318 protein-coding genes, 2 tRNA genes, 9 pseudogenes, 1 riboswitch and 2 other annotated features (2 of these 332 only partly in view) are annotated in these 378,287 nt (G+C 52.1%); of the genes and pseudogenes, 245 read left to right on the forward strand and 84 right to left on the reverse strand.

Features of this window, described 5'->3' with window-relative positions:
• The 3 genes from P0X86_RS06705 to P0X86_RS06715 form a co-directional block, all read right to left on the reverse strand.
• Positions 1–230 carry the 5' end (the start) of an erythromycin esterase family protein gene (locus tag P0X86_RS06705; protein WP_192569505.1) on the reverse strand. The gene continues 1,222 nt to the left of window position 1, outside the view, so 230 of the gene's 1,452 nt are visible here — the first part of the coding sequence; the start codon lies at positions 228–230; its stop codon lies beyond the left edge, outside the window.
• Positions 231–358: 128 nt separating this feature from the next.
• Positions 359–556, reverse strand: a complete 198-nt coding sequence (locus P0X86_RS06710; RefSeq protein ID WP_009594955.1) for a helix-turn-helix transcriptional regulator — start codon at positions 554–556, stop codon at positions 359–361.
• A 25-nt stretch (positions 557–581) separates the two neighbouring features.
• Complete coding sequence (locus tag P0X86_RS06715) at positions 582–1,097, reverse strand: DUF6773 family protein (protein WP_096775176.1); 516 nt, start codon at positions 1,095–1,097, stop codon at positions 582–584.
• Between the two features lie 438 nt (positions 1,098–1,535).
• On the opposite strand from P0X86_RS06715, the gene P0X86_RS06720 reads away from it, so the two are divergent.
• A complete protein-coding gene (locus P0X86_RS06720; protein ID WP_277748172.1) occupies positions 1,536–2,429 on the forward strand; it encodes a putative RNA methyltransferase in 894 nt (297 codons plus the stop codon).
• 120 nt (positions 2,430–2,549) lie between these two features.
• Positions 2,550–2,963 carry a VOC family protein gene (locus P0X86_RS06725; protein WP_277748173.1) on the forward strand — a complete coding sequence of 138 codons (414 nt, stop codon included), beginning with the start codon at positions 2,550–2,552 and terminating at the stop codon, positions 2,961–2,963.
• Positions 2,964–3,048: 85 nt separating this feature from the next.
• On the opposite strand, the gene P0X86_RS06730 is transcribed toward P0X86_RS06725, so the two are convergent.
• Positions 3,049–4,098, reverse strand: coding sequence for an S-layer homology domain-containing protein (locus P0X86_RS06730; RefSeq protein WP_009594975.1), 1,050 nt, complete (start codon positions 4,096–4,098; stop codon positions 3,049–3,051).
• A 380-nt stretch (positions 4,099–4,478) separates the two neighbouring features.
• On the opposite strand from P0X86_RS06730, the gene P0X86_RS06735 reads away from it, so the two are divergent.
• From P0X86_RS06735 to P0X86_RS06810, 16 genes and pseudogenes are all read left to right on the forward strand, one after another.
• Positions 4,479–5,393: a coiled-coil domain-containing protein gene (locus P0X86_RS06735; RefSeq protein WP_277748174.1), complete on the forward strand. Its 915-nt coding sequence runs from the start codon at positions 4,479–4,481 to the stop codon at positions 5,391–5,393.
• Positions 5,394–5,616: 223 nt separating this feature from the next.
• Entirely contained in the window at positions 5,617–6,660 is a 1,044-nt protein-coding gene (locus P0X86_RS06740) for a LacI family DNA-binding transcriptional regulator (RefSeq protein WP_277748175.1), read from the forward strand.
• Between the two features lie 428 nt (positions 6,661–7,088).
• Positions 7,089–8,456 (forward strand): ABC transporter substrate-binding protein, encoded by a 1,368-nt coding sequence (locus P0X86_RS06745; protein WP_096775181.1) that lies wholly within the window; start codon positions 7,089–7,091, stop codon positions 8,454–8,456.
• A 206-nt stretch (positions 8,457–8,662) separates the two neighbouring features.
• Positions 8,663–11,473 (forward strand): extracellular solute-binding protein, encoded by a 2,811-nt coding sequence (locus P0X86_RS06750; protein WP_277748176.1) that lies wholly within the window; start codon positions 8,663–8,665, stop codon positions 11,471–11,473.
• Positions 11,474–11,485: 12 nt separating this feature from the next.
• Positions 11,486–12,454 (forward strand): carbohydrate ABC transporter permease, encoded by a 969-nt coding sequence (locus P0X86_RS06755; protein WP_096775183.1) that lies wholly within the window; start codon positions 11,486–11,488, stop codon positions 12,452–12,454.
• 4 nt (positions 12,455–12,458) lie between these two features.
• Positions 12,459–13,370, forward strand: coding sequence for a carbohydrate ABC transporter permease (locus tag P0X86_RS06760; RefSeq protein ID WP_009589726.1), 912 nt, complete (start codon positions 12,459–12,461; stop codon positions 13,368–13,370).
• 12 nt (positions 13,371–13,382) lie between these two features.
• Positions 13,383–14,846, forward strand: coding sequence for a gluconolactonase (locus P0X86_RS06765; RefSeq protein ID WP_277748177.1), 1,464 nt, complete (start codon positions 13,383–13,385; stop codon positions 14,844–14,846).
• Positions 14,827–15,447 carry a Yip1 family protein gene (locus P0X86_RS06770; protein WP_096775185.1) on the forward strand — a complete coding sequence of 207 codons (621 nt, stop codon included), beginning with the start codon at positions 14,827–14,829 and terminating at the stop codon, positions 15,445–15,447. The genes P0X86_RS06765 and P0X86_RS06770 overlap by 20 nt, the downstream gene beginning before the upstream one ends.
• Positions 15,448–15,454: 7 nt before the next feature.
• Positions 15,455–18,037, forward strand: a complete 2,583-nt coding sequence (locus P0X86_RS06775; RefSeq protein ID WP_277748178.1) for a DUF5696 domain-containing protein — start codon at positions 15,455–15,457, stop codon at positions 18,035–18,037.
• Entirely contained in the window at positions 18,034–18,933 is a 900-nt protein-coding gene (locus P0X86_RS06780) for a carbohydrate ABC transporter permease (protein ID WP_009589745.1), read from the forward strand. Before P0X86_RS06775 ends, P0X86_RS06780 begins: the two co-directional genes overlap by 4 nt.
• A gap of 49 nt (positions 18,934–18,982) precedes the next feature.
• Positions 18,983–19,979 (forward strand): annotated as a pseudogene (locus tag P0X86_RS06785) (carbohydrate ABC transporter permease).
• 176 nt (positions 19,980–20,155) lie between these two features.
• Complete coding sequence (locus P0X86_RS06790; protein ID WP_277748179.1) at positions 20,156–21,172, forward strand: glycosyl hydrolase; 1,017 nt, start codon at positions 20,156–20,158, stop codon at positions 21,170–21,172.
• A 160-nt stretch (positions 21,173–21,332) separates the two neighbouring features.
• A complete protein-coding gene (locus tag P0X86_RS06795; RefSeq protein WP_277748180.1) occupies positions 21,333–23,891 on the forward strand; it encodes a glycoside hydrolase family 2 protein in 2,559 nt (852 codons plus the stop codon).
• Between the two features lie 142 nt (positions 23,892–24,033).
• Positions 24,034–24,465: an HTH domain-containing protein gene (locus P0X86_RS06800; RefSeq protein ID WP_235613217.1), complete on the forward strand. Its 432-nt coding sequence runs from the start codon at positions 24,034–24,036 to the stop codon at positions 24,463–24,465.
• Positions 24,466–24,500: 35 nt separating this feature from the next.
• A complete protein-coding gene (locus tag P0X86_RS06805) occupies positions 24,501–25,367 on the forward strand; it encodes an IS3 family transposase (protein WP_231888093.1) in 867 nt (288 codons plus the stop codon).
• Between the two features lie 350 nt (positions 25,368–25,717).
• Positions 25,718–26,260, forward strand: coding sequence for an alpha/beta fold hydrolase (locus P0X86_RS06810; RefSeq protein ID WP_277748181.1), 543 nt, complete (start codon positions 25,718–25,720; stop codon positions 26,258–26,260).
• A 377-nt stretch (positions 26,261–26,637) separates the two neighbouring features.
• Here the strand turns inward: P0X86_RS06810 and P0X86_RS06815 are convergent, their stop codons facing one another.
• The 3 genes from P0X86_RS06815 to P0X86_RS06825 form a co-directional block, all read right to left on the reverse strand.
• Entirely contained in the window at positions 26,638–28,458 is a 1,821-nt protein-coding gene (locus P0X86_RS06815) for an ABC transporter substrate-binding protein (protein WP_213580437.1), read from the reverse strand.
• An 80-nt stretch (positions 28,459–28,538) separates the two neighbouring features.
• Entirely contained in the window at positions 28,539–30,047 is a 1,509-nt protein-coding gene (locus tag P0X86_RS06820; protein ID WP_096775193.1) for an ABC transporter permease, read from the reverse strand.
• Positions 30,048–30,060: 13 nt separating this feature from the next.
• Positions 30,061–31,503 (reverse strand): ABC transporter permease, encoded by a 1,443-nt coding sequence (locus tag P0X86_RS06825; protein ID WP_277748182.1) that lies wholly within the window; start codon positions 31,501–31,503, stop codon positions 30,061–30,063.
• A 145-nt stretch (positions 31,504–31,648) separates the two neighbouring features.
• Between P0X86_RS06825 and P0X86_RS06830 the strand changes: the two genes are divergently transcribed.
• The 13 genes from P0X86_RS06830 to P0X86_RS06890 all read left to right on the forward strand — a co-directional run bounded on the left by P0X86_RS06830 (position 31,649) and on the right by P0X86_RS06890 (position 46,210).
• A complete protein-coding gene (locus P0X86_RS06830; protein ID WP_213580438.1) occupies positions 31,649–33,391 on the forward strand; it encodes an ABC transporter ATP-binding protein in 1,743 nt (580 codons plus the stop codon).
• Between the two features lie 210 nt (positions 33,392–33,601).
• Entirely contained in the window at positions 33,602–34,237 is a 636-nt protein-coding gene (locus P0X86_RS06835) for an SGNH/GDSL hydrolase family protein (protein WP_009589707.1), read from the forward strand.
• A gap of 321 nt (positions 34,238–34,558) precedes the next feature.
• Complete coding sequence (locus tag P0X86_RS06840) at positions 34,559–35,680, forward strand: sugar ABC transporter substrate-binding protein (RefSeq protein WP_012819362.1); 1,122 nt, start codon at positions 34,559–34,561, stop codon at positions 35,678–35,680.
• Between the two features lie 144 nt (positions 35,681–35,824).
• Positions 35,825–37,315: a sugar ABC transporter ATP-binding protein gene (locus tag P0X86_RS06845; RefSeq protein WP_277749006.1), complete on the forward strand. Its 1,491-nt coding sequence runs from the start codon at positions 35,825–35,827 to the stop codon at positions 37,313–37,315.
• Positions 37,312–38,307, forward strand: a complete 996-nt coding sequence (locus P0X86_RS06850; protein ID WP_012819364.1) for an ABC transporter permease — start codon at positions 37,312–37,314, stop codon at positions 38,305–38,307. The genes P0X86_RS06845 and P0X86_RS06850 overlap by 4 nt, the downstream gene beginning before the upstream one ends.
• 287 nt (positions 38,308–38,594) lie before the next feature.
• Positions 38,595–39,050 carry an acyl-CoA thioesterase gene (locus P0X86_RS06855; RefSeq protein WP_036662299.1) on the forward strand — a complete coding sequence of 152 codons (456 nt, stop codon included), beginning with the start codon at positions 38,595–38,597 and terminating at the stop codon, positions 39,048–39,050.
• 50 nt (positions 39,051–39,100) lie between these two features.
• Positions 39,101–40,099, forward strand: a complete 999-nt coding sequence (locus tag P0X86_RS06860; protein ID WP_277748183.1) for a Gfo/Idh/MocA family protein — start codon at positions 39,101–39,103, stop codon at positions 40,097–40,099.
• 128 nt (positions 40,100–40,227) lie between these two features.
• Positions 40,228–41,304: a Delta(5) desaturase DesA gene (gene desA, locus P0X86_RS06865; RefSeq protein WP_277748184.1), complete on the forward strand. Its 1,077-nt coding sequence runs from the start codon at positions 40,228–40,230 to the stop codon at positions 41,302–41,304.
• An 88-nt stretch (positions 41,305–41,392) separates the two neighbouring features.
• Positions 41,393–42,526, forward strand: coding sequence for a sensor histidine kinase (locus P0X86_RS06870; RefSeq protein ID WP_096775198.1), 1,134 nt, complete (start codon positions 41,393–41,395; stop codon positions 42,524–42,526).
• The gene (locus tag P0X86_RS06875; protein WP_012819369.1) at positions 42,523–43,125 is read left to right on the forward strand and encodes a response regulator transcription factor; all 603 of its coding nucleotides are present in this window, start codon (positions 42,523–42,525) and stop codon (positions 43,123–43,125) included. Before P0X86_RS06870 ends, P0X86_RS06875 begins: the two co-directional genes overlap by 4 nt.
• A 366-nt stretch (positions 43,126–43,491) precedes the next feature.
• Positions 43,492–44,712 carry a cation:proton antiporter gene (locus tag P0X86_RS06880; RefSeq protein ID WP_009589754.1) on the forward strand — a complete coding sequence of 407 codons (1,221 nt, stop codon included), beginning with the start codon at positions 43,492–43,494 and terminating at the stop codon, positions 44,710–44,712.
• Between the two features lie 82 nt (positions 44,713–44,794).
• Positions 44,795–45,283 (forward strand): cation:proton antiporter regulatory subunit, encoded by a 489-nt coding sequence (locus P0X86_RS06885; RefSeq protein WP_009589718.1) that lies wholly within the window; start codon positions 44,795–44,797, stop codon positions 45,281–45,283.
• A gap of 177 nt (positions 45,284–45,460) precedes the next feature.
• Positions 45,461–46,210, forward strand: coding sequence for an SDR family NAD(P)-dependent oxidoreductase (locus P0X86_RS06890; RefSeq protein ID WP_096775199.1), 750 nt, complete (start codon positions 45,461–45,463; stop codon positions 46,208–46,210).
• Positions 46,211–46,300: 90 nt separating this feature from the next.
• Here the strand turns inward: P0X86_RS06890 and P0X86_RS06895 are convergent.
• Both P0X86_RS06895 and P0X86_RS06900 read right to left on the reverse strand, forming a co-directional pair.
• Positions 46,301–47,445 (reverse strand): IS3 family transposase gene (locus P0X86_RS06895; RefSeq protein ID WP_481858277.1). Its coding sequence is split into 2 segments (ribosomal slippage): positions 46,301–47,151 and positions 47,151–47,445, totalling 1,146 coding nucleotides; the frame shifts between segments, so codons are not numbered across the junction.
• Positions 47,446–47,610: 165 nt separating this feature from the next.
• Positions 47,611–48,357: a class I SAM-dependent methyltransferase gene (locus tag P0X86_RS06900; RefSeq protein ID WP_277748186.1), complete on the reverse strand. Its 747-nt coding sequence runs from the start codon at positions 48,355–48,357 to the stop codon at positions 47,611–47,613.
• Between the two features lie 471 nt (positions 48,358–48,828).
• Here P0X86_RS06900 and P0X86_RS06905 point away from each other — a divergent pair, with 471 nt between their 5' ends.
• From P0X86_RS06905 to P0X86_RS06965, 13 genes and pseudogenes are all read left to right on the forward strand, one after another.
• Positions 48,829–50,013 carry an acyltransferase gene (locus P0X86_RS06905; RefSeq protein WP_192569483.1) on the forward strand — a complete coding sequence of 395 codons (1,185 nt, stop codon included), beginning with the start codon at positions 48,829–48,831 and terminating at the stop codon, positions 50,011–50,013.
• A gap of 152 nt (positions 50,014–50,165) precedes the next feature.
• On the forward strand, positions 50,166–50,858 hold the full coding sequence (locus P0X86_RS06910) for a response regulator transcription factor (protein ID WP_012819373.1): 693 nt from the start codon (positions 50,166–50,168) through the stop codon (positions 50,856–50,858).
• A 21-nt stretch (positions 50,859–50,879) separates the two neighbouring features.
• Positions 50,880–52,097: a sensor histidine kinase gene (locus tag P0X86_RS06915; protein WP_277748187.1), complete on the forward strand. Its 1,218-nt coding sequence runs from the start codon at positions 50,880–50,882 to the stop codon at positions 52,095–52,097.
• Between the two features lie 242 nt (positions 52,098–52,339).
• The gene (locus P0X86_RS06920; RefSeq protein WP_277748188.1) at positions 52,340–52,660 is read left to right on the forward strand and encodes a hypothetical protein; all 321 of its coding nucleotides are present in this window, start codon (positions 52,340–52,342) and stop codon (positions 52,658–52,660) included.
• A 184-nt stretch (positions 52,661–52,844) separates the two neighbouring features.
• Positions 52,845–53,039: a hypothetical protein gene (locus P0X86_RS06925; protein WP_277748189.1), complete on the forward strand. Its 195-nt coding sequence runs from the start codon at positions 52,845–52,847 to the stop codon at positions 53,037–53,039.
• A 94-nt stretch (positions 53,040–53,133) separates the two neighbouring features.
• Entirely contained in the window at positions 53,134–55,104 is a 1,971-nt protein-coding gene (locus P0X86_RS06930; protein WP_277748190.1) for an outer membrane protein assembly factor BamB family protein, read from the forward strand.
• Positions 55,105–55,163: 59 nt separating this feature from the next.
• A complete protein-coding gene (locus P0X86_RS06935; RefSeq protein WP_277748191.1) occupies positions 55,164–55,505 on the forward strand; it encodes a hypothetical protein in 342 nt (113 codons plus the stop codon).
• Between the two features lie 629 nt (positions 55,506–56,134).
• Positions 56,135–58,444: a helix-turn-helix domain-containing protein gene (locus P0X86_RS06940; protein WP_277748192.1), complete on the forward strand. Its 2,310-nt coding sequence runs from the start codon at positions 56,135–56,137 to the stop codon at positions 58,442–58,444.
• A 190-nt stretch (positions 58,445–58,634) separates the two neighbouring features.
• On the forward strand, positions 58,635–59,555 hold the full coding sequence (locus P0X86_RS06945) for an ABC transporter permease (protein ID WP_090910674.1): 921 nt from the start codon (positions 58,635–58,637) through the stop codon (positions 59,553–59,555).
• A gap of 12 nt (positions 59,556–59,567) precedes the next feature.
• Entirely contained in the window at positions 59,568–60,428 is an 861-nt protein-coding gene (locus tag P0X86_RS06950; protein WP_277748193.1) for a carbohydrate ABC transporter permease, read from the forward strand.
• Between the two features lie 63 nt (positions 60,429–60,491).
• Positions 60,492–62,042 (forward strand): ABC transporter substrate-binding protein, encoded by a 1,551-nt coding sequence (locus P0X86_RS06955; RefSeq protein WP_277748194.1) that lies wholly within the window; start codon positions 60,492–60,494, stop codon positions 62,040–62,042.
• Between the two features lie 29 nt (positions 62,043–62,071).
• Positions 62,072–63,126: pseudogene (locus tag P0X86_RS06960) on the forward strand (amidohydrolase family protein).
• A gap of 361 nt (positions 63,127–63,487) precedes the next feature.
• On the forward strand, positions 63,488–63,847 hold the full coding sequence (locus P0X86_RS06965; RefSeq protein WP_096775212.1) for a Rieske (2Fe-2S) protein: 360 nt from the start codon (positions 63,488–63,490) through the stop codon (positions 63,845–63,847).
• A 542-nt stretch (positions 63,848–64,389) separates the two neighbouring features.
• On the opposite strand, the gene chrA is transcribed toward P0X86_RS06965, so the two are convergent.
• The 3 genes from chrA to chrS are packed head-to-tail and all read right to left on the reverse strand — an operon-like array spanning position 64,390 to position 66,036.
• Positions 64,390–64,932 carry a chromate efflux transporter ChrA gene (chrA, locus tag P0X86_RS06970; RefSeq protein ID WP_277748195.1) on the reverse strand — a complete coding sequence of 181 codons (543 nt, stop codon included), beginning with the start codon at positions 64,930–64,932 and terminating at the stop codon, positions 64,390–64,392.
• Entirely contained in the window at positions 64,932–65,501 is a 570-nt protein-coding gene (gene chrB, locus P0X86_RS06975; RefSeq protein WP_277749007.1) for a chromate efflux transporter ChrB, read from the reverse strand. Before chrB ends, chrA begins: the two co-directional genes overlap by 1 nt.
• A gap of 52 nt (positions 65,502–65,553) precedes the next feature.
• Positions 65,554–66,036: a chromate efflux transcriptional regulator ChrS gene (gene chrS / locus P0X86_RS06980; protein ID WP_213580451.1), complete on the reverse strand. Its 483-nt coding sequence runs from the start codon at positions 66,034–66,036 to the stop codon at positions 65,554–65,556.
• A gap of 501 nt (positions 66,037–66,537) precedes the next feature.
• Between chrS and P0X86_RS06985 the strand changes: the two genes are divergently transcribed.
• The 6 genes from P0X86_RS06985 to P0X86_RS07010 all read left to right on the forward strand — a co-directional run bounded on the left by P0X86_RS06985 (position 66,538) and on the right by P0X86_RS07010 (position 80,335).
• Positions 66,538–67,578: a CapA family protein gene (locus tag P0X86_RS06985; protein WP_096775215.1), complete on the forward strand. Its 1,041-nt coding sequence runs from the start codon at positions 66,538–66,540 to the stop codon at positions 67,576–67,578.
• Between the two features lie 481 nt (positions 67,579–68,059).
• Entirely contained in the window at positions 68,060–74,134 is a 6,075-nt protein-coding gene (locus P0X86_RS06990) for a phosphodiester glycosidase family protein (protein ID WP_481858278.1), read from the forward strand.
• A 163-nt stretch (positions 74,135–74,297) separates the two neighbouring features.
• Positions 74,298–74,624, forward strand: a complete 327-nt coding sequence (locus tag P0X86_RS06995; RefSeq protein ID WP_096775216.1) for an antibiotic biosynthesis monooxygenase family protein — start codon at positions 74,298–74,300, stop codon at positions 74,622–74,624.
• Positions 74,625–74,661: 37 nt separating this feature from the next.
• Entirely contained in the window at positions 74,662–75,657 is a 996-nt protein-coding gene (locus P0X86_RS07000; RefSeq protein ID WP_096775217.1) for a Gfo/Idh/MocA family protein, read from the forward strand.
• A 332-nt stretch (positions 75,658–75,989) separates the two neighbouring features.
• Positions 75,990–79,580: a family 10 glycosylhydrolase gene (locus tag P0X86_RS07005; RefSeq protein WP_277748197.1), complete on the forward strand. Its 3,591-nt coding sequence runs from the start codon at positions 75,990–75,992 to the stop codon at positions 79,578–79,580.
• A gap of 116 nt (positions 79,581–79,696) precedes the next feature.
• Positions 79,697–80,335, forward strand: coding sequence for a TVP38/TMEM64 family protein (locus tag P0X86_RS07010; RefSeq protein ID WP_012819394.1), 639 nt, complete (start codon positions 79,697–79,699; stop codon positions 80,333–80,335).
• On the opposite strand, the gene P0X86_RS07015 is transcribed toward P0X86_RS07010, so the two are convergent.
• Complete coding sequence (locus P0X86_RS07015; RefSeq protein ID WP_277748198.1) at positions 80,330–82,009, reverse strand: PH domain-containing protein; 1,680 nt, start codon at positions 82,007–82,009, stop codon at positions 80,330–80,332. The two genes, P0X86_RS07010 and P0X86_RS07015, sit on opposite strands and share 6 nt — an antisense overlap.
• On the reverse strand, positions 82,002–82,484 hold the full coding sequence (locus tag P0X86_RS07020; protein ID WP_012819396.1) for a PH domain-containing protein: 483 nt from the start codon (positions 82,482–82,484) through the stop codon (positions 82,002–82,004). Before P0X86_RS07020 ends, P0X86_RS07015 begins: the two co-directional genes overlap by 8 nt.
• A gap of 238 nt (positions 82,485–82,722) precedes the next feature.
• Here P0X86_RS07020 and P0X86_RS07025 point away from each other — a divergent pair, with 238 nt between their 5' ends.
• Both P0X86_RS07025 and P0X86_RS07030 read left to right on the forward strand, forming a co-directional pair.
• Entirely contained in the window at positions 82,723–83,673 is a 951-nt protein-coding gene (locus P0X86_RS07025) for a helix-turn-helix transcriptional regulator (RefSeq protein ID WP_277748199.1), read from the forward strand.
• 56 nt (positions 83,674–83,729) lie between these two features.
• Positions 83,730–84,239: a GyrI-like domain-containing protein gene (locus tag P0X86_RS07030; protein ID WP_192569466.1), complete on the forward strand. Its 510-nt coding sequence runs from the start codon at positions 83,730–83,732 to the stop codon at positions 84,237–84,239.
• Between the two features lie 96 nt (positions 84,240–84,335).
• Here P0X86_RS07030 and P0X86_RS07035 read toward each other — a convergent pair whose 3' ends face one another.
• The 6 genes from P0X86_RS07035 to P0X86_RS07060 form a co-directional block, all read right to left on the reverse strand.
• A complete protein-coding gene (locus tag P0X86_RS07035) occupies positions 84,336–84,875 on the reverse strand; it encodes a GNAT family N-acetyltransferase (protein WP_096775222.1) in 540 nt (179 codons plus the stop codon).
• Positions 84,876–85,014: 139 nt separating this feature from the next.
• On the reverse strand, positions 85,015–85,839 hold the full coding sequence (locus P0X86_RS07040; protein WP_277748200.1) for a carbohydrate ABC transporter permease: 825 nt from the start codon (positions 85,837–85,839) through the stop codon (positions 85,015–85,017).
• 1 nt (position 85,840) lies between these two features.
• Positions 85,841–86,791, reverse strand: a complete 951-nt coding sequence (locus P0X86_RS07045) for a carbohydrate ABC transporter permease (RefSeq protein ID WP_277748201.1) — start codon at positions 86,789–86,791, stop codon at positions 85,841–85,843.
• Between the two features lie 86 nt (positions 86,792–86,877).
• Positions 86,878–88,185 (reverse strand): ABC transporter substrate-binding protein, encoded by a 1,308-nt coding sequence (locus P0X86_RS07050; protein ID WP_277748202.1) that lies wholly within the window; start codon positions 88,183–88,185, stop codon positions 86,878–86,880.
• A gap of 204 nt (positions 88,186–88,389) precedes the next feature.
• Positions 88,390–88,701, reverse strand: a complete 312-nt coding sequence (locus P0X86_RS07055) for a helix-turn-helix domain-containing protein (protein WP_277748203.1) — start codon at positions 88,699–88,701, stop codon at positions 88,390–88,392.
• A complete protein-coding gene (locus tag P0X86_RS07060; protein ID WP_277748204.1) occupies positions 88,698–89,321 on the reverse strand; it encodes an AraC family ligand binding domain-containing protein in 624 nt (207 codons plus the stop codon). Before P0X86_RS07060 ends, P0X86_RS07055 begins: the two co-directional genes overlap by 4 nt.
• Before the next feature lie 181 nt (positions 89,322–89,502).
• Here P0X86_RS07060 and P0X86_RS07065 point away from each other — a divergent pair, with 181 nt between their 5' ends.
• Positions 89,503–90,696: an acyltransferase family protein gene (locus P0X86_RS07065; protein ID WP_277749008.1), complete on the forward strand. Its 1,194-nt coding sequence runs from the start codon at positions 89,503–89,505 to the stop codon at positions 90,694–90,696.
• 147 nt (positions 90,697–90,843) lie between these two features.
• Here the strand turns inward: P0X86_RS07065 and P0X86_RS07070 are convergent, their stop codons facing one another.
• Positions 90,844–93,111 (reverse strand): helix-turn-helix domain-containing protein, encoded by a 2,268-nt coding sequence (locus P0X86_RS07070; protein WP_277748205.1) that lies wholly within the window; start codon positions 93,109–93,111, stop codon positions 90,844–90,846.
• A 361-nt stretch (positions 93,112–93,472) separates the two neighbouring features.
• Between P0X86_RS07070 and P0X86_RS07075 the strand changes: the two genes are divergently transcribed.
• Genes P0X86_RS07075 through P0X86_RS07085 form a run of 3 tightly spaced genes read left to right on the forward strand, consistent with a single transcriptional unit; the run spans position 93,473 to position 96,914 of the window.
• The gene (locus tag P0X86_RS07075; protein WP_277749009.1) at positions 93,473–94,363 is read left to right on the forward strand and encodes an ABC transporter permease; all 891 of its coding nucleotides are present in this window, start codon (positions 93,473–93,475) and stop codon (positions 94,361–94,363) included.
• Between the two features lie 16 nt (positions 94,364–94,379).
• Complete coding sequence (locus P0X86_RS07080) at positions 94,380–95,261, forward strand: carbohydrate ABC transporter permease (protein ID WP_009595368.1); 882 nt, start codon at positions 94,380–94,382, stop codon at positions 95,259–95,261.
• Positions 95,262–95,294: 33 nt separating this feature from the next.
• The gene (locus tag P0X86_RS07085; protein WP_277748206.1) at positions 95,295–96,914 is read left to right on the forward strand and encodes an extracellular solute-binding protein; all 1,620 of its coding nucleotides are present in this window, start codon (positions 95,295–95,297) and stop codon (positions 96,912–96,914) included.
• A 179-nt stretch (positions 96,915–97,093) separates the two neighbouring features.
• On the opposite strand, the gene P0X86_RS07090 is transcribed toward P0X86_RS07085, so the two are convergent.
• The 7 genes from P0X86_RS07090 to P0X86_RS07120 form a co-directional block, all read right to left on the reverse strand.
• A complete protein-coding gene (locus tag P0X86_RS07090) occupies positions 97,094–98,080 on the reverse strand; it encodes an aldose 1-epimerase (protein WP_347177535.1) in 987 nt (328 codons plus the stop codon).
• A gap of 1 nt (position 98,081) precedes the next feature.
• Positions 98,082–99,086, reverse strand: coding sequence for a Gfo/Idh/MocA family protein (locus P0X86_RS07095; RefSeq protein WP_012819408.1), 1,005 nt, complete (start codon positions 99,084–99,086; stop codon positions 98,082–98,084).
• Between the two features lie 26 nt (positions 99,087–99,112).
• Complete coding sequence (locus P0X86_RS07100) at positions 99,113–99,952, reverse strand: carbohydrate ABC transporter permease (protein WP_096775230.1); 840 nt, start codon at positions 99,950–99,952, stop codon at positions 99,113–99,115.
• Positions 99,949–100,926 (reverse strand): carbohydrate ABC transporter permease, encoded by a 978-nt coding sequence (locus P0X86_RS07105; RefSeq protein ID WP_176502481.1) that lies wholly within the window; start codon positions 100,924–100,926, stop codon positions 99,949–99,951. The genes P0X86_RS07100 and P0X86_RS07105 overlap by 4 nt, the downstream gene beginning before the upstream one ends.
• Positions 100,927–101,007: 81 nt before the next feature.
• Entirely contained in the window at positions 101,008–102,375 is a 1,368-nt protein-coding gene (locus P0X86_RS07110) for an ABC transporter substrate-binding protein (protein WP_192569457.1), read from the reverse strand.
• A gap of 358 nt (positions 102,376–102,733) precedes the next feature.
• A complete protein-coding gene (locus tag P0X86_RS07115; protein ID WP_277749011.1) occupies positions 102,734–103,609 on the reverse strand; it encodes a helix-turn-helix domain-containing protein in 876 nt (291 codons plus the stop codon).
• Complete coding sequence (locus P0X86_RS07120; RefSeq protein WP_277748207.1) at positions 103,491–104,966, reverse strand: cache domain-containing protein; 1,476 nt, start codon at positions 104,964–104,966, stop codon at positions 103,491–103,493. The genes P0X86_RS07115 and P0X86_RS07120 overlap by 119 nt, the downstream gene beginning before the upstream one ends.
• Before the next feature lie 304 nt (positions 104,967–105,270).
• Here P0X86_RS07120 and P0X86_RS07125 point away from each other — a divergent pair, with 304 nt between their 5' ends.
• From P0X86_RS07125 to P0X86_RS07165, 9 genes are all read left to right on the forward strand, one after another.
• The gene (locus P0X86_RS07125; protein ID WP_192569455.1) at positions 105,271–105,480 is read left to right on the forward strand and encodes a hypothetical protein; all 210 of its coding nucleotides are present in this window, start codon (positions 105,271–105,273) and stop codon (positions 105,478–105,480) included.
• A 239-nt stretch (positions 105,481–105,719) separates the two neighbouring features.
• The gene (locus tag P0X86_RS07130) at positions 105,720–107,513 is read left to right on the forward strand and encodes a choice-of-anchor I family protein (RefSeq protein WP_277748208.1); all 1,794 of its coding nucleotides are present in this window, start codon (positions 105,720–105,722) and stop codon (positions 107,511–107,513) included.
• A gap of 155 nt (positions 107,514–107,668) precedes the next feature.
• A complete protein-coding gene (locus tag P0X86_RS07135; protein ID WP_277748209.1) occupies positions 107,669–110,821 on the forward strand; it encodes a 5'-nucleotidase C-terminal domain-containing protein in 3,153 nt (1,050 codons plus the stop codon).
• 630 nt (positions 110,822–111,451) lie between these two features.
• Positions 111,452–111,618: riboswitch (FMN riboswitch) on the forward strand.
• A 133-nt stretch (positions 111,619–111,751) separates the two neighbouring features.
• Positions 111,752–112,732: a DMT family transporter gene (locus tag P0X86_RS07140; RefSeq protein ID WP_090910621.1), complete on the forward strand. Its 981-nt coding sequence runs from the start codon at positions 111,752–111,754 to the stop codon at positions 112,730–112,732.
• Between the two features lie 213 nt (positions 112,733–112,945).
• A complete protein-coding gene (locus P0X86_RS07145) occupies positions 112,946–113,488 on the forward strand; it encodes an RNA polymerase sigma factor (protein ID WP_277748210.1) in 543 nt (180 codons plus the stop codon).
• Between the two features lie 61 nt (positions 113,489–113,549).
• On the forward strand, positions 113,550–114,551 hold the full coding sequence (locus P0X86_RS07150; protein ID WP_213580584.1) for a hypothetical protein: 1,002 nt from the start codon (positions 113,550–113,552) through the stop codon (positions 114,549–114,551).
• Between the two features lie 348 nt (positions 114,552–114,899).
• Complete coding sequence (locus tag P0X86_RS07155; protein ID WP_277748211.1) at positions 114,900–115,406, forward strand: type 2 periplasmic-binding domain-containing protein; 507 nt, start codon at positions 114,900–114,902, stop codon at positions 115,404–115,406.
• Between the two features lie 93 nt (positions 115,407–115,499).
• Positions 115,500–116,300, forward strand: coding sequence for a Nif3-like dinuclear metal center hexameric protein (locus P0X86_RS07160; protein ID WP_277748212.1), 801 nt, complete (start codon positions 115,500–115,502; stop codon positions 116,298–116,300).
• A 61-nt stretch (positions 116,301–116,361) separates the two neighbouring features.
• A complete protein-coding gene (locus P0X86_RS07165; RefSeq protein ID WP_277748213.1) occupies positions 116,362–117,036 on the forward strand; it encodes a GntR family transcriptional regulator in 675 nt (224 codons plus the stop codon).
• A gap of 88 nt (positions 117,037–117,124) precedes the next feature.
• On the opposite strand, the gene P0X86_RS07170 is transcribed toward P0X86_RS07165, so the two are convergent.
• Positions 117,125–117,898 carry a sporulation protein gene (locus tag P0X86_RS07170; RefSeq protein ID WP_009595388.1) on the reverse strand — a complete coding sequence of 258 codons (774 nt, stop codon included), beginning with the start codon at positions 117,896–117,898 and terminating at the stop codon, positions 117,125–117,127.
• A gap of 234 nt (positions 117,899–118,132) precedes the next feature.
• Between P0X86_RS07170 and rlmD the strand changes: the two genes are divergently transcribed.
• The 4 genes from rlmD (at position 118,133) to P0X86_RS07190 (ending at position 122,348) form a co-directional block, all read left to right on the forward strand.
• A complete protein-coding gene (rlmD, locus tag P0X86_RS07175) occupies positions 118,133–119,731 on the forward strand; it encodes a 23S rRNA (uracil(1939)-C(5))-methyltransferase RlmD (protein WP_277748214.1) in 1,599 nt (532 codons plus the stop codon).
• 275 nt (positions 119,732–120,006) lie between these two features.
• A complete protein-coding gene (locus P0X86_RS07180) occupies positions 120,007–120,582 on the forward strand; it encodes a 50S ribosomal protein L25 (protein WP_277748215.1) in 576 nt (191 codons plus the stop codon).
• Positions 120,583–120,836: 254 nt separating this feature from the next.
• Positions 120,837–121,934, forward strand: a complete 1,098-nt coding sequence (locus P0X86_RS07185) for a leucine-rich repeat domain-containing protein (RefSeq protein ID WP_277748216.1) — start codon at positions 120,837–120,839, stop codon at positions 121,932–121,934.
• A gap of 24 nt (positions 121,935–121,958) precedes the next feature.
• The gene (locus P0X86_RS07190) at positions 121,959–122,348 is read left to right on the forward strand and encodes an iron chaperone (protein ID WP_192569450.1); all 390 of its coding nucleotides are present in this window, start codon (positions 121,959–121,961) and stop codon (positions 122,346–122,348) included.
• A gap of 46 nt (positions 122,349–122,394) precedes the next feature.
• Here the strand turns inward: P0X86_RS07190 and P0X86_RS07195 are convergent, their stop codons facing one another.
• Positions 122,395–122,823, reverse strand: coding sequence for a GNAT family N-acetyltransferase (locus tag P0X86_RS07195; RefSeq protein WP_096775243.1), 429 nt, complete (start codon positions 122,821–122,823; stop codon positions 122,395–122,397).
• Between the two features lie 350 nt (positions 122,824–123,173).
• Between P0X86_RS07195 and erm the strand changes: the two genes are divergently transcribed.
• The 7 genes and pseudogenes from erm to P0X86_RS33275 all read left to right on the forward strand — a co-directional run bounded on the left by erm (position 123,174) and on the right by P0X86_RS33275 (position 128,980).
• Entirely contained in the window at positions 123,174–124,046 is an 873-nt protein-coding gene (gene erm, locus P0X86_RS07200) for a 23S ribosomal RNA methyltransferase Erm (RefSeq protein ID WP_277748217.1), read from the forward strand.
• A gap of 120 nt (positions 124,047–124,166) precedes the next feature.
• Entirely contained in the window at positions 124,167–124,544 is a 378-nt protein-coding gene (locus tag P0X86_RS07205) for a MerR family transcriptional regulator (protein WP_015733837.1), read from the forward strand.
• Positions 124,541–124,861, forward strand: coding sequence for a thioredoxin family protein (locus P0X86_RS07210; protein WP_009595391.1), 321 nt, complete (start codon positions 124,541–124,543; stop codon positions 124,859–124,861). Before P0X86_RS07205 ends, P0X86_RS07210 begins: the two co-directional genes overlap by 4 nt.
• Before the next feature lie 141 nt (positions 124,862–125,002).
• Complete coding sequence (locus tag P0X86_RS07215; protein WP_277748218.1) at positions 125,003–125,680, forward strand: CPBP family intramembrane glutamic endopeptidase; 678 nt, start codon at positions 125,003–125,005, stop codon at positions 125,678–125,680.
• 86 nt (positions 125,681–125,766) lie between these two features.
• A complete protein-coding gene (locus P0X86_RS07220; protein ID WP_096775246.1) occupies positions 125,767–126,174 on the forward strand; it encodes a MerR family transcriptional regulator in 408 nt (135 codons plus the stop codon).
• Positions 126,161–126,901 (forward strand): SDR family oxidoreductase, encoded by a 741-nt coding sequence (locus P0X86_RS07225; RefSeq protein ID WP_277748219.1) that lies wholly within the window; start codon positions 126,161–126,163, stop codon positions 126,899–126,901. The genes P0X86_RS07220 and P0X86_RS07225 overlap by 14 nt, the downstream gene beginning before the upstream one ends.
• A gap of 149 nt (positions 126,902–127,050) precedes the next feature.
• Positions 127,051–128,980: pseudogene (locus tag P0X86_RS33275) on the forward strand (PAS domain S-box protein).
• A gap of 57 nt (positions 128,981–129,037) precedes the next feature.
• On the opposite strand, the gene P0X86_RS07240 reads toward P0X86_RS33275, so the two are convergent.
• The 4 genes from P0X86_RS07240 to P0X86_RS07255 form a co-directional block, all read right to left on the reverse strand.
• Complete coding sequence (locus P0X86_RS07240; RefSeq protein ID WP_277748222.1) at positions 129,038–130,750, reverse strand: cellulase family glycosylhydrolase; 1,713 nt, start codon at positions 130,748–130,750, stop codon at positions 129,038–129,040.
• A 347-nt stretch (positions 130,751–131,097) separates the two neighbouring features.
• A complete protein-coding gene (locus P0X86_RS07245; protein ID WP_277748223.1) occupies positions 131,098–134,577 on the reverse strand; it encodes a copper amine oxidase N-terminal domain-containing protein in 3,480 nt (1,159 codons plus the stop codon).
• A 174-nt stretch (positions 134,578–134,751) separates the two neighbouring features.
• On the reverse strand, positions 134,752–135,729 hold the full coding sequence (locus tag P0X86_RS07250; protein WP_277748224.1) for a proline dehydrogenase family protein: 978 nt from the start codon (positions 135,727–135,729) through the stop codon (positions 134,752–134,754).
• A gap of 81 nt (positions 135,730–135,810) precedes the next feature.
• Complete coding sequence (locus P0X86_RS07255) at positions 135,811–136,629, reverse strand: AraC family transcriptional regulator (RefSeq protein WP_277748225.1); 819 nt, start codon at positions 136,627–136,629, stop codon at positions 135,811–135,813.
• 160 nt (positions 136,630–136,789) lie between these two features.
• Here P0X86_RS07255 and P0X86_RS07260 point away from each other — a divergent pair, with 160 nt between their 5' ends.
• The 8 genes from P0X86_RS07260 (at position 136,790) to P0X86_RS07295 (ending at position 147,676) form a co-directional block, all read left to right on the forward strand.
• Complete coding sequence (locus P0X86_RS07260; protein ID WP_015733844.1) at positions 136,790–137,107, forward strand: ArsR/SmtB family transcription factor; 318 nt, start codon at positions 136,790–136,792, stop codon at positions 137,105–137,107.
• 66 nt (positions 137,108–137,173) lie between these two features.
• Positions 137,174–137,656, forward strand: coding sequence for an SRPBCC family protein (locus tag P0X86_RS07265; protein ID WP_015733845.1), 483 nt, complete (start codon positions 137,174–137,176; stop codon positions 137,654–137,656).
• A gap of 130 nt (positions 137,657–137,786) precedes the next feature.
• A complete protein-coding gene (locus P0X86_RS07270) occupies positions 137,787–138,818 on the forward strand; it encodes a C45 family autoproteolytic acyltransferase/hydrolase (RefSeq protein WP_277749012.1) in 1,032 nt (343 codons plus the stop codon).
• Positions 138,811–139,401 (forward strand): hypothetical protein, encoded by a 591-nt coding sequence (locus P0X86_RS07275; RefSeq protein ID WP_277748226.1) that lies wholly within the window; start codon positions 138,811–138,813, stop codon positions 139,399–139,401. Before P0X86_RS07270 ends, P0X86_RS07275 begins: the two co-directional genes overlap by 8 nt.
• Before the next feature lie 379 nt (positions 139,402–139,780).
• The gene (locus P0X86_RS07280; protein WP_009591627.1) at positions 139,781–140,482 is read left to right on the forward strand and encodes an ABC transporter ATP-binding protein; all 702 of its coding nucleotides are present in this window, start codon (positions 139,781–139,783) and stop codon (positions 140,480–140,482) included.
• Positions 140,483–140,492: 10 nt separating this feature from the next.
• Positions 140,493–143,807 carry an FtsX-like permease family protein gene (locus P0X86_RS07285; RefSeq protein WP_277748227.1) on the forward strand — a complete coding sequence of 1,105 codons (3,315 nt, stop codon included), beginning with the start codon at positions 140,493–140,495 and terminating at the stop codon, positions 143,805–143,807.
• Between the two features lie 283 nt (positions 143,808–144,090).
• Positions 144,091–145,833 carry an ABC transporter ATP-binding protein gene (locus P0X86_RS07290; RefSeq protein ID WP_277748228.1) on the forward strand — a complete coding sequence of 581 codons (1,743 nt, stop codon included), beginning with the start codon at positions 144,091–144,093 and terminating at the stop codon, positions 145,831–145,833.
• The gene (locus P0X86_RS07295; protein ID WP_096775256.1) at positions 145,814–147,676 is read left to right on the forward strand and encodes an ABC transporter ATP-binding protein; all 1,863 of its coding nucleotides are present in this window, start codon (positions 145,814–145,816) and stop codon (positions 147,674–147,676) included. Before P0X86_RS07290 ends, P0X86_RS07295 begins: the two co-directional genes overlap by 20 nt.
• 309 nt (positions 147,677–147,985) lie before the next feature.
• Here P0X86_RS07295 and P0X86_RS07300 read toward each other — a convergent pair whose 3' ends face one another.
• Complete coding sequence (locus P0X86_RS07300; RefSeq protein ID WP_213580478.1) at positions 147,986–149,380, reverse strand: MFS transporter; 1,395 nt, start codon at positions 149,378–149,380, stop codon at positions 147,986–147,988.
• 119 nt (positions 149,381–149,499) lie between these two features.
• Between P0X86_RS07300 and P0X86_RS07305 the strand changes: the two genes are divergently transcribed.
• The 11 genes from P0X86_RS07305 to pepT all read left to right on the forward strand — a co-directional run bounded on the left by P0X86_RS07305 (position 149,500) and on the right by pepT (position 160,828).
• On the forward strand, positions 149,500–150,411 hold the full coding sequence (locus P0X86_RS07305) for a LysR family transcriptional regulator (RefSeq protein ID WP_192569434.1): 912 nt from the start codon (positions 149,500–149,502) through the stop codon (positions 150,409–150,411).
• A gap of 348 nt (positions 150,412–150,759) precedes the next feature.
• Positions 150,760–151,536 carry an ABC transporter permease gene (locus P0X86_RS07310; RefSeq protein ID WP_277748229.1) on the forward strand — a complete coding sequence of 259 codons (777 nt, stop codon included), beginning with the start codon at positions 150,760–150,762 and terminating at the stop codon, positions 151,534–151,536.
• Positions 151,533–152,333 (forward strand): ABC transporter permease, encoded by an 801-nt coding sequence (locus tag P0X86_RS07315; protein ID WP_277748230.1) that lies wholly within the window; start codon positions 151,533–151,535, stop codon positions 152,331–152,333. The genes P0X86_RS07310 and P0X86_RS07315 overlap by 4 nt, the downstream gene beginning before the upstream one ends.
• Positions 152,334–152,348: 15 nt before the next feature.
• On the forward strand, positions 152,349–153,335 hold the full coding sequence (locus tag P0X86_RS07320; protein ID WP_277748231.1) for an ABC transporter ATP-binding protein: 987 nt from the start codon (positions 152,349–152,351) through the stop codon (positions 153,333–153,335).
• Between the two features lie 93 nt (positions 153,336–153,428).
• The gene (locus tag P0X86_RS07325; RefSeq protein WP_213580480.1) at positions 153,429–154,103 is read left to right on the forward strand and encodes a response regulator transcription factor; all 675 of its coding nucleotides are present in this window, start codon (positions 153,429–153,431) and stop codon (positions 154,101–154,103) included.
• 169 nt (positions 154,104–154,272) lie between these two features.
• Positions 154,273–154,773: a DUF3995 domain-containing protein gene (locus tag P0X86_RS07330; protein ID WP_213580481.1), complete on the forward strand. Its 501-nt coding sequence runs from the start codon at positions 154,273–154,275 to the stop codon at positions 154,771–154,773.
• Positions 154,774–154,990: 217 nt separating this feature from the next.
• The gene (locus P0X86_RS07335; RefSeq protein ID WP_096775264.1) at positions 154,991–156,961 is read left to right on the forward strand and encodes a tetratricopeptide repeat protein; all 1,971 of its coding nucleotides are present in this window, start codon (positions 154,991–154,993) and stop codon (positions 156,959–156,961) included.
• Between the two features lie 145 nt (positions 156,962–157,106).
• Positions 157,107–157,868, forward strand: coding sequence for a methionine ABC transporter ATP-binding protein (locus P0X86_RS07340; RefSeq protein WP_096775265.1), 762 nt, complete (start codon positions 157,107–157,109; stop codon positions 157,866–157,868).
• Positions 157,861–158,559, forward strand: a complete 699-nt coding sequence (locus P0X86_RS07345) for a methionine ABC transporter permease (RefSeq protein WP_015733860.1) — start codon at positions 157,861–157,863, stop codon at positions 158,557–158,559. Before P0X86_RS07340 ends, P0X86_RS07345 begins: the two co-directional genes overlap by 8 nt.
• Positions 158,560–158,613: 54 nt before the next feature.
• A complete protein-coding gene (locus P0X86_RS07350; RefSeq protein ID WP_277748232.1) occupies positions 158,614–159,450 on the forward strand; it encodes a MetQ/NlpA family ABC transporter substrate-binding protein in 837 nt (278 codons plus the stop codon).
• A 145-nt stretch (positions 159,451–159,595) separates the two neighbouring features.
• A complete protein-coding gene (gene pepT / locus P0X86_RS07355; protein WP_213580483.1) occupies positions 159,596–160,828 on the forward strand; it encodes a peptidase T in 1,233 nt (410 codons plus the stop codon).
• Between the two features lie 72 nt (positions 160,829–160,900).
• Here the strand turns inward: pepT and P0X86_RS07360 are convergent, their stop codons facing one another.
• Positions 160,901–161,785 (reverse strand): helix-turn-helix transcriptional regulator, encoded by an 885-nt coding sequence (locus P0X86_RS07360; protein WP_213580484.1) that lies wholly within the window; start codon positions 161,783–161,785, stop codon positions 160,901–160,903.
• Between the two features lie 191 nt (positions 161,786–161,976).
• On the opposite strand from P0X86_RS07360, the gene melA (P0X86_RS07365) reads away from it, so the two are divergent.
• Entirely contained in the window at positions 161,977–163,275 is a 1,299-nt protein-coding gene (gene melA / locus P0X86_RS07365) for an alpha-glucosidase/alpha-galactosidase (protein WP_096775269.1), read from the forward strand.
• A 171-nt stretch (positions 163,276–163,446) separates the two neighbouring features.
• A complete protein-coding gene (locus P0X86_RS07370; RefSeq protein ID WP_277748233.1) occupies positions 163,447–163,791 on the forward strand; it encodes a hypothetical protein in 345 nt (114 codons plus the stop codon).
• A 67-nt stretch (positions 163,792–163,858) separates the two neighbouring features.
• Here P0X86_RS07370 and P0X86_RS07375 read toward each other — a convergent pair whose 3' ends face one another.
• The gene (locus P0X86_RS07375; RefSeq protein ID WP_347177536.1) at positions 163,859–164,803 is read right to left on the reverse strand and encodes an ATP-binding protein; all 945 of its coding nucleotides are present in this window, start codon (positions 164,801–164,803) and stop codon (positions 163,859–163,861) included.
• Positions 164,804–164,842: 39 nt separating this feature from the next.
• A complete protein-coding gene (locus tag P0X86_RS33125; protein WP_347177537.1) occupies positions 164,843–165,112 on the reverse strand; it encodes an ABC transporter permease in 270 nt (89 codons plus the stop codon).
• Between the two features lie 246 nt (positions 165,113–165,358).
• Between P0X86_RS33125 and P0X86_RS07380 the strand changes: the two genes are divergently transcribed.
• The 13 genes from P0X86_RS07380 (at position 165,359) to P0X86_RS07440 (ending at position 183,715) form a co-directional block, all read left to right on the forward strand.
• A complete protein-coding gene (locus P0X86_RS07380) occupies positions 165,359–167,182 on the forward strand; it encodes an ABC transporter substrate-binding protein (protein ID WP_096775271.1) in 1,824 nt (607 codons plus the stop codon).
• Positions 167,183–167,285: 103 nt separating this feature from the next.
• On the forward strand, positions 167,286–168,296 hold the full coding sequence (locus P0X86_RS07385) for an ABC transporter permease (RefSeq protein WP_085981266.1): 1,011 nt from the start codon (positions 167,286–167,288) through the stop codon (positions 168,294–168,296).
• Between the two features lies 1 nt (position 168,297).
• Positions 168,298–169,134, forward strand: a complete 837-nt coding sequence (locus tag P0X86_RS07390) for an ABC transporter permease (RefSeq protein ID WP_009591588.1) — start codon at positions 168,298–168,300, stop codon at positions 169,132–169,134.
• Positions 169,135–169,141: 7 nt separating this feature from the next.
• Positions 169,142–170,152: an ABC transporter ATP-binding protein gene (locus P0X86_RS07395; protein WP_015733868.1), complete on the forward strand. Its 1,011-nt coding sequence runs from the start codon at positions 169,142–169,144 to the stop codon at positions 170,150–170,152.
• Positions 170,139–170,939 carry an ABC transporter ATP-binding protein gene (locus P0X86_RS07400; protein WP_009591620.1) on the forward strand — a complete coding sequence of 267 codons (801 nt, stop codon included), beginning with the start codon at positions 170,139–170,141 and terminating at the stop codon, positions 170,937–170,939. The genes P0X86_RS07395 and P0X86_RS07400 overlap by 14 nt, the downstream gene beginning before the upstream one ends.
• A gap of 407 nt (positions 170,940–171,346) precedes the next feature.
• Positions 171,347–173,779, forward strand: coding sequence for a sensor histidine kinase (locus P0X86_RS07405; protein WP_145038721.1), 2,433 nt, complete (start codon positions 171,347–171,349; stop codon positions 173,777–173,779).
• Between the two features lie 57 nt (positions 173,780–173,836).
• Complete coding sequence (locus P0X86_RS07410) at positions 173,837–174,505, forward strand: response regulator transcription factor (protein WP_096775275.1); 669 nt, start codon at positions 173,837–173,839, stop codon at positions 174,503–174,505.
• A 219-nt stretch (positions 174,506–174,724) separates the two neighbouring features.
• Complete coding sequence (locus P0X86_RS07415; protein ID WP_260871434.1) at positions 174,725–174,847, forward strand: hypothetical protein; 123 nt, start codon at positions 174,725–174,727, stop codon at positions 174,845–174,847.
• Between the two features lie 6 nt (positions 174,848–174,853).
• Positions 174,854–176,842 carry a methyl-accepting chemotaxis protein gene (locus P0X86_RS07420; RefSeq protein WP_213580486.1) on the forward strand — a complete coding sequence of 663 codons (1,989 nt, stop codon included), beginning with the start codon at positions 174,854–174,856 and terminating at the stop codon, positions 176,840–176,842.
• Between the two features lie 156 nt (positions 176,843–176,998).
• Entirely contained in the window at positions 176,999–177,916 is a 918-nt protein-coding gene (locus tag P0X86_RS07425) for an AraC family transcriptional regulator (RefSeq protein WP_213580487.1), read from the forward strand.
• Positions 177,917–178,023: 107 nt separating this feature from the next.
• Entirely contained in the window at positions 178,024–179,523 is a 1,500-nt protein-coding gene (gene melA, locus P0X86_RS07430) for an alpha-glucosidase/alpha-galactosidase (protein ID WP_213580488.1), read from the forward strand.
• Between the two features lie 290 nt (positions 179,524–179,813).
• Complete coding sequence (gene ald / locus P0X86_RS07435) at positions 179,814–180,932, forward strand: alanine dehydrogenase (protein ID WP_213580489.1); 1,119 nt, start codon at positions 179,814–179,816, stop codon at positions 180,930–180,932.
• Between the two features lie 185 nt (positions 180,933–181,117).
• Positions 181,118–183,715, forward strand: a complete 2,598-nt coding sequence (locus P0X86_RS07440) for a TPM domain-containing protein (RefSeq protein ID WP_277748234.1) — start codon at positions 181,118–181,120, stop codon at positions 183,713–183,715.
• A gap of 16 nt (positions 183,716–183,731) precedes the next feature.
• On the opposite strand, the gene P0X86_RS07445 is transcribed toward P0X86_RS07440, so the two are convergent.
• Positions 183,732–184,292, reverse strand: coding sequence for an SLOG family protein (locus tag P0X86_RS07445; RefSeq protein WP_213580491.1), 561 nt, complete (start codon positions 184,290–184,292; stop codon positions 183,732–183,734).
• 125 nt (positions 184,293–184,417) lie between these two features.
• Here P0X86_RS07445 and P0X86_RS07450 point away from each other — a divergent pair, with 125 nt between their 5' ends.
• Positions 184,418–185,299: a DUF6612 family protein gene (locus P0X86_RS07450; protein WP_096775282.1), complete on the forward strand. Its 882-nt coding sequence runs from the start codon at positions 184,418–184,420 to the stop codon at positions 185,297–185,299.
• A 233-nt stretch (positions 185,300–185,532) separates the two neighbouring features.
• Here P0X86_RS07450 and P0X86_RS07455 read toward each other — a convergent pair whose 3' ends face one another.
• Together P0X86_RS07455 and P0X86_RS07460 are read right to left on the reverse strand one after the other, a co-directional pair.
• The gene (locus P0X86_RS07455; RefSeq protein WP_213580492.1) at positions 185,533–186,504 is read right to left on the reverse strand and encodes a DUF4871 domain-containing protein; all 972 of its coding nucleotides are present in this window, start codon (positions 186,502–186,504) and stop codon (positions 185,533–185,535) included.
• Positions 186,501–187,019 (reverse strand): RNA polymerase sigma factor, encoded by a 519-nt coding sequence (locus P0X86_RS07460; protein ID WP_009591721.1) that lies wholly within the window; start codon positions 187,017–187,019, stop codon positions 186,501–186,503. Before P0X86_RS07460 ends, P0X86_RS07455 begins: the two co-directional genes overlap by 4 nt.
• 154 nt (positions 187,020–187,173) lie before the next feature.
• Here P0X86_RS07460 and P0X86_RS07465 point away from each other — a divergent pair, with 154 nt between their 5' ends.
• Together P0X86_RS07465 and P0X86_RS07470 are read left to right on the forward strand one after the other, a co-directional pair.
• Positions 187,174–187,677 (forward strand): LURP-one-related family protein, encoded by a 504-nt coding sequence (locus P0X86_RS07465; RefSeq protein WP_096775284.1) that lies wholly within the window; start codon positions 187,174–187,176, stop codon positions 187,675–187,677.
• Between the two features lie 41 nt (positions 187,678–187,718).
• The gene (locus tag P0X86_RS07470) at positions 187,719–188,234 is read left to right on the forward strand and encodes a mismatch-specific DNA-glycosylase (RefSeq protein WP_096775285.1); all 516 of its coding nucleotides are present in this window, start codon (positions 187,719–187,721) and stop codon (positions 188,232–188,234) included.
• Between the two features lie 216 nt (positions 188,235–188,450).
• On the opposite strand, the gene P0X86_RS07475 is transcribed toward P0X86_RS07470, so the two are convergent.
• Positions 188,451–189,308 (reverse strand): 1,4-dihydroxy-6-naphtoate synthase, encoded by an 858-nt coding sequence (locus P0X86_RS07475; protein ID WP_009591617.1) that lies wholly within the window; start codon positions 189,306–189,308, stop codon positions 188,451–188,453.
• A complete protein-coding gene (locus tag P0X86_RS07480; protein ID WP_192569412.1) occupies positions 189,305–190,015 on the reverse strand; it encodes a futalosine hydrolase in 711 nt (236 codons plus the stop codon). The genes P0X86_RS07475 and P0X86_RS07480 overlap by 4 nt, the downstream gene beginning before the upstream one ends.
• A 189-nt stretch (positions 190,016–190,204) precedes the next feature.
• Here P0X86_RS07480 and P0X86_RS07485 point away from each other — a divergent pair, with 189 nt between their 5' ends.
• The 8 genes and pseudogenes from P0X86_RS07485 to mmsB all read left to right on the forward strand — a co-directional run bounded on the left by P0X86_RS07485 (position 190,205) and on the right by mmsB (position 206,496).
• Positions 190,205–190,795, forward strand: a complete 591-nt coding sequence (locus P0X86_RS07485) for a TetR/AcrR family transcriptional regulator (RefSeq protein WP_192569411.1) — start codon at positions 190,205–190,207, stop codon at positions 190,793–190,795.
• Between the two features lie 244 nt (positions 190,796–191,039).
• Entirely contained in the window at positions 191,040–192,047 is a 1,008-nt protein-coding gene (locus tag P0X86_RS07490) for a substrate-binding domain-containing protein (RefSeq protein ID WP_096775289.1), read from the forward strand.
• Positions 192,028–193,971, forward strand: a complete 1,944-nt coding sequence (locus P0X86_RS07495) for a cache domain-containing sensor histidine kinase (RefSeq protein ID WP_374705898.1) — start codon at positions 192,028–192,030, stop codon at positions 193,969–193,971. Before P0X86_RS07490 ends, P0X86_RS07495 begins: the two co-directional genes overlap by 20 nt.
• Positions 193,968–195,185 carry a response regulator transcription factor gene (locus P0X86_RS07500; protein ID WP_213580494.1) on the forward strand — a complete coding sequence of 406 codons (1,218 nt, stop codon included), beginning with the start codon at positions 193,968–193,970 and terminating at the stop codon, positions 195,183–195,185. The genes P0X86_RS07495 and P0X86_RS07500 overlap by 4 nt, the downstream gene beginning before the upstream one ends.
• 273 nt (positions 195,186–195,458) lie before the next feature.
• Entirely contained in the window at positions 195,459–202,301 is a 6,843-nt protein-coding gene (locus P0X86_RS07505) for an invasin domain 3-containing protein (protein ID WP_277748235.1), read from the forward strand.
• Between the two features lie 365 nt (positions 202,302–202,666).
• The gene (chvE, locus tag P0X86_RS07510; protein WP_192569407.1) at positions 202,667–203,752 is read left to right on the forward strand and encodes a multiple monosaccharide ABC transporter substrate-binding protein; all 1,086 of its coding nucleotides are present in this window, start codon (positions 202,667–202,669) and stop codon (positions 203,750–203,752) included.
• Between the two features lie 43 nt (positions 203,753–203,795).
• Positions 203,796–205,327, forward strand: a pseudogene (gene mmsA / locus P0X86_RS07515) (multiple monosaccharide ABC transporter ATP-binding protein).
• A gap of 2 nt (positions 205,328–205,329) precedes the next feature.
• Positions 205,330–206,496 (forward strand): multiple monosaccharide ABC transporter permease, encoded by a 1,167-nt coding sequence (gene mmsB / locus P0X86_RS07520; protein ID WP_009591707.1) that lies wholly within the window; start codon positions 205,330–205,332, stop codon positions 206,494–206,496.
• Between the two features lie 85 nt (positions 206,497–206,581).
• On the opposite strand, the gene P0X86_RS07525 is transcribed toward mmsB, so the two are convergent.
• The 4 genes from P0X86_RS07525 to P0X86_RS07540 all read right to left on the reverse strand — a co-directional run bounded on the left by P0X86_RS07525 (position 206,582) and on the right by P0X86_RS07540 (position 209,425).
• On the reverse strand, positions 206,582–207,310 hold the full coding sequence (locus tag P0X86_RS07525; RefSeq protein ID WP_213580498.1) for a Tat pathway signal protein: 729 nt from the start codon (positions 207,308–207,310) through the stop codon (positions 206,582–206,584).
• Positions 207,307–208,185 (reverse strand): ATP-binding cassette domain-containing protein, encoded by an 879-nt coding sequence (locus P0X86_RS07530; protein ID WP_192569404.1) that lies wholly within the window; start codon positions 208,183–208,185, stop codon positions 207,307–207,309. Before P0X86_RS07530 ends, P0X86_RS07525 begins: the two co-directional genes overlap by 4 nt.
• Positions 208,175–208,561, reverse strand: coding sequence for a GntR family transcriptional regulator (locus tag P0X86_RS07535; RefSeq protein WP_277748236.1), 387 nt, complete (start codon positions 208,559–208,561; stop codon positions 208,175–208,177). The genes P0X86_RS07530 and P0X86_RS07535 overlap by 11 nt, the downstream gene beginning before the upstream one ends.
• Positions 208,562–208,831: 270 nt before the next feature.
• Positions 208,832–209,425, reverse strand: a complete 594-nt coding sequence (locus P0X86_RS07540) for a M15 family metallopeptidase (protein ID WP_277748237.1) — start codon at positions 209,423–209,425, stop codon at positions 208,832–208,834.
• Between the two features lie 174 nt (positions 209,426–209,599).
• On the opposite strand from P0X86_RS07540, the gene P0X86_RS07545 reads away from it, so the two are divergent.
• A complete protein-coding gene (locus tag P0X86_RS07545; RefSeq protein ID WP_277748238.1) occupies positions 209,600–210,127 on the forward strand; it encodes a hypothetical protein in 528 nt (175 codons plus the stop codon).
• A gap of 156 nt (positions 210,128–210,283) precedes the next feature.
• Here the strand turns inward: P0X86_RS07545 and P0X86_RS07550 are convergent, their stop codons facing one another.
• The 5 genes from P0X86_RS07550 to P0X86_RS07570 all read right to left on the reverse strand — a co-directional run bounded on the left by P0X86_RS07550 (position 210,284) and on the right by P0X86_RS07570 (position 216,007).
• Positions 210,284–211,378: an ArsR/SmtB family transcription factor gene (locus P0X86_RS07550; protein ID WP_277748239.1), complete on the reverse strand. Its 1,095-nt coding sequence runs from the start codon at positions 211,376–211,378 to the stop codon at positions 210,284–210,286.
• A 12-nt stretch (positions 211,379–211,390) separates the two neighbouring features.
• Complete coding sequence (locus P0X86_RS07555; RefSeq protein WP_277748240.1) at positions 211,391–212,656, reverse strand: MFS transporter; 1,266 nt, start codon at positions 212,654–212,656, stop codon at positions 211,391–211,393.
• 167 nt (positions 212,657–212,823) lie between these two features.
• Entirely contained in the window at positions 212,824–214,005 is a 1,182-nt protein-coding gene (locus P0X86_RS07560; protein ID WP_277748241.1) for a MalY/PatB family protein, read from the reverse strand.
• Positions 214,006–214,038: 33 nt separating this feature from the next.
• Positions 214,039–214,962, reverse strand: a complete 924-nt coding sequence (locus P0X86_RS07565) for an AEC family transporter (RefSeq protein WP_015733908.1) — start codon at positions 214,960–214,962, stop codon at positions 214,039–214,041.
• 325 nt (positions 214,963–215,287) lie between these two features.
• On the reverse strand, positions 215,288–216,007 hold the full coding sequence (locus tag P0X86_RS07570) for a 3-ketoacyl-ACP reductase (protein WP_015733909.1): 720 nt from the start codon (positions 216,005–216,007) through the stop codon (positions 215,288–215,290).
• A gap of 173 nt (positions 216,008–216,180) precedes the next feature.
• On the opposite strand from P0X86_RS07570, the pseudogene P0X86_RS07575 reads away from it, so the two are divergent.
• Positions 216,181–218,288, forward strand: a pseudogene (locus tag P0X86_RS07575) (class I SAM-dependent methyltransferase).
• 181 nt (positions 218,289–218,469) lie between these two features.
• On the opposite strand, the gene P0X86_RS07580 reads toward P0X86_RS07575, so the two are convergent.
• From P0X86_RS07580 to P0X86_RS07595, 4 genes are all read right to left on the reverse strand, one after another.
• Entirely contained in the window at positions 218,470–219,192 is a 723-nt protein-coding gene (locus tag P0X86_RS07580; protein WP_277749013.1) for a peptidylprolyl isomerase, read from the reverse strand.
• 271 nt (positions 219,193–219,463) lie between these two features.
• Entirely contained in the window at positions 219,464–219,856 is a 393-nt protein-coding gene (locus tag P0X86_RS07585; RefSeq protein ID WP_015733912.1) for a hypothetical protein, read from the reverse strand.
• A 96-nt stretch (positions 219,857–219,952) separates the two neighbouring features.
• The gene (locus P0X86_RS07590) at positions 219,953–220,129 is read right to left on the reverse strand and encodes a hypothetical protein (RefSeq protein WP_277748242.1); all 177 of its coding nucleotides are present in this window, start codon (positions 220,127–220,129) and stop codon (positions 219,953–219,955) included.
• Positions 220,130–220,410: 281 nt separating this feature from the next.
• The gene (locus P0X86_RS07595) at positions 220,411–221,109 is read right to left on the reverse strand and encodes a hypothetical protein (RefSeq protein ID WP_277748243.1); all 699 of its coding nucleotides are present in this window, start codon (positions 221,107–221,109) and stop codon (positions 220,411–220,413) included.
• 341 nt (positions 221,110–221,450) lie between these two features.
• On the opposite strand from P0X86_RS07595, the gene P0X86_RS07600 reads away from it, so the two are divergent.
• From P0X86_RS07600 to P0X86_RS07610, 3 genes are all read left to right on the forward strand, one after another.
• Positions 221,451–222,902: a SulP family inorganic anion transporter gene (locus tag P0X86_RS07600; protein ID WP_277748244.1), complete on the forward strand. Its 1,452-nt coding sequence runs from the start codon at positions 221,451–221,453 to the stop codon at positions 222,900–222,902.
• A 284-nt stretch (positions 222,903–223,186) separates the two neighbouring features.
• Positions 223,187–225,100, forward strand: coding sequence for a sensor histidine kinase (locus tag P0X86_RS07605; RefSeq protein ID WP_213580510.1), 1,914 nt, complete (start codon positions 223,187–223,189; stop codon positions 225,098–225,100).
• A gap of 154 nt (positions 225,101–225,254) precedes the next feature.
• On the forward strand, positions 225,255–227,144 hold the full coding sequence (locus P0X86_RS07610; RefSeq protein ID WP_277748245.1) for a sensor histidine kinase: 1,890 nt from the start codon (positions 225,255–225,257) through the stop codon (positions 227,142–227,144).
• A 91-nt stretch (positions 227,145–227,235) separates the two neighbouring features.
• On the opposite strand, the gene P0X86_RS07615 is transcribed toward P0X86_RS07610, so the two are convergent.
• Positions 227,236–227,475: an NHLP leader peptide family RiPP precursor gene (locus P0X86_RS07615; RefSeq protein WP_015733918.1), complete on the reverse strand. Its 240-nt coding sequence runs from the start codon at positions 227,473–227,475 to the stop codon at positions 227,236–227,238.
• A 72-nt stretch (positions 227,476–227,547) separates the two neighbouring features.
• Entirely contained in the window at positions 227,548–228,501 is a 954-nt protein-coding gene (locus P0X86_RS07620) for a hypothetical protein (RefSeq protein ID WP_277748246.1), read from the reverse strand.
• A gap of 235 nt (positions 228,502–228,736) precedes the next feature.
• Here P0X86_RS07620 and P0X86_RS07625 point away from each other — a divergent pair, with 235 nt between their 5' ends.
• Together P0X86_RS07625 and P0X86_RS07630 are read left to right on the forward strand one after the other, a co-directional pair.
• The gene (locus P0X86_RS07625) at positions 228,737–229,414 is read left to right on the forward strand and encodes a general stress protein (RefSeq protein ID WP_009591703.1); all 678 of its coding nucleotides are present in this window, start codon (positions 228,737–228,739) and stop codon (positions 229,412–229,414) included.
• 103 nt (positions 229,415–229,517) lie between these two features.
• Positions 229,518–229,799 carry a hypothetical protein gene (locus tag P0X86_RS07630; RefSeq protein ID WP_277748247.1) on the forward strand — a complete coding sequence of 94 codons (282 nt, stop codon included), beginning with the start codon at positions 229,518–229,520 and terminating at the stop codon, positions 229,797–229,799.
• Positions 229,800–230,091: 292 nt separating this feature from the next.
• Here the strand turns inward: P0X86_RS07630 and P0X86_RS07635 are convergent, their stop codons facing one another.
• Positions 230,092–231,201, reverse strand: a complete 1,110-nt coding sequence (locus tag P0X86_RS07635) for a GNAT family N-acetyltransferase (RefSeq protein WP_277748248.1) — start codon at positions 231,199–231,201, stop codon at positions 230,092–230,094.
• 212 nt (positions 231,202–231,413) lie between these two features.
• Here P0X86_RS07635 and P0X86_RS07640 point away from each other — a divergent pair, with 212 nt between their 5' ends.
• From P0X86_RS07640 to P0X86_RS07650, 3 genes are all read left to right on the forward strand, one after another.
• Positions 231,414–232,862: a potassium/proton antiporter gene (locus tag P0X86_RS07640; protein WP_176502489.1), complete on the forward strand. Its 1,449-nt coding sequence runs from the start codon at positions 231,414–231,416 to the stop codon at positions 232,860–232,862.
• Positions 232,863–233,067: 205 nt separating this feature from the next.
• Positions 233,068–233,541 (forward strand): Dps family protein, encoded by a 474-nt coding sequence (locus P0X86_RS07645; RefSeq protein WP_277748249.1) that lies wholly within the window; start codon positions 233,068–233,070, stop codon positions 233,539–233,541.
• Positions 233,542–233,737: 196 nt separating this feature from the next.
• Positions 233,738–234,643 (forward strand): EcsC family protein, encoded by a 906-nt coding sequence (locus P0X86_RS07650; protein WP_096775317.1) that lies wholly within the window; start codon positions 233,738–233,740, stop codon positions 234,641–234,643.
• Between the two features lie 113 nt (positions 234,644–234,756).
• Here the strand turns inward: P0X86_RS07650 and queF are convergent, their stop codons facing one another.
• From queF to P0X86_RS07680, 6 genes are all read right to left on the reverse strand, one after another.
• Positions 234,757–235,254, reverse strand: a complete 498-nt coding sequence (queF, locus tag P0X86_RS07655) for a preQ(1) synthase (RefSeq protein ID WP_009591586.1) — start codon at positions 235,252–235,254, stop codon at positions 234,757–234,759.
• Between the two features lie 68 nt (positions 235,255–235,322).
• Positions 235,323–236,117 (reverse strand): 7-carboxy-7-deazaguanine synthase QueE, encoded by a 795-nt coding sequence (queE, locus tag P0X86_RS07660; protein ID WP_036662526.1) that lies wholly within the window; start codon positions 236,115–236,117, stop codon positions 235,323–235,325.
• Entirely contained in the window at positions 236,110–236,601 is a 492-nt protein-coding gene (gene queD / locus P0X86_RS07665) for a 6-carboxytetrahydropterin synthase QueD (protein WP_277748250.1), read from the reverse strand. The genes queE and queD overlap by 8 nt, the downstream gene beginning before the upstream one ends.
• A complete protein-coding gene (gene queC / locus P0X86_RS07670; RefSeq protein ID WP_096775319.1) occupies positions 236,598–237,275 on the reverse strand; it encodes a 7-cyano-7-deazaguanine synthase QueC in 678 nt (225 codons plus the stop codon). Before queC ends, queD begins: the two co-directional genes overlap by 4 nt.
• A 277-nt stretch (positions 237,276–237,552) precedes the next feature.
• Positions 237,553–238,257: an AIM24 family protein gene (locus P0X86_RS07675; protein ID WP_009591651.1), complete on the reverse strand. Its 705-nt coding sequence runs from the start codon at positions 238,255–238,257 to the stop codon at positions 237,553–237,555.
• Between the two features lie 54 nt (positions 238,258–238,311).
• Positions 238,312–238,764 carry a cell division protein ZapB gene (locus P0X86_RS07680; protein ID WP_213580515.1) on the reverse strand — a complete coding sequence of 151 codons (453 nt, stop codon included), beginning with the start codon at positions 238,762–238,764 and terminating at the stop codon, positions 238,312–238,314.
• 221 nt (positions 238,765–238,985) lie between these two features.
• Here P0X86_RS07680 and P0X86_RS07685 point away from each other — a divergent pair, with 221 nt between their 5' ends.
• From P0X86_RS07685 to P0X86_RS07720, 8 genes and pseudogenes are all read left to right on the forward strand, one after another.
• A complete protein-coding gene (locus P0X86_RS07685) occupies positions 238,986–239,144 on the forward strand; it encodes a hypothetical protein (protein WP_192569382.1) in 159 nt (52 codons plus the stop codon).
• A 261-nt stretch (positions 239,145–239,405) separates the two neighbouring features.
• Complete coding sequence (locus tag P0X86_RS07690; RefSeq protein ID WP_096775321.1) at positions 239,406–240,131, forward strand: hypothetical protein; 726 nt, start codon at positions 239,406–239,408, stop codon at positions 240,129–240,131.
• A gap of 184 nt (positions 240,132–240,315) precedes the next feature.
• Positions 240,316–241,047 (forward strand): hypothetical protein, encoded by a 732-nt coding sequence (locus tag P0X86_RS07695; protein WP_213580516.1) that lies wholly within the window; start codon positions 240,316–240,318, stop codon positions 241,045–241,047.
• Positions 241,048–241,161: 114 nt separating this feature from the next.
• The gene (locus P0X86_RS07700) at positions 241,162–241,560 is read left to right on the forward strand and encodes a helix-turn-helix transcriptional regulator (protein ID WP_277748251.1); all 399 of its coding nucleotides are present in this window, start codon (positions 241,162–241,164) and stop codon (positions 241,558–241,560) included.
• Positions 241,561–241,885: 325 nt separating this feature from the next.
• Positions 241,886–243,088: an S-layer homology domain-containing protein gene (locus P0X86_RS07705; RefSeq protein WP_277748252.1), complete on the forward strand. Its 1,203-nt coding sequence runs from the start codon at positions 241,886–241,888 to the stop codon at positions 243,086–243,088.
• An 808-nt stretch (positions 243,089–243,896) separates the two neighbouring features.
• Complete coding sequence (locus P0X86_RS07710) at positions 243,897–245,834, forward strand: DUF5704 domain-containing protein (protein WP_277748253.1); 1,938 nt, start codon at positions 243,897–243,899, stop codon at positions 245,832–245,834.
• A 677-nt stretch (positions 245,835–246,511) separates the two neighbouring features.
• Positions 246,512–248,318 (forward strand): annotated as a pseudogene (gene ltrA / locus P0X86_RS07715) (group II intron reverse transcriptase/maturase).
• An 87-nt stretch (positions 248,319–248,405) separates the two neighbouring features.
• Positions 248,406–249,383 (forward strand): annotated as a pseudogene (locus tag P0X86_RS07720) (DUF5704 domain-containing protein); the annotation flags it as partial.
• A 52-nt stretch (positions 249,384–249,435) separates the two neighbouring features.
• Here P0X86_RS07720 and P0X86_RS07725 read toward each other — a convergent pair.
• Positions 249,436–250,539, reverse strand: coding sequence for a YheC/YheD family endospore coat-associated protein (locus tag P0X86_RS07725; RefSeq protein ID WP_277748254.1), 1,104 nt, complete (start codon positions 250,537–250,539; stop codon positions 249,436–249,438).
• A gap of 276 nt (positions 250,540–250,815) precedes the next feature.
• On the opposite strand from P0X86_RS07725, the gene P0X86_RS07730 reads away from it, so the two are divergent.
• The 14 genes from P0X86_RS07730 to P0X86_RS07795 all read left to right on the forward strand — a co-directional run bounded on the left by P0X86_RS07730 (position 250,816) and on the right by P0X86_RS07795 (position 263,515).
• Positions 250,816–251,961 (forward strand): glycosyltransferase family 4 protein, encoded by a 1,146-nt coding sequence (locus P0X86_RS07730; RefSeq protein ID WP_277748255.1) that lies wholly within the window; start codon positions 250,816–250,818, stop codon positions 251,959–251,961.
• Positions 251,962–252,033: 72 nt separating this feature from the next.
• A complete protein-coding gene (locus tag P0X86_RS07735) occupies positions 252,034–252,615 on the forward strand; it encodes a WIAG-tail domain (RefSeq protein ID WP_277748256.1) in 582 nt (193 codons plus the stop codon).
• Between the two features lie 352 nt (positions 252,616–252,967).
• Positions 252,968–253,672, forward strand: a complete 705-nt coding sequence (locus P0X86_RS07740; protein ID WP_277748257.1) for a glycosyltransferase family 2 protein — start codon at positions 252,968–252,970, stop codon at positions 253,670–253,672.
• 84 nt (positions 253,673–253,756) lie between these two features.
• Positions 253,757–254,098, forward strand: a complete 342-nt coding sequence (locus tag P0X86_RS07745) for a nucleoside-diphosphate sugar epimerase (RefSeq protein WP_096775328.1) — start codon at positions 253,757–253,759, stop codon at positions 254,096–254,098.
• Positions 254,099–254,127: 29 nt separating this feature from the next.
• Positions 254,128–254,448 (forward strand): alpha-helical endospore appendage domain-containing protein, encoded by a 321-nt coding sequence (locus P0X86_RS07750; protein ID WP_277748258.1) that lies wholly within the window; start codon positions 254,128–254,130, stop codon positions 254,446–254,448.
• Positions 254,445–254,747, forward strand: a complete 303-nt coding sequence (locus P0X86_RS07755; protein WP_277748259.1) for a hypothetical protein — start codon at positions 254,445–254,447, stop codon at positions 254,745–254,747. Before P0X86_RS07750 ends, P0X86_RS07755 begins: the two co-directional genes overlap by 4 nt.
• Positions 254,748–254,767: 20 nt before the next feature.
• Positions 254,768–255,064 carry a hypothetical protein gene (locus tag P0X86_RS07760; RefSeq protein WP_213580522.1) on the forward strand — a complete coding sequence of 99 codons (297 nt, stop codon included), beginning with the start codon at positions 254,768–254,770 and terminating at the stop codon, positions 255,062–255,064.
• Positions 255,065–255,370: 306 nt separating this feature from the next.
• Complete coding sequence (locus P0X86_RS07765) at positions 255,371–256,342, forward strand: aminoglycoside phosphotransferase family protein (RefSeq protein ID WP_277748260.1); 972 nt, start codon at positions 255,371–255,373, stop codon at positions 256,340–256,342.
• Between the two features lie 238 nt (positions 256,343–256,580).
• Positions 256,581–257,762, forward strand: a complete 1,182-nt coding sequence (locus P0X86_RS07770; RefSeq protein WP_277748261.1) for a phosphotransferase — start codon at positions 256,581–256,583, stop codon at positions 257,760–257,762.
• A 95-nt stretch (positions 257,763–257,857) separates the two neighbouring features.
• Positions 257,858–259,570 (forward strand): HAD-IIIC family phosphatase, encoded by a 1,713-nt coding sequence (locus P0X86_RS07775; protein ID WP_277748262.1) that lies wholly within the window; start codon positions 257,858–257,860, stop codon positions 259,568–259,570.
• Positions 259,567–259,797, forward strand: a complete 231-nt coding sequence (locus P0X86_RS07780; protein WP_096775338.1) for an acyl carrier protein — start codon at positions 259,567–259,569, stop codon at positions 259,795–259,797. The genes P0X86_RS07775 and P0X86_RS07780 overlap by 4 nt, the downstream gene beginning before the upstream one ends.
• Complete coding sequence (locus P0X86_RS07785) at positions 259,794–260,381, forward strand: GNAT family N-acetyltransferase (RefSeq protein ID WP_213580526.1); 588 nt, start codon at positions 259,794–259,796, stop codon at positions 260,379–260,381. The genes P0X86_RS07780 and P0X86_RS07785 overlap by 4 nt, the downstream gene beginning before the upstream one ends.
• 244 nt (positions 260,382–260,625) lie before the next feature.
• Entirely contained in the window at positions 260,626–262,002 is a 1,377-nt protein-coding gene (locus P0X86_RS07790; protein WP_213580527.1) for a nucleotide sugar dehydrogenase, read from the forward strand.
• Positions 261,995–263,515 carry a glycosyltransferase domain-containing protein gene (locus P0X86_RS07795; RefSeq protein ID WP_277748263.1) on the forward strand — a complete coding sequence of 507 codons (1,521 nt, stop codon included), beginning with the start codon at positions 261,995–261,997 and terminating at the stop codon, positions 263,513–263,515. Before P0X86_RS07790 ends, P0X86_RS07795 begins: the two co-directional genes overlap by 8 nt.
• An 82-nt stretch (positions 263,516–263,597) precedes the next feature.
• Here the strand turns inward: P0X86_RS07795 and P0X86_RS07800 are convergent, their stop codons facing one another.
• The 4 genes from P0X86_RS07800 to P0X86_RS33280 all read right to left on the reverse strand — a co-directional run bounded on the left by P0X86_RS07800 (position 263,598) and on the right by P0X86_RS33280 (position 267,027).
• On the reverse strand, positions 263,598–264,512 hold the full coding sequence (locus tag P0X86_RS07800; RefSeq protein WP_277748264.1) for a phosphotransferase: 915 nt from the start codon (positions 264,510–264,512) through the stop codon (positions 263,598–263,600).
• 47 nt (positions 264,513–264,559) lie between these two features.
• Positions 264,560–265,597, reverse strand: a complete 1,038-nt coding sequence (locus tag P0X86_RS07805) for a glycosyltransferase family protein (protein WP_277748265.1) — start codon at positions 265,595–265,597, stop codon at positions 264,560–264,562.
• Positions 265,598–265,691: 94 nt separating this feature from the next.
• Entirely contained in the window at positions 265,692–266,606 is a 915-nt protein-coding gene (locus P0X86_RS07810) for a right-handed parallel beta-helix repeat-containing protein (protein WP_009591692.1), read from the reverse strand.
• A gap of 250 nt (positions 266,607–266,856) precedes the next feature.
• Positions 266,857–267,027: a CHRD domain-containing protein gene (locus tag P0X86_RS33280; protein WP_481858279.1), complete on the reverse strand. Its 171-nt coding sequence runs from the start codon at positions 267,025–267,027 to the stop codon at positions 266,857–266,859.
• Positions 267,028–267,126: 99 nt separating this feature from the next.
• Here P0X86_RS33280 and P0X86_RS07815 point away from each other — a divergent pair, with 99 nt between their 5' ends.
• The 15 genes from P0X86_RS07815 (at position 267,127) to P0X86_RS07885 (ending at position 282,023) form a co-directional block, all read left to right on the forward strand.
• On the forward strand, positions 267,127–267,933 hold the full coding sequence (locus P0X86_RS07815; protein WP_277748266.1) for a glycosyltransferase family 2 protein: 807 nt from the start codon (positions 267,127–267,129) through the stop codon (positions 267,931–267,933).
• Between the two features lie 64 nt (positions 267,934–267,997).
• Positions 267,998–269,068, forward strand: coding sequence for a glycosyltransferase family 2 protein (locus P0X86_RS07820; RefSeq protein WP_277748267.1), 1,071 nt, complete (start codon positions 267,998–268,000; stop codon positions 269,066–269,068).
• A gap of 12 nt (positions 269,069–269,080) precedes the next feature.
• Positions 269,081–269,809 carry a glycosyltransferase family 2 protein gene (locus tag P0X86_RS07825; protein WP_277748268.1) on the forward strand — a complete coding sequence of 243 codons (729 nt, stop codon included), beginning with the start codon at positions 269,081–269,083 and terminating at the stop codon, positions 269,807–269,809.
• Between the two features lie 28 nt (positions 269,810–269,837).
• Positions 269,838–270,545, forward strand: a complete 708-nt coding sequence (locus tag P0X86_RS07830; RefSeq protein WP_277748269.1) for a sugar phosphate nucleotidyltransferase — start codon at positions 269,838–269,840, stop codon at positions 270,543–270,545.
• A gap of 120 nt (positions 270,546–270,665) precedes the next feature.
• On the forward strand, positions 270,666–271,712 hold the full coding sequence (locus P0X86_RS07835) for a CgeB family protein (RefSeq protein WP_277748270.1): 1,047 nt from the start codon (positions 270,666–270,668) through the stop codon (positions 271,710–271,712).
• A gap of 190 nt (positions 271,713–271,902) precedes the next feature.
• Positions 271,903–272,823 carry a GT-D fold domain-containing protein gene (locus tag P0X86_RS07840; RefSeq protein WP_277748271.1) on the forward strand — a complete coding sequence of 307 codons (921 nt, stop codon included), beginning with the start codon at positions 271,903–271,905 and terminating at the stop codon, positions 272,821–272,823.
• A complete protein-coding gene (locus tag P0X86_RS07845; RefSeq protein WP_277748272.1) occupies positions 272,820–274,154 on the forward strand; it encodes a glycosyltransferase family 2 protein in 1,335 nt (444 codons plus the stop codon). The genes P0X86_RS07840 and P0X86_RS07845 overlap by 4 nt, the downstream gene beginning before the upstream one ends.
• Positions 274,155–274,177: 23 nt before the next feature.
• On the forward strand, positions 274,178–274,441 hold the full coding sequence (locus P0X86_RS07850; RefSeq protein ID WP_041621943.1) for a hypothetical protein: 264 nt from the start codon (positions 274,178–274,180) through the stop codon (positions 274,439–274,441).
• Positions 274,442–274,641: 200 nt separating this feature from the next.
• Positions 274,642–275,646: a glycosyltransferase gene (locus P0X86_RS07855; protein WP_277748273.1), complete on the forward strand. Its 1,005-nt coding sequence runs from the start codon at positions 274,642–274,644 to the stop codon at positions 275,644–275,646.
• Positions 275,647–275,668: 22 nt separating this feature from the next.
• On the forward strand, positions 275,669–276,706 hold the full coding sequence (locus P0X86_RS07860; protein WP_213580538.1) for a glycosyltransferase family protein: 1,038 nt from the start codon (positions 275,669–275,671) through the stop codon (positions 276,704–276,706).
• Positions 276,707–276,715: 9 nt separating this feature from the next.
• Positions 276,716–277,867: a DegT/DnrJ/EryC1/StrS family aminotransferase gene (locus P0X86_RS07865; protein WP_192569353.1), complete on the forward strand. Its 1,152-nt coding sequence runs from the start codon at positions 276,716–276,718 to the stop codon at positions 277,865–277,867.
• On the forward strand, positions 277,864–279,039 hold the full coding sequence (locus tag P0X86_RS07870) for an ATP-grasp domain-containing protein (RefSeq protein WP_192569352.1): 1,176 nt from the start codon (positions 277,864–277,866) through the stop codon (positions 279,037–279,039). Before P0X86_RS07865 ends, P0X86_RS07870 begins: the two co-directional genes overlap by 4 nt.
• Positions 279,040–279,208: 169 nt before the next feature.
• On the forward strand, positions 279,209–279,766 hold the full coding sequence (gene rfbC, locus P0X86_RS07875) for a dTDP-4-dehydrorhamnose 3,5-epimerase (RefSeq protein WP_277748274.1): 558 nt from the start codon (positions 279,209–279,211) through the stop codon (positions 279,764–279,766).
• A gap of 6 nt (positions 279,767–279,772) precedes the next feature.
• On the forward strand, positions 279,773–280,759 hold the full coding sequence (gene rfbB, locus P0X86_RS07880) for a dTDP-glucose 4,6-dehydratase (RefSeq protein WP_277748275.1): 987 nt from the start codon (positions 279,773–279,775) through the stop codon (positions 280,757–280,759).
• Between the two features lie 190 nt (positions 280,760–280,949).
• Positions 280,950–282,023, forward strand: a complete 1,074-nt coding sequence (locus tag P0X86_RS07885) for a sporulation protein (protein WP_277748276.1) — start codon at positions 280,950–280,952, stop codon at positions 282,021–282,023.
• Positions 282,024–282,118: 95 nt separating this feature from the next.
• Here P0X86_RS07885 and nagA read toward each other — a convergent pair whose 3' ends face one another.
• From nagA to P0X86_RS07900, 3 genes are read right to left on the reverse strand one after another with little or no spacing between them, the layout of a single operon-like run.
• The gene (gene nagA / locus P0X86_RS07890) at positions 282,119–283,306 is read right to left on the reverse strand and encodes an N-acetylglucosamine-6-phosphate deacetylase (protein ID WP_277748277.1); all 1,188 of its coding nucleotides are present in this window, start codon (positions 283,304–283,306) and stop codon (positions 282,119–282,121) included.
• Positions 283,303–284,031, reverse strand: a complete 729-nt coding sequence (gene nagB / locus P0X86_RS07895) for a glucosamine-6-phosphate deaminase (protein WP_009591745.1) — start codon at positions 284,029–284,031, stop codon at positions 283,303–283,305. The genes nagA and nagB overlap by 4 nt, the downstream gene beginning before the upstream one ends.
• A gap of 3 nt (positions 284,032–284,034) precedes the next feature.
• Positions 284,035–284,910 carry a MurR/RpiR family transcriptional regulator gene (locus tag P0X86_RS07900; RefSeq protein ID WP_277748278.1) on the reverse strand — a complete coding sequence of 292 codons (876 nt, stop codon included), beginning with the start codon at positions 284,908–284,910 and terminating at the stop codon, positions 284,035–284,037.
• A 289-nt stretch (positions 284,911–285,199) separates the two neighbouring features.
• Here P0X86_RS07900 and P0X86_RS07905 point away from each other — a divergent pair, with 289 nt between their 5' ends.
• The 7 genes and pseudogenes from P0X86_RS07905 (at position 285,200) to P0X86_RS07935 (ending at position 292,018) form a co-directional block, all read left to right on the forward strand.
• Positions 285,200–285,424, forward strand: coding sequence for a helix-turn-helix domain-containing protein (locus P0X86_RS07905; RefSeq protein ID WP_006208732.1), 225 nt, complete (start codon positions 285,200–285,202; stop codon positions 285,422–285,424).
• A 278-nt stretch (positions 285,425–285,702) separates the two neighbouring features.
• Positions 285,703–285,975, forward strand: a complete 273-nt coding sequence (locus P0X86_RS07910; RefSeq protein WP_277748279.1) for a hypothetical protein — start codon at positions 285,703–285,705, stop codon at positions 285,973–285,975.
• A gap of 180 nt (positions 285,976–286,155) precedes the next feature.
• Positions 286,156–287,949, forward strand: a complete 1,794-nt coding sequence (locus P0X86_RS07915; RefSeq protein WP_277748280.1) for a cache domain-containing sensor histidine kinase — start codon at positions 286,156–286,158, stop codon at positions 287,947–287,949.
• Complete coding sequence (locus P0X86_RS07920) at positions 287,924–288,712, forward strand: response regulator transcription factor (protein WP_192569344.1); 789 nt, start codon at positions 287,924–287,926, stop codon at positions 288,710–288,712. Before P0X86_RS07915 ends, P0X86_RS07920 begins: the two co-directional genes overlap by 26 nt.
• A 112-nt stretch (positions 288,713–288,824) precedes the next feature.
• Positions 288,825–290,144, forward strand: coding sequence for an extracellular solute-binding protein (locus P0X86_RS07925; RefSeq protein ID WP_277748281.1), 1,320 nt, complete (start codon positions 288,825–288,827; stop codon positions 290,142–290,144).
• A 95-nt stretch (positions 290,145–290,239) separates the two neighbouring features.
• Positions 290,240–291,120 (forward strand): annotated as a pseudogene (locus tag P0X86_RS07930) (carbohydrate ABC transporter permease).
• 13 nt (positions 291,121–291,133) lie between these two features.
• The gene (locus P0X86_RS07935) at positions 291,134–292,018 is read left to right on the forward strand and encodes a carbohydrate ABC transporter permease (RefSeq protein WP_096775370.1); all 885 of its coding nucleotides are present in this window, start codon (positions 291,134–291,136) and stop codon (positions 292,016–292,018) included.
• Between the two features lie 194 nt (positions 292,019–292,212).
• Here P0X86_RS07935 and P0X86_RS07940 read toward each other — a convergent pair whose 3' ends face one another.
• Genes P0X86_RS07940 through P0X86_RS07950 form a run of 3 tightly spaced genes read right to left on the reverse strand, consistent with a single transcriptional unit; the run spans position 292,213 to position 294,543 of the window.
• Positions 292,213–293,598, reverse strand: coding sequence for a nucleoside recognition domain-containing protein (locus P0X86_RS07940; protein WP_481858280.1), 1,386 nt, complete (start codon positions 293,596–293,598; stop codon positions 292,213–292,215).
• On the reverse strand, positions 293,549–294,295 hold the full coding sequence (locus P0X86_RS07945; protein ID WP_096775371.1) for a FeoB small GTPase domain-containing protein: 747 nt from the start codon (positions 294,293–294,295) through the stop codon (positions 293,549–293,551). The genes P0X86_RS07940 and P0X86_RS07945 overlap by 50 nt, the downstream gene beginning before the upstream one ends.
• Entirely contained in the window at positions 294,292–294,543 is a 252-nt protein-coding gene (locus tag P0X86_RS07950; protein ID WP_015733973.1) for a FeoA family protein, read from the reverse strand. The genes P0X86_RS07945 and P0X86_RS07950 overlap by 4 nt, the downstream gene beginning before the upstream one ends.
• 245 nt (positions 294,544–294,788) lie before the next feature.
• On the opposite strand from P0X86_RS07950, the gene P0X86_RS07955 reads away from it, so the two are divergent.
• From P0X86_RS07955 to P0X86_RS07990, 8 genes are all read left to right on the forward strand, one after another.
• Positions 294,789–295,835, forward strand: coding sequence for a flavin-containing monooxygenase (locus P0X86_RS07955; RefSeq protein WP_277748282.1), 1,047 nt, complete (start codon positions 294,789–294,791; stop codon positions 295,833–295,835).
• 4 nt (positions 295,836–295,839) lie between these two features.
• Entirely contained in the window at positions 295,840–296,145 is a 306-nt protein-coding gene (locus P0X86_RS07960; protein WP_009591630.1) for an ArsR/SmtB family transcription factor, read from the forward strand.
• Positions 296,146–296,520: 375 nt separating this feature from the next.
• Positions 296,521–298,248: a proline--tRNA ligase gene (locus P0X86_RS07965; RefSeq protein ID WP_277748283.1), complete on the forward strand. Its 1,728-nt coding sequence runs from the start codon at positions 296,521–296,523 to the stop codon at positions 298,246–298,248.
• A gap of 178 nt (positions 298,249–298,426) precedes the next feature.
• The gene (locus P0X86_RS07970; RefSeq protein WP_277748284.1) at positions 298,427–298,705 is read left to right on the forward strand and encodes a hypothetical protein; all 279 of its coding nucleotides are present in this window, start codon (positions 298,427–298,429) and stop codon (positions 298,703–298,705) included.
• A gap of 194 nt (positions 298,706–298,899) precedes the next feature.
• Positions 298,900–299,922 carry an MBL fold metallo-hydrolase gene (locus P0X86_RS07975; protein WP_277748285.1) on the forward strand — a complete coding sequence of 341 codons (1,023 nt, stop codon included), beginning with the start codon at positions 298,900–298,902 and terminating at the stop codon, positions 299,920–299,922.
• Between the two features lie 445 nt (positions 299,923–300,367).
• A complete protein-coding gene (locus P0X86_RS07980; protein ID WP_277748286.1) occupies positions 300,368–301,549 on the forward strand; it encodes a glucose-1-phosphate adenylyltransferase in 1,182 nt (393 codons plus the stop codon).
• Positions 301,550–301,562: 13 nt separating this feature from the next.
• Positions 301,563–302,666 carry a glucose-1-phosphate adenylyltransferase subunit GlgD gene (gene glgD / locus P0X86_RS07985; protein WP_277748287.1) on the forward strand — a complete coding sequence of 368 codons (1,104 nt, stop codon included), beginning with the start codon at positions 301,563–301,565 and terminating at the stop codon, positions 302,664–302,666.
• A 37-nt stretch (positions 302,667–302,703) separates the two neighbouring features.
• Entirely contained in the window at positions 302,704–305,148 is a 2,445-nt protein-coding gene (locus P0X86_RS07990; protein WP_277748288.1) for a glycogen/starch/alpha-glucan phosphorylase, read from the forward strand.
• A 367-nt stretch (positions 305,149–305,515) separates the two neighbouring features.
• On the opposite strand, the gene P0X86_RS07995 is transcribed toward P0X86_RS07990, so the two are convergent.
• Entirely contained in the window at positions 305,516–306,079 is a 564-nt protein-coding gene (locus tag P0X86_RS07995; protein ID WP_015733980.1) for a phosphatidylglycerophosphatase A family protein, read from the reverse strand.
• Positions 306,080–306,246: 167 nt separating this feature from the next.
• On the opposite strand from P0X86_RS07995, the gene P0X86_RS08000 reads away from it, so the two are divergent.
• The 3 genes from P0X86_RS08000 to P0X86_RS08010 all read left to right on the forward strand — a co-directional run bounded on the left by P0X86_RS08000 (position 306,247) and on the right by P0X86_RS08010 (position 308,816).
• Positions 306,247–307,305, forward strand: a complete 1,059-nt coding sequence (locus P0X86_RS08000) for a GerMN domain-containing protein (protein ID WP_096775379.1) — start codon at positions 306,247–306,249, stop codon at positions 307,303–307,305.
• Between the two features lie 115 nt (positions 307,306–307,420).
• Complete coding sequence (gene rph, locus P0X86_RS08005; RefSeq protein ID WP_015733982.1) at positions 307,421–308,179, forward strand: ribonuclease PH; 759 nt, start codon at positions 307,421–307,423, stop codon at positions 308,177–308,179.
• Between the two features lie 4 nt (positions 308,180–308,183).
• Complete coding sequence (locus P0X86_RS08010; RefSeq protein WP_015733983.1) at positions 308,184–308,816, forward strand: XTP/dITP diphosphatase; 633 nt, start codon at positions 308,184–308,186, stop codon at positions 308,814–308,816.
• Between the two features lie 72 nt (positions 308,817–308,888).
• Here the strand turns inward: P0X86_RS08010 and asnB are convergent, their stop codons facing one another.
• Positions 308,889–310,733, reverse strand: coding sequence for an asparagine synthase (glutamine-hydrolyzing) (gene asnB / locus P0X86_RS08015; RefSeq protein ID WP_277748289.1), 1,845 nt, complete (start codon positions 310,731–310,733; stop codon positions 308,889–308,891).
• A gap of 162 nt (positions 310,734–310,895) precedes the next feature.
• On the opposite strand from asnB, the gene P0X86_RS08020 reads away from it, so the two are divergent.
• The 3 genes from P0X86_RS08020 to P0X86_RS08030 all read left to right on the forward strand — a co-directional run bounded on the left by P0X86_RS08020 (position 310,896) and on the right by P0X86_RS08030 (position 313,407).
• Positions 310,896–311,210 carry a hypothetical protein gene (locus P0X86_RS08020; RefSeq protein ID WP_096775382.1) on the forward strand — a complete coding sequence of 105 codons (315 nt, stop codon included), beginning with the start codon at positions 310,896–310,898 and terminating at the stop codon, positions 311,208–311,210.
• 52 nt (positions 311,211–311,262) lie between these two features.
• Positions 311,263–311,628, forward strand: a complete 366-nt coding sequence (locus P0X86_RS08025) for a hypothetical protein (RefSeq protein ID WP_036662602.1) — start codon at positions 311,263–311,265, stop codon at positions 311,626–311,628.
• A 297-nt stretch (positions 311,629–311,925) separates the two neighbouring features.
• Positions 311,926–313,407, forward strand: a complete 1,482-nt coding sequence (locus P0X86_RS08030) for a copper amine oxidase N-terminal domain-containing protein (protein WP_277748290.1) — start codon at positions 311,926–311,928, stop codon at positions 313,405–313,407.
• Between the two features lie 50 nt (positions 313,408–313,457).
• Here the strand turns inward: P0X86_RS08030 and P0X86_RS08035 are convergent, their stop codons facing one another.
• A complete protein-coding gene (locus P0X86_RS08035; RefSeq protein WP_015733988.1) occupies positions 313,458–313,754 on the reverse strand; it encodes a magnetosome magnetite crystal formation protein family in 297 nt (98 codons plus the stop codon).
• Between the two features lie 159 nt (positions 313,755–313,913).
• Between P0X86_RS08035 and P0X86_RS08040 the strand changes: the two genes are divergently transcribed.
• The 3 genes from P0X86_RS08040 (at position 313,914) to P0X86_RS08050 (ending at position 315,651) form a co-directional block, all read left to right on the forward strand.
• Positions 313,914–313,987 (forward strand) — tRNA-Arg (locus tag P0X86_RS08040).
• A 698-nt stretch (positions 313,988–314,685) separates the two neighbouring features.
• The gene (locus P0X86_RS08045) at positions 314,686–315,150 is read left to right on the forward strand and encodes a GNAT family N-acetyltransferase (protein WP_096775384.1); all 465 of its coding nucleotides are present in this window, start codon (positions 314,686–314,688) and stop codon (positions 315,148–315,150) included.
• A gap of 60 nt (positions 315,151–315,210) precedes the next feature.
• Positions 315,211–315,651 (forward strand): hypothetical protein, encoded by a 441-nt coding sequence (locus tag P0X86_RS08050; RefSeq protein WP_096775385.1) that lies wholly within the window; start codon positions 315,211–315,213, stop codon positions 315,649–315,651.
• An 84-nt stretch (positions 315,652–315,735) separates the two neighbouring features.
• On the opposite strand, the gene P0X86_RS08055 is transcribed toward P0X86_RS08050, so the two are convergent.
• The 3 genes from P0X86_RS08055 to P0X86_RS08065 all read right to left on the reverse strand — a co-directional run bounded on the left by P0X86_RS08055 (position 315,736) and on the right by P0X86_RS08065 (position 319,277).
• The gene (locus P0X86_RS08055) at positions 315,736–317,598 is read right to left on the reverse strand and encodes an arginine--tRNA ligase (protein WP_277748291.1); all 1,863 of its coding nucleotides are present in this window, start codon (positions 317,596–317,598) and stop codon (positions 315,736–315,738) included.
• Between the two features lie 59 nt (positions 317,599–317,657).
• Positions 317,658–317,882: a binding site (T-box leader), on the reverse strand.
• 57 nt (positions 317,883–317,939) lie between these two features.
• Entirely contained in the window at positions 317,940–318,704 is a 765-nt protein-coding gene (locus P0X86_RS08060) for a class I SAM-dependent methyltransferase (RefSeq protein WP_277748292.1), read from the reverse strand.
• Between the two features lie 144 nt (positions 318,705–318,848).
• Complete coding sequence (locus P0X86_RS08065) at positions 318,849–319,277, reverse strand: EamA family transporter (protein WP_015733993.1); 429 nt, start codon at positions 319,275–319,277, stop codon at positions 318,849–318,851.
• 132 nt (positions 319,278–319,409) lie between these two features.
• Between P0X86_RS08065 and P0X86_RS08070 the strand changes: the two genes are divergently transcribed.
• The 3 genes from P0X86_RS08070 to P0X86_RS08080 all read left to right on the forward strand — a co-directional run bounded on the left by P0X86_RS08070 (position 319,410) and on the right by P0X86_RS08080 (position 322,806).
• Positions 319,410–319,853, forward strand: a complete 444-nt coding sequence (locus tag P0X86_RS08070; RefSeq protein WP_090910458.1) for a GNAT family N-acetyltransferase — start codon at positions 319,410–319,412, stop codon at positions 319,851–319,853.
• Positions 319,854–320,005: 152 nt separating this feature from the next.
• Positions 320,006–321,679, forward strand: coding sequence for a DEAD/DEAH box helicase (locus P0X86_RS08075; protein WP_277748293.1), 1,674 nt, complete (start codon positions 320,006–320,008; stop codon positions 321,677–321,679).
• On the forward strand, positions 321,673–322,806 hold the full coding sequence (locus tag P0X86_RS08080; protein ID WP_277748294.1) for a P-loop NTPase family protein: 1,134 nt from the start codon (positions 321,673–321,675) through the stop codon (positions 322,804–322,806). The genes P0X86_RS08075 and P0X86_RS08080 overlap by 7 nt, the downstream gene beginning before the upstream one ends.
• 544 nt (positions 322,807–323,350) lie before the next feature.
• Here the strand turns inward: P0X86_RS08080 and P0X86_RS08085 are convergent.
• Entirely contained in the window at positions 323,351–324,529 is a 1,179-nt protein-coding gene (locus P0X86_RS08085) for an IS110 family RNA-guided transposase (protein ID WP_277745938.1), read from the reverse strand.
• 391 nt (positions 324,530–324,920) lie between these two features.
• Positions 324,921–324,994: transfer RNA gene (locus P0X86_RS08090), tRNA-Arg, on the reverse strand.
• A 360-nt stretch (positions 324,995–325,354) separates the two neighbouring features.
• Between P0X86_RS08090 and P0X86_RS08095 the strand changes: the two genes are divergently transcribed.
• The 50 genes and pseudogenes from P0X86_RS08095 to ilvE form a co-directional block, all read left to right on the forward strand.
• On the forward strand, positions 325,355–326,197 hold the full coding sequence (locus tag P0X86_RS08095) for a hypothetical protein (protein ID WP_192569334.1): 843 nt from the start codon (positions 325,355–325,357) through the stop codon (positions 326,195–326,197).
• Positions 326,198–326,342: 145 nt separating this feature from the next.
• Complete coding sequence (gene tig, locus P0X86_RS08100; RefSeq protein WP_277748295.1) at positions 326,343–327,665, forward strand: trigger factor; 1,323 nt, start codon at positions 326,343–326,345, stop codon at positions 327,663–327,665.
• 274 nt (positions 327,666–327,939) lie between these two features.
• A complete protein-coding gene (gene clpP, locus P0X86_RS08105; RefSeq protein WP_009590407.1) occupies positions 327,940–328,530 on the forward strand; it encodes an ATP-dependent Clp endopeptidase proteolytic subunit ClpP in 591 nt (196 codons plus the stop codon).
• Positions 328,531–328,544: 14 nt separating this feature from the next.
• A complete protein-coding gene (clpX, locus tag P0X86_RS08110) occupies positions 328,545–329,810 on the forward strand; it encodes an ATP-dependent protease ATP-binding subunit ClpX (RefSeq protein ID WP_277748296.1) in 1,266 nt (421 codons plus the stop codon).
• 114 nt (positions 329,811–329,924) lie between these two features.
• Positions 329,925–331,034, forward strand: coding sequence for a flavodoxin-dependent (E)-4-hydroxy-3-methylbut-2-enyl-diphosphate synthase (ispG, locus tag P0X86_RS08115; RefSeq protein WP_009590416.1), 1,110 nt, complete (start codon positions 329,925–329,927; stop codon positions 331,032–331,034).
• Positions 331,035–331,341: 307 nt separating this feature from the next.
• Complete coding sequence (locus P0X86_RS08120) at positions 331,342–331,524, forward strand: hypothetical protein (protein ID WP_277748297.1); 183 nt, start codon at positions 331,342–331,344, stop codon at positions 331,522–331,524.
• A 173-nt stretch (positions 331,525–331,697) separates the two neighbouring features.
• The gene (lonB, locus tag P0X86_RS08125; RefSeq protein WP_481858292.1) at positions 331,698–333,407 is read left to right on the forward strand and encodes an ATP-dependent protease LonB; all 1,710 of its coding nucleotides are present in this window, start codon (positions 331,698–331,700) and stop codon (positions 333,405–333,407) included.
• A gap of 84 nt (positions 333,408–333,491) precedes the next feature.
• On the forward strand, positions 333,492–335,828 hold the full coding sequence (gene lon / locus P0X86_RS08130; protein WP_090910454.1) for an endopeptidase La: 2,337 nt from the start codon (positions 333,492–333,494) through the stop codon (positions 335,826–335,828).
• Positions 335,829–335,845: 17 nt separating this feature from the next.
• On the forward strand, positions 335,846–336,490 hold the full coding sequence (gene yihA, locus P0X86_RS08135; RefSeq protein WP_096775393.1) for a ribosome biogenesis GTP-binding protein YihA/YsxC: 645 nt from the start codon (positions 335,846–335,848) through the stop codon (positions 336,488–336,490).
• Between the two features lie 213 nt (positions 336,491–336,703).
• Positions 336,704–337,294, forward strand: a complete 591-nt coding sequence (locus P0X86_RS08140; protein ID WP_015734002.1) for a hypothetical protein — start codon at positions 336,704–336,706, stop codon at positions 337,292–337,294.
• A 355-nt stretch (positions 337,295–337,649) separates the two neighbouring features.
• The gene (gene speD, locus P0X86_RS08145; RefSeq protein WP_006208786.1) at positions 337,650–338,048 is read left to right on the forward strand and encodes an adenosylmethionine decarboxylase; all 399 of its coding nucleotides are present in this window, start codon (positions 337,650–337,652) and stop codon (positions 338,046–338,048) included.
• Positions 338,049–338,387: 339 nt separating this feature from the next.
• Complete coding sequence (hemA, locus tag P0X86_RS08150; RefSeq protein ID WP_009594030.1) at positions 338,388–339,794, forward strand: glutamyl-tRNA reductase; 1,407 nt, start codon at positions 338,388–338,390, stop codon at positions 339,792–339,794.
• A gap of 18 nt (positions 339,795–339,812) precedes the next feature.
• Positions 339,813–340,643, forward strand: a complete 831-nt coding sequence (gene ccsA / locus P0X86_RS08155) for a cytochrome c biogenesis protein CcsA (protein WP_096775394.1) — start codon at positions 339,813–339,815, stop codon at positions 340,641–340,643.
• A gap of 6 nt (positions 340,644–340,649) precedes the next feature.
• Positions 340,650–341,306: a precorrin-2 dehydrogenase/sirohydrochlorin ferrochelatase family protein gene (locus P0X86_RS08160; RefSeq protein WP_096775395.1), complete on the forward strand. Its 657-nt coding sequence runs from the start codon at positions 340,650–340,652 to the stop codon at positions 341,304–341,306.
• A 3-nt stretch (positions 341,307–341,309) separates the two neighbouring features.
• Positions 341,310–342,266 (forward strand): hydroxymethylbilane synthase, encoded by a 957-nt coding sequence (hemC, locus tag P0X86_RS08165; RefSeq protein ID WP_145038565.1) that lies wholly within the window; start codon positions 341,310–341,312, stop codon positions 342,264–342,266.
• A 4-nt stretch (positions 342,267–342,270) separates the two neighbouring features.
• Positions 342,271–343,830 carry a uroporphyrinogen-III C-methyltransferase gene (gene cobA, locus P0X86_RS08170; protein WP_213580559.1) on the forward strand — a complete coding sequence of 520 codons (1,560 nt, stop codon included), beginning with the start codon at positions 342,271–342,273 and terminating at the stop codon, positions 343,828–343,830.
• Positions 343,831–343,885: 55 nt separating this feature from the next.
• Positions 343,886–344,884, forward strand: a complete 999-nt coding sequence (hemB, locus tag P0X86_RS08175; protein WP_213580560.1) for a porphobilinogen synthase — start codon at positions 343,886–343,888, stop codon at positions 344,882–344,884.
• 36 nt (positions 344,885–344,920) lie between these two features.
• A complete protein-coding gene (hemL, locus tag P0X86_RS08180; RefSeq protein WP_192569331.1) occupies positions 344,921–346,216 on the forward strand; it encodes a glutamate-1-semialdehyde 2,1-aminomutase in 1,296 nt (431 codons plus the stop codon).
• Positions 346,213–347,121 (forward strand): RluA family pseudouridine synthase, encoded by a 909-nt coding sequence (locus P0X86_RS08185; protein ID WP_277748299.1) that lies wholly within the window; start codon positions 346,213–346,215, stop codon positions 347,119–347,121. Before hemL ends, P0X86_RS08185 begins: the two co-directional genes overlap by 4 nt.
• A gap of 164 nt (positions 347,122–347,285) precedes the next feature.
• Complete coding sequence (locus P0X86_RS08190) at positions 347,286–348,641, forward strand: LysM peptidoglycan-binding domain-containing protein (RefSeq protein ID WP_277748300.1); 1,356 nt, start codon at positions 347,286–347,288, stop codon at positions 348,639–348,641.
• 249 nt (positions 348,642–348,890) lie between these two features.
• Positions 348,891–349,189, forward strand: a binding site (T-box leader).
• 111 nt (positions 349,190–349,300) lie between these two features.
• Positions 349,301–351,970 carry a valine--tRNA ligase gene (locus P0X86_RS08195; RefSeq protein WP_096775402.1) on the forward strand — a complete coding sequence of 890 codons (2,670 nt, stop codon included), beginning with the start codon at positions 349,301–349,303 and terminating at the stop codon, positions 351,968–351,970.
• A gap of 8 nt (positions 351,971–351,978) precedes the next feature.
• Positions 351,979–353,382, forward strand: coding sequence for a bifunctional folylpolyglutamate synthase/dihydrofolate synthase (locus P0X86_RS08200; protein ID WP_481858293.1), 1,404 nt, complete (start codon positions 351,979–351,981; stop codon positions 353,380–353,382).
• 6 nt (positions 353,383–353,388) lie between these two features.
• Positions 353,389–354,765 (forward strand): UDP-N-acetylmuramate--L-alanine ligase, encoded by a 1,377-nt coding sequence (gene murC, locus P0X86_RS08205; RefSeq protein WP_036662695.1) that lies wholly within the window; start codon positions 353,389–353,391, stop codon positions 354,763–354,765.
• Positions 354,766–354,970: 205 nt separating this feature from the next.
• Positions 354,971–356,365, forward strand: a complete 1,395-nt coding sequence (locus P0X86_RS08210) for an SPOR domain-containing protein (protein WP_277748301.1) — start codon at positions 354,971–354,973, stop codon at positions 356,363–356,365.
• A 127-nt stretch (positions 356,366–356,492) separates the two neighbouring features.
• Complete coding sequence (locus P0X86_RS08215; RefSeq protein ID WP_009594010.1) at positions 356,493–356,735, forward strand: DUF4321 domain-containing protein; 243 nt, start codon at positions 356,493–356,495, stop codon at positions 356,733–356,735.
• 25 nt (positions 356,736–356,760) lie between these two features.
• Positions 356,761–357,372, forward strand: coding sequence for a Maf family protein (locus P0X86_RS08220; protein WP_192569327.1), 612 nt, complete (start codon positions 356,761–356,763; stop codon positions 357,370–357,372).
• Between the two features lie 84 nt (positions 357,373–357,456).
• Complete coding sequence (radC, locus tag P0X86_RS08225; protein ID WP_009593994.1) at positions 357,457–358,146, forward strand: RadC family protein; 690 nt, start codon at positions 357,457–357,459, stop codon at positions 358,144–358,146.
• 38 nt (positions 358,147–358,184) lie between these two features.
• Positions 358,185–359,219, forward strand: a complete 1,035-nt coding sequence (locus P0X86_RS08230; RefSeq protein WP_009593998.1) for a rod shape-determining protein — start codon at positions 358,185–358,187, stop codon at positions 359,217–359,219.
• A gap of 57 nt (positions 359,220–359,276) precedes the next feature.
• Positions 359,277–360,152: a rod shape-determining protein MreC gene (gene mreC / locus P0X86_RS08235; protein WP_277748302.1), complete on the forward strand. Its 876-nt coding sequence runs from the start codon at positions 359,277–359,279 to the stop codon at positions 360,150–360,152.
• 1 nt (position 360,153) lies between these two features.
• Positions 360,154–360,678 carry a rod shape-determining protein MreD gene (gene mreD, locus P0X86_RS08240; RefSeq protein ID WP_096775407.1) on the forward strand — a complete coding sequence of 175 codons (525 nt, stop codon included), beginning with the start codon at positions 360,154–360,156 and terminating at the stop codon, positions 360,676–360,678.
• 85 nt (positions 360,679–360,763) lie between these two features.
• Positions 360,764–361,426: a septum site-determining protein MinC gene (locus P0X86_RS08245; RefSeq protein ID WP_015734015.1), complete on the forward strand. Its 663-nt coding sequence runs from the start codon at positions 360,764–360,766 to the stop codon at positions 361,424–361,426.
• Positions 361,427–361,429: 3 nt separating this feature from the next.
• The gene (gene minD, locus P0X86_RS08250) at positions 361,430–362,224 is read left to right on the forward strand and encodes a septum site-determining protein MinD (RefSeq protein WP_009594006.1); all 795 of its coding nucleotides are present in this window, start codon (positions 361,430–361,432) and stop codon (positions 362,222–362,224) included.
• Positions 362,225–362,397: 173 nt separating this feature from the next.
• A complete protein-coding gene (locus P0X86_RS08255) occupies positions 362,398–363,306 on the forward strand; it encodes a M23 family metallopeptidase (RefSeq protein WP_277748303.1) in 909 nt (302 codons plus the stop codon).
• Positions 363,299–364,162 (forward strand): M50 family metallopeptidase, encoded by an 864-nt coding sequence (locus tag P0X86_RS08260; protein ID WP_192569324.1) that lies wholly within the window; start codon positions 363,299–363,301, stop codon positions 364,160–364,162. The genes P0X86_RS08255 and P0X86_RS08260 overlap by 8 nt, the downstream gene beginning before the upstream one ends.
• Before the next feature lie 118 nt (positions 364,163–364,280).
• Positions 364,281–365,516 carry an Rne/Rng family ribonuclease gene (locus tag P0X86_RS08265; RefSeq protein ID WP_277748304.1) on the forward strand — a complete coding sequence of 412 codons (1,236 nt, stop codon included), beginning with the start codon at positions 364,281–364,283 and terminating at the stop codon, positions 365,514–365,516.
• Positions 365,517–365,677: 161 nt separating this feature from the next.
• A complete protein-coding gene (gene rplU / locus P0X86_RS08270; RefSeq protein WP_006208810.1) occupies positions 365,678–365,989 on the forward strand; it encodes a 50S ribosomal protein L21 in 312 nt (103 codons plus the stop codon).
• 13 nt (positions 365,990–366,002) lie between these two features.
• The gene (locus P0X86_RS08275) at positions 366,003–366,335 is read left to right on the forward strand and encodes a ribosomal-processing cysteine protease Prp (protein WP_015734020.1); all 333 of its coding nucleotides are present in this window, start codon (positions 366,003–366,005) and stop codon (positions 366,333–366,335) included.
• 17 nt (positions 366,336–366,352) lie between these two features.
• The gene (gene rpmA / locus P0X86_RS08280) at positions 366,353–366,664 is read left to right on the forward strand and encodes a 50S ribosomal protein L27 (protein ID WP_015734021.1); all 312 of its coding nucleotides are present in this window, start codon (positions 366,353–366,355) and stop codon (positions 366,662–366,664) included.
• Between the two features lie 170 nt (positions 366,665–366,834).
• Positions 366,835–367,575, forward strand: coding sequence for a Spo0B domain-containing protein (locus P0X86_RS08285; RefSeq protein WP_249732884.1), 741 nt, complete (start codon positions 366,835–366,837; stop codon positions 367,573–367,575).
• A gap of 13 nt (positions 367,576–367,588) precedes the next feature.
• Complete coding sequence (gene obgE / locus P0X86_RS08290) at positions 367,589–368,899, forward strand: GTPase ObgE (RefSeq protein WP_192569323.1); 1,311 nt, start codon at positions 367,589–367,591, stop codon at positions 368,897–368,899.
• Positions 368,900–369,177: 278 nt separating this feature from the next.
• A pseudogene (locus P0X86_RS08295) lies at positions 369,178–370,484 on the forward strand (SPFH domain-containing protein).
• 20 nt (positions 370,485–370,504) lie between these two features.
• Positions 370,505–371,263 (forward strand): tropomyosin, encoded by a 759-nt coding sequence (locus P0X86_RS08300; protein ID WP_213580567.1) that lies wholly within the window; start codon positions 370,505–370,507, stop codon positions 371,261–371,263.
• Positions 371,264–371,382: 119 nt separating this feature from the next.
• Entirely contained in the window at positions 371,383–372,036 is a 654-nt protein-coding gene (locus P0X86_RS08305; protein WP_277748305.1) for a hypothetical protein, read from the forward strand.
• Positions 372,037–372,084: 48 nt separating this feature from the next.
• Entirely contained in the window at positions 372,085–372,750 is a 666-nt protein-coding gene (locus P0X86_RS08310) for a hypothetical protein (RefSeq protein ID WP_277748306.1), read from the forward strand.
• Between the two features lie 231 nt (positions 372,751–372,981).
• The gene (locus tag P0X86_RS08315) at positions 372,982–373,419 is read left to right on the forward strand and encodes an ACT domain-containing protein (RefSeq protein WP_009594028.1); all 438 of its coding nucleotides are present in this window, start codon (positions 372,982–372,984) and stop codon (positions 373,417–373,419) included.
• Between the two features lie 58 nt (positions 373,420–373,477).
• Positions 373,478–374,764 carry a homoserine dehydrogenase gene (locus tag P0X86_RS08320; protein WP_015734027.1) on the forward strand — a complete coding sequence of 429 codons (1,287 nt, stop codon included), beginning with the start codon at positions 373,478–373,480 and terminating at the stop codon, positions 374,762–374,764.
• 61 nt (positions 374,765–374,825) lie between these two features.
• Positions 374,826–375,899 (forward strand): threonine synthase, encoded by a 1,074-nt coding sequence (gene thrC / locus P0X86_RS08325; protein ID WP_009594024.1) that lies wholly within the window; start codon positions 374,826–374,828, stop codon positions 375,897–375,899.
• The gene (gene thrB / locus P0X86_RS08330; protein WP_213580569.1) at positions 375,896–376,864 is read left to right on the forward strand and encodes a homoserine kinase; all 969 of its coding nucleotides are present in this window, start codon (positions 375,896–375,898) and stop codon (positions 376,862–376,864) included. The genes thrC and thrB overlap by 4 nt, the downstream gene beginning before the upstream one ends.
• Complete coding sequence (gene pheA / locus P0X86_RS08335; RefSeq protein WP_009594007.1) at positions 376,861–377,748, forward strand: prephenate dehydratase; 888 nt, start codon at positions 376,861–376,863, stop codon at positions 377,746–377,748. The genes thrB and pheA overlap by 4 nt, the downstream gene beginning before the upstream one ends.
• On the forward strand, positions 377,749–378,287 hold the 5' portion of the coding sequence (gene ilvE, locus P0X86_RS08340) for a branched-chain-amino-acid transaminase (protein ID WP_015734030.1). Its footprint extends 346 nt past the window's final position; 539 of the gene's 885 nt are visible here — the first part of the coding sequence; its start codon is at positions 377,749–377,751; its stop codon lies off the right edge, out of view.

Here is a 378,287-nt window from a genome sequence, read left to right on the forward strand (position 1 = left end):
GTGTTGGCCGGGTGAATCGTATCCAGTCGATATACATGGTCTTTGGCCCAATTCTCCCACTCGGCAATTTTTTCATCCGACGTTCGTGCAGTCGTAACCTCGGTAACCTGCCCTTGGATGGGATCGGCGGCAGAAGCATATGTTTTTCCTTCAGGGATGAAGGTGGTTCCCAATAGGGAAGCGGTGAGCAAAAACACGGTGAATGCTTTTCTAGCTTTATGTAATGGCATGATAGATTAGGTCACTCCTTATATGATGATTGGTTATTAGTTCTTGCCTTGAAACGTTGGCGTCACCTCCTTAACCTTGTCGGCAATTGCTGTCTGGCGGCGTTAGTGAATTGAAATGCAGCCCTGCCCTAGTCTTCTTCCCAGAACAGATCGTTCAGCGTACGCGATAATGCCTTGCATATGGCAACGCACAGGCTGAGGGACGGATTATATTTCCCAAGCTCGATCAGGCCGATGGTCTGCCTGGAGACACCGACGATCTGGGCCAGTTCTTCCTGCGATAAATCCTTCTCGACGCGGGCCATCTTCAATTTGATGTTTTTCATGCGGCAGTCCCCCTAATATCCCTTTCTACGAGTCGAATGGATCGTTCTGCGACATTTTTTGGCTTACCTTGTTGGCGCCGTAGTGGATCAACCAATTCCCCCCGACAAAGAGCGGGATGTAGATGATCAGTGAGACGAGGAAAACGCTAAAGAAATATTTGAGCTCGGTCGCACTGTTGTCATTGCCAAACAGAACCGCGCTGCGGATACCGAAAAAAAGAGCAAGTGCGACACCGATAACAAGCCCCCATATCGCCGTACGCATGCTGAACGAAATTTTGCTCCGCTGGTCATGGACCTCCACTTCATCCGAGTAAATCCCCAGCGCCACGCTGCGTATCCCGAAATATAAGCTTCCTCCCAGAATGATCAGCATTTCCAGCCAGACGGGTTCCGTTCGCGGCAGCACAAAAGATTTGATGATGACGGAAATGCTGCAAATGACCATGATCAAGGTATACACCTCTTTATATAACTTGTTCTTCAAATTGACGATACGCTCATCCTCAACCGAGTTTTTCTTAAACCAATTCAAGCTCATCATTCCTTCCTTTTGGTTAGAGATACGTTCCTGAGATTTTCTGGATACATGCATTGTAATAGTATTTACGTCTTTTTGCAATATATATATGTCATTTTGAATTTAATATTTGTCTTTTAAGGTGAGAAGGTGGATAAAAGAGTCTCAAACACTCATCATAGTCTATAGGAGGAACTTATTCTTGATATATTTTGCTGAACCGGACGCTTGCCCTGAAGGTTTACATTCTGTGCTCGCGTGTTAGAATTGAATTAGGGCATCTCTCTTGCCCAAATTGATGTCGGGAGCGTGTTTTTTCTCATGATCCATTTCATTCGTTTACGCTAATGTGAGGTACAGATCCAAGTAGGCTCGGCCCTTTTTTTTGACAACTGCGGCTTGAGTTTATTTATCTGTGCCTTTTTTATTGCGATCAATCGAATGAAAGGATGATTTGCTGTGTCCACCAACGAAAAATTGTTAAAAAAAGCACAAAAATTTTCGATACACGAGAAGATGTTTCAATGCCCGATCTGCGGCGGTGCCATGAAGGAACGCATGGCCAGCCTGGAATGCGAGAACAGGCATTGCTATGATATATCCAGACAGGGATACGTAAACCTGCTGAACCATTCATCCAAAACCAAATATGATAAGGCTTTGTTTGAGGCCCGAAACACGATCAGCGGCAGCGGCTTCTTCGGCCCCATGGTAGAAGCGGTAACGAATCGCCTGATCCAGGAGCTGAAGTCCCGGGAATCCGTGAAGCCTGTAAAACTGCTTGATGCAGGCTGCGGGGAGGGCTCCCATCTATCCGCCATCGGACATAAGCTTCGGGAGCACCCTTTGGTGCCGGATGTTCTCGGCGTAGGCATGGATATTGCCAAAGAGGGCATCGTTATGGCCGCCAAGATATCCCCTGACTCTATATGGTGCGTGGCCGATTTGTCCCGGAGCCCGTTTGCCGACCAACAGTTCGATTACATCCTGAACATTCTGTCCCCGTCCAATTATTCGGAGTTCAGGCGGCTGCTTGCGAGTGGCGGATCATTGGTGAAGGTAATCCCGGACAGCCTGTATTTGCAGGAGCTTAGAACCTTGTTCTATACAGGCACAGGCAAGGAGAATTACTCCAATGACAGCACAATAGAGCTATTCAGCCGCCACTTTGAGCAAATCGAAGCCGAGCGGGTGCAGTATCGAGTCGTCCTGGATAACGATCAGATGAAACAGCTGATTCGCATGACGCCGTTATCCTGGAGCGCTTCGCCCGAGGCCATCGGACAAATGCTGGATGAAGCGATGGAGGTCACGGCGGACTTCAAAATCCTGTATGGATGGAATGAGGGATAACCATAACGGTCCTTCAGCCGAAAATGCCTCATATTTTGCTAAAGTGATCCAGTTGGGCGATAATAGGAGTAACGTTGTAAATATGAAAATAAGGTGGTTGACGATCATATGTAACTTCGAATGAATCCATATCTCGTGATGGACGGGAATGCTAAGGAAGCTATTCAATTCTATGAGAAGGCGTTGGATGCCCAGGTCGTCATGGTTCAGACCTTCGGCGAGATGCCGGCGAACCCTGATTTTCCGCTGCCGGATAGCGCGAGAGATCGCATTTCCCACGCTTTGCTGAAGGTAGGAGAGACGGATTTGATGTTCTCCGATACGTTTCCCGGTCAACCGGTTCAATCCAGCAATCAGGTTCAGATCTGTATCATGACCGATCAGGCCGAACAGGCCAAGCGGATATATGAAGCGCTGCGGGAGGACGGTCAAGTGGTTATGCCCCTTCAGGAGACGTTCTGGAGCCCGGCGTACGGCATCGTGGCTGACAAATTCGGCGTGAACTGGAATATCTCCACGGAAGCGGAAGCGTAGAAGCTGATATATAAATGAACAAAAAGCCCTGACGATTTGCCGTCAGGGCTTTTTGTTCGGTTGCAGCGCAGTCGAGTTTCCTGAATTATGCCCGAGATCCGTCCCACCACTTATAGTAGATATGGACATGCCCGGCGGGGCTTGCCACGAGCGGATCGATAACGAGTGTTTTGCCGCTCACCTTCAACTCGATCACCTTCTTGTTCTTCTCCGCGGAGTCTATTTTCGCGAGGAAGGCGGAATCGACTTGGAAGCCATACAGCTGGAGGAGTTCGATCAGCATGCCGCGCTGGGTTTTATCGGCGGCATTGGAAAGCGCGATTCCGCTGAACTGCATAATCTGCGGCTCGAATTGAACGGACACGGCGTAATCCGTCTCACCGGTTTGCTTCGTGCTGGTCATCACGATTTTATTCGATCCGTCGTCATAAATGCGGTAGCCGCTGTACTTCGGAAATACCTTCTGGCGGATCACGAGGTACATCTCGTCCCGGTAAACGTCCCAAGGGGTTGGCAGCTTCGGCAGCATGGCCTCCGCGCTTGGCGCGGTAGGGCGGTCGTACAGGTTCGACATTCCGCGATCGGTCAGGTTTTTGATCAGCTGAAGCACTTCGGCCCGCGTGATGGTGCCGCTGCCTACATAGCCTTCAATCGTATTTTCACCTTTGATCCGGCCCTGCGCGTACTTTTTCCCCAGAACGTATTGAATGGCCTGATTCCCGCCGTAGTTCACGCCGTCGGCGCTGGATATCAGCTCGGCCACATGGGCCCGCGTTATGTATTGGCTGCGCTTGGTTTTGTCAGCGAATCCGTGTACAGGATAGTTCTTGAAGTGCAGAAAATGATAATATTTATCCGACCATAGTTCGGTCAAATAGTTCTCCTGCAGGTCCTTGCCCGTAATGCCGACAACCAGCATGCGGATGAATTCGGCCTCGGTCACATTCTGATTAGGCATGAACATTCCGTTCGCATAGCCATTGACAATCCCCTTGTCGACGCCCCATTCGATGGTCGTTTTTGCCCAGTGGTTATCAATATCCCGAAAAGTAACCCCGGCAAAAGCGCTGCCAGCTCCTACGAACAAAGAGACAGCCAGGAGTATAGGCGCACATAGTGTCCTGAACTTCAACATCTGCAATCCTCCATCTATAATTTGCTAAAATACTACAAAATACATTGTATAGGCCTATTTTTCGGGCGGTCAAGCATCAGAAAGCGGTTCCGAACAAAGATGGGCTGTTATAACTAGCTAACTAACTTTAGCGATACTAAGGGACTACAGGACCAAGGAAGTGCATAAATCTTCCGTTTTTGATGTGGGATATACGAAGGGAAGACATGTTTTTCATGAAGCATCCAGGGAGTGAGACACGCTGCCGTGCGAAAATATCCGGAGGTTCCAGAAATCGGCTCTAGTCTAAAAGTTAGGGGTTCGGAGTTCCTATTGGAAGATGCCTTGCCATTAGGTAAAATATCCCTTGTTTACTATCTACAGAAGAGAGGCGAAAATCGATGAGATTGATGCGAAAATCGTTATTAACCTTATGCAGCCTTTTGCTTGCCGTCTCGGTTATGGTGCCGCTAACAACGGTTCATGCAGCGGATCAGAAATGGATCAATCAAGTATGGAGCGAGTATAAATCCTATAACAAGAAGACGGTAAATGCGTATAACAATTACCAGAAACAAGCAGACAAGAAATATAAGGCGTTTTATAATGCCAGCCATGCCTCCCTGGACCAGCTCGAGAAAAAAGTGCTGGAGGATCAAAAGCAGTGGGACGAGAAGCTTCGAGCCGATTTGGAGCAGCTGAAGCTGAAGTATGAGGGAAACCGCGACCTAAGGGATAAGCTGGCACAATATGAACGGTTCATCAATCCAAGTTATTTAAACGGTCCGATGTGGAAGTATGCGAATGCCGCTAACCGCAATTATTTGAACAGTACCCTATGGAAACTAAGCAAAGAAATGAACGAGGATTATTTGAACAGCTGGATGTGGACATACAAGAAGACGATCACCCCGAGCTATTTGAACAGTTCCGCATGGAAATTCAGCAAAACGGTCAGTGAAAGCTATTTGAACAGCCCGATGTGGAAGCTCCGTAACGGATCCAGTACGTCGTACCTGAACAGTCCGATGTGGAAGTACAAACAAGGGAAAATCAGCAAAGCAACAGCTAAGAGCCAATACGGCAAGCTGTTTAAGGAACAGACAACCGCGATCTCCAAAGGCAATGCTGCAAGAAAATCCGAAATAACGAAAATGGCAAGCGGTACGCAGAAGAAGATAGACGAGCTATATAAGGAAACGGTGGTTATACTTGAGACACGTCGCGAGGAGGCGTTGAAGAGCATCTCCGACCTGCGGATCGAAATTGCCGGAGAAGGCTTGAAATGGGAAGCGCTGCTCGTGGAGAAACCGTAATTATCTATATTTTTAAGCCTACAAGAAAAAGAGCTGCCCCAGATGGTCCTAACATGACCATAGGGGCAGCTTTTGTTTTTGTAAAAATGAAAACAAGAAAATGCAGGATATTCTTTGACTTTAACGATTATTTCACATAATATTATGTCAGTAACCTAACAAAAACTAACATAAATAACACGGAAGCTGAACGACAAATTCGCACTTAAGTAGGTTGATAACGATGAAAACGAAAGTGACGATTCAGGAAATCGCCGATTTCACAGGCGTGTCTAAATTCGCTGTATCCCGGGCCTTGTCGGGGAAATCCGGCGTCAGCCCGCAGACCAGGGACATGATCCTGAAGGCCGCCGGACAGCTTGGGTATTTCAAGGATCAGCCAGGCCAAGCGGCAGGAAGAAACCAGCAGCTCCAGGAGCCGGAGAACCGAAAATGGGCGGGGGCGGTACTGGTCCTGTTCCCGAATGTCCGATATCAGAATCGCGAATCGCTCTATTGGGGGCCGGTTTTTGACGGAATATCGACCCGCCTTAATCAGAAAGGGCTCGACATCCTGACGCTGACGGAGCCTTCGAATGACCCCATGTTTTCCCTCCTGAATCCCCAGGGCATTCTCGGGATCGTAACGGTGGGAGCCGTGTCCACGCAAAATTTAATGGATATCAAGAAGCTGAACATTCCCGTGGTCATGGTAGACCACATGGACCCCGCGTTCCAATCGGACACGGTGTTCACCGACAATATGCACAGCATGAAACAAATCATGACCAAACTGATCAGCAAAGGATATAAAAAATATCAGTTCATCGGCAACATCGAAGATGCCCAGAGTTTTTACGAGCGCTGGATCGGTTTCTCGTCCGCGCTGGCCGATTACAAAATCGAGCATCGGCAGCTGCCTTCTCTGATCAGCCCGGAGATAGAGAACATACACGAAACGTTAGGCAAGGCTCTTGCCGGAAACGAGCTTCCGGAAGTGTTCGTTTGCGCTAATGATATCACCGCCATGTTTGCCATGGAGGCGCTCGGGAATCAGGGTATCGACGTACCGGGTCACGTACAGGTGACAGGGTTCGATAATACGTACGACAGCCTGCCGATTATGGCAACGGTGAACATCGACAAGGAATTGCTGGGGATGCGTGCCGTCGATCAATTGCTCTGGCGGATCGTGAACCCGGATTCCAATTATGAGCGTCTCCTTATTCAAGCCGATGTCATTGTTAGGGAATTGAATAACGCTGCGCGGGATACGGACGAACCATAAGCTGTACATGTAATGTTAAGTTAGCCCCGATGTCTTAAAGACATCGGGGCCTTTTTGTATTCATAACAAACAAATAACAAATGTACGGATTTTATGATAGTCAATTAAGATAGAATAACAGAAATTTCAGTTGATATATAGGGATTTATAGCGAACAAGTCCGATTTTTTCTGAATTAAAATGTAAACGCTGTCGCTAATTATTTAGGTTGTTTATAAAATAATATTTAGGTTAGTTGTTATTATTATCATAAAATATATTGACGCAATTACGATCCTGGTGTTATATTTTTTGGCAAACAGGGATAACGGATTGGGGGCGGGGGAACAACAGGATTGCCGGGAATGAAGCATCGACATCATCTTGGGGGTACTTGGGTACTTGCATGACGTTAACAGGGCGTTAAACAAATAGGGGAGGTTTTTAGCGTGAGAAAAATGAAAGGGCTTTCTTTATTGCTTATCTGTTTGTTATTTTTGATTACCGCCTGCAGCGGCGGAGGGGCCAAGCAGGCGGAGGCGCCGCCGGCGACCCCGGCTCCCAGCACGGAAACCGCGGCAGAGACTCCTAAAGAAGAACCCGCCGAACCTGAAGCAGAACCTGTTGATCTGGGCGGCCGCGTGATTAAGGTAGCCGCTTGGTGGGACCTGAAGCCGGCAGGCACAACGGCCGGTGAGAAGGCACGCCTGGAGAAGATCGCCGAAATCGAGAAGAAATACAATTGCAAAATCGAATTCGTCAACGTTCCCTTTGAGGAGTACATGAATAAATTCACGACAAGCGTACTGGCAGGCGAGCCGTTCGCCGATATCGTGCAGTTGGAGTACAAGTCGGCATTGCCGGCGATTATGAAGGGACAGATCCTGCCGATCAGCGAATTTACCACGGACAAAAACAACATCAATAACGAAGCGGATCTGCAGACGAAATATCCATCCATTGGCGGAGGGGAATACGGCTTCGATAATCCGACCTCCATCGGGCTCGGACTTCATTACAACCGCGACCTGTTTAAGAAGAACGGGCTTCCGGATCTTCAGGAGCTGTATGCCAAGGGAGAATGGAACTGGGATAAATTCATGGAGCTTGCCAAACAGGCAACCAAAGATACGAATAACGACGGAAAAACGGACGTATGGGGCTTCTCCGGTTGGGCCATTGATGCGGTAAAGCATTTCACCGCCGCTAACGGGGGCAAAATCGTAGACGATTCCAACGGCAAAGAAGGCTTGTCCGATCCGAAGACATTGGAAGCAGCCGAGTTCGTGAACCGCCTCTACAACGTGGAGAAGGTTGTGAAAGTCAAGAGCGGCAACAAAACGAATTGGGAAGAAACCAACACCTTCAAAGACGGCGACGTAGCCATGTTTACGGCGGCGGAATGGATGCTTGGCGACATTACGTTCGAGGTTGGCGTGGTTCCGATTCCTGCCGGCCCGCAGGGATCGGCAGAAACAACGTATGCCAATACCGCCGCGTCCGCGAAGTTCATTGCCAAGGGCGTGAAAGATCCGGCCATCGTCTACCAAATTTACGAAGAGACGTTCGATATACCGCCGACCGAGGAATACCCGGGACAGGATTACCTGGAGAGCATCTATACCAATCAGGAAGACATCGACATGATTCGCGAGCATATTGCCGGAACCGGCGTCATCACGGTAGACGAAGCCTACACGGATTACCCTACGGGCGCTTTCATTGAGGACATTATCGTGAACAATCAATCGGTAACCGCTACGGCCGAGAAATATAAGCAACAGGCACAGGCTGCTGTCGATAAAATGGGCAAATAAGATGGACGGGGGCGTTAAAGCTTAAGCCGCGCCCCCTTCTCCTGAACAGGGGGATGAACATTGACACATCAAACGCAGCTAAAAAAATGGATGACCCGGTTATTGGTTCTTGCTGCAATCTTCGCCGCTTTGACGGTGTTCTTTAATAGAGGGGGGAATGAGTCCGGAGCCGGGGGAGGCCGGAACACGGCGGGACAGGGCTTACATTGGAACGTCCCGCATCGTTGGTCAATCTCAGCACGCAGCCGGGGAAAAGCATTTCCTATGTCCAATATTTGTCGGATCATGACGGAAAAGGTCGACCTGATCGTGAGATCACGATTCCTGCGGCGGATTACAGCCGTGCCGAGGGCGGGGAATTCCGCAGGCTGGAAGCCTATGAGGGTCATCCCGGAACCTCGTTGTTCACGGGGGAGAAGGGTGAGGTGGAATGGAAGGTTCATGTAGAGGAGGAGGGATTGTACAATCTGTCCCTGCTCTATTATCCGGTGGAAGGAAAGAGTTCCTCCATTGAGCGTTCCATCCGCATCGACGGGGAGGTACCATTTCAAGAGGCCGCTTATTTGCAATTCGACCGCATATGGGATAACGCCAAGGACGGCATCGATCAGGATAACCAGGGCAATGACCTGAGGCCGAAGCAAATCGAACGCCCCGCTTGGACCACGGCGGTGCTGAAGGATGCGGATGGTTACATCACGGAGCCGCTTCTTTTTTACTTTGAGGAGGGGGAGCATACCGTATCTTTAACGGCCGCGCGGGAACCGATGGTTATCGGGGAACTCAAGCTGTTCCAGCAGGAGAGTCCGCCGACGTATGCCGAGCTGTACCGGCAGTATGAGGCTGAAGGGATTCGAAGAACCGAAGGCGCTTTGCTGGCGATTCAGGGAGAAGACGCAGTCGCCAAATCCTCGCCGACCCTGTATCCGCTAAGCGAGCGTTCGAGTCCGAGCGTCAGCCCTTACAGTGCGTCGAAAGTTCGAATCAACACCATCGGCGGCTTCAACTGGCGGCTGCCCGGACAGTGGATCGAATGGGAACTGGACGTCCCGGAGAGCGGGCTCTATAAGATAGCGTTCAAATCGCAGCAAAATTTTGTGAGGGGCATGTACTCGACGCGAAAGCTGACGATCGACGGGAAGGTTCCGTTTGAAGAAATGAACCACGTCGCTTTCCGCTTCAAGAACGGATATCGCATGGACGTGCTTGGGGGCGATGAACCTTATCTGTTCCGGTTGGAGCAAGGCAAGCATGTGTTACGCCTCGAGGCGAGTCTGGGTGAATTCGCTCCCCTCATTCATGAGGTGGAGGACAGTCTGCTCAACCTGAATGCCATGTACCGCAAAATATTGATGATCACCGGCACGAATCCGGATGAATTCAGGGATTACCGCGTAGAGCAGCGGATACCGGAACTGCTGGAAGCCTTCCGGTACGAAAGCGGCAGACTGAAAGCGGTCGCGGCCAGATTGGTTGAGCTGTCGGGTCAATCCGGCGACCAGGAGGCGCTGCTGAAGACCATGGCGCTTCAGCTGGATGAGATGATCGAGAAGCCGGATACGATTCCGCGCAGGCTGGAGGCCTACAAGACGAATACCGGCGGACTCGGAACATGGCTGCAGCAGGCAAGGGAGCAGCCGCTGGAGATCGATGCCCTCTATGTTGCATCAGCCGATGCCAAGCTGCCGAAGAGCGGAATGGGGGCTGCCGATAAGGTGAAGCATGAGGCGTCGACGTTCTTCAGCTCCTTCTTCATCGATTACAACAATATCGGTAACGTCACGGATGAGAAGAACCAGCGTTCGATCACCGTATGGATCGGCAGCGGCCGTGATCAGGCCAATACCATCAAGGCGATGATCGACGAGACCTTTACGCCGGAGACCGGCATCAACGTCAATCTGAAGCTGGTGAACATGGGGACGCTGCTCCCCGCCACTTTGTCGGGACAAGGACCGGAGGTCGCGATGCAGATCGGCAATGACCTCCCCGTGAACTTTGCCATGCGAAATGCCGCAGCGGACCTGATGCAATTCCCTGACTTCGAATCGGTAGCGGCCAGATTCCGGGACAGCGCCTTGGTGCCATACCGATACCGCAGCGGCGTATATGCGCTGCCGGAGACGCAAACCTTCAACATGATGTTCTATCGGAAGGACGTGCTGGAGGAGCTGGGTCTTGAAGTTCCGAAGACTTGGGACGATGTGGCCAGCCTGCTTGCCGTATTGAACAAAAATCATATGCAATTCGGTCTTCCCGTCGTGGCGCAGGCACCGGATCAGTGGACCACGCTGCCGCCGAATTCGATGTATGCGGCGCTCCTGATGCAATCCGGCGGACAATTCTACCGCAACAACGGCCGGGAGTCGGATCTGGATTCCAAGATCGGGCTGGAAGCATTTAAACAGTGGACGGAGTATTACACCGACTACAAGCTGGAACGGGAATACGATTTTGCGAACCGGTTCCGTACCGGACAGATGCCGATCGGCATTTCCGATTACACCACTTATAACCAGCTGTCGGTGTTCGCGCCGGAAATCCGCGGCGTATGGGGGTTCGCCCCCGTTCCGGGAACCGTTCAGGCGGACGGCACGATTGACCGCACCGTACCGAGCGGCGGCAGCGCCGTGCTGATGCTGGACGATGCGAAGGACAAGGATGCGGCCTGGGAATTCTTGAAATGGTGGACCAGCGATGCGACGCAGACGAATTTCGGCCGCGAAATGGAAGGGCTGATGGGCGCGGCGGCCCGCTATCCGACCGCCAACATCAAGGCGCTGGATAGTCTGCCGTGGCCGGTAGCCGACTACGAGAATTTGAAATCCCAATTCGAATGGGTTCAGGGAATACCCGAGGTGCCGGGCGGTTATTCGACGGGCAGGCATTTGTTCAATGCCTTCTATCGTGCGGTCATCAGCAACATCGAGCCGCGGGAGGCCTTGATGGATTCGGTGCAGTATATTCACGACGAAATCCGAACCAAGCAAGCAGAATTCGGCGAGCTGCAGGAATAGGGGGAGTCCAATTTGCATAATGCCAGCCTTCAGGATCCTGAAGTTACGATGTCAGCCGCAATCCGCCCCGTCAAGCCGCAATCCTGGTGGAGGCGGAAGCTGGCGGAGATGAAGGCCAGCAAGCATTCCTATATTTTGCTTGCGCCTTATATGATCCTGTTCACGCTGTTTACCGTTTTTCCGGTCGTCATTTCGATGATTCTCAGCTTTACGTACTTCAATATGCTGGAGTTTCCGCGGTTTGTCGGCTGGGATAATTATACGCGCCTGTTCCTGGAGGACGATATCTTTCTGGTCGCGCTGAAGAACACGCTGCTCTTTGCCGCCATAACGGGACCCATCAGTTACTTGGCCTGCTTCCTGTTTGCTTGGGTCATCAATGAGCTGGGTCCGCGGCTGCGGGCGTTCATGACCCTGATCTTCTATGCGCCTTCGATCTCGGGGAACATTTACTTCATCTGGCTGATGATCTTCTCGGGAGACCGCTACGGCATAGCGAACGGCATGCTGATTAAGCTGGGCATCATCCTGGAGCCGATCCAATGGCTGAAAACCGAAGCGATGATCATGCCGATTATCATTTTGGTCCAGCTGTGGCTCAGCCTCGGAACCGGCTTCCTGGCCTTTATCGCCGGACTTCAAACCGTGGATAAAACACTCTACGAAGCGGGTGCCGTGGACGGGGTCCGCAACCGCTGGCAGGAGCTGTGGTTCATAACGCTGCCTTCGATGCGGCCGCAGCTTATGTTCGGCGCGGTCATCCAGCTTACGACATCGTTTGCCGTGGCCGACGTATCGATTGCGCTGGCCGGTTTCCCGAGCGTGAACTACGCGGCGGAAACCATCGTCACGCATCTCATCGATTTCGGGACGACGCGCTTTGAGATGGGTTTTGCGTCGGCGATTGCGACCGTGCTGTTCATCCTGATGGTGGGAACCAACCTGATCGTCCAAAAATTGCTGCGCAAGGTAGGTGAGTAGACGCGTGAGGGTTACATACGAACTTCCGAAAAAACGGGACGGCCGCCTGCTGAACGTCAGGCTTAAAGCTCGCAGCAAACGGGTAAACCGCTCGTTCATGGGGACCTTCTCCCTGTTTGCGCTGCTGGCGGTGTTCGGCGCTTTCATGGCGCTGCCCCTGGTGTACGCCATCAACAACGCGTTCAAGCCGCTGGACGAAATTTTCCTGTTCCCGCCGACGCTGTTTGTCCGCAATCCGACATGGAATAACTTTTCCGATTTGATCAATCTGCTCGGCCAGTCCTGGGTACCGTTCTCGCGGTATATCTTCAATACGGTCTTCATAACCGGGGTCGGCATTGTCGGTCATGTGATCTTTGCATCCGCGGCGGCTTATCCGCTGGCCAAACACAAGTTTCCGGGCAAGGTATTCCTCTTCCAGGTCGTCGTGCTCTCGCTGATGTTCACGCCGGTCGTTACGGCGACGCCGAATTATATGATCCTGTCGTGGCTGGGGCTCATCGACACCTACTGGGCCGTCATTATACCGGCTTTCGGCTATTCGCTAGGGTTATATCTGATGAAGCAGTTCATGGAACAGATACCGGATGCCCTGCTGGAAGCGGCCAAAATCGACGGAGCGAGCGAATACCGGATCTTCTGGTCCATCGTGATGCCGAACGTGAAGCCGGCGTGGCTCACGCTGATCATATTGCTGTTCCAGATCCTGTGGGGAACCGACGGCAACGGCTTTATTTACAGCGAACAGCTTAAGACCCTGCATTATGCATCCAATCAGATCATTCTGGGCGGTATTTCCCGGGCCGGCGCGGGCGCGGCCGTGGCAGTCATCCTGATGAGTGTGCCGATTGTGCTCTTTCTGTTCTCGCAGAGCCGGATCATCGAGACGATGGCGACCTCCGGGATGAAGGATTAGGGAGGGGATCAGATGTCAGCGAAAAAATGGTTGCTAACTCTCGCGGCGGCCTCCCTGCTGCTTACCGGCCTAATGCCGGGGAGCGTCTCCGCCAGTGCTCCGTACGAGAGCTATATCTACAATTATTGGGAGGAAACGGTTGCCGTGTCTGCCGCTTATTTGCCGGAACGCGCCGTTACGGGGAAGGAGCTGGGCATTGGGGATTTTTTGGATCCGAGCGATATGCATGTGTCGGAAGCCAGAAACGTCTACGTGCTGGACAGCGGCAACAAACGGATCGTCGTCCTGGACGACACGTGGAACGTGATCCGTGTGATTGATTCTTTCATGAACGAAGGGAAAGAGGACGGTTTTGCAAATCCTGCCGGCATCTTCATTGACGGGGATGAGCAAATCTATGTCGCGGATACGGACCATCAACGGGTTGTCGTGTTGACGACGGAAGGGTCGCTTGTCCGCATCATGGAGCAGCCGGAGTCGGATGTGCTGCCACAAGGCTTTCAATTCATTCCCCTGAAAGTAGCGGTGGATGAAGCCAAACGGGTATTCGTTGTCGCCCGCGGCGTTTACGAAGGCATTATGCAGTTCGAGGAGGACGGTACCTTTCTCGGGTACGTCGGAACGATTAAGGTAAAGCGCGATTATGGCGATTATTTCTGGAGATTGGTATCGACGAACGCGCAGAAAGCCCAGATGAGACTGTTCATCCCGACCGAGTTCTCCAATCTGGATATGGACGGCAAGGGGTTCGTCTATGCCACGAATATTGACGTCGGATCCAGGGAACCGATGAAACGCCTCAATCCGTCGGGAGAGGATGTGTTAAAGCGCTTCGGCTACTTTCCGGTTGCGGGAGATATTTATTATCGAAGAACGGTGGGGCCATCCAAGTTCGTTGATATTAAGGTGCTCGGCGACGGGATGTACAGCGCGCTGGACTCTACCCAAGGTCGCGTCTTCACATACGACGAGACCGGCAATCTGCTGTTCGTATACGGCGGCATCGGGAATCAGCTGGGCCTATTTAAGACGCCGGCGGCGATTGAACGGCTTGGGGACCGTCAGCTTGTGCTGGACCGGGGAAAGGCAAGCATCATCATGTTCGAGCCGACCGAGTTTGGGAAGCAGGTTAACCTTGCCGTCCGCCATCATTACCGGGGAGAAGACGCGGAGGCGGAGAGTTACTGGGAACGGGTTCTTCAGCTCAATGCGAACTATGACATCGCTTATATCGGCATCGGGAAAGCGAAGCTCATGAAGGGGGAGAACAAGGAAGCCCTTAAGTATTTTGAACTGGGCATGGACCGCAAGAATTATTCCGTGGCGTATAAACGATATCGCAGGGAGGTCATGAAGGAGCATTTCGGCACCTTTTTATCGGCAGGGACCGGGGGCCTGCTGCTCTACGCGGTCTATAGAACGGTAAGAACCCGAAAGCAGAGGAGGGCAGGAAAGCATGAAGCAGGACTATCTTAAATTCCCCCTTCATTTGATCGTTCACCCCTTCGACGGATATTGGGACCTGAAGTATGAAAACCGGGGGCGGCTCGGTGTCGCTTATCTCGTATTGGCGCTCGTGGTCATTGCCATGATTCTGCAGCGGCAGTATGCGGGATTTCTGGTCAACTACAATGATCCGCGGACGCTGAGCAGCATCGACGAACTGATATTTATCGTCCTCCCGTTCTTCCTGTGGTGCGTCTCCAACTGGTCGGTCACCACGCTCATGGGCGGTGAAGGGAAGTTTAAGGAGATCGTGATGGCCAGCGCATATGCCCTCATTCCGATGGTTCTGATCTATCCGCCCATGACGCTGGCGAGCCGGTTCATGGTCCAGGAAGAGACCGTGTTCTATTATCTGCTAACGACGGTAGCAGCGATCTGGTTTATCGGGCTGCTCTTTGTCGGCACGATGACGGTCCACCAATACTCGGCCGGCAAAACGGTCGTCACGATGTTACTGAGCCTGATCGTCATGGGCATTATCGTATTTCTGGGCACGCTCGTCCTGAGCATGCTGCAGCAGATTTACACGTTCGTTGTCAACGTTTACCGAGAGATCATTTTCAGGCAATAAGGAGGCCGTGGGCCGTGAAAAAAGAAAATGGCTGTACACGGTGCTTGCATGTACCGTTATTACGTGCATGGCTGCGGGCTTTCTGATCTACGTGAACCGGGGAGCGCCGGCGGTCGACGTCGCTGCGTACAGTGCTGCGGCGACCGAGACGGCGCAGGGCAGGGAGCTCTCCGCCCTGAACGATTTGACAGGCGGCGTGCCCGGCATGGATCTGGTAGCGGAAACGGAGGCGCTTGCGCTGTACTACCATCCGGACACGACCGAGGTCGCGGTGCGGGATAAGCGGAGCGATACGGTATGGTACAGCAATCCGCCAGACCGGATGGAGGATGGAATTGCTTCGCCTTTCGAGAAAGAAGTGCTGTCTTCGCAATTGACGCTGACGTTCCGGGATGGGATCGGCACGCTTGAGACTTATCCGAATTATACGTGGAGCGTGATGAACGGGAACTATACGGCGGAAGCCTTGGACAACGGCGTTCGCGTCACGTATACGCTGGGAGATGTCTCGCTCGGGATCGACGCCTTGCCGAAATACATCTCGCAGGACCGGCTGCAGGAGAAGGTGGTCAGCAAGCTGGATGCGTCATTGGCCAGATACGTGCAGGCCCGGTATTACCCCATGAAGGATAACCCTGCGATGCTGGAGCGCCTGGACGACCAGATCAAGAAAGAGCTGGTTCTGAAAAAAATGCTGGGCGCTTTCGAGCAGGCGGGCTACACCGCGGAGGATCTTGCCTATGATAACGAAGCGGGCGGAGGAGCCGCCGCAAGCGCCTCTTCGAAGCCGCAGTTCAAGATTCCGCTCGAATACCGGCTGGAAGAGGATTCGCTTGTCGTTACGATACCGCTTGACCAGGTAACGGAAAGCGAGAGTCACCGCCTGCGCAGCGTGGAGCTGCTTCGCTATTTCGGCGCGGCGGGAACGAAGGCCGAGGGTTATATGCTGGTGCCGGACGGCAGCGGCAGCCTGATCCACCTGAATAACGGCAAAGTGAAGGAAGAACAGTACGTGCAGCGCATATACGGCACCGATCCGAATCATAACAGCAGCAGCCGCGGACAGGTGGCCGAGCAGGCGCGGATGCCCGTATTCGGCATGAAGAACGGGGACGGCGGCTGGTTTGCCGTGATTGAAGAAGGCGACGCCATCGCGAGCGTGTCAGCGGACATTGGCGGGAAGCAGAATTCGTACAATCATGTATTCAGCAGCTTTGCCGTGCGCGGCGAGGATATGCTGGAGCTTTACACCGGAAGTACGGTGCAGGAAATCCAGCTGTTGAATGACAAGCTGTACAACGGGAAGCTGTCCGTCAAATACCGTTTCCTGTCCGGCGAAGAGGCCAGCTACTCCGGCATGGCCCGCTTGTATCAGGAAACGCTTGCGAAGGAAAACAAGCTGGTTCCCCTGGAAGAAGCGGAGGGCATTCCGTTCTATCTCGATATGCTGGGAAGCGTGGATAAACGGAGATCTTTTCTGGGCGTACCGTATGATGCCGTCGTCTCGATGACCACCTTCGAGCAGGCAGGCGAGATCGCCGCTCTTCTGAACGGCGAGGGCATCGCCAATCTCCGAATGCGTTATCTCGGCTGGTTTGGCCAAGGCGTCCATCACAAAACCCCGGTGAAGGTAAAGACGGACAGCGTTGTCGGAAACGCCGCCGAGCTTAAGGCACTATCCAAGCAATTGCAGGACGCCGGCGGCGGGCTGTATCCGGATGTTGCCTTCCAGCATGTCTACCATGACGATGGGGCGTTTACGCCGTCATCCGATGCCTCCCGTTTCGTAACCAGGGAAACGGCAGCGCTGCATCCGTATGACCGGAACACGAACCGGATGAACTCGTATTACGGAACGTACAACCTGATGTCGCCGGCGAAGCTTCCCTATTACGTGGACCGATTCACAGGGCAATATGAACGGTTTGGCATGGGGGCCGTGTCATTGCGGGACCTGGGCGATGTCCTGAGCTCCGATTACCGGGTGCAGCGGGTGGTTTTCCGGGAAACCGCGAAGTTTATCGTGACCGATCAGCTGAAGGTGCTGCACGAGGCATACCCGGATACGATGGTTTCCGGTGCCAATGCTTACAGCTGGCCATATGCAGGCCACGTGCTCGATGTCCCGGCGTCGAGCAGCGGATTTGGGCTGACGGATGAAGCCGTGCCGTTTTATCAAATGGTCATTCACGGCTACCTGGATTATGCGGGAGCAGCGGTCAATAACCTGAATGAACAACATTTGCGCAAAGCGCTCCTGCAGTCGCTGGAATTGGGAACGGCTCCGCATTTCCTATGGTCTTATGAACAAAGCTCGAAGCTGAAGTATACGCGTTTCGATGACATGTACTCCACGCATTACAAGGATTGGTTCGAAGAAGCGGTTTCCTTGTACCACGAGCTAAACGAGGTGCTGGCGCCGATCCGGACGCAGCGAATGGTGGAGCATAAGCGGCATGAAGACGGCGTGGTGGAAGTAAGGTACGAGAACGGCGCCTCGATTCTGATCAATTATACCGATCAAGCGGTTGATGTTAACGGGGTCCTAGTGGAACCGCAAAATTACGCTGTAGGTGGTGACCGGGCATGAAAATGAGATTGTCCCTGACTCAGAAAAGATCCATGCTCGGCCTCCTCTTCATCGCGCCATGGCTGATCGGCTTTATCTTTTTGTTTGCCGGGCCTCTGTTTCAGTCCATTTTGTTCAGCTTCAGTAAATTGAACATCTCTCCCACGGGCTATGAGCTGGAGCCGGTAGGTTGGAGCAATTTCAACACCGCGCTGTTCGTGGACGCGAACTTCAACCGGATCCTGACGGAATCGATACTGGGCATGGTGGTGGACGTTCCGCTGATCTTGTTTTTCAGTCTGTTCTCGGCCGTTCTGCTGAATCAGAAATTCCGGGGGAGAGCCCTTGCGAGAGCGATCTTCTTCCTGCCGGTCATCCTGGCGTCAGGCGCGATTTCGGCAGCGGAAACCTCGGGTCTGATCAATCTGGTCGGAAATGCGACGGTGGCGGAGGAGCTTGGGCAAGCCTCCGGGCAGTTCAACGTGCTATCGATGGTGCGCATCTTGTCCGAAGCCGGATTTCCCATTACCGTAACCGAGTACATTATCGGGGCGGTCATGAGGATCTACGATATTATCAGCAGCTCGGGCGTGCAGATTCTGATCTTTCTTGCCGCCCTGCAGGCCGTCCCTGGCTCGATGTACGAGGTCGCGAAGATAGAAGGGGCTACCGCTTATGAATCGTTCTGGAAAATCACCTTTCCGATGGTGAGCCCGCTCATCCTGACGAACATGATTTATACCATCATCGATTCGTTCGCGGACAGCACCGTGACCCGAACGATTTATGAGACGGCCTTCAAAACGCAGAATTTCGGGCTCAGTGCCGCGATGGCGTGGCTGTATACCATCGTTATCAGCTTGCTGCTGGTGTTGATGGGAATCATCGTCTCAAGGAAAACCTTTTATCAAAACTAATGGCAAAGAGATTCCTGACTGACGGGTGCAGGAAAAAAAGGAGGTCCTTATGGCATCGATTCGGGATCGCTCGGACGAAACGGCTCAGGAACGACTGAACCGGTTCAAGAACAAGGCGCTGCCGATTCTGTGGTCAGTGTTCCGCTATCTGCTGATCATCGGCATCACATTCATCATCATCTATCCGATCATCACCAAATTCTCGATCGCGTTCAAAGACAAACAGGATATTTATAACCCGACGATTTACATGATTCCGGTGCATTTCACATTGGATAATTTCAAGATCGTGCTCGACCTGCTGGATTATTGGCCGCTGCTGCTGAACACGATGATTTACGTATTCATCACGATGCTGCTGACCACGGTGTCGACGGCGCTTGCCGGGTATGGCTTTGCAAGGTTCACCTTTCCGGGAAGCAATCTGCTGTTCGGCCTGGTGGTGCTGACGATCCTGATCCCGATGAGCACGCTGATGGTGCCGATGTATTTGCATTTCCGCAGCTTTGACATTCTGGGACTGGTTCACTTGTTTTCCGGAAAAAGAGGGCATCAACCTGCTGAACAGCTACTGGCCATCGATCATTACATCGGCCACGGCCACCGGGCTTAAGGCCGGACTGTTCATTTATATCTTCCGCCAATTTTTCCGGGGGCTGCCGAAGGAGATTGAGGAGGCGGCGCTGATTGACGGGGCAGGCGGGATTAAGACGTTTTTTGCGATCATGCTTCCCAATGCGATTCCGCCGCTCATTACGGTGACGCTGTTCTCGTTCGTCTGGCAGTATAACGACACCTTCTATACCTCGCTCTTTATGAGCGAACAGTCCCTCATGCCGCTGAAAATCGCTTCGCTGCCGGCGGACGCCAACCAGTTTCTCCCGGCTCTGATGGGGCTCGGCTCATCGGCCAAGGCCGATCCGAACTATGTGGCGCTTGTGGTGGATACGGGGATATTGCTGGCCATTCTGCCGCTGATCGGATTGTATCTGTTCGTGCAGCGCCATTTTGTGGAGAGCGTGGAGCGTACGGGGGTTGTCGGGTAGAGGCTGCTGCAGGGCAGGTGCAATCCCGAAGAATGCGTAACATGCCGCAGGACAGATGTTGTGCTTGCCTGATTAGATATGCCGCAGGAATCGGGCTGTGCCATTGGGTGTGACGGATGGAGGAAATGTGTAGAATCTTTCATCCATAAAGCAATTACAGGATAGGAGTGAATCGCATGACAAAAGCAAACAGCAGCCGTTATGAGGTCCGGCCGGACTTGATCAACCCGGCCGCTTCGAATGAAGCGAAACGGTTAATGGGTTATCTGTGCAGCATTTACGGCAAGCGGATGCTGACCGGGCAGCAGATTGGCGTTGTGTCAACGCCGGAGTTCGAGATGATCCGCGAGGTCACGGGAAAATACCCGGCCGTCGGCGGGTTCGATTTCATGAATTACTCCCCATCCCGGGTGGAGCGCGGAGCCGAGCGTCAAGATACGGATCTGGCGATGAAGTGGTGGGACCGCGGCGGGATCGTCACCTTTTGCTGGCATTGGAATGCCCCGAAGGATCTGATCGATTTGCCGCCGGACCGGACTTGGGGCCGAGGCTTTTATACCAATGCGACAACCTTTGATATCGCAGGGGCGATGTCGGAGCCTTCGTCGGAAGAGTACGGCCTTATCATCCGGGATATCGATGCGATCGCTGCCGAGCTCAAGCGTCTGCAGGATGCCGGCATTCCGGTGCTGTGGAGACCGCTTCACGAGGCATCGGGCGGATGGTTCTGGTGGGGGGCCAAAGGCCCCGAGCCTTGCATCGCGCTTTGGAAGCTGATGTACGAGCGCATGACGCATCACCACGAATTGAACAACCTGATCTGGGTATGGAACGGGCAGCACAAGGATTGGTATCCGGGCGATTCCTACGTCGATATCATCGGGGAGGACATTTATCCGCCTGCCCGGGATTACGGCTCGCAATCCGAGCGGTTCCGCACCGCTGCATCGTATACGGATGCGGCAAAAATCATTGCCCTGACCGAGAACGGTGTCATACCCGACCCCGATCTCATGCAGGAGGACGGATGCCCGTGGGCATGGAATTGCACATGGTATGGAAACTTTGTGTTCACAGGGGAAGGAAATAACCGGAGGTATTCAGAAGAGTATACGGATGAGTTGCAGCTGATCCGTACCTATCATCATCCGTTTACGGTCACGCTGGATGAACTTCCGGATCTGAAAGGCTGACGGCTTGATCTGTAAGGCATGCCAATTATAGGCCGCTGCCGCTCGCCGGGAAGCTGATCGTAGCGTGGAGAACGAGCTGAAGTGCGAAAAAAGTCACGTCTGTATGAGGTATGACCCGAACCGCATCAAAATCAATATATAGAGATGGAGAGAGACGATCATGAATTTTAACGTTATGACTTTAAATCAATGGAAATTCAAGGCTTGCGACGAATCCGAGTGGCTTCCGGCCCAGGTGCCGGGCTGCGTTCATACCGACCTGCTGAAGAATGGCATCATCCCCGATCCCTTCTACGGGACGAATGAGCATGACCTGCAGTGGATCGATAAGAAGGATTGGGAATATGAGACGTCATTTGATTTGGATTCGAATCTGAGCGCACAATCCCGCATCGAACTCGTATTCGACGGATTGGATACCTACGCGGACGTGTTCGTGAACGGGGCCAAGGTGCTTTCCGCCGATAATATGTTTCGTTCATGGCGGATCGATGTGAAATCACAGCTCAAGGATTCGGGAAATGTGATGAAGATCCGCTTCCGTTCCCCTATCCAGGAGGATCTGCCGAAGCTTGAGAAGCTCGGATATCCGCTGCCTGCTTCGAATGACCAGTCCGAGGTTGGCGGGATGGGCGACCAGAAAGTGAGTATTTTTGCCCGAAAAGCGCCTTATCACTACGGCTGGGATTGGGGGCCGCGTTTCGTGACCAGCGGGATCTGGCGGGAGGCCAGGCTCGAGGCTTGGTCCGAACTCAGGCTGGATGATTTGTTTATTCGCCAGGATGAGGTTACGGAAGAAATGGCCAGGGTTACGGCCGTTGCCACCATTGCAGCGGAGCAAGCTTGGCAAGGCGTGCTTCGGGTAAGTGCGGGCGGCCAGACATGGGAACAGGATGTTCGGCTGGAAGAAGGCCGTCATTCGGTTGAATTGAGCCTTGAACTTGCCGAGCCGAAGCTGTGGTGGTGCCGCGGCCTGGGCGAGGCCCATCTCTATTCGTTCCATGCCGAGCTGGCGGAAGCGGAACGGACCGTTGCGGAGAAAAAGGTTCGAACCGGCCTGCGCAGCGTCAAGCTGGTACGGGAGCAGGATAGCCGCGGCACTTCCTTTTACATCGAGCTCAACGGCACGCCTGTGTTTGCCAAGGGAGCGAACCATATTCCGAACGACAGCTTCATAACGGAAGTGACGGCGGAACGCTATCGCCATGAAATCGCGTCCGCTGCGGAATCGAACATGAATATGCTGCGCGTATGGGGCGGCGGTATTTATGAAGAAGACGTCTTTTACGATCTGTGTGATGAATACGGGCTCATGGTATGGCAGGATTTCATGTTTGCTTGCAGCATGTATCCAGGCGACGAGGCGTTTCTGGAGAACGTTCGGCTGGAAGCGGAGGAGAACCTGGTCCGTCTGCGGAATCACCCGAGCATCGTGCTCTGGTGCGGCAACAACGAGATTGATTCCGCTTGGGCGCACTATGAAGAGAAGGGCGGCTGGGGCTGGAAGCAGGACTATACCGAGGAGCTCCGCGAAAAGATCTGGAGCGACTACGAAAAGATATTCCACGAAATTCTTCCTGAGGCCGTAACCGGTTATGCTCCGGGAGCGGAGTATTGGCCTTCCTCCCCGCTGGTATCGCTCAGCCATGACAAGGAGCAGCATGCCAATCCTTCCACAACGAGCGGGGATATTCATTACTGGGGCGTGTGGCATAACACGGAGCCGTTTGACAACTACAACGTTTACGTCGGCCGATTTATGAGCGAATACGGGTTCCAGTCCTTCCCGGAACCGAAAACGGTGCGGACATATGCGGAAGATCGCGATATGGAGCTGGAGTCGAAGGTCATGCTGGCTCATCAGAAGAACGGTGCCGGCAACCGCTTGATCAAGAGTTACATGGATCAATATTATAACGAGCCGAAGGATTTCGAGGCTTTCCTGTACATGAGCCAGATCCAGCAGGCCGAAGCGATGAAGACGGCGATCGAAGCCCACCGCCGCAACAAGCCGTATTGCATGGGCACGCTGTATTGGCAGATGAACGACTGCTGGCCGGTCGCTTCGTGGGCAGGCATGGATTACCTCGGCAGATGGAAGGCGCTGCAGTACGCGGCCAAGCGCTGCTTCCGGGATGTCAGTCTCTCGGTCGAATCCAAGGAACAGGAGATTCGGGTTCATCTCGTATCCGATATTTCAGAAGCGGTCCAGGGCACGCTGAAGGTTCAGTTATTCGATTTTAACGGAAAAGAGCTCTATGGATCCGAGCAGCCGATCCGTGCGGAAGAGCAAGCGTCGCTCGTTGTATTCCGGGCTGCGGCCGATGAGCTGCTCCGCGGACATGATCCATCCGAGGTCGTACTGGTGGCGCAATGGCTTCAGGATGGGGTCGTGGTTGACAGCAAAACATTCTATTTCGTGAATGACAAGCATCTTCGTCTGCACAGTCCGGCCATCAGCGTAAAAGAAGTCGAAGGAAGCGATGGCACGGCGTTTGTGCTGGAGAGCAACGTGCTTGCCCGCCACGTATGGCTGTCCGCCGAAGAGGAAGGCTTCTACAGTGATAACTTCTTTGACCTGATTCCGGGCATCCCGGTGACCGTATCCTTCAGCCGCCGAGATAACGGAGAGCAGGCATTTGTACCAGGCAAGCCGGGCCGGGCCGAGGTTCGGTCCATGGCCGATTGCATCGATCCGTCAATGGTGCTGACCGTGTAATTCATCCTGCAATCAATCGCTAAAAAGAGCCGCCCCTACAACCGATTTGAACTGTGACCCATAAGATGGACACTTTGAAAAAAGTGACTTCTTGTGGGTCATTTGTGTTTTAATCAAGGTATGTGACGAGGAGTGATACGAAATGGGGAAGTTGAAACGGGTACTCTTTACCGAGGAGCAAATGAGGAAGCTTGAGGAGAATCCAAACGTACATCATGTGACCGAGGCGGCCATTACATACACACCTGCATTCAAGCTGGAGGCGCTGAAAGCCTACAAGCAGGGGCAGACACCTTCAGAAATCTTTATTCGTGCCGGCTTCGACCTGGACATTATTGGTCATAAGAAGCCCAAAGACAGCTTAAAACGGTGGCGTGAAACCTTCGAGCTGTACGGTGAGGAAGGATTGGCTACAGAGCGGCGCGGTAAGAGCAGTACAGGGCGCAAGCCAGCCGGTCAGTTGTCAGCAGAAGAAGAATTGAAACGGGCTAGGGCCCAGATCAAACTGCTTGAAGCTCAAGTGGACATGCTAAAAAAGCTCGAAGCGCTCGAGCGGCAGAAGAAGAAACGCTGACGCCCTCTGAGCGCTATGAGATCATAAATCGCACCATTCGGGCATATGCCCTGAAACGAATGACACGCTATCTGTGCGAACTCGTGGAAGTAAGTCCAAGCGGCTATTACAGGTGGCTGGGAGCGGAAGAAGATCGTGAACTTCGTGCGGCTGCGGACGAGCAGGACATCCTTCTCATCAAGCAGCACTTTGACGCGCTTTGCGGCAAAGCAGGTGCGCTTGTGATTAAGATGCGGCTGGAACAGATAAGCGGCGTTGTCATGAACCACAAGAAGATTCGCCGACTTATGGGAAAGGCAGGTTTGGTGGCCGTAATCCGTCAGGCGAACCCCTACCGCAAGATGGCTAAGGCAACTCAAGAGCACAAGACATGCCCGAACCTGCTGAAGAGAAAGTTTGACCAAGGTGAACCTGAGAAAGTGTTTCTCACTGACATCACTTATTTGCGCTATGGAAGCGGACGCTGGGCATACCTTTCCTGTGTGAAGGACGGGGCGACCAGGCAGATCCTTGCCGACAGCGTGGCAGCAACACTCGAGCTTCCGATTGTCGAGCGGACAATACAGGGTCTTTTAGAGCGATTAGATGGAAACATTCATCCAGAAGCGATCCTGCACTCCGACCAAGGGATGCACTACACGCATCCTAAAACTCGTCTTCTTATGGCTGAGGCAGGATTTAAGCAGTCGATGTCGCGCAAAGGCAATTGCTGGGACAACGCTCCCATGGAATCATTCTTCGGTCACTTGAAAGACGACGTTGATTTTAGCGATTGCCAAACTATTGATGAAGTGAGAGTGCGAGTGAAGGAGTACATAAGCTACTACAACTCAGAACGATACCAGTGGACATTAAAAAAGATGACCCCCGATGAATTCAGAGGTCATCTGCTTGCTAGCTAAGCTCTAGGCGGTTTATTTCAAACTGTCCACAAACTGGGTCACAGTTCAATTCCGGTGCAGGGGCGGCTTTGTTAGTCTTTAATGGAGCCAAGAATTTGATACTGAAACGGCTAACCATTTCTTTGTCGGCTTCATCATAAGCCGGGGATCCCGGGCGGCGACACTTTGATATCGACATACCTTTATTCTGTGATAAAGGGTATGCCGTGAGTTTCTGATACAGGTCGGATGGGGTCAGATGTCAGCAAACGAAAAGAAGTCCGGTATGCTGCTATCAGTTATTCTAGGTTGGTACACATCCTGTTGGACATGCTCATACCCATAAGCAAAGATCAGGAAGGAGACGGATCATGAAAAAACAAGTTTTGTTCATTCATAGTGCCGGCCCGCAAGGCAACCGCCAAGGAAGCAGCGGCTTGATCGACCATTTACAAGAGCAGCTCGGTGAAGCTTATCATGTCTTATCTCCCGGCATGCCGGATTCGGATTACGCTTTGTGGAAAGCGCAGATTGCCAATGAAATCAAGGCATTGGATGGGGAGGTGCTGCTGGTAGGTCATTCCCTCGGCGGTTCCATTCTGTTGAAATACCTCTCGGAAGAAGACGGGCAGCTAACCGTCTCTGGACTGTTTTTGATCGCCGCCCCTTATTGGGGCAAAGACGACGATTGGCAAAACGAAGAATATGCGTTATCCGATTCATTTGTTTCCAAGCTGCCGCATCTCCAGAACCTATATCTATATCACAGCCGACACGATCCAGTAGTACCGTTCGCGCATGCTCAGCACTACGCGAAGCAGCTTCCCCAGGCCGTCACCCGGGCATACGAGGGCGACGATCACTACTTCCGCGAGGGCTTGCCCGAGCTTGTGGACGATATCAAGCGTATATAAAAAAGGGCTGACAGTAGCTGCGGCGCGGCTGATCTTTCGTCCTTTTAAATGGTTTATGTGAAGCGCATCGAAGCACAAGCCTGTGATGCCCTCTACTTAAAAGTACTGCTTCAGCGGAGAAGGCGGAATGATTCTGGAGAAGCGAAGCGGGCTCCTTTGCCACCGGATTTCTACATTTAGAAAATCCATTCATGGAAATCTGGGGGCAACAGAGATCGGAAGAATCATCCGCATGCGGAGCGATGCAAAAAAACAGCCAGAGCGATGCAGAAGAATTTCTCACTCCCATTGCGATGTTATGGGAGCAAGAAGTGGCGCATATAAACCTCCATCAAAAAAAGACGACATCAGCTTTTCGCTAATGTCGTCCTCTTTTTTTACTTGCTCGCTTTATATGCGTTCAAGAATTCCTTCACCTTCGCCGGATCGGCTACCAGCTCGTTGCCGGTTTTGACGATTGGGCTGACGGTGGAGTAGGCTTTGATTTTGTTGTTGTTGTAGTAGGCCAGGATTTCATCCTGGTTGATCGAGTAAAGCACCGCTCTTCTCAGATCGTCGCTTGTTGCCACATCGCGGTTCTTCGTGTTGAACAGCAAGTAGGATACGGCATTGCTTTCGATCGTTTGCAGCTTCAGCTTGCCGTCGCCTTTCACTACGTCGTATTTCGTTTCCGGCACGCCGTAGTACAGGTGGATTTCGCCGCTGCGCAGTGCGGAGAGCGTGCTGTCCGCATCTTTGATAAAGCGTACTTTCACTTGCTCGATTTTCGGTTCGTGCTCCGTGCCCTTCATGTAGCCAGGGTTTTTGAAGAAGGTGGCTTCATAGTCATTCTTGGAAGACAGGATATACGGACCGCTCGCATACAGTGTGTTGTTGTATTTATCGCCTTCGGTTACGGTGTTCTGGTCGCCGTAAGGGATGTCTTTGTTCACGTCGAATTTCTCAACGTCATACGTATTGATGGATTCAACTTGCTTCTTCGATACGATACCGGCCGATTGGTGAGCCAGGTAGTTCAATACTTGCGGGAACGGCTCGGTTGTCGTCAATTTGACGACTTGGTATTTGCCGTCTTTCGTGCTTGCTTGATTCTTGTCGCCCACGAGAGAAGCGATCTTGGTATCCAAGCCGGCTTCCAGCGCTTCCTTGACGCTTTCGCTGCCGCCGGAAACCTTGGTGTTTTCCAGTACGCTCAGGTCGGTTACGGCTTCAACGGTGTTGATGTGCTCGTGAAGCGTGTAGGTACGATGATCAGGCACCGAATTTTTGTCTTTCGCTCTGTTCATGGAGAAGATGACATCGTCCGCGCCTACGCGTTCGCCGGAATCTTCCGCTTTTTTGTTCGTGATTTTTGCAAAGTTAATGTCGTCTCTAAGAATGAAGTAGTACTCCGAGTTGCCTTCGCCGATGGCATGGTTATAAGACAGCGAGCCTTCGGACGTGATCTTGTCATCATCGGTCAGGTTGATCAGACGTACGTTCATGTTGGTGTTGATGATGTTAATGGAACCGTCGTTGCCCTTGATCGGGTCAAGCGAAGTCAGTTCAGAGATCGATTGGGACAGAATCAGCGGCTGCGTCGCACGCTTGGATTGGTCTTTGAAATCAACGGCTTCCCAAGGCAGGGAACGGGATTTCGAAAGACGAACGGAATTCTCGTCCAGCACATCCTTGTTGAACGCTTGGCTCTTCAGGGAGATGTACAATGGAGCGATGTAAGCTTTGTCCGTTACCAGACGTTGTTCCAGCTGCTTGTAAGTCTGAGCGGCGTCTTCCGGCGTTTGCGTGGCCGCTTGGTCGATCAGCTTGTCCACTTCCTCGTCGGACATGATGCTGTAGTCGCCGCCGGTTTTGAACAGGGAACGAACGGCATAGTCAGGGTTACCCGTTACGGTTGTCCAGCTGGACAGCGCGATGTCGTAATTGCCGGCATCCTGCTGTGCCTTGAAGCTGCCGTAGTCCGGCTGCAGATTCAGCTTCACGTTGAAGCCGTTCTTGGTGAGCTGGTCGCGAATGATGTTGACATCGGATTCGTTAGAGCTCATGCCAAGCAGCTCAATATTAACAGCGGATGTGTCTGTAGCTGTATCCGCTGGTTCTTGCTGATTTTGCTGTGCATCATCTTTGGTTGTTACGTTGCATCCGGCCAGTACGATGACTAGCGAGAGGAACAATAACAGCAAGGAACTCTTTTTCATTGGTGATACCCTCCTGAGTTGTATATATATATAAAATATTTTTTGAAACCAACGTTAGTGTGCCCAGGGCACGAAAAGCTTTAATCCAGCTTCGGATCGAGCGCATCCCGCAATCCGTCGCCCAGAAAGTTGAAGGACAGGACAAGCGCGATGATGGCCAGACCCGGATAAATGGCCAAGTAGGAATGCGTCTCAAGATACGTGCTTCCGATCTTCAGGATATTCCCCCATTCCGGGATATGCGGCTCGACGCCGAGACCCAGATAACTCAAGCTGCTCGTCGAGATGACGGCTGCACCAATGGTTAACGTCGATTTGACGATCATGGGCGCGAGCGAGTTGGGAACGATATGCTTGAAAATGATCGAAAAATTGCTCGAGCCGAAAGCTCTGGCCGCATCGACGTACTCAAAGGTGGAGACCAGGAGCACATTCGCCCTCATGGTTCTTGCATAAGTCGGTATAGCTCCTACGCTGAGCGCCAGAATGAGGTTGACGGTATTGGCTCCGAATGCGGCAATGATCGCAATGGCGAGCAGGATGCCCGGAATGGCGTACAGCACGTCCAGCAATCGCATGATGACGTTGTCGGTATGGCGTCCATAGTAGCCGGAGACGGCACCGAGAATGCCGCCGATGACAACCGGAATCGCCGTAGAAGCGAATCCGACGATCAGCGAGATGCGGGCCCCGAATACGATCCGGGAGAACAAATCCCGGCCGAAGTTATCCGTACCGAAGGGGTATGCCAGGCTTGGCGGCTGCAGGATGGCGCTGTAGTTGTTATCGATCGCAATGCTGTAATCGAAGGTAAACAGACTGGTCACCGACAGGCAGAACAGGAAGATCACGAAGAACAGTCCGGACATGGCCGTCGAATTGGCAGTAAGCTTTACCCATACGTCGCCCCAGCGGGTCATCGCGGGATTGCCGTTCTTGCGGATCTTCGCAAGCAGGTTGATGCCGAGCACCAGAGCAAAAATATTGCCCGTTGCCGCAGTCAGAATGATCGGAAAAGCAAGCCAGGTCAATGCCGGATGCGCATAATTCGATTTTACGTACCTGGCAACGAGGATAAGCGCGATCAGCTGAACGACGGCTATAACCAGAAGCACGGCCATGGCCGGCAGGAACGTATTCGAGACGTAAGGCTTGAACAGATTCAGCGCCGATATCGCGATGGCGAACAGCTGGGTTAGCAGCATGTAAACGGCAATCGTATATTCGGGAGGCTTCTGTTTTTTGATCAGATTGAAACCGAACGTGACGGTAAACAGATTCCCCGTAACGATGCTCAGCAGCTGAACGTAACCCAGGATCCTGGTCGAGCGCCGGATTTCTCCGTCCCTTTGAAGATCCCTTCGGATCAGCAGCGTAATGATGATCTGTATGATCGTAAACAGTGCATATGCCGCAAAGGCGGTGAACACCCACGGTTTGATGGTTCCCCCAGTGAAATCAAAGCTGTTCAGAAGCAGGATCACCGTTAAGGTCAGAGAGATAACCCATGTGAAGCTGGCTTGACTGTACTCGTGTGAGGATTTCAGCTGGTGTTTGGTTTCTGGTTTGAAAAGAAGCTTCTTAATCATGAGTACACCTGCTTTAGTATTGTTTCATCTTGGACCTGATCCGTGGATCGAAGAATGCGTACAAGATATCGATGATGACGTTCACCAGCGATATGGTGATGGCGGTGTAAACCACGCCGCCCATGATGGCCGGGATGTCAGGGATAAATTGTTTATCCACGATGTAGCTGCCGATACCGCTGATGTTGAATACCTTCTCCGTAACGGCGGAACCGCCGAGCATCCCGCCGAACTGAAGCCCGATGACGGTAATGATCGGAATGATGGCATTGCGGACAGCATGCTTCATCAGAATGGTGCGCTTGCCCAGCCCCTTCGCTCTGGCTGTGATCATATAATCTTCATTAATGACTTCCAGCGTGGAGGAGCGCGTCATTCGGGCCACCGAAGCGGTAAGTCCCGTCCCGAGCACGATCACCGGCATGATCATGGACAGCCAGTTCTCCGGATTGAAGGTGGCGGGCAGCCACTGCAGCTTGATCGAGAAATTCAGGATGAAGATCAGTCCCTGCCAGAAGTTCGGAATGGACAGCCCGATCAGCGCGATGAACATAAACGTATAGTCAAAGAACGAATTCGGTCTCGTGGCCGAGATAATCCCGATCGGCAATGCGATCGCAATCGCGATGATCAACGAAATGACCGTAAGCGTCAGCGTGATCGGAAACTTTCTGGCGATGCTGGAGGTAATCTCTTCGTTGCCCGAGAAGGATTTGCCGAGATCGAAATAGGCGATGCCTTTAATGTTGTTCCACAGCTGCGTCAGATAGCCCTGATCGAGTCCGTGCATTTTGTTGAAAGCCGCGATCTGTTCCGGCGTTGCCGTCTCGCCCAATATGTTGGCCGCGGGGTTAAACGGCGACAAGTGAAGAATCGTAAAGACGAGAACCGCTACGCCAAAGATAACGAATACCGTCATCACGAGTCTCTCCAAAATATATTTCAGATAGGGATTGCTGTACAAAAAAATAAGGATGTACATCAGCAAGCCCGGAATAAGTGATATAATGAAGAACAACGGGTTCTCGATGAGAGAACCGAACGTATCGGCCAGAGTCAGCCGTTTGCGATTGTTCAGCTTCAGGTCCTTGGCGGTCCGATCCTTGAGGACTTCACGGAACCTTGCCTCTGCGATCTTGTCGACTTCCTGCTTGAGCTGAGCCTCGCTGATCTTTTGCTTGAAAAACTCATGCTTGCGTTTCTGCTGCTCCATCATCTCGGAGCGAAGGGCCTCCAGATATCCGGCGGCCAGCATCTCGCTGCGTATGCGGTTCTCAGCCGCCGCGTAGTCATCCTTCTTTCTCTGGACCAAATAAAATAGGAAGACCACGAGATTCACGGGCGCTCCCAATAATAATAGTAAGTATCTATAAGAAGGATTCAGAAGGATCTTACTGTATGTGCTGCTTATCGAACTTATGAGTCTGTTTGGTCTTGCTGCTTCTGTCCCCCCCATAAGGTGCCTTTCCTCCTTGTTTCAAATTGCATTATTCCGAGTGATATAGTATATTTTATTTTAGCCTATTTTAAAAGTCAATAGATTATAAGAGTTGTAGAGTATATTACTTTAATGACATAAGCATAATGGCAGGTGAGCAGAGTTGGAACCGATATTGCAGGTTAAAAATTTGAGCGTGGCCTTTCAATCCCGTGATTCAGAATTTCACGCGGTGCGTGGGGTCAGCTTTGAAGTGAGGAAAGGGGAGACTCTCGGTATCGTCGGAGAATCCGGGAGCGGCAAAAGCGTCACGGCACGCTCGATCATGCGGCTGCTGCCTTCCCCGCCTTCTTATATGAAGGATGGAGAGATCCTGTTCCTTGGCCAGAACCTGGCCGAGAAAACCGAGAAGGAGATGGAGAGCATCCGGGGACGCGATATCGGGATGATTTTTCAAGACCCGATGACCTCGTTGAACCCGACCATCCGCATCGGGGAACAAATATCGGAAAGTCTGGTCAAACACCAGAAGCTGTCCAAGCAGGAAGCGAAGCAGCAGGCGCTTGACATGCTCAAGCTGGTCGGCATCCCGAACAGCGAAGCGCGGTATAATCAATACCCGCACGAGTTCTCGGGCGGCATGCGGCAGCGGGTGATGATCGCCATCGCCCTGGCGTGCCGACCTGCGCTGCTGATTGCGGACGAGCCGACGACGGCGCTTGACGTAACGATTCAGGCCCAAATCCTCAATCTGATGAAAAATATGCAGGAGCGCTTCGGTTCCTCCATTATATTGATCACGCACGATCTCGGCGTTGTGGCGGGCATGTGCGACCGCGTGGCCGTGATGAAAGACGGCGTGATCGTGGAGACGGGAACGACGGAGGAGATCTTCGAGAATCCTCAGCATCCCTATACCTTGAAGCTGTTAAACGCGCTACCGCGCCTCGACGAGAAGAAGAAAGCGAAGCCGGCGCCGATCATCGTGCCAAGCACGGATTACAAAGGACCGCTGTTAGAGGTGAAATCCCTGAAGCAGTATTTTGATATGGGCAAAGGGAATGTGCTTAAAGCGGTGAATGATATCAGCTTTCATATTCAGGCGGGGGAGACCCTCGGGGTCGTCGGCGAATCCGGCAGCGGAAAATCAACGACGGGACGAGCCATCCTTCGACTTCATCAGCCGACGGGCGGAGAAGTGCTGTATCAAGGGATGTCCGTGAATCGCCTCTCCCCTTCGGAAATGAAGGCCATGCGGCGCCATATGCAGATGATCTTCCAGGATCCGTATGCTTCGCTGAATCCCAGATTGAAGGTCGTGGACATTATCGGCGAAGCGCTGGATGTCCATAAGTTAACCGGCAGCAAGCAGGAGCGGAAGAAGCGGGTCGAGGAGCTGCTGGATATGGTCGGACTGGATCCGGCTTATGCGACGCGCTACCCGCACGAGTTCTCCGGCGGCCAGCGCCAACGGATCGGGATTGCGCGGGCGCTGGCGGTAGAGCCGAAATTCATCGTGTGCGATGAGCCGCTCTCCGCGCTCGACGTGTCGATCCAATCGCAGATCGTGAAGCTGCTGGAGGAGCTTCAGCACCGTCTGGGCTTGACCTATCTGTTCATTGCCCACGACCTGTCGATGGTGAAGCATATCAGCGACCGCGTTGCCGTTATGTATATGGGCAAGATCGTCGAACTCGCGGAAAGCGAGGAGCTCTACTCCAATCCGCAGCATGATTATACGAAGTCCTTGCTCGCGGCGATTCCGGTGCCCGATCCGAAGATCGAATCCAAGAAGAAACGGGTCCTGCTGGAAGAACGCACCGGAGAGGATAAATATAATCTGGAGCATTCCGAGCTTGTGGAAGTATCGGAAGGCCACTGGGTGGCCATGCCGACCGGAGCCTAATTGAATAATAGAACCTGTCCTGACCCGGAGTCGGGGCAGGTTTTTTTATCCAAAAAAATCGATCCGAATTGGCGATTTGCAGTGCTCATAAAAAGGAATTGAGCCCTGCACGGCAAATATTTAAATGTTAGGAAGCGTTCTCACGATACATGAGCCTACGAATTTCCAAGTGTACGCACAATAGCAACATACCGATGAGGAGGAAGTGGAATGAATCGTTTGCAGCAAGGGGATGTCGTATTATTTCAAGGGGACAGCATTACGGATTGCGGTCGCGACCGCAACTTTTCCGGCAGCTTGGGGAACGGCTACCCGCTATTGATCGACTCGTTGTTCGGCATGAAATTTCCTGAGTTGAACGTTACCTTTTTGAATAGAGGGATCAGCGGAAACCGGGTCGTCGACTTGAATAACAGATGGCAGGAGGATTGCCTGGACCTGAAGCCGGACTGGGTATCCATCTATATCGGAATCAACGACACTTGGCGCCGATATGATAGCGGGGACCCGACAAGCACCGAGGATTATAAAGCCGGGTACCGCAAATTGATCGAACGGACGAAAGAAGCGCTGGACGCCAAGCTGATTCTGGTCGAACCGTTCGTGCTGCCTCATCCGGAGGATCGGAGAGCCTGGCGCGAGGATCTGGATCCGAAAATCACGGCGGTCCGCGAATTGGCGGTGGAATACGGTGCCCTCCTGGTGCCGCTGGACGGATTGTTCGCAGCGGCGTCGGTGCGGCGCGAAGCTGCCTTCTGGGCGCCGGACGGCGTGCATCCGTCACCGGCCGGACACGGCCTGATCGCGAAGGCATGGCTCGAAACGATGGGCGTTTCTCTAGGGTAACGCTTTACGGTTGGTCTTAGAGCTGAAGCTGGAAGCAACAAACGCTGGATGCACGGAATCCGTGCTCCTAATGGAAAGAGATCGGGCGCGAATGTCGTGCCCGATCTCTTTTTTTCAATGAGAATAGCTATAGGTATGAAATATGGGTTCATGGCTGCCGATACAATTAGAAATGTTAGAAATCACTTTCATTTTTTTTGCGTATGTGGTGTAATGCATTAAAGCGAAAAAATAATGGTTGACGCCTCCTTTTAAATCCTATAGGATTACTTGTATTAATTAATATTCGTCTTTTTTACGGAAAACAGGGGGAGAGAGAACATGAAAGCCATGAAACATGTAAGGAAATTATCGGCGCTGGCGCTGGCGTTTGTGATCGTATTGACCGGATGCGCCGAATCGGGCAGCGGCGGCGGCAGCGCGTCGGGCAATCTGGCGGACAAGGTCGAGAACCTGCCGGCAGGCATTGCCGAGAAGGATCCGGTGAAATTGATGGTCGTTCGGAAAATCGGAGGCGATGACCACACGGCTCAATTTTTGGCTGGGGCGAAGCAGGAAGGCGAGGCTCTCGGGTTTAAGGTGGATACCTTCTCGGCGAATGGAGACTCCGCTAAATTCCATGACGCGATCGCGCAAGCCATTGACAGCGACTACGATGGATTTATCATATCGCATGGCGACGATCCTGCATCGGTTCAGGACGTGAAGAAGATTACCGAAAAGGGAATTCCGGTCGTCACCTTCGACTCCTTGCCGGAGATCGGTGACATTGCAGGGGTAACCCAGACATCGCAGGATGACGAGCAGCTCGCAAAGCTGGCGTTGGACAAGCTGATTGAAGAGCAAGGGCCGGAGGCCAACATCGTTTACCTCTGGGTAGACGGATTCCCGCCGATGGTGCGTCGTAATGCCGTATACCAGGAAACGCTGAAGAACAACCCGGGCATCAAGGAAGTGGAGCGTTTCGGCGTAGCAAGTGACCAGACTTCCTTGGAAACGCAAAATGCGGTATCCGCTATCCTGACGAAATATCCGAAGGGCGAAATCGATGCAATCTTCGCAACCTGGGATGCATTCGCCATCGGCGCTGCCAGAGCGCTGGAGGAAGCGGGACGCAGCGAGGTTAAGATTTACGGCATCGACGTATCCAACGCGGACCTGGAGCTGATCCAGAAACCGGACAGCCCTTGGGTGGCTACCGCAGCCGTAGATCCGAAGATGATCGGCGCCATCAACGTTCGTTTGCTGGCTAAGAAGATTGCAGGCGAGGAAACGCCTGCTACGTATAATCTGGAGCCTGTATTGATCGAGCGCTCCGGCCTTGAGGGTGCTACTGAAGCGGTCAACATGGTTAATTTGGCCGATATTATCCCGAGCTGGGGAACAAGCACGGAATTCGAAGAGGACTGGATGAAGGCATTGAAAGAAGCAGGCGGCAAATAAACAGCAATATTCATACAGGCGCTCTTGTCGGTCATCGATAGGGGCGCCCTATCCTATTTGAAGGGAAGAATACACTTGCGAAGCGTGATGGAGCCAACAACTGCCAGCTCGACCGATATTTCGGGAGCGGCACCCTTACTTCAAATGAAGCGCATATCGATCTCTTTTCCAGGCGTTAAGGCGTTGACCGATGTTGACTTTCAGACGACTGCGGGAACGGCTCATGCGTTGATCGGTGCGAATGGCGCGGGAAAGTCTACCTTAATGAAGATTCTATCGGGAGCGTATACCCATTACGAGGGCGAGATCTGGATCGACGGAAGCAGGGCGGACATCCGCTCACCGAAGGAAGCAAAGGACCTGGGCATTCAGATCGTCTATCAAGAGGTGGATACCGCGCTCATTCCGAACCTGACGGTCGGCGAGAACATCATGCTCGACCGGACGGTTCACGATATGGGCAAACGGCACTTGATCCGTTGGAAGGAGCTCCATCGGGAAGCCGAATCGATTCTTGCGCGGATGAATATCCGGGTCCCGGTCAAAAAGCTGATTTCGGAGCTGACGCTGGCGGAGAAGCAGATGGTGCTGATCGCCAGAGCCGTTTCCAAACAGTGCCGCATTCTGGTGCTGGACGAGCCGACCGCGCCGCTCAGCCATAGCGAGACGGAGCAGCTGTTCAAGCTGGTGCGCAAGCTGAAGCAGGACGGAGTCGGCATTATTTTCATATCGCACCGGCTGCCGGAGCTGTACGAAATCTGCGATGACATTACGATCATGCGGGACGGTTTGCTGGTGAAGAGCGACCGCATCGCGAATATCGATCAGCCGAAAGTGGTGGAATACATGCTGGGCTCCAAGATGGATCAGCAGTTTCCCCATATCGAGCGAGACATCGGTCCTGCGCGGTTAGAGGTAAAAGGCATGTACGACCCGGGCAAAATCAACGGCGTTGATCTGTTCCTTCGCCAAGGGGAGATCGTCGGTTTGGCAGGCCTTGTCGGGGCCGGGAAAACCGAGCTGTGCCGGGCGGTATTCGGGGCTTCCGGCACGTCAACCGGCGAGATGATACTGGATGGAAAAAAGCTGCGCATCCGCTCGCCGCATGATGCCGTGCGGAACGGCATTGCGCTCGTACCCGAGGAGCGCCGCCGGGAAGGCGTGTTCGTGGAAGAGCCGGTGTCCGTCAATTTAACGGCCGCGGTGCTGTCCCAATTTTCCAAATGGGGTTCCTGGCTAAGCTTTGGCAGGGAGAAACAGGCGGCGAGAGAGATGATCGAGTCGCTCGGGATCAAAACTCCGAGCGAGAGAGCGCGGGTGAGAAACCTGTCCGGGGGCAACCAGCAGAAGGTGGCGATCGGCAAATGGCTGCTGGCCGACGCGGACGTGTATATTTTCGATGAGCCGACCAAGGGCGTAGACGTTGGCGCGAAGCGGGATATTTTTAAACTGGTGGCCGAGCTGGCCAAGCGAGGGAAATGCGTGCTGTACGCTACAAGCGAGCTGTCGGAAATCGTGGGCATCACGGACCGGGTGTATGTGATGTATGACGGCCGCATCACGAAGGAGCTGACAACGCGGTCAACGAATGAAGAGGAATTATTGCTTTACTGCACAGGAGGCGGGTTGACATGAATACAGCAAGACCTGTTAAGGAGAAGCCGGCGGCTAGCTTCGCATTCGATTTTCTGTATAAATACGGCACGTTGATTACGGTATTCGTTCTTATTCTCGTATTCGGGACCGTTGCCGACAACTTTTTGAATACAAGCAACATTATTAACATTCTCCGTTCGATCTCGATCGTGACGATCATTGCCGTAGGACTGACCGTATCGCTCGCCGTTGGCGGCTTTGACCTGTCCGTCGGCTCGACGGCCTCCCTGGCAAACGCGCTGGTCATATCCATGTTCGTCTGGCACGGGCAAAACATCGGCATCGGCATCGGCCTCACGCTGCTGTTCTGCCTGGCCGTCGGGCTGATCAACGCGTTTCTGGTCATCAATTTCAAGATCGACGACATGCTGATGACCCTGGCGACGATGTTTATCTTCCAGGGCGTTGCCCTGACGTATACCCGGGGCGCTACCATCTCCCAGAATATGATCATGCCGAGCGGGGACTTTGCCACCGGTAAAATTCCGGCGCTGTTCGAGAAGATCGGGCAGGTGCCATGGATCATTATCATTATGGTTCTCGTGGTCCTCGTGGTCCATCTGTTCCTGACCTATACGAAACACGGACGGTACATGTACATGATCGGGGGCAACCGCGAAGCGGCGGCTTTATCCGGGATCCCGGTGAGTAAATACCGTCTGATCGCTTATCTGGTCTCCGCATTGTTTGCCGCCATCGGCGGGATTATCCTCGGGGCTCGCGTCATGACGGCCGAGGTCAACTCCGGCGGGCCCTATCTCATGGATGCCGTTGCCGCGACCTTCATCGGATACTCCGTATTCGGAGCCGGCAAGCCGAACGCGCTCGGGACCTTTGTCGGCGCTGTGTTGATCGGTATATTGCAAAACGGTCTGATCATGCTGTCCGTGCCGTATTATGCGATGGATATCGTCAAGGGCTCGGTGCTGGCGTTGGCGCTGGCCTTAACCTACTATAAGAAGAGACATTGATGACGAAGCGACACGTGCTTTGACCCAGCTAGTTCCATTCATACTATCGAGACCATCCCTCCCGTGATCCTGATCGGGGGCGGATGGTTTTTTTCATGGATCGGTTCTATGGGTGGCAACCTATGGGAGGGAAATGAATTCAAAGACTTATTCTAAGGGCGAATCCGGCAAGATATCCATCATTTGGTTATTTAGTTGACGGACGCAGCGGGTATTCATTATCCTGTAGAAGACTGGTTTAGCATTGTACATACATTTCCCTCCTATAAAGAGAAAGGGGACTCATCATGAAAAAAACAACCTTCATACAACCGGATCCCAAGTCCTGGCTGGACACGTTTCACTTTGAAATTCCGATAAAGATTAGGTATTGCGAAACGGATATGCTGGGTCATGTCAATAACGTCAGTTATTTCATGTATTTTGAGCAGGGACGCATTGAATATTTCGAGAATCTGGGATTGACCGACGAGCTGTTCGGCGATCAAAAGGTGTCGGTTGTTGCGGATCTGGAGTGCCAGTATTTGGCGCAAATGTATCTGAAGGACCCGCTTAGGCTTCATGTGCGGGTGGCTGAGATCGGACGCTCCTCCATGGACATTCAATATGCGATCGTGGTGGACGGCGCCTTGAAGGCAGCCGGCCGCGGAACCATCGTGCTCATCGAGACCGCTTCAGGCAAGAGCACGCCGATTCCGGATTCGGCACGCGAACGTATTTCGGCTTTTGAAGGATGGATGTAAGCCAACGATAAAGATCAATCAGGATAAACCATGAAGGGAAGGGATAAGGGATGAACATCCGTTTTGCCATTATCGGCACAAACTGGATCACCGAGAGGTTTCTCCAGTCGGCACTGGAGACGGAAGAATTTATTCTAGCTGCCGTATACTCCCGTACGGAAGAGAAGGGCAGGGCTTTTGCGGCTAAGTACGCGGATCCCAAGGTCTACACCGATCTTGAGGCGATGGTGCAGGATGACGAAATTGATGCGGTATACATTGCGAGTCCGAATTCCTATCACGTGGACCAGGCGATATTATGCATGAACCATGGGAAACACGTCCTCTGCGAGAAGCCGATGGCTTCCAACGCGGTTGAAGTGGCCGCAATGATCGAAGCTGCGAAGAACAATGACGTTCTGTTGATGGAAGCGTTGAAGTCGACGCTGATGCCGAACTTCAAGACCGTCCGGGACAACCTGTACAAGCTGGGCCCGATACGGCGTTATTTTTCGAGCTATTGCCAATATTCCTCCCGTTATGACGCGTTCAAGCAGGGGACGGTGCTGAATGCGTTCAACTCTGAATATTCCAACGGTTCTTTGATGGATTTGGGGATCTATTGCCTGTACCCGATGGTGACCCTGTTCGGAAAACCGGACACGGTGAAGGCTTCCGGCTACATGCTGTCTTCCGGGGTGGACGGCGAAGGCAGTCTTCTGTTGTCCTATCCCGAGATGGATGCCGTCATCATGCATTCCAAAATCAGCGATTCCTACGCTCCAACCGAAATTCAGGGCGAGAACGGCACGATGATCATCGACAAAATCAATCAGCCGTACGATGTGAAGATCCGTTACAGAGACGGCACCATCGAGAACGTGACCCAGCTGCAAACGCATGAATCGATGTATTACGAAGCCCGGGAATTTATCGATTTGATCCGGTGCGGCGAACGGGAAAGTTCAATCAACACCCATGCCAACTCGCTCATTACGGCCGAAATTATGCAGGAAGCCAGAAGCCAGATCGGACTGCGGTTCCCGGCGGATTCCCGCACCGATATATGATATTTGTCATACTCCCGAAATGACGTTTATGACTACGACGCGCATGACATTCTATCTATACTTAAGTTAGACAAGTGCGTGATAGCTTGATGACGTCCTTGCGCTTCATTTCGAGGAGGAAGACAACTATGGCTAAACCCGATAACAAATTGTCCAGCTTGAAAAAGAACGTTGCCCCTTATGAAGAAATTGACACAAAGGCGAGTATAGGTCAGCTTTTCAATACACTGGTTCCCTTGATACTGCTATGGTATGCAGCCTATTTAAGCTTATCGGTATCGTACTGGCTTACCATTCCCATAGCCGTGATTGCTTCGGGGTTTGTTGTCCGGACGTTTATCATATTCCATGATTGCTGTCATGGATCTTTCTTCAAAAGCCGCAAGGCGAATCAAATTCTCGGCACAATTACGGGCGTGCTTACGCTGTGCCCTTACGAGCAGTGGAAGAACACCCACGCGATCCATCACGCGACGAGCAGCAATCTCGATAAGCGGGGAATCGGCGATATGTGGGTATTGACCGTTGAAGAATATGGTGCGGCCTCCTTTTGGGAGCGTCTGTACTACCGCGTGTACCGTAACCCGATCGTGATGTTCGGTCTGGGTCCCATCGCCATATTTCTGATATCCTATCGTTTCAACCGCAAAGGTGCGAGACGCAAGGAGAAAATCAGTAACTATATAACCAATATTTCGATTGTAGCGCTGTATGCCTTGCTGTGCTGGGCGATCGGATGGCAGGCATTTTTGCTCGTTCAGGCTCCGATCTTCATGGTTTCCGGGATGCTTGGCATTTGGTTGTTCTATGTGCAGCACCAATTCGAGGAAACGTATTACGAGCATGATGAAGAGTGGAGTTATATCAATGCAGCCGTAGAAGGCAGCTCTTATTACAAACTTCCGAAGCTTCTGCAATGGATCACGGGCAACATCGGCTTCCATCATGTCCACCATTTAAGCCCGAAGGTGCCTAACTATAACCTGGAGAAGGCGCATGAAGCCGCTCCTCCGCTGCAGAAGGCAACAACGATTACGCTGAAGACCAGTTTGAAATCCATTCGTTTCCGTCTGTGGGATGAAGAGAAAAAGGTGTTCGTCACCTTTAAGGAAGCGCGTCAGTCGCTTCGTAAGCCGCAGGAGCCGGCATTGACGAAGGCGGAGAAGAAGCTGGCGAGCCCAAGACCCAGGGTGCAGGGCGAATAGGCCGCTGAGTCATGATGCTATATTAGAGCACGGATTCGCTAAGGCTAGTAAATGGATTTAAGCTTGAACCGACAGAAGGTGGGACTCCATGCAGAAATGGTATCAGATCTTTCATAAAAGCACGGGACTGAGCCCTTACGTATGGGTCGTCTTCTACATCCTTCCGTTCTATTTCATCTTCCGGTCGACCTCGACCTATCAGATCGTGATCGGCGTTCTGATGATCGTGATGTTCTTCGCTTTTTATGTGTTGTCATTTCTGTCCAAAGGATGGCTCGTCTATTTCTGGACGAGTCTGCAAATTCTGATATCGATTGCGATGTCCGTGGTATTCGGATATATCTATTTCTCGCTGTTCCTCGCCTTCTTCATCGGGAACATCAAGAATAAGGCCGGATTTATTACGCTGTACTCCATTCATCTGGTTACGACCATTATTACGGTGAACTATGGATTGTTAACGCGGAATCCGTTCTTCATCACGCAGCTGCCATTCGTGCTTGTGAGTGTGGTAGGGGTTATTCTGCTCCCGGTGACAAATTATAACCGGAATAAGAACGATCAGCTGCAGGGCCAGCTGGAGGATGCCAACAAACGGATTTCGGAATTGGTGAAGCTGGAGGAACGCCAGCGCATTGCCCGGGATTTGCATGATACGCTGGGGCAAAAGCTGTCTCTTATCGGCCTCAAAAGCGATTTGGCCGGCAAGTTGATGAAGCAGGATATGGAAAGGGCCCAAGCCGAGATCAACGATGTCCGTCAGACGGCCCGAACCGCACTGAAGGAAGTGCGCGAGATGGTGACGCGGATGCGGGGGACCCGGCTTGCGGATGAAATCTTCCGTATTCGGCAAATCCTGAAGGCGGCGCAGATCGAGTTGACCTTTGAGGGTACGCTGGAGCCGGAGAATCTATCGTTGATGAACGAAAATGTGATCAGCATGTGCCTGAAAGAGGCAGTGAATAACATCGTGAAGCACAGCAATGCCACGGCCTGCTCCATTGTGATCGAATCCACGGAAACGGATCTGATTGCCAGGGTGAAGGACAATGGGACCGGGTTCGTGACGGACGCGAAAAACCGCGGCAACGGGCTGCGGGGAATGAGAGAGCGGCTTGAATTCGTGAACGGAAGCATGGAGTTTGCTTCAGGCGAGGGGACTACGCTTGTCCTTCGAGTCCCTAATGTGCTCAGAATGCCGGATAAGGAGGCGGGAATATGATCCGAATCGTCATTGCCGAAGATCAGCGGCTGCTGCTTGGAGCCTTGGCCTCACTGCTGGATCTGGAAGAGGATATGCAGGTGGTCGGGACGGCGGGCAACGGCAAGGATGCCGTACAGCTTGTCAAACTTCATATGCCGGATATCTGCATCATGGATATTGAGATGCCGATCATGAACGGGCTTGAAGCCGCCGAGGAGATCAAGGGTTATGGCTGCAAGGTGATGATCTTAACGACCTTTGCCCGGCCCGGGTATTTCGAACGTGCCGTGAAAGCGGGCGCCAACGCTTACCTGCTTAAGGACAGCCCGAGCGAGGAGCTGGCCGCGTCCATTCGCAGCATTATGGCAGGCAGGCGAATCTACGCCTCCGAGCTGGTGGATGAAGCGTATTCCGGTGAAGAGAATCCGCTGACGGAGCGGGAAAAGGAAGTGCTGGGCCTCATCGCGGACGGCAAGAATACGAAGGAAATTGCCAATCAGCTGTTCATTACCACGGGAACCGTGCGTAATTACATTTCCGTTATTCTCGATAAGCTTGGCGTCAGCAACCGGATCGAAGCGATCACGCGTTTCAAGGAAAAAGGCTGGTTTAAATAGTACAAAGAAGAAGCAAAACCCCGCGGTTGCAGCCGCGGGGCTTTTTTTGCGTGCGCAGAAGAAAAACGAAAAACAGGAAGAAGGTGAATATGCCGCTTAAAAATAATGGATTTTTTTACCTGGTATTGTATGCATTAAAATGTATATTTATTCATTTAATGAAGCTTGAATGCGATTGTGGATAGATTTTATATTTTTTGGAAACAATGAAATCGCTAATAAAAATAAGCCTGTTTTTAAATGATGCCATTTCCTGCATAAAAGGCAATCAAGCAAATATATTGCAGTTCCTTTGTAAATGTATGCATTTTTATGTATAATAGTAATGATTGCCAGAAGTCAAATTTGAGGAGGAGGAGGTCTTCTATGGACCATATGATGTTTGAGGTTGGAACTGCTCTGATTCTGGTTGCTATAGCCTCCGTAATTGCTGGAAAGCTCAAGTTCTCGATCATACCGTTCTTGATTGTGCTCGGGATGCTTGTCGGTCCGCATGCACCAACGATAGGGATTCTTGACTTTAAGTTCATTGAGAGCCAGGGGATCATCGATTTTCTGGGACAGATCGGTATTCTATTCCTGCTCTTTTACCTTGGTCTTGAATTTTCGGTTCAAAAATTGATCAAGTCCGGACGAAACATTGTGGTAGGCGGAACCGTATATGTAGTATTGAACTTCGTGCTGGGTGTGGCTTACGGTTTCGTGATCAACATGCCTCTGTACGAGACGCTGATCATTGCAGGGATGCTGTCGGTTTCCTCCAGCGCCATCGTCGCTAAGGTGCTTGTGGATCTGCGGCGCACGGGGAATGCGGAGACGGAACTCATACTCGGCATGATTTTGTTCGATGATATTTTCCTTGCCGTGTTCTTATCGATTATGTCGGGACTGCTGTTAGGCGGGGCTACATCGATAGGGGCAACGATCCTCTCGGTTTGCATTTCCATAGGTTACATGCTGTTGTTCTTTGTTATTGCGAGAAAAGGTCCACCCATACTTAACAAATTGCTGAATATTACGTCCAGCGAGATTTTCATTATCGTAGTGTTCTCGTCGATGTTCTTTATTGCCGGGTTTTCGGAGACGCTGCACGTAGCCGAAGCGATCGGCGCGCTGCTGTTCGGACTGGCTTTATCGGAGACGGATCATAGCGAACGGATCGAGCAGCTGGTCATACCTTTCCGTGATTTCTTTGGAGCGATCTTCTTCTTCAGCTTCGGTCTCGGCATCGATCCGACCACGCTGGGGAATGCGTTATGGCTGGCTCTTGGCGCCGTGGTACTGACCATAATCGGCAACCTGGTCGCAGGCATGATAGCGGGACGCAAGGCCGGACTATCGCATAAATCGTCGCTTAACATCGGCTTGACTATTATGGCGCGCGGGGAGTTCACGATTATCGTTGCGAATCTGGGACTTGCCGGCGGACTGTCCGCGATGCTGAAACCATTCTCGGCACTCTATGTCCTGATTCTCGCGATTCTTGGGCCCTTATTGGCCAAGGAGTCGAAGCGCGTGTACCGTGGAATGAATAAAATATTCAAATGGAGCGATCCAGTGGAGAAAGTGAAAAAAAGGAATGCATAGGGAAGCCCGGGATGATTTACTTTCTTCCAACTAATCTATATAATCTAGAGATTGAATTAACCCCAGAACGGAGGATTTACACATGAGTATTATTCGCGAATCTGATCTGCCGGGTATCGGGAAGAAGTTCCTTATTCAGGCGAGATCAGGGGATAAGCTGGTTGTTGTTATTCATGACGATGGCCGTAGAGAGTTGTACCACTTTGAAGATGACGATCCTGAGGAGACCATCTCCCAGATTACATTAGAGGATGACGAGGCAAGACAAATCGCAGGCATTATCGGCGGCATGACGTATAAACCGAAAGCGCTGGAGACCATCGAAGTGACGCTCGAAGATTTGATCATCGAATGGGCGCGAATCGAGCCGCATTACAAATGCGTGGGACAATCCATTGCAGGGCTTCAGGTTCGTCAACGTACTGGCGCTAATGTATTAGCGATTGTGAACAAGAAAGAGCAGAAAATCAATCCGGGTCCGGACGACATCCTGACAGCAGGATCGACGCTGGTGCTTGCGGGCGAGCGCAAGCAGATCAAGCAGCTGAAAGAACTGCTGGTCAACGGCTAATAACGAATAGCTTCACAGGTCTTTAGTTGATCCTGTCGTAACACGTAAGCAGCAAGCTCCTCCATGGGTGAGGGGCTTGCTTTTTTTTGCGCGGATCCTTTAAATTTGAAATTTTTCGCGAAATGATCTATCTTTGATAGTGAGGCTATCATTTTTGGGAAAGAAGGCGTGTACAGCATGAAATTGAAAGACAAAGTAGCTATAATTACGGGCGGTGCCGGCGGGATCGGCAGCGGCATGGCTCTGGCCATGGCCAAGGAAGGCGCCAAGGTCGTCATCGTGGACGTGAATGAGGATAAGGGGCGTGAAACGGAGAAAGCGCTGAGGGTATATAGCGATTCGATGTTTATTAACGGCGATATTACGAATAAAGCCTCGATTAAAGGAATCGTGGATGACGTTGTGAGCACCTACGGCAGACTGGATATTCTCGTTAATAACGCGCATGTGTCCAAGCAGGTACCCATTGTGGAAACAACCGATGAAGTGATGGCATTGTCGTTCAATACCGGATTCTATCCGACGTTTTATTTCATGCAGGAATGTTATCCTCATCTGAAATCAGCCAAGGGCAAGGTGATCAACTTTGCATCCGGTGCGGGACTGTCCGGCATGGTGAACCAGGCCTCCTATGCCGCAGCGAAAGAAGCGATCCGGGGATTGTCACGCGTGGCTGCCAACGAGTGGGGAGCGGACGGCATCAATGTCAATCTGATCAGTCCGATCGCCCTGACGCCAGGCGTGGAGCAGTGGAAGCAGGCATTTCCGGAAGCGTATCAAGAAATGGTCGATAAGATTCCGCTCAAAAAAATGGGCGATCCCGAGCAGGATATCGGACGCGTGGCCGTGTTCTTGGCTAGCTCCGATTCCGATTACATGACCGGCCAAACGCTGATGGTGGACGGCGGTTCCATCATGCTGAGATAATATACGATGCCGATTTCTAAAAAAAAAGCGCCAAGGGCTGTGCGGGACTGCCCCCCGTTTGTGAGACAGGGATCAAAACACCTTGCAAGTTTAAGCAGCCAGTTGCCGGAAATGAAACGGCGACTGGTTGTTTAGTTTTGTTTGAATGCGAATTGAGTTATAGTAAGTAATGTAGTCTCGAATGGTCTGCTCGACGATGGCCGTCGTCGTACAGGTTAAACCTTCGAGATAGAACGTTTCAGACTTTAGCGTGGAATGAAACGATTCAATGGAGGCATTATCAGCGGGCGTACCCTTGCGGGACATGCTCATGGTAATGCCTTTTCCCTTTACAGCTTCTTGATAAGCCTGAGATGTGTAGACGCTGCCCTGATCGCTATGGAGCATGGTGCCCGGCAGAGCGGGCAGCTGACCCAGCGTGTCCAGGACAAACCCGGTGTCTTGCTTGTCAGAAATACTGTACGCCACAATCTCACCGTTAAACAAGTCCAAGATACTCGACAGGTATAACGTTTTTCCGCCAAACGGTAAATACGTAATATCTGTAACGAGTTTTTGCATGGGGGCATCGGCTGCAAATTGGCGCTTTAACAAGTGTTCTGCGATATAAGCTGGCTGGCCTGTAGGTTTGCGTTTCTTCACCTTGACACGACATTGGAGCCCCTCACGCTGCATAATCCGCTGCACGCGTTTATGGTTAATCTTACGCTCCATCCGAAGTAGAGCCGTGATCTTCCGGTATCCATAACGAAATTTATGCTGACTACAGAGTTCTCGAATCTTCTCTACCATGTGATCTTTACATGGGTTCTCGTAGGCGTCCTTCCAGCGATAGTAGGTGGAGCGAGAAAGCCCGATCCATGCACACGCTTGAGTTACACTGACTTCTCCTCGAACAGACTCAACCCACTCCACTACAGCCTTTGGCGACACCTCCTTTGCATTTCCACGAACTTTTTTAGCAGATCTAATTGTTGCTTCAAAAACCGATTTTCCGCCTGCACCTTCTCGAGTTCTGATGCATATTCAGGGCCTTTACCGTAGCTGTATTGTTTACCGACAGGTTGCTTCAACCGGTTCCATTGGCCGCTGCGATACCATCTCATCCAGGTCTCCACTTGTGTCTTATTTCGTATGTTCAGTTGGTCCATGACTTCTTTCACTGGAATGCCATCCAACCTCATTTCAATAGCTTTCTTTTTCACTTCTACTGGATAGCTGACTCTCGTTGCCAACGCAAAAACACCTCCAAAGTTGTCCCCATATCTTACGACATGGTTGCATTCTCTTGAAGGTGTTTTTAATCTGTCTCACGTTATGGGGTCAGTCCTGTGTCCCTTGTGCGCTTTTTCTGTTTAATAGCCGTAAGCTACGGGTTATGGATAACCATGGAGGACCGGCTATTTCCGTGCCACGATCATAAACCGTGCGGAATTCGTCCGGATTCCGAGATCTGTGCGATGCTCCTCGATGAATTGCTGCAGGATGCGAAAATCCGATTCCTCCTGTCCGAATCCGGGAATGATGGGCGTGTTCTTAAGCAGGAAGATAAGGTCCTCCTCACGCTCATAGTACTCGACGGCATCATATTTGGCGCATTGGATATCGCGAAACCCTGCCAGCTGAAGTTCCCTCTTGTATTCCTCCATTAAAGCGCCGTCTTCGCGGGAGGATTGTCCTCTGCCGAAGGCTTGGGCCAGATTAGCTTTATCGCATTCCCGAACCTGCTGCGTTAGAAACACGCCATCATCGGTTAATACCCTGGCAACCTCCGAAGCACGGAAAGGGGAGTGCCGGCATGAAATCAAATCGAAAAACGCCTCCGGGAATTGAAGCACCCCTGCATCCATCTGGACAAAGCGTACGTTGGAAGCCGCAGCCTTCCGTTTATTACTCCGGGCAGTCTCTATCATCGCATGGGAAAGATCGATTCCAACCAGCAATGCCGCCTTCGAGGCGATGGACAACAAGTTCTCTCCGCCTCCCGTGCCGATATCCAACAGAACGCCCGATGATGTGCACCGCTTGCTAACCTCATCGTAAAAATTCCACTCCACGCCTTCCGAGATCCATCTGACCTTGCTGAAATCCCAGCCGTTTAAGGCTCCTACGATATCATAAAATGACTTGTATTCCTGTGATTTCATATATATGGTTCACCTTTTCAATTGAGATAAAATGGGATGCTGAAAACAGATCGTCTCATATTCGTTCGCTCAGTTACTGTGATTCTGGCTAGGCCCGGTCCAGTATGACAGACCGGGCCCAGCTACTTCGAACGGCAAGGATCCTTATCAGCATCCAATTCACCCCAATTAAAGATTATTTTAAGAGATAAGAGAGTATAAGCTTCAGAGTCTTACCATCCTTATCTCGCAAGAAAAACTTCCGTTATACGCGGTCTGTCTTCTGAGAAAGTACGTCGATAGATATTTTTCTTATTGTAAGACCAGGGATTCTTCGGGATCAAGGAGAATTTTATTAGGAGCATGAACCAGAATCTTAAGCAATTGTTAAGAATTTGGAAGTAAGACGTTAAGAAATGTCTACTATACTGATTGAATTCGTTTCGGTTAGGAACGAGAAAAATTCGGACTTTGAAATGAGAGGGTACTGCCATGAACAAAATGAATTCTCTGCCAAGGGAGCGTCTTCCCGAGCTGCAATTGGTCCGCGCATTCGCCATTATCGGCGTGCTGTCCGTTCACTCGACATCGTATGCCGTATCGGCCATGACGGACTCCAAATACTTTTTCATCTACAATTTTATGAACATCTTCATGAAATACGGAACGCCGACGTTTATATTTTTGAGCAGCCTGGTACTCTTCTACAATTATTATGACCGCCCTACGACCAAGAAGCTGATCGGCGGATTCTACAAGAAAAGATTGCTGTACATCATCATCCCGTATACGCTCTTTTCCGTGTTTTACTTCGGGCTGCTGCACTATCTGCATTATCAAGGCAGGCCGTTTGGCGAGACGATGGAGAGTTTTATTCAAAAGCTGTTGACCGGCAAAGCGTATACGCATCTGTACTTCGTGTTTATCAGCATTCAGTTTTATGTGCTGTTTCCGCTGGTGCTGTGGTTGTTCAAGAAGATGCCGCAGCTTGCAAAATGGGCGATACCGATTGGACTGGTGATCCAGTGGACGTTTATACTGATGAATAAGTATTATTGGCAGGTGCCGAATAAGGGAAGCTGGGCCCTGTCCTATATAGCTTACTTCATGCTGGGCGCTTTTATCGGCATCTATTATCCGAAACTGAAGGCCTGGCTTGTGATCAGCCGTGCCAACGCACAGCCTTACCGCATCGCGGCTTGGACGATGCTGTGGATCGCATGGGCAGCTGCCGGTCTCGGCCATGTGTATATTTATTACAACAACCGTCTTCACGGAACCGGATATAATTCAACGCTGTACGAGCTGCTGTGGAATATGCATACTTACTTTGGGGCGCTTGTCCTGCTCCAGTTCGCCATTCTGTTCTACCGGGCCGGGGTACGCGGATGGACGCCCGCGCTGGAGAGACTGGGGGCCGTATCCTTCGGGATTTATCTCATTCATCCGTTCTTTCTGCTCGTCTACCGTCAATTCCCGCTAACCACGGGGAACTCGATCCTGACCCATCTGTGGTATGCAGGCGGTTTTGCGGCAGCCTTAGGCTGTTCATGGATCGTCGTGGAATTGACGGTTCGATATATACCGGGCTCATGGGTGATTTTCGGTAATATTCCGAAGGCGAAGAGATCGGGTAAACCAACCGATGCGCCGGCTGTGCCGCTTTCCGGTTCCTAGCCTGTTTCGCAAGAATAGGACGTATACCCGACGAGGCATGGCCATGGCGAAAGGAAACCAAAACAGCAGCATCGCCCGGCCTGACAACATCCATGGAGAAGAGAACGTAAAAGGCGTTATGCTGACTGCCGCTTTATGATCAAGGAGGAGCCATGTCTGGAGTTACGATACTGATGGTTGACGATGAAACCGAAATTTTGAAATTGATGGAGATTTACGTCAGGAATGAGGGCTATACGCTGCTCACCGCATCTCATGGCCTGGAAGCGCTGGAGATTCTAAAAAACCATAAAGTGGATTTGATCATTCTCGATGTCATGATGCCGCAGATGGATGGCATCCAGGCATGCATGAAGATCCGGGAGGAGAACAATACGCCCATTATCATGCTGTCCGCCAAGAGCCAGGAGATTGACAAGATCGCCGGACTCAGCATCGGCGCGGATGATTACGTGACCAAACCGTTCAGTCCGCTGGAACTGGTCGCAAGGATCAAGTCGCAGCTCCGCCGGTACAAACAGCTGAACAATCAATCGGTACGGGACGAGAACGAAATCCAGATCGATGAGCTGATCCTCAATGTCGCGTCCCACCGGGTAACGGTGGCCGGCAGGGAGATTAAGCTGACGCCGCGCGAATTCTCCCTGTTGCATACGCTGGCCATCAACCGCGGACTCGTGCTGAGCATGGACAAGATTTATACCGAGGTATGGAACGAGCCGTTCATGGAATCGAAGAATACGGTCATGGTCCATATTCGCAAGCTGCGCGAGAAGATCGAGAAGGATCCGCAGCAGCCGGAATACATTAAGACGGTATGGGGGATCGGTTACAAAATAGAGTAAACTTAACCAGAGGTGACTGACTTGAAAGGATTGAAGCTTCATAGCATCCGCCTGAAGATGCTGCTTATGCTGCTGGCCAGCATCGGCATCGCGGCCGCCCTGCTTATCATACTCTATGCGTTAAGCACGCTGGTGCTCTCCATTCCGGCCATCAACCCGCCGCTAGTCTGGATCGTCAATAACCTCGGTTCAAAGCCGGTTATGTTGGTCACGGGCGTCATTCTTTTTTTGGCAAGCTATTATATGAGCACGAGGTGGTTTGCCCTGGATCTGCGGAAGGTAGAGACCGGTCTTCAGGACATCACGGCCGGACGATTCGATTCCAGAATCGAGCTCGACACCCGGGACGAAGTAGGCGCCGTCGCTGCCGGCATTAACCGCATGACCGAGCAGCTGAACGCGTACCTGGAGGAAATCACGCATGGCCTTCGCGAGATTGCCAAGGGGAATTTCGATACCGAGATTCCTGTTCGTTCAGGCAGCCAGCTGGGCGAGGTCGCCGAGAGCATCAACCAGATGAGCAGGCAGCTTCACCAATCCATTCTGGAGGAGCGCCATGCGGAGAAAACGAAGAATGATCTGATCACGGGGGTATCCCATGATCTCCGGACGCCGCTGACATCGATACTGGGGTTTCTGGAGGTTATCGAGGAAGACCGGTACCAGGATGAAGTAGAGCTGCGGTATTACGTGAATATCGCTTATGAGAAAGCGCAGAATCTGAAGAAGCTGATCGATGACCTGTTCGAATACACGCGGATCAATAACGGGCTTCCGCTGGATATCCGGGAGATCGATATGGCTCAGTTCATGAGACAGCTGATCGAGGAATTCGTGCCGTCCTTGGAGAAAGCCGGGATGGAATGCAAGCTTGCGGCGGATGAAGGCCTCGTTATTCGGGCAGACGGCGCCCAGCTTGTCCGGGCTTACGAGAATCTGATATCCAATGCGATCCGGTACGGAGAGTCGGGACACAGGATCGACATCGCCGTCCGCAGCGTGGGCGGTCAGGTGAGCATCAGCTTCACCAACTACGGCGATCCGATTCCGGAGCGGGATTTGCCTTTCATCTTCGATCGCTTCTACCGCGTGGAGGCTTCCCGTTCGAAGCAGACCGGGGGCACGGGACTGGGACTGGCGATCACGAAGAGCATCGTGGAGGTCCAGGGCGGCGAAATCCGGGTTCGGAGCGACCGGCAGCGGACGACCTTTGAAACCCGCTTTCCCCAAGTCGTATAGCAGCAGTTCGCTTGCCGAACGGTGGTCGTTCTGCATTGCGAAGCAATTGAGGCAGCCTAAGCGAACGCTCCCTTCGAGGGAGCGTTTTTATATGATCCTGAGAAGGGCTCCCCGATCGCTGCTGCAAGGGTCCCTATGGAATTGTTCAGTTTTATTTAAGCATTCGTTAAGAACTTGCCCCGCTGATTGATAAGATATGTTCCTTATACTTTCCTTCAGAACGTACATAAGGAGGAAGTCGGATGGAATCCTTGGATTATTCGAAACGGAACGCCAGGCTCGTGGTGGCGTGGCAGATTATGATTGTGATGGTTGGTGTCATTTTATTATCGGGATGCGCAGAGTTCAGTGCATTCCGTGCTAATATGCAGATTGAGGAGCGATCCATCGGCGGGGCGGCATCAGAAAGCAATCGAGACTCGTCTATTGCCCCCGCATCCTTTATCGGTCAAGTGTGGGGGGAATTATCGGACGGCGTGTCTAATCGCGCCAGAATCATGACAGGCAGGCAAACGCAGAGCCGCAGCGTACCTGATTCAGCCTGGCGAATGAATGTCCGATGATGCTGAAGAGAGCGAGCCTGCATCGGATCAGCCGCGGAAGCATCACAACAGGAATAGCCGTTCATACACGCGTTAGAAAGAGCTCCTTTTCTGAAAGGGAGCTTTTTTTGTTTTGATTTTGGAACATATTGTCTTATAATAGCGTTTACAATATATATGCTTGTATGGGAGAGGATGGTTTCTTGTGAGTACACGCGTTTCGATCCGTAAGCGACTATTCATCGGAATGACGGCAGCCGCCTGCATTTCACTCGTCGGAATTCCGGCTCAGCAGGCGCAGGAGGGCACTCGTCCCGTATTCGCCGATGCTGCAAGGAACCGGGAGCTTTACATCCGGTCAACGCGTCACGCTTCAGCAGAGGACTGCTTTTTTCCCTAATGCGCTTAGCAAGAACAGCCATCTGAGGAATCTCAAGGCCAGCTATTACGGGGCCGATGGAGAATCGCTCCGGCTTCACTCCGTGAAGGGGGAAATGGCATTAATCAAGTCCGATTCCCGTGGGGACCTGTGGCTCCCGACATGGTATGTTTCCAAGGAAGCTGCCAAAGTGAACGAAATTTCCCCGCTCTCGCTTCAACTGCGCAGCAGCGGCAGCATATACCTGGCTCCCGGAAGCGCGGTGAAATGGCCGGTATCCCAGACGGGAACGTCCCTCATCGCCGTAGCCCAGTGGAAGGACTGGTACGGCGTTATGGTCGCTCCCTCCAAGTGGAAGGAAGATTACCGGATCTACCGCCCGGCGATGATGTGGGTACAAGGGAAGGACACGACAGCCAAGAAGGCGATGCCTGAAGCGCTTCTCGGTGGCAATTCGGAAGTAGCGACGGATGTGGTGCGCAACTTGACGGAGTTTCTTTTTAAGAAAGGGACCCCTTCTTCGTACGTGAAAAAGCTGCTCGGCGAACCGCAGGCGAGGGAGACATCGCGGAATCAGGAATCGAGCTCCAATCAACCGATGATACTCGGGGAGACCTGGAGATACGAGCAGCGGGATGCCCATTATACCGTGACGTTCTCCCCATCCGGAAAGCTGAGTTCCAGCGAATGGGTAATCCCTTCGGCGGGATCCTTCGAGCGGAGTTACAATCCTGGCGATGATTACGAGTTTACCTATCGTTTGGACGTCCTGCCGCTGCGCAAGACCATAACAGCCGATCCCGATTGGCGAAATCAGGGTAATCTGAATTTCACCTTCCTGCTGGAGGCCAACGAGGATGTCCTGCTTCTCAAGGGAGATGACGGCGGGTTCAGCGGGATGCACGATAACTCTTCCTTGTACGCAATTGACCGGGGCACCGGCAAGAAGCTGTGGCAGGAGGATGCGGGATTCGGATGGTATACGGCCATTACAGATCGGGAGCGGCAGCATGTCACGATGTACTCGGCATATAACCCGGAGGTTAAGGATTACGTGGCCCGCGTGCGGCATATCCGGTTGTCGGATGGCAAGGTGTTATGGGAGGTTAAGCCCAAGAACGAATTCGGTTTGACGATGACGGCTGCGGCCGATGCGATCGTACTGGTCGAAGCTTTGAACATGAACGAAACCAAAAGCGTGCTGAGCGTCCTGGATCAGGATACCGGTAAGCAGCGTTGGAAAAAGACCTTGTCCGGCGAACACCGCTTGCTGAATGCAGGAACGGACGATCCGTACGTGCTCATCGAGCAGAACGGACAGCTTACCGCTTACGATCCGGTCACCGGCAAAGCGGCATGGCATGTGAAGCTAGGCAAGAGGGTGATGGACGATCCCTCCCGAGATCCGTATTTTACCGGAGGTTATCGTTACGATCCAACTGCGCCAGCGGATATGACAACACGATGGATGCTGCTTGGCAAGGAATGGGTTCTGCTCAATACGGAAACCGGCGAGCGCGAAGACACGTATCCGGCACTTGAGATGGAAAGGTTCGAGGTGCTGAATGAGCGGTATCTGCTGGTGCAGCGTGCGCTTGGCGGGGAGTATTTCAGCGGGGCCGCCGCTTACGAAAGCGTACTGTATGACCGCCTTGAAGATAAGGAACTATGGACAATTAAAGGGAAGGCCACCCGTGGCGTCATCGAGGGAGCGCGAGTCTATCTTGCCTTGAACGGCATTCCGGCTGCGGTAGATATAGAGAGCGGCAGCATCCTATGGAAGATGGAGACCACTTCCAAAGCGGGTGACGATCTGTCCCATCTGGTTGGGAGCAGCTACGGAATCATGGATCCGTACCTGCTGATAAGTTTGGGAAGCGATCTTGTGGTGTTGAACAAGGAAGACGGCAGAAGCTTGGGCAGATTGCATGACGTGATCACCGGCAACGTCGATTTGCGAGAGACCTATGCCAAAAACGGCGCGCTGAACGTAACGGATCAGGAAGTGCTCGTCGGCACGGTCAACGGAGCTTTTATTCGTTATGATGCCCGAGCGTTAAAGGAACGCTTGGATGAGCTGTTATAGCTTGTATCGAGATGACAAAGACCGTAGGGTAGGGAGACGTCCGCAAAGGAGGAAGACTTATGGGCAAGAGGCTTAAGATAGCATGGATTCCGATCATCAGCCTATTGTTGATCCTATGTTTGGGCTGCGGCAGCAAGCAGTCGGCCAGTTATGCGTCTTTGGTAAAATACGATGACCAAGAGTATATCGGAAAAGGCACTGAGGGTGCCGAGGCTTTTGCGGAGGCGGATTTGACCTTGGCGGGCACGATCCAGAAGCGGCTCGAGCCTGATCAATATCCGGATACGCATTTATCCTCGAACGAGCTGCCCGAAGGCACGGAAATCTATGTCGTCGATGAACATACGTTGGTGGCTTTGCAGGAAGGCCGAAGATTCAAGGTGTTTGAGCGCATGGAGTAAATGCAGATGAACGATAAGCGTCCCTGGTGTCTGGAAACAGATGCTGGGGGCGTTTTTTTGGTCTTATGTTATCTTGCGAATTTTGATATTGTTTCGTTTCTATTGAATGGTATAATATTCCTGGTTCAAATTTACTAGATTTGAAAGACTTACATTCTGATAAGAGATGAGGTTCATTCATGTTCAAGAAAATGTTGGTTCTGCTATTGGCGGTTCACCCTTTCGAATGAGTACACCTCAGAATGGCTTCACAAAAAGTTCGGAAGACTTTATGAGGACTGGCTGCTTAGCTCCTTGGTAGATGCCGCTCGGATTGTTGAGCAGTATTTGCAGGAGACCGGTCAGATGCCGAGTTATGCACCCAATGTAACCCTTACGCCGGATGCGGTATTCGAATACGAGTAAGCGAATGCGAGCAAGCAAAAAAGATATTCTCGTTTCGGAAAAGGGCCAGGAGATTCCTGGCCCTTTTTGCTATGGAAGCAATCCTTTCTCGTGGACGAATACCATCCCACTGCAAGCTCCATCCGTCTCCCTTATGCGGCGAATATTATAACTTACATCAAAATATAGTAAACGTAAATGCAAGCCCTGTTACTTGCAATTTTAAATACAAAGGGGGGACATTCATGAAGCGAAGGATACCGCCTGACCGATTGTCTGAGCCGGGGGCGGCCGATACTCCGCCTCCCAGAAGGCACACCCTGTTTTGGAGAATGTTCGCGAACTATTTTCTCCTTATTCTCATCCCCGTCATTGTTGCTTCGGTTCTTGCTCAGGTGCTTGTCGTTCGCATCATCGAAAAGGATGCCGAGCGTTTTAACCAAGTGGTGATGAACCGGTTCTCCGAGCAGACGGATGCCGAGCTTCAATCGCTAAAGACAAGCATGATTAATATCCTGAGCACATCCAGATTACGGAGCGTGCTGCTCGCTCCCATGTCTTCGTCGCCGGAAAGCCAGCTTCTTCCGGAGCTGCTTCATTCCCTGCGGGAGCAGCTGCAGCAGCTGGAATCGGATGAATTGGTCGAGAAGGCTTATTATTATTTTGTCCATCAGGATTTAATGATCGATGCCGAAACCTATACGAACAAAGCGTATTATTTCCGTTCCCGCTATCCCTTGGATCTGAACCGCCGCCACCAGCTGGAAGCCGAATTATCCGGCAAGAAAATGATGGATTTCATGGATTCTCCCGCTTCCGTGACGGCTTCCATGAGTTACCCGTTCAATACCGCCGCCCCTGAAGTTTACCTCCTGGTCGAAGTGAAGCGAGACAAGCTTGAGGAGCGGATTCATATTCCGGAGAGCTGGGTCACGGGCACGGCCATTGTGGATGATACTGCCCAAGTGATCGCCCGGACCGGTTTGACCGAGCAGGACCAGCATGCCCTGCAGCAGCGAATACGCACGGATGGTTTCGCTTCGCAATTTACGATATCGGACAAGATGGGGCTGTCCTTCATGGCGTCCGGCTTCAACGAGTCCTGGCATTATATCAGCATGGTTGATCTAGGCACATTGATGAAGCCGGTCCATATTACCCGCTTAATCTGCTGGTTGTTCCTCCTGTTCTTCCTCATTGTCGGCGCGCTCGCCTCGTATTATTTAAGCCGGCGCTTGTACCGGCCGATTCGGGAGATCAAGGATGGCTTGAAGCTGCATCATGCTCCGAATGAAGAGGGCCGTTACGAAGGTAACGAGTTTGACGTCATCAAGCGCTACTCCCAGTTCATCATGACCGAGAATAAAGAGCTGTACCAGATGGTGAACGGGATGCTGCCGATCGTACAGGAGCAGTTTTTCACGAAAATCCTGCTGGGGCAATACCGGGATGCCTTATCGATTGAGTACTACGCCAAGGAGATTGAGTTTGCTTACAGCCATAAGGCGGCAAGAACCGTCCTGTGCATCTCTTTCCACTATGACCGGTCGTTTTATGATTCGACTTCGGAATCCGCCAAAATCTTTTTGCTGACGGAGCTGAAGGATAAGATCCACCGGCTGGCGCCCGGCATGGTCTGGATCTGCCAGACAAGGCCGGATTTGATGGCTTGCGTCGTCCAGCATGATCACATCACGGAGGGGTATCCGGAACGAACAGCGGAGCAGATCAGGCACGTGTTTCTGGAATACGGTGTCTATTATAAAGCGACGATCGGCATCGGCAGAACCGTTCATGCCATCGAAGAGCTGCATCAGTCCTATGAGCATGCGCTGGCTATGCTGAATTACCGGGGGCTGCATTCCACGGTGGAGATTTGCGGCAGTCTGCCTTCAAGGGAGCTGCAGCAATGGGACTCTTTCCTGTCCGTGCAGGAGGTCCAGCGGATCCACAACCAGTGCAAAACCCGGGAGTATGACAAGCTGCTCCAATCCGTGCTGGATCTGCTGGAGGAAGGGAGGCGCAAGGATGCTGCAGCCGTGCAGATGAAATATCTGCTCGCCGATGTGCTCAACACCTGGATTCGGGCGGTGGAGTCGGAGCGCAATGAATTGAACGTTCCCTATTATTCCGGTCTGTTCGAGCGAATGAATCGCTGCATGACATGGGACGAGCTGACGCAATGCTTTCAGGACATTCATGGCTTTCTGTTCCGGAAACCGGCCTCCAGCAGCCGCAGCCAACAATTTATGGAGATTCTGGAGTACATTCACGAGCACTACGATCAAGAGCTGTCGATCGAGCATTTTGCCGGCATGATGAATATGTCCATCGGGCATTTCAGTCGAACCTTCAAGGAAGAGGTCGGCGAGAAGTACGTGGAATATATCGCGAAGTACCGGCTGATGAAGGCGAAGCAATTTTTGCTTGAAACGGATTTGAAAATAGACGAAATCGCCGAAAAGGTGGGGTATTGGGGGAGGAATTCCTTGATTCGGGCTTTCCGCCGATATGAAGGCATAACGCCTGCCAAATACCGGAGTTCCCATCAATAAGAAAGAAGAGACTGCATTATTTTCTGAAGTCTCTTTTTTTGCATGGAACAGGCCGAAAGCCTTGCGGCGCAGGCATAACAAAACATGCGTCTTAAGGAAAAGATGTTTGCTTTACGCGAAGGAGGCACGGCTCGTATAGTGGGGACAACAACAAACGAATGTAAATGCTTTCAATCGGAGGTGGGGATTATTGGCGCAGCTATCACGGATCGGTTACGTTCTGAAAAAGCATAAAGCGTTGTACTTGCTGATGCTGCCCGGCATCTTGTACTACTTGATATTCAAGTACGCGCCGATGTACGGCATCATCATTGCTTTCCAGGACTATTCGATCGGCCGGGGCATTTTGGGAAGCAAATTTGTGGGACTGAAGCATTTCATTGAATTTTTCTATGTCACCCCCGATGCATGGAAGCTGATTCGCAACACGATCATGCTGAATGTGTACGATCTGCTGTTTCATTTTCCGGCGCCGATCATTCTGGCGATCCTGTTCCATGAGCTGAAGAGCAAATGGTTCAAACGGTTTGTGCAAAACATCAGCTACATGCCGCATTTCCTGTCGACCGTCGTGATCGCGGGCATTCTCGTCACCTTCCTGTCTCCGACCACGGGCGTGGTGAACCATCTGCTCGTCAAGCTGTTCGGCATCGAGCCGATCATGTTTCTCGGCATGCCGGAGTGGTTCCGGACGGTGTACGTGGGCTCCGAAATATGGCAGAAGGTCGGATGGGGGACCATTCTCTACCTGGCTGCGATTGCCGGCATCGATCCGACGCTGTACGAGGCGGCCAAGATGGATGGGGCCAACCGGTGGCAGCAGATCCGGCATATTACGTTCATCGGCATGGTGCCTGTCATGATTATTCTGTTCGTGCTGTCGCTCGGTAATTTCATGGAGGCCAGCTTCGAGAAAATCCTCTTGATTTACAACACGATGAATTACGAAACCGCGGATGTCATTAATACCTTTGTGTACCGGCGGGGCATCCTGGATGCCGATTTCAGCTTCGCGACCGCAGTAGGCCTGTTCCAGTCGGCGATTGGCTTCATTCTGGTCGTTGCGGCCAATCGGGTCGTACGCAAATATTCGGAGACCAGCCTGTGGTAAGGGAGGTGCGCGATGAAAAAGCAGGAAAGCTTCGCTTCGAAGCTGTTTGACGTATTCAATATATTGTTCATGATTGTGCTGATCATGGTAATGGCTTACCCGATGGTGTACGTATTCTCGGCTTCCATCAGCAACAATGCCATGGTCGCGAGCGGCGCGGTGCTGCTATGGCCGAAAAAGATTACGCTGATCGCGTACGAACAGCTCATCTATAATCCCGATCTCTGGGTGAGTTACTGGAATACGATCCGGTACACGTTCCTGCATACGTTGCTGACGCTGATTGCAACCTCGGCGATGGCGTATCCGCTGGCAAAGCGGTGGCTGCCCGGCCGAAGAGTGATTCTGCTCATGGCAGCGTTCACGCTTCTCTTCAGCGGGGGGATGATTCCAACCTTCCTGATCGTTCAGAAGCTGGGGATGCTGGACACGATCTGGGCGATCGTCCTTCCGTCGCTGATCAGCACATGGTACCTGTTCATTATGCGGACATTCTTCGAGGCGCTGCCGGAGGAGCTTGAGGACGCGGCTGCCATCGACGGATGCGGATCCATGCAGATTCTGGTGCGGATCGTGCTGCCGCTATCCGTGCCGGTAATGGTCACGATCGGCCTGTTCACGGCGGTGAATCAATGGAATTCCTTCTTCAGCGCTTTGATCTACCTGAATGACCGGGGAATGTACCCGCTGCAAATCATGATGCGCAACATCCTGATCGCCGGCACGAACGTGCAGGGCGAAGGCGACCTGACGCATCTGGAAACGCTGAAATACGCCATGATCATGATCGGGACGCTGCCGATCCTGTGCGTCTATCCGTTTATCCAAAAATATTTTGTACAGGGCACGATGATTGGCGGCATTAAGGGGTAGTCATGGATTTAACGGGAATCCATTTCTATACGATGTGATGATAAAAAAGAAGGAGGTTATGGAATGCGGCAAAAGGGGTTCAGAACGGCGCTTGCCATGATCCTGCTCTGCGCGATGCTGGTTACGGGCTGCACCAGCGGGGGCAAGGACGATTCGGGGACGTTAAGCCCTGACAAACCGGTTACTTTTTCATGGCTCGTATACGACCGGGTGGAGGGCAAGGTTCGGGATGACTGGGAGATTTTCAAAGAGATCGAGGCCAAGACGGGCGTCAAAGTAAAATTCCAGATCGTCAGTCAGGAAGGGCTTGAGGAGAAAAGGCAGATCATGATTGCCACGAACACCGCCACGGATTTTATCCAGGTGCCGACGCAGGACGGCCGGGAGCATGGGCCGGAGAAGGTGTTCCTGAATCTCAATGATTATTTGGATCGGGCACCGAATCTGAAAGCCTTTTACGAGAAATATCCTGAAGCCAAGGCGCTGGCAACGGGCACGGACGGAGGCTTGTATACCGTACCTGTCCTGGAAGGGGATGCGGAAGGCAAGGGCTTTAACTTTATCTGGTATGCTCGCAAGGACATTATGGATCAGCACGGGATACAGGCGCCGACCACCGTGGATGAATTTTATCAATATCTGAAAACGTTGAAAGAAAAAGTGCCGGACTCCTACCCGCTCATATCAAACGCGATCGTAGGCGACACGGGGCTGTATACGACCTTCGGGCGTATCTTTACCGGCATCAGCGGTTTTTACAACCTGGATCCAACCACGGATCAATACGCATTCGCGCCGTATCATGAGAATTATCAGGATATGCTGGTGTACCTGAATAAGCTGTATGCGGAAAAATTGCTGGATCCGGAATTCTCGCTGCTGACGCAAGCGCAGTGGGAGGAGCGCATACTGACGGGCAAATCCTTGGTGACATTTTTCTGGAAGGCGGATCTTGAATCCTTGGTTGCCAAGGCGAGGGGGGCCGGCACGGCGGAATATGAGCTGGACGCGATTCCATCCTTTGCCGCCGAAGGGATCAAGAACTATCAGTTCTCCCGTCCGGTCGTTGGCACCGTCGGCCGAGCGATATCGGCCAAAGTGAAGGATAAGGAGCGCGCCGTCCAATTCCTCGATTATTTGGTCAGCGAAGAGGGAACGAATTATCTGTCCTTAGGAATCGAAGGCAAAACGTATACGATGGAGGACGGCAAAGCGGTATATAACAAAGAGTTCGGCGAATCTCCGTTTAATGCGCTGCGCAAGGATTGGGGCGTATGGTATGACCTGATCACGCTGAATAACGCCAAGTCGCGGGAAGTGTGGGAGCGTGGTTTAAGCGAGAAGAGCAAGGATATCAATGCAAGGTATGAGCAGTATATCGTCCCTGCACCGAAGCAGATCGTCAAGACGGAAGAGGAGCTGGAGCTCGAGAAATCGAAGCTGAACAATCTGAATAAATTCCTTGAACAGAAGGTAACGGAATTCGTAACCGGCAAAACGCCGATCAACGATTCCACGTATCAGCAATTCATCGATCAAGCGAAAAAACTCGGCTCCGACGAACTCCTTGCCATGTATAACACCGCATATACGCGCACATACGGCGGCAAGTAATTCTTAATGGAGATGGGGGGAATCAGGCAATGGACGATACCAAAATCATCGATGTCGACGTTCATAACGAGCAGGACGACAGGGCGCTGCTGCCATATCTGCAGGAGCCCTGGCGCTCCCGGGTAGCGGCATCCGGCATCGGTTATGCAGGCTCAGGGTACTACTCGCCGATCGGCGTGATGAAAAAAGACTCGATCCCTCCGGGGGAGGCAAAGCCGGCTCCGATCCCGAATATATGATCAAGCAGCTGATCGAAGGCTACAATCTGGACTATGCCGTGTTGACGGGAGTCGTCTACAACATCTCCTCCACGCATGATCCGGATTATGCGGCGGCGATATGCTCGGCTTATAACGATTATCTGATCGCCGAGTGGCTTGGCAAGCATAAAGCTTTTAAGGGAGCCATGGCGGTAGCTACCCAGGACCCGCTGCTGGCGGCACGCGAGATCGATAGGATCGGCGGCCATCCGGATATCGTGGAGGTGATGATCTCCAGTGCGGCGAGGTCGCCGCTGGGACAGCGCCACTATCACCCGATCTACGAAGCGGCGGCGCGTAACGGCCTACCGGTCGCGATCCACCCGGGAGCGGAAGGCGGCGGGAGCTCGACGGCTCCCACCGCGGCCGGCTACCCGACCCGGTACATCGAATGGCATACCTGTCTCTCCCAGATGTTCATGGCGCATCTGGTGAGCATGGTCTGCGAAGGCGTGTTCGTGAAGTATCCGAACCTCAAGGTCGTTTTGGTTGAAGGCGGCGTAGCCTGGCTGCCGGGCCTGATGTGGCGGCTGGACAAAAACTACAAGGCGCTGCGCGCAACCGTGCCCTGGCTGACAAGAATGCCGAGCGAGTACATCCGGGATCACTGCTACTTATCGACGCAGCCGATTGAGGAGCCGGACAATCCGCAGCATCTCATCGATCTCTTCAATATGATCGATGCCGAGAACATGCTGCTCTATTCCAGCGACTACCCGCATTGGGACTTCGATTCGCCTGGCCATATCCTGCGGGGGTTGAAGCCGGAGGCGCGGCGGAAGATCTTTTATGAGAATGCGAAGCAGCTGTATCGGCTGGATTGAGGGAGTGGATGAATGGATGAATGGACGAACGGATGAATGGATGAACGGTATCCGTATGAACCTAGCATGAATAATTGAAGCTGGGGCTAGGGGCAAACCATAGTCAAACCAAAGACGAACCAAAGACGAACGAAAGACAAACGAAAGTTGAAAGAAAGTCGAAATCAAAGGCGAAAGGAGAAGGTCGAAAAGAAGGGCGAAAACAAAGTTAGAAGGTTAAAAAACAAAGGCAAAAACAAAGGCAAAAACAAAGGCAAAAACAAAGGCAAAAACAAAGGCAAAAACAAGGTTGGGCCCAAGTTGAACCAAACTCAAAGCCAAACCCTACAAAGCTGGGCGCATAGGCAAGGAGGTGGCATGTATGGCGGTACATTACGTGCTGGCGGAGGAGGACGTTCCGGAGGGCGGGCACGCGGTCGTGAACATAGAGGGGCGCGAAATCGGCATCTATCGGGTCAACGGCGAGTATCATGCGATTTTGAACTACTGCCCGCATCAGGGGGCGCCAATCTGCGCAGGACTGGTCTCCGGTACGACGCTTCCTTCGGAGGTATACGACTACGAATACGGCCGGGCAGGCGAAATTGTCCGCTGTCCCTGGCATGGGTGGGAGTTCGACCTGCAGACCGGCAAGTCGCTGTTTAGCGACCGCATCCGGGTGAAGAAGTATAAGGTGGAGGTCCAAGAGGGCAAGATCGGGGTGGTGATGGGGAGGAAATAGGCGGGGAATTGAAGGGAGGTAACAATGGGGCTGAAGGTATCATCACTAGCCATGGGCCCTCAAGTTACTTATGTCAGCTTTTAACGGACCCTAGATCCGTTATTTAAGATCTAAACTCGATTTTTTACAATGTACCGGACTCCAGATCCGCTAATGTGCGAACTACGGGTGCCAATACCAATAAAAACAGCAGATAAGGTCCTCTGTGTCCGCTAAAGATACCAAAAGGGCTATTTTGTGCGAAATAAGGTATTCTGAGTCCGTAAGAAAGCCGAAAGCCCTCACGACCATAGAGCAAGAGGACTTAGGGACATATGGAATGATATGGCGATCATATTTTTGGACGTCCGGTTCACAGTAACTTCTGCTCACTGCACTGTTCGTCTAAGCGGGGGCATAGGTACGGTGCGTAGTCCGGTAACGGCTTGGATGGCTCTCGATTGAAAAAAGAGCGAGTATGGTGGGAGTGAGCCCCTCATACTCGCTTTTTTGGTCATGGCGATATTTCCGGCAGGTATACTGTTTTCTACTAGAATCCCCCCTCATACCACCTGCGACAGCACCAAGCCTCCGTAAGCGAACGCAGCCAGGATCACCAAGGCCGGGTGGATTTTGCGGATGTTCATGGCCCAGAAGGCGACGGCGGCGATGCCGAGGGATTGCAGGAGGCCGATGGAGATGACGGAGCTTTTGCCGATCTGCCAGGTCAGGGTCAGCATCATGATGGCGATGACCGGCTGAACCAGCAGGGTCATGCCTTTGACCACGGGCGACGTGCGGTATTTTTGCAGCAGATTCAGCAGCCAGATGAGCGCTACCGCGGAAGGGATGATCGTCGCCGCGAGGGCGAGGGTCATGCCCATCCAGCCGGATACGCCGTACCCGACAAAAGCGGCGATTTTGGTGGCGATCGGCCCGGGAAGCGCGTTGCCAAGCGCAAGCATGTTGGAGAATTCCGGGTCGGTCAGCCAGCCGTGATTCGTGACGATTTCCTTGTACATGAGCGGGATCGAAGCAGGGCCGCCGCCATAACCGAGCACGTTGGAGACAAAAAAGCTGACCAGCAGCTGAAGCCATTCTTCCATCAGGCGGACCCCTCCTTATCCCGTCTTTGTTTTTTGAGTTTGGCTACGGTTCTAAAATGCACGGTGCCATAGGCAAGGAACAGCATAATGACGAGGGCCGGATGGATCTGGATGCTTTCTAGCAGGAGAAACGACACCACAAAAAAACCGATCCCGGCGTAAATGCCAAGTCCCTTCACGGCCTTCTCGCCGAATTCGTAAGCCATCGTGCCCAGCATGACCGCAATGACCGGCGTAACGCCGGCAATCATGCCCGCCACGACTTTGGAGCTGCTGAGGAACGTCACCGCCGACAGCAGCGCGATCATCGCGATGCAGGTCGGGAGGATATGCGCAAGAACCGCGACCACCGCGCCTAGCACCCCTTTTTCCCGGTAACCGAGATAGGCGGCCATCTTCGTGGCGATCGGACCCGGGAGCGCATTGGCCAGAGCCAGCACCTCTCCGAATTCATCGTCGCTGAGCCAGCCGTAACGAACGACGGCCTCATGCCGGATCAGCGGAATGACAGAGGGACCGCCGCCATAACCGAGTATGCCGGTTCGGAACATGCCGAACGTTAATTCCATGTATGGATTGCTGTTTTTATCATCCAAGGGTAGGAGTCCTTTCTGTCGAAAATCAGAGTCTGATGCCCATTCGGCTTTTATAGCGCTTGATTAAGATCTGCGTGTCCACGCTGGTTATGCCCGGAAGCGGGTAAAGCTTCTCGTTTAGAAACATTTCCATTTCCTTATGATCGGCAAACAAGCCGTGCATATGCAGTTTGCTGGGACCGGTCATATGATACAGGCTGGTCACATATGGCTCGTTCTCCAGTGTGTCCGCCACCTGCTGCAAATATTTGGGCTCAACCTCCACATTGAAAAAAGCGGACACCGAAATCCCCACTTTCTCCGGATTAATGACGGCCGCGAAGCGCTCAATAACGCCGTCATCGATCAGGGCATTGACCCTGGCCTGCGCGGCCACGCGGGACAAACCGATCTCCTTGGCCAAATCCGTGTACGAGATTCGTCCGTTTTTTCCGAGAATCGCAATGATTTTACGGTCCGTATCATCAATCAGGGGAGATGAGTTCTCGCCGGCAGCGTGAATATTCATGGAATGCAGCTCCTTTAGTTTTACTTATATGTAAGACTAACCGCGTGTGTATATTACAAAACGTAATTAAGATTAAAGTTACACTTACGATACGTTTAAATATATAAGTTCTTTATATTGTTTTCAATATGATTTGCAAAATTTGAAACTTTTTCTCCGCATTTCAAGTCTAAGACTATGGATAGAAAAAGATAGATTTGAATGATTTGGATGTTGACATGCCTCAATGGAGAAGGCGGAATGATTCCGGAGAAGCGAAGCGGTCCCCTTTGACCCTGGATTTTCACCACTTGTAATCTGTTGGAAAATAATCTGGGGGCAACAGGGATCGGAAGAATAATCCGCATGCGTAGTGCTGAAAGGGCTACTGGTTAGAATCCATTTCACAATTCTATTAAATGGTTCATTTTATATAATTACCCTTTTATATCAATTTATGATAGGATAAACGAGGTGAATAACTAGCTTCTCAGGATTTTCATTTGGAAAGGCGGCATGGATATGAAGAAATTATTTTGCCTCATTCTGGTTATCGTTATGCTGATCCCGGCGAGCATCGTCTCGGCGGCGGGCACAACCACTCAAGCCAAGTCGAAGGACAAACCGATAAATCTTGTTTTTGCAGGTGACATTCTATTAGACGGATACGTGGGAAACCAGATTGATAGATTCGGTAACCTATATCCTTTTAAGAAGGTAGCCCCCATCTTGAAAAAGGCGGATATGGCGTTTGCCAACCTGGAGACGCCGGTTTCCATTCGCGGCAAGGCTGCGGATAAAACCTTTGCTTTCCGTTCGAAGCCGGACACGCTCAAGGGCCTGGTATATGCGGGAATCGACGGCGTCACGCTGGCGAACAACCACATCCTGGACTATGGCCAGCAGGCCATGCTGGACACGATCACGCATCTGAAACGCCAGAAGATCGGGTATACGGGTGCCGGGCGAAATATAGACGAGGCCTTCAAGCCTTACGTGCAGAACATTAACGGGAAGAAAGTCGCGGTGCTGGGCGTCAGCCGGGTGCTGTCGGACAATTCCTGGATTGCGGGCAAGAATCACCCGGGTGCTGCCTCCGCCTACACGATGGAGCCGATGCTGACCCATATCAAAAAATCGGCCAAAACCAACGATTATACGATCGTATACATCCATTGGAACCAGGAATTCGCCGACTATCCGGAAGAGTATGCGCGCACGATGGCCAAGAAGATGATTGACGCCGGGGCCGATATCATTATCGGATCGCACAGCCATACGTTGATGGGCATCGAATATTACAAGAACAAGCCGATTTATTATTCGCTCGGCAACTTCGTGTTCAACCGCTCTACCCGAGGCGGAGACAAAACCCTGCTGTCGATGATGGTGCATGTTGAGATTCAGGGCTCCAAGATCACGAGCCGGATTACGCCGGTGAAGATACTTCAGGGCCAGCCGAATCTGATGGACAAGAAGTACAACAAAGAGATCATCGCGAAACTGAACAAACTCTCCTACAATGCAAAAATTGATGCCAACGGCAACGTCACCAAAAAATAACAGGGAATCTCAAAGACAACTGCGGCTGTAAGCTGCGGTTGTTTTTTTGTGCGCTTTTTTGGAAGCTCGCCGTAAAAACAAGTCGGAAGCTGGCGGCTAGGCGTTTGTTTTCATTCCCCGCATTCCGACAAAAGCTGTGCTTACGCCACCCATCCGGAAATTCCTGCCGAAAAAATAAAATAAAATTTTACAAAATGTATTGTAATTTAAAATAAAATTTCAATATGATGAAGGGAAGAAGACGGGTTATTTTCGTTCGTCGGAAGCGGTAAATACGAATCGGCAGCATACTTTTTTGCAGCCCTTCCAGCTAATGACTGAATGTAAAGCCGGTACCGGCAGAGTTAACCTCGTCTTAACACAGATTGGAGGTGGAATTAACAAGCGAGCGCTATACTCCCGAGTAGGTCTTTCGTTCATGAGCGGACTTACAACCGAGAGGAACCAGAGTCCAAGCATAGAGAAGGAGGAATTCATGTACATGTTAAGGAGCAAAAAGAGAATATCATCGCTGCTCAGCGGTGTGATGTTTCTATCGCTGCTGTTTCCCGCAGGACAAGCTGCTGCCGGCACAGCCGCCGCCGCTGCATCGGTCATTGATATGCGGCAGATGGAGATCGGGCCGGGGGCTACATACACGTGGGCGAATATGCAAAAAGGCAGCGGCGAGCAGAAGGTCCATATGGTGGAATTTGATCCATCGCAAGGAAATCTGGAGCTTCAGCCGGGTCTCACCGATGGCAAGGTATACGGCATGCAGGGAGTCAGCAAAATGGCGTCGGATGCCGATAAGGCAGGCAATCGCGTCATCGCGGCGGTGAACGGAGATTTCTACGATATGTCCACCGGAATTCCGCTCGGATTGTTCATGGGGGACGGAGAGCTGTTGACGGATCCGCCCAGCGGCCGGAACGCCTTTGGCATTAAACAGGACGGAACGAGCCTCTACGGCAGTCCGAAATTAACGAAAAACGTGACGATAGGCGGAACGGTCAGCAGCCTGTCCTCTATCAACCGTCTAAGAGGGACGGACGCACTTGTGCTTTATACCGAAAAATTCAATGCCACCACGATGACCAATAATCTGGGAGACGAAGTGATTCTGGATATCGTGAGCGGCAGGGCCGCCAGTGGAGAGACCTTGACGATGAAGGTGGCCTCTGTTCTTAAGGATCAGGGAAATTCGCCGATTGGCCAAGGTCAAGTGGTTCTGTCCGCTTCGGGCTCGCAGCGGAGCAAGCTTGCCGGGCTGAAGGCAGGGGATGAAGTGACGGCGAGTTTTCAGCTGGATAACGAATGGCAGGACGTCACGATGGCGATTGGCGGCACCGTGATGCTGGTCAAGGATGGCGTCGTGCAGCAGCATACCGATCCGGCTGTACACCCGAGAACGGTGGTGGGAACCAAAGCGGACGGCTCCGTTGTGCTGTTCGAGGTTGATGGCCGCCAGCCGGGGTTCAGTGAAGGGCTTAACTACATTGAGCTTGGCGAAATGCTGCAGGAACTTGGCGTGGTTAACGCACTGAATCTGGACGGAGGCGGTTCAGCTACCTTCGTTGCCCGCCTGCCGGGAGAAACGGAGCGCAAGGTGCTCAACTCGCCTTCTGACGGCGGGGAACGCAAAACGGCCAACGGCATTTTGCTGGTGAACAAAGCGCCTGAAGGAGCGGCGGATAAACTTGTCGTTGCACCGACGCTGGAAAGAGTGCTGACCGGTTCATCCGCTACCTTCAAAACGGCGGCCGTGGACCAGAATCTGCATCCGGCGAAAATGACGGAGGCCGCGGTTTGGGGCGTTGACCCAGCCTATGGGACGATCGACGCCAGCGGCACGTTTACGGCAGGCAACCAACCTGGATTGACCGAGGTATCCGTACAATCCGGTAATCTGACAGGGAAAGCCGCATTGGAAGTCGTTGATGAGCTGACTGAGCTCAAGTTCTCCGACGCCGTGAAGACCTTCTCTTCCGGCTCGACCGAGACGCTCAAGGTCACGGCGCTTCGCAACGGTCAAGTGGTACAGGCCGACAATAGCCGTTTGGAGTGGCGTACCGAAGGCGATATCGGGACGATTGACGGCAACGGAACGTTTACCGCTACGGACAAGCAGGACGTCAGCGGCAAAATCTTCGTGAAGTACGGTCAAATCGAGACCTCAATCGAAGTGAACGTCGGTCTTCCGCCGGTCATGCTCGAAGATTTCGAGAACGGCCTTAGCCGTTATAAACCAAGCGCCGGTGCGCAGTTCAAGTCGACCCAGGTATCCATTGAAACCGACGAGACCTATATTCGTTCCGGGAATGGCGCCTTGAAGCTGGAGTACGATTTTACCGGAATGACCGGTACCTCCGGTGCTTATCTGCAGACGAACGGCACCGCGGACAATATCGAAATTCCGGGCTATCCGGAGAAAATCAGCATGTGGGTCTACGGAGACGGCAACGCGCACTGGCTCCGTGCCCAAATTCGTGACAGCAAGGGTGCGATCCCGCTCGATTTCACCGATCAGACGGTCGGCGTCGATTTCAAGGGATGGAAGTATCTCGAAGCGTCCGTGCCCAAAGGAAGAACCCTTCCGCTGGTGATGGACATGCCGGTTCGATATATGGAAACACAGGCCGCGAAAAAAGACGCCGGTGCCATCTACGTGGACGAAATTCGGGCGTTGTACGGTCCTGCCAACGACGATATCGACCCGCCGGTTCTGAAGAAATTCTCCCCGGCCGACGGTGCGGAGATTACAGAGAACACGCCGACCATTACCGTGTATGCCGAGGATGCCGGCTATGATCCTGTCGCACACCCGGGAACGACGCTGATCGATCCGGACAAAATCCGATTCTATCTGGATGGCAGTCTGGTGCAGCATACCCTGTATCCGCCGGAAGGAAGAATCCATTACACGCCGAGCGTCCCGCTCGCCGATGGCGTTCATCAAGCAAAAGTCACCGTCCGTGATCTGTCGGGCAACCAAACGACCGAGGAATGGAACTTCACCGTAAATACCGGTGCAGCCAAGGTGGTGTACGATACGCCGGATACGATCTATGTTGGCGGCAGTTATACGCTGGATATCGGGGGCGTGAAGACATCCCAAATCCGCAGCGGCCATGTCGATTTCCAATTCGATCCCACCAAAGTGGAGAATTTGGAGCTCATACCGGGGGACAAGCTGACTGCATCCCAGGTTAGCGCAAGCATCGACGGTACAACAGGAAAGGTAAGAGTGACCTGGAAGGACATCCATACCGCATCCCTGCGGGATACGGATTGGATCGGCCAAATCCGGTACGACGTGAAAAAGAACGCAACCGGCAGCAGCATCATAGCGCTCACGTCCGGGGCGGTATCCTTCACCGATACGGGCAATACCGAATTTTCGTTCTATGGTCTTCCGATCGAATCGCAGATCGCAACGCATTATGCGCTGAGCTGGAATGAGGAAGGAATCGTAGAGGGATACGAAACGGTGTTCGAAGTTGCCGATGCCCAAGGGCAGCCTGTGGAAGGCGTACAGATCTTGGCAGACTCGGCAGCGGTGGGAACAACGGATGCGGCGGGTATCCTGAAGACCGGGGCGCTGACGTCCCAGGTCAAGACGTATACCGTGCAGGCCGTCAAAGGCAATCAATACAGTCCGGCATTGGAGTTCAAGGTTTCGCCGCTGGCCGGAAGCCCGACTCCTTTCAACATCAGCGTGGGCATGGGAGAAGATCCGGCCACGTCGCGGATGTTGAACTGGCACACGGACCCGGCGACGGAGGGGACCGTCGTGGAACTAGCGAAGCAATCCGAATTCACGGATTTCGATGCGCCGAACGTCCAGAAGTTCAATGGTGCCAGCGAGCTGTACCATACCTTGGATCTGGGGACGGTCCGCGTCCATAAAGCGACGGCGGCCGGTCTTGACCCAGGGACAGAGTATGTGTACCGTGTCGGTGACGGCCAAGGCCATTACAGTGTACAAGGCTCGTTTAAAACGACAGAGCTTGCGGGAGATACAACGAAATTCTTATACTTTGCGGATTCCCAGGCATCCACCGCCAAAGAGTTCGAGCTGTGGGGGAATACGATCGACAAGGCGGCAGCCGAGCATCCGGACGCCGAATTCATGGTCCATGCCGGGGATATGGTGGACAAGGGTTTCCTGGAGGAGCAGTGGAACTATTGGTTCGACGAAGCCCAGAAGCATTTCCTGAATACGACGTTAGTGTCGGCCATCGGCAACCATGAAGTGATGGGGACGAAGGAAAACGGAGACTTCCTGGCTCACTTTAACCAGCCGGGCAATGGCTTGGACAGCCTGAAGGGAACGAACTTCTCTTTTGATTACAAGGACGTTCATTTCATTATGCTGAACAGCGAGTATCAGCTGGAGGAGCAGAAGAAGTGGCTCCAGCAGGATCTGGCTAGCAATGACAAGGATTGGACCATCGCGATGTTCCACCGCGGTCCATACGGCAGCATCTACGATTCCGCCGAGGTACGCAGCCTGTGGGCGCCGGTGCTGGAGGAATTCGGCGTGGATCTCGTGTTAAACGGACATGATCATATTTATATTCGTTCCTACCCGATGATGAACAACCAGATCGCCGCGGACGGGAAGGGCACGACCTACGTCGTGGCGGGATCGTCAGGTCCTAAATTCTACTCCCACACGGAGCGGGGCTGGCATGAGGTGGTCGACGATGAACCAACACAGATGTATGCTTCTATCGAAGTGGAGGGAGACGAGCTTTATTACGTAACCAAAACGGTTGACGGACGCGTCGTGGATGAGTTTACGTTGTCGAAATCGGATACGAAGCCGGAGCCGCAGCGGATTGAAGTAACTCCAAACCAGCTGACGCTAGCTGTAGGCGAGAGCCAAAAGTTGCTGGCTCAAGTGAAACCACGCAGGGCGGAACAAACCGTTGTATGGTCCGTCTACCATTCCGAACCGTCGAATGACGTCATCAGCGTATCCGCAGACGGCATCGTGACGGCTCAAGGGCTGGGCAATGCCGTCGTCAGAGCGACCAGCACGGCGGCACCGGACGTTTATACAGACGTGAGTATTACGGTAGACCGAATCCCGAACGGCAGCATCGAATCGATCCTCTTAAGCGGCAAATCCGAGCTGAAGGTCGGGGATACGAATAAGACGGTAACCGAGGCGGTATATACCGACGGCAGCCGTATCCGTTTAATCGAAGGCATCACCTATGCGAGCAGTAAGCCGGACGTAGCTTCCATTGATGAACAGGGCTCGGTACGGGCTTTGGCAGAAGGGGCAACCGTTATTTCGGCAACCTATGAAGGGTTTAAGTCGGAATATGATTTGAAGGTGATCACCCGTGGTGGAGGGAATCCCGATCCGGGACCGGAGCCGCCGGTAGACCCGCCCGTGCAGCCGCCGGTAACACCACCGGTTACGCCTCCCGTGACACCGCCGTCATCAGGCAGCATCACCATATCCGCCAACGAGCTTGCAGCTAAACTGTCGAATGGGCAAGTGACCTTGTCGGTAGATGGAAACTTTACGGATATCACGCTGCCAGGGAATGCAGCAGACATCCTCAAGGATGGTTCGATCCATCTTGAAGGGAAGAATTTGTCCCTAACGATCCCGGCCGAAGTGCTTCGCCAGCTGGGCGCCCTTGCAGATGCCGGCCAGCTTGAGAAGGGCACGATAAAACTGAGTGCCGCCACATTAACGGAGGCCGAGATGAAGCAGCGGATCGCGCAAGCTGCCCGCGTCTCCGGCGCTAAGCTGACAGCAGCCGGAGCCATGCTGGAGTTCGAGCTTAAACTGACGACAGCGGACGGCAAAGTCCACGGCTTAACCGAATTCGATCATCCGATCATGCTGGAACTGCCTTTATCTTCAGATGCTAATGGCAAAAGAATCTCCATGTACTATGTATCGGGCAGCGGAGAGCTGGAGTATATCGGCGGTGTGAATAAAGACGGCCGCATGGCCGCAGGAATCCGCCATTTCAGTGCTTACGGTTTGCTGGATTACGCGAAAACCTTTGCGGATGTGCCAGCCTCGTTCTGGGCTGCGGAGGTGATCGGCGATTTGGCCGCGAAGCAGCTCATCGAAGGCGTTAGCGCAGACCGCTTCGCACCGGCTCAGCAAGTGACCCGGGCCGAGTTTGCCGCGATGCTGGTTCGTCTGCTGGATCTTAAGGCAGAAGGACCTGCGCCGTTCGCCGATGTAGCTTCAGGCAAATGGTACGCCGAGGCCGTGTCGGCGGCCGCCCAGTCCGGCATCGTGAACGGAACTGCCAAAGACCGTTTTGCACCGGACGCCCCGATCAAACGCCAGGAAATGGCGGCGATGCTGGTGCGCGCTTATGCCCACGCGATGAAACAACAGCAGGAGAACATCAGCGCGGGAAGCGGATTTGCCGATCTCGCCGAGTCTCCGGACTGGGTTCGCGAAGCGGTAGAAACCGCGCATGCCCTCGGATTTGTTCAGGGCCATGCGCCGAGCCGTTTTGCACCGGAAGGTTTGACCACGCGTGCGGAAAGCGCGCAGGTCATCCATAATCTGTTGAATAAGCTGAAGTAAAGCTTAGGCGAATATCGCCTCTCTCCACTGTAGAACTTCGCAGAGGAGAGAGGCTTTTTTTAGGTTAAAGTATGGCGGAAGTTCCGATATAATGATATACAAGGTCAATGAACGAACGTTAGCCGAAGTTACACCTATTGAGTAACCGGAAAGGGGGAAGAGGATGACGGAATACGCGAATACGCCGAAGCCGCCTTATTATGCTTGCATTTTTGTGTCCAAACGAACGGAGGGCGACCGGGGTTACGGAGCGATGTCCGATAAAATGGCGGAGCTCGCTGCGCAGCAGCCCGGTTATCTCGGGGTGGAATCCGCTCGGGACGAGGGTCTCGGGATCACGGTTTCGTATTGGGACTCCCTGGAGTCCATACGTTTATGGAAGGAGAACGCGGCTCATCAGGTAGCCCAGGAACGGGGCAAGAACGAGTGGTATGAAAGCTTTGGCTTGCGAATTTGCAAGGTGGAGCGGGACAGCTTCTATAAGCTTTAGGCAAGGCCAGATCATGGAGAGGAAGAGGAGGAGTTTTATGGTGCAGAATCCGGGCAAGGTCAAATGGGGAATTATGGGGACGGGCTGGATTGCGGAGCAGTTTGCAGCCGATTTGGCGTATGTGGACAATGCTCAGTTTCTGGCGGTCGGTTCCCGTACGGCCAGCAGTGCAGGCGAGTTTGCGTCGAAATACGATATACCGCGGGCGTATGGCAGTTACGAGGAGCTCGTGTCGGATCCTGATGTCGACGTTGTGTACATAGCGACTCCGCATCCGATGCACAGGGACCATGCGCTGATGTGTCTCCAAGCAGGCAAATCCGTTCTGTGCGAAAAGCCCTTTACGATCAACGGGGATGAGCTGGAGGAGTTAGTCGCAGCAGCACGGGAGCATAAGCTGTTCCTGATGGAGGCCATGTGGACGCGTTTCCTTCCGCCGATCCGGCAGGTGCGCGAATGGCTGAAGGACGGTCTTATCGGCGACGTCCGGCTGGTGAAGGCCGATTTCGGTTTCCGGAGCGGCTGGAATCCGCAGGGCCGTTTGCTGAATTTGGAGCTCGGCGGGGGCGCGCTGCTGGATGCGGGCATTTATCCGGTGTCGTTTGCGGCCATGATCTTTGGAGCCGAGCCCGAAAAGATTTGGAGTACGGCGCATATCGGCGAGACGGGCGTAGATGAGCAGTTCTCCGTTATTCTATCCTATGAATCAGGCAAGACAGCATCGTTAAACGGGGCGATCCGGCTGGGATTGACGAATGAAGCTTATATTTATGGCACCAACGGGCATATCCACATTCCGTCCTTCTTGAACGCGACATCCGCTGCGCTTCATGTCGATGGCGAGGAACCGGTGGTTGTGACGGATGACCGACAAGAGAAGGGTTATAGCTTCGAGGCTTACGAAGTGGGACGCTGCCTGCTGGAAGGGCGGCTCGAGAGCGATGTGATGACGCTGGACGAATCGCTTGCGATCATGAGGCTGCTGGATCATATCCGGGGGCAGTGGGGATTGAAGTATCCTTCGGAAGGTTAAGCCGTGACGCTTATGATCGGGCTTCTTGAGTATACGAAATAAAAGAATGGTTTGAAGCAGCCAATACGGGCTTTGCCTCGTATTGGCTTTTTTTGGTCATTGTACGTCATGCGGACTAAAATTCCTGCCGGAGATTTAAAATTATATTTTACAAAAACTATTGAAATTTGAAATAAAATTTCAATATGATAGTGATAGAGATGAACACAGGTACAACAGCAGGACGTCATCTACTTCAGTCGCATGATCGGAGGTGAGCGGCAGCGATTTCGCTGGAAATCGGGCTTCGGTTCGGATAGCAAGCACTCATACCATAGGGAGTGAATTGATGAATGATAACCAAAAGGCGTGTCTATCGAAGCAGTAAGTCCATTCTGTCCATGACGTTGGCATTCGCCGTGATGCTCAGCTCGGCCGTGTCTGTTTGGGGCAATTCCGTTGAAACGAACGCAAGCGCAGGACAGCCGGAAGCAGCGGTGCTGGAGGATTTCGAATCGGTAACGAATTTATTTGCGTCTTCCGCAAGGGGGAAGGCCCAGCTGGATTTGGCGGGGAGGCCGGAGCCGATTTATTACGGACATCACGCTGCAGCCTTAAGCTATGATTTTGTGGGCAGCGAATCCGGCACCTCGGCGGCTTATCTCAATTTCAGAGACCCGGATGGATCAACAGGCAGGAGCGTTCCCGGATCACCGAAGGCACTCGGCTTGTGGGTTTACGGCGACGGCGGCAACCACTGGCTCCGTGCACAGCTTCAGGATTCTTCCGGCGGCAAGCATACCGTTGATTTTACAGCCACCTCCGGTCTTAACTGGAAGGGCTGGAAATACGTCAAATTAAACATTCCCTCTACCATTCAGGCTCCTCTCAAAGTGAATCAAATCTACGTAGCCGAATTAAAAGACACGAATAAAAACAAAGGTGCCTTATACTTCGACAGGCTGTCCGCCTTCTATACGGCTTCTCCGGTATATGGGCTCGACATCGGCGGACTGACGCCTATGGGCGTCGGTGAAGCGGTCAAACCGCAAGTGTATGCAACCTATGAAGGACAGTCGGAGCCAACGTTGCTGACATCCGGCGTGAAACTGACCAGCAGCGACGAATCCGTTGCCACCGTGACGGGCGCTACATACGACACCATTGAAGCATTGGCACCGGGAACGGTGACCATCACGGCCGAGTACGGCGATGCGCCAAAAGCCCAGCTGGAGCTGCATGTGGCGGCGGATGCCCCGGCTCCCCATGAATTGCTGTTGTCCGGGCCGCTTCATATGGAGACTAGCGTTACCGACAACATGAGAACCAGCGTGGTTTACTCCGTCTACGGAAACCAGACGGATCCGGTGTGGATGACCGAAGGCATTAGCTATACAAGCGATCAGCCTGGCGTTGTATCGGTCGATCAAGCGGGTCGACTGACCGCGGTTTCCGAAGGGACGGCTGCCATTACGGCGTCTTACCGGGGAGCATCCGCCCATCATACCATTACCGTAACGGATCCGGTTCCTGTTTTGCAAAGCATTAAACTTCAGGGGCTTACGTCCGTGACGGTTGGAGATTCTTTTGAAACGGTGGTATCCGCCACGTACTCATGGATGGCTGAACCGCAGACCATAGAGGAAGGCGTTACGTTTACCAGCAGCAACCCGGACGTCGCTTCGGTTTCTGATCAAGGGGTGGTGAGCGGTTTGAAGGTAGGCTCCGCTAGAATAACAGCCGCGTTCCAAGGAAAGACCGATTCGCTCTATATCACCGTGAATGAAGCTTCCCGGCATCCGAAAAGCGAGATGCGGGCGGCATGGATCGCCACCGTCGATAATATCGACTGGCCGGCTAAAGGGGTTACCGATCCGGAGCAGCAGAAGCAGCAATTCATTCAGCTGCTCGATCAACTGGAGGATGCCGGAATGAACGCGGTCATCATGCAGATCAAACCGACGGCGGATGCTTTTTACCCGTCCCAATACGGACCATGGTCCGAGTGGCTGACAGGTGAACAAGGCAAGGATCCGGGTTACGATCCGCTGGCATTCCTGCTCGAGGAAGTGCATAAGCGAAACATGGAGTTCCACGCCTGGTTCAATCCGTATCGCATCAGCCTGCAGGGAGACATCAACAAGCTGGTGGCGGATCACCCGGCCAGACAGCATCCCGAATGGGTCGAGGAATACGGCGGCAAGCTGTATTTCAATCCAGGGGTGCCGGAGGCGCAGCAGTTCATCATTGACGGCATCATGGAGGTCGTTCGGAATTACGATATCGACGCCGTGCATTTTGACGATTATTTCTACCCGTATCCCGTAACGGGCGTGGATTTCCCGGATACGGATACGTTTAATCAGTACAAGGGCTCCTTTACGAACAAGAGCGATTGGAGAAGAAATAACGTCAATACCTTCATTCAAAACGTGAAGGAAGCCATCAAGGCGGAGAAGAGCTACGTGAAATTCGGCATCAGCCCGTTTGGTATTTGGAAAAACAAATCCAGCGATCCGTCCGGCTCCGAAACGACGGGACTCGAGAGTTATCATGCGAATTACGCGGATTCGAAGAAATGGGTCGAAGAAGAGTGGATCGACTATATCACGCCGCAGATTTATTGGAACATCGGGTACTCCGCAGCGGCTTACGATAAGCTGATCGATTGGTGGAGCGGGATCGTGTCCGGCAAGAACGTTCATCTGTACAGCGGACAAGCCGTATATAGAATCGGGTCGAATGCCGACTGGTCCAATCCCGACGAAATGCCGAACCAGATCCAATACAATCGAAACTTCGAGGAAGTTCGGGGCAGCATGTATTTCAGCTCCAAATGGTTTAAGGACAACGCGCTTGGATTTACGGACAGACTGAAAAACGATTTGTACCGATACCCGGCGCTCATCCCGGCCATGCCTTGGATTGAATCGGAGGCACCGGCTGCGACCAAGAAGCCAAAGGCCGACCAAGTACAGGAAGGCGTGAAGCTCAGCTGGTCTTCGTCTGACGACGAGACGTATTACGCGGTTTATCGCTTTGACGGTCGGGAAACCGGCAGCGTTCAGGAACCGGCGAATTTAATAGGGACTTTCAGGAAAAACGCCGGAATGACGCAGTTCTTTGTTGATCGTACCGTTGTAAAGGGACAAACCTACACGTATGTGGTGACGGCTATCGATCGTTTGCATAACGAGAGCGCCCCGAGCCCTTCCGTAACGATTAAAGCGGGGGACCACGGCCAGCCGCCGGTTGACCCGCCGGGGAATCCGAACCCGCCGGTGACACCGCCGGTCACTCCGCCTGGGAAACCGAATCCACCGGTAACACCGCCGGTGACTCCACCCGTAACGCCTCCGGTGACACCGCCGGTCAACCCGCCGACGCCGCCGAAACCTCCGGTGTTCCGCGATGTGGACGGCGTTGGCTGGGCAAAAGCGGCGATTGAGGAACTGGCGGCGCTTGGCATCGTAGAGGGGGTGGGACAGGATTCGTTCCGGCCGATGAAATCGGTGACAAGAGCCGAATTCCTGGCCATGCTTGTCCGGGCTTTCCAGCTGACGGGGGCGGCCGACCTGAAATTTACTGACGTGAAGCCGACCGATTGGCATTATACCGTCATCACATCTGCAGTAGATGCCGGCCTAGCTAAAGGAATCGGTGGCGGCAAATTCGATCCGAACCGGCCGATCACCCGCCAGGAAATGGCGATCATGAGCGCCAACGCGCTGACATTATTCACCGATATGAAGGCAGAGGATGAGAACGGCACCTTGGCGAAGTTTAAAGACGGCAGCAGCATTGCAGGCTATGCAAGGAACGCGGTTGCCCTCTTGGCCGAGAAAGGCGTGATACAAGGCACCGGCAATGACCGGTTTATGCCGAAAGGAATCGCCAATCGCGCTCAGGCAGCGGTCATCATCCACAACCTGTTGAAATTGTAGAACCTGTAAAAAAGGGACATCCTTAGGCATAATGCCTTAGGACGTCCCTTTTGCTGCTTGTTCCAATCGACATGCTCCATGGTACAATAGAGGCATTATGTCTTGGAGTGTGGTGCATGGTCAAAAAATTAGGAATGGCACTTGTCTACGTTGCCGTGGGTGGTCTTATTTACTATAAAGGCGAGTTCATATTGGCATGGATTCGATCGACAGACAGCATCATGCTGATCATGCTCGTCGCTGTCGCCATGGCTTTGTTCCCGGTGATCCCTTATCCCGTTGTCGGCGGCGTAATCGGGGCGGCCCTGGGTCCGGTTATCGGCGGGATGGTTACTTGGGTCGGCTCCACAGCTGCTTCCATCCTGATGTTCATGTTCATCCGCTACGGTTATCAGGAATGGGGCAACCGGGCGCTTCACCGTTACAACAGCCTGGGAAAAGTGACCACGATGTTTGAACGGAACGCCTTTTTGACCATCCTGTTTACCCGGTTGATCCCGTTTATTCCTTCCATTGTCATCAATGTGTACGCAGCGCTCAGCAAGGTAACGTTCGTATCGTACAGCTTGGCGTCCGCATTGGGCAAAATTCCCGCCATGCTGCTGTTCTCGATGGTAGGAGACAATTTGATGTCCAATCCTTCCCATATCCTAATAACCATAGGCGTATATGGCGTATTTCTTGCCGTAACCCTTCTGGTTTACCGCTTGTCGGGCTTTGGCCGTTCGGGAAGAACGGAGGCCAAACGCTTATAGGCGTTCGATCGATGAGGTGGGACCGCTTCGCTCCGGAGGTGCTAAGGTCTCGCCTTTTTTCTGTTGGAACCATGCCCGTACGGCCTCGATCTCTTGCTGTTCCATTCCGCTTAAACTCTCGTTGATTTCGCTGAATATCATCTTCACTTGAAGGGAGAGAAGCCCCTTTCTACGCTGCCTGCGGGTACCGCTGACCTCCATGGCAATGATCTGCGGCCGGCGTATGTACCTGGTGGACATTGCTATGAAGCGGCTGCGGATCGTAAGCTGTTTACCCGTGACGTTCAGTCCGGAATCCCGGTGCGACAGAAGTCCCCAGGCCAACGAGAGCGGAAGCAGCAGGAGCGATAATAAACCGAGCCTGTCAAAATACCAAATGCATGCGGCGCTGACCGCTGCGGCAAAAGCCAGCTTCCAGCGGACGTACATCCATCTGGCGCGGGGCGGCGGCGAAGCCGAAATGGCCTGAGCGCTGAATTGAGGCGTAACCCGCTTCAGCAGCGCCGGGATATCCCCGGTCCTCAGCAGAGGATGCAGCATGAAATGCTTCTCGGACTCTGACGTAAGCACATGAACCTTCACTTCGGCGTAACCGAACCATCGCCGGAATACGCCTTCCTTTACGGTTATGGCCAATACGCGTTCCGGGGAGAATAGCAGTCTTTTTCTCTCCAGCAGACCGCAGCTGACCGAGATTTGTTTCCCGAAACGCTCGACGGTAAATCCGGCATATTTGATCGTGTAGAGCACGGCCGAGAGCAGCCAGGACACGATGAGCGCCAATGCCGCGATGCTGATCCAGCTGCCGGGCAGCAGCTTTCCTGCCGATTGAAACAGCGATTGGTACATCCGATCCGGCAGCAGGTCGTCGGCAAAAGACACGATACCGCCCACAAAGGCTAAAGCCAATGACAGGTTGGGCGAGGATAGAGCGGCAATGAGCAGACGGCCCGAGGATAGCTGGAGCAGCGTCCTGCGTTCTTCCTCGGCCGGGATGGGACGGCTTGCCTTTTCTCTGCCGGCGGCGGTGGATTCGGAATCCATCAACGGGACGCTCTCAAAGTCCCGGTTATGATACGACGGGTGGTGAACGGATTCATAAGCCTCCGGGGTCCCCGGAGAAGGAACGGACGTTCTCTCCGTCTCAGAGGAAAGGCTCTGACCGGATCGGCCGGAGTTTTCCGCAGCTGGGTGAACGTCGCGATCCGCCTGCCTGGTTTGGGTTTGCTCGCGCAGCCAGCGCTGCAGCCGTTCGCCTTCGCTATTGGTGACGGCCGGAAGGATGCCGCCGCCGCCTTCCTTTTTGCCCGGCGTTTCGATCCGGACCTGGGTAAGCCCCAATAAACGCTGCAGCAAGGGCTGCTCCATATTCATGGAATGGATGCGGCCCGTATAGATGGACAATTCCTCCCGGAACAGCACGCCGCGGCGGATGAGGATTTTGTCTTCTTCCAGCGTATAGACGAAGCGTTTCCACTTCAGATACCCGTATAGGAGCAGAAGGAAGACCAGGATGACGATGGCGGCGGACAGCCAATACCAAGGGATGTCGCGCAGCGATTTACCGTTAAGGAATTTGATGGATACCAGGGCTGCGATCGGAATAAGCGATTTTACGCTGTCCGCGAGCGGGAACAGGATGAACAGCCGGTGCAGCCTTGTCGGTTCATTCATCGTGATCCACCACTTTGGCCAGCTCGCCGATCTGTTTCTTTAGTTCCTCTGCTTCTTCCAGCTTGAGCGCTTGAATGACATGGGTCGTTGCCGCCGTGACCACCTTGACCTTGGCTAACCCGTATTTGCGAAGGAGCGGCCCCCGTTCCAGCTCGACATGCTGGACCCGCGTCATGGGAACGAGGGTGTCGCTGAGCCAGATCCAGCCGGAGCGAAGCTCCAATTCCTCCTCGCTGACTTTAAAGCCGAATTGTTTGTAAGTGAAAGAGGGCACGGCCCAAGTAAACCAGGCTCCGAGAACCAGGAGTCCGATGGTGATCCACCCGGGAATGAGGGTCCATCCGAGTATAGCCGCGATGATCAGATAAGCTGCTGCAGCGAGCATAATAATTCCGTCCGTGATGAAGCCCGTTATGCGGGAGATCGTGACGGAGTCCGGGTGGCACTTGCGCATGGCGTCAAGCCGATGGTCCATATGTAGGTTCCTCCTTGATGTTAAAGATTCGATCATTCCTTACCTATATGTATGTCTACGTTGCTTGGGAAAACTGCGTTTCATTCCGCCCCTGTTTGCTTGCCGTGCTTATCATTGTAGCATAACAGATTAACGATCATCTGAACCCGACCTAACGGTTGCATGAACACATCCCGATTCTGTTAAGCTTGAGTTAAGAAAGCTGATGAAATGATCGAGAACGAAAGGATGGCTGATCATGAAAATAGACCGGCTGTTAGCCATAACCGTCCTGCTTCTTAACCGTGGGAGACTGAGCGCCAAAGAGCTGGCGGATCGGTTCGAGGTATCCAGCAAGACAATATACCGAGATATGGATACGCTGTGCCAAGCCGGCATTCCGATTGTTGCCCGCCAGGGGATCACCGGCGGATTTGAGATCATGGAGCATTATATGATCGATAAGTACTGGCTGTCCGCCGAGGAGATGAGCACCTTGGTTACAGCCGTTAAGGGGCTGAGCAGCGCACTGGAGGATCCGCAGATGGGCATGCTGCTGGAGAAGATCAAAGCGCTGCTGCGCAGGGTAGAGCAGGGACTTGGCGATGAATATCGGAAGGAGCCCGTAGTCATGGACTTTCAGCCTTGGGGACAGCGTCAGGGTCTGAAACCCGCCGTGGGCTTGCTCAAACAAGCCATTCATGACAAGCGCAGGGTGCAGATGGAATATATCGATGCGGAAGGCAGCGCGGAGCGAAGAACCATTGAACCGGCATCCTTGTTTCTGAAGGGCAATGTCTGGTATGTGCAGGCCTTTTGCCTGGAGCGGGAAGATTTTCGCCTCTTCCGGTTGTCGCGCATGCAGGATATCAAGATGCTGAGCGAAGCGTATGAGCCAAGGCCATGGCCGGGCAAGGAACGTTTGGAATGGGACTCCTCCTGGTCCAATGCTCGGGAGCAGGAGACCGTTCTGTTATTCGAGGCTGCCGCGCGTCAGCGGGTGGCGGATATGTTTCCGCCGGAACAAGTGACCGTCAACCCGGACGGATCTTTGCGCGTTCATGTGTTATACAAGCTGGACGAGTGGTTTTACGGCATGATTCTGAGCTTCGGGGATCAAGTGCTGGTTGAGTTTCCGGGCGAAGCAGCCGAGGAAGTGAAGCGAAGGGCGAAACGGATGCTGCTGCGTTACGATAACCCGGACAGATAGATGTCCACGTTACCTCTTTAGAATAGAGATATATTCATCTCAAGGAGGAAACAACTATGAGTCATAGTCAACAGCAGAATCAAAGTGAACGATGGATCGAAACTAGACCCGCCATGTCCATTCAGGGCGTCGGCGTCCGAACGACAAACGAAGCGGAGGCAGGACCGCAAGGCAAAATACCGCAGTTATGGGATCGGTATTTCCAAAGCGGTTTGCAGGCACGATTATCTGATAAGGATCAAGCCATCTATGGGTTGTACACGGATTACGAAAGCGACGCATCCGGGTCGTATACCTTAATAATCGGCAACAGGATAGATGAAGACGTGGCTGCCGAAACCTCCAGTGAACTTCAGCAAGCCTCCGTCCCTGCATCCAGGTATTTGGTATTCCGGACAAGACGCGGCCCCTTAATGGAGATCGTGCCTGAGGTATGGCATGAAATTTGGAGCTACTTCGACCAAGCGGCGGAAAAAAGAACCTATACGGGCGATTACGAACGCTATGACATGCAGCAGTTTGATCCTGCGAATACTGTGGTGAACGTATATATCGCAATTGAATAGCCGCGAAGCATCGGAAGACCGGTTCGGGTGCCTGGAGCTGATAAGACGATCCAAAGGGAATACGATCCGATCCGGGCCAACCGATGGTTGTCAACATCAAATAGAGGGTGTCTCAAAAGATCCTGGATCTTGCGAGATGCCCTTCTTGCTGTTTGAAGATGCCCCGGGCTTTTTGACCATCGTCATGAAGGAGGTGCCGCCCTTATCGAACATTGCAGCCTCCGAGAAGCCAAGCTTGGCATACAGGCGAATGGCCCGTTCGTTGAATCGGGCTACAGTCAGCCGAAACGATTTGCGTTGGTGAAGTTCTCCCATGGATGCCAGCACGCAGGAGAGGAACTTGTGTCCCAAGCCTTTTCCCGTCAGCTCCGGTTTCATGCCGAGTCCGATATCGAGCAGATCCTCATCGTATGCCCCTAACGGGATCGCAATCGGTATTTGGGCTGATGAACCCGTGCAGCAAAAACCGATCAATTGCTGCTCATCGTCCAGTATGGCGTAATACGAACATTCCAGAAGCTCTCTTCGAAACTCCTCATCCTGTCCGCTGTCGTAGAAGTCATAGGGAGGCTCATAGTTCCAAGACATGATTTGATCGGCAAACGCCTCCGTCATGGCAGTGATATGATAAGTCATTAATCTCATCCTTTATGTCTATTGATATCGTTTCTTCATCGTTTATTTCTGCACGATCAGCACAAAAACCTCCTCTTCCATATTCGCAGCGGGCCTGATCGGCCTAACTGCCATGGAAGAGAAGGTTTCATTCAACCCATTATTTAAACCCGGTCAACGCCGATCCCGATTTCATGAAATACTTCTGTCCGAAGAAATAGATCAGGATCATGGGAATCGCCATGATGGTGGATGCCGCCATCAGTTTCTCCCACTGTGCCCCGTGGTCCTGCTGAAAGCTTTGCAGGCCGACGGTGATGGTCCATTTGGCCGAATCGTTCAGATAGATGAGCGGTCCCATGAAATCCACGTACGACCACACAAAAGAGAATAAAGCAACGGTGGCCAGTGCCGGCTTCAGGATCGGCATAATGATCTTGATATAGATCCGCAGCTCCGAAGCCCCGTCGATCTTTGCTGCCTCGGACAATTCGGTCGGCACGCCAAGCAGAAACTGCCGAAGCAAAAAGATGAAGAACGGCGCCCCGAAGAATGCGCCGATGGTAAGCGGCATGATCGTATTGACCCAGCCGAGCTTGGTGAAGATGATGTACTGCGGAATCATCTGCACTTGAGCCGGCAGAATCATGGTTGCCACGACGATGGTAAAGATGATGTTCCGGCCCCTCCAGGGGATGCGGGATATCGAGTAGGCCACCAGCGGTGCAGAGAATAGCTGGCCGATGATATTCACCATACAAATCAGAAACGTGTTCATCATGTATCGGGTAAACGGAATGGCAGAAAGCGCCTCTTTATAATTGGACCACTGGAACGTCTCCGGGAATATGCTCGGCGGGAACTCGAGTATCTCCTCCGGCGTTTTCAGCGAGGTCATCACCAGCCATACAAATGGAAACAGGAAGATCACAGCGAATAGAAGAAGGACCGCATGCGGTAAGATAACCCGCAACTTGACAGCCATGTTACTCACCTCCGTAATAGACCCAGCGGCCCGACGTTTTTAACAGGATGAACGTAATCAGCAGCACGATGATGAACAGAATCCAGGCGAGCGCCGAGGCATAACCCATCTTCAGAAAGACAAAGGCTTCCTGGTACAAATTGACCGCATAGAACAGCAGCGATTGCTCCGGCCCGCCCAATGAGCCGCTTCCATCCACCTTGCCGCCAGCCAAAATATACGATTCCGTAAAGATTTGAAAGGCGCCGATCAACCCCATGATGAGCTGAAAAAGAATGATGGGGGACAGGGCAGGGACCGTGATCTTCCAGAAGCGGTACCACCAGTTCGCTCCGTCCACCTGAGCCGCTTCATAATATTGCCTCGGCACGCCCTGAAGGGCGGCCAGGAAGATTAAAGCGCCCGCACCCGAGCCCCACAGGCTCATCAGGATAAGAGACGGTTTCGTATAACGGGGATCCAGCAGCCACGCCGGGTCCGTTAAACCCAGGGTGCGAAGTGCCAAGTTAACCAACCCGAAGTCGGGGTTCAGCATCCATGTCCACAATAGAGCGCTTGCAACGATCGGTATGACGGACGGAAGGTAGAAGATGGTGCGGTAATAATTGATCCCCTTCACTTTGAAATTGAGCATCACGGCAATCAGCAGTGAGACGGCCAGCGTGATCGGCACGGATATGAACGCCATGAAAAAGGTGTTACCGAGCGACTTATAGAAGCGGTCATCCGCGAGGATTAACTCGTAATTCTGTAGCCCCACCCACTGGGGAGGGCTGAATAAATCGTATTCGGTCAGACTCAGATAGAGCGAGCCGAAGAACGGATAGACGGTAAAAGCCAGAAACCCGATGATCCAAGGAGAGGCGAACGCCAGGCCAAGATACACATAATGACGCTCCTTCCTGGACCAGCCTGATACGGGCTTTCGTTGATTTGCTGTGGAGACTCTCATCTTCGCGATTCTCCTTCCGCTTCAAAATATTTAGGCAGCGGCCCCGCCCAACCCATCGCTGCATTGGACAGAGCCTGCTTGGTTCATCATTTCACCAGCGGCTGAATCTTGGCCTTTACCTTGTCCAAGCCTTCCTCCATGCTGACGGTGCCTCGGAGAATAGCGTCAAATTGCGCGCTGAACTCCGTCATGTACTCGTTCGCGTAGGAAGAAGCCGGGAAGGACTTCAGGTTTTCGCTCCCCGAATAGTCGAGGAATTCCTTAAACCCTGGCACATCCTCGTAGAGCGGGTTGGAGAAGGCCGAATTTCGCGTCGGGAGATTCCCGAGGGCAGCCGTAAATTCGGCCATTTGCTCCGGCTCGGTCATCCATTTAATGAATTTCCAGGAAGCGTCCGGGTTTTTGACGCCTTTCGGAATATAGAATACGCTCGTGGTTACATTTCCGGAGTTTTTAAGTTCCGGGTTGCTCTCATCATAAGGAATGGGAGCTATGCCGTAGTTCAGATCAGGCGAGTATTGCTTGATGAAGGTGGGCACCCATTCTCCGTCAATCGTCATCGCATATTTGCCCGAGAAGAACGGATTCTGTGCCGACATGTATTGGCCGAGCCCGGAGGAGAATCGATCCAAATTATCGGAACCGTATTGATCCCAGATCTCCTTCGAGAGCTTGATGGCCGATTGGATCCCCGGATGATCCGGCGTCACCTGCTGCGTTGCTTCATCATAAAACGATCCGTTAAAGGCATAACTGAACGTATAAGCATCCATGCCCGGCCACAATCCAAGCCGCTGGAGGCGGCCGTCATCCTGAGCGACGCTCAGCTTCTTGATATACTCTTTCAAATCGCTTATCGTTTCCGGCGGACCGTCATAACCGGCTTCCTGCAAAATATCCTTGTTGTAGAACAGCATGGACACGTGCATGGCCGTCGGGATTGCATACGTCTTGCCTTCATGCTGGGAAGTGCTTAGGGCAGCCGGCACGAAGTCCTTAAGATCGACGCCGTCCTTCGCTATATAATCATCCAGCGGCATCATGGCGCCACGGAGTCCCCACGGCACGACATTTTGTCCGAATTGGGATGCGATGTCCGGAGGATTGCCCCCGGTGATCGCGGTAAGCTGTTTCTGGTAATCGCTTTGGGATAACCCCTTCACTTGAATGTCGGGATTGGCGCTGTTCCACTTGGCAATCAACGCTTCCAACGCCTCCGCTTCCGGTCCGGTCCATCCGTACCAGAAGTCGAGCGTTACGGCATCCTGGGCAGGCGGATTATCGGATGGCTTGTCACCAGCATCACTGCCCGATTGAGGCGCATTACCGCCCGAGCATCCTGTTACGATAGAGAACAATAGAATAAGGCTCCAGATCCAAGATTTCTTCTTCATTCCTCTTCCTCCCCTTGAGCAATCGTGTACAATCGTGCAACGTCATTCATTGAAGTTCTATCAATTCCCTCCCCAACACAGTTGACTAAACAACCGGCCCTGATCCAGTTATTTGTAAGAATTATGGATATCGTAGCATGTAAAAAAATCATTTCATTTCACTATCGTGTTCAAAAATAGGATTATCGTATGGTATTGAACACTCTATTTCATCGCTTGCTTACGAAAGTCGGTGGGAGAGATGCCCGTATACTTTTTGAAGATTCTGCAAAAATAGGAGAGTTCATTAAATCCGGTGGAGTAGCAAACATCCGTTACGGATAACTCCGGCTGCTTCAGCATCATCATGGCCTGCAGAATCCGTAGGTCGGTGAGATAACGGTTGAATGTTTTGCCTGTCCATTCTTTGAAGAGGATGCAGAACGTGGACCTTGATAAATTCGATAGGCTGCATAGGTCATTCAAATTCATATCTTCCTGATAGTGGTTATGGATGTGATCAACGACTCTTGTCATGATTTTCCGGTATTTCTCCGATTTCTCGAATCCTTCACGCAGCAGCTCGCCGTTGACCTGCCGTGCCAGAATCGAGAGAAGCACAAGCAGCTTGGCTTTGAGCGAGATTTGAAAAAAGGGGTGCGTCTCTCGTATTCGATCAGCATATCCTTCAGGACATTTCGGACCGTTACGTCGGTAACGCTGTCCAGCGTGATTTGGGATTGGGCATTCGTTTCCTTGCGCAGAAAGTATTCCAGAAAGGCCACATCGAAAAAGGCGTGGTCTGTCGGCTGTTCCTGAAATCTCTCGTTCACGAAGGAGGGCATGAATTCGCATCCGTAAATTTCGATGTCCTCATCGGGTGAAATGCTTACGCTGTGCAGGGTAAAAGGAGGAATAACAAAAATATCGCCTTTGCGTATCTCGTATACCTGTTGTTGGACGGTGTGCAGGAAAGCGCCTTTTGCCACATACCATATCTGAAAATAATCATGGCAATGCGTCCATAGGCTCTGCTGATAGGTCAATTTATACATTTTGCATGGAAGACCTTCCAACATCTCCATCTTTGAGTTAAAATAAACGACACCTGATCCCGTTAGTTCTTCAATATCGACCTGACTCCAATAAATACTCAAATAAATTCCCTCCCCTATTGATTTCCTTTAGTTTAAGAAAACGATTTCATTTTAGGTGACAGCCATTTTCTTAAACATGATTATCCCTAAAACATCCGGATCGTGTACAGAATTCCTCCTCCTCCCTAAGAAATATAGGTCACATTATCAGCCTATTTCATAGGGGAACGCGGGGTTGTTTATGAAAATCGTATATTTGGACGGCTTGAGAGGGCTCGCTGCCTTGATTGTAGTGGTATCTCATTTTTTTCAAGTGTTTGCACCGTCGGTTTTTGAGGGGAGGGAGGAGATCGAGCATTTCGCTTTTGAGGGGATTGCCGCGCGAACGCCGTTCAATCTGCTGTTTAACGGCAACTTCTCCGTCTGTCTGTTTTTTGTGCTCAGCGGATATGTGCTCAGCTATCGTTTTTTTGGGACAGGGGATAGGTTCATCGTTTATTCTTCCGCCATCCGCCGCTATTTTCGTCTGGCCGTGCCGGCTTTGGCATCCGTTTTCCTTGCTTATCTGATCCTCGTATTGGATCTCGGGGCTTATGACAATATACGCGGGATGACGTTATCTTCGATGCCGGATCCGTTTGCCGCGGACGCCAATCTGCTGGTCATGCTGAAGGAAAGCTTGTTCCATACCTTTTTCACCTATGGCTCGCAGTACAATCCCGTGCTATGGACGATGACGTACGAGTTGTTCGGTTCGTTCATGATCTTTGTTTTTCTGATTGTTTGCGGCCGTCATCGGATTCGTTATGCCGTGTATGCAATCCTCATCTGTTTATTCATCGATTCCTACTATTTGGGATTCGTCCTGGGCATGCTGATAAGCGATGTAAAGAACAGCGGGAGGGAGCGGCCGGCATTTATTCATCGGTCTTGGATCCAGCTTCTGCTGCTCTGCGCCGGTATTTACTTAGGCTCCTATCCCTATGTCGCACCGCAAGGAACGGTATATTCGATCCTCCAATGGGGGGCTTCCAATTTCGATTTCTTTGTGTTTTATCATGTAATCGGGTCATTCCTGATCCTGATGGTGCTGCTGCATTCGAGCCGAATGCAGGCGATATTCAGCCATCGTTTTTTTGCTTATTTGGGTAAAATCTCGTTCTCGCTGTACCTCGTACACTTTACGGTGATTTGCTCGTTCGGGAGCTATGTCTTTCTGCATCTCAGCCCGTTTCTGAGTTATGGTCCCCGCGTGCTGCTTACCACGATTCTCACGTTTGCGGTTATCGCCGCGGTGACCCATTGGTTTTACCGGCTCGTGGATGCCCGGATTCTGCTCGGGTTATCCAGGTGGAACAAAGCTTTATTCACGTCTGGGAAGCTGAGAGGACGAAAGGGCCAAATACAAACGGAACAGACCATGAAGGCCGACTAGATACAAATACGGTTACCTCCATCGTGTGAGCGAACAATGAAACGCAAAAAAACCTTCTCTTCCGGGTTACCGGCCGGGCATACGCCCGGTCCATGCCGAGAAAGAGAAGGTTTTCTTTTTGTTTTTTCTTTTTGTCACCGTAATCCTTTAGGATCCGCTTGCATGGGTCTGCACCACATGCTGCCTGCGGTATGCGCCCGGCGTCATGCCGACGGCCTTCTTGAATGTTCGGTTGAAGGAGGTGATGTTGAGATAGCCGACGCGCTGGCTGATCTCATTGACGGTCAGGTCGGTGCACGCCAGCAGCTCCTTCGCTTTGTTCATGCGGATGCCGAGGAGGTGATCGCTGAAGTTGAGACCGGTCTTCTCCTTGATATAAACGGAGAGGTAGGCGCTCGACAGGTTCAGCTTGGCTGACAGATAGTCCAGGGACAAATCTTCGGCATACTGGTTATGGACAATGTTCATGAACATGGCGATAAGCGGCTCTTCCCCGGTATCCTTTTTCTTGCGGATGAGGGCACAGGAGGCTTCGACGAGCTGACGGAATACGCCTCGGTAATCAGATAAACAATGGCATTCCGCCAATCTTGCGCTCCACTGCTTCAAGGATTGGACGGAGGTTTTGTCAATCTGGGCCATCTCCATATAACTTAGAATTTTGGAAGCCACGGAATCGGCGAAGAAACGAAATTGCGCGATGCCGGCCTCCTTGCGCTGCATGGCTTCAAGCGCCTGGTCGATGATCTGCAAGGAGCGGCCGTCGCTGCCGGATTGCAGCGCGTCGAGCAGTCCTTTTTCCTGCGGCGGACTCAGGTTGACGGTAGTAGGGAGTACCCGCTGCATGGTTACGATCTGCGATTCCTCGAGCAGCGGAGCCTGGGCAGTCAATCCTTTGACCTGATGGTAGGCTTGATTGAATTCGGACGAATCGCTTACCTGGGAGCTGACCGCAATCGTGACCAGGAACAATTCCTTCTCCTCGTTCAGCATATCCTTGATCTCCAGCAGCAACTCCTCCAGGCGGGCCGCTTCCTCCCGTTTGAAGATGGAGACGATCTCGTTCTTCTCGATCTGGAACGTATGGGAGCCCGGATAGCGCTCCGCCGTGATCAGATGAATATGCTCCAGCATATGGCGGACGGCCTGATCGGTTTGGAGGGGAAGCTCATAGACCGGATTCATCCGGAACCGGATATGGTACAGAACCACGATGAAGCTTCCGTCATCCGACAGGAAATCCTCCCATTCGCTGATATCGGTATTAATGCTTTTCAACTGACTGATATAAGAGTAACTGGTCAGGACGGACTTGTGTTTGTTCATGCGGTCCCGAATCTCTTCCTTCTCCCGGAACAGCTCCTGAATGCGGTTCTGGATCAGGTCGTATTCCGTGACGCTGCCGGTTTCCGGCATCGCCGAGCTGCTGGCTCTGTTCAGCACGGTCGTCAGGATCTGCTTTACCGGCTTATGCAGCCGCCGGCTGAGGAAATAGGATGCAGCCAGCGCTACCCCGAGCGATAGGCAGAAAATAAGCAGCAAACCGCCGGTTAACCGGCTCAGCTGGGAAGAGACATGGCTGTAAGGTACGGCCGAGACATAGGTCAATCCGTCGGATCCGGCTTCCGCAAAATAGTAGGTTCCATCCTTCAGCACGGCTTTTTGACCGGCCTCGAACGGCGGCAGCTGATCCTGGTCCATGGAGCCCAGCGTGTACAGCACTTGGCCTTCGGCATTCAGAATGGCAAGCGCGCGATCGTTCGACTCGCCGAAGAAGGACTGGGCGGCCTTATCGATATCGATGAGGGCAATGACCTCATATGGACTGTCCGGCTGCTTGTAAACAAAAGGCATCAGCGTTTTCTCGGACAAATCGTTGTTGATTCGATAGGTTGACGCAGGGAGGAGCTTGAAGGATTCAGGATCACCCGTATAACCGTTCCAGAACGAATAAGGGTACATCGGACTCGTATAGGAACGATTGAACATATAGGCAGCATCGCCGCTCCCGGATTTGCTGAGCACAAAATCAAACTCGCGAAGATAAATCAGGGTGTCCTCCAGAAAGAACAGCGGGTTATAGATATCGCTCCGCATCTGCATCATCACGTCTCGGGCCTTCAAGTAATTGACTTCGTTTCCGGTCTGGTGGCGAAGCTGATTATTGAAGCCGATTAATTCGGACTGGTTATATATATCGAACATTAATACCTGCAGCCTGCTGAATTGGTTGTTGAACCGTTCTGCCGTATCGTGAACCGACCGTTGGCTGTTATCGATGATTTCTTTTTGCAGGCTGGTCTTGAAGAGCTGGAAGATCACCGCATAGAACAATCCGAATAACACGATGATGGCCAGAAAGCTCAGAAAAATTTTAAAGAATACACTGTGGCTTTTATGCCGGATCCAATTCACAGTCTTCCCCCTTTGTATTTTTCTGACATTCAAGGTTTCATAACATTATATAGGACAAGTATTAAGGAATGTGCCCGAATCGTGTTAATCCTTCGTAAAAATGGGATAGTCAATATTTTAGATTTTAAGCATTGCTTTAGGAAAACGCCGCTTCCGCCCTTCCATCCAATGAAAGGCGAGACATCATTAAAATGGTCAATACCCCTGATGCGTTCGGGTCGTATATGATGCAGACGTGGACCTTGGGACACACGAAGACGCATAGACGAAAGAGAGGGGATTGCCGATTTTGCAACGTCAGCTAAACGATGTGGAAGCGCATTCAAAAATTCAAAAGAAAAGTGTCTGGCGGAGTTCAATGATGCAGATGCGCAGAAACTGGCAGCTATACGCTTTATTTGCACCGGTTCTGTTGTACTTCATTGTATTTCATTATGTACCCATGTATGGCGTCCAGATTGCATTCAAGGATTTTATAGCTAACAAAGGGATCATGGATAGCCCATGGGTGGGCTTCAAACATTTTGAACGCTTTTTTGACAGCTTTTATTTCTGGCGCATTATTAAAAATACGATGGGTATCGGGTTATATGAGCTGGCGGTCGGATTTCCGATTCCGATCATTCTGGCCCTAATGATTAATGAAGCCAGATCGGGCCGGTTCCGCCGATTCGTACAAACGGTAACTTATGCACCTCATTTCTTGTCCACGGTCGTTGTTGTCGGAATGATCATGATGTTCCTGTCGCCGGTAAGCGGCCTCGTCAATTTGATTATCACCTCCTTCGGCGGAGAGCCGATTGCATTCATGACGGAGCCCTCCTGGTTCAAGAGCATCTATGTGTGGTCCGGCGTGTGGCAGGGCATGGGCTGGAGCTCCATCATCTATTTGGCGGCACTCGCCGGGATCGACCCGCAGCTGCATGAGGCGGCCAAGGTGGATGGTGCGGGCTGGCTCCGGCGAATCTGGCATATCAATCTGCCGGGGATCGCGCCCACGATGACGATACTGCTCATTCTGAACATCGGTTCCGTTCTTGGCGTCGGCTTCGAGAAGATCTTCCTGATGCAAAATTCGCTTAATATGGAAGCGTCCGACGTCATCGCCACGAATGTATACCGGAGCGGCATACTGGGTGCTCAGTACAGCTTCTCGGCTGCGGTCGGCCTGTTTAACTCCATCGTCAACTTTATCATGCTGATTACCGTAAACCGGATTGCCCGAAAAGTCAGCGAGAACAGCCTATGGTAAGGAGGAATGATGGCATATGCCGCAAAGCCGCAGTGAACGAATAGCCGGAGTATTTATTTACATTATACTATCATTTATTACGCTCCTTGTGCTCTATCCTTTATTTTTTGTTCTGATTGCTTCCATCAGCGCCCCGGAAACGGTGATGCGGGGGGAAGTATGGTTATGGCCGAAGGAATTGTCGTTTGTCGGTTACGAGCGATTATTTGCCAATTCGGATCTCATGCGGGGATTCATGAACACGCTGCTGTATACGACGACGGGAACGGCCTTGAATGTATTGATGACGATCGCAGCTGCTTATCCGTTATCCAGAGCCGATTTTAACGGCCGCGGCATTTTTACGGCGATTATCGTATTCACCATGTTTTTCAGCGGGGGAATGATTCCGAATTACCTGCTGGTGAAGGAACTGGGGATGCTGGATACGATTTGGGCCATTATTATCCCTTCGGCGGTATCAGTGTGGAACATCATTATTATGCGGACCTTCTTCCAGAGCTCCATTCCGAAGGAGATGCAGGAGGCGGCGTTTATTGACGGAGCTTCCAACATGCGGGTGCTATGGCGCATCGTCCTGCCCTTATCCGGTCCGATTCTGGCCGTGATGGTGCTGTTCTATGCCGTGGGCCACTGGAATTCGTATTTCAGCGCGTTGATCTACTTGTCAGACCGTGCGAATTATCCGATGCAGCTGTTCCTGCGTGAAATTCTGGTTCAGGGGCAAATGCAGGAGATGGTGGACATCAGCGACGATTCACTGGCACGCAGCCTGATGGATGCGGAAGCGATCAAATATGCGGCGGTCATCGTGACGAATCTGCCGATGCTGCTGCTGTATCCGTTCCTGCAAAAGTATTTTGTGAAGGGTGTTATGATTGGTGCAATTAAAGGTTGATTACGGACAATCGATGAGGGGGATATGAAATTTATGGTGATGAAAAAATGGACTTCGCTTACATTGGCTGCCGTGCTGGCAGCCGGATTGCTGGCTGGTTGTGGAAGCAAGAGCGGGGAAGGCGCAGCCGATAAGGGCGAAACGCCGCAGGCTAATTTTAACGAGACCGGAATGCCGATTGTGAACGAGCCCCTCGACCTTACGTTTTTCACAGGAAAGTCGCCAACGAACGGAAGCAAATTCGAGGAAACCCTTGTTTGGAAAACCTACCAAGAAATGTCGAAGGTAAATGTGACCTGGAACCTCATTCCATTCGATACGCTGACCGAGAAGCGGAACCTGGCGCTTGCAGGCGGGGATTATCCGGATGTGTTCTATTCCGCAAGGGTCAGCTCCGCCGAATTGACCCGCTATGGGGAGCAAGGAGTATTTATACCGCTGAACGATCTGATCGATCAATATGCTCCGAATTTCAAAAAGCTGATGGATCAGTACCCGGATATTCGAAAAGGACTGACGATGCCGGACGGCAATATCTATTCCCTGCCTTCTTTCTATGATCCAGAACTGCTCTCCATGTTGATTGGCACCCCGATATGGATTAATCAGGAATGGCTCGATCAGCTCGGGATGAAAGAACCGCAGACAACCGAAGAATTCTATGCTTATTTGAAGGCGGTCAAGGAAACCGATCTGAACGGCAACGGACAGCATGACGAGATACCTTTCTCTTCCACAGGCATTACCGGGATCATCGATCATTTGAAAGGCTCTTGGGGACTTGGCACGAGCGGACTTGGCCATAAATTGGTGGATGTCGATCCAGACACTGGGAAATTGCGCTTTACCAAGGCCTTGCCGGAGTACAAGGAAATGCTTCAATTCGTCAACAAGCTGCACCAGGAAGGGCTGCTCGATAAAGAGATCTTCACGATTGAAGGCGGCGCGTTGAATGCGAAAGGGCAGGAGGGTCTGCTCGGTGCCACGATCGTGCCGAATCCGGAGATGGTCATGGGACGCAAAGAATACATCGGGCTCGGGGCGCTTAAGGGACCGGACGGAGACCAGCTCTATTCCCACGTCAAAGTGCCGATGGTTCACGTGGGTGCATTTGCGATTACCGATAAGAACCCGAATCCGGAAGCAACGATCCGTTGGATGGATTATTTCTACGGGGATGAGGGAGCCCAATTCTATTTCATGGGTAAAGAAGGCGAGACTTACACGAAGAACGCGGACGGTCAGTTGGAATATGTGAAAGAGATTACGGAGAATCCAAACGGATTAACGCAGGATCAGGCATTGGCCAAGAATTTCACTTGGCTCGGGGGCAGCTATCCGGGCTTTGTGCGGGAGAAATGGTTCAAAGCTTCGGAGACGCGTCCTAACGCCATGGCCGCTGCCGAAAAAGCAGAGCCGTATGCCGTGAAGGAGATCCTGTACAACTTTAACTTTACATTGGAGGAAACGGACGTCATGACCTCGATCGGTAAAGATATCGAGGATTACGTGAAGGAAATGGAAGCGAAATTCGTGAACGGCTCGGCCTCGTTCAGCCAATGGGAAGAGTATGTGAACACGCTCAACAAGATGGGATTGGACCGATACATGGAAGTTTACCAGGCCGCATATGAGCGCTATCAGGCGGAGTAAACGAAAAATATATAAATCCAGGGCGCGATTCGGGGGATTCCCGGATCGCGTTTTTTTATTCAATTGGTGAAATCCCAAAAGGGGTGAAGATCAAACGTACAACAAGCTGGGAAAGCGGCCCGTTCAAGGAAACATCCTTGCTAGCGGACCGCTTTTGTCATGGTTTTAGTCGAGGTGAATCAGAGTTCTTCCACATGGATGGTACAGAACAGCAGGGCGCTCCTGCCGGGCCCCAGCACCTGCATGCCGGTGATTTCCGGATCCATCCCCAGGTTGAAGGCATTGGTAGCGCAAGTATAAGGCTCGGGACATAGATAACCGCTCGCCCCATCGCCATTGTGCAGCACCCAATGCTTGAAGGCGTCATCCGCGCGGTAGGTAACCCTGAGGCCAGCCCCAGGATCGGTTAATACGGCTTCGTTACGGTCTTCCGGCATGGCAAGGAACAGATCATCGAGCGGGAACTGACTGACGGAAATGCCGTCCCGCAGGCCTCTGCTGCGGAAGTCATGAACGAGCTCCCCGGTCGGCAGCACCCGGTCGTTAAGAACCCATCGTTTCCCGACAGGCGCCCGCAGCGTGCAGCGCTCCTGAGCTTCCGCATCCCCGAAGGGAAAGCGGAAGGTGGTATGATACCCCAATCCCCATGGAAAAGAGTGTTTGCTTTTGTTGCGGATTTCTGCCGTCTGCCTGAACGAAGCGCCGTCAATGCTCATGCGCAGAAGGATCGAGAACTCATGCGGAAATTGAGACATGACCGCAGGGCGGCCTCTCGAAGAGAACACGGTTTCGATCACGGCCCGATTCCCCTTGGTCCAGCAGCGTCCGACTTCCCATGCTTCGTCATGAACAAGTCCGTGCACATGATTGTGATGCTGCGGCTCATTGATGCGGAATTGATAGGGGCGGCCTTTAAAGGTAAAGCTGCCGTTCTCGATCCGGTTGGGCGGAAATAAGACAGGCATGCCGTATAAGAAGGGTGTCCGCTCATATTCCGTCATGGATGGCGGCGTGCGCAGCAATTCGGTGTCCGATGGTTTCCAGCGCAGCGAGATGACTCTGCTCCCCCATCCCGGAACCACCGTCATGGATAAGCGATCATTTTCGGCCCTCACTGCAGGCATGTCAAGAAAAGTGCATGATTCAACCGCTGGGCATGCCTCCATGTCACACCTGCTCAACCTGTCCGCTTAAGACGGAGCGATGGATGGCATGTACCAGCTTGGTATTCAGCAAGCCGGCAGCTGCGCCCGATTCGGGCATCGTATCCAGGCGGATATGATCGACAAAGGAATGGAGCATGTAATGGGGCGCCGCGGTATATTGGCCGTTGATGGGCGTGCCGAGCGTATGGACATGACTGTAGACGCTGCCGCCCTTACGGACCATTTGATCGGATAAGTCGACATACAATGCCCCGTCCTCGCCGATGATCTCGACTTTGAAGTCATAGATCAGCGGCATCGATTCGGGCAGCACCCAGCTGGTCGTGAATGCTGCATGCGTGCCATCGTCGAAGGATACGATCGTTTGCATGGAATCGTAGGTGTCGATCCCCATCCCGGCCAATTTCTTCTTCGTCCCTACCGCGTAGACGCTGACCGGCAGAACCCCGCTCTTCAGCCATAAGGCAATATCCGTCGCATGCGGGAATAGGAACCAGCCCGGCGTGGATTCCCCGGCCCATTTCAGCATTTTGGTAGGCACGTAGATGGTGTCATTCAAGCGGGTGTTGATGGTCAGAATATGGCCAATGTCCCCATTCCGGACGGCTTCCTTAACCGCAACGAAAGGAGAATTCCAGCGATTCTCGAATGCAACGAGGCATTTGATGCCCGCTTTCTCTACCGCGGCGTACATTTCCTCGGCCTCCTCGACGGAGGTGGAGAAGGGTTTTTCGACCATGATATGGATGCCTTGCTCAGCCGCGAGCATAACGGGCTTTTTATGCAGGAAATCCGGCGTGGCAATCACGATGGCATCCAAAGCCTCGCTTTCGAGCATATCCTCAACTTGCAAATAGCCGGGAACCCCGTATTTCTCTATGCTCGCGTTCAGGGTAGTTTCATAAGCGTCGCTGACCGCGGCCAGCTCCGCATAAGGATTTTGGCTGAGGGTATCGGCGAACATGCTGCCGCGAATCCCCATGCCTACGATTCCGAATTTGATCATTGTGACCCCTCCTTGAATGGTTAGCTTTATTTAACGGCTCCGGCGGTCATTCCGCTGACCAGATGCTTTTGCAGCAGCCAGAACGCAATCACGATCGGAAGCGTGGTTATGACGGAGCCCGCCATGAGGTAATCCCAGTTGACGACATACTGTCCCTGAAAGCTGGCGATGCCGACCGACAGCGTCCATTTGTCGTAATCGCTGATGAACGTCTGGGCAAACATAAACTCGTTCCAGCTGGTTAAGAAAGAGAAGATGCCGGTTACCACGAGTCCGGGAAGCGTGAGCGGGAGCAAAATCCGGATAAAGGTTGTGAAGCGGTTGGCACCGTCAACGCTCGCAGCTTCATCGATGGACTGGGATACGCTGTCGAAGTAGCCCTTCAGCATCCAGGTACAGAACGGTACCGCAAAAGTGGTATAGGCAATGACGAGACCCAGATGGGAGTTCAGCAGATTGTAATCCTTCATGATCAGGTACAGCGGAATAATGAGCAGCGAGCCGGGGAGCATCTGCGTCAACAAGATGATATATCCGAGCGACATCCGTCCCCGGAAACCGAACCGGGACATCGCATAGCCGCCAAAGGCGGAGATGATAAGAGAGAATACCGTCGTTAGCAGCGAGACAAACGCCGTATTGCCGAACCATTTCATAAAGTTGGCGCTGTCGTCCGCATGAGGATTCAGCATGCCCTTGTACCCCTCCCAATGAAGCTCTTGAGGAAGATACGTCAGCGGCGTACTGTAGATTTCGGCCTGAGGCTTCAACGAAGTCAGGATCATCCATAGGAAAGGAGATACGGCAAACAACGAAATGAGAACGGCGCATGCATACACGATGATTTTGCTGATCCCTTTGCTCATGACATCTCACCTGCCTTCGTAGCTTTCATGTACATCACGGTGAATACGATGGAGATGGCCAGCAGGATCATCCCCGCAGCGGAAGCCAAACCGAAGTCAAACGATTTGAACCCTGCCCTGTAGATAAAAATGGTCAGTATTTCGGTTACCCGGCTCGGTCCGCCCCCGGTGAGGACGTAGACGATGCCGAAATCCTTGATGGTCCAGATGATCAGCAGCAGGAAGACGATGACGGATACGGGCTTTAACATCGGGAAGGTAATGCTGAGAAACTGGCGCCATTTCGAGGCACCGTCGATTTCCGCCGCTTCGTACAAGCTTTTGGATATGCTCTGCAGACCGGCGAGCAGCATGATGGCGGCGAACGGGAAGCCCTTCCATACATTGACGAACATGGCTGCCCAGAGCGCGGTGTCGGCTTCGCCGAGGAAAGCGACCGGATTGGACAACAGGTTGAGCTTCAGCAGGAGATCGTTGATCACGCCGAATTGGTAATCATACATCAGAATAAATACGAGACAAGCAACGACTTCAGGGACGGCCCATGGGATGATCACCAGCGCTCTTACGAGCCCTCGGCCCTTAAAGGGAATGTTCAGCAGGACGGCCGTACCGATTCCCAGCAGGAAACGCAGAACCACCGTCACGATAATGTATAGAAAGGTAATGCCCAACGATTTCAGGAAATGCCCCGACTGGATGGCTGCTGCATAGTTGTCCAAGCCTACGAAGGGATTGCCTTCGGCAATCGGCTTCGCAACCTTCCAGTACTGCACGCTCATGAGCGCCGATTTCAAAATCGGATAGAGGAGTACAAGAGCAACGGTAATGGCCAGCGGCGCAATAAATAAATAGGCGGCTGTATTTTTTTTGAAATGCCGTTTTTCCTCCAGCCATAATCGCTTGGCCTTCGAAGCTCTCTTCAACGGCAAGGGAGTTTGCCTGCTTGTCACATCCGTTCGCGTTGGATTCATTCCCCCACCTCCTTATGATGTAAGTGCCACCCGGCCGTGGGGCCGGGGCAGCTTCAATCGTTTGATGTTTTCGAATGCCTCTTAATGCATCGTGTCTTTCATCTGCTCAGCCGCGCTATCCAGCGCAGTCTTGGCGTCTTTCATGCCGACGAACATCTCCTGCGCGGCATTGATCAGGATTTGGGACAGGGAGCCGAGTTCAGGGATGGGCGGGTCCATCACGGCCGGGGCGTATACATTCTCCTGGAAATCGAAGAATTGGGCAGCCAGCGGATTCTCCGTTTTGTATTCTTCGGATTCGGCGTATTCCTTGCTGCTCGGAATCATGCCGGAACCGGCGATAATTTGCTGCGCTTCCCGGGAGGTCATCCATTCAAGGAATTCCCAAGCTTCGTCAGGATGCTTGCTGTCTTTGGAAATCATCGACACGATCGGATAATTGTGCGGGTTTGGTTTATAGGTTTGACCTTCGTATACGACGGAAGGCTGCGGCATGAGCCCCAGGTCGTCCATTAAAGCTTCATCGCGTTCTTTGGTCATGCCGATAAACCAGGGACCATCCATCATCATGCCGGCCTGGCCGTTCCAGAACATCTCGCGGCTGACCTTCTTGTCGCGGGTTCCCGGAGGCGTGGCCTGCGGGTTCTTGATCAGATCCTGCCACCACTCCGCCGCCCAAACGTTTGGTGCGGAATTGACGTTAATCCGGTCGGCCTCGTAAGGGCCAGCTTCGCCGTCCGGGAAGTAAATGCCTCCCGATACGGGACGAGCGAGCAGCCGGTACCATTCCGAGGCGATAAAGGGATGGGTGCCGATGACGCTGGAGAACCCGTATTGTCCGTCTTTAACACCGCCAAGCTGTATGGCGGCTTCTTTGAAATCATCCATCGTTTGAATGGAGGCCGGATCGATTCCGGCGGCTTCGAACATCGATTTGCTGTAGAAAATGCCGGTTGATCCCCATGCGTAATTGGATAAGGCATAATAAGAGCCGTCCACCTTGCTCAGTTCCTGTCCGACAAGCTTGTCCTCAAGTCCGCTCGCTTGAATCTTCTCGTCGAGATTCACGAAGGTGCCCCCGCTCTGCAGCGCATTATAGGTGGCGATATTCTCCGGGTATACCTGAACGATGTCGCCCTGCGTACCTGCCAGAATCTCGGTGGTCAGTTTATCCCAGTAATTCTCGTAGTCTGTTCCATGAACTTTGATGGTGACGTTAGGGTGGGTTTCATTGTATTTGGCAATGAGTGCATCGATTGCCTTCTTATGAGGTTCTTCGGCGTATACCGACGTCTCGAACGAGATCGTAATTGGATCGCCGTCGGACGGGGCGTTGCTTGCGGAGGCCGGTTCCTTGCCACCCGAGCAGGCGCTTAATACGGTTGATAACGTAACGGCTGCAGCGATCAGCGCCGTCCATCTCTTTTTCTTTCTGTTTCTGTCTACCATTGCTAGTTCATCCCCTTCTGGTTTTTTAGTTATGGTGGAAAGCGCGGTGAGGCGCCGTTCCTTGCCCTTAATAAAAACACCTGCTGCCAGGCCAGACAACAAACACTTTTCACTTAACAAACCGAAAGGCGAATCTAGTGTTAGTGTAAACGTTACCGCGATGGCAATTTAAATAACACTGGAAAATGTATGTAATATAAATCACAAAAAACTTTTCTCTACCCGGAACTATTTTCTACTTTGCGCCCGATGGGAATGGCTGCGCGGGCAGGAGCCGCTACGGCATAAACGGGAAAAGGCCGAGGGACCATATGATGTCCTTCTCGGCCTTCGTTTGATGTTTAGGTTCTGCGCCGTTTTATTTGCCTTTGCGGTAATCCATCGGGGGGACGCCGGTAATTTTTTTGAAGGTCCTGGCAAATGAAATCGGGCTGCTGTAACCGACCCTCTCCGTAATTTCCTGTACAGACAATGCGCTTTCCGTGAGGAGCCGTTTCGCTTCCTGGATTCGTAAATCAATCAAAAAGTCCACGAATTTCAAGCCGTACTCTTCCTTGAACAATCTGCTCAAATATTTGCCGCTGATCCCGAACTTGTCCTGCAGGTAATCAAGGGATAGTTCCGCCTTCGTATAATGCTTTTCAATATAAGCCTTAACCTCTTGGACGAGGTTTCCCTGGCTTCGCAGATTCCGCTGCGTATCCAGCCGTTCGGCAAATTGCTCCAGAAGCTGAAGCACCATCTGCGTCCAATCCTCCGGCAGGTCGATTTCTTTTTGAACCCGGTCGAGTGCCGGCATCGTTTCTGTTTTCCAGAGCAGGTAGTATTCGTCGTTCATTCCGGAAGCCGTTTTGTTCAGATGGTAGGTGAGGTAATGCAGCACGCTGCTTGCGCCCCGGCGCGATATGCCTTCTTCCAGCATGTTCTGAAAGAGCGCCTGCATTTCCGTCTTCCACTTGGCTTCTTGGAGTCGGAAGGCGTCAACGATCCGGTCAACCTTTTGAAAATAATGAAAACTATGATCCTTCGACAAGGGATCGGACGAATAAGGAATGATCATGGCACTTCGATTGACGGGCTTCGTTTGCAGCGCATCCAATGCCTCATGGTATGAATCATGCAGATTGTCCGGATGCTCGACCGGCTCCCCGAGGCCGACGGATAAGGTGAACGATAAGGCATCGGCAAATCGGCGCTGGCATTCTTCCGCGAAGGAGAGGGCCTCGAATGCCAGCTTCTCCGCTTCTGGCGATATGACCAGAATGCCAAGCAAGCTGGTGCAAGGATACCCAGAGCAGCTTCACCTCGCAGGCATGATCCGACGCCGCTTCCAGGATGATGGTTTCGATGGCTTTTTGCTGAGTGCCATGCTGCATCTGACCGTAATTTGCGCTCCACTCGGAACGGTGATCCACTTCCAGGACAAAAACCAGCTGCTTGCCAAACAGCACGGGCAGGCCATGCTTGGCCGATTCCTTCTCCCATTCCTTCAAATCGAAGGAACGCGTCCCTTCCAGCAGCTCGTACACGAAAAAATTTTGCTGGGCCTTCAAATCCTCCTCGAACTGAAGCTGGAACCTTGCGTTCTGATCAATCATGTTTTGCAATTTGGAATTGATGAACGTAAATTCGTTTTTATGGATTTCCTCCGGGGCGTCCTCCTTGGAGGATAGCTGCTGCAGCTGGTTGACCAGGTGCTGAATGGGCCTGTAATTTTGCAGCGTCACGTAGACGATCCAGGCGACCGAAACGGCACAGAGAAGCAAACCGGCAATAAACCAAATATTCGATAGGCTGATGATGAAATTGAAGGTATCCGCTCCTTGAACGCTGCTAACGATGCGCCAGCCCGTATAGTCGGAATTCGCTTCCGACTGAAGGGCGCCGTTGCTGGCTCCGCTCCTGCTGACGGAAGTCTCCGATTTTGCCATATCGAACACGCTGTTCCCTTGTGTATCATATAGGCTTAGTATGCGGGAAGACGGGTCATGCATTTGAAGAAGCATTCCCTGCAGGGCGTCAGCGCTTACATTAACGACGATTAACCCATGATGCTTGGAGAAGATGGAAACGCTGCGCGTCAATGAGACGACGGGGACCCCTTTGTCGGACGGCAGCTCCTTGTACAGCCTGGTATCCGACCAATGGCTGTTGGGTGCTTCCAGCTTGGAGCGGATGAAGGCGTTATCGGCATATTGATCCAAGGAATAGCTTGTGCTTTCATTGAGGACTTGATTATGATCCGCTTGAACCATGTAAATGGAATGAATCAGGGGATTGGTCATTTTTAAATCGCGCAACAGATTCATCACGTCCACCTGAAGGGGCAAATCCTTTTCCGTGCTTCTGGAGAAAAAGGAGATGACCTTTCGATTGCGCAGCATTTCAAGCGAAATTTTCTGATCCAGGGAAGACAACGACGTATCGATCATCAGCATCGCTTGCTGGGTTACGTAAGCATTGGAACGCTCGGCATCCTTTCGGTTGCTTTCGCTCAATGATTGGAAAAAGACGAAAAATAAAAAGGCGGGGACGATCAGAAAAGCAGGGATATACAGCATAAGCATCCGCGTAAACCAGTTACGATTCATGTTGGTTCCTCTTTCCTAGGCAAACATAAATGATATGCACACGTTATGGCCTTCGAATAGTCATGAATAGATCTTCGGCTGTTTTTCTTGTGAAGTGTTTGTGTTACAAATAGCAATTCTTTATGTTAGTTTATCAGACATCATGTCGATTTGACTACAATATTGTCGGAAATGTGACAAGGAAACATAATGCATGGTGAATTTTTCCATTAAACATGATAAAATTCAAGAAACGTGTTCAACCGAAGACTTGCGTTGTATATCCGACATGCTAATCGATAGAAAATGGAGGAGGACGCAGCCAATGGAGCCAAAGACGACTTTCAGCGATATTCCCAAAGGGTTCGCGGCGTGGTTTTTTAAGCAGAGGCGCAGATATACGTCAAACAAGAAGATCGAATGGTTGGTTGAGCGGCTGTTCCAAGGTCTTCTTATCGTTTGGGGGATCATTCTCATTCGGTGGTTCATCCTGATCACGGTTGCAACGATGCGGCATTTCGGGGTTTTTGATTGAAGTATGAGATGATCCGAGGCTGGCGCATGTTATAAACAGGTACCGGAATACATATGGAAGAAAAGAATAAGCAAGCCGCCAGCTCGAATGCAGCTGCTGCTCTGGGAAGCCCGACTTGGAGGTCGAGGCTTTTTTTGTTGCATGGAGCCATTTTACATAAACCGCGACTGATATTGAGCATCCGTTAACACTTCCTCCTTACACTTGAATGTAAATAAGGTAGAAGAGGGGATATGGAGTTGAAGCATAAAAGCATGAAAGTAGTTTCGCTGTTGATGGCAGCGGAAATCACGATGGCCTCTCTGTTTTCGGGGGGCAGCGTGTATGCTGGCGAGGGGCAGGAATTGCTCCAGACCGCCAGCATGGAGACGACATCACAAGATGCAGCTATTGCTGCCGTGGATTTGGGCATGACCGATATGATCTTTCCGGATGCATATGCGGAAGAGCCGTATGCGGTCACCGTAGATGTGTATGGCGGACAAGCGCCTTATACGTTCTCGGCGACAGGTTTACCGGCAGGCTTGACCCTTGCATCCGATACGGGAGCCATTTCAGGTACGCCTGCGGCTGGACAAGAGGGCGAGCATACGGTTGAGGTAACGGTGCAGGATAGTGCAGCCTTACCTGCTACGGTCCAATCGGTTGTGAAATTGCAAATATTGGGCAAGCGTCCATCACCTGTGGCCGACAAGCTGGCCATGAAGATGATCGGACATTATTCCGTAGGTACTTCCAACAAGGATGGCGGCGTTGCGGAGATTGTAAAATACAACAAAGATAACGGGAAGCTCTATTTGGTTAACGGATCGACCCAGCCGGCCAGTCTCGAAATCGTGTCTCTAGTCGCCGATGGCAGCTTGGTTAAGGACAAGCAGATCCATGTAGAAGATTTGGCGAACACGGGCGGTTTCCTGTATGGAGACTTGACCAGCGTGGATATCAACACTAAGACGAAGCAGGTCGTGGCTGCCGTTCAGGAGCAGGATCATACGAAAACCGGCAAGGTCCTGGTGCTCGATTATGACGGCGGCTTAATCAGATCCTATGAAACCGGCGTTCAGCCGGATATGGTCAAGTACACGTCCGATGGCCGTTATATCCTGACGGCGGATGAAGGCGAGCCCCGCACGGAGACCGCACCGGATCCGGAAGGAAGCATCACGATTATCGATACTTTGGCTGGCGAAGTAAGCCATTTGAAGTTCGATGACCCGTCGATCATTGACGATCGGGTGCATATTCGCGGGAATGTGGAAGCGGACGGCCAAATTCGCAGCACCGGAACGAAAAACGATGCCGTCCATGATCTGGAGCCCGAATACATCGCATTGTCGGAGGACGAGCTGACAGCGTACGTGGCCCTGCAGGAAAACAATGCGATAGCCGTGGTCGATATCGCCTCGAAGCAGGTTCAATCGGTCCGGGGGCTCGGATATAAGGATTTGAGCCAGCCAGAGAATCAACTGGATCTGCTCAAGGATGGACAAATCAAGTTTGAGAATGTTCCTTTTTACGGCATGTATATGCCGGACGGAATTGCGACCTACAGCGTGAACGGGCAGCAGTATATCCTGTCCGCGAACGAAGGGGACGCTACCGGCTGGGATGACCGAAGCAATGAAAGCGACATCGGCAAAATGAAATCCAATCTGGATCCATCGTCGCCGGCAGCCCAATTCCTGGCTGGCAAAGGGACAACCTATGACAAGGTTGAAGTTGCGAGCGATATGGGCAATGAAGGGCTGTATCTGTACGGGGGGCGTTCCTTCTCCATCTGGAATGCGGCGGATTTGTCCCAGGCATACGACAGCGGCAGTGATTTTGAGAAGATTACGGCGGAGCGCTTGCCGAATCATTTCAATGCAAGCAATGACAAAACCGATCTGGACAGCCGCAGCGCCAAGAAAGGCCCGGAGCCGGAATATGTTGCCGTGGGCAAGGTCGGACAGAAGACGCTGGCTTTTGTCGGACTGGAGCGCATTGGCGGCGTCATGACCTATGACGCCGCCAATGCGCTCCGGCGTTCCTGAACTACTTCAACTCGCGGGATTTCAACGGAGGCATCCAATCGGATTCCGGACCGGAGGGACTGGACTTTATTCCGGCTTCGGACAGCCAAACAGGACGCCCGCTGCTGCTGGTTGCGAATGAAGTTAGCGGAACGGTGGTGCTGCTGGAGCTTCAGGTGACCAAAATTACGGTGGATAAGCCATCGCTCACGTTGAAAACGGGCGGGTCCCCGGAACCGTTGCAAGCAAGCGTTGAGCCCGTTCAGGGCGGATCGGCCGAGCTGGCTTGGCGTTCCTCCGACGAAACGGTAGCCGTCGTGGACCAAAACGGCCTGGTTACGCCGTTATCCGCAGGTGAAGCCGTGATCACCGTCCTGAGCAAGGATGGCTACGGTTCGGCGGAAGTATCGGTTAACGTAACGGACGGTTCGCCGGAAGGAGAACCGTGGAAGTTAACGGTGATGCATACCAACGATACCCATGCGCATCTGGCGGAAGTGGCCAGACGGGCTACGCTGGTTCAGGAGATCCGCAGCGAAGGCGGAAACAGCCTGCTGCTGGATGCTGGGGACGTCTTTTCCGGCGATCTGTATTTCACCAAATGGTTTGGGCTGGCTGATCTGGCCTTCATGAACTATATGGGGTATGACGCGATGACGTTCGGTAACCATGAATTCGATCAAGGCACCAAGACGCTTGCGGATTTCGTGAGCAAGGCGCATTTCCCGCTCGTCAGCGCGAACGTGGATCTTAGCCGCGACGCTAACATTTCACATTTGATTAACAAGCCGGCGGTTATCGATACCGATCAGCCCAAGACAACGGCAAATAGCGGGGTATACCCATACGTGACACTGCTGGTTGACGGCCAGAAGGTCGGGGTGTTCGGCTTAACGACCGAAGATACCGCGGAAACCTCCAGCCCGGGTAAAGACGTGGTCTTTCGTGACGCGGTGACCTCGGCTCAGGCTACCGTTGAGGCGATGGAGAAGGAGGGGCTGGACAAGATCATCGCCCTGTCCCACCTGGGGTACGCCAAAGATCTGACGCTGGCCGAAGCCGTCGAAGGCATCGACCTCATCGTCGGAGGTCATACCCATACGACGCTAAACGCGCCGGAAGTGGTGACGGACAGTCAGCATCATACCCCTACCGTCATCGTCCAAGCGAATGAGTGGGGCAAGTTCCTCGGCCGGGTAGATCTGCAGTTTGATAAAAACGGCGTTGTTCTCGTGGGAGACGGCGAACTTGGCGGGAAGCTGATCCCGGTAGACAACACGGTCCAGGAAGACACGCAAGCGAAGGATATGCTGGCTCCTTACAAAGCGGAATTGGAAGAACTGATGAAGCAGGTTATCGGCATTGCCGGAGTCGAGCTTGACGGCAAACGCGAGAATGTCCGCTCCAAGGAGACGAACCTGGGCAATCTGATAGCCGACGGCATGCTGGCTAAAGCCAAAGAGCTGAAAAACGCCGATATTGCCCTCACGAATGGCGGAGGCATCCGCGCCGCGATTGATGAAGGCGATATAACGATGGGCGAGCTGCGTACGGTGATGCCTTTCGGAAATACGCTGTTTGTTATGGACGTCACCGGACAGCAGCTGAAAGACGGGCTGGAAAACGGAATAAGCGGTGCCAAACTGGCGGATCTGCCAGGGAAGTTCCCGCAAATCGCCGGGATGAAATTCAAGTGGGATCCTAGCGCTCCGGCAGGAGATAAAGTGTTCGACGTACAGATCATGAAAGACGGCAGCTACAAACCTCTGGTATTGACCGAAACGTACCGGATGGCAACGAACAGCTTTGTAGCCAAGGGCGGAGATGGATATAAATCCTTTGCCGATGCGATTGCCGAAGGGAAATACAACGAGGATTTGGGTTACCCGGATTATGAAATTTTCATGGAGTATGTGAACAAGCTGGGCGGTAAGGTATCGCCGAAGGTCGAGGGCCGAATTACGGAGCAGAAGAAGCCGGCGAATCCTGGCGGCGGCTCTTCTCCCGGATCAGGATCAGGCGGTTCGGGAGGCGGCACGGTAACGCAGCCTACAACGCAGCCTACTCCTCCTGCTACTGGCGGAAATGCATCCGAGCCAAACGTGATGACAGGCAATAGTTTGAATATCAGCGCTGCTTCAGGCGGAACGATGGACCGCATTACGGTAAAGGAAGAGGTGTGGAAAAAGGCCGTAAGCGGCTTGTCCGCGAACGGGCAGCAGGAATTGATTATTCGGGCTCCTGAATTGAACCGTGCCGCGGAGCTGTCCCTTCCCGCAGCAGGCCTGAAGCAGGCCATGGAACGGAATCCGAAGGCAACCCTGGTGCTGGAGACCGCACTTGGAGCCTTCCGTCTTCCGATAACGGCTCTGCCTCTGGATGAGGCTCTGGAGACGGCACAAGGGTCCGGCAACATCCAGGTGCAGATGTCGGTGGCTCCCGCAGCAGGCAAGGTAGCGGACGCTATGACAAGCAAGGCCACTTCCATGGGCGCCTCGTTGGCAGCCAATGGAGGACTGCGGTTCGGCGCAGCGGTTGGAGCGCCTGGCGCAGAGCAGGAACTGAAGGATTTCGGGAAGCGCGTCATCAGCCGTATCATGCCGCTGCCGGCAGGGATGAATCCGGATTCGCTTGCTGCCGTCATTTATGACGAAGCGGCGGGGACTTTCCGGTTTGTACCGGCCGTAAGGACGACATGGAACGGTAAAGCGGCGATCGAAGTCAAGCATGCCGGAAACGGCGTTTATGCGCTGCTGCAATACAAGAAGACGTTTGCGGATCTTGACGGCCACTGGGCGCAATCGGAAATCGAATCCATGGCTTCCAAGCTGCTCGTGAACGGAGTCAACGCGGACTCCTATGCACCGGGCAAGGCGATCACGCGAGCTGAATTTACGGCCATGCTCGTCCGTGCGATGGGTCTCAGCCCGGTCATCGAGAGCGGTGCATTCAAGGATGTTCAGGATCATTCCGCGTATGCCGGCGAGATTGGCGCAGCCTCGCGCTACGGCTTGATCGAGGGCTGCAACGGCGGTGCCTTCTCGCCGAATGCCAGCATGACCCGAGCGGAAATGGCTGTAATGATCACCCGGGCCATGGAGGCGGTGAATCCGGCAGACCTATCCAACCAGGGTGCGAATGCCGTTGCCGGATTCAAGGATCAGGCATCCATTCCGGTTTGGGCGGCTGCCCATGTGGCCAGTCTTACTAAGCAAGGCATCGTACAGGGTGACAACCAAGGCAATTTCGGAGCACTCGATTCGGTCACACGTGCGCAAGCAGCACTCGTACTGAAGCGTACTTTGACAGCGTTGAAGTTTATGAACTGATCGAAGCAGGATAGCATTTCATGATTAGACCGTCCTTAAGGTGGATTGAAACCTTGAGGGCGGTCTTTTTTGCATACTCAGGCAGATGGCAACCGGTTAAAGCGAAGCGATCAGGCATCCGATACATTTATTAAGGGATGGATATAACGACCTGATAACGATCTGATAAGGATCTGATAAGGATGGAGTTCATGCGCATTGAATCTGAATATACATATTGGAAGCAAAGTATTGCTGAGTGAGACGAAGGAATCGGAGGAAGCAGTTGCGGAGAGTGTTCTCGGCTGGTATCTAAGCCTTATGGGAACGGAATGAGCCTTAATACCGAGGAAGCGCTGGAGCTGCTGAATCTTCAGCAGGAGCGGCCGCTGTTCAAGTCAGAAGGTATTCGAGATAACCATGAAGATGGTAAAAAATCATGCTGGTAACAAATTGATACTTGCTGTATAATTCTCAGTAAGTATTGGATGAACGTGAGATTTTTCATTGTATTCAAGTCTAATTTCGTTTATTTTGAAAATAGATGTATTTACATGAAAGGATTCATGTTATAATTTCAATATAACAACTAAAGTTTATAGGAATTATCGGTTAATTAGTGATTAAGGCATTACAAAATAAAACATGAATATGGATCTTCGGGGTAAGGTGAAATTCCTGACCGGCGGTGATGGTTCGTTCCTTCGCGAACGAACCCAAGCCCGCGACTCTCTGCGTTCTGTATCCAACATGAATGCAGCGACTGACTTGGTGCAATTCCAAGGCCGACGGTAAAGTCCGGATGGGAGAAGATCAAAGATGAGTTTGCCGTGAATGCGAATATTCCATTCGGCGCAGGCTTATTTGATCAGCCCCCGTATACGTCGGCCATGCCGATGACGGGGGCTTTCTGCTAGTAAGACCTCCGTATTCAAGACAGGAGAGGGCAAGATGAGTAATATGAATACCGGGATCAAGGTGAAACCTTATGGTTCCGACACACAGGCAAGTCGACGTTTTAAAGGAGGGTTCTGGCTCGTTGTTTTGGGGGCCGCCCTGTGGGGCGTTGACCCGTTATTTCGGGTCATTCTGCTCAAGAATCTGACTTCGGCTCAGATCGTTTTGCTCGAACATATCATTATTTCCTTGATTGCGATTCCTGTATTGTGGAAGAACCGGGAGGAACTTAAGAGCCTGGGCTGGAATCATGTCGGCGCACTGCTGTTTATATCCTGGGGCGGTTCGGCATTGGCTACCGTATTGTTCACGATGGGGCTGTCGAGCGGCAATCTGAATGCCGTCCTGCTGCTGCAGAAGCTGCAGCCGCTGTTTGCCATCATTCTGGCCAGCCTGCTTCTGAAAGAGAAGCTTCCGCGCCATTTCGGGATCCTGCTTATCATCGCTTTGGCAGGCACGTATTTACTCACCTTCGGCTTAACCCTGCCGATCGGCCATTGGAACGAGTTTGTTCAAGTCGGCAGCCTCCTGTCCTTAGGCGCAGCAGCCTTATGGGGCGGCTCAACGGTCATGGGACGCTTGATGGTAGGCAAACTGAAGTATGAGACGGTAACCTCGCTTCGTTTCGTGCTCGCGCTGCCGCTCCTGACCGTCATTACTTGGAGCGAAGGGGCAGCTTGGAATATGCCGGCATGGGGCACAGGCGCCTTTGCCTTGGTATCGCTGAACCTGATCGGGCAGGCACTGCTGCCGGGTCTGCTGAGCTTGCTGGTGTACTATAAAGGGCTGACCACGACCAAAGCCTCTGTCGCAACGCTGGCTGAATTGAGTTTTCCCATGGTGGGCGTGCTCATCAACTGGATTGTATTCCAGCAAATCGTGACAGGGCCTCAGCTCCTAGGATTCCTGCTGATTTGGATCGTGCTGTTCATCATATCGAGACAGCAATCCGAGGCTTCTCCGCAATTGCAATAAAATCATACGTTTGTAGAAAAAGCCGATCCGATGGGGTCGGCTTTTTTTGCCGTTACTCCAAGCAAAGCTACTCCAATCCGTTTGCATGGCGAAACGATTATTTTTTCAAAAGATGTGTAGGGTTTCCGGAATTAAAGGTGTCTTATATAGTAGCACGGGATTTGTGGCTTGGTTCTACCAACAGAGATGATTATATAAGAGGGGGAGGATCCCATGGAGGATCAGACATTGCTGGATGGGCTAGCGAGGAAAGATCCGCGATGTTTTGAAACATTGGTTGACCGCTATTCACGCTACATAGCCGCGGTGGTTGCTAAGGTGGCAGGAGGGCGGTTTAATTCCTTCGATGTGGAGGAGATCACCGGGGACGTGATGGTCAAGCTGTGGACAGACGGGACAAAAATCATGCTGCGCGGAGATAGTCTCAAGCCTTATCTGGCGATAGCCGCGCGTAATCATACCTTGAATGCATTGCGAAAGAGGCAGCGGGTCATTGAATCCGAATTGGAAGATGACGCCGTTTCTTGTCCCTCTGCGGAGGCACTGGCTATTCTGCGGCAGGAGAAGGAAACGATAAGCGGCATGGTACAGGGGATGGGCGAACCGGATCGCGAAATATTCATCCGCAGGTACTTTTATTTAGAGAAAGTCCGCGATATTGCAAGCCGGCTGAATATGCAGGAGAAGGCCGTCACCGCCCGGATCCGCCGGGCAAGGGACAAACTGCGCATACATTATGAAACCGAGAATCCGTAGGATTTCTATAAAGACCGTGTCTATAGGAGTGAAGCTTCAAATCGATTGCGAAAGGGGATGGATGCAAGTGAAGCGGCGAATTGTAGATATCATGGCCAATATCGACAATCAGGAGCTGGACAATCTCCTCCTTACGGAGGAAGAAGAACGCGAGTTAACGCAGCAGATCAGTATGGAACGGATCAAGAGCCGAGCGATGAAGCGTATTCAAGAGGAGGAAACGATGGTGTTTAAAAACAGGAAAGTGAAAAAATATAAAGCCAGTATCGTTATCGCTGCCGCGATGATTATGATACTTAGCACGACCGCTTTTGCGAGCCAATACATGGATAGCTTGAAGCAGTTCTTCGGTCAATCCGCGTCCATTGCGGAAGACGAACGGTCACCTATACAAGGGACGGATACAGCATCCGGGGTAACCATGAATGTTGAAGAAGGGGTTTATGTCGGCAACAGCGGTTATTTGGTGGTCAGTTTCATGAAAGAGGACGGCATGCCATTCCCCGAGGGTGCTTCGATCCCCCTACTTGAACTGAAAACGGAGCAGAGTGTGAATTATATGGTGGGGCAGCAGCTTCTTGACGACAACAAAAAGCTTGTCGGCGTGTTTGAGATGGATGCGATGAATGACCTCGAGGGACTGAAGGCACGGATCACAGCCGATCGAATCATGTCAGCGGACAACGCCCAAGCCGTTGAAGGCCCTTGGAATGTGCAATTCACCATTTCTCCGGGCAAGCAAAGAGAACAGAGTTTGAATCTGGCAATTGATGAGGGTAAGGAAGCACTGTCTCTCCACACCATTAGTGTTTCATCCATCGGTGTAGCCATCGAAGGCAAGCGTACCGACGGTGAGCTGGATAAACTGCCGGACTATACGCCGGAGGTTAAGGTCATCGCCGCGGACGGATCGGAATTGAAGCTTCACGCCAGCTCGACAAGCACCACGAAGAGCGGATTTCAGTGGCTGTATAATCTGGACAGCAAGAATAACCTCGTATTTCTGGGGGATATGGACATCAAAAGCGTCAGCATTGACGGCAACGTGACGGAGCTGAAATAAATATAAAGCCGGCATGGGGAAACCATAAAGGGGCAGAAGCGAAGGCTTCTGCCCCTTATCCATGATGAATACCTCGGGCAGCAATGGAACCCGAAAACCGTGAAGCAGCAGGCCATAGCCTGAATGCTCACGGTTTTTTTGCAGCTTGGGATCCGAATTTTATACATGAGAAAAAAATGTATTGAAATTGAAGAAAACGTCCATTACAATGAAACCAATTGCCATACTAGTTATACTAGTATACAAAATTACGACTCTCTACATAAGTGAAAGCAGCAGCGGAATCTATTGAATCTAACGCTCCAAATGAGGGAGTCTATTCTTTAAGTCAAATATGTAAGCGCTTAATTGCACAAGCTGGTGGACGAAGGACTGCTGGACAAAGAGAGCTTTACCCAGGATGACGATCAGGCCGTGCAAAAATTCGTGACCGGCAAATCCTTCATCATCAACGGCAACTCCCAGACCGTGGTCCAGCACCGCACCGATATGGACAAAACGCTGGGCGAAGGCAAGTATGCCATCAGCAAAATCACGGTTCCCGGCGGCACGACCGAGCTGCTGCAATCCATGTTTAGCGAGGAAGAGCAGCAGTTCCAGAAGAGCATGAGCGAAACAAAAACGGTTGTGAAGCCGGAACCGCCGATTCCATACTCGGTAGAAGAGCGCGAGCGAGTGACGCTTTTGAGCACGCCGCTGAAGGACTACACGGATCAGAACACGCTGAAGTTCATTCTGGGCGACCGCGATCTCGCCGAGTACGACAAGTTCGTGCAAGAGCTGGATAGCCAGGGCGTGGGGCAATACCTGGAGATTGCGAATAAAACGTATAAAAAATATAAAGAGCAACCATAACCAACGGATCGACAGGCTGCCGTTTCTTGATGGAAGGGCAGCCTGTTTTTCGGTTCGGCCGTTTGCGTTGGTTCCCAAGGAGGGCATTCCAGATTGCGAGTCACCGTTCAAGACATCATCAACCGCTTAACAGAGCCCGCAGGATTTCTTGAATCCAAGGTGGACAGGGTTACGGCAGGAAGCGCCGAAGCGGTGGTTCACGGCATTGCCGTCACGTTTGCGGCATCGTATTCGGTTCTGCAGAGAGCGGTCGAAGTTGGGGCCAACCTTGTCATTACCCATGAAGGGGCGTTTTACAGCCATCAGGAGGAGGGATATGAGGGGGTGGAGGCGAGTCCTGTCTTTCAGGATAAACTCCGCTTGATGGAGTCCGGGGATCTGACGATTTACCGGTTCCATGATGCGCCTCACCGATACGTTCCCGATATCATGACGCAAGGACTGGTTCAGGCGCTGGATTGGGAAGTTTATGTCGATAAGCATCTTAAGGCAGCGGTCATTGTCACGCTGCCGGAAGAGATGAGCCTGCCGGATATTGCGGAGCATGTAAAAAGAAAGCTGAATCTTCCTTACCTTCGTTATGTCGGTAATCGAAGCAGCATATGCTCCAGAATCGGCATAACCGTGGGCTATCGCGGCGGCGGCGCGCATGCCATTCCCCTCTGCCTGAAGGAGTCGCTGGATCTTCTCATCGCAGGGGAAGGTCCGGAATGGGAGACGCCTGAATACATGGGCGATGCGGCGGCGCAGGGGAGGGGCCCGTCCCTGCTTCTGCTCGGCCATGCTGCCAGCGAGGAGCCCGGCATGGCCTGCGTGGCCAATAGGCTGCGGGAGTTTTTTCCGGGGATTCCTATACATTATATACCGTCCGGGCCTTTGATTCGGGTAATATAGAGGGAAGGGTAACTTTAAGCAAAGAGAACATAGAGCATTTAAGAAAGAGGTAGCGATATATATGTCAACAGAGCAAAAGATTAAAGGCTCTACCAGAGAGTATTCTTATCAGCTATTGAAGGATCGGATATTTCATCTGGAGCTGGAGCCGGGTACGAAAATCTCGGAAAAAGAAATTGCGGATGAATTGAACGTCAGCCGGACACCGGTCCGGGAAGCGTTCATGAAGCTTGCGGAGGAAGAGCTGCTGGACATCATTCCGCAAAGCGGGACGATCGTATCCCGTATTAATCTTCGGCATGTTGAGGAAGGCCGATTTATCAGGGAGAAGATCGAGAAGGAAATCGTGGCCCTCGCCTGCGGTTCTTTTCCCGAAGAGTTCCGCTTCCGCCTGGAAACCAATATTGCGCTGCAGGACGTGTGCGCGGGCAACCATAACTTCTATAAGCTGTTTGAGCTGGACGAGGAGTTCCACCAAATTCTGTTTGAGGGGACGGGCAAAGAACGGACCTGGAAGATGCTGCAGCAATTGAACATCCATTTCAACCGTCTGCGGCTGCTTCACCTGTCCAAGGACTCCAACTGGGAGAATATTATCTCGCAGCATAAAGAAATGTATCAGTTGATCGTCAATCGGCAGGCGGAGCAAGCCATGAACGTGATGGAGCGTCATCTGCGCCTCGTCGTTGTGGAGCAGGATATTTTGCGAGAGAAGTATCCGCATTATTTCATTTAAGCATCGATATACATTCATCATTCAAAAATAATGGCCCGCAGGAGAGTCGCCTTGGAATCTAGCGACCTGCCTTGCGGGCCATTTTTCATTAAATCGATCTGCGGATGACACGGTCCAGAATTTGGGCCACGTGGGATGGCCCCTGGGCCAGATCCTGCTTGTCGAGGGTTACCCAGGAGTGCTGTTCATCCATATCGAGCGAACGCTGGAGCCAGCCTGAAACGCCTCTGCCTCTCCGGTCGACTTCGACCAGGATGGAAATCCCCTCCTGCTCCGGATAGAGAATCAATTCAAGCTCTTTGATATGACCCGCATAGGAGGAGCCGGGATAAAATTCAATTTCCTGCACGAATGGAACACCCTGGCCGAGCCGCGGATGATATTCGCATGTTGCTATTTTGAAGCTGAAGCCAAGCGCTTCGACGGCGTCGAACACAATGGATGCGTCCTCGTTCGGTTCGACGTCGATGAAATCGCGGTCCTTCGGATCGATGGCATTATCGATATCGAGTCCGGTGTGGATCCAGACCGGCTGCCGCGAAATGGTGAGCGGCGTTTCCAGCGGCAAAGGAAAGGCGAACGGAATTTCCTGCTGATCGCCAGGCTTCAACGTGAGGCGGCTTGAGACGTTGACTTTTGCAATGGTATAGGATTCTATGTATTTCTTGTCGTCGCTTTCCCTGGTATATTCCGTCATCAATTTCAAATAGATGCGGTCGACCGTCTGCTCTACGTTGCCTCCCTTAATGTGAATGATTCCGCGTACTTCTTCACCCGGATAATAGGAGGATTTTTCGAGGTGCGTATCGATCTGGGCGGCTCCAATTCCTACACTGGCTAGCATTTTGTTAAAAAACGACATAAAAGATACCTCCATAAGAGAATGTATGATAATGGAATTATACGCTGGAGGATCGTCTCTGGTTTCCATATCGAAAAAATATTTTTTGTGGTTTTTTGCGGAGTCAAGATGTTGGCGCCAATGAAGCGAAAGAATCCCCGTATGACACCGGGAAAAAGTACATGGCTCGTTCGCATTCGCGGGTCCGGCATGGTATATTGGACACGATACCATTAAGGATGGAGCAATCAAGGCATGAGTGAACAACGGCGTTCCGGACAAGGAACCAACAACAGCAAATCAGCGGCATACGGGAAGAAGCCTGGTGAGCGGACTGCAGCGAACAAAGCAGGGGCAAAGCCGACCTTTCAACGTGACCGTATGAAGAACAGCAATTCGTCGTCGGCATCCCCGCATGCGAAGGGGAGACGAGCGGATCAATATAAGCAAGGGGTACGCGGACCGAAGCCGTCATCCGGGCGCGAGCATGCGGATGAGCTGCAGGCCGGGGACGTGATTGTCGTTACGATCAAACGCCTCGGCATTAACGGCGAGGGAGTGGGTTACTACCGCCGCAAGGCGGTGTTTATCGATGGAGCGATCACGAATGAGGTGGTCAAAGCCGAGGTGAGGGAGGTTCGGCCTAAATTTATCAAGGCGCAGCTGCTGGAAGTGGAGAAGCGTTCGCCTCACCGGATAGAGCCCCCTTGCCCGGTATTCGGCATTTGCGGCGGATGCCAAATTCAGCATATTTCCTATGAGGGACAGCTGCAGGCGAAGACGGATATCGTGCGCGAAGCGTTCAGCCGCTACGCGGGATTGGACGATGTCAAGTTTAAGCCGATTCTCGGGATGGAGCATCCATGGGACTACCGGAACAAAGCCCAGCTGCAGCTGAAACGGAAGGGCCGTGAAGTGATCGCAGGGCTCTATGAAGCGGACAGCCATACGATTGTGGATATCAGCGGCTGCCCGATTCAGCATCCGAAGGTCAATGAAGCGGTGGAGAAGGTCAAATCCGTACTCGAGGAATTGCGGATACCGCTTTATAAGGAGAATGGTGCCAAGGATGGCGTACGGACGATCGTAGTCCGTCACGGCTTCCAATCCGGGGAATTGCAGGTGACGCTGATCACGGCTGGAAGCAAGCTGCCAAGGCAGGACGATCTCGTTCGTATGCTGCGCCTTACCATTCCGGAGGTAAGCGGAATTTCACTCAATATCAATCCGAAGAAAACCTCGCTCATCTTCGGAGACCGGACAATCTCGCTATGGGGCACCGAGAGCATGCAGGAATCGCTGAGCGACCTGCAGTTCTCGCTTTCGCCGAGAGCGTTCTTCCAGCTGAATCCGCAGCAGACCGTCAAGCTGTACGAGTCGGTCCGGGCGGCAGCGGGGCTGACCGGGAAGGAAACCGTCATCGACGCCTACTGCGGCACCGGCACGATCGGCTTGTGGCTTGCGCCGTATGCCAAGGAGGTGCGCGGAATCGAGACGATTCCCGAAGCCGTCGAGGACGCCAAGGCGAATGCACAGCGGAACGGAAGGGCTAACGCCAGCTTCCACGTCGGCCAAGCCGAAGAGCTGCTGCCGCGCTGGGTCAAGGAAGGCATGAAGCCGGACGTCATCATTGCCGACCCGCCGCGCACCGGCCTGGACCCGCGCTTCCTGGAAACGGTGCTCCGCACCAAGCCGAAGCGGTTTGTATACGTATCCTGCAACCCTTCGACCTTAGCCAAAGATTGCAAGGTGCTTCTGGACGGCGGCTACGAGCTTGAATGGACGCAGCCGGTCGATATGTTCCCTCAAACCAGCCATGTGGAGGCAGTCCTATTGATGAAGCTGAAATCATAGAAGCCATATGATGGCTTCATGTAAGCGAGTTTCCATTTTCGCTTTGGTCGACAACGCCCCCTTTCTATGATATGGTAGCAAGTAATTAGGCATTTCGTTCCCATGGAACGAGGTGCCTTCTCGCATATATAAAAGGTTTTTACATTAAATGTCTATCTGGAGGTGATGCAATGGTGCTCCTGATTTCCCCGCTACGGGGGAGAAATCCGTAGTTCATAACGGACGATCGATGGAGAGTGCACCCAATTAACGATAATCTGAGGAGTGTTGTTGAGATGAGAGTAAATTTACGAGCAGAAACGCGCGCTGCGATGAACAAAACCGGACTGAAGCAGCTTCGTCTTTCGGGACGAATTCCGGCGGTTGTATTTGGCACAGGGGAAAACAATATGATGATTCAACTGTCCGCCAAAGAGTTCGGCAAATGGGCACGGAACGGCAAAGGAGGGATCCTTGAGCTTCATTTTGAAGATCGGGAGCCGATTCCGGTTTTGCTGGAGTCCGTTCAGCGTGATCCGGTAACTCGTGAATACATTCATGTCGACTTTTTACGTATCAATATAAATGAAGTTGTGCGGACGAGAGTGAATCTCGATTACATCGGCACCGCAAAAGGAGCCAAATTGGGAGGAGTCGTCCAAATCCAAAGCACGTTCATCGAGATCGAGTCCCTCCCGGACCAAATTCCTGCCACGATTCCCGTTGAAATCAGCAGACTAGAGATCGGGAATTCGCTGCATGTCGGGGATCTCAAGCTGCCCGACGGCGTCGTGCCGATTTCTTCGGCCAACGAGCTGCTTGTATCGGTGGTAACGCCGAAAGTCCAGTCGGAACAACCGGAGGCTATGTAGCTTCTGCTGCCGGCAATTGCTTCCCGAATATCGGGAAGCAATTGCCGTTTTTTTCGTTAATGCCCTTGATCGGAATCCGCGCTGGCAGAGGAAAGCTCTTTACCCGTCGATTTCTTCCATAATTATCCTGGGAAGTAGGTAGAAAGACCCCTGATCTTTTCAAAAGGGAACCCTATAATGGAATTGCGGGAAGTCGGACATCGGAATCCCGGTTAAGCATGAATCGATCAGGAGCTTGCCCTAAGGAGGACGCGATGGATATAACCCAGGATTTCATAGATGAACGATTCAAAGCTTATGTGCTCGAAACCTATTGCGGGAACCGTGAACGGATTCAGGCGGGCGATGTAGAACATATTATATCGCTGCAGCTTTCAAATCATGGATACTCAAGCCTGAATGGGATCGAGCATTTCGCGTCGCTGGAAGAGCTGGATTGCTCGTCCAATAGCTTGACGGAGCTTGATCTCAGCAAGAATAGCAACTTGAAAACGCTAAATTGCGGATTTAACCGAATTCGAAATTTGGATGTCAGTCACAACGCCAAGCTGACGAAGCTGGTCTGTTACTGGAATATTCTATCGGAGCTGCGGCTCGAGCAGAACGTGGATTTAACGGAGCTGGATTGCAGCTACAACTCCCTGTTTGCTTTGGAGCTGCATCAGAACCCCCGGATAACCTATCTCCATTGCGCAAACAATTATTTAATGAGCTTACACCTGGAGGACTGTCCGGACTTGATCGAAATCCGCTGCAACCACAATCATCTGACGAAGCTGGACGTAACCGGAAATCCTTCGCTGCAAAGCTTGAGATGCTTCAATAATCACATCACCGAATTGGATCTCAATCGCAATGTGCTATTAACGGAGCTCTATTGCTCGGAGAACAAAATCTCCAAACTGGATACGCATCGTAATCCCAAGCTGGAGCGGCTGAACCATTCCAACAATCTCATCATGGAGCCGGACCATACCGTTAAGGACGTTGGGACCTTCGAATACGATGTCTCGCTGTCTTTCTACGGGGCCAGGCTTCAATGGAAGGAGACGGAGCTCTCCGTCAGCACGGAGGCCTCTGCCGAAGCGGATATGAACCGGCTGTCCCCGGTCATCCGGAATGCCTGGGCGAATTTTGGGGAGCTGAACGATCGGGCGCTGGATCTGATTGCCGGGATGCACCCCGGCGAAGACGTGAACGAGTTGGTTCTATCCGAGCTTGCCTTCGACAAGGACGGCACGTTTCGGCTAGGGTATGATGCAGGCGATACGCCGGCCGGACAACTATACATATACGTCCTGTTTAACGACAAGCTTGAAATGAACGGGGATCTCGTTTATGAAACGTATTAACCTGCGAAAGGGCTGTTATATCTGATGAAAGACGATAAAATCGTATACGGGTCGATCGACGATTACATTTCCGGCTTTGCTCCGGAGGTCCAGGATATCCTGCAGACATTAAGGCATGTGATTCAGGAAACAGCCCCGGAAGCCAAGGAAAAAATCAGCTACCAGATGCCAACCTTCGACCTCCACGGGAACCTCGTGCATTTTGCGGCATTCAAGAAACATATCGGCTTTTACCCCGCGCCCAGCGGGATCGAGGCGTTCCAAGATGAGCTGAAGGTATATCATGCGTCCAAGGGAACCTTGAAATTTCCGATCGATCAGCCGCTGCCTTATGACCTGATACGCCGAATCGTCCAATATCGGGTTCAGCAAAACCTGGAGAAGGCAGAAAGCAAAGCGAAAAAGAAGAGGTAGGCGAAGTGCTCGGGAGGGGAAGGCAGCCTTGCTGCCTTCTTTTATCTTATAGAGTTTTCTTCATATAGTAGTGGGTATGCCGCCCGGCGTTCTCGATTTTGCCATACACTTCGTAACCCTGCTTAAGGTAAAAATCCAAGGCTTGAAAGCTCAGCGTATCCAATTTAACGAACTCGCATTGCTTCTCCTTCGCGATGTCTTCGGCCTTGTTTAACAGTTTGGCGCCGTACCCCGATTGACGGAAGGGTTCATCCACGAACAAATAGTGGATCTCCAGCCAGTTCCAGCATATTTCCCCAACGACTCCGCCCAAAATCTGACCGTCCTCCTTCCTTAGCAACAAGTTGATTTCCTGGTAACGGCCTTTTAAATCGTCAGGGAAATGCTTCAGATTATACGCAATCATTTGGTTTCTTACGTAATGTTTGTCCACGCTATCGGTTTCGTTTGATTCATTCGTGAAATAGATATTCATATCGTTTTACTCCTTCTGGTATGCCGGATGCGAGGTGTTTGCCGGATTCGAATACGGGTTATGCTAGCTCTCCTCCTCAACATACCATATGTATTGCATGTACCGGCGGTAAAAAATCCTTTTAACAGAATGTACCCGTGAGCCCGCGGGGGGGCTATGTTATACTGTCATTGTTATTTTATCCGTTTCATCTAAGGGAGGATTGTCCTGACATGTGCTGCATCGCATTCATACGTATTCGTTAATGAGGGTACAGAACATCTACATCCATCCATTTTCATGTAAAAATGCGAAGGATTATTTGTGCTGTGCCTTTTTCATTACTATACGAATGAATGAGGTGCTTTTTTGTGTCCAAATATCATAAAACCCATCGTGAAAAGCTGAAGAAACCGTCCAACTTTTCCGCGCAGCATCTATTAATCAGCAAAAGGCTGATTCATGATATGATCGACTTGGCCCGGATTCGCTCCACCGATACCGTTCTTGATATCGGCGCGGGTACAGGGGCGTTAACCTTTCCGCTTGCAGAGAAAGCGGCACGCGTGCTCGCAATCGAGACGGATCCGGCATTTGTGGCTAAACTGCTGGGTAAGATGAAGGATAGCAGCAACATTCTCGTCAAGCAGTCGGATTTTCTGGAAATTCCGCTGCCGAGAAATCCATTTGCCGTCGTGGCCAATATTCCGTATTCGATCACCACGCCGATCATGGGGAAGCTTTTGGAGTGCCCCGGGCTCCCTCTGCAGCGGGCCGTACTGCTTGTGGAGATGGGGGCAGCCAAACGTTTTACGGCCGTTCCCATTCAAGATCCGCGAATTCTCAGCTGGAGGATGCAGTACGACATTCGGCTCGTGCGGACCGTTTCGCCCCGTCATTTTGCGCCGCCTCCTCAAGTGGATTCAGCCATTCTGACCATTCATCGGAGGAAGAAGCCGCTCATTGCCGCATCGCATCAGCCCAAGCTTACGGCGCTGGCCGCCTATGGGATGCGGGATGCCCGGCTGCCGTTATTTGCGGCTCTATCGGGCGTGTTTACACCTCCCCAGATGGCGAAGCTCGTTAAAGTGCTTAGAGTGGACCGAGAGCTCCCCGTCGGTCGGCTGAACGAAGAGCAGTGGGGGACCGTTTTTCATACGATGCTCCAGCATGTGCCGGCGAATTGCTGGCCGAAGCTTCGCAAGGGCGCCGGTAACAAGTCCAAGAAAAGAAAGCGACTTTGAAGCGTTAGCCAACACTTCGAATTCTCGCTTTTTGAAAAAAATCGCGAAATCCTCTTGACCCTGACACTAGTGTCAGGGTTTACAATGAAATCGAATCGTTCGTCCAGGAGGTGTGAAAGCATGAAAATCGGAGAACTCGCGGCCCGTACCGGCGTCAGCATTCGTTCGCTACGGTACTACGAGCAGCAAGGATTGCTGACGCCGGTCCGAAACGAGAACGGTTATCGGGAATATTCGATGCTTGCGGAAGAGCAGGTGCGTACCATCCAGTTATATCTAAACCTTGGATTGACCACCGAGCAGATCGCCGGTTTCCTGCATTGCGTCCTGAAAAACAAAGAGGCGTTTTGTGCGGAGGTGTTCCCGATTTTTCGTCAAAAAATCGCAGAGATCGAAGCGCAGATTCACCAGCTGAATCATATCAAGATGAATCTGGAGGAACGCATGCAATCGATTCTGGATGAACGGGAATCGGAGGAAGCGGAGGAATGCAAATGAGTTTACCACGATTAGACGCAGGGAGCTTTCAAAGCTCGATCAACCAGAACGGGGTCACGCTTGTTGAATTCGGAGCGGCATGGTGTCCGCCCTGCAAAGTGCTGCTTCCCATTCTGGAAGAGCTGAGCCGGGAGGAGGCGGGTCGCCTGGACATCTATCAGGTGGATTGTGACGAATCCCCCGAGCTTGCCGCCCAATTCGGCATCATGTCCATGCCGACGGTGATTGTGTTTCATAACGGAGAACCGGCAGATAAACTGATAGGGCTCCGGCCGAAGAGTGTATACCAAGCGGCGCTGGGCCGTTATGTATCATAAAATGAATGAATAGCGAAAACGCCTCTGATGTCATGATGTCAGGGGCGTTTTCTTTTGGAGTAGAGGGCATTACGCCCGGCGTATCGAACTCTAATATATGGAAGATGAAGGGATGTAACCTGTTTAAAGGAGATACTTTAAATGAGATCAAGAAGGAAAATCGTTTCTCTTATGGCCATCATCGTATTTAGCTGTCTAGCCATGAGCTTGGTCGACGCGGTGATCCGTCCGGATTACGCCGTCAAATCCGCCATCAAAATCATCCTCTTTCTGACATTGCCGATTGGCTACGCCATCTTCGCGGGCGGGGTTCCGTTTCGCAGGCTGTTCGCGTTCGAGAGAAGGGGGCTCCTAACCTCCCTGCTGCTGGGACTCGGCGTATTCGCCTTCATACTCGGCGCCTATTTTGGGCTGGGGCCTTTATTCGACTTTACTCAGGTGACAGGGGCACTGGAGGATAATATGGGTGTCAATGCAGGCAATTTCGTATTGGTCGCCCTTTACATATCCATCGTGAATTCATTGCTGGAAGAGTTCTTTTTCCGCGGATTCGCCTTTTTTACGCTGAAGGAGCAGGTCGGGCGGAGGTTTGCATATGTATTCAGTGCCGGGGCTTTTGCCGTGTATCATGTTGCGATGATGTCCAGCTGGTTCTCGGCAGGACTGTTCCTCTTGTTAATCGCGGGGCTGGTTGTGGCGGGACTGCTGTTTAACTGGCTGAATGAGCGAAACGGCAATATTTACGCGTCCTGGATGGTGCATATGTTTGCCAATTTTGCGATCAATGCGATCGGTTTGATGCTGTTCGGGATGATTTGAGTGTAGGGTTTCGGGCTCCCTGGATAGCCTTGTAAAATGACGGATTGACCCTCACATGATGTGATGCTTTAAAATGCGGATAACCGATGAAAAAGGAGCTGCTTGGCGTGCATATTAGTGAATTGTCACGAAAAACGGGCGTAAGTCTGCGTTCCTTGCGTTATTACGAGGAGAAGGAGCTGCTGTGCCCGGAGCGTCTGAATAATGGCTATCGCGAATACAGGGAAACGGATATCGAGCGGGTCCGCTTGATCCAGATGTATTTTAGCCTGGGATTGACGGTGAAGGAAATTATGAGTTTTTTTCAATGCGCGTTCGATGAGCATATCAAAATCGAATGTCTTCCTAACGCCATTGAGGTGGGAAGGCGGAAGCTGGATGACATCCAGCTGCAGATGGAGATGCTGAAACAGGCGGAACTCCATTTGGAGAAGAGCATTGCGGCATGGGAGGCTATTTTGCATAAGGGGGACGGGCGTCGTGAACAAGGCTAGCGGGGAAGAGGTACAGCGAGTGGCCGTTGTGACGGGAGGCAACCGCGGGATTGGAAAAGAGATAGCAAGACAGCTCGCTGCCAAAGGGCTTCAGGTGCTGATTACATCCCGTGACGAAGAGAAGGGGAGGCTGGCAGTCCAAGAACTGCTTAACGAGGGGCTCCGTGTGATACTGCATGTAGCGGATGTCCATGAGGTCCGCGATGTGGCAGGAATGATGAATCGAATACAGTCTGACTATGGGCGCCTTGACGTGCTGGTGAACAATGCGGGGGTGATTTTGGATCGAGGGGTTTCTGTGCTCGATGTAGAGGAGTGGGTCGTGCGCGCCACGCTGGAGACGAATTTTTTCGGGGCTCTCCGAATGACGCAGGCTGCAATACCCTTGATGAAGCAGCATCAATACGGGCGTATCGTAAACATCTCGTCGGGTCTCGGAGCCTTCGAAATCATGCAGGGCGGTTACGGTTTACAAGGGGCATCCGCGGCATACCGCATCTCCAAAACGATGCTGAACGCGTTAACCTGTCTCGTCTCGCAGGATGTAGCCAATACCGGAATAAAGGTGAATGCGGTGTGCCCGGGCCGGGTTCAGACCGATATGGGAGGAACAGACGCTCCGTTAACCGTTGCCGAAGGGGCCGATACGGCGGTATGGCTGGCGACGATGGAGGATGATGGACCCAGCGGGAGTTTTTTTCGTGAACGGCAACGGATCGCTTGGTAATGCGGAACATAGTTCAGCTAACAATGGATTAAATCTATCTTATGGTATACCGATGACTCTACTAATGATTAGCAATATAAAATTACTCTGAAAAAACTCCTATTTTGAAGACGCTGATGTATAATAAGCGGTATCAGGAGGTGCAGAGTATGAGTGATATCAACATTTTCGGCCATCAGGCTCTGTTTGAACATGTCTACAAAAGTGCTCCAATTGGCATTGCCCTGGTTACGATAGAAGGAAGCTGGATCAGCGTAAATCCTGCGGCGTGCAAAATGTTTGGCTACACGGACGAAGAATTGATGGCACAGCCGGCAACCGATTATATTTATTCTGAATGCATTAACAATAAAGACAAGCTTTTACGGTCCCTAGATGAGGCGTCCTCAACCATTGCGGTGGAGAAACAACTCGTACATAAGGACGGCAATGTCATCTGGGCGTCGATACATGTTTCTCTGGTTCGCGACGATCAGGATCAAACTCCCTTGTTCTTCATTTCGCAAATTGTTGATATTACCGACAGCAAGGTAGCCGAGCAGAAGCTCCAGGAGAGCATTGAGCGATACACCTCGCTGAAGAAGTATAACCATGATGCGATTATTTCTTTCAATCTGGAAGGCAGGATTATTAACGGGAACCAGATGGCGGAGCAGCTGACGGGTTTTAAGATTCCGGAGTTAATTGGAACTAAAATCTCGAATTTGATCGGCGAACGCAATCTCGCCCGAGTGCTCTCTTCTGCGGCCGATTATGTTGCCGCCGAGAAGGGGATCAACTGTATCCATCACAAGGACGGGCATCAGGTTGAAGTGCTCGCGACGCTTGCTCCCATTGTCATTCATGGCAAGAATGTGGGGTTCTACATTATAGCCAAGGATATGACGGAGCAGAAAAAGGCTTATCATCGAGAAGGAAGCAGCCGAGAAGACGAATAAAGCCAAAAGCGAGTTTCTGGCGATGATGAGCCATGAGATCCGTACGCCGATGAACGGCGTAATCGGGATGACGGATTTGATACTGGAAACCGAGCTTGATGAGGAGCAGCGGGAGTACGTGCAGATCATCAAGAAGAGCGGGACAACCCTGCTGAACATCATAAATGATATTTTGGATTTCTCGAAGATCGAATCGGGCAGAACGGAGCTGGTGGAGGAAACATTCAGCCTAAGAACGGCCCTGTCCGAGACATTGAATATGATTCTTCCGAAGGCGCTGGACAAAAATATTGAGGTGACCACCTCTGTAGCGTCCGACGTGCCGAATCAAGTTTATGGGGACGTGACGAAGCTGCGGCAGGTATTAATGAACCTGCTCAGCAATGCCATTAAATTTACGCCGAACGGTGCCGTTTCGATCTCGGTTCAGTGTGTCAGGAACCAAGTTAACTCGAAGCTCATACAATTCTCCGTTACGGATACGGGCATAGGGGTGCCAAGCGAGAAGATTGCGCAGCTGTTCGAACCCTTCTATCAGGTGGATCATTATATGACGCGGCAGGTGGAAGGAACGGGACTCGGGCTGGCCATATGCAAAAAACTCGTTCAGTTGATGGGCGGGGATATCTGGTATGAGCGAAATCCGAATCAGCAGGGGTCCGTCTTTACGTTTACGGTCGATTTTTCGTTTAATGCAAACGCGGGCAACATGCCGGAGGCCGGGACGGTTCACGAGAATCACTCCGACGGCAGCGATCTGAAAATTTTGATTGCTGAGGATAATGAGGTGAACCAATTAGTCCTCAAGAAGATGATTGAGAAGCTGGGGTACAATTCGACTACCGTTCTCAATGGGCTTGAGGCGGTAGAGGCCTTTAAGCGATATCCGTATGACATGGTGTTCATGGATATACAGATGCCCTTCATGGATGGCATGGAAGCGGTCCAGCTCATTAAGGAATCGGCCCCGCCCGATCATCAGCCTTATATCGTGGCCGTGACGGCCCATGCGATCAAGGGGGATCGCGAGAAATATTTAGGAATGGGCATGGATGAGTATGTCAGCAAGCCTGTCAGCTTGAATGTCATCTCGGCCATTATCGATAGGTTTCTGGCTGAACGAAATATTGCGCAAGCCTAAATAGACAAAAGCTCAAGTGATTTCACTTGAGCTTTTGTTATTCCCATGCAGCATAACCTATGAGGTGCTGCCGGTCACGCTGCTGCCGTTCTTCGTTAGGTTGTAGGTAATGACCTCGCCGCTCCAGAAATGAAACTTGAGGATGACTTCTCCGTCTCTGACCTCGTTAAAAAAGACAGGTTTAAGCTTGATTTCATGGCTTGCGTAGGATGGGGAAAACGTGTATTCAAATTCCTTGAAGGAGGTCCAGTCCTGCGGCCCTGCATTGCCTCCCGATGCGTAAACAGCCTCCATCGTGGCCAGCTGATCCCCATTGAACGTCGCGGGAATGCTGAACGAATCAGTGGTTCCCTGCGTGCTGCGCAGAACAGGCGTATCATGATAAACAACCCTGAAGTTCCAGTCCGCGCCTCGGTTGAACTTGGCCGTCAGTACGGCATTCACTCCGAATTGTCCGGATGAAGTCAGCCTGGACAGCAGGCTGGATGTAAACGTAATCGTATTTCCGTTCAGCGTGTAATCCTGCCCGGCGACTAACCACTGTCCGTTTGAGCGGATTTCGGCCAATGCGTTGCCGTTCAAGTTCAATGGGATGCTTTGATCCTGGACCGCCGCTCCTTTTTTCACAAAAATCAGATCGGTATCAGCCGTGGAAGAACGTCCGCTCCAACCAGCCTTCATGATATTGTACAGCTCCGGATCGGACCAGGTGAAGGCGGTTCGCTTAAAGTGCTGGCCGTTGTCCCATAACATATGGGTAATGTTCTTCTGTTTGAGATAATGGGTCAGATATTCGAAGAACTTCAGTTTCTCGCCCTGCTCAATGACCCCTGTGCTTTGATCGAAGCCAAGCAGCCCGTATTCGCCAAGGATAACGGGAATCCCTCTAGCGATAAAGGTGTCATATACATGGTTGAACGTCTGATCGATATCGTTTCGGGTATCCGTCTCAAAACGGGTATACCCCGCGATGTTCACGCTGAACGGCCAAAACCCATAATAATGGACGGTGGCGATGAGATTGGCATCATTCAGCTTGGTCATGGTGTTGTACAGCTCGTTCATTCTAGCTTGAGTCGGGGATGCCTCAAGAGTAGAGAGCACAAGCGGCCGGGTCGCGTTGCGTGCTCCAGATCCGCGGACGATCCGATGGAACGACGTTTGAAGCTCATCCAGCATCTGAAAGGCTTTGGACTCGTCGGTGGTCCCGCCATCCGAGAAGCGGGGTTCATTGACGCTTTCAAACATCAGCTTGTTCGAATGGGTACGGAAGCGCTGGGCAACTTGAGTCCATACGGCGTTGTACTTGGCAATGACTTCGTTGCGGTTGTTCTCCATATGGCTGATCCACAGCCACGAATCGTGATGGACATTGATCATGACGTACAGATCGGCGTCCAGAGCCCAATCGACAACCTCCTCGACCCGGTCCATGTAAGAGGCGTCGATGGCATAACTCGGTGCACTGCCGATGTGATGGTTCCAGGTTACCGGAATGCGGATGCTCTTATATCCCTGTGCCGCAATTTGGTCGATCAGCGCTTTGGTGATGCGCGGATTTCCCCATGCCGTCTCGTCAGCTCCCACGGCATCCAGCGAATTGCCCAGGTTCCAGCCGGGTTGCATATCATTGACGTAGGCTTGGAGATTTTTCTTTGGATGCTTTGGATGTTCGTGTTTCGCTGCGGATGCGTATGAAGGGAACAATGAGATGACCAGAGAAACGATGAGAGCCAAGGAACAGATGGATTTCTTATTGAGGTTTATCATTAGCATCTCCTTTGTCATGAAGTTGTGAAGCGGTATTTTCACTAGATTCATTCAATAACCGTTATCCGTTGTTGAGGACCTAGCTGCAACATTGGCTATAAAGGTTAGGCTTCACCTCCAAACGATGTTTTTGAAAGCGCTTTCTAATAATAAATTATCATATTTTTCCATGGGGAAGTACCCGGATAATTCATCTTAAAATCATGTGAAAATTAGTTATGAGATGCAAGAAAGAGTTCTGATATGGGGGCTTGATGGAAGAAGCGGATAAAAAAGAGCCGTACCTCATCGTCTTAGTGATGAGGGAACGGCTCCCTATATTAAAGCTTATTTTGATGCGCCTTGGATTAAGGCGTTTTCTTTAATACAACAAGCGTTTTGGACGCTTCGGATAAAGGCGTTGCGGATTGTGCGCTCGAAGCAAGTTTCTTATCCTGGGATTGCACGGACAGGACATAAACGGCGTACTTCGCATTGTCTTTAATGTCTTTACCCAGGGCATCCTTGGCAGGGATATCGATGAGGGTCGAGACATCTTTGCCATCCGGTTTTATTGTTGCATTCTTATCTTCTTTGGCAGCGGCGTCCGTTGCTGCTTTAAGATTGAAGGTCTTGATGTTGTCTTCCTCTACAAACAACAGGCGGTAAGCCGTAATGCCTCGCTCATCGATCGCCCTCTTGAAATCGACTTGAAGCTTCCCGTTTGCATCCAGTTTGGCTGTAACGGCCGTGGTTTGGAGCGGGTTCGGGATTTCGAATTCTTTGGACGATTTAGACATAGCATTTGTGGTTGAAACTGTACCATCGGCTACGACAAGAATAAATACTTTGTATTTATATCCGGATTTAATGTCCTCACCGTTGATATCTTTAACTTTATTTGACAGAGTTTTCTCTACCTTACTGTTTGTTGGTTCAACTTTAGTGTACCAATCCACATTGGTTATTCTATTGGCATCATCCAATCCAAATCCTTGATCAGATGGTACCACCATAATTCTGTATTCTGCGATGGTGCCTGCATTGGAGGCTGGAGTGAATCTAACAACAATATCACTGGCATTCCCGTTGGTGCTTTCAATCCCGGCATACACATCCGAAGGAACCGTGACGGCCGTACCCGTAAGCTTGATAGGCGCCGATGGTGCAGACAGGGCATTGCTTATGGAACCATTATTGCTTACGGACAGTACGAATACTTGATAATCCACCGAATTGCGAATCGGCTGACCTTCGACGTCTCTTGTTTCAGCTCTCAGAGCTTTACTGAAATCGAAACCGACCGGTACACTATCATAGTTGTCATTACCTACATTGTTAGCTTGAGCTACAGTAAAGCTGCCGGCGTTGGTTTGTTTTACGACCATGATTCGGTACTCTTTGATATTGGCTTCATGTGCGGCTTTGGCGAATGATACTTTCAAGTCGCTTGCGTTATTATTGTCTCCCACATCCGCTGCTGTAACGTTCGTTACTGCCGCTACCTGGGTCACGCCTTGAATCGTAACCGCATTAGAGACCGCCGAAAGCGCGTTGCTGTAATTCGAATAGCTGTTGCCTACAGACAGGACATACACGCGGTAGCTTGAACCTCTTTGAATGAGGGCTCCATCGCTATCCTTGGTCGTGTTAACCAAATCCCGAGTGATGGTACCGCCGGTTTTGTTAACCAACGTGTAATACCCGTTGCTGTAAGCTTGCGACACGTTCAGGCTTTGGTTTGACTTTACGACAATCACCCGGTAATGGTCGATGTAGCTTTCGCCATAAGCAGGACTGAAGGTGACTCTCAGGTCGCTTCCGTTTCCGTTATTGCCGTTTAGCGTCAGGGACGGCGTGGAAACAGGGTTAACGTTCTGATTGGCGTTCCCAAGCGTAATGGAAGCATAGTCAGATAATGCATTGTTACTGGTCGAATATCCTACGGACAGGACATAAACGCGATAGCTGACGCCATTGCGAATCAGTTCTCCGTCAATATCGCGGCTGCCTGAATTCAGCACCTGCGACATGTAGTTGCTGCTGCTGTTGTTCTTGCTGATTTGCGTATAATAATAGCTGCTTAAATTGGTTGCCCTGTACAGATCAAAATAACTATTCGATGATTTAACAACGAAGACCTGATAATGGCTAATATTCGATTGATCGGACGGGCGATAGAATGACACCTGCAGGTCGCGACCGTCATTGTAGTTGTTCACGTCGGTGACGGACAGGCTGGTAACCGCGCCCACATTGTAGCTGGAACTCAAGATGATGGAGCTTGATGGAGCGGACAGCACGTTGTTATTGGCGTTATTGTTGTCCACCGCCATGACGAATACGCGATAGTACACGCCGTTGCGAATCGTTGCTCCATCCACGTCTCTGGCGCCCGATGACAGCGTCAGGTTCGTGATGTTATTGCCGGTTTTATTGACATGGGTATAGTAGTTGTAGCTGGAAGCCGTGTTGGCTCTGCTTAGGTTAAAGCTGCTATAATTGCTGTCCTTTACGACAAACACGCGATAAGAATGAATGCTGGATTCGTTGGACACCTTGTTGAAGCTTACGCGAAGATCGCGGCCATCACCGGCATCGCCGATATCCGTTACCTGCGTGATGAAAGGAACCGTTGTATTCCCCGTGCTGAGGGTGATGCTAGCCGAACCGGACGAGAGGTTGCTTGCAAGCACGCTCTCGTTGCTGCTGACAGACTGAACGAATACGGTGTAAGCGACTCCGCTGCGAATGAGCTCGCCTGAGGTATCGCGGGCGGAAGAGCTCAGCGTCGTGGACAGCGTTGTGTTCGTCGTGCTAGTTTTGCTTACCGTTGAGTAATTTTGGCTGGATACAGACTTGGCTGCGGCCAGATTGAAGTTAGCTGCATCCTTCGTTTTTACGACAAACACGCGGTAGTTGCTTACATTGCTCTCGTTTTGGGCGCGCGTGAAGCTGACCTGAAGATCACGGCCATCGCCGTAGTCGCTCACATCGCTCGCTTTTACGTTGGTTGCGCCGTTCACCGAATTGGTGTTGGTCAGCGTCAACGACGGGGAAGCCGAGGAAAGGGCATACGTGCCGCCTGTTTTGCTGACTGCCAATACATAAGCCTTATAAGCTTGATTATCGCGGATAAGGTCACCGTCCACATCCTTTGAGCCGGATGTAAGAGTCAGCGTCGGATCCGAGCCGGATGGATATACCGTGGCGTAAGCAGCGGAGGACACGCGCTGTGCCTCGGTTTGGTTTAACGTCTTGGACTGCTTCACAATCATGACGCGGTAATGCGAGATTAAAGGTTCGGTCGACGATTTGGAGAAGCTGACCTGCAAATCACGGCCGTCGCCGGCATTGCCGATATCCCGAAGGGTCACGTAATTCACCGGTGCGATCCCGGTATTGTTCCCGCCGGAATTGTTCGTCGTGGTGACGGTAACGGTTTTCGTTTTGGAATTCCAGCCGATTTTTTGGCCGAGGGCTTCGCTTACGAAGCGGACCGGCACCATGGTGTTGCCTTTTAAGTTCTTCGCCGGTACATCCAGCGCTACCGTCTTGCTATTGATGGTGGCCGTCTTGGAGTTGATTTTTAGGATGACGGTTGTGCCATCCTTGACCGCCGTGACGGTTTTCGTTTTTTGATTCCACTTGACCGATGCGTCCAAGGCTTCGAAGATGGATCGCATCGGAAGCATGACGCGCCCCTGGATCATGACAGGCGCTTGAGGCGTATACAGCTTGACGCCGTCAATCAAGACGCTGATGTTCACTGCCGCCTGGGCCTGCGATTGGAATGTCATGGGGATTAACAGTATAGCTGCTAGCAAGGCAGTCCATATTCTTTTCACACACTCAACCTCCTGAATTCGCTTTGTTATTATTTTCCTCTACAATATGACGCATTCGTCCAGAATAAAGTTTCATCTATTACATCGGCATTCCGAAAATATTTTTTAGTACCAGATTATAAATAAGGGAAGAAACAGCGCATATTCGCCGTTTCTTCCCTCGTTAATTGTTGATCAATATTGGGTGATGGGCTCGGTGCCGCCCGCAATCGACCGGGTCACCGCATCATAGATATTCGGCGGGTGCTCGGCGATTCGGTGGCACAAGTACAGGAACCACTCCTCGCCGTATGTCAGGTAGATTCGGACGGGGAAGCCGTCGTCCTTCAGTTGCTTGGCAAGGTCCGTTCGTATGCCATACAGCATTTCAATTTCAACGGCTGCGCCGCGATACACTTCGTTGCGGGTCATATGCCGCAGGATAGATTCATCATGAGTGGCGACCGATACCGGCCTGCCTGCCTGAACGCATACATCCACCATTTGAATATATCTAGAGGTAAGCGTCTCGGAACGAGGAATATAGTGTCCCTCTTGTTCCTGATAGGCGCCTTTTACGATGCGGATCGTGCCGGAACCGTAGGTAAGAACTTGTTCGAGATCTTCCAGGGTTCGGAGTAGCTGGGCTTGCAGCGTGATGCCGACATTCGTGAACCGGGCCGATATTTTGCGATACAGCGCAAGGATGGCATCCGTTTTGGCGGACTCCTCCATGCTGATGACCAGCTCCAAACCGGCCACCTCTGCTTGGCTGGCAAGCCCTTCAAGATGCCGGTAAGCCAAATCCTCGTCTACCGATAATCCGATATGGGACAGGTCGAGCGAAATACGGGTGCCCGGCCGGCCTTTCGAGCAGGCTTCGATTAACCGGGAGAACTCCTGGAAAGCCTGCGTGCATTCGGTTTCGTTCAGGGTATTCTCACCGATATATTCCAGCGAAGTCTGATAACCTCGGGCATCCAGCGCATCCCGGCAGAACAAACCTCGTTCCAGCACGTCTCCCGCGACAAAACGCTCCGCTGCACGCAGCAGGATCGGATACCATTCGGCGGATTGCCGGACGTATTGTTTGAGCTGAAGGTTACGGGCAACTGACTTCAGAGCGTCGGCAAAAGCCCGTTCAGATAAAGAATCAGATAAAGAATCGTTCAAGTTAAACACCTCGCAACATTGGGATCTTCATGATTCTATCAGCGTCTGCGCGAGGCGGTATTGTATAAAATAGCGGTTAGTTTAAGATGATGCCGCTTTTGCATACCGAAGAGGCGTTGTCCCCACGCACCCGGCAAAAGCTTTCGTGAAATGGCTCTGATCGTAAAACCCGGACTCGGTAGCAACGTCGGCGATGGCTTTCCCCTGCAACAGCTGCTCTTTCGCGTAATTGATGCGCAATAAATTTTGGTAGGCATGCGGAGCAAGATGATAGGCTTCCGTAAACATCCGAATGAGATGGAATTTGCTGATCCCGGATATGTCCTGCAGGGTATCGAGTGTAATGCGGTCTTTGTAATGATGATCCAAATACTGCTTCGCTCGAAGCATAGCCCGGGATTCATGCACATTGCCGCCAGGCACCGAGGCGCTTTCCTCCTGAAGCAGGCCGGTTTCCCGCATTAATGCCATCAGCATGGATTCAATCTCCAATGGAGTGGCTTTTTGCTGAAGCCCAATTCTGCAGGAATGAACCAGATTTCGGCAGCGATCGTTTTGATATTTCGGCAGCAGGATGGGCATATCGGATTGGGAGGGATGATAGCGGGCAGGCGCAGGGTCGAGCCACCGGGGATGGATAAAAACCATCGTATATTTCCAGTCGGCGGGATTCTCGGGATGGCAAGCATGAGGGAGCAGCGGCGGGAAATGCACAATATGTCCCTGAGCAGCCTCATACCGTTTCCCGGCAGACCATATGCGGGTAGCCCCTTGCTCAATGAGACCAATGGAGATTTCTTCGTGAAAATGCTTTTTGTAGGCCAGATGATCCAAAGCATCGCATTGTTTGATTTCCAAAAACGGCAGAGCAGGGTCGCGCAAAAATATAATATCGGGCATTTTCGTCACTCCTCCTTTTTGACTGTGGCATTCCCGTATTACCGTGTTAAAACCGGACATCAATAGCTACATTATAAAGAAGGCGTTATGTTTGTTCAAAGACGGCGTGAGCCTATTATATAACTTTACGGAAATATAACTGTATAGTAATATAATAAACATGTTGAACGACAACCTTTTTGAAGTATTGGCAGAGCCGAACCGCAGGACGATATTGGACTACCTGCGCGTGAAAGAGTGTACGGTGGGGGAGATTGTAGATCTCATGCAGCTCAGCCAACCCGGCGTGTCCAAACATCTGCGCATTTTGCGGGACGCTGGCCTTGTCTCGCTGCGGAAAGAAGCACAGAGGCATGTGTACAGCCTGAATGCCAAGCCTCTGGAGGAGATCCACGACTGGCTGGAGCCCTATCGGCAGTTCTGGACGAACAAGCTGGATGATCTGGAGAGGCTGCTGGATGAGGATGAAGCTCCGTAATCTTCCTAAGGCCGCCGGATTGGATGATCCATTTTTGAATCAAACATTCCATGAGGAGGATGAGTGATGCTGGCTGTTGTACGGCAAGACGAGTTCGGAACGACCGTCCGATTTGAACGCCGCCTGAAGCATTCGGTTGAGAAGGTGTGGTCCTATCTGACGGATAATGACAAGCTGAAGCAGTGGTTTTCGGAGCTGAAGGTGGAGGATTTGCGCCAAGGCGGAAGAATTACCTTTGACATGCAGGACGGAACGTTCGAGGAGTTTGAGATTACGGACTATCGGGAGTTATCGGTACTGGAGTATACGTGGGGAGAGGACCGGGTGCGTTTTGAGCTGCATCCCGAGGCCGAAGGCTGCCGTCTGGTGTTGATCGAGACGATAACGAACATCACGGATCATACGCCGAAGGATATTGCCGGTTGGGACGTATGCCTGGACGTCATTGAGGCACTGCTGGATGGCAGGACGCTTGAATCGCGCAAAGACGCCTGGTCCGAAAAATACGAGCAATACGTTCACGTATTTGAACAATTGCCCCGAGCATAAATTTTGCTCCTTCCCAGCATGCAAACATGCGGGGTTGGAGCTTTTTTTATTGGAAGGAGGGTGAATTCCATCTATAATCGGATGAGGGATATATTCCCATATGGAATACCGTCTGGGTGGAGGGATCAAAATGCCGGATTACAAGGTAAACATCTTGCAGCTTAGAGAAGATAACTATTATAACGGGCTTAAGCTGGGCCGCAGCCTGCGAAATCAGCCCATATTGAAAGCTTTCGAAGCGGCCACCAAACCGGAGATCGACACGGAACAGTTGAAGAGCATCTATAACGAGTTTGCCCCGCAGCTGCTAACGGAGCTTGAAGGACTGGCGGAAGGTTTGGAAATGTCCTTTCCCAAAGCCGCGGCGCTTTTGGGCGGATACGACGTCCCGAAAATCGCGGCCATGGGCTGCTCGGCGATGATCACGGCCTCGTATTACGTAAGAAATTACGATTTTACGCCTGCGTTTTACGATGGTTATTTTACTGTGGCTCAAGCCGATCAAGGCCTGGCAACCGCGGGCTATAATTTGCAGGCCATAGGCAGGCATGACGGGGTGAATGAGCAAGGGCTTGCCGCCGGGCTGCATTTTGTCAGCTTTGACGGATACCGGACGGGACTGTCGCCTTGGGTCGGCGTTCGGATGATACTGGAATCGTGCAGTACGGCAGAAGAAGCGTCTTATATGCTGCGCCATATTCCCCATGCGGCTTGTTATAACTTTTCAATAGGAGATGCACGGGGCAACATGGCCGTTGTCGAGGCAAGCCCGGACCAAGTGATTCCCCGTGCTGGCGGGGAGGCGGCAATTGCCTGCGTTAACCATTATGAGGCGTTGACGGGCAAAAACAGGCCTGCCATCGAGCATTCCCTGCGGCGTAAACGTTACCTCGACAGCCTGGATGCGGAACGGTTAACCCAAACCGAGGCTTTCGGTTTGTTTAAGGATCCAAAGTCCCCGTTGTTTTTTACGGATTACGACGATTTGTTCGGAACGCTGCATACCTTTTCGTACGCCTTCGAAGATGGAAGGGTCATGACCTCGCTTGCTCAGGGCGGCGTGCTTGATTTTTCGTTCAGGGAGTGGATCCGGGGACAAGATATCCCCGAAGCGGCGTTGACGGGACATATCGATGGATATGAGGACGGACAGCGTGTTTAAAGCTCGGGCAGCAGGATTGCGCTTGGGTGCAATCGCGGCATTATTAGTCCTCCTGCTGCTTTGTGCCGGAAAAGCCGATGAGGATATGACGCTTCAGAACGAGATCAACATTCCTTTTTTATATCGATTGCTAATGTCGTATGCCCCGGATTCATATACAGTAGAAAGCCAATACGGCAAACCGGAAATCGTAAGAAAAGAACAGGACTATACGTATGAAATTCACGAAATGGCGGATGGCAGCAAGCTGGTTTCGTTCTTTTATCCCCGAGGTGGACATCTCACGGATCAATGGCGGCTTAGCCGCCTCCCGGAGCGGAGCGAGTTTGATGTTTTGGTTCCAGGAGAAGCCCTTGCTCAAGAAGTCAAACGGATCGATCCCTATTTTAAGCTCATGACCGACGCGAGCCATGAGACGGGAACCAGCGAACATCGTCTCCGGGATACCGGATTGGCCACGATTCAATACAAGCACGCAGGGGGCAGATGGATCGTGGATTCGATCGAGTACACGGCTCAGGACCCTTCCGGTTTCGTAACGAAGCTTCGTGCGGAGGACCGGGCGATCTTCTGGAAATCATAGGATGTTTATCATGGCTTTATTATGAGCGCTTCTTCCGGGTGAAGGAGCGTTTTTTGTGCCGTTCGTGCATGCCGAATTTGGAACATTCTGTGACTTAGCCGTCTGGGGCGGTTCAGTGTTTTCATTGGCGGATTTGTTTATGCTACACTGGTTTTAAGGATGGATTCACGGATCAGGACAAGCCAAACAAGTGAATCTAACAACGAAGAACACGCAAATAGAATAGTCCGCTGCACAGGTTTAGGTAGACGCCGCAGTACGTATCCGTATAGACATTGACCATCCTGCAGCTGACGCGCTTATAGACCGCTTGGGTTACCTAATTTTCTACATAACGTTCCAGGCCGAAAAGGCAACGATGAGTTGGGAGTGGAGTGACATGGCTTTTGTGAGCATTAAGGATGGATATAAGCGCTATCGGATGGGCGAGACCACCATTGTAGCCAACGACGGAATCAACCTGGAGATCGAAAAGGGCGAGTTCGCGATTATCGTCGGTCCCAGCGGGGCAGGAAAATCCACGGTGCTGAACATATTGGGCGGCATGGACACCGCCGATGAGGGGCAAGTGCTGGTGGATGGAACGGACATAGCCAAGTTCAACAGCAAGGAGCTGACGGGATATCGGCGCAATGACGTCGGATTTGTGTTCCAATTTTACAACCTGGTTCCCAATCTGACGACAAAAGAAAACGTGGAATTAGCCTCGCAGATTTCGCCCCGAGCTCTGGATGCCGAGCAAGTGCTGCGGGATGTCGGCCTGGAGCAGCGCCTGAACAATTTTCCGGCACAGCTGTCCGGCGGCGAACAGCAGCGGGTGGCGATTGCCAGGGCGCTTGCCAAGCAGCCGAAGCTGCTTCTCTGCGATGAACCCACGGGTGCGCTTGATTACCATACCGGGAAGCAGGTGCTCAAGCTGCTCCAGGATACCTGCCGCCACACGGGAACGACCGTTATCGTCATTACGCATAATTCTGCCCTGGCACCGATGGCCGATCGAATCATCGAGATCAACAATGCCAAGGTTCGGAAGACGGTGGTGAATCCGAATCCCGTTTCCGTAGACAGCATTGAGTGGTAGGGAGACATCGATGATGAGGAAGAAAGCGTTATGGACTGATATTTTCCGGGAAATATCGCGGACAAAGGCACGGTTTCTGTCCATTTTTGCGATTATTATGCTCGGCGTTGGCTTTTTCGCGGGGATCAAGGCCACCGGGCCTGATATGCTGGATACGGCGGATCACTACTATAAGGATTTAAAACTGATGGACCTTAAGGTTCAATCGACCTTGGGTCTCGAACCAAGCGATATTGAAAAGCTGAAACGGGTTGCCGGCGTGGATGCGGTTCAACCGGGCTACGGCGCGGACGTATTTCTCGGCGACAGCGGGCGGATCGCGAAGGTGCTCTCCTATGACCCAGGAAATAATCTGAATCAATATGTGCTTACAGAGGGGCGAATGCCAGAGGCAGCAGGCGAAATCGTCATCGATGCAGGAGAGAGAGGAAACGAATTTAAAATAGGGGATCAGGTCACCTTTACCAATCCGGATCAGGAAGTGGATTTGGGGGAAACGTTTGATCATCTGACGTATACAGTCGTTGGAAGAGCGAAAAGCCCGCTGTTCATAAGCAGCATGAGCCGGGGAACGAGCGGTATCGGCAAAGGAACGGCGGATGTATTTGCCGTTATTCCGGAGAAGGATTTTAAACTGCCTGTTTATACGGAAGTCTACTTGACCTTTCATGACACGGCGGAACCTGCTCCTTATACAGCCGAGTATGACGAGAAAATCAGCCGGCACAAAGAAGCGGTTGAACTGGCGCTGGAGGCCATGCCGCAGGAGCGGCTGGCGGAAATCCGTGCAGAAGGTCAGAAGAAGCTGGACGAGGCGACGCACAAAATCGAGGATGCCAAGAGGCAGCTTGCCGATGCGGAGCAGGAGTTAACGGATGCGAGGCTCAAGCTGAATGAAGGCGAGCAAGCGTACCGCGATGGGGTGAACAAGCTTCAGGCCGAGCTGGCCCAAGGGCAGGCTAAACTCGATGCGGCGGAAAAAGAACTTTCGCAAGGCAGAGCGGAACTGAAACGCAATCAGCAGAAGCTGGAACAGGGCCGGAATCAGCTCAAGACGGGTCAGAGCCAATTGGATCAGCAAAAGGCGGAACTTGCGCCGAAGCTGGCACAAGGACAGCAATTGGCGAAGGCGCTGCAGCAAATCTCCGGCTTGGACCCGGAGGTCATTCCTGACGAGCAGAGGCAAGAGCTGCTCTCGGCAGCTCAGTCAGCCGATCCGAAACTAGCGGTCGCCGTCGGCGGCTTCATGGACGGCGCATTGGACGGCGCTGCTTTGCGACAGGCGGCTTCCGCGTTCCAGCGTGGCCTGGGCGAGGCTTCGCTGCAGCTGGATCAGGCTGAGCAGAAGCTGGATGCAAGCGAAGCAGAGCTGAAGGACGGGCAGGCTAAGCTTCGGGAAGCCGAGCGTCAGCTCGCGCAGGGCGAGGCTTCGTTGAAGCAAGGAACCGAAGAGCTTGCAGCCGCCAGACGGGAGGGGGAAGCCAAGCTCGCGAATGCGAAAGCGGAGCTTGCCCAAGGACAGGCGGACTACCGGGAAGGTCAGGAGAAATTCAAAGAGGAAAAAGCAAAGGCTATGCGGGAGATCGCCGACGGCGAGAAGGAAGTGGCCGAGGGCCGGAAGGAGCTGGATCAGCTTGAGCTTCCCAAGGTCTATGTCATGGACCGCAGCGTCAACCCGGGATATACCGAGTACAGCGATAACGCGGACCGCTTATCTTCCATTGCGACCGCGTTCCCGGTTTTCTTTTTCCTGATCGCGGCCCTCGTCAGTCTGACGACGATGACCCGGATGGTTGAGGAGCAGCGGCTGCAGATCGGAACCCTGAAAGCCCTCGGTTACAGCGACCGGGACGTGATGAAAAAGTTTCTGGTCTATTCGACGCTGGCGAGCGTTGCCGCATCGGCTGCCGGACTGGCCGTCGGCTTTACCCTGTTTCCCGCCATCATCTATGATGCTTACGGCGCTTTGTATAATCTGCCCGATGTAAGAACCAGCTTCTATCTCAGCTATAGCATCGTCTCGGTTGTCGTGGCTGTGCTCTGTACCACCATGACGGCTTATGTGGCCGTGCGGGTGGAGCTTCGAAGCAACGCCTCGGTCCTGATGCGTCCAAGGGCGCCCAAAAACGGATCCCGCATATGGCTGGAGCGAGTGCCATGGGTGTGGAACCGGCTCGGCTTTATTGGAAAAGTAACCGCGCGAAATCTCTTCCGCTACAAGCAGCGGATGTTCATGACGGTCTGCGGCGTGGCCGGGTGCACGGCCCTCATTCTGACCGGTTTCGGTCTTAAGGACTCCATCGGGGATATCGCGCCGATGCAATACGGCAAAATCATGCAGCACCAGGCGACCGTGGTATTCCAAGAAGATAACGGCGAGAGCGGCGGGCTGGAGGACTATAACAAGCGCCTAGCGGGAGTTCCGGAGATTACGGGAATCCTGAACGTGACCCAGGAGGCGATGACCGCGGCGGCCCCCGGCGTGAACGGCCAGGATGTGAATTTGTTCGTGCCGCAATCGCCGGAGAAGATCGATTCGTTTATCGTGCTGAAGCCCCGCGAACAGGAGCAGACGCTGTCGCTGACGGATGACGGCGCGATCATTACCGAGAAGCTGGCCAAGCTGTTCGATCTCGGCATTGGCAGCACATTCACGGTTCAGAACAGCGATAATGAACCCTTTGAAATGCGCGTGGCGGGGATTACGGAGAACTATGCCTTGCACTACGTGTACATGACGCCGAAATACTACGAAGACATTTTTGACGCAGCGCCCGAAGCGAACAGCCAGCTATTGACTTATGACCGTAAGGATCCGGGCTGGGAGGATCGGCTCGGGGAATCGCTAACCGCAAGCGAACGGGTCGCCATGGTGAGTTTCACGAGCGGCGTGAGCGACGCCTTCAGCGATACGATGGACAGCATGAACGTCGTGGTGGTCGTCCTCATTGTGTCCGCTGCGGCCCTCGCGTTTGTCGTGCTGTACAATCTGACGAATATCAACGTATCCGAACGGATACGCGAGCTGTCGACGATTAAGGTGCTTGGCTTCTACGACAAGGAAGTAACCATGTACATTTATCGCGAAAACATGATCCTGACCGTGCTCGGGATCATAGCGGGCAATCTGGCAGGCATTTTCCTGCATCGGTTCGTGCTCCTGACCGCAGAAGTGGATGCGATGATGTTCAGTCCCACCATCCATGAAATCAGTTATGGCTACGCGGCGCTGCTGACGCTGCTGTTCTCGGCCATCGTCATGGCTTCCATGCATTACAAGCTGAAGCGGATCGACATGATCGAAGCGCTGAAGTCCGTGGAATAACATATAGTTCGGCAAGAGAGCCATTTTCGCGGGAGACGATCCTTGTGAACGGGCTCTCTTTTTCGCTGCCTGTTCATCCTGGTTTTTATGTTGCGCCAGCGTGAAGAGGTAATGGAATGCGATTTCCGGCGATAATTTTCATCCGCCGGCAAGATCTAGGAGAAAATATATTATAATAGACATATCCAGCCAATGTACGAACTAATATTGCTACTACATGAAGACCTGTGGGTAAATGATGTAAGAAATAGGATAAGGGTCTTCGACACTCGGAGGAATGCATATGGGAATTGTCTTCTCGATCTTGAAAAAGTACCGCGTTGCAGCGATTGCGGCACTTGCCATGATGCTGATCGAGCTCACCGTCGAGCTGATTCAGCCGCTGCTTATCTCCAAAATCATCGACGACGGCATACAGAAGCAGGACATGTCCGTCGTATGGATGTGGGGAGCCGTTTTGACTGGAAGCGCTATTATAGCCTTCATCGCCGGGATATCCAGCTCTTTTTTTGCGGCGCATACGAGTCAGGGGCTCGGTTATGATCTTCGCGATCAAATGTATGACAAGGTGCAGTCATTCTCTTATTCGATATTTAACCGGTTCGCCACTTCATCGTTGATTACCAGGCTTACGGGTGACGTCACCCAGATTCAGGACACGGTGTTCATGGGCTTGCGGTTCATGACGCGCGTTCCGCTGGTGGTGCTCGGCAGCATTATCATGGCACTGGTCGTGAATGTGAAGCTGGGCTTGCTGCTTGTGCTGACCGTGCCCGTATTGTTTATTTTCATCGCTTGGATCATGAAGCGGGCTGCCGATGCGTTCCGCAGCGTCCAGCAGCGGCTGGATGCGGTGAACGGCGTCATCCAGGAGAATCTGACCGGGATTCGCTTGATCCGCGTATTCGTGCGCATGGGTCATGAGATTGAACGCTTTGCCCGCACTTCCGGCAAGCTGATGAGCACCACCGTCTCGACCTTGCGATTAACGGAGACCACGATGCCGTTTATTCTCCTCGTTATGAACGCCGGGATCATGGCGGTCCTGTGGTTCGGCCGCAAAGATATTGCGTCCGGCAGTGCCAGCGTCGGCGAGGTGGTCGCCGTCGTCAACTACTCCCTGCGCTGCATCGGCGCCATGTCCGCCCTGTCATGGGTCGTCGTTGCCTTTTCCCGCGGACGGGCTTCCGCCCAGCGTGCGCAGGAGGTGCTGGGCACGGAGGATACGGCGGCAGGCGTAAACAAGGACCAAGCCGGAAAAGTGGATATTCAGGGGGGCGTCAAATTCGAGCAAGTGAGCTTCAGTTATCCGGGCAGCGACATCGACGTCCTGACGGATATTTCCTTTGAAGCGAAGCCCGGTGAGCGCATCGCCATCATGGGAGCCACGGGTTCCGGCAAATCCTCGCTGGTCCAGCTGATTCCGCGGCTTTACGAGGAAGAGAAGGGGACCGTGCTCGTAGACGGCGTGGACGCCGCGTCGATCGATGAGGTGAACCTGCGCAGCAGCATCGGCTATGTGCCGCAGGAAGTGCTGCTCTTCTCCGGGACGGTGCGGGAGAATATTGCTTGGGGACGCGAGGATGCAACGATGGAAGAAATTCAGGAGGCGGCTCGCCGAGCTCAGATTCATGAGACCATTGAGCATCTGCCTAACGGGTATGACACGATGCTGGGCCAGCGCGGGGTCAATTTGTCCGGCGGACAGAAGCAGCGCCTGTCGATTGCGCGGGCGCTCGTGCGAAAGCCCGCCATCCTCATTCTGGACGACAGCACCAGCGCTCTTGACGTCCGAACGGAAGGCGCCCTGCTGGATGCCCTCAAGGATTTATCCTGCACGACGTTTTTGATTACGCAGAAGATCAGCTCGACCACTTCGGCGGATTTGATTTTGCTGCTGGATGACGGGCGTTTGATCGGAAAAGGGAATCATGACGCTTTAATGAAAAGCTCCGCTCTGTATCGACGCATCTATGAATCCCAGTATGGAGAGGAGGCGCAGCATCATGCTCAAGGCATTCACTGAACCGTTTCGTCACCCGAAACCGAAGCTGGATCTTGACAAGAACAAGGATGGCGGCAGCCGTGGCGGCAAGCCGAAAGCCAAGGCCAAAAACTGGTCGGGCACCCTCTCCAGGATATGGACCTATCTTGCCCGGCGCAAAGGGAAACTCGCGCTCGTGCTGCTGATGGTGATGTTCAGCTCGGGCCTGGCGCTGCTGGGTCCCTATCTGCTCGGCGTCGGGGTGGACAAATTTCTGGATGATGTAAGAAATCCCGACAGCTCCATCGATTCCGCCTGGCTGTACTTTCTGGTTGGCCTGGCCGTCGTATATGTCCTCCAGGCCTTAACCACCTGGCTGCACAACGTCTGGATGATCGGCATCGCCCAAGAGACCGTGTACCGGATGCGGATGGATCTGTTCACGCATCTGCACCGGCTGCCGATTCCGTTCTACGGCAAGCGCCAGCAGGGCGAAATCATGAGCCGTCTGACGAATGACATCGAGAACGTGAGCTCGACGCTCAACAGCTCGGCCATTCAAATCTTCTCGAGCGTGCTGACCTTAATCGGCACGTTAACCGTCATGTTATGGCTTAGCCCGCTGCTTACGCTGCTGACGTTCCTGGTCGTGCCCCTGATGATGATGGGGATGCGTTGGATTACCCGCCGAACCGGCCCGCTGTTTAAAGAGCGTCAGCGCAATCTGGGGGATCTGAACGGTTACATTGAAGAAACGCTGTCCGGGCAGCGAATCATCAAGGCTTTTTCCCAGGAGGAACGGGTGGTCCGCGAATTCGATGAGCGCAATCAACGGATTCGTCTATCGGGCTTCTGGGCGCAGAGCATATCGGGCTTCATTCCGAAGCTGATGAACGGGCTCAACAATTTGAGCTTTGCGATCGTAGCAGGCATTGGCGGCATTCTGGCGATTCAGGGCCATATTACGATCGGCGTCATCATTATATTCGAAAGTTACGCGCGGCAGTTTACGAGACCGCTGAACGATCTGGCGAACCAATGGAATACGCTGCTCTCCGCCATTGCAGGTGCGGAACGCGTATTCGAAGTGCTGGACGAAGAGGTGGAAGCGAAGGATGAAGGAGCGGCCGTCACGCTGAAGAGCGTAGAGGGGGCGGTCAAGTTCGACAAAGTCTCGTTCTCTTACGATAAAGACGGGGACACCCTGGAAGGCATCAGCTTTGAAGCAAAGCCCGGCGAGATGATTGCGCTGGTCGGTCCGACCGGTGCGGGAAAAACCACCTTGATCCAGCTTCTCTCCAGGTTCTACGATCCGGACAGCGGAAGCATTACCCTGGACGGCCGGGACATTTCTTCGATCCGCAGGGAAAGCCTGCGTTCGCAGATGGCTTTCGTGCTTCAGGATTCGTTCCTGTTTCAGGGCACCATCCGTGAGAATATCCGTTTCGGCCGGCTGGATGCGACCGACGAAGAAGTGGAGGAAGCCGCAAAATTGGCTAACGCCCACTCGTTCATCGTGCGCATGAAGGACGGTTATGACAAAATGCTCAAGCCTGACGGCAGCGGCATCAGCCAAGGGCAGAAGCAGCTGCTTGCGATCGCAAGGGCGATTCTGGCCAACCCCTCCATGCTGGTGCTGGATGAAGCGACAAGCAGCATCGATACCGTAACGGAGATCAAGATCCAGGAAGGGCTGCAGCGATTGATGAAAGGCAGGACGAGCTTCGTGATAGCCCATCGTCTGAATACCATCCGCTCCGCCGACCGCATCCTGGTGCTGAAAGACGGACGCCTGCTGGAGCAGGGCTCCCATGATGAGCTGCTGAAGCAGGGAGGGTTCTACAGCGACTTATATCATGGACAGCTGAAGCGCGCCGCCATGTAACCTTAGAGTGGCACCAAGAGGAAGAAGCGCATGTTCTTCTCTGCCCGCAGCCGCGTTTGGACGTATAAGGGTTACCAGGTATAGGCAGGTACCATAAGTATCCATAGCATCGTCATCGTATTTAACAAATTAGAGGCATCAGGACATCATCAAAACCACCGGAGCGGCTTACAGCCAAGCGTTGCTCCGGTGGTTTTTTTGTCGGCATGCGCGGATTCAGATCTGCGCAGCCTGTATGCGAATAGCCCCGATCATAGTCGGATGGGCAGGCATGTTTTCATCAAACGACCCCGCATTGGCTGCCGTTCCTTATTTGGATCCGGTGGTTTGAACCTGCAGCTTATGCTGTGCAGTCCTGCCAAATTGCAGCATAAACAGCAGAAGGATTCCTGCTTGCAACGCCACCAAGACGATATAGATGTTGCTGTAGGTCGATGCTCCCTGTACCATGTTCAGCGGGTTCCAGCGGGAGCCGGCGCCAAGGTCGACGGCTTTGCCGTAAACCCCGGTGGCAATCGCGCCGGACAGGAAGTTAAGCAGGGAGAACAGTCCCATGCCGACGCCGGTTTGCTCTTTGGGCAGCGATAAGGAAATCGTCTTGGAGAGCGAGATTTGCATAAACATGATACCGACGTTGCCGAAGATCAGGAACAGTGCAATCAGGAGCGGCGATACGCCAGCAAAGGTGGACAACAGGGCAAAGCACAGCAGCAGCAGGGTGGAAGCCGTATAGAATAAATAGCGGGTTCCCTTGGTATCCGCGAGCTTGCCGCCTCTTCCGCCGAGCATGGCCGTGACGACGGCACCGGGCACCATGACAAATCCGATCCATCCCGGAGCCAGACCGTTCAAATCCGACAGCAGCTGCGGAGTAAGAAAGGGCAGCGCATACCCGACGCTCATGATGAACATGCCGAGGACAAGTCCGACTGTATAGCTTGGGTTGCGGAATAAACGGGGCTGGACAAAAGGCGCTTTAGCCGAACGAATGCGCAGAAGGAACGCAAGGAACAGGATCAGGCTGCCTAAACCGAATATCCAGCCGCCTTGGGTCACCGAGAGGAGCAGCAGCGCGACCGTTCCGGCCAGAAGGCCGCCGCCGAGCCAATCGATCCGTGCGCCCTCGCCCTGTTCATTGCCCAGATATTTGCGATAGAGAGGGAGGGTGACCAGGATGAGCAGCGGAATGAAAAAGAGCCATCTCCAATGGAACGTGCTAACGACCAATGCGGAAACCACTGGCCCGACCGCGTTGCCGATAGCGAGCCCGGTCGCCGTTATGCCGAGTGCGCGGCCCCGGTTTTCCGCAGGGAAGTAACGGACCGGAATGATCATGGCGATTGCCGGAATGACGGCTGCCCCCGCTGCCTGAAGGATCCGTCCCAGCAGCACCATCCAGTAGGCCTGTGCGGCCAAGCCCGTGATGGAACCGACAAAGAAGAGAAGCAATCCGAAGGTGACCAGATTTTTGAGTTTATAGGTGTCGGCCAATTTTCCGTACAGGACGGAGCCTATGGCATAGATGAGCATGTAAATCGACGATACCCAGCTGACCTGGGCGAAGGAAAGCCGGAATTCCTGGCTGATTTCCGGAAGCACGATATTAAACATGGTTGCGCTCATCGACGAGAGAATCATCGTAAACGCCAGAATGCGTATTAATTTTTCAGCCGGCGGCTGTTGCGGTTGTTGATGTTCGTTCATGTGATTTCCCCCTTTCCTTTGGTTACGATTTATTCTACAATCGATAGTTAATAAATAAAAATATATATTATGACATGCATTCATATACTCAAGGATATCAATAAAGGAGGAAGAACCCCATGGAACTGCTTCAGCTGCATTATTTTCAGACGGTGGCCCGAATGGAGCATATGACCAAGGCCGCGAAGGAACTTCGCATTGCCCAGCCTGCGCTCAGCAAGACGATTGCCCGCCTGGAGGAAGATTTGGGGGTGCCTCTGTTTGATCGGCAGAGCCGGCAAATTAAGCTCAATTCATTCGGGAAGGCTTTTCTGAAAAGCGTCGATACGGCGTTATCGGCCCTAGAGGAAGGCAGGAGGGAAGTGTCCGATTTGGCAGGCATGGAGCGGGGGAGCATCCGCATAGCAACGACGGCATTGCCCCGGCTGTCCAAAGCCCTGGGCGCTTTCCGCGCGCGATATCCTGACGTGAATTTTCGCATCATTCAGATTCCGCCCGACTCCACGATGGAGATGGTGCAGATGCTGGAAAACGGAGAAATCGATCTGTGCTTTACCGCGGCGGCCCTGGACGAAGACCACATTCGGGAGATTCCGGTCCTCCATGCGGAGGTGTTCCTGGCGGTGCCTCACGGCCATCGATTGGCGGGACGGTCCCGCATTTCCCTTCAGGAGGTGGCGGGGGAGGCCTTCATCGAGTACAAGGCAGGCCATCCGTTTCGTAAAATGAACGAAGAGTTTTGCCGATTGGCCGGGATCAGCCGGGAAGTCGTATGTGAAGTCGATGAGCCGGCGGCATTGTCCAGCCTCGTATCGGCCGGGCTTGGAGCCGCATTTGTACCCGGATGCAAAGGGGACGACATGCCCCCGTACGCGATGGTGCGCATCGAGAAGCCTTCCTGCTACCGCACCTTTACCATAGCTTGGCTGGAGCGGCGCTACTTGTCCAAGGCCGCAACGGAGTTCCAGTCATTCCTGGTAGACTATTTCGGCGAGTTTCAGGAGCCGATGAAGCATAAAGACGTGATCTGACAAATCACGTCTTTTTTCTGTCCGGCCGCCTCCCTTCTACATAAGCCGAGCATTCCCTTCATACCGTTTTTTAGACCAAAGAACAGGGAGAAGTAGATTGCCACGCCCGTTGGTTACTCTTCATGACGATGAGGTCTTCGCACGCCCTTGACGTTTGTTCTCAACCGGCTTAGGGAGAAGAAGGCTTCTTTTTAACGCCGGAACTTCCGCCTGATATTCACTTGATATCCCTTGCGAAAAAATCCTTGCCTGAAATGGAACGTTCTGGTATGCTATTGTCCTTCTCTCATTTTCGCCTTGTCTGAAGTGGATGGGTCCGCCATCTAAAATGCTTATCGGAGGTGCTTCATGCTTTATTTCACATTGGCTTCCAAAGCCTATGCCCGCAATTTGCAGTACCGCGGCGCCCACATGGTGCACAATGTCGCCAGTGCGATGTTCGGCTTCATGTATGCCTGTATCTGGCTCGGACTCGGCGCCGATTACGCGCTCGGAGATTACGGAACGCAGGGAATGGTCGGCTACATCGCCTTTACGCAATCCGCGCTCTGGGTTTCCAGTTTCGTCACGAATGGCCTCGGCATCCCCCAAGCCGTGCGAACCGGCCATATTTCCCTGGATTTGATGCGTCCCGTTCATTTGTTCAGTCATTTGATGGCCAAGGAATGGGGTCAAATCGCCTACCAATTCGTTTACAAAACAATCCCGATTTACCTGGTGTATTATTTTGCATTCTCGCTGCAGCTGCCTGGAAAAGCAGTCACCTTCCTCTACGTTGCCATTGCGCTCGCAGGCGCCGCCTACTTATCGATTTGCATCAACTATCTCATCGGCGCATCGGCATTATGGACAACGGAATCGTCTTGGTTGTATTGGGGCAACCACGCGATGATCAATCTCCTAGCCGGTTTCTTCATTCCCATCGAATGGTTGCCGGGCTGGCTTCAGGCGATTGCCTGGTGGTCGCCGTATCCGTATCTGCTCTATGTGCCGACCCGGATCTATCTGGGCTTCGATGACGTTTCCCATCTGTGGGGCACGTTGTCATGGAGCGTGCTGCTGACGCTGGCAAGCCTGCTGGCTACCGGATTCCTAAGGCGGAAAGTGGAGGTGCAGGGAGGATGACCGCGAGATCCTGGCTATCCCTGTATGCGCTGCTGATCCGTACGAGCATCAAAAGCCGCATGCAGTACAAATTCAATTTCATCCTGGCTTCGTTTCTTGCCGCATTGATCCAAATTTCCGAGTTTCTCATGGTCGCCATCGTCCTCTACAAGTTCGGAGCCATTCAGGGCTGGTCCATGCATGAAATCGGGTATTTGTTTGCCGTCATGACGCTGTCGAAGACGCTCTACCGGACGCTTGCGGATGAAGTGCATCATCTTGAGAGATATCTGGTCAACGGGGAGCTTGACCAGCTGCTGACCCGCCCCATGCCGGTGCTGCTGGCGCTCATGCCGCAGAAATTCCGAATCATGCTGGGCGAAGTGCTGGAGGGCGGCTTTCTGCTCTGGTGGTCGCTGCATGGCATGATGGCGGCAGGTCAGGTGGGATGGAGCGCGGTGCCGCAATCGCTGTACATTATCGTCACGGGTGCCGTCATCCTGTTCTCGATCGGCCTTGCGACCGCAACCTTCGGTTTTTGGACGACCCGGATCACCGAGCTTCAGAACCTGACGGAGGACGCAGCCCGGACGGCGGCCCAGTATCCGCTCACGCTGTATCCCAAATGGATGTCGTCGATCCTGCTGATCGTGGTCCCGGTCGGTTTGGTCAATTATGTCCCATCGCTATACATACTGCGGGGCGAGCTCGGAGCCTGGGTGCTGCCTGCGTTGGCTGGAGCGGCCCTGTTATGTCTCGGTTTAAGCCTGAGGTTCTGGCAGTTTGGTTTGACGAAATATCAAAGTACAGGGAGCTAAAGGAGGAATGCGTCCATGATTGAAGTGAGCAACATACGCAAGGAGTTCAAAACGCCGGTCGTGAAGGAGGGGCGCTTCTCCGGTCTGCGAACCCTGTTTACGAGAGAATACCGGACGAAGGAAGCCGTGAAGGGGATCAGCTTTCAAGTGGAGCCGGGGGAATTCGTCGGTTACATCGGTCCGAACGGCGCCGGCAAATCCACAACGATCAAAATGCTGACCGGCATTCTCCACCCGACCTCGGGCCGCGTATCGATCGGAGGTTTGAATCCGCACAAGGAACGGCGCAGCGTCGTGAACAATCTGGGCGTCGTATTCGGTCAGCGCAGCCAGCTGTGGTGGGACTTGCCGGTGAAGGATTCCTACGATATTTTGGCGAAAATGTACTGCGTGGATCAGGCGGACAAGGAGCGCAGACTCGGACAGTTTGCCGAACTTCTGGATTTACGGGCGTTCTGGGAAACGCCTGTGCGCAAGCTGTCGCTCGGGCAGCGCATGCGCGCAGACCTCGCGGCCGCGATGCTGCATGATCCGGACGTGCTGTTCCTGGATGAGCCGACGATCGGCCTGGACGTGAACGCCAAGCGGAACATCCGCCATTTTCTCAAGCTGGTCAACGAGCAATTCGGCAAGACCATCCTGCTCACGACGCATGACATGGACGATATCGAACAGCTCTGCAATCGCGTAATGGTCATTAACAACGGCGAGCTTTCCTATGATGGAACGGTGAAGTCCCTGCGCGAGACGATCGGGCTGCCTACGGTCATCACCGTGACCTTCCGCGGACCTTTTGTTATCCCTGAGCAGTTTCAGGGGGAAGGCAATCTTTCCGTCCCGATCCGCGTGACAGGTTCTCTGGATAACACCGTCACGATTGAGGTGAACCGCCGCGAGATGAACACGCTTGATATTTTTAAAGAGCTGGGCCGCTGGGGCGAGCTGGATGATATCGATATGGAAGATCCCGATTTTGAAGACGTGATTCATAAGGTATACTGACTAAATCAAGAGAGGGCTTCAAATAGGAGCCCTCGTTTCACTCCAATATGCTAAACTACCAGTATATCCCTCATAAGGAGTCAAACATAGACGATGAGTTTTACTATTTTATACATAGAAGACGATAAGGAGATCGGCGCTTGGTCCAAAGATTTTTTAATCGAACTTGGCTATAAAGTGATCTGGAGGACTTCAGGCCATGATGCTATGGAATCTTTTGAAAAGTGCAGCCTGGTCATACTGGACATCATGATCCCAGGATTGGATGGCTATACGATCGGACAGCGGTTCAAGCAGCGCCGTCCGGATGTACCGATCTTAATGCTGACTGCCAGAACGTCAATGGAGGATAAACTGCAAGGGCTATCCTTTGCCGACGATTACATGACCAAGCCGTTTCATCCCGACGAACTGGCTGCACGCATTCAGGTGCTGTTAAGACGTTCTGGTTCAATGGCTTCGGATAACCTCCAGGTGAAGCATTTAAATATTGACCGGAGAACGAACCGTATATTAAATACGGAAACGATGGATGAAATCGTTCTTACGGGCAAGCAATTTCACATTTTCATGTATTTAATCGATCATTTGAATCAAATATTGACCCAAAAGCAAATCTACGAGGCCGTATGGAGGGAACCGTATATTCATGGCGACAAATCGCTTATGGTGCATATTCGCCATTTACGGGAGAAGATCGAGATCGATTCAAGCTCTCCTCAAATTATAGAAACGATCCGGGGGGTCGGATACCGGGTGTGCTCATGAATGTGGGTCGCTCGCTTATTCAGACAAAGGAAATGAACTTGCAATGGGAAGTGAAGTCCATTCTTAGCCGAACCTCAGCTATGGTTTGGGCGGAAATTTAAACGAAACTTAAACTCCGAGTCAACTTAATGCTCTCTTTAGATAGGTATGATGAGCTTGAGGTGATGAAATGAATGAATCAAGAATGAAAAAAGCGGGGGTTGTTGCCTGCATTGCTGCTGTGCTGTATGCCCTTCCCCATTATTGGTGGGGGCTTGGCTTCGGGTTTGCATTCCCCGGGGATTTCCAGGAGACGCCGGATGATTTTTGGTCGCATGCGATCGGCTACTGGGGAATGGGAACCATCGCTATGTTGGCTGCCGTCTTCGCGCTTGCTTTCGCCAGGCCTTGGGGGAGACGACTGCCGAAATGGATGTTAGTTGTTCCGGCAACAGCCGGTTCGGTGTTGTTGTCATTATGGGGATTTATCTATTTCGCCCTGCAGTATCTGTTAGCGGTTGGACGCGTTCAGTCGGCCCCGATGCACGCTGCTCAAGATGCAAGCCCCATGGCGGCGTGGGGATACTTCTGGTATGCGCTCTTTCTGGTCTGGGGAATTTCGCTAGGCATGGCTGCATACCATGCCGGAAAAACCAGTTGGCAGAAAACGGAGGAATATTTCACTAAATAATCGGAAGTAATATTTTGGATTGCACATTTTTGGTATCTTTATACAATATAATAGGATACACACCGAAAGAGGAGCCTGCAGGAGGTTCCTCTTTAATTTGGGTGCAAATGGACATAGAGGAAGTATAATATAGAGATAAGGCGAAAGCTGCCCCGGCTCTAATCATGCGAGCCCTAGAAACCCAAGAATAACATCTACATACAAAGGATGAGCCACCATGAAGTTGATGAAGCGGATCTGGTTCCGTATCGGTAACCATTACAGGAAGAAGCGGGATTTTGAGCAAGCCCTTAAATATATGAGAAAAGGCGAGAGCGCCATTACAAGTTTTAATGACAAGCTGCACTATGCGGAACTGCTGCACAACAGCGGCTATTCGGATGAGGCCGTGGCTTATCTGGGACGCGTGATCGAAACGAGCGGCAGCCATCGCGCGTACGAGCGGCGCGCCCATATTCTGCGCGAGCTGAACCGGGAGCGCGAGGCCATCGAGGATTTGGATGAAGCGATTCGATTGAATGCGGACAATTATATGAATTGGTATACCCGGGGCATTGCGCACAAGGATTTGAACCAGTACGACGAGGCGATCCGGGATCTGAAGGAAAGCATCAAGCGGGAGGACGACAGCACGGTAATTTCAACCTACTATGAACTGGGCATGGCTTATTACGAGAGCGGGAATCCGGCGGAAGCGGCGCGCTATTTTCGTTTAAGCATCCAGAAGCCGGAGCGCGCCATTCCGATGTATTACTACATGCTGTCGGTGTCGCTGGATCTGATGGATCATGTGCAGGAAGCCGTGGGCGTCCTGCAGGAGGGAATCCAGCTGGCTGACCGGTATGAAGCAGAAGCGGATGGCGGATATGCGCTGTTCGCGGGAAGCACCAACTACAGCTATGGCGCATTCCAGACGTTTCAGCGGCAAGCGCGCGAGGCGTATTCCTTCCGGAAGCCGATGGCGGATCTGTACGTGCAGCTGGGGGATTTGGGGCAGGCCGAGCACTATCTGTCGGAGGCCATTGAACGGTATCCGGATACGTACGAACTTTACTTAAAGAGGGCGGAGGTCTTGAACCGGTCCGGCAGCAAAGCTGCGGCCAAAGCCGATTTGGAGTGGGCGATCGAGGCGGAACCGGACGATTACCGCGCTTATTTCGATTTGGCCCGTATCTACCGCGAGGATGCCCGGGAAGAGGAAGCCTTCGAGCTGATTTCGAAGCTGTATGCGAGACAGCCGGATTCCCCGCTGGCTTGCTACTGGATGGCCGACTGCTACTACCGGCTGGGTCGCCAGGAGGAGGCGCTGGCGATCAATGACAAGCTGCTTAAGCTTGAGCATGATGACGCGCCCAATTATGTGCAGCGTGCCGATATTTATATGGAGATGAACGATCTGCCGTCTGCGGAGCAGGCTTTGAAGGAAGCGGCCGCGCTCCAGGACGGGACCGAGATCCGCAACAAGCTCAGCTACGTGCTCTATCTTCAAGGACGCAACGAGGAAGCGCTGCTGGAGCTGCAGGAAGCGGTTAAGCAGGAGGAAGCCTTCTCCGAGCACCCGACGTACCTGGCGGCCAGCGGTCATATTTACAAGGAGATGGGCATGTGGGATCTTGCCATCGATGCGTATTCCCAGGCGATTCAAGCGCATCCGTCCAATCCGCGATTCTATGAATTCCGCGCCGTTTGCTTCGTGGAGACCGGCCAGCTCGAGCGGGGACTGGCGGACTGCGCTCAGGGGCTCAGCTTGAACCCGGGGCAGGGAAGCCTGTACAGCCTGCGAAGCGGAATTTATTATTCGATGGGAGACTACGCGCGCGCGAAGGAGGATACGCTGCAAGTGCTGGAGCTTTCGCCGGGTCACCCCGGGGCATATTTCAGGCTGGGGCAGATTTATTACAAGGATCAGGACGAAGATGCGGCATTGGCTGCATTTGACGAGGTGCTGAAGGTGGTGCCGGAGCATGCCGAAAGCTATCTGTACAAAGCGCATATCTATTACGGCCAGTTTGAGCATGAAGATGCGGTGCAGGCGATCGTGAACTGGAGTTTGCATCTTCAGAAGGAGATGCCGGCTGCGGAGAAAATTCAAGCCATCGAAGGCCTTGAGGGTTTTGAGGAAGGTTTGCTGGATAAGGCGGTTGAACGCTTAACGGGCATGTATGGACATCAGCTTTATCTATCTTGAGAGCATGCACTTTCTGGCAGTGGGCAAGGGGTGTCACATTTTGTCTAAAATTATGGTATGATTCAATTGTTGTTGCAGCATCATGTGCTCGCAGGCGGTATCGCCACGCGGGCTTTCTTCATGTGGCAAGGAGGGGGATTTTAGGATGATCTCGCTGCAAGAGGTCAGTAAAAGCTATGGCAACGGCGCGGACCGTTACCTGGCAATCGATGCCGTCTCTCTCGATATTGAAGAGGGCAGCATACACGGGATCATCGGCGCCAGCGGAGCCGGTAAATCGACGCTGCTGCGCATCATGAACGTACTGGAGAGACCGGACGCCGGCATAGTCTCGGTGAATGGACGGGAGCTGACCGCCCTTGGCGGCAGGGAGCTTCGGGAGGCAAGAAGGTCCATCGGCATGATCTTTCAGCTGTTCCAACTGGTCAGCAACCGGACGGTATGGGGCAACGTGTCCCTGCCGCTTGAGCTGGCAAAGGTACCGAAGTCTGCCCGTGCGGAGCGCGTTCAGGAGGTCCTGCGCTTTGTCGGGCTGGAGGATAAAGCGAAGTCATATCCTGCTCAGCTTAGCGGCGGCCAGAAGCAGCGGGTAGCGATTGCCAGAGCTTTGGCCAATTCGCCGACCGTCTTGCTGTGCGATGAGCCGACGTCTTCCCTGGATCCGCGGACGACGGCGGATATTCTGGATGTGTTAAGACATATTAACCGGACGCTGGGGGTTACGATCGTCATCGTCTCGCACGAAATGGACGTGGTGAACGGCATTTGCGACCATGTGTCCGTGATGGAGGACGGCCGCTTGACCCGAACGTACCGTAATCGCCAACAGGATGGAGAGGTGCCTCGAGGTACCGGAACTCCAACTAACGGTGCTGAAGAAACGGGGGGACTGGGCTTCTATGAATGACATCATTCAATACGTGAACGATTATTTGGCCTATGTCCTCCAGTATCAGCATGAAATATGGCGGGCGATCGGCGAGACGTTCATTATGGTGGGCATTTCGATTGCTGCCGCTATAATACTGGGTCTTCCGGTCGGAACACTGCTATTTCTGTGCCGAAAAGGACAGCAGTATGAGAACCGGCTATTGTTCTCCATTCTGAATGCTCTGGTCAACGTTATACGGTCATTTCCGTTTCTGCTGCTTGTCGTTGCCATGATTCCGGTCACAAGGTGGATTGTCGGTACATCGCTCGGCACGGTGGCCGCTGCCGTGCCGCTATCCGTCGTAGCGGTTGCCTACTACTCCAGATTGGTTGAGCAATCCCTGCTGGAGGTGCCGAAGGAAGTGATGGAGGCCGCCTCTTCCATGGGGGCCTCCACGATCCAGATGATATTCAAGTTCCTGTATGTGGAGGCCAGGTCGGGTCTTGCGCTCGGACTGACAACCTCCACGATCAGTTTTATTTCGTACTCCACGGTCATGGGGATCGTGGGCGGGGGCGGCGTCGGGGATTTCGCTATCCGCTACGGGTACCAGCGATTCGAGGAAGAGATCATGACGTTTACGATCATCATCATGATCATTCTGGTACAATCGATCCAGTTCGGCGGGAACCTGGCTTCCAGGCTGCTGGACAAAAGAAAAGTATAATTGCGGTTTTGAACATGCTTGCACAGATTATTTTTTACCTGGAGGTAACCTAAAATGAATAAGAAATTATCGCTGCTTCTGCTGATCCTCATGCTTGCGCTTGCGGGCTGCGGACAGCAGCCGGCCAAGGACGAAGCCCCGGAGAGCGCGGCGCCCGAAGCGAAAGAAGAAGTGACGCTGAAGGTCGCAACGCTCATTCCGCCGATGACGGAAGTGCTTGAGCTGGTGAAGCCGATGCTGAAGGAAGAGGGCATCAATTTGGACATCCGGATTCTGTCCGATAATGTGCAGCCGAACAATGCGCTTGCCCATAAAGAGGTGGATGCGAATTTCTTCCAGCATGTACCGTACATGGAAGAGTACAATGCGAACAACGGGTCGGAACTGGTTCCGGTCACGCCGATCTATAATGCCGTTTTCGGCGCGTACTCCAAAAAATACAAAATCATCGAAGAGCTTCCGGACGGCGCAACGATAGCGATTCCCAACGATCCTTCCAACATCGGCCGATCCCTGGTGATGTTTGAGAAGAACGGTCTGATCAAGCTGAAGGAAGGCGTCGGCATCCAAGCGACGCAGGCCGACATCGTCGAGAACCCGCATCAATACAAGTTCACCGAGGTGGATCTGCTGATGCTGGCCCGCACCCTCGACGACGTCGATATGGTGGCCATGACGCCGGCCTATGCCAAACCGTTGGGACTGACGCCTAAGAAGGACGCCCTGGTAACCGAGGGCAACGACTCCGATTTCACCATTACGCTGGTGGCCCGCAAGGATAACGTGGATTCCGAGCCGATTCAAAAGCTCGCCCAGGCGATGACCAGCCCCGAAGTGAAGAAATTCTTCGAGGAGAACTATTCCGAGATCGCGCTGCCGGCTTTTGAATAAATCAACGTTTCATTTTGGCCATAGCCTGACCGTTCCCCTGGTTTTCGGGGAGCGGTTATTTTTTTGAGCGCAGGCAAATATGGTATACTCTTGATGGATTTGAGAGGTGCACCTTACATACCATACGTATTGGAGTTGAGAATTTATGAAAAAAGAAGTAATCGACAGACTCATTACCTATGCGCAGATGGATACGCAATCCGACGAGAACAGCCACACTTGCCCTTCTACCCCGGGGCAGCTGACGCTGGGCCGGCTGCTGGTGGACGAGCTGAAGGGCATCGGCATGCAGGAGGTCACCATGGATGAGAACGGCTATGTGATGGCCACGCTTCCGGCTAACACGGATAAACCCGTCCCGACCATCGGCTTTTTGGCACATATCGATACGGCGACCGATTTTACGGGTGCCGGCGTCAAACCGCGGATCGTCGAACAATATGACGGACAAGACATCGTTTTGAATCAAGCGCAGAACGTGATCCTCTCCCCGCGCGATTTTCCGGAGCTGAGCGGTTACAAAGGACATACGCTTGTGACAACGGACGGCACAACGCTGCTGGGCGCCGACGATAAAGCGGGCATTGCAGAGATCATGACGGCGATGAATTACCTGATCCAGCATCCGGAGCTGAAGCACGGCAAAATCCGCGTGGCCTTCACGCCCGACGAAGAGATCGGTCGAGGACCGCATAAATTCGACGTGGAGGCCTTTGGCGCCAAATACGCGTATACGATGGACGGGGGGCCGCTGGGAGAGCTGCAATACGAAAGCTTTAATGCGGCGGCCGCGCTCGTGACTTGCAAAGGCAAGAACGTCCATCCCGGAACGGCCAAGGGAAAAATGGTCAACGCGGCGAAAATCGCCATGGAGCTGAACGGCATGCTCCCTGCGGAAGAAGCGCCTGAACATACCGAGGGGTATGAAGGCTTCTTTCATCTCACTTCCATCGAAGGCGATGTGGAGGTGACCGAGCTTCGTTATATTATCCGCGACCATGACCGGGAGCTGTTCGAAGGCAGGAAAGCCAAGCTGGCTTCCATCGTCGAAGAGCTTCAGGACAAGTATGGAGCCGAGCGGATCGTGCTTCAGATGAAAGACCAATATTACAATATGCGGGAGAAAATCGAGCCGGTCAAAGAAGTGGTCGACATCGCGCAGACCGCGATGGAGAAGCTGGGAATCAAGCCGATCATCGAACCGATCCGCGGGGGGACCGACGGTTCCCAACTGTCGTATATGGGCCTGCCGACACCGAACATTTTTACGGGCGGGGAAAACTATCACGGACGATATGAATACGTGTCCGCCGACAATATGGTACTGGCCGTCCAGACGATTATCGAGATTGTCCAGCTGTATGAGGCGCAGGCATAAGTTAAAAGGCAGTTGTGTTATTTATAGAAGAGCTCCCGGCATTCATGCCGGGAGCTCTTTTCATTTGCAGGATCATGTTTTATTCGAGCTTTTTTCCAGGCTGTACTTATATTCGCTGGGGGTCATGCCTGTCCATTTGCGGAACTGCTTGGAGAAATAGAGAGCGTCGTTGAAACCGACGGAGGAGGCAATTTCATGGATGGAGAAGGACGATCTCATGAGTGCTTTGGCCTTCTCGATGCGTACCTTCATGAGGTACTGCATGGGCGAAAGGCCCGTATGCTGTTTGAACATCTTGGACAGATGGGCCCGGTGATAGCCGAGAGCCTTCGCCATCTGATCTATGGACAGCTGCTGGTGATATTGGGTCGAAATCCAGCGCTCCGCCTGTCTCACGCCCCGCTCAATATCCGGCACGTCATTGGAGCTCGACGGAAGAAACTCGCGGTTTAACATCGCCAGCTTATGGAGCAGCAATCGGAGCCACCCGGATGCCTGAAGATCCTCCAGCCAAGGGTGATCCGATTGGTTAAACCCGAGACGCAGATGACGGTACATCTCGGCTAGGTCGTTCAGTTCGGTTTCTTCCGTGCAGCGGATAATCGGTCTGACGGGTGTAACGCCCATATCAGCCAGCAGCAGGTTAGTGCCTTTCTCCTGCAGAGCCACCCAGTTGTAGTGCCAGGGATTCCGGTCGTCCGCTTCATAGCTGAACAGAACGCCGGGAAGGATCACGAAGGTATCGCCTGCCCGGCAGTGATGCACCGTGCCAGCGCATTCGAACACGCCTTGGCCTGTCAGGACGGTGTGAATAAGGCAGTAATCATGGATGATGGGCCCGATTTTGTGGCGGGGTACGGGCATGCCTTCGCCGCTGAACAGAATGTTCAGGTCATGACCGCCGGGCGAAGGGTTCATGCCAATCGTGTAAAGGGTATGGTCCGGCAAAATGGACATCTTTTTGGCTCCTCCTTAAACGTGTGCGAAATCGATCGATGAGCGGATATGAGATAGAGTTAGATTACATAATCGCACGACAAATGTCCATATGGCACTTGTTTTGCTCCATATTCAAAAAAGGCTGATTATCTTATAGTTAGTCATGTGAAAGCGTATTAATTTATGGAGTTTAAGGAGGGCATTTATTGATGTCTAAGATTACATTCATCGGAGCAGGAAGTACCGTATTTGCCAAAAACGTCCTGGGTGATTGCATGCAGACGCCGGCTTTGCAGGGGTTTGAACTTGCTTTGTTTGATATTGACCCCGTTCGTTTGAAAGACTCGGAGAACATGCTGAATAACATAAAGAAAACCAGCGGCAGCACCTGTGTCGTAAAATCATACGGCGACCGCAAGGAAGCGCTTCGCGGAGCAAAATACGTCATTAACGCGATTCAGGTTGGAGGCTATGACCCGTGCACGATCACGGACTTCGAGGTTCCGAAGAAATACGGGCTAAGACAGACGATAGCGGACACCGTGGGAATCGGCGGGATATTCCGCAACCTCCGCACCATCCCGGTCATGCTGGATTTCGCGGCTGATATGCGGGAGGTTTGTCCGAACGCCTTGTTCCTCAACTATACGAATCCAATGGCAGTGCTGACCAATGCCATGAACACGCTGGGCGGCGTGCAAACCGTAGGATTGTGCCACAGCGTTCAGGCATGCATCCCGCATCTGTTCGATAATTTGGGAATAGACAAGGAAGGCGTGCAGGCCAAAATCGCCGGCATCAACCATATGGCATGGCTGCTTGAGGTAACGAAGGACGGCGTGGACCTGTATCCGGAAATCAAGAAGCGCGCGGCGGAGAAGCAGAAGGAGAAGCACCATGATATGGTCCGTCTCGAGATGATGCTGAACTTCGGTTACTACATTACCGAATCGTCCGAGCATAACGCCGAATATCATCCGTATTTCATCAAGCGCAACTATCCGGAGCTGATCGAACGCTTTAACATCCCGCTGGATGAATACCCGCGGCGCTGCGTGAACCAAATCGAGGGTTGGAAGGCGATGCGCGAGGATTTGGTCAACAACCAGGATCTGAAGCACAACCGTTCCCATGAATATGCCTCCTACATTTTGGAAGCAATCGAGACCAATAAACCGTTCAAAATCGGCGGCAATGTGATGAATACGGGACTGATCACGAACCTTCCGAAGGAAGCCTGCGTCGAGGTTCCGTGTCTGGTCGATGCCAGCGGCGTGACGCCGACCTATGTTGGCGATCTGCCTCCGCAGTGTGCCGCGCTGAACCGCACCAATATCAACACCCAGCTGCTGACGCTGGAAGCCGCGGCAACCGGCAAGAAGGAGCATATCTATCATGCGGCGATGCTGGATCCGCATACGGCAGCCGAATTGTCCATGGATGACATCAAGAGCCTGTGCGACGACTTGATCGAAGCGCACGGAGACTGGCTTCCTAAATACCAGTAAGGAAGAATGGATGAACGAAAGTAACGCAAGGAGCAGGGGATCCTCCCCGCTCCTTGCTTTTTTTTGAAGCGCAATGGATGGGCCGATGTTACACTAAACCTAATGATGACTCGTTTTGCCTGTCACTCTATGTTAATGAAAACTGCTTATGCAGGTATATGGGGGCGCGGTATGAAGCTGAGGCTATTTATGTGCCTGCTGTTCCTGTTTACGGCGGGATGTGCCCGTGATGTAACGGTGTTCGAGTCCGCGGTTTATTCGCTGGAAGACGACAGGATTGCCGTGGACTGCTCCGACGAAGTGAATCGTAACCGGAAGAATCACACGGATGAGGGGTACCACTGTGAGGTGCTGGTCACCGAATCGACTTCCCTGAAGGCAAGTGGAGGAGGAGCTATCACGCTGGATGAGCTAAATGAAGGCGATCTTATCCGCATCACGTTAAAAAAGCCGTTGAACATAAGCAAAAACAACAGAAGTTTTGAGGCCAAAGAAATTATGCTGCAAGCCCAATAAAAGAGAGACGCTCTTTCGCTGCGAAAGACGTCTCTCTTTTTCGTTAACGGACCTCGTGCGTCATCCCTTACGGGTTCAGTTTCGCGCGCGGGAGCGTGATGAGAAACACGGTTCCCGATCTTGGCGAGCTTCGAACCGAGACGCTTCCGTTCATGGCGCGGATGGCTTGATAGGAGAAGGTGAGCCCAAGCCCGGTCCCGCTCATTTTGGTGGAATAGTAGATCGAACCGAGACGGCTTAGCTGCTCGGGGGTCATGCCGATCCCGTTGTCCTTGATTTCCACGGCCACCTGGTCCGTTTCTTCATAGACGGTAATGTTGACCATGCCGTTGTCGACGTCTTTGCACGCCTCGATCGCATTCTTAATAAAGTTGACCAGCAGCTGCTTGAGCTCTGCGGGACTCCCCGAAATGTAGAGATTCGACTGGGGAGAGTCCGTGCTGAGGGTGACGTTGCTCATATTGGCATATGAAGTCATAAGCTCAACGACGGACTTGATTTGGGCGGTAAGCTCGATTCGCTGCTGAAACGGCAAGTGAGGCTTGCTGATCGAGAGGTATTCGGACAAGATCTGTTCGGTTCGGCGAATTTCCTCCATGCTGATTTCTAGGAATCGTTCGGTCTTTTCCGGAGGGAACGTGCCGCTTTTGATCAATTGCAGGAACCCCAGCACGGTCGTCAGCGGATTGCGGACCTCATGGGCAAGGGAGGCGGCGACATGATTCACGGCTTCGGCTTTTTCATTCTGGATATACCGCAGATAAAGCTCCTTGTCGGATACGGACTTGTTAAACAGGGTCACGAGAAGCCATATCCCGAGCGAGTTATGAACCGGCATGGCTAAAATATTAAAAACAAAGTAATTCATGATGTAGTCGGGCTTGGTTATATAGAGCACCAGGAGCGGAAGGACCGAGAAGCTGATGCCGGCTATAAAAATGATCCATAATTTGTGTTTGCTTCGGTGATACAGGAATGACAGCAGAACGGACAGCGGGAACGTAAAGATCAAGATTATAATGGCGTCGATCGTGCCGGATCCGCCAATGTATTATCTGTAGATTAGAAATTCCACGAGCAGAATTGCCCCTGTCAGGAACCCTCCGAACAGCATGCCGAAGAACATAATGACATACCGTACGTCAAAGATCAGACCGCTTTGGACAGACGAAGCAAAGGTCATGGACAGCAGCATGCACAGCGAACAAATGACAATGATGAAATTACGGGAATAGTTGACAGTCAGTTTTCTGTAATAGATGTTGTATGCAACAAAAGGCATCAATGCAAACAACAGCTGCAGCAAAACATCTTTGATCACAGGCAGTAGGCCCACCCCTTTGAAGAGTATCGGATCGTCCGCTAGATTACCATGTCCATTCAAGTTCGACGTCAAATGGAAAAATCCTTGAGGCTTGAATAAAAATGACAAAAAAAATAATTCGTACTCAGATTGAACCGAGGTACATATAAATCCATCAAGAAAGCGCTTGCAGACAACCGATGTTCGACTCGGATACTCAGCACTTAAGTGAGAACACATTTCCATGAATGGGAGGGTTCACAAGTGAAGCTGAAAACCGTTCTGAGACCCATGTTCATTCTATTGTTGGCCGCGTCTTTTTTTGTCGCGGGGTGCCAAAGCGTAACGCCGCCGCCGACAGCATCAGAAACACCGCCGCCTAATGAAGAAGTTAAGACGCCCGGAGGAAGCGAAGAACCAGCACCGCAGGGCGATGCGAAAGCAACGCCGAGAAACGAAACGCTTTACGTGAACGGCTTGCAATGGGGAGCGCCCACGAATTTCAACCTGCTTAGCGGAAACCCGGCGTTTCCGATCAACTACGGAAATTCGAGGGAACTGGTGTATGAAACGTTGTTTATGGTCAACCAGCTCACAGGCGAGTTAGAGCCGCTGCTTGGGACCAAGTACGAATGGACCGACGATCTCAACTTGCGGATCGAGCTGAACCAGGATGCCAAATGGAGCGACGGCAAGCCGTTCACCTCCGACGATGTCGTCTATACCTACCAGCTTGGCAAAAAGTATGACATCAACTGGAGCAGCTTCTGGACGTACATCGAGGACGTAACGGCAGACGGACCGCAAACGGTGAACATCACACTCAACAAAGACAATCCGAACAAGTTGACGGTGCTCGACAGCATTGAGATCATGCCGATGCTGCCTAAACATGTCTGGGAAGAGATAGAGAAGAAAGCCAACAACGATCTTGCCACCATTCGGAAGGAAGTCAACGAGGACCCGATCGGAACGGGGCCTTATAAAATGTATTTTTACAATGACCAGAAAATCACGATTATACGGGACGATAACTACTGGGGCCAGGCGCTCTTCGGCAAGCTGCCGGCTCCAAAGTACATCACCCATGTCATCTATAAAGATAATGCCGCGGGCGATCTGGCGTTCAAGAGCGGCCAGGTCGACGTGTCGCAGCAGTTTATTCCTCAGGTATGGAAAATGTGGGAAGGCGGGGCTCCGGTCAAAACCTATATCAAAGAGGCACCTTATTATGTGCCGGGCTCCATGCCGTCGATTTTCTTCAACATGACAAAGGAAGGGCTCGACAATGCGGATGTCCGCAGAGCGATTGCCATGGCAATTGACTACGGCAAAATCTCGGAGCTGGCCATCAGCGGCTACTCCGCCCCGATGGAGCCGTCATTGACGCTCAATACGGAGGCCGAAGCGAAATATGTGGACCAGGCGGCCATCAAACCGCTCCAGTGGACAACGGACGTGGAGGCGGCCAATGCGCTGCTCGATTCCATCGGCGCCGCGAAAGGGAAAGACGGCATCCGCGTTCTGAACGGTACCCGACTCGGTCCGTTTGAGATTGAATGTCCGTACGGCTGGTCGGATTGGAACGCGGCGCTTGAGATCGTCGCCCAGAACGCGAAAGCGATCGGCATCGAGATTCGGACCAAATTCCCGGAAGCGCCGGTATGGACCAATGATCTTCAGACCGGCAAGTTCGACATTATCATGAACACGCCTGCGGGCGGAGTCAGCCCGAGCCAGCCGTGGAACCGCGCCATGACCATCATGTACTCCAAAGGCGTTGCGCCAATGGGCGAAATGGCATTCTACAACTGGGGCCGATACAAGAACGATCAGGCGGATGCCATCATCGAGAAGATTCCTACCATTTCGGACGAAGCCGAATTGAAAGCGCTCTATACCGAACTGACCCAAATCTGGTTGAAGGATATCCCGTCGATTCCGCTCATGTATCGTCCATGGGTATTCGATACGGTTAATGAATCGGTCTGGAAGGGCTTCCCGACCGAAGGGGACGGCAGCAACATCCCTCCTCAAATTTCGATGGATGGGGCCGGCATCAAGTCGCTGTATCAGATTCATAACTGAGGATATAACTCAATGAACGAAGACCTGTATTGGTGGATTAGCACCCCTGATATAGGTCTCTTTTCCACCAAATTCGAAGGTGCGATTCATGGGGGTGAGCTGCTTGAGTGTTTACGGAAAATATATCGTCAAGAAGTTCTTCTGGTATTTTCTGACGCTGGTAATCGCCGTTACGCTGAACTTTCTGTTGCCCCGGATGATTGAGGGGAATCCGGTCAGCATGATCGTGTCCGAGATGACGCAGGGGATGACCGACAGCGATACGATCAAGCGGGTCTATGAGACCTTTCTCGTGGAGTTCGGCATCGACAAGCCTTTATGGGAACAATTCTTCATCTATCTGAAAAATTTGGCGACCGGCAACCTGGGCACTTCGTTCGGGCTGTATCCGAAACCGGTCACGGAGATTTTGGCCTCGGCAGTGCCGTGGACGATCGGTCTCCAGCTTCCGGCCATCCTGGTTGGCTGGATCATCGGCAACGTGCTGGGCGCCGTTGCGGCATACCGCAAGGGCGTGTTCGATAAAGTGATTTTTCCGGTGGCTTTATTCGTGAATTCCATTCCGTTCTTCACGCTGGCCATCATCATGCTGTACGTGTTCGCGCTGTCCCTGAACTGGTTTCCGCTGCATGGCGGCTACGACTATCAGATGGTGCCGACGCTCAGCTTTGAATTCTTCGCTTCGGTGCTTCGGCATCACACGCTTCCTTTCCTGTCGATCGTGCTGGTGACCATCGGGGGCCAAGCCATCGGCATGCGCGAGATGTCCATCTATGAGCTCAATTCGGATTATGTGCTGTACAGCAAGCTGCTCGGGATACGGGATTCCAAGATCGCGAAATATGTATTCCGAAATGCCATGCTGCCCCAGATAACGGGACTGGCGTTATCCATCGGCACGATGGTAGGCGGCTCTCTGATTTGCGAGATCGTGTTCAGTTATCCGGGGATCGGAACCTGGATGTTCACGGCGATCCGTCAGCTCGATTATCCGTTAATTTCTGGCTGCACCCTCTTGATCGCCCTGGCTGTGCTGCTGGCCAACTTTACGATCGACTTAATCTACGGCTGGATCGATCCGAGAATCAAGGCCGCTCAGATGGAGGATCAATAATATGAACAGTTCCTTTCGCATATTGATCAAATCGCCAAAGTTTATGTTCGGAGCCTGCATGCTGCTGGCCATGATCGGCATGGTGCTGATCTACCCGCTCTTTAACCGCAATGACCCGCTGGAAATGATCGCGCTGGCATATCAACCGCCGGACTCGAAGCTGCTGCTCGGGTCGGATAACTTCGGCAGGGATTTATTTCTTGAATTGATCTACGGCATTCGGACCTCCCTGCAGGTGGGGCTGATTGCCGGCGTATTTGCTACCGTCATCGGCCTTGTGATCGGTTTAGCCTCAGGTTATATCGGAGGCATGATCGATAATCTGCTGACCGCGATCACCAACATTTTCATCGTGATTCCTTCCTTTGTCATCCTGATTTTGATCTCGGTGAGCATCGATTCGCGCAGCTCGTTTGTCACGGCGGTCATCATCGGTATCACCAGCTGGCCCTGGACGGCCAGGGCCGTAAGGGCGCAAACCTCCTCATTGCGAAACCGGGATCACGTGAACATCGCCAAAATTTCCGGGTACAGTACGCCGCGCATCATTGTCTCGGAGATTTTGCCGTACATCGCCTCCTATGTCGTGATGGCTTTCGTGCTGCAGACGGCATCGGGCATTCTCTCCGAGGCTTCCATCTCGATGCTGGGACTCGGCCCTTACAACACGATTTCCCTCGGCATCATCATGAATTGGGCGCTCGTCTTCGAAGCGCCGGTTGCCGGGGCCTGGTGGGCCTTTATCCCGGCGGCTATTTCCATCGCCATCATTACCTTCTCCTTGTACATGATGAACACCGGCATGGATGAAATATTCAATCCGAAGATTAGGAGCTGATGGGGCCTTGAGCACAAATATACTGGAAGTTAACGAATTGAAAACCTTTTACCGTACCCGGCTGAAGGAGCATGTATATGCCGTAGACGGCGTGAGCTTCTCGCTCGAGAAGGGGAAGACGCTTGGCATTGCCGGCGAATCCGGCTGCGGCAAATCGACCCTTGCCCTCAGCCTGATGGGATTCTATTTTCCGCCGCTGCATTTCGGCAGCGGCTCGATTGTCATCAACGGCACGGACATTATGAAGCTCGGCAAGGAACAGCTTCGTTCCCGGGTGTCGGGAAGAGAGATATCGTATATTCCGCAAGCGGCCATGAATGCCCTGAATCCAACGCTCAAAATCATTCGATTCATCGAGGATATCATGAAGGAGCACCGCCCCGAGCTGAACAAGAAGCAGGTGTGGGATATGGCGGCGGAGCGGTTCGAGACCTTGAATTTGTCGACCAAGGTGCTGAACTCCTATCCGAACGAACTGTCGGGGGGCATGAAGCAGAGAACGGTCATCGCGATTTCCACCATTCTGAATCCGAAAGTGCTGATTGCGGACGAACCGACCTCGGCTCTGGACGTAACCTCGCAGAAAGCGGTTATCAAGCTGCTGAAGAGCCTGCTGGACCGCGGCTTTATCCAATCCCTTGTCTTCATCACGCACGAGCTGCCGCTGCTCTATCATGTAACGGATGACATCATCGTCATGTACGCGGGGGAAATCGTGGAGCGGGGAACCGCGGAGCAAATGATATTTGACCCGATCCATCCTTATACGAAAAAGCTGATGGGCTCCATCATCGTGCCCGAGGAGGGCATGAAGGGCCATAAGCTTGCCGCCATTCCGGGGACCCCGCCCAATCTGAAGAACGTGCCGGAGGGCTGCCGGTTCGCCGACCGCTGCTCCTATGTGCAGGATGCCTGCCGGAAGGGCAAGATAACGAGCCGGACCGTGGGGGATCGAATCTATCGGTGCATCGTGGAGCCTGATGTGCTTAAGGAGTGGTATGCGAATGAAGGGGAATGACGTACTGATTCGGGGAGAGCATCTCACGAAGGTGTTCGGTTACGGGAAGCAGAAGACAACCGCCGTGGAGGATGTCAGCTTTACCTTTCATGAAGGCGAAATCATATCGATTGTCGGCGAGAGCGGAAGCGGCAAAACGACGCTGGCAAAAATGATCATGGGCTTGCTGAAAGAGAGCAGCGGGACGATTGAATATATGGGCAAGCCGAGACGGCTGAAGCGGCATGGGGACCGCAAGCGCTATTGGAAGAACATTCAGGCGATTTTCCAGGACCCGTTCTCTTCGTTCAACCTGTTCTACAAAGTGGAGAAGCTGCTGCTCGACTGCATTAAGCTGCAGGGAGATAAACTGACGAAGGAGGAGCAATTCCGAAAGATGAAGGAAGCGTGTTCCTTCGTCAATCTAAAATTCGAAGAGCTGCACAATAAATATCCGTTCGAATTGTCCGGCGGGCAGATGCAGCGCCTGATGATCGCCCGGATTTTCATGCTTCATCCGAAGCTGCTTATTGCGGATGAACCGACCTCCATGGTCGATGCGTGCTCGCGGTCCACGATCCTTGACATGCTCTTGAAGCTGCGGGATGAGAATAACATGACGATTATTTTTATAACCCATGACGTAGGGCTTGCTTATTATGTAAGCGATACGCTGTATATTATGGAACAGGGGAAAGTCGTGGAGCGCGGACCGGCGGAAGAGGTTATCCTGAACCCGCAGCATCCGTATACGCAGCAGCTGATATCGGATGTGCCCAAGATTCATTCCGAGTGGGATTTGGCATAAGTCCGTTAGCTATGGAACGCTTATGGAAAGCTCGAAGCGAGAAACCGCTTCGAGCTTTTATTTTTGGCAAGAGACAAGGAACGGGAGTATCTCCACAGGTTTACCCTCCTGAACACGCAATAAAACTCCCTTTGATACGTAGTCTGTCATCTTGGCACGTACGTCGATCGACCATTTCACATAGGGCATGCACTTGCATAGGACCGCTGGCGCTTCGTGTATTTTCGCAGATATGACACTCAGAAACGTGACATAAAATTTCTTAGTCCCTGATCTTCGCATTTGTGAAGGATCTGCCGATAAATGATATGGCTGCCATTGGGTTCGTCCCGCAGCCTGCATTCGGCATAACGCAAAGCCCCTGACGTGGTTTGCGTGTATGCTTCATAAGGAGACTATCAAACATCATGCACAGCTACTTCTTGGGGGCAACCGTTTTGGTGTTGGCCGCCATGACGATTCTTTTCTTGATTATCTTATACAGATGTGGTTATCAGCGGAAGTTAAGCCATCGGGCCTTGGACATGGCCGAGAGCAGGTTCCGCATGCTTGACGATATGCTGCTTACGCTGGATGTCGGGATTTGGTCATACGATGTCGGCACCAGGACCATACGAAATACATCCTTGGCTTTTCATAAAATCACGGGTTATTCGCATCGCGATTTCTCGGACGGGCTCTCCTGGGAAACGATGATTCATCCCGAGGATATGGCGCTGTTCCGAACCTTGGTTGACAAGCTTCGGCAAGGCGAGGCGGTCCATACCGAATACCGCATCCTCCACGCGGAGGGCGACGTACGCTGGGTTCAGGTGAAAATGATTCCGACGATGAATGAGTCCGGGCAAATCGTCCGTACCGATGGCATTGCCATTGACATCACCACCCGATTCCGCATGGAAGAGGCGCTGTATGATATGGCGGAATGCAAGAAGATGGAGCAGGCGCTCAAGGAAAGCATGAACCGGTATCGCCGCCTCGTGGAATTATCGCCTATTGCCATCGCGGTGTGCAAAGAACGCAAGCTGATGTACGTGAATCCCGCCGGACTTCGGATCCTTGGAGCCGCTGGACCCGACAAGATCCTGGGCACCGATCCTTGGGACTGGGTGTTTGATCCCTATGAGGAGTGGGCACGCAAACGGCTTACGCAGTTGATTCGCAGCAGGCGGGTCGTTCCCGAGGAGTTATCCATAAAGCGGGTGGACGGAGAGCGGGTCGATGTCGTGGCGACGGCCCTGTATGACGAGGAATCGGACGCCATTGAAATTTTCTTCGAGGATATTACCGCCCGTAAATCAGCGGAAAGGGCTCTGATGGAGAGCGACCGTATCAACCGCCACATTCTGGATATCGCACCGGTCGCGATGTTCCTGCACTCCGATTTTTCTTACATTTATGCCAATCCCGCTGGCTTATCCTTATTGGGAATTACGGACATCGCGCAATTGGACGGCACCTCCTTCCAGGACGTGATTCCTTCCGACCAGCTCGAGTTCGTGGCGTCTGAGGTTGAACATGTGTACAAAAGCGGGACTACCTCCGAGCTCGCGGGAAATAAGCTGGTCCGGCTGGATGGAATGATCATCGATATCGAGGCCATCACGACGCCGATCCCTTATATAGGCGATAATACGGCGCTTACCATTATTCGGGATGTAACGGAACAGAAGCAGGCCGAACGCGAGCGGATTGCGGCAGAGCGGCTTGTCCGGGAGAGCGAGGACCGGTATTTCAGGCTTCAGATGAGCCTGGATCAATTCTCCTCGGATCTGTTCGGGATGGTGAAGATCAGCGAATTGAATGCCCGGATCGTGCAGGAGATCAGGAAAGTGCTGGGAACGGACCGGGTGAGCCTGATCCGGATCAACCACCACAGCCTGCATATCAAGATTCAAGGCGGCAGCAAAGAGCTGCCGCAAAGGGTGCTTCACGCGATCCATAAATGCGGTCCCGAGCATGTTCCGCTTTGCAAGCTGTTTGAGACGTGCGACGGATATTTCGTCAAGATCGGGGAGATGAACGGTGACAGCAGCATCGTCTGCATCGCAGGCGAGGCCCCGCTGCTCATGATTCAGGCCAAGAAAATATGGCTGGAGACGATTACCCGCTATGCAAGCGTCCTGTACGATAATTTTCGCGTGATTGAGGACTTGACGAGGGAGCTGGAGAAGCTGGGATCCTCACAGCAGATCATGCCCCTTTGGCTGCTGCGGCTGATGCTGCATCTCTCCGAGAATGAGCGGAAGCGACTGTCCCAGGATCTTCACGATGCCGCGCTCCAGGAACAGATTATCTGGTACAGGAAATTGAATCAGATTACATCCGATCTTGATCTGCCGGAACATCTGCGTCCACAGCTGGAGGAGATTGAGCAGGGGCTTTTGGATGTCATTTATCAGATCCGAATCACTTGCAATGAGCTTCGCCCACCGCTGCTGAAGGAAGAGGGGCTGGAACGTTCGCTTGAGGCATTGTTTGAATTCACCCAGCTCCGCACCAATTACTCCATACAGTTCGACTGCTCGAACTTCGTTGATGATATCAGTGACGACCATTTGATCGGGTTGTACAGGATCGTTCAGGAGCTGCTGGCGAATGCCACGAAGCATTCCAATGCGACGGAGGTAAAGCTTCGTTTGTCCACCCAGTCGGATGAGGTCAATCTGAGTTATGAAGATAACGGAGTCGGAATCGATCCCAGCCAAAAGCCGGATCAATTCAACAGTATGGGAATCGGCGGCATGAAGGAAAGGGTGAGAAGCATGAACGGCAAAATCCAGTTCGACTCATCGGAGAGCGGGGGGCTGGCTGTCTATATATCGATAACGGCAAAGTAAGCATGGATGCCGGCAAAGCAGCAAACAAGATACCAGACTAAAGGAGTCATGAGGGTTATGAAGATCGATATTTTATTGGTGGATGACCATCCCTCGGTGATGGAGGGAACCAAGGTGCTGCTCGAACAGGAAAAGGATATGTTCGTCAAGCTTGCAAATACGCCGGAGCGCGCGCTGGAGCTGGTCAATGCGGAGCGCTTTGACGTGATGCTGATCGATATGCATATGCCGGGTATGAACGGAATCGATTTGGCCAAGCAGATCCTCCGGATCGCCCCGAACGCGGTGATGCTGATCTATACGGGCTTTGAAGTCAGCAATCATTTTAACCTGATCATGGAGGCGGGACTGGCTGGTTTTGTCTCGAAAACGTCAGGCAAAGAGCAGCTGGTGACGGCTGTTCGATGTGCGCTGCGAGGCGAAGTGGTTCTTCCATTGACACTTGTGAAGCAGCTCCGCCGCGTGACCGCGAGTGGCCCGGAACGGACGACGGGTGCGCCGGCAGCCCAGTCTATAACCGATAAAGAATACAGCATTCTTAAGGAGATCGCTCGAGGAAAGAGCAACAAGGAAATTGCGGGGACGGTTATTATGAGCCAGCGTTCACTGGAGTACTGCTTAACCAACCTGTTTCAAAAGTTGAATGTGAAGTCGCGCATAGAGGCTGCGCTGAAAGCGAAGCAAATGGGGATTCTGTCGGATTCCGATTTTGTTCAGATGAGCTGATAACTCGGTCTTTTTTCTATAAGTTCAGACGATATCCAAAGCATGTTTCGACATGACTCCGATTCATTTCGCAAAGATTCGACAATAAACCGCAAGGCATCCCGCAAAATTCTTGCGTGAGCACGCAAGAGAATTTCGGTTACGAACGGTAAGCAAGTGTATATGCTTATCTTACTGGATGGATATAGTCTGTAAGTAGGAAGGGTGGTAACTTGCGGCATGACAAAGGACCTATTTGAATATGGCGCCGATGATCTCTTGTCACGGGAAGAGATTGAGGAAGTTTTGGCGCAGCTTGAAGAAGAGTGGAATGAATTTAACAGCCGGAAGAAGCGAGGGTGACTCATAATGAAACGATGGAAATCTCTGTTTGCGATGAAACTTCAAAGTCGCATGCTGCTTATAATTTTGGGAGCAATCACGATATTTTTAGGCAGTATGATGACCTATATCAGCATGACGACAACGGAAGAAGCTCTGGATTCGGCCAAGACGCTTGCAGTGACAACGAGTGAGAAGATCGGCGCGCTGGTTCAGGCCGAGCTTGACGATGTCATGAACTCTGCACGTACTTTGGCCGTAAGCTTCGTTGGCATGAAAGAGACCGATACAACGAATCGTCAAGCCGTTAATGAAATATTGAGAAGAAACCTGGAGGATAATCCGTCCTGGAAAGGAATCTGGACGTTATGGGAGCCGGATGCTTTTGACGGCCGGGACAACGATTACCGAAACAAACTCGGCAGCGACCATTCGGGCCGCATGATGTCCTACTGGGCAAGGACAGAAGCGGGTCTGGAGCGTACGATTATAGAGGATTACGATCAGGAAGGGGAAGGCGACTTCTATCTTCTGGCGAAGAATAGCGGCAAAGAGATCATTATGGATCCGTACGAGTTCAAAGTAGGCAACGAGGATGTCATGATGACGTCGCTCGTCGTGCCGATTATCGATAACGGCAAGACCGTCGGCGTAGTGGGCGTCGATATATCCCTCGCACATCTGCAAAGCGTCATGGAGCAATTCCGGTTATTTGATACGGGGTATGCGCATATTTATTCGAATACCGGCGTGATCGTAACGTCGCCGGAGGACGGATTGATGGGACAGAAGCTGGAAGAAGCATATCCTGGCAAGACGGTTCCCCTCATACTGGATGCCATTCGGGAAGGGGATGTCTATACCGAGGAAGACTCCGCGCTGTACAAGCTGTATACGCCGATTAAGACCGGATTGACCGAAACGCCATGGTCGGCCGCCATCATTATCCCGATGGATGAGATTACGGCGAATTCGGATGCCTTGATCATCTCCATCATAGCGGCAGGCGTGATCACTTTGGCGGCCTTGGCGGTCATCGTGATCCTGTTAACGAGATCCATCGTGAAACCGCTGGGCGTTTCCGTAGCGATCGGCGAGTCCATGTCCAAGGGAGACTTCACGCAGGAGGTTCCCGCGGATTATCTTCGCAGGGCGGATGAGATCGGAACGTTGTCCCGGGTGTTCGCCCAGCTGCTGGAAAGCATGAGGGAAATGATCGGCAAAGTGAATATGAATGCATCCTCGGTTGCCGCCGCTTCGCAGCAGCTGTCGGCCGGTGCCGAGGAGCTTGCGGTGGGCAGCAGCAGCCAAGCTGAATCCGTGCAAACGGTCAGCGAATTGTTCCAGGAATGGTCCAATGCCATCAATTCCGTTGCAAGCGATGCATCGGCAGCGTCCGAGCTCGTGAACCAGACTTCCGGGATTGCAGCGGAAGGCAGCGGAATCGTCCAGCAGTCGGTGGAAGGCATGAATCGGATACGCGAGCATGTTGCCAAGCTTGAGACAGACTCCCAGCGGATCGGCGAAATCATCGAGGTAATCGACGATATCGCCAAGCAGACCAATCTGCTTGCGCTCAACGCCACGATCGAGGCTGCACGGGCAGGGGATCAAGGGAGAGGGTTCGCCGTGGTGGCGGATGAGGTGCGTAAACTTGCCGAACGAAGCGGAGGAGCCACGAAGCAGATTGCCGACATTATCAAAGGCATGCAGAAGAATACGGCCGATAGCGTGGAGGCGGTGCATCAGGGCGTCATCCATACGGAAAAAGCCGGGGAAGCCTTTGCCCATATTACAAGCATGGTGAATGAGTCGGCAGGCAAAGTCATGGATATTGCCGCCGCCAGCGAGGAGCAGGCGGCCCAGGCTGTAGAGGTGGCGACGGCTATCGAGACGATCTCTTCTTCCACGGAGGAAACGGCGGCTACAAGCGAGGAATCGGCTGCAACGGCACAATCGCTTGCCGAGCTTGCCGAAGAGTTGAACCATACCGTCTCCGCTTTCAAAATCTCGTAGCACCACTGCCATAATGATGATAAGCTTGGCCTAAGGGCCAGGCTTTTTTATATGCGCGTACCGTGGTCACCGAGTTCTGTAAGTTTATGGCGCCGATGGGCGTTTTTTATAAACCGAATGCTGTTCTGCTTATGACAAAGGGGAGGAGGAGTGATTGTGAACGGCAGCTTATTTCAGCAAATGCTGGAAGAGGGGGATTATGTCCCGCGCTTTTATGCCTATTATTATAAACAGTGGATGAATTATGAAATGCCTTACCATCAGCATGATTCAACCGAAATCATGTATATGATTTCCGGAGTATGCCGGATTGACGTGAAGGCAGGCGATACGGAGAAGAGCGTCATTTTGAAGAAAGGAGAGTTCATGGTGCTGGATGCCGGTGTTCCGCATCGGTTAATCGTGGATCAGGCCGCCTCATGCCGAATGCTGAACGTGGAATTCGGTTTTATGGAAAGCGAAGGGAAGGCGCCATCTTTAAGGCATATCGCCGGAGAAGAAGAAGAGGTATCTTTTCTCTTGAAGCGGCCGTTCCGCTATTTGGTGCTGGCTGATCAGGAGGAGGTATATCCGGTGCTGAAAAGCCTTGTGCTTGAGCTCGATCAGAGAGGTACCGACGGCAGGATGATGACGCATGCGCTGTTTATACAGCTGCTGGTATGCATCGCCCGTTTGTATGAAGAAAGAGAACGCAGCGACATGCAGCAGAGCGACTTCTATATTAAACGCAGCGTCGATTATTTACATCAGAACTATGACCGCCAGATTCAGGTGAAGGACGTAGCCGCGGAAGTGAATCTGCATCCCGGTTATTTGCACCGGGTATTCCGCAGAGGGACAGGCAGGACGATAACCGAGTACCTGACAACGATCCGAATGGAAAAGGCCAAGATGCTGCTGGAGCAGACGGATATCCCCATCCATGAAATATCGGATTATGTGGGTGTGGGCAGCAGGCAGTATTTTCATATGTTATTCAAGAAGTATACGGGCAGCACGCCGGTGGAATATCGTCTTCGGAAAGACCGGAATGCCTGGAACTACGGTGAAGACGATGTTGAAGATAAGAAGTGAGGATTTTTGACTCCGAAGGGTCCAAGAGGTCATGATTTTGATAACGCTTACCGTCCCTCCATTGCTACAATGGGTACAATCTAATTAGTAGCTTAGGAGAGGATGAAATGTCATTTAAGGTTGCTTTTATCGGAGCGGGAAGCATCGGCTTTACCCGGGGGATTCTGCGCGATTTGCTGACCGTACCGGAGTTCCGGGATATCGAGGTCGCTTTCACCGACATCAGCCGGCATAACCTGGAGATGGTCACGGAATTATGTCAGCGGGACATTAATGAGAACGGGCTGTCGATTGCGATCCAGTCCACCACGGATCGAAGGCAGGCACTGCAGGATGCCAAATACGTCATTTGCACCATCCGCGTGGGCGGTCTGGAGGCATTCCGCACGGATGTGGACATTCCGCTGAAATACGGCATCGATCAGTGCGTGGGCGACACGCTCTGCGCAGGAGGCATCATGTACGGCCAGCGGGGAATCCCCGAGATGCTGAACATCTGCCGGGATATTCGCGAGGTGTGCGCGCCCGATGTCCTGCTGCTGAATTACTCGAATCCGATGGCCATGCTGACATGGGCATGCAATCGGTATGGAGGCGTGCGGACGGTGGGTTTATGCCATGGCGTGCAGCATGGGCACCACCAGATTGCCGAGGTTTACGGTTTAAAGAAACAGGACGTCGATATTGTCTGTGCCGGCATCAATCATCAGACTTGGTATATTCAAGCTTCGCATCAAGGCAAAGACTTGACGGCCGGGCTGCTGGAGGCGTTCGAGCGCCATCCCGAATACAGCAGGACGGAGAAGGTCCGCATCGATATGCTCCGGCGTTTCGGATATTACAGCACCGAATCCAACGGCCATCTAAGCGAATACGTGCCTTGGTACCGCAAACGGCCGGAGGAAATTACGGAGTGGATTGATCTCAGCAGCTGGATCAACGGAGAGACGGGCGGATATTTGCGAGTTTGCACCGAGGGGCGCAACTGGTTCGAGACCGATTTCCCGAACTGGATGAAGGATCCGGCAATGGAATTCAAGCCGGAGCACCGGGGAGAGGAGCACGGCTCCTACATCATTGAAGGCTTGGAGACCGGCAGGGTATACCGTGGACACTTTAATGTGGTGAATGAAGGCATCATCGCCAACCTGCCGGAGGATGCCGTCATCGAAGCGCCGGGATACGTTGACCGCAACGGCATTTCCATGCCGCTTGTCGGGAATTTGCCTCTTGGCCCGGCTGCCGTATGCAGCGTAAGCATATCCGTTCAACGGCTGGCGGTTGAAGCGGCGGTTCATGGAGACGACAAGCTGCTTCGGCAGGCGTTTATGATGGATCCGCTGGTCGGGGCGGTATGCAATCCGAAGGAAATCTGGCAGCTGGTTGATGAAATGCTGGTAGCCGGTGAAGCATGGCTTCCTCAGTATTCGGCTTCGATCGTCGAGGCGAAGGAACGCCTGGCGGCCGGCAATCTGATCCCGACCCGCTCGTATGAAGGCGCAGCCAGACTCAAGGTGAAAACGGTGGAGGAGATGCAGCTCGATCGGGAGAAAGCGAATAAAAACGCAGGCGAATCCGATAAAGGGAAAGATCGCGAAAAAGTGTAAGCTGATTGCACATCAGCGAAGGCAATCAGAGATTACAAGGAAGTCTTTCATATATATGCAAGTATGGTATCACTTCTGGCAGAGGATGGTATAACGGACAAAAATCCGTTATAATCCGTCTGCCGGGAGTGATTTTTTGTATGCCGTTCCTCTTGTCCCGGCATATACTACGGATATATAGATGAAAATTCGGATGGACAATCCCTGACCTTAGACAGGTACACAGTTTGGGTAAAAATGGGTACAATGCAATTAGATAGGCAAAGCTGACCACGAAGGAGGCCATGGGAATGATTATTGGGGTTCCCAAAGAAATCAAAAATAACGAAAACCGCGTAGGCATGACGCCGGGTACCGTTATCAGTTTCAGGAATGCCGGGCATGAAGTGCTTGTCCAATCCGGAGCCGGTCTGGGGATCGGTTTTACTGATGAAGATTATGAGGCGGCCGGAGCCAAAGTGGTTGCTACGGCTGCGGAGGCTTGGAAAGCCGAGATGGTGGTGAAGGTAAAGGAACCCCTGCAGGAGGAATATGACTACTTCCAGGAGGAAATGATTCTATACACTTACCTGCACCTGGCCCCCGAACCGGAGCTAACCAAAGCTCTGGTGGACCGTAAGGTGAGCGCCGTTGCTTATGAAACGATACAGCTGGCGGACGGCAGCTTGCCGCTGCTGACCCCGATGAGCGAAGTGGCGGGAAGAATGTCCATTCAGATCGGGGCGCATTTCCTGGAGAAGGCGCATGGCGGCAAAGGCGTGCTGCTAAGCGGCGTCCCGGGGGTAGCTCCGGGCAAGGTCGCCGTCATCGGGGGCGGCATCGTCGGCACCAACGCGGCACGAATTGCGCTGGGACTCGGTGCGGACGTCAGCATTCTTGATATTAATCCCGTCCGGCTTCGTCAGCTGGATGATCTCTTTCAAGGGCGGGTCAAAACGATCATGTCCGATCCGTATCACATTGCGAAAACGGTTAAGGCCGCCGATCTCGTCGTGGGTGCGGTGTTGATTCCCGGCGCCCGGGCTCCTCGCCTCGTCACGGAAGAGATGGTGAAAGAGATGAGCCCGGGATCGGTCATCGTGGACGTGGCGATTGATCAAGGAGGCTCGATCGAGACGATCGACCGGATCACCACCCATGATCATCCGACCTATGAAAAACATGGCGTCATCCACTATGCCGTTGCCAATATGCCGGGCGCCGTAGCCCGTACCTCCACCATGGCATTGACCAATGTAACGGCACCCTACGGGTTGAAAATAGCAAGCAACGGAATCCGGTCTGCCGCCCGCCATGACAAGGCGCTGGCCAAGGGCATCAATGTCATCGGAGGCAAAGTGACCTATGAAGCCGTGGCGGCAGCTCATGGTTATGCGCATACCAGCATTGACGACTATCTGCTAGCATAGAGAAAACATGAAAAGAGCCATTTTTCAAAAATTTGACACGATACCAAGGTTTATTGCGTAAACCTTGGGGATGAACGATTTAGCCAGCGTGAGCAAAATTGAAAGATGGCTTTTTATGTTGGCCTAGATATCCGATATATATAGAAAGGTCTTTGGTTTGTAGCGAATGGGGGAGAAGGCTTGAAATGAAACGTATGCGATGGTTGATTGTTTTGCTGGTTCTGATCATAGGGACGGGCACATCGGTATGGGCTGCGGATATTCCGTCCAAACAAGGGCTGGTGCGAGATACGGCCGGCCTGTTTGATTCGTCGCAGCGGCAGTATTTGAGTAAAATCGCCAAAGGGGAGCAGATCCGTGTCTTTGTTTTGACGGTTCCGAGTTTGGAAGGTCAAAGTCCGACGGATTATGCCAATGCAGCGTACGATGCCTGGAATTTGGGCACGGCGGATGTTTTGCTGCTGATCTCTTCGGGAGACCGGAGCGTGGAATTCAATTTTAACAATCCGCGGCTGCAGCAAGCCATCGACGAATGGAGCAGCAGTAAGGGGAAGGGTACCGGCAGTTCCGCCATAACCGCCATGCTGGACGCTTATTTCATACCGCATGCGAAGGAGGGAAGTTTCTCGAAGGCCAGCGCGAGCATGATCCACCAGGTCCATCGCCTGGCAGCTCTGCCCGCCGGTGAAGATCCCGTTCAGGGAGATGATCATAAGGCCGAGGCGGTATCACCGGCACCGGAGAACAAGGGGAGCGTCAAATCCACGGATGAAACAACCCGGTCAATGTCCACGGCAGATACCGCCGCTCCTCTGAAGATCGAGTTTCCGAAGCTCCCATGGATCGAAATGGTTGCTGGGGGATTGGGAATCACGCTGATCTTAATGTTGATCAGGGGTTACCTTAAAAAGCGCAAACTGTCCATGATTTCGGAGAAGTTCGCTGAATTGCTGGTCAAATGCAACGCAAGTCTCGAGAAGGTAGGCGCCTATCAGGGGATTGCTCAAGGCAAGACAGGCAGAGCGGTGCAGGAAATCGCAGATCGTTTGTCCGAGTTTATGGTGGCTGCAGCAGAGAGTAAAACCGAGCTGCAGGAGACCCGGATTTTGATCCTGCGTTATGCTTCCATGGATGAAGCCATCCAGCGGTTTTCGAAAATCGCCGATCGGCTGGAGCATGGGATCAAGGCCGAAGATAACCGGATTACCGTCATCGAGCATGCCGATAAAACGGCGAAAGGGAGAACCACGGAGCTGCACGCGGATTACACGGTGCTTAAGCAAACCCTTGACCGGACAGCAGCCGATACGGGATATCCCTTCCCGATCTTGTACCAAGAGCTTGAAGGGCTGGAACAAGATATTCAGCGCGCCGTCGAGCTTCAGCTGTTTGACCCGCTGGAGGCGCAGGAGGTTCTAAAGGCAGCCGAGCAGAAGTACTCCATGAGCAAGAGCAACATCGAAGACGTGGCTGTTTATGTTAAGGAAGCTCATGAATTTTTGGATCAGTCGGCGGCTATTCGCGCCGAGATTGTTAAGATCATAGAAACCCACCAGTTGTATCGGATCAAGGTCCGGCCTTTTGAGCGGCTGGATGATGCCCGGGAGCAGATGAACCAACTGGAAAATTATCTCCGTCAAGGGAATATGGGGGAAGTCCGCAAGTCTTCGGAACGTGCGCACGCTATGCTGAAAGAGGCGCTGGGCATGACTAGACGGCAGGCGGAGCTGAGAAGGCAGAATCGAAACGATCTGGATCGGTTGTATGGGCAAATACAACAATTTCATAACGAAAGCTCCGTGCTGCAATCGATGCTGAATCATTGCAGAAGCCAGTATGTACCGAGACATTGGCAAAGCTGGGAGCAGGCTTTGGCGAAGGAATCCCAGGAGGTCCGCATGGCGGACGGTAAACTTCCGGAGGCCGAACGCTTGACGCACGACGAGGTGCAGGAGTTCGAAGAGGCGAGCGAGATCATTGAGAACGAATCGATGACGATGGCCCGCGTGCTGCAATGGGTACGGGAAATGAAGGAAACGCTGGAAGGCCTGGATGATCGGCTGCAAGCTGTACGCCATGAATTGGCGGCGGCTCAGGAAGTGTTTGTCAGTCAGCAGAAGACCCTGCAGATTCACAACGTCGTCACGAGCAACCACTCGCTTCTGTTGGGGCTGCCTGATTCATTTTGGAGAAATGTACAGACCGTGGGCGGTTCGCTCTCATCTCCGTTGTATGATCTGGATTATCTGGAGAGCGCAGCGAGGAGCTGTACCCAGGATGCCGAGCATTTTGCCTACGGGGTCCAAGACATTGTACGTCAGAAGGAGGAAGCCGAACAATTATCCGTGCAGGTCGAGCAGCGTTTCAAACAAGTTTCGCGGAGGGCCAGCAGGGGATTCAAGAAAAATTACAAGTCTTATCGGCTCCGGGTCGAGCAGTTGTTTGGGCAGGGGATGTATGCGGAAGCCTCGCATGAACTGTTGAATATCGCGGAATATATCGATCGGGTAGAAAGGGAGATTCGCCATCAGGAAATGCTCGAGCAGCAGCGCAGGGCGGCCCAGCAGCTCCAAAGAGCGGCCGATCAAGCGCGAAGAGCCGCGGCGGACGCCCGCAAAGCGGCAGCGCAGAACAGCAGCCGGCCATCGGGCTCCAGTTGGGGAAGCTCCTCCGGTTCCTCGCATTCCTCGGGCGGTTCCGGCTGGGGGGATTCGTCATCCGGAAATTCGTCCGGCGGATCAAGCTGGGACAATAACAATTCCTCCGGTGGATCGAAGTGGTAACCGGAGGGCAGCCGACCTAGTAATCATCCTGCGACATGCTCTCTTCGTCGGCAACCGCTTGTATTTCCTCGGAACCGATGCTGATGAAGCGGTAGCCGTCCGCGGCCTGCTTCTTCAGCGCGCGTTCTTTGATGAACCTGGGACTGGCTTCCCCGCCGTCTTCGTCATACACGAGCAGAATGCCATCGGTTTTGCGGAGGAGCAAATCGTCTCTGGCCGTGAACTGCCATGGCCCCTGGTACGGACTCTTGCTGACCGGCGCATAGAAGTCTACCCCCTTCATGACTTCCTGAAAATAAGCTTTTTTATCATCGTTCCATTGTTCTTCGGGATTCTGGTACGCCGTCAAAATGGAGCATTTCAGGTGAGGGTAATGGGACTTTAGTTCTATTGCCGCCTCAATGGCCCACAGGTCCACGCCGTATTGGCCGGGGGTGATTACCCACTGGAGGCCTTCCTCCAGAAGGGGAACCAGACGATTGGCGATCGCTTTGCGTATATAAGGAATGCCTTGATGTTTGTTATTGTAAATACCGAGCTCATGGGCTCGATATCCGGTAATCAGAATGTTTTCCAATCGAGCACGCCTCCTGAACAGAATTAGGTCTAGTGTACCTTTTTCGGAAATTTTGATCAACGGATGTTACAAATCGTATAGAATGGGTAAGTAATCCGGAATACATATTTTAGGAGGAAATTCGATTGAAGAAGTGGACAGCAGTATTACTAGGGGCAATTTTGGTAATGAGCATGACGGCATGCGGCAAAGACAACAAAGCAGCAGATGATGCCGCAGCAACACCGCCTGCAGCGGAACAAGGGACGACGACTCCGGCAGAGACGCCGCCGGCTAAAGAAGAGCCGAAGGAGGAGGCTTTGCCGACCGCTGACGAGCTTCTTCAAAAATCGGCCGAAGCTTCGAAAAACTTGAAGAGCTTTGCCATGAAAGCCGATGTCAAGCAGCACATCGTTGTTGAAGGCGCAGAGAAACAGGAGCAAAACGTTGATATGTCGCTCGATTCGGAGCTTACGCTCGAGCCGGTGGAAATGATGCAGAACGTCGTGATGGATTCGCCGGAAGGCAAGGTCGAGATGAAGCAGTATATAACGGAAGACGGCATTTACATGCTCATGGATGGTCAATGGATGCAGGTTCCGAAGGAATCGGAGCAGGAGATCCGCGACAGCCTGGATCCGAGCAGCGCGAGTCCTGAGCAGCAGGTAGAGCAATTCAAGACCCTCGCTAAGGACTTCGAAGTAACGGAGGACGGAGACGCATACGTCCTGACGGCGGATGTCTCCGGCGACAATCTGAAGGAGCTTGCCAAGTCTATGATGAGCCAAGCGGGCAACGATCCGCAGATGGAAGCCATGATGGACCAAATGGATATCAAGAGCATTCATATTACTTATGGCGTGCAGAAGGAATCTTACCTGCCTGTAACAACGGATTTGGACATGGTGATGGCAATGGAAGCCGAGGGTCAGAAGGTATCCTTGGATATGAAAATGAAGAGCGCATACTCCAAGCATAACGAAATCAGCAAAATCGAAGTGCCGAAGGAAGCATTGGAAGCGAAATAATGCATCTCGGCTGATGGAACAAGAGGAATATGAACCGTCATATTCCTCTTGAAAAAGGCTGCCCCGGTTCTCCGTAGATGTTCTACGGACCGGGGCAGCCTTATTTAATGAAATTCGTTTCATCTCAACGGCAGGGTCAAGGCAGCGGTTTCCTCCATGATTGCAAGAGGCTTGCCATGAGGCGTGCTTGTGTTAACGGTCTGCGGCTCATATATCTTGCGGCATCGCCAAATTTAAGGTTTAGCAACTTCGACTATGACGCTGCCGAACAATTGACCGTCGATCGAGACCATAATGCGCCAAAGTCCAGGCGAAGGAAGTGACATGGAGGTGGGTATGGCTGCATCTGCACCGTTTAAGGGGGAAGGCCTTAAACCGGCAACCTTAAATACATCGATGATCTCGGACGAATTTTGTTTCACCGCGGTAATGACCAGATCCCCCGTTAATTCTTCGTCACGACCCCAGAAATGCCACATGTATTTGTTCGGCTTGCCAGCGATAAGGTCTGGATATATAAAGCCCAAGCGCCCTTCGACGCCGCTCATGGCATAACTGCCGGACACGAAGCTCGGGCTCGGCTCCCAGCTGCTATCCGGCACATCAATAACGATATCGCCGTATTTCTCATGATCCACCATCACGTCGAAACGCCATAAACCGGAAAGCGGCAGAGCGAAGCGGGAAGAAACTCGCGTTAAGTCATTGTAAGCCATATCGGAGGTAATCTTGGTCTCGGCAAGCTCCTCGATGATAGTTCCCGTATCTCGGTGAACGGCGGATATGCTGATCGTTTTCCCTTCAAGCTCTTGGATCGGGGTTAATAAATTCCACCAGGCTCCGGCCGGAGAGCCCGCGGCAGCTTCCCCGCCCGGAAAAACCTGAAGTTTATCCACGCCATCCACCGTGTATACGCTTCGGGGAGTCCACTTGGCAGCGTATCCCCAGCCCTGGATGGGGATCATCCGTTGAAGCGCAGGGGACTCGCGCCATCCCCATACCGCCGCTATGAGAAGCAGCGCCAATACGCCCGCGGTCATGCTGATAAGACGCCCTGGAGCTCTTCGTCGTTTACGGCTTATGGCGCCGTTTGCGGCGCTCTGCGATACATCGGATTTCATCTTCGCGGTGAACATCGGCTCGTTGAACGGAGGGGAAGCAAGCTCCTGCATCCAATCCGGCTGCGGCTCTTGTTCGGTTTTCATGGGATATCCGCTCCTTTCAACATCGTTTCCATCCGGGCGCGCGCCCGGTGCAGTCTGGACTTGATCGTTCCTTCGGATAGGCCGAGCAGTTGGGCCATTTCTTTTCGCGGCAGCTGATAGTGGAATTCCAGGATCAGCACTTCCCGGTATTTGGGCGGCAGCTCCATCACGCATTTCCAGATCTGCGAGACGGCCGCAGCATCCATGAACTCTTTTTCCGCGGAAGGCTCGGTCTGCTTGGAGGTGATCCAGCCGGTTAAAGACACCCTTGTCATGAAGGAGGATTTGAGATAGTTCAGGGAAAGATTGCGGGTGATGGTTAACAGCCACGTTCTGACCGAGCTTCGGCCCTCAAAATCATTCCAGTGCTTATAAGCCCTAAGGAACACGTCCTGACTGATATCGTCCGCCGCATCTTTGCGTTTCGTTAAGAAGAACGCATAGTTCCACACGTCCTGGCCGAAGGACTCCATCCAGCCGCTCAGCAGCGTGCTTGGATCATTCACGGCTACCATAGATTTAAGGGTCTCCAATAGCATCACCTCGAATATTAGACAATTGAAACATGGATCGGTTCCCGAATTTCCCGCAAAAATTTGAAACAATTTAACCTGCAAATCGTTGTATGAATAACAGGGATGCAGGAAATCGAGGAAGGGGAGCAGGGGCATGCATTTGTATTTTAAGGATAACTTTTTTAGCTCGGGGATAACAGATATTATGGATAGGGAAGGCCGCGTAATAGGAAGCTTGGACTTGAAGAGCGCTTTCGGCTCCTCGCTGGACGTGTATAACGCCGGGGGAGAGGCCGTATGCAGCGGCTCGTTCCGATTCTTCTCGAACAAATGGAATATCACGGGCGGCAATGGGGAAGAACTGGGTCTGCTGCGCATGCGGATGAGTTTCTTTACGAAAAAATTCGAATACGATGCGGGGGCGCGTGGCGTGTATGAGATCACTTCGCCTGCCTTTTCCAATGAATATGAAATAACGGATGAGACCGGAAGGATCATCGCCCAATTTTCCCGCATTAGCGGCTGGCTCCAAGCCGGAGCCTATCAGCTGCAGAATGAGAGCGATGTTCTCGATGACTGGGAGCTCGTTGCCGTCGTGATGGGCATTCACCAAATACGCAAACGCAACAACAGCGCCGCCGCATCGAGCTCTCATTAAACTTAAGGGGACCCAGATTAGATGATGAGGAGGAATTAAGCTTGGACGAAGTCAGCGATCATCTGGATTATGGATTAACCCTTGTATTTATCGGCTTTAACCCGAGTCTGCGATCGGGCGAAGTGGGGCACCATTACGCAAACCCGCGCAACAATTTTTGGAGGATACTGCATAAGTCCGGTTTGACTCCACGCTTATATGAAGCCGCAGAGGACGGGGAATTGCTTAAACTGGGTTATGGATTCACCAATATTGTAGCCAGGCCCACCCGGGGCGCGGAAGACATTACCCGCGAAGAGTATAGGCTCGGAAGAGAGACGCTGCGGAAGAAGCTGGAGGAATACAGACCGGAGGTTGCCTGTTTTGTCGGCAAGGGCGTGTATACCGAATACAGCGGCAAGGCCAAGGCGGACTGGGGAATCCAGCCGGACTCCGTCGTAGACGGCGTCCATGAGTTTGTAGCTCCATCGTCCAGCGGGCTGGTGAGGATGCCCATGGATGAAATTATCGGAATTTACAGGCAGCTGCATGATTGGATATCGAGGAACGAGTTCTGACTTGGAAAGTTCGGATGAAACGATTCGCAGGCAGGAAAAAAAGGAACGCCAAAAGAGAAGCCGGACACGGTTGGCCGGGCTCAGGGGCGTTCCTCTATTTTTAGAGAAATATAGTATTGACTTCGGAGGGAGCCCCTCCTACTCTCGCTGGAAAGACTTCCGCTGCCATGCAGTCGGTCTTTCAAGAGAAGATGTCGTTAGATGGTTATCTTCTGGCTATTCCGGACGTTTCAGCAGCGCGGGATCGATCCGCGGCACGAGCCCTTCATCGGCTGCACGGTTCAGCAGGGCGGAAATTGCTGCATAGCCGTCTTCGCCCAGCTCTGCGGTAAATGGATTGACATATAAGTCAATGTGGGCATCGGCGACGTCCGGGTCCATTTCCTGTGCGTGCCGGAGGACATAATCCCGGGATTCCCCGGGATGTTCCCAGGCGTATTCGACCGAGGAGCGGATCCAGCTCGAGATGCTGGCCAGATCCAGCGACCTTCGGGCCACGATCGCTCCCAGCGGGATCGGCAGATTCGTATCGGATTCCCACCAGCTGCCGAGATCGGTCATCAGCTTCAATCCGTAGGAGGGGTACGTGAATCGCGCTTCGTGAATGACCAGCCCGGCATCGATGGCACCGTCGCGGACAGCCGGCATGATCTGGTCAAACGGCATCACCACGATTTCGCCGAGTCCCCCGGGTACGTTTTGGGCGGCCCACAGGCGAAACAACAGATAAGCCGTGGAGCGCTCGCTCGGAACGGCTACTCGCCGGCCGGACAGCGCTGCCGGACTGTCCGGGGTCTTTCCGTCGGTCAGCTTGTCCGCCGTCAGAACGAGAGGCCCGCAACCGCGGCCGAGCGCTCCCCCGCAGGGCAGCAGGGCGTATTCATCCAACACCCAGGGCAGTGCGGCATAGGATATTTTCAAGATGTCATGTTCCCGATCCTCGGCCGCCCAATGATTGGTGATATCGATATCCGCATAGGATACATCAAGCTCGGGAGCACCGGGAATAAGACCGTGAACCCAGGCATGAAATACAAATGTGTCGTTGGGGCAAGGGGAAAAAGCGATTTTCATCGTAGCACCTCCGGTAGTAATGAACTTGCTGTCTCAAGCGCCTGCAGCGCCTCCTTGATCTTCCATGCGCCGCGGTCCCGCGGACCGACCTGATTGGATATGGTACGGATCTCAAGCACGGGTACCCCGGCTGCAGCGGCAGCGGTGGCTACGCCGAACCCTTCCATCGCTTCGGCGCAGGCGTTCGGCACCCGGCGGAGAAGGCTGGCGGCCGTCGCCGCCGTTCCCGTCGTGGTGGATACGGTCAGCACGGGGCCATGGGTCACGGCGGCGCCGGCATCCTCCAAGGCCTCGACGAGCTTGCCGGCCGCGGCAGCATCGACCGGAATCCGATCCGTTCCGAAGCCGAGCTCCTGAACGCTGCTGAAGCCGTCTTCGGTTTCGGATCCGAGATCCGCCGCAAGGATGAGGTCCGCAATGACGATGGAGCCAACCTCAGCTTGACCGGCAAAACCTCCGGCGATGCCTGCGCTGACAACGAAATCGTAGGAGGTTTGCATCAACCGTCGGGCAGTCGCGGCCGCCGTTGCCGCCGGACCGACTCCTCCCGCGATAACCTCGAATCCGGACGCATTCTTTAGGCCGCGCAACACGGCATCTTTTTCGGCATCAACCGCCGTGACGATAAGCACGCGCTTGGAGGAATGCGGGGCCGAGCTATATGACTCGATTGTATCTACCGAGTTGGATTGGGTATGTTCCTGCATGTGAGTAATCTCCTTTTTGGCTGAAACGTTAAGCATCTCATCCCTTTTACGTTATAACGTTCCGGGGGCGATGTAAAGTCTTCGGTTCAGGCGGGACACTTTATGTGTAGCAGCAACTTTCCGATATAGAGTATAATGAAGGGTAACTAGCATACATACATCATGGGTAGATTCGGAGGTTGGATAGCTTTGCGGAAGAAGGGTGCGAACGGACAAGAAAGCCGGGCAAGACTACTGGTTGTTGCCGCCAATGAATTTGCGAAGTCAGGATACCATCAGACCAAGATCAGCACCATCGTTTCCCGGGCAGGATTGACGCAGCCGTCATTCTATTTGTATTTTGAGAGCAAAGAGGCGATTTTCAGGGAGCTGATGGAGAAATTTCGTTCGGAGCTTAAAGGCCTGATCGAGGGAAGCCGGTTGGAGAGCGGAATCGATGAGGCTCATGTGACCGGGCGTTTGCTTGGCGTGCTTACGGGGTTGTTCACGTTTCTTGGCAAGGACCCGGATTTGACGCAAATCGGTTTTTTTATCGGGGATGATTCCGTCATCGTAAAGGCTGAAATGGCAGCCATGATCGAGCAAAATCTGAAGGGAGAGCAGCAGGACGGGTACTTTGACCGTGATTCCGACATGCACATCGTTGCGGAGTGCCTGGTCGGCGTCATCGAAAGGCTGACCTCCCAGCAGCTGCTGACAGGCAAGCGGACTCCTGAGGATCTTGCGCGTCACGTGGTGAGTTTATTTATGCACGGCATTAGCATCTATCCGGCTAAGTGAGCTGTACGGGCAATCCAAGCCTCGTTCATGCAGGAACGAAATGCAGATGCTTGAAATCATAGAAACAGGCTGTGAACATGGTTAAGGGAAACCTGGAACAGCCTGTTTTTTGCTGCTGTACGCTGCCAAATTCTAGCAAGCGTTTGATCTTTTTCAGAGAATTGCAGTATATTCATTATACGATATGTAACCGGTTGCAACTGGTGGATGGCACACGAAGGATCAAGAATCGGGGGACTCATTCATGAAGAAGATGATGCTGGTTTACGGCGCTCTTATATTGGCTTTTCTCACCTATGTGTTCATGTACAGGCTGGAAGACAAGCGCTCCTCGGCCTGGGAGGAAGGCGGGCTGCACGGCAGCATGGGCGAGAATTACGTCATGGTCACATTTCAATCCGGGATGGAATATTGGAAAAATATATTGAAGGGCTTCGAGGATGGAGGGGACGCGCTCGGCGTAACCGTCGATTATCGCGGGTCCACGCAATATGACGTGGAGGAACAGATTACCGTCCTGGAGCAGGTCATCGCGAAGCGTCCGGCCGGCATCGCCTTGTCGGCCATCGATTCGAAGGCGCTGACGTCCACGATCAATAAGGCCGTAGATGCCGGGATTCCGGTCGTCCTGTTCGATGCGGATGCACCTGACAGCAAAGCGTATTCTTTTCTTGCAACCAACAATTACAATGCAGGGGTTGCGGCCGCGGACAAGATGGCGCAGCTTCTCGGCAGGGAAGGCGAAATCGGAATTGTGACCCAGCCCGGGCAGCAGAACCATGACGACCGCTCGGAGGGCTTCCGGGACACATTGGCGCAGAGATATCCTTCCATGTCCGTGGTGGAGATCAGGGAAGGAAAAGGGGATACCCTCGTTGCCAAAGAGGCTGCGGCGGACATGCTGGGCAAGCACCCGGATCTCAAAGGGATCTTCGTGACGGAGGCCAGCGGCGGAATGGGCGCGGCGGATGCCGTTATCGGCGCGGGTAAGGCGGGCCGGGTAACCATCATTGGATTCGATACGAACAAGGGGACGCTGGACCGGATTTCCGACGGAACCATCGCGGCAACGATCGCCCAGGGTACTTGGAACATGGGCTACTGGTCCTTGCAGTATTTATTTCACCTGCATCACGGACTTACCGTACCGGCCCCGACGCTCGGGAATGACGTGTCGCCGCTTCCCGTGAGGGTGGACACCGGAATCTCGATTGTGACCCGAGAGAATGTGAATGATTATTATGCGAAATAACAGAGTGGAATCCTGGCGCAAAGGCATTTCCCGTTGGCTGCGGTTCGGGGATTTGCCGCTGAGATACAAGCTGGTCATCCTGTTCCTCATGGTTGGGATCCTGCCTTCAATCGCCCTTGGCGTTCTTGTCAATTGGACGGTAAACCGCATTGTGGACCAGCAGGTAACCTCGAATACCATTCAACTGATCGGAAAGGTCAACCAGACCCTGGACAATGATATGGAGAATTTGCAGAACATTACGTATTTGATCGGCTTCGACCCTCGCACGGAACGGTTTCTGCAAGGGGACATTCAAGGGGATAAGCCGGCGGCAGGAGCCGATGTTCCTTCGGGAACCTATCGCCCGCAAACGTCCCCGGTCAAGCAGGATAATGAGGAAAATTACGAGATTAAGCGATACCTTCAAGGCTTCACGACGCTGTATCCGGAAATCGCCTCCATTCTTCTGGTCAATCGCGAAGGAGCCTATATCAGTAACGAAATGTACGCGCGCAGTCCGGCGAATTTGACGGAGGAAGAATGGTACCGCGAGGCCGTATTAAACGAAGGGATTTTTACCGTGCTCGGCCATCCGGCAGACCGTAACGTCACCACCCACGTTCATTACGCCAACGAGGAGCTGGTGTCGGTCGTACGCTCGTTTGTGGATCCGGATACGAGGGAAGTGACCGGTGCGGTATTGATCGACTTGAAGCTGCGGGCGGTTGCCAGGGCGGTCCGGGATGTCACGCTCGGGAAAAGCGGATATTTGATGGTGGCAGAGGCCGGCGGCTCGAGCATTTATACCCCGGAGGATTCCATCATCCCGTCCATTCCGCCATCGTGGTTTCCGGAAGAGGAGAGCGGCGCTTTGATCCGCGAGGTGAACGGGGAACGGCTGCAACTGATATACGGCACGTCCTCCTTTACCGGCTGGCGGACGATCGGCGTATTTCCAACCAGCGAATCGGTGTATGAAGTGCGGGAGATTCGTTTTTATATGATCTGTTTCTTGTTTATAGTGTGCTTGTTTGGGGTTATGGCGTCCTACACGCTTTCGCAGTCCATATCCAGGCCGATCTGGCAGCTTATGTCCTTCATGCAAAAAGCCGAATCCGGGGATTTGACGATCCGCTACTGGGGAAACCGGCAGGATGAGGTGGGCATGCTCGGCCGCAGCTTTAACCGCATGCTCCTGCAGATCCGCAAGCTGATGAAGCTGAGCGAGCTGCGGGAGAGGCAGAAGCGCGAAGCGGAGCTGCGCAGCCTGCAGGCGCATATTAAGCCGCATTTTCTGTACAACACGCTGGATACGATCCATTGGATGGCCCGCAAGAAAGGGGCGGATGACGTATCGGATCTGGTAGAATCCTTGTCGCGGCTGTTTCGGATCGGGCTCAGCAAAGGCGATGATATCATTCCCATGTCCGACGAATGGACGCATATCAGCAGTTACCTGCAGATCCAGAAGACGCGTTACCGCGACCGGCTGCAGGTTGAGATGGAGCTATCCCCTGAAGCCGAGAGACTGCACGTCCTGAAACTTATCCTCCAGCCGATGGTGGAGAACGCGATATACCACGGCATTAAGGCCCGGAGAGGCCCGGGGCGAATCTGGATCCAAGCACAAGTTGAGGATAATGCGCTGGTGCTTGCCGTACGTGATGACGGGGCAGGTATGCCTGCGGAGCGGCTGGAGGCACTTCGCAGGCAGCTTGCCGATCCGGTAACGGCCATGGAGGCGCCTCCCGAAGAAGGGCCGGGTGCAAGCCGAAGCTACGGTATGCTGAATGTACAGGCCCGTATCAAGTTAACGTTCGGGGAGACGTACGGAATTATGATTGACAGTATAGAGAACGAGGGAACCACGGTACGGATTACGCATCCGCTGCTGCATGCCGTTCCTTCGTCCTCCGATCATGATGGGAGAGACTCACGATGAAGAAAGCGTATCAAGTCTTGATTGCCGACGATGAGCCGATTATCCGCGAAGGGATTCGGGATGCGGTCGACTGGGGGGCACTCGGCATGGAAGTGGCTGCCGAAGCGGAGGATGGCGAGGAAGCGCTGGAGCTTGCGCTCAGCCAGCCGATTGACATTATGCTGGTCGATATGAATATGCCGTTCCTGGACGGCATCGGGCTCATGAAGCGAATGAAGGAAGAACGCCCCGCATGCCGGTTCGTCATTATTACCGGCCATGACGAATTTGCTTATGCGCAGGAAGCGATCCGGCTCGGGGTAAAGGATTATATTTTGAAGCCGGTGAATGCGGAGCATCTGATCCAGGTGCTCCGCAGCGTTCGGGATGAGCTGAACGACCATCAAATCCAGGAAAGCTACCTGAAGAAGGCGTCGGAGCAAATCGAGAAGAACATTCCGCTGCTTCGGGAACGATTCTGCCTCGAATGGATGCATGGCCTGCTGGATGAGGAGGAGGCGATCGAGCAGCTGGAGTTCCTGGGACTGCCGCCTTGCCGTCCCACCCGGATCGGCATCGCCAGATGGCCGGAGATGACGGCTCCGCAGCCGTTGATGAAGGAAAGCGACCGCCAGCTGTATCTGTTCGCGATGGAAAATATAATCGCCGAGCTGTTTCATCCCGCACCCTGCGTTTTGTTCCGGGACCATACCGGCTGGATCGGCATTTGCTGCTGGGGAGAAGCGGATACGGAGATTGCGGCCGATGCCGAGCAGTTGATCCAGAAGTACTTGAAGCTGGCCGTGAACGTACATCTGGAGCCGGTTTCTGAAGGGGCGGACGGCGCGGTTGCGGCCGCCTACGAGGCTTGCCGGGAAGGGGTATTCAAGGAGGCGCAGCTGTCTCCGCTGGTACGGCGTGCCCGTCAGCTCATCCAGGAACAGTATGCCGTTCGGGAGCTGACGCTGGAATCTTTCGCCCAGGCCCTGCAGGTATCGCCGGTCTATCTGAGCCGGACGCTAAAGAAAGAGCTGGGCACGTCCTTTATCACGCTCATGACCCAGACGAGGATTCAGAAAGCGATCCAGCTGCTCAACGCCACCGAGCTGAGCATCCTGGACATCGCGGAGCGGGTGGGGTATGACAGCCAGCATTATTTCAGCACGGCCTTTAAGAAGGTGATGGGGGTGTCGCCGAACCGGTACCGCAAAGGGGCGGCGCTTCTGGAAGAATAGACGAAACGAAGAGCGGAGCCCACGGTAGGTAGCGATAAGAAGCGTTAGAAGCGGTGATTGCGTTCCATGGCAATCCCCGCTTTTTTTTTCTTGCAATCCGAGGGGGGACTCATTCGAGATAAATTTTTTGTCGAATCGTTAACGTTTGTTAATTATTATTGACATCCTTTTTTGCTAGAATGGCGGTCAGGACCGTGGAATCATGGACAACATGCACCAGAGTCTCTATTCCTTGCTATTTACTTACTATTTATTTCAAGAAGGGGGATTCCATTGCGCAGATTGAAAAAAATCGCGATGCTTCTGCTCGCATTCCTGATGATCATGCCGAATCTGCCGCAGCCGGCGCATGCCGCATCCGCGGCCCCCGCCGGCATCAAAGGAATCGGAGCGGGATACCTTCATTCCTTGCTGATTGCCGGAGACGGCACGGTTTGGACGATGGGGGACAACAGTGCGGGAGCACTGGGCAACGGCACAACGGATAATGCATTCCGACCCGTACCGGTGACCAAATTCGACGGTACGCCGCTGGGAAACGCGAAGTTCGTGACGGGCGGAGGCTATTTCTCGGTCGCGCTGCTGAATGACGGCACCGTATGGGCCTGGGGCAGGGGAATCTATGGGAAGCTGGGTAACGGTGCATCGGATAATCAGCATCGTGCCGTACAGGTAACGGAGTCCGGCGGCGGGCCGCTAACGAATGTACGCAGCATCGCCGCGGCTTTCGACCATGTCCTGGCCATCAAGGAAGACGGATCGGCCTGGGGATGGGGATCCAATTCGAGCGGCACGCTTACCGATTATTATGACATCAGCAATCCCCGGGCCGTACGCATCAAGGCGTCAAGCGGATCTTATCTCAACGACGTGAAGGCCATAGGGGCGGGCGATTACCATTCCGTTGCGCTGCTGAACGACGGAACGGTATGGGCCTGGGGCTACGGAGGCTTCGGAGCGTTAGGCAACGGATCAACGGCCGACTCCGACTATCCGGTACAGGTGATCGATTCTGCCGGACAGCCTTTAACCGGCATTGCCGATATCCAAGGCAATCGATTGGGCGGCATGGCTCTGAAGGGAGACGGAACCGTCTGGGCTTGGGGATACAATGAGAATTTTAACCTGGGCAACCCGGGACTGACCTCTTCCAACACGGCGATTCAGGTTCAGCAGGCAGGTTCCTTGCCGCTTACGAATGTAGTCCGGATATCCGGCGGCGGCCGCTTGAGCATGGCTCTGAAAAGCGACGGAACCCTGTGGTGGTGGGGCATGCAGAACCGGAACCTCCAAGTCGCGACAAAGCTGCTCGGCGACGCAGATCTATTCGCTGCCGGCGACAATCATGCCCTTGCGATTAAAGCGGACGGTACCGTATGGGGCGCAGGCTGGACCAGCAGGGGAGAACTGGGCATATCGGATGCCAGCCCTTTGGTATATTACACGTCTGCGCTGCAAGTATATCCGGCCCGGACGCAAATCAGCGCCAGTCCCGCTTCCATCGACGCGGACGGGACCAGCAAGACGACGGTCACCGTAACGCTCAAGGAAGGAAGCAACTATAACATCGGCAGGAGCGAAGGGACCGTTCAGCTTAACACGACAGCGGGCACGCTCGGTCCGGTCACCGATCACGGGGACGGGACGTATACGGCTGAACTGACGTCGTCCAAGACGACCGGAACCGCAACGATTACGGGCATCATTAACGGTTATCCCATGAGCGCAAGCGGCACGGTGATGTTCAATCCGCTTGGCGCTTCGGCCGTCACTTCAACGGTCACCGCGAGCCCGGCATCGATTCCGGCGGACGGCAGCAGTATCTCCACCGTGACGGTGCAGCTGAAGGATAGCAACGGAAATCCGTTGACGACGAGCGGCGGTGCCGTGCAAATGAAGACGACCGCCGGTACGCTGTCCGGCGTGACGGACCGGAAGAACGGGACGTACACGGCACAGCTGAAAGCGCCCGTTTCCGTCGGTACGGCAACCGTAACGGCGGAGCTGGGCGGAACGCCGATCGCGCAGAAGGCAGCGGTCACGTTCGTCCCGGGAGCCGCATCGGCTTCGGCATCCACGATCAGCCTGGGGCAGAACACGCTCACGGCCGGAAGCGGAAGCACGGCGGTGACCGTCCGCTTAAAGGATGCGCACGGCAATCCGCTGGTGTCGGGAGGCGACACGGTAACGATCCAGTCCTCGCACGGCACGGCCGGGAGGGTAACCGACCATGGGGACGGGACCTATACGGCTGTGCTGACGGCAGGCACGGCCGCCGGCAGCGGGACCGTCAGTGCCGCGGTGAACGGGGCGGCGATGCAGCAGAAGGCTGCGATTCAGATTCTTCCCGCGGGAGCGTCCACGCAAACCTCGGAGCTGTCAGCTGCTCCCGTCTCGATCGTTGCCGACGGCAGCAGTAAAACGATGCTGACGGTACGGCTCCGGGATGCCTACGGCAACGCGTTGACGGCTTCAGCAGGTACCGTGTCCATGAGCACAAGCGGCGGCACCATCGGGGCCGTGTCCGACAAAGGCAACGGCACCTATACCGCGACGCTGACCTCGGCCTCTATGACCGGAACCGCTGAAGTATCGGCCAGTTTGAACGGTTCTATGATCAAACAAACGGCCGTGGTCTCGTTCGTCCCGGGGGCCGCCTCCGCGGACAAGTCCAGCCTTGACTCTGCTTCAGGCAGTCTCCAGGCCGGATCGGGGACCACGACGTTAACCGTAAAATTGAAGGATGCGCGAGGCAATGATCTCGTGACGGGCGGCGATGCCGTAACGATGCAGGCCAGCCTCGGCTCCATCGGTTCCGTTGCGGATCAAGGCAACGGAACGTATACCGCGACGCTGACGGCGCCGACGGCAACGGGCATGTCGGTCGTATCGGCATCGGTTAATGGCGTGAGGCTTGCGCAAACGACGAACGTAAGCATCGTGCCCGGCCCCGTGTCTCTGTCGGCATCCACGATCAGCGCCGCGAACGCAAGCGTACCGGCTAACGGAACCGGCACGACCAGGGTTACCGTGGAGCTGAAGGATACGCATGGCAATCGTTTGACTGCTTCGGGCGGTACCGTAACCTTGTCGGCTACGGCAGGCAGCCTGAGTGCGGTAACGGATCACGGCGACGGGACGTACAGCGCGACCTGGACGGCGCCCACGACCGCCGGAACCGCAACGGTGTCGGGTTTTGTCAACGGCTCGGCACTTGCCGGCAAGGCAAGCTTGAACTTCGTTGCCGGAGCGGCATCGCCGTCAGCGACGAGCCTGTCGATCGACCCGGCCTCGATTACGGCAGACGGAGTCAGTACGGCCGTCATTACGGTCCAAGCGAAGGATGCCTACGGCAACCCGGTGACGCAAGGAGGCGACGCGGTATCCGTCGAAACAAGCGGAGGCACGCTCTCCGCCGTCACGGACCGCGGTAACGGCACTTATACGGCTACCGTTAAGGCGCCGACGACCGCCGGCAAGGCCGTCGTCCGGGCCGAGCTGAACGGCAAGACCGTCACGCAGACGGCGGACATCGCGTATGTTCCGGGCGCCGCTTCCCCGGCAACATCGCTCCTCACAGCGGGGGCGTCCGCGCTCCCGGCTGACGGGTCAAGCACAACGGCGCTGACCGTGCAGCTGAAGGACGTCTACGGCAACAACCTGACGTCCGGCGCCGACAGGGTGAGCCTGAGCGCGACCGCCGGCTCGATCGGAGCGGTAACGGATCATGGGGACGGCACATACTCGGCCGTGCTTACGGCACCGACGATTGCCGGTCCGGCAACGATCACCGCAACGGTGAACGGTGCGAAGCTATTGCAGACCGCGTCCGCTGATTTTGAGCCCGGAGCGGCTTCGGCGCGCGAATCGCTGCTGACGGCAGCATCCCCGGCGATGCCGGCTGACGGCGCCAGCACAACAACCGTGACGCTGCAGCTGAAGGATGCCTTCGGCAACGAATTGAAGACGGGCGGTGATACGGTCGTGTTAACCACGACGGCCGGAACGTTGGGCAGCGTTCAAGACCATGGCGACGGCACGTATTCAGCCATGCTGACGGCCGGCACGGTTTCCGGTTCAGCCGTCGTATCGGGTGCCGTAAACGGCTTGCCGTTGGAGCACCCCGTATCGGTGGATCTTCTCGCCGGGGCGGCATCCGCGGCCGAATCGATCATCGAGACGGACAGCAAAGCAATCACCGTGGGCGGCAGCACGTCAACGGTTGTCACGTTTCGGCTGAAGGATGCCTTCGGCAATGCGTTGACCGCAGGAGGCGACAAGGTCCTGCTGGAGACGACGGCCGGAACGCTGGGACTGATGACGGATCATCATGACGGTACGTACACGTCCATATTGACGGCCGGCACGGCGGCAGGCGAGGCCGTCGTCACGGGAAGTGTCAACGATGTGCCGCTGGCGCACACGGCGTCGGTGCAGTTCATGCCTGGCCCGGCTTCGGCGGATCAAACGATATTGTCAGCCGACCGGGCAGTCGTCACCGCTGACGGGCTAAGCCGTTCAATCGTGACGGTACAGCTGAAGGACGCTTACGGAAACGAGCTCCGCTCCGATGCCGGATCGCTCCAGCTTAAGCTGGCGTCGACGCTTGGCCTGCTGACGGAGCCGAAGTACGAAGCGGATGGCCGTTACACGGCCGGCGTTGCATCGAATAGGGCCGGAACAGCCGTCATTACCGGAACCTTGGACGGCATTCGGATCGCCTCGGCAGTGACGGTATCCTTCGAGCCGGGCGAGCCTTCGGCGCTTCGCTCGACGGTGGATGCGGACCGGACCGGGCTGACGGCCGACGGCAAGCAATCCGCGCGGATTACGGTGCAGCTGAAGGACGCCGCGGGCAATACGGTTCCGGATGACGGCGGGCCCGCGGACATTCGGATTCATTCCTCGATCGGCACCGTTTCTGCGGCCGTATACGAGGCCGAGGGGCGGTACACGGCATCGCTGGTCTCAACCGAGGCCGGCATTGCCGTCATTACGGCATCCGTGGACGATAGCGAGCTCGCAGACACGGCGGAGGTCGAATTTCTGCCGGGTCCCGCTTCGGCCGCTGCATCGGAGCTGTCCGCCGACAGCGGGGCAATCCCGGCTAACGGCTCTGCTGCCTCGACGATTACCATCTCGGTGAGGGATGCCTTTGGCAACAACACGGGGAGCGGGGCCGATATCCGGCTTGAAACAACGCTTGGCACCGTGACGGAAGCCACGTACCGCGAAAACGGCGTGTATACGGCGGAAGTCCGTTCAACCGAGCCGGGAGTGGCCGACATTCGCGCCTGGATCGGCGGCGAGCCGATTCGGGATGGCGTGCAGGTGACCTTTGCCGACGGCATATGGTTTACGCCGCCCTCGTACCGACTTCAAATCGGCGAATCGGTGCGCACGGTCGTCGAGGTGACTTACGGGGATGCTACCTCGGACGTAACCGCAGATGCCCGCTTTCAATATGATGATGGGCTGATCCGGGTGGCACGGGCCGAGGACGGTTCCTGGTATGTCACAGGTCTTCGTACCGGGCGTACCGTCATGCAGGCCGTTTATGAGGCTGATGCCGGAAGGCTGACAGCCGCCGCCCCCGTCACGGTTTACGCCGTGCCGACCGGATTGACCCTGGATGCTTCCCGGTATGAAGTGAGGGAGGGCGAATATCGCCAGATCCGGGTAACTGCACATTACTCGGACGGCACGTCCTCCGATGTGACCGCGGAAGCCGCATACCGTCTTGCAGACAGAGGCTATGCATCCCTGAATGCAGCGGGCCGGCTGCACGGCATCCGGTCAGGGAAATCGTCCATGACCGTGACCTACGAAGGTTTAAGCACCACGGCCGAGGTTGCCGTTTTGCCGCCGGCTCACTCAGGCGGTGATCCTGGTTCCGGCGGAAGCCCGGGCAACGCCGTCGGCCTGCCGGGCAATGCCGGCGGGGTGAAACCGCCCGGAGGGGAAGATCGCGGTCTCACCGTCGATCTGGTGCTCGACGGGGAATCCGGCCGGACGATCACGCTCGAGCACGAACAGCTGAGTTCAGGCCGCATCGTGATTGAAACGAGGGGCGGAACGAAGGAATGGTCGCTGCTCATGAAGCCTGCCGTCGTGGAGCGGCTGCAGGAGTTTGTCAGCGGCGCGGTGTTGGAGTGGCGCACGCCGCAGGGCGTATTAGTTTTCTCACTGGCTGAACTTGGCGAGCTGCCATCGGATTTATCTGCGGCTTTTATCGGGCTCACGATCAGAACGGCCGATGACGAGACGGAGACGAGACTCGTGGAGCTCTCGCGAAAAACGGGAGCGAGTATGCGGCTTAAGCCGTTCTCCGTGTCGCTGAACGCGTGGAAGCCGGACGGAACGGCGCAGCCGCTGGCAGATGGCCGATTATCCGCAACCTTCGCGCCTTCAGAGCGAATGCTGGCCGACGGCCGGTATTTGACGGCAGCTTATCTCGATGAAGCCGCCGGACAATGGAAACACGTTCCGGCCCGTTTCGCTTCGGCCGAGAATGCCCTTCTCACTTTGAAGGCATCGGGAACCTATACCGTTCTGGAGAGCCGCCGCGCATTCACCGACATGAGCGGGCATTGGGCTAAAGCCGACGCCGAACTGCTCGCGAACAAACTCATCGTGCAGGGGACGGAGGGCGGCCGTTTTGAGCCGGGCCGCTCCATCACGCGGGCGGAGCTTGCCGCCATGCTGGTCAGGATGCTGGGGATCCATCCGAGCGGAGCGGCCGCGGTTCCTGCTTCGTTCAACGACGTGGCGGGCCGATGGTTTGCAGCCGACGTTCAAGCCGCCTATAAGGCGGAATTGATCCAAGGGTATGCGGACGGCAGCTTCCGTCCGGATGCGGCCGTGACCCGTCAGGAAATGATCGTCATGATCGCAAGGGCGATGGAAGCGACGGGACTTGGCAAGGAGGCCGAGGGAGCGCCGCTGCAATATGCCGACGATGTCAAGCTTGCAGCATGGGCTCGCGGGGCAGTCGACCGGCTTTCGCAGGCAGGACTGTTGACGGGCGACCAAGCGAACAGGCTGGCGCCGGAGCGGGCGGCAACGCGCGCGGAAACGGCGGCCATCCTGGCAAGAATGCTGCAATCGGGCATGTGATCGCAGTATGGTCGGCGGGCGTTAGTGCCCGCCGGCCTTTTTTATTTCCGCACGGAAAGAGAACATCTGGTTGCGGGCGGGCGGATATACGCTGCAGCATGGAGAGAGCCTCCGGTTCGTTGGCAAACAACAAACCGGGGGCTCTTTTTGACGACGATAAAGTCATTCGGGCCGGTTCCCATGGAGCATATTGTGCACATCTCGCAAGAATGCCGAACAACAAAAGTATGAAAATTATAAAAAAGGTTGTTTTCGTGGAAAGACCCCTCCACCCGAACGGAGGTATCCTTTTTAGTACAGAGAGGCTTTTCGAACCTTCGGTTGTAAGCGCTCTCGATTTCATTTTTCGGAAAGGGGAACTACCGATGAAGAGAGGATTGCCAGGATTGCTGATCGCGGTGCTGCTCTTGGCCCTGACGGCCTGCAACCTCGCCGAAAGCCAAACCGGCGATGCAAAGAAGGGTTACGTCGGCCTTGCGATGCCCACCAAATCATCCGAACGCTGGGTGGCTGACGGGAAGAACATGGAGCGGCTGTTTCAGGAAAAAGGGTATAAAACCGACCTTCAATTCGCCGAGGACGTGATTGAAAACCAGATTTCCCAAATCGAGAACATGATTACGAAAGGGGTCGACGTGATCGTCATCGCTTCGATCGACGGCAATACGCTGACCGACGTGATCAAGAAGGCCCATGATCAGGGAATCAAGGTCATCGCCTACGACCGGTTGATCCGCAACACCGAGCATTTGAGTTATTATGCCACCTTCGACAATTTCCAGGTCGGCGTTCAGCAGGCCTCCTATATTGAAGAGAAGCTTGGCCTGAAGGAAGGGAAGGGGCCGTTCAATATCGAGCTGTTCGGCGGATCGCCGGACGATAACAATGCTTACTTCTTCTATGACGGGGCGATGTCCGTGCTCAAGCCTTACATGGATTCGGGCAAGCTTGTCGTTCGGAGCAAACAGACCACGATGGCCCAGATTGCAACTCTGCGCTGGGACGGCGCCCTGGCGCAGTCGCGGATGGATAACCTGATCAGCGCCAACTATTCCAGCGAGAATCTGGACGCGGTGCTGTCGCCCTACGACGGGATCAGCATCGGCATCATCTCCTCGCTCAAGGGCGTAGGCTACGGGACGGCCGGCAAGCCTCTGCCAATCATCACGGGTCAGGATGCGGAGCTTGCTTCCATTAAGTCGATCGTGGCCGGTGAGCAAACCCAGACGGTGTTCAAGGACACGCGCCAGCTCGCCGAGCAGGCGGTGAAGATGGCGGAGAGCGTGCTGAAGGGAGAAGAGGCCGAGGTGAACGATACGGAATCGTACGACAACGGCATCAAAGTCGTGCCTGCCTATTTGCTTCCCCCTGTATCCGTTGATGCTTCCAACGTGGAGAAAGAGGTTGTGGAGACGGGCTACTATTCCAAGGAAGAAATCGGATTGAAATAGTCTTTAGTCAAGCGAACACGAAAGGATAGGAAGGTGAAGCCAGATGTCAGAGTACATTCTTGAAATGCGGAACATTACGAAAGCGTTTCCCGGGGTAAAGGCGCTGGACCAGGTGAATCTGAAGGTTCGCGAAGGCGAGATCCACTCCCTATGCGGGGAGAACGGAGCAGGCAAATCCACGCTGATGAAAGTGCTGAGCGGCGTGTATCCTTACGGCAGCTATGAGGGAGATATTCTGTTCAAAGGCAGCGTCTGTGAATTTAAAAACATCAAGCAAAGCGAAGACCTGGGCATCGTCATCATCCATCAGGAGCTTGCGCTGATTCCTTATTTGTCGATTGCCGAGAACATCTACTTGGGGAACGAGCGCGCCGAGAAGGGCATCATGAACTGGAATGAGACGATGACGGGGGCCAAAGAGCTGCTGGATAAGGTGGGGCTCAGCGAGAACCCGAATACGCAGGTGGGCAGCATCGGCGTCGGCAAGCAGCAGTTGGTCGAAATTGCGAAGGCTTTATCCAAGAAGGTGAAGCTGCTTATTCTGGACGAGCCGACGGCGGCGCTCAACGAGGACGACAGCGAGAATTTGCTTGCGCTGATGCTGGAATTCAAGAAGCAGGGGATTTCCTGCATCCTGATCTCCCATAAATTGAACGAGGTGTCGAAGGTATCGGATTCCATTACGATCCTGCGCGACGGCCAGACCATTGAAACGCTGGATATGAGAGGCGGCGAGGTGAACGAGGACCGGATCATCCGCGGCATGGTCGGGCGGGATTTGACGAACCGCTATCCGGAGCGGAGCCCGAAGATCGGGGAGGTCATCCTGGAGGTTAAGGATTGGACGGTATATCACGAGCTGCAAGCAGGCCGAAAAGTGATTGACAACGTGAGCATGAATATCCGCCGGGGGAGGTCGTGGGCATTGCCGGGCTGATGGGATCCGGCCGGACCGAGCTTGCGATGAGTATTTTCGGCAGGGCTTACGGCCGGAACATCACGGGTACGCTTCGGAAAGACGGCAAGGAAATCCGGAATCAATCCATCAACGAGGCGATTGAAAACGGCTTTGCTTACGTGACCGAGGACCGGAAGGAATACGGGCTGATCCTCATGGACGATATCAAACGCAACATCTCGCTGACCGGACTGTCCAAGCTGGCAAAGAACATGGTCATTGATGATCGGGAAGAAATCCTCGTGGCGGAAGACATGCGGAAGAAGCTCAAGATCAAAACGCCGAACATTCTCCAGAAGACGGGGAACCTCAGCGGGGGGAATCAACAGAAGGTTGTGCTGAGTAAATGGATCTATGCCGAGCCCGACATCCTGATTCTGGATGAGCCGACGCGGGGGATTGACGTCGGGGCCAAATACGAAATCTACGCGATCATCAACCAGCTGGCGGATGAGGGGAAGGCGGTGCTTGTCATTTCCTCGGAGCTGCCTGAAATTTTAGGGATCTGCGACCGGATTTATGTCATGAGCGCGGGACGGATGACCGGAGAAGTTGGCAGAGAGCAGGCTTCGCAGGAAACCTTGATGAGATACATGACCAAGAATGGAGGGGCTTAAGCATGGAGACGCTCAAAAAAATGTTTAAAAACAACATCCGCCAATACGGGATGATCATCGCCCTTGTTGTCATTATGATTTTTTTCCAAATCATCACGGGAGGGCTGCTGCTGGAGCCGATCAACATCACGAACCTGATTCTCCAGAACAGCTATATTCTCGTACTGGCCATCGGCATGGTGCTTGTCATCATTACGGGTCATATTGATTTGTCGGTCGGTTCGGTAGCCGCCTTCGTCGGCGCCGTTGCTGCGATCATGATGGTCGATATGCAGCTGCATCCGGTCATTGCCGTCATCGTATCCTTGATCGTCGGCGGTCTGATCGGAGCATGGCAGGGATTCTGGGTGGCTTACGTGAGGATACCGGCCTTTATCGTAACCCTGGCCGGTATGCTCCTGTTCCGCGGCCTGACGATGATTGTGCTGGAGGGCCAATCCATTGCGCCGTTTCCGGGCGGCTTCCAGAAGCTAAGCTCCGGCTTCATTCCGGACTTCGGCAACACCGGCACCAACCTGATCGCGATTCTGGCTGGCATCATCTTTACGGTTATTTTCCTGATCAATGAGCTGCGGGAACGAAAGGCCCACAAAAAATACAACTTCGACGTTCTGCCAAGCGGCTTGTTCCTCCTGAAGCTGGTGCTCATTGCGGCCGTGATCAATGCCTTTACGTTCATGCTGGCTAGTTACGCCGGCCTGCCGAACATTCTGATTCTGCTGCTGGTGCTCATTATCATCTATTCCTTCGTGATGAACAAAACCGTGATGGGCCGTCATATTTATGCGCTTGGCGGCAACGAAAAAGCGGCGGCGCTGTCCGGCGTGAAAACCAAGAAGGTCACGTTCTGGGTATTCGTCAATATGGGCGTCATGGCCGCCATCTCCGGTTTGATTTTTGCCGCCCGCTTGAACGCGGCGACGCCGAGAGCCGGTACGAACTTCGAGCTGGATGCCATCGCGGCGAGCTTCATCGGCGGCGCTTCGGCCACCGGCGGGATCGGGACGGTCTTCGGCGCGATCATTGGGGGGCTCGTCATGGGCGTCCTCAATAACGGGATGTCGCTCGTAGGTCTCGGCATCGACTGGCAGCAAGGCATTAAGGGCCTGGTTCTCCTCGCGGCGGTAGCCTTCGACATTTATAATAAGAAGAAGAGCAGTGCCGCTTAATCTATACGGTGGCGTTATATCATAAAATGGCTGATTCCGGGGTAGAAGGTGCTACCCTGGATCAGCCATTTATTTTGCGTATTGGTTACATTTTGATCGTAACTCTTCGGGTGATCAGCCGAATCAGAATCATTGCAATCAGGATGACGGCCAGGGAGCCTGCGAGCGAAACCGGCAGCGTGACGGAAAAGTCTGTCGTGACCGGCAACCACTGTTCCCATATGGAAGCCAGCTCGAACTGCCACAATGCATCCATGAAGCCGATCAACACGAGGGCAACGGCGATCCATCCCAAGCCGCGAATCCAGCCAAACCGGTAAAATCCGGATCCAATCATCCACCCCATCAAATAATAGATGAAGATTTGGATACCGTAGGAAACGAGCGTCAGCAGCCAGCTGTTGTCGAACTCCTGCAGCAGTCGGGTGCTTCCCGCATCTTGTGATGCAAACAGCGAGACAATCCACTGGATCAGTGCCGCGGCAACCGGAAATGCCAGGGACAGATAGACGGCCGCTAAAGCGGAACCACCAAAGAAATCCCGGCGCGTAATGCCGTGTCTTACATAATAGCTCAGAAAACCGTAAGCTGAAATGATGCCGATGACAAGCATAAATCCTTTGGTGGAGCGGTAAGCGATGGAGAAGAAGTCCTCATCTGATATTCCTTCCCGAACATTGATGCCAATGCTGCTGCCGATGCCGGCTCCAATATAGATCAGCAGCACAATCGTTAGAAAACCCAAAGCCCAGCTGCCTTGTTGAATAAACATTTCCGTCGATACTTTGCTTACGGGCGATGACGTCTTTTTCATGCGGAATACTCCTCCCCCGTCAGATGGATAAACAAGTCCTGGAGCGAGATCGGCCCGATCTCAAGTCCTGCCTTCAATGCGGCTGATTGAGATGCCTCGCCCAGATCCCCGTAGACCATGACGGCCTTGGTGGAACCGAGCTGCTGCACGTTGAGCACCTTCATGCCCTGGATGAATTCGTCCACCTTGGCCGCGGGACCCGTAATGGATACACCCCTGGACGTAAGGCTTTCATAATCGTCTTGAAGAATGAACCGGCCTTTGTGGATGATAATGACTTCCTCAAACAAATAATCCATCTCCGATACCAAGTGGGTGGAAAGAATGAACGTACGCGGATGGCGTTCCTGGTCCTTCAGCAGTTCCCGGTAAAAAATTTCGCGCGAAGGCGCATCCATGCCGAGATAAGCTTCATCCAGAATGGTAACCGGCGACCGGCTGGCGAGGCCGATGCATACGTTAAAAGCGGACTGCATGCCTTTGGAGAGCTGCTTGAGCTGTTTATCCAGAGGCAAATTGAATTTGCGGGCAAGCTCCAGGGCATAAGCCGTATCAAAATGGGGCCGGTACCTGGCAACGGATTCAATCGCGGCCTTGACCTTGTCCGTCTCCTCTTTATAGTCGACATCGTAGATGTAGGAAACTTCCCTCATGATTTTGGCATTTTCGAAGGGCTGCTCGCCGCCAATCGTAACCGATCCCGACGATGGTTCGCGAAATGAAGCCAGGATCGACAGGAGCGAGGTTTTGCCTGCGCCGTTGCGACCGAGGAGACCGTAAATTTTGCCGGCCGGGAGGCGGAGAGAAATATCGCGGACGGCTTCGACGCTGCCGTATGTCACCGATACCCGATCTAACTGTACATCAAGATTCATGGGGGTCACGTCCTTTTAACTGGGTTATGATTTGAACAAGCTCATCCGTGGACAAACCGAGTTTGTCCGCTTCCTGTACCATAGGCACCACATAATGTTCCGCAAATGCACTCTTGCGGGTCCGGAGCAGCATTTCCTTGGCCCCCTCAGCAACAAACATGCCGACACCTCGCTTTTTATAGATGAGTCCGGAATCAACCAGCAGGTTGATTCCCTTCAACACCGTAATGTGATTGATTTTGTAAAATTGGGACAGCTGCGTCGTGGAAGGAACCTGTTCACCTTCAAGCAATTGGTCATTGACGATCTGGTCCTCGATCTTTTCCTTGATCTGGATGAACAGGGGCCTATTATCTGGATGCACGGTACCGCTCAATAAGAATCACCACCTTGCCTTCGTTGTCCTGTTAAGGTTATATGCTTATATATATGACTATATAACCAAAACGTGCACGGCATGTCAAGCATTTGGTTGAATATCACACCTCCATCGAGACGCTTTAACAGCGAACAACGTCAAAAAAGGCCGACCAGAAGGATCTGGTCGGCCTTGATTTATTTACCTGATGCGTTAGTCGTATTGGAGTATAACTAAAGTATGCTATGCGAACCTCGATGCTCAATTAAAACAAATAGCAATATCATTTCATTTGGCTTCCGAATACTGGGAAGCGTCCATGGGAGGGAGCTTTCCCCGTTTCAAATCACGGATCGACAATCCAAAATCGATTTGCAGATGCGGATAATCCGGAAAGTTGGCCCAATCTCCGCCCCACTGGAAGCCTAAATCTTTTGCAATCTCCACGACTTCCATCCAGTCGGCCTTGCCGTTTCCGTTCCCGTCGTATTCCATATCCCAGATGACGCTGCCATCCTTCAGCCTCAGCGCAAAATCAATGGCGAGCCCGTAGTTGTGAAGAGATTCCCCGGCCTTGGCATTCGTCACGATGCTGCCCTCGGTGCTGCGGCCCTGATTGTAGATGCGGGTCTGCTCTTCGTGGCTTCGGTAACCGTCCGTTATGACAATCGTGATCCCTTTTTTCTTGGTGAGACGGACGAGCTCATTCTTTTGCTGCAGTACATAAGGGTGGAGCTGGGTGATTTCAGGGGATTCTTTGCTATTAAAATCAAAATCGAGATCGTTGATAAATCCCGGTATGGCGGTTTGCAGCTGCATGTAGAATATGGCGAGCAATAAGGCAACAACAAGGAAAAGCGTCGTTTTTTTGCGTTTGATCATGCGGACTCTTTAATCTACCTACTTTCATATGATGGCTTACTCTATTATATCGGCATCCCGCCCCGCATTCCAGCAGACCGTTAATCACGCCCAGATACCGGAATGAATAGCAATCCATGGTTTATCGCATCCTAGTTCATAAAAAGGACTTGGTCCGGAAATGGGGAATAACGAATGAGCAATATTCAAAACATGTCGATGAGACTCAATCAGCTATCCAGCCAATTGGCTGCTGCAGGACAGAACGGCCGCATGGACGAAGTCGGGATGATCGTGAACGAGCTCGGCGGGATCCACGCCGAGCTTCAGAATGCGCAGGCTGCGGTCACGCCTGAAACTTCTTCCGCCGTGCGCCAGGAGCTGGTGAACTGCAGGATGGTGCTGCATGGGATGATGGGGGCGGCTCAGGATATCCGAACCGCTGCGGCGGAGCAGTACCGACAGGTGCTGGGCGAGAATAAAACGATGTTCGAGCAGCTGGACGAGGCCGCGCAGCAGAGCGACTATGCGCAAGCCTATCAGTATCGCCAGCTGTTCAAACAGATGGATCAAGTCAGCCAGCAGCTGCATCATCTGGATGGCTCGATGCTGGATGCAGGGTACCAAATGGAACGGGCGCAAACGGCCGGCGGCGGCCTGAACGGGGCAGTGGCTATCGAGGAACTGACTTCAAGCACGGACGACAGCGGAACGATGATGTAAGCATGTTTGGAAGGATCGCGGGACCGAAGCGACTAACGGCTGCGGAAGAGAAAGGGTTGCATAAGAAGGGTGAGCCAAAGGAGAGACATTGGCTCACCCTTCTTTTTCCTTATGCGGAGAGGATAAATCCCATACCGGGCATGCAAGGACGACTGCTCATTCCTGCTGCAATAAGCTGGATCGCAGCTGTTCCAGGTAAGTCTCGACAGCCGTCCGATTCATTCGGTAGTAGATTCGGTTTGCCCGCTTTTCCATCATGACGAATCCCTGGTGTATGAGTGCGTTCATATGATGCGAGATGGTAGCCGTGGTTAGATTCAGCCGGTCTGCCAGTTCCGAACCGTATGCCGGCTCACGGTAAATTGACTTCAGAATTGCAAATTTGCTGGCATCGCTCAGCATTTTCAACGTTTTGCATATCTTCTCGTCCGAGATGACCCGGCTGACCGCTTCTTGAAGAGCTTCAAAGAGAATGCCGATATACAGCGTCTCTATTGAATTCTCGCTTTTTTGAGGATGGAGCGTGACCATATTGAAACCCATGATTTGCGGAACGATTCGGATTTCCTCATCGTCCAAGAGATTGATTTGGAATCGGTTATTGATGTACTCCAGCGGTTCGGTTTGAACCACCTGATGGTATCTTGCCGCAAAGCGGTCCAGCAGAGGCTCAAGCAAGGGCAATTGTTCCTCATACAGGGTCACGGCCTGTTCAAGGATGCTCTGCAATTCCTGCATGTATATCTCGAAGTTCTGATATAAGAGATGTAACGTCCATTTTTCCTGAACGTCCAGTTCGAGTCCGTCAATCATGTTGGTCAGATCGGCATCGGTATGAGTCGATTGGCATTCGTGGCTTTCGGCATCCCCCATAAATAATCGGAAGAGAGACTCCGCGTATTTGCGCCGCCGTTCATCCTGCATGACAGGGGACAGCCGAAGAATATTCGCATTCGTACCCGCTGAGCGGAGATATTCATCCAATAGCAGCTTGGCGCAGCACCAGCCCGCTTGTCCCCGGCTTTCGAAGAAAAAAGCCATGCGATCAGGCGCTGCTTCCAGTTGGCCGTAAACCAGCTCTCCTATCTCGATGATGGGGTCGAAGGTTTGCAATAGGTCCGGCGAGTCCAGATTATATTTCATCGTGAGTTCATTCTTCACGGACCGGGTGTCTTCATGATTCGTATACCGATAGAGCAATTCGATGCATTCACGGAGAATATCCGGCCTTGCCAATACCGTTATGTTCATGGGATTACTCCTTTACAGCTGGCGTAATGTGTTTATGAAGAGCATACCAACAAACAATATAATTGTAAAAATACCAGTAGCGACAAATAGCTGTTCAAGGGTTATAAACGTCATCGCGGTGGCGACGATCAGCGAACCGAGCGGAATGGTTGAGCTTGCGATAGCGTTAAAAATGGCACCGGCGCGAGACAAGTAGGATTCCTCAATGTGTTCCATGAAGGCTACCCCGATCACCGTTTCCACGAAGGAAGCAAAAAAACCGAATATCAGCATGGTAGAAGCCAACATGACATAGGTCAGCATGACTTGTCCGGAATAGTGCGATATCCAGAACCATACCAGATAACAGATTCCAATGAACGTCCCGCCAGTGATGAACAGAATGCGTGCAGAGAAATGTTTTCTTAAGTAAGGGAACAAGAAGGCACCGATGCCAAGACCGATCGTTGAGGAAATGCCGGCAACGGACAACCCCTTGGCGGACAGTCCTAACACTCCCGTCGTGTATGGAGCCATCATGGAGTTAATGGGAATCAGGAAGATGCCCATGATGCCGCCTAATATGCAGACGGCGAATACGACTTTTGCCTTTCTTAGATAGATGAATCCCTCGGCCAGCGCATGGAGATAGCCTTTCAAATCCAGCCGAATCGGGCTCCGCTGCCATGTTTCCTTGCTGTTGATGCCCAGAATGAAGAGGGCGGACAGTAAAAAGGTGACGGCGTCGATCAAAATAGCCACCCCAAGGCCGAATAATCCGATGATGGCTGCGGCAGCGCCAAGACCGGCTAACTCCACGATTTTCTTGATGGTTGAATTTAAGGATATGCCATGGGTATATAAGGCTTTATCAAGCACTTGGGGAATGATGGCTAACCCGGCGGGAATGCGAAGGGATTCCAGTGTGGAATTCATGAACGTAAGCACAAGCAGAATCCAGGGCTGAAGCAGATCAAGCATAAGCAGGACGGCAGTGACGCCTACAATCACTCCTCGTCCGATATCCGCAAGGATCATGATGGTTTTCTTGTGAAGTCTTTCAACGATGGCGCCTGCAAAGGGCTGAAACAGGATGGAAGGGAGTGCATTGATGCCGAAAATAACGGCTACCCATGAAGCGGAACCGGTAAGCTGGTATACCATCAAGGAAAAAGCAATCATGTCGATGGAATCGCCGAACCGGTTCACGGCATTGGCCATCATTAACTTCAGATACTCCTTTTGGGATGACAGATCCCGATAACGAATCTCTCGAGCGTTTTCTTGTATCACCATCATCTAACCACCTTTCTAGATAGAAGTAAAACATAACTGTTAGATGATGGTCAATAATAATTTTAGATCATTATCTAATAAAAGAGCCGTTATCGTAAAATACAAAAATAAACGGAGTCAGCCATGGGCTTGACTCCGTTTATCATTTCATTCCGGGATCTTGTATGTTTTTAAGCCTTCCGCCATTCCCCGACAGCTTTGTTCAGGCGGGACAACGCCTCCTGAACGGTGGCGCGCGTGCAGGCCAGGTTCATGCGCATGAAGCCTTCGCCTTCCTTGCCGAAGGCCGCGCCGCTGTTCAATCCGAGCTTCGCCTCTTGAACGAGGAAGCGGTTTAGCTCTTCGTGGGACATGCCCATGCCGCGGAAATCAATCCACAACAGGTAGGTGGCTTCCGGCATAACCACCTTCAGCTCGGGCAGATGTTCCTGTGCATATTGGGCTACCAGCTCCATGTTCCCGCGGATGTAAACCAGAAGCTCATCCAGCCACGGTTCGCCCTCACGGTAAGCAGCCTCGGTGGCGGCCGCACCCATCGGCGTGATGGAGCCGATGGCGTAACGGTTCAATATTTTGCGGAACTTGCTGCGCAGCTGCGCATTCGGGATGATGATGTTCGCCGTGTTCAGGCCGGCGATATTAAACGTCTTGCTAGGAGCGGTACAGATGATGGAACGCTCGGCGGCATCCTCGGACAGCGCGGCGAACGGCGTATGCGCGCCGGGTTCAAACACCAGATCCGCATGGATTTCATCCGATACGACAAGCACGTCGTATTGCTGGCAGAGGGAAGCCAGACGATCCAGCTCCGCTCGGCTCCACACCCGGCCCACCGGGTTGTGCGGACTGCACAGAATGATCATTTTGACATGGCCGGTAGAAAAGCTCTTCTCCAGGTCCTCGAAATCCATCGTGTAATCCCCCTCTTCGCTAAGAAGAAGCGGATTATGCACCAGCTCACGGCCATGGTCCTGAACGACGCTGTAGAACGGCGGATAGACCGGCGTCTGGATGACGACTTGATCGCCCGGCTCGGTGAACGCATCCACGATAAGGCTGAGAGCCGGGACGACGCCCGGACAGAACTGAATCCACTCCTGCTGAATGCTCCAGCTGTGGCGTTTCTTCATCCAATCGCTAATCGCTTCGCGGTAAGAGTCGGACGGGAACGTATAGCCGAACACGCCATGCTCCACCCGTTTATGAAGCGCCTCTACAACGGCGGATGGCGCGGCAAAATCCATGTCGGCCACCCACATCGGAAGCGCGTCCGGCACGCCGAAGACGGTGGGGACATTATCCCATTTCTGACAGTTGGTACAGGTGCGGTCAATCGCAAGATCAAAATTCATATGTAATTCCTCCTAGCTGAGTTGAGTTAGTCTTTAGGCTATGAATTTGGCCAGCGTGATCAGGCCGGTAATCGTAATTACGTTTAGTATGGTCGATATAAGGACAGTTTGTGCAGCAAAATCAGGCTCATTCTGATATTCTTCCGCCAGGATGGACGAATTGACGCCGACGGGCATGCCGGAAGCGATGATGAGCGCTTGCGCCGGAACGCCTTTTAGCCCGAGCAGCAGCACGATCAGAATGCCGATAGCCGGCGCGACCAAAAGTCGCAGCAGGACGCTGAGGTAAACATCGAGCCGGCGCAGGCGCAGCGGATATTTAATGATCTGTGCCCCGAGCGTCAGCAGGGCGATCGCCACCATGGACTGGTCCGCATAGGTCAACGGCTGCGAGATAAAGACCGGAAGCGGCAAGGCCAGGGCATGCAGCACAATGCCGATGACGAGGGCATAGGGGACGGGCATTTTCAGAAATCCGATAATGGCCTGTTTGTATAATCCCTCCGTCTTGGCTCCCTGAATGGAAATAACTCCGTACGTAAACGTAAGGAGGCTTTGAAATGACATGATCAGCGCTTGCACCGAGCCGGCCATCGGATCTCCCTTGAAGGCCAGATCATTGATCGGAAGGCCGTAGTTTCCCGAATTATCCAGCAGGAGGCTGTTGGTAAATGCGGCTCTCATCCCCCGGTTGAACTTGCGCTGTCTGGCAACCAGCATGCTGATCAAGTAGAGAACGCCGATATAAAGCGCATAAAATAACGCCACCATGCCCAGAAGCTGCGGTGACATCTTGGATTCGTACATACTCATAAATACGGCTGCAGGCGTAATGTAGTAAAAGTTGATTTTGGCGAGTGTGTACAAATCGAGCTTAAAGGCATATTGCATAATAATGCCAAAGCCTATCAGGACAAAGATGGGAAGTACCACTTCAAGTAAAATGTCGGCGATCATGCTGTTGTCATCTTCTTTCCATGAGTATAGCTTGGTAATGGTCTGGCTGTGCGTATGACGCCATGTCATTATATCATGACAACGGATGGTTGACACTTGATTCCGCATGGAAAAAAGAACAAAGCACGCGCATCTTGCCGGGTATTTAAGCGAAACGTTCTTGACTTCATCGGAACCTAACCTTGGGGGAAGGGTTGCGCAGGATTCGCTGGCGCAGACCATCGCGTTACACGCAAGCTGCACGCAAAAAGGATGTTCCTTGGCCCCTGACCAAAGAACACCCTTGAATTTGGTTATTGCAATGGGAGCGTCTGTCGACGCGTCCTTATTGCGGGTTGGTTGTCCAAATCCCGGCGGATTTGACGAATACGCGCTGCGGCAGCTTGAGCGCAGCCAGTACAAGCTCGGCTACGTCTTCCGGCTGCATCATCCGGTCCTCGTCCCCGATCTTCAGACCGGCATTGACGGCGAGATCCGTGTTCACGGTGCTCGGGGTCAGCGCCGTCACGCGGATGTTGTGCTTGCGGACCTCCTGCAGCACGGCTTCGGTCAGTCCCATAACCGCAAATTTCGAAGCGTTATAGGCTGAGCCCGTGGCGAAGCCGCGTTCTCCGGCCGTAGAAGAGATATTGACGATGTCTCCTTGGTTATGCTCGATCATGCCGGGCAGCGCTGCGCGGGTCATATAGTAAGTCCCCATCAGATTCACGTCAACGATACGCTTCCAGGCTTCGGGTTCCATCTCCAGCAGGTTGCCGAACTGGGCGATGCCCGCGTTGTTGATCAGAATGTCCACCGAGCCCAGCTCCATGTTTACCGCCGCGAAAGCAGCCTCTGCCTCGCTCTGCACGGAAACGTCGGCCACCGCCGCGACGGCTCTGACACCATATTGCTCGGCAACCAGGGCGCTCAGCGGCTCCAGGTCTGCTGCCGTGCGGGCGACGAGTCCAACGTGCACGCCTTCCTTGGCAAGTGCGATGGCCAGGGCACGTCCAATCCCTTTGCCTGCACCCGTGATGAGGGCTGTTTTATTTTTCAGGCTCATGTACATTCACTCCTTCACATTGATAAAAAAATATGGTTTCGTTGACCAGTATACCCTGTACCATCCGCAACTACCAAATGCCCGCGATCCACCCTAAACAATTTGTTATAATCGTAGCAGCGAAACCAAAGATAACCTTTGTTCATTTTTAACAGGAAGTGGAGGAACAACCTATGCTGCAAGCGCTGAATATCATAACCGCGTTTCGTCAGGGGGATGAATCGGCTGCGGGAACGCATCCATGGCTATTGAAGCTGATATCGGCCGAGGAACGAATCGTCAATCTGGAACGGATCACGTCCATCGGGCAATTGACCCATGCCAACCCCGTGCTGGATTATGTAGAACGCACATTGAAGATACTGGATTCGCTGCCTGTTTCCTATTGGATCAAAGAGCTGCTGGAAGAAGTCCTGGTGTGGGCGGAAACGGCCAAGGGCGGAACGATGAGGGATCGCCTTCGCTGGCAGCAGTCGGGCATCCAATTGTTCCTGCATAATATCGGGTCCGCGCAGCTGTATGAAAGACATATCCGGCAAGGCAGGGGAACCCTGTCACCGCACGAAGAGATGGTACATACTCTCATACTTACCCATGGACTGCTCGGGCAACACATCCGGGGGAAGTCGCCTTCGAGGAAAACCTGCCGCTGATGAAGCTTACGGAGGAAGGACGGCTCACCGAAGATGAGCTGATCCGGCTGCTGATCCCTTTGAATCACTGCATCATTGCTGCCGTATCGGAGGAGCTATGGCATTCCGTTGAGGAGGAAATCAAACAACTGATTCGCAAGCTTGCCCAAGGGAGCGTCCCGGATCGGTGGACTTATGAGGAAAGGCTGCGCCGCCTTCGGACCGCTTCCATTGCCCGGGGAGAAGATTTCGACAGGCAGTTTCAGGAGATTCGGAGGCAGACGGATCTGCCTGCTGCCCTGCATGGGTTTCAGGACATGACGCTTTGGTATGTGGAAGCGGCCCTGCAGGATTTCTCGTTGGAAGAGTTCGTGAAGGTATTGCTGCTGGCTCTCCATCCGGAGAAACAGAGCCCGGAGGATCAATGGTCTTCGGATTCGGTGAGCCACCTGAGCTTTGAGCCGCTGATGAACGATATGTATTACGATTACAAGGGCGTCAAGAAGCTGAACGTGTACAAGAAAAGAATGATCGAGCAATATTTGCGCCAGACGGATTGGGAGGCCTGCCTTCAAGGTCAGGCGAGTGCCAACCCGCATCTGCGCCACCGCATCGAACGAAAGCCGGAGCTGCCGGATACGGTATTCTTTACCTTCGAATTCTCGCAGGCCGCGGAGAAATTAATCGATTTTTGCATCGAGGCGGAGAAATCCCCGCTCTACGAGAAGGCAGTGCTGCTGTTGTTTGATCTGTTTGGCCTGAGGCGGGATGCTTATGACCGGTTTCATAACGAAGAGAGTTATTTAAACGATATGAACAGCACGGGAGATTACAAGAAAGTGATTCTGGATTATATCACGGGAACGGCGGTACTGGATATCGGTCCCGGTGGAGGCGTGCTGCTTGACCTGATCGAGGAACGGCTGCCGCACGCGCGCCCCGTCGGGATCGATATCTCCTCGAACGTGATTGAAGCGCTGGAGAAACGCAAACGTCTGGAGCACAAAACATGGGAGGTCCTGAAGGGGGACGCGCTGAATCTCAGGAACTATGTGAAACCCGGGAGCGTCGATACGGTCATCTTCTCCTCGATACTGCATGAGTTGTATTCGTACATTGAAACAGACGGTGCGCGCTTCAATACGGCGACCGTGGAGGCAGCCTTGCTCAGTGCCTATGAGGTGCTTGCACCCGGGGGCCGCATTATTATCCGTGACGGAATCATGACCGAGCCCGAGGATACCTGGAGAAGGATCCGTTTCCTTGAGGCCGACGGCATGGAATGGCTGAACCGGTATGCCTCGGATTTCAAAGGCCGGGTCATATCCTACGAGCAGCTGGCTGACGCGGAGGTGCGCATGCCTGTCAACGATGCGATGGAGTTTCTGTATACCTATACTTGGGGCCCCGAAGCGTATGTTCATGAAGTGCAGGAGCAGTTCGGATATTTCACGCCTACGCAGTATGCGGAGTGCATCCGCCGAACGCTGGGCCCCGAAGCGCTGATCCGCGTGCAGCAGCATTATCTTCAGGAAGGATATGCCGAGGCATTGGCTGACCGCATCGAATTCATGGATGAGGATGGGAAGGCGGTAACTTTGCCGGACAGCACCTGCCTTTACGTGATCGAGAAGCCGACTCGTCCGTAAAGGCCATACCCTGCTGTAATCTATAAAAAAGAGGACCGGAACGCAGCTATATTTCAAGCGTGCTTCGGTCCTCTTTCGCATGTTGTTTGGTAAGCCGTCCGGATTCTGTGCTCATTCACAAGCGAGGAAGGAAAATGGTTCGCTGACAGCGCCCTGTGCCGCAGCGCTTATCCCAAAAAAGCTATTCCTGCTTTTCGGGATCCGGATAATCCTTCCCGAGCGTATCGACCGTCACTTTCTTCATGACGGGCACTTCAAGCGGCTTGTCCATCTGATCCCGCTCCAAGCCCACGATTTCCTCAGCCGTTTCCATGCCTTCGATGACCTTACCGAAGGAGGCGTACTGGGCATCCAGCGAAGGCGCATCCGCGACCATAATGAAGAATTGCGACCCGGCGGAGTTTGGATCCTGCGCGCGCGCCATGGATAATACGCCTGTCGTATGCTTCAGGTCATTCTGAAACCCGTTGGACGTAAATTCTCCGGCGATTGCGTAGCCGGGTCCCCCCGTGCCGTTCCCGTCAGGATCACCTCCTTGAATCATGAAGCCGGGGATGACGCGGTGAAAGCCTGTGCCATCGTAAAACCCTTGTTCCACCAGAGAGATGAAATTGTTCACCGTATTCGGCGCAACCTCCGGGTAAAGCTCAAGCTTTATCGTTTTGCCGTTCTCCATTTCAATCGTGACGATGGGGTGGCTGGCATTCGGGTCGGGCACGTTCTGCTTGACCTCGGTTTCCTTCGGTGGTTCCGCTTCGGGCGCCGCGGCGCCGTTCGTCGAACCTGTTCCGCCGCCTGCGCCGCTTTCGGTTTCCTTGTCATTCTGGCCGCATGCCGTCATCACGAACAACAGCCCAAGAATGACGAGCAGGGCCGGCATCCAGCGTGTTCTGCGTTTCAACATCATTGACTCCTCCTGTGCTTTGCCTTATCAGGTCTTAAGCATGTAATCTGTATCATATTTTATCACAGGTTGGACAAGTACTGAAAATCGAAATAGCGGAGTATACATTAAGGAAACCGTTATCAACGTCATGTCACAGAAGACCGACCGCGTATAGAGGATGTTTTCCTTGCGATTAACGAATCAAGGCCAGCGGCTCAGAATGCAAAAAATAAGCTCCCGAACCTGTACAAGTCCGGAAGCTTCAGGAAATGGGGAGCATTGTACGTCTTTACTTGGCAGGAAATATGCCCTCCACTTTGTTTAAAGGGAGCAGAATCCGCGAACGGTTCTTGTCCTTGGCAAGCAATTCGATGAAATCGGCTCCGATTCTGACAAGCCGGATCCGGTCGAAGGCGCCGCGGGTCGGGAAGGTGGTCCGCACCCCAACCCGCACCGTTTTGCCCGGCGGCTTGACATCGAATACCCGAACCGAGTTGAGACTGGACGGCACAAAAAGCTCGCCCTGCACCTTGATGAAATTTTTCGGGAATACCCGCTGCAGCCGTCCGGGTTCCAACCCGGTGTTCGGCGCGTTGATTTCCACCAGATGTCCGGTCAACGAGGCCAGTCGCTGCTGCAGGGTGATCTTATGTCTGCAGGGATGGATCGGCAATCCTTTCATATGAGGCATCATCCTTCCAGGGTCGTATGGTGTAGTGTATGTTGGAAGGTATGGCATGGGTGAAAGAAGAGGATCACGATTCCTGCCCGGTGTTGTTCAGGATGACAGAGGATTTCCGCGGTTACTCGTACCGCTGCCATCCGGCTTCTCGTGTTTGATGCTGTCGGGTATCGGAATGCTGTCCGGATAGGAATCCTCGACAAACAGGCCGAATTCCTCATCGATGTCGCGTTCGGTCACTAAACGGTGCTTCTCGTCAGGTTGTTTCTTCATCGGCTGTTCCTCCTATGAAATCGAATCTTTGAAATGAACGGCTGGTATAAGAACTGATAGCTTGACCCATACTGTTTTACTATAAAGACGGTTGTATGGGAGGCGTAGGCATGGAAAGAAAGGGCAACATATTAACGGCACTCATATGGGGTACCCTGATCGGCATCCTGTTGTGGATGTCATTTCTCGGCTGGCTGGATATCATATTCGGAAAATAGAGGGATCATACAGTGCTAGTATAAGACCCGCCTTCCTATAAGGAGAGGCGGGTCTTGCAGGTTTTAGTCGTCCTCGCCATTGCTGCCGTTCAGCAGATCGGTTCCGTGCATCTGTTCCGTCGGAGGCGCGGCGGGATCCACCGGGCTGTTGGCCGCAATCGCGTCCGCGTCGGGCACGTCCTCCAGCGGCGTATACTCCTCTTCACCCGAAGGGTAATTCATAAAAATGTCCTGATTCAGAAAGGCGGTACCGCTGCCTGAAAACGCGGCGTCGGCTGCGACTCTCTGCTTCGCATCGCCGGTGTACTCGGCGATGACCTCGTCACCCGGACGAGTTGGGGGCTCACCCTCGATGGCCCGCCATTCCCGGTCCGTCTCGTCGTCCGCGACATCGCGAATAACCGTTTCGTCGGCGGTGCGGTCCAGCCGCACCTCGTCGGCTTCTCCGGCATCGGATGACAAGGATAACCGCTCATCGGCAATGGTCCGTTGATCCGGATCGGCACCTGTAGCTTCCCATGCATCAATGGCGCTGTGATCGGGGTTCATCCGCTCCTCCGGTTTTGCATCCGCAGGAGCCGCTTCATTCTGATCGTACGCGATATGATCCGCGTCTTCGCTGCTTAGGCTTTGCTCCGTATAGGTGTTGACGTCTCTCAGATCGTCTTGCGGAATCAAATCCATATCCTCGACTTTCCGTTTGGCCTCGAATTCCAAATATGTCAAATCTGCCAGCGTATTCCGATTGTTTTCGTCTCGCATCGTGTCCATCTCCTTCCTTGTTTTCAATTACAATAGGTTTCTATACTTCGACTTTACCCGCTGAATCAAGAATGAATCCCGAAACAATCAGGTTATGGTAAACCAAGCAAGCTCTATCTTTCCCTGTCGGTTGACGTATTATGAAAATTTTCAAATAAGGAAAATGGACCAAACACAAGATAAATGAGAGAAAATGAATGATTTCGTGGATTATTTCCCTTAAATTGAACAATGAAATTTTAAAATGATCCCGTTATAATCGAAAAAGCGACTAACGGACCGGGACAATTCTGAGAGTGGATTGTCAACAACCAACAACAGAACAGGAAGTGATCAGGACTTTGTTTCAATGGATTAGACAAGGCTTCTTTGGCAACTCGCGCAAAGATATTTTATCGGGTCTGACGGTAGCGTTCGCTCTCATCCCGGAAGCGATCGCCTTCTCCATCATGGCAGGCGTTGATCCGATGGTGGGACTCTATGCGTCCTTCGTGATTGCCGTCAGCATTTCGTTTTTCGGCGGCCGTCCCGGCATGATCTCAGCGGCGACAGGGGCCATGGCGTCATTGATGGGACCGCTTGTGGCTATGCACGGGATCGAGTATTTGTATGCGGCAACGATTCTGACGGGAATCTTGCAATGGTTGATGGGAGCGCTCAAGTTCGGACGTTTTATCACGTTTGTTCCCCAGCCGGTTATCACCGGCTTCGTGAATTCCCTGGCCATCATCATTTTTCTGGCCCAGCTTCCGAATTTCAAGGGCGAATCGTGGCCGATGTACTTGATGGTGATCGGCACGCTGCTGATCATTTATTTATTGCCGCTGATAACCAGAGCGGTTCCATCGGCACTCGTTGCGATCATCGTGATGACGATCGTTGCGGTTTGGTTCAAAGCCCCGGTGCAAACGGTCGGGGACATGGGCAACATTACCCAGGCACTCCCGTTCTTCCACATTCCGAATGTAACCGTGAGCCTGGACATGATCATGACGATATTACCTATTTCCCTGGCTCTTGCTGTCGTCGGGATGACGGAATCGCTGCTTACCGCGTCGCTCGTGGATGAGATGACCGAGACGGGCAGCGACAAGAACCGGGAAATCCGCGGTCAGGGCGTTTCCAACGTGATCACCGGATTCTTTGGCGGCATGGCGGGCTGCGCCATGATCGGACAGACGGTGATTAATGTGAAATCGGGAGGGCGCACCCGGTTATCCACCTTGGTTTCCGGCGTGTTTCTGCTGTTCCTCATCATTGTGCTCGGGGATGTCGTGAAACAGATTCCGATGGCGGCGCTTGTCGGGGTCATGTTCATGGTTTCGATCGGCACGTTTGAATGGGGATCGCTTCGCACGCTTCACCGCGTGCCGTTAGGGGATGCCATCGTCATGCTGGCAACGGTCATCATTGTGGTAGCGACTCATAATCTGGCCATCGGGGTCATGATCGGGATTATCTTAAGCGCCCTGAATTTCGGGTGGAAGATGGCCAAAATTCACGCCGTGCCCCATATGCAGCCGAACGGCACCAAGGTATACGAAATCCGGGGACAGCTGTTTTTCGGAACGATGATGTATTTTGTAAATCTGTTTGACGTGAACGATGATCCGGAACATGTCGTGATTGATTTTTCCAAATCCCATGTATGGGATCAGTCAGCCACGAATGCCATTTCGAAGGTATGGCATAAGTACAAGGAAGCGGGGAAAGACCTCACGCTCATAGGGTTGAACGACGAAAGCCAGCGGATGGTCGATAAAATCGGCCTTGCTTCAAACTCTACGCATTAGAAGCATTAGTCATTCTGTAAGCAGGTGTGCTCAATAGAGGTAAGGTTTGTCAGATGAAAAACATGCCAAATGAAGAAATGGCGGTGCTCAAGGATATGATCCTTGCACCGCCATTCTTGCTTTTCGGCCGGTTGTCGCTATGAACGTAAATAAAATTTTACAAACGATACCTGGCATTTCATGTTATATTGATTGTAAATGAACACGAAGTTTGTCGAATCGATGCAAAGGATGGAGAAGAAGACGGATTTATATTGACAATAACGGTTAGAGGTGCTGACTAGATGAAGGATATGCCCAAATCCATATTCCTGCTTCTGCTGGTCGTGCCGCTGCTGCTGATTATATCGATTTTATCACCGGGACAATCGGATGCTGAGCGTGCTCATACCGTGATACCTGATTGGCAGTTTATGTGGGATAACGAACAACAGGAGGTTGTTTCGCCGGCCGGCATTCGGAATTCAAGCGGTTGGCTGACAGGGACACCAGAGAACAAAGAACCCCCAAAGTCAGATGGGGTATCTTCAGCATGGAATCGTTTTACCCTGCCCGACCTTCCTTGGAAACAATCGGCCATTATGATTGACCGGATCAAGGGGCAGGATGTTCTGGCTTTCTTGAACGACGAACCGGTGTATGAAGCCAAGCGGGACTATATGTATACGAATCATTCGCTGCTGCTTCCTTTTCATCCGGATGATGCCGGCAAAACCGTTTATATATGGACAAACGGTTCTAGCGATATGACGTTAGGCATCGATAGCGAGATCATGCTCGGCGAGTATGATGATCTGCGTAGAGGTTTTATCAAGAAGGATTTGGAGGATTTTATATTAGGCAGCTCCTTTTTGTTTATTGCGGTGGTCATGTTCTTCTGCTGCTTGTTCCTTCCGAAGCATACGGTATCCAGCTGGCTGTCCCTGAGCGTGATCATTCTGGCAAGCGGAGCCTTGCTAATTACGTACTCGCCGTTCCTGTACACCTTTTATGGCGAACTCGGCAGCGTATGGGTCTCGGTATTTGATATTTCGCTTTTCACCGTTTTGCCGGCGCTGTATTTCTATTTCGAGAAAATCTACGGACCCGGTCCCTACCGGATCATTCGCTACGGCCGAAGAATTCAGATGGCCTACTCCGGGATCTGCCTGGTTTTCCTTGCGGTACATGTTCTGAGCCATCATTCGTTTTATGATATGTACTATTTCTTCTCCGTGAAGATTCTCGGCATCCTGATTATCCTGCAGATGGTGCTGCTGATCGGTACCACGATTCTGTACGCTGCCAAGCGCAACAAGGACGCTTATATTTTTACCGCAGGCTTCGGCATGATGGCGATAGCGACGCTCGGAGATATGCTGGCCTTCTATTACCATGACGGGCATTATGAGCTCTTTCTGTGGAAATGGGGCGTTATCGGCCTGATCGTCTCCCTGATCATATTGCTGGGGCGTAAATTCGCCCGAAGCCATGAGCAAGTGCTGCAATATTCCCGGGAGCTGGAGATGTTTAATCACGAACTTCAGCGATCGGAGAAAATGGAGATCATCAGCGAGCTCGCCGCTTCGGTTGCGCACGAGGTTCGAAATCCGCTGCAAGTGACGCGCGGCTTCATGCAGCTTCTGGCCGAGAACTCCAAGCAGACGGAAAAGGAGTATTTTGGCTTGGCGCTGAAAGAACTGGACCGGGCTTCCGGGATCATCACGGATTTCCTCACGTTTGCCAAGCCTGAATTGGAGCATGAGACCAGGCTGAACGTGTATGAGGAGCTGAAGCATGTGAAAGGCATTCTGCTGCCGCTTGCGAATCTGAGCGGGGGCACGATCGAACTGGATGACGCCAAGGAATTATACATCACCGGTAATTCGTCCAAACTGAAGCAAGCGATGATTAATATCGTCAAGAACAGCATCGAGGCACTGGATGGAGAAGGCATTATTCGAATCTGGGCCTATGCCGAATCAGGTGAAGTCGTGATTCACATTCAAGATGACGGCATTGGAATAGAGGCTGGAGATCTGGAGAGGCTGGGCGAGGCGTATTTCTCGAATAAGTCGAAAGGGACGGGGCTTGGCCTGATGGTCACCTTCCGGATCATCGAAGCGATGCGAGGAACCATTCATTTTATCAGTGAAAAAGGAAGCGGCACCGAGGCGATCATTCGCTTTCCGTCCGTTCCTGATTCAGTGGAAGATTAGATTTCCAATCGAGAGAGATGCCGCGCTGCATCTCTCTTTGTTATATCAATAATAGAAAATTTTATCATTTTTCCGAAAATTAGAAGGTGGAAGGTTTTGTCGCAGCGAATAACACAGTAAGAGAATCACCCATTATAATGTTTGAGGTGCGTCCATGAGGTCTGGATGGAGAATCGCTGTGTTCCTGATCATCGTTATAGCTTTTAGCCAGGGGTTACCTGGGCTTGTCTTTGCCACCGAAGAAACGGCAGCTCGGGCAGCGATTAAGGAGTGGAAAATCCTTTGGTCCGAAACCCGAGGGGTACCGGACAGCGTACCGGCCCACAGGGATGACTGGCTGGTAACTTCGACCGGAGCTTCGACGCCTTCCAAGCCGCATGCCAAGGCATCCGCATGGATTCAAATGAAGATTCCCGAAATATCATCGGCATCCCCCGGCATTTTGATTGACAAGCTGCACGGACAGCAGGTTGCGGTATATGCGGACCATGAGAAGATTTACGAATCAACTCGTACGTACAATTATGAGCTGAACTACATTTTGCTTCCCCTTCATCAGGACTTAATCGGGAAGGATCTGTACATCTGGCTGGAAACCGCGCGAGATCATGTGACGATGGAAGGGAAAATACTGGTCGGCAATTATCATGATCTGTTGAACCAATTCGTGAAGTCGAATCTGGTGGATATCATCCTCGGGAGCGCCTTTGTTTTTATTGCATTGGTGATGCTGATCTGCGCCGTGTTTCTGAACAGAAAATATTTGATTACCGTCCTGTCCTTATCGTTTATTATTTTATCCGTTGGCATACTGGTATTTACATACTCCCCGTTTCTTTATACGATTTTTGATGAATATGGAAATTTATATACTCAGTTATATGACATCTCATTATTTATTTTACTTCCTTCGTTCAGTCTCTTTTTTGAAAAAATCTTCGGCCCCGGCTGGAGGGGCGTGCTGCGCAAACTTCGGAAGTTCCAGGTGTTCTATTCGCTGTTCTGCGGCCTGTTCCTGATCTTCAATCAATGGGCCTTTAATCAATGGTTCGACCTGTATTATTTTTTCTCCGTTCAGGTCCTGGGTTTTGTCATGATTGTTCAATTCGTACTGCTGGTCGGAAGCTCGATGTACTATGCCGTTAAGGGAAATAAGGACGCCATTATTTTCAACGCCGGCTTTGCGGTGTTTGCCATTGTGGGTTTGGGCGAGCTGCTGCAGTTTTTCCTGACCCGGGGCAGCTACAATCTGTTCCTCTGGAAATGGGGCATCGTCAGCTTCATTATTGCGCTCATCGTTATTCTCGGACGGCATTTTGCCAAAAATCACGAACAGATGCTTCAATACTCCAAAGAGCTTGAGATGTTCAACAATGAGCTGCAGCGTTCGGAGAAGATGGAGATCATCAGTGAGCTTGCGGCATCGGTCGCGCATGAGGTTCGCAACCCGCTGCAAGTGACGCGGGGATTCCTGCAGCTCCTCACCGGAAAAGCCCAGTCCACCGAACGGGAGTATCTGGATCTGGCCTTAGTCGAGCTGGACCGTGCCTCGGGCATCATTACGGATTTCTTAACCTTTGCCAAGCCGGAATTCGGGAAAGACACGGTGCTGCGGATATCCGAGGAGTTCAAGCATATCGAAGGCATACTCGGCCCGCTGGCTCATCTGCAAGGAGGCAGAATTACCGTCGATATTCCGGAGGATATTACGATTCGGGGCAATTCCTCGAAATTCAAGCAGGCCTTCATTAACATCGTGAAGAACAGCATTGAGGCGCTGGGCGACGAAGGGCTGGTTCATATCCGCTGCTATCGCCAGCAAGGCCAGGTGTTTATTCATGTGGTGGATAATGGAGAGGGGATGGGGCCGGATGTGCTGGCACGTCTGGGAGAGCCCTATTTCTCTAACAAAACGAAGGGTACGGGCCTTGGCCTGATGGTGACCTTCCGAATTATCGAGGCCATGGATGGGGACATTTATTTTACGAGTAAACAAGGAGTGGGGACCGATGCCGTCATTACGCTTCCCGCAGCTTGCGAATGATTCGCTAAGCTGCGGCAGCGATGGCGGTTACCGTCCCCACTCTTTTTACCTATTCATCTATTTATGAAATGTCCAGGCTGTTATGTAGTCTTTACCAGATGGCTCTTTCCTTGGCTTCCGATTTGATCACGCTAGTCGGATTCGGAGGGATGACCAGATACAGCTCGCCCGGATTCTCTTCAAGCGTTCGAATCTCGATGTGGTCGGGAATCCGTACACCAAGAACTTCCTTGATTGCGGACTTTGGATCGCTCAGCAGTCTTGCCTTAAAGCTAGGATCCTCCCAGGCTTTTTGAATCAATTGTGTTTGAAAGATGGCTTCTGTCGTCATAAGAATCACCCTTTCAAATAAATTGGTTATTTTTTACTCTTAAAGAATACCATGGAACAAATATAAAATCTATTATTTTTTGTTTAGAATAGACAAATGGTAATTTAACCCGCCAAAAGACAAGGTTTTTTTACTGTTTTCGATATGATTCGCTTCGTTCTGAAGTTCATCCACCATGGTTTGATGGAAGGAAATCAGGTGCGGAGCCTCGATATCAACCGATAAGAGATGGGCATGGGTGGCAGCGGCAATCTCTGCATAAGGCTTCAGCATGTTGTTGATAAAGATGGCTTCCTGTACTTCGGATATCGTTAGAACAGCGTCCTGCGGTTGACCCCGTTCCGATTTAATGAGGGAGAGCAGGCAGTTGTAGCTGCCATCTGCAAGATCCTGCTTCCAATCGGTCCAATCGTCCATCATCTGCAAGGTAAGCAGCACATGATTCATCACATCGTTCGTTCGTGGAATAAGGTCTGCTTGATCCGATAGAAGCAGTGCGGCGGTGCTTCCCAGCTTTACGGGAGCCGCCTTTTTGGCAACCATGGCCCTGTCGTGCTTGAAGTAATCCTCCCGGGTTTCATGGATGACGCCTTCCGACCATTCGTGCGTATAGTGTTTGAGATAAGACCAGAATTCTGAATTTGCCGGGAAGTAGGGTTGATAGGATGTGAGAAATTCGTAATACAGCAGGTTGGCAAGCGCGAGATGGTGTTTCGGATCGATAGAGGACTGGCCGTCATGAGGCGAGTCCATGATGTCGTCTTGAATGAAGTAGTATAACATGCCGATAATGTTGGCCGTGGAGAGATCACGGTAAATATCGGCAGGGAGTGCGGTCCGTTCTTTCATCCAGAAGGGAAGCAGATAGCAGATGTAATTTTTGGAACTGTCCTGCTCAAAGACGTCAAACTTTCTGAGGTATGAAAGACCGATTTGGTTCAGGGGAGCAGGGAATTCGGACAGCCTTGCTTCGCAGGCCGAGAAAGCGGCGGCAAGATCGTCCTCGAAAGGCTTGAACCAGTTCATGGAATCACCAACCTATTCAATTTTTAAGGTACAAGTGCTTACTTGCTATATTAACATGAATGCTTATGGAGTTAAATATTACCAGTCCCATTCCATGGCGATATGTGGAAGTTTCGGCTCTGCGACGGGGTTCTTTACAAGCGGTTATTCGGTTTCCTTGTTTGATTATGGCGGTTGGCGTTTAATTTAGGGATGTACAGCGATAACCGAAAATGACCAAATAGGAGGAATTCATATGACTCAGAAAATTGTAGGAGCTTTTCGGACGGAGCAGGAAGCAACCCGAGCCATTGAGGAACTAAAGCAGCAAGGATTCAGAGCCGATGAAATCTCTGTCATTGCCAAGGATCGCGGCGAATCTTCCCATATTCAGGACGAGACCGGGACCAAAGCGCCCGAGGGATTGGCCTCCGGAGCGGCTACCGGCGGCGTGCTGGGCGGCGTCACCGGATTGCTCGCAGGTCTTGGCGCATTGGCCATTCCGGGCATTGGTCCGATCATTGCCGCTGGACCGATCGCGGCAACGCTGACGGGCGCCGCCGTGGGTGCCGGTGCAGGCGGGTTGGTAGGAGGCCTGATCGGCCTTGGCATTCCGGAAGATCAAGCGGAGGAATATGGGGGCTACGTCGATGAAGGGCATATTCTGGTCATGGTGGATGCCGATGAGTCGAACGGTGGCCAGGTATATGATATATTCCGCAGCAACAGCGCGCTCAATGAACATCATTACCGCGAAGAAGGTACCTACAGCGGTACGGGAGCACCGGTAGATTCGCGTTCTGAAGCGGCTGCTGCCACCGAGGATGCCGTGCCGGACCCTAACCTGTATCAAGGCTATGGCGATGGCAATGGCGGCGCCGTGAGTCCTAACATTGTAAGCCCGGATCGTGAAGAAACCACGAAAAGACGATAAGGGTTATTCTCATATGCATCATGAACGATGAACAAACCGCCCGGATTCTTCCGGGCGGTTTGTTTGCGGCGACAATCCGGCTTCATGGGGCTTGCTTGAAGTCGTGTTTAACGCTTGTTGCGCTGCATTCTCGCACCCCTCGGCCCGTACCCGGGACCGCCGGGGCCGTGCCCATGTCCAGGACCGCCAGGTCCACCGGGGCCATGTCCAGGTCCACCCGGATGCCACGGTCCTGGGCCATGTCCCGGATGCCAAGGACCGTGCCCATGCCCATGCCCATGTCCGGGAAATCCGGGATACCCCGGGTAATACGGAGGAAACGGATAGACCGGCGGATAAAACGGTGGATAGTATGGATAAGGATAGTAAGGGTATCCAGGGATGAGACCCGGGATACCGAGGCTTGTTTGGGATTGAAGCCCTCTTTTCGGTTGATGACTCAAGGCCTTGCACCTCTTTCTATCAGATCGGTTATCACATCCTATGTGGAAGCGGAGAGGAAGGGCACTTATCCTGGGAAAAATAGGCGGACGGCTACTCCTCGGGATGCAGTATCGACGCTGGTTCTGTTTGGGATGAACAGGTTCCAGGTTACTCAATCTCAAGCGAAAGTAAAAAAGGCGCATATGACCTCCCCTGCGTAGGGAAAAGGATCAGATGCACCTTTCGTTCTTCCATTATATATATTGAAGTCCGGTTGTGTAAGGGAGAGGGACAGTATCGAAGGTTACGCTCCCGTTAGCCCGATACGGGGATTCCGGATCGAACAGGATGGAAAGCAAACCTTCGTCATCCAGCTCCAACGTTTCATGGCTCAGGGTAAGACGGTACGGACCATGTTCGCCTTCCGCCTGGATCAACCCCTCCGGAAGCAGAGGAGCCAGCTGACGAAGCAGCTGCGGGCCGCTTACCAAATAAATGGTTCCCTCGTTGCGAATATACTCAGGCAGGTTACCGGCAGATTGGATTAAAGCGGCCAGCTCCTTATCCTGCCATGGCAGCGGAACCGTAAGCTCCGAAAGGCTGAAGGACGCGACGGCATCGGCTATAATCAGTGCGGCTGCTTCAGGGCTTCCTCCCCACTCGACGAGGGTAGACTCCCTGGAAGGCGTCATCGTGTCTCCGGGTACGGCGATGATGGCGAAAGCGGTCAACACCCCGTCTTCTTCGGCGACAAGCACCTGCTGCTTAAGGCGGATCACGTTGGAGTATGCGCTTGCATCCAGCAGCTTGTTAAGCTCCGAAGCCGTCGTAACATATCCAGCCTCCCGCTGTTCCATCAGTCTTTGGATCTGGAACAAATCGTGCGGCTGCATGGCCCGGATGTTCACTTTTTTTTCCGTTGCAGCACGCAGCGGCTCCACGACGGCCGGAGATAGACGGAACCGGAGCGCCCGGCCGAATAAACGGCTGCCTGCCCGGGTATACAGGGATCTGCCGCCGGAAATAAGGATGAGGGATGCACCGGACGCCTCGCCATGCCGCATGCACTGTTCCAGGAGATTGCCTGCAAGTCGCTGTCCCCGGTAATCCGGGTCCGTACAGACGGAGCCGATGGAGAAAATATTTAATCGGGCACCGCGAGTCTGGATGGTGAACGGCACGAATCCCATGAAAGACACCAGTTTGTCCTGATCCCAGGCACCGTAGGAATGGCTGATACCCGGCGAGAATATCGGAGGGAAGGATACCCCCATTGAAGGCTGCTCCGGCTGCTTAAGAAAAATACGGTCGGACAGCTCGACGGCTTGTTGCAATTGATCGCTTTTCATCATAGAAATTTTCACTCGATTGACGCCTCCCCTATGTATGTCGCTTGTTATTACCAGTATAAAGTCATTGGGCGGGGAATTTCCAGTAAACGTTTTCTAAGGCTATTCGGAATTGTCCGGTTGGCGGAGTTAGCCAGCCCTGCAGCAGAGCGTTTTACGGTTTAGGCGTATGCGAAAAGGCGGTGTTTTTCGGGTAATAATAAATGAACGAATCTGACGCCGGAGGGATGAGCTTGCCAAGTTTTGTTGATTCCATGATTTTGCTGTGCGGCGCCTTGCTTCTGACAGGCGTATTGACCACCAAGTTCTCTTCCCGTTTCGGCATGCCCGCTCTGGTGCTGTTTATCGCGATCGGGATGATTCTCAGCCGGTTCATTTATTACGATAATGCGGAGCTCACGCAGCTGGTCGGCATATTCGCACTGATCGTCATTTTATTTCAGGGCGGGATGCAGACCGATTTCAAAGAAATCAAGCCGGTTCTGGGTCCGGCCATTTCGCTTGCCACGATAGGCGTCCTGCTGACAACCGTTGTAATCGGACTATGCGCCTCTTTCGTGCTTGATATTTCTTTGAAAGAAGGGCTGTTAATCGGCGCTATCGTCGGCTCGACGGATGCGGCAGCCGTATTCTCGGTTCTTGGCGGAACGAATCTGAAGAAAAGACTTCGAATGACGCTCGAGGCCGAATCCGGAAGCAATGACCCGATGGCGGTGTTTCTAACCGTGTCCTTAATCGAATGGATAGAACATCCGGGCCTAAATTTGTTCGGGCTTATTTTTTCCTTTGTCATGGAAATGGGATTGGGACTGGTTGTCGGCATTCTTGTCGGCATGCTGGCTGTGTATGTGATCAATCGCATCAACTTCGATTCTTCGGGGCTATACCCCGTGACCGCTTTAGGATTTGCCGTGCTGACGTATGCAGCCGCCGCATGGCTTGGAGCCAGCGGTTTGCTTGCCGTATACGTTATGGCCTTGCTGCTCGGCAATACCGAGCTGACGTACCGTAAGACGATTCAAGCATTCAACCAAGGTTTTGCGTGGATGATGCAGATCGTGATGTTTGTGCTGCTCGGGCTTCTTGTCTTCCCGAACGAGCTGTCGAAGGTCGTATGGCAAGGACTCCTGTTGTCCTTGATTCTCATCTTCATCGCCAGGCCGATCGGCGTGTTCAGCAGTCTGCTGTTCGCCAAATTTGCCGTCCGCGAGAAAATATTGATTTCATGGGCCGGCCTCCGCGGGGCCGTACCGATCGTATTGGCTACATATCCCGTACTGGCGGGAATCAGGCAGGGGGAATTGTTTTTTAATGTCGTGTTCTTTGTTGTTTTGACTTCAGCGGTGATCCAGGGCACCACCATCTCCCCGCTCACGCAAAGGCTTGCGCTGGTGGAGAAGGATAAAGCAAAGGCCCCGTCCTTATTGGAGCTGATGGCACTAGGAAAAACGGATTCCGAGATCAACCACGTGCTGGTGGATGGGGATATGCCCATCGTCGGCAAGGAGATTCAGCAGCTGAATCTGCCGGACGATATTCTCTTTACGGCCATCATTCGGGAGAAGCGCATCATCACGCCGAGAGGAAACACCGTCATTGAGGCAGGGGACACCTTGTACGTGATGAATCCGAAGCAAAAACGGAAGGAAATGAAATCGATTCTGGGGTTATCCTAGGGATTTCGCAGCTGAAGCTATATGATGCCCATCACAGCAGACGGTCTTAAAAATAATTTAGGATAGGTATAAATCGGAGGTAATTTCTTCATCCTATCTTCATCCGAGAAGTTTCGATTTCCTTTGCAAAAGAGACAAGAATCTGTTATGATTAATTCAAGGATTTAGAATAAGTCTAAATACAATATCAAAGGAGACGATATAGATGAGTAACCTAACCCAACAAGCACAAGGAAATACGACCGATGAACTTCAACAAATTCTGAATACGCAGGTAGCCAACTGGAGTGTGCTTGGCGTGAAGCTGCACCATTATCATTGGTATGTGAAAGGTCCTCAGTTCTACGTGCTGCACGAGAAATTCGAGGAGATGTACAACACGGCCGCTGGTTATGTGGATGAGCTGGCAGAGCGAATGCTGGCCATCGGCGGCAAACCGGCCGCCAGCATGGCTCAATATTTGAAGCTGACGACGCTGCAGGAGGTCTCGAATGAAAACACGGCCGAGCAGATGGTCGGACAGCTGGTTGCGGATTTCGAGAAAGTGGCCGGAGAGCTCAAGTCCGGTATCGAGGCAGCAAACCAAGAGGGCGACGATGCGACAGCCGATCTGTTGACCGGCATGGCGAGCGCTGTGCAGAAGCATTCGTGGATGCTGAACGCATTTTTGGGCAAATAAAGTTCATATCCGTTGCTGCCGTTTCATGACGGCTAACATAAGCAAAAAGAGATCGACCTGATAAGGCCGATCTCTTTTTTTTGTTCGCCTTGCGAATGCTGTTGCAAGATTCAATTTGAAATTTATTGCGCCTTTCTTCAATTTTGTGCGTATAACCTTCATAGATCGTTTTAATTCGGATAGAGGAGTAGTGAGGATGGCAGAGATGGAATCACGACAACAGCTGGAGTCGCAGCTTCAAGAGATTTTGAAATGGGAGAAGGAGCAGAAGGACGTCATGTTCTGGGAGAAGCTCGGAAGAATTCCCTTTATGCTGCTGGATCGCCTCACGCCCAAGGCTGTTCAAGAGAAAATCGGAAGCGCCTTGAACGAGGTAGGCGGATTTATTCAAAGCGGCGGGAAGCATCTGGTTCGCGAGAAGTCGGTCATGAACGTACTGGCTCAGACCGCTGGATTGGAAGGTTCAGCCGCGGTGAACGACCCTTCCGCGAAATCCGGCGAGGCGGAGTCGGGCGGCGCTGGGAACGGAGAGGAGCAGGCGGTGGCTTCCGGACTTACGCTGGCAGCAGCCGCGAAATTGCCGCTCCAGGCCATGGATGCGGCAGCGGATACGCTGACGGTAAAGCGGGTCAAATTCGCGGCGGCCCAAGGGGCGGCAACGGGAATCGGAGGCGTATTTACGATAGCGGCCGATCTGCCCATGGTGCTCGGTCAATCGCTCAAGGTGCTTCAGGAGATGGCCCTTTGTTACGGGTATGATCCGAACGATCCCCGGGAGCGGGTGTTTATCGTGAAATGCCTGCAGTTTGCATCCGCCGACATCGTCGGAAAGAAAGCGGTGCTGGAGGAGCTTGCCAGTTTTGACGACGTCCAGGCAACGGAGCAGGTCTTCTCGCAGCTGCAGGGCTGGCGTGAAGTCGTCCAGTCGTATACCGATAACTTCGGGATGAAAAAGCTGTTTCAGCTGATTCCGATCGCCGGGATCGTATTCGGTTCGATCAGCAACAAAGGCACCATAAGCGATGTGGCCGAAGCCGGGAAAATGCTGTACAAGAAGCGGCGTGTTCATTACCGGCTTCGGAATATGGAATATCCGCTGTAATCAAGGCTGATATACGGATCGACACGACAAAAAGGGATGCCCGCCATGCGCGGACATCCCTTTTCTTAATCCATCACGGAAAATATCATGACGCAACCCATAAAGGTGGTTTCTTACCGATTATCCACCTTTTCGGGGTACAGGTCATGGTTCATCAGACGATTCGCGGCGATCTCCTCGTATTTGGTGCCCGGGCGACCGTAATTGCAGTACGGATCGATGGAAATGCCGCCGCGCGGGGTGAATTTGCCCCATACCTCGATATATCTCGGATCCATCAGCTTGATCAGGTCATTCATGATGATATTGACGCAGTCCTCATGAAAGTCCCCGTGATTGCGGAAGCTGAACAGGTACAGCTTCAAGGACTTGCTCTCCACCATCTTGATATCCGGAATGTAACTGATGTAGATGGTCGCAAAGTCCGGCTGGCCTGTGATCGGGCATAAGCTTGTAAATTCGGGACAGTTGAACTTGACGAAATAGTCGCGGTAGGGATGCTTATTGTCAAAGCTCTCCAGAATGCCGGGATCATACTCGAAGGTGTATTTCGTGCCTTGGTTGCCGAGCAGGGTAACGTCTTCCATTTCTTCTTTTTGTCTTCCAGCCATATATGATAACTCCTTCATTTATATGAATTCAAACTCAATCCAATCATCGGTAAATTCTTGATGCCGTGCTATACGCCGCGTTTATTCCCCCAGACGAGCGTATGCAATTGCGGCAAGACGCGCACATCGTTTAACCGGTCGGATTGCATGACCGCATCAACAAGCGACTCGTACCGATCCAGCAGATGGGAGACAAGCGAAGTCGTATCGCCTGTGCCTACATCGGGATTGCCGGTCTGCAAGTAAAATGGCACGTTCGGGTATCGTTCATGGACCGTTTCCGCGTAGGTCAAGTCCTTATCGTCAAAGACCACAACCTTCAAGCTGAAGGTTCTGCCGGGCGGACGGGCGGATAAACGCGAGACGATATCGTCGAGCTTGCCCCAGTCCGTATCCATGCCCGAGCTTGGCGGCTTGGGGGAAATGGTGACTTCATCGATATGATTAAGCCAGTCCTGCCAGCGTGAGCCCTGGGTCTCCACGGCAACGGTAATTCCGTGCCGATGCAGCTCATCCACAAGCGCTCCAAGCTGGGGAAGAAGAGCCGGATTGCCGCCGGACAGGGTGACGTGATCGAAGCGTTCTCCGCCCAGACGGTACAGCTCTTGCCAGATCTCATCAGCGCTCAACAGCGAGATGGAGTCCTTAGCGGAACCGTCCCATGTGAATGCGGAGTCGCACCAGGAACAGCGATAGTCGCAGCCCGCCGTCCGAACGAACATCGTCTTGCGGCCAACGACCATGCCTTCGCCTTGAACGGTAGGACCGAAAATTTCCATCACGGGAATCGGACGGTCCACCGTCATGGCAGGGGAGGAGCCCCCGTTTGAATCCGTAACAGGCGTTTCATGCACATTATTCATGGATCATCCACTCCCGTCTGACCTCGGCATAGCTGGTCGGCGTCTCGAACAGGCGAACGAATTCCGTTCGCATGCCTTGTTCCTCGTAGGATTCTTTGCTGCGGAGGGCCTCCTCCATTTTCTCAAACAACCAGACCACCATGTTCTCTGCTGTCGTATTCATCGGCGGCAAGGTCTCGTTCAGGTAACGGTGATCCAGGTAAGGTTCGATACTCGTTTTCCAGCAATCCTTGATGTCTCCAAAATCCACGGTAATGCCGACCTCGTTTGGAGTTCCGCTGATACCAAAAACCACTTTATACGTGTGGCCATGCAGGTTTTTGCATTTTCCCTCATAGCAATGCAGGTGGTGCGCAGCATCGAAGGTAAACTCTTTGGAAACAAGCACCCGCTTCCGATGGTAACGCAGGCTTCCGGCATCGATGTCTTCGCCAAGCTTCTGCAGATGCTCTACAATGCGGAAAGCCCCGGGCTCGCGGCTCATACCAGGCGCCCCCTCTCGGAGATGCTGCTGCGGCGCTGCATATACTTGTCGAGCCCCGCTTTTCTCAGCTTGCAAGCAGGACATTCCCCGCAGCCGTCTCCCTTGATGCCGTTATAACAGGTTAACGTATGGTCGCGAACATATTCGAGCGCATTCATCTGGTCGGCAAGCTCCCAGGTTTCGGATTTGTCGAGCCACATGAGCGGAGTATGAATGACGAACGGGTAATCCATGGCCAGGTTCAGCGTAACGTTGAGCGATTTGATGAAGCTGTCCCGACAATCGGGATAACCGCTGAAATCCGTCTCGCATACGCCCGTGATCAGATGCTTCGCTCCGACGCCCTTGGCCAGCACGGCGGCAAAGCTGAGGAACAGCAGGTTCCGGCCATCCACAAACGTCGTAGGCAAGCCGTCGCCTTCGGCGATCTCGATATCGCTGCGCGTTAATGCATTCGGTGCCAGCTGATTAAGCAGGCTCATATCAAGCACCGTCTGCTTCACGCCTTGCTCCTTGGCAATCTGTGCCGCGCATTCTATTTCAAGCTTATGGCGTTGGCCATAATCGAATGTTACGGTTTCCACCTCGGCGAAGCGTTCCTTCGCCCAGAACAGGCAGGTGGTGCTGTCTTGCCCCCCGCTGAAAACAACGACTGCTTTTTCATTTTTAAGCATAAAAAAACCTCTCATCCTTCATGATTTAAGAGCAGCCCCAGAGGGCCGATCCCGTAGAAGAAAGAGAAGTTCATTGAACTGAATCCGTAAAAAAACAAGCCTTATTCTTAGGGTGTAACACCGAATAAGACACGATAGTTTTTTATAGAGGGAGTTCACGAACCTCTCCCACGCACCGATGCAGGCGCATGGATTGTCTTCTGTTGTCCTTGTGACCGCATGGAGAGCCGTGACCGGCATGCAGTCCGATTACGCCCTCCATTATAACACGGCCGGATTATTTGATAAACACTCCGCCGAAGGGAATTGCTTCCCGCAGGAATCGCTTGATGATGCCTTCGTCGTTTAAATCGTTCACGAGCCGCTGATTCTGGCGTCCCGCTTGAAACAGCACATAACCGTCGCCGGTGAGCTTCCAGTGATAGTTCATGTGCTGGCTGGCCAGATGATTGCCGTATACGGTCAGATCCAGCTTAGCGGCTTCGGGGTAGGCGATGATGCTTCCGGCGTCCACATACAGCGGCTCGGTAGGATGCAGCTTGACTTTGCATACCGGGCCTTGGGTCAGAATGCCGATGCTGCCATTCCCGGAAAACTTCATCTTAATGGCATCTCGCGTGACCAGCATGTTTTTGATTTTCAGTATTCTTGTCTGCATCGTAACAAACCGGGTGTAAAAGAAAACATGACGAAAATCATAGAGCATGTCCTGTTCGCCTTCCAGCTGAATTTCATGCATGTTGAAGCCCGGGGGAAGCGCAGCCGTAAACTGGCTGGGTCCCGTAATGTCGGCACGGATCAGCTTTTTTTTGCGGTAGATGCCCTTCACGTTCATAAGTCGATCGCTGCGCCCGGAGGAGGGCCCCCGATAGGCAACGATCTGCTCGGGATGAAGGACATGCGCCGTGTCCCCCTCCGTCAAGGAGAACGTAACCGCTTGACCTGCTCCGCTGCCGGCCGCATCTTCCATTCGGATAATCATCGCCGCGCCTCCTTTTGCCTGGTTGAATGGTATGGATCTGAATAAGAGCTTGTCCTATCTCGAACGGTTCGTTCGGCGCATGCCGAATCGCAGGACGCGAATGATGACAAAGTATCCGGCAGCCAACGCCACGGCGGTGATCGCTACCGTTTTTAAACGTTCCGCCCCGCGCTTTCGTGCGGCTTCAGCCTCCTGTAACTGGCTTACCATTTGGGTTAATTGCTGGTTCTGCTCTGCAAGATTGGAGTTCTGCTCCGCCAGGGTCAGATTTTGCTGCTGCAGCCGTTCGGAAGCGATCTTGGCTTTATCAAGCTCTTGCAGGGCTTGGTTATAGTTGCTCTTAAGCTGGTTTATTTCATCGGGGAGTCCCGTGAACTGCTGGATATTATCGTACATATTATTGAAATAATTGGCGTCGGCGGTCCGTCCTCCGGCCGGCAGCGCGATTCCTGCCACCAGCAGAATAAAAGAAAGTTGGATGAGCCTGGATTTTGACGGCTTAAACATGCGGGGTCACCACCATTCGATTATTTATAGTAAATACGAATCAGATTTCGACAGGTTTCTATTAATATACATTACCCACATTCGCATGGGAAGTGAATCCATTCGCAGCTAAGTTGTTTAACTTGCCAATGCGGCGGGTAATGTATTCAAGCAAGCGCATAGAGGCCATCCCATACGAAATGAACATAAAATGAACTAGCAGATAAAAGGAGATTGCGATTATGATGAAAGATAACAACGTGAAGAAAATTATGATAACGGTGAATGGAAAGCCCGTAGGCAACGGCTTATTAATCGATAAAGTCACGTACGCGCCCATTCAACGCACCGAAAGATTTATGGGAGATACGAAGTCCGCTTCGGCAGCGGCAATAGGTTAGTAGATCCCGTATATTCAAATAAGCAGCCTTTAAAACCCGGAGAACGCTCCGGGCTTTTTTTGCGTTGGTTGGCGTTAATCTATCGAAGTCGTTTTCATTCTGCTGCGGGAGGGGAGTATCCTAAACAAACAGAAAATATCGTCTGAATATGACGTTTTATGGCAGAAACAGTTACAAAATAATACATTTATCCTTTATACTAGGTTGTAACTTGAATCAGTATACATAATCCATAACAGGAGAAAAGGAGTTTTGAAGAAAATGGGCTTTTGCATTCATTGCGGTAAAGAATTAACGGATGGCGTCGCACATCAATGCGCTAACGACATCTCGGCGAAATACACCGCGGCAGCGGCGGAGCCGGAACATGGGCGTCAAGATTCCGCATCGGCCGGAGGCTCGCATGCCAAAACTTCCTCGGCCGTTCAAGTCGATGGTCAGGTGCTGCTGAATCTATTGAAAAATCCGATGAGCGCCCTGAATATGCGGGGGGATCAAACAGGCATGATCTATGGCCTGATCGGGATGGCCTCCAGCATCCTCGGCTTTTGGTTGTTCGGCCTTGGAGTCAAGCGGATGTTCTATTCCGGACTGGGCATGATGTCCGCCTTGTTAAGCGATTTCGGCATGGGGAGCCGTTTTCTTTTGCTGGGATTGTTCTCAACCGTCATCCTGCTGGGTTCGTTCTGGCTTGCCGGGAACGTAATGACCAAACAAAAGCTCGACATGAAGGATTACATCGCCAAAATGGGCTCGTTCCAGCTGCCGTTCGGAGCGGTGCTTATCGTTAGTGGACTGCTCAGCTTCTTGTTGGTAAAGCCGGCTTTCTTCCTTCTTGTCTTTGCTCTAATGACCGGATTGGCAGCAAACAGCGCCGCCGCAATCGAGTTGTACCGGATCGGCTCAACCCAGCTGGTCAAATTCATTGGGATCGCTTTAGGGATATATGTTGTGCTGCTTGCCGTCGTCAACACCATTTTATTGTAAAGGAAGGGCATTCTGAGGTTAGCCGCAGATTTCCTTGTACGCGAACTGCCGTAAAGCATATCCACGAAAGACCGCAGCTCAAAGGGCTGTGGTCTTTTTTTGTCGAAATTGGAATGGAAACATATGTTCCGTGACAGTAAGATGTCCCTCTCTATTGGTACATTATTAGAAGAAGAGGAAAGAGGTGGATGTATTGCAGTCAGGCTTGTATTCGGATTATACATGGAGCCACAGCCATGTGTTCGCTGGCGGCACTAGTCAAGTCTTTCTGCTGATCGAGTGGAGGGCTGGTGTCCAGAAGCAGAAAACGCAGTCCAATGGCCTTCGTCGGCGCATAGCCGAAGAAGTCCAGCTGCACCTTCAATTAGGAGAAGGCGTTCAAGTGGAACAGATGTATGGCTGCCAAGGAGAGATTCTGAATGATCGCAACATCTCGTTGTCTTTAGGCTCTTTGTCGGAAGGGAGAACCAAGCAATTGGTTCTGGAGCTGAGTGTCGGTGCTCGTCAATCGGGGGTGTATCCGATCGTTACTGCTTTATGGACCTATATGGATGTTCTAAAGCAGAAGGTGGTTTTGCAGCCGTCCCGAACGATACCGCTTCAATTCAGCAATCATACGACGTTGAGATACCGAAAAGCAGATTACCGGGTAGAGAAAGTACTGAAATTATACCAGAATGCTTTCATCCTGGAGCAGGCAAGAGAAGAGCTGGAACAGGGGAATTTGACTCAAGGTGAAGATCTGATTCGTAGACAGGCAGATGAGATGCTTTTATACGCAACCCGATTTCGAGATCCGGAATATTTAAAGGAGGCCGAAGTCCTTTATAAACTTAGTGTTCTATATAAGAATACATATCAGCAGTTTTATTCTGAAAATGCGAACTGGAAAAGGGACTTTAGACTTAAGTCATAACCAGGAAACAAGAATCCCTATATAAAAAAGGAAAAATGATATCAGGGTCGAATGTACTATTTAGCAGTCAACAAAAATATGTCTAATTTACTAGAAAGATAGGGAGAATGCCATATGACAGACCGACTGATCCGACTAATGAGAATCATTACCCTTGTACAAGCAAGACCAGGAATACTTGCTCGGGAGCTTGCCGAACGCTGTGGAACCAGTGAAAGAACCATTTATCGGGATATGGATGCCCTCAGTGCCATGCATATCCCCATCACTCACCAAGGCCGCGGCCGCGGCTATACCTTCATTGGACATTTTGCAATGTACCCCCTTGGTTTAACGGAAGAGGAGGTACAGGCACTATTTAAACTGCTGAATGTAATGGACAAAATCAAGCCGATCCTGCCGTATGAATTTGAAAGCGCTTATGAAAAGGTGTTGGCTGCTGTATATAAGCAAAGCGCGGAGAAGGCTGAGATTCAAGCCGGGGACCGGGAAGAATCCACTACCGGTTTATAACACTTTCACTACATGTAACAATTAAACCTCGAACGAATGGACACAAATTCATGTGACTATCGTCGAGGTTTTGTCATGTTTAGGGTGCAACTGCGGTCGTGAATAGAGATGATGAATCAACTAGTCAACTAGAATCAGGTTAGGAATATTATACCAAAATAGAGGATTATATGATAAAATGACTACAATTTCTCTCATCCATACAAAACTGTAAGCGTTGTGTAATTGTGAGAGTTGGCGGTAGATGTCCCTAAGCAAGGGCGTAGGAAGGAGATATGAAGCAATGACATAGGGTTTATCTATAACGATTTTCAGGAGGATATGCATGAAAAAGAAGATTTTGATGAGTGTATTAACGGTGCTAACCGTAATCGTCGGAAGCTTGAATTCGGCCGTGGCGGAGGCGGCCCAAGACAATACGATCGGCAAAGCGGTGGAGTCTCGTGAGACCCCGGTTGTCCAGTTTACGGATATTCAGGGCCACTGGGCCCAGGCAGCTATACAAGATGCGGTACAACGAGGTTATGTGGATGGGTACCCGGATAAAAGATTCCTGCCTAACCAACAGGTATCCCGAGCGGAATTCATCAAAATGGCGGTGTCGGCCCTGGAGCTTGAGGCAGCTTCTACAAGTTCAGGTTCCTGGTATGCTCCTTACGTGACGGCGGCAGAATCGGCAGGGATCTATAAAGTCGGCGATTATGCCGACGGTAACCTGACTCAACGGATGACGCGTGAAGAAATGTCCAAACTGGCGGTAAAAGCACTGGGGTACAAAAATGTAGAGGATAAGCAGTGGATGTATCTTGCATCCAAGGATGGCATCATATCCGGGACCGCCCCGGGCGTAATATCACCAACAGGCGCTACCACAAGAGCTCAAGCGATTGCGGTCATTGAGCGACTGCTTCAGGTAAAAGGCGGCAAGGAGCTTCCCGTGGATAAATATGCAGTAGCTGCTGCTGAGGTGTATTGGCACAAGACGAATATTTTCTCGGTGGCACCGGAGATTTTTAATGGGCCTGATAACCATAACAAAAATGTAGGTATCGATTCATGGAAGTTGTCTAAGCTGCAATTCGGTGCACCGGATGGGTCTGTTGTTGCTCAGGTGGATGAATTAATAGCTATTGACTGGAACGATCCGAAAGATCCAAACCGCAAATTACTTCCAAGTAAAGATAAACTGGTATGGAAATTTGGAGGAAAATCAAATGCTCTTACTGATGATTTAGAGGTTTACATCATTCTTTTAAAATCTCATTTAGCTGTCAATAAGAAACCACAGTCATATCCAATAGATCGGCTTAACTTAATAATATTAGGCTTTAATGGTCAGCCCAACTCAGCGATGTTAAATATGCCTTATCCTTTAGAATCAAGAGATCCTAGGAAGCAGATTTATGGCATAGCTATTCCGAAAGATGGATTTAGTACGGAAGGTACAGTTGATATCTTGGTAGAGACTATTTCGAGGGGTTCAAAAGTTTATCAAAGTACTCTTTCAAGGTCAAAACTTATCCGTTAAGGTGGTAACTATGACTTTAAAAAAGAGCATTAGTCTTGTTGCGATGTATTCTATTTTAATATCGTTGTTATCATTGGTTGGACCAGTAATTGCTTCAGTTGATGCTGCTGAGACTACACAAAATATAACATATGACTTTACTACAGATTCTGATGATTATGATTATAGTGGGTATCTGTTTTCTGATAAGCAAGAATTGGAAACAACAAGGATAACTGTAAGCGCACCTGCAGGTAAAGTAATCAAGAAATTGGAATGGGTTAATAAAACAACCAATAATCCAATAAGATCAGTTATAGGATTTAAACCTGGTTCTACGACATGGAATGGAAAGGATACTCTTAGCGGTACAAGATTGAAAGTTAAGTCAAGTAATAACACAAATTATGGAGGAGTGTATTATTGGGATAGATGGTCAGTAAGCGATGCAGGGCATGGCTATGGACAGTTGTGGAAAGCTTCAAGTACTAATGGAACAATTATGGACAATACGCATCCTAGTTGTAACAGAAATGTCCAGAAAGAAACTATTCAAGGGCATCAGCTACCCAAGTATCCTGGATGTACGGATGACAAGTTGTCTTTACCAATTCCTCGGACAAGTGCTTTTTTAATTAATGAACCTGGCCACCCATTGGAAGGGACTTGGATTCGTAACGGAGCAATTGATACAAGTGAAATTAAATCATCTAACACAAGAGTAGATCGACAATCTACGATACCAGATGTACATGGATCTTCAGGAACAACAGATCCAAGTACATTAGTCGGACAAGTGGCTGAGGTTATTAGTTTAGATAGTATTAGAATGTACTATAGTCAATCCTTCAATAATGATGACTATAATAAATATTGGGCCAACCCAGGAGCCAAGCAGGTATGGTATTTCGCCAAATTTTTCGTGGATTTTGATACCTACACCTACGTGTACAAAGACAAACTTCTCCGAGCCACCTTTGCAGATGGAACATCAAGCCTGGAAATTACCGGCTCCACCTGTGTTCCACCGGCGGGTACCGTTCAACTTACAGCGAAATTAACGAAGGTAGACGGAAGTACATATAATCTGCAAAGACACGATAAGTTGACTTGGCGAAGCTCGGATAACAGCATCATGTCCGTGAACGCTTCCGGTATGGTTACAGCCGTGGCAACGACGGGGCAAGCGACGATTACGGCTCATTTTAAGGACACGGCCCAAGCCTTGGACGAAACCGACGATGCCATGATACAGGTCGGGACAGGGTCATCGTGCGGAAATAACGGAGGAGGCGGCGGCGGTGGAGATGGAGGCTCAGGCGGTCCGCCCAACACATGCGGGATCCAAATCGGTGCTGCGAGAAAGGGAACTGTTACTTCGCACACGGTAATGGACCCCGTGGCAACGGGCGTCATTAAGGCGGATAACCGGGATTCAGAAAAGTTTGATGTTCTTGACGGGATACCGACTTCGGAATCCCTGTACGTCAATGTGTTTGGCCTCAATTATCTGTACAAGAACCAATGGGCGAACATGACGGGGGAGATCACCTACACCGTTCCCGTCAAAAAAACATACCTTCTCACCTGGACGATCCCGGGAACGCCAAGCTCAGGACCGGATGATCCCGGCACGCCCGATGAACCTATGGAAGAAGAGGTTCCGGTAGAAGAACAGGTGACGATAACGAGGCCGTACTCCTACTGGCAAATCGATAACCTGGAGGTTTATAAGCTGTCCAAAACGACTGTCAGCAACTATGCTTTGCCAAGCGGTTCGGTGAGCCTCACTCCAGCCGGTTACACACCTCCCGTTCTTACGTCCGATCACAGCACGAGTCTTGACGATCATGTGGAGCCTGCTTCATGCGAAGAAGTGGATTTAGGGACGGAAACCGTTCCAGGCGGTTCAAGCAGGCCGGCGGTGCCGACAACGGATTTTACGTCCGCAGCCGAGTCGGCCGTGGGCCAAAACCAGGTAAGAAACGACAAAGTCCTGTTTAACGGATCTACCGTCATGAGTGACAGCTGGGCACAGGGAGCGGCGCCATCACCAGGGATTATCCCTCCGGCAGCGACGATTCAAAGAGACGTATTGTACGGCAGAAACTATCTTATCAGCAGTACGCTGTTGAATAAAGCAAATACGGCGAGCACCGGTACGATTGATTACGAGCTCATCCCGGGCAACATTAATGGCGGGTCCCCTCAATCGTTCCCGGTCAACGCCATAAACACCGTCACGGTCCACACCCCGGTCGTCAACTATTCCTCCGTAACGGATGATCAGGCACACAACCAGAAGACGACCCCCAATCCGAATCGGTCCGCCTTCATCTTGGATCGGCCGTTTACGGTACGCATCCCTACCTCAGGCCAGCATCGGAACATTCAGGGATACGGAAACCGGGACTATGCGAAGTATGTAAGATCGAAGCAGGTTTATTTTCCGTTCGATGTGTACAGCAGCGACAAGCGCACCTTCTATCCCAAAGACACTTGGATCACGATCCCGACGGCACAGCTGGACACGGAGTTTTTTCTGCCGGTGTGGGTAGATGAGGGCGATTACCAGGTGTACTTCCGTACGATTGCGGAGAACGCGCCGCCCGACTATACGACGCAGCCCGATGCCAACACGAATTTATCCCACCATGTGGCTACGGATATAGAACCTGTGGAAGTGATCGGGCGCGTGTATGATTTTCATATCACGGATATTGCCGATTATAACTGGGGTGCGACAAGTTCTACTATAAATGCATGACTTGCATGAAATGTAGGGGTTTGAAAATTCAAACCTAACTTTACAACTTAGTGATGGGAATGAGGAAACCACGTATTCCAAAACCATCCCGACAATACTCCTGCGTGCGTTGCAATGGACAGATTGCAGGGTGCGAAGCACAGGTGGAGTCGGCAGAACGAAGGCTAAAGCCACTCGTTAAGAGAAGGTATGCCAACGGATATGCCGGGCGGCTGAAAAACTGACTATGGTGAGAATGTCCAAAAAGACTGACGAACTACCGAATGTACGGGTCTAGATAAAAGGGCATATGGAAACATGTGTGCTAACAAAAGTTAGTGTGGGTGGCGATAAGTACGAATCCCAGTTAGGAAACTCGCTATACCGAACTATGGCGGTATCCAGCCCACAGGCCCATAGGTAGCACCTAAGGTCAGAATGTATAGCTAAAGTTGCAAGGGACTTGGAAAACAAAGAACGTCGCAATATGGACTGTCACATCCTAGGCGGTTGCTATAAGGCATATGCTGAAAGGCATTTATCTTTGTGAGGGTAGGGGCACGACTGATGAACTACCTGTAACGGGTAAGGAGGAACAGCCCCAAGTCTATTTGAACAAACATTCATTTTCCAAAAAGTGAATTGCACCGATCAGGTAGGAACGTGGGAACATCTTTCCAGAAAGGAGAGATGCCACAGTGCAAACACTACGATATTGGGATTACTATGGCATGACAGGAACTTTTACGGAACTACACCAGAAAGCTTTGAGTAAAGGATTATTTCCGAACATCTACGATACCATAACATCAAGGGAAAACATCCTCCTAGCTTTTCGGACAATCAAATCCAACAAAGGTTCCAAAACTGCCGGAACAGATGGCAAGACCATTGACGATATAAAGGTACAAACTGACGAAGAAATTGTGTCACTCATTCAGCAGAAACTATTGAACTATCAACCCAAGAAAGTTAGACGAGTATTTATTCCCAAACCAAATGGTAAACAAAGACCACTAGGTATCCCATGTATCGTCGATAGAATCATTCAACAATGCTTCAAGCAAGTTCTTGAACCCATTGCTGAAGCACATTTCTTCAAACACAGTTATGGATTTAGACCACTACGGTCAACGCACCATGCACTAGCAAGAGTGCAATCCCTTATTAATAAGGTAAATCTACACTACGTAGTTGATGTGGACATAACTGGATTCTTCGATAATGTGAACCATACTTTGCTTACCAAACAACTATGGAATATGGGCATACGAGACAGAAGAGTCTTACGCGTCATTAGTAAGATGCTTAAAGCCGAAATTGAGGGCGAGGGAATTCCCACAAAAGGAACACCACAGGGCGGAATTCTATCTCCACTGCTATCCAATATTGTACTGAATGACCTCGATCAATGGGTAGCTGGACAATGGGAAAACTTTAAAACAAATCATTCATATAGCTTCGATTACAGCAAATATATACCTCTCAAAAGAACGGACTTAAAAGAGGGTTACATTGTACGCTATGCTGATGATTTTAAAGTTCTTTGCCGGGATTGGAGAACAGCACAAAAGTGGTTCCACGCCGTAAGGCTCTATCTGAAGGATCGTCTTAAACTGGATATTTCGCCTGAAAAATCGCAGATCGTGAACTTGAGAAAACGAAAGTCTGAATTTCTTGGGTTCACGATATGGGCGGCGAAAAAAGGGAAAAAAGAGAGTGGCGTACACAGGTATTAGCAACAAGAAAAAACTTCAAATCAAAGAAGAGGCCAAGAAACGCATCAAGAAAATACAAAAGAACCCTGTGGCTTTGAACGCCTTTCTCTTCAATAGTTTTGTCCTGGGAATACACAATTATTTTAGCAAGGCGACCCATGTCAATGTTGATTTCTCACGACTTGCCTATGACCTACGTGCTTTCATTTACAACCGTCTCAAGTATAAACGATATGAACGCCCTGTGAGACCACCACCCACTTACTTAAAATTCTATAAAGGAACGTATAGAACATTTAAAATAGGTGGTGTATACCTATATCCTTTAGGCGACATAAAAACGGTAAATAATTTTAATTTTAGTCAAAATCTAACGCCGTTTACGTATGAGGGTAGGGAACTGGTACACAAGAAACTTAGACCAGATTTACAAATGGAGATCGTGAAACTAATGAATTCTAACATACCTGGTCGAAGTCTTGAATATATGGACAACCGTATTAGTAGATACAGTATGAAAATGGGCAGGTGTGAAATCACTGGAACATTCTTATGCGTAGAGGATGTTCAATGCCATCACTATCTACCGGTTCATCTTAACGGAGACGATAAATTTAATAATTTACGTATCCTACACAAAGACGTCCATAGACTTATTCATGCCGTTAATACAGAGACGATTGAAACACTCATGTCCAGACTGGACCTGACTGAGAGTATGGTCAACAAAATTAACCAGTATCGGAATAAGTGTAACTTGGAACCTATGAATTATGAGTTCAAATAGATAGAACGCCGTATGAGGTGAAAGTCTCACGTACGGTGTGGAGTGGGGGAAAAGCCGGTGATTATCTCAAAGGCTTACCTATCACTACAGACGGTCTTCCGCAAACAAAAAGGGAATGCCTCACCAAGCGGGGCGTCCTATTGGACAGGACTCCGCGGCATTGACGGCGAGGCCCGGGGGAACGCGCTGCCTTATACGCTTCCCATCGCTCCGGGCAAGCATCCGGCACAGGGGTATAAGAATGCGTCCGTGAAGACAGGATACCACTTCAAATTCGATTTGAAGACTAAGGGCAATATGTTCGGGGCGCAGGACGGCATTTCGGTTACGCCGAGCTTTTATTTCGTGAATAAAGACGGCAGCGGACGTCAGCCTGTCGATCTGTATTACCACAGTGGAGACCGGAAGTTCATTCGCATCGGTTCCCCGCAGGATACAGAGAAGCGTTACGTCATTCTGAATGAAAGGCTGCGCAATGTACCCCAAGAGGAACTGCAGGATACCGCTTCGTATCTATACAACCACGGTGGGGCACCGGCGGGAATGTCCCCGGCGGCCTACGCGAAGCAGTATATGGAGAAGATCAGCAAGAGCAAGACCTGGGTAGGCCGGCTCGACTGGATGCTGCTGCCTTCCGGCATTCGAACATTGATTGGGCCAAAGTCGGGGCTGCCAACCTCCGTTGACGGAGAGCGGGCCAACGCCGCTGTTCAGCGCTGGTACGGTGAATACAGCCTTCCCTCCGACGTCTATGTGGTGAAGAAAGGAACGGATCTGGCGGCTTATGGGCGGAGTAACCGATTGGACGAGAAGTCCTCTGTATTTCTGAAGAAGGGGTATATCGTGGTCAATTTCAACATCGAGACGATCCGGGAGGGCAATACGGCCAAGACCCATCTGCAATACATTCATGCACCGCTCATGAATCAGTGGCAGCTTGAAGGGTACAGCCGAACCTATACCGATCCGTATGGCAAAAGATTTACCCTGCTGGATGGGGATGTCGTATTTTACCATGCGGATCAATCCAGTAAAGGGGATTTCAAATCCCAGGTTCCCCATTAAAATCGTCATGAACCAGCCTCTCCCGTTCTCAGGGGGAGGCTGGTTTTTTCATTCAATAATGCGGCCAGACCCCGTTATCATAAAGATACCGGGCAAAAGCCATCGGATTGTAGTATGAGTATTTCCAAACTTCCTCCATTCCGGCTTCCCGAAATCCATAACGTTGATCGCAGCCATTGCATTCAATGAAATAGATCTTTCCATTCTGGGTAATGCCGACATCCATTCCAAAATCAGCTGCGTACGGAATATACAAGGACAGCGTCTTGGCGATATGGAGGGAAAACTCAGCAATTCGTTCGATGGTAAGTCCTACAGGCAAGTCAGGCATGCAGCGGGCGAGTATGTCCGGGACCCGATAGGCTGAGCCGCCTTGAGCAATGTTGGAGACAAACGTTCGTGGAGCCGATGTTTTGGCGAACATGCCGGCGACTTCCCAGCGCCCGCTTCCCCCGCGCTGAACGGTAACTCGGATATCAAAGGGGCGGTCATCATATTCGGCAAGCGGTATGCGCTGCTGTACAACGAATGGAGCTTGCCTAATCCGCTGATAGATCAGAGGATGGAGCTTTCCGGGTGGCAAGGTAACCGTTCTCCAACCTTTGGCCGATGGGGATGAGCGGGAGTAAGTGAAATGACTGCGTAAAGAGTTACCTTTTAAGCGCATGATACCAACCCCGATGCTTCCATTGCATGGTTTTAGAACGAGATCCCCGTGCTGGCTCAGCATGGAGCGAATCGAGGCAGGGGTAGCTTCTACCGTATGAGGCAGGGATGGTAATATCCCTTGGTCCTGTTCCAGCATATGATGTATAACGTTTTTACCGTAACGCGTACGCCCGTTATAAACGAATACCCCGCGCTTGATCAGTTGATCAATCAGCGCCTGCTCCTGTTTTTTATGATAAATAGCCCGCATATGAATAACGCGTGGGATGAGAATATGCACTTGCGAATATCCAGCTGGAGCCGGAACAAAACCAGTCACCTTTCCAGTCTCTAGTGAAATATGATGGATTGTAAAAAAACAAGGAACCAACCCATTCATGGCAGCAGCTTCTTCGTAGTTGGCCAGTGATTCCGTGCCGATTCTCCCGCTGGAAATTCTGCGATACGTATTGTTGTTGAGCAGAATGCCGACATATTCCAGATGCATGGTCACCCTCCTTGTCACCATAATCCTGTAGTCTTTGTACCATATCGTATGCGTGAGGATGATTGTCCCGGATGGACGGGTGTCGCCCGTGGTTGGCCTATTCTTTGTCGGGAATTAGTCACCAACAGGCCCTGATTCGGTATATGTTAAGGTATCTAACCATACAAATGAACAGGTATGCGCATATGGCAACGAAACACTACGTGTCAAGGGGGAACCTTTGATATATCAGTAGGTGTTTTTCATATAGATAAGATGTGAGAAGGATGTGGAGTTATGGGTTTGCGGAAGGTGGCGGTCGTGACGCCGGGATCGTTTGTCATTCCATCGGGGAGGAGCAGCTCCGTCGAGCGGGTAGTAGAGCAGACCATTCCATTAGCGCAGGGTACCATGGATGTGCGCATATTCGGAGTACTGGGAAAAGGGCTCCCTTCAAAAGACACGATCAACGGCGTTCCGTGCTACCGCCTGCCATCTGGAACGAATTATTATCCTTCCTTGCTGCGGAGGCTTCAGAAGTGGAGACCGGATATTATCGAAGTTCACAATCGGCCGCTGCTGGCGCAGCGCCTCAAAATGCATCTGCCGGATGTGAAAATCGTATTGAATCTTCACTCCAATACATTTATTTCGCCTCCGTATATGAGCGAGCAGCGTTTTGGGGCCATTGCTCGCTGGATGGACGGCATTGTGGTGAACAGCCGTTTCCTGCTGGAGGATATCACTTCAAAACATGCTGGGCTTCTGGAAAAGATCACGATTAATCATCTTGGTGTGAGTCTTGATCATTTTACTCCTGCTTTCAGTCCTGCTGCCAAGGCACTAAGAGAGGCAAAGCTTGCTCATTACGGCTGGAGCGGACGGCGAATCATTCTGTTTGCGGGACGGCTCATCCCTGACAAAGGGGTTCACCATCTGATTGCCGCATTGCCTCATATCATTGACAAGCATCCGGATGTTCTTTTGCTTATCATCGGGAGTGCAGCCTACGGATCCGATCGGGAAACCGCATATGTACGGGAACTGAAAAGAACGGCCGGACCTTATACCCAATGGGTATTTTTCCGCCCCTTTATCCCTTATCCCGCAATTGCAGACTGGTACTCGCTTGCCGATATTGTGGTTGTTCCCTCAGCGCCGAGGGAAGCCTTTGGGCTCGTGAACGTGGAAGCCATGGCTGCAGGAGTTCCTGTCATCGCTGCGAATGCAGGCGGTATCCCGGAGATCGTGGAGAACGGCGTGACGGGCTACCTGGTTCAAAGGGATGATTTTCCTGGCGGGCTTGCCGAACGGATTAACGGATTGCTTCAGGACGAGAATCTGCGTACCCGAATCGGGATGGCTGGTCGTGAAACGGTGCGTCAGCGTTTCAGATGGGATCATACGGCAGAACGATGGGCTAACCTGATGCAAACCATCTAACCGACTGTGGCAGTAGCCCCTTCTCTTGAATAGGATGAAGGTAACGATTAGAAGCAGAGGAGAGAGCTGACAGTGAACAAAGCCAGAAGGATCACCAGGATAAGAAGGGGAAGGCCCTTTCGGCGGTACGATGGCTTTAATAAGAAGATAGCCATCAGAGGAACTTCCGGCAAGTGGTCAGATTTAGAGAATGATGTGATGGATCACGCGTTGGCTGATGATGTAATCAGTGCTTCCCATCTGCAGCATCGCAGCGTAAGAAGTGAAGCGATTGAGGATTATGCCGTACACAGTATTCATCTGTCATCCGAATCCATTATTTCTTCCAAACTGGCACTCGAATCGGTTCAACCGAGTCATCTTTCCTTTAATCCGGTTCAAGGGATTCCTGATATGCCTTTACTTCAGCAGTTTGGATATTTCCCCTTCATCTTTTCTGATGAACAAGAAACGATCGAAATTACAATACCGCTTCAGACCTCCTATCAAGATGAACATTATGTAGTGGTGGCATCGTGCAGTGATCCGGTGTTTCAGGCTGGCATTCGAAAACGGGAGCATGCGGAGGTAGCCATCGGAATTACGCGGCCGGCAGGCACTGTGATCTCGGAAGGCTGGCTGTACTGGATCTCAATAGGCCGGATGGCAACATAATGAAGGAGAAGGATGGGGGAAGCGAGATTCCACCCATCCTTTTTGTAACCAGGGGGATCCCATTCGTCAACATGATGGAGATGCCGTTCCGGAAGAGCCTTAGTGCGATCATCCGCAGAAGTGAATACTAAGGAGTTCCCCGAATGACTCTCATTTACGAACATGTTACTCCAATCAAGTGTTGTTTACATATGGAAGATGATCATACGTTTAGAGAATGGAATGGTCCCTGTGGATGCCGTCACGAAGCGAGAAAGTCAACATACAATAGAAATGAATTGCCAAATGATTATTCGGTCCTCACGCAGTGATGAGAAACGGGAGGCGGAATGTATATGAAGGACTTTTTACGATGAAGAGACGCGGCACTCGCTTACGGACATCTTTATCGGCGACTCTTCCCAAAGCTGATCCGGTTGAAGGACGGAAGGATGGATTTATCGTTGGCTATTCTTATGGCGTCCAACACGGACAAAAAAACGGAGAAGCCTCATTTGAGGGCATCAGCATCATCATCCCCATTCATGAACCAAACGAAGATGCCATTGGCAAGATTAGAAGAATCGAAGCCTTAACGCCGCATCCATATGAGCTGCTCATAGCGGATGCCGGCTCCTCGGAAGGAACCAGGCAATATGTGCGCGGCCGGATCGGAGCGGTACGACACATTACGGGGAGAAGTGGTCAAGGCATAGCGGTTGTTCTTAATAAGGCACTTCGTGCTGCACACGGGAAGAAGTTAGTTATTCTATATGGCTGTACACCTGTTATGGATAACTGGATCGGCGGTCTGATGGATGAGCTGGAACATGCACCCGCTATCAAAACGGTTTGCGTTAGTTTTGCACAGTCAGGAACCCCCGTACTTCCCGGGAACGAAGCGGATATCCATAACCGGTTAAATGCGTGCTGTGCTCTGTTCCGCCCCGAGCTGTTAACGGAGGTTGGAGGACTAGATGAGGGGCTTCCATCATTACAGGAAAGCATAAGCGAATGGTTAGGGCGAGTTCCGCAGCAATATAGAACGATGCTGCCAGCTAAGGATCTATTCACCTGATTCGAAAGACGGCATTATTCATGGCACCAGGAAGCTTGTCGAAGCATATGTTGAAAAATATGATGAGCGAAGGAGAGTTATGTCGTGGAGAAAAAAATTGATGACATGGTCGAATACCTATCGCAGTCCCAGCAGCAAATAGCGCGCATTCTAGAAGCTCAGCGTCATGCAGCAGTCCGCATGGCTCAAATTATACATTCCTTACCGAATCATGAAATCCAAGCCTCCGAAGAACCGAATTCACGAGGAGGATCATCATTAGGGGGACAATTATTAGGAGGCCGGTCGTCAGGATCCCAGGTGGAACAAGTCAATGGCAGCATTGCTGCTTATTTGAACGCCATGGCCGACCTGCAACAAACATCGGCAGACAGTTTGGAAATCGTAATGAAAGAGCTTAGAGCGAACGAGCAAGGCGAAGAATAATGGGATCCGACTTCGTTGGTTAAGGGGGAATGTATGTGAGTAAAGAGGAATCGTTCATGCGGATTCTCGATGCATCCGTGACTATTCAATATAATACCTATCTCATTCTTCAAGGGAAAGCGGTAGAAGCCGAAAAGGTTTGTCAATGGGTCTTGACACAATTTCCTCGTTCCAAGGGAGAGTTGAAGGATTCGTTATCCATTCACGAGCAAATTGTCGAGCAAATCGAGGGCTTGACGAAAATAGGCTCCGGTCTGTGCCGGAATCTGCGGATTATTCTCGGAACGGACGCTGAACAAGATGATGCCATGGGATTTGATGCATTCGATTTCGGAGATACGGACTCATGATCGCGCGCATACAACGGGAACACGAGGCCAAGATTGCTATGGTATCATCCATTGCTAGAAGTCAGCAAGCGCTGGCAAGTATTTTGGAAAGTATCGCAGAGGTTACGGCACATTCTGAAACAACCGCGCGCACGCTTGCAGAGAATATTCGGCTGCTTGTCGGCTATCAATCCGTGATGGCTGAAATGTTGACAGGCATTCCGTTAAATCAGTACAAATTAGGTTGTCCGGCATCGCCCTGGATAACATCCGAGTGCCAGCTGTTTTACAATGAGGCCGGGTTAGAAGCTACGAATTGAACCTTGCAGGAGGATTCGGCATGAACACGGCATTAACGGTCAGGAATCATCGTAAGGCTTCACCCATGGCACGGAAGAAGTCATTCGCCAAAGGGCTGAGAAGCCTGAAGTCATCAGGTACTAAACGCCGCCATGGCAAGCCAGTCAAGCGCCATCGAGCCGGTGGCCGCTACAGCTCCAGGTCTGAGGCCGGCAGATCCCGGCCTTTATCCCACCAAATCCATGACAAAGGGTATGATCATTCCTACATGGAAGATTTTAAAGCCGGATTTGCGAAAGGTTATGAAGATGGGAGACAGGCTGTTACCTTAGCCTAGACGACACAGGTAGCATTCTGTATTTATATAACTAAGGCTGAAGAACGATCCCGTTTACAGAAACAAAATTATGAAAGAACCCCGCGGACCAATTTGAGCCTGAGCACATTTCCGTTTGGTAGGCGTATGAATGGATTCGTATCGCTATGTTCGACATACGATGGTTAAAAGCGAAAAATGGGGTGAGGACTAATGAGTCGAACCAGCAGAATAGACAAGCGATTCATTCGAAGAACATGCCGTAAGATGGGTTTCCCCAAATCATTCAAGTCCTTTGGCGCCGAAGCGAGATGGGTTCATCAAACCATGGAATGTTTAAAAGACTCCTACAAAAGCAGCATATGGAAACTTGAAATCGAACATGACCAAAAGCGCGTTCCCGTCATTCTTAAAATTTCGAAAGCGCTCAAAAAAGACCGGCCGGAAAGCACGGTTGAGAAAAATATCTACCGTAAAGGAAGAAAAGTGCTTCAACCGTACATGCCACTGGTCTATAAGACCAAACGAAATATGAACGGACGCGATTTGTGGGTATTCATGGAATACGTTGAGCCTCTTAAAGGGCGAGTTCAGTATAATCCGGATCATTTTGACAAAATCATTCCGACATTAGCGAAGCTCCACTCCTCTACGATGAATGAACGCTTTATACAATATGAGGGACTATTCGGTGATTGGCTGCCTCGATATAATTCCAATGTTATGAGACAAGAAAGAAAAAACATAAATAAGTTAACCTTATTTTATTTAGATGAAGCGATGAAAAACAGCAAGTTGAAAGATATGATTAATCCATATTACTCACTCGTGAAGGGCCTGCTGCAGAGAGGGCCGGATTATTTCCCGGAGGTCATTCATGAAGGCTGCTGCATTATCCATGGAGATCTTCACACTGCAAACATAGCGACCAACAATGTTAAGGAGAAGTCGTGGAAAATCAAGTTTATCGATTGGGAAGGCGCAAAATATGCCCCGTGCTGGTTTGATCTCGTCAATTTGATCGGGGTTTTCTTGGCATACCGCCGAGAATGGGGGGATCAGGAAGAGGATATAACCCGCCGCTGCGTTCAATTATATTCGAATGAGATGAGAAAGCACGGAATTATCTTTAATACAGATCCACTAAAACTGTATCAGATGGCATTTGCAAAACGAATACTCGAGAAAGGGCTGTATCTTCAGCTGAATTGGGCTGTTACCGGAAAAAAAGAGGCGAAGCTGCTGCCGGTGTATTTAGAAAAAATCAAGGTTTTAGGAAAAAATTTGGAGCTTTATTAGCGCTAGGAACATTCGGTCCTATGAATACGAAGTTGAATACTACACGGTTAACCCGCGTGTTCTGCGGGTTATTTTGCGTTGCTTTACAATGTTTATCCAGCGCCCATCCGCAAAAAGATTCAATTATTCGCAGGATGTAAAATCGTGTATACGGAATGTTAAATCGCGTTTTTTTAATGTCATGTCGGAGGTCCTCCACATAGGATATAAAAGGAATACGGAGTGGAGGATCGCGGATATGGTGAAAACAGGAAATTCGGAAGGGTTCGAGCAAGGTCGTGCGGAGGGATTTAAAAAGGGAAAAGAAGATGGATATAATAAAGGGCTTGAGGATGCACAAGCCTTATTGGCAAACCCGCCTCTTAACGATATAAGTCTGAAGTGGCGGGAGCTTGGATGCGCTGATCAGATTGCAAAACATTTCGGATCTCCCGTTGTTTTGAACGACGGAAATATGGAGTGTTTGAAAGAAACATTCAAGAGTGCAATCTGGAAACTCGAAATTACGGCAAACGGACAAAAATATCCAATGATTTTAAAGATATTCAAAGCACCCGTGAACGAACAGAAACTTATCGAGTTAAACATGTACCGAAAAGCAACCCATATTTTATCGGATCTGATACCTAACATATATCTGATCGTGGAAGGTATGAATGGTGATGATGTATGGGTGTTCATGGAGTTTGTCCCTCAAGTAAAGGGTCAGGTTATCTTTACACCTGATTATTTCGACCGGATCATCCCTTCCTTGGCGAAACTTCACGCGCTAACCTATAACGACAATTTTTATAGTCATTGGGAAACATTCGAGGAATGGCTCCCGCTTTACGATTCCCCCACCTCAACGCAAGAACGCCAGAAGACGCATCAAAGAACTATAGAATATCTGGATAAGGCAATGGAACGTCCCGAATTAAAGGCAAGGCTGGAGTCTAGCTACGCTAATGTCCGTACCATGTTACAAAAGGGACCTATTTATTTTCCCGAACTTATGCAGGCAGGTAAAAGCATCATTCACAATGATCTGCAAACACCGAATATCGGCTGCCACAATGTAGCCGAAGAGAACTGGAACATTAAGTTTATCGATTGGGAAGGTGCACGTTTCTCACCTTGCTGGTTCGATATGTTTAATTTAATGGGTGTGTTTTTTGCATACCGCAAGGACTGGAGAGGCGACGAATATGCCGTAATTGAACGCTGTGCACCTTTATATGCCGCAGAAATGCTCAAATATGGAATCCGGTTCGATACCGACCCGGTTACGTTGTACAAAATGGCCTATTTGCAGCGCGTTTTGGAACGCAGCTTGTTCCAGCAGCTTTTTTGGGGCGTGGAGGATCTGAAGACGGTTCATTTATTGGATCATTATTTAGAAAGAATCAATGTGTGGGGTAAGGAGCTCGGGTTATATTAATGCCAATGGTTTTAGCGGGATAGGGATCCGGGAGTATCAGAAACATTGGCATGATGGCCAGGTCAAAGCTCTGAAAACAGGAGGGAGGTATAGGAATGAATCATGTGTTAACCCGTTTAGATTTAGCGGATTCTCTGCTGTGCTCCATTCCCTCCAGGAGTCGGATTGCAGGAAGCCTGAAGCTTCCAAGCATTCGAACCTTCCGAATACGAGTTGACAGAACGATGCCCTTTGAGTTTGTTGCCAATTTGATGTCTCCGTTTTGCGGATTATGGGAGGCTGATGTCTGTTTTGATTACTCGGATTATGATAGCGCTCTGTCCGGTATTGGAGGGGAAGCTCAGGCGGATGTATATATCATCTGGTTAGATTGGCGGATTTACGCCCGCTCTATGAGTGCACAAGAAGCTGCACAATGGCTGAATGAACGGATCGTTAAACTGCGAATGGTAACGGATAAACCGATCTGGATAAATAACTGGCCGGAGTCCTTGGAAGATGCCGATAGGGTGCTCAGCTTCCGTGCCAGCGACCGTGGATGGTTCCGGAAGTTAAATTCGTTTTTGTTGGGGGCGGTTGAGAACAACACGGGCTGTGTTCTGATCGATTTAGCCCAATTGGCCCATGAAGGCACCGAGTCCTTCTATGATTATCGGAACGAAGAAATCAGCAACTACCCGTTTTCCAATCAGGCAACAACGATGATTTCCCGTCACCTTGGCGTCCAGCTCTTGCCCGCTTCCTTGGTTCCGAGGCTTAAAGCGATTGCACTGGATCTAGATGATACGCTATATCACGGAGTCCTGGGAGAAGAAGGAGCTGAAGGGGTAACGTTAACGGAAGGCCATCATCGGTTGCAAAGGCTGCTGCTTCAACTAAAACAATCAGGAATTATGCTAACGCTGTGCAGCCGCAATGAGGAGGAAGATGTTAAAGCATTATTCGATGCGCGCACCGATTTTCCGCTGAGATGGGACGATTTTGCCGCTGTTCGTGCAAACTGGCAGACAAAAGCAGAAAATCTGAATCGGCTCTCTCAAATACTGAATATCGATCCGTCTGCCTTCTTGTTTGTGGATGACAATCCGGCGGAATTGGTGAAGATGGCTGCAGAACTACCGGAGGTGCGCCTTCTCCGTGCCAAACGAAACGGTGAAGAAACGATGCTGGGTTTATGTCATTTTCCCGGATTGTATCAGCTTCACCGGGATGACATTGCCGTATCCCGAACAACGGATATCCAGGCCAATCAGGCAAGAGAGAAGATCAGGCAAACAGCATCGGATTACCATTCCTATTTAGACAGCTTGAACATGGTCATTACCATTTATCAGAATGAAGCTTCCCATGTCAAGCGGCTGTATGATCTAAGTCATAAAACAAATCAGTTTAACCTGGCTCTAAGGCGTATGACAGAAAATGAAGCAAATGACGTTATGGACGCCTCCAAATACGTTACGATTACGGTTGGCCTATCGGATATACTGTCAGACAGCGGAATTATCGGCACCTTTGTATGCAGGTTGGATGGCGAACAAGCGCATCTCATCGAGACGCTTTTTAGCTGCAGGGCGCTTGGACGTGACATTGAAACGGTAGCCTTTGCCTGGATCTTGGAGAAATTGATGGATCGCGGAGTGCAGCGTATCCACATTGAGATGTCCCAGGGGCCGCGGAATGCCCCCGCCTTGGACTGGATTAAGCGTTTTGTTGAGGGCTCGCCAGAACAGCTGCCGCTTAGGGATCTCTATGCACGTGTAAAAGCTGCTTGCGGGAACCATCCTGCCAGAGTGGAGGTAAATCGATGACGGAAATACGCAAACAAATTGGGTCGATCTTATCCGAGGTGTTGAACACACCGATACCGCCTCATGGTAATCCAAAGCGGGGAGAATTGCCGAATTGGGATTCTTTAAAGCATATGGAGCTCATTCTTCGCCTTGAAGAGCAGTTCGATGTTCGCTTTTCCATCAGGGAAGTAGCGGGTATTCAAAGCTTGGATGACATCGCCAGGATCATTGAGGTGAAGTCGTGAACCACAACATCACCGTTGAACGTTTCGGCATTCGATTAAGACCGATTACGATGGACGACGCCGAATTTATTTTCAAGCTAAGAAGGTCCCCTGAGTTATCGAAGTACATCGGAGAAATCGACTCTCGTTATGCTGTGCATGAAGCATGGTTGAAAGAATATTTTCATAGAGAGGGCGATTATTACTTCTGCATTGAGCTTCTCTCGGGAGTGCCGATCGGAACCATCGCGATCTATGATATTGATGGTCAAGCCGGGAACTGGGGAAGATGGATCATTTCCGATTCGATCCCAGCCGCTCCTGCCAGCGTATGGCTTATTTTTCACGTTGCGTTCGATATTCTGGGTTTGTCCAGTGTGTTTTCCAATACGGTCATCGAGAATGCGAGCGTCGTTTCTTTTCATGATCATTGCGGGCTGCCGCGAACCGGAATCGAACGCAATGGCCTGACGATCAGGGGAGTCCCTTACGATATGGTTATTCATACGGCTACGAAGGAGAACTGGCCAACGGTACAACAACGTTTAGAGAAGCCCGCTATTTTAGCGGAGCGTCTGCTCGGGGAGAATCCGGAAAGTAATTAATATGCATTCGGGATGAAAGACAATATGGCTTGTATACTACGACAGCGAAACCGTTCGCTGTCTTTTCTGTATGTACCGGACGAGAAGGAATGACATGGGTAATATGTCTGGTGAATTCGCCGTTGCTACTCTCAGGCGTATTTCATATTTTATCAGGAGAAGGAAATTCATGATCGCCCGGTAATTTCATCATGGGTGTTTTTTGAACAAGGACTTACTCTTCAAGAAAGGATGGACAACCAGGATGAGCGAAATCTTGCATAAAATAAAAACCAAGACGGCAACGGTGGCCGTGATCGGTCTTGGTTACGTCGGACTATCTGTGGCAGTGGAGGCAGCAAGAGCCAATTACAGGGTGTACGGAATTGACATTGATAAGAATAAAACGGAACAGCTGCAACGCGGAAAATCGTATGTTACGGATATAAAGGATGAAGATATCGATTCTTTGATCCATCAGCGACTGTATGCCGTTCATGAGTTTTCAGCGCTGGCTGAGGCAGATATCATCGTTATTTGCTTGCCCACCCCGCTTAACATCAACAGAGATCCTGACGTTTCCATGATTCGGTCAGCGGTTGATTCCATCATCCGGTATGCTTCGAGAGATACGCTCATTATTTTGGAAAGCACCACCTATCCCGGAACGACCGAAGAATTAATTAAGAATGTGATTGAGGCCAATACGCCATGGGAAGTGGGTAAGGATGTTTTTGTATGTTATTCTCCGGAAAGAGTGGACCCTGGAAACCGTAAATTCAATGTAAAAAACACACCTAAAATCTTAGGAGGAATCACGGAGGAATGTACACATCTCGGCATTCAATTTTACCGTTCTTTTTTGGATAACGTGATTCCGGTAAGCTCAACGGCAGCGGCCGAGATGGTTAAGCTGCTCGAGAACACGTTTCGAAGCGTTAACATCGCGCTTGTGAACGAGCTGACGCTCATGTGTGACCGAATGGGGATTAACATCTGGGAAGTGATCGACGCTGCTTCGACCAAGCCGTTTGGTTACATCCCCTTTTTCCCGGGGCCGGGGATCGGCGGCCACTGCATCCCGATCGATCCGACCTATCTGTCATGGAGAGCTAAAAAGTTCGGCTTCTATAACAAATTTATTGAATTGACCAGCGATATCAACAGCAATATGCCCCGCTATGTCATATCGCAGATTACCGACATACTCAATGACCATGAAAAGCCGCTAAAAAACTCCAACATTATATTGATCGGCATGGCTTATAAAAAGGATGTCAACGATATGCGGGAATCGCCGTCACTCGAAGTGTTCAGGCTTCTACAGCAGAAGGGGGCTGCGGTAACCTATTATGACCCGCTCATTCCATGGTTTATGGACAACGGCCACAGGATATCCTCCATAGAACTTTTGCCGGATCTGATTGCCTCCGCCGACCTGGTCGTTATTACTACCGATCATAGTACGATCGATTACCAGTTTATTGCTGAGCATGCCGCTTTGCTGTATGACACGAAAAATGTGACCCGGTCGATTAAAGGAAACATCGTCTTGCTCGGCGGACATAAGCGATTGGAGAAAAGCTCATCCCCGGTTGTGTCGATCAAAGATAACGGGGAAGGGAGGGAAGGGATTGATTGATGTTGTCATTTGTGTGCATAACGGTTTGAATGCGGTAAAACAATGCTTGAGCTCCATTCAAAACAATACGACGCAAAAAATTAATTTAATTATCATAGATGATGGAAGCGATCAAACCACAAAGCGATATCTGGAACAGTACACACGACAATTTCACCATCAATTAATTCGACACGATAAGCCGCTAGGCTATACGGCTTCTGCGAATCAAGGATTAAAACAGTCAACATCACGATACTGCGTCCTCCTCAACAGCGATACGGTCGTAACCGGTCAGTGGTTGGAAAGGCTGACGGAAACCATGGAATCCGACCGCAGGATCGGTATCGTCGGTCCGCTGTCAAATGCAGCCAGCTGGCAATCCATTCCCCATCGGGACTGGAACCGTAATGGATTGGAGCCCGACTTGACGATCGAACAGATGGCCGAGCTTGTCTATCAAGCCTCGGATAAGATTTTTCCGAGAGTCATGTTTTTGAACGGCTTCTGTTTAATGATCAAGAAAGAAGTGTTAGACAAAATCGGATATTTCGATGAGAAGAACTTTCCGGTAGGTTACGGGGAAGAAGATGATTATTGTCTTCGGGCCCGCGCTGCCAACTTTAAATTAAAGGTTGCCACCCACTGTTATATCTATCATCAAAAGTCGGCAAGCTTCGGAACCGATAGAAGAAAGAAATTAGTGCAGAATGGAAAAGCTGCTCTCTATCGCAAGCATGGCGAGGAAAGGGTTAAACAATCGATACAAAAAATGGCCGCACATCAATCGCTCAGAGAAACAAGGGCAAAATTAAAGTGGCTTTTAGCGTGCAGACGACAAATCATCACAAGTAATCAACGAAAAAACGTAGTATACACAGCGATAACCGGCAATTACGATAAGCTGCAGGATCCTTTACAAATGAGCAAGCATTGTGATTACTATTGTTTTACGGATAATCCGAAATTAAAGTCCGGAACCTGGAAAATTATCAAGTTAGATAAAATATTCGCTGATTCGGCCCGTCAAGCAAGATGGGTAAAAGTTATGCCACATTTATTATTCCCGACCTACAAACACAGTGTTTGGGTTGACGGGAATATCAGAATTGTCGGAGATATCGATCGGTTTATTGAAAAATATAGCGCCTCACCGCTCGTGTTCTACAAACATTCACATCGGAATTGTATTTATAAAGAAGCTGAGGCTTGCATTGCCTTGGGGAAGGATAACAAGGAAGTCATATTAAAGCAAGTAGCTTTGTATAAGAATGCGGGATATCCGAGGGATAACGGACTGATTGAGTCCGGCGTGATCCTAAGACGCCATAATGATCCTATCGTTATGGGGGCAATGACCACTTGGTGGAGACAAATTATAAGTTATAGCAAAAGAGACCAAATCAGTTTTAATTACGTGGCCTGGAAGAACAAGGTTCCTTTTACGGCGATCAATGGCAATATCCGTAATAATGAATTTTTTAATTGGAGCAAGCACCACAAGAAGCCTGTTATGAAAAGATTGAAACGCTAATATGTATCTTAGGGGCTGTTGTCGTACAACGGCCCCTTCGGTTTTCCCTTATTTACTGCCGCCTAACAGCTTGTTTATCATGTCATCCTTCGCTAGTTCGTCCGATACGATCTTTTGTATCTGAGAACTCTTCAGCGGAAGTTTCCCTTGCCTGATCGATCCGCCGAGGTAGAAGTGAAGGCTGTGAGGAAAAAATCGCGTCTATATAATAGAGTTCTTTAAAGGACGTCCCTTCAGGAAATCTCGCAAAATACTCTTTATAATAAGAAGACAACACGACCCTCGGCAATAAATAACGGATATCCTTGATGGGAGAGTCAATTCTTGAATGCTCCAGATCAATGATCCATAAATCTCCTGATGGCGTTTTTATTACGTTCAAATGGGTTAAATCCCCATGTACAAGCCATCTTTTATTGTTTACGGATGTGAGATGATCAGCGAGGAGGGGCGCTCTTCGGGAAGAAATTCTTATACATTTTTCAGCTAATTGTATACAGGGTTGAATATACGGCAAGGCGTACTGGTTTTTCCATTTCATCAAATCTTTTAATTTTAATTGATATTCAGATATCCATCTGTTAATTCCATTCTTCAAGGCGCTCGGTTTTTGATTGGATGTGAGTGAACTTGGCCATGTAGCGTGTTGATGAAAATCCCCAATGACCTTTACGCGGTCAATTATCGATGCAGGACCTCCAGAGATATATTTAGACAAATAATAACGATGCTCACCTTGCTTCGTACATAGTTTCCGTTGATTCGTGGCGATAACCTCAGGAACCTTCAACCCTTGTTGGGATAGTGCGTATTGTAGAGTGATAGAAGGGGTGAAGCTTTTACTTGATCTGTAATCCGACTTAAGGATATAGGATTCTTTGTTATCGATTACCTTCCACACTGCCTTATCCGGCTCGTTCTGAATCCATTCGATTTTCGGCTTTTTGATGTCATAATACTGGTTAAGAACCAACGCTGCCTCTTGAAGAGTAGGCATGCTATCACTCTCCATTCCAGATAATAGGTCATCATCTATTACAGGTTCTATGGTACGTCGAGCAGGCCTTGAAAAAGAGACTTCCAATTTTTCGCACACTGTTTGATCGTAAAGTTCTTGGCCACGGCCTTTGCGGCCTTTTGTGAAATTTTTTTTCGAAGTTTGGGATTCTCGATCATTTCTCGAATCCCGACATACCAGCCCTGCTCTGTTTGAGGAACAAAGTAACCCGTTTTTTTGTGGAATACGCAATCTCGGTATATGGGGGATAATGAATAAATGCCGGGAATGCGGCAGGCAGCATAGTCGCGGAACTTCACATTGCTTTTGCAGTGGTAGAACAGACCATCATCCATGGGTGCAAGACCGATATCCCAATTGGCCCGATACAGCTGCTGCATGAACTTGCTGTAATTTTCATTATGTTTCCAATGGGAGATATTAGGATGTCCCTTCAATTCTTCAGGACAGTACCCGTAGAACTCCAGTCTAACAAAATCTCCGTATTCCTTAAGTATGCGCTGCAATGCAGGAATAACCGGGCGGAAAGAACTTTCCTTTTTGGCACCTTCATATCCGATCACGAGTCGATCTTCCTTTTTCGGACTGTTGGACAATTGTGTATAGGAAACATCAATGCTTCCTGGAAAATAGACCACTTTAGGAGTGAAATGCATCTTAATCAGATCGCGAAAGACGGGTGATTCCACTTTGACTGTGTGTACGTTTTTTAGAAAGTAAGTATAGGTTTCTTTATAAGCGGGTTTTGAGTATATTTGGCCAAGACGAGTGGTTTGAGGAATCGCGAGAAAATGGTCGTCAATGACGTATACGGTCTTCTTTCCCTCACGGTGTGCCCATTCTAAACATTGGAGCGCTGCAGGCTCAATGCTTCTCAAAAACAAAATAATATCATATGAAGAAATGATAGAACGGGTTACTTGTTTATGTGGAAGGATCTTAAAACTGCAATATCCTTGTCCTTCCAAATAACGGAGAGGGGGAGAAGAATGATTTGGTACGATGCGGTTTCCTCTGAGCCGACCACAAGAATTTTTCTCATCAAATGACCTCCAAACCATCATGTTTACGGGATGCCCTTGCGGGTAACTCAGTTGAAAAATAGTGCTTGCCCTCACGAGGAGAGCAAGCGTAAAAGCCATATTTGAAACAGTGAATTTAGAACAAGTTATTGTCCGTACCTGTTACGGAGATTTGAGTTGGCGTGTTGCCGGTGAACCGGTTTCCGAATGCGGTGTTTTCATCGCCGGAAATGAGGAGTCCGAAATTCTGGTTGAGCTCCATCTCGTTGAATTCCACACTGTTAAAGTCTGTGGCGATTGCGATACCGGTTTGAGTGTTACCATCGGAATCGTTGGCTCCAAGATATCCGTTATCGCCGGTTGTGATCGAAACGCCGATCCCTGTATTATTTTCCACGTTGTTGCGTATCAGTACGTTGTTTGCTGCTGCAACGGTGATTCCGCTTGTTCCGTTTTGCGTGACCGTGTTGCCGAATAACAGATTGTTCGCTGCGGTGCTCGAGATGCCGATTGTGCCGTTTTGAGAGACAGTATTACCAATAGCCGCATTATTGGCGCCGGCCAACAAAATACCCACACTTGTATTGCTGAAGAATACATTCTGTACGATCCAGCTGTCGGTGCTTGCTACGTTGATTCCTGCAGCGCCGCCCGCGTCTTGAACACTGTTTCTCCAGGCTACATGTCCGGTACCGGCAGCTAAATCAATGCCAATACCAAGCGTGTTGTTGATGGTATTGCCAATAATGCGGTGATTGGTACCAGCGGTAACATCAATCGCATCGGCCGTGTAGTTTTGAATGGAGAATCCGTTAATTTCAACCCCCGTAGCTGCCGTGACAATGAACGCACTTGCCGCAGCGTTGAGTCCTTGGCGTATCGCCGCACCTTCATTTTTAGCTATAACTTTTACGTTGGAAGTCGCTACAGTCACCGCCGGCTCTGGATACGTTCCATCATTAACCAATACGACATCACCAGCGACAGCTGAAGCTACCGCAGTTGCAATTGGCGTCCCTGTAGGTGAAGGGAAGACCGAAATAATGGCCATCACGTCTACCTCCTTATATAGAATTGATTAAGGTTTTGTATTCTTAATCTAGTAACAGTTAATGCAATGGGAGAGAGTAATGTAAAGGCAGATGGATGAGTTGAAACGCACATTTTCGAGAGGTTGGAAGAACAGATAGATGAAAACCTATGTTCCCGCTGCCAAAGCCGACCAAGTGTAAAACCCTCCGCACTATGCACAGTGGAGGGTTTTCTTCATAAAACGTAAATACAAATATGATGATGTGATTTTATCGGCGGACCTGCCCGCGAATTTCACCATTCCGATTTTGGATCGTATGAACATTCACATAGGCATTGCCACGCTCGAATTCACGGATCGCTTCCTTCCTATTTAAATGCTCTAGTTTATTCAATTTCGATAGAGTTGGTATGTTTATCGGTCCATCCGCACAACCCAATTTTATTTCGGTGTAAGGTACGAACGCCGTTACAGTAAATAAACCTATACATAAAATGAGGAGGAAGTGTTCCTAATCCCTACTTGGCAGGTGAGAAACATGTCGAAACGAAGTCCTGCGAGTCCCGTTAACAGAAAAAAGAGGAGAAGATCCCTGTCCCCGATCATAAATGCCGAGCTTCCGAAGGTATCCGTCATCATTCCTGCCATGAACGAAGCAAAGACCATTGCGGCAGTCATTCGGCAAGCCAACCAAGTGCACGCCAACACAGAGGTTATCGTTGTTGCCAATGGTTCAACGGACGGTACGGCAGAAATTGCTCAGAGCACCGGAGCGAGGGTGATCCACCTGCCCTTTCCGCTCGGTCATGACGTGGGACGAAGTATCGGCGCTGCAGCGGCTAGAGGAGACATCTTGCTGTTTACCGATGCAGACATCGTAATCAAAGCAAGTGATATGACCCCTTTGACAAAAGCCGTAGAAGAGGGGGTGGACGTGGCTTTGAACAAGTATTTGGGTCCGACCGATAAACATCACGTTCACAGCGTTATCCTCGCTAAGCATACGTTAAACATTTTGGTATCCAATCCCGATTTGAAAGGAGCTTCACTTACAACCATTCCACATGCAATGAGCCGGAAAGCGGTACATTTGATTGGTATCGACAATTTGGCTGTTCCTCCGAAAGCTCAAGCAATGGCTATTTTTAATGGCTTGAAGGTACGGGGGATTCATTACGTGGATGTAGGAAAAAGAAATCCCAGGAGGGGTAGAACCAGAGGGAATGATCCTCTTGAAACCCTGATTGTGGGGGACCATTTGGAGGCAATAGATTGGTTAATCTCTCAATCCGGCATGCGGGGAAATCGATCGGATCTCGCACGAAAAAGAGAAAGCGTGTGGTGATGAGATGGTGCGAAGAAAGCGGAGACGAGGTATGATACCCGCCTCAAATTCTTTTAGGAGAGCAATGAAACCCATAAATAAAAGAGCAAGGACCAAGAGAAAACGGAGCGGTCATAAATTGGGGGCTCTTATTTTCAAGAATCGTCGGATTTCAAACGGAGCGGTCGACAATTGGAAAGAGAGAGCTTATGCTGCCGGCTATCAGCAAGCGGCCCATGAAGTTTCAACAACAGCGGATACACCTCCCCATATTAAAGTGAACGAGAGCTGGAATCGCTGGTACCATTCAGTCAAACCACTGCCATGGACGGTTTACCACGCGGCGGCGTCTAAATTTGTGGAAGGACACAGTAAGCATTCTGGAATATATCTAGGAAATGCCGTTCTCCTGCCGACGGACAAAAGGGTAGCGGCGATCGTCTTGGTTATGAACGAGAAAGACACGATTATAAAATTGCTGGAGCAGCTTCATCGGCTGCCGCTTCATGAAATCATTTTTGTGGTGAACGGATCAACCGATGAAAGCTTTGAAATGATCCGAAACCAATCGAAAGCCATCATTGTGCACTACCAACAAGCTTTGGGACACGATGTTGGCAGAGCGGTCGGGGCGAGGTTAGCCGATTCTGAAATTCTGCTGTTCCTTGATGGAGATGTTCCGATATTAGCAGAGCATCTCGTACCTTTCATTGATGCCATTGAACAGGGTAGCGATATTGCCTTAAATGATATTTCTCCATTGATCGGGATGTTTTCCAACAGAGACTACGTAACCATAGTGAAGGAGTTTATTAACCGATCCATGGGCAGGGCGGATCTCGAAGCCAATTCGCTTACCGCGGTACCTCACGCGATGAGGAAGGAAGCTGCCCAAATCATCGGATACGCCAATTTATCTGTCCCACCGAAAGCGCAAGTCATCGCCCTTGAAAAGGGTTTGAAAATAAATGCACCGGCCAGTGTAGACGTCATTACAAAAAATCGGCTCCGAGCTCGAAATGTCGGACAACAAAATGCAGTTTCCGATTTGATCATTGGAGACCACATCGAAGCTCTCAAAACGGCAATCGACATAAAGGGGCCGCGGCTATCTTTTATGGATCAGATTAGACAAAGGCAGCTAACCAAGGTTTAGAAGGTGGTAGCTATGAAAAAAACAAGCATCATTATTCCGACTTTCAATGGCAGGGAGCTGCTAAAGGATTGCATTTATTCGATTAAACGCCATACGAATGAGCCTTACGAGATCATCGTTGTTGATAATGGTTCCTCCGACGGCACCGTTGACATCTGCCGTCAGGAGGGGATTACCTTCATTTCATTGGCAAACAACATTGGCTTTCCAGCTGCATGCAACAAGGGTTTGAAAATTGCAACCGGCGATACGCTGCTCCTGCTGAATAATGATGTCATCGTCACCCGCAACTGGTTGCAGAATATGTTGAATTGTTTGAACAGCGAAACCAATATCGGAATCGTCGGGCCGCTCACCAACTATGCAAGCGGGAAACAACAGATCGATATGCCTTATACCAGTTTAGAAGAGATGTCGAACCAGCTGAATGAGCCGGATGCCAGTAAGTGGCTTCAAGTGGATCGAATCGTAGGCTTATGTTTCCTGTTTAAACGGGAATTGATGGATCGCATCGGACTGCTGGACGAACGATATTCACCAGGTCATTTTGAAGACGATGACTATTGTTACCGGGCCAGGAATGCGGGATATACGTTCAGGATCGCGGGCGATGTTTTCGTTTTTCATCATGGGAGTGCCAGCTTTGCCAAGCAGGACATGGGTCAAGTGAAGCATCTTATCGATACAAACAAACAAAAATTCATGGATAAATGGGGCGTCGATCCAACGATCTATGTATAATCATCTATTTTGCGAAAGGAAGGATTATATGAAGGGCGTCATTCTGGCAGGAGGTACGGGGACCCGGCTTTATCCACTGACCAAAGTCATAAATAAACATCTGCTGCCTGTCGGGAAGGTTCCGATGATATGTCACGGAATTGAGAAATTCAAAAAAGCGGGCATCGAGGAAATTCTCATCGTGATCGGCAAGCAATCGGCTGGTCTGTATACAGACCTGATCGGCAGCGGAAAAGAATGGGGGGTAAGCGTCACATTTAAAATCCAGGAAGAAGCCGGGGGGATTGCCCAAGCATTATACCTTGCCGAACCGTTCATAACACCGGGCGAAAAGTTCGTTGTGCTTCTTGGCGATAATCTGTTTGAGGATCATCTAATCACCTTTGTGCAAGCTTTTGAAAAACAGGCCGCTGGAGCGCGCGTACTTCTGAAGAAAGTTCTTGATCCGAAGAGATACGGTGTTCCCGTCTTGGAGAAAAACAACATCGTTTTGATCGAAGAGAAACCGGAGGAGCCTAAATCCGATTATTGCGTAACCGGTATTTATATGTATGATTCGACGGTGTTTGAAACGATCCGAACCATAAAACCATCGGCACGAGGCGAATTGGAAATTACCGACGTGAACAATGTGTATGCATCGAAGGGGCAGCTTACCTATGACATATTAGACGGATGGTGGACGGACGCCGGAACCTTCCAGTCCTTGTACCAAGCCAGTGGGCGATTGTGGTGAACCCTATTTCGGGAATGAATAAATCCGGAGGCCTGACCGCATGAGAACAATGAATGAGCATTTGCTGCTTCAGGGGGAGAGCAATCCGCCCAGTTGGAAGGATACAGAAAAGGTTACTCAGTGGGACGGAGAGAGGGATACAGGCTCGGTTTTTCCGATGCGGTAATAAGGTCCTTACCCAAGGAAGAGGAGCAGGTCCGCGATCTCCGTATTCTTTATGTCACTGCAGGCATTGGCGTTCCTTATCCTGCGCTGGATCAGGCGGTGACTGACGCATTAAAGGGACTGGTTCGAAGTCTCTCGGTTGCGAGCCCTTCAGAAGATATCGTCCTTTTGGCTAAGAAATTCCAGCCGGACCTAGTACTTGCTTTAAACGGTGTCGTTTTGGAAGCCGATACGCTCAAAGCGCTCCGGGATAGCGGATTTAAAACAGCCATTTGGTTTACGGATGACCCGTACTATACGGACTGGACGGTTTCGATCGCTCCCCGCTACGATTATATCTTTACGCTTGAATCCAACTGCGTATCATTTTATCGCGATTTAGGTTGTCAGCATGTGTATCACTTGCCTTTTGCAGTCAATCCGAACGTATTTTATCCGAAGCATGTGCCGACCTCCAACCAGACCGATATTTGTTTTATCGGAACGGCCTATTGGAACAGAGTGGAGTTAATGGATCATCTGGCCCCGATATTGAATAATAAAAAAGTCGTCATTTCCGGATGGTGGTGGGACCGGATGAAACATTACGCCCAGCTGTCCGACAAGATTAAGCTCGGCGATTGGATGACGCCGGAGGACACGGCAACTTACTACAATGGAGCCAAGATCGTCATCAACCATCACCGTTCATCCGATGACGATACAATCAACGCCAACAGCAGAAAGGTAAAGGCGCTTTCCGTCAATCCCCGCACGTTTGAAATATCCGGCTGCGGCACGCTTCAGTTATCGGATATCCGCCACGATATGGATCAGTTATATTCCCCAGGTACGGAAATAGAAACCTACGGCTCTTATGATGAACTGATGGATAAAATCGACTATTACTTGCGTCATGAGGAAGAGCGACAGCGAATTGCTTTAAATGGCTTGATAAGAACAAGAAAGGATCATACCTACCATAAACGATTGAGCACGATGCTTCGTATCATTTTTCCTTGAGTCAAGCCAAATTGGATTGTTATACCCGTTTCCTAATGAGTTCCAAAGAATATATTGTGCGTAAGACGGGGTGATCATCATACGGCAGCACTTAGAGAAAAGAAGACACAGGCCGGTAAAGAGGCGACATAAGCGAAAAGTTATTCTTCAGAGAACAAAAGGCCAAACGCCAAGCGACTGTACCCAGAAATTGCTGGAACAAGCGGCAGCTTCGTTTAATGAAGGCTTTGATACCGGCTACGACCAGGCGATGATGAGGTCGCGGCCTTCGGAACCCGAAACGATGGCAAAACCAAACTCGGGAGAGGAGTACGCGAAGGGATTATATGAAGGAGGAGAAGGGATCGTGGACTCGATACTCCCGGAGCTAGAGATTCTTCCTGAAATTTCGGTTCGCCAGATTATCGAAGCTGGTATGGAACAAATGAGTTCTCAATATTATCGTCTTCTAAGCGCGGCGGAGGTTGCAAGGAGGCTTAACGAAGCTTTGGATTCAAGCTCCCCGTTGTCCGTTATCCGCTTAGGGGATGGGGAACTGCTTACGCTTGCGCAGGAGTTGGTTTTGAACACGGACGAAGTGCGTAAAGAAGGACATTTTTTAAGTTATGCCGGTGTTCGTTTACCTGATCTAAAAGCAAGAGATATGTTGGCAGCCTCCGTGAGAAAGGCCGATATCGTTGGCATTCCCAAACTAAGATTGCCGAACTTTCAACCTCTGGGCTTTTCGGTTTTTAAAGCGCATGGCATTGATTATCGAAAGTTGCAACTAACGTTATCGACGGTCAACTATGCATTGCATTTGGAAGGTTTACTGGGAGGGATCCTTGCAGGACGTCGAGTTCTCGTGGTGGGCAATTCCGCTCCCGGTCTTTCACGGGTGCTGTCGGGCCGCGGAATCAAGGTGGCGGGCACGGTGGCCCCCGTGGAAGGTATCCACGATATTCCCAGAATCATGGATGAAATTCGAGGGCATCCATTCGACATCGCGCTGGTGGGCGCCGGCATTCCGGCTGTTATCATTACAGAGCGAATTGCCTCCGAGCTCGGAAAGGTCGCTGTCGATTTCGGGCATCTGGCTGATTCCTTAGCAAGCGGGGAAGCAACCTTATGAACCGCATCAGCCATCATAAAACGGACGGTTACAACGACGGGTTTAACAAAGGCTTCCATTCCGGCTACAAGGATGGATACAGCCGGGGGCGGAATATGGGAATATCCCAATTCAGGAATGTTTTTGAGGGTACAAGTATCATTATACCGACCTATAATCAGCTTCCTTATTTAAAAGAATGCATTGAAAGTATCGCTCAATATACCGGCACGCCGTATGAACTCATTATTATTGATAATGCATCCGATGACGGAACTGCGGAATTTCTCAAATCTTCCCAAGGGCTTCGCTTTCGAATCAATGAAGAAAATTTAGGCTTTGCAGGAGCTGTAAATCAGGGACTGATGATGGCAAAAGGAACAACGTTGATGATCTTAAATAATGATTCCGTTGTAACGACCAACTGGCTCACGAATTTACTCGTCTGTCTGCACAGCGACCCGCAGTTCGGGATTGTCGGTCCGGTGACAAATTATATCAGCGGAGAGCAACTTATTCATGTCAGCTACCACGATACCGCGGAGATGCAGCAATTCTCCAAATCATACAATCACTCTAATGCGCACAGCTGGACCGTTACAGAACGCTTGACAGGTTTTTGCATGTTGATTCGGCGTGATGATTTTTACCGATTGGGTTATTTTGACGAGGGCTTTGAGATCGGCAACTGTGAAGATGACGATTATGGGCTGCGTGCCCGTCTTCTTGGAATGCAGCTCATTATCGCCAAGGATACGTTTATTCACCATTATGGCAGCGTCAGCATGAAGACGTTAAATTCCAGATTCGAACAAGTGTATGCGAATAATCTTTCTTTCTACTCCAGCAAGTGGGAAGATCCTCATGAGATGTTGTCCCTGAAGTGGCAGCGGAGCTTAAACCGGGACATGAAGCTGCGGACCGTTGATATGTATCCGACGTGTGTCTTCGTGACAGGGGCAGACTCGGTAATCTATTGGATTGAGAACGGAATCAGGCACCCGGTTCATGGAGCCGTCGGCATTCAGGCAGTACGGGTTTCACAGGTTGATCTCCGCTGCTGGCCGCTCGGGGATCCCATGGCTGCGGAGGAAGCCGTTGGGCGTATGAGGACTGTGTATTTTCCATCCACGGAATCTTGGGAGCAAGAAGGCAAACTGATCAAGCATAAGAACGGCAGCGTTTATCAGTACAAGGGGAATCGGCTGCAGCGATTCCTGAATCGGCTCGTCTTAGCGGCTTGGCGCCTTGATTTTTACGAGCCGCTGCTAGTGAACGAGCACGAAATCCAGCAATATGGGGAGGAAATTCCAATCATTTCTCCTCCGGTGATTAAGGCGGATAACATTTAATTAAAGAGAAAAGGGTGAGACGGATGAGAGCAAGGAAAAAAAATGGCGGTGCTGCGTTGAAGAGAAAAGGAATCCGTGGAAGAGGCTTAAGAGGGAAGGGGGCGAATCGAGTTTTTGGGGGAAAGAGAAGAAAAGGTCCAGGAAGAATAGCTCCGCGACAAACGGCTGCCGAATACAATCAATCCTATGATGCGGGGTTTGATAAAGCGTATAACGAAGGATTTAACGTTGGTTATGCGGAGGGTATGGAGGCCGGTCATCAAGAAGCTTATAAAGGAGAAGGATAAGATGGCTTTAAGAAAAAAAAATAAGGCCTCGAAAGCGAGCTGGAAAACGAAAACACCATCCTGTTCGTCTTAGCGCATATCAAAAGGGCAGTTTAGACGGTTTCCAGCGGGGAAAAGAGGAAGGGCTCGCTCAAGGGCGCGCCGATGCTCAGAAAAGATCCCAAACCGCTGTTGCCGTCATCGAGACGGCTCTGCCCAAGATGGACGTTCTGGTTATCGCGGCAGGCATGATACCGTCGCTTGAAATCGGCGTTATCCAGCCCCTCCAAACGCTGAATAAACAAGAGAACCTGCAATTCGACGTGAAACTGGAAACCGACGTGACCCACGAAATGATTGCGGCCGCGAACACGATTGTATTCGTTCGCAATGTGGAACCGGCGGCCTATGCATTACTAGAGCTGGCCCATCAGCTGAATAAAAGGACGGTCTATGTTATTGACGATAATTTCCTGGAGATTCAGCCAACAACTCCGGTGGGCGAATATTACAACGATCCGATCCGTCGAGAGACGTTTATTAAGTTTTTGAAAAATACGCAAATCATTAAAGTCGATGCTCCTGATCTCGGCACCTATATTCATGAGCGGTACAATAGACACGTGATTTACTTCCCTGCCAGCATCGATTTCGAGTGGCTGGACCAGAACGAGAAGGCGGATAAGGATCAGGGGCAAGTGGTCATCGGTTATGCAGGAGGGGACAAAGAGGAAGATTTCGTGCCCGTCATTTCAGCGTTGAACAAAATTTTGGATTATTACGGGGGGTTCGTGAGATTAGAATTTTACGGCTACCTTCCGCCTTCGCTGGCTGATCATCCAAGCGTCAAATATGAAGGCGGGGGGATGGAATACAAGGAGTTTTTGAAAAAGCTTAATAAGAGCAACTGGAACATCGGGATTGCGCCGCTTGCCGACAATTCATTTAACAAGGGGAAAACGAATACCAAATTCCGTGAATACGGTGCCTGCGGCATTCCGGGCATATACTCGAAGTCTCCTGTTTATACGCATTGGGTCGAGCAGGGCGAAACCGGCTACTTGGTTGAGCATACCGAGCAGCATTGGTATGAGGGAATCAAGGCCATGATCGAAGATCCGACGATGCGGCAGAGAATCAAGGAGAATGCGCATAGGTCAGCCCGGCAGCATTTTTCGCTTCAGACATGCATCGATAATTGGAAGAGATATATCTTCAAAACGTAAAATCGGGGGAGAGAGCGGGAAAATGGGGAAAAGAGGGAAAAGAGGGGATATAAACGTACTCATCGTCGGATCGGAAAAAATCGCTTCCTATAAAATCGGCATTGAGCAGCCCCTCCGCCATCTGGAGAAGATGGGAGTTTGCGACTTTGACGTCAGATCCGATGATGAGATGGACAGATCAAGGCTGGCTGAAGCGGATATCGTCCTCTTCTTCCGAACGGTTCAGCCCGAAGCTTATAAGTATCTGGAGATGGCCCGGGAGATGGGAAAAAAGACGGTGTACGTGATCGACGACCATTTTATCGCGATGTCTCCGGGTTCGGATATGGGACGATATTATCATGATTCTTCACGAAGAAAGACGTATGTTAAATTTCTGAAAAACGCCCAAAGCGTAAAGGTTGCTTCCAGTTTTTTTGCCAAACATCTTGAAACGCATTTTAGTCCCCAAAAAATAATCTATTTTCCGGGAAGCGTTGATTTCTCCGTTTTTTCCGGTTTGAAAAAGAACCGTAAAGAAGAAGGGAAAGTCGTAATCGGGTATGAAGGCGGAAAAAAACAAGTGGCTTTTGAACCTGTTATCGGGGCATTGCATAAAATCATTGGGAAGTACGGGGATAAACTCAGAATCGAGTTCTGCGGGTATGTTCCCGATGAACTCAGGGAGAAGCCGCAGGTGTTTACGGAATCCTACGATGAGAACTATAAAAACTTTCTGAAGCGCCTTTACCGTTCCAACTGGGATATCGGGTTAGCGCCGTTGGAGCGAACGCTGCTGCATGATTGCAAAAGCAACAATAAATTTCGCGAATATTCCGCTTGCAGGATTCCGGGGATATATTCTTCTTCTCCGGCTTACGAGGAATGGGTTGCCGGGAAGGAAAACGGCCTGATTGTATCCGGTGAGAGCGATGATTGGTACGAAGCCATGGTCCAACTGATCGAACAGCCGGAACTACGGCAGAGCATCGCGGAGCATGCCGAACAAGTAGCATGGGCGAATTTTTCAGTGGAAGCTTGCGCCGAACGATGGCGTTCACAAATTCTAATGTCGGAATGACGAGGGATTATGAAAGGAGAGGTTCACTTGGACCATAAGCTGATACCCGTTCTTCAACCGAGTATAGGTCAAGAGGAGATCGACGCTGTGGCAGATGTTTTACGGTCAGGATGGCTTGGACTTGGCCCCAAAACGGAACAGTTCGAGCAGGAATTTGCCAAGTATGTCGGCAGCCGTTTCGCGGTTGCGCTCAATTCCGGTACGGCCGCGCTCCATCTGGCCATGGACATTTTGGGTATTGGGCCGGGTGACGAGGTCATCGTGCCTTCCATCACGTTCATATCCACTGTCCATGCGGTTAGCTATGTGGGAGCAACGCCGGTTTTTGCGGATATTGAACCCGATACGATGAACATATCGCCGGAAGATATCAAGCGGAAGATAACAGATAAAACCAAGGCAATTATCGTCGTTCACATGGGCGGGCATCCCTGCGATATGGATACCATCCATGAGTTGGCGCATGCCAATGGAATCAAGGTAGTAGAAGATGCTGCGCACGCATGCGGCGCGGAATATAAAGGCAAAAAGATCGGCTCCGTCAGCGATATCACATGCTTCAGTTTTCATGCCGTCAAAAATTTAACGAGTGGTGAAGGCGGCGCAATTACCTGCAATACCGAGTGGATGAACCGTAAGCTGCGTGAGAAGAGGTGGGTAGGCATTTCCCGCGATACGTGGATACGGTCGTCACATGAGAAGGTGTATGCATGGCAGTATTTCGTTGATGACGTAGGATACAAATATCATATGAACGACATGCAGGCTGCCATCGGGCTCGTTCAGTTAAATAAGCTGAGCCAATTGAACGGAAGACGAAAAGAAATAGCGGCTCGTTACCAATCCGAACTGAAGGATTTGGAATGGCTGGAACTTCCTCGTGAACAGCCGTATGCTCAAAGCTCCTGGCATTTGTTCCAGGTTAAATTCAGCAAGGAAAGCCAGAGGGACCGTATGATTGGACACTTGCAGGAACACAATATCGCGACGGGCGTCCATTATTATCCGTGCCATCTGCATCCGAGCTACCTGCATCTCAAAGCGATCGTGCCGCTCTCCTCGGAGATCTGGAAAAGAATTCTGACCCTTCCTATTCATCCGAACATTACGGAGGAGGACTTGGATCGGATCATAACCCGTATAAGGGAGTTTAAGCCATGAGAAAACTGTTGGTTCTAGGTGCGGGAATCTCCCAGCTCCCATTAATTGAAACCGCGAAAAGAATGGGATTATACGTTATTGTTGTGAGCCGACAAGGAAACTATCCCGGGTTTGCCAAGGCAGACAAGGTTTACTACGAGGATACGACCCATATGGATAAGATTGTCGAAATCGCCCGGCATGAAGGAATTCATGGAATCTGTACAACGGGTACGGACGTGGCCGTCAAGTCGATCGGCAGAGTCGTGGATGAATTGGGAGTAAGCGGATTGAGTTATGAATCCGCTCTGCTCTCCTCAAATAAATGGAAGATGAAACAGGCTTTTATGAAACATGGCGTACGAACGGCACGATTTCTGAAAGTCCAAACCTTGCAGGAAGCCTACAGCGCTTTCGAAGTATTGTCGCCGCCGCTTATCTTTAAGGCAGTGGACGGGGGAGCAAGCAAGGGCATTGTGAAGGTTGCCGATATGGCCCATGTGGAATACGCATTTGAAACCGTGCGCAAGGATACGAAACTGGATTTTTTCATCGTTGAAGAGTTTATTGAAGGAACCGAGTTTGGCGCACAGGCATTCGTCTACGATAACCAAATTCAATTCATCATGCCGCACGGGGATTTCGTCTTTTATGGGGATACCGGTGTTCCCATCGGTCACTATGTCCCATATGAATTGCCCGAAGAAGTGCAGCAAGATCTGTTTTCCCAGTTGAAACAAAGTATCGAAGCGTTGGAATTAAATCATTGCGCAATCAATGCGGATTTTATTTTGAAAGACGGGCATGTGTATGTTCTTGAAATCGGAGGCAGAGCAGGAGCTACATGCTTGCCCGAACTGGTGTCCACTTTCTATGGATTCGATTACTATGAGCAGATCATCAAGGCTGCTCTTCGCATGAATCCGTCATTTCCCTCTCATACTTCACAGCCTTGTGCGTGTGAATTACTGATCTCCGATAAAGATGGGGATATTACTGGACTTGAGAACGGAAATGAACAGCATGAGAATATTATTCAAATATCATTTGATTATCATATAGGCGAGAAGGTAAATAAATTCAGGGTTGGCACTGACCGAATCGGCCAGATCATCGTGAAAGGGGACCGTTTGGAAGAAGTGCTGAGCCTGCTGGAAGAAGTTAAAGAGAAGATAAGAATCGATTTAGGTTAGATCTTATATATATCATATCGAAATCTCGATCTGCAGCGGCGATCGGGATTTTTGCATGGGGGAGCGTATGCCTATATCCTAATTGGGGATTAGACATATAAATAATCGGGAGAGCGGCAACCGATGTTTTCGGTAAAGCTCTCTCAAATCCAAGTACCGGAGGCAGCAGATGAAAATCACGGATACAAAGCTCCAAGGCGTGAAACGGATTGAACCGGCCGTTCACCAAGACCATCGGGGATTTTTTATGGAAAGTTTCAATGATCGAGTTCTTAAAGGATGCGGCATTAACGACCATTTTATTCAGGACAATCACTCGATGTCACGTGAGGCAGGTGTTATTAGAGGGCTGCATTACCAACTGTCTCCCGAGGGACAGACGAAATTGATCCGCGTTGTAAGCGGGGCGATCTATGATGTGGTCGTTGATATTCGGTCGGGCTCCCCTACCTATGGACAATGGCAAGGTTTTATCTTATCCGCAGCCAATTTCATTCAACTTCTCGTTCCCAAAGGGTTTGCCCATGGTTTTTGTACTCTTGTTCACGATACGGAGGTCATATACAAGGTCGATGCCTACTATTCGCCAGAGCATGATCGGGGAATAGCCTGGAACGATCCGGATCTCAATATCGATTGGCCTGTGAACAAACCTGTTCTCTCTGACAAAGATTCAAAGCATCCTCGATTGGCTTTGGCAGAAAATAACTATGTATACGAGGGGTGAGGTCGCATGAAGATCGTTGTCACAGGCGGTGCGGGGTTTATAGGCAGTAACTTTATACGATATATGCTGTCTCAACATCCGAATGACGAATTTATTAATGTGGATAAACTAACGTATGCCGGCAATTCAGGAAATCTGAGCGAAGTGCGGACGAATCCCAAATATCGTTTTGTGAAAGCGGATATCAGAGATCGGGCAGCTTTAGAACCCCTCTTTAAGGAGGGGGTTGATGCGGTCGTTAATTTTGCGGCTGAATCCCATGTCGACCGCAGCATTTTGCAGCCTGAATTGTTTGTCTTGACGAATGTGGCAGGAACTCAGACGCTCCTCGATCTGTCGAGGCAATATGGAGTCGGCAAGTTTGTCCAGGTCTCTACTGATGAAGTCTATGGCACGCTGGGAGCCACCGGCCTATTTACCGAAGAATCACCGCTTCAACCGAACAGTCCGTATTCTGCAAGCAAAGCAGGCGCCGATTTGATGGTTCGAGCTTATTATGAGACGTTTGGATTACCGATCAATATCACGCGCTGTTCAAATAATTACGGCCCATATCAGTATCCTGAAAAGCTAATACCGCTTATCATTTACAATGCTTTGCATAACAAGCCCCTTCCGGTATACGGCGACGGTTTGAACGTTCGCGATTGGCTGTACGTGGAAGATCATTGTCGAGCTGTTGACCTGGTTTTGCGCCAGGGCGTCGACGGCGAAATATATAATATCGGAGGACATAATGAACGGAATAATTTGCAGGTTATTCGAACGATCCTGTCTGAACTGAACAAACCCGAAACCTTGATTCGGCATATCCAAGATCGTCCCGGACATGATCGCCGCTATGCGATAAATGCAGATAAGATAAGGAAGGAACTCGGTTGGGCTCCACAATATCATTACGAAAGCGGCATTCGTGAGACGATTCGATGGTATCAGAAGAACCTGGCTTGGGTGGAACAAGTGCTTGAAAAGTCAGCAGACAGCGGTCATTAAGAAGGACTTCTTTAATTGAATGGATTAGTTAGTTAATGAAATGATCGCCGATGATTCCATCGGCGTTTTTTGTGCATAAATGGCCTGTAGCGCATTTTTCTCCATGTTAAAACCTTTCAGCATACCGCCTTTGTCCCGAGGTCATCCTATACGATGTTATTACATTCATTATAGAGATGGAGGATGAATCATGGTTAAATCCAAGGCCCTCAACCTGACCGTCTCCACGGCACTGCTGCTCAGTATGGCTGCAGTAGCAGGGTGCGGTAACGCTAACGACGGCAACACGACTCGTACGAACAATGTGGACGGTGGCCGTATCGGCGTGAATTCCGTACGTAACAACCAGAACGTCGGCAGCACGCAGCAGCATGACTTGTCCAACCTGAAATACAGCAAGGCGCTGTCGAAAAAAGTTTCGGATATCAGCGGCGTAGGATCGGCGCATGTATTCGTAACGAACCGCAATGCCTATGTTTCGCTGTCCAGGGACGGCATGAACACGAGCAACATCAATGGTCGCGTGACAGGCATGAGCACTGGGGCGAATCGTTCCGCTGACGGCGCGATGAACGGCACCATGAACGGCACGATGAACGGCACAAACACAACGAATGTCAGAAACCGTACTTTCGGTACTTCGGGCACAGGTACCGTCGGTCTTCTCCGTGGTATGGCTAATGACACCCGACGTGCGGTAGATAACACGACAGGTCTCGGCCGCAATGCCGATAACCGCGGCTTCGGTGTGAACGGAACGACAACCAATGGCGGCTTTGGCGGAAGCAATTATAATACGTTAAACGGCACGCGCACGAACGGTCTTATGGGAACTAACGACACGCGTACCAATACCTTTACCGGAACAAACGGCGCAACCAACGACACGTACATGGGAACAGGCATCAATGGCGTTCCTTATGGGACCTACAACAATAATATGGGCATCATGAGCAACAATCGTGAAGAAGTGCCTCAGCACCTTCGTCAGGAAATTACGAGCAAAATTCGCAAGACCGCTCCGCATATCAGTCAAGTATATGTTTCCTCCGATGAGGAATTTTATCAGCATGCCAATCGATTTGGAACGGACGGGAATGCGGCGAACACGGTTGGAACGCTTTCGCGTGATTTCGGCTCTTGGATCAACCGCGTTTTCCCGTTGAACCTTGGCGGCCGAAACGGCATGAACGACACCCGCGGCAACCTGATGAAAAACGATACGGACGACGGTTGGTTTGGCGGCAATCGAAACAGCCGGTAAAACCCTTATACCAAAAGGAGCTGCCCATTAGGATTGAAGTCATCCTAACTAAGGCAGCTCCTTTGCTTATTTGCAATGCGTGTTAAGGTAGCGGATTAATGCTTGCGTACTCCTTGAATCCAAACGCCTTGCAGCTCCAGGTCGCTGGAGAGCACCAGGACGTCGGCAAGTTTGCCGGACTCAAGGGAACCGGTGCGATTATCGATGCCGATTTTTCTGGCGGGATTGAGGCTTCCGACCCGGGAGGCCTGCTCAATGCTCAAACCGACCTCTCGGACCAGCAGCTGGAATCCTTTGATCATCGTCAGCGTGCTGCCAGCCAGGCTCTCCCTGTTGCTCTTGAGCGTGGCGATGCCGTTCTCGACAACGACCGGCAAATCGCCAAGCGTATATTCGCCGTCAGCCATTCCGGTAGCGGACATCGCATCGGTGATCAGAATCAGGTTGCCGTCCTGTTTCATGCGGGCCAGAATCCGAATGGCAGCCGGGTGAACATGGATGCCGTCGGCGATGATTTCGCAGCTTAGGCGATCATCGCCCAGCATCGCACCCACCACGCCAGGCTTGCGGTGATGCAGTCCTGTCATCGCATTAAACGTGTGCACGCCATGGCTAAGTCCTGCCTCAACGGCCGCCTCCACTTCCTCGTAGGTGGCATCCGTATGACCCAGTGCGGCCACGATCCCGTGGCTGCTGAGCCAGGAGATGGCCTCCAGCGCTCCTTCGCGCTCCGGTGCCAGGGTCACCTGGCGGATCAGATCCGGGTATGTGGACACCCATTCTTCCAGCCAGTCGATATTGGCATGGACGATATGCTCCGGATTTTGTGCGCCTGGCCATTTCGGACTGATGAAAGGGCCTTCCAGATGTGCGCCTACCAGTTTGGTATAAGGCATGCCTTGGCTGCGGTAGTCGTTAACTTCCCGAAGCACATGGTCGATGGCTGCCTTCGGCGCCGTCATCGTGGTGGCGAGCATGGACGTGGTTCCCTGGGAGCTGTGGAACGACGTGATTTTATCCAGGACATCCTTACTTGCATCCATGAAATCTTCGCCGTTGCCGCCGTGCACGTGGATATCAATAAATCCGGGAATAATGTAGCCGTCGGGTTGGTTGATCACTTCCGCTGCAGCCTGTTTAAGCTCGGCAGGGAGCCCGGAAACATCGCCGGCGTAAGCAATGTCCTCACCTTGGATCGCCAGCACGCCGTCTGCACAGAAGCCGTCTGGCGTCAAGACTTGACCGTACAACAATTGGACCGAATCTTTGCGTTCGCTGCTCATACCAGCAGTCTCCCTGCGCCTTGATCCAGAAGGACGACAACGTTCGGATGACATTGAAGCAGCGATGCCGGACACTCTGTGGTAATCGGCCCCGTCAATGCGCGGTGTACGATTTCCGCTTTATCCTCTCCTCGAACGAGCAGGAGAATTTGGCGGGCCTTCATGATGGTGGCAACGCCCATGGTAATCGCGTGGGTCGGGACATCGTCCAGGGTTGGGAAGAATCTTGCATTCGCGTTGCGTGTTTTTTCTTGCAGCTCAACCACATGGGTACCGCCGCTTAAGGATTCGCCAGGCTCGTTGAAACCGATATGTCCGTTATGTCCAAGGCCGAGGAGCTGAAGATCAACCGGCCCGTATTCTTCGAGCATTTTGTCGTAATTCAGGCATTCTGCTTCCGGATCGGCAGCATTGCCGTTCGGCACATGGGTGCGATCCATCTGGATGTCGACATGATTGAAGAACTTCTCATTCATGAAAGTGCGGTAGCTCTCGGGATGATTCTCCGGAAGGCCTACATATTCGTCCAAATTATACGTCGTGGTTTGGGCGAAGCTGACCAGTCCCTGACGGTTCATTTCAATCAGCTTGGCATAGAGCCCGACCGGCGTGCTTCCCGTAGCCAGTCCCAGCGTGGCGCGCGGATTGGTGTGCAGCAGGCTGGAAATCAGGTTAGCGCCTGTTTGCACGAATTGTTCTTCGTCGCGGAATGTGTAAATATTCATTGGTTATTGTCCTCCTCGGCTTTTGCGATAATTTTGAACATTAAGATATGATTGCTCCAGTCGGGGGACATACGTGGAGAAGTCCCGGCTGGCCATTCCCATGAATAGGATGTCTATAATGTGAAGCTGAGCGATACGCGAAGCCATATCACCCCGGCGCATTCCTTCCTCGAGCGACGATGAATACAGCGTAATATCCGCGAGGGCGGAGATCGCGCTGCTCCGGTAAGAGGTGATGCTGATCGTGAAGGCGCCGGCGTCTTTGGCACAGGCCAATGCATCGATGGTCTCCGGCGTTTCGCCGGAGTAAGAAACGGCAACGGCCACATCGCTTGAGGTCAGTGTGGAGGCTGACGTGATCTGCATATGGGAATCCGCAAAAGCGGTGCAGTTTTTTCCGATCCGGATCAGCTTCTGGTAAAAGTCCTGCGCCACGATGGAAGAGGTCGCCACGCCGTACAGATCAATGCGTTTCGCGCGGCACAGGGCATCCACGGCACGCTCCAGCTGACCCAGATCAAGCAGCTCCGTCGTATCCCGGATGGAAGTCAGATGATTGGATTCGATCGCCTCGACGATCCCGGCCAGCGGGTTGCCCGCCACGATGTCCTGATAGCGCGTGTTTCCCGTGCGCGAGGCCATTTCGGCATGAGCGATCTCGGCCGCAAGCTTGAGCTTAAAATCAGGATACCCCTTACACTGAAAATTCTTACAAAAACGGGTTACGGTGGCAGCGCTGACCTCGCACCGATCGGCAAGATCCTTAATGCCCATATGCACAATCTCGGATGGGGCTGTCAAAATGAATTCCGCGAGCCGTCGTTCCTGACGGGGCAGACTTTCCTTTTCGACAGAAATAATATGCAAGATTGGTGTCATCACAAGCCTCCTTCAAGGTTCCCGGTGAGCTTATTGCCTGGGCATAACGAATGGGATTCCGTTCTGAAAATTATTTTAAAAAAAATGAAAAAATGAAGAAAATAATTTTAACACCCCCATCATAGACCAACAAGCGGTGGGAAGCAAGGATAAAAATCGCTGATACGGGCCAAACGCCCAATTTATTCGCCTCTTTCGCACCTTCCCCCCTGATCTGACATAAGATGAGTTGACTGTATCCCTTAACCTTGTTAGACCACACATACCCGGGCAAGGAGGGGTGACACCATTGAAGGGGACCGACCATAACAGCAAGTTCTTGTTAACCCACCGTGAACGCGAAGTGTTTGAATTGCTTGTGCAGGACAAAACGACTCGCGATATCGCCGGGCAGTTGTTTATTAGCGAAAAGACGGTGCGTAACCACATCTCCAATGTCATGCAGAAATTAAACGTCAAGGGCCGTTCGCAAGCTGTCGTTGAGTTGATAAAACTCGGTGAGTTGAAGATCTGACACCATGCCGGTTGCATGAACGAAAGCACAGCGAAAGCCTTCCTTCCCGTTAGCTCGGGAGTGAGAAGGCTTTTTTGTGTTTTGGCTCCAAGAATCCGGTTATCGATGGTGACGGATAAGCAGCAGGAACCTCTATTAACAATGAAGATATGGTAAAATGTTCGCAGTTGGTATTGGAGGCAGTACGATCGTTTGGGTCGAGCTTGGAATGCAACCCTGCATTTCGTTTTGTAGCTGTTTTGTACAAATAGCCTGCACATGTCGGAGGTGGAATAAACATGGGGTGGATGATCGGGATTACGGCCGGCGCCGTTTTGGTCCTCTTGGTATTGATTGGGTTTGGACGCAAGCGAAGCAGCGGAAGAAAGGGCAATGTCATCCAGCTGAAATCCAAAACGCGAACGAGCAGCGGGCAGCGTGGACAAGCCTGCAGCAAGTGCCGCCGCAAGCGCCCGCTGACTTTTTATGCGGATGATTCCGGTGCCGTAAGAGGGCTGTGCACCGATTGCAAAAAGGAGCTGGGTCGTCATCAGAAATTGTATCCCGTATAGCGGAAGTTTCAGCGGTATATAAGAGGAAGTGCGAGGGAAAAATAACCTGCCCGCACTTCCTCTTTTTTATAGTAATAAAGTACATATAGCTTCCGCCCCTGCAGATGAGCGAGGACTCCCTAACTTCTTCAAGATTGTGTATAGTGAATTACAGTTCCAAGCGAAAGGGAGGGTAAGAACGTGAACAGGTTTGGCAGGCTGAATACGCTGCGGAATCAAATCTTCCTCGGGTTTATGCTGGTGATGATCATCGTGTTGGCATTAGTCGGGGTTTTTGTATATGACCAGGTTTCCGCCCTTCTGCGCAACAGTGCCGAGAAACATATCCAGCAGACGGCCGTGCAGGCCACGGGCAAGCTGGATGCGCTGCTTAAGCAGGTGGATACGCTGACGGCCCAAGTGTCCACGAACGCAACGGTTCAGCGTTATCTCGCGCAGGAGACCGCAGGTCATCCGATTACGTTCGGAGAACGGCAGTCCCTGCAGCAGGAAGTGCGCAAGTATGAGGCATACGCTACGGGCATCCGGTCGCTTGAATTGTATACAACGGATTATCGGCGGCTGTTCCCGCTCGACGAAGGCAGTTTGACCAGTCGGGTCGGGGTCGATTGGATTATAGCGGCTGACAAGGGCATGGGGAAGCTGGTATGGTTCGGCCAGGATCCCCGGGATCCGGACGTGGTGGTAGCGGTACGCCGAATCCGGCTGATCGACCATTCTTTTGCGCATGGCGGATACCTGCTCGTGAAGCTGGAGAAGGACTATTTTGCGCTAACGGATTCTGCCGGCGGCATGGGCAGCGATTCGCGTGAAACGATGGGGCTGTTTGATCAGGCGGGCCATGAAATCTCGTCGGATTTTGCGACGGCGGTGGATTCGAGGGCGGTTCTGCACCGCGAAGGAGAGACCGTCACGGTCGGCGACGAGGACTATATCGCCGTACAGAGGCAGTCTGCGGCAACGGGCTGGAATTTGGTCATCCTGACGCCAGTAGACTATACGACCGAAGGGATATCGGTGCTGCGGACCGCGATTATCGTATCCGGAGCCGTCGGTGCGCTGCTGTTTCTGATCTTGAGCTTTATACTGACGACGATGATTATCCGGCCGATTCTGAATTTGATCAAAGCCATGCGCGGCGTGAGGCTGGGAACGCTGAAGCCCATTGCCGTCACCTCGAAGACGATGGAGATCAATGAGCTTAACAATTCGTATAACCAGATGGTGGATTCCCTGAACGAATTAATCGAGGTCGTGTATCAGAAGGAGATCATACAGAGCCGGACGGAGCTTAAAGCGCTGCAGGCGCAGATCAATCCGCATTTTCTTTTTAACACCTTGGAAGCGTTTTACTGGGCGCTCGACGATCAAGGCGAAGAGGAACTGGCCCAGATCGTGGTCGCCATGTCGGGATTATTCCGCTACGTCATCAACCGCAAAGACGAGGATGAATGGGTATCGGTGCGGGACGAGCTGGATCATGCCGAACGTTATTTGATGATTATGAAAATGCGGATGCTCGACCGGTTATCCTGGAGAATCGAGGCGGACGAAGCCAGCAAGAACGTGCCGATTCCGAAGCTGCTGATCCAGCCGATCGTGGAAAATGCGATCCTGCACGGCGTTGAGCAGCGACTGGGGCCAGGCACCGTCATTGTGCGCGCGCAAGCCTCCGATCAACCGGGCTACACGGTTGTTTCGATTGCCGACGACGGGCCCGGGATGGACGAGGAGACCGTAGCCTCGTTATATGCATCCATGGAAAAAGGGTATGCGGAATCCGCTAAAAAAAGCGGCGTCGGCATAGCCAATGTCGAGCAGAGAATCCGGCTGTATTACGCTTCCGAGCAGGCCGGCCTGCGCATTCACAGCGTGGTCGGTCAGGGGACGACCATTTCATTTCAAATACCGAACGATTTCCCGGCTATCGACGGGGAGGGGGAAAAGCATGAAAACGATACTGATCGTGGATGATGAACCAAGAACGAGGGAAGGGGTAAGAAAGACCCTGGAGGCGTGGTCGTCCGGCCGATGCAAAATCGTGACGGCTACAAGCGGCGTAGAGGCGCTGGAGTGGCTGCAGGAGCAGGTGGCGCATCTGGTGGTAACGGATATCCGCATGCCGGAAATCGGGGGGCTGGAGCTGATTGAGCGATTGCATGAACTGGAGCATCCGCCAGTCATTATCGTCATATCCGGCTACTCGGAGTTCGACTATGCCCGCAAAGCGCTGCAATACGGGGTCGTGGATTATCTGCTGAAGCCGCTGGATAAGCGGAAGCTGGTAACCGCGGTTGAATCGGCGCTGGAACGGCGGGAAAAGATCGATCGGATTGAGCGGATGGAGAAACTGGTCGACCCCAAGCTGCTGGAGGCGGCGCAGCAGGATAAGGGATACAGCGTCCAGGTGCAGGAAGCGCTGAAGTACGTGGATCAGCATCTTCAGGAACCGGTATCGCTGAAGGAAGTGGCGGAAGTGCTTCATCTGAATTCCAGTTATTTCAGCGTGCTGTTCAAAGAGCAGACCGGGCTCACGTTCAGCGAGTATCTGACGCGCCGCAGGGTGCAGCGGGCCAAGGAACTGCTGGCGGGGACGCCGCTGCCGATCTCGGAAATTGCGGAGAAGGTCGGATACCAGACGGCGAAATATTTCGTGAAAGTGTTCCGGGACCTTGAGGAAGTAAGCCCGAGCCAATATCGCCAAAGCGTATCCGATAACGGAGAGGAAATCCAATAAAAGTGGAATTAGTCCCAATCATTATGACCTTATACAATCTTCCCCTCACTGATAAAATTTGATTAAAGCGGTTTCATAACGCGAATAGCATACTAGAAAAGGGGTTGTAAACGTGTTCAATAAAAAATGGACGGTTCTGCTTTTGACATTGTGTCTCGCTCTGGTTGCAGCCGGCTGCGGATCGAACAGCAGCAGCACGGGAGAATCGGGCAGCGGCGCTAGCGAAGGCGATAAAGTTACGGTAAACTTCATGCACTTGTGGCCGGCGGGCGTCTCCGCGGGACAGAACAAAATCGTGAATCAGATCATCGAAGAATATCAAAAAGAGAATCCAAACGTGACGATCAAACAGGAAGTTCTGGATAATGAGCAATACAAAAACAAACTGAAGGTGCTTTCCGCATCGAACGAGCTTCCGGACGTAGGCGTGACCTGGGCAGCCGGATTCCTGAAGCCGTACGTGGAAGGCAACCTGTTTGCACCGGTCGACGATTTGCTGGACGGTCAGCTGGGCGACAAGTTCGTGGCGGGCACAACCGAGGCTTATGCGATTGACGGCAAAACGTATGCGCTTCCACTCGAGTTCAATATCGCTCCGGTTTACTACAACAAAGCGATATTCGAACAACACAACCTGGAGATTCCGCAAACCTACGAAGAATTCAAGACGGTCGTGAAAACGCTGTCCGATAACGGAATTGCTCCGATCGCGCTCGGCAACAAGGATCGATGGACCGGTTCGCTCTGGTACATGTACCTGGCAGACCGGATCGGCGGACAAGAAACGCTGGCCGGTGCAATCAGCGGCTCTGGCTCGTTTAAGGACGAATCGCTCGTCAAGGCAGCCGCCGAAGTTCAATCGCTGGTCGAAGGCAACGCGTTTGTCAAAGGCTTCAACGGCTTGTCCAACGAGGAAGCGAAGTCGGAATTCCTGAACGGCAAAGCGGCCATGTACATGATGGGTACCTGGGAGCTGCCGAACTTCACGACGAATGAAGAGATTCCGCAAGAATTCCGCGACAGCGTCGGATTCTTCAAATTCCCGACCGTCGAAGGCGGCAAGGGCGATATTAACAGCTGGGTAGGCGGACCGGGCGTCGGCTTGTTCATCGGCGAAAACTCGAAGGTGAAGGAAGAGTCCAAGAAATTCGTGGAGTATTTCGTGACCAAGTGGGGCGAGCAGTCGGTAACGGGTGCAGGCGTCATCCCGGCAACCAAGGTGGATACCTCGGCGCTCGAGCTTCCACAGTTGTACATTGATCTGTTCGATGAAATGAACAAAGCTAGCAGCATTACCTTGTTCGCGGATGTGCAAATGCAGGCGAATGCCGCCGAAACGCATCTGAACATGATCCAGGCGCTCTTCGGCAAAGCCGTCACACCTGAGAAATTCTCCGAAGAGCATGACGCAGCGATTTCCAAAGGGAACTAAGACTCGGGACAACGATGAAACAGGATGCGATTTATCCGGCAGCGATGCCGGATAAATCTTTCCTCAAGACCATAGGAAGAAAGGAGTCGGACACTTTGGATAAAGTGATGTCCAACAAAAAAATCATCGCGCTGTATGTTCTGCCTGCACTGCTTGTGATCATGGCTGTCGTGTATATTCCGATCATGCTAACCGCCTATTACGGACTGAACGAATGGAACGGAATCGGTGCGATGACCTTTATCGGGCTGGATAATTACCAGGCCCTGCTCTCGGACGGCAAGTTCTGGGACAGTGCATGGCACTCCCTGCTGTTAGCCGTATTCTCGGCTGCAAGCCTGATGATTTACCTGGCCGTGGCGATGGTGCTGGCCTCCAAGATCAAAGGCGCCAACCTGTTCCGCAAAATCTATCTCATTCCGATGCTGCTGTCCTCCGTTGCCATCGCGCAGCTTTGGCTGCGCATCTATCACCCGACGAACGGGATCGTGAACAGCTTCCTGGAGTCCATCGGGATCACGAACCCGCCCGCATGGCTTGCCGAACCGTCGCTTGTATTATTTGCATTGTTTATTCCGATTTTGTGGCAGTATGCCGGTTTTTATATCTTGATCTATTATGCAGCCTTGAAGAATATCCCGGCCTCGCTGGTTGAAGCAGCTAAAATCGATGGGGCAACCTCCTTCCAAATAGCGTTCCGAATCAAGCTTCCGCTCATCATGGAAGTGATCAAGGTGACGATCGTGCTGGCGGTGGTAGGTTCTTTGAAATACTTCGACCTCATCTTCGTCATGACGGACGGGGGCCTAACGGCGCGAGTGAAGTCATGGCGTCCTACATGTATCATACGGCTTTCCGCGCTTATGATTTCGGTTACGGCAGCGCGATCGGGTTCTTCCTGCTTGTGATCTGTCTGATCGTAACGTGGGTCATTCGGAAATTAACGGCATCGAAAGAAACGATCCAATATTCATAAGGAGGGATGCTTCATGATATCCGGAGCCACAGGACAGCTCCAAGAAGGGCGCGCCCGTTCCGGAAACGGAGCTGGAGGCAGGATTGGATACGCGCTGTTGTACATCGTGCTGATCGGCGTAGCCGTATTCCAGCTGTTCCCGCTCGTATGGCTGCTGCTGTTCTCTTTGAAAAACAATCAGGAAGTATTCGATCTTCCGCCTCTGTCCCTTCCGATGAATCCGCGCTGGGAGAATTACGAGAAGGTATGGAGCGCCGGCAACATCAGCGTTTATTTTCTGAACAGCGTGTGGATCACCGTTGTCGCGACTGCGCTTACGGTCATTCTGGGAAGTCTCGTCACCTTCGCGATTACGAGAATGAAATGGAAGGGCAGCTCATTCGTGCTCGGGTTGTTTATGGTGGCCATGATGATTCCGGTTCACTCTACCTTGATTCCGCTGTTCAGCATTTTTAACAAGGTCGGTTTGACCGATCATCCGGTTTCATTGATATTGTCGTACGTGGCTTTCAATATGCCGATCACGATCATGATTCTGCTCGGATTCTATTACACGCTGCCGAAGGAAGTGGAAGAGGCGGCGGTCATGGACGGCTGTTCGGTTCACCGGGTCTTCTTCCGGATCGTGCTTCCGATGACGGGCTCGGTGCTGGCGACGACTGCCATCATTAACATGATTTATAACTGGAACGAATTTATCTTCGTGAACACGTTCATCAGCTCGGATATGTTCAAGACGCTGACCGTCGGCGTCCAGAACTTTATCGGTCAGTACACGACCGATTGGGGCGCTATCGGCGCAACCCTGATGATCAGCATTTTGCCGATCCTGCTGATGTTCCTTTTCCTCAGCGATCGTATCGTGGAGGGCATTGCGGCGGGTTCTGTTAAAGGTTAAGTTTCTTCGAACTCATTAATATTCGGATAAAAAAAACGAGCCGATTCAAGGGATTTCTTGGAGCGGCTCGTTTTCTATTGCATAATGTTTGGCTTGCAGGGCCGCTTGCCATAAAAAAGGCATCCAAGGTTGGATTAACCTTGCGGATGCCCCGTACATGATGAAACTAACTTTTGCCTGCCGAAGCCTGTCGTTTAAACCCATCCCAATGCCCGCGCCGCCTGGGCGACCAGGAAGGTCACGCCGATGGCGATGGCCGTCGGAATGGCAAAGGACAGGAACGTCCACTTCGCGCTTTTCGTTTCCTTCCAGATGTTGACGATCGTGGTTCCGCAGGGGTAATGGAGCAGCGAGAACAGCATCATGTTCAGCGCGGTCAGCCAGGTCCAGCCTTGGTCCAGGAAGATTTGCTTGAGGGCAAACATATCCTCCACCTCCGTCAGGGAGCCTGTTGCCAAATATCCCATCAGAAGGATCGGCAGCACGATCTCGTTCGCGGGAAGCCCGATGATAAAGGCCATCAGAATGAAGCCGTCAAGTCCGAGCGCGCGTGCAAACGGGTCAAGGAAGCTTACAAAGTGAATCAGGATGCTGGAATCCCCGACGTAGATATTGGCCAAAATCCAGGTCAGCACGCCTGCGGGCGCTGCGACGATGATGGCTCTGCGCAGGACATAAATCGTTTTGTCGAGCGTAGACCGGAGTATGGTATTCAGGATTTTCGGTTTGCGGTATGGCGGCAGCTCCAGCGTGTAGTGGGAAGGAACGCCTTTCAATGCCGTCTTCGATAATCCCCATGACACCGTAAGCGTGACAACGACGCCGATCAACACCATGCCCATGACAACGGAGGCGGTCACGAGCGTCTGGGCTCCTCCCGAAAAGCCGGCCGCCATGAACAAGGAAGCCAGCAGGATCAAAGTCGGCCAACGACCGTTGCAGGGCACGAAGTTGTTGGTCAGAATGGCGAGCATCCGCTCCCGCGGCGATTCGATAATCCGTGTCGACATAATGGCGGCCGCATTACAGCCGAATCCCATCGCCATGGTGAGGGACTGCTTGCCGTGCGCTCCCGTTTTTTTGAACAGTCGGTCCAGGTTAAAGGCTACCCGCGGCAAATAGCCGTAGTTCTCGAGCAGCGCGAAGGCCGGGAAGAAGATGGCCATGGGTGGCAGCATCACGCTGACAACCCAAGCGGTTCCCCGGAACAACCCGAGTATCAGCACGCCATGGAGCCAGTCGGGAGCATGGATGGCCTGAAAAGCCATGGTCAGGTATCCTTCAACCCAGCCAAAGAAACTGGCCAGCATGGAAGAGGGCACGTTTGCCCCGGCGATCGTCAAGTAAAAAATAACGCCGAGCATGGCCAGCATGATCGGGAATCCCCACAGCTTGGAGGTGAAGATGCGGTCCAGCCGCTCGGAACGGTACAGCAGCTCCCGGTTGGTTACGGTGACGGCGTCGCTGCACAGCTCCCGGGATTTTTTGAATAATTCGCCCACGATGTCTTCCCGGACATCCTCAACCTGATCAGAAGGAATGGCCGCTGTTAGAGCTTCCAAGCGCTTTAGCTGTTCCAAGTGAAATCCCCCCTTTATCCGCGGCCTTTAATCTCTCTTTCAACGTCGCAATCAGCTTGCGGTCTCCGTCGAGAAAGCGGATGGCCAGCCATCTGGCCGGATATTCGTCTCCGACAACGTCTCGTAATTGGGACTCTAATCCCGAAATTTGCGCCTCCAGCTGTTCGTTGTATTTCATCCGGTAGGGCTTAGTCGGAGTCTGTCCCGAGGACATCAGCAGCAGCTGTTCGGACAATACGTCCAGCCCCTCGTTGTTTCTGGCCGATATGGGAATGACGGGAACGCCGAGCTGATCCGCCAGCTTGCGCGCGTTAACCTGGATTCCTTTTTTCTTCGCTTCGTCCATCAGATTCAGGCAAACGATGACGCGGTCGGTCATTTCCAGCACTTGAAGGGCCAGGTTAAGGCTGCGCTCCAGCGCGGTTGCATCCAGGACCAGAAGGGTGACGTCCGGTTTCTCGAAAATAATATAATCGCGCGCCACTTCTTCATCGGCCGAGTTGGAGAACAAGGAGTACGTCCCGGGCAGATCGATGAACTGGAAGCGGGCGTCTTTGTATTCGTAATGGCCGCTCGCGAGACTGACCGTTTTGCCGGACCAGTTGCCGGTATGCTGCTTCAAGCCGGTGAGCGCATTGAAAAGCGTGCTTTTTCCCGTGTTCGGGTTGCCCGCCAGCGCGACGGTATACGTTCTCATGATGATATCACCTTACCCCATATTAACTGGCTCTCTTCTTTTCTTAACGCAATGACGGTGCCTGCTACTCTATAAGAGGTAGGATCCCCGAGCGGGCTGGCCTTCAACACTTCGATGACGGAACCCGGAACGAAACCGAGGTCCAGAAGCCGCCGTTTATGTTCGCCGCGGATATCCACCTGTTCAATCAAAAATCGCTCTCCGAGAGCTGCCTGATGCAGATGCTGCCGATGTTTTGTCTCATCCATAAAGTTTAACCTCTCCCTAATAAATTGGGCCGAGCATATATTGTTTCCTTGAAGCAACTTTATGCCTATAGTATGACCGAATGCGTGTATTGTCAACTGGATTCATCAGATATTTATTCCAGTTTCATGCGGATGGTCCACATGCAGCTTCCCTTGGAACTTCCATTTTATGCTTGAAAGGGAAGCAAGATGCGTGTAATATGTATATATGAGCAATTACTCATATAAATAAGGGGGATTCCTATATGGTTTGGGATGTTATCGTAATCGGAGCGGGACAGGCGGGATTGGCATCCGGCTATTGGCTGCAGCAGGCGGGGATGAAGTTTCTGATGCTGGATCGGGGATCGGAGGCGGGGGAGGTTTGGAAGACGCGGTATGATTCCCTGAAATTGTTCACGCCCAGAACGCATAGCGCGCTATATGGGATGACTTTAGAGGGGGAACCGCACGGGTTCCCGGATAAAGATGAAGTGGCTTCCTATTTGAAATCCTATGCGGCACGGTTCAGGCTGCCCATTCAGTTCGCGACGAATGTAACATCGGTCCGCAAGGAAGGTGGAATGTTTATCGTCGATACCGATCGCAAAAGCTTCCATACCAAGGCGCTTATTATCGCAACCGGACCGTTTCAGCAGACTAGAATCCCTGCGTTTGCAGCCTCTGTTCCGGGGGATGTTCTCCAGCTGCACTCGTCCGAGTACAAGAGGCCTTCCCAGCTTCAAGAGGGCGATGTGCTTGTCGTTGGCGGCGGAAACAGCGGGGCCCAGATCGCGGTGGAATTGTCCGGGGACCGGGAGACGTATTTGGCGCTTGGGCAGCCGCCGCGGTATTTGCCAATGGCTCTTTGGGGGAAGGGGATGTTCTGGTGGCTGGACAGGCTCGGCGTTCTCTCAGCCAGCAGTTCCTCCTGGGTGGGACGCAAGCTGAGGGGCATGGGGGACCCGATTTTCGGATATGAATTGAAACAAGCGGTCAAGTGCGGTAAAGTGGTGTTGAAAACGAGAGCCGTTGGTGCCGGCGCTTCCGGCATGCGATTCGAGGATGGGACGGCGTTAAAGGTCCGGAACATCGTCTGGGCTACCGGCTTTGCTGCCGGCTATGATTGGCTTCATATAGAGCAAGCGTTGGATCGCAAGAAGGCACTTATTCATACACGCGGCATCAGTCCGGTGAAGGGGCTGTATTATGTAGGTTTGCCTTGGCAGACGCATCGGGGCTCCGCGCTGCTGGCAGGAGTTTCACGGGATGCCCGCGAAATCGTTCAAGCCATTATGGAGAAGAGGGGATAAGTTTATGGAAAAAGAACACCATGAGCTGCTGCACGAAGATCAGGCCATGGAAGCGTCACGACTCCTGAAGGCCATTTCGGATCCGACGCGGATCCGGATTCTTCATCTGCTCTCACAGGAAGAATGCCCTGTCGGTCATATTGCCGAGGTGCTTGGCATGAGTCAGTCGGCGGTATCCCATCAGCTTGGCTATCTGCGAAGTTTGAGACTGGTCAAATACCGAAGGGACGGAAATATATATTATTACACGTATGAAGATGAGCATGTTATCGGGATTTTGCAGCAGGTGTTGGACCATATCGCTCATTAGAACATCCCGTCCTATTGAGGCTTGACATTCCGGCCGCACGGCTGTAATGTATTGGAAAATGAAATTCCGTGAATAACCATCATCAAGGACATGAGAATGCAAGATTCGGCGAGACAGAGAGGAAGCCCCCGGCTGAAAGGCTTCTCCCCGCCAGGCTGCATTCTTCCTACCTTGTAGTTGCCCGCCGTAACCAAGCGGCGCCGGTTTGGCCCGTTACCGCCGCATGAAGCATCTTGCTAGAAGCGTCCAGACGGTCTGCAAGATGGAATCAGGGTGGTACCACGAGCACATTCGTCCCTAGGAGGAGGCGAATGTGCTTTTTTTGCGTGCGGCTGGTGCTTATTCATGGATAGTAGAAGAAGGAGTATGAGGAAGATGCGGCAAAGCCAATTATTGATGACCACGATGCGCGATGTGCCGTCCGAGGCGGAAGCACTGAGCCATCAATGGATGCTCCGCGGCGGATATATCCGTCAAACGGCGGCAGGGATCTATTCGTACCTGCCGCTGGGCTGGCGGGTCTTGCGGAAGATCGAAGCGATCATCCGGCAGGAAATGGACGCAGCAGGCGGGCAGGAGCTTCTCATGCCCGCTGTCCAGCCCGCCGAGCTGTGGAAGGAATCGGGCAGATACGACGTATACGGCGCGGAGCTGATCAGGCTCCATGACCGCCATGACCGTGAATTCGTGCTTGGACCAACCCATGAAGAAGTGATTACGTCCATCGTACGCCAGGAGATTTCCTCGTACCGGAAGCTGCCGGTCAACCTGTACCAGATTCAGAGCAAATACCGGGATGAGCGACGCCCTCGTTTTGGCCTGCTCCGGGGCCGGGAATTCCTGATGAAGGACGCGTATTCCTTCGATCGGGACTGGGAGGGACTGGACGCGTCCTACCGGAACATGTATGACACGTATGAGCGAATCTTTACCCGTTGCGGTCTGATGTTCCGGGCGGTGGAAGCCGATGCCGGCGCGATTGGCGGACAAGGGGAGACCCATGAATTCATGGCACTGGCCGACATAGGGGAGGATACCGTTGTATCCTGCAGCGATTGCCGTTATGCGGCGAATTTGGAACGTGCGGAGTCTGCGGCTCCGGGGGAGCCTGATGCCATGCGGGATTCCGTAAAAACCGGCGGCAGCTCAGCTATGGAGCGCATATTCACTCCTGGAGTGAAGAGCATTCAGGAACTGACGAATTTCCTCCAGGTGGGTGCGGAGCAATTGATGAAGACGCTGATTTACCGCGTGGACGGGGAACTGGTTGCAGTGCTTGTCCGCGGCGACCGGGAAGCGAACGAGACCAAGGTGAAGTCCTACTTGGGAGCTGAAGCAGCGGAAATGGCGAGTGCCGAAGAGGTCAAACAGGCGACAGGGGCACCTGTCGGGTTTGCGGGACCGGTTGGCTTACAACTAAAGATCATGGTCGATCATGAAGTGGCCGCCATGGCGGAGGGCATTACCGGTGCCAACCAGGAGGACACCCATCTGAAGGGAGTCCGCCCGGGACTTGATTTCTCGGTGGAGTACGTCGGCGATTTCCGGAATGTGGCGGAAGGAGAGCCTTGCCCGCGCTGTGGAGCACCGCTGCAGTTTCATCGCGGGATTGAGCTCGGGCATGTTTTTAAGCTGGGAACCAAATATAGTGACGCCATGAACGGCAAGTACCTGGATGCCGACGGCCGGGAAAAACCTCTGATCATGGGATGCTACGGTATCGGCGTTTCCCGCGTCATGGCGGCTATTGCCGAACAGCGAATTTCGGATGGACGTTTGGTCTGGCCGATGTCCGTCGCTCCGTTCAAGGTCCACATCATCCCGGTTGCGGTGAAGGATGAGACCCAGATGCAACTGGCCGAGCACATCTATCGCGAGCTGAGCGGTGCTGGTCTTGAGCCTCTTTTGGACGACCGGGACGAACGGGCCGGGGTCAAGTTTAAGGATGCCGACCTTGCGGGCGCTCCGCTGCGCATCATCGTCGGGCGCGGTGCGGCTTTGGGGGAGGTTGAATGGATGGGCGAGGATGGAATCAAGTTTAGCATGCTTGCCGAGGAAGCAATCCAGCGTTCCCGCGAGGAGGCAGCCCGTCAGCTGAAGTGAATGCTGTGGAGCCTCTCAGTATGAGGCGAGGATTCATGTAGTTGGAGGAAGATGAGAAGGAATGAGCTTCGAAGATCATGAAGTTGCAGAACGTGCAATTCCCGGAGAGGGATTTCGTGGATCGAAAAGAGAGTTTGCACACCTCTCAAGACTCTAAAAACGACTTACAGGATGGATAATGGAGCGTACGCAGCTAGCTCAAGAGAACCTAGATTTCCTTAAATGGAGAAGGCATCCCCAAGGTTGTATGACTTTAGGGGATGCTTTTTCGTTTATGAAGATGGTTCATTTGATGAACAAGCACGAAGCAGCGGAGCGGGCGAATCGATTCCGAAAAAGCGGCAGCGGTCGCCTTTGCCATCGGATTTTTATAGCCATTAAATACAATGAAAAAAATCCGGAGGCAACAGCGATTGGAGGAAAGATCGTACGTGAAGCATCCTTTAATGGAACATAGTAACCCGCTCACATCAATCTTTGAATCCTTGTACTAACATTGCTGCTACCCTGACACCTTATCTTTCCGTGAAACCGACACTTCGGCAATGCGAGCAAACAAACCACCGCAGCCTTCTATACATATCCCGATTACAAGCTTATGATGAAGGAGTCGGATAATAAGTCATACTGCGGACGGAGGTTACATCTACGATGAATCAGGAAGAGAAGGGCTCCAGCCCGGATATTCATTATATAGAAGAGCATCAGCTCAGTCAGGTGAAAATTGCACTGTCCAACCCGTTACGATGGGTGAACAGCTATGTGATGCGGGGAGATGACGGGGTGACCGTCATCGATCCGGGGCCGCGCACGGCTTCCTCTGAGCGGGAATGGCTGGCGGCGATGGAGCAGTTGGAGATGGAGTTCAGCGACATCGTCTCCATCGTGCTGACCCATCATCACCCGGACCACTACGGGCTTGCCGGGTGGTTTCAGGAACGCTCGGGCGCGAAGGTGTGGATGTCAGAGCGGGCGCATCGGGAAGCGATGCTGATGTGGGGAGCGGATTCCTCGATGGATCGTGCGCTCCCCGCGTTCTTTCGGCAGCATGGCATGCCGGAAACCAAGCTTGCCCTGCTGCCGGAGCATCTGAACAGCTTCTTTCCCCAAGTCGCGCCGCAGCCGGAGATCTCGTTCATCGGGGAGGACCTGCCGTTCCGGATGGGGAACCGGATCTGGATGCCGGTGCAAACGGCCGGCCATGCGCCGGGGCATCTGTCATTCTTCCATGCGGACAGCGGCGTCCTGTTATGCGGCGATGCCGTGCTGCCGCAAATCTCGCCTAACGTGAGCCTGGTGCCCGGCAGCGACGCCGAGCCGCTGGCACTCTTCCTTGCAGGGCTGCGCCGCCTGCGGGAACTGCATGTCCGGACGGCGTATCCCGGACACCGCCACCCGTTCACGCATTTCCGTGAACGGATCGACGCGCTCCTCCTCCATCACGAGGAGCGCCTGGCCACCATCGCCGGCATGCTGAGCGCTGCCGGACGGCTCACCGCCTACGAGGTCTGCACCGCCCTCTTCGGCGATAAGCTCGGCATCCACCAGCTGCGCTTCGCCATGTGCGAAGCGCTGGCCCATCTCGCCGAGCTGGCCCGGCGCGGAGACGCCGCGATGATCGAAACCGGGGACGGAATGTGCTATTTTTCTGTACGGAAACCGCCGCATTCCTGATATAATCAAGACATGAATAAAACCGTCTGCTTGTACGTTGGCTTCCATCATGCGTAGAAAGGGCGGTTTTTTGTTTAATAGATTCAGAAGGCTACATAATGGAGCATCCGATATTTTGAAGTGGCCCTTAGGCTGCTGGCGTAACGGCCGCGATCAGGATGCTTGGCAAGTGTCTCCACGGCCTTTTTTTAGAGAAGAGAAGGCAGGAATACCTAAAATAATGGGGGCGGCCTTTCCTCATTCGAGTCAGAGTTTCTCTCTACCCCGCATATAGTTGATGTACCTTTGCTGTTTGGCAAGGCATTCCCTCAAGCGCTTTTTTCTTTAACACTGATCACCATGATCCACCCGCCATTTTTCGTATCGAAGCGTTCCCTTGGTTCACTCTGCAATTTTCATGTTATAGGATTCGTATCTCATTAAGCCCCTCAAAGGAGAATCTGTCATGAAGAAAAAGGAAGTAGTCGCGATGCTGCTCGCAGGAGGTCAAGGCAAACGGCTGAAGGGCCTGACCAAGACGCTGGCCAAACCGGCCGTTTATTTTGGGGGTACATACCGGATCATTGATTTTCCGCTGAGTAACTGCTCCCATTCGGGAATCGACACGGTCGGGGTACTCACCCAGTATGAGCCTCTGGTTCTGCATTCCTACATTGGCGTAGGAAGCGATTGGGATATGGATCGGCTGAATGGGGGCGTTTTCGTGCTCCCGCCACATGAACGCGAGGACGGGACGACCTGGTACCGCGGGACGGCGGATGCGATCTTCCGGAATCTCAAGTTTATCGACCAGTACGATCCCGAGCACGTTTTGATTTTGTCGGGTGATCACATCTATAAGATGGATTACGACCGCATGCTGGCTTACCACAAGGAGAAAGATGCCGATTGCACCATCTCCGTCATCGAAGTAAGCCTGGACGAAGCGAAACGGTTCGGCATGGTGAACACGGATGAGGACTACCGGATTTTCGAGTTCGAGGAGAAGCCGGCGCATCCGAAGAGCACAACGGCTTCCATGGGCGTTTATCTGTTTCGCTGGAAGCTGTTGCGTTCTTATTTACTGCAGAATGCGGACCTTCCGGATACGAGCCATGATTTCGGCAACGACATTCTGCCGAGGATGCTCGCGGACGGCAAAACGCTGTATGCTTATCCGTTCGAAGGGTACTGGAAGGACGTCGGCACCATCGAGAGCTTGTGGGAAGCCAATATGGATCTGCTGAGCGAGCAGCCCAAGCTGGATCTGAACGATCCGCTGTGGCGCATTTACACCCGGAATCCGAATCAGCCGGCAGAGTATATTTCTCCGAACGGCGTCGTCCGGAACAGCATGATCAACGAAGGCTGCACCGTTTGCGGCGAGGTCGAGCATTCGGTCCTCTTTTATGGCGTGGAGGTGGGGGAAGGCAGCGTCATTACCGATTCCGTCATCATGCCCAAGGTACGCATCGGCAGCCATGTTCGCATTCACCGGGCGATCGTGACCGAGGACATGGTCATTCAAGATCATGCCCGGATCGGTCCGCCGCCGGAAGATCCATCCCAGATTGTGCTTGTAAGCGGTCATGATGAAGACGTCCTGAAGCTGCTTCAATCGTCTTCGTCCCACAATAATCAAGGTTAGGACGGGTGCGCAGATGAGAGAACTCATGGGTATTATAAATTTGGAGCATGAACGGGATGTGCTGAGTGAATTGACGTATTACCGGTGCGGGGCCGCCGTCCCTTTCGCGGGAAGGTACCGTCTGATCGACTTTGTGATGTCCAATATGATGCACGCGGGCATTGAGGATATCGCCCTGTTCGTTCGCAGGAAATACCGCTCCTTGATGGACCATCTGGGCGAAGGCCGGCCGTGGGATATGCATCGCAAACGGGGCGGCCTGTTCATTCTTCCGCCGGATTGGAACGATGAAACGGATGTGTCCGCCGGCGAGCTGCGGCATATTTATAACAATCTCGATTTTTTTGAGCGGGGGGCGGCGAAGTTTATCGTGCATTCCGGCAGCCAGCATATCAGCACGGTGGATTTGAACGAGGTGTACGAGTACCATCTGGAGCAAGGCGCCGACGTAACGCTCGTGTATACCAGGGTGAATGCACCGAGGGAGGAGCATCGTTCCTGCGTCCGCCTGGAAGTTGACGAGGACGGCATGGTCACGGACATTCATTATGAACACAAGCATGATGCGGTATATATGGAAATGTTCGTGATGGAGAAATCGCGCTTTCTCGAGATGGCCGATCATTGCATCGCCCATGGCGGCAACAACTTTTTTCGGGACGCGATCATGCAAAACCGGCACAAGCTGAACATTGCGGGATATGAATACCTCGGATATCACGCGGTGATCAACTCCCTGGAAAGCTATTACCGCACGAGCATGAACCTCCTGAATCCGAAGGCGTATAACAGCTTGTTCCGCAAGCAGGCGGTACACACCAAGATCAAGTACGAGGTTCCCGCCAAATACCTGAATTCGGCCGATGTAAGCAATGCGCTGGTTGCCAACGGATGCCAGATCGACGGGGAAGTGAAGAACAGCATTCTGTTCCGCGGGGTCCAGGTGAAGCGGGGCGCAAGCATCCATAACTCCATCATTATGCAAAAATGCGTCATCGGCGAAAACGTAAGGCTCGAGAACGTCATACTCGATAAAGATGTGATCATCTCTCGCGATCATAAGCTCCAAGGCGATTTTCGCAAACCTTTTGTCATTGCCAAGGACATTTCGATCTGATCCTAAAATAAAACGATCCGTCAGGAGGAACTTTCTTTTGTTTAACAACAAGGAAACATTCAAGCAGGTCTTTACGGAGCAATTGGTGAGTCGGTTGGGGAAGGGACTTGAGGAAGCAACGGCTGAGGATGTTTACAAAATCATCGGCGGCATGATCCGGGAATATGTCGGACGGGAATGGGCCGATGCCAACAGGATATACCGGGATACCGGGCAGAAGCAGGTGTATTATTTCTCGCTTGAATTTTTGATCGGCCGGCTGATGGGCAACAATCTGCTGAACCTGGGCGTGCTGGATATGGTCCGCAGCGGCCTTATGGAACTGGGATGGAATTTGAATGAGATCGAGGAGCAGGAGCCGGACGCGGGCCTAGGCAACGGGGGGCTCGGACGCCTTGCAGCGTGTTTTCTCGATTCGTTGGCATCGCTTAGCTATGCAGGCCATGGCTGCGGCATCCGGTATAAGTACGGCCTGTTCGAACAGAAGATCATCGACGGCCATCAAGTGGAGCTGCCGGACAACTGGCTCCAGCGGGGGAACGTCTGGGAAGAACGTCGGGCAGACAAGGCGGTGGAAGTTCGCTTCTGGGGCCGCGTGGAGGTGGACGTGCAGGAGGGGCGGACCGTGTTTCACACGGCGGACTACGAACGTGTCCTGGCCGTGCCTTATGACGTGCCGGTCATCGGTTACGGCGAGGGGCAGGTGAACACGCTGCGGCTGTGGAGCGCCGAGTCCGCCTCGGATATATCCAGAATCCGTTCGGCCCATCATCATAACAGCTATTATAAATTTTTGGAATACAACCGTTCGGTCGAATCGATATCGGAGTTTTTGTACCCGGATGATTCGGCATACGAAGGCAAGCTCCTTCGCCTCAAGCAGCAGTACTTCCTCTGTTCGGCCGGCGTCCAGAGCATTCTTAGAACGTTCGACAAGCTGGGCAAAACCTATCATGAGCTTCCCGAACATGTTGCCATTCATATCAATGATACCCATCCGACCTTGGTGATTCCGGAGCTGATGCGAATTCTGATCGACGACAAGGGCTTCGGCTGGGATGAGGCGTGGGACATTACGAGCCGGACCGTATCGTATACGAACCATACGCTGCTTAGCGAAGCGTTGGAGAAATGGCCTGCCGGCATGGTCCGTGAGCTGCTGCCGCGCATTTACATGATCATCGAAGAGATCAACAAGCGCTTCTGCGGCATGCTGCTGGACCGTTATCCTGGCGATCATGAGCGCATCTCCCAGCTCGCCATCTTGGAAAGCGACCAGATCCGCATGGCCAATTTGGCGATCGTGGGCAGCTATCATGTGAACGGCGTGGCCGCGCTGCACACGGAGCTGCTGAAGACGCAGGTCATGAAACCATTCTATGAGCTGTATCCGGAGCGTTTCAGCAACAAAACGAACGGGATTACCCACCGGCGCTGGCTGATGCACAGCAACCCCGGCCTGAGTCAATGGATCTGCGATGGTATCGGCGATTCATGGATTACGGATCCGCGTCGGTTAATTCAGCTCAAGGGACTGAAGAACGACTCCGCCTTCCAGCAGGGCATTCAGCGGATCAAACGGAGCAATAAAGAGCGGCTTGCCGATTATATCGCGAATAAACAAGGGATCGCGGTCAATCCCGATTCCATATTCGATGTGCACGTGAAGCGGCTGCACGGCTATAAGCGGCAATTGCTGAATATTTTACGCGTCATGCATGTGTATAACGAGATTAAGGATCAGCCGGGCATGGATGGCGTTCCCCGTACCGTCATTTTTGGCGCGAAGGCAGCGCCGGGTTACTATCTGGCCAAAAGCATCATCAAACTCATTAACGTCGTTGCGGATGTCGTGAATAAGGATCCGCAGGTCAATGACAAACTGCAGGTGCTGTTTCTTGAAAATTATTCGGTCTCACTCGCGGAGAAGATTATTCCGGCAGCCGATGTAAGCGAGCAGATTTCCACGGCCGGCAAGGAAGCCTCCGGCACGGGAAACATGAAGTTCATGATGAACGGCGCGTTGACCATCGGAACGCTGGATGGGGCTAACGTGGAAATGTTCGAGCTGCTCGGCAGAGAGAATATGTTCCTCTTCGGATTGGAGCTGGAGGACGTGTTAGCGTATTACAGGACGGGGGCTTATGTATCCAAGGAGCGGTATGAGCAGGACCCGAGAATCGCCCGCGTGCTGAATCAGTTGATTTCCTCGGGCCCGTTCTGCTGCCACGAGCTGGAGTTCGGGCAGATCCTGCAGTCCCTGCTGGACCATAATGACGAGTTTTTTGTGTTAGAGGACTTTGCCAGTTATGTCGCAACCCAGTCGGCCATTGATGATGCTTATTTGAATGCCCGGTCCTGGACCGAGAAGTCGATCGTCAATATCGCGCACTCGGGACATTTCTCGAGCGATAATACGATTCACCGCTATGCCTCCGACATCTGGAATGTTTCGCCTGTGAAGGTTGGCCTGAAGGGATAGTCAACGATATCGATGCTCAAAAAAGAACCCCGCCATAGAAATGGCGGGGCTTTCCATAGGTCCTCTATTGGATTGTGCTTCAACATAACATATGATCGAGACTCGTAAAAATGAATAGATGGATTTACCGATTGATGTGAAGGGGCCGCCCGATTTTTCATGCGGTGACCAGCCTTCTTATAAAGGAAGAAACTCAGCACTCGGGTCCGAATCCCGGCTGCGTTTCTACCAGCTATCGTCTATGATTCTTTGAAATCAGCCCGGCGGTATGAAAATGGTAGGTCGCGGTTGCGGATAAGCCGCAATCTTCCGGCAGGCTGGAAAAGGGAGATTCGCACGCTGAGCGAATCTCCCTTTTTGAAGTGGTTTATTCTTTTGGAAGCTCTTCGGTCGTACCGTACAGCTCGATCTCCCGGTCGGCTTGCTTGCGATGGGCGATCCGGCTGCTGGCGGCTGCGGCAACCGCGCCGACGATGTCGTCGAGAAAGGTATGTACGCGGCCGCTTGATTTATCATTCAATTGCTCAAGAATGCCGGGTTTGAGTTTGTCGATATACCCGTAATTGGTGAAGCCGATGCTTCCGTACACGTTAACGATGGAAAATGCCAGGACTTCATCCACGCCGTATAACCCTTCGTCATTGGCGAGCATTTCTTGAAGCGGGGATATAAGGTTGCCTTCCTCGGCCAAAATGTCCAATTGAATGCCGGTTAACACCGCGTTTTGCACTTCACGTTTGCTGAGTACGGCATCCACGTTCTCGATGCACTCTTCCATCGTCAAATTCGGGTAGTATTTTTTCTGAAGGATCATCACCAGCTCCGCGATTTCCTCCAACTTGATTCCACGCTTATGCAGCAGGCTCCGTGTCGCTTCCGCTACCTTCTTGCTGTTCAGGCTGTATGGAATGTTTGAATCGTTTTCTGCCATGATGGAACTCACCTCATTTTCGTGGTTGATGAAGATGCTTACGACGATTGTACTTTTTCCGCACCCCTTTGTCCAGAAAGGGCAAAACTGAGAGTTATTTTTTTGGAAAGGGCTCGTATACATAGGAGTACAACCTGTACAAAAAAAATGTTAGGGAGGAACAATACATGAAACGTAATCCACGTACTCTTCGCAGGCTTTCCGCCGCCGGGCTGCTTGCTGTTCCGATCGTGATGTCCGGCTGCGGCATGTTATCCGGGAAGCAATCGGAAGCGATTGACCCGCCGCCTGCGCAAGTGGAGAAGCAGATGCTGAACACGGCCGGATCCACGGCGGCTCAAGGAGACATCGGCATGCAGACAACGGTATATCTTGCGGATGCACGGGGGATGCTGGCACCTGTAACCTTGGGCATTCCGAAGGTGGAGGGCGCCAGCGTGGTGAAGGAATCCCTTGAAGTGCTGGTGAACGGAGGCCGTTACGCGGGCTATGTTCCACAGGGCTTCCAGGCGGTATTGCCTGCCGGTACGCAGGTCCATAACGTGACAGTCGATCCGGAGAGCAAATTGGCGGTCGTCGAATTCAATAAATCATTTGCGGAATATAAAGCGGCAGATGAACGGAGAATCCTGGAGGCGTTGACGTGGACACTGACGGGACATGAAGGCATCGAGCAGATGCAGGTATGGGTGGACGGCGTCAAGCTGACGGAAATGCCGGTCAATCACACGCCGCTGGACCGTCCGCTTTCACGTTCGATGGGAATCAATCTTCAAAAAGCGGATGATGCCTTGTACACGAACTCTTCACCGGTCACGGTCTATTTCTCGTCGGTGACGCCGGAAGGCATTCAGTACTACGTGCCGGTCACAAGACTTGTTCCAACCGGACAAGACGCGGTGAAGGCGGCCTTAAACGAGCTGATTCGCGGACCGCAGTATGGCGACGGACTGGTTGAGGTCATCCCGGATGACACCACCGTTGCGGCGGTTGAAAAAGGGGAGGACGGAGCCGTAACCGTATCGCTTCAGGACAGCATGTTTGAACAGGGAGAGCAGGTTCCGACCGAGCTGCTGCAGGCCGTCGTGCTTACCGTAGCCGAGAATGCGGATGATGCCAAAGTGAAAATCCGGATGAACGATCTCACGGAGGTGGTTGGAACGGATAGCCGAAATTATAGCGAGCCCGTCAGCCGTCCGGAGTTCATCAACGAAATCTCGATCTGACCGATTCTCCGCCAGCTTTGGGAAATTTCCCCCGCAAAAGGTGCTTTTGTGCCTGCACTTTGGTAGAATAGGGAATGCTAATCAGGATTGCGATAAGAAGTAGGAGGCAGAAAACATGAGATCTAACGGACGTAAGAGCGATGAGCTCCGACCGATGAATTTATCGACCCATGTGAATAAATATGCGGAAGGCTCCGTGTACATCGAGATGGGAGACACCAAGGTGCTGATTACGGCAACCGTGGACGAGAAAGTTCCCCCGTTTCTGAAAGGACAAGGAAAGGGCTGGGTGACGGCTGAATATTCAATGCTGCCGCGCGCAACACAATCCCGCAACCAACGGGAAGCCAATCGCGGTAAACTCAGTGGCCGGACGATGGAAATTCAGCGGCTGATCGGCAGAGCGCTCAGGTCTGTTGTGAATCTGCATGCTCTTGGCGAGCGGACGATTACGCTGGACTGCGATGTAATCCAGGCGGATGGCGGAACGCGGACCACCTCCATTACAGGAGCATTTGTAGCTTTAGCCATAGCTGTAAATAAAATTGCAGAACAACATAAATTAGCGGTATTCCCGATCACGGACTACCTGGCATCCATTAGCGTGGGCATTGCCGGCGGACAGGCGCTGCTGGATCTGAACTATGAAGAGGATTCCAAGGCGAAGGTGGACATGAACCTGGTCATGACCGGAAGCGGCAAATTCGTTGAGGTTCAGGGAACCGGCGAAGAGAGCCCGTTTTCCCGCGAGGAGCTGGATCAGATCCTGGAGCTGGGAGAACAGGGAATCCGCGAGCTTATCGAGCGTCAGCAGGAGGCGCTTGGCCCGATTGCGGCCAAGATCGGTTCCGTGAATGCGAGCACCGGAGTCTGATTCCATGAAACTGACACTTGGAGATACACTCATTGTAGCTACACGCAATCAGGGGAAAGTCAAGGAATTCGCGCATGCTTTTGCTGCTTTCGGCACGGATGTAAAGAGCATGTACGATTACCCTGATCTGCCTGACGTCGTTGAGGATGGAGCAACCTTCGCAGCCAATGCATTCAAAAAAGCCAAGGAAGTCGGTGACGCACTGGGATTGCCTGTGCTGGCCGATGATTCCGGATTGTGTGTGGATGCGCTGAACGGCGCGCCCGGCGTTTATTCCGCCAGGTATGCGGGTGAGCATGGCGCGGACGAGGACAATAACGAGAAGCTGCTCGGCGAGCTCGAACGGTTAAGGCTCGGCGAGGACACTGAGCAGCCCCTGCTAAGTCCGGCCCGGTTCGTCTGCGTTCTGGTGCTGTATGATCCGGTCTCGGGAGAAAAGCTCGAGGCGGAGGGGAACGTTGAAGGCTGGATCACTTCGGATCCTGCCGGAGCGGGTGGTTTTGGGTATGACCCGCTCTTCTATTTGCCAAGCCATGAGAAGACGATGGCCGAGCTTTCCCTGGAGGAGAAGCAGGAGATCAGCCACAGGGGAAAAGCGCTGCGAAAGCTTGTAGCGGACCTGCAGGCGCTTAATTGATATACCATTCGCGAAAAAACCATACCGGCATATGCCGGTATGGTTTTTTTGATTTGTCGCAGTCCATAGGACTTAACGGATGGATACGTTATATTCTTTGAGCCAGAAATGAACCTGGGCCAGGTAGGCAAACAGCTGCGGACCTGACATCAATTGGCCGAACCAAGGCAGATTGGAGGAAGCATCCGGCGAAGATGCCAGCTCCCGGATCCGGGCGGTATCGATGAGCGGCAGGAGCGGCGAAGAAGAGTCATCCAGAATGGACAGCACCTGCGCTTTGACGGCCGCCAGATAGTTCGGATTATGGGTTTTCGGATACGGGCTTTTTTTGCGGTACAGGACGTCATCCGGCAGCACGCCTTCAAGGGCCTTGCGCAGAATGCCCTTCTCCCGGTCACCTGTCGTTTTGATGCTCCAAGGGATGTTCCACACGTAATCGATTAGGCGGTGATCGGTATAGGGTACCCGGACTTCCAGTCCAACGCCCATGCTCATCCGGTCCTTGCGGTCAAGCAGGGTTGGCATGAAGCGGGTGATATTGAGGTAAGACATGATCCGCATTTTGGCCTGCTGCCCGGTCTCCCCGTCCAGCTTAGGCACTTCGGCTACCGCATCGGAGTAGCGGTCCCCGAGGTATTCCAGCGGCTTGATCCAGTCTCGGATTTCGGCAGACAGCAGCCCGGCTCTCATATCCGGCGCGACGGACCACGGAAAGGTACCGGAATTGAGCATTTCTTCCCGGTGGAACCAAGGGTAACCGCCGAATATTTCATCAGCGGCTTCACCGGATATGGCGACGGTTGCGCCTTTTTTAATCTCGCGGCAGAAGAGAAGCAAGGAAGCATCCACGTCGGCCATGCCCGGAAGATCCCGTTTTTGCGTGGAGACATCCAGTGCTTCTACCAGTTCGGGCGTGTCGAATTCGATCCAATGGTGGTTCGTGCCCAGTTCCTCGTTCATCCGTTTAATCCATGGCGCATCCGCTCCCGGCTGGAAGGAATGGGACTTAAAGTGTTTGTTGTTGTCCACATAATCCACGGAGTAGGTGTGCACTTGTCCTTGGCCCGTCCGCTTGTAGTAATCGACGGCCAGCGAGGAAAGCGCGCTGGAATCGAGCCCGCCGGATAACAGGGAGCAGACCGGTACGTCGGAGACCAGCTGACGCTCCACGGTGTCGCGGAGAAGATCGCGAAGGAAGCTTGCCGTTTGGTCGGCATCATCCTCGTGGGGTTTGCTTTCCAGCTTCCAATAAGTATACTTGCGCAAGCCTTCCCGGTTAAAGATCATGGCCATGCCGGGCCGGAGCTCCGATATGTCCTTGTAGACGCCATGTCCAGGGGTACGCGCCGGGCCGATAATAAATACTTCCGCAAGCCCTTCGGCCCCTACGACGGGCTCCACCTTCGGATGCTGCAGCAACGCTTTCGGTTCCGAGCCGAATACAAGCGTTCCGTCAATATAGCTGTAGAATAGGGGTTTCACTCCCACCCGGTCCCGAGCCAAAAATACCTGTTCCCGGACGCTGTCCCAAATAGCGAAAGCAAATATTCCATTGAGGCGCTCCAAACACTCGGGGCCCCATTCGATATAGGAGACTAACAAAACTTCCGTGTCACATTTGGTATTGAAACGATGACCGCGTCGTACCAATTCGTCTTTAAGCTCCGCAGCATTATATAATTCCCCGTTATATACAATGGCATAGACTTCCTCTTCCTGATGAATGATCATCGGCTGAGCGCCATTTTCGGGGTCGATCACGCTGAGTCTTCGGTGACCGAATGCGCACGGGTTGGAAATCCAGGTGCCGGATCCGTCAGGTCCGCGGTGAGCCAAACTTTCTGTCATTTTTACCAGCAGCTGCGAGTCCTGCGTCAAATCGCCGCTCCATTGTATAAAACCGGTTATTCCGCACATGACGGTTCATCCTCTCTTTGTCTTTGTCATACGCTGTCCACTCTTTTTCATCCTACGTCGCCAAAGTGATACAGATATATGCCGAAGGAAGGCATAAAATGTCTGTCCTTTTACGAAAACTAAGAAAGAGGACGAATATCAAAGAGAAGGAGAGATGCGTCCATGGAGAAGTCAACCTATTATGTTTCCGTGCAGAGCCGGTCCGTGCTGACCGAGCAGGGAGCGAGCGCTTATGAATGGGAGATCGAAGCAACGCCTGAAGAGGCCGATCAAGTTCGGATTGAACTGGATATGATGCAGGAGAAGGACGAAGAAGCGACAGGCTACATGTTTCCTTGGCCGGATACGCCGCAACAAAGCGCCAACGCCCTGTTTCAATCTTCCTTGGACAAGGTGTATCGAACCATTTATCAATTGGGTACGCCGGCTACGCGCCAGCAAATGGAAGAGCTGCGGCTGCTCTCCGATTTGACATGAAAATATGAAGGATCGTGCTGTCCCAGTACATCTTGATGAAGGAGAATGTATGATGTATGCAATCAGAGATGCAAAAATCCGCCGGATTACGGAAGTAAACGGCGCCCCGTGCGCAGAGGTAGAAGTCTATCCTGCCGCGGAAGGAGAAAGCGCATTGCTGGCTTATCTGACGCCATCTTCCCCATTGGGAGGCTACGAGCTGGTGAAAATTGTCCGCAGCAACGCCAGCATGGAGGTGGACTGGTTCGACAACAGCATGCATGATGCTTTTGTGGATGCCACGGACGAAGCATTCGAGAACAACGTTCAGTCCACGGCAGAGGAAGACCGCGATGCATTCAAGCAGCAGCTGCTTTCGACAGGCCAGCTATATGAGCAGCTGAACCAGCGGCTCAGCGAAGGCCCTCAATATTTCTAGAGCTTTGACGAACGAAGAGATCTGACCGGATACCATCGGCAGATCTCTTTTTGCATGTGCAGGTTCATCTATGAAAGATTGCATGGGGTTTTTACGCAGTTCTGCAAAAAAGGTCGAACAAAGATAGGTTTCTTGTCGATTTCGATTTCGCTGCGGTAGGGAGTATGGACCAGCCGGTATCCTTGTTTACGAAATAGATACAAATAGGGCTTTTCCTCTATATGATTACTGGAGAATCCTCCCTATAATGTTGGATTAGTGTCATCTACTAACATAATGGACAAGGGGAGATTGGAATTGGGCAGATGGAATAAACATATCGTCAAGCTATGGGGAGCGGGATTCCTGGCGTTGTCGCTTACCTTGGGATCCGTGCAAATGCCGGCAAGCGCCGAAGCAACGCAGAACGTTACGGTTCTTGAATCGTCTCATGAGCTCGTGAACGGCAAGATGCGCGTGACGGCGGACATTCGCAACGGAGGAACCGGAGCGGAAGCGGGATTCTATGTTGTCGGTTACGATGCAAACGGCCAAGCGCTCGAGGCAGTCGGTGATTCCGAATATATGATGAGCGACGAAATCGGTACATATGAAGTGGACCTTGACAGCGGCAGCAGCGTCAAGCGGGTGGAAGTGCTCCCGGCAGGACCGGCTGGTGATCAGGCGCGGCTGCTGGCATCCGGATACTATACGAGCAACGGCGTGGTCAACGTTTCTGGCGTCGTGCAGAATTCTACGGTCGGGCACAATGTGGGTATGCTCGCCGTAGGGTATGATGCTTCCGGCAAAGCGGTCGAAGTGACATCGGCGGACAGCTACTTTGGCGGCAGCGATGTCGGCACCTTCGTCGTAGAGCTTAAAGCAGCGAAGCTGATCAAGAGCGTAAAGGTATCGGTCGTTGATCCGGTTGAAGATGCCGTGAAGCTGCTGCAATCCGGCAGCCGCCTGGAGAACGGAAAGCTTATCGTTACCGGTTCGATTCAAAACCGGAATAAAGGCGGGCAGGCCGGCGTCATCGTTGTCGGCAGCAACGCCGGCGGCAAGGTTCTGGAGGTCAACACGACGTCCGGGTATCTTTCATCCAACGAAATCGCGAATTTCCAGGCCGAGCTGGAAGGCGGCAAAGCCATCAGCGACCTGAAGGTGTTCCTGACAGGCAACAGCCAGACGCCTAAAATCATAGCCGAGGGCAGAACGACCATCAACAACAAGCTTGTCGTTACGATCGGCGTGGAGAACGGGGATGTGTCGCAACGGATTACCGTGAAATCGACGGCGTACGATGCGAAGGGACGCTCCTTGGGGACCGATACGGACTCCATGTTCATGACCGCCAATGAAACGACGACCTTGCGCATTGATTACGATACTCGGGTCAAAAGCGTGAAGCTGAAATATTATGACCAATCCGGCAGAGAAATCGGAGAAGCGCCGATCCGCATCAAAATCAACGGCCAGCTCCAATCCTATGCGCAGTCGCCGGTGATGGTCGGAGGAAGCGTTCTTGTGCCTATGCGTCCGATCTTCGAATCCCTCGATGCTTCGGTCAAATGGGACCAAAAGACGCAAAGCGTATCCTCCTCCAAAGGCTCGACCCAAATCAAGCTGAAGATGGGCTCCAAGCAAGCGGTCGTTAACGGGAAGACGGTTACGCTGGATTCGGCGCCACGGATGGTGAAGGGCACCACGATGGTACCGCTGCGTTTCGTGGCATCCGCGCTGGGCTGTGAAGTGAAATGGGACGGCAATGAGAAAATGGTATTGATTACGACCAAATAATGCGAAAAGGACCATGCGGTAAGCGCATGGTCCTTTTTTATAGGGTAAGTTCAATAAGCGTGCTCCCTCAGCACCTGAATGCCCATGATCACGTTATACACAAAAGCCCCGAAATAGATGATGCCGAACAGAATGAGGTATCCGATGACGGAACCGAAGGAGCCCGAGGTCACGGCCATGTAGATTAACGGGATCGCTGCTATAACGGGGAACAGATGGGAGAACAGGGCGCGGCGTGCGTGCTTGGCCACATAGGCGTCCGGAGATAGAATCCATACAAGGACAGGGAGGATGAACGGTGCAAAGAAGATGCTGAAATACGATAAAGAGGATAAAAGCTGTCTCATGGTATCACGCTCCTGAAGTCATTCTCATGTTTACATATTACCCAGTAAGCAGGCTCCTGATTCGGTCAGGTGATCAGCCCGAAAAAAAGTACTTTGAAAAAATCAAAAGATGCGATATAATATACTTCGTTACTGTTTAAAACATTTTCATACATATATGTCCCAGTAGCTCAGCTGGATAGAGCAACGGCCTTCTAAGCCGTCGGTCAGGGGTTCGAATCCCTTCTGGGACGTAAAAGAAAGAAGCTGCCAATCCTGGCAGCTTCTTTGCGTATTCCAGAAGGGTAATGAACCCCAATTGGGGGTTCGCCTGCGCATACGCTTCGTTAGGATTACTTCGCAGTCGGCCTGGAAGGCCGCATCCCGACTGGGACAAAACGTCCCGTGAGGATGAGAACCCCAATTGGGGGTCCGCCTGCGCATACGCTTCGTTAGGATTACATCGCAGTCGGCCTGGAAGGCCGCATCCCGACTGGGACGAAACGTCCCGTGAGGATGAGAACCCCGAGTAGGGGTCCGCCTGCGCCTATGCTTCGTTAGGATTACATCGCAGTCGGCCTGGAAGGCCGCATCCCGACTGGGACAAAACGTCCCATGAGGATGAGAACCCCAATTGGGGGTTCGCCTGCGCATACGCTTCGTTAGGATTACATCGCAGTCGGCCTGGAAGGCCGCATCCCGACTGGGACAAAACGTCCCATGAGGATGAGAACCCCAATTGGGGGTTCGCCTGCGCATACGCTTCGTTAGGATTACATCGCAGTCGGCCTGGAAGGCCGTATCCCGACTGGGACAAAACGTCCCGTGAGGATGAGAACCCCAATTGGGGGTTCGCCTGCGCCTACGCTTCGTTAGGATGTCGGCCTGAAGGTTTTCTTGCAAACGAAAGGTATTCGTGACACGATTAGAAACAGTGGAGGGGATACATGGGATGAATGATATCACTATGACTTTGGTAAGAGAGACTCACAAGGATCTTCAGGAGCTCATCGCGAAGCTGGACGATTACTTATCGACGTTATACCCGGCGGAAGGGATATTCGGGCTGGATCTGGCCGATCCCAAGGTAAACGAAACGCTATTCGTGGTGGCTTACCATGATGGCCAGCCTGTCGGCTGCGGAGCCATCCGGCCGCTGGATGCAGAATCGGTTGAAATTAAACGGTTTTTCGTGGATGTCCCGTATCGAAATAGGGGAGTAGCTTCCCGGATCCTGCTCTTTCTGGAAGAGCAAGCGAAGACGCGGGGCTATCGTTTCTCGCGCCTGGAAACAGGCGAACCGCAGAAGGAATCCGTTCATTTTTACAAGAAGCTGGGGTATGCCCAGATTGAACCGTTTGGCGAATACATCGGGTGCGAATATAGTTTATGTTTTGAGAAGAGTCTGACATCCTAGCCATTTGGTCTTATAATAGAAGAAAAATATTTTACGAACCCTATCGAGGAGGCATCGAGCATGCAGCTTACTAAAATATCACAGAATACCGCCATTCTATTGGAGCATGCCAGAAAATCGGGGCTGACTTCTTCCGATCTGCTGGAGGCTGTGCGCTCAGGAGACGCAGAGAGATTCCAGATCGCCAATAACGGTCATTTTCACTATGAGGAATTATTCTCTTACGCAAAAGAGCATGGGGAAGATTTGGAGAAAGCCGTTAGCGAGGGGTACCAAATTACGTTTAATACCCGGAACGGGTTGAAGATCTGGCTGGAGGAAGCCTTCCGCATCAGCTCGGAATCCGATTTCAGCGTGGGCGAGGGCATCATTGAAGGATTGAAGCTCCAGAAGGAGCAGTTGGCTCGCTTGAAGGAAGCGCTGGCTGTCAACTGGACCCTGCAGGAAGAGCCGGCGTCAGACGGCGTTCAGGTCAGATTGACCGTCAGAGGATTGCAATAAAATAAGATAGCCACCGTACTTGATCAACATAATAGTACGGTGGCTTTTTTATTAGGCATGATCCGCTCATTCATCAGAGTGAATTTACATCCGGCTCGGAGTAGGCAAACCCAGCACCTCCAGCGCTTCGCCAAGGGTGTTTTTGAATAAGGAAGTGAGCCATACGCGGAATTGGAGCACTTCCTCCTTCGCCTTCAGAATCGGGCATGCCGAGTAAAAATTGTTGAACAGGGAGCACAGCTCATAGGTGAAGTTGCAGATGGCACTAGGAGATAGATCCCGTCCGGCGGCATATAAGGTATCATGCCAGGTGCTGATATGCCGCAGCAGCGCATGTTCCGCTCTTTCCATGGCAGGGAACCGGGCAGGCACAGACGGCGTAACCTCGGCTTCTTGAGCCTTATTAAGCACGCTGAGTGCACGCGCGTAGGAATAGAGCAAATACACCCCCGTATTCCCCGATATTTCAGTGGCCTGCTTCAGATCGAACACCACCTCGGTTTGCAGTGCAAAGCGAAGCAGGTAGTAACGGATGGAGGCGGTTGCGATCGCATGGCTGGACAAACCGTTTTTATCGGATCGGGTGTCCTCGATGACCTTGGCTACTTGATGAATAAGCTCGGTGATTTTGATTCCGATTCCCTGACGTCCGGACATCGCATAGGATGCCTTACCGTCGGAAGTATCGATGCCGAGATCCGCTGCAGCGGAAGGGCTTAACGAGACGACGCCGTAACTGACATGGCGCAGCTTCTCAGCCTCTTGTTGGAAGCCCAGGCCTTCCAAAGCCTGCTTCACCATCGCCTGCGGGTACTGCTGCCTGTAATCAATGACGTTGATGACCATGTCCGCTTTGCCGTAAGAACGCTCCTCGCCGTGCGAGCTCGTGGTCCAAACCTCGTCGGTGAATTTTTTATATACAAAATCATTGGAAAGCACGCCGTATTTCCACAAGTGGTAGGCGATGTCCTTGGCGGTGTAAGTCAGGATGCCATTGGAGCGCACCAGCACTTTATCGATGCTGTGGTCCGACTCCGCCTCGTCTCCGGCTTCGGTTCCTGATTGCTTGAGCACCCAGCAGCCTGCAAGTTTACCCTCGGTTTCCTGATGGAAAAGCGGGGTATTCTTCAACAGCTCGAACGCGGACGCCCAGAATCCCTCCCTAACAATGCTGCTCTCCCATACAAGCAGATCGTATTCGATGCCGAACTGCTTCATCTCCTCAAGATGCTCCTTAACGATTCGCTCGGCAACAAGCAGTCCGATCCAGGAAAGGTTCTGATTGCCCTCTTCCAATGCGTGCAGAACCTCGGTCCGATGCTGAACCAGCCCCGGCTCCCTTTCGTAGGCTTTATTGGTGCTTGAATACACGTCCCAGCAGTAATCGCCGAACCGGGCATGCTCCTTCGTCAGCGGCGTGTGGAGCAAGCCGACCACCGTATCCGCCAGCTGATTGCCCAGGTCGTCGATATAATTATGCACCTCGACCTCATAACCCAGCTTCCTCATCAATCTCACGAGCGTATCTCCGATACAGGAATTTCGAAGATGCCCGATATGGGCGGACTTATTCGGGTTGATGGACGTGTGCTCAATGACGATCTTTTCGTTAGCTGCCGGGGGGAGTTCAAAATGGTGGCTCGCCCAATACTCCCAATCGATGCGCAGATTCATAAAGCCCGGAGCGACAATCTCAGTCGAGCGGACGAGCTGTTTGTAGGATGCGTCCTGCTCGAGCTCGGCTTGGATCAGCTCGGCGATTTGCAGGGGAGCCTTGCGGAGCACCTTCGCAAGCTGCATCGCAACGTTGGTTGCGTAATCCCCATGCTCCATGCTGGCAGGCTGCTCGATCCGGATCGGAGTGGACTCCGGCAGTTTGGTGCCGTAAGCTTCGCAGACCTGGTTCACGGCTTGTTGAAGGCTCGAAATAATCTTATGACTTAACACGGTAAATCCCCCTTTAAAAAAATAAAACGACTCAGAAAATCAAAAAAGCCCTCATCTCCAAAAGAGACGAGGACTTGTGCTCGCGGTACCACTCTTGTTGTTAAACCCCGCAAGGGTCTAACCACCTTCATACGATAACGGCGTAAGCCGGGGCTCCCTACAGCATGGTGCTTCGGAAGGCCATCTCCTGGGTCCGCTTCACGGCCGACTTTGTACCGGTTTCCACCCTCCCGGCTCGCTTGGACTAAAGTCAGTGCAGTTACTCTCCCAATCAACGAAAATAATATTCTCAAGTTTTTTCATATTATAACCATTCTATTTAGAAAAGCAACCCCCAATGGCTAAATCTTTTCTGCAAATACTCGCAGGCGCCGGTAATCCGCGTAGAAAGCATCCTCTTGCCATAGCGTCGATTGAGCAGCTAGGCTGATGCGAGCGATCGCTTCGTCCTTCGATTCAGCCGAGAATCCGGCAAAAAAGCAATCGCCAAAATGCAGCAGCCAATGCTTTATGCCGTCCTTGCCTTCGGATAATCGCGTGGGACGGTCGAAATGATGGGCGAGATGCACGCGGAACCCTTGGGCTTCAAGCAGGCTGGCATACTGCCCAAGACTAGGAAAATACCACGGATTCCGGGCGTCCGCATCGATTCCGTAATGATCGGCGAACACGGTTTTCAAGGCTTGGTAGATGCCGTCTATATTCCCTTTGCCTCCGAACTCGGCAACGAATCGGCCGCCGGGCTTAAGGGCTCCACGTACGGAGCGTACCACGCCTTCAGCATCCTTCATCCAGTGCAGGGCCGCGTTTGAGAAGACGGCATCGTATGGCGTTTCGGTTTCGAAGTTCTCGCCATCCCCGGTCAGAAACGGAAGTCCAGGATATTTGCTTTTGGCCCGCTCAATCATCTCGCTGGAATAATCCATGCCGGTTACATGTGCGCCCGATTTGGATATTTCATGAGTCAAGTCGCCGGTTCCGCAGCCCAGATCGAGAATCCGTTCTCCGGGTTGAGGCGCCAGCAGCTCTGCAGCTCCTTTTCCATAAGCAGATACAAACGATAGCTGTCGATCGTAATCGTAAGGTTTCCATACTTGCTCTGACATAACAACACCCCTCCACGCATGATTTATCCTCATTGTGACATGATCGGCTTATAATTAGAAATATATAAATTCGATAACGCTGATAGGTTTAACTAATAAGAGGGGGAACAAAAAGCCGCTTTGTCAGCGGTTTTATGCAGAGGACTATTTAACGGCAACAAGAAGCGCGCCAACGGCAATGAGTGCAACGCCGGCTGCGTTAATCCAGGAGATTTTCTCACCCAGAAACACAAAGGCCAGGATCACGGCAATAACCACGCTCAATTTATCGATAGGGCCTACCTGCGATACTTTGCCGTATTTTAACGCCAGAAAATAAAACAGCCAGGACAACGCGCCCGCGATGCCGCTGAGCACAATAAAGCTGAGTGCCTTTTTCTGAACCAGAATTTCTCCGAGCTCCGAGAATTTCCCCTGAACCGCTACGACCCCCAGCAGAAACAGGGCCATAATGACGGAGCGAATGGCCGTTGCCGAATTGGCATCGATGTTCTGCAGGCCTATTTTTCCGAAAATGGCCACAAGTGCCGCCGTGACTGCCGACAGCAATGCGTATACAAGCCATAATGGCATGCGTACCTCTCCTTTTCGACAAGATAAAGTCTCTGATTAATGTACCGGATTCCTTTATAATAGTATAGAGCAATTTGAAGGATCTCATGAATGTTCAAAGTATTGAACGACTTGGAAAGGGCTGGATGAAAAATGACACATCATATCGCGGCTTATACAGAAGCTTACCATGATCAGCTGGTGGAATTATGGCTTCGTGCCGTATCCCAAACGCACGATTTTCTGACGGAGGAAGATATCCGGTTCTATTATGGCATGATGCAAAGCGGGGCACTGAGGTCCGTGGAGATATGGATGTGCTTGAATACGGAACAGGAAGCGATTGGATTTATCGGACTGGACGGCTCCAAAATCGAGATGCTGTTTGTGGATCCCCTGCACCACGGCCAAGGGACGGGAACGAAATTGATCCGGCATGCCGAACGGCTGAAGGGGCCCGGACTTCAAGTGGATGTGAATGAACAGAACCCCAAGGCCCACGCTTTTTATAAAAAATACGGATTCGTGCAGATCGGCCGTTCGGAGCTCGACGGTTCCGGAAAGCCGTTTCCGCTTATTCATATGCAGCTGCGGTAATGTCATGGATCGGCCCAGCCGAGTCCACGATAATCGCGAGTATAATATTTTCAAAAAAGCAGCCTATCTTTGGGTGAAAGAACAAACATCGATAGACGGTATGTTTTAACCTATCCAATGAAAAAGGGAGTGCAGCTAAACTGGAGGAGTCAATGAAGTTTTTTCCGAGCAACCTGTCGTTCCGCTATCCTTGGCGCTCCTATCAGAAGCGCGTGCTCCACGGGCTTGACCATCATCTGAAGAATCGCCAATTGCATCTGGTGGCGCCGCCCGGTTCGGGGAAGACCGTTCTTGGATTGGAGGTCATGCTTCGGATTAATCGGCCGACGATTATATTGGCTCCCACCATCACCATTAAACAGCAATGGGCAAGCCGTCTGGTGGAGCTGTTTCTTGACGAAGATGTCCAGCCGGAGTGGGTCTCGACCTCGCTCAAGCGACCGGCATTGGTAACGATTACGACCTACCAAGCCCTACACAGCCTGATTAGTGCAGCAGGGCAGCCGACTTCTGCGAAGAAGAAGGTCATCGCGGGGATGGTGCAAGCGGACCAAACCGGTGATGAGAATCAGGAGTTTTCGGATACGGGCATGGAAGACGCTGAGGCTGAACCGGCCGGGAGGGACGCTGACCGCGAGGACGATATCACGGACGGCACCGAGGCTCAAGAAGCTCTGGATCTGTTGAAGCAGCAGGGATATCATACGCTTATTTTTGACGAGGCGCATCATCTTCGAATGTCTTGGTGGCAAAGCGCCATGCAGCTGTGCGAAATGCTGGACGAGCCGACCAAGATTGCGCTTACGGCCACTCCGCCATACGATGTCAATCCGAGGGAATGGCAGCGGTATATCGAGCTTTGCGGCCCTATCGACGAGGAGATCAGCGTGCCCGAGCTGGTTCGCCATGGGGAGTTGTGTCCCCATCAGGATTATATCAGCCTGACAAGGCCAACTCATGAAGAGGCCGCTAAACTGCGGGAATTTCGAATGCAGGCACAACAGGTCAAAGACGAGTTGGTCCGAGATGAGTTTTTGGCGGATTTGATCGTCCATCACCCCTGGATAACACGGTCCGAGGCGTACATGGAGGACATTTTGTCCTCCCCGGGGTATTACTCCAGCATGGTGCTCTATCTGCGAGCGGCCAATCGGCCGATCTGGAAGGAGGCTGTGAAGCTGCTCGGCATGGAAGAGAAGGAAGCGCCCGACTTTACGGAGGAGTGGCTGGAGGAGCTCCTTGGCGGCATGCTGTATAAAGACGCCCATATTGATCGCGAGCTGCCGGAGTTAAAGGCGTTGCAGAAGAGGCTCAGCCGGTTGGGGATGATTGAACGGCGGAAGGTGTATATCAGATCGACGCCTGCGATTGATAAAATGCTGGTCCAGAGCGTCTCGAAATTGCACAGCATCGGCCGCATTCTTGAATTCGAGCGCTCCATGCTGGGGGAGAGCATGCGGATGGTGATCTTGACCGATTATATCCGCAAGGAGGACCTGCCGAAGGATGCGGACGACGAGAAGCCGCTGAATCGGCTCGGCGTTGTTCCGATTTTTGAGCTGATCCGAAGGCAGCTAGCGGAGAAAAGCGGCTCACGGGGCGATCGCGAGTTGCCCATCGGTATTTTGACAGGCTCCTTTGTGGTGCTCCCGGTGACGGCTATGCCTTTGGCCAGGACTTGCGCCGATCGACGGGGCCTCCGCTTGTCGGAACGTCACCTTGCCCATGACGGCCGTTATGTAACGATGGATGTTCGCGATGCAAATCGCTCGGCTATCGTGGCTATTATAACGGAGGTGTTTTCAGAGGGGGCATTCAGGTGCTGATCGGTACGGCGGCTCTCCTGGGCGAGGGATGGGATGCTCCCGGGATCAATTCCTTGATCATGGCATCGTATGTAGGCTCGTTCATGCTGTCCAACCAGATGCGGGGACGGGCGATTCGGGCCCAACGCGGGAACCCGGATAAGACCGGAGCGATCTGGCATCTGGCATGCGTCGATACCGCCCAAATCGATGGGGGCGAGGATTTGAGCTCGCTTGCGCGCAGATTTCGATCTCTCGTCGGTCTATCGATCTCGCATCAAACCATAGAGTCGGGCATGGAGCGCATGGGACTTGATCTTCGGAAAAGCCAAACCGCAGAAAGCATCAGCGCCTATAACCGCGACACATGGGAGCGGGCGAGGCAGCGGCATCTCTTGAAGGAGCGATGGAATTCGGCGATTGCCCTTCACAGCTCCATGACGGAGGAACTGACGGTGGATCGGGAGCGTATTCCTAAGCCTTTGATTTTCTCGCATACGGTAAAGGCCGTGCTTGCTTTTGCCGTTGGTTTGGGGCTGGGCGCCTTCATGGAGACCTTAACGTCGCCGGTTTTGCTTCAATCGGACGCGCCGGCTTGGTTCAGCCTGCTATTCTCGGCCGCCATTGCCTTGATCGTATCCAGTCCTTGGATATTTAAAGCCGTCAAAATGGTAATGCGTCATCAATCGCTGGAGCGGAGCATTCGAGAAGTGGCTCTCGTCGTGTATACGGCGCTATACGATATGGGGCTGGTCGAAACCGAGCCAAGCCTTCACCGGTTGAGGGCGGTGGAGGAAGGAGGAGCCGTCGTGTGTTGGCTAAAAGACGGAACCACCCAGGAGAAGACGCTTTTCCTGAATTCGCTGCAGCAGGTGCTGGACCCGATCGAGAACCCGCGTTATCTTTTGTACCGCGAATCGCGGGGCCGGTTTGCGACCAGGCGGGATTACCATGCCGTACCGGAGGAAATCGGACGTCGAAAAGAGCATGCGGAACGCTTTGCCCGGCTGTGGCGCAAGCATATCGGTCCGGCCGAGCTGGTCTACACCCGTACGCCGGAAGGCAGAAAAATGCTCCTGACCGCGCGAACGCGGGCTTTGTCCTCCATGTTCGTGAAGAAATCGGAGCGGGTTAGTGCTTGGAGGTAGAGGATCCGGAGTGTTCGCGGAATGTGGAGGGAGTCATGGGATGGGGGGTGATGCACCGTGCTGCGCTGCCTTAACGGACCCAGGGGCCGTTAATTGAGGGAAAAACCCTCATACAGGTATGGTAGCGGACCAGAAGTCCGTTATTTATGAAAAATGAGGGTAATTTGACTGTGAATTAGCTAAATAACGGCTGTGGTGTCCGCTAATTTCTAAATCGGGCCGTTTTTGATGAAATAACGAACCTACGGTCCGCAAAAGTCGTGTAAGGGTGTATGTCGTATTGGAATCGGCCATGATGTTCATATGTAGAATGTCGATAGTGCATCAGAAGGGATACGGCCCTTGGGGCCGATTGGGAATTGGTTCTACAGAAGCATAGGCTCCAACAAACTCAAGTATGGGTTCATCACCCTTCTGGAATACAAAAAAACCAGCTAATACTTGTCAAGCATTATAACTTGGTTAAATAATAGAATACTGATATACTTTTCTAAACAGCACAAATAACCTTCAGTGGCGTGAAGGTTATGGGAAAATATGGTTTTTAGGCTTTGTAGGGTTCGCTTTTACTTAGGATGGCATAAATGTGATGGAGAAGCTTGTTGGCGCAAGCGATCACGACCACCTTGTAGGGCTTGCCCTCTTTTCTTTTTTTGTCGTAGTAATCACTGATCCTGCGGTTTGCACGTCTGCGAATCCCGCACTGTACGGCAAGATAGAGTGCTCGCCGTAGTCTTTTTGAGCCTCGTTTCGTGATCCGGTTGCTTGTAGCCGTGAATTTTCCTGAGCTGTAAATCCCCGGATCTAATCCTGCGTAGGCTACAAGTTGCTTCGCATCCTTGAACTGGCTTGCATCGCCCAGCTCTGCCACGATGGCTGCCGCAAGTTTGTTCCCTACACCCGGGATACTTTTGACCAATTCCACTTCAGGCAACTCCCCAGCCAGTTCTTCCATCTGCTTTTCCAAATGATTTAACTGTTTATCGAATTCCAACAGCAGGGAGACCATGCTAGTCAACGCTATGCTCTGGGATCGACTCCTCTCTTGTGTTTTCCAGCCCAACACGAGTTCTTTCAACCGTTTTGTTTTCTCCGTAATCCATCCTTTGGAGTGGGATTTACCTACACATTCAAGGATCAGATCCCCCACATCTTCGACCTTGTTCTCCAAACATCGCTCTAGCACTTTTAATGATGTGGTCGCATACAGATTATGAAATAATCCGATGAAGTCCGGAAACACCTGCTCAAGCAAAGCTCTGCTGTTTAACTTGGCCTGTACGTACATCGCGGTTACAAACTCATGTTGCCTCGTTAAGTGTTGAAGCTCGGTGTAGGTTTCCTCCCACTCTCGATGCGCTTTAACGTCCCCTCGGTAGTACATCTCAGCCAAATGCCATGCATCTGCTGCATCTGTTTTCACCTTGCGAAGTTGCGTACCTTTCGATCGTTTCGCTTGCAGAGGGTTAACGATGTAATGAGTCCATCCACTACGTTTAAGATACCCTACCAGACTTCGATGGTAATGTCCGGTCGCCTCAAGGACAACAACGGGCTCGACGCCACTTTTATGTTTGAGTGTTCCTAACAGTTCCCCTAGCCGTTCAAAACCTTCCGGCCCATGATGAAGCTTCTCCATCCTCCCGAAGGGTTTTTCGCGACCGATAAAGGCCTGGATAACGCTAACCCCTTTGGCCACGTCTATTCCTACTACTGGCTGCATAATAACCTCCTTGATTCGATACCGGCATTCCCACATGGTCTCCAACCCCATAGCTTCGCTTGTGATGCGAGGTCTAAAGCCTCTACCAGCTCAAACATAGTCGTTGGACGGTAGTGAGAGAACCGTTTTTTTGACGGGATCTGCGTCCCTAAGCCACCTTCGTTCTCCCGGCTACCACCATCGTATAATGCCTACAAAAATAGGCCAACCAGAAATCTGGTTGACCTAATAATACGAAAGCTACCGATGGTAGCTTCCCAGAAGGGATACGGCCCTTCGGGCCGACTGCGAAGCAATCCTCCCGAAGCGTAGGCTCCGACGAACCCCTTCTAGGGGTTCTCATCCTCACGGGACATAAAAAAACACCGTCATATGACGGTGTCTTCTTTTACGTCCCAGAAGGGATTCGAACCCCTGACCGACGGCTTAGAAGGCCGTTGCTCTATCCAGCTGAGCTACTGGGACATAGAAATTTTTCAAGCAAAAAATATATTATCACATACACAGGAGAAATTCAATCATTATTTTATGACATAAAGTTTTTCGGATTTGCAAGATTATTCGAGTATCATATCGGGTTATATTGATAAAATATACGCCCGAAAACTGGGGATCGCCGTCTTTATGTTGCCAGGGGCATGATGCACGCAAGCTGTTACGCCCTTTTTTAAACTTGGCAGTACATATGCTATAATCAACGAATACGAAAAACAGGACCAGAAAGGAGGTGTCCTTATCAAGGACTCTTACTCCCAAGAACAAGAGGATAAGAACATCATCCTGTTTCCGAAGACGCTGGATTATTACCAGATTCAGCTTACGGTTATGCTCGAGAACGAACGTTACGGTGAAGCGATGGAAGTGCTGCGTTTTCTGCTGAAGTGCGGGGGACAGAACGAACGGCACTATGAAGAGTGGAACTCGCTCCTCGAATGGCTTGAAGCCGCATTTCCGGAACAGGCCATGCCCCGTTCGGTCGATTTCGATGCTGAGGCTGACGAGGATGATCCGGACGAGTCCGAGATGGCGAGACAGATGGTCAGGGACAAGGTTGCCCAGGATGCCGGATACGCCGACAAGCTGCTGGCTTCGGTCATGACCGGGCCGCTGACGGAGCAGACCATTTTGGCGCTGGAACAGCTCGCTTATCTGGACCGTCCGGAGATAGACGCGATTCTGGTCGAATGGCTGCATGATACGCCGCTTCATCCCCTGCTGCAATTCCGGGTGCTGCAAACGCTCCGGAGAAGAGGGATGGAAGGGCACGTAAGCCTTCATCGCGGGCAGGAAGCCGTCGAGATCGAGATCGATACGGTTCCCTTGGATCCGGGAGGCTTCCCGGACGCGATTACGAGGATTTTGGAGCGCGTTGCGGATCAGACCGAGGTCCATGAGCCGACGCTGTTTTATTTTGCCCAGGAATTATGGTCCCAGTTCATCATGGCGATTTACGGCACGGAGGACTACCATTCCATGCTGGACGAAGAAGAAGCCACGCTCGATATATGGGCCGCAGCGCTGCATGACATCGTGTCGGAGAGCCTGAAAGGTTTTCGCAATGAGGAGGAAATCCGCCCGCTTTACGGCATCACGGACACCATGCGGTTCCGCTATGAGGGAGCCTATCGATCTCTCAAGCAATTCGTCGCTGCAGGCGTGGAAGATTAGCCAGAGCTGGAAAACGTTTACGGTGTCGCGGCATAAGGGTTCGCCCTTGAAAAAGGATTTAATGTTGTTTATACTATAGTGGTTATTCGGTACGTGATACATTATTGCGTCGACCACGTGAATTATTTTGGAGGGGAAAGCATAAATGAAAGCAACTTGGGAAAAAATAGAGAAGAACCTTGGCGTTCTTGACGTTGAGGTTGATGCGGAGCGCGTTGCATCCGCTCTCGACAAGGCTTTTAATAAAGTAGCTAAAAAAGCAAATGTACCTGGATTTCGTAAAGGTAAAGTGCCTCGGCCGATCTTTGAAGCGCGTTTTGGCGTAGAGAGCCTGTATCAGGATGCAATCGACATCCTTCTTCCGGAAGTATACAGCGAAGCTGTGGAACAAGTGGATATCTTCCCTGTGGATCGTCCGGAAGTGGACATCGAGCAGTTCGCTAAAGGCGAAACTTTCAAGTTCAAAGCTAGAGTAACCGTGAAGCCGGAAGTTAAGCTTGGCGAATACAAGGGCGTCGAAGTTGCTGCAGTAGCTGCAGAAGTTTCCGACGAGGAACTGAGCGAAGAGCTTGAGCGTCTGCAACAACGTCATGCTGAGCTTACCGTTATCGACGAAGGTGCTTCCCAGTCCGGCGATATCGTTGTAATCGACTTCGACGGTTCCGTTGACGGCGTTCCTTTCGAAGGTGGACAAGCTGAGCGTTATTCCCTTGAGCTTGGAAGCAACACGTTCATTCCAGGCTTTGAAGACCAAGTCATCGGTATGGCTACAGGAGACTTCAAAGACGTGGAAGTGACCTTCCCTGAAACTTACCATGCTGAAGAATTGGCTAACAAACAAGCCGTCTTCAAAGTGAAAGTGCACGAAATCAAACGCAAACAGCTTCCTGAGCTGGATGATGAATTCGCTAAAGACGTTAGTGAGTTCGATACGCTTGATGAGTACAAGGAAGATCTGAAGAAGCAATTGCTGACTCGCAAAGAGCAAGAAGCCCAAGGCGTTCGTGAGAACGAAGCCGTTGAAAAAGCAGCAGCAAACGCTGAAGTTGAAATTCCGGAAGCCATGATTCAATCCGAAGTTCAAAACATGATGCGCGATTTCGACAACCGTCTTCGCCAGCAAGGCATGAACCTGGAAATGTTCCTGAGCTTCTCCGGCCAAACCAATGCCGATCTGGAAGGCCAAATGAAGGACGATGCTGAAAAACGCGTTCGCAACAACCTCGTGCTGGAGCAAATCGCGAAGGAAGAGAAACTCGAAGTATCCGAAGAAGAAATCAACAAAGAGCTGGAAAACATGGCTGATACGTACAAACGTTCCGCTGATGAAATCCGCAGTATCCTCGGTGCTAACGGTTCCCTCGACAGCCTTCGTGAAGAACTGCTTCTTCGCAAAACGATCGACTTCTTGCTGGAAAACAGCGTAGAAGGCGCTCCTGTTGAGAAAAAAGAAGCAACTGAAGAATAATAAATAGGCGGCTGCCGAAGCTGCCCTCACATTAGATAAGGCACGTACATTTCATGCGTGCCTTATTTTTAACTAAGAATAGCCAATTTACTACTAAATGTGACATGAATTGGTTATAAATTTCGACATACATAATGAGACAAGTTGGCAGGATATAATTCTTGGCAAGTTCATAGAATGTAAACAGGGTTAAAAAATGACATCGTGCTTTGAACATGTTAGAATAACTTTTGTAACGCTGTAGTATATTTTTCAAGGAAAAGAGGTTGGTCGCATGAGTCTTGTACCTATGGTTGTTGAACAAACCAGTCGAGGCGAAAGATCTTACGATATCTACTCAAGATTACTGAAGGATCGCATTATATTCCTCAGCAGTGCGATCGATGACGATGTTGCCAATCTTGTTATTGCCCAGCTTCTGTTTCTGGCTGCGGAAGATCCGGAAAAAGACATCTCTTTGTACATCAATTCCCCTGGCGGTTCGGTAACGGCCGGGATGGGTATATATGATACGATGCAGTTGATCAAGCCTGATGTATCCACGATTTGCGTAGGCATGGCCGCCAGCATGGGATCATTGTTGCTTACTGCAGGAGCGCCAGGCAAACGATATGCTCTCGAGAACAGTGAGGTGATGATTCATCAGCCGCTCGGAGGCATTCAAGGTCAGGCATCCGATATCCAAATCCATGCAGATTGGATCATCAAGACCAGACAAAAACTGAATCAAATCTATGTGGAGCGCACGGGTCAGCCCCTTGAAAAAATCGAACGCGATACAGACCGCGACTTTTTCATGAGCGCGGAGGAAGCGAAGGCGTACGGTATTATTGATGATGTTCTGTCTTCACCGACCAAATCTTAAGGGGTGGTAATAGCATGTTTAAATTTAACGATGACAAAGGGCAGCTGAAGTGCTCCTTCTGCGGCAAATCGCAGGAGCAGGTCCGCAAGCTGGTTGCGGGGCCCGGTGTTTATATATGTGACGAGTGCATCGACTTGTGTTCGGAGATCGTAGAGGAAGAGCTCGGACACGAGGAAGAAGTGGATCTGAAGGATATTCCGAAACCGCGTGAAATCCGCGATATCCTGGATCAATACGTAATCGGACAGGATCAAGCGAAAAAATCCCTTTCGGTTGCCGTTTACAATCACTACAAGCGCATCAACACCCAGAGCAAGATCGAGGACGTCGAATTGCAAAAGAGTAATATTTTGCTACTCGGACCTACAGGTTCCGGTAAAACCTTGCTTGCGCAAACGATGGCCAAAATTTTGAACGTGCCGTTTGCTATTGCGGACGCAACCTCGCTGACCGAAGCCGGTTACGTGGGTGAGGATGTTGAGAACATTCTGCTGAAGCTGATTCAAGCTGCGGATTATGACGTGGAAAAAGCAGAACGCGGCATTATCTATATTGATGAGATCGACAAAGTGGCCCGCAAATCGGAGAATCCGTCCATTACGCGTGACGTCTCCGGTGAAGGGGTTCAGCAGGCTCTCCTGAAAATTCTGGAGGGAACCGTTGCTTCCGTGCCGCCGCAAGGTGGACGCAAGCATCCGCATCAGGAATTCATCCAGATCGATACAACGAACATCCTGTTCATTTGCGGCGGTGCGTTTGACGGTTTGGAGCAGTACATCAAACGCCGGATCGGCAAAAAGGTCATCGGCTTCAATGCATCCGGAGAAAGCCAAAAGGATCTTAAGCCAGGTGAATACCTGACGATGGTTCTGCCGGAGGATCTGTTGAAATTCGGATTGATTCCGGAATTCGTCGGCCGTCTGCCGGTCGTGTCCACGCTCGAGCCGCTGGATGAGGCGACATTGGTCCGTATTCTGTCCGAGCCTAAAAACGCGTTGACTAAACAGTACCAAAAGCTGCTTGAGTTTGATAACGTGAACCTCAAGTTTGAGCCGGCCGCACTTGAAGCGATTGCCCGCGAAGCCATTAAGCGCAATACGGGTGCACGCGGACTGCGTTCCATCATCGAAAGCATCATGCTTGACGTGATGTATGAAGTGCCGTCCAGGGATGACATCAAGGATTGCGTCATTACGGAGCAGGTCGTTCGGGATAAAGTGATTCCTGAGCTTCAAACCAAAGCTAACGAAGACGACAAGAAACAAGAAGAAAGCGCCTAATGCGTTATAGCGTTTTAGACGTGGAATAAATCTACGCTGATTCTCCACTTCCAGTTATGCCCAAATGGGCTTTGCTGGAGTGGAGCTTTGGCGTTATATGGGAGAGATCGTACCATGTTTTTGAGACAAGACACACGGCCCGTCAAGGTGGGGAACCTTACCATTGGGGGAAAGAACGAAGTCATTATTCAAAGCATGTGCACCACCAAAACAGCAGACGTGGAGGCAACCGTTGCCGAGATACTGCGCCTGGAGGAAGCGGGATGCCAGATCGTCCGGGTAACGGTAAACAATGAGGAAGCAGCTGCTGCCATCAAAGAAATCAAGAAACGCATTCATATCCCGCTCGTGGCGGATATTCATTTTAACTATAAGCTCGCCCTGATGGCGATCGAGAACGGTATCGATAAAGTCCGGATCAATCCGGGGAACATCGGTAAGCGCGAAAAGGTCGAAGCCGTCGTGAAGGCATGCAAGGAGAAGGGGATTCCGATTCGGATCGGGGTGAATGCCGGTTCCCTGGAGAATCACCTTCTTGAAAAATACGGGTATCCGACACCGGAAGCCATGGTAGAGAGCGCCTTGTATCATATCGGCATCTTGGAAGAACTGGACTTCCACGATATCATCGTTTCGCTTAAAGCGTCTGATGTGCCGATGGCCATTGCGGCGTACACCAAGGCGGCGGAAGTGATTCCGTACCCGCTTCATCTGGGGATTACCGAAGCGGGCACCCTCTTCTCGGGTACCGTGAAGAGCGCGGCCGGTCTTGGGGCACTGTTGTCCCTAGGCATAGGCAGCACGATGCGTATTTCCTTGAGCGCCGATCCGGTCGAAGAGATCAAGGTGGGCCGGGAGCTTCTAAAATCCTTCGGTCTGATCTCGGATGCGGCAACCTTGGTATCCTGCCCGACTTGCGGACGGCTGGATATCGATTTGTTTTCCATCGCCAATGAGGTGGAGGAGTACATCTCGAAGATTAAAGTGCCGATTAAGGTTTCCGTCTTGGGCTGCGCCGTGAACGGTCCCGGTGAGGCCAGAGAAGCCGACATCGGTATTGCCGGCGCTCGTGGGGAAGGTTTGCTCTTCCGTTACGGAGAGATGATCCGCAAAGTTCCGGAAGCCACCATGGTGGAAGAGCTTAAGAAAGAAATCGATCATATCGTGAAGGTGTACGAGGAAACCGGCGAAATCCCGGGCCGCAAGCACAAATCCACGGTCTGATTGTAATAGAACTTGGCTTATGCTCTAACGGCAGTCTCATGATTCAAAGAGACTGCCGTTTTTGTTGTTTTTCTTAGGATACACAGAATCAAAGGCATGTTACTACGATTTCTTTGAATGCATATCTAACGAATAAGGTATGACTAGGATTAACCAAGAAATAAGCGGTCTGCTTACGGTCAGGTTATTCGTATAAATTTGCAAGTATGCGTTTGGTTATTCCAAGTAACTTTGCTTTAATCGAGCTTCTTGTAAATAAAGCTCGGCCTTTCCCACTCTCTCTCCTCATGATTCAGAAGGATGCCATGTGCCGCACCAGCGGAGCGGACGAATCGATTCCGGAGAAGCGGAGCGGTCGCCTTTGTTGCCGAATTTCTACATTGGTATCGTCATTCATGAAATTCGGAAACAACAGCGATCGGAGGAACGATACGTACGCGGAGCGACTCACCGCAGCGTCTCACTGAAACGTCTTCCATCCGCTTTTTGATACGAGTACGGCTTCGTCAGCGCATCCTGATTCAATCACCCTCTCTTTTACAATTTGTTCCCCCTCCAGCGTTTTACCATCCGAGGAATCGGCAATACTACCATGTATTAACGTTTGGATGAAGACATAATGGAGTACAGGAGGAATGACTTGTGAATTTAAGTATCGTGATTATGCTGGTGCAGCTGTTTTTTGCAGTCATCATCGGCATTTATTTTTGGAATTTATTGCGTGGACAGAAGACAAGCAAAACAGCGGTGGACCGGGAATCGCGCAAGGAGCTGGATAAACTCCGCAAACTCCGGTCGGTATCGTTAACGAAACCGCTCGCCGAGAAAACAAGGCCGCAAACCATGGATGACATTGTGGGGCAAAAGGACGGCTTGCGCGCCTTAAAAGCCGCGCTATGCAGCGCGAATCCTCAGCATGTCATCGTATACGGTCCTCCGGGAGTCGGTAAGACCGCTGCTGCCCGCGTGGTGATGGAGGAAGCCAAGAAGAACCCGCAATCGCCGTTTAAATACGACGCGAAATTCACGGAGATCGACGCAACGACGGCCCGTTTCGATGAACGTGGAATTGCCGATCCGCTCATCGGTTCTGTTCATGATCCGATTTACCAAGGCGCCGGTGCCATGGGGGTGGCAGGCATCCCTCAGCCGAAGCCGGGCGCGGTGACCAAGGCCCATGGGGGAATCCTGTTTATTGACGAAATTGGGGAATTGCATCCCATCCAGATGAATAAGCTTTTAAAAGTGCTGGAGGACCGCAAGGTGCTGCTGGAAAGCGCATATTATAATTCAGAGGATGCCAATACGCCCGCTTATATTCACGATATTTTTCAAAATGGGCTTCCGGCGGACTTCCGCCTGGTTGGTGCTACGACACGTTCGCCGGAAGAGATTGCTCCTGCACTTCGCTCGCGCTGCATGGAGATTTTTTTCCGTCCGCTTCTGCCTGAAGAGATCGGCAAGATTGCGGAGGATGCCATTCAGAAGATTGGCCTGAATGCTCCGCCGGAAGCGGTAGAAGTCGTGAAGCAGTACTGCTCCAACGGCCGGGAAGCGGTCAATATGATTCAATTGGCGGCCGGTCTGGCATTGACCGAGAAGCGGGATGCCCTCCGCGCGGCGGATGTTGAATGGGTAGCCAGCAGCAGCCAGCTGCAGCCAAGGCCCGACCGGAAAATACCGGAGAAGCCGCAGATTGGGGTAGTTAACGGATTGGCCGTATATGGCCCGAATATGGGGGCTCTGCTAGAAATTGAAGTATCTGCGGTTCCTGTCGAGGAGGGCCGGGGTACCTACAATATCACCGGGGTAGTGGATGAAGAGGAATTTGGCGGAGGCTCGCGCAAGCTGCGCCGCAAGAGCATGGCCAAAGGCTCGATCGAGAATGTGCTGACCGTGCTGGGCTCGATGGGCTTTACGCCCAAAAACTATGACCTGCATATCAATTTTCCCGGAGGAACGCCGATCGACGGCCCTTCCGCCGGCATTGCGATGGCTACGGCCATCGTGTCGGCCATCAAAGGGGTTGAAGTCGATAACAAGGTAGCGATGACCGGCGAGATAAGCATCCATGGAAAAGTGAAGCCGATTGGCGGAGTCATCGCCAAGGTGGAGGCGGCATTCCAGGCAGGCGCGACCCGCGTGATCATCCCTAAGGACAATTGGCAGACCTTGTTCCAGGATTTGAGCGGGGGCTTGCGGGTGATTCCGGTGGAATCGGTGGATGAAGTTTTCGGGCATATCTTTGGCGGTACGTTCGCTCCGGAGGTGATACAGCTTCCCGGAAACGATGTATTTCCATCCTCTTCCGCTTCATTGCTGCAGGCCACGCCTCCGCGCAACGGAAAAATAACGGATGCCGGAGGATGTTAAGCCTCGTATAGTTGGTTTTTTATACGCAGATTTGATAAAATAGGAATAGTGTCAACATTGAGAGCCATTGGAGGTGCGAAAGCGATGGGACCCAGTAAATCCAAAGGTCGTCGTTTTCCTTTACTGCCTTTAAGAGGTCTTCTGGTCTATCCAAGCATGGTGCTTCACTTGGACGTAGGCCGGGAGAAATCGGTAAAGGCTTTAGAAAAGGCGATGGTTGAAGACAATTTGATTCTCCTATGTTCTCAATCGGAAGTGAACATTGAAGAACCGACGCAGGATGATATTTTTCGGATTGGCACAGTTGCGAATGTACGCCAGATGCTTAAGCTTCCAAACGGTACCATACGTGTGCTAGTGGAGGGTATGGAACGGGCGGAAGTTATTGAATATACGGATCAAGAGGAATACTACGAGGTCATCGCTCGGGAGCTTCCCGAAGAGGAGAACCATGATCCTGAAGTCTCCGCATTAATGCGAACCGTACTGTCTCAGTTTGAGAATTATATCAATCTGTCGAAGAAAGTGACGCCTGAGACACTGGCGGCCGTTTCCGATATCGATGAGCCAGGACGGCTGGCGGACGTCATTACGAGTCATTTGTCGCTGAAGATCAAGGATAAGCAAGAAATTCTCGAAACAATCGACGTTCGCAAACGGCTCGAGAAACTTCTAGATATACTGAATAACGAGCGCGAAGTGCTGGAGCTGGAGCGTAAGATCAACCAGCGGGTCAAGAAGCAAATGGAGAAGACCCAGAAGGAATACTATTTGCGCGAACAGATGAAGGCCATCCAGAAAGAGCTTGGCGACAAGGAAGGCCGTGCCGGGGAAGTAGAGGAACTCCGAAGCCAGCTTCAGGAGCTTGAACTGCCGGAACGCGTCCAGGAGAAGGTAGAGAAGGAAATCGACCGACTCGAGAAAATGCCGGCGAGCTCTGCGGAAGGCGGCGTTATCCGGAACTATGTGGATTGGCTGCTGGCGCTGCCGTGGACGAACAAAACCGAGGATGATCTGGACATCGTCAAAGCGGAGCAAGTGCTGGACGAGGATCATTACGGTCTCGAGAAGCCGAAAGAACGCGTGCTGGAATATTTGGCGGTCCAGAAGCTGGTGAAGAAGATGAAGGGGCCTATTTTGTGCCTGGTCGGCCCTCCGGGCGTCGGTAAAACATCGCTTGCCCGGTCCATCGCCCGTTCCCTGGAGCGCAAGTTCGTTCGCGTCTCGTTAGGCGGGGTAAGGGACGAGGCGGAAATTCGCGGTCACCGGCGCACTTATGTCGGAGCTATGCCGGGACGGATCATTCAAGGCATGAAAACAGCGGGCTCGATGAATCCCGTGTTCCTGCTGGATGAAATCGACAAGATGGCATCCGATTTCCGCGGGGACCCGTCTTCCGCACTGCTTGAAGTGCTCGATCCAGAGCAGAACAATACGTTCAGCGATCATTTCGTGGAAATTCCTTTTGACCTGTCCAACGTTATGTTTGTCACGACGGCGAACGTGCTTCATAACATTCCAAGACCGCTCCTGGACCGGATGGAAGTGCTGAACATTCCGGGGTATACGGAGCTGGAGAAGCTCCAAATCGCCAACCGTTACTTGCTGCCCAAGCAGAAGAGCGAGCATGGGCTTGAGCCTGAGCAGCTGATTCTGGACGAGGAAGCGCTGATGAAGGTGATCCGGGAATATACCCGTGAATCCGGCGTGCGGAATCTAGAGCAGCAAGTGGCGGCGCTGTGCCGCAAAGCCGCCAAGCAGATCGTGACCCAGCAATCGGAATCCATCGAGATCAAGGCTGCCGATATCAAGGATTATCTCGGCATTCCGAAGTTTCGTTATGGCATGGCCGAGCTTGAAGATCAAGTGGGTACGGTCACGGGGCTCGCATGGACGGAAGTGGGCGGCGAAACGCTGACCATTGAGGTAACCGTGGTGCCTGGTACCGGCAAGCTGACGCTGACGGGCAAGCTTGGTGACGTGATGAAGGAATCGGCTCAAGCCGCCTTCAGTTTTACCCGCTCGAAAGCGGTAGAGCTGGGCATTGATCCGGATTTCCATGAGAAGCTTGATGTCCATATCCATATCCCGGAGGGAGCCATACCGAAGGATGGCCCTTCAGCCGGCATTACGATTGCGACGGCTCTTATCTCATCTTTAACCAAACGGCATGTAGCCCGTGACGTGGCCATGACGGGTGAAATTACACTTCGGGGACGCGTACTGCCGATTGGCGGCTTGAAAGAGAAGTCGCTGGCAGCCCACCGTGCCGGGTACAAAAAAATATTGCTCCCTAAGGATAACGAACGCGACCTGCGTGATATTCCTGACAGCGTAAAGAACGACGTGGAGTTCGTTCCGGTATCCCATATGGATCAGGTTCTGGAGCATGCGCTCGTTGAACAAGCGGGAGTGCACTAGAGAGGAAAGTCTACATTATGAAAGTTACGAAAGCCGAGTTTGTCATCAGCGCTGTCGTACCTGCCCAATATCCTGAAGACGCCTTGCCGGAGATTGCTCTGGCAGGGCGTTCCAATGTGGGCAAGTCATCGCTGATTAACCGTATGATATCCCGTAAGAACCTGGCTCGTACAAGCGCCACGCCGGGGAAGACACAGCAGCTCAACTATTATCGGGTGAACGACGACCTGTATCTGGTCGATTTTCCCGGCTATGGTTATGCGAAGGTATCCAAGACCCAGCGTGCGGCATTTGGCGAAATGATTGAAAGATATTTGCTCAGCCGGGAAGAACTGAAGCTTGTATTATTGATTGTGGACATGCGTCACCCGCCTTCAAAAGACGATATCAGCATGTATGAATGGCTGCAGCATTACAACCGGCCGGTGTGCGTAGTCGCGACCAAGGCGGATAAAATTCCGAAAACGCGCCGCCAGAAGCATGTGAAGATCGTGAAGGAAACGCTCGGTTTCAAGCCCTATCATTCCTTTGTCATGTTTTCATCCGAGCTGGGTTTGGGTAAAGATGAGTTATGGGCCATTATGGAGTCCCATATGGGAACGAAGGATCATGAGGAAGAGCCGCACCCGGGTTCGGAGAATGACAGCAACGAGCATGTCTGATCCGGATGGGTTTGTGATGTTTTTTCAAGGGTGCTATAGGGAATCGGTGCATTCTTTACAGGAAAGTGAGCATCTTGCGGGAAATATCGCTCTGATTCCGGCTAATTCCGTTTTTTTATGAAATATGATGGATATTCTCATTCGAACGGCAGGAAAGACCGCTTGGATCTGCTGTATAATGGTAGTAAGTTAAAAGAATTGAGGGAGATTTTTATGGCTCAGCGGTTAGCCACAGAATATGTTAATGCCACAATGCAAATGACGGATATTCAAATGGATCAATTTCTGCAATATACCCAAGCTTTCCGGGTCACTAACCGGGTAAAAGTCATGGATAGCGGAGAGCAGGAGTTCGTGCTCGAAGATGAAAGCGGGGAAGAAGTTCATTTGCCCTTTGAACGCAAGAATGGCTTGTACGTCTGTGAGCTGTCATGCCGATTGGTTACTCCCCATCTGACGAATGCCGTACGCAAACTGTTTGCGGCTTTTAAGGGATCAGGTAAAGTGAATCGGATTTATCGCGGCTTTACGATGAGCTACGACTACCATGCGGGAACGGTGCATCGAATTACGCAAGTCGCCGGGAACGACAGCATTGTCATTTATGAGTACAAGAATACGGCAGGCGAGCTGCAGCGTCTCTTTAACAGCAATGAAGCAGAGAAAGAGATCGAATCCATCCAGCATCATATCAACGTGCTTCTGGACCAGCGGATTGCAGCAGGGAATGATAAACTGATTACGAAGACGATAGACGAAAGGCTGCGACGGTTTAATCAGCGCCTGTTCGTGCTTGAAGCTTAGGGAGGGCTGCCCCGCAAGGGGCGCTTTTTTTATGTGTATTTATCGTTAAAAATTCGGTTTCATGCATGTTTATGTAACATAGAGCGGGTGATATTTATTTCGTGGGCCGGAGACACCATGTGGTTCAAATGCACATATATTGAGCTGTAAAATATTTATGGGTTATTTTCGAAAAAGGTGTTGCATTTAAGCGTCATAGATGTTATTTTTAATCTCGTTGAAAAGAAAATAGGAACCAGGATTCACTCAGGACATGTAATGTTGCGAGAGATTATTCCCTCGGGAAGTGAATGACGTAGGTCCTAGCGGATGAAATTTTCAAACATTTTATTCCTAGGAAGGGGGAAACCGGAAGATGGAATACTCAACTTTCGGAAGACACGTTGCTGTTGATACTTGGGGAGTCGATTTTGAACTACTGAACAGTGCAGAATTTTTACAAGCTCAGATGGTGGAAGCCGCTGAAGCATGTGGAGCAACGGTATTGTCCGTCCAATCCAAGCAGTTTGAACCACAAGGTGCGACTGTGCTGGTGTTGCTGTCGGAAAGCCATCTCTCGATTCACACATACCCTGAGAGAGGTTTTGCTGCGATTGACTGTTATACCTGCGGGGAGACAGTAGATCCGCAGTTGGCTATTGACTATCTGGTATCCGCTTTGAAACCTGAAAAATGCTATGCTAAGAAACTCGTGCGCGGACTCGGCGAAATGACCGTGGAAACGCCTGAGATGAAACAGGCTGAGCTCGTTTAATCCAGCCCTTAAAAAAACGCGTATTCTGATAACCATGGATATTTCCATGGTTATTTATTTTGTGAAGACGGGAAAGTTTCATGAAGATTCCATGCCGTCGTTCTCTGAAATGAGATTTCGTAGAAAATAATACGTATATCTAGGGTGTTCTATATCCACAATAGTAAGGTGCGATCTAGAGGAAGAATGTTCAAGAATGGCATGAAGAAGTATGGGGATTTCATAAACATTTCATAAAATAGACAAGGCTGCCCAGCATACTGTGATATAATGAACAGGGTCAAGGCAGTCCGTTGTGAACGGCAAAACTACTCGGAGAAATAGGCAGGTGAACATGCAATGCACATCGTCGTTGTTGGGTTGAACTATCGCACGGCGCCCGTGGAAGTCAGAGAACGCTTTACATTCTCGGAAGAAGACATGCCTAAGGCGTTAGAGCAGCTTAATTCGACCAAGAGCGTATTGGAGGGCGTCATTGTCGCTACCTGCAACCGTACTGAGATTTATGTTGTGGTAGACCGCCTTCATATGTGCGGCTACTTTATCCGCAGTTTTATGGAACAGTGGTTCGGCATTAATCGTGAAGAATTTACGCAGCACCTCTATATATATGAAGACGAACAAGCCATTTCCCATCTGTTTAAGGTTACCTGCGGTTTGGATTCCATGGTCATTGGAGAGACGCAGATCCTGGGACAGGTGCGCAATGCTTTTTTGACGTCGCAGAAGCATGATGCCACCGGAACTTGGTTCAACATGTTATTCAAGCAGGCCGTTACGCTCGGCAAGCGGGCGCATTCGGAAACTTCGATCGGAGAGAGCGCGGTTTCGGTCAGCTATGCTGCGGTGGAACTGGGTAAACGGATTTTTGGCGCATTTAACGATAAAAAAGTGATGATACTCGGTGCAGGCAAGATGAGCGAGCTTACCGTGAAGCATCTTTATGCCAACGGCGCGGCCGAAGTGATCGTGGCCAACCGCACGCTTGGCCGTGCCGAGGAACTGGCTCGCAAGTTCAAAGGAACGCCGTGCACCATCGCCGAAGCTAAGAATTTGTTGAATGAAGTCGACATTGTGATTAGCTCCACAGGCTCGAATGAATATGTTCTGAATGCGGAGCGGGTTAAAGAGAGCATGAAGAAACGCCAGTCCCGCCCGTTGTTCATGATTGATATCGCGGTTCCGCGGGACATCGATCCGGCAGTCGGGGAGCTCTCCAACGTATTCCTGTACGATATCGATGATCTGGAAGGCATTGTGGAAACCAATCTGGAAATGCGCCGGGTGGAAGCAGCCAAGATTGAAGTGATGATTCAAGAGGAGATGGATGCATTCCACACATGGCTGAAGACGCTCGGTGTCAGACCGGCGATTCGGGCTTTGCAGGAGAAATCGAACGCCATTCATGAAGAAACGATGGAAAGCTTGTTCAACAAGCTGCCGGAGCTGGACGAACGCCAACGGAAAGTCATCCGTCGTTTGACCAAAAGCATCGTCAACCAGATGATGCACGATCCGATCAACCGGATCAAGGAGATGACGGGCGGCAAGCAGGGCGGCGAGGCATTGGATTATTTTTCACAAATCTTTGCGCTGGAAAGCTTGATCCATGAGAATGAGCAGGAAGCCCGCGGCCGCAACAAGAAAGCAACTGCACCCGTTAAAGCTGAACGGACGAAGAATGCTGTAGATCAGCAGGCAGAAGAGAAGCCGCTCAAGGTGTCTCTGGCCCCAGCCACCCTTTGAGGAGGGTGAGTATAACCCATGCTGTTAAACATAATTTATATCACCGGCATTTGTATCTATGCCCTGAGCCTTCTGTTTTATATCTCGGATTGCATTTCACGCAATTCGGTGGCGAAGCGGATAGGCACAGGGCTTCTTGTCATTACCGCGCTGCTGCAATTCGCGGGCATCGGCATCAGGGCCATGGAGGGCGGACATTTCCACTTCCCGGTATTTACGCTGTTTGATTTCTTGTACCTGCTGGCCTTCTGCATTTCGATCACTTCGATTGCCCTGGCGTATATGAAACGCTCGGAATTTGCCGTCCTGCTCATCAACCTCGTCGGTTTTTGCGTGATGCTGGTCAATCGTTTATGGTTCACGGCAGGAGATAATGCTTTGTACAGCTGGGAGACGGAACACCGTCTCTTGCTGATTCATATTGCCCTGGCGAGCATCAGCTTCGCCGCTTTGACCGTCGGGGCCGTGTTTGCGGCGATCTACATGTTTCTCCATCGGAAGCTGAAGCACAAGCAGTGGAATGATACGGTCCGCAGGCTGCCGAGTCTGGAGAAGCTGGATGTGTATTCTTATAAAGCGCTGATGGCCGGTACGATTATTCTGGTCATGTCGCTTGTCTTGGCCGTAATGTCGGTGGCCATGGCCGGGCGGTGGACCCTGTTTTTGGATATCAAAGTATTGTCTACGCTGACGGCGCTTGCGATGTATATGGTGTATTTCATCAAACGCCGACTGTGGAGAAGGTCCGGCAGGGAAGCCGCCATATGGGCTTTAATCGGGTATGGATTCATTATATTGAATTTTTTTCTGAATACGTGGTCCGCTTTCCACAGTTGGTCAGGAGTGTGACGGCTGATGACGCATGACCATTATGTGCCCGTCCTGCTGAATTGCAGGGGACGTTTATGCTTGATCGTCGGCGGAGGCAAGGTGGCGGAACGCAAAGCGCTCACCCTGCTGAATGCCGGGGCAAGCGTACATATTGTAAGTCCTGTACTAAGAAGCGAGACGCTCCGGCATTTGGCGGGAGAGAAGGCCCTTCAATGGACGGAACGGAAGTACCGGCCAGACGATCCGGCAGGCGCGTTTATGGTCCATGCGGCAACGGATGACGCCAAGCTGAACCTGAAGATTGCCGAGGACGCCGATCGCCTTGGCGTGCTGGTTAACGTAGCCAGCGATGGCGATGCCGGTACGTTTATCAATCCGACGGTGCTGCGGCGGGGAAGGCTTATGCTGGCCGTGTCCACGTCGGGAGCAGGGCCGATGGCCGCACGCGATATACGCGATGAGCTCGAAGAACGGTTCGGACCGGAGTATGAGGATTATCTGGATTTTTTATATAGCATGCGTTCGATGATCAAGGATGAGGTGAAGTCCGCCGACGCGCGCAGGCGGCTGTTGCAAAAGGCATACCGCATGGACATGCTCGGGGAGATTCGCCGCGGAGGTTATGTGCCGTGGAGTCCGGACGAAATCAAGCAGTGGATTGAGAAGAATCAGGAGGAATGAAGGATGCGCACAATCGTAGTTGGCAGTAGACAAAGTGCTCTGGCACTGACACAGACAGGACAGGTTATCGATGATTTGAAGCGTTTGGCCAAGGAGCACGGATTGGAATACGACTTCGCGGTCAAGAAAATCGTCACCAAGGGCGACCGCATACTGGATGTTACCCTTTCCAAAGTAGGCGGCAAAGGATTGTTTGTCAAAGAAATCGAGCAGGCCATGTTGGACGGCGAAATTGACATGGCGGTTCACAGCATGAAGGACATGCCTTCCGTTCTGCCTGAAGGACTGGTTTCCGGGGCGGTGCCCGCAAGAAAAGATCCTCGCGACTGCCTGATCTCCAAAGAAGGGACAACGCTGGATGACCTTCCTCAAGGTGCCAAGGTAGGGACAAGCAGTCTGCGCCGGTCCAGCCAGCTCAAGGCCTATCGGCCTGATCTGCAGATCGATTGGATCAGGGGAAACATCGATTCCCGGATTCGCAAAATGGAGGAAGGCGAGTTTCAGGCCATCATTCTGGCAACTGCGGGCCTGCAGCGCATGGGCTGGGAGGATCGGATCACGTCGTACCTGCCGGTTGAAGTCAGTCTGCCTGCCGTAGGCCAAGGCGCTCTCGGCATTGAGTGCCGTGAAAACGATGAAGAGCTGCTGCATCTGCTCTCTCTTTATAACGATGAAGTAACCGCGCGGACCGTCGCCGCGGAACGCAAGTTTCTAAGCGAACTGAACGGCGGATGCCAGGTCCCGATCGGGGCTTACGCCGTCATGAAGAATGTGGAGGCAGGAGATTCCCGCGGCGAACAAAACGTTATACAATTAACAGGAATGGTAGGTTCTCCTGACGGCGAAATCGTCTTGAAGGAAAGCGCCGAAGGAACCGACCCTGAAGCGCTCGGAGTGGAAGTGGCTGCAAAGCTGAAAGCTAAAGGAGCGGAGAAGATACTGGCACAAGTTAGGGGTTGAGGGGATGGCAGGCAAGGTTTATCTCGTGGGAGCAGGTCCGGGCGATGCGCGCCTGATTACGATCAAAGGCAAAGAATGCATTGAAAAAGCGGATGTCGTGGTGTATGACCGATTAGCCAGTCCTCGGCTGCTGCGCTGGATGAAACCCGGAGCAGAGAAGGTCTACGTGGGCAAGCTTCCGGATCGGCATACGATGAAACAGGAACAGATCAATCAACTGCTGGTGGATTATGCTTTGGAAGGCAAGACGGTGGTCCGTTTAAAGGGCGGCGATCCCACGATCTTCGGAAGAGTCGGCGAAGAAGCGGAGCTGTTATATCGTCATGGCATCATGTACGAGATCGTCCCGGGGATCACCTCGGCGATCAGCGTGCCGGCTTATGCAGGAATTCCGGTGACGCATCGCGATCATGCCTCATCCTTATCCATCATTACAGGACATGAAAGCCCCGAGAAGCTGGACCGCATGATTCAATGGGATAAGGTGACCCATGCGACGGGGACTTTGATTTTTATGATGGGCGTGGCGAAGATCGGTTATATCAGCCGTCAGCTGATGAAGCATGGAAGGCCTCCGGAAACGCCGGTGGCTCTAATAAGATGGGGAACCCGGGCGGAGCAGGATACGCTGACGGGAACGCTGGCAGACATCGAGGACAAGGTCAAGGCAGCGGATTTTCAGCCGCCTGCCGTCATCGTCGTTGGCGAGGTGGTGCTTCAGCGGGAGCACTTGAAGTGGGCGGAACGGCTGCCCCTGTTCGGCAAAAGGATTCTGGTCACGAGGGCAAGGAGCCAAGCCAGTTCATTGGTATCCCAAATCGAGGAGCTTGGCGGGGAGCCTTATGAGTTTCCCGTCATTGAAACGGTGATGCCCTCGAAGGGCGAGGTGCTTGCCGGGATTCAAGAAGCGCTGGACAAGCTGGGTACGTATGATTGGGTGTTCTTCACCAGCGTAAACGGCGTCGAGTTTTTCTTCCGCCACCTGAAGGAGCATGGACGCGATATTCGCTCCTTGGCCTCGGCGCGCATCGTTGCGGTAGGTCCCGCAACAGCCGATGCTCTTGGGAATTTCGGTATAACCGCCGAAGTGATCAAGGAGCGTTACCAGGCGGAGGGCCTTATCGATGCTTACGGTCCGGAGCTTCAGCCGGGCCAGCGCGTGCTGCTGCCTCGCGGGGATCTCGCGCGCCGATGGCTGCCGGAGAAGCTTATGGAAATGGGACTGCATGTGACGGAAGCCGTGATATACGAGAACATGCTGTGCGGCGAGGACGATGATGAGCTGCTGAAGCTGCTTCAAGACGGCGGCATTCATGCGGTCACGTTCACCAGTTCTTCTACGGTTACCAATCTGCTGAAAGTGCTGAAGGGGATGGGCGTGGCAGAGCCTGCCGATTTGCTGAAGGAATCGACGATTGCTTGCATCGGACCGCTGACCGCGCAAACCGCGGAGGAAGCCGGACTGCACGTATCGCTCCTCGCCGAGGAAGCTACGGTCGACAGTCTGGTCAAGGCCTTGTGTGTTTGGAACGAGAGCGATCCACGCCGTATAACGACGCCATAATATCCTTATCTTTTAAATACATGATTTAAATTACATCTTATGGAGGTACAACGTCATGAGTTTTCCAATCGTACGCCATCGCCGGTTGCGTCAAAATGCCGGCATTCGCAGCATGGTCCGGGAGACCGTGCTTCATACGGAGGATCTGGTCCAGCCGATCTTCGTGACCTATGGCAGCGGTGTGAAATCCGAAATTTCCTCGATGCCGGGCGTATATCATTTTTCGCTGGATACCCTGAAGGAAGAAGTGGACGAAATCGTAAATCTAGGGATTCCTGCCGTGCTCCTGTTCGGGATTCCTGAGACAAAAGACAGTGTAGGCACGTCCGGTTTCGCGGATGACGGAATCGTCCAAGAGGCCACCCGCCTCATTAAGTCGTGGCATCCCGATCTTCTGGTCATTGCGGACACGTGCCTGTGCGAATTCACCGACCACGGCCACTGCGGCATGGTCCATTCCTTCGAGCGTGACGGTCACACCTGCGGCGACGTATTAAACGACGAGTCGCTGGAGCTGCTCGTTCGCACGGCGGTCTCCCAGGCGAAAGCGGGAGCGGATATCATCGCACCTTCCAATATGATGGACGGCTTTGTCCAAGCCATTCGTACCGGACTCGATGAAGCCGGATTTTATAATGTGCCGATCATGTCGTATTCGGTTAAGTATGCTTCGGCTTTTTACGGTCCATTCCGCGAAGCCGCAGACTCCGCTCCGCAGTTCGGCGACCGCAAAACCTATCAAATGGATCCGGCTAACGTAAGGGAAGCGCTCCGCGAGGCGGAGACGGACGTGCTGGAAGGCGCGGATATGCTGATGGTGAAGCCGGCGATGGCTTACCTCGACGTTGTCCGATTGCTCAGAGACCAGTTTGATCTGCCGATCGTCGCTTACAACGTGAGCGGCGAGTATTCCATGATCAAGGCGGCGGCTCAGCAGGGATGGATCAGCGAGCAGGCGATCGTGATGGAGCTGCTGACGGGAATGAAGCGTGCCGGTGCGGACATTATCATTACGTATTTCTCGAAGGATGCGGCACGCTGGATGCGCGGCTAGCAACGATTAACGACTAAAGAGTTAGGAGTGCATAGAATGAGCCAAGATTTGCGAAAAGAAGAGTTGTCGCGTTCTGCTTTCGAAGAAGCGAAGTTATATATCCCGGGCGGCGTCAACAGTCCGGTACGTGCATTTAAATCTGTAGGACTCACGCCGATTTATATCGATCGCGGAGAAGGCAGCCGGGTATACGACATCGACGGCAACAGCTTTATCGATTATGTAGGTTCCTGGGGACCGCTGATTATGGGCCACGCACACCCTGAAGTCGTTGAAGCGCTTCAGGAGACTGCTGCCAAAGGGACCAGCTTCGGCGCACCAACCCTGCTCGAAACGAAGATGGCGAAGCTCGTGTGCGAGCGCGTGCCGTCGATCGAGGTGGTGCGAATGGTGAATTCCGGCACGGAAGCCACCATGAGTGCCATCCGTCTGGCGCGCGGTTATACCGGACGCAGCAAAATCATCAAATTCGAGGGCTCCTACCACGGACACGCGGACAGCCTTCTGATCAAGGCGGGATCCGGCATAGCGACACTAGGCCTGCCTGACAGCCCGGGCGTGCCTGAAAGCGTGGCGTCCAACACCATTGCGGTTCCTTATAACGACCTGGAATCGGTACAGCTTGCCTTCGAGCGTTTCGGCGAAGAGATCGCGGCCGTCATCGTTGAGCCGGTGGCAGGGAATATGGGCGTGGTTCCGCCGCAACCAGGATTCCTGGAAGGCCTTCGCAAGGTCACTTCCGATTATGGCAGCATCCTTATTTTCGACGAGGTGATGACCGGATTCCGTGTGGACCTCAACTGCGCTCAGGGACGTTACGGCGTTACGCCTGACTTGACATGCCTGGGCAAGGTGATCGGCGGCGGATTGCCGGTCGGCGCATATGGAGGCAAGCGTGAGCTGATGGATCAGATCGCTCCGGCAGGACCGATCTACCAGGCGGGAACGTTAAGCGGAAATCCGCTGGCCATGGCAGCCGGATACACCACCCTGAAGCTGTTGACGCCTGCCGTTTATGAGCAGCTGGAGGAACGGGGGGCCCGCCTTCAGGCAGGATTCGAGCGCAACGCCAAGGAATTCGGCATCCCGCTTACGATCAACCGGATCGGCTCCATGGTATGCCCATTCTTCACGAATTCGCCGGTCGTGAATTTCGATACGGCCAAGACGAGTGACCTGGACCGTTTCCGCCGCTATTTTGCGGCGATGGTGCAAGAGGGAGTCAGCGTGCCTCCTTCCCAATTCGAGGGTATGTTCATCTCGGCGGCCCATACGGTGGAAGATATCGATGCTACCATCGAAGCCAATTACAACGCCTTCAAAAGCCTATGAGCTACGGGGGCAGCTGGAGTAAACGCGGCGAATGGCTCGAGATGACGCCCGGCAAAGTGCTGTTGGGCCAGCCGGATCGGGACGAGGCCGCCGCCAAGTGGCTTCTGGAAACGGTCGGTATGCCCGAGAAGCTGTATCGCAAGCTTCATCATGAGCAGGGGATACAATGGAGAGGGGACCGGCTTCGGCTGGTCCTTTTTCCTTATCGGGAATACGGCATCGAACCGAGGTGGCAGGAGCTTCAGGTGTTGTACGAGGACGATTTCTGCCTGGTCGTGAACAAACCGGCCGGTTTGGCGGTCCATCCCGACAACGAAAGCCGGGAGACAACGCTGAATCATGTCGTGGCCGCCTATTACGAAGCAGAGGGGATTCACGCGGCAGTCCGTCACATCCATCGGCTGGATAAAGATACGACGGGGCCCGTGCTGTATGCCAAGAACGAATATGCGCAGCTGAAGCTTGACGAGGCCATGCGCGAGAAGAAGATCGTTCGAATGTATGCGGCTATCGTTCAAGGGAGGGTATCGCAGGAGCTGAAGCGAATCGATCTGCCGATCGGCAAGGACCGCTATCACGCAAGCCGCCGGAGGGTTTCATTAACGGGGCAGGCCGCGATCACGCATATTCTCTCAGCCGAAGCGTATCCGAAAGCCAGTCTGCTGCACATTCGCCTTGAAACCGGCCGTACGCATCAGATCCGGGTCCATCTAAGCCATATGGGACATCCGCTTCTGGGGGATGTTTTGTACGGGGGACCCGGGACGTTTGCGCGCCAAGCGCTGCATGGCGAACGCCTGTTGTTCCATCATCCATTTACGGGCGAGAGCATTGACGTGCCGGCACCGTGGCCTCAGGATATGATGGAGTTACGAGAACGAATCATAGAGGGAGCGAACCGATAGGGGATGCTGCAGCGGCCCTGAACGCCTGGTAACTTTCCATGCGCAATTCGCAAAAAAGTCATGCTCTCCTGTTTTCGGCATATAGATAAATTGAGTGGCAAAACTTAGGCTCATGCCGTGATGACAGATCACGGATAGTATATGCCAAAAAGGAGGACATTCCCGTGTTTGACCAGTCCTACGGATTGCGGTTCGATATTTACGAGCGTATTAATTTGACGGAAGATTTGCCGGGAATCGAAGAATTGGAAGAGGCGGAGTTGATCCCGCACATTCAGGTGATCAGCCAGCAGGACCAGGCCACGCTTCGGGGCCATCTGCTTCTAGCAGGCCTGTATAAAGGGGATACCGAAGCAGGAGAGACGGAGCCGCTCGAACATTGGATTCCGGTCGAGATCACGGTCCCGCTGAACCGGGTATCGTCATTGGATGACATCGCGGTCGAGATCGAGAATTTTGACGTGGATCTGTTATCCAAGCGCAGCTTGAACATAACGGGGGTTTTATCGCTCAAAGGAATCCAGGCGGCGGCTCCGGGAGCTCGTGACCAAGTATGGACCAATGAGGAATTCACAGTGGTACATGCTCCTGAAGCGAATGATATGTATGCAGGTGGAGAGCAGCAGCAGCAGTTCGCAGCCAATCCGTATGAGCCGTATCAAGGCGTCGGAGCCAACGCTGACGCGAATACGCCTTCACCTTCTTATTTCAGCGAGGCTCAGCCCAGAGTCCAAGAGTTCGAGGCGGATGCGCGCACGCAGCAGTATCTGGCATCTTGGGCGGAATACGAGAACCAAATTCAGGATACGCAGGACTCGGACCGAACGGTAAGCATCTCCAGTACGCCTGAAGCCCAGGATACGGTCGAAAACGCCTTACATAATGAGACGGAATCTCAGTCAGCTGAGCCGTCGACTCCGAATGTATGGCAGTTCGAACGGGCTGCGGCCCAGCCGGAGCCGCAGCAGGAAGAACCCGCAGCCGATTTCCCGGGCGTTACGGAGCGCAAAGGCGAAGAGGCTCAAGCCCTGCCGGTATTGGATTCCCCGGAAACGGAGGAAGCCCAGCCTGTTTTTGCCGAGGAAGCCGAGCCCTTGGAGGAGATAGAGGAGGAGGTTTCCGTTCAAGCCGAAGAGGCTCCGTCCAAACCGGAGCTAAAGGTTGCCTTCAACGCGAAGAACAGCACCGCCAACACCGCTTCGGGCGTAGGCTTCTCCTCATTGCTTCAATCGAGCAGAACGGTTCAGGACCAGGATCAAGCTGCTCGAGACGAGGAAGAGGCCATTGAAGAATCCGTGGATTCCGTTTCGGCCGAGGACGTGGAATGGAAGAGTCTGTTCTTGGGCAACCGCCGCGAGGAAACGCCGTTCCGCAAGGTTCGGATGTGCATTGTTCAGCGTGAGGAGACTCTCGACGTCATTGCCGAGCGCTATCAGCTGACGCCGCGAGAGCTGTTGTTGTATAACCGCATGTCCGAGCAGAATGTGGAAGAAGGCCAGGTATTGTATATTCCCCAGTAATCGGGAAGTCGTCATGGGGCTAGAATGAAGCAGGCCGAGGCAGGCAGCCTTGGCCTGCTTTTTTGTGCTGCGGGGAACCGGTTTGGAGGAGAGGAAGCAGAGCGAGCTTGGATAGTATGTTGCAGCGAACAAGGATTTATTTGAATCGGCAGGTATGATGTCTAAATCGTTCGGAAACACTCGAAATATTGACTATATGGAACAACCACGTTATATTTGAATAGTATATGTACAGGTATTCCAAAAGCTAGAACAACGTTGAACGGGAAGAGTAGGAAGGTATGGCCTTCAGAGAGCGGAATTGCTACCAAGCGCTGTGAGATTCCGCAGGAACCAGCTTGCCGAAGTCGCCCCGGAGTTGCGGACTTGAGATAGAGTAGGATCGATTGCTACCCTGGTTAGAGTTCGCCGGCCGCAGCCGTTATCTGCGTAAAGTGTCGTGCTTGACCGAAAGCCTTTCATGTTCTTCGTGGGAGGACAACGGTGGATGGACCATGTAAGCACGAAACAAAGGTGGTACCGCGAGAGAACAGTCTTTCGTCCTTTGAGGACGAAGGGCTTTTTTTGTTTCACGCCAACTATGATATCCACGAACACGCCCGGAGGCTAAAACGTTTCGGGTTGGCAAAACTGATTAACAGTATCGGAGGTACGAAAATATGGATCAAAAACAAAACCAATCCCAGTTAGAAATGCCGACGACGTATGATCCGAAGGCAGCCGAACAAAAATGGTATCCGTACTGGAAGGAAGGCGGCTTTTTTGAAGCCGGCAAGCGACCGGACGCGGAGCCTTACACGATTGTTATTCCTCCTCCTAACGTTACGGGCATGCTCCATATCGGCCATGCGCTTGACTTTACCCTGCAGGACATCCTGATTCGCGTGAAGCGGATGCAGGGCTACGATGCGCTGTGGCTCCCCGGTTCCGACCATGCTGGCATCGCCACGCAAACCAAGGTAGAGCAGAAGCTTCGCGAAGAAGGCGTTACCCGTTACGATCTGGGACGCGAGAAATTCCTGGAGAAGGTGTGGGAATGGAAGGACCTGTACGCAAACACCATCCGTGATCAATGGTCCAAGATCGGCCTGTCCCTCGATTACTCCAGAGAACGTTTCACGCTCGACGAGGGATTGTCCGAAGCCGTACGGGAAGTATTCGTCAAGCTTTACGATAAAGGGCTCATCTACCGCGGCAAACGCATCATCAACTGGGACCCGGCTGCCCGCACGGCTTTGTCCGATATTGAAGTGGAGTACAAAGAGGTCAACGGCCATTTGTATCACCTGCAATATCCGCTGAAGGACGGCAGCGGCTCCATTACCGTGGCAACCACCCGTCCGGAGACCATGCTCGGCGATACGGCGGTCGCCGTTCATCCGGAAGACGAGCGCTATAAAGACATGATCGGCAAGACATTGGTGCTGCCTATCGTGGGCCGCGAGATTCCGGTTATTGCGGATGAGTACGTGGAGAAGGACTTCGGCAGCGGTGCGGTTAAAATTACGCCGGCGCATGATCCGAACGACTTCGAGATGGGGCTGAGACATGACCTGCCGCAAATTACCGTAATGGATGAATCCGGAACGATGAATGAGTTTGCCGGCAAATACCAGGGCCTTGACCGTGCAGAATGCCGCAAGCAGATCGTCAGCGACATGAAGGAATCGGGCGTATTGCTTCGCATCGAAGACCATGTCCATCAGGTTGGCCATAGCGAAAGATCCGGTGCGGTGGTCGAGCCTTACCTGTCGACGCAGTGGTTCGTTAAGATGCAGCCGCTTGCGGAAGCAGCCGTGGATGCGCAAAAATCCGGCAAGGGCGTGAACTTCGTGCCTGACCGGTTCGAGCGAACCTATCTGCACTGGATGGAGAATGTACGCGATTGGTGCATTTCCCGTCAATTGTGGTGGGGTCACCGGATCCCGGCGTGGTATTCCGAATCCACGGGCGAAGTGGTTGTTGCCATGAATGAAGAGGAAGCCCGCGCGAAGCTGGGCAAGGATGATCTGAGACAGGACGAGGATGTGCTGGATACCTGGTTCAGCTCCGCGCTCTGGCCGTTCTCGACCATGGGCTGGCCGGACCAGGACAGCGAGGATTTCAAACGTTATTATCCGACCAGCGTTCTCGTAACGGGTTACGACATCATCCCGTTCTGGGTGTCGCGGATGATTTTCCAAGGACTTGAATTTACAGGGCAAATGCCGTTTAAGGACACGCTGATCCATGGCCTGGTTCGGGATAGCGAAGGCCGCAAGATGTCCAAGTCGCTGGGCAACGGCATTGACCCGCTCGAGGTTATTGAACAGTATGGCGCAGACGCTATGCGTTATATGATATCGACCGGCAGCACGCCGGGTCAGGATCTTCGATTCCGCTGGGAACGCGTGGAGCAAGCGCGTAACTTCGCTAACAAAATCTGGAATGCGTCGCGGTTTGCGCTCATGAACCTGGAGGGCTTCACGGCGGCGGATATCGACATTTCCGGAGAGCTGGGAACAGCGGACCGGTGGATTTTGCACCGTTTGAACGAAACTTCCCGCGACATTACGCGTCTAATTGATGCCTACGAATTTGGCGAAACCGGTCGACTGCTCTACAATTTCATCTGGGATGATCTGTGTGACTGGTATATCGAATTTGCCAAGCTGTCCCTATATGGCGAGGATCAAGCAGCCAAGAAAAAGACGCAGTCGGTGCTTGCCTATGTGCTGGACCGCACGATGCGCTTGATTCACCCGTTCATGCCGTTCATCTCCGAAGAGATCTGGCAGCATTTGCCGCATGAAGGCGAGACCGTTATGCTGGCTTCTTGGCCGACCTATGATGAGGCGTTTGAGAATACGGAAGCCGTTACCGAAATGAACCTGCTGATGGATGTGATCCGTGCCGTACGTAACATCAGGGCGGAAGTGAACGTGCCGATGAGCAAAAAAGTAGAACTGCAATTGAAACCGGTAAGCGGGCAAATTGCCGGCATTATCGATCGCAATTCCGATTATATTCGCCGCTTCTGCAACACGTCGGAATATGAGTCCTCCCTTGCGCTTGAGGCGCCGGATAAAGCGATGACCGCCGTGGTGACAGGTGTTGAGATGTATCTGCCGCTTGCCGGACTGATCGATATCGCTCAGGAGATCACGCGTCTGGAGAAGGAAATTCAGCACTTGAACAGCGAAGTCGAGCGTGTGGAGAAGAAGCTGAACAATCCTGGTTTCGTATCGAAAGCACCCGAGAAGGTGATTGAGGAAGAACGGGCGAAACTCGCGGATTACTCGGACAAACGAAGCAAAGTGATTGCGCGCATCGAAGAATTGAGAGGCTAATGGGCAAGATGAATCTGGACCAGAAGGTGAGAACGATGGTTGATCAATCGGCAGCTGCAGCGGCAGCTCCGTTCCATACCTATGAGGAAGCGGTAGCTTGGATCAATGGGCTGATTCCGTTTGGGATCCGCCCTGGCATGGATAGAATTCAGCGATTGATGGAGCTGCTCGGCCATCCGGAGCGTCGATTAAAATTTATCCACGTGGCCGGAACGAACGGAAAAGGCTCCACATGCGCTTTTTTAACAAAGGTTCTGCTTCAAGGGGGATTCACGGTAGGCACCTATACGTCCCCCTATATTACGAAGTTTACCAATCGGTTTCAGTATAACGGCGAAGACATACCGGAAGAGACGCTGCTGGAACTCGCGAATCGCTTAGAGCCGCTTGTTGCCGAAATTGCGGGCTCCGGGCTTGGATCGCCCACGATGTTTGAGGTGTCCACGGCTCTTGCGATCCTGTATTACGGCGAGGTGTCTTATCCGGACGTGGTGGTATGGGAGACCGGACTTGGCGGTCGTCTTGACGTGACCAATATCGTTCATCCCATCATTTCGGTGATCACGAACATCGGCATGGACCATACCGACGTTCTGGGAGATACCATTCAGGAGATCGCCATGGAGAAGGCCGGCATCATCAAGCCCGGAGTGCCCGTGGTGAGCACGGTCACTCAGCCTGAGGCTGTCGAAATTCTGAAAGAAACGGCCGCCAAAAACCGTACAAGTCTGTACCTCGTAGACGAGCAATTCTCTTATGAACGGCTGCGCGGGAACGAAGAAAGCCAGACTTTCCGTTTTATGGGACCGTTCCGGGATATGGATTTGGATATTTCGATGCAGGGCGAGCATCAATGCGCCAATGCCGCGGTTGCCATGATGACGCTGGAGGTGCTTCGCCAGTACATGGCCTTTATCGTGGATGAAGAAGAATTGCGTGCCGGGTTTAAGGATACGTTCTGGGCGGGAAGACTGGAGCAAGTGCAGTCCTCCCCGCGGATTGTTCTCGATGGCGCGCACAACCCCGAAGGGGCTGAATCCTTGGCCAAAAGCTTGCCGCAGATCTATAAGTATCGGAAACTGAACTTAATGATGGGAATGCTGGCAAATAAGCATCATGAATCGTATTTGCAGCATATACTGCCAATAGTGGATACGCTTATCCTGACTGAACCGGATTTCCGGAAGAAACTGGACGCCAAGGCGCTTGGTGACATCGTAGAGCAGGTAAGGGAGAAATACGCCAAACATACACTGCAAATCATCATAGAACCAAATTGGAAAAACGCACTTGAAGAGTTGAAGTCACGGACGGAAGCGGAGGATCTTGGGGTGGTGTCGGGCACGTTGTACCTGATTGCCGACGTGCGTTCCAACCTCCTGGGCCTTTCCGATTCTGAAAAAGGTTGGTGATATCTGTTGAATACATCAGAACATGTTCATTTTATAGGAATTGGCGGCTACGGGATGAGCGCCATAGCGCGAGTAATGCTGGAGATGGGTTATAAAGTCACGGGTTCTGACGTGGCATCGCAAGAATTGACAGAAAAGCTGGCGGCCAAGGGCGCCAAAATATACATTGGACATACCGCCGAGCAAGTCCAAGGCGCGGACCTTGTGGTGTACTCCACGGCATTGTCCAAAGACAACGTGGAGCGGGTCGAGGCAGAGAAGCTGAACATTCCTGTCCTTCACCGTGCGCAGATGCTGGCGCGTCTTTTGAACGAACGCAAAGGCGTGGCCGTAGCGGGAGCGCATGGCAAGACAACCACTTCATCCATGATTGCGCTCGTGATGGAAGAATGCGGAGTCGATCCGACATTTATCATCGGCGGGGAAATTATGAACGTGGGCACGAATGCCAAAGCGGGCGAAGGCGAGCATGTGGTAGCCGAAGCCGACGAGAGCGACGGTTCATTCCTGCAATACCATCCATGGCTCGGCGTCGTTCTGAATATCGAAGCCGATCACCTGGAGAATTACGAAGGGGATTTCAATCGTCTCAAGGCCGCCTACGTGCAATTCCTCAGCCAGATCAAGGCTGACGGTACAGCCGTGGTTTGCGCCGACGATAACAACATTCAGGCGATTTTGCCTGACCTGAAATGCAACGTGACCACATACGGCATTCATGCGGATGCGGAGTATACGGCAACCAATCTGGTGCTGGGCGACCGTCACGTCAGCTTCACGATGCTTCATAACGGCATGGAGCTTGGCACCGTCGAGCTGTCCGTACCGGGCAAACATAATGTCTACAACGCCATGGCCACGGTGATATGCTGCTTGAAGAGCGGCATCTCGTTCGAGGCGATTGTAGAGGCCATCGTCAAATTCAACGGGGCTAAGCGCCGCTTCCAGGTGCTTGGCGAAGCTGAAGGCATTCTGGTGATTGACGACTATGCGCATCATCCGACCGAGATCGAGGCGACGATCAGTGCCGCTAAAGCTACGGGCAAACGGATCATTGCCGTATTCCAGCCGCAGCGGTATTCGAGAACCTTCTTCCTGCTGGATGCGTTTAGCCGCGCGTTCGGAGAAGCGGATGAGGTGATCATCACCGATATTTACTCTCCTGCCGGCGAGAAGCAGATCGAGGGCATCAGCTCGGGTAAGCTGGTGGAGCTGATCGTTCAGAACAGCAATGCCGGTGCCCGCTATTTGCCTACGAAGGAAGATGTCCTGAACGATCTCAAAGGTCGCGTAAAAGAAGGCGACCTGGTTCTCACGATGGGAGCGGGCGACATCTGGAAGGTCGGCGCGGCTTTAGCGGAGTTCATTAAGGGCAAGAAATAAAGGTTGCCTGCTTCCTTTGCTGCTTCGCTGCAGCAGGGGACTGCATTGGCTTTGCCTCTTATGAGGGGACAAAGCCAGCATCGATAACGATACGAAGGGCTGATCAAGATCATTTCTTGGTCAGCCCTTTTGTTTTTCGCATACTCATAAGTTGCCAAGCTTGATCATATAGCTAGGTGTAGAAGGACAAGTGAGGTGTATGGATATGAATAAAGCACGGATGACGATACGTTTCGATCACGATCCGCCGAAGGGCAGGAACAAAGACCATGCGCGAGAGGAACACGACGCGAACCAAAACGTTCCGGCGGGCCAAAACCCCCGGGTCTACGACCGCCATTCCGTCTTCGACGAATATGACACAGCGACAGCAAATCGGTTTACCGATACGGACACTTCGTACGAACCTCAGAGGAGCGTTCAGCAGGATCATCTGCGCGTCGTTCCGCCGCTCCGGGAGGAGCGGGATACCCGGGACGTGGACAATCGTGACTGGAGACCATCGCGCAATCATCGGTCCAGGGGACGGCTGGCTGAGGAAAGACGGCGCCTGGACCATGATAACGGCTGGCCGTACGACGATGCCCCTGATGCCCCTGTAGAATCGGATACATACCATCACGTGCACGAGGAGCTCTACGACCTCCATGATGATGCATTTTCCGGGAGAATGACCCCCGAAGCGAACGACCCCCATTGGAATCTCGGGCCCGAGTCGGATCTATATGAGACATCTGCCGGCGATTACGGTTATTATCGCTCACGCAAACCCACCTCCTTCTGGAAGATGGCGGTGTCCGTGACCGCCGCCGTCATCACGGGCCTACTGTTCGGGTACATGGTGCTGTCCATGTTTAACGGCGGCGACGCCGGCGAGAACCCGGCAACGGGGCAGCTCGAGAGCAGTGATCCAGGGAACTTAGCGCCGACCGATCCATCCGGGGGAGCGGGGGCATCACCGACGCCTGATATGACCGAATCGGCTGTTCATATACCGGAGCAAAACTTTTATCTGCTTCAATACGGCGTGTTCAGCACGCCCGAGCGGGCAGCGCAGGCGATCGGGGAACTGCAGCAATCCGGTATTGCCGCCGGCGGCGATCTGGACGAGGAGAACCGCGTGTATGCGGGCATCTCGCCCGACCGCGAGCAAGCGAAGCTGCTCAGCAATCAGCTTAAGGCCGAAGGGGTTGAATTATACGTTAGAGAGATCGCGCTGCCGGGCATAGAGTCAGCGGCATTCGCTGGCGAGGAGCAGACGCTGACGGACTATTTTACGATAAGCGGGGAGCTGGTATCGGAGCTTAGCCAACTATCGGCATCCTTGCTGGGCATGCAGGAGCCCGGCGCAGCGACGTCGGAGCATATGAATACCATCACGAATCTGCATCAGCAATGGATCCAATCGGTCAAGCAGCTGGCCGCAGGCTTGGGTCCGGAGACCGGGGCCGCGCTGCCGGCCATGGAGCAGTCGATGAACAGTTCGATCACGGCGCTCTCCGAATACAACAAAAATCAATCCAAGGGGCATTTGTGGGAGATTCAAACAGGCATGATGAACTATGTCATGGGCCAAAAGAAACTCCTGGATGGCCTATAAATTCAAATTTACGTCAAATCCGGCTTGGAACTGGAAATAGTTCCCCATGCCGGATTTCTGTTTGTATTGCTTATCGATTCACCGTATAATAATTAGGGTGTCAAAAAATGGCGAGGGAAGAGGATGCATGAAGAAAAATAAAGGAATGCTCATCTTGTTTTTGCTGCTGGGGTGGCTGACGGGAACATGGCTTGCCAAGGCGCTTCAACCGGTCAAGGCTCTGTCGTTTCTGACGTCTACTACACCGATCAAGTGGTCGCCTTCAGCTGATTTTGACATTATTCGTTATGACATTAACCTTGAACTTAACTTTTGCCTGCTCAGTCTGCTCGGCATTATTGCTGCCGTCTGGTTATACCGCAGGCTCTAAGACATGACAAAGGAGATTATCCCCCTTGAATGAGAAGAGAAACCGCCGCATTATATTGGCTTCCACCTCTCCTCGGCGTCAGGAATTGATTGCCTCCCTTCGTATCCCATTCGAGATTATGCCAAGTGAAGCTGACGAGGACACACCGCAAGGGTGGTCGCCAGAGCGAATTGTGGAGTCACTGGCGCTGCGCAAAGCGGAAGCGGTTCTCCGAAAGCTGACGGATGATCCCGGAGATGGTATCATTGTGGGAAGCGACACGATTGTGGTCGTAGATGACCATGTCCTCGGGAAGCCGGAGGATCAAACTGATGCTGCAAGGATGTTGTCCATGCTTCAAGGACGGGCACACTTCGTTTACACGGGAGTGGCTTGCATCGACCGGCGTTCCGGTCGGGCCAAGGTATCTCACCGCGTGACGACCGTAAAGATGAAATCGTTAAGTGATGATGCGATCGCGGCTTACGTAAAGAGCGGGGAACCTGCCGACAAAGCAGGCTCGTATGCGATTCAAGGCCTGGGTGCAACCATCGTGGAAGGAATCGAAGGCGACTACTTTAACGTTGTCGGCCTGCCGCTTTCTCTGCTCTCGGACATGCTGTCTGAAATGGGGATGGATGTACTCACCGATTCATAGATATAGAACACGGCATCCGAAGCCAACGGAATCATGGAAGCTTCGGTGACCTGCTGATTTAAATCTTAGAAAAGAGGGGAATATATGGAGTCGCCAACGCTATTGCTGCGCGACATCCCCCATGATGAACGACCAAGAGAGCGCATGATGCAATATGGGGCGAGCGCTTTAAGCCATGCAGAATTGCTGGCGATACTGCTTCGGACCGGTACCCGCCAGGAATCTGCCGTACATATAGCCCAGCGGCTGCTGGGGGAAGCAGGCGGCATCCGGCAGCTCGTTGATCTTAGCATCGAGGAAATTACGCAAATCAAAGGAATTGGAACCGCCAAGGCTGTTCAGCTGAAGGCTGGCATCGAGCTTGGACGGCGCTTGGCCGCATCGAGACATGTAGAGCCGGTTATTATCCGCAGTCCGCATGACGCGGCAGAACTGCTCAGTGAACAGATGCGGTATTTACAGAAAGAGCATTTTGTCTGTGTATTTTTAAATACGAAAAATCATGTCATTGCCCAGGAAACGCTATCGATGGGGAGCCTTAACGCCTCCATCGTTCATCCCCGCGAGGTGTTCAGAGCGGCCATCAAATGCAGCAGTGCATCCCTGGTGTGCGCGCATAACCATCCGAGCGGAGATCCGACGCCCAGCCCGGAGGACATTTCGCTGACTGCACGCTTAGTGGAGGCAGGACAGATTGTCGGGATCGACGTGCTGGATCATCTGATCATCGGGGACGGATCGTTTGTAAGTTTGAAGGAACGGGGCTTGATGTAATATAATAGTTCAGATTGACGAAGAAAGGGAGATACATCATGTTAGGTGGTTTTACGAAAGATTTGGGAATCGATTTGGGGACGGCAAATACGCTGGTTTATGTCCGTGGAAAAGGAATTGTCGTAAGAGAGCCTTCCGTGGTTGCTCTGCGTACAGATACAAAGAGCATTGAAGCCGTCGGGGAATCGGCTAAGAAAATGATTGGACGGACGCCAGGCAACATTCGTGCCATTCGTCCGATGAAAGACGGCGTCATTGCCGATTTTGATACAACGGCTACGATGATTAAATACTTTATTCGTCAAGCGCAGAAGCAGCGTTCCATCTTCCCGCGCCATCCGAACGTGATGGTATGCGTACCTTCCGGCATTACGGCGGTCGAGCAGCGTGCGGTTGAAGATGCGACCAAGCAAGCGGGTGCACGCGAAGCCTACACGATCGAGGAGCCTTTTGCAGCGGCAATCGGTGCAGACTTGCCCGTGTGGGAGCCTACGGGCAGCATGGTCGTAGATATCGGCGGAGGCACGACCGAGGTTGCGGTCATTTCCCTTGGCGGGATTGTAACCAGCCGCTCCGTGCGCGTTGCGGGCGATGAAATGGACGAGTCCATTATTTCTTATATCAAACGCCAATACAACTTGATGATCGGTGAACGCACTTCCGAGCTGCTCAAGATGGAAGTAGGCTCCGCGATGCCGCTGGAGACCGTGGAAACGATGGAAATTCGCGGCCGCGACTTGGTGACGGGTCTGCCGAAGACGATCACGATTACATCGGATGAGATCAGCGAAGCGTTGGCAGACACCATTAATGCCATCGTTGAAGCCGTTAAGGTTACCCTTGAAAAATGTCCTCCGGAGCTTGCTGCGGATATTATGGACCGGGGCATCGTGCTTACGGGAGGCGGCGCATTGCTTCGCAACCTGGACAAGCTGCTTGCCGAAGAGACCGGCATGCCGGTCATCGTTGCGGAGAATCCGCTGGATTGCGTGGCCATTGGCACAGGTAAAGCGCTCGAGAACATTCACTTGTTTAAATCCCGGAGCAGCTCTGCCGTCCGTTCCAAACGGTAGAAACCAAAATAAAAGTGTAAACCCCTAATGTTGGGAGAGAAAACAGTAAGTTAGAGGGTGTTGCAACTGTTTAAGCTGCTAGGCAATAAGCGTTTGTTCATTATGCTCATCGGGCTGGTAGCGTTTATCGCTATTATGGGGTTTACGCTCGGCCCGAGAGCTTCTTTATCTTGGCCTGAAAAATTCGTCAAAGATACGGTCGGTTTTGTGCAAAGTGTGTTTTATAAGCCCGCTGCTTATATAGCGGGTTTCTTTGAAGATGTACGGAATATGAAGGCGATCTATGAAGAGAATGAGGAGCTGCGGAGAGCCGTGGCACAATATTCTCGAGAGAGCGCAAATTACAACACGATGAAAGCAAATTATGAAAAACTTCAAGATTTACAAGGTTTTACAGAAAACCAGAAGAATCGTTATAAATATGAATACCGTACTGCCCAGGTCCTAAGTGTTAATTCGGACCCCAATAACCGGACACTGGTCGTCGATCTGGGCGAGCGCGATGGGGTTCGTCCTAATATGTCGGTCACGACTGTCGACGGCATGGTAGGCATCATCAGCAGCGTGAGCAATTTCACCTCCACCGTGAAACTGCTGACCACGATGGACGCCCAGGATCCGAATCCGCAGCCGATTTCGGTCACGGCCATCGGCAAAGAGGATAAGACATTCGGCGTGGTAGAGAGCTATGATGAGAAGACCAACACGCTGCTCATGACGCGGATTTCGGAAGATGATCCAATCAAGAAAGGCGATAAAATCATTTCATCCGGTGCCGGAGGCGTTATTCCTCAAGGTATGATCATCGGTAAGGTCCTCAGCGTTCAGACCAGCCAATACGGTCAAAGCAGAACGGCTACGATCGAACCGGCGGCCAAGTTTGATGATTGGAAGTATCTGATCATCGTCTTTACGCCTGAGGAGCCGGAATAGTATGGCACGTAAACAGATTCTGGTCCTGCTGCTGTTCGTGCTGTTTATTCTGCAGGGCACGGTGGTTTTCTGGTTAACGCCAAGCTCGCTGCAGCTTCAGATTTATCCTAATTTCGTGTTGGTTTGTTTGTTTTTTGTATCGATTTATTACCATCGCCACACGGGGCTCGTGCTCGGACTCCTATTCGGCATGCTTCACGATATCGTGTATTACGGCGAGATGATTGGCACTTATTCGTTTGCTATGGGCGTATCCGCATATCTGGTGGGGCTTGTCTTCAAGTCCCCGCGGGCGCCGCTGCCCATGATGATGACCATTGTCATTCTGGGAAGCTTGTTGTTTGACAGTACGCTTTTTGGCATATATAAGGTATTTCGACTCAACCCGACTTCTTATAATTGGTCACTGCTTCATCATATGCTTCCCAATCTCCTTGTTCATTTTGCCTTTGCTCTGGCAATTTACGTCCCCTTACGCAAGCAGATTGAGCTGGTAACGAAGAATCAGAGAAGGAAGGCAACCTGAACCCTCTCCAATATGACATTTTACTAGACTAGCAGGAACTTGTAGGTTTGAGCGCGAAATGTATAGGGATGGGAGGGACAGGCTTATGGCTGTAAAATCCAATCATGTGACGATTAAGGGCATCAAAGATGGCCTGGTATTCCTGCTTGACGATCAATGCGAGCTGGAGGAATTGCTTGGCGAGCTCCGCTATAAGCTGGAGCATAGTCATCAGAATATTCTGACCGGACCCATCATTCATGTGGATGTGAAGCTGGGTTCCCGGCAAATTTCCGAAGAAGAGAAGCAGACGATTCTTGACATATTGAAGCAAAAGGGCAACTTGCTGATACGCAATGTGGAATCGCCGCCGCTTGCGTCCGAGCTCGTTCCGGAGGAAAAGCTTGCGCTTAAGACGGGGATGGTGCGTTCCGGACAGGTGCTGCATCATGACGGCGATCTCTTGTTCCTCGGCGATGTGAATCCAGGCGGGACGATTACGTGCACCGGCGACATTTACATATTGGGCGCTCTGCGCGGAACCGCGCACGCCGGTGTAGAGGGCAACGAGGAAGCGATTATAGCGGCTTCGTATTTTGCCCCTACCCAGCTTCGTATCTCCCAGATGATCAGCAGACCGCCGGATGAATGGGAAACGCGGGAAACGGTCATGGAGTTTGCGTATTTGAAGGACGGAAGCATGGAGATCGACAAGATCAGCAACATCTCACGTTTGGGTCGGGATTTTAATGTGTTTAAAGGGGTGTAGAACATGGGAGAGGCAATCGTCGTAACTTCAGGTAAAGGCGGAGTCGGTAAAACGACGACATCGGCGAACATCGGCACAGCTTTGGCACTGCTCGGAAAAAAAGTGTGTCTGGTTGATACGGACATCGGTCTTCGCAATTTGGATGTCGTGATGGGCCTGGAAAACCGGATTATATACGATTTGTGCGACGTTGCGGAAGGGCGATGCCGACTTAACCAGGCGCTGATCAAGGACAAGCGCTTCGATGAGCTGTATATGCTTCCTGCAGCCCAGACCAAGGACAAGAATGCCGTTTCTCCGGAGCAGGTCAAAGATATCGTACTTGAATTGAAAAAGGAATTCGAATACGTCATTATCGATTGTCCGGCCGGAATCGAGCAGGGATTCAAGAATGCCATCGCCGGCGCGGACAAAGCGATTGTCGTCACGACGCCCGAGAATGCGGCCGTAAGGGACGCGGATCGGATTATCGGCCTGCTGGAGAGCTCGCATGTCGAGTCTCCGAAGCTCGTGGTGAACCGGATTCGCCCGAATATGGTGAAATCCGGGGACATGCTCGAAATCGAAGATGTGCTGCAGGTGCTGAATATCGATCTGATCGGTATCGTGCCTGATGATGAAATGGTCATTAAAGCGGCCAACATCGGGGAGCCTACGGTGATGAACCCGGATTCCCAGGCAGCCATCGCCTATAGAAACATCGCCCGGCGTATCCTTGGCGATACCGTTCCGCTGATGCAAATCCATCAGAAAAAAGGAATGTTCACCAAATTCAAAAAGTTTTTTGGAATGGGTTAAGGGTTTCGACCAAGAACCGGTGCCGGGAGGCATCGGTTTTTTTTGTTTTTCACCTTCGGCGGTCTAAGCGGCTTTCGTAGAACCCGTCCGCCTCTTCATTAGGGCTTGTTCTAAATATCTCTCATCTCCTCATAGGATAGAGTAAGAAAACAAGCCCCAAGGGGGAGAGAACAATGGACATCAAAACTTCCGTCAAGAACCGAAGAGAAGCCCGCATTCGCGAACTGCTGGAAAGGGAGCAGTTCACGGCGCAGGACGATAAGCCGTCTTGGACGGCGCTTCCCGATAGAACACCCGCTAATCCCCATAATCCAAAGCCAGGCTTCATCAAGGACAACATAGCGAACCCGTCCCCACGTTACGCAGAGCATGAACCGGATCCCGAGCGGCTTTGGAAGCAAGGGCATCGCGGTTGGTATGATACGCCGGATCCCGGTGCTCCGGGAGAACCGCCCAAAAAAGCTTCGTTCCTGTCGGGCTTGATCCGCCGCGTCGCCGTCAGTGCGCTGGTGTTTGGATTGGCATGGGGCGTATTTTCGTTTCAGCAGCCGTGGGCCCTTCGCGCGCAGGCATTCATCATTGAAGGGCTGAGCCATGAGATGGATTTCCAGGCGGCCCAGGTATGGTACGAGGAGCATTTTGGCAGCGCGCCGTCCTTTATTCCGATTTTTGGACAAACCGACGAGCATTCGACGAAGGTGAATGCCGGGACCTCTTTGGTTCCTCCGCTTTCGGGAAGGGTGGTTCAATCCTTTGCCGTTGATCTGAAAGGCATCGTTCTGGAAGCCGGAGGGGGTTCTTTAGCGGACCGGGCGGTTAAAAGTATAGAGACCGGGCGCGTCCTTGAGGTTAAAGAACATCCTGAGAACGGGATTACGGTACGCATACAGCATACGGGAGAGCGAACGGCGACATACAGCAGGCTGGCGGAAACCGGGCTTAAGGCGAATGACTGGGTCCAAGGCGGAGATATTATCGGGACTTTGGCATCTTCAGGGACAGGCAGCCCGCCCTCCCTTTATTTCGAACTCAAAGAGGGGGATCGTGACGTCGATCCGGCGGAAGTGATTCCGTTTGATTAAGTTTAAGGGAACGGTCTTGTCGCTGCATCCGCTCTTTGTCATTGTCATGCTGGCATCCGTATTCACCGGTCGCTTCCTGGAGTTGCTGACCCTGTTTATTATCGTGTTTATTCATGAATTGGGACATGCCGCCGCCGCGGCAGCGATGGGGTTCAAGGTACGAGCCATTCAGATGCTGCCGTTCGGCGGCGTTGCTGTCATTGAAGACGACGGCAGGATGACTGCGATGAAGGAGATCATCATTGCGCTTGCGGGACCGCTGCAAAATGTCATCATGATCGGCATTACCCTGGCCTGCCAATGGGCGGGGTGGGGTGACGAGCAGCTGCTGTCTTACATCATTCAAGGGAATCTCGTCATCGCGTTGTTTAACCTGCTTCCGATTCTGCCGCTGGACGGCGGCAAAGTGCTGCAGGCCGTCATCAGCCTGCTCGCTCCTTATCATGCCACCTTGCTGTGGGCTTCCCGCGCAGGCATTTTGTGCAGTTTAATTATGATCGGTTACGGATTGCAGCCGTTATTCTCTGGAGACGGCATTCGTTTAAATGTGCTGATGATCGGCCTTTTCCTGGCGTATTCCAATTTCGAAGACTATCGGAACGTCCATTACCGGTTTTTAAGATTTTTGGTCAATCGGAGCGAGGTTTATGAACGGAATTTGGACGGACTCGGTCCTGCCCAGCCAATCGTTGCAGATTCTTCGAAACCTTTGGATGATATCATGCGTCTATTTAAACGAGAGAAGTATCATTTGATTTATGTCATGAGCGGACGCGGCAGCCTGCTTGCCGTTGTTCCGGAGCAGCATGTGATCTCTTCTTATTTTGCATCAACTGGTCCGCCCTGGTATGCGTAAATCGTAAACATCATGAGGAAGACGGGGGGCGGGCCAAGATTCTTTATCCATTCATGTCATCAGAGATTGTGTTAGGATAAAACAATAGAATATCGTCTTCCATTTGAGAGGTGAAGCCATGAGGCAAATGATAGTTCATTGTGAACATGAGACCATTCAGATGGCCCTCATCGAAGATGGGAGGTTAGCCGAATTCGCCGTTGAGCGGAGTCGTGAGCAAAGTGTTGTCGGAAGCTTTTATAAAGGCAGGGTCGTGAACGTGCTGCCGGGGATGCAGGCGGCTTTTGTAGATATCGGGCTGAAAAAGAACGCGTTTTTATATATCGATGATGTGCTCCATCCGCATTTAGAGAAGCAGCCCAAGCAGAAGCCTTCGATCTCGCAGCTGCTGACGGCGGGGCAGGAATTGATCGTGCAGGTCATGAAGGAACCCAGAGGCAGCAAGGGAGCGAGGGTGACGACGCATTTTTCGCTTCCGGGCAGATGCATGGTGTATATGCCGACTGCGGACTATGTTGCCGTCTCCAAGAAAATCGGACGCGATGCGGAAAGGGCCCGGCTGAAGAGCATCGGCGAGCAGCTTCGCACAGATGAAGAGGGAATCATCATCCGAACGGTGTCGGAGGACGAGCCCCTGGAATTCATAAAGGGAGATCTGGAGTATCTGCGAAAAGAGTGGGCCCGGATTCTCGACAAGGCGGAATCTGCGCCCGTTCCGGCGCTGCTGCATCGCGATTTAGGCCTGCTGCAGCGGTTTCTGCGCGATGCCTTTGATCCGCTGCATGACGAGCTTGTGATCGACAGCAAGCAGAAAGGCGAGGAAACCAAGAGTTATTTGAAGGAAACCGTTCCGGGAATGGAGCCTAAGGTTACATATTACTCGGAAGGAGGCCCGATTTTTCAAGCGTACGGGTTGGACGAGCAGATGAGAGCCAGCTTCGCAAGGAAAATCACGCTTCCCGAGGGCGTGACCATCGTCGTAGACCAAACCGAAGCCATGACGATCATCGACGTGAACACAGCCAAATATATCGGCGGGGATAATTTCGAGGAAACGGTACTGAAGACGAATCTTCTGGCTGCGCAGCAGATCGCAAGGATTCTTCGCCTCTGGGATATCGGGGGCATTATTATCGTGGATTTCATCGATATGGATCATGAAGAGCACCGGCAGCAGGTGGTTTCTGTCATGGAGGCCGTTATGCGCAAAGACCGCACGAAGAGCTTTGTGGTCGGTTGGACCAAGCTGGGACTGCTGGAAATGACCCGCAAAAAAGCCCGGGAAAGCTCTTCTCTCCCCTTTGCCAAGCCTTGCGGAACCTGCGGAGGCCGGGGCGTGGTTATCGAAGAATGATGTTGACGGTGAACGGGGAATATGATATTATCATTGGGTATGTGTCTAGTGATAGGTTGCTGCACATGCTGTAACCGCTCCGGTTGGGTTCACAAGAACGTTCCTTTTGGGACGGACACCTTTATACCAGGCGAGTCTGAGACATAGGGAGGTGCAAGCAAATGTACGCTATTATCGAAACAGGCGGTAAACAATACAAAGTTCAAGAGGGCGACGTATTGTTCATCGAGAAGCTGACTGCAGGTGACGGCGAGAGCGTGACTTTCGACCGTGTACTGGCCGTTTCCAAAGAGGACGGATTGGTAGCAGGAACTCCGGTTGTTTCCGGTGCGACTGTAACTGCAAAGGTAGAGAAGCACGGTAAAGGCCGTAAGGTCGTTGTATACAAATATAAGCCGAAGAAGAACTACCACAAGAAGCAAGGTCATCGTCAACCTTACACTAAAGTAACCATCGAGAAAATCCAAGCGTAAGAAGGTGCGGTAATTGATTACTGTACAAGTACTGCGCGGGGAAGATGGACGGATCCATAGCTTCAAGGTAACGGGGCACGCGGGATATGCCGATCCGGGTGAAGATATTGTATGTGCTGGAGTTTCCAGCATTACCGTGGGAACGGTGAATTCCATTGAAGCGTTAACCGGAACCGTTATGGAGACCCGGATGAAGGGCGGCTTTCTTAGCGCGAATCTTCCGCCTACGGCAGATGATTCCGTCTCCGGCCAAGTTCAACTGCTTCTCGAATCCATGGTTGTTATGTTACAGGGAATTGCCGATTCGTACGGCAAGTATATAAGAATACAAGAATTGACTACTTGAAGAAGGAGGTAGACAACATGTTGAAATTGGATCTTCAGTTATTCGCATCGAAAAAAGGTGTAGGTTCCACAAAGAACGGTCGTGACAGCGAATCGAAACGTCTTGGCGTGAAACGTGCAGACGGTCAAGCAGTGACTGGCGGCAGCATCTTGGTTCGTCAACGCGGAACGAAAATTCATCCAGGCACGAACGTGGGTATCGGTAAAGACGATACTTTGTTTGCGAAAGTTGACGGCGTTGTGAAATTTGAACGTTGGGGTCGTGATCGCAAGAAAGTGAGCGTCTACCCGGTTGATGTCGCTCCAGTAGCGGCTGCAGTTGAAGCTTAATCGTTTCTTATGCTGCATACAGAAGAAGCCTTTCGGCATCGTTGCCGGGGCTTCTTTTTTTGTAAATTGCGCAAAGAATGATCATCCAGGGGATGAACCGTCCTGAAAGTCTATGATATACTGGGATTTGGTGAATGTAACCAATTGCTGTTGAAAGACGAGGAGAAGCGATGAAATCCTGGAAATGGATAGCAGCTGTGGCGGGGTTAACCTCCGTAATACCGGTGGCATGGATGGTATGGAAACCATCCTTGGCTGCAGGAGCAGTGTTGACGGCTTGGGCTGTCGCCGCGTCTGCCTGCGGAGCATGGCTTGTCCGTAAATCGGACGAGCGCAGGCAGCAAGCCATCATTCGGAATATGGAGCAGACGGCGATTCAGATGTTGAATCACCATCGTCATGATTGGATGAATGAGCTTCAAATTTTGTACGGCTACATTCAACTGGGGAAGCTTGATAAAACCGTGGGTTCTGTGGAAAGAATAAAGGACAGGATGGCGACGGAGAGCAGGATCTCCAAGCTTGGCATTCCTTCACTGGTTTTTTATTTACATTCATACCGAACGTACAGCAGCAACCTGCAGCTCTGCGTTGAAGTGGTGGACCAGGTACAGCTGGAAGACAAAGTATCGCCACAAACGGCAGAGTCTTTTACCGAAGCGATCATTCAAACGGTGAGAGCCTTTCAATTGAGCGGAACGGCGTCATGGGGGGATACCCGGCAGTTAACATTAACATTTATGCAGCAGGAGCAAGAGCTGATCGTATGGGCTCTAGGAGAAGGTTCCTTTGGAGACCCGGAGGGCTTGAAGCTTCAGATTGAACAATCCGTAAAAGGCGAAGGCATTCGGGTGGAGCAGACGGAGCCGGGGGAGACCTCGTACCGCTTGTATCTGCCGTTTGTGACTTGAGGAAGGTGATTTCATGTTTGTAGATAAGGCAAAAGTATATGTAAAAGGCGGCGACGGCGGCGATGGGCTCATTGCGTTTCGCCGTGAGAAATACGTTCCTGAAGGCGGACCTGCCGGCGGCGACGGCGGCAAGGGCGGCGACGTGATTTTCCGGGTGGACGAAGGACTGCGCACGTTGATGGATTTCCGTTACCAGAAGCATTTCAAGGCCAAGCGCGGGGAAAAGGGCCGCAATAAGAGCCAGCATGGGGCCAATGCGGAGAGCATGATTGTCCGTATTCCGCCGGGTACCATCTTAACGGATGACGATACCGGTGAAGTGATTGGCGATTTGACCCGTCACGGTCAACAGGTTGTTGTTGCCAGAGGCGGCCGCGGGGGCCGCGGAAACATCCGCTTTGCCACGCCGAACAATCCGGCGCCCGAGCTTGCCGAGAATGGAGAAGAAGGCGAAGAGCGCTACGTAACCATGGAACTTAAAGTGATGGCTGATGTAGGTCTCGTCGGATTCCCGAGCGTAGGCAAATCCACCCTGTTGTCTGTTGTATCGGCGGCTCAGCCGAAGATCGGGGCATACCATTTCACGACCATCACGCCGAATTTGGGCATGGTTGAGGTCGGGGACGGGCGCAATTTCGTCATGGCTGACCTGCCTGGCCTGATTGAGGGTGCCCATGAAGGCGTGGGACTTGGCCACGAATTCCTCCGGCACGTGGAACGAACCCGCGTCATTATCCACGTCGTGGATATGGCAGGCACGGAAGGACGGGATCCGTTCGAGGATTGGCAAAAAATCAACGATGAGATTAGGCTCTATAACCCGGTTCTGATCGAACGGCCGCAAATCGTAGCCGCCAATAAAATGGATATGCCGGAAGCAGAGGAGTACTTAACGGCCTTCAAAGAGAAGGTGAAGGAGATTCGCCCTGACATCGAGGTGATGCCGATCTCCTCGCTGACCCGTCAGGGGATCCAGGAACTTCTTTACCGCACGATCGATGTGCTGGAGAGCATTCCGGATGAGCCGGCGATTGAAGAAGTATCCGAAGTTTCCGAGCGCAAGGTGTATAAATTCAAAGCGCAGAACGACAATTCCTTCACCGTCACCAGAGACAATGAAATGTATGTGGTGCACAGTGAGCGAATTGAGCGAATGCTGAAACGGATGCAGATGAATTCGCATGATGCGATCCTGAAGCTTGCCAGAACGATGCGTCATATGGGCATTGATGAAGAGCTGCGGAAACGGGGCGCGACGGAAGGCACCATCGTACGGATCGGCGATTTCGAATTCGAATTTGTCGAAGGCAGCAGTTACTATTGATGTTCAGATGAATATATGTATAACAAAAATACCGCAAGGTCTGTCTACAGCAGGCTTGGCGGTATTTTTTTTCGTGAGCGAAGGGGGCTTCCCATAAACGTGAATCAAGCGTGCGCAGCCGTATATTCCATTGGCTGGGAGTCTGGCTCGAAATGCCGGATCAAGCTTTCCAAATTTTGCATCCACTTATCGGGTAAATCGTATACAATAGTAGTACAATAGTACCTTTTCCATAGATCTCAGGATGGAAGGAACGGCGCAAAAAGGAGAGTAGAACTATGGCTATTATTGAAGTCGTAAAATACGAAGGCCCGCCGGATGTGTTTGCCTGGCGTTATCCGAATCAGGAGTTAGGCACCTGGACCCAGCTTATTGTTCATGAGACGCAGGAGGCGATCCTGTATAAGGGGGGCAGGCACTGGACTCTTTCCCGGCAGGGCGGCATACGCTGAGTACGGCAAACATCCCGATTTTATCCAATGTCATCAATCTTCCATTCGGAGGGAAGTCTCCCTTTACGGCAGAAGTCTGGTTTGTGAACAAACTTCGTTCGCTGGACGTGAAATGGGGGACCAGCTCGCCGATCCAGCTGCAGGATCCGAAATACAACATCATCGTATCGCTCCGAGCCTTTGGCCAATTCGGCGTTCAAATCAGCGATCCGCGAAAGTTTCTGGGAACCATGGTCGGTACCCTGCCAACCTTTGATCAGGGAACGCTGGTCAAATATTACCGCGGCGTGCTGATGTCCAACATTACGGAAATCATATCCTCCTATATCGTTCGGAAAAAAATCAGCGTTGTGGAAATCAATGCTTACATAGCGGAAATATCCAAACACATCATGGAAGCGATTGCGCCTTCATTTGAAGAGATGGGGATTACCCTGCTGAATTTTTATGTGGATTCCATCAACATACCGGAGCATGATCCTGCAGCTGTCCGAATCAAGGAAGCGTTGGCAAAAAAAGCGGAGATGGATATCATCGGTTATACCTACCATCAGGAAAGAACCTTTAATACGCTTGAGGGAGCGGCGAAGAATCCCGGAAGCCCGGCTGCGGCCATGGGGACGGGGCTGGGCATGGGACTCGGAATGGTCGGTCCGATGTATGAGACCGTCGGCCATATGTTTGACCATGCCAAGCCTCAAGAGAAGAACGATAAGCAAATCGAGCAGAAGGCATGCACCAAATGCGGAATGCTGAACGGGGAAGAAGCGCGGTTCTGTTCGGGCTGCGGCCAGTCGTTTCAGACTCAGGCCGATGAAGCGCCGGCGAAAGCCATCCTGTGCAACGATTGCGGGCAGCCCCTGGCTCCGAATGCAAAGTTCTGCCTTCACTGCGGCGACCCTTACCATGCATGCCCGAAGTGCGGACATGATCACCCGGCTGGCGCTGCCGAATGTCCGGATTGCGGTGCACCGCTGCCGATGCCTTGCCGGGCATGTGGAGAATTGGTGGATGCCGAAGCCAAGTTTTGCCCGCACTGCGGGTCGAGTCACGCGCTGACATGTCCGGGGTGCGATCATGAGATCAAACCGGGCCAGAAGTTTTGCATGGAGTGCGGTCATAAATTGATGTGAAGCGAAAGCGGGGGAATCAGGTGAATACAAGAACCAAGGATCGAAACGGGGCATGGCTGGCAGCCATTGCGCTTCCGTTTGTCACGATCCTCTTATTTGGATGGGTCGGCGGGATGTTTCAGCCGAATTCTTGGATATCGGGGGTTGCCGTCGGATGCGCCGAAGCGGCCGTTCTCCTATTTATCGGCTCTGTCATCGGCAGGGGGAAGGCAGCTTCGTCAGGCACCCCATTTTATATTGCTTCCGGCATCATAATTGGTATCTATACGGTGTCCGTTGTGCTGGAGGTTATTTTGCTGGGATACTTATTTAAGCTGCCTGTATCCTCGTATTTCATGATTCATCTGATTACGCTTTCTGGATTTTTCGTTGTTCTTGGGCTCGTATTCCTGGCGGCAAAATATGCGGGCGCACAGGAGCGAAAGGAAAGCGATCATCTCGCGGTCAAGAGAGAGACTGTAGCCTGGATCGGGGAGATTCGCAGAAAGCTAAGCGAACTGCCGGGAGAGAACATGCCGTCGTTGGAACGGCAGATAGCCGAGCTTGAAGAGACGCTGCGTTATAGTGATCCCATATCACATACCTCCTTATATGAAGAGGAGCAGTTGATTCAGCAAAAAATTGCGATGCTGGAGGACCAAGTAACGTTGATCGGCGAGGCGCAAGCTGAACATCGCAAGGAACTGGCAGAGCAAACCGTTCCTATCATCCGCGATATTCTCCGAACGGTGCAGGATCGCAATACGGTGCTTCTGAAGGCAAAGGCGGGATCAACCTAATGCAGATGATAGTGGGGATAGCATATGGGAGCTTCTAATCTGAAGCGTTTTAAACTTAAGTTCACGAAAATGGATTATTCGATCATCGCGTTGGCCGTGCTTTTTTTCCGCTGGCCATCGTGCTGGCAGCCGTTCGGGTCCTTGTCACCCATCGGCACAACCGTTGCAAGGGGAGGAACAACCGTCTCTTCGGCTGGGTGCTTGCCATTACCTATGGAATCATAGAATTGCTCATGATTCTTGCGACGATTGATGACAAAGATATCGAAAGCCTCTATTCGGCCACCGTCGTTTGGGGCGTAATCATTCTGGTCCCAGCCATGATCATGCTGGTGATCGCCAATAAGGAAGACAAGAAATTCGGCAGCTTGCTTCAATTCTATTCGAATGCCATCCTGCATCGAGGGCTCGTCCAGGTCGAACATATTGCCCGTGAGGCGAGACAATCGCCTGCACACGTGATCCGGGATATCACGTTCATGTTTGAAGAGCGTATGCTGCCTAACGGAAAGCTCGACAACGGAGTTGTTCTCATCCCGTCCTTGCACAGAAAGTCCGAAGCGTTCCGTGGCGAATTCGTTTCGCGCAGCGGGCAGCGCGTGCAGTATTCATTGGGCGATACGACTGCAGGTCCGGCCCCCATATCCCGAACCGAACCTGCGTCCGATCCGGCTCCTAAATCCGTGGAATGCCCCGGCTGCGGAGCAAGAACGGTCGTAACGCATGTGGAGGGGAAGGAATGCGAGTATTGCGGTACCGTGATTGTGGCATAGCACGTCGGATGTACCATTTAAAAGAGAAGAGACTGGGGAGAACTTCGTATGAGCGTTCCGGTAAAGCCTTTTAAATCGCAATTTACCTCATTCGATTATTTTATTATCGGACTGACGTATGTGTTTTTTCCATTAGCTTTGATTATCGCTGCGTTTCGTATTCTGCCCACGCAGCAGCATCACAGTTATCAGGGAAGGAACCTTAGATTGGTCGGATGGGTATTGTTCGGCACTTATATTGTTATCCTGGTAATCAATTTAGTGACGAGCGAATCCAGCGAGCAGTTCTTAAACGATAATTTAGCGATGGCGTTGTGTATATTAATCCCCGCGTTGTTTTTGCTGGTTGCTGCCGACTTCTTAGACAAGAAATTCCGGAAGCTGCTCGGAATTTACAGGGAGGCTGTCTTGCAGCGGCGGCTAATTTACATCGAGCATATCGCGATCGTTGCGAACCAAAGTCCGGCCCATGTGATCCGGGATTTGAACTATATGTTGAAGGAGCGCATGCTTCCTGCCGGGAAGATTGAGGATGGCGCGCTGGTGATCCGTTCGCTGCATAGAGAGCCGGTAAACCCCGTTGAATCTCAAACGAAGACGGAATCCAAGTCTGTGGCATGTTCCGGCTGCGGCGCAAGAACCGTGATTTCACGGCATGAGGAAAAAAGAGTGCGAGTACTGCGGCTTGACCATGAGATACACCAGTTAGCTTGAAGTGATCGGCAGTCTCCGGAATACCGGGGGCTGTTTTTTTAACGCATCATTTGCAAATTTGACGTGAATACCGATGAGTTCCGTTTCGAATTGCGATATAGTATAGGCTATAGGGTTGGCCCGGAAATATCGGGCTCGCTAAAAATGGGTCACTTATGTATTGCCCTTACGGGGTATATCCAGTATAATGTCCACTATACGAATACAGTAGTCTTTGAGGAGAGGACGTTTGTGAAGGAACGCTACTATCTGGTCCGGGAAGACATCCTTCCCGAGGCTGTAGTTAAAACGATGCAAGTGAAAAAACTGCTGGCGTCGGGAGACGTGAGGACGGTTCATGAAGCCGTCGAGCAGGTAGGGCTTAGCCGCAGCGCTTTTTACAAGTACAAGGACGGCATCCACCCTATCAATCAATTGGAACGTGATGAAATCGTAACGATTTCCATCGATATGGAACATCGCTCGGGCATGCTATCCGAGGTGCTGGGGCTGGTAGCGGGTGAAGGCGGGAACGTGCTAACCATTCATCAGAGCATCCCGCTGCAAGGAATCGCGAATGTCGTTATTTCCGTCGAAGTTTCCCGGCTGAATGAGGAGCTGGATGATCTGCTTGACGGATTGAGGCGGATAGCCGGAGTCAGAAGAGTGCAGATGATAGGGCAAGGTTAGGGTAGAAACGACGAATAAATAGATATCTATGTGATGGGATACAGGAGGTAGTGTATTAATGAAACCGGTCAAAGTAGGGCTTTTGGGATTAGGAACCGTAGGAACAGGCGTTGTCCGCATCGTTGAGGGGCATCAGGAGGATTTGAGCAGTCAGGTCGGTTCGCCGATTACGATCGAGCGCATCGCCGTCAAACATTTGGAGAAGTACCGCAGCGTCAATGTGGATCAGAGTAAATTAACGGAAGATCCCTGGGCGGTCATTCGCGATCCCGAGATTGATGTCATCGTTGAAGTGATGGGCGGGATCGAGCAGACGAAAACCTACATCCTCGAAGCGCTTGAGCGCGGCAAGCACATCGTAACCGCCAATAAGGATCTGATGGCCCTGCACGGTGCCGAAATATTGGCCAAGGCGCAAGAAAAGCAGTGCGACGTGTTCTACGAGGCAAGCGTAGCCGGCGGCATTCCCATTATCCGTACGCTGATTGAAGGCTTCTCATCGGATCGTATCATGAAAATCATGGGGATCGTGAACGGTACGACCAACTTTATCTTGACCAAGATGAGCCAGGAAGGCGCCTCCTATGAGGATGTCCTGGCAGAAGCTCAGGAGCTGGGGTACGCGGAAGCCGATCCGACATCCGATGTGGAAGGCTTGGACGCGGCCCGCAAAATGGCAATACTCGGTACCCTCGGTTTCCGCACGAACGTTGAGCTCCAGGATGTATCCGTCAAGGGCATTTCGCAGGTTACGAAAGATGATATCGCTTATGCCAAACGTCTGGGCTACGAGATGAAACTTCTCGGTATCGCGGAGCGTCAGGACGATGAATTCAGCATCAGCGTCCAGCCGACGATGGTTCGCAAAGGTCATCCCATCGCCGCCGTGAACGGCGTATTTAACGCGGTGTATGTATACGGGGAGGCCGTCGGCGAAACGATGTTCTACGGAGCGGGCGCGGGCGAGATGCCAACCGCGACATCCGTTGTGGCAGACCTGGTGGCGGTCATCAAGAATCTGAAGCTTGGCGTTAACGGTCTGAAAGCCATCGTTCCTTATAAACCGAAGAAGCTCAAAACCGATGAGCAGATCATGTACAAGAATTTCATCCTGCTTCATGTGGACGATAAAGCAGGAGTGCTGGCGCAAATTACGCAGGTGTTCGCTCAATATAACGTCAGCTTGGAGTCCGTTGTTCAGCAGCCGAACGAGCACAACCCGGACGCAGAGATAATCATCGTTACGCACAATGCGAGCAAAGCCAGCATGGACGAAGTGCTGAATCACTTTGAAGGCCTGGAAGTCATTCGCCGAATCAAAAGTGTTTACCGCGTTGAAGGATAAGGATTAGCATCCATTAAATCAACATATATAATTTTTTCATAAGAAAAGGAGAACATGAGAGATGCCGTATGAAGGATTGCTGCAAACCTACAGAGAATATTTGCCGGTAAATGAGCGTACCCCGCTGCTAACGCTTAAGGAAGGGAATACCCCGCTCATCAAAGCCGTGAATCTATCCGAAGAGCTCGGAATCGATTTGCATTTCAAATTCGAAGGGCTGAACCCGACAGGTTCATTCAAAGACCGCGGGATGGTCATGGCCGTCGCGAAAGCAATGGAAGAAGGAAGCCGTACCATCATGTGCGCTTCGACGGGCAATACATCGGCTGCGGCTGCTGCTTATGCCGCTCGCGGCGGATTAAACTGCATCGTGATCATTCCGAACAACAATATCGCGCTGGGCAAGCTCGCGCAGGCGATGATTTACGGAGCGAAGGTGATCGCGATTGAAGGGAACTTTGACCGCGCGCTGGAAATCGTTCGCGAGATCACGGCCAAGCACCCGATTTCGCTGGTAAACTCCGTGAATCCTTATCGTATCGAAGGCCAGAAGACGGCTGCATTCGAAGTCGTTGACCAGTTGGGCAAAGCTCCGGACGTACTGGCCATTCCGGTCGGCAATGCGGGGAACATCTCCGCTTACTGGAAAGGATTTAAAGAATACCACGCAGCGGGTAAATCCACTTCCCTGCCGAAGATGCTTGGGTTCGAGGCGGAAGGCGCCATGGCTATCGTCAAGGGTGAGCCTATTCCGAATCCGGAAACGGTAGCGACGGCCATCCGCATCGGGAACCCGGCCAGCTGGAAAACCGCGGTTGCCGCGGCTGAGGAATCCGGCGGACAAATTAATTACGTCACGGACGAGGAAATCTTGGAAGCATACCGCAAAATCGCATCGCGTGAGGGGATTTTTGCCGAGCCAGGATCGGCCGCCTCCATCGCAGGCGTTTATAAAATGAAGCGAGAGGGATATTTTAAAGGTGGGGAATCCGTTGTCTGTGTGCTGACAGGACATGGGCTGAAAGATCCGAATATCGCGATTTCTACCGTGAACGCCGAACCGCTCGTCGTATCGGATACGGAATCGGCCGTAATGGATGCCATTGCTAAGCTTGAAGGAGCTGCGCGGGTATGAGTTTGTCCCAAGGCGTCCGGGTGAAGGTTCCGGCCAGCACGGCTAATTTGGGACCCGGATTCGATACGCTCGGCATGGCATTGTCCCTGTATTCCTGGATCGAGATGAAAGCGTCGGAGAAGACCGTGTTCCATCTTCATGGCGATGAGATGGGCGGTCTGCCGACCGATAAGAGCAACCTGATCTATAAGGTGGCTCAAATGGTTTTTGAAGAAGCGGGACAGGCAGTTCCTGATCTCGAGATTTCCATGTATTCCGAAATTCCGCTTACCCGCGGCCTTGGCAGCAGCGCATCGGCGATCGTAGGCGCGCTGGCTGCAGCCAACGCTCTAATCGGGTCACCACTGCCGGATTCCAAGCTTTTTGATATGGCGACGAATCTTGAGAAGCATCCTGATAATGTGGGGGCTTCTTTATTTGGAGGAATCATTGCGGCCGTATGGGATGGATCCCATGCGGATTATATGCGCATTGAACCTCCGGCGGACCTTGGAACGCTCGTGGTGATTCCCGATTTCGAGCTGGCGACATCCAAAGCAAGGGAAGCGCTGCCCGCCCAGGTCAGTTTAGCGGATGCTGTATATAATATTAGTCGGTCCTCCTTAATGACCGCTGCTCTTTCGGCAGGCAGACTGGACTTGATTCGTGCCGCGATGAAAGACCGGATTCATCAGCCATATCGTGCGCCGCTTGTACCGGGGATGTCCAAGATTTTGGCCGAAGCGCCTGATCATGGGGCACTCGGCATCGCGCTGAGCGGAGCGGGTCCGACGATGATTGCGCTGGTGGACCGGAACGAACCGCGTGCAGAAGAATTGGGCGCGTATCTCACGGAGACGATGAAGGCGGAAGGCATCCAGTCTTCGTGCTACCCATTGAATCCAGTTGCGGAAGGCGTCCAGCTCTTGGATGATATTAATAATAGATCCTTTTTGGATATGATTAGAGGGGAAGTTACCGCATGAAAAAAATAGCCTTGTTGCCCTCAGGATCGGTATCTCATGAAGCGATACTTTATCTCCTAAATGGCGAGCCGGTGGAATTTGTCCACCATAAACTGATCTCTGATGTATTTATGTCAACAGTAGAAGGAAAAAGCGATTACAGCGTGATCCCGATCGAGAACACCATTGAAGGCTCCGTAAGCCTTCATATGGATTGGCTGGTCAATGAGGTGGATCTGCCGATGCAGGTGGAGTGGGTCTATCCCTCCATCCAGAACCTGATCGGTAATGCTGCCGAATTCCGTTCAAGTGACGGAACGATGGATTACAGTCAGATCAAAAAGATCTGGTCCCACCAAGTTGCGACAGCCCAGTGTCGTCAGTTCCTAGCGAAGGCTGCACCGCAGGCTGAGTTGGAGCAAGTGGGCAGCACCTCCGAAGGGGTTAAGATCGTAAAGGAGAATCCCGGCCGGGGATGGGCGGCAATCGGCACTTCGCTAGGCGCGGCCACCCACGAATTAAACGTGCTTGCCGAGCGTATTACCGACCATGATAACAATTACACACGGTTTGTGCTGATCGGACGCGAGCCGATATTGGTCAACCGTTCGCCGGAACATATCAAGACCAGCATTCTCGTAACGCTTCCAGAAGACGTGCCGGGAGCGCTGCATCAGGTGCTTTCCGCTTTTGCGTGGCGTCGCCTGAACCTGTCGCGGATCGAATCCCGTCCAACGAAGAAGAAGCTCGGTAATTACTATTTTTATATCGATGTCATGGCCGCAGCGGATTCCGTTCTGTTGGTTGCCGCCATGGGAGAGATTGAAGCGCTGGGATGTCTGGTTCGAGTGCTGGGCTCTTATCCGGGCTACGCCTATGAGAGTGAGAAAATGGAGGTTAAGTAAATGTCGGAGCAATGGATCTATTTAGATGGAGAATATGTCACGAAAGAGAATGCTAAAGTATCCGTTTTTGACCATGGGTTTCTGTACGGAGACGGCATATTCGAAGGCATTCGAATATATAACGGCAACATCTTTAAGTGCAAAGAGCACTTGGACCGGCTGTATGATTCCGCCAAGTCCATCGATTTAGTCATCCCCCTGGCATATGAAGAACTGCTGGAGGCAATGGCCGAGACCATTCGACGCAATGACATGCGGAATGGGTATATCCGTATCGTGGTATCCCGCGGTGCCGGCAATTTGGGGCTGGATCCGCGCCGCTGCCCTAAACCGACCGTGTTGATCATTGTAGAGCAGCTGGCGATTTATTCAGAAGAAGCTTATCTCAATGGCCTGAAGGCCGTCTCCGTTGCCCAGCGGCGTAACATACCGGATGCGCTTAACCCGAAAATCAAATCCTTGAACTATTTGAACAATATCCTCGTGAAGATCCAATCCAACTTTGCGGGAGCGGATGAGGCTATTATGATGAACGCGCA

Source organism: Paenibacillus sp. BR1-192 (assembly GCF_029542445.1).
GTDB classification, from domain to species: domain Bacteria; phylum Bacillota; class Bacilli; order Paenibacillales; family Paenibacillaceae; genus Paenibacillus_AQ; species Paenibacillus_AQ lautus_A.

Bases quoted from the DNA above. Each gene is read 5' to 3' on its own strand.
- P0X86_RS07185 (WP_277748216.1), top strand. From the start codon at position 120,837: ATGGATATAACCCAGGATTTCATAGATGAACGATTCAAAGCTTATGTG.
- P0X86_RS07900 (WP_277748278.1), bottom strand. From the start codon at position 284,910: ATGACACCAATCTTGCATATTATTTCTGTCGAAAAGGAAAGTCTGCCC.
- P0X86_RS06875 (WP_012819369.1), top strand. From the start codon at position 42,523: ATGATCCGAATCGTCATTGCCGAAGATCAGCGGCTGCTGCTTGGAGCC.
- P0X86_RS07290 (WP_277748228.1), top strand. From the start codon at position 144,091: ATGGGAATTGTCTTCTCGATCTTGAAAAAGTACCGCGTTGCAGCGATT.
- P0X86_RS06935 (WP_277748191.1), top strand. From the start codon at position 55,164: ATGGGCAAGAGGCTTAAGATAGCATGGATTCCGATCATCAGCCTATTG.
- P0X86_RS07645 (WP_277748249.1), top strand. From the start codon at position 233,068: ATGAGTAACCTAACCCAACAAGCACAAGGAAATACGACCGATGAACTT.
- P0X86_RS07815 (WP_277748266.1), top strand. From the start codon at position 267,127: ATGTCGAAACGAAGTCCTGCGAGTCCCGTTAACAGAAAAAAGAGGAGA.
- P0X86_RS07530 (WP_192569404.1), bottom strand. From the start codon at position 208,185: ATGAATCTTGATGTACAGTTAGATCGGGTATCGGTGACATACGGCAGC.
- P0X86_RS07015 (WP_277748198.1), bottom strand. From the start codon at position 82,009: ATGAATGAACCGACAAGGCTGCACCGGCTGTTCATCCTGTTCCCGCTC.
- P0X86_RS07705 (WP_277748252.1), top strand. From the start codon at position 241,886: ATGAAAAAGAAGATTTTGATGAGTGTATTAACGGTGCTAACCGTAATC.
- P0X86_RS07965 (WP_277748283.1), top strand. From the start codon at position 296,521: ATGCGGCAAAGCCAATTATTGATGACCACGATGCGCGATGTGCCGTCC.
- P0X86_RS07825 (WP_277748268.1), top strand. From the start codon at position 269,081: ATGAAAAAAACAAGCATCATTATTCCGACTTTCAATGGCAGGGAGCTG.
- P0X86_RS07550 (WP_277748239.1), bottom strand. From the start codon at position 211,378: ATGAACATAACGGTATTGGCAAGGCCGGATATTCTCCGTGAATGCATC.
- P0X86_RS08320 (WP_015734027.1), top strand. From the start codon at position 373,478: ATGAAACCGGTCAAAGTAGGGCTTTTGGGATTAGGAACCGTAGGAACA.
- P0X86_RS08095 (WP_192569334.1), top strand. From the start codon at position 325,355: ATGCTCGAGAACGAACGTTACGGTGAAGCGATGGAAGTGCTGCGTTTT.
- P0X86_RS07210 (WP_009595391.1), top strand. From the start codon at position 124,541: ATGAGTTTACCACGATTAGACGCAGGGAGCTTTCAAAGCTCGATCAAC.
- P0X86_RS06870 (WP_096775198.1), top strand. From the start codon at position 41,393: ATGCAGAAATGGTATCAGATCTTTCATAAAAGCACGGGACTGAGCCCT.
- hemB (WP_213580560.1), top strand. From the start codon at position 343,886: ATGAGTTTTCCAATCGTACGCCATCGCCGGTTGCGTCAAAATGCCGGC.
- P0X86_RS07845 (WP_277748272.1), top strand. From the start codon at position 272,820: ATGAACCGCATCAGCCATCATAAAACGGACGGTTACAACGACGGGTTT.
- P0X86_RS07215 (WP_277748218.1), top strand. From the start codon at position 125,003: ATGAGATCAAGAAGGAAAATCGTTTCTCTTATGGCCATCATCGTATTT.
- P0X86_RS06710 (WP_009594955.1), bottom strand. From the start codon at position 556: ATGAAAAACATCAAATTGAAGATGGCCCGCGTCGAGAAGGATTTATCG.
- P0X86_RS07125 (WP_192569455.1), top strand. From the start codon at position 105,271: ATGGAGCCAAAGACGACTTTCAGCGATATTCCCAAAGGGTTCGCGGCG.
- P0X86_RS08310 (WP_277748306.1), top strand. From the start codon at position 372,085: ATGAGCGTTCCGGTAAAGCCTTTTAAATCGCAATTTACCTCATTCGAT.
- radC (WP_009593994.1), top strand. From the start codon at position 357,457: ATGGAGTCGCCAACGCTATTGCTGCGCGACATCCCCCATGATGAACGA.
- P0X86_RS06950 (WP_277748193.1), top strand. From the start codon at position 59,568: ATGAAAAAGCAGGAAAGCTTCGCTTCGAAGCTGTTTGACGTATTCAAT.
- P0X86_RS07415 (WP_260871434.1), top strand. From the start codon at position 174,725: ATGACAAAGGACCTATTTGAATATGGCGCCGATGATCTCTTGTCACGG.
- P0X86_RS07750 (WP_277748258.1), top strand. From the start codon at position 254,128: ATGTATGTGAGTAAAGAGGAATCGTTCATGCGGATTCTCGATGCATCC.
- P0X86_RS07345 (WP_015733860.1), top strand. From the start codon at position 157,861: ATGAATGACATCATTCAATACGTGAACGATTATTTGGCCTATGTCCTC.
- P0X86_RS07960 (WP_009591630.1), top strand. From the start codon at position 295,840: ATGGAAAAAGAACACCATGAGCTGCTGCACGAAGATCAGGCCATGGAA.
- nagB (WP_009591745.1), bottom strand. From the start codon at position 284,031: ATGAATATTTACACATTCCGCGACGAAGAACAATTCGTGCAAACAGGC.
- P0X86_RS07085 (WP_277748206.1), top strand. From the start codon at position 95,295: ATGGTGATGAAAAAATGGACTTCGCTTACATTGGCTGCCGTGCTGGCA.
- P0X86_RS07000 (WP_096775217.1), top strand. From the start codon at position 74,662: ATGGTGCAGAATCCGGGCAAGGTCAAATGGGGAATTATGGGGACGGGC.
- P0X86_RS07650 (WP_096775317.1), top strand. From the start codon at position 233,738: ATGGCAGAGATGGAATCACGACAACAGCTGGAGTCGCAGCTTCAAGAG.
- P0X86_RS07465 (WP_096775284.1), top strand. From the start codon at position 187,174: ATGCATTTGTATTTTAAGGATAACTTTTTTAGCTCGGGGATAACAGAT.
- hemA (WP_009594030.1), top strand. From the start codon at position 338,388: ATGCACATCGTCGTTGTTGGGTTGAACTATCGCACGGCGCCCGTGGAA.
- glgD (WP_277748287.1), top strand. From the start codon at position 301,563: ATGAGAGAACTCATGGGTATTATAAATTTGGAGCATGAACGGGATGTG.
- rph (WP_015733982.1), top strand. From the start codon at position 307,421: ATGAGATCTAACGGACGTAAGAGCGATGAGCTCCGACCGATGAATTTA.
- P0X86_RS07540 (WP_277748237.1), bottom strand. From the start codon at position 209,425: ATGATCAAACGCAAAAAAACGACGCTTTTCCTTGTTGTTGCCTTATTG.
- rlmD (WP_277748214.1), top strand. From the start codon at position 118,133: ATGAGTGAACAACGGCGTTCCGGACAAGGAACCAACAACAGCAAATCA.
- P0X86_RS07640 (WP_176502489.1), top strand. From the start codon at position 231,414: ATGAGCTTGCCAAGTTTTGTTGATTCCATGATTTTGCTGTGCGGCGCC.
- P0X86_RS07240 (WP_277748222.1), bottom strand. From the start codon at position 130,750: ATGATAAACCTCAATAAGAAATCCATCTGTTCCTTGGCTCTCATCGTT.
- P0X86_RS07690 (WP_096775321.1), top strand. From the start codon at position 239,406: ATGGGCTTTTGCATTCATTGCGGTAAAGAATTAACGGATGGCGTCGCA.
- P0X86_RS06920 (WP_277748188.1), top strand. From the start codon at position 52,340: ATGGAATCCTTGGATTATTCGAAACGGAACGCCAGGCTCGTGGTGGCG.
- chrB (WP_277749007.1), bottom strand. From the start codon at position 65,501: ATGGAATTAACGTTCGGCATGTTCCGAACCGGCATACTCGGTTATGGC.
- P0X86_RS07340 (WP_096775265.1), top strand. From the start codon at position 157,107: ATGATCTCGCTGCAAGAGGTCAGTAAAAGCTATGGCAACGGCGCGGAC.
- P0X86_RS07335 (WP_096775264.1), top strand. From the start codon at position 154,991: ATGAAGTTGATGAAGCGGATCTGGTTCCGTATCGGTAACCATTACAGG.
- P0X86_RS08060 (WP_277748292.1), bottom strand. From the start codon at position 318,704: ATGTCAGAGCAAGTATGGAAACCTTACGATTACGATCGACAGCTATCG.
- P0X86_RS06825 (WP_277748182.1), bottom strand. From the start codon at position 31,503: ATGGGGGGGACAGAAGCAGCAAGACCAAACAGACTCATAAGTTCGATA.
- P0X86_RS06835 (WP_009589707.1), top strand. From the start codon at position 33,602: ATGAATCGTTTGCAGCAAGGGGATGTCGTATTATTTCAAGGGGACAGC.
- queF (WP_009591586.1), bottom strand. From the start codon at position 235,254: ATGGCTGGAAGACAAAAAGAAGAAATGGAAGACGTTACCCTGCTCGGC.
- P0X86_RS07740 (WP_277748257.1), top strand. From the start codon at position 252,968: ATGAAGAGACGCGGCACTCGCTTACGGACATCTTTATCGGCGACTCTT.
- thrB (WP_213580569.1), top strand. From the start codon at position 375,896: ATGAGTTTGTCCCAAGGCGTCCGGGTGAAGGTTCCGGCCAGCACGGCT.
- P0X86_RS07995 (WP_015733980.1), bottom strand. From the start codon at position 306,079: ATGGCAGAAAACGATTCAAACATTCCATACAGCCTGAACAGCAAGAAG.
- P0X86_RS06905 (WP_192569483.1), top strand. From the start codon at position 48,829: ATGAACAAAATGAATTCTCTGCCAAGGGAGCGTCTTCCCGAGCTGCAA.
- ccsA (WP_096775394.1), top strand. From the start codon at position 339,813: ATGCTGTTAAACATAATTTATATCACCGGCATTTGTATCTATGCCCTG.
- P0X86_RS07005 (WP_277748197.1), top strand. From the start codon at position 75,990: ATGATAACCAAAAGGCGTGTCTATCGAAGCAGTAAGTCCATTCTGTCC.
- P0X86_RS06845 (WP_277749006.1), top strand. From the start codon at position 35,825: ATGAAGCGCATATCGATCTCTTTTCCAGGCGTTAAGGCGTTGACCGAT.
- P0X86_RS08230 (WP_009593998.1), top strand. From the start codon at position 358,185: ATGTTAGGTGGTTTTACGAAAGATTTGGGAATCGATTTGGGGACGGCA.
- P0X86_RS07040 (WP_277748200.1), bottom strand. From the start codon at position 85,839: ATGGCTGTCAAGTTGCGGGTTATCTTACCGCATGCGGTCCTTCTTCTA.
- P0X86_RS07010 (WP_012819394.1), top strand. From the start codon at position 79,697: ATGGTCAAAAAATTAGGAATGGCACTTGTCTACGTTGCCGTGGGTGGT.
- P0X86_RS07390 (WP_009591588.1), top strand. From the start codon at position 168,298: ATGAACAGTTCCTTTCGCATATTGATCAAATCGCCAAAGTTTATGTTC.
- P0X86_RS07280 (WP_009591627.1), top strand. From the start codon at position 139,781: ATGGCTTTTGTGAGCATTAAGGATGGATATAAGCGCTATCGGATGGGC.
- queD (WP_277748250.1), bottom strand. From the start codon at position 236,601: ATGAGCCGCGAGCCCGGGGCTTTCCGCATTGTAGAGCATCTGCAGAAG.
- P0X86_RS07045 (WP_277748201.1), bottom strand. From the start codon at position 86,791: ATGAGAGTCTCCACAGCAAATCAACGAAAGCCCGTATCAGGCTGGTCC.
- P0X86_RS07180 (WP_277748215.1), top strand. From the start codon at position 120,007: ATGAGAGTAAATTTACGAGCAGAAACGCGCGCTGCGATGAACAAAACC.
- clpP (WP_009590407.1), top strand. From the start codon at position 327,940: ATGAGTCTTGTACCTATGGTTGTTGAACAAACCAGTCGAGGCGAAAGA.
- P0X86_RS06840 (WP_012819362.1), top strand. From the start codon at position 34,559: ATGAAAGCCATGAAACATGTAAGGAAATTATCGGCGCTGGCGCTGGCG.
- P0X86_RS06740 (WP_277748175.1), top strand. From the start codon at position 5,617: ATGAAAACGAAAGTGACGATTCAGGAAATCGCCGATTTCACAGGCGTG.
- P0X86_RS08200 (WP_481858293.1), top strand. From the start codon at position 351,979: ATGAATCTGGACCAGAAGGTGAGAACGATGGTTGATCAATCGGCAGCT.
- P0X86_RS08045 (WP_096775384.1), top strand. From the start codon at position 314,686: ATGAATGATATCACTATGACTTTGGTAAGAGAGACTCACAAGGATCTT.
- P0X86_RS07495 (WP_374705898.1), top strand. From the start codon at position 192,028: ATGATTATTATGCGAAATAACAGAGTGGAATCCTGGCGCAAAGGCATT.
- P0X86_RS06955 (WP_277748194.1), top strand. From the start codon at position 60,492: ATGCGGCAAAAGGGGTTCAGAACGGCGCTTGCCATGATCCTGCTCTGC.
- P0X86_RS06885 (WP_009589718.1), top strand. From the start codon at position 44,795: ATGAGTATTATTCGCGAATCTGATCTGCCGGGTATCGGGAAGAAGTTC.
- P0X86_RS07315 (WP_277748230.1), top strand. From the start codon at position 151,533: ATGACCGCGAGATCCTGGCTATCCCTGTATGCGCTGCTGATCCGTACG.
- P0X86_RS07760 (WP_213580522.1), top strand. From the start codon at position 254,768: ATGAACACGGCATTAACGGTCAGGAATCATCGTAAGGCTTCACCCATG.
- P0X86_RS08160 (WP_096775395.1), top strand. From the start codon at position 340,650: ATGACGCATGACCATTATGTGCCCGTCCTGCTGAATTGCAGGGGACGT.
- P0X86_RS07255 (WP_277748225.1), bottom strand. From the start codon at position 136,629: ATGCCCGATATTATATTTTTGCGCGACCCTGCTCTGCCGTTTTTGGAA.
- P0X86_RS06990 (WP_481858278.1), top strand. From the start codon at position 68,060: ATGTTAAGGAGCAAAAAGAGAATATCATCGCTGCTCAGCGGTGTGATG.
- P0X86_RS07400 (WP_009591620.1), top strand. From the start codon at position 170,139: ATGAAGGGGAATGACGTACTGATTCGGGGAGAGCATCTCACGAAGGTG.
- P0X86_RS07420 (WP_213580486.1), top strand. From the start codon at position 174,854: ATGAAACGATGGAAATCTCTGTTTGCGATGAAACTTCAAAGTCGCATG.
- yihA (WP_096775393.1), top strand. From the start codon at position 335,846: ATGAAAGTTACGAAAGCCGAGTTTGTCATCAGCGCTGTCGTACCTGCC.
- P0X86_RS07590 (WP_277748242.1), bottom strand. From the start codon at position 220,129: ATGAAGAAACAACCTGACGAGAAGCACCGTTTAGTGACCGAACGCGAC.
- P0X86_RS06860 (WP_277748183.1), top strand. From the start codon at position 39,101: ATGAACATCCGTTTTGCCATTATCGGCACAAACTGGATCACCGAGAGG.
- P0X86_RS07700 (WP_277748251.1), top strand. From the start codon at position 241,162: ATGACAGACCGACTGATCCGACTAATGAGAATCATTACCCTTGTACAA.
- P0X86_RS07150 (WP_213580584.1), top strand. From the start codon at position 113,550: ATGCAAGTGAAGCGGCGAATTGTAGATATCATGGCCAATATCGACAAT.
- rfbC (WP_277748274.1), top strand. From the start codon at position 279,209: ATGAAAATCACGGATACAAAGCTCCAAGGCGTGAAACGGATTGAACCG.
- P0X86_RS07370 (WP_277748233.1), top strand. From the start codon at position 163,447: ATGAAGCTGAGGCTATTTATGTGCCTGCTGTTCCTGTTTACGGCGGGA.
- lon (WP_090910454.1), top strand. From the start codon at position 333,492: ATGGGACCCAGTAAATCCAAAGGTCGTCGTTTTCCTTTACTGCCTTTA.
- P0X86_RS07525 (WP_213580498.1), bottom strand. From the start codon at position 207,310: ATGAAAAAGACGTCATCGCCCGTAAGCAAAGTATCGACGGAAATGTTT.
- P0X86_RS06850 (WP_012819364.1), top strand. From the start codon at position 37,312: ATGAATACAGCAAGACCTGTTAAGGAGAAGCCGGCGGCTAGCTTCGCA.
- P0X86_RS07025 (WP_277748199.1), top strand. From the start codon at position 82,723: ATGAAAATAGACCGGCTGTTAGCCATAACCGTCCTGCTTCTTAACCGT.
- P0X86_RS07920 (WP_192569344.1), top strand. From the start codon at position 287,924: ATGAAAACGATACTGATCGTGGATGATGAACCAAGAACGAGGGAAGGG.
- P0X86_RS07800 (WP_277748264.1), bottom strand. From the start codon at position 264,512: ATGCCTACTCTTCAAGAGGCAGCGTTGGTTCTTAACCAGTATTATGAC.
- P0X86_RS08265 (WP_277748304.1), top strand. From the start codon at position 364,281: ATGAGGCAAATGATAGTTCATTGTGAACATGAGACCATTCAGATGGCC.
- P0X86_RS07865 (WP_192569353.1), top strand. From the start codon at position 276,716: ATGAAAGGAGAGGTTCACTTGGACCATAAGCTGATACCCGTTCTTCAA.
- P0X86_RS07120 (WP_277748207.1), bottom strand. From the start codon at position 104,966: ATGAATCGTAACTGGTTTACGCGGATGCTTATGCTGTATATCCCTGCT.
- P0X86_RS08070 (WP_090910458.1), top strand. From the start codon at position 319,410: ATGACACATCATATCGCGGCTTATACAGAAGCTTACCATGATCAGCTG.
- P0X86_RS07730 (WP_277748255.1), top strand. From the start codon at position 250,816: ATGGGTTTGCGGAAGGTGGCGGTCGTGACGCCGGGATCGTTTGTCATT.
- P0X86_RS07325 (WP_213580480.1), top strand. From the start codon at position 153,429: ATGAGTTTTACTATTTTATACATAGAAGACGATAAGGAGATCGGCGCT.
- P0X86_RS08210 (WP_277748301.1), top strand. From the start codon at position 354,971: ATGAATAAAGCACGGATGACGATACGTTTCGATCACGATCCGCCGAAG.
- P0X86_RS07850 (WP_041621943.1), top strand. From the start codon at position 274,178: ATGAGAGCAAGGAAAAAAAATGGCGGTGCTGCGTTGAAGAGAAAAGGA.
- pepT (WP_213580483.1), top strand. From the start codon at position 159,596: ATGAAAAAAGAAGTAATCGACAGACTCATTACCTATGCGCAGATGGAT.
- P0X86_RS07975 (WP_277748285.1), top strand. From the start codon at position 298,900: ATGAATCAGGAAGAGAAGGGCTCCAGCCCGGATATTCATTATATAGAA.
- P0X86_RS07405 (WP_145038721.1), top strand. From the start codon at position 171,347: ATGCACAGCTACTTCTTGGGGGCAACCGTTTTGGTGTTGGCCGCCATG.
- rpmA (WP_015734021.1), top strand. From the start codon at position 366,353: ATGTTGAAATTGGATCTTCAGTTATTCGCATCGAAAAAAGGTGTAGGT.
- P0X86_RS07545 (WP_277748238.1), top strand. From the start codon at position 209,600: ATGAGCAATATTCAAAACATGTCGATGAGACTCAATCAGCTATCCAGC.
- ispG (WP_009590416.1), top strand. From the start codon at position 329,925: ATGTTTTTGAGACAAGACACACGGCCCGTCAAGGTGGGGAACCTTACC.
- P0X86_RS08010 (WP_015733983.1), top strand. From the start codon at position 308,184: ATGAAACTGACACTTGGAGATACACTCATTGTAGCTACACGCAATCAG.
- P0X86_RS08025 (WP_036662602.1), top strand. From the start codon at position 311,263: ATGTATGCAATCAGAGATGCAAAAATCCGCCGGATTACGGAAGTAAAC.
- P0X86_RS07480 (WP_192569412.1), bottom strand. From the start codon at position 190,015: ATGCAGGAACATACCCAATCCAACTCGGTAGATACAATCGAGTCATAT.
- P0X86_RS07570 (WP_015733909.1), bottom strand. From the start codon at position 216,007: ATGAGCCTGAAAAATAAAACAGCCCTCATCACGGGTGCAGGCAAAGGG.
- P0X86_RS07490 (WP_096775289.1), top strand. From the start codon at position 191,040: ATGAAGAAGATGATGCTGGTTTACGGCGCTCTTATATTGGCTTTTCTC.
- P0X86_RS07295 (WP_096775256.1), top strand. From the start codon at position 145,814: ATGCTCAAGGCATTCACTGAACCGTTTCGTCACCCGAAACCGAAGCTG.
- P0X86_RS06800 (WP_235613217.1), top strand. From the start codon at position 24,034: ATGGGGAAGTTGAAACGGGTACTCTTTACCGAGGAGCAAATGAGGAAG.
- P0X86_RS07945 (WP_096775371.1), bottom strand. From the start codon at position 294,295: ATGAGAACGTATACCGTCGCGCTGGCGGGCAACCCGAACACGGGAAAA.
- P0X86_RS06995 (WP_096775216.1), top strand. From the start codon at position 74,298: ATGACGGAATACGCGAATACGCCGAAGCCGCCTTATTATGCTTGCATT.
- P0X86_RS06780 (WP_009589745.1), top strand. From the start codon at position 18,034: ATGAAAATGAGATTGTCCCTGACTCAGAAAAGATCCATGCTCGGCCTC.
- P0X86_RS06965 (WP_096775212.1), top strand. From the start codon at position 63,488: ATGGCGGTACATTACGTGCTGGCGGAGGAGGACGTTCCGGAGGGCGGG.
- P0X86_RS07595 (WP_277748243.1), bottom strand. From the start codon at position 221,109: ATGCGAGACGAAAACAATCGGAATACGCTGGCAGATTTGACATATTTG.
- cobA (WP_213580559.1), top strand. From the start codon at position 342,271: ATGGCAGGCAAGGTTTATCTCGTGGGAGCAGGTCCGGGCGATGCGCGC.
- P0X86_RS07205 (WP_015733837.1), top strand. From the start codon at position 124,167: ATGAAAATCGGAGAACTCGCGGCCCGTACCGGCGTCAGCATTCGTTCG.
- P0X86_RS07755 (WP_277748259.1), top strand. From the start codon at position 254,445: ATGATCGCGCGCATACAACGGGAACACGAGGCCAAGATTGCTATGGTA.
- P0X86_RS08245 (WP_015734015.1), top strand. From the start codon at position 360,764: ATGGCTGTAAAATCCAATCATGTGACGATTAAGGGCATCAAAGATGGC.
- queE (WP_036662526.1), bottom strand. From the start codon at position 236,117: ATGAATAATGTGCATGAAACGCCTGTTACGGATTCAAACGGGGGCTCC.
- P0X86_RS08285 (WP_249732884.1), top strand. From the start codon at position 366,835: ATGAAATCCTGGAAATGGATAGCAGCTGTGGCGGGGTTAACCTCCGTA.
- P0X86_RS06815 (WP_213580437.1), bottom strand. From the start codon at position 28,458: ATGAAAAAGAGTTCCTTGCTGTTATTGTTCCTCTCGCTAGTCATCGTA.
- P0X86_RS07775 (WP_277748262.1), top strand. From the start codon at position 257,858: ATGAATCATGTGTTAACCCGTTTAGATTTAGCGGATTCTCTGCTGTGC.
- P0X86_RS07805 (WP_277748265.1), bottom strand. From the start codon at position 265,597: ATGATGGTTTGGAGGTCATTTGATGAGAAAAATTCTTGTGGTCGGCTC.
- P0X86_RS06890 (WP_096775199.1), top strand. From the start codon at position 45,461: ATGAAATTGAAAGACAAAGTAGCTATAATTACGGGCGGTGCCGGCGGG.
- P0X86_RS08035 (WP_015733988.1), bottom strand. From the start codon at position 313,754: ATGAGACAGCTTTTATCCTCTTTATCGTATTTCAGCATCTTCTTTGCA.
- P0X86_RS07100 (WP_096775230.1), bottom strand. From the start codon at position 99,952: ATGAGCAAAGGGATCAGCAAAATCATCGTGTATGCATGCGCCGTTCTC.
- P0X86_RS07675 (WP_009591651.1), bottom strand. From the start codon at position 238,257: ATGATTATCCGAATGGAAGATGCGGCCGGCAGCGGAGCAGGTCAAGCG.
- ald (WP_213580489.1), top strand. From the start codon at position 179,814: ATGATTATTGGGGTTCCCAAAGAAATCAAAAATAACGAAAACCGCGTA.
- clpX (WP_277748296.1), top strand. From the start codon at position 328,545: ATGTTTAAATTTAACGATGACAAAGGGCAGCTGAAGTGCTCCTTCTGC.
- P0X86_RS07035 (WP_096775222.1), bottom strand. From the start codon at position 84,875: ATGACTTATCATATCACTGCCATGACGGAGGCGTTTGCCGATCAAATC.
- P0X86_RS07565 (WP_015733908.1), bottom strand. From the start codon at position 214,962: ATGATCGCCGACATTTTACTTGAAGTGGTACTTCCCATCTTTGTCCTG.
- P0X86_RS08140 (WP_015734002.1), top strand. From the start codon at position 336,704: ATGGCTCAGCGGTTAGCCACAGAATATGTTAATGCCACAATGCAAATG.
- P0X86_RS07050 (WP_277748202.1), bottom strand. From the start codon at position 88,185: ATGAAGAAGAAATCTTGGATCTGGAGCCTTATTCTATTGTTCTCTATC.
- P0X86_RS07095 (WP_012819408.1), bottom strand. From the start codon at position 99,086: ATGATCAAATTCGGAATCGTAGGCATGGGGATTCGCGGCAGCATGTTC.
- P0X86_RS07305 (WP_192569434.1), top strand. From the start codon at position 149,500: ATGGAACTGCTTCAGCTGCATTATTTTCAGACGGTGGCCCGAATGGAG.
- P0X86_RS07910 (WP_277748279.1), top strand. From the start codon at position 285,703: ATGGGGTGGATGATCGGGATTACGGCCGGCGCCGTTTTGGTCCTCTTG.
- P0X86_RS07935 (WP_096775370.1), top strand. From the start codon at position 291,134: ATGATATCCGGAGCCACAGGACAGCTCCAAGAAGGGCGCGCCCGTTCC.
- P0X86_RS07680 (WP_213580515.1), bottom strand. From the start codon at position 238,764: ATGTTTAAGCCGTCAAAATCCAGGCTCATCCAACTTTCTTTTATTCTG.
- P0X86_RS07020 (WP_012819396.1), bottom strand. From the start codon at position 82,484: ATGGACCATCGGCTTGACGCCATGCGCAAGTGCCACCCGGACTCCGTC.
- lonB (WP_481858292.1), top strand. From the start codon at position 331,698: ATGCTGGTGCAGCTGTTTTTTGCAGTCATCATCGGCATTTATTTTTGG.
- P0X86_RS07440 (WP_277748234.1), top strand. From the start codon at position 181,118: ATGAAACGTATGCGATGGTTGATTGTTTTGCTGGTTCTGATCATAGGG.
- P0X86_RS07860 (WP_213580538.1), top strand. From the start codon at position 275,669: ATGGGGAAAAGAGGGAAAAGAGGGGATATAAACGTACTCATCGTCGGA.
- P0X86_RS07330 (WP_213580481.1), top strand. From the start codon at position 154,273: ATGAATGAATCAAGAATGAAAAAAGCGGGGGTTGTTGCCTGCATTGCT.
- P0X86_RS07455 (WP_213580492.1), bottom strand. From the start codon at position 186,504: ATGAAAACCGAACAAGAGCCGCAGCCGGATTGGATGCAGGAGCTTGCT.
- P0X86_RS06765 (WP_277748177.1), top strand. From the start codon at position 13,383: ATGTCAGCGAAAAAATGGTTGCTAACTCTCGCGGCGGCCTCCCTGCTG.
- P0X86_RS08195 (WP_096775402.1), top strand. From the start codon at position 349,301: ATGGATCAAAAACAAAACCAATCCCAGTTAGAAATGCCGACGACGTAT.
- P0X86_RS07320 (WP_277748231.1), top strand. From the start codon at position 152,349: ATGATTGAAGTGAGCAACATACGCAAGGAGTTCAAAACGCCGGTCGTG.
- obgE (WP_192569323.1), top strand. From the start codon at position 367,589: ATGTTTGTAGATAAGGCAAAAGTATATGTAAAAGGCGGCGACGGCGGC.
- chrS (WP_213580451.1), bottom strand. From the start codon at position 66,036: ATGAATATTCACGCTGCCGGCGAGAACTCATCTCCCCTGATTGATGAT.
- P0X86_RS08065 (WP_015733993.1), bottom strand. From the start codon at position 319,277: ATGCCATTATGGCTTGTATACGCATTGCTGTCGGCAGTCACGGCGGCA.
- P0X86_RS07090 (WP_347177535.1), bottom strand. From the start codon at position 98,080: ATGGAGGCATGCCCAGCGGTTGAATCATGCACTTTTCTTGACATGCCT.
- mreD (WP_096775407.1), top strand. From the start codon at position 360,154: ATGGCACGTAAACAGATTCTGGTCCTGCTGCTGTTCGTGCTGTTTATT.
- P0X86_RS07460 (WP_009591721.1), bottom strand. From the start codon at position 187,019: ATGGTAGCCGTGAATGATCCAAGCACGCTGCTGAGCGGCTGGATGGAG.
- P0X86_RS06880 (WP_009589754.1), top strand. From the start codon at position 43,492: ATGGACCATATGATGTTTGAGGTTGGAACTGCTCTGATTCTGGTTGCT.
- P0X86_RS07610 (WP_277748245.1), top strand. From the start codon at position 225,255: ATGAGGTCTGGATGGAGAATCGCTGTGTTCCTGATCATCGTTATAGCT.
- rplU (WP_006208810.1), top strand. From the start codon at position 365,678: ATGTACGCTATTATCGAAACAGGCGGTAAACAATACAAAGTTCAAGAG.
- P0X86_RS08020 (WP_096775382.1), top strand. From the start codon at position 310,896: ATGGAGAAGTCAACCTATTATGTTTCCGTGCAGAGCCGGTCCGTGCTG.
- P0X86_RS08085 (WP_277745938.1), bottom strand. From the start codon at position 324,529: ATGCAGCCAGTAGTAGGAATAGACGTGGCCAAAGGGGTTAGCGTTATC.
- P0X86_RS06910 (WP_012819373.1), top strand. From the start codon at position 50,166: ATGTCTGGAGTTACGATACTGATGGTTGACGATGAAACCGAAATTTTG.
- P0X86_RS07710 (WP_277748253.1), top strand. From the start codon at position 243,897: ATGTACTATAGTCAATCCTTCAATAATGATGACTATAATAAATATTGG.
- rfbB (WP_277748275.1), top strand. From the start codon at position 279,773: ATGAAGATCGTTGTCACAGGCGGTGCGGGGTTTATAGGCAGTAACTTT.
- P0X86_RS07855 (WP_277748273.1), top strand. From the start codon at position 274,642: ATGGACGTTCTGGTTATCGCGGCAGGCATGATACCGTCGCTTGAAATC.
- pheA (WP_009594007.1), top strand. From the start codon at position 376,861: ATGAAAAAAATAGCCTTGTTGCCCTCAGGATCGGTATCTCATGAAGCG.
- chvE (WP_192569407.1), top strand. From the start codon at position 202,667: ATGAAGAGAGGATTGCCAGGATTGCTGATCGCGGTGCTGCTCTTGGCC.
- P0X86_RS07145 (WP_277748210.1), top strand. From the start codon at position 112,946: ATGGAGGATCAGACATTGCTGGATGGGCTAGCGAGGAAAGATCCGCGA.
- P0X86_RS07285 (WP_277748227.1), top strand. From the start codon at position 140,493: ATGATGAGGAAGAAAGCGTTATGGACTGATATTTTCCGGGAAATATCG.
- speD (WP_006208786.1), top strand. From the start codon at position 337,650: ATGGAATACTCAACTTTCGGAAGACACGTTGCTGTTGATACTTGGGGA.
- P0X86_RS06985 (WP_096775215.1), top strand. From the start codon at position 66,538: ATGAAGAAATTATTTTGCCTCATTCTGGTTATCGTTATGCTGATCCCG.
- P0X86_RS07605 (WP_213580510.1), top strand. From the start codon at position 223,187: ATGAAGGATATGCCCAAATCCATATTCCTGCTTCTGCTGGTCGTGCCG.
- P0X86_RS07360 (WP_213580484.1), bottom strand. From the start codon at position 161,785: ATGTCCATTTTGCCGGACCATACCCTTTACACGATTGGCATGAACCCT.
- P0X86_RS07055 (WP_277748203.1), bottom strand. From the start codon at position 88,701: ATGACAAGAGTCGTTGATCACATCCATAACCACTATCAGGAAGATATG.
- mmsB (WP_009591707.1), top strand. From the start codon at position 205,330: ATGGAGACGCTCAAAAAAATGTTTAAAAACAACATCCGCCAATACGGG.
- desA (WP_277748184.1), top strand. From the start codon at position 40,228: ATGGCTAAACCCGATAACAAATTGTCCAGCTTGAAAAAGAACGTTGCC.
- P0X86_RS07790 (WP_213580527.1), top strand. From the start codon at position 260,626: ATGAGCGAAATCTTGCATAAAATAAAAACCAAGACGGCAACGGTGGCC.
- hemL (WP_192569331.1), top strand. From the start codon at position 344,921: ATGAGCCAAGATTTGCGAAAAGAAGAGTTGTCGCGTTCTGCTTTCGAA.
- P0X86_RS06795 (WP_277748180.1), top strand. From the start codon at position 21,333: ATGAATTTTAACGTTATGACTTTAAATCAATGGAAATTCAAGGCTTGC.
- P0X86_RS07265 (WP_015733845.1), top strand. From the start codon at position 137,174: ATGCTGGCTGTTGTACGGCAAGACGAGTTCGGAACGACCGTCCGATTT.
- P0X86_RS08000 (WP_096775379.1), top strand. From the start codon at position 306,247: ATGAAACGTAATCCACGTACTCTTCGCAGGCTTTCCGCCGCCGGGCTG.
- P0X86_RS07810 (WP_009591692.1), bottom strand. From the start codon at position 266,606: ATGGCCATTATTTCGGTCTTCCCTTCACCTACAGGGACGCCAATTGCA.
- P0X86_RS07830 (WP_277748269.1), top strand. From the start codon at position 269,838: ATGAAGGGCGTCATTCTGGCAGGAGGTACGGGGACCCGGCTTTATCCA.
- P0X86_RS06730 (WP_009594975.1), bottom strand. From the start codon at position 4,098: ATGTTGAAGTTCAGGACACTATGTGCGCCTATACTCCTGGCTGTCTCT.
- P0X86_RS07955 (WP_277748282.1), top strand. From the start codon at position 294,789: ATGGTTTGGGATGTTATCGTAATCGGAGCGGGACAGGCGGGATTGGCA.
- P0X86_RS07220 (WP_096775246.1), top strand. From the start codon at position 125,767: ATGAAAAAGGAGCTGCTTGGCGTGCATATTAGTGAATTGTCACGAAAA.
- P0X86_RS07725 (WP_277748254.1), bottom strand. From the start codon at position 250,539: ATGCATCTGGAATATGTCGGCATTCTGCTCAACAACAATACGTATCGC.
- P0X86_RS07065 (WP_277749008.1), top strand. From the start codon at position 89,503: ATGAAAATCGTATATTTGGACGGCTTGAGAGGGCTCGCTGCCTTGATT.
- P0X86_RS07885 (WP_277748276.1), top strand. From the start codon at position 280,950: ATGGTTAAATCCAAGGCCCTCAACCTGACCGTCTCCACGGCACTGCTG.
- P0X86_RS08255 (WP_277748303.1), top strand. From the start codon at position 362,398: ATGGACATCAAAACTTCCGTCAAGAACCGAAGAGAAGCCCGCATTCGC.
- P0X86_RS07350 (WP_277748232.1), top strand. From the start codon at position 158,614: ATGAATAAGAAATTATCGCTGCTTCTGCTGATCCTCATGCTTGCGCTT.
- tig (WP_277748295.1), top strand. From the start codon at position 326,343: ATGAAAGCAACTTGGGAAAAAATAGAGAAGAACCTTGGCGTTCTTGAC.
- P0X86_RS07190 (WP_192569450.1), top strand. From the start codon at position 121,959: ATGAAAGACGATAAAATCGTATACGGGTCGATCGACGATTACATTTCC.
- P0X86_RS07110 (WP_192569457.1), bottom strand. From the start codon at position 102,375: ATGGTAGACAGAAACAGAAAGAAAAAGAGATGGACGGCGCTGATCGCT.
- P0X86_RS07770 (WP_277748261.1), top strand. From the start codon at position 256,581: ATGGTGAAAACAGGAAATTCGGAAGGGTTCGAGCAAGGTCGTGCGGAG.
- P0X86_RS08185 (WP_277748299.1), top strand. From the start codon at position 346,213: ATGAGCTACGGGGGCAGCTGGAGTAAACGCGGCGAATGGCTCGAGATG.
- P0X86_RS06855 (WP_036662299.1), top strand. From the start codon at position 38,595: ATGAAAAAAACAACCTTCATACAACCGGATCCCAAGTCCTGGCTGGAC.
- P0X86_RS07260 (WP_015733844.1), top strand. From the start codon at position 136,790: ATGTTGAACGACAACCTTTTTGAAGTATTGGCAGAGCCGAACCGCAGG.
- P0X86_RS07980 (WP_277748286.1), top strand. From the start codon at position 300,368: ATGAAGAAAAAGGAAGTAGTCGCGATGCTGCTCGCAGGAGGTCAAGGC.
- P0X86_RS06810 (WP_277748181.1), top strand. From the start codon at position 25,718: ATGAAAAAACAAGTTTTGTTCATTCATAGTGCCGGCCCGCAAGGCAAC.
- P0X86_RS07030 (WP_192569466.1), top strand. From the start codon at position 83,730: ATGAGTCATAGTCAACAGCAGAATCAAAGTGAACGATGGATCGAAACT.
- P0X86_RS07615 (WP_015733918.1), bottom strand. From the start codon at position 227,475: ATGACGACAGAAGCCATCTTTCAAACACAATTGATTCAAAAAGCCTGG.
- P0X86_RS06725 (WP_277748173.1), top strand. From the start codon at position 2,550: ATGAATCCATATCTCGTGATGGACGGGAATGCTAAGGAAGCTATTCAA.
- P0X86_RS07105 (WP_176502481.1), bottom strand. From the start codon at position 100,926: ATGAATCCAACGCGAACGGATGTGACAAGCAGGCAAACTCCCTTGCCG.
- asnB (WP_277748289.1), bottom strand. From the start codon at position 310,733: ATGTGCGGAATAACCGGTTTTATACAATGGAGCGGCGATTTGACGCAG.
- P0X86_RS07170 (WP_009595388.1), bottom strand. From the start codon at position 117,898: ATGTCGTTTTTTAACAAAATGCTAGCCAGTGTAGGAATTGGAGCCGCC.
- P0X86_RS06900 (WP_277748186.1), bottom strand. From the start codon at position 48,357: ATGAAATCACAGGAATACAAGTCATTTTATGATATCGTAGGAGCCTTA.
- P0X86_RS08050 (WP_096775385.1), top strand. From the start codon at position 315,211: ATGCAGCTTACTAAAATATCACAGAATACCGCCATTCTATTGGAGCAT.
- P0X86_RS07585 (WP_015733912.1), bottom strand. From the start codon at position 219,856: ATGAAAGGATTGCCGATCCATCCCTGCAGACATAAGATCACCCTGCAG.
- nagA (WP_277748277.1), bottom strand. From the start codon at position 283,306: ATGAGCAGCGAACGCAAAGATTCGGTCCAATTGTTGTACGGTCAAGTC.
- P0X86_RS06930 (WP_277748190.1), top strand. From the start codon at position 53,134: ATGGCATTAATCAAGTCCGATTCCCGTGGGGACCTGTGGCTCCCGACA.
- melA (WP_096775269.1), top strand. From the start codon at position 161,977: ATGTCTAAGATTACATTCATCGGAGCAGGAAGTACCGTATTTGCCAAA.
- melA (WP_213580488.1), top strand. From the start codon at position 178,024: ATGTCATTTAAGGTTGCTTTTATCGGAGCGGGAAGCATCGGCTTTACC.
- P0X86_RS07140 (WP_090910621.1), top strand. From the start codon at position 111,752: ATGAGTAATATGAATACCGGGATCAAGGTGAAACCTTATGGTTCCGAC.
- P0X86_RS07300 (WP_213580478.1), bottom strand. From the start codon at position 149,380: ATGAACGAACATCAACAACCGCAACAGCCGCCGGCTGAAAAATTAATA.
- P0X86_RS07580 (WP_277749013.1), bottom strand. From the start codon at position 219,192: ATGTTGAAACGCAGAACACGCTGGATGCCGGCCCTGCTCGTCATTCTT.
- P0X86_RS06820 (WP_096775193.1), bottom strand. From the start codon at position 30,047: ATGATTAAGAAGCTTCTTTTCAAACCAGAAACCAAACACCAGCTGAAA.
- P0X86_RS07870 (WP_192569352.1), top strand. From the start codon at position 277,864: ATGAGAAAACTGTTGGTTCTAGGTGCGGGAATCTCCCAGCTCCCATTA.
- P0X86_RS07625 (WP_009591703.1), top strand. From the start codon at position 228,737: ATGACTCAGAAAATTGTAGGAGCTTTTCGGACGGAGCAGGAAGCAACC.
- P0X86_RS07075 (WP_277749009.1), top strand. From the start codon at position 93,473: ATGCAGATGCGCAGAAACTGGCAGCTATACGCTTTATTTGCACCGGTT.
- P0X86_RS07780 (WP_096775338.1), top strand. From the start codon at position 259,567: ATGACGGAAATACGCAAACAAATTGGGTCGATCTTATCCGAGGTGTTG.
- thrC (WP_009594024.1), top strand. From the start codon at position 374,826: ATGCCGTATGAAGGATTGCTGCAAACCTACAGAGAATATTTGCCGGTA.
- P0X86_RS06940 (WP_277748192.1), top strand. From the start codon at position 56,135: ATGAAGCGAAGGATACCGCCTGACCGATTGTCTGAGCCGGGGGCGGCC.
- P0X86_RS07685 (WP_192569382.1), top strand. From the start codon at position 238,986: ATGATGAAAGATAACAACGTGAAGAAAATTATGATAACGGTGAATGGA.
- P0X86_RS07820 (WP_277748267.1), top strand. From the start codon at position 267,998: ATGAAACCCATAAATAAAAGAGCAAGGACCAAGAGAAAACGGAGCGGT.
- P0X86_RS07270 (WP_277749012.1), top strand. From the start codon at position 137,787: ATGCCGGATTACAAGGTAAACATCTTGCAGCTTAGAGAAGATAACTAT.
- hemC (WP_145038565.1), top strand. From the start codon at position 341,310: ATGCGCACAATCGTAGTTGGCAGTAGACAAAGTGCTCTGGCACTGACA.
- P0X86_RS07310 (WP_277748229.1), top strand. From the start codon at position 150,760: ATGCTTTATTTCACATTGGCTTCCAAAGCCTATGCCCGCAATTTGCAG.
- P0X86_RS07950 (WP_015733973.1), bottom strand. From the start codon at position 294,543: ATGGATGAGACAAAACATCGGCAGCATCTGCATCAGGCAGCTCTCGGA.
- minD (WP_009594006.1), top strand. From the start codon at position 361,430: ATGGGAGAGGCAATCGTCGTAACTTCAGGTAAAGGCGGAGTCGGTAAA.
- P0X86_RS08075 (WP_277748293.1), top strand. From the start codon at position 320,006: ATGAAGTTTTTTCCGAGCAACCTGTCGTTCCGCTATCCTTGGCGCTCC.
- P0X86_RS07410 (WP_096775275.1), top strand. From the start codon at position 173,837: ATGAAGATCGATATTTTATTGGTGGATGACCATCCCTCGGTGATGGAG.
- P0X86_RS07195 (WP_096775243.1), bottom strand. From the start codon at position 122,823: ATGAATATCTATTTCACGAATGAATCAAACGAAACCGATAGCGTGGAC.
- chrA (WP_277748195.1), bottom strand. From the start codon at position 64,932: ATGGAAGAATGGCTTCAGCTGCTGGTCAGCTTTTTTGTCTCCAACGTG.
- P0X86_RS07970 (WP_277748284.1), top strand. From the start codon at position 298,427: ATGGAGCGTACGCAGCTAGCTCAAGAGAACCTAGATTTCCTTAAATGG.
- P0X86_RS07165 (WP_277748213.1), top strand. From the start codon at position 116,362: ATGTCAACAGAGCAAAAGATTAAAGGCTCTACCAGAGAGTATTCTTAT.
- P0X86_RS07620 (WP_277748246.1), bottom strand. From the start codon at position 228,501: ATGAACTGGTTCAAGCCTTTCGAGGACGATCTTGCCGCCGCTTTCTCG.
- P0X86_RS07500 (WP_213580494.1), top strand. From the start codon at position 193,968: ATGAAGAAAGCGTATCAAGTCTTGATTGCCGACGATGAGCCGATTATC.
- P0X86_RS06715 (WP_096775176.1), bottom strand. From the start codon at position 1,097: ATGAGCTTGAATTGGTTTAAGAAAAACTCGGTTGAGGATGAGCGTATC.
- P0X86_RS07475 (WP_009591617.1), bottom strand. From the start codon at position 189,308: ATGAAAATCGCTTTTTCCCCTTGCCCCAACGACACATTTGTATTTCAT.
- P0X86_RS07560 (WP_277748241.1), bottom strand. From the start codon at position 214,005: ATGAATTTTGATCTTGCGATTGACCGCACCTGTACCAACTGTCAGAAA.
- P0X86_RS08215 (WP_009594010.1), top strand. From the start codon at position 356,493: ATGAAGAAAAATAAAGGAATGCTCATCTTGTTTTTGCTGCTGGGGTGG.
- P0X86_RS06790 (WP_277748179.1), top strand. From the start codon at position 20,156: ATGACAAAAGCAAACAGCAGCCGTTATGAGGTCCGGCCGGACTTGATC.
- P0X86_RS07555 (WP_277748240.1), bottom strand. From the start codon at position 212,656: ATGATGGTGATACAAGAAAACGCTCGAGAGATTCGTTATCGGGATCTG.
- P0X86_RS07080 (WP_009595368.1), top strand. From the start codon at position 94,380: ATGCCGCAAAGCCGCAGTGAACGAATAGCCGGAGTATTTATTTACATT.
- P0X86_RS06770 (WP_096775185.1), top strand. From the start codon at position 14,827: ATGAAGCAGGACTATCTTAAATTCCCCCTTCATTTGATCGTTCACCCC.
- P0X86_RS06735 (WP_277748174.1), top strand. From the start codon at position 4,479: ATGAGATTGATGCGAAAATCGTTATTAACCTTATGCAGCCTTTTGCTT.
- queC (WP_096775319.1), bottom strand. From the start codon at position 237,275: ATGCTTAAAAATGAAAAAGCAGTCGTTGTTTTCAGCGGGGGGCAAGAC.
- P0X86_RS07765 (WP_277748260.1), top strand. From the start codon at position 255,371: ATGGAATGTTTAAAAGACTCCTACAAAAGCAGCATATGGAAACTTGAA.